Annotated in this window: 377 protein-coding genes, 2 pseudogenes and 1 riboswitch (2 of these 380 cut by a window edge); of the genes and pseudogenes, 216 read left to right on the plus strand and 163 right to left on the minus strand. The window is 70.5% G+C overall.

Going from position 1 to position 461373, the window contains the following annotated elements:
* The 7 genes from L3Q65_RS06965 to L3Q65_RS06995 form a co-directional block, all read left to right on the plus strand.
* A protein-coding gene (locus tag L3Q65_RS06965; protein ID WP_182891792.1) for an extracellular solute-binding protein crosses the window boundary here: on the plus strand, positions 1-335 show its end. It extends 706 nt beyond the left edge of the window; 335 of the gene's 1041 nt are visible here — the last part of the coding sequence; the start codon falls outside the window, past its left edge; the stop codon is at positions 333-335.
* Positions 332-1213 carry an ABC transporter permease gene (locus tag L3Q65_RS06970; RefSeq protein WP_182892114.1) on the plus strand — a complete coding sequence of 294 codons (882 nt, stop codon included), beginning with the start codon at positions 332-334 and terminating at the stop codon, positions 1211-1213. Before L3Q65_RS06965 ends, L3Q65_RS06970 begins: the two co-directional genes overlap by 4 nt.
* Entirely contained in the window at positions 1206-2027 is an 822-nt protein-coding gene (locus L3Q65_RS06975) for an ABC transporter permease (protein WP_182891791.1), read from the plus strand. The genes L3Q65_RS06970 and L3Q65_RS06975 overlap by 8 nt, the downstream gene beginning before the upstream one ends.
* A complete protein-coding gene (locus L3Q65_RS06980; RefSeq protein ID WP_237599114.1) occupies positions 2024-3049 on the plus strand; it encodes an ABC transporter ATP-binding protein in 1026 nt (341 codons plus the stop codon). The genes L3Q65_RS06975 and L3Q65_RS06980 overlap by 4 nt, the downstream gene beginning before the upstream one ends.
* Positions 3046-4668: an amidohydrolase gene (locus tag L3Q65_RS06985; RefSeq protein WP_237599115.1), complete on the plus strand. Its 1623-nt coding sequence runs from the start codon at positions 3046-3048 to the stop codon at positions 4666-4668. The genes L3Q65_RS06980 and L3Q65_RS06985 overlap by 4 nt, the downstream gene beginning before the upstream one ends.
* Before the next feature lie 6 nt (positions 4669-4674).
* Entirely contained in the window at positions 4675-5313 is a 639-nt protein-coding gene (locus L3Q65_RS47460) for a flavin reductase family protein (RefSeq protein WP_182891788.1), read from the plus strand.
* A 77-nt stretch (positions 5314-5390) separates the two neighbouring features.
* Positions 5391-6056, plus strand: a complete 666-nt coding sequence (locus tag L3Q65_RS06995) for a DNA alkylation repair protein (protein ID WP_237599116.1) — start codon at positions 5391-5393, stop codon at positions 6054-6056.
* A 9-nt stretch (positions 6057-6065) separates the two neighbouring features.
* Here L3Q65_RS06995 and L3Q65_RS07000 read toward each other — a convergent pair whose 3' ends face one another.
* The 3 genes from L3Q65_RS07000 to L3Q65_RS07010 form a co-directional block, all read right to left on the minus strand.
* The gene (locus L3Q65_RS07000) at positions 6066-6767 is read right to left on the minus strand and encodes a hypothetical protein (protein ID WP_237599117.1); all 702 of its coding nucleotides are present in this window, start codon (positions 6765-6767) and stop codon (positions 6066-6068) included.
* 25 nt (positions 6768-6792) lie between these two features.
* The gene (locus L3Q65_RS07005; protein ID WP_237599118.1) at positions 6793-7044 is read right to left on the minus strand and encodes a hypothetical protein; all 252 of its coding nucleotides are present in this window, start codon (positions 7042-7044) and stop codon (positions 6793-6795) included.
* 213 nt (positions 7045-7257) lie between these two features.
* Positions 7258-7788, minus strand: a complete 531-nt coding sequence (locus L3Q65_RS07010) for a hypothetical protein (RefSeq protein WP_237599119.1) — start codon at positions 7786-7788, stop codon at positions 7258-7260.
* Between L3Q65_RS07010 and L3Q65_RS07015 the strand changes: the two genes are divergently transcribed.
* On the plus strand, positions 7757-13945 hold the full coding sequence (locus tag L3Q65_RS07015; RefSeq protein ID WP_237599120.1) for a DUF11 domain-containing protein: 6189 nt from the start codon (positions 7757-7759) through the stop codon (positions 13943-13945). The genes L3Q65_RS07010 and L3Q65_RS07015 overlap by 32 nt on opposite strands.
* A 423-nt stretch (positions 13946-14368) precedes the next feature.
* On the opposite strand, the gene L3Q65_RS07020 is transcribed toward L3Q65_RS07015, so the two are convergent.
* Together L3Q65_RS07020 and L3Q65_RS07025 are read right to left on the minus strand one after the other, a co-directional pair.
* Positions 14369-14944 carry a DUF305 domain-containing protein gene (locus tag L3Q65_RS07020; RefSeq protein ID WP_182891784.1) on the minus strand — a complete coding sequence of 192 codons (576 nt, stop codon included), beginning with the start codon at positions 14942-14944 and terminating at the stop codon, positions 14369-14371.
* Positions 14945-15001: 57 nt separating this feature from the next.
* Entirely contained in the window at positions 15002-15388 is a 387-nt protein-coding gene (locus tag L3Q65_RS07025; protein ID WP_182891783.1) for a hypothetical protein, read from the minus strand.
* A 215-nt stretch (positions 15389-15603) separates the two neighbouring features.
* Here L3Q65_RS07025 and L3Q65_RS07030 point away from each other — a divergent pair, with 215 nt between their 5' ends.
* The 3 genes from L3Q65_RS07030 to L3Q65_RS07040 all read left to right on the plus strand — a co-directional run bounded on the left by L3Q65_RS07030 (position 15604) and on the right by L3Q65_RS07040 (position 18356).
* On the plus strand, positions 15604-16227 hold the full coding sequence (locus L3Q65_RS07030) for a superoxide dismutase (RefSeq protein ID WP_237599121.1): 624 nt from the start codon (positions 15604-15606) through the stop codon (positions 16225-16227).
* Positions 16228-16617: 390 nt separating this feature from the next.
* Positions 16618-17562, plus strand: a complete 945-nt coding sequence (locus L3Q65_RS07035) for a winged helix-turn-helix domain-containing protein (protein WP_237599122.1) — start codon at positions 16618-16620, stop codon at positions 17560-17562.
* Between the two features lie 317 nt (positions 17563-17879).
* Positions 17880-18356 carry a hypothetical protein gene (locus L3Q65_RS07040; protein ID WP_220507305.1) on the plus strand — a complete coding sequence of 159 codons (477 nt, stop codon included), beginning with the start codon at positions 17880-17882 and terminating at the stop codon, positions 18354-18356.
* 72 nt (positions 18357-18428) lie between these two features.
* Here L3Q65_RS07040 and L3Q65_RS07045 read toward each other — a convergent pair whose 3' ends face one another.
* The 3 genes from L3Q65_RS07045 to L3Q65_RS07055 form a co-directional block, all read right to left on the minus strand.
* On the minus strand, positions 18429-18710 hold the full coding sequence (locus tag L3Q65_RS07045) for a DUF3040 domain-containing protein (RefSeq protein ID WP_182891779.1): 282 nt from the start codon (positions 18708-18710) through the stop codon (positions 18429-18431).
* 178 nt (positions 18711-18888) lie between these two features.
* Entirely contained in the window at positions 18889-19155 is a 267-nt protein-coding gene (locus L3Q65_RS07050) for a GlsB/YeaQ/YmgE family stress response membrane protein (protein ID WP_009077073.1), read from the minus strand.
* 122 nt (positions 19156-19277) lie between these two features.
* Positions 19278-20174 carry an RNA polymerase sigma-70 factor gene (locus tag L3Q65_RS07055; protein ID WP_182891778.1) on the minus strand — a complete coding sequence of 299 codons (897 nt, stop codon included), beginning with the start codon at positions 20172-20174 and terminating at the stop codon, positions 19278-19280.
* Between the two features lie 151 nt (positions 20175-20325).
* On the opposite strand from L3Q65_RS07055, the gene L3Q65_RS07060 reads away from it, so the two are divergent.
* From L3Q65_RS07060 to L3Q65_RS07080, 5 genes are read left to right on the plus strand one after another with little or no spacing between them, the layout of a single operon-like run.
* Positions 20326-20949 carry a class I SAM-dependent methyltransferase gene (locus L3Q65_RS07060; protein ID WP_182891777.1) on the plus strand — a complete coding sequence of 208 codons (624 nt, stop codon included), beginning with the start codon at positions 20326-20328 and terminating at the stop codon, positions 20947-20949.
* 41 nt (positions 20950-20990) lie between these two features.
* Positions 20991-21185 carry a DUF5708 family protein gene (locus L3Q65_RS07065; protein ID WP_237599123.1) on the plus strand — a complete coding sequence of 65 codons (195 nt, stop codon included), beginning with the start codon at positions 20991-20993 and terminating at the stop codon, positions 21183-21185.
* Positions 21182-21703, plus strand: coding sequence for a TetR/AcrR family transcriptional regulator (locus tag L3Q65_RS07070; RefSeq protein ID WP_237599124.1), 522 nt, complete (start codon positions 21182-21184; stop codon positions 21701-21703). Before L3Q65_RS07065 ends, L3Q65_RS07070 begins: the two co-directional genes overlap by 4 nt.
* Before the next feature lie 20 nt (positions 21704-21723).
* Positions 21724-22254 carry a Chromate resistance protein ChrB gene (locus L3Q65_RS07075; protein ID WP_237599125.1) on the plus strand — a complete coding sequence of 177 codons (531 nt, stop codon included), beginning with the start codon at positions 21724-21726 and terminating at the stop codon, positions 22252-22254.
* Positions 22255-22263: 9 nt separating this feature from the next.
* Positions 22264-23403 carry an MFS transporter gene (locus tag L3Q65_RS07080; RefSeq protein ID WP_182891773.1) on the plus strand — a complete coding sequence of 380 codons (1140 nt, stop codon included), beginning with the start codon at positions 22264-22266 and terminating at the stop codon, positions 23401-23403.
* A 48-nt stretch (positions 23404-23451) separates the two neighbouring features.
* On the opposite strand, the gene L3Q65_RS07085 is transcribed toward L3Q65_RS07080, so the two are convergent.
* Both L3Q65_RS07085 and L3Q65_RS07090 read right to left on the minus strand, forming a co-directional pair.
* On the minus strand, positions 23452-25515 hold the full coding sequence (locus tag L3Q65_RS07085; protein ID WP_182891772.1) for a phosphocholine-specific phospholipase C: 2064 nt from the start codon (positions 25513-25515) through the stop codon (positions 23452-23454).
* 137 nt (positions 25516-25652) lie between these two features.
* Positions 25653-26618 carry an Lrp/AsnC family transcriptional regulator gene (locus L3Q65_RS07090; protein ID WP_237599126.1) on the minus strand — a complete coding sequence of 322 codons (966 nt, stop codon included), beginning with the start codon at positions 26616-26618 and terminating at the stop codon, positions 25653-25655.
* A gap of 111 nt (positions 26619-26729) precedes the next feature.
* Here L3Q65_RS07090 and L3Q65_RS07095 point away from each other — a divergent pair, with 111 nt between their 5' ends.
* Both L3Q65_RS07095 and L3Q65_RS07100 read left to right on the plus strand, forming a co-directional pair.
* The gene (locus L3Q65_RS07095) at positions 26730-28127 is read left to right on the plus strand and encodes an FAD-dependent monooxygenase (RefSeq protein WP_237599127.1); all 1398 of its coding nucleotides are present in this window, start codon (positions 26730-26732) and stop codon (positions 28125-28127) included.
* A gap of 1 nt (position 28128) precedes the next feature.
* Positions 28129-28770, plus strand: a complete 642-nt coding sequence (locus tag L3Q65_RS07100; RefSeq protein ID WP_237599128.1) for a class I SAM-dependent methyltransferase — start codon at positions 28129-28131, stop codon at positions 28768-28770.
* Positions 28771-28775: 5 nt separating this feature from the next.
* Here the strand turns inward: L3Q65_RS07100 and L3Q65_RS07105 are convergent, their stop codons facing one another.
* Both L3Q65_RS07105 and L3Q65_RS07110 read right to left on the minus strand, forming a co-directional pair.
* Complete coding sequence (locus L3Q65_RS07105) at positions 28776-29180, minus strand: SRPBCC domain-containing protein (RefSeq protein WP_182891768.1); 405 nt, start codon at positions 29178-29180, stop codon at positions 28776-28778.
* Entirely contained in the window at positions 29177-29494 is a 318-nt protein-coding gene (locus L3Q65_RS07110; RefSeq protein WP_237599129.1) for a helix-turn-helix transcriptional regulator, read from the minus strand. The genes L3Q65_RS07105 and L3Q65_RS07110 overlap by 4 nt, the downstream gene beginning before the upstream one ends.
* 105 nt (positions 29495-29599) lie before the next feature.
* On the opposite strand from L3Q65_RS07110, the gene L3Q65_RS07115 reads away from it, so the two are divergent.
* Positions 29600-30673, plus strand: a complete 1074-nt coding sequence (locus L3Q65_RS07115) for an ALF repeat-containing protein (protein WP_237599130.1) — start codon at positions 29600-29602, stop codon at positions 30671-30673.
* A 123-nt stretch (positions 30674-30796) separates the two neighbouring features.
* Entirely contained in the window at positions 30797-31531 is a 735-nt protein-coding gene (locus L3Q65_RS07120; protein WP_237599131.1) for a trypsin-like serine protease, read from the plus strand.
* On the opposite strand, the gene L3Q65_RS07125 is transcribed toward L3Q65_RS07120, so the two are convergent.
* The gene (locus L3Q65_RS07125) at positions 31521-32609 is read right to left on the minus strand and encodes an ROK family transcriptional regulator (RefSeq protein ID WP_237599132.1); all 1089 of its coding nucleotides are present in this window, start codon (positions 32607-32609) and stop codon (positions 31521-31523) included. The two genes, L3Q65_RS07120 and L3Q65_RS07125, sit on opposite strands and share 11 nt — an antisense overlap.
* A 100-nt stretch (positions 32610-32709) precedes the next feature.
* Here L3Q65_RS07125 and L3Q65_RS07130 point away from each other — a divergent pair, with 100 nt between their 5' ends.
* Positions 32710-33981 carry a YbiU family protein gene (locus tag L3Q65_RS07130; RefSeq protein ID WP_182891764.1) on the plus strand — a complete coding sequence of 424 codons (1272 nt, stop codon included), beginning with the start codon at positions 32710-32712 and terminating at the stop codon, positions 33979-33981.
* 73 nt (positions 33982-34054) lie between these two features.
* On the opposite strand, the gene L3Q65_RS07135 is transcribed toward L3Q65_RS07130, so the two are convergent.
* The gene (locus L3Q65_RS07135; RefSeq protein WP_237599133.1) at positions 34055-35008 is read right to left on the minus strand and encodes a LysR family transcriptional regulator; all 954 of its coding nucleotides are present in this window, start codon (positions 35006-35008) and stop codon (positions 34055-34057) included.
* Positions 35009-35080: 72 nt separating this feature from the next.
* Between L3Q65_RS07135 and L3Q65_RS07140 the strand changes: the two genes are divergently transcribed.
* Positions 35081-36865 carry a gamma-glutamyltransferase family protein gene (locus L3Q65_RS07140; protein ID WP_182891763.1) on the plus strand — a complete coding sequence of 595 codons (1785 nt, stop codon included), beginning with the start codon at positions 35081-35083 and terminating at the stop codon, positions 36863-36865.
* 94 nt (positions 36866-36959) lie between these two features.
* Here the strand turns inward: L3Q65_RS07140 and L3Q65_RS07145 are convergent, their stop codons facing one another.
* Together L3Q65_RS07145 and L3Q65_RS07150 are read right to left on the minus strand one after the other, a co-directional pair.
* Positions 36960-37517, minus strand: a complete 558-nt coding sequence (locus tag L3Q65_RS07145) for an isochorismatase family protein (protein WP_182891762.1) — start codon at positions 37515-37517, stop codon at positions 36960-36962.
* Between the two features lie 19 nt (positions 37518-37536).
* A complete protein-coding gene (locus L3Q65_RS07150; RefSeq protein ID WP_182891761.1) occupies positions 37537-37977 on the minus strand; it encodes a MarR family winged helix-turn-helix transcriptional regulator in 441 nt (146 codons plus the stop codon).
* Between the two features lie 169 nt (positions 37978-38146).
* Between L3Q65_RS07150 and L3Q65_RS07155 the strand changes: the two genes are divergently transcribed.
* On the plus strand, positions 38147-40714 hold the full coding sequence (locus L3Q65_RS07155) for a DUF5127 domain-containing protein (RefSeq protein WP_237599134.1): 2568 nt from the start codon (positions 38147-38149) through the stop codon (positions 40712-40714).
* A 13-nt stretch (positions 40715-40727) separates the two neighbouring features.
* Here L3Q65_RS07155 and L3Q65_RS07160 read toward each other — a convergent pair whose 3' ends face one another.
* Positions 40728-42224, minus strand: a complete 1497-nt coding sequence (locus L3Q65_RS07160) for a long-chain fatty acid--CoA ligase (protein WP_237599135.1) — start codon at positions 42222-42224, stop codon at positions 40728-40730.
* Positions 42225-42307: 83 nt separating this feature from the next.
* Here L3Q65_RS07160 and L3Q65_RS07165 point away from each other — a divergent pair, with 83 nt between their 5' ends.
* Positions 42308-42970 (plus strand): TetR/AcrR family transcriptional regulator, encoded by a 663-nt coding sequence (locus tag L3Q65_RS07165; RefSeq protein WP_182891758.1) that lies wholly within the window; start codon positions 42308-42310, stop codon positions 42968-42970.
* Here the strand turns inward: L3Q65_RS07165 and L3Q65_RS07170 are convergent.
* Positions 42957-44531 (minus strand): succinic semialdehyde dehydrogenase, encoded by a 1575-nt coding sequence (locus L3Q65_RS07170; RefSeq protein WP_237599136.1) that lies wholly within the window; start codon positions 44529-44531, stop codon positions 42957-42959. The two genes, L3Q65_RS07165 and L3Q65_RS07170, sit on opposite strands and share 14 nt — an antisense overlap.
* 16 nt (positions 44532-44547) lie before the next feature.
* On the minus strand, positions 44548-46176 hold the full coding sequence (locus L3Q65_RS07175) for a GMC family oxidoreductase (protein WP_182891756.1): 1629 nt from the start codon (positions 46174-46176) through the stop codon (positions 44548-44550).
* Positions 46177-46291: 115 nt separating this feature from the next.
* Between L3Q65_RS07175 and L3Q65_RS07185 the strand changes: the two genes are divergently transcribed.
* The 4 genes from L3Q65_RS07185 to L3Q65_RS07200 all read left to right on the plus strand — a co-directional run bounded on the left by L3Q65_RS07185 (position 46292) and on the right by L3Q65_RS07200 (position 53363).
* Entirely contained in the window at positions 46292-51376 is a 5085-nt protein-coding gene (locus L3Q65_RS07185) for a COR domain-containing protein (protein WP_304504549.1), read from the plus strand.
* A 138-nt stretch (positions 51377-51514) separates the two neighbouring features.
* Positions 51515-51570, plus strand: a riboswitch (cobalamin riboswitch).
* 56 nt (positions 51571-51626) lie between these two features.
* Complete coding sequence (locus tag L3Q65_RS07190) at positions 51627-51836, plus strand: CbtB-domain containing protein (RefSeq protein ID WP_182891754.1); 210 nt, start codon at positions 51627-51629, stop codon at positions 51834-51836.
* 25 nt (positions 51837-51861) lie between these two features.
* On the plus strand, positions 51862-52701 hold the full coding sequence (locus L3Q65_RS07195; RefSeq protein ID WP_182891753.1) for a CbtA family protein: 840 nt from the start codon (positions 51862-51864) through the stop codon (positions 52699-52701).
* A complete protein-coding gene (locus L3Q65_RS07200) occupies positions 52698-53363 on the plus strand; it encodes a (2Fe-2S)-binding protein (RefSeq protein WP_237599137.1) in 666 nt (221 codons plus the stop codon). The genes L3Q65_RS07195 and L3Q65_RS07200 overlap by 4 nt, the downstream gene beginning before the upstream one ends.
* 5 nt (positions 53364-53368) lie before the next feature.
* On the opposite strand, the gene L3Q65_RS07205 is transcribed toward L3Q65_RS07200, so the two are convergent.
* Positions 53369-53941: a DUF3558 family protein gene (locus L3Q65_RS07205; RefSeq protein ID WP_237599138.1), complete on the minus strand. Its 573-nt coding sequence runs from the start codon at positions 53939-53941 to the stop codon at positions 53369-53371.
* A gap of 156 nt (positions 53942-54097) precedes the next feature.
* Between L3Q65_RS07205 and L3Q65_RS07210 the strand changes: the two genes are divergently transcribed.
* From L3Q65_RS07210 to L3Q65_RS07225, 4 genes are all read left to right on the plus strand, one after another.
* On the plus strand, positions 54098-54292 hold the full coding sequence (locus L3Q65_RS07210; protein WP_182891750.1) for a hypothetical protein: 195 nt from the start codon (positions 54098-54100) through the stop codon (positions 54290-54292).
* 64 nt (positions 54293-54356) lie between these two features.
* Positions 54357-55103: a hypothetical protein gene (locus tag L3Q65_RS07215; protein ID WP_237599139.1), complete on the plus strand. Its 747-nt coding sequence runs from the start codon at positions 54357-54359 to the stop codon at positions 55101-55103.
* Positions 55088-55561: a nuclear transport factor 2 family protein gene (locus tag L3Q65_RS07220; RefSeq protein ID WP_220507300.1), complete on the plus strand. Its 474-nt coding sequence runs from the start codon at positions 55088-55090 to the stop codon at positions 55559-55561. Before L3Q65_RS07215 ends, L3Q65_RS07220 begins: the two co-directional genes overlap by 16 nt.
* A gap of 84 nt (positions 55562-55645) precedes the next feature.
* The gene (locus tag L3Q65_RS07225; protein ID WP_182891748.1) at positions 55646-58018 is read left to right on the plus strand and encodes an HAD-IC family P-type ATPase; all 2373 of its coding nucleotides are present in this window, start codon (positions 55646-55648) and stop codon (positions 58016-58018) included.
* 2 nt (positions 58019-58020) lie between these two features.
* Here the strand turns inward: L3Q65_RS07225 and L3Q65_RS07230 are convergent, their stop codons facing one another.
* From L3Q65_RS07230 to L3Q65_RS07260, 7 genes are all read right to left on the minus strand, one after another.
* The gene (locus L3Q65_RS07230; protein WP_237599140.1) at positions 58021-59838 is read right to left on the minus strand and encodes a DUF4236 domain-containing protein; all 1818 of its coding nucleotides are present in this window, start codon (positions 59836-59838) and stop codon (positions 58021-58023) included.
* Between the two features lie 58 nt (positions 59839-59896).
* Complete coding sequence (locus L3Q65_RS07235; RefSeq protein ID WP_237599141.1) at positions 59897-60166, minus strand: DUF1918 domain-containing protein; 270 nt, start codon at positions 60164-60166, stop codon at positions 59897-59899.
* Between the two features lie 249 nt (positions 60167-60415).
* A complete protein-coding gene (locus L3Q65_RS07240; RefSeq protein ID WP_237599142.1) occupies positions 60416-61885 on the minus strand; it encodes a serine hydrolase in 1470 nt (489 codons plus the stop codon).
* Complete coding sequence (locus L3Q65_RS07245) at positions 61882-62694, minus strand: amino acid ABC transporter permease (protein ID WP_237599143.1); 813 nt, start codon at positions 62692-62694, stop codon at positions 61882-61884. The genes L3Q65_RS07240 and L3Q65_RS07245 overlap by 4 nt, the downstream gene beginning before the upstream one ends.
* A complete protein-coding gene (locus L3Q65_RS07250; protein WP_182891743.1) occupies positions 62691-63329 on the minus strand; it encodes an amino acid ABC transporter permease in 639 nt (212 codons plus the stop codon). Before L3Q65_RS07250 ends, L3Q65_RS07245 begins: the two co-directional genes overlap by 4 nt.
* Before the next feature lie 13 nt (positions 63330-63342).
* Entirely contained in the window at positions 63343-64263 is a 921-nt protein-coding gene (locus L3Q65_RS07255) for a transporter substrate-binding domain-containing protein (RefSeq protein WP_237599144.1), read from the minus strand.
* Positions 64264-64277: 14 nt separating this feature from the next.
* Positions 64278-65024 (minus strand): amino acid ABC transporter ATP-binding protein, encoded by a 747-nt coding sequence (locus L3Q65_RS07260; RefSeq protein ID WP_281390390.1) that lies wholly within the window; start codon positions 65022-65024, stop codon positions 64278-64280.
* A 94-nt stretch (positions 65025-65118) separates the two neighbouring features.
* On the opposite strand from L3Q65_RS07260, the gene L3Q65_RS07265 reads away from it, so the two are divergent.
* The 4 genes from L3Q65_RS07265 to L3Q65_RS07280 all read left to right on the plus strand — a co-directional run bounded on the left by L3Q65_RS07265 (position 65119) and on the right by L3Q65_RS07280 (position 70154).
* Positions 65119-65991 carry a MurR/RpiR family transcriptional regulator gene (locus L3Q65_RS07265; protein WP_182891741.1) on the plus strand — a complete coding sequence of 291 codons (873 nt, stop codon included), beginning with the start codon at positions 65119-65121 and terminating at the stop codon, positions 65989-65991.
* Positions 65992-66649: 658 nt separating this feature from the next.
* Positions 66650-67171 (plus strand): PadR family transcriptional regulator, encoded by a 522-nt coding sequence (locus L3Q65_RS07270; RefSeq protein ID WP_037813352.1) that lies wholly within the window; start codon positions 66650-66652, stop codon positions 67169-67171.
* Entirely contained in the window at positions 67171-67860 is a 690-nt protein-coding gene (locus L3Q65_RS07275) for an ABC transporter ATP-binding protein (RefSeq protein WP_182891740.1), read from the plus strand. The genes L3Q65_RS07270 and L3Q65_RS07275 overlap by 1 nt, the downstream gene beginning before the upstream one ends.
* The gene (locus L3Q65_RS07280; protein WP_237599145.1) at positions 67857-70154 is read left to right on the plus strand and encodes an FtsX-like permease family protein; all 2298 of its coding nucleotides are present in this window, start codon (positions 67857-67859) and stop codon (positions 70152-70154) included. Before L3Q65_RS07275 ends, L3Q65_RS07280 begins: the two co-directional genes overlap by 4 nt.
* Positions 70155-70236: 82 nt before the next feature.
* On the opposite strand, the gene L3Q65_RS07285 is transcribed toward L3Q65_RS07280, so the two are convergent.
* The 4 genes from L3Q65_RS07285 to L3Q65_RS07300 form a co-directional block, all read right to left on the minus strand.
* On the minus strand, positions 70237-70896 hold the full coding sequence (locus L3Q65_RS07285) for an HAD family hydrolase (protein WP_237599146.1): 660 nt from the start codon (positions 70894-70896) through the stop codon (positions 70237-70239).
* 201 nt (positions 70897-71097) lie between these two features.
* Positions 71098-71748, minus strand: coding sequence for a hypothetical protein (locus L3Q65_RS07290; protein ID WP_237599147.1), 651 nt, complete (start codon positions 71746-71748; stop codon positions 71098-71100).
* 392 nt (positions 71749-72140) lie between these two features.
* Positions 72141-73022: an alpha/beta hydrolase gene (locus L3Q65_RS07295; RefSeq protein ID WP_237599148.1), complete on the minus strand. Its 882-nt coding sequence runs from the start codon at positions 73020-73022 to the stop codon at positions 72141-72143.
* Positions 73019-74392 carry an NAD(P)/FAD-dependent oxidoreductase gene (locus L3Q65_RS07300; RefSeq protein WP_237599149.1) on the minus strand — a complete coding sequence of 458 codons (1374 nt, stop codon included), beginning with the start codon at positions 74390-74392 and terminating at the stop codon, positions 73019-73021. The genes L3Q65_RS07295 and L3Q65_RS07300 overlap by 4 nt, the downstream gene beginning before the upstream one ends.
* Before the next feature lie 90 nt (positions 74393-74482).
* On the opposite strand from L3Q65_RS07300, the gene L3Q65_RS07305 reads away from it, so the two are divergent.
* Positions 74483-75124, plus strand: coding sequence for a TetR/AcrR family transcriptional regulator (locus L3Q65_RS07305; RefSeq protein WP_182891734.1), 642 nt, complete (start codon positions 74483-74485; stop codon positions 75122-75124).
* 448 nt (positions 75125-75572) lie between these two features.
* On the opposite strand, the gene L3Q65_RS07310 is transcribed toward L3Q65_RS07305, so the two are convergent.
* Positions 75573-76010 (minus strand): hypothetical protein, encoded by a 438-nt coding sequence (locus L3Q65_RS07310; protein ID WP_220507299.1) that lies wholly within the window; start codon positions 76008-76010, stop codon positions 75573-75575.
* A 49-nt stretch (positions 76011-76059) separates the two neighbouring features.
* A complete protein-coding gene (locus L3Q65_RS07315; protein ID WP_237599150.1) occupies positions 76060-76860 on the minus strand; it encodes an IclR family transcriptional regulator in 801 nt (266 codons plus the stop codon).
* Positions 76861-76918: 58 nt separating this feature from the next.
* Here L3Q65_RS07315 and L3Q65_RS07320 point away from each other — a divergent pair, with 58 nt between their 5' ends.
* The 7 genes from L3Q65_RS07320 to L3Q65_RS07350 all read left to right on the plus strand — a co-directional run bounded on the left by L3Q65_RS07320 (position 76919) and on the right by L3Q65_RS07350 (position 83828).
* Positions 76919-78019, plus strand: a complete 1101-nt coding sequence (locus tag L3Q65_RS07320; protein WP_237599151.1) for a mandelate racemase/muconate lactonizing enzyme family protein — start codon at positions 76919-76921, stop codon at positions 78017-78019.
* Entirely contained in the window at positions 78016-79191 is a 1176-nt protein-coding gene (locus L3Q65_RS07325; RefSeq protein WP_237599152.1) for an iron-containing alcohol dehydrogenase family protein, read from the plus strand. The genes L3Q65_RS07320 and L3Q65_RS07325 overlap by 4 nt, the downstream gene beginning before the upstream one ends.
* Positions 79192-79380: 189 nt before the next feature.
* Entirely contained in the window at positions 79381-81081 is a 1701-nt protein-coding gene (locus L3Q65_RS07330) for an APC family permease (RefSeq protein ID WP_237599153.1), read from the plus strand.
* 151 nt (positions 81082-81232) lie between these two features.
* The gene (locus L3Q65_RS07335) at positions 81233-82186 is read left to right on the plus strand and encodes a GlxA family transcriptional regulator (RefSeq protein ID WP_237599154.1); all 954 of its coding nucleotides are present in this window, start codon (positions 81233-81235) and stop codon (positions 82184-82186) included.
* Positions 82187-82289: 103 nt separating this feature from the next.
* Complete coding sequence (locus L3Q65_RS07340) at positions 82290-82928, plus strand: HD domain-containing protein (protein ID WP_237599155.1); 639 nt, start codon at positions 82290-82292, stop codon at positions 82926-82928.
* 61 nt (positions 82929-82989) lie between these two features.
* Complete coding sequence (locus L3Q65_RS07345; RefSeq protein ID WP_182891726.1) at positions 82990-83403, plus strand: SRPBCC family protein; 414 nt, start codon at positions 82990-82992, stop codon at positions 83401-83403.
* A complete protein-coding gene (locus tag L3Q65_RS07350) occupies positions 83400-83828 on the plus strand; it encodes a MarR family winged helix-turn-helix transcriptional regulator (RefSeq protein WP_182891725.1) in 429 nt (142 codons plus the stop codon). The genes L3Q65_RS07345 and L3Q65_RS07350 overlap by 4 nt, the downstream gene beginning before the upstream one ends.
* 116 nt (positions 83829-83944) lie before the next feature.
* Here L3Q65_RS07350 and L3Q65_RS07355 read toward each other — a convergent pair whose 3' ends face one another.
* The 3 genes from L3Q65_RS07355 to L3Q65_RS07365 all read right to left on the minus strand — a co-directional run bounded on the left by L3Q65_RS07355 (position 83945) and on the right by L3Q65_RS07365 (position 86089).
* Positions 83945-84571, minus strand: coding sequence for an SRPBCC family protein (locus L3Q65_RS07355; RefSeq protein WP_182891724.1), 627 nt, complete (start codon positions 84569-84571; stop codon positions 83945-83947).
* A 122-nt stretch (positions 84572-84693) separates the two neighbouring features.
* Positions 84694-85047: a hypothetical protein gene (locus tag L3Q65_RS07360; RefSeq protein WP_182891723.1), complete on the minus strand. Its 354-nt coding sequence runs from the start codon at positions 85045-85047 to the stop codon at positions 84694-84696.
* A gap of 106 nt (positions 85048-85153) precedes the next feature.
* Positions 85154-86089 carry a LysR family transcriptional regulator gene (locus L3Q65_RS07365; protein ID WP_237599156.1) on the minus strand — a complete coding sequence of 312 codons (936 nt, stop codon included), beginning with the start codon at positions 86087-86089 and terminating at the stop codon, positions 85154-85156.
* Positions 86090-86190: 101 nt separating this feature from the next.
* On the opposite strand from L3Q65_RS07365, the gene L3Q65_RS07370 reads away from it, so the two are divergent.
* Together L3Q65_RS07370 and L3Q65_RS07375 are read left to right on the plus strand one after the other, a co-directional pair.
* Positions 86191-87072 (plus strand): NAD(P)H-binding protein, encoded by an 882-nt coding sequence (locus L3Q65_RS07370; protein WP_237599157.1) that lies wholly within the window; start codon positions 86191-86193, stop codon positions 87070-87072.
* Between the two features lie 16 nt (positions 87073-87088).
* Positions 87089-87448, plus strand: coding sequence for a darcynin family protein (locus L3Q65_RS07375; protein WP_182891720.1), 360 nt, complete (start codon positions 87089-87091; stop codon positions 87446-87448).
* Positions 87449-87495: 47 nt separating this feature from the next.
* Here the strand turns inward: L3Q65_RS07375 and L3Q65_RS07380 are convergent, their stop codons facing one another.
* The 6 genes from L3Q65_RS07380 to L3Q65_RS07405 all read right to left on the minus strand — a co-directional run bounded on the left by L3Q65_RS07380 (position 87496) and on the right by L3Q65_RS07405 (position 92334).
* Complete coding sequence (locus L3Q65_RS07380) at positions 87496-88644, minus strand: M48 family metalloprotease (protein WP_237599158.1); 1149 nt, start codon at positions 88642-88644, stop codon at positions 87496-87498.
* A 213-nt stretch (positions 88645-88857) separates the two neighbouring features.
* The gene (locus L3Q65_RS07385) at positions 88858-90648 is read right to left on the minus strand and encodes an APC family permease (RefSeq protein ID WP_237599159.1); all 1791 of its coding nucleotides are present in this window, start codon (positions 90646-90648) and stop codon (positions 88858-88860) included.
* Between the two features lie 77 nt (positions 90649-90725).
* Entirely contained in the window at positions 90726-91001 is a 276-nt protein-coding gene (locus L3Q65_RS07390) for a DUF3040 domain-containing protein (protein WP_182891717.1), read from the minus strand.
* On the minus strand, positions 90995-91315 hold the full coding sequence (locus L3Q65_RS07395; protein ID WP_237599160.1) for a DUF3618 domain-containing protein: 321 nt from the start codon (positions 91313-91315) through the stop codon (positions 90995-90997). The genes L3Q65_RS07390 and L3Q65_RS07395 overlap by 7 nt, the downstream gene beginning before the upstream one ends.
* Complete coding sequence (locus L3Q65_RS07400; protein ID WP_237599161.1) at positions 91312-91722, minus strand: phage holin family protein; 411 nt, start codon at positions 91720-91722, stop codon at positions 91312-91314. Before L3Q65_RS07400 ends, L3Q65_RS07395 begins: the two co-directional genes overlap by 4 nt.
* Positions 91723-91776: 54 nt before the next feature.
* Positions 91777-92334 carry a hypothetical protein gene (locus tag L3Q65_RS07405; RefSeq protein ID WP_182891714.1) on the minus strand — a complete coding sequence of 186 codons (558 nt, stop codon included), beginning with the start codon at positions 92332-92334 and terminating at the stop codon, positions 91777-91779.
* A 119-nt stretch (positions 92335-92453) separates the two neighbouring features.
* Between L3Q65_RS07405 and L3Q65_RS07410 the strand changes: the two genes are divergently transcribed.
* Both L3Q65_RS07410 and L3Q65_RS07415 read left to right on the plus strand, forming a co-directional pair.
* The gene (locus L3Q65_RS07410; protein ID WP_182891713.1) at positions 92454-92873 is read left to right on the plus strand and encodes a CBS domain-containing protein; all 420 of its coding nucleotides are present in this window, start codon (positions 92454-92456) and stop codon (positions 92871-92873) included.
* Between the two features lie 179 nt (positions 92874-93052).
* Positions 93053-93910 (plus strand): SDR family oxidoreductase, encoded by an 858-nt coding sequence (locus L3Q65_RS07415; RefSeq protein ID WP_182891712.1) that lies wholly within the window; start codon positions 93053-93055, stop codon positions 93908-93910.
* A 63-nt stretch (positions 93911-93973) separates the two neighbouring features.
* On the opposite strand, the gene L3Q65_RS07420 is transcribed toward L3Q65_RS07415, so the two are convergent.
* From L3Q65_RS07420 to L3Q65_RS07440, 5 genes are read right to left on the minus strand one after another with little or no spacing between them, the layout of a single operon-like run.
* Positions 93974-96925 carry an FAD-binding and (Fe-S)-binding domain-containing protein gene (locus L3Q65_RS07420; RefSeq protein WP_237599162.1) on the minus strand — a complete coding sequence of 984 codons (2952 nt, stop codon included), beginning with the start codon at positions 96923-96925 and terminating at the stop codon, positions 93974-93976.
* Entirely contained in the window at positions 96922-98034 is a 1113-nt protein-coding gene (locus L3Q65_RS07425; protein WP_182891710.1) for an enolase C-terminal domain-like protein, read from the minus strand. Before L3Q65_RS07425 ends, L3Q65_RS07420 begins: the two co-directional genes overlap by 4 nt.
* A complete protein-coding gene (locus tag L3Q65_RS07430) occupies positions 98031-99824 on the minus strand; it encodes a thiamine pyrophosphate-requiring protein (protein ID WP_182891709.1) in 1794 nt (597 codons plus the stop codon). Before L3Q65_RS07430 ends, L3Q65_RS07425 begins: the two co-directional genes overlap by 4 nt.
* A gap of 53 nt (positions 99825-99877) precedes the next feature.
* Positions 99878-101689 (minus strand): glycoside hydrolase family 15 protein, encoded by a 1812-nt coding sequence (locus tag L3Q65_RS07435; RefSeq protein ID WP_237599163.1) that lies wholly within the window; start codon positions 101687-101689, stop codon positions 99878-99880.
* Positions 101690-101699: 10 nt separating this feature from the next.
* Positions 101700-102035, minus strand: coding sequence for a plasmid stabilization protein (locus L3Q65_RS07440; protein ID WP_182891707.1), 336 nt, complete (start codon positions 102033-102035; stop codon positions 101700-101702).
* 98 nt (positions 102036-102133) lie between these two features.
* On the opposite strand from L3Q65_RS07440, the gene L3Q65_RS07445 reads away from it, so the two are divergent.
* Complete coding sequence (locus L3Q65_RS07445; RefSeq protein WP_237599164.1) at positions 102134-104086, plus strand: aconitate hydratase; 1953 nt, start codon at positions 102134-102136, stop codon at positions 104084-104086.
* Positions 104087-104173: 87 nt separating this feature from the next.
* Here L3Q65_RS07445 and L3Q65_RS07450 read toward each other — a convergent pair whose 3' ends face one another.
* A complete protein-coding gene (locus L3Q65_RS07450; protein ID WP_182891705.1) occupies positions 104174-105073 on the minus strand; it encodes a Ku protein in 900 nt (299 codons plus the stop codon).
* A gap of 100 nt (positions 105074-105173) precedes the next feature.
* Between L3Q65_RS07450 and L3Q65_RS07455 the strand changes: the two genes are divergently transcribed.
* The gene (locus L3Q65_RS07455; protein ID WP_182891704.1) at positions 105174-105788 is read left to right on the plus strand and encodes a DUF47 domain-containing protein; all 615 of its coding nucleotides are present in this window, start codon (positions 105174-105176) and stop codon (positions 105786-105788) included.
* On the plus strand, positions 105789-106784 hold the full coding sequence (locus L3Q65_RS07460) for an inorganic phosphate transporter (protein ID WP_182891703.1): 996 nt from the start codon (positions 105789-105791) through the stop codon (positions 106782-106784). It begins immediately after the preceding gene.
* Here L3Q65_RS07460 and L3Q65_RS07465 read toward each other — a convergent pair whose 3' ends face one another.
* Genes L3Q65_RS07465 through L3Q65_RS07475 form a run of 3 tightly spaced genes read right to left on the minus strand, consistent with a single transcriptional unit; the run spans position 106785 to position 108846 of the window.
* The gene (locus tag L3Q65_RS07465; RefSeq protein WP_237599165.1) at positions 106785-107414 is read right to left on the minus strand and encodes a phosphoribosyltransferase; all 630 of its coding nucleotides are present in this window, start codon (positions 107412-107414) and stop codon (positions 106785-106787) included.
* On the minus strand, positions 107411-108526 hold the full coding sequence (locus L3Q65_RS07470) for an SDR family oxidoreductase (RefSeq protein WP_237599166.1): 1116 nt from the start codon (positions 108524-108526) through the stop codon (positions 107411-107413). Before L3Q65_RS07470 ends, L3Q65_RS07465 begins: the two co-directional genes overlap by 4 nt.
* Positions 108511-108846, minus strand: a complete 336-nt coding sequence (locus L3Q65_RS07475; protein ID WP_237599167.1) for a DUF3040 domain-containing protein — start codon at positions 108844-108846, stop codon at positions 108511-108513. The genes L3Q65_RS07470 and L3Q65_RS07475 overlap by 16 nt, the downstream gene beginning before the upstream one ends.
* A 138-nt stretch (positions 108847-108984) precedes the next feature.
* Here L3Q65_RS07475 and L3Q65_RS07480 point away from each other — a divergent pair, with 138 nt between their 5' ends.
* Positions 108985-109200 (plus strand): hypothetical protein, encoded by a 216-nt coding sequence (locus L3Q65_RS07480; protein ID WP_182891699.1) that lies wholly within the window; start codon positions 108985-108987, stop codon positions 109198-109200.
* Positions 109201-109286: 86 nt separating this feature from the next.
* On the opposite strand, the gene L3Q65_RS07485 is transcribed toward L3Q65_RS07480, so the two are convergent.
* The gene (locus L3Q65_RS07485) at positions 109287-109820 is read right to left on the minus strand and encodes a hypothetical protein (protein WP_237599168.1); all 534 of its coding nucleotides are present in this window, start codon (positions 109818-109820) and stop codon (positions 109287-109289) included.
* Positions 109821-110296: 476 nt separating this feature from the next.
* Here L3Q65_RS07485 and L3Q65_RS07490 point away from each other — a divergent pair, with 476 nt between their 5' ends.
* The 3 genes from L3Q65_RS07490 to L3Q65_RS07500 are packed head-to-tail and all read left to right on the plus strand — an operon-like array spanning position 110297 to position 112407.
* On the plus strand, positions 110297-110551 hold the full coding sequence (locus L3Q65_RS07490; protein WP_237599169.1) for a hypothetical protein: 255 nt from the start codon (positions 110297-110299) through the stop codon (positions 110549-110551).
* Positions 110544-112157, plus strand: coding sequence for a hypothetical protein (locus L3Q65_RS07495; protein WP_237599170.1), 1614 nt, complete (start codon positions 110544-110546; stop codon positions 112155-112157). The genes L3Q65_RS07490 and L3Q65_RS07495 overlap by 8 nt, the downstream gene beginning before the upstream one ends.
* A 16-nt stretch (positions 112158-112173) precedes the next feature.
* Complete coding sequence (locus tag L3Q65_RS07500) at positions 112174-112407, plus strand: hypothetical protein (protein WP_182891695.1); 234 nt, start codon at positions 112174-112176, stop codon at positions 112405-112407.
* Between the two features lie 163 nt (positions 112408-112570).
* Here L3Q65_RS07500 and L3Q65_RS47565 read toward each other — a convergent pair whose 3' ends face one another.
* Both L3Q65_RS47565 and L3Q65_RS47570 read right to left on the minus strand, forming a co-directional pair.
* Positions 112571-112660 (minus strand): hypothetical protein, encoded by a 90-nt coding sequence (locus L3Q65_RS47565; protein ID WP_370648208.1) that lies wholly within the window; start codon positions 112658-112660, stop codon positions 112571-112573.
* A 22-nt stretch (positions 112661-112682) separates the two neighbouring features.
* Positions 112683-112958, minus strand: a pseudogene (locus tag L3Q65_RS47570) (cupin domain-containing protein); the annotation flags it as partial.
* A gap of 65 nt (positions 112959-113023) precedes the next feature.
* Here L3Q65_RS47570 and L3Q65_RS07510 point away from each other — a divergent pair.
* Positions 113024-113578: a TetR/AcrR family transcriptional regulator gene (locus L3Q65_RS07510; RefSeq protein WP_182891693.1), complete on the plus strand. Its 555-nt coding sequence runs from the start codon at positions 113024-113026 to the stop codon at positions 113576-113578.
* On the opposite strand, the gene L3Q65_RS07515 is transcribed toward L3Q65_RS07510, so the two are convergent.
* The 3 genes from L3Q65_RS07515 to L3Q65_RS07525 form a co-directional block, all read right to left on the minus strand.
* A complete protein-coding gene (locus tag L3Q65_RS07515; RefSeq protein ID WP_182891692.1) occupies positions 113575-113934 on the minus strand; it encodes a hypothetical protein in 360 nt (119 codons plus the stop codon). The genes L3Q65_RS07510 and L3Q65_RS07515 overlap by 4 nt on opposite strands.
* A gap of 60 nt (positions 113935-113994) precedes the next feature.
* Positions 113995-115197 carry an NAD(P)/FAD-dependent oxidoreductase gene (locus tag L3Q65_RS07520; RefSeq protein ID WP_182891691.1) on the minus strand — a complete coding sequence of 401 codons (1203 nt, stop codon included), beginning with the start codon at positions 115195-115197 and terminating at the stop codon, positions 113995-113997.
* Positions 115198-115332: 135 nt separating this feature from the next.
* Entirely contained in the window at positions 115333-115842 is a 510-nt protein-coding gene (locus L3Q65_RS07525; RefSeq protein WP_237599171.1) for a hypothetical protein, read from the minus strand.
* Between the two features lie 161 nt (positions 115843-116003).
* Here L3Q65_RS07525 and L3Q65_RS07530 point away from each other — a divergent pair, with 161 nt between their 5' ends.
* Positions 116004-116495 carry a DoxX family protein gene (locus tag L3Q65_RS07530; protein WP_237599172.1) on the plus strand — a complete coding sequence of 164 codons (492 nt, stop codon included), beginning with the start codon at positions 116004-116006 and terminating at the stop codon, positions 116493-116495.
* Here the strand turns inward: L3Q65_RS07530 and L3Q65_RS07535 are convergent.
* Positions 116406-117542, minus strand: a complete 1137-nt coding sequence (locus L3Q65_RS07535; RefSeq protein WP_237600858.1) for an 8-amino-7-oxononanoate synthase — start codon at positions 117540-117542, stop codon at positions 116406-116408. The genes L3Q65_RS07530 and L3Q65_RS07535 overlap by 90 nt on opposite strands.
* Before the next feature lie 5 nt (positions 117543-117547).
* A complete protein-coding gene (bioB, locus tag L3Q65_RS07540) occupies positions 117548-118606 on the minus strand; it encodes a biotin synthase BioB (protein ID WP_182891688.1) in 1059 nt (352 codons plus the stop codon).
* A gap of 48 nt (positions 118607-118654) precedes the next feature.
* On the opposite strand from bioB, the gene L3Q65_RS07545 reads away from it, so the two are divergent.
* Positions 118655-119194 carry a TetR family transcriptional regulator gene (locus L3Q65_RS07545; protein WP_237599173.1) on the plus strand — a complete coding sequence of 180 codons (540 nt, stop codon included), beginning with the start codon at positions 118655-118657 and terminating at the stop codon, positions 119192-119194.
* A gap of 57 nt (positions 119195-119251) precedes the next feature.
* Positions 119252-120187: an arsenic resistance protein gene (locus L3Q65_RS07550; protein ID WP_220507294.1), complete on the plus strand. Its 936-nt coding sequence runs from the start codon at positions 119252-119254 to the stop codon at positions 120185-120187.
* Here the strand turns inward: L3Q65_RS07550 and L3Q65_RS07555 are convergent.
* The 6 genes from L3Q65_RS07555 to L3Q65_RS07580 all read right to left on the minus strand — a co-directional run bounded on the left by L3Q65_RS07555 (position 120164) and on the right by L3Q65_RS07580 (position 124822).
* Complete coding sequence (locus L3Q65_RS07555; RefSeq protein ID WP_237599174.1) at positions 120164-121567, minus strand: methionine--tRNA ligase; 1404 nt, start codon at positions 121565-121567, stop codon at positions 120164-120166. The two genes, L3Q65_RS07550 and L3Q65_RS07555, sit on opposite strands and share 24 nt — an antisense overlap.
* A 314-nt stretch (positions 121568-121881) precedes the next feature.
* Complete coding sequence (locus L3Q65_RS07560) at positions 121882-122346, minus strand: DinB family protein (RefSeq protein WP_182891684.1); 465 nt, start codon at positions 122344-122346, stop codon at positions 121882-121884.
* Positions 122347-122363: 17 nt separating this feature from the next.
* Positions 122364-122960 carry a bifunctional 2-polyprenyl-6-hydroxyphenol methylase/3-demethylubiquinol 3-O-methyltransferase UbiG gene (locus tag L3Q65_RS07565; RefSeq protein WP_237599175.1) on the minus strand — a complete coding sequence of 199 codons (597 nt, stop codon included), beginning with the start codon at positions 122958-122960 and terminating at the stop codon, positions 122364-122366.
* A gap of 492 nt (positions 122961-123452) precedes the next feature.
* The gene (locus L3Q65_RS07570; RefSeq protein ID WP_182891682.1) at positions 123453-123890 is read right to left on the minus strand and encodes a DUF2267 domain-containing protein; all 438 of its coding nucleotides are present in this window, start codon (positions 123888-123890) and stop codon (positions 123453-123455) included.
* 114 nt (positions 123891-124004) lie between these two features.
* Positions 124005-124310, minus strand: coding sequence for an SRPBCC family protein (locus tag L3Q65_RS07575; protein WP_237599176.1), 306 nt, complete (start codon positions 124308-124310; stop codon positions 124005-124007).
* An 86-nt stretch (positions 124311-124396) separates the two neighbouring features.
* On the minus strand, positions 124397-124822 hold the full coding sequence (locus L3Q65_RS07580; protein WP_237600859.1) for a DUF6292 family protein: 426 nt from the start codon (positions 124820-124822) through the stop codon (positions 124397-124399).
* 305 nt (positions 124823-125127) lie between these two features.
* On the opposite strand from L3Q65_RS07580, the gene L3Q65_RS07585 reads away from it, so the two are divergent.
* Both L3Q65_RS07585 and L3Q65_RS07590 read left to right on the plus strand, forming a co-directional pair.
* Positions 125128-125739 carry an HSP18 transcriptional regulator gene (locus tag L3Q65_RS07585; RefSeq protein WP_182891680.1) on the plus strand — a complete coding sequence of 204 codons (612 nt, stop codon included), beginning with the start codon at positions 125128-125130 and terminating at the stop codon, positions 125737-125739.
* A 462-nt stretch (positions 125740-126201) separates the two neighbouring features.
* Positions 126202-126573 carry an STAS domain-containing protein gene (locus tag L3Q65_RS07590; protein WP_182891679.1) on the plus strand — a complete coding sequence of 124 codons (372 nt, stop codon included), beginning with the start codon at positions 126202-126204 and terminating at the stop codon, positions 126571-126573.
* On the opposite strand, the gene L3Q65_RS07595 is transcribed toward L3Q65_RS07590, so the two are convergent.
* The gene (locus L3Q65_RS07595; protein WP_182891678.1) at positions 126574-127794 is read right to left on the minus strand and encodes a PP2C family protein-serine/threonine phosphatase; all 1221 of its coding nucleotides are present in this window, start codon (positions 127792-127794) and stop codon (positions 126574-126576) included. It lies immediately after the preceding gene.
* Positions 127795-128054: 260 nt separating this feature from the next.
* Between L3Q65_RS07595 and L3Q65_RS07600 the strand changes: the two genes are divergently transcribed.
* Entirely contained in the window at positions 128055-128492 is a 438-nt protein-coding gene (locus tag L3Q65_RS07600; protein ID WP_182891677.1) for an ATP-binding protein, read from the plus strand.
* A 3-nt stretch (positions 128493-128495) separates the two neighbouring features.
* On the opposite strand, the gene L3Q65_RS47310 is transcribed toward L3Q65_RS07600, so the two are convergent.
* Entirely contained in the window at positions 128496-128624 is a 129-nt protein-coding gene (locus L3Q65_RS47310) for a hypothetical protein (RefSeq protein ID WP_255443129.1), read from the minus strand.
* A 109-nt stretch (positions 128625-128733) separates the two neighbouring features.
* Here L3Q65_RS47310 and L3Q65_RS07605 point away from each other — a divergent pair, with 109 nt between their 5' ends.
* The 3 genes from L3Q65_RS07605 to L3Q65_RS07615 all read left to right on the plus strand — a co-directional run bounded on the left by L3Q65_RS07605 (position 128734) and on the right by L3Q65_RS07615 (position 129923).
* Positions 128734-128961 carry a DUF2188 domain-containing protein gene (locus L3Q65_RS07605; RefSeq protein ID WP_182891676.1) on the plus strand — a complete coding sequence of 76 codons (228 nt, stop codon included), beginning with the start codon at positions 128734-128736 and terminating at the stop codon, positions 128959-128961.
* Positions 128962-129052: 91 nt separating this feature from the next.
* Complete coding sequence (locus tag L3Q65_RS07610; RefSeq protein ID WP_237599177.1) at positions 129053-129736, plus strand: methyltransferase; 684 nt, start codon at positions 129053-129055, stop codon at positions 129734-129736.
* Complete coding sequence (locus L3Q65_RS07615; RefSeq protein WP_182891674.1) at positions 129723-129923, plus strand: CDGSH iron-sulfur domain-containing protein; 201 nt, start codon at positions 129723-129725, stop codon at positions 129921-129923. Before L3Q65_RS07610 ends, L3Q65_RS07615 begins: the two co-directional genes overlap by 14 nt.
* Before the next feature lie 43 nt (positions 129924-129966).
* Here L3Q65_RS07615 and L3Q65_RS07620 read toward each other — a convergent pair whose 3' ends face one another.
* The 3 genes from L3Q65_RS07620 to L3Q65_RS07630 form a co-directional block, all read right to left on the minus strand.
* The gene (locus L3Q65_RS07620; RefSeq protein WP_182891673.1) at positions 129967-130947 is read right to left on the minus strand and encodes an iron-containing redox enzyme family protein; all 981 of its coding nucleotides are present in this window, start codon (positions 130945-130947) and stop codon (positions 129967-129969) included.
* Positions 130948-130975: 28 nt separating this feature from the next.
* Positions 130976-132061: a glutamate--cysteine ligase gene (locus L3Q65_RS07625; protein WP_237599178.1), complete on the minus strand. Its 1086-nt coding sequence runs from the start codon at positions 132059-132061 to the stop codon at positions 130976-130978.
* An 80-nt stretch (positions 132062-132141) separates the two neighbouring features.
* Entirely contained in the window at positions 132142-132816 is a 675-nt protein-coding gene (locus tag L3Q65_RS07630) for a nitroreductase family protein (RefSeq protein ID WP_182891671.1), read from the minus strand.
* A 91-nt stretch (positions 132817-132907) separates the two neighbouring features.
* Between L3Q65_RS07630 and L3Q65_RS07635 the strand changes: the two genes are divergently transcribed.
* On the plus strand, positions 132908-133480 hold the full coding sequence (locus tag L3Q65_RS07635) for a TetR family transcriptional regulator (RefSeq protein WP_182891670.1): 573 nt from the start codon (positions 132908-132910) through the stop codon (positions 133478-133480).
* Positions 133481-133771: 291 nt separating this feature from the next.
* On the opposite strand, the gene L3Q65_RS07640 is transcribed toward L3Q65_RS07635, so the two are convergent.
* Positions 133772-135196: an MFS transporter gene (locus L3Q65_RS07640; protein ID WP_237599179.1), complete on the minus strand. Its 1425-nt coding sequence runs from the start codon at positions 135194-135196 to the stop codon at positions 133772-133774.
* Between the two features lie 89 nt (positions 135197-135285).
* Positions 135286-136005 carry an alpha/beta fold hydrolase gene (locus L3Q65_RS07645; RefSeq protein ID WP_237599180.1) on the minus strand — a complete coding sequence of 240 codons (720 nt, stop codon included), beginning with the start codon at positions 136003-136005 and terminating at the stop codon, positions 135286-135288.
* A 126-nt stretch (positions 136006-136131) separates the two neighbouring features.
* On the opposite strand from L3Q65_RS07645, the gene L3Q65_RS07650 reads away from it, so the two are divergent.
* A complete protein-coding gene (locus tag L3Q65_RS07650; protein ID WP_182891667.1) occupies positions 136132-136473 on the plus strand; it encodes a helix-turn-helix domain-containing protein in 342 nt (113 codons plus the stop codon).
* Here L3Q65_RS07650 and L3Q65_RS07655 read toward each other — a convergent pair.
* Positions 136458-137312 carry a LysR family transcriptional regulator gene (locus L3Q65_RS07655; RefSeq protein WP_237599181.1) on the minus strand — a complete coding sequence of 285 codons (855 nt, stop codon included), beginning with the start codon at positions 137310-137312 and terminating at the stop codon, positions 136458-136460. The genes L3Q65_RS07650 and L3Q65_RS07655 overlap by 16 nt on opposite strands.
* A gap of 91 nt (positions 137313-137403) precedes the next feature.
* On the opposite strand from L3Q65_RS07655, the gene L3Q65_RS07660 reads away from it, so the two are divergent.
* The 19 genes from L3Q65_RS07660 (at position 137404) to L3Q65_RS07750 (ending at position 156223) form a co-directional block, all read left to right on the plus strand.
* On the plus strand, positions 137404-138393 hold the full coding sequence (locus L3Q65_RS07660; protein ID WP_237599182.1) for an acryloyl-CoA reductase: 990 nt from the start codon (positions 137404-137406) through the stop codon (positions 138391-138393).
* Between the two features lie 11 nt (positions 138394-138404).
* A complete protein-coding gene (locus L3Q65_RS07665) occupies positions 138405-139808 on the plus strand; it encodes a CoA transferase (RefSeq protein ID WP_237599183.1) in 1404 nt (467 codons plus the stop codon).
* Between the two features lie 88 nt (positions 139809-139896).
* Positions 139897-140493, plus strand: a complete 597-nt coding sequence (locus L3Q65_RS07670) for a TetR/AcrR family transcriptional regulator (RefSeq protein WP_182891664.1) — start codon at positions 139897-139899, stop codon at positions 140491-140493.
* 21 nt (positions 140494-140514) lie between these two features.
* Complete coding sequence (locus L3Q65_RS07675; protein ID WP_237599184.1) at positions 140515-141177, plus strand: VC0807 family protein; 663 nt, start codon at positions 140515-140517, stop codon at positions 141175-141177.
* Positions 141177-141896, plus strand: a complete 720-nt coding sequence (locus L3Q65_RS07680; protein ID WP_182891663.1) for an SDR family NAD(P)-dependent oxidoreductase — start codon at positions 141177-141179, stop codon at positions 141894-141896. The genes L3Q65_RS07675 and L3Q65_RS07680 overlap by 1 nt, the downstream gene beginning before the upstream one ends.
* Before the next feature lie 277 nt (positions 141897-142173).
* Positions 142174-142674, plus strand: a complete 501-nt coding sequence (locus L3Q65_RS07685; protein ID WP_182892105.1) for a MarR family winged helix-turn-helix transcriptional regulator — start codon at positions 142174-142176, stop codon at positions 142672-142674.
* Positions 142675-143401: 727 nt separating this feature from the next.
* On the plus strand, positions 143402-144670 hold the full coding sequence (locus tag L3Q65_RS07690; protein WP_182891662.1) for an FAD-dependent monooxygenase: 1269 nt from the start codon (positions 143402-143404) through the stop codon (positions 144668-144670).
* A gap of 41 nt (positions 144671-144711) precedes the next feature.
* On the plus strand, positions 144712-146106 hold the full coding sequence (locus L3Q65_RS07695) for an MFS transporter (RefSeq protein WP_182891661.1): 1395 nt from the start codon (positions 144712-144714) through the stop codon (positions 146104-146106).
* 25 nt (positions 146107-146131) lie between these two features.
* Positions 146132-147010 (plus strand): xanthine dehydrogenase family protein subunit M, encoded by an 879-nt coding sequence (locus L3Q65_RS07700; RefSeq protein WP_237599186.1) that lies wholly within the window; start codon positions 146132-146134, stop codon positions 147008-147010.
* The gene (locus tag L3Q65_RS07705; RefSeq protein ID WP_237599187.1) at positions 147010-149403 is read left to right on the plus strand and encodes a xanthine dehydrogenase family protein molybdopterin-binding subunit; all 2394 of its coding nucleotides are present in this window, start codon (positions 147010-147012) and stop codon (positions 149401-149403) included. The genes L3Q65_RS07700 and L3Q65_RS07705 overlap by 1 nt, the downstream gene beginning before the upstream one ends.
* Positions 149400-149906: a (2Fe-2S)-binding protein gene (locus tag L3Q65_RS07710; protein ID WP_182891658.1), complete on the plus strand. Its 507-nt coding sequence runs from the start codon at positions 149400-149402 to the stop codon at positions 149904-149906. Before L3Q65_RS07705 ends, L3Q65_RS07710 begins: the two co-directional genes overlap by 4 nt.
* Positions 149903-150556 carry an SRPBCC family protein gene (locus L3Q65_RS07715; protein ID WP_237599188.1) on the plus strand — a complete coding sequence of 218 codons (654 nt, stop codon included), beginning with the start codon at positions 149903-149905 and terminating at the stop codon, positions 150554-150556. The genes L3Q65_RS07710 and L3Q65_RS07715 overlap by 4 nt, the downstream gene beginning before the upstream one ends.
* The gene (locus L3Q65_RS07720; RefSeq protein WP_237599189.1) at positions 150543-151202 is read left to right on the plus strand and encodes an isochorismatase family protein; all 660 of its coding nucleotides are present in this window, start codon (positions 150543-150545) and stop codon (positions 151200-151202) included. Before L3Q65_RS07715 ends, L3Q65_RS07720 begins: the two co-directional genes overlap by 14 nt.
* Positions 151203-151212: 10 nt before the next feature.
* Positions 151213-152055, plus strand: coding sequence for an alpha/beta fold hydrolase (locus L3Q65_RS07725; RefSeq protein WP_182891655.1), 843 nt, complete (start codon positions 151213-151215; stop codon positions 152053-152055).
* A gap of 57 nt (positions 152056-152112) precedes the next feature.
* Positions 152113-153159, plus strand: coding sequence for a leucyl aminopeptidase (locus L3Q65_RS07730; RefSeq protein WP_237599190.1), 1047 nt, complete (start codon positions 152113-152115; stop codon positions 153157-153159).
* Entirely contained in the window at positions 153156-153926 is a 771-nt protein-coding gene (locus tag L3Q65_RS07735) for an Asp/Glu racemase (RefSeq protein WP_304504550.1), read from the plus strand. Before L3Q65_RS07730 ends, L3Q65_RS07735 begins: the two co-directional genes overlap by 4 nt.
* A gap of 202 nt (positions 153927-154128) precedes the next feature.
* Positions 154129-154689 carry a hemerythrin domain-containing protein gene (locus L3Q65_RS07740; protein ID WP_182891652.1) on the plus strand — a complete coding sequence of 187 codons (561 nt, stop codon included), beginning with the start codon at positions 154129-154131 and terminating at the stop codon, positions 154687-154689.
* A gap of 16 nt (positions 154690-154705) precedes the next feature.
* Positions 154706-155977 (plus strand): acetyl-CoA carboxylase biotin carboxylase subunit family protein, encoded by a 1272-nt coding sequence (locus L3Q65_RS07745; protein ID WP_237599191.1) that lies wholly within the window; start codon positions 154706-154708, stop codon positions 155975-155977.
* Positions 155978-155992: 15 nt separating this feature from the next.
* Complete coding sequence (locus tag L3Q65_RS07750) at positions 155993-156223, plus strand: DUF2188 domain-containing protein (RefSeq protein WP_237599192.1); 231 nt, start codon at positions 155993-155995, stop codon at positions 156221-156223.
* Between the two features lie 2 nt (positions 156224-156225).
* Here L3Q65_RS07750 and L3Q65_RS07755 read toward each other — a convergent pair whose 3' ends face one another.
* Positions 156226-157116, minus strand: coding sequence for an alpha/beta hydrolase (locus L3Q65_RS07755; protein WP_182891649.1), 891 nt, complete (start codon positions 157114-157116; stop codon positions 156226-156228).
* A gap of 72 nt (positions 157117-157188) precedes the next feature.
* Here L3Q65_RS07755 and L3Q65_RS07760 point away from each other — a divergent pair, with 72 nt between their 5' ends.
* Positions 157189-159219 (plus strand): CocE/NonD family hydrolase, encoded by a 2031-nt coding sequence (locus L3Q65_RS07760; protein ID WP_237599193.1) that lies wholly within the window; start codon positions 157189-157191, stop codon positions 159217-159219.
* A gap of 4 nt (positions 159220-159223) precedes the next feature.
* Here L3Q65_RS07760 and L3Q65_RS07765 read toward each other — a convergent pair whose 3' ends face one another.
* Positions 159224-161608, minus strand: a complete 2385-nt coding sequence (locus L3Q65_RS07765; protein ID WP_237599194.1) for a molybdopterin oxidoreductase family protein — start codon at positions 161606-161608, stop codon at positions 159224-159226.
* 106 nt (positions 161609-161714) lie between these two features.
* Here L3Q65_RS07765 and L3Q65_RS07770 point away from each other — a divergent pair, with 106 nt between their 5' ends.
* From L3Q65_RS07770 to L3Q65_RS07790, 5 genes are all read left to right on the plus strand, one after another.
* Positions 161715-162164: a hypothetical protein gene (locus L3Q65_RS07770; protein ID WP_237599195.1), complete on the plus strand. Its 450-nt coding sequence runs from the start codon at positions 161715-161717 to the stop codon at positions 162162-162164.
* Between the two features lie 16 nt (positions 162165-162180).
* The gene (locus L3Q65_RS07775) at positions 162181-163383 is read left to right on the plus strand and encodes a zinc-dependent alcohol dehydrogenase (protein WP_182891645.1); all 1203 of its coding nucleotides are present in this window, start codon (positions 162181-162183) and stop codon (positions 163381-163383) included.
* The gene (locus L3Q65_RS07780) at positions 163380-163550 is read left to right on the plus strand and encodes a hypothetical protein (RefSeq protein ID WP_182891644.1); all 171 of its coding nucleotides are present in this window, start codon (positions 163380-163382) and stop codon (positions 163548-163550) included. Before L3Q65_RS07775 ends, L3Q65_RS07780 begins: the two co-directional genes overlap by 4 nt.
* Positions 163551-163728: 178 nt before the next feature.
* Positions 163729-164661 carry a glycosyltransferase gene (locus tag L3Q65_RS07785; protein WP_237599196.1) on the plus strand — a complete coding sequence of 311 codons (933 nt, stop codon included), beginning with the start codon at positions 163729-163731 and terminating at the stop codon, positions 164659-164661.
* Entirely contained in the window at positions 164661-165872 is a 1212-nt protein-coding gene (locus L3Q65_RS07790) for a glycosyltransferase (RefSeq protein WP_237599197.1), read from the plus strand. The genes L3Q65_RS07785 and L3Q65_RS07790 overlap by 1 nt, the downstream gene beginning before the upstream one ends.
* 3 nt (positions 165873-165875) lie before the next feature.
* On the opposite strand, the gene L3Q65_RS07795 is transcribed toward L3Q65_RS07790, so the two are convergent.
* The 3 genes from L3Q65_RS07795 to L3Q65_RS07805 are packed head-to-tail and all read right to left on the minus strand — an operon-like array spanning position 165876 to position 168489.
* Positions 165876-166766 carry a glycosyltransferase family 2 protein gene (locus L3Q65_RS07795; protein ID WP_237599198.1) on the minus strand — a complete coding sequence of 297 codons (891 nt, stop codon included), beginning with the start codon at positions 166764-166766 and terminating at the stop codon, positions 165876-165878.
* 2 nt (positions 166767-166768) lie between these two features.
* Complete coding sequence (locus tag L3Q65_RS07800; RefSeq protein ID WP_237599199.1) at positions 166769-167623, minus strand: glycosyltransferase family 2 protein; 855 nt, start codon at positions 167621-167623, stop codon at positions 166769-166771.
* On the minus strand, positions 167620-168489 hold the full coding sequence (locus tag L3Q65_RS07805; protein WP_182891639.1) for a polysaccharide pyruvyl transferase family protein: 870 nt from the start codon (positions 168487-168489) through the stop codon (positions 167620-167622). The genes L3Q65_RS07800 and L3Q65_RS07805 overlap by 4 nt, the downstream gene beginning before the upstream one ends.
* Before the next feature lie 62 nt (positions 168490-168551).
* Here L3Q65_RS07805 and L3Q65_RS07810 point away from each other — a divergent pair, with 62 nt between their 5' ends.
* The 8 genes from L3Q65_RS07810 (at position 168552) to L3Q65_RS07845 (ending at position 176737) form a co-directional block, all read left to right on the plus strand.
* Positions 168552-169496: an NAD-dependent epimerase/dehydratase family protein gene (locus L3Q65_RS07810; protein WP_182891638.1), complete on the plus strand. Its 945-nt coding sequence runs from the start codon at positions 168552-168554 to the stop codon at positions 169494-169496.
* Positions 169497-169626: 130 nt separating this feature from the next.
* Positions 169627-171261, plus strand: coding sequence for a carbamoyltransferase C-terminal domain-containing protein (locus L3Q65_RS07815; RefSeq protein WP_182891637.1), 1635 nt, complete (start codon positions 169627-169629; stop codon positions 171259-171261).
* A 20-nt stretch (positions 171262-171281) separates the two neighbouring features.
* A complete protein-coding gene (locus L3Q65_RS07820; protein WP_182891636.1) occupies positions 171282-171842 on the plus strand; it encodes an SIS domain-containing protein in 561 nt (186 codons plus the stop codon).
* The gene (locus L3Q65_RS07825) at positions 171839-173206 is read left to right on the plus strand and encodes a PfkB family carbohydrate kinase (protein WP_237599200.1); all 1368 of its coding nucleotides are present in this window, start codon (positions 171839-171841) and stop codon (positions 173204-173206) included. The genes L3Q65_RS07820 and L3Q65_RS07825 overlap by 4 nt, the downstream gene beginning before the upstream one ends.
* Positions 173207-173223: 17 nt before the next feature.
* Positions 173224-173910, plus strand: a complete 687-nt coding sequence (locus L3Q65_RS07830; protein WP_182891634.1) for an SDR family oxidoreductase — start codon at positions 173224-173226, stop codon at positions 173908-173910.
* Positions 173907-174845 (plus strand): glycosyltransferase family 9 protein, encoded by a 939-nt coding sequence (locus tag L3Q65_RS07835; protein WP_237599201.1) that lies wholly within the window; start codon positions 173907-173909, stop codon positions 174843-174845. Before L3Q65_RS07830 ends, L3Q65_RS07835 begins: the two co-directional genes overlap by 4 nt.
* Positions 174838-176274: a UDP-glucose/GDP-mannose dehydrogenase family protein gene (locus L3Q65_RS07840; protein ID WP_237599202.1), complete on the plus strand. Its 1437-nt coding sequence runs from the start codon at positions 174838-174840 to the stop codon at positions 176272-176274. The genes L3Q65_RS07835 and L3Q65_RS07840 overlap by 8 nt, the downstream gene beginning before the upstream one ends.
* The gene (locus L3Q65_RS07845) at positions 176198-176737 is read left to right on the plus strand and encodes a flavodoxin family protein (protein WP_237600861.1); all 540 of its coding nucleotides are present in this window, start codon (positions 176198-176200) and stop codon (positions 176735-176737) included. Before L3Q65_RS07840 ends, L3Q65_RS07845 begins: the two co-directional genes overlap by 77 nt.
* A gap of 87 nt (positions 176738-176824) precedes the next feature.
* Here L3Q65_RS07845 and L3Q65_RS07850 read toward each other — a convergent pair whose 3' ends face one another.
* The 3 genes from L3Q65_RS07850 to L3Q65_RS07860 form a co-directional block, all read right to left on the minus strand.
* Positions 176825-177874: an NAD-dependent epimerase/dehydratase family protein gene (locus L3Q65_RS07850; protein WP_237599203.1), complete on the minus strand. Its 1050-nt coding sequence runs from the start codon at positions 177872-177874 to the stop codon at positions 176825-176827.
* Between the two features lie 85 nt (positions 177875-177959).
* Positions 177960-179036, minus strand: a complete 1077-nt coding sequence (locus L3Q65_RS07855) for an aromatic acid exporter family protein (protein WP_182891630.1) — start codon at positions 179034-179036, stop codon at positions 177960-177962.
* Positions 179033-180403 (minus strand): aldehyde dehydrogenase, encoded by a 1371-nt coding sequence (locus tag L3Q65_RS07860; protein WP_237599204.1) that lies wholly within the window; start codon positions 180401-180403, stop codon positions 179033-179035. The genes L3Q65_RS07855 and L3Q65_RS07860 overlap by 4 nt, the downstream gene beginning before the upstream one ends.
* Before the next feature lie 75 nt (positions 180404-180478).
* On the opposite strand from L3Q65_RS07860, the gene L3Q65_RS07865 reads away from it, so the two are divergent.
* Genes L3Q65_RS07865 through L3Q65_RS07875 form a run of 3 tightly spaced genes read left to right on the plus strand, consistent with a single transcriptional unit; the run spans position 180479 to position 183807 of the window.
* Entirely contained in the window at positions 180479-181963 is a 1485-nt protein-coding gene (locus tag L3Q65_RS07865) for an HAD-IIIA family hydrolase (RefSeq protein ID WP_237599205.1), read from the plus strand.
* On the plus strand, positions 181960-182961 hold the full coding sequence (locus L3Q65_RS07870; RefSeq protein ID WP_237599206.1) for a glycosyltransferase family 9 protein: 1002 nt from the start codon (positions 181960-181962) through the stop codon (positions 182959-182961). Before L3Q65_RS07865 ends, L3Q65_RS07870 begins: the two co-directional genes overlap by 4 nt.
* 21 nt (positions 182962-182982) lie before the next feature.
* Positions 182983-183807 (plus strand): SDR family oxidoreductase, encoded by an 825-nt coding sequence (locus L3Q65_RS07875; protein ID WP_237599207.1) that lies wholly within the window; start codon positions 182983-182985, stop codon positions 183805-183807.
* On the opposite strand, the gene L3Q65_RS07880 is transcribed toward L3Q65_RS07875, so the two are convergent.
* From L3Q65_RS07880 to L3Q65_RS07890, 3 genes are all read right to left on the minus strand, one after another.
* Positions 183804-184214, minus strand: coding sequence for a DUF4383 domain-containing protein (locus tag L3Q65_RS07880; protein WP_237599208.1), 411 nt, complete (start codon positions 184212-184214; stop codon positions 183804-183806). The two genes, L3Q65_RS07875 and L3Q65_RS07880, sit on opposite strands and share 4 nt — an antisense overlap.
* Before the next feature lie 44 nt (positions 184215-184258).
* Positions 184259-184630 (minus strand): hypothetical protein, encoded by a 372-nt coding sequence (locus tag L3Q65_RS07885; RefSeq protein WP_312872123.1) that lies wholly within the window; start codon positions 184628-184630, stop codon positions 184259-184261.
* 63 nt (positions 184631-184693) lie between these two features.
* The gene (locus L3Q65_RS07890; protein WP_182891624.1) at positions 184694-185050 is read right to left on the minus strand and encodes a hypothetical protein; all 357 of its coding nucleotides are present in this window, start codon (positions 185048-185050) and stop codon (positions 184694-184696) included.
* A 72-nt stretch (positions 185051-185122) separates the two neighbouring features.
* Here L3Q65_RS07890 and L3Q65_RS07895 point away from each other — a divergent pair, with 72 nt between their 5' ends.
* The gene (locus tag L3Q65_RS07895; protein WP_182891623.1) at positions 185123-185497 is read left to right on the plus strand and encodes a DUF2267 domain-containing protein; all 375 of its coding nucleotides are present in this window, start codon (positions 185123-185125) and stop codon (positions 185495-185497) included.
* A gap of 5 nt (positions 185498-185502) precedes the next feature.
* On the opposite strand, the gene L3Q65_RS07900 is transcribed toward L3Q65_RS07895, so the two are convergent.
* Positions 185503-185874, minus strand: a complete 372-nt coding sequence (locus tag L3Q65_RS07900; protein ID WP_067584194.1) for a metalloregulator ArsR/SmtB family transcription factor — start codon at positions 185872-185874, stop codon at positions 185503-185505.
* Positions 185875-185987: 113 nt separating this feature from the next.
* On the opposite strand from L3Q65_RS07900, the gene L3Q65_RS07905 reads away from it, so the two are divergent.
* Positions 185988-187070: a cation diffusion facilitator family transporter gene (locus tag L3Q65_RS07905; RefSeq protein ID WP_237599209.1), complete on the plus strand. Its 1083-nt coding sequence runs from the start codon at positions 185988-185990 to the stop codon at positions 187068-187070.
* Positions 187071-187108: 38 nt separating this feature from the next.
* Here L3Q65_RS07905 and L3Q65_RS07910 read toward each other — a convergent pair whose 3' ends face one another.
* The 3 genes from L3Q65_RS07910 to L3Q65_RS07920 form a co-directional block, all read right to left on the minus strand.
* Positions 187109-187612: an LppA family lipoprotein gene (locus L3Q65_RS07910; protein WP_237599210.1), complete on the minus strand. Its 504-nt coding sequence runs from the start codon at positions 187610-187612 to the stop codon at positions 187109-187111.
* Positions 187613-187995: 383 nt separating this feature from the next.
* Positions 187996-188469: an N-acetyltransferase gene (locus L3Q65_RS07915; protein WP_237599211.1), complete on the minus strand. Its 474-nt coding sequence runs from the start codon at positions 188467-188469 to the stop codon at positions 187996-187998.
* 57 nt (positions 188470-188526) lie between these two features.
* The gene (locus L3Q65_RS07920; protein ID WP_237599212.1) at positions 188527-190137 is read right to left on the minus strand and encodes an amidohydrolase; all 1611 of its coding nucleotides are present in this window, start codon (positions 190135-190137) and stop codon (positions 188527-188529) included.
* Between the two features lie 247 nt (positions 190138-190384).
* Between L3Q65_RS07920 and L3Q65_RS07925 the strand changes: the two genes are divergently transcribed.
* The 3 genes from L3Q65_RS07925 (at position 190385) to L3Q65_RS07935 (ending at position 193187) form a co-directional block, all read left to right on the plus strand.
* Positions 190385-191293, plus strand: a complete 909-nt coding sequence (locus L3Q65_RS07925) for a hypothetical protein (RefSeq protein WP_237599213.1) — start codon at positions 190385-190387, stop codon at positions 191291-191293.
* Positions 191294-191404: 111 nt separating this feature from the next.
* The gene (locus L3Q65_RS07930; protein ID WP_182891615.1) at positions 191405-192304 is read left to right on the plus strand and encodes an MBL fold metallo-hydrolase; all 900 of its coding nucleotides are present in this window, start codon (positions 191405-191407) and stop codon (positions 192302-192304) included.
* Between the two features lie 76 nt (positions 192305-192380).
* Positions 192381-193187, plus strand: coding sequence for a M15 family metallopeptidase (locus L3Q65_RS07935; RefSeq protein ID WP_237599214.1), 807 nt, complete (start codon positions 192381-192383; stop codon positions 193185-193187).
* On the opposite strand, the gene L3Q65_RS07940 is transcribed toward L3Q65_RS07935, so the two are convergent.
* The 4 genes from L3Q65_RS07940 to L3Q65_RS07955 form a co-directional block, all read right to left on the minus strand.
* The gene (locus L3Q65_RS07940; protein WP_237599215.1) at positions 193184-194962 is read right to left on the minus strand and encodes a serine/threonine-protein kinase; all 1779 of its coding nucleotides are present in this window, start codon (positions 194960-194962) and stop codon (positions 193184-193186) included. The genes L3Q65_RS07935 and L3Q65_RS07940 overlap by 4 nt on opposite strands.
* A 72-nt stretch (positions 194963-195034) precedes the next feature.
* On the minus strand, positions 195035-196609 hold the full coding sequence (locus L3Q65_RS07945) for an amino acid permease (RefSeq protein ID WP_304504551.1): 1575 nt from the start codon (positions 196607-196609) through the stop codon (positions 195035-195037).
* Positions 196610-196830: 221 nt separating this feature from the next.
* Positions 196831-197694: an aminoglycoside phosphotransferase family protein gene (locus L3Q65_RS07950; protein WP_237599216.1), complete on the minus strand. Its 864-nt coding sequence runs from the start codon at positions 197692-197694 to the stop codon at positions 196831-196833.
* 127 nt (positions 197695-197821) lie between these two features.
* Positions 197822-198763, minus strand: a complete 942-nt coding sequence (locus tag L3Q65_RS07955) for a LysR family transcriptional regulator (RefSeq protein WP_182891610.1) — start codon at positions 198761-198763, stop codon at positions 197822-197824.
* Positions 198764-198869: 106 nt separating this feature from the next.
* On the opposite strand from L3Q65_RS07955, the gene L3Q65_RS07960 reads away from it, so the two are divergent.
* Positions 198870-199865, plus strand: a complete 996-nt coding sequence (locus tag L3Q65_RS07960; protein WP_237599217.1) for an amidohydrolase family protein — start codon at positions 198870-198872, stop codon at positions 199863-199865.
* A 19-nt stretch (positions 199866-199884) separates the two neighbouring features.
* Here L3Q65_RS07960 and L3Q65_RS07965 read toward each other — a convergent pair whose 3' ends face one another.
* From L3Q65_RS07965 to L3Q65_RS07975, 3 genes are all read right to left on the minus strand, one after another.
* Complete coding sequence (locus L3Q65_RS07965; RefSeq protein WP_182891608.1) at positions 199885-202143, minus strand: protein kinase; 2259 nt, start codon at positions 202141-202143, stop codon at positions 199885-199887.
* An 81-nt stretch (positions 202144-202224) separates the two neighbouring features.
* On the minus strand, positions 202225-203262 hold the full coding sequence (locus tag L3Q65_RS07970; RefSeq protein ID WP_182891607.1) for a helix-turn-helix transcriptional regulator: 1038 nt from the start codon (positions 203260-203262) through the stop codon (positions 202225-202227).
* A gap of 135 nt (positions 203263-203397) precedes the next feature.
* A complete protein-coding gene (locus tag L3Q65_RS07975; RefSeq protein WP_182891606.1) occupies positions 203398-204816 on the minus strand; it encodes an FAD-dependent monooxygenase in 1419 nt (472 codons plus the stop codon).
* 1126 nt (positions 204817-205942) lie between these two features.
* Here L3Q65_RS07975 and L3Q65_RS07980 point away from each other — a divergent pair.
* Entirely contained in the window at positions 205943-207169 is a 1227-nt protein-coding gene (locus L3Q65_RS07980) for an MFS transporter (protein ID WP_237599218.1), read from the plus strand.
* A gap of 2 nt (positions 207170-207171) precedes the next feature.
* On the opposite strand, the gene L3Q65_RS07985 is transcribed toward L3Q65_RS07980, so the two are convergent.
* Positions 207172-210075: an amidohydrolase family protein gene (locus tag L3Q65_RS07985; RefSeq protein ID WP_237599219.1), complete on the minus strand. Its 2904-nt coding sequence runs from the start codon at positions 210073-210075 to the stop codon at positions 207172-207174.
* 433 nt (positions 210076-210508) lie between these two features.
* Between L3Q65_RS07985 and L3Q65_RS07990 the strand changes: the two genes are divergently transcribed.
* From L3Q65_RS07990 to L3Q65_RS08025, 8 genes are all read left to right on the plus strand, one after another.
* Positions 210509-211768 (plus strand): hypothetical protein, encoded by a 1260-nt coding sequence (locus tag L3Q65_RS07990; RefSeq protein ID WP_237599220.1) that lies wholly within the window; start codon positions 210509-210511, stop codon positions 211766-211768.
* Between the two features lie 198 nt (positions 211769-211966).
* Positions 211967-212800, plus strand: a complete 834-nt coding sequence (locus L3Q65_RS07995) for a 2OG-Fe(II) oxygenase (protein ID WP_237599221.1) — start codon at positions 211967-211969, stop codon at positions 212798-212800.
* A 112-nt stretch (positions 212801-212912) separates the two neighbouring features.
* Positions 212913-221060 (plus strand): non-ribosomal peptide synthetase, encoded by an 8148-nt coding sequence (locus L3Q65_RS08000; protein WP_237599222.1) that lies wholly within the window; start codon positions 212913-212915, stop codon positions 221058-221060.
* Between the two features lie 6 nt (positions 221061-221066).
* On the plus strand, positions 221067-222050 hold the full coding sequence (locus L3Q65_RS08005) for an amino acid ABC transporter permease (RefSeq protein WP_237599223.1): 984 nt from the start codon (positions 221067-221069) through the stop codon (positions 222048-222050).
* Positions 222051-222067: 17 nt separating this feature from the next.
* Entirely contained in the window at positions 222068-222829 is a 762-nt protein-coding gene (locus L3Q65_RS08010) for an amino acid ABC transporter ATP-binding protein (RefSeq protein WP_237600863.1), read from the plus strand.
* Positions 222826-223731 carry an ABC transporter substrate-binding protein gene (locus L3Q65_RS08015; RefSeq protein ID WP_237599224.1) on the plus strand — a complete coding sequence of 302 codons (906 nt, stop codon included), beginning with the start codon at positions 222826-222828 and terminating at the stop codon, positions 223729-223731. Before L3Q65_RS08010 ends, L3Q65_RS08015 begins: the two co-directional genes overlap by 4 nt.
* 11 nt (positions 223732-223742) lie before the next feature.
* Positions 223743-224420 (plus strand): AroM family protein, encoded by a 678-nt coding sequence (locus L3Q65_RS08020; RefSeq protein WP_237599225.1) that lies wholly within the window; start codon positions 223743-223745, stop codon positions 224418-224420.
* A 1-nt stretch (position 224421) separates the two neighbouring features.
* The gene (locus L3Q65_RS08025; RefSeq protein WP_237599226.1) at positions 224422-225714 is read left to right on the plus strand and encodes an MFS transporter; all 1293 of its coding nucleotides are present in this window, start codon (positions 224422-224424) and stop codon (positions 225712-225714) included.
* A 34-nt stretch (positions 225715-225748) separates the two neighbouring features.
* Here L3Q65_RS08025 and L3Q65_RS08030 read toward each other — a convergent pair whose 3' ends face one another.
* Positions 225749-227308 (minus strand): MFS transporter, encoded by a 1560-nt coding sequence (locus tag L3Q65_RS08030; RefSeq protein WP_237599227.1) that lies wholly within the window; start codon positions 227306-227308, stop codon positions 225749-225751.
* 257 nt (positions 227309-227565) lie between these two features.
* On the opposite strand from L3Q65_RS08030, the gene L3Q65_RS08035 reads away from it, so the two are divergent.
* From L3Q65_RS08035 to L3Q65_RS08060, 6 genes are all read left to right on the plus strand, one after another.
* Complete coding sequence (locus L3Q65_RS08035; protein WP_237599228.1) at positions 227566-228492, plus strand: cyclase family protein; 927 nt, start codon at positions 227566-227568, stop codon at positions 228490-228492.
* Positions 228493-229587: 1095 nt separating this feature from the next.
* On the plus strand, positions 229588-230832 hold the full coding sequence (locus L3Q65_RS08040) for a serine hydrolase (RefSeq protein WP_237599229.1): 1245 nt from the start codon (positions 229588-229590) through the stop codon (positions 230830-230832).
* Between the two features lie 76 nt (positions 230833-230908).
* A complete protein-coding gene (locus tag L3Q65_RS08045) occupies positions 230909-248473 on the plus strand; it encodes a non-ribosomal peptide synthetase (RefSeq protein WP_237599230.1) in 17565 nt (5854 codons plus the stop codon).
* 9 nt (positions 248474-248482) lie between these two features.
* On the plus strand, positions 248483-263290 hold the full coding sequence (locus L3Q65_RS08050; RefSeq protein ID WP_237599231.1) for a non-ribosomal peptide synthase/polyketide synthase: 14808 nt from the start codon (positions 248483-248485) through the stop codon (positions 263288-263290).
* A 384-nt stretch (positions 263291-263674) separates the two neighbouring features.
* Positions 263675-264916 carry an MFS transporter gene (locus tag L3Q65_RS08055; protein WP_237599232.1) on the plus strand — a complete coding sequence of 414 codons (1242 nt, stop codon included), beginning with the start codon at positions 263675-263677 and terminating at the stop codon, positions 264914-264916.
* A gap of 12 nt (positions 264917-264928) precedes the next feature.
* Positions 264929-265126, plus strand: a complete 198-nt coding sequence (locus tag L3Q65_RS08060) for an MbtH family NRPS accessory protein (RefSeq protein ID WP_182891600.1) — start codon at positions 264929-264931, stop codon at positions 265124-265126.
* Between the two features lie 506 nt (positions 265127-265632).
* Here L3Q65_RS08060 and L3Q65_RS08065 read toward each other — a convergent pair.
* Positions 265633-266703 (minus strand): S1 family peptidase, encoded by a 1071-nt coding sequence (locus L3Q65_RS08065; RefSeq protein ID WP_237599233.1) that lies wholly within the window; start codon positions 266701-266703, stop codon positions 265633-265635.
* Positions 266704-267153: 450 nt separating this feature from the next.
* Between L3Q65_RS08065 and L3Q65_RS08070 the strand changes: the two genes are divergently transcribed.
* Both L3Q65_RS08070 and L3Q65_RS08075 read left to right on the plus strand, forming a co-directional pair.
* Complete coding sequence (locus L3Q65_RS08070; RefSeq protein ID WP_237599234.1) at positions 267154-267849, plus strand: trypsin-like serine protease; 696 nt, start codon at positions 267154-267156, stop codon at positions 267847-267849.
* Positions 267850-267886: 37 nt separating this feature from the next.
* Positions 267887-268423 (plus strand): snapalysin family zinc-dependent metalloprotease, encoded by a 537-nt coding sequence (locus L3Q65_RS08075; protein WP_237599235.1) that lies wholly within the window; start codon positions 267887-267889, stop codon positions 268421-268423.
* A 90-nt stretch (positions 268424-268513) separates the two neighbouring features.
* On the opposite strand, the gene L3Q65_RS08080 is transcribed toward L3Q65_RS08075, so the two are convergent.
* From L3Q65_RS08080 to L3Q65_RS08105, 6 genes are all read right to left on the minus strand, one after another.
* Positions 268514-269908: a family 2B encapsulin nanocompartment shell protein gene (locus tag L3Q65_RS08080; RefSeq protein ID WP_237599236.1), complete on the minus strand. Its 1395-nt coding sequence runs from the start codon at positions 269906-269908 to the stop codon at positions 268514-268516.
* Between the two features lie 5 nt (positions 269909-269913).
* Positions 269914-271329, minus strand: a complete 1416-nt coding sequence (locus L3Q65_RS08085) for a family 2B encapsulin nanocompartment shell protein (protein ID WP_182891596.1) — start codon at positions 271327-271329, stop codon at positions 269914-269916.
* Positions 271330-271380: 51 nt separating this feature from the next.
* The gene (locus tag L3Q65_RS08090; RefSeq protein ID WP_182891595.1) at positions 271381-272493 is read right to left on the minus strand and encodes a family 2 encapsulin nanocompartment cargo protein terpene cyclase; all 1113 of its coding nucleotides are present in this window, start codon (positions 272491-272493) and stop codon (positions 271381-271383) included.
* A gap of 10 nt (positions 272494-272503) precedes the next feature.
* A complete protein-coding gene (locus L3Q65_RS08095) occupies positions 272504-273355 on the minus strand; it encodes a geranyl diphosphate 2-C-methyltransferase (RefSeq protein WP_182891594.1) in 852 nt (283 codons plus the stop codon).
* Positions 273356-273768: 413 nt separating this feature from the next.
* Positions 273769-274098: a multidrug efflux SMR transporter gene (locus L3Q65_RS08100; protein ID WP_237599237.1), complete on the minus strand. Its 330-nt coding sequence runs from the start codon at positions 274096-274098 to the stop codon at positions 273769-273771.
* Positions 274095-274928, minus strand: a complete 834-nt coding sequence (locus L3Q65_RS08105; RefSeq protein WP_237599238.1) for an aldo/keto reductase — start codon at positions 274926-274928, stop codon at positions 274095-274097. Before L3Q65_RS08105 ends, L3Q65_RS08100 begins: the two co-directional genes overlap by 4 nt.
* Before the next feature lie 41 nt (positions 274929-274969).
* Between L3Q65_RS08105 and L3Q65_RS08110 the strand changes: the two genes are divergently transcribed.
* From L3Q65_RS08110 to L3Q65_RS08125, 4 genes are all read left to right on the plus strand, one after another.
* Positions 274970-275587, plus strand: coding sequence for a TetR/AcrR family transcriptional regulator (locus tag L3Q65_RS08110; protein ID WP_182891592.1), 618 nt, complete (start codon positions 274970-274972; stop codon positions 275585-275587).
* A gap of 113 nt (positions 275588-275700) precedes the next feature.
* Positions 275701-276084, plus strand: coding sequence for a hypothetical protein (locus L3Q65_RS08115; RefSeq protein WP_182891591.1), 384 nt, complete (start codon positions 275701-275703; stop codon positions 276082-276084).
* A gap of 47 nt (positions 276085-276131) precedes the next feature.
* A complete protein-coding gene (locus L3Q65_RS08120) occupies positions 276132-276764 on the plus strand; it encodes a hypothetical protein (protein WP_182891590.1) in 633 nt (210 codons plus the stop codon).
* Positions 276765-276857: 93 nt separating this feature from the next.
* Positions 276858-278675 carry a non-ribosomal peptide synthetase gene (locus L3Q65_RS08125; RefSeq protein ID WP_182891589.1) on the plus strand — a complete coding sequence of 606 codons (1818 nt, stop codon included), beginning with the start codon at positions 276858-276860 and terminating at the stop codon, positions 278673-278675.
* A 125-nt stretch (positions 278676-278800) separates the two neighbouring features.
* On the opposite strand, the gene L3Q65_RS08130 is transcribed toward L3Q65_RS08125, so the two are convergent.
* On the minus strand, positions 278801-281905 hold the full coding sequence (locus L3Q65_RS08130) for a non-ribosomal peptide synthetase (protein ID WP_182891588.1): 3105 nt from the start codon (positions 281903-281905) through the stop codon (positions 278801-278803).
* A gap of 152 nt (positions 281906-282057) precedes the next feature.
* Here L3Q65_RS08130 and L3Q65_RS08135 point away from each other — a divergent pair, with 152 nt between their 5' ends.
* The 4 genes from L3Q65_RS08135 (at position 282058) to L3Q65_RS08150 (ending at position 292099) form a co-directional block, all read left to right on the plus strand.
* Positions 282058-282267: an MbtH family NRPS accessory protein gene (locus tag L3Q65_RS08135; RefSeq protein ID WP_182891587.1), complete on the plus strand. Its 210-nt coding sequence runs from the start codon at positions 282058-282060 to the stop codon at positions 282265-282267.
* Positions 282268-282392: 125 nt separating this feature from the next.
* Positions 282393-288647, plus strand: a complete 6255-nt coding sequence (locus tag L3Q65_RS08140) for a non-ribosomal peptide synthetase (protein WP_182891586.1) — start codon at positions 282393-282395, stop codon at positions 288645-288647.
* A gap of 319 nt (positions 288648-288966) precedes the next feature.
* Positions 288967-291861, plus strand: coding sequence for an amino acid adenylation domain-containing protein (locus L3Q65_RS08145; protein ID WP_237599239.1), 2895 nt, complete (start codon positions 288967-288969; stop codon positions 291859-291861).
* Between the two features lie 22 nt (positions 291862-291883).
* On the plus strand, positions 291884-292099 hold the full coding sequence (locus tag L3Q65_RS08150; protein ID WP_009077456.1) for a response regulator transcription factor: 216 nt from the start codon (positions 291884-291886) through the stop codon (positions 292097-292099).
* A 105-nt stretch (positions 292100-292204) separates the two neighbouring features.
* On the opposite strand, the gene L3Q65_RS08155 is transcribed toward L3Q65_RS08150, so the two are convergent.
* The 6 genes from L3Q65_RS08155 to L3Q65_RS08180 are packed head-to-tail and all read right to left on the minus strand — an operon-like array spanning position 292205 to position 303701.
* On the minus strand, positions 292205-292780 hold the full coding sequence (locus L3Q65_RS08155) for a response regulator transcription factor (RefSeq protein ID WP_237599240.1): 576 nt from the start codon (positions 292778-292780) through the stop codon (positions 292205-292207).
* Positions 292777-294108, minus strand: a complete 1332-nt coding sequence (locus tag L3Q65_RS08160) for an MFS transporter (protein ID WP_237600864.1) — start codon at positions 294106-294108, stop codon at positions 292777-292779. The genes L3Q65_RS08155 and L3Q65_RS08160 overlap by 4 nt, the downstream gene beginning before the upstream one ends.
* A gap of 5 nt (positions 294109-294113) precedes the next feature.
* Positions 294114-298469, minus strand: a complete 4356-nt coding sequence (locus tag L3Q65_RS08165; RefSeq protein WP_237599241.1) for an amino acid adenylation domain-containing protein — start codon at positions 298467-298469, stop codon at positions 294114-294116.
* Complete coding sequence (locus L3Q65_RS08170) at positions 298466-301630, minus strand: amino acid adenylation domain-containing protein (protein WP_237599242.1); 3165 nt, start codon at positions 301628-301630, stop codon at positions 298466-298468. Before L3Q65_RS08170 ends, L3Q65_RS08165 begins: the two co-directional genes overlap by 4 nt.
* A complete protein-coding gene (locus L3Q65_RS08175) occupies positions 301627-302337 on the minus strand; it encodes a DUF6875 domain-containing protein (protein WP_182891581.1) in 711 nt (236 codons plus the stop codon). The genes L3Q65_RS08170 and L3Q65_RS08175 overlap by 4 nt, the downstream gene beginning before the upstream one ends.
* Entirely contained in the window at positions 302337-303701 is a 1365-nt protein-coding gene (locus L3Q65_RS08180; protein ID WP_237599243.1) for an NAD(P)/FAD-dependent oxidoreductase, read from the minus strand. Before L3Q65_RS08180 ends, L3Q65_RS08175 begins: the two co-directional genes overlap by 1 nt.
* Before the next feature lie 514 nt (positions 303702-304215).
* Here L3Q65_RS08180 and L3Q65_RS08185 point away from each other — a divergent pair.
* From L3Q65_RS08185 to L3Q65_RS08245, 13 genes are all read left to right on the plus strand, one after another.
* Complete coding sequence (locus L3Q65_RS08185; protein WP_237599244.1) at positions 304216-306771, plus strand: LuxR C-terminal-related transcriptional regulator; 2556 nt, start codon at positions 304216-304218, stop codon at positions 306769-306771.
* 134 nt (positions 306772-306905) lie between these two features.
* Positions 306906-307649, plus strand: a complete 744-nt coding sequence (locus L3Q65_RS08190; RefSeq protein WP_237599245.1) for an HAD family phosphatase — start codon at positions 306906-306908, stop codon at positions 307647-307649.
* An 875-nt stretch (positions 307650-308524) separates the two neighbouring features.
* Positions 308525-309352, plus strand: coding sequence for an IclR family transcriptional regulator (locus L3Q65_RS08195; protein WP_182891578.1), 828 nt, complete (start codon positions 308525-308527; stop codon positions 309350-309352).
* Positions 309353-310091: 739 nt separating this feature from the next.
* Positions 310092-310904 carry a universal stress protein gene (locus L3Q65_RS08200; RefSeq protein WP_182891577.1) on the plus strand — a complete coding sequence of 271 codons (813 nt, stop codon included), beginning with the start codon at positions 310092-310094 and terminating at the stop codon, positions 310902-310904.
* Positions 310905-311054: 150 nt separating this feature from the next.
* Positions 311055-311456 (plus strand): Hsp20/alpha crystallin family protein, encoded by a 402-nt coding sequence (locus L3Q65_RS08205; protein ID WP_182891576.1) that lies wholly within the window; start codon positions 311055-311057, stop codon positions 311454-311456.
* 50 nt (positions 311457-311506) lie between these two features.
* The gene (locus tag L3Q65_RS08210) at positions 311507-312004 is read left to right on the plus strand and encodes a universal stress protein (RefSeq protein ID WP_237599246.1); all 498 of its coding nucleotides are present in this window, start codon (positions 311507-311509) and stop codon (positions 312002-312004) included.
* A 10-nt stretch (positions 312005-312014) separates the two neighbouring features.
* Positions 312015-312680: a CBS domain-containing protein gene (locus L3Q65_RS08215; protein ID WP_237599247.1), complete on the plus strand. Its 666-nt coding sequence runs from the start codon at positions 312015-312017 to the stop codon at positions 312678-312680.
* Between the two features lie 250 nt (positions 312681-312930).
* Positions 312931-313731, plus strand: coding sequence for a universal stress protein (locus L3Q65_RS08220; RefSeq protein ID WP_237599248.1), 801 nt, complete (start codon positions 312931-312933; stop codon positions 313729-313731).
* An 85-nt stretch (positions 313732-313816) separates the two neighbouring features.
* Positions 313817-314095 carry a DUF1918 domain-containing protein gene (locus L3Q65_RS08225; protein ID WP_182891572.1) on the plus strand — a complete coding sequence of 93 codons (279 nt, stop codon included), beginning with the start codon at positions 313817-313819 and terminating at the stop codon, positions 314093-314095.
* A 70-nt stretch (positions 314096-314165) separates the two neighbouring features.
* The gene (locus tag L3Q65_RS08230; protein ID WP_182891571.1) at positions 314166-314771 is read left to right on the plus strand and encodes a CBS domain-containing protein; all 606 of its coding nucleotides are present in this window, start codon (positions 314166-314168) and stop codon (positions 314769-314771) included.
* The gene (locus tag L3Q65_RS08235; protein ID WP_182891570.1) at positions 314768-315661 is read left to right on the plus strand and encodes a universal stress protein; all 894 of its coding nucleotides are present in this window, start codon (positions 314768-314770) and stop codon (positions 315659-315661) included. Before L3Q65_RS08230 ends, L3Q65_RS08235 begins: the two co-directional genes overlap by 4 nt.
* 435 nt (positions 315662-316096) lie before the next feature.
* The gene (locus tag L3Q65_RS08240; protein ID WP_237599249.1) at positions 316097-317812 is read left to right on the plus strand and encodes a GAF domain-containing protein; all 1716 of its coding nucleotides are present in this window, start codon (positions 316097-316099) and stop codon (positions 317810-317812) included.
* Between the two features lie 78 nt (positions 317813-317890).
* Positions 317891-318544 carry a response regulator transcription factor gene (locus L3Q65_RS08245; protein WP_182892097.1) on the plus strand — a complete coding sequence of 218 codons (654 nt, stop codon included), beginning with the start codon at positions 317891-317893 and terminating at the stop codon, positions 318542-318544.
* Here the strand turns inward: L3Q65_RS08245 and L3Q65_RS08250 are convergent.
* The gene (locus L3Q65_RS08250; protein ID WP_237599250.1) at positions 318541-319521 is read right to left on the minus strand and encodes a nitroreductase family protein; all 981 of its coding nucleotides are present in this window, start codon (positions 319519-319521) and stop codon (positions 318541-318543) included. The genes L3Q65_RS08245 and L3Q65_RS08250 overlap by 4 nt on opposite strands.
* 131 nt (positions 319522-319652) lie before the next feature.
* Here L3Q65_RS08250 and L3Q65_RS08255 point away from each other — a divergent pair, with 131 nt between their 5' ends.
* Complete coding sequence (locus L3Q65_RS08255) at positions 319653-321365, plus strand: GAF domain-containing protein (RefSeq protein ID WP_237599251.1); 1713 nt, start codon at positions 319653-319655, stop codon at positions 321363-321365.
* Between the two features lie 44 nt (positions 321366-321409).
* Here L3Q65_RS08255 and L3Q65_RS08260 read toward each other — a convergent pair whose 3' ends face one another.
* Positions 321410-321727 (minus strand): dsRBD fold-containing protein, encoded by a 318-nt coding sequence (locus L3Q65_RS08260; RefSeq protein ID WP_237599252.1) that lies wholly within the window; start codon positions 321725-321727, stop codon positions 321410-321412.
* Between the two features lie 425 nt (positions 321728-322152).
* On the opposite strand from L3Q65_RS08260, the gene L3Q65_RS08265 reads away from it, so the two are divergent.
* The gene (locus tag L3Q65_RS08265; protein WP_237599253.1) at positions 322153-322890 is read left to right on the plus strand and encodes a GAF and ANTAR domain-containing protein; all 738 of its coding nucleotides are present in this window, start codon (positions 322153-322155) and stop codon (positions 322888-322890) included.
* A gap of 70 nt (positions 322891-322960) precedes the next feature.
* Positions 322961-323722 (plus strand): GAF and ANTAR domain-containing protein, encoded by a 762-nt coding sequence (locus L3Q65_RS08270; RefSeq protein WP_237599254.1) that lies wholly within the window; start codon positions 322961-322963, stop codon positions 323720-323722.
* Between the two features lie 443 nt (positions 323723-324165).
* Here L3Q65_RS08270 and L3Q65_RS08275 read toward each other — a convergent pair whose 3' ends face one another.
* Positions 324166-324717 carry a hypothetical protein gene (locus L3Q65_RS08275; protein ID WP_237599255.1) on the minus strand — a complete coding sequence of 184 codons (552 nt, stop codon included), beginning with the start codon at positions 324715-324717 and terminating at the stop codon, positions 324166-324168.
* A gap of 515 nt (positions 324718-325232) precedes the next feature.
* Between L3Q65_RS08275 and L3Q65_RS08280 the strand changes: the two genes are divergently transcribed.
* Positions 325233-326858, plus strand: a complete 1626-nt coding sequence (locus tag L3Q65_RS08280) for a carboxylesterase/lipase family protein (protein WP_182894979.1) — start codon at positions 325233-325235, stop codon at positions 326856-326858.
* Positions 326859-326899: 41 nt separating this feature from the next.
* Here the strand turns inward: L3Q65_RS08280 and L3Q65_RS08285 are convergent, their stop codons facing one another.
* Complete coding sequence (locus L3Q65_RS08285; RefSeq protein WP_182894980.1) at positions 326900-327544, minus strand: SDR family oxidoreductase; 645 nt, start codon at positions 327542-327544, stop codon at positions 326900-326902.
* A 93-nt stretch (positions 327545-327637) separates the two neighbouring features.
* On the opposite strand from L3Q65_RS08285, the gene L3Q65_RS08290 reads away from it, so the two are divergent.
* A complete protein-coding gene (locus L3Q65_RS08290; protein ID WP_370648177.1) occupies positions 327638-328000 on the plus strand; it encodes a winged helix-turn-helix transcriptional regulator in 363 nt (120 codons plus the stop codon).
* A gap of 325 nt (positions 328001-328325) precedes the next feature.
* Here the strand turns inward: L3Q65_RS08290 and L3Q65_RS08295 are convergent, their stop codons facing one another.
* Genes L3Q65_RS08295 through L3Q65_RS08305 form a run of 3 tightly spaced genes read right to left on the minus strand, consistent with a single transcriptional unit; the run spans position 328326 to position 330199 of the window.
* Entirely contained in the window at positions 328326-329330 is a 1005-nt protein-coding gene (locus L3Q65_RS08295; RefSeq protein ID WP_182894981.1) for a S9 family peptidase, read from the minus strand.
* Between the two features lie 2 nt (positions 329331-329332).
* Positions 329333-329683 carry a hypothetical protein gene (locus tag L3Q65_RS08300; RefSeq protein ID WP_182894982.1) on the minus strand — a complete coding sequence of 117 codons (351 nt, stop codon included), beginning with the start codon at positions 329681-329683 and terminating at the stop codon, positions 329333-329335.
* Between the two features lie 15 nt (positions 329684-329698).
* Positions 329699-330199, minus strand: a complete 501-nt coding sequence (locus tag L3Q65_RS08305; RefSeq protein WP_182894983.1) for a TetR/AcrR family transcriptional regulator — start codon at positions 330197-330199, stop codon at positions 329699-329701.
* 289 nt (positions 330200-330488) lie between these two features.
* On the opposite strand from L3Q65_RS08305, the gene L3Q65_RS08310 reads away from it, so the two are divergent.
* Positions 330489-330986: a hypothetical protein gene (locus tag L3Q65_RS08310; protein WP_182894984.1), complete on the plus strand. Its 498-nt coding sequence runs from the start codon at positions 330489-330491 to the stop codon at positions 330984-330986.
* Here the strand turns inward: L3Q65_RS08310 and L3Q65_RS08315 are convergent.
* The gene (locus L3Q65_RS08315; RefSeq protein ID WP_182894985.1) at positions 330967-333090 is read right to left on the minus strand and encodes an ATP-binding domain-containing protein; all 2124 of its coding nucleotides are present in this window, start codon (positions 333088-333090) and stop codon (positions 330967-330969) included. The two genes, L3Q65_RS08310 and L3Q65_RS08315, sit on opposite strands and share 20 nt — an antisense overlap.
* A 933-nt stretch (positions 333091-334023) precedes the next feature.
* Here L3Q65_RS08315 and ligA point away from each other — a divergent pair.
* Entirely contained in the window at positions 334024-336015 is a 1992-nt protein-coding gene (gene ligA, locus L3Q65_RS08320) for an NAD-dependent DNA ligase LigA (RefSeq protein WP_182894986.1), read from the plus strand.
* Between the two features lie 313 nt (positions 336016-336328).
* Here the strand turns inward: ligA and L3Q65_RS08325 are convergent, their stop codons facing one another.
* The gene (locus L3Q65_RS08325; RefSeq protein ID WP_182894987.1) at positions 336329-337276 is read right to left on the minus strand and encodes a ketopantoate reductase family protein; all 948 of its coding nucleotides are present in this window, start codon (positions 337274-337276) and stop codon (positions 336329-336331) included.
* A 69-nt stretch (positions 337277-337345) separates the two neighbouring features.
* Between L3Q65_RS08325 and L3Q65_RS08330 the strand changes: the two genes are divergently transcribed.
* Together L3Q65_RS08330 and L3Q65_RS08335 are read left to right on the plus strand one after the other, a co-directional pair.
* Positions 337346-337510, plus strand: coding sequence for a hypothetical protein (locus tag L3Q65_RS08330; protein ID WP_182894988.1), 165 nt, complete (start codon positions 337346-337348; stop codon positions 337508-337510).
* 56 nt (positions 337511-337566) lie between these two features.
* A complete protein-coding gene (locus tag L3Q65_RS08335; RefSeq protein WP_182894989.1) occupies positions 337567-337953 on the plus strand; it encodes a hypothetical protein in 387 nt (128 codons plus the stop codon).
* 185 nt (positions 337954-338138) lie between these two features.
* Here L3Q65_RS08335 and L3Q65_RS08340 read toward each other — a convergent pair whose 3' ends face one another.
* The 6 genes from L3Q65_RS08340 to L3Q65_RS08365 form a co-directional block, all read right to left on the minus strand.
* Complete coding sequence (locus tag L3Q65_RS08340; protein WP_182894990.1) at positions 338139-339854, minus strand: ABC transporter ATP-binding protein; 1716 nt, start codon at positions 339852-339854, stop codon at positions 338139-338141.
* Positions 339855-339957: 103 nt separating this feature from the next.
* A complete protein-coding gene (locus L3Q65_RS08345) occupies positions 339958-341610 on the minus strand; it encodes an ABC transporter ATP-binding protein (RefSeq protein WP_182894991.1) in 1653 nt (550 codons plus the stop codon).
* Positions 341583-341855 carry a hypothetical protein gene (locus L3Q65_RS08350; protein ID WP_237599256.1) on the minus strand — a complete coding sequence of 91 codons (273 nt, stop codon included), beginning with the start codon at positions 341853-341855 and terminating at the stop codon, positions 341583-341585. Before L3Q65_RS08350 ends, L3Q65_RS08345 begins: the two co-directional genes overlap by 28 nt.
* 122 nt (positions 341856-341977) lie before the next feature.
* Positions 341978-342112 carry a class III lanthipeptide gene (locus L3Q65_RS08355; protein ID WP_182894993.1) on the minus strand — a complete coding sequence of 45 codons (135 nt, stop codon included), beginning with the start codon at positions 342110-342112 and terminating at the stop codon, positions 341978-341980.
* A 32-nt stretch (positions 342113-342144) separates the two neighbouring features.
* Positions 342145-344679, minus strand: a complete 2535-nt coding sequence (lanKC, locus tag L3Q65_RS08360; protein WP_237599257.1) for a class III lanthionine synthetase LanKC — start codon at positions 344677-344679, stop codon at positions 342145-342147.
* A 605-nt stretch (positions 344680-345284) separates the two neighbouring features.
* Positions 345285-346178 (minus strand): LysR family transcriptional regulator, encoded by an 894-nt coding sequence (locus tag L3Q65_RS08365; RefSeq protein ID WP_182894995.1) that lies wholly within the window; start codon positions 346176-346178, stop codon positions 345285-345287.
* 82 nt (positions 346179-346260) lie between these two features.
* Here L3Q65_RS08365 and L3Q65_RS08370 point away from each other — a divergent pair, with 82 nt between their 5' ends.
* Positions 346261-347157 (plus strand): DMT family transporter, encoded by an 897-nt coding sequence (locus L3Q65_RS08370; RefSeq protein WP_182894996.1) that lies wholly within the window; start codon positions 346261-346263, stop codon positions 347155-347157.
* Here the strand turns inward: L3Q65_RS08370 and L3Q65_RS08375 are convergent.
* The 10 genes from L3Q65_RS08375 to L3Q65_RS47575 form a co-directional block, all read right to left on the minus strand.
* Positions 347154-347936 carry a class I SAM-dependent methyltransferase gene (locus L3Q65_RS08375; RefSeq protein ID WP_182894997.1) on the minus strand — a complete coding sequence of 261 codons (783 nt, stop codon included), beginning with the start codon at positions 347934-347936 and terminating at the stop codon, positions 347154-347156. The genes L3Q65_RS08370 and L3Q65_RS08375 overlap by 4 nt on opposite strands.
* Before the next feature lie 52 nt (positions 347937-347988).
* Positions 347989-348822: an endo alpha-1,4 polygalactosaminidase gene (locus tag L3Q65_RS08380; RefSeq protein WP_182894998.1), complete on the minus strand. Its 834-nt coding sequence runs from the start codon at positions 348820-348822 to the stop codon at positions 347989-347991.
* Positions 348823-348996: 174 nt separating this feature from the next.
* Positions 348997-350304: an alpha-glucosidase/alpha-galactosidase gene (locus L3Q65_RS08385; RefSeq protein ID WP_182894999.1), complete on the minus strand. Its 1308-nt coding sequence runs from the start codon at positions 350302-350304 to the stop codon at positions 348997-348999.
* Positions 350301-351239 carry a carbohydrate kinase family protein gene (locus tag L3Q65_RS08390; protein ID WP_182895000.1) on the minus strand — a complete coding sequence of 313 codons (939 nt, stop codon included), beginning with the start codon at positions 351237-351239 and terminating at the stop codon, positions 350301-350303. The genes L3Q65_RS08385 and L3Q65_RS08390 overlap by 4 nt, the downstream gene beginning before the upstream one ends.
* A gap of 23 nt (positions 351240-351262) precedes the next feature.
* Complete coding sequence (locus L3Q65_RS08395; protein WP_182895001.1) at positions 351263-352150, minus strand: carbohydrate ABC transporter permease; 888 nt, start codon at positions 352148-352150, stop codon at positions 351263-351265.
* The gene (locus L3Q65_RS08400) at positions 352147-353061 is read right to left on the minus strand and encodes a carbohydrate ABC transporter permease (protein WP_237599258.1); all 915 of its coding nucleotides are present in this window, start codon (positions 353059-353061) and stop codon (positions 352147-352149) included. Before L3Q65_RS08400 ends, L3Q65_RS08395 begins: the two co-directional genes overlap by 4 nt.
* Positions 353062-353071: 10 nt before the next feature.
* A complete protein-coding gene (locus L3Q65_RS08405; RefSeq protein WP_237599259.1) occupies positions 353072-354349 on the minus strand; it encodes an extracellular solute-binding protein in 1278 nt (425 codons plus the stop codon).
* 50 nt (positions 354350-354399) lie between these two features.
* Positions 354400-355581, minus strand: coding sequence for a Gfo/Idh/MocA family protein (locus tag L3Q65_RS08410; protein ID WP_237599260.1), 1182 nt, complete (start codon positions 355579-355581; stop codon positions 354400-354402).
* Between the two features lie 78 nt (positions 355582-355659).
* A complete protein-coding gene (locus L3Q65_RS08415) occupies positions 355660-355842 on the minus strand; it encodes a hypothetical protein (RefSeq protein ID WP_220508320.1) in 183 nt (60 codons plus the stop codon).
* Positions 355782-356177 carry a DeoR family transcriptional regulator gene (locus L3Q65_RS47575; RefSeq protein WP_370648178.1) on the minus strand — a complete coding sequence of 132 codons (396 nt, stop codon included), beginning with the start codon at positions 356175-356177 and terminating at the stop codon, positions 355782-355784. The genes L3Q65_RS08415 and L3Q65_RS47575 overlap by 61 nt, the downstream gene beginning before the upstream one ends.
* A gap of 191 nt (positions 356178-356368) precedes the next feature.
* On the opposite strand from L3Q65_RS47575, the gene L3Q65_RS08420 reads away from it, so the two are divergent.
* The 3 genes from L3Q65_RS08420 to L3Q65_RS08430 are packed head-to-tail and all read left to right on the plus strand — an operon-like array spanning position 356369 to position 358916.
* Entirely contained in the window at positions 356369-357196 is an 828-nt protein-coding gene (locus L3Q65_RS08420; RefSeq protein ID WP_237600865.1) for an SIS domain-containing protein, read from the plus strand.
* The gene (locus L3Q65_RS08425) at positions 357196-358083 is read left to right on the plus strand and encodes a 1-phosphofructokinase family hexose kinase (RefSeq protein WP_237599261.1); all 888 of its coding nucleotides are present in this window, start codon (positions 357196-357198) and stop codon (positions 358081-358083) included. The genes L3Q65_RS08420 and L3Q65_RS08425 overlap by 1 nt, the downstream gene beginning before the upstream one ends.
* The gene (locus L3Q65_RS08430) at positions 358080-358916 is read left to right on the plus strand and encodes a class II fructose-bisphosphate aldolase (protein WP_182895005.1); all 837 of its coding nucleotides are present in this window, start codon (positions 358080-358082) and stop codon (positions 358914-358916) included. The genes L3Q65_RS08425 and L3Q65_RS08430 overlap by 4 nt, the downstream gene beginning before the upstream one ends.
* A 214-nt stretch (positions 358917-359130) precedes the next feature.
* Here the strand turns inward: L3Q65_RS08430 and L3Q65_RS08435 are convergent.
* Positions 359131-359703, minus strand: a pseudogene (locus tag L3Q65_RS08435) (hypothetical protein); the annotation flags it as partial.
* On the opposite strand from L3Q65_RS08435, the gene L3Q65_RS08440 reads away from it, so the two are divergent.
* Entirely contained in the window at positions 359617-360825 is a 1209-nt protein-coding gene (locus tag L3Q65_RS08440) for an amidohydrolase family protein (protein ID WP_182895006.1), read from the plus strand. The pseudogene L3Q65_RS08435 and the gene L3Q65_RS08440 sit on opposite strands and share 87 nt — an antisense overlap.
* A 143-nt stretch (positions 360826-360968) precedes the next feature.
* On the opposite strand, the gene L3Q65_RS08445 is transcribed toward L3Q65_RS08440, so the two are convergent.
* Entirely contained in the window at positions 360969-361625 is a 657-nt protein-coding gene (locus tag L3Q65_RS08445; protein ID WP_182895007.1) for a GntR family transcriptional regulator, read from the minus strand.
* A gap of 137 nt (positions 361626-361762) precedes the next feature.
* Here L3Q65_RS08445 and L3Q65_RS08450 point away from each other — a divergent pair, with 137 nt between their 5' ends.
* Positions 361763-363229 (plus strand): chlorohydrolase family protein, encoded by a 1467-nt coding sequence (locus L3Q65_RS08450; RefSeq protein ID WP_182895008.1) that lies wholly within the window; start codon positions 361763-361765, stop codon positions 363227-363229.
* A gap of 13 nt (positions 363230-363242) precedes the next feature.
* On the opposite strand, the gene L3Q65_RS08455 is transcribed toward L3Q65_RS08450, so the two are convergent.
* Genes L3Q65_RS08455 through L3Q65_RS08465 form a run of 3 tightly spaced genes read right to left on the minus strand, consistent with a single transcriptional unit; the run spans position 363243 to position 366066 of the window.
* Positions 363243-364403, minus strand: coding sequence for an amidohydrolase (locus L3Q65_RS08455; RefSeq protein ID WP_237599262.1), 1161 nt, complete (start codon positions 364401-364403; stop codon positions 363243-363245).
* Positions 364400-365854, minus strand: coding sequence for a sodium:solute symporter (locus L3Q65_RS08460; RefSeq protein ID WP_237599263.1), 1455 nt, complete (start codon positions 365852-365854; stop codon positions 364400-364402). Before L3Q65_RS08460 ends, L3Q65_RS08455 begins: the two co-directional genes overlap by 4 nt.
* A complete protein-coding gene (locus L3Q65_RS08465; RefSeq protein ID WP_037812989.1) occupies positions 365851-366066 on the minus strand; it encodes a hypothetical protein in 216 nt (71 codons plus the stop codon). The genes L3Q65_RS08460 and L3Q65_RS08465 overlap by 4 nt, the downstream gene beginning before the upstream one ends.
* Before the next feature lie 253 nt (positions 366067-366319).
* Here L3Q65_RS08465 and L3Q65_RS08470 point away from each other — a divergent pair, with 253 nt between their 5' ends.
* The gene (locus tag L3Q65_RS08470; protein ID WP_182895011.1) at positions 366320-366667 is read left to right on the plus strand and encodes a hypothetical protein; all 348 of its coding nucleotides are present in this window, start codon (positions 366320-366322) and stop codon (positions 366665-366667) included.
* 30 nt (positions 366668-366697) lie between these two features.
* Here the strand turns inward: L3Q65_RS08470 and L3Q65_RS08475 are convergent, their stop codons facing one another.
* Positions 366698-367312: a TetR/AcrR family transcriptional regulator gene (locus tag L3Q65_RS08475; protein ID WP_237599264.1), complete on the minus strand. Its 615-nt coding sequence runs from the start codon at positions 367310-367312 to the stop codon at positions 366698-366700.
* A 101-nt stretch (positions 367313-367413) separates the two neighbouring features.
* On the opposite strand from L3Q65_RS08475, the gene L3Q65_RS08480 reads away from it, so the two are divergent.
* The 8 genes from L3Q65_RS08480 (at position 367414) to L3Q65_RS08515 (ending at position 376007) form a co-directional block, all read left to right on the plus strand.
* The gene (locus tag L3Q65_RS08480; protein ID WP_182895013.1) at positions 367414-368199 is read left to right on the plus strand and encodes an SDR family NAD(P)-dependent oxidoreductase; all 786 of its coding nucleotides are present in this window, start codon (positions 367414-367416) and stop codon (positions 368197-368199) included.
* A gap of 88 nt (positions 368200-368287) precedes the next feature.
* Positions 368288-369196 (plus strand): NAD(P)-dependent oxidoreductase, encoded by a 909-nt coding sequence (locus tag L3Q65_RS08485; protein ID WP_237599265.1) that lies wholly within the window; start codon positions 368288-368290, stop codon positions 369194-369196.
* Positions 369197-369247: 51 nt separating this feature from the next.
* Entirely contained in the window at positions 369248-369892 is a 645-nt protein-coding gene (locus L3Q65_RS08490; RefSeq protein WP_182895015.1) for a GntR family transcriptional regulator, read from the plus strand.
* A 299-nt stretch (positions 369893-370191) separates the two neighbouring features.
* A complete protein-coding gene (locus L3Q65_RS08495) occupies positions 370192-371184 on the plus strand; it encodes an ABC transporter permease (RefSeq protein WP_182895016.1) in 993 nt (330 codons plus the stop codon).
* 27 nt (positions 371185-371211) lie between these two features.
* Entirely contained in the window at positions 371212-372933 is a 1722-nt protein-coding gene (locus L3Q65_RS08500; protein ID WP_237599266.1) for an ABC transporter substrate-binding protein, read from the plus strand.
* Positions 372934-372993: 60 nt separating this feature from the next.
* The gene (locus tag L3Q65_RS08505) at positions 372994-374022 is read left to right on the plus strand and encodes an ABC transporter permease (protein ID WP_237599267.1); all 1029 of its coding nucleotides are present in this window, start codon (positions 372994-372996) and stop codon (positions 374020-374022) included.
* A gap of 6 nt (positions 374023-374028) precedes the next feature.
* On the plus strand, positions 374029-375015 hold the full coding sequence (locus tag L3Q65_RS08510) for an ABC transporter ATP-binding protein (protein ID WP_182895018.1): 987 nt from the start codon (positions 374029-374031) through the stop codon (positions 375013-375015).
* Complete coding sequence (locus L3Q65_RS08515; RefSeq protein ID WP_237599268.1) at positions 375012-376007, plus strand: ABC transporter ATP-binding protein; 996 nt, start codon at positions 375012-375014, stop codon at positions 376005-376007. Before L3Q65_RS08510 ends, L3Q65_RS08515 begins: the two co-directional genes overlap by 4 nt.
* Positions 376008-376051: 44 nt before the next feature.
* On the opposite strand, the gene L3Q65_RS08520 is transcribed toward L3Q65_RS08515, so the two are convergent.
* Positions 376052-376279 (minus strand): hypothetical protein, encoded by a 228-nt coding sequence (locus L3Q65_RS08520; RefSeq protein WP_237599269.1) that lies wholly within the window; start codon positions 376277-376279, stop codon positions 376052-376054.
* A gap of 189 nt (positions 376280-376468) precedes the next feature.
* On the opposite strand from L3Q65_RS08520, the gene L3Q65_RS08525 reads away from it, so the two are divergent.
* The gene (locus tag L3Q65_RS08525) at positions 376469-377467 is read left to right on the plus strand and encodes an alpha/beta fold hydrolase (RefSeq protein ID WP_182895021.1); all 999 of its coding nucleotides are present in this window, start codon (positions 376469-376471) and stop codon (positions 377465-377467) included.
* A gap of 148 nt (positions 377468-377615) precedes the next feature.
* Positions 377616-378176: a hypothetical protein gene (locus L3Q65_RS08530; protein ID WP_237600866.1), complete on the plus strand. Its 561-nt coding sequence runs from the start codon at positions 377616-377618 to the stop codon at positions 378174-378176.
* A gap of 61 nt (positions 378177-378237) precedes the next feature.
* Here L3Q65_RS08530 and L3Q65_RS08535 read toward each other — a convergent pair whose 3' ends face one another.
* Entirely contained in the window at positions 378238-379581 is a 1344-nt protein-coding gene (locus tag L3Q65_RS08535; RefSeq protein ID WP_182895024.1) for a PQQ-binding-like beta-propeller repeat protein, read from the minus strand.
* 300 nt (positions 379582-379881) lie between these two features.
* Positions 379882-380754 carry a hypothetical protein gene (locus L3Q65_RS08540; RefSeq protein ID WP_182895025.1) on the minus strand — a complete coding sequence of 291 codons (873 nt, stop codon included), beginning with the start codon at positions 380752-380754 and terminating at the stop codon, positions 379882-379884.
* A gap of 235 nt (positions 380755-380989) precedes the next feature.
* On the opposite strand from L3Q65_RS08540, the gene L3Q65_RS08545 reads away from it, so the two are divergent.
* The 4 genes from L3Q65_RS08545 (at position 380990) to L3Q65_RS08560 (ending at position 387828) form a co-directional block, all read left to right on the plus strand.
* On the plus strand, positions 380990-382837 hold the full coding sequence (locus tag L3Q65_RS08545) for an alpha-L-fucosidase (RefSeq protein ID WP_237599270.1): 1848 nt from the start codon (positions 380990-380992) through the stop codon (positions 382835-382837).
* 9 nt (positions 382838-382846) lie between these two features.
* The gene (locus L3Q65_RS08550; protein ID WP_237599271.1) at positions 382847-384718 is read left to right on the plus strand and encodes a beta-N-acetylglucosaminidase domain-containing protein; all 1872 of its coding nucleotides are present in this window, start codon (positions 382847-382849) and stop codon (positions 384716-384718) included.
* 11 nt (positions 384719-384729) lie between these two features.
* Positions 384730-386559 (plus strand): beta-galactosidase, encoded by a 1830-nt coding sequence (locus tag L3Q65_RS08555; RefSeq protein ID WP_237599272.1) that lies wholly within the window; start codon positions 384730-384732, stop codon positions 386557-386559.
* A gap of 117 nt (positions 386560-386676) precedes the next feature.
* Entirely contained in the window at positions 386677-387828 is a 1152-nt protein-coding gene (locus L3Q65_RS08560) for a hypothetical protein (protein ID WP_237599273.1), read from the plus strand.
* A 6-nt stretch (positions 387829-387834) separates the two neighbouring features.
* On the opposite strand, the gene L3Q65_RS08565 is transcribed toward L3Q65_RS08560, so the two are convergent.
* On the minus strand, positions 387835-388317 hold the full coding sequence (locus L3Q65_RS08565; protein ID WP_182895029.1) for an Lrp/AsnC family transcriptional regulator: 483 nt from the start codon (positions 388315-388317) through the stop codon (positions 387835-387837).
* Positions 388318-388377: 60 nt separating this feature from the next.
* On the opposite strand from L3Q65_RS08565, the gene L3Q65_RS08570 reads away from it, so the two are divergent.
* Complete coding sequence (locus L3Q65_RS08570; RefSeq protein ID WP_182895030.1) at positions 388378-389394, plus strand: Glu/Leu/Phe/Val dehydrogenase; 1017 nt, start codon at positions 388378-388380, stop codon at positions 389392-389394.
* A 55-nt stretch (positions 389395-389449) separates the two neighbouring features.
* Here L3Q65_RS08570 and L3Q65_RS08575 read toward each other — a convergent pair whose 3' ends face one another.
* Positions 389450-389605 (minus strand): hypothetical protein, encoded by a 156-nt coding sequence (locus L3Q65_RS08575; protein ID WP_086024889.1) that lies wholly within the window; start codon positions 389603-389605, stop codon positions 389450-389452.
* A gap of 259 nt (positions 389606-389864) precedes the next feature.
* Between L3Q65_RS08575 and L3Q65_RS08580 the strand changes: the two genes are divergently transcribed.
* The gene (locus L3Q65_RS08580) at positions 389865-390293 is read left to right on the plus strand and encodes an STAS domain-containing protein (RefSeq protein ID WP_237599274.1); all 429 of its coding nucleotides are present in this window, start codon (positions 389865-389867) and stop codon (positions 390291-390293) included.
* A 133-nt stretch (positions 390294-390426) separates the two neighbouring features.
* On the plus strand, positions 390427-391389 hold the full coding sequence (locus L3Q65_RS08585; protein WP_182895031.1) for a TIGR03557 family F420-dependent LLM class oxidoreductase: 963 nt from the start codon (positions 390427-390429) through the stop codon (positions 391387-391389).
* A gap of 56 nt (positions 391390-391445) precedes the next feature.
* Here the strand turns inward: L3Q65_RS08585 and L3Q65_RS08590 are convergent, their stop codons facing one another.
* Both L3Q65_RS08590 and L3Q65_RS08595 read right to left on the minus strand, forming a co-directional pair.
* Complete coding sequence (locus tag L3Q65_RS08590) at positions 391446-392537, minus strand: Vms1/Ankzf1 family peptidyl-tRNA hydrolase (RefSeq protein ID WP_237599275.1); 1092 nt, start codon at positions 392535-392537, stop codon at positions 391446-391448.
* A 33-nt stretch (positions 392538-392570) separates the two neighbouring features.
* Positions 392571-393863, minus strand: a complete 1293-nt coding sequence (locus L3Q65_RS08595) for an NAD(P)/FAD-dependent oxidoreductase (protein ID WP_237599276.1) — start codon at positions 393861-393863, stop codon at positions 392571-392573.
* A 114-nt stretch (positions 393864-393977) separates the two neighbouring features.
* On the opposite strand from L3Q65_RS08595, the gene L3Q65_RS08600 reads away from it, so the two are divergent.
* The gene (locus L3Q65_RS08600; RefSeq protein WP_182895034.1) at positions 393978-394439 is read left to right on the plus strand and encodes an SRPBCC family protein; all 462 of its coding nucleotides are present in this window, start codon (positions 393978-393980) and stop codon (positions 394437-394439) included.
* 97 nt (positions 394440-394536) lie between these two features.
* Positions 394537-395043, plus strand: coding sequence for a type 1 glutamine amidotransferase domain-containing protein (locus L3Q65_RS08605; RefSeq protein ID WP_182895035.1), 507 nt, complete (start codon positions 394537-394539; stop codon positions 395041-395043).
* Positions 395044-395115: 72 nt separating this feature from the next.
* Here L3Q65_RS08605 and L3Q65_RS08610 read toward each other — a convergent pair whose 3' ends face one another.
* Positions 395116-396468 carry a cytochrome P450 gene (locus L3Q65_RS08610; RefSeq protein ID WP_237599277.1) on the minus strand — a complete coding sequence of 451 codons (1353 nt, stop codon included), beginning with the start codon at positions 396466-396468 and terminating at the stop codon, positions 395116-395118.
* Between the two features lie 307 nt (positions 396469-396775).
* On the opposite strand from L3Q65_RS08610, the gene L3Q65_RS08615 reads away from it, so the two are divergent.
* The 4 genes from L3Q65_RS08615 to L3Q65_RS08630 all read left to right on the plus strand — a co-directional run bounded on the left by L3Q65_RS08615 (position 396776) and on the right by L3Q65_RS08630 (position 399685).
* A complete protein-coding gene (locus L3Q65_RS08615; RefSeq protein ID WP_237599278.1) occupies positions 396776-397177 on the plus strand; it encodes an STAS domain-containing protein in 402 nt (133 codons plus the stop codon).
* Between the two features lie 149 nt (positions 397178-397326).
* Positions 397327-398370, plus strand: a complete 1044-nt coding sequence (locus tag L3Q65_RS08620) for a GAF and ANTAR domain-containing protein (protein WP_237599279.1) — start codon at positions 397327-397329, stop codon at positions 398368-398370.
* A gap of 166 nt (positions 398371-398536) precedes the next feature.
* Positions 398537-398686: a hypothetical protein gene (locus tag L3Q65_RS08625; RefSeq protein ID WP_182895038.1), complete on the plus strand. Its 150-nt coding sequence runs from the start codon at positions 398537-398539 to the stop codon at positions 398684-398686.
* Positions 398687-398764: 78 nt separating this feature from the next.
* A complete protein-coding gene (locus tag L3Q65_RS08630) occupies positions 398765-399685 on the plus strand; it encodes a universal stress protein (protein WP_220508271.1) in 921 nt (306 codons plus the stop codon).
* Here L3Q65_RS08630 and L3Q65_RS08635 read toward each other — a convergent pair.
* The gene (locus L3Q65_RS08635; RefSeq protein WP_182895039.1) at positions 399682-400284 is read right to left on the minus strand and encodes an endonuclease; all 603 of its coding nucleotides are present in this window, start codon (positions 400282-400284) and stop codon (positions 399682-399684) included. The genes L3Q65_RS08630 and L3Q65_RS08635 overlap by 4 nt on opposite strands.
* 34 nt (positions 400285-400318) lie before the next feature.
* On the minus strand, positions 400319-400753 hold the full coding sequence (locus L3Q65_RS08640) for an ATP-binding protein (RefSeq protein ID WP_182895040.1): 435 nt from the start codon (positions 400751-400753) through the stop codon (positions 400319-400321).
* 128 nt (positions 400754-400881) lie between these two features.
* Between L3Q65_RS08640 and L3Q65_RS08645 the strand changes: the two genes are divergently transcribed.
* Positions 400882-401355 carry a hypothetical protein gene (locus tag L3Q65_RS08645; RefSeq protein ID WP_182895041.1) on the plus strand — a complete coding sequence of 158 codons (474 nt, stop codon included), beginning with the start codon at positions 400882-400884 and terminating at the stop codon, positions 401353-401355.
* A 67-nt stretch (positions 401356-401422) separates the two neighbouring features.
* Here L3Q65_RS08645 and L3Q65_RS08650 read toward each other — a convergent pair whose 3' ends face one another.
* Both L3Q65_RS08650 and L3Q65_RS08655 read right to left on the minus strand, forming a co-directional pair.
* Positions 401423-403978, minus strand: coding sequence for a polynucleotide kinase-phosphatase (locus tag L3Q65_RS08650; RefSeq protein ID WP_237599280.1), 2556 nt, complete (start codon positions 403976-403978; stop codon positions 401423-401425).
* 82 nt (positions 403979-404060) lie between these two features.
* A complete protein-coding gene (locus L3Q65_RS08655) occupies positions 404061-405476 on the minus strand; it encodes a 3' terminal RNA ribose 2'-O-methyltransferase Hen1 (RefSeq protein ID WP_237599281.1) in 1416 nt (471 codons plus the stop codon).
* A 174-nt stretch (positions 405477-405650) separates the two neighbouring features.
* Between L3Q65_RS08655 and L3Q65_RS08660 the strand changes: the two genes are divergently transcribed.
* The 12 genes from L3Q65_RS08660 to L3Q65_RS08715 all read left to right on the plus strand — a co-directional run bounded on the left by L3Q65_RS08660 (position 405651) and on the right by L3Q65_RS08715 (position 418808).
* Positions 405651-406256: a permease-like cell division protein FtsX gene (locus L3Q65_RS08660; protein ID WP_237599282.1), complete on the plus strand. Its 606-nt coding sequence runs from the start codon at positions 405651-405653 to the stop codon at positions 406254-406256.
* Between the two features lie 225 nt (positions 406257-406481).
* Positions 406482-407225, plus strand: coding sequence for an IclR family transcriptional regulator (locus L3Q65_RS08665; protein WP_182895045.1), 744 nt, complete (start codon positions 406482-406484; stop codon positions 407223-407225).
* Positions 407222-408151 carry a formimidoylglutamase gene (hutG, locus tag L3Q65_RS08670; protein WP_237599283.1) on the plus strand — a complete coding sequence of 310 codons (930 nt, stop codon included), beginning with the start codon at positions 407222-407224 and terminating at the stop codon, positions 408149-408151. Before L3Q65_RS08665 ends, hutG begins: the two co-directional genes overlap by 4 nt.
* Positions 408152-408153: 2 nt before the next feature.
* Positions 408154-409644, plus strand: coding sequence for an ABC transporter substrate-binding protein/permease (locus L3Q65_RS08675; RefSeq protein ID WP_237599284.1), 1491 nt, complete (start codon positions 408154-408156; stop codon positions 409642-409644).
* On the plus strand, positions 409644-410375 hold the full coding sequence (locus L3Q65_RS08680) for an amino acid ABC transporter ATP-binding protein (RefSeq protein WP_281390713.1): 732 nt from the start codon (positions 409644-409646) through the stop codon (positions 410373-410375). The genes L3Q65_RS08675 and L3Q65_RS08680 overlap by 1 nt, the downstream gene beginning before the upstream one ends.
* A 158-nt stretch (positions 410376-410533) precedes the next feature.
* On the plus strand, positions 410534-411955 hold the full coding sequence (locus L3Q65_RS08685) for an MFS transporter (RefSeq protein ID WP_182895048.1): 1422 nt from the start codon (positions 410534-410536) through the stop codon (positions 411953-411955).
* Positions 411952-413430: an FGGY-family carbohydrate kinase gene (locus L3Q65_RS08690; RefSeq protein WP_182895049.1), complete on the plus strand. Its 1479-nt coding sequence runs from the start codon at positions 411952-411954 to the stop codon at positions 413428-413430. Before L3Q65_RS08685 ends, L3Q65_RS08690 begins: the two co-directional genes overlap by 4 nt.
* Before the next feature lie 47 nt (positions 413431-413477).
* Positions 413478-415163, plus strand: a complete 1686-nt coding sequence (locus L3Q65_RS08695; RefSeq protein ID WP_237599285.1) for a glycerol-3-phosphate dehydrogenase/oxidase — start codon at positions 413478-413480, stop codon at positions 415161-415163.
* The gene (locus tag L3Q65_RS08700) at positions 415160-416722 is read left to right on the plus strand and encodes an FAD-binding oxidoreductase (RefSeq protein ID WP_237599286.1); all 1563 of its coding nucleotides are present in this window, start codon (positions 415160-415162) and stop codon (positions 416720-416722) included. Before L3Q65_RS08695 ends, L3Q65_RS08700 begins: the two co-directional genes overlap by 4 nt.
* Before the next feature lie 129 nt (positions 416723-416851).
* Positions 416852-417445: a glycerol-3-phosphate responsive antiterminator gene (locus tag L3Q65_RS08705; protein WP_182895052.1), complete on the plus strand. Its 594-nt coding sequence runs from the start codon at positions 416852-416854 to the stop codon at positions 417443-417445.
* Complete coding sequence (locus L3Q65_RS08710) at positions 417442-417726, plus strand: putative quinol monooxygenase (protein ID WP_182895053.1); 285 nt, start codon at positions 417442-417444, stop codon at positions 417724-417726. The genes L3Q65_RS08705 and L3Q65_RS08710 overlap by 4 nt, the downstream gene beginning before the upstream one ends.
* The gene (locus L3Q65_RS08715) at positions 417726-418808 is read left to right on the plus strand and encodes a zinc-binding dehydrogenase (RefSeq protein ID WP_182895218.1); all 1083 of its coding nucleotides are present in this window, start codon (positions 417726-417728) and stop codon (positions 418806-418808) included. The genes L3Q65_RS08710 and L3Q65_RS08715 overlap by 1 nt, the downstream gene beginning before the upstream one ends.
* 18 nt (positions 418809-418826) lie before the next feature.
* Here the strand turns inward: L3Q65_RS08715 and L3Q65_RS08720 are convergent, their stop codons facing one another.
* Positions 418827-419396, minus strand: coding sequence for a YbhB/YbcL family Raf kinase inhibitor-like protein (locus tag L3Q65_RS08720; protein WP_182895054.1), 570 nt, complete (start codon positions 419394-419396; stop codon positions 418827-418829).
* 326 nt (positions 419397-419722) lie between these two features.
* On the opposite strand from L3Q65_RS08720, the gene L3Q65_RS08725 reads away from it, so the two are divergent.
* On the plus strand, positions 419723-420772 hold the full coding sequence (locus L3Q65_RS08725; protein ID WP_182895055.1) for an FUSC family protein: 1050 nt from the start codon (positions 419723-419725) through the stop codon (positions 420770-420772).
* Here L3Q65_RS08725 and L3Q65_RS08730 read toward each other — a convergent pair.
* Positions 420750-423020: an FdhF/YdeP family oxidoreductase gene (locus L3Q65_RS08730; protein WP_182895056.1), complete on the minus strand. Its 2271-nt coding sequence runs from the start codon at positions 423018-423020 to the stop codon at positions 420750-420752. The two genes, L3Q65_RS08725 and L3Q65_RS08730, sit on opposite strands and share 23 nt — an antisense overlap.
* A 212-nt stretch (positions 423021-423232) precedes the next feature.
* On the opposite strand from L3Q65_RS08730, the gene L3Q65_RS08735 reads away from it, so the two are divergent.
* The 3 genes from L3Q65_RS08735 to L3Q65_RS08745 are packed head-to-tail and all read left to right on the plus strand — an operon-like array spanning position 423233 to position 425099.
* Positions 423233-424450, plus strand: a complete 1218-nt coding sequence (locus L3Q65_RS08735) for a CdaR family transcriptional regulator (protein WP_182895057.1) — start codon at positions 423233-423235, stop codon at positions 424448-424450.
* 2 nt (positions 424451-424452) lie between these two features.
* Entirely contained in the window at positions 424453-424635 is a 183-nt protein-coding gene (locus L3Q65_RS08740; protein ID WP_182895058.1) for a hypothetical protein, read from the plus strand.
* Complete coding sequence (locus L3Q65_RS08745; protein WP_237599287.1) at positions 424632-425099, plus strand: CBS domain-containing protein; 468 nt, start codon at positions 424632-424634, stop codon at positions 425097-425099. The genes L3Q65_RS08740 and L3Q65_RS08745 overlap by 4 nt, the downstream gene beginning before the upstream one ends.
* Here L3Q65_RS08745 and L3Q65_RS08750 read toward each other — a convergent pair.
* Together L3Q65_RS08750 and L3Q65_RS08755 are read right to left on the minus strand one after the other, a co-directional pair.
* Entirely contained in the window at positions 425080-427431 is a 2352-nt protein-coding gene (locus tag L3Q65_RS08750; RefSeq protein WP_182895060.1) for an alpha-L-fucosidase, read from the minus strand. The genes L3Q65_RS08745 and L3Q65_RS08750 overlap by 20 nt on opposite strands.
* A gap of 275 nt (positions 427432-427706) precedes the next feature.
* Positions 427707-430058, minus strand: coding sequence for a tetratricopeptide repeat protein (locus L3Q65_RS08755; protein ID WP_237599288.1), 2352 nt, complete (start codon positions 430056-430058; stop codon positions 427707-427709).
* A gap of 77 nt (positions 430059-430135) precedes the next feature.
* Here L3Q65_RS08755 and L3Q65_RS08760 point away from each other — a divergent pair, with 77 nt between their 5' ends.
* Positions 430136-431884: a hypothetical protein gene (locus tag L3Q65_RS08760; protein ID WP_237599289.1), complete on the plus strand. Its 1749-nt coding sequence runs from the start codon at positions 430136-430138 to the stop codon at positions 431882-431884.
* A 267-nt stretch (positions 431885-432151) separates the two neighbouring features.
* Here L3Q65_RS08760 and L3Q65_RS08765 read toward each other — a convergent pair whose 3' ends face one another.
* The 5 genes from L3Q65_RS08765 to L3Q65_RS08785 all read right to left on the minus strand — a co-directional run bounded on the left by L3Q65_RS08765 (position 432152) and on the right by L3Q65_RS08785 (position 438143).
* The gene (locus L3Q65_RS08765; RefSeq protein WP_237599290.1) at positions 432152-433738 is read right to left on the minus strand and encodes an alpha-amylase family glycosyl hydrolase; all 1587 of its coding nucleotides are present in this window, start codon (positions 433736-433738) and stop codon (positions 432152-432154) included.
* Positions 433739-433783: 45 nt separating this feature from the next.
* Positions 433784-434653 carry a carbohydrate ABC transporter permease gene (locus L3Q65_RS08770; protein WP_182895062.1) on the minus strand — a complete coding sequence of 290 codons (870 nt, stop codon included), beginning with the start codon at positions 434651-434653 and terminating at the stop codon, positions 433784-433786.
* Entirely contained in the window at positions 434650-435624 is a 975-nt protein-coding gene (locus tag L3Q65_RS08775; RefSeq protein ID WP_182895063.1) for a carbohydrate ABC transporter permease, read from the minus strand. The genes L3Q65_RS08770 and L3Q65_RS08775 overlap by 4 nt, the downstream gene beginning before the upstream one ends.
* Positions 435602-436981 carry an ABC transporter substrate-binding protein gene (locus tag L3Q65_RS08780; protein ID WP_182895064.1) on the minus strand — a complete coding sequence of 460 codons (1380 nt, stop codon included), beginning with the start codon at positions 436979-436981 and terminating at the stop codon, positions 435602-435604. The genes L3Q65_RS08775 and L3Q65_RS08780 overlap by 23 nt, the downstream gene beginning before the upstream one ends.
* Before the next feature lie 154 nt (positions 436982-437135).
* Positions 437136-438143, minus strand: a complete 1008-nt coding sequence (locus tag L3Q65_RS08785) for a LacI family DNA-binding transcriptional regulator (protein WP_237599291.1) — start codon at positions 438141-438143, stop codon at positions 437136-437138.
* On the opposite strand from L3Q65_RS08785, the gene L3Q65_RS08790 reads away from it, so the two are divergent.
* From L3Q65_RS08790 to L3Q65_RS08845, 12 genes are all read left to right on the plus strand, one after another.
* A complete protein-coding gene (locus tag L3Q65_RS08790) occupies positions 438142-438306 on the plus strand; it encodes a hypothetical protein (protein ID WP_182895066.1) in 165 nt (54 codons plus the stop codon). The genes L3Q65_RS08785 and L3Q65_RS08790 overlap by 2 nt on opposite strands.
* A 191-nt stretch (positions 438307-438497) precedes the next feature.
* Positions 438498-442082: a discoidin domain-containing protein gene (locus L3Q65_RS08795; protein WP_237599292.1), complete on the plus strand. Its 3585-nt coding sequence runs from the start codon at positions 438498-438500 to the stop codon at positions 442080-442082.
* 67 nt (positions 442083-442149) lie between these two features.
* Positions 442150-445821: a CARDB domain-containing protein gene (locus L3Q65_RS08800; RefSeq protein WP_237599293.1), complete on the plus strand. Its 3672-nt coding sequence runs from the start codon at positions 442150-442152 to the stop codon at positions 445819-445821.
* Between the two features lie 162 nt (positions 445822-445983).
* Positions 445984-446268 carry a DUF1905 domain-containing protein gene (locus L3Q65_RS08805; protein WP_237599294.1) on the plus strand — a complete coding sequence of 95 codons (285 nt, stop codon included), beginning with the start codon at positions 445984-445986 and terminating at the stop codon, positions 446266-446268.
* 113 nt (positions 446269-446381) lie between these two features.
* A complete protein-coding gene (locus tag L3Q65_RS08810) occupies positions 446382-448520 on the plus strand; it encodes a N,N-dimethylformamidase beta subunit family domain-containing protein (RefSeq protein WP_237599295.1) in 2139 nt (712 codons plus the stop codon).
* A 28-nt stretch (positions 448521-448548) separates the two neighbouring features.
* Entirely contained in the window at positions 448549-449571 is a 1023-nt protein-coding gene (locus L3Q65_RS08815) for an LLM class flavin-dependent oxidoreductase (RefSeq protein ID WP_237599296.1), read from the plus strand.
* Positions 449572-449824: 253 nt separating this feature from the next.
* Complete coding sequence (locus L3Q65_RS08820; RefSeq protein ID WP_237599297.1) at positions 449825-450943, plus strand: cobalamin-independent methionine synthase II family protein; 1119 nt, start codon at positions 449825-449827, stop codon at positions 450941-450943.
* Between the two features lie 291 nt (positions 450944-451234).
* Positions 451235-452503, plus strand: coding sequence for an AarF/ABC1/UbiB kinase family protein (locus L3Q65_RS08825; RefSeq protein ID WP_237599298.1), 1269 nt, complete (start codon positions 451235-451237; stop codon positions 452501-452503).
* A complete protein-coding gene (locus L3Q65_RS08830) occupies positions 452503-453435 on the plus strand; it encodes a DUF1702 family protein (protein WP_237599299.1) in 933 nt (310 codons plus the stop codon). Before L3Q65_RS08825 ends, L3Q65_RS08830 begins: the two co-directional genes overlap by 1 nt.
* The gene (locus tag L3Q65_RS08835) at positions 453432-455345 is read left to right on the plus strand and encodes a CRTAC1 family protein (protein ID WP_237599300.1); all 1914 of its coding nucleotides are present in this window, start codon (positions 453432-453434) and stop codon (positions 455343-455345) included. The genes L3Q65_RS08830 and L3Q65_RS08835 overlap by 4 nt, the downstream gene beginning before the upstream one ends.
* Complete coding sequence (locus L3Q65_RS08840) at positions 455342-456274, plus strand: enediyne biosynthesis protein UnbU (protein WP_237599301.1); 933 nt, start codon at positions 455342-455344, stop codon at positions 456272-456274. The genes L3Q65_RS08835 and L3Q65_RS08840 overlap by 4 nt, the downstream gene beginning before the upstream one ends.
* On the plus strand, positions 456271-461373 hold the 5' portion of the coding sequence (locus L3Q65_RS08845; RefSeq protein ID WP_237599302.1) for a type I polyketide synthase. The gene runs 111 nt beyond the window's last position; the window shows 5103 of its 5214 coding nt (coding positions 1-5103); the start codon lies at positions 456271-456273; the stop codon falls past the right edge of the window. The genes L3Q65_RS08840 and L3Q65_RS08845 overlap by 4 nt, the downstream gene beginning before the upstream one ends.

Consider the following 461373-nt stretch of genomic DNA (forward strand, 5'->3'; position numbering starts at 1 on the left):
TCAAGGCGGGGGCGACGAACTGGAAGGTGGTGCCGGACATCCCGGTGCCGGTGACCTGGGACGTACTCGTGGTGCCGAAGGGGACGGCACGCGCCGAGGAGGCCAAGAAGCTCATCCGCTTCGCCTCGCAGCCGGCGCAAGCGGCGGACTTCGCCGCGCGGGCGGGCGTGGGACCGGCCAACACGGCCGCCCCCGCCGCCCGTTCGGAGATCGGCCGCCAGCTCGACATCTGGGGCGAGGGCAAGGAGGACTTGCGAGTGCTCAGCAACGTGCGCTATTGGGCGGCGAACCGGCCCGAGCTGGTGAAGGCGTGGTCGGATTGGACGACCGGATGACCGCCGTGGCGACTCGCGTCCCGGCCGTGCCGCGGGCCGGGCGCGAGAAACGGCGGACCTCGTGGCTGCTGCTCCCCGCCGCGGCGGTGGTGCTGGTGTTCTTCTTCTACCCGCTCGCCGTGATCCTGTGGCGGAGCTTCACCGAGCCCTCGTTCGGGGTCGCCAATTACCTGGCGGTGCTCGGCGACGAGGTGCAGATCCGCGTGCTGCTGCGGACCCTGCGGACCGCGCTGATCATCACCGTGGCGACGCTCGTCATCGCGTACCCCTACGCCTACGCGATGACCCTCGTCGGCCGTCGTGCCCGGTCGGTGCTGACGCTGCTGGTGCTGATGCCGTTCTGGACGAGCCTGATGGCGCGCAACTTCGCCTGGTACGTGCTCGAACAGCGCGGCGGCGTCATCGACCGGATGCTGTCGGCGATCGGCATCGACGGCGTCGTCCTGCTGGGTTCGGTGGCCGGCGTGACGGTCGCGATGGTGCAGGTGATGCTGCCGTTCATGGTGCTGCCGCTGCAAAGTTCGATGCTCAGCATCGACCGCAGCCTGCTGCACGCGGCGGGCAGCCTCGGCGCGCGGCGTCCGGTGGCGTTCCTGCGGGTATACGTGCCGCTGTCGATGCCGGGCGTGCTGGCCGGGGTTTCGGTGGTGTTCATCATGTCGCTGGGCTTCTACATCACCCCGGCGCTGCTCGGCACGCCGCAGCAGGCGCTGGTCGCGCAGGTGATCGGCACCCAGGTCAACGACCTGCTGGACTTCGCGGGTGCCGGTGCGCTCGGGACGATCCTCCTGGTCGTCACGCTCGTGGTGCTCGCCGTGCTCAGCCGTGTGGCCGCGCCGCTGGGCACCAGTGCGGCCGGAGGTGCCGACCGTGGCTGACAATCCGTCCATCAGCAGGGCCGCCGCGGTGCGGCAGCGGAGCCTCGGCTGGGGCCTGCGCGTCTGGGTCGCCCTCGTCGCGTTCGTGCTCGTCGCGCCGACGCTCGTGGTGATCCCGATGAGCTTCGGCGCGGGCTCGACGTTCGAGTTCCCGCCGAAGGACTGGTCGTGGCACTGGTACGCGGAGTTCTTCACCAGCAAGCAATGGCTGGCCGCACTGGCGAATTCGGTGCAGGTCGGGCTGCTCGCGGCGGCGCTGGCGACCGTGCTCGGCGTGGCGGCCGCGCTGGCGCTCGACCGGATGCGCAGCCGCGGCCGGGGCGTCGTCCGGCAATTGCTGATGGCTCCGATGATCCTGCCCGGCATCGTGGTGGCGGTCGCGATCTACGGCGTTTTCCTGCGCTGGCAACTGAACGGCACGATGCTCGGTTTCGTGCTGGCGCACGCGGTACTGGGGCTGCCGTTCGTGCTCACTTCGGTGCAGACCAGCCTCGCCGGATACGACCCGATCATGGAGAAAGCCGCGGCCAGCCTCGGCGCGCCCCGGTTCACGACGCTGCGCAAGGTCGTGCTCCCGATCATCGCGCCCGGCGTGCTGTCCGGCTTCGTGTTCGCCTTCGCCACGTCGTTCGACGAGGTCGTGGTCGCGTTGTTCCTGCAGACGCCGGCGATCAAGACGCTGCCGGTGAAAATGTACGAATCGATCGTGCTGGAAATCGACCCGACGATCGCCGCCGCGTCGAGCCTGATCGTCGTGTTCACCACCATCCTGCTGTTCGTCCCCGCCGTTCTGCGCCGAAAAGAGCAATCATGACTGACGGAATCGCGACCGCACACGTGACGAAGGCCTACCCCGGCGTCGGCCGGCCCGCCGTGGACGACGTTTCGCTGCACATCGCCGACGGCGAGTTCATGACCTTCCTCGGCCCGTCCGGTTCGGGCAAGACGACCATGCTGTCGATGATCGCCGGGTTCACCCCGCTCACGTCCGGATCGATCACTGTGGACGGTCAGGAGATCTCGCGGCTCAAACCGCACCGGCGGAACCTCGGCGTGGTTTTCCAGCAGTACGCGCTGTTCCCGCACATGTCGGTGGCGCGCAATGTCGCGTTTGGACTGACCCAGCGCAAGGTGCCGAAGCCCGAGATCGCGCGGCGGGTGGACGAGGTGCTGGAGCTGGTCGGGCTGTCGGCGGTGCGGGATCGGTTGCCGCGCCAGCTTTCCGGCGGTCAGCAGCAGCGCGTCGCCCTCGCACGCGCGGTGGTGTACGAACCGCGTGCGTTGCTGATGGACGAGCCTTTGGGCGCGTTGGACAAGAAGCTGCGCGACCAATTGCAGCGGGAGATCGCGCGGATGCACCGGGAACTGGGCATGACGTTCCTCTTCGTGACGCACGATCAACAGGAGGCGCTCACGTTGTCGGACCGGATCGCGGTGTTCAACGACGGCCGGATCGAACAGGTCGGCACGCCCGAGGAATTGTACGAGCGGCCGGTAACGTTGTTCGTCGCGCAGTTCATCGGGGAGTCCAACGCGTTGTCGCTGACGCCGGGGGAGGTGACTGTCGTGCGGCCGGAACGGTTGACCCTGCACACTTCCGCGGAGCCAGTCCCGAGTGGACACCAGCGGGCGAGCGCGCAGGTGACCGACATCGTGTACGTCGGCGACCACACGCGGATTTGGCTGCGGTATTCCGATGGCGCGCGCGGTTGCGCGGTGCTGTCGGCCGGGGTCGCGCACGAGCATCGGCCGGGGGACGAGGTGGTCGTGGCGTGGCATCCGGACCATCAGGCCGTGGTGCCGAGCGGCGGCGTTCCGGAATTGGCGGCGGTATGACTGAGGATGTGCTGCTGCGCGGCGGCGTGGTCCGGACGTTCGATCCGGTAGCCGGGACCGTTTCCGCGGTGCTGGTTTCGGACGGCCGGATCGCCGCGGTCGGCGACGACAAGACGGTTTCCGCCGCTGCCGCACCGGATGCGCGGGTCGTCGAGCTGGCGGGCCGGACTGTCCTGCCTGGACTGAACGACGCGCATTTGCACCTGGCTTTCCACGCCGCCGCCGGTCCGGAGTTCTGTGTGGACCTTTCCGCCGCCTCTTCGTTGGATTCGGTGGCTCGTGCGCTGGCTGACGCGCCGCCGGGGGAGTGGATCGTCGGCCGCGGCTGGCGGGAAACGACGATCGCCGAATTCGCCGGCGGCCGGGCGGCTCCGACCCGCGCCTGGCTCGACGGCGTGACTGGCTCGCAGCCGACCGTGCTGCACCACGCGTCGTCACACGAGGTGTGGGCGAACAGCGCGGCGCTTGAGCGAGCCGGAATCACCGCGGCGACACCGGATCCGGAAGCCGGGGAGATCGTGCGGGACTCCGCTGGCGAGCCGACCGGGATCCTGGTCGAGAGCGCGCAGGAACTGGTCGCTTCGCTGGTGCCGAAGCCGAGCCGGGCCGTCCGGCTGGATTCGATCGTGCGCGGCACGGAACGGTTGAACGCCCTCGGGATGACCAGCGTGACCGACCCGATCGTCCCGCCTGACCTGTGGCAGGACTACCGGGACCTGCACGCCGCCGGCCGGCTGCGGATGCGGATCACCGCGCTGCTGCACTGGAACTGGCCATCGCCGACGACCTCCGCCACCTCGCTCGCGCAGTTGCTGGACGAGACGGACTTCTCCGTCGGCGACGACCTGCTGCGGATCGGCGGCATCAAACTGTTCGCCGACGGGGTGCCGACGCACTGCACCGCGTGGATGCATTCGCAGTACCCCTCCGGCGGGCACGGCAGCCTGGTGACCTTCGGCCCCGACGACGACGCGCGCGTGCGTGAGCTGCACGAACTGGTCCTGGCCGCCCACATCCGGCGGGTTCGCGTGCAAGTCCACGTGACCGGGGACCGAGCCGCGGACGCGGTAGTCGACGCGATCGAGGCGGCCCAGGCGGCCGACCCCTGGCCGGCGGCACGGCACGCCCTGATCCATGGCACTTTCCTGTCCTCCGCCGTGCTCTCCCGCCTGGCTCGGTCGGGAATCGGGGTCATCACCAGCTCGCTGATGCGCACCTACAGCGGCCCGTCAATGGTCCGCGTGCTGGGCGAGGCTCGATGGGCCGACGCCTTCCCCGCACGAGCCCTGCTGGACCACGGCGTGGTGGTCGCCGACAGCTCGGACGCCCCGGTCACCGTGCCCGACTGGCGCCGCGGCGTCGCGACCTTCACCGGCTCGCCCGGCCCGAACGCCTACTCCGCGGTGGCCAGCCCGCTCACCAGGGAAGAAGCTCTGCGGCTGTGGACCACCGGCCCGGCTTGGCTGGAACACGCGGAGACCGCCAAGGGCACGCTCAGCGTCGGCTCCCTCGCCGACCTGGCGGTCTTCGCCCACGATCCGGTCACCGCTGCGGGCCCGGAGTTGCTGAGCGTACGGTCGGAACTGACCATGCTCGGGGGACGGGTAGTGACAGAGTGAGGTTTCGTGTACAGCAGCAATACCGACGCTGACCGCGGCGCTTTCGTGTGGATGGTGAAGAACGCCGTCGTCCCGCGGCCGATCGCGTGGGTGAGCACGGTGGACGGCGCGGGAGTGCGGAACCTCGCGCCGTTCAGCTACTTCGCGCCGCTGACCATGGACCCGCCGACAGTGCTCTTCTCGATTTCGGAAGCGCCGAAGGACACTTTGGCCAATATCGAGGCCACGGGCGAGTTCGCGATCACGATAGCGCTGAGCGGCCAGGAGGAACTGGTCGCGCGTACTGCATCCACAGTGGACTCCTCAGTGGACGAAGCGGAGCACGTCGGGTTGTCGTGGACGCCCGGGGTGCGGATCGGCGTGCCGCATCCCGCCGGGGCCGGCCCGAGCCTGGAGTGCACGCTGGTGAAGGTCGAGGAGTTCAGGGGCTCGCACCTGGTCTTCGGCGAGGTGGTGGGAGTGGCGGTGGACGACCGGCTGCTGCGCCCGGACGGACGGCTGGACCAGGACGTGTACCACCCGGTGGGCCGCATGGGCGGCGCGACGTTCACCCGGGTGGACAACTGGGTGCGGGCGCCGATTCCCGCTCCGGAGGAGTTCCTGGCCGGGAGTCAGCACTCCGCCCCCGGTGCGCAGCCCCGCTGACCGTTCCCCTCACGAACCGGCGAGCCGGCGGAAACCCGTATGCTCGGCCCTGTCCGCACCTGAGCAGGGAGGTTCCCGTGGCCGAAGCAACCCTTTCCGGGATCCTCGACCGCCTCGCGGAACTGCACGACCCCAAAATCCGGGCCGTCAACGAGAACCACGGCGACGACCACAGCGTCAACCTCGGCAAGCTCCGCGCCCTCGCGAAGGAGCTCAAAGCCCAGCCTGGCCTGGCCCGCGAACTCTGGCAGACCGGCGACACCAACGCCCGCCTTCTCGCGGTCCTCGTCGCGCGGCCGAAGCAGTTCGACCGCGACGACCTCGACCGGATGCTGCGCGAGGCGGGCACACCCAAGGTTCACGACTGGCTCCTCGCGAACATCGTCAAGAAGAGCCGCCACGCCGAGGACCTCCGCACCGCCTGGCTCGACGACCCCGATCCGGTGGTCGCGAGCGCGGGCTGGGCACTCACCGCGGACCGCGTCGCCAAGAAGCCCGACGGCCTCGATCTGCCCGGGCTTCTCGACGTCATCGAAGCCGAGATGAAAAGCGCCCCGCAGCGGTTGCAGTGGGCGATGAACCACTGCCTCGCCCAGATCGGCATCGAGAACCCCGGCCTGCGCGCCCGCGCGATCGGCATCGGGGAGCGGCTGGGCGTGCTCAAGGACTATCCGACGCCGCCGAACTGCACCTCGCCGTACGCACCGGTGTGGATCGCGGAGATGGTCAAGCGGCAGGGCTGACGAACAAGATCACGCCTCGGCGAGCGCGATGAAACTGCTCCAATCCGGATCGGACAAACCGAGCTGCGCACCGGCTTCAGCAAGCGCGGAAGCCGCGGAATCGATGAACCACGACGCGGTCAGCACCATCTTCGCCGCAGCAGCAGGATCGCGGCGGACTCCTTCGGGAGTCAGGTCCTGCACCTTGAGCGTATGGACGGCCGAGTCGAGCAACCGGGCGACCAGGCTGTAGGCGTTGGCCGCTTCCGTCGTGCGCGTCAGAGCCCGGAACCGCGGGCGGGCGGCTTCGACCAGATCGGGGACCAGCAGGGAGCGCAGGCGCGGCCATTCCGCCGTCATGTGGTCGTTCAGCCACCGGGACAACCGCTGGTACCGCACGGCGGCCTGCTCGAACCGGCTGCGCAGGGCGGTGATCTCCGCCGGTTCGGATTCGCCTTCCATGAACAGGATCCCGGTCGTCGCGACCACGGCCGGATCGTTGAGGTCGACGCAGCCGACGGCACCGTGCGCGGGGTCGAGCCGGTCGGGCGCGGAACTGCCCGACCACCGGGCGGCCAGCAGTTTCAAGGCGTTCGAATCGCGCCGCCAGGCCGCCGACTCCTCGAGTTTGAGCACCGAGTGGTACCGCTCGTGCTCGCGGTGATCGCGCGCCACCCGCACGTATCCGGCCAGTTCCGCCGGCGACGGACCGCCGCTCGCCTCTGCAGTCATGTCCTCGAGTCAACCAGAAAACGCCTCAGTCCAACGCGAGCGCTTTCCGGAGATCGCCGGCATTGCCCAGCAATTCGGCCGCCCCGGGACGGGTCGCGGACGCGGCCGGATGCGCGAACCGAACCTCCGCCTTCCGCTCGCCAAGGGAGAGCGGCAGCCGCCGCACGGCGAGCTGCAACGCGGTCCCCGGCAGGCCGATCGTGTGCACCGGCCGGTCCGGATGTCCGAACGCCGCGGCGAGCGATTCCGCGCCGACGCCGCACCGGCGGACGAGCACCGGGCTGTCGACGAGATCCCCGAACCGCGAGCGGGAGCGGTTTGCCGGCGGATGGCCGGGGCGGCTTTTCCGAGAAATATTCGCGGTGCGTCTGCGCGGATCCCGGCACAGTTTCGGAGGCGAATGGCAACACCTCCTCAGGGCGTGACGGGTGGTTCCGGAAATCTTCCCCGTTTTCGGCGCTGACGCCAGTTTTACCTGGTTGGGGTCCCCCTATGCGGTGATTCCGGGCTCGTGAACTCCCCGCCACGGGGGAGAGCGCGGTACGAATTTCCCTGCCTGGTGTCGATGAACGCGGGTAAGCAACTCGACAATTCCGTCCTTCTCCGTGGGAGCTTGTGTGATGGCCCGTAGTTCCGGATTCATGCGCTCCCGCGGGAAGCGCGCCGCCGCGGCGCTCGCGGCGGTTTTCGCTGTCGGAATCGCGAGTGCCGCGCCTGCGATGGGTGCGACCCTGCCGCCCAGCGTCAGCCCGGCGAGCCCGTCGTCGGCCTCGGCCTCGGCCTCGGCCTCGGCACCGGCACCGGCACCGGCTTCGACTTCGGCACCGGCTTCGGCGGAGACCAGCCCGGCTCCGTCCAGCACCACCCCGACTACCTCCGCACCGGCCGCCGCACCGCAACCGAGAGCGGCCGAGCCGAGAGGTCTCGGCACTCCGCGCAAAATCGGCCCCGACCCGGCCTTCTCGACGGTCGCCCACGGCGCGATCACGATGGCGTCGAACTCGGTCGTCAGCTGCGGCACCGTGCCGGCGTCCTGCGGGGAGACCGCGAACAACTCCGCCTACGGCTACTGGGTCAAAAGCGATCCGGCCGCGCCGGGCAACACCGCCTCGAGCGCGAACCTGACCGTCCCGCCCGGAGCGACCGTGCTGTCCGCCCGGCTTTACTGGCAGGTCAATCCGATCTCGTCGAACGCCGACTCCGGCGATCCGTCCCGCGCGAACCAGGTCGCGTTCAAAGCGCCGGGCGCCGCGACGTATCAGCGGCTGACCGCCGACACCTACGACTGGTTCGACGCGCTGGGCGGCGGATCCCCGCAGATCACCGCGCACGCGGGCGTCAAGGACGTCACCGATCTGGTCAAACAGGCGGGCGGCGGCTCCTACACCGTGGCCGACCTCCAGGCCTGCCGCGGCAACTCGGCCAACACCGCCAGCAACCTCGGCTGCTGGGGCGGCTGGTCCCTGGTCGTGGCGTATCAGCTGGACACCGATCCGCTGCGCTACCTGCAGATCTGGGACGGCTTCGACTGGGTCCGGGGCGGCGGCAGCCCCACCGCCACGAACATCGACCTGAACGGCATCCGCACCCCGGGCGACCACGCTCCCGCGGCCACGCTCGGGGTCGTCGTCGGCGACGGCGACGCCAACATCTCCGGCGACTACCTCGAATTCGGCCGGGACGCCTCGTCGCTGCAGCGGCTCACGCTGCCCGCGCCCGGCGGCACCAGCACGACCAACGCGTTCAGCAGCCGGATCGACCGGGTCACCGCGAGCGGCACCGGCAGCAACGTCACCGACCGCACGCCGAACCCGGCGAACAACTTCGGCTACGACGCGCGCACGGTCGACGTCACCGGCAAGCTGCCCGCCGGCGCGGACCGGGCGCAGCTGAAGGTCGGGACCACCGGGGACGCGCTCTACCCGCAGACGGTCTGGCTGATGGCCGAGGCCAACGAGCCCAACCTGCAGATCGTCAAGAGCAACGACCCCGAGGGCAACCTCCAGGAACGCCCGCCCGGCTGGGTCGGGCGCGGCGGCGAGATCGCCTACGGGCTCGACATCGCCAACCGGAACCCCGACGGCAGCACGACCAACCTGGACACCGCGACCGGCGTGGTCGTCACCGACACGCTGCCCGCCGGAGTGTCCTATGTGGCCGGTTCGGACCCGCGATGCACGGCGTCCGGCCAAGTCGTCACCTGCACTCTGCCCGATCTGGCCCCGGGACAGAGCACGCACATCGGCTTCCGCGTCACCGTTTCGCCGACGGTCGCCCCTGGCACCCGCCTCGACAACACCGCGTCAGTGGTCTTCCAGGGCAAGCAGACCGGCCGCGAACAGACGCGGACCAGCAACACCGTCCGCAACGTGGTCGCGGCGCCGGAGTATACGCTGACCAAGGTCGTGGACAAGGCGAACGCGCTGCCCGGCGACCAGCTGACCTACACCGTCACACTGGACAACACCGGCCACATCGCGGTGCCGCCCACGACCGTCACGGACACGCTCCCGCCCGGCACGACGTTCGTCAGCGCGGACACCGCGAGCGGCACCGTCACCGGCACCGGCCCGCTGCAATGGCACGCGGCGGCGATTCCGGTGGGCGGCCAGGCCACGATGACCGTGCACGTCCGGATCAACGACGCGACCATCGGCGCCACACTGATCAACCGCGCGAAGGTGACCGAAGGCCCGCCGCCGACCGTCCCGCCGGACCGGCAGTGCACGGACGACACCACCGCGTCCTGCGCGGAGACGGTGGTGCCCGGCACGAAAATCGAGATCGCCAAGACCGCCGACAAGGCGTCGGCGAACCCCGGCGACACCGTGAAGTACACGGTCGTCGTGCGCAACACCGGCCAGGTCGCGGCCCGCGGCGCGACCTTCACCGACGACCTGTCGAAGGTCCTCGACGACGCCGTCTACAACAACGACGCCGCTCCCGGTGCCCAAACCTCTTACACTGCACCGAAACTGACCTGGACTGGCGACCTGGCCGTCGGCGCTTCGGCGACGATCACCTACAGCGTCACGGTCAGGAATCCTGATCCGGGCGACCGCAAACTGGTCAACGCGATCACGTCGACGACCCCGGGCAGCAACTGCGCGGCCGGGTCCGCCGACCCCCGGTGCGGCACCACGACGCCGGTCTCCGGAATCCGGATCAGCAAGACCGCCGCTCCCGCCAGCGCCAAGCCCGGCGACACCGTGAACTACACCGTGACCGTCGCGAACACCGGCCAGACTCCGTTGTCCGGGGCGACTTTCACCGATGATCTGTCGAAGGTGCTGGACGACGCTGTCTACAACGGCGATGCGTCGGCTTCCGCGGGTGCGGTGAGTTATGTGGCACCGCGGCTGACCTGGACCGGCGACATTCCCATCGGCGGCACCGTGACGGTGACCTACTCGGCGAAGGTCAACAATCCGGACACCGGGGACCACAAGCTGGTCAACGCCGTCACGTCCACGACTCCGGGGAACAACTGCGCCGCCGGCTCGACCGACCCGGTGTGCTCTACGACGACTCCCGTGTCCGGGATGCGGATCGAGAAGAAGGCCGACAAGCAGTCCGCGAATCCCGGCGATCAGGTGACGTACACGGTCGTTGTCGCGAACACTGGCCAGACTCCGTTGTCCGGGGCGACTTTCACTGATGATTTGTCGAAGGTGCTGGACGATGCCGGGTATGCCGGTGACGCGTCGGCGTCGGTGGGTTCGGTGGCTTACGCCGCGCCTCGGCTGACCTGGACCGGTGATCTCCCGGTGGGTGCTTCGGCGACGGTGACCTACAGCGTCACCGTGAAGAATCCCGTGACCGGCGACCACAAGCTCGTCAACACGATCACCTCGACGACTCCAGGCAACAACTGTGTCGCCGGTTCGACGGATCCGGCGTGTTCGACCACGACGCCGGTGTCCGGGATCGAGTTCGCCAAGACGGTCGACAAGACCAGCGCGAACCCGGGCGATCCGGTCCGGTACACCGTGACCGTCCGCAATACTGGGCAGACTCCGTTGTCCGGTGCGACTTTCACTGATGATCTGTCGCAGGTGCTGGACGACGCTGTCTACAACGGCGACGGGTCGGCCTCAGCGGGTTCGGTGGCTTACGCCGCGCCTCGGCTGACCTGGACCGGCGACCTTCCGGTCGGCGGTTCGGCGACGGTGACCTACAGCGTCACGGTGAAGAATCCCGTGACCGGCGACCACAAGCTGATCAACACGATCACCTCCGCCACCCCGGGCAGCAACTGCGCGGCCGGGTCGGCCGATCCCCGGTGCGGCACCACGACGCCGGTGTCGGGAATGCGGATCGCCAAGTCCGCCGACCGGGACCAGGTCGTGCCCGGCGACAAGGTGACCTACACGATCACCGTCACCAACACCGGCCAAACCCCGTTGCCCGGCGCGACTTTCACCGACGACCTGTCCCAGGTGCTGGACGACGCCGGCTACAACAACGATGCCGCGCCTGCCGCGCAGGTCTCTTACACCGCACCGAAACTGACGTGGACCGGCGACCTGCCGGTCGGCGGTTCCGCGACGGTGACCTACAGCGTCACGGTCAAGAACCCGGATCCGGGGGACAAGAAGCTCCACAACGTCGTCACGTCCTCGACACCTGGCACCAACTGCCCGCCGGGTTCCGCCGATCCGTCCTGCTCGACCACGACGCCGGGCAAGGAACTGACGGTCGCCAAGACTGTCGACAAGCAGACCGCCAACCCCGGCGACAAAGTCACCTACACCGTGAAGGTGACCAACACCGGCCAGGTCCCGCTGCCGGACGCGAGCTTCACCGATGATCTGTCGCAGGTGCTGGACGACGCCGGCTACAACAACGACGCGTCCGCTTCAGCGGGCTCGACGACTTACACCGCACCCCGGTTGACGTGGACGGGCGACCTGCCGGTGGGAGCCTCGGCGACGGTGACCTACAGCGTCACCGTGCACAATCCGATCTCCGGCGACCACCAGTTGCGCAACACGGTCAGCACACCCGTGCCCGGCAACTGCGAACCCGGTTCGACGGACCCGAAGTGCTCGACCCTGACCCCGCTGCCGGGCATGACGATCGAGAAGAAGGTCGACAGGCCGTCGGCGAACCCCGGGGACAAGGTCACCTACACAGTGACTGTCACGAACACCGGCAAGACTCCGTTGCCTGGCGCGACCTTCACCGACGACCTTTCGAAGGTCCTCGACGACGCTGTCTACGGCGGCGACGCGGCAGCTTCTGCCGGTGCGGTGACCTACGCTGCCCCTCGCTTGACCTGGACCGGCGACCTGCCGATCGGCGCTTCGGCCACGGTGACCTACAGCGTCACCGTGAAGAACCCGGCGGGCGGCGACCACCGGTTGACGAACGTCGTCACGTCGGACACTCCGGGCGGGAACTGCCCGCCGGGATCGACGGACCCGCGCTGTGGCACGACGACGCCGGTCTCCGGCATCGCGATCAGCAAGGTCGCGGATCCCGCTAGCGCGAACCCGGGCGGCACCGTGAAGTACACCGTGGTCGTGCGCAACACCGGCCAGACTTCGTTGTCCGGCGCGACCTTCACGGACGATCTGTCGAAGGTCCTCGACGACGCCGCCTACAACGGCGACGCGACCGTTTCTGTCGGTGTGGTGACCTATGCTGCTCCTCGATTGACGTGGACTGGCGATCTCGCAGTGGGCGCTTCGGCGACGGTGACTTACAGCGTGACCGTGGCGAAGCCGGTGAAGGGCGACCACCGGCTGACGAACGTGGTGGTGTCGGATACGCCGGGGTCGAACTGCCCGCCAGGGTCGACGGACCCGCAGTGCGGGACGACGACTCCGGTCTCGGGCATGGATATCTCGAAGGTCGTGGACAAGAAGGAGGTGAAGCCTGGGGACAAGGTCACGTACACGGTGATGGTGCGGAACACCGGTCAGACTGTGTTGTCTGGTGCGACGTTCACGGATGACCTGTCGAAGGTCCTCGACGACGCCGCTTACGGCAATGATGCTTCGGCTTCGGTCGGTTCGGTGAGTTTTGCGGCTCCGCGGTTGACGTGGACGGGCGATTTGCCGGTCGGTGCCACCGCGACGGTCACCTACAGCGTCACGGTGAACACCCCCGTCAAGGGTGATTTCAAGCTGGCGAACGTGGTCACGTCGGACACACCCGGCGGTAACTGCCCGCCTGGATCCACCGACCCTCGGTGCGGGACGACGACTCCGGTCGCTGGCCTGGACATCACGAAGGTGGCGGACAAGAAGGACGTCAAGCCGGGGGAGAAGGTCACCTACACGGTGACGGTGAAGAACATCGGCCAGATCGTCCAAACGGGAGCGACGTTCACCGACGATCTGTCGAAGGTCCTCGACGACGCCGCTTACGGCAATGATGCTTCGGCTTCGGTCGGTTCGGTGAGTTTTGCGGCTCCGCGGTTGACGTGGACGGGCGATTTGCCGGTCGGCGCCACCGCGACGGTCACCTACAGCGTCACGGTCAACAACCCGGTGAAGGGCGACCACACGCTGGCGAACGTCGTCACGTCGGACACCCCGGGCACGAACTGCCCGCCGGAGTCGAAGGATCCGCGATGCGGAACCACGACACCGGTCGCGGGCCTGATCCTGGAGAAGAAGGCAAGCGTCACCGAGGCGAAGGCGGGAGACCAGGTCACCTACACCGTGACCGCGAAGAACACCGGTCAGACGGACTTGAAGGATGCCACCTTCACCGACGACCTGACCGGCGTCCTCGCCAACGCGGCCTACAACAACGACGCGACCGCCTCGACCGGCTCGACGACCTACACGGCACCGCGCCTGACCTGGACGGGAGACCTGCCGCTGGGTGCGATCGCGACGGTCACCTACAGCGTGAAGGTCAAGACCCCCATCGGCGCCGGGCAGAGCCTCCGCAACGTCATTTCCTCGACCACGCCAGGCACCAACTGCCCCGACGCCTCCACCGACGAGCGATGCGAGACGACCACCCCGCTCACGAAGACCCCGCCGACGCCGCCGGCCCCGCCGACAGTCCCGCCGACGCCGCCGGTTCAGCCGCCATCGCCGAAACCGCCGCTGGCGTCCACCGGCGTGGTGCTGATCCCGGTGGGAATCGCGGCGATCGCGCTGCTGGCCGCTGGTGGAGTACTGCTGCTGATCTCCCGTCGCCGCCGCTCCCGCCCATGACCGGCTGACGGTGGCCGGGCCTGCCGCGGTGGGGCGGGCCCGGCCACCGTCAGCGGACTCACCCAGGCGAGATCCGCTGACGAGCGCCATCAGACCCCGGAGGACCACACCACGCCGCACAGCAGGGCCGATCGAGCTCCGGTGCCCGGCAGCACCCCGTGTCTCTTAGTGGTCCTGGTTTGGTGCGCGTCGACGGCAGCGCCATGCTGTCCTGACGGCTCTGGCGCTCGCGCTGTCAGCCTGTGTCTTTTAGTGGTCCTGGTTTGGTGCGCGTCGACGGCAGGGCCATGCCGCCCAACGGCTCCGGCACCCGCGCCGTCTCCCTGTGTCCCTCAGCGGTCTCGGCCCGTCGCGCATCGATATCCGCAGTGCCACGAAGCAGCGGCACCGGAGCCGCCCGACCGACTCCGGTGCCCCGCCCCATCAGCCCTTCATCAGCCCCCGCATCTCGGCGATCTCCGCCTCCTGCGCGTCGATGATCCGCTGCGCCAGCGCCTTCGCCCCGGCATCCGCCCCCTGGGCCAGTTCCGTCTTCGCCATCTCGACCGCCCCCTGATGGTGCTTGATCATCATGTCCAGCCACGACCGGTCGAAGGCCGGGCCTCGGGCGGCGTCGAGGCTTTTCATGTCGGCGTCGGACATCATGCCGGTCATCGTGTGGTCACCGGACATTTCGTGGCCGCCGGGCATGGAGTGGCTGGTCGCGGCGACGCCCCAAGCCTTCAGCCAGCCTTGCATTTGCCGGATTTCCGGGTCCTGCGCCCGGTCGATCCGGCCCGCGAGGTCGACGACCTTCGGGTCGCTGCTGCGCGCCGGCACCATTTTCGCCATCTCCAGCGCCTGCTGGTGGTGCGGGATCATCTGCTGGGCGAACGTGACGTCAGCGGCGTTGTGTCCCGCTTGCGAGCTGGGTGCGGGGGCGGGCGATTCCGGGCCGCTGCACGCGCCGAGCAGCAGCGACGCGGTCAGCACGGCACCGCTGAAAAAGATTTTGCGCACGAAAAAACCTTCTCTCAAAAGGGAAATTGCGAGGAAAGACCGGAAAGGAAATACCGATCAGGTCCGCAGCACGCAGAGAGAAGTCAGGACGGCCCGGCCCCGTCTGTCGGGTGGGCGGTCGGCGGCGGGGGAGCCGCGGGTGCCGTCGAAAACGGCCTTTGCCGCGGTGTAGCGGCGGAAGACCAGCAGGCCCAGGACGAGCGCGCCTGCCGCGTACAGAACCGCGAGGCAGAGGTGCAGCATCGAGTGTTCGCCAGCGGGCATGCCGGAGTCGACGGCTGGGCCAACCGGGGCCGGGGTGACGGAGTGCGCCTCGACGGACATCTGGCTCGTCATGGCATGCCCGGCACCCGGCGAAGGCACGTGGTGCATCACGGCGACGCCCAGGGCCAATGCGAGCAGCAGCAGCACCCGCTGCACGCTGCCGAGCCGGGACGGTGCCATGGGAGCAACCGTACCTGGCGCCGGGGAACCGGGGCGGGGCGCACGAAGCGGTCACGCTGAGTGGTCGGCGAAAGCGGCCCGATACTGGAAGTTGAACATTCACTCAAGCAGGTTCCAGCCCGTGGCCCGGAGGCCGCCCCCGCTCGCCCGGGGCGCGGGTGTGCTACTAGGTTCGAGGGGGCAAGACTTGATGTCGAAGACAGAAGGAGGGCCCCATGGCCCGGTACGAGCTGCCCGAACTCGACTACGACTACGGCGCACTCGCGCCCTACATTTCGGGCGAGATCAACGAGCTGCACCACAGCAAGCACCACGCGACCTACGTGAAGGGCGCGAACGACACGCTGGACAAGCTCGCCGCCGCGCGCGAGGCGGGCGATTTCGGCTCGATCGTGGGCCTGGAGACGACGCTGGCGTTCAACCTGGCCGGGCACGCCAACCACGTCGTGTGGTGGAAGATCCTCTCGCCGGAGGGCGGGGACAAGCCGACCGGCGAGCTGGCCGCGGCGATCGACGAGGCGTTCGGCTCGTTCGACAAGTTCAAGGCCCAGTTCACCGCCGTGTCCACCACGATCCAGGGCAACGGGTGGGGCGCGCTGTCGTGGGACCCGATCGGCAAGACGCTGATCACCCAGCAGCTGCGCGACCACCACAACAACCTGATCCTGCCGACCACGCCGATCCTGCTGGTCGACGTGTGGGAGCACGCGTTCTATCTCGACTACAAGAACGTGAAGCCGGACTACGTCAACGCCCTGTGGAACATCTTCAACTGGGCCGAGATCAGCAAGCGCTTCGACAACGCCGTCGCCGGCGGCAACGGCCTCCTGCTCGGCTGAGCCCGACGCACTGAAGGCACCGGAAACGGGGTCCGGCCCACGGGGCCGGGCCCCGTTTCGCGGGTTCGGGCGCATTAGTCGCCCGGCTGGGGGAAATCGCTGCGGCAAATGTCGGGAACTGCTGGTCCGCCGGCACTCCGCCGCGCCGCCCGCTCGCCCGGAAGCCCGCCTGCACAGCCTGGATCCGGGTGCATCCGGGCGTGCACGCCGCACGCGCGCCGAATGCGGATGCCGATTAGCGCGACTGACAGTCCGCGGAAGGGCCACCTGATTCAGCGAGATTCGCTCGCATTCGGTGGGTTCTTTCCCCCGATCGAACAATCGCCTGGACAGCGGAGCATTCGCGCGGCACCCTGGAAGTGCAACCATGTCGGGGGGCAGGGGGAGCACATGGCGTTGCGCATTCATTTCACCGACGACGATTTCGGCCGGACGAGGCGGCGCACCGGCCCCGATCCGCTGTGGGAACTGGTGCTGAGCCTCACCGCGCTGCAGAGCCGCCGCCCGGCGGGCGGGCTGCGGGTCTGGTCCGCGCGTGCCCGCAAGCAGCTTCGCCGGGAGGGGCTGCTTCCGCAACCCCGTCCGGTGCCCGCGCTGGAGTTCCGCAACCGGGCCGTCAAGGCGCTGCCGTCCGGCGGGCAGTCCGGCGGCGGCGAAGCGGCGGTCCGCCGCACGGGGGTGCTGAGACCGGCGGAGCGGCAGCGGGAGATCGGCCCGGTCGCGGGCGACGGCGTCGTGCGCGTGGAGAAAACGAGGCTGCGCGCCGACCTTCAGACGTTCTTCGTGCACGGGGTCGCGCCGTCGTGGGTCGGGGAACTGGCGGACGGGGCGCGTGCGCTGCTCGGGTCGGCGCTCACGTCGTACGGCCTCGCGCGGCAGACGCCGGCCGTCCGCACCGAACAGGCCGGAGCGGCGATTCCCTGGGAGCGCACGGAATTCTCCGGCGAGCCTCTCGCGGACCGCAGTGTCTACTTCGGAGGGTTGCTCGTGATCCCGGCCTATTTCCGCGTCGTGGAACCGGATCCGGCGACCGGACCAGAGCCGCCGGTGGTACTGGTCCGGTCCGCGGAGCGCGCGCTCACCTCGGGCGATACCGCCCAGGACCCGCTGCCGGACCTGCTCGGCGCGACCCGTGCCCGCGCGCTGCACGCGCTGGCGGTCCCGCTGTCCACCGCCGAACTGGCCGGGGAGATCGGCGTGACCCCGGTCGCCGCGAGCAAGCACGCGGGTGTTCTGCGCCGCGCGGGATTGGTGGAGAGCCAGCAGGACGGGAAGACCGTCCGGCACGCGGTGACGGCCACCGGACAGGCGTTGCTGAGCGCGTCCGGCGGGTGACGGGGAATGATTGTGCGCGCCGGGGAGAATTCCACGTACTAACGGAAGACGGCGGCAATAAACGACGTGTCAGCACGATCGGCTGACGGCTCGGTACTGAGCGCTTCCGTCGGTGCGGAATGGCGCGCGGATCGCCGATCCGGCTGCGGCATCGGGGTTGCCTCGGTGTGTCGTTACCCACGAATGAGTGAAAAGAACGGGTGAAATCGGACATCGTCCAGGTTTCGATTGCCCACGGCGGGCGCTCTTTCCTGCGACTTGGGCACAGTTGTCCGCAAACCCTGCCAAGATCCCGGTTTTCGCGGCATTCTCGGGGCATGGCTTCTGGTGGTTTCCGCGCGTCCGCGGTGCGCGGGCGCGTGTTCCTCCTTTCCGTCCTGGCCGCGGCCGTCGCGGTCTCGGCGGTGGCCGGGCTGTGCCTGGGGCTGTGGATCCACCGGCAGGGCTCGGCGGCGATCGCCCGTGCGCCCGGCCGGTCCGTCGTCGCCTCCGTCGAGCCCGGATCCGGCGCGCTGCGCGGGAGCGAGGGCGCCGCGATGCCCGACACGCGGCGCGTCACGTGGACCGCACCGGACGGCGGCGTCGAGCAAGCGGACATCCCGCTGCGCTCCGACCCGGCGGCGCGCGGCCTGACCCGCGTCCGCGTCGACGCACGGGGCCAGCTCCGGTCCTCGTCGCCGGACCGCCTCGACGTGCTGTCGGTGTCGGTGATCACGACGATCGCCTGGGAACTGGTTACCGCGATAGCGGGATTCGCGCTGTACCGCCGGTTCGCGCGAGGACGCGCCGCCTGAGAGACCGCCGACCGCGCCCACTGCTCCCGGACTTCGGCATCGCGTGCCGGACCGTCGGCGCGGGGCGGGACGTCAGCGCCAGTGACAGCGGTAGAACCAGACGATCGCGAGCGGAATCGCCGTCGTGAGCACCGCGCCCACCGCGATCGGCGCCACCGAGCCCATCCCGAACCCGACCACCAGGGTGACCAGCCCGGTCAGGAACACGCTGAGCACTCCGAGTGCGGCCGCGGCGAAGGTGACCGCGGGCATCGGGCGGAACTTCTCGAACCGGCGGGCAAGGCGTGGATTTTCCTGGGCGAGGCAGCGCTCGATCTCGTCCAGCTGATGTTGTTCGTGGTCGCGCAGCGCCATCGTCCGCTCCGCCCGTCGACCTTGCCGGGACTTTCTCCGCTGATTCTGCCACGAAACGCGGCCGGAATCCGGGGCTGAGTTCGATTCGAAGCCCCGTGCGGGTGAGCCGGCGGACGGGGCGAACCCTCGGCGGAGCGAGGGCGGCCCGCCGCACTCGGCAGCGGGCCGCCGGTGCGGGTCAGTCGCGGCGGCGGCCGCCCACGATGAGCCGGTAGCCGGTCAGGATGACCAGCGCGCCGAGCACCGCGAGACCCCACGTGCGCAGGTCGAAGAACGTCCCGAGCTGGGTGTGGAACAGCGTTTTGCCGATCCAGCCGCCCACGAACGCGCCTCCGATCCCGAGCAGGATGGTGATGATGCAGCCGCCCGGGTCCTTGCCCGGCATGAGGGCCTTCGCGATCAATCCGGCGATCAGGCCCAGCACGATCCAGCTGACAACGCCCACGTCGGTCCTCTCCTCGGTACGGCGGCGGCCCGTCGGGCCGCCCCTGGCCGGACCAGGATGGCATGGTCCGACCGGGTGGCGCGCGCCAGTGCCGGGGCTACTGTCCGTAGCACCGGCGGAAGTCAGCGGCGAAGGGCCGTTTCCGTGTCCATGTGCGACAGCTTCGCCGGATTCCGCACCGCGTACAGGCCGGTGATCTTGCCCTCGTCGATGCGCAGCGTGAGCACGGTGTCGACCTCGCCGTCGAGCTTCAGCACCAGCGCCGGGTGCCCGTTGACCTGCGTCGGACGCAGCGGCTCGGGGAGCCGGACGTGCCCGGCGGCCAGCAGCCGCGCGACCTTGTCCGCGCCGACGATCGGCCGCGGCACCGCCTGTTTGACGCCGCCGCCGTCGCCGAGGAAGACGACGTCCGGTGCGAGCAGATCCAGCAGCCCTTGCAGGTCGCCGGTTTCGACGGCCTTCTGGAACGCGTCGAGCGCGCCGCGGGTCTCGGCGGGCGTGACGTCGCCGCGCGGACGGCGGGCCGAGACGTGCGACCGCGCCCGGTGCCCGATCTGCCGCACCGCGGCCGGGGTTTTGCCGACGGCTTCGGCGATTTCGTCGTAGGGCACGTCGAAGACCTCGCGCAGCACGAACACCGCGCGCTCGGTCGGCCGCAGCGTTTCGAGCACCAGCAGCATCGCCATCGAGACGCTGTCGGCGAGTTCGACGTCCTCGGCGACGTCCGGCGCGGTGAGCAGCGGCTCGGGCAGCCAGGTGCCGACGTAGGACTCCTTGCGCCTGCCGAGCGTGCGCAGCCGGGTCAGCGCCTGGCGGGTGGTGATCCGGACCAGGTAGGCGCGGTGCTCGCGGATCTCCTCGAGGTTGACCCCGGCCCACTTGAGCCAGGTTTCCTGCAGCACGTCCTCGGCGTCGGCGGCCGAGCCGAGCATCTCGTAGGCCACGGTGAACAGCAGGTTCCGGTGGGCGAGGAAGGTCTCGGTGGCGAGGTCCGGGCTCGCTTCGCCGGGCGCTGTCATGGGTGGCTCCTTCGCGTTCTGGGCTCGATCGGCCATAGGACGCCGGCCGCCGGGAGTTTGTGACATCAGGTCCGGCCGGCGTCGTAGTCGAAGCCCCTCACGGGATGCGAGGGTAGCCGGAGAGGACCTCGGCGGAGAGGAGTTCGCGACGATGGCGGAACGGGGACCGGACTGGCTGCGGCGGACGTGGGACGAGGCCGCGCCGCGCTACGACCGGGACATCGCGTGGTTCGAGCGGGCGCTGCTGGCCGACGGCCGCGAATGGGTGTGCGGGCAGGCCTCGGGAGAGGTGCTGGAGGTCGCCGTGGGGACCGGCCGGAATCTGCCGTTGTACCCGCCGGACGTGCGGTTGACCGGGATCGACCTCAGCCCGTCGATGCTGGACCTCGCCCGCCGCCGGGCCGCCGAGACCGGCCGCGAGGCGACGCTGACCGAGGCCGACGCGCAGTCTCTTCCCTTCCCGGACAGCGCATTCGACACGGTCGTCTGCACGCTCGGGCTGTGCGGCGTCCCGGACGAACGCGGCGCGATCGCGGAGATGCACCGGGTGCTTCGGCCGGGCGGGCGGTTGTTGCTGCTGGACCACGTCGGCAGCCATCGCCGGTTCGTTCTCGCTGGTCAGCGGCTCCTGGAGAAGCTGACCGTGTCCCGGCTGGGGGACTACCTGACGCGCCGGCCGCTGCCGTTGCTCGCCGCGGCAGGCTTCGAAGTGGAGCGGGCGGAGCGGAGCAAGGCCGGGATCGTCGAGCGGGTGGCCGCGCGGAAAGCCGGCTGAGCCTGTACGGTCGTATTGTACGTTCGTATAGGAGGGGTGCGATGAACGGCGCGAGGGGACAGGTCCTGGTCGGCGTGCTGATGGTGGTCGTCGGTGCGGTGCTGTACTTCGGGTTCCACGACGTCGAGACGCCGGTGATCGGGTTGCGGCAGGTCGGCGTGGTCGTGGGAGTGATCGGGGTGCTTGAGCTGATCGCGGTCGCGTGGCGGGCGCGCACGGGGGCGTCCCGGCGGTGAAGCGTGCCGCCCACGTGCTCGATGCGGTGCTGAATGTGCTGGCCGAGCAGGGAATCGGCGCGCTCAGCGTGCGGACGGTCGCCGCGGCGGCGGGTGTTTCCCCAGCGCAGGTGCAGTACTACTACCGGACGAAGAACGACCTCGTGCGCGCCGGTTTCGAGTACGCGGGCGAGCAGTTCCTGGCCGAAATCGAAGCGGCGCAACCGAAATCGATCGCCGGTTTCGTCGAACTGTGGCTGCCGCTGGACGAACCGCGCGCGCGGCGGGCCAGGGTGTGGCTCGCGTACGCGGCGGCGGCCGTCGTGGATCCGGTGCTGCAGAAGGAAAACGCGAACCTCGACCGTGAACTGCGGCAGTGGTGTGTCGACGCTGGGTTGTCCGAGAACGTGGCGGCGCAGGTGCTCGCGATGATCGACGGCGTGACGCTGCAGTGTCTCTCGCTGCCGATGGCGGAGCGTCAGGCGCTAGCGGATCGAACGGTCGGCGCGTTCCTGGCGGCGCTACCTGAGCAGATGTAACACGTGATACATTCAGTGCTGTGGCAGGCGACAAGTGGCTGGTGCTGGTGGTGCGGGTGCCGTCCGGACCGTCGCGGCATCGGGTCGCCGTGTGGCGTGAGCTGCGGCGGGTAGGCGCGTTGTCGCTCGGGCAGGGCGCCTGGGCGGTGCCGGACGTGCCCGGGTTCGCCGGTGGCGTCGCGCGGGTCGGCGAACTGGCCGAACGCGGCGAGGGCGAGGTGATCACGCTCGACGCCGCGGAACGGGACGGTTCGCGCCTGGTGGAGCTGTTCACCGCCGAGCGGGAAGAGGAGTGGGCGGAGTTCCTTGCCGACTGCGGGAAGTTCGATGCCGAGATCGACAAGGAAATCCGGATCGGCAAGTTCACGATGGCCGAACTGGAAGAGGAAGAGCAGAGCCTCGAGCGGTTGCGGCGGTGGCATCGGGATCTGAAGGCGAGGGACGTGTTCGGCGCGCCTTCGGCGGTGGAGGCCGAGCAGCGGCTGCAGCACTGCGCAGAGCGGCTCGCGGACTACACCGAGCAGGTTTTCCAAGCCCTGCACCAGATGTGAAGGTTTCCGATGCGTTCTGCTGAGCTGCGTCCGCTGTACGCCGCCGGGTTCGTCACCGCGTTCGGGGCACACAGCATCGCCGCCAGCCTCGGCGCGTACACGCACGGCGATTCCTTGCTGACCCTGGGATTGCTGCTCGCGGTCTACGACGGCGCCGAGGTCGTGCTGAAGCCGGTGTTCGGCTCGCTGGCCGACCGGATCGGGCCGCGGCCGGTCCTGCTCGGCGGGTTGCTGGCGTTCGCGCTCGCGTCCGCGGCCTTCGTGGTCGCGGGAAACCCGGCGGCGGTCGGGCTGGCACGGTTCGGTCAGGGCGCGGCCGCGGCAGCCTTCTCGCCTGCTGCCGGGGCGCTCGTCGCGCGGTTGTCGCCGACGAAACGGCAGGGTCGCGCGTTCGGCGGTTACGGCGCGTGGAAGAGCATCGGGTACACGCTGGGCCCGTTGCTCGGCGGCGTGCTGATCGCACTGGGCGGGTTTTCCTTGCTGTTCGGCACGCTGGCGGTGCTGGCTTTCGTGGTCGCCGGGTGGGCCGCGCTGGCGGTGCCCGCGCCGGAACCGTTGCCGCGGCAGCGTCAGACCGTTCTCGACCTGGCCCGCCGGCTCGCTGAACCTGGGTTCTTGCGGCCGACCGCGGTGCTGGCCGGAACGACCGGCGCGCTCGCGGTGGGCGTCGGATTCCTGCCGGTCACCGGGGCGGCGAGCGGACTCGGCACAGTGGCGACCGGCGCGGTGGTGTCGGTGCTGGCGTTGTGCTCCGCGCTGGTGCAGCCGTGGGCCGGGCGGCTCCGGGACGCCGGGCGGATCCCCGACGGGTGGGGGATGGCCGGCGGGCTGCTGCTCACCGCCGCCGGGCTGGCATTGGGCGCGTTCGTGCCGGGTGTCGTGGGGGTGGTGGCCGCGGCCGTGGCGATCGGCGTCGGGGTCGGGGCGGCGACGCCGATCGGGTTCGCGCATCTGGCCGGTTCCGCACCGAAGGAACGTCTCGGGCAGACGATGGGGGCGGCCGAGGTCGGCCGGGAACTGGGCGACGCGGGCGGACCGCTGCTGGTCGGCGCGATCGCGTCGGCGGCGACGTTGGCGGCGGGGTTCGGCGGGCTGGCGGCTGTACTGGCCGCGGTCGTCTTGCTCGTGGCTGGCTTCCGAAAGCCGTGAGGGGACCCTGGGGGAATCTCAGTCCCTCAGGGTTCCCTTCACGAGCGATCAGCTTGTCGCGATGGCGGGGTCGCTTGTGGAGGGTTGGCCAGTCTCCGCGTGGCCGGCGAACCGCCGGACGTACTGCCCGTCGTGATCCGCCTTCACCGTGATGTCGTACCAGCCGTCGGCCACGCCCCACTTCGGCACCGCGCGTGACGTGCCAGGGGCGAGCGTGTACTGGTAAGCCTCGGCGGGCGCGTATGCGTCGACGCCGGTGAAGGTGACCGTCCGGCTGGTCGGGTTCGTAAAGGTCACCGTCACATACCCCGCGTCGTGCCGTGCGGTGACTTCCGGGCCCAAGCCGCCGATTGTCCCGGCCTGTTCGCGGAGCCAGCCGTTCGGGCCGAAAACCGAGTACTGGTACCAATCTCCCGCGCCGCTCGGCAGGTGCCAGCTGTCGGAAACCGACTTGTGGCCTTCCACGGTGTACGGCCACGGCCCGTCCGAGCGCATCCGGGACGTCACGTGGAATCCCGCTCCGGCGTCGCCGAGGTTGGTGAAGGTGAGGTACATCCGGCCGTCGCGGGCTTCGGTGTCCGCGGCCAGGTCGTACGGCAGCGCGCGGGCTTTGCGGGCGCCGGGTTCCTGCTTCGGGAGCGAACCGTTCGACGGCGGCACCGGGTGGTAGGTCGGCGGGGTGCTGTGGTCGGCGGGCGGCTGGTAGTCGCCGGTGCCGGGCAACGCCGGGACGCCGCTGTTGGCCCCGGTGAAGTCGAACGCGGACGTGAGGTCCCCGCACACCGCGCGGCGCCACGGCGAAATGTTCGGGTTGTGCACGCCGAATCGCTTTTCCACGAACTGGATCAGCGAGGTGTGGTCGAAAGTCTGCGAACAGACCCAGCCGCCGGTGCTCCACGGCGAGACCGCCAGCAGCGGCACTCGCGGGCCGAGTCCGTAAGGCATTCCCTTCGTGTACGACGCGGCCGCGCCGCTCTCGTACCATTCCCCGGCGACGCTCGCCGTCGATTTGCCCCAGTTCGCGTCGCGCGGCGGATACGGCGGGACGACGTGGTCGAAGAACCCGTCGTTCTCGTCGTAGGTGATGAGCAGGACGGTTTTGCTCCACACCTCCGGGTTCGAGGTGAGCGCGTCGAGCACGCCGGAGACATACCAGGCGCCGTAATTGGCGGGCCACGCCGGATGTTCGCAGTACGCTTCCGGGGCCACGATCCAGGAAACCTGCGGCAGGCGGTCCGCCTTGACGTCCGAGGTGAGGTGGTCGAAGAAACCGTCGCCCGCGGCGGCCCGCGTTCCGGTGCGCGCCTTGTCGTAGAGCGGCGTGCCTGGAGCGGATTTCTGGTACTGGGTCAGGTAAAGCAAGGAGTTGTCGCCGTAATTGCCGATGTACGCGTCATCGGTCCAGCCCCACTTGTGCTCCTTGTCGAGACCGTTGCCGACGTCCTGGTAGATCTTCCACGAAACCCCGGCCTTTTCCAGGATTTCCGGGAAGCTGGTCCAGCCGTAGCCGGATTCTTCATTCCCCAGCACCGGTCCGTTGCCCGAACCGTCGTTTCCGGTCCAGCCGGTGTACATGTAGTACCGGTTCGGGTCGGTCGAGGACAGCATCGAGCAGTGATAGCCGTCGCAAATGGTGAACGCGTCGGCGAGCGCGTAGTGGAACGGGATGTCCTTGCGCGTCAGATACGCCATCGTGGTGCTGGTTTTCGCCGGGATCCACTTGTCCCACCGGCCGGTGCTCCACGCGGTGTGCGTGCCGTTCCAGTCGTGGTTGAGGTCCTCGATGAAGGTGAGGCCCAGGTTGTCCTCGGCGGGCCGGAACGGCAGTGTCTCAGCACCGGAGGAGTCGGCCTGGTTCCACACCGGTTTCCCGTTCGGCAGCGAAACCGGCCGGGGGTCGCCGAAGCCGCGGACGCCGTTGAGGGTCCCGAAATAGTGGTCGAAAGACCGGTTTTCCTGCATCAGCACGACAACGTGCTCGACGTCCGCGAGAGTGCCGGTGCGCACGGCGGCCGGCACCGAAGCCGCCCGCGCGATGCTCGCGGGCAGAGCCGTGCCGGCGGCGGTGGCGGCGGCGAGTTGCATGAATCGGCGACGGCTGACCGATGACATCGGTGTCTCCTGGAAAAAGTCGGGGACAGTTCGCGGACGCGTGCGGGAATTTCCCACCGGGAAAAGCCGAACGAATCATTGACGGATCGTCCGCGCGCTGTCAACCGCCGACCGGGATGGCGCCCGTTTGTACTGCGTCACAGCCGGTTCGCTGCCTGTTTCACCGTTTTGATCACCGGTGCCGTTTCCACGTGGGCGACCGCGGGGAGCGCGGCGACGCTGGTGGTGAGGTAACGGTACAGCTCCTGGTGGCTGGCGCAGACCACCGTCGCGTACAGGTTGGTCGGGCCGGTGGTCGCGGCGGCGTACGCGACCTCCGGGTGCGCGGCGAGCGCGGTGCCCGTTTCCGCCAGGGCCGCCGGGGCGACCGAAAGCCACAGCAGGGTCCGGATTCCCTTGCCGTACAACCGCCAGTCGAGGTCCAGGTCGAAGTACAGCACGTCCCGTTCGCGCAATTCCGCCATGCGCCGGCGGACGGTGGTCGGGGACCAGCCGGTGGCGGCGGCGAGCTGTTCGAATCCGGCGCGCCCGTCGTCGGCGAGAGCGGCGAGGAGCTTGCGGTCGCCGTCGTCGAGCGTCCCCGGGCCGGGCCGGAGGGGGAGCGGCCGCGGGCGCAACCGGGTAATGGCGGCGTCGTCCAGGATGCCGATTTTGGCGACGACGCTGTCGGAGCCGCCGTAGAACGCGTGCAGCACCGAATGGGCGGTGACGCCTTCGACGCGGGGCGTGCGGGGGAGTTTGGCCAGCAGCAACGCTTCGCTGTCGGCTGCGCTTTCGAGGCGGACTGTGCAGGTGATTTCCGTGCCGCCGGAGGTCAGGCTCACCCAGGCGGTGTCCGGTCGCCGCGCGAGTGCCTCGGCGACCGCGCCTGCTGCGGCGGGCGCGCACCGGATGCGCAGGAACCACTGCACCGCACCGAAAGCCGCCTCGTTGACGCCGCCGATGACCCGGACCGCTCCGGTTGACCGAAGCCGGGCGTAGCGGCGGGCGACGGTGCGATCCGACACGCCGAGCGCCTCGGCGATCGCGCTGAACGGGGACCTGGGATCGATCTGCAGGGCGTGCACGAGCTGCCGGTCGAGGTCATCGTAGTCGGATTCCACCCTCTTGAGGCTACCCGTGTCGGAATCCGCCGCATCCGGGTCGCTTTCTGGCTCGCGGACCACCGGGGGCAGAGAGTCGGTCGCGAACACCGACCCACGAGGGGAGAGATCATGACTGCCGAGGTGCTCATCGTCGGCGCCGGCCCGACCGGGATGACGACGGCGAACGAGCTTCAGCTTGCCGGAGTGTCCTGTGTGCTGGCGGACCGGCTGCCGCGGGCCAGCGAACTGTCCAAGGCCGGCGGGCTGCAGTCCCGCACGCAGGAGGCGTTCGACCAGCGCGGTCTTCTTGAACCGTTGCTGGCCACTGGAGACTATCCGGTTACCACCGCGCATTTCGCGGGCAATCTTCTGCCGCTGGCCCGCGGGCGGCACCGGTTCCCGTGGCGTTCGCTCCCGCAGGTGGCGATCGAAGGCTTTCTGGAGAAACACCTTGCCGTGCGGGGCATTCCCATTCGCCGAAACCACGAACTGGTCGGGCTGGCACAGGACGCCGACGGCGTCACGGCGACTTTCGCCGGCGGCACCGAGATCCGGGCCCAGTACCTGGTCGCCGCCGACGGCGGGCGGAGCACGGTCCGGAAGCTGCTCGGCGCGGAGTTCTCCGGCCGTCCCGGGACGGCGACCACGGTGGCCGCCGACGTGCGGCTGAGCGCCGAGGTCCCGATGCACACGATCACCCCGGAGGGCTACCGCGCGCAGGTCTTCCCGCTCGGCGTCGACGCCGAAGGACGGCCATTGCGCCGTCTGACGTTCGGCGGCCCCGGCTGGTCGCTGGAACGGGACGTCCCGGTCACCGAGGACGAAATCCGCACGGGGCTGAAGACGGTCTTCGGAGACCGGGTAGAACTGGTCGAACTCCGTTACGCGCGAAGGATCACGAACGCCGCGCTGCAGGCCGCGCAATACCGGCACGGCCGCGTTTTCCTCGCCGGCGACGCCGCGCACGTGCATCTTCCCCTTGGCGCGCAAGGGATGAACACCGGAATCCAGGACGCGATGAACCTCGGCTGGAAGCTCGCCGCGGCGGTGCGCGGCACCGCGCCCGAGGGGTTGCTCGACAGCTACCACGCGGAACGGCATCCGGTCGGCGCGGCGGTGCTGCGCAACGTCCAAGCGCAGTCGCTGCTGCTGGACGTCGGCCCCGATCCGGCCGCGGCCCGGTCGCTGTTCGCGGACCTGGTGCGGCTGCCCGAGGTTCAGTATCTGCTGGACGACCTGCTGTCCGGCATGGGAATCCGCTACGCGCTCCCGGACAGCGAGGACCATCCGCTGGTGGGCCTGCCCGCGCCCGGCCTCGGCCCGGAACTGCGAGCCGGACGCGGCGTTCTCATGGATCCCGGACGGCGGTTCGGCGATCTCGCGGCCCGGTGGGCGGATCGGGTCGACCGCGTTGAGACGGGTGCCGAGGCGATGCTGGTCCGTCCGGACGGGTATGTGGCGTGGGCGGGCGATCCGGACGGTCTGGAGCCTGCGATTCGCCGGTGGTTCGGTGCGCCGGTGGGCTAGCGTGGCCGTCGTGCAGACCTGGCTGACCGACACCCGGACCTCGTACGACACCGTCGCCGCCAGCTACGCCGACCGGTTGCGCGACTCGATCGCCCGAAGCCCTTCGCTGCGGATGACGTTGGGATTGTTCGCGTCGCTGGTGCGCGAAACCGGCCCGGTGGCCGACGTCGGCTGCGGCACCGGGCACGTCACCGCGCACCTGAACGGCCTCGGCCTGGACGCGTTCGGTCTCGACCTCTCGCCCGGCATGATCGAGGTGGCCCGCCAAGAACACCCCGGCCTGCGGTTCGCGGTCGCCTCGATGACCGCGCTCCCGCTGCCCGGCGCCTCGGTGGCCGGGCTGCTGTCGTGGTGGTCGCTGATCCACCTGCCGGACGACGAGGCGCCCGCCGCGCTCGCGCAGTTCCACCGCGTGCTGCGGCCCGGAGCGCCGGTCGCGATCGGCTTCCACGTCGGTGACGTGGCGCGGTTGAAAACGCGGGGGTACGGCGGACATCCGATGCGGGTGCACGTCTATCGCCGCCGTCCCGCGCAAGTGTCGGAGTGGTTGCGCGAGGCCGGATTCACCGTCGAGGCGCAGTGGGTGGAGGAACTGGACAGCGAGGTGCCGCAAGCGGTGGTCTACGCTCGCCGTCCAGCGTGAGGGGCTTAGCCGAGATCCAGCTTCGCCAGCCGCGGCAGCACGCCGTCGCGCCAGCCCGGGCCCATCCGCTCGCACGCGTCGGCCTGGCGTTTGTCGTCGAGGTCGAAACCGGAGTGGTGCAGCAGGAGCCGGGTGCCCTGGCCCTCGGCGACGAGCGTCCAGGCGAGGGTCCAGTCGCCGTTGAAGGTGTAGACGAACTTCGACGGCGGCTCGGATTCGACGACGCGGCAAGGGATCGAGCCGAATCCGGGCATTTCCAAGCGGAACTCGCGGCCGACGTCCGGGCCGATGTCGCCGGGCGCCCACCACTTCGCGTGCAACTCGGGATCGGTGAGCGCGCGCCAGACCTTTTCCGGCGCGGCGGCGATGAACTGGTCGACCGAGATACTGCCGATCCGGGCGTAGGTCACGGGTTTTCCTCCTCGTTTTCCAGCAGGTCGGCCAGGTCGCGCAGGCGGCCGCGCCAGAACCGTTCGAACGGGTGCAGCCATTCGCCGACCTGCTCGAGCGGGTCGCTTTCCAGGTGGTACAAGCGTTGCCGCCCCACGGGTTCGCCGCGGACCAGCGCGGCGTCCCGCAGCACCTTGAGATGCTCGGCGACCGCCGGACGGCTCAGCTCGAACCGCGCCGCGAGGTCGCCCGCCGTGCGGGGGCCGTCCGCGAGGATCTCCAGCAGCCGCCGCCGGACGGGACTGGCGAGGGCGAGGAAGACGTCGTCGGACATGACGCTACGTTATGTCGGAAGTTTCCGACATGTCAACCAGCGGGACCCCGGCCGATGATCGGTAACGTCCGCCGGCCTGGGGAATATCCACCTGGTATGACGCTTATGTCGAATTCCCGAGTTCGAAGACTGGCGGCCTCGGTTGTCCTCGCCGCGATCACTGTGACGACCGGGGTTCTCGTTCCGGCGGCGGTGACGGCGGCTCCGATCGCCGCTGTGGCGCAGACGCCGGAGGAGGTGCGCACGAACGCGGCCGCTGTCGTCGGGCTCGTGATCACCCCGGAACTGTTGCGGCTCAGCGAAAGCGACTTCGTGCACGAGATCTACCTGGCCGCGCAACGACAGGGGGACGTTGCTGAGGAAGTCCGGTACGAGGCATATCACGCGGACACCATCGGCTCGACGTCGTACTTCCTCGAAACCGCGATTTACCTGGCGCACCAACGGGATCTGGACAGGGAGGCGCTGTACCAGGTCCGGCGCACGGAACGGCAGCCCGCTGCCGCACTGCTCGGTTTCGAGCTGACTCGGATGCTGCTGAGCCAGGAGGATCCGAATTTCGTTTTCGCGTTGTGGGAGCACGCCCCCAGGGATTCGTTCGTGCGGGCCGCCGCGGCTGCCGCCGTCAAGGGGACTCCGGCGGAGAAGAAGGAATTCATCGTGCACGGCATCTTCGTCGAGCATCAGCGTGATGTGGACGCGGCGAAGGAGGCGGCGGAGAAGGAGGCTGCGGAAAAGATCCTGCGCGACGCCCGCGTGAAGGCGGCCGCCGCCGTGGGCATGGATGCGCGGTTGGCCGCGCAGTTGACTGATGAGCAGTTCGTACGAGACGTCTTGTATCGCTTCGCGGCTCCCAATTCCGAGATGTGGATCGCGGCGTACTCCTGCGAGACGCCGGAGCAGCGGCGGGCGTTCATCGACGCCGGCATCTTCGAGGCCGCGGCCAAGGACAAGGTGAATGACCTGAAGGCGCGCGCGGCCGCGGTCGTCGGCGTCGAGGCCAGCTACGCCAGGTATCTCGAAGAGGGTCCGCTGGTCCGGGAGATCTGGACCCGCTCGACGCCGGGCACCCACGTCCAGGCGGCGGCTCGCCGGGCGATGGACAGCCAGTCTCCGGCTGAGTGGCGGGCGTTCCTGGAGACGGGGATCTTCGTCGCCCAGGCGGCGGACAAGTCCTGAATCCGGATGCCTCGTGAGTGCCTGCGCCGGTTCTCGCCGGAATCAACACTCACGAGGCGCAACCCCTCTTCAGCTGCCGCGTCTTGATGTTGTAACGCCAGCCGCCGAAGGGACGTCCGCGCCATGCTCCGCCGCTCACTCCGCCGACTGGCCGTCCTGGCCCCGGTCAGCGCCCTGGTCGCCGTCGCCGTGGCGACCCCGGCCTCGGCGGTGATCGGCGGTTCGGTCTCCGGCTACGGACCGTGGGCGGTGCGGATGCTCGTCGACGGCAAACCCGAATGCACCGGGACCGCGATCAGCCGGGAGTGGATCATCAGCGCGGACCACTGCTTCCACGAGGCCGCGGAGCCCATCGCCGATTCCCGGATCGAGTTCCGGGTCGGCAATCTCGACCAGCGGCTCGGCGCCGTCGTCCGGCCGGTGCCGGGCAGCCGCGACAACCACACGCTGGCCGACATCATGCTGATCAAGGTCGCCCCGATGGACCTCACCCCGGCGAAATTGCCGACCGGCGGACCGGTGCGTCCGGGCGAGACGGTTCGGCAGCTCGGCTGGGGCGCGACCTGCACCGGCGACGAGAACAGCTGCCAGTCCGACGTCCTCAAGCAGGTGGACGCCAAGGTCATCGACCCCGACGACCCGCGCTGCGACGGCATGACAGTCTCCGGCGGCACCGATTTCTGCGCGCTGACCACGACCGGCGTCACGGCGGGCGGCGACTCCGGCGGTCCGGTCATGTCCACCGCCGATCGCGACACGCTGGTGGGCGTCACCAGCAAATCCGACCGCAGCAGCCTCGCGGCCGACGGCGACGTCTTCGGTCAGCTGGAGTGGATCAAGAAGACCATCAAGGGCTGACCGTCAAAACGGCGCTCCGCAGTGCGCGCACGGCTTCGTCGCGCGCGCCGGCCAGGGCGGGGGAATCTGTGGCGTGCGGGGCGCGAAGCGGGACGTGGCGCGGCAGTTGCGCGAAGCGGTCGGACACCGCGTCGAGTACATCGGGGCCCCACGGACCGCCCAGCACGACGAGTTCGGGGTCGGACACGGTCACCAAGGCCAGGAGCACGCCGCAGATCGCTTCGGCGAGGGTGCCGAGGACCTCGTCGGACTTGATCGCGGTCCGGAGAGCGGCGACGTCGATCGTGGTCGAATCCGGCTGGCGGACACCGAGATCCGCGAAGACGTCGATGAACGCCATCGCCTGGCCGCCGGTGCCGCGGGTGAGGACGTGCGCGATTTCTCCGGAGAACCCGGCGTGTCCCCGCCGCACTTCGCCGTCGGCGACCACTGCGCAGCCGAGGCCTTCGCCGAGGAAGAGGTAGGCGAAATCGTCGGCGGCCTGTTCGGTGCGGGCGGCCCAGTTGACGTCGTTGTCCACCGTGACCGGGCCCGCGACCAGCGGCGCGAGGACGTCGGCGGGCGAGAGTTCTCCGAGCAGGAACGGGGAATCGGGCAGGTGGACGAGTTTTCCGGTGGCCCGGTCGACCGGGTCGGCGGCGCTGACGACCGCGAGCCGGAGCGGTCCCGCATCGGCGGAGACGTGGGCGCAGGCCTTGCGCAGCGCCTGGGCGGCCTTCCGCGGCCGCACCGGGCGGCCGAGGTCTTCGACGTGCCGGGCGAGCACCTCGCCGAAAACGTCGACGGCTTCGGCTGCCGCGCCGTCGTGGGCGATGCTCACCACCAGGGCCGTGCCGAGGTCGTCGGCCAGCGCGTAGTAGGTGCCGACGCGGCCGCGGCCGGTGGTGCGTTCGCCGGTGTCGCGCAGCAGGCCGGCCTCGGCGAGCCGCGCGACGCTGTCGCCGACCGCGGGCTTGGAAATGCCGGTGCGGGCGGCGATTTGCGCGCGCGTCAGCTGTCGTTCGGCGAGCAGTGCCCGCAGGACGTGCTCGTCGGTCAGCGACCGGAGCAGGTCGAGGGAGGGCTTGGCCGGCGTCATCGGCGCGAGTGTAGCCGATTTAGTCAGGAGTGTTGCCTGAATCCGGGCAGGGCCCTACCGTCGGTTCAGTAAGGAGCCCTTCCTGAATGGAGCGAGCGCCATGCCACTGCCCCCGTTGCCGCACTGGGAGACCGCGCCGGACGACCTCCCGGCAGCGATTCGCGAGACGAAAGCCGCGCTGCGGGCGCGGATCGAGGCGTCCGGGCGCACCGTGGAAGAGGTGTTCGGGGTCGTCGAGGCTCGCGTCGCCGCCGCGGTCGAGGAGATCGAGGCGGCGAAAGCGCGCGGCGAGGAGATCTGGCCGGTGCTGGAGTACGCCGACATCGAGGCGGGCCGGGTCTCCGAAGACGACCTGGCGCGGCTCCGGAAACGCGGCTGCCTGGTCGTGCGCGGGCACTTCCCGCGCGAGCAGGCGCTGGGCTGGGACCAGGGAATCGTCGGCTACGTCGAGGGCAACCGGTTCTTCGAGAACTACCGCGGCCCCGGCGACAACTTCTTCGGCACCGTCGGCTCGCGACCGGAGATCTACCCGATCTACTGGTCGCCCCCGCAGATGGAAGCGCGGCAAAGCGACCGGATGGCGCGCGTGCAGGCGTTCCTCAACGCGCGGTGGCGTTCGGAATCCGACGGCGTCCGGTGGTTCGACCCCGCCCGGGATTCCCTGTACCCGGACCGCATCCGCCGCCGTCCGCCGGGCGCGGATTCCGGCGGCCTCGGCTCTCATCTCGACCCGGGCACGCTCGACCTCTGGATGACCGAGGCCTGCCAGCGGGCGTTCCGGCACCTGTTCGACGGCACCGTCGAGTCCTACGATCCGTGGGACGCCGCGCATCGCACGGCCGGGCCGCAGTTCGAGGGTTCGACGATGTGCTCGGTCTTCCGCACTTTCCAGGGCTGGACCGCGCTGTCGGACATGGACCACGACCAGGGCGTGCTGCACGCGGTGCCGATTCCGGAGGCGATGGGTTATCTGATGCTGCGTCCGCTGCTGGCCGACGTGCCCGAGGACGACATGTGCGGCGTCATGGTGAACAAGGTGTTCGCGGCCAGCGAGAAATGGCATTCCTTGCTGCTGCGGGCTTCCAGCGGCATTCCGGACGTGCGGGCCGGGGATTCCGTATGGTGGCACTGCGATCTGATCCACAGCGTCGCGCCGGTGAAGAACCAGCAGGGCTGGGGCAATGTCATGTACATCCCGGCCGCGCCGTGGTGCCCGCGGAACGAGGCGTACGCCGGTGCGGTGCGGGAGGCGTTCGAGTCCGGTTCCAGCCCGGCGGACTTCCCTCCCGAGCATTACGAGCGGTCGTGGCCGGACCGGTTCGCCCCCGGGCAGCTGAACGCGACCGGACGGCGCGGGCTCGGAATCGGCTGACAGTGGTCTAGTCCATACGGGCAGCGGGCGGCTTTCGCTCCCGTCGAGGTCCGTGAAGGGCCCCTTGGGGGAATCAGATTCCTTCAAGGAGTCCTTCACGGATCGCGGCGTCGGGTGCCGGGTTCTTCGGCACCGGCGAACCCCCTGGCGGGACAGTGGCGAGCGTGATGTCCAGAAACGCCTGAGTCGCCGCGGTAATCGGCCCGGACCGGTAGATCAGCCACTGCGGCAGCGTCTCCGGCGGCGAGAACCGCAGCACCTTCGCGCCGGCCCGGCGGGCGAGGTCCGCCCAGCCGTCCGGCATCAGGCTCGCGCCGATCCCGCGCAGCACCATCGGCAGCACGACGCTCCGGTCGCCCGCTTCGGCCGCGATCGAGAGGCCCGGCACGCTCGCCGCGAGCCGGTCGAAGAAGCCGCGCACCGCGGTAGGCGACGTGGTGACCACGAACTGCATGCCGCTGAGTTCGGCCCGCTCCACGGCCCCGTCCGAGCCGATCTCCGTGCCCGGCGGAGCGACCAGCAGCACTTCCTCGTCCCGCAGGTGATGCGCGATCAGACCCGGCCCGGCCGGGCGTTCCGCGCTCCCGCACACCCCGGCCTCGCACCGGCCCTGCACGACCATCGCGACCACTTCGGCCGCCGACAACGCCGCCGACGTGCTCACCAGCACGCCCGGATACCGCGTGCGCATCTCGGCGACGATGCTGATCACCGGCTCCAGCGCGGACGACGACGTGGCCGCGACGTCGATCCGCCCGGCCGGCCCGTCGCCCGCCATCCGCGCGGCGGCGCGCAGGGCGTCGAGGTCGCGCAGCACCAGCCGGGCGCGCTCGGCCAGCAGTTCGCCGGCGTTCGACAGCACCGCGTTGCGTCCGACCCGGTGGAACAGTTCGACGCCCAGGTCTTGTTCGAGCTTCGCGATCGCCCGCGACAACGACGGCTGCGCCACCCGCAACGCCCGCGCCGCGTGCGTGAACCCGCCGTGCTCGGCGATCGCGACGAAGTACTCCAGCTGGCGGCGTTCCATAGCGGTACGCTATCGGACTGGTGCCTCAGATGTCTTTGACGTACTGCCAGCCCGCGCGCGACGATAGGCCCCATGGTCCAGACGCGCCCGACGTTGCAGGGCACCTTCGGCATGGTGTCGTCCACCCACTGGCTCGCTTCGGCGGCCGCGATGGCGGTGCTCGAGGACGGTGGCAACGCCTACGACGCCGCGGTCGCCGGCGCGTTCGTGCTGCACGTCGTCGAACCGCATCTCAACGGTCCGGGCGGCGAAGTGCCGATGATCCTCGCCCCGGCGGCCGGCGCGCCCAAGGTGCTGTGCGGGCAGGGCCCCGCACCGGCCGGCGCGACGATCGAGCACTACACCTCGCTCGGCCTGGACCTCGTCCCCGGCACCGGTCCGCTCGCCGCCGCCGTGCCCGGCGCGGTCGAGGCGTGGCTGCTCCTGCTGCACGACCACGGTACGAAGCCGCTGCGCGAGGTCCTCAAGTACGCCATTCACTACGCGGCGGACGGCCATCCGGCGGTCGAGCGCGTCGGCGCGACGGTGGAAACCGTCCGCGAGCTGTTCGAGAACGAGTGGACGACGTCGGCGGAGCTGTACCTGCCGGGCGGGCTCGCGCCGAAACCCGGTGGACTGCTGAAGAATCCCGCGCTCGCCGAAACCTGGCGGCGATTGATCGCCGAAGCGGAGGCGGCCGGGAGCGACCGGGAAGCACAGATCGAGGCGGCGCGGAAGGCGTGGCGCGAGGGCTTTGTCGCCGAAGCACTCGCCGCCTTCGCCGCGAAGCCGGCCATGGACTCTTCCGGCGAACGGCACGCGGGCACCCTCACCGCCGACGACATCGCCGCGTTCCGCGCGACGTATGAGGACCCGGTCAGCCACACCTGGAACGGCTGGACTGTCGCGAAAGCCGGGCTGTGGAGCCAAGGTCCGTCCTTTTTGCAGCAGCTCGCCCTCCTGCCGGACGAGCTGGAGTACGCGACGCCCGAGTACTACCACCGGCTCATCGAGGGCACGAAACTCGCGATGGCCGACCGCGAGGCCTGGTACGGCGACAGCACGGAAGTGTCCATCGAAGCGCTGCTTTCCCCGGAGTACACCGAGGCCCGGCGCAAGCTGATCGGCGAGCGCGCGTCCTTCGACCTGCGTCCGGGCAGTCCCGAGGGACGCACGCCCCGGCTGAGCCGGCACGTGCACTACGTCGCGGGCGGCGGAGTCACCGCGTCGGCGATCGGGGCGGGGGAGCCGACCGTCGCGAAGGACGGCCTGACCCGCGGCGACACCTGCCACCTCGACGTCGTCGACCGCTGGGGCAACATGATCGCCGCGACCCCGAGCGGCGGCTGGCTGCAGTCCAACCCGGTGGTGCCGGAGCTGGGCTTCCCGCTGGGCACGCGGCTGCAGATGGCGTGGCTCGACCCGGGCCTGCCGAACTCGCTCGCCCCCGGGAAACGGCCGCGCACCACGCTGTCGCCGTCGCTCGCCCTGCGCGACGGCGTCCCGGTGATGGCGTTCGGCACCCCCGGCGGCGACCAGCAGGACCAGTGGAACTTCCACTTCTTCCTCGGGACCGCCCTGCGGGAAAAGGTGCGCGGCGGGCTCGATCTGCAGGGCGCGATCGACGCGCCGAACTGGCACACCGACAGCTTCCCGAGTTCGTTCTATCCGCGCGGCATGGCGGCGGGCAGCGTGACGGTGGAGTCGCGGATCGGGGCGGATGTCATTGCCGCGCTGGAAGACCGGGGCCACGCCGTGACGGTCGGCGAGCCGTGGTCGGAGGGGCGGTTGTGCGCGGTAGCGAGGGATCCTGAGACCGGGGTTTTGTCGGCGGCGGCGAATTCTCGCGGTGCGCAAGGGTATGCCGCTGGGCGGTGACTCGCGCGGTCAGGACAGCGCGGTGCGCGCGCCGAGTATCCCTTCTCCTTCTCGCACAAAGAAAATCCCGCGTCCGGGCGCTGCCGCGGGTCCGTCAGTCGTTCCGGGTGCGCAGCGCGGCGAGGATGTCGGCGGTGGCGGCTGTTTCCCCGAGTCGCGGGAAGATCCGTTCGATGCTGTGCCGGTGTGCCTCGGGATCGAGGTCGGCCATGGCGTCGGTGGCGAGCACGACGTGGTAGCCGTGTTCGTGGGCGGAACGGGCGGTGGACTCCACGCCGATGCTGGTCGCGACCCCGGCGAGCACGGTCTGGGTGACGCCTCGGTCTTGCAGCAGCCGGTGCAGATCGGTGCCGGTGAAGGCGCCCCACCGCTGCTTCGTGACGTGGAGGTCGCCAGGCTGGCGGTCGAGTTCGGGAGCGACTTCGGCCCAATCGGCCGGACGCGGTGCGCCGCCGGGGCGCTGCTGGTCCGTGCGTCCGGGAGCTCCGCCGTCGACGGTGACCAGGACGACCGGCAGTTCGCGCGCGCGAAACTCCGCGGCGAGGGCGGCCGCGTTGCCGAGGATTTCCTTGACCTCCGGATGGGCGGCGAGACCCTTCTGCAGGTCGACGACGATCAGCGCGCAGGCGGGGTCGATGGTGCTCAAGGGCATGAGGGATCTCCTTGCGGGGTCAGGGGTTCGGGGGTTCGTAACCGGCCAGGCGCTCCATCAGTTCGCCCGCGGCGCGGAGCACCCGCTGCTCCTCGTCGTCGAGCAATGCCGTGATGGCCCGCCCCAGCCAGGAATCGCGCTCGCGCCGGCTGCGGGCGACGACCTCCCGGCCGCGGCCGGTCAGGACGATGCGGACCTTGCGCGCGTCGTCCGGATCTTTCGTGCGGGCGATGAGGTCGTCCGCGGCCAGTTCGCGCAGTGCCGCGGACACGTTCGGGCTGCTCATCGTCAACTGCTCGGCCAGCAGGCGCGGCTGCGCGGTCTCGGGCGACCGCGCGATCGCGCCGAGGACGGCGAAAGCGGTGAGCGTCAGGCCGGTGACCGGCATGCCTTCCCGGCGCAGCCGCCGCTGGAGCAGCTTGACCTGGGTGCGCAACCGCTCGATCTCGTCGTCCCGCATGTCGCTATGTTACATAGCTATCTGACATAAGCAAATGCGGGCCGAGGGCGCTGACGTGCGCCCGGGAGGCCTCCTTTCGGCAGATTTACAACGTTGTATCGCGGTGCCAGACTGAGTCCGCTCGGTTTCTTCTTTCCCGTGTCCGGCATCCGACCGAAAGAAGCTGTCGATGTCCTCCTCGGAATCTCCCCGCGAAGTCAGCCGCCGCGACGTCCTGCGCCGGGCGGGTGCCGGCGCGGCCGCGGCGGTCGCGCTCCGGTGGCTCCCGGACCTGGTCCAGTCCACTGCCTCGGCAGCTCCGGCGGGAACGCTGAACCCGCTGCGCCCGCCGGCGACGCCGCTCGTCGTGCGCTCGCCGTACCTCTCGACCTGGCAAGCCGCGGACAATCTGCCCGGCGCCTGGTCCACGTTCTGGACCGGGCACATCACCGCGTTGTGCGGAATCGCGCGGATCGACGGCGTCGCGTACGTGTTCGCCGGCGCGCCGCAGCTGCCGTCCGGCCCGAGCCTGACCCCGATGACGCAGAACTCCTTGCAGATCACCGCGACGCGCTCGATCTACGAACTCACCGGCGGCGGCGTGACCCTCACCGTCACCTTCTTCTCGCCGGTCGACCCCAGCAACCTCCAACGGCAGTGTGTGCCGTTCGGTTACGTCGCCATCGCCGCCGCGAGCACCGACGGACGGGCGCACCGTGTCTCGCTGCATTTCGACACGTCGGCCGAGTGGCTGCAATGGGATTCGGGCACGCCGGTCGGCTGGCAACGGCAGGAATCCGGCGGCATCACCTCGCTGAGCGTCCAGGCTGCTTCGCCGACCGTGCTCGCCGAGGACGGGCACGACCAGCCGCGCTGGGGCTCACTGGTCCTCGCGGCGCCTTCGGCGGGGGTGACCTGGCAGATCGGGCAGGACACGGTCGTGCGCGCGACGTCGGCGAACGGGGGAGCGCTGCCCGGGACCAGCGATGCGGACCAGCCGCGGGCGATCAACGACCGCTGGCCCGTCCTCGCGTTCGCGAAAGACCTGGGCACGATCCGGCCGGGCGAGGCGGCCGATCCGCTGGTGGTGGCGATCGGGCACGTCCGCACGCCCGCGGTCAGCTACCTCGGCGCGCAGCTGGCGCCCTGGTGGACGCACTACTGGTCGTCGTGGCCGGACATGGTCGCGTGGTTCCACGCCGACTACCCGGCCGCGCTCGCCGCGGGCATCGCACTGGACCAGCGGATCGACAGCGAAGCATCCGCCGCGGCCGGCGGCGGCAGCACGGGCGGCCACTACGCGGCGATTTGCGCGCTCGCGCTGCGCCAGGCGTTCGGCGGTACCGAACTGGTCGACCGGAACGGCTCGCCGTGGGCATTCCTGAAGGAGATCTCGTCCAGCGGCAACGTGTCCACAGTGGACGTCATCTATCCGGCGCTGCCCGGCTATCTCCATCTCTCGCCGGAGTTCGTGCGGCTGCTGCTGGAACCGGTGCTGGACTACGCGGAGCACGGCGGCTGGCCGAAGACGTTCTCGGAACACGACATCGGCGCGTCCTATCCGAACGCGGCCGGGCACAACGACGGCAACGAAGAGAGCATGCCGGTCGAGGAATCGGCCAACATGCTCATCATGTCCGCCGCGGTCGTGCAGCGCCTGGATCCCGCGGCGGCGAAAGCGTTCGCCAGCGCGCATTACCGGATCCTGCGGCAATGGGCCGAATACCTGGTGGGCAACACTCTCGATCCCGGCAATCAGAACCAGACCGACGACTTCACCGGCTGGATCGCGCACAGCGCCAACCTCGCCTTGAAGGGAATCATCGGCGTCGGCGCGATGGGCGTTCTCGCCGATGTCACGGGAAATTCCGCCGATGCCCTGCGGTACCGGTCGATCTCACGGTCCTACATCAGCCAATGGACAACCTTGGCCAACGACGGCTCGCACCTCCGCATGGCGTACGACCAGCCGGGCACCTGGAGCCTGAAGTACAACGGTTTCGCGGACCGGTTGCTGGGCCTCGACCTGGTTCCGCTCGGGACCGCCGCGCGGGAAGCCGCCTGGTATCAAGGCAAACGAGGCGCGCACGGCGTCCCGCTGGATCTCCGTCACGACTACACGAAAGCCGACTGGGAACTGTGGACGGCCGCCTGGCTGGCCGACCACACCGACATCTCCACGACGCTCATCGAAGGCGTCTACAGCTTCGCCGATACGACTGGTTCGCGGGTCCCGTTCTCGGACTGGTACTTCGTCGCCGACGCCCGGCAATCCGGCTTCCAAGCACGCCCGGTCGCCGCTGGGTACCTGGCCTTGCTGCCGCGCCCGGCCGCCTCGACGACTTCGTGGCGGCGAATCCAGAACCAGCGATCCGGGAAACTGCTGGCGGTTCAGGACATGTCGCTTTCGGACACTGCCGACGTGACGCAATGGCAGGACAACGGCACGGTCGATCACGTGTGGACAGTCGTCGACAGCGGCGACGGGACTGTCCGGATCATGAACCGCAACAGCGGCAAGGTGTTAGCGGTGCACGACCAGAGCCTGGACAACGGCGCGCACGTGCAGCAGTTCCAGGACAACGGAACACCGGATCATCTGTGGCGCATCGTGGACGCTGGCGGCGGCTGGTGGAAGCTGGTGAATGTCCGCAGCGGCAAGGTGATGGCGGTGGATCAACAGTCCACTGCGGACGGTGCGCAGGTGACCCAGTGGGACGACAACGGGACGCCGGACCACCTGTGGCGGTTCGTCTGATCCCTTCACGGACTTAACGGGAGACGGAAGCGGCGGAGCCGGAGTACCGGGCCCGAAGTTCGCGCTTGAGCAGCTTCCCGGTGGCATTGCGCGGAAGCTCGTCCACCACCTCGACCCGGCGGGGGCATTTGAAAGCGGCGATCCGTTCCCGGCAATAAGCGATCACCGCGTCCCCGTCGAGCGAATCGCCGGCGGGCACGACAACGGCGACCACGGTTTCGTCCCACCGCGGATCCGGCGCGCCGATCACCGCGACGTCGGCGATGTCCGGATGCCGGTGCAGCACCTGCTCGACCTCGATCGGATAGACGTTCTCGCCGCCGGAAATGATCATGTCTTTCTTGCGGTCCACCAAGGTCACGAAACCGTCGGCGTCGCAGCGGGCCAGGTCGCCGGAGTGGAACCAGCCGCCGCGCAGGGTTTCGGCGCTCGCTTCGGGCAGACCCCAGTAGCCGGCGAAGACGTTCGGGCCGCGCAGCACCAGTTCGCCGACCGTTCCGGTGGGCACGTCGTCGTCGCGTTCGTCCACGATCCGCGCCTCGACGTGCAGGAAGGGCCGTCCGACGGATCCGGCGTGCGAGCGCACGAACGCCGATTCCAGCACCAGCGCGGCGGGGGAGAGTTCGGTCATCCCGAAACCCTCGACAAAGGTCAGCCCCTTGCCCTCGTAGAACTCGATCACCGGCAGCGGGCACGGTGCGCCGCCGCACAGCAGATATCGCAGCCGCGAAAGGTCGTAGGAGTCGAAATCCGGGACCTGCGTCATCGCCGCCCACATCGCGGGCACCATGAAGTGGACGGTGACCTTCTCCCGCTGGAGCAGCGCGAGTGTCTCTTGTGGATCGAACTTGCCCGCGACCACCACGGTGCCGCCCGCGTACAGCAACGGCAGGGTGAACAGCGCCAGCCCGCCGATGTGGAAAAGCGGGGCCACCGTCAGCGTGATGTCCGACGGGAGGATGCCTTCGCCGGAGGTGAGCACGTTGATCGCGTTCGCCTCCAGGTTGCCGTGTGTGAGCATGGCGCCTTTGGGGCGGCCGGTGGTGCCGGATGTGTACATCAGCACCGCGACCTCGTCCGGCCCGGTCGGTTCGGGTTCGACGCGATCTTCGGTGAAGAGGTCGTTGCTGTGGACGAGCGCCCGGCCGCCGGACGCTTCTTGAGCGAGTGCGGCGAAGGTGTCGTCGTGCACCACGACCACGGGCCGCGCGTCGTCGAGGAGGTACTCGATTTCGGTCGCTGCGAGCCGGAAGTTGATCGGCAGCGTGATCGCGCCGAGCCAGGCGACCGCGAAGAGCGTTTCGAGGTAGCCGGTGGAATTCAAGCCCAGCAAGGCAACCCGGTCGCCTTTGCGCACGCCCAGTTCGCGCAGCGCCGCGGCCCGCCGTGCGACTCGCTGTTCGAGTTCGGCGTACGTGATCCGTTCGCCGGTCTCGGCGGCCACGAGCGCGACCGACTCGGGGGTGACGGTGCCGCGCCGGGCAATCCACTGCGCCAAGCTCGCTGCCATGCCGAGACTCCTTCGTCGCCGGGGACCACGACGAAGGTAACCGTACGGACGGTCAGTGGTCAAACTTCGGCTACAGTGGGCCGATGCCACCCAAAGGCCGCGCCGGGGACATCCTCGCGACGTTCACCCGCTATGTCGCCGAACGCGGGTACGACGCCACGAACTTCTCCGACATCGCCGGCGAGCTGGGGCTGTCGAAGGGCACCATCGTGCACCACTTCGGCACGAAGGACCGGCTGCTCGCCGCGCTGCACGAGTCGTACATGCGCCGCAGGCTCGCCGAGGCCGCGCTGATCCGCGAGCGGCTCGCGACGCCGACCCGGCGGCTGGCCGGGCTGCTGTACGCGTTCGTGCTGTACCAGGTGGTGGACCGGGAGGCGACCGTCGCGTTCCAGCGCGAGGTCGTCCGGCTCGCCGACCACGAAGCGATGGCCGAGGGCCGCCGGATGCGCGCGGAATACCTGGACTTGGTGCGCGCGACGTTGTCCGAAGGGGTCGCGTCGGGGGAGTTCCGTCCGTGCGACGTCGAGGTGCAGAGCCTGCTGATCTTCGGCTCGGCGCAATGGGCGTGGACGTGGTTCGACCCGTCCGGTCCGGTGTCCGCGGAGCAGGTGGGCGCGCAACTGGTCGAACTGGTCCTAGGCGGGCTGTTGACGCGCCGCTCCCGGCTCAGCGGTTTGACCGAAGCGGAGGGCAAGGTGGTCCAGGTGGTGCGTCAGTCCATTGCGGACACTACCGGATCCTGAGCCGCCGCATCATCTTCAGCCCGGACAGCATTCCTTCCACGTACTTCTCGTACTTCTGTCCCGGCCGCGGGCTCATCACCGGCTTCTTCAGCACCGCCAGGTTCTGCACGTCGGTGTACTTCAACAGCCCTTGATCGCCGTGCCGGGCACCCACACCGGACGTTTTCACGCCGCCGGACGGAGTCCCCTTGGCAGCGTACGCCGTCGCGAGGCTGTCGTTCACGTTGACGTTGCCCGTCTCCAGCCGGGCCGCCACCGCGGAAGCCGCGCGAATGTCCTTGCCCCACACCGAAGCGTTCAGCCCGTAATCGGTGTCGTTGGCCAATTCGACGGCCTCGTCCACCGTCCGGTACCGGTGCAAGGCGACCACCGGGCCGAACGTTTCGGTGACCCCGCACAGCATGTCCTTCGTGACGCCTTCCAGGATGGTCGGCTCGAAGAACGCCGGGCCCAGATCCGGCCGGGGGCGGCCGCCGCACAAGACGGTGGCTCCCTTCTCGACCGCATCGTCCACATGGGACTTGACCCGGTTCATGTGGTCCACCGAAACCAGTGAGCCCATTTCCGGCCCGAAGTCGTAAGCCGCTCGCACATCCAGCGAGGAAGCCTTGGCCGCAAAGGCTTCCTTGAATTCCTCGTAGCGCGATTCCGGCAGGTAGATCCGCTCGATGTGCATGCAGATCTGCCCGGTGTTGCCGAACGCGCCGAACACCGCGCCCGGAACCACGTCGGCGAAATCGGCGTCCGGGAGGACGATCATCGGGTTCTTCCCGCCGAGTTCGAGGCAGCAGCCGATCAGGTTCCGGCCGGCCTGCTCGCCGATCACCTTCCCGGTGGCGGTGGAACCGGTGAACATCACGTAGTTCGCCTGGCCGATCAGCGTCGGACCGACATCCGGACCCTCTCCGCACACGACCTGGAACAGGCCCCGCGGCAACCCGGCTTCTTCGAGCAGTTGCACGCCGTACAGCGGTGACAGCGCGGTTTTGTTGTCCGGCTTCAACACCACCGCGTTACCCGCCAGCAAGGCCGGAATGGCGTCGGAAATGCCGGTGGCGAAAGGGAAATTCCACGGCGCGATGATCCCGACCACGCCTTTGGGAACCCGGATCTCGGTCGAGGAAGACACGAGAGGCACCGGTCCGCCGCGCCGCGTCGGGGCCAGCAGTTTCGGCGCGCGGCGCAGATAGTGGCTCATGATCATCGGCGGATCGCACGTTTCCTCGATCGCCATCCGCCGGTTCTTGCCGCTTTCGACCTGGATCAGGTCGGCGATCGTCCGTGCGCGGTCGATGAACAGCGAATGCGCCCGCCGGAACACCGCGAGCCGCTGTTTGAGCGGCGTCGCGGCCCATTTCGCCTGCGCCGTCCGCGCGGTGGCGAACGCCTGCTCGATGTCTGATGGCGTCGATTGCGGCAGGTCCACCAGGACGTCGCCGGTGTAGACCTCGGTGAGCGGCCACACCGCGCCGCCCGAGCCCGGCACGCGCGCGACGAGCCCGCGGAGGAAGTCGTCGGTCGCCGAGGCCGGGCGGGTGGGCCGGACCGGGGTGAGGGTCATGGGTCTCGCGCTCCCGTCAGTTGCCGGAAAGGACCAGCTGCGCGCCCATTTCGCCGATCATGATGCAGGGCGCGTTGGTGTTGCCGCCGGTGATCGACGGCATGATCGAGGCGTCGCAGACCCGCAGCCCGTCCACTCCGCGCACCTTGAGGTCGGGCCCGACGACGGCGAGGTCGTCCACGCCCATCCGGCAGGTGCCGACGCCGTGGTAGACCGACGTCGCGCGGTTGAGGATCGCGTCGCGCAGTTCCTGGCCGCGTAGGTGCTTGCCCGGGTGGATCTCCTCGTTGATCGAGCCCTTGAACGCCTTCGACGCGAAGATCTCCCGCACCATCTCGGATCCCTCGCCGAGCACTTCGAGGTCGGACGGGTCGGAAAGGTACTGCGGGTCGATGAGCGGCGCAGCGGACGGATCGGCCGAGGCGAGCCGGATCGTGCCGCGGCTCTTCGGGTAGATCAGCGTGGTGAGCACGGTCAGCGCAGGCCGCTTGTCGACCGGATGCCGGATCGGCGCGTCCTGGTTCGGCGACACGTACGCCCACGGCAGCAGGTGCAGCTGCAGGTCCGGAACGTCCGCGGCCTGCGACGTCTTGAGGAACGCGAGCGCCTCGAACACCGAGTTCGCCAGGAACGTCGAGCCCGGCTTGAGCAGTTCGCGGGCCATCCCGCGGGCGAAATACGGGGCGGTGCCCTTGTTCTTGCACGACGAGACCTGGAACGTCAGCGCGTGGAACATGTGGTCGTGCAGGTTGTCGCCGACCGGCAGATCGGCGAGCACGTCGATGCCGTGCTCCTTCAGGTGCTCGGCGTGCCCGATCCCGGACAGCATCAGCAGCTGCGGCGACCCGACGAACCCGGCGGCGAGGATGACCTCCTTGCCCGCCCGGACCGTGCGGCGCTTGCCGTTGGCGTCGGTCACCTCGACGCCGGTCGCGCGGCCGTTCTCGATCACCACTTTCCGCACGAACACACGGGACTGGATCTCGAGCGTCCGGGGCGCGAGGTGGTGCAGGTAGCCGCGCGAGGCGCTGTAGCGGAGGCCGTCGGCAGCGTTCTGCTGCATCCGGCTGACGCCCTCCTGCGACTGCCCGTTGTAGTCGTCGATGATGTCGCAGCCGATCGCGTCGGCCGTCGCGTCGAGGAACTGCAGCGTGCCTTCCTGCGGGATCTTGTTGCGGGTGATCTTGATCGGCCCGCCCGCGCCGCGGAAGGCGTTCTCGCCGTCCTCGAAGTCCTCCATGCGCTTGTACGCGGCGTTGACGCTGTCGGCGTCCCAGCCGGTGTTGCCCTCGGCCGCCCAGGAGTCGAAATTCGCCCGGTTGCCGCGGACGTAGACCATCCCGTTGACCGAACTGGAGCCGCCGAGCACCTTCCCCCGCGGCACCGGCATGCGCCGATCGAGAACATGTTTCTGCGGTACTGAGTAGAAGCCCCAGTCGCTCATTTTCTTCAGCTGCGGCACCGCGTGCAACGGGGCCACGAGTCCCGGCTTGCGCAGCAGCAGCTGCTCGTCGCTCTTGCCCGCTTCGAGCACGATCACGCTGGCCCCGGACTCCGCGAGCCGCCCGGCGACGGCAGCCCCCGAGCTGCCCGACCCGACGACCACGTAGTCGGCTTCGCTGCTCCGGGCCACCCTGGCTGCCATGTCCGCTCCTCGTCCCGCGCCCCGCCGAAACTGTAACCTGTTCTAGTTCAGGCACGGTATAGCTTTCCCGCTCGCCGCGCAACGCCTCGCGCGCGAACCTGATTGACTTGCCCCCATGGGGACCGAGGAAGCGAACCGCCGCATCGACGCCGCGCTCGCCGCCGGGGAGACGACGCTGGATCTGCGCGGGCTGCACCTGACGGAGGTGCCGGTCCGGGTCGCGGAGCTGGACGGTCTGGAGAAGCTGGTTCTGGAGGACAACTTCCTGCGGGAGCTGCCGGAGTGGTTGGCGGAGCTGCCGCTGCGGGAGCTGAACCTCAGCGAGAACCGGCTGGCGAGCCTGCCGGAGTGGCTCGGCACGCTGGCGGGGCTCCGGAGCCTGTCTGCGGACCGGAACCGCATCGCCGAGCTGCCCGGGTCGCTCTCCGGGCTGCGGCTGACGGAGCTGCTGCTCGGCCGCAACCGGCTCGCGGGAACGCCGGACTGGCTGGGCGGGATGGCCAGCCTGGAGACGCTGGACCTGGCCGCCTGCCGGTTGGCCGAGGTCCCGGAGTGGGTGCGCGACCTGCCGAACCTGGCGCGGCTCGACCTGGACAGCAACCGGCTGACCGACCTTCCCGGCTGGCTCGGCGAGATCCCCGGCCTGACGAAGCTGTTCCTCTACGACAACCTGCTGACCGAGGTGCCGCGGTGCCTGCGCGGCCTGGACCTGACCGAACTGCACCTGCCTGGCAACCCGCTGACCGGGCTGCCGGACTGGCTGGGCGGGATGACCGGGCTGACGACGCTCGGCCTGGCCCGGTTGCGCCTGGCGGAGGTCCCGGAGTGGATCGCCGGACTGGACCGGCTCGCCGAACTCGACCTGGACGGCAATCGCGTCTCCGCGCTGCCGGACTGGATCGGCGGGCTGGCGAACCTGACCGTGCTGGACGTCGCGCGCAACCGGCTGCGGACCCTGCCCGCACTGCAGCCGGGCCTCCGCGTACTGCGCCTCACGGCCAATCCGTTCCCGGAGCTGCCCGCGCACCTGGCGACGCTGAGCGGGCTGACGGAGCTGACCCTGGGCGACTGCGCGCTGGCCGAGATGCCCGCGTGGGTCCGCGAGCACACCGGGCTGAAGCGGCTGCACGTCGAACGGAACCGGCTGACCGCGCTGCCGGAGTGGATCGGCGAGCTGACCGAGCTGGAAACCTTGTGGGCCGACGACAATCAGCTGGCCGCGCTGCCGGAATCGCTGCGCGGCCTGTCGAAGCTGCGGCACCTGCACCTGGACCGCAACCGGTTGCGGGGCCTCCCGGACTGGCTCGGCGAGCTGACCGGCCTGACCACGCTCGGAGTCAGCGCGTGCGGCCTGGCCGAAGCACCGCCGTGGCTGAGCGGCTTGACCGGTCTCGAAACCCTGTGGCTGAACCACAACCCGCTGCGCGAACTGCCCGCCGGCCTGGCCGGGCTCGAGAACCTCGTGCGGCTGCGGATCGACGGCACTCAGCTGGCCGGGCTGCCGGACTGGCTGGGCGGCTTCGCCCAGCTCAGGATGCTGTACCTGGACAACCTGCCGCTGTCGGAACTCCCTGCCTCGCTGCGGAACTGCGCCGAACTGACCGAGCTGAGCGCGAGCAGCTGCGGGCTCGTCGCCTTGCCCGACTGGCTCGGCGACCTCACGTCGTTGCAGCGGCTGCGGCTGCTCGGGAATCAGCTGTCCGGTCTGCCCGGCTCGGTGGCGCGGCTGGCCGATCTGATCGAGCTGCGGCTGGACTACAACTGGTTCGCCGAACTGCCCGCCCCGGTGGCGCGGTTCGCCGGTCTTCAGGTGCTGTCCGCTCGCGGCAACCAGATCGCACAGCTGCCGGATTGGCTCGGGCAGCTCTCGGACCTGCGGGAACTGAGCATCGGCAACAATCGGCTCAGCGGGGTGCCCGGGTGGCTGGGCGACCTCGTCGCGCTCGGCGACCTGGACCTGGCCCGCTGCGGCCTGACCGCGGTCCCGGAATGCGTGCGCCCGCTACGTCGGCTCGGCAAGCTCACGCTGAGCGGCAACGGCCTCGCCGAGCTGCCCGGCTGGTTCCCGGAACTCGCCGGGCTGACCGACGTGACGCTGGACGACAACAAGCTGACCGTCCTCCCGCCGGAGCTGGCCGGGCTGGCACACCTGTCGTCGCTGTCGGTCCGGAACAACCGGCTCGCCGGGCTGCCGGACTGGCTCGGCTCCTGCTCGGCGCTGACCGAGCTGTGGCTCAGCACGAATCCGCTGAACGGCCTGCCGGACGCCGTTCGCGAACTGCCCCGGCTCCACCGGCTGGACTGCAATGACGTCGGGATCACCGAGCTGCCTTACTGGCTCGCGGACTTCGCCGAGCTGAAGTACCTGACGGTGAGCGGGAACCAGCTGGGCGCGTCGCCCTTCGACTTCAGCAAGCTGACCGGGTTGCGCACGCTAGTCCTGTCCCGCTGCGGACTCGCCGAGCTGCCGGACACGATCGCCCGGCTCACTGGGCTGAAGACTCTCTTTCTTGCCCACAACGAACTTGTCGAGCTGCCTGCGTGGCTGACTGAGCTGACGGACCTGGTCAACTTGGCGGTGAACGGAAACCGCCTCGCCGCGCTGCCGTCGGGCATCGGAGCCCTGGCGGGTCTCAAATGGCTGCAGGCGAACGGGAACGACCTCGCGGAGATACCGGAAACCCTCGGCGATCTGGCCAGTCTCGAAATCCTCAACCTGACGGCCAACCAGTTGCGGAGCCTTCCGGACTGCCTCGGGAAGCTCTTCAGCCTGGCCGACCTGTCCCTGTCGGACAACGCTCTCGTCGAGCTGCCGGAATCCTTGGGGCGCCTGACCAACGTCCGTGCTCTCGACCTCCGCGGCAACCGTCTCGCCGCTCTCCCGGAGAGCTTCGCCCGGCTGGACCGGCTCACCGCGCTCCTTCTCTCGGACAACCTTCTCCGCAGCCTGCCCCCGGCTCTCGCGCACTTGCCCAGGCTCACCACCCTCACCGTCTCTGGAAACCCCTTTATCAGCCCACCCCCGGAAATCACCGCCAGCGGGTCCGAATCAGTCCTCGAATTCCTCCGCGAACGCGAACGCGGCAGCACCGCCCAATGGGTCTCCAAACTCCTCGTCGTCGGCGAAGGCGGCGTCGGGAAAACCTCGCTCGTCCGCGCGCTCGCCGAGGACGCACACGATCCGGACGAACCCTCCACCCATGGGCTGCTCATCCGGGACCTCGAACTCGGCCATCCGGGCCGGGACGTCCGGATGCGGCTGTCCACCTGGGATTTCGGCGGCCAGCAGATCTACCACGCCACCCACCAGTTCTTCCTCACCAACCGTTCCCTGTTCGTCCTGCTGTGGAATTCGCGACTCGGCTGGGAACAGGGCAAACTGCATTACTGGCTCGACATCATCACCGCCCGCGCTCCGGAATCGCCGATCGTTCTCGTGGCCACGCACATTCACGGACGTCCGGTCGATCTTCCGCTCGCCGAATTGCGGGCGAAATACCCGAGAATCGTCGCGAGCGTGCACGTGGACAACGCGGCCAGGGACGGCATAAGCGAACTCCGCGACCTGCTCGCGCAGCACGCGGCGGACCTGCCGCTCATGGGTTCGGAATGGCCGACCTCCTGGCTGAAGGCCGCGGACGCGGTGCGGGCGGTGCCGGAGAACCACATCACGGTCAGCCGGATGTGGCAGATCATCGCTGAAGCGGGCGTCACCGGCGCGGAGCCGAGCCGGTTCATCGCGCGGGCGCTGCACGAGCTCGGCGACATTCTCTACTACCCGGAGGATCCCGAACTGCAGGACACGGTCGTGCTGCGGCCTTCGTGGGTCAACGACTACATCAGCCGCGTGCTGGACAGCGACGAGGTCGCCGAAAAGCACGGGCTGCTCACGAGAGAACACCTGACCGCGCTCTGGCACGATCTCGACAAGGGGATCCGCGATCATTTCCTCGGCATGATGGACAAATACGATCTGTCCTACCGGGTCGAGTCGAACGGCGGGGGAGACCTGAGCCTGGTCGTCGAGCGGCTGCAGTGGAATCCGCCGGAGTACGAGGGGCAGTGGGCGGCCGCGCGGGAGAACGCGCGGCAGATCAAGGTCATCTATCAGCTCAACACGATGCCGCCGGGCATTCCGACCTGGTTCATCGCGCGGTCGCACCGGTTCAGCCGCAATGTGCACTGGCGCACCGGAGCGCTGCTCGGGCACCGCGACGGCCGCCACCTCGCGCTGGTCAGCGCGGACCGGCAGCACAACACCGTCGAGCTGACCGTGCGCGGGCCCTCGCCGGTCGGGTTCTTCATGGTGCTCGACGAGGGCCTCAACCTGACCCTGGAACGGTTCCCCGGCCTGGACATCACGCGCCGCGTGCCGTGCCGGTGCGAGCCGGAGTGCCCGGAGCTGTTCGACTACGAGAACCTCCGCGCCCGGCTGGAGCGCACGCCGCCGAGGCACGAGATCGAATGCCACCGCTCTGGCGAGCAGGTTTCGGTGCCGGAACTGCTGTTCGGCCTCGCCCCGGCGGAGCGGGACTCGACGCGCGCGTCCATGGAGCGGCTGACGCGGACCGTGGAGCAGTTCGGCGAGCGGCTGGAGGAGCAGAGCGACTACCACCAGCGGATGTTCCTGCGCCTGCAGCGGCTCGCTCAGCAGCAGCAGGAAGCGCGCTGCCCCAGCGTGTTCGCGGTCGTCCCGGCCGGGCGGCGGCGGATCACCGGCTCGCCGTACGAGATCCACCTCTACTGCGAGGAACCCGGTGCCTGGCATCGGCTGGACGGCGACAAGGGCGTGTACTCGGTGGCGCAGCCGCGCGAGTGGTTCGTCAAGCTCGGGCCGTACCTGGAGCACCTCATCCGGGTGCTGAAACACGCCGCGCCGCTGGCCGGACCGGTGCTCGGGGTGGCCGCGGGCGTGCTCAACGACCAGCTGAAATCCGACTGCGACCTGATGAAGGAACTGGCCGCGCAACTGCCGAAGGAACTGCACCGCGAGCGCGTCCTGCCAGGCGCGGAGCGGCCGGAGGACGACCTGCCGGAGTCGCACGCGAAGACCGACGCCGACTTCCGCGCGCTCAAGGCGATGCTCGGCAAACTCGACCCGGACGAGGAATGGGGCGGCCTGTCCCGCTACGACACGCCGGAGGGTCTCACGCTCTACCTCTGCCCGGAACACCTGGCCTTCTACCGCGACCCCGCGTGAGCGGCCTTGCTCCGTTCGGTGCGACCCCGCGCACACTGGCTGCGCAAACCAGGCGATAGCGGACACCCCGGACCCTCGGGCGATTGACGACCGGCCGGACACCGCCGTACCGTGCTGCTCGCGCGACGGCTTCCCGAAGCCGGTGAGATTCCGGCACGGTCGCGCCACTGTGTGCCCATCCCGGGCGAGTCAGGTCGAGGAGCCGTCGTCAGGTCCACCCGCAAGGGACGCGTCATCCCGAAGGAGAGCCATGGCCACCATTCCGGCCGACCGGTCCACCCCGGTCGTCTTGCCCGTGTCGAAAGCCGCTTTGCTGCTCGGCGCCACCATCGCCGGCGCGCTGCTGCTGTACTACTTCATCGGCGTCGACCAGGGCGCGGTCTCGATCTTCGGCAGCGACACCCACGTGCACGAGTTCGTCCACGACGCGCGGCACTTCCTCGGCTTCCCCTGCCACTGACGCGCCCGGAACGGACAACCGAACAATGCAGAACAAGCTGATTCTGCGCGGCCTCCTCGCCGGAGCGCTGGGCGGAGTGCTGGCGTTCGTCTTCGCCCGGGTCTTCGCCGAACCGCTGACCCAGGCGGCGATCGACTACGAATCCGGCCGCGACGAGGCGCAGATGGCGCTCGACAAGGCCGCCGGGATGCCGAGCGAGCACGAGGGCCACGAGATTTTCAGCCGTGCCGTGCAGGGCAACCTCGGCATCGGGCTCGGCATGGTGCTCTTCGGAGTCGCCATGGGCCTGCTGTTCGCGGTGACCTACACCGTGCTGCTGGGCCGCGTCGGCCGGATCCGCGCGCGGGTGCTGGCGGTGCTCGTGGCCGGGGCCGGATTCCTGTCGCTGTACCTCGTGCCGTTCCTGAAATACCCGGCCAACCCGCCGGCGATCGGGCACGAGGCGACCATCGGCGCGCGCACCGGGCTGTACCTGACGATGGTCGTCGCGTCGGTGCTCTTCCTGGTCGCGGCCGTCGTCGCGGGCAAGCGGCTCGCTCCGAAGCTGGGCAACTGGAACGCGACGCTCGTCGCGGGCGCCGGGTTCGTGGTGCTGTGCGCGCTGCTGATGGCACTGCTGCCGTCGCTCGGGTCGTTGGCCTCCAACGTCGCCGAGTACGGCCCGCAGACCAGCGAAACCCCGCTGCCGCTCAAGGGTCCCGACGGCCAGATCGTGTACCCCGGCTTCCCCGCCGACACGCTCGTCGCGTTCCGGCTTTACTCGGTGCTGGCGCAGGTCGTCCTGTGGGGGACCATCGCGCTCGTGTTCGGCCCGCTCGCCGAACGCGTGCTGGACCGCGGGCGCGCGGTTACCGTCGAGGCGTGAACCCGCTGACCGGACTGGGCCCGTTCTTCGCCGTCGACACGCATTCGGCGGCCGAACCGGCCGAGCCGTGGCGTCCTTTCGCCGAAGTCCTGGACGACGGCCCGGTGCTGCGCGAACGAATCGCGCAGAACCGGGCCGTGCTCGGCGGCGATTTCGTGGAACCGCGGGTCGCGGCGTCGATCGCGCATCTCGGGCTGGCGGCTCGGATCATCTCGCCCGCACTGGGTCTTGCCGTCGGTGCGGGAGCGGTGCCGGATTACTCGACGGCGTGGTGGCAGCCGAAGCTCGGTGGAGCGTTCCCGTTGTCCCTAGGGGAAAGCGAGCCGGTTGAGTCCGATGTGGTCAGTGCGTTCGCTGCACGGGTCTTGCGCGGGCCGTTGGCTCGGCTGGACGAGGCGATGGCGCAGTTCTCGCTGGCGCGGAACGTCCGGCGAGGGAACGTGGCGTCGGCGCTCAACGGGGCGGTGACGGTGCTGCGATCTGAACGTCCAGAGTGGACTGACCGGGTTTCCGGAATTGTCGCCGCACTGGAGGAATTGCCGGAGCTGGCCGGTACCGCGACTCGGGAAAACGGTCGATTCCGCCGTCGCAGCTGCTGCCTGTTTTATCGGGCGACACCGGATCGCGACGGACCGAAATGCGGGGATTGCGTGCTGGCCTGAACCGGTCAGGGCGCGCGGTTGGCTTGATAGGCGATCATGATTCCGGCGAAACGGTCGGCCTCGTAACAGGGATCGCTGTAGGCGTCCAGTTTCGGGTCGGTCGCCGCGACGGTGACGTTGAGCAGCGTGTCGTCGGCGACGCCGGTTTCGACGGTGCACTGGCCGTCGCGGTCGTCCCGGTGGATGCCCGGATAGCTGTGCACGAAGACCGGCGCGAAGCCCGGGACGGTGGCCCGGCGGCGGTAGAGGGCTTCCAGCCCGCCGGAGGCGGTGTCGACGGAGGCGACGTAGGTCAATGCGTTCGTGTCGTGGGGGATCCAGGTGCAGGCGGTTTTCCCGGCGGCTGGAGCGGCCGTTCCCTGGCTGTTGACGAAGAACATGACCAACTGGTCGTGGGTCATCAGGTCGCAGGGTTTGGCCGTGAACCGCGTCAGGTCGAGCGGGGCGTCGGGGAGCGGCGGCGACAGGCGCGGCGGAGGCGGCGGCGCGGACGAGCAGCCCGCGGCGCCGAGAAGGAGCGCGAGCAGCAGTCCCGCGCGGCGGCCGCGGTCAGGAGGCACAGTTTTGGTCGGCGCCACGGAATTGAGCATAGCCGCATTTCAAAGCTATCGGTTTCCCGCTGAAAGGCCGCAAAAGACCGTTTTGTGTCCCCGAATTCCGAAAATCTCCCAGTGAACCTGCAATCGAGAGCTGTGCGGGGAACACTGGCGAAGGAGAGCGTCGGGAGGTTTGTCGTGCGGAGGAACTACTGGACCTACAGCGCCGGGCTGCTCGTCGCGTGGGGGCTCGTCTTCCTGCTCGCCGGACTGCTCCGCGGCGGACACGAAGTGCGGGTCGTGCTGCCGGTGTTCGGCGGTTTCTGCATCGGCTGGGTGAGCACGACCATCGCGCGGTACGTCTACCCGCCGCCGAAGCGGTGGCTGAGCTGAACCGCGTCCCGGTCGCCGGGACGATCGCCGCCGCGGCGCTGTCGTGGTCCATAAGCTCGGCCCGGTGTTGTCCGAACGAGTGTTCTTCTCCTTCGTCGCACTGGCCGACCCGGCGCGGAAACGCGAGTACAACGAGTGGCACCAGCTCGATCACCTGCCGGAGAACCTGCGACTGCCCGGCGTCGCGCACGGCGATCGCTGGGCGCGGACCGGCGACGGCACCGCGAGTCCGGAGCTGGCCGGCGTCGACTACCTCGCGATGTACTGGTTCCGCCCGCCGTACGAGCAAAGCGTGGCGGAGTGGCGGAAGCTCGGCGAGGACTCCTTCCAATGGGGCCGCGGACCGCTGATCCCGGGCGTGCAGCGGCCGTTGCTGGGGTTCTTCACGCCGGTACTCGGGTACGTCGCGCCGCGAGTCCGGCTGTCCGCGGACGCGCTGCCGTTCCGGCCGAACCGCGGACTGCACGTCACCGTGACCGAACTGGCCGAACCACACGGCGGCGAGGCGCACGCGCAGTTCGCCTGGCAGGACCGGACCCGGATTCCCGAGCTGCTGGCCTGCCCGGGCGTCGCCGGGGCCTGGACGTTCTCCTTCCTCGGCAGGCAGCGGCACTCGACGCTGAACATCGGCTCCGGAGAGGACCGCGCGCCGGGTTCGCTGCGGGTCCGGCTGCTCTACCTGGACGAGGATCCGGTCGAGGCGAGCCGCGAGATCGCCGAGCGGGAGAAGGAGCCTGCGCCGCATCCTGAAGCCGAGCGGGTCCTGCTGTCCGGACCGGTCCGCACGATCGTTCCGTGGCGGGACTGGTGATCCCCGTGGCGGAGTGGGCCGCGCTGCACGATCTCGTGCACCGGTACGCCGCGCGCGTGGACGAGCGGGATTTCGCGGGCGTCGCCCGGCTGTTCGGCGGTGACGGGGTGCTGGCGCTGCCGAATCCGCCACGCGACTTCGGCCCGGTCCGGGAGCACCGCGGTCCCGAAGGCGTCGTGGCCGCTTTGTCCGTGCTGGAAGAAGTGCCGTTGACCGCGCACGGCATCACCGGCGTCGTCTTCGACCCCGGCGACGGCCCGGCAAGCGCACGAGGACGGATTACCTGCGTCGCCCACCACGTCAGCCCGCGCGACGGCCGATTCGCCGATGCGGTGTGGCACCTGCATTACCTCGACCGCTACGCGAAGACCGGCGGCGAATGGCGGTTCAAGCGCCGCGAAGTGCACCTCGATCTGATCGAAACGAGGGAGGTCCGCGCGACCCGCCTCGGCCGGTGACCTGCGCTGAGTCACCCGAACGGGTGGACCCGCCGGGGGCGGCGGCGTGACGGGTTTGCCCGGAAACTGCGTAAGGTCGAACCCATGCCAGGGGACGACGGCCTGCTCACGCAGGACAGCACGCGCGGGCTCACCGCGGCCGAGGTGGCCGAGCGGGTCGCCGCGGGACGGACCAACGACGTGCCCTCGCGCACGAGCCGCAGCGCGTGGGAGATCGTCCGGTCGAATGTCTTCACCCGGATCAACGCGATCTTCGCGGTGCTCGCGGTCATCATCTTCTCCACCGGCTACCTGCTGGACGGCCTGTTCGCCGGGGTGATCGTGGCGAACAGCGTCGTCGGCATCGTGCAGGAGCTGCGGGCGAAGCGGACGCTGGACCGGCTCGCGATCGTCGGACAGGTGCGCCCGCGCGTGCGCCGAGACGGGGTCAGCAGCGAGCTGGCCCCGGAGGAGGTCGTGGCCGACGACGTGATCGAGGTCGGCGCGGGCGACCAGGTGGTGGTCGACGGCGAGGTGCTGTCCGCGGACGCGCTCGAGGTCGACGAATCGCTGCTCACCGGCGAGTCGGACCCGGTGGTGAAGCGCGCGGGCGACCCGATCATGTCCGGCAGTTTCGTGGTGGCCGGGAACGGCGCGTACCGGGCGACGAAGGTCGGCTCGGAGGCGTACGCGGCGAAGCTGGCCGAGGAGGCGGGCCGGTTCACGCTGGTCGATTCGGAGCTGCGGAACGGGATCGACAAGATCCTGAAGGTCATCACGTACCTGCTGGTCCCGGCGGGCGCGCTGTCGATCTACAACCAGCTTTCCGGTTCGCAGCAGCTGCCCGACGCGCTGCGCGGGATGGTCGCGGCGCTCGTCCCGATGGTCCCGGAGGGCCTGATCCTGCTGACGTCGGTCGCGTTCGCGGTCGGCGTGATCCGGCTGGGGCGGCGGCAGTGCCTGGTCAACGAGCTGCCCGCGATCGAGGGCCTGGCGCGCGTGGACGTCGTCTGCGCGGACAAGACCGGCACGCTCACCGAGAACACGATGCGGCTGTCCGAACTGCGGCGGCTGCACGAGGCGGGCGAGGCCCCGGAGACCGTGCTGGCCGCGCTCGCCGCCGCCGACCCGCGGCCGAACGCCAGCCTGGTCGCGATCGCCGAGGGCTGCCCGGACGCGCCGGACTGGACGCCGACCGCCGTGGTGCCGTTCTCGTCGGCGCGGAAGTGGAGCGGAGCGGCCTTCGGCGAGCACGGCGACTGGGTGCTCGGCGCGCCGGACGTGCTGCTGCCCGCCGAATCGGAGGACCGCGCGGAAGCGGAACGGATCGGCGCGCAAGGCCTGCGGGTGCTGCTGCTCGGCCGGGCCGCGAACGCGGTCGACGCGCCGGACGGGCCGGGCAAGGTCACGCCGGTGGCGCTGGCCGTGCTGGAACAGAAGATCCGCGGCGACGCGCGCGAAACGCTCGACTACTTCGCCGCCCAAGGCGTTGCGGTGAAACTGATTTCGGGCGACAACGCGGTGTCGGTCGGCGGTGTGGCCCGCGCGCTGGCCCTGCCCGGCGGCGAGGCTCCGGTCGATGCGCGGACGCTGTCCGAAGAGCCCGGCAAGCTGGCCGACGAGCTCGAAGGGACCGCCGTGTTCGGCCGCGCGACGCCCGCGCAGAAGCGGTCGATGGTCGCGGCGCTGCAGGCTCGCGGCCACACCGTCGCGATGACCGGCGACGGCGTCAACGACGTGCTCGCGCTGAAGGACGCGGACGTCGGCGTCGCGATGGGCGCGGGCAGCCCGGCCACCCGGTCCGTCGCGCAGATCGTCTTGCTGGACAACGCTTTCGCGACCCTGCCGCACGTCGTCGGCGAGGGTCGCCGGGTGATCGGCAACATCGAACGCGTCGCGAACCTGTTCCTCACCAAAACCGTGTACTCGGTGCTGCTGGCGCTGATCGTCGGCGTGCCCGGGCTGATCGGCCTGGACGCGATGCCCTACCCGTTCCTGCCGAGGCACGTGACGATCGTCGGCTGGTTCACCATCGGCCTGCCCGCGTTCGTGCTCTCGCTGGCTCCGAACAACGACCGCGCGCGCCCCGGATTCGTCGGCCGGGTGCTGCGGATGGCGATCCCGGCCGGGGTCGTGATCGGGGCCGCGTCGTTCGTCTCCTACATCCTGGTCCACCCGGGCCACGCGACTACCGACGCCGCGCAGATCCAGGCGAGCACCACGGCGCTGATGACGCTGATGGCACTGGCACTGTGGGTGCTGGCGGTGGTCGCGCGGCCGTATACCTGGTGGAAGGCCGCACTGGTCGCGACGATGGCGGTGGTTTCGGCGTTGATGTTCCTGCTGCCGTGGACGCGGGAGATCTTCCAGCTGGACCCGGGCAATACCGGGTACACGCTGACCGCGGTGAGCTGCGCGGCGGCGGGCCTGGTGCTGATCGAGGCCGGGCGGTGGATCGGGAACCGGATCGGGAAATAACGTCACCGCGGGACGGGATCGGCCTTCGGGAGCCGGAGTTCGAGCTGGAATCCGCGCGCGCCGTGGGTGATGAACGCTTCGCAGCGCGGGGCGCCGGTGACGAGATGCCGGTAGCGAGCGCTCATCGCGGCGGTCAATTCGCCGACGCGCTGGCCGTCGAGCCGGATCTCGATCGCGTAGGAACCCTTGTGCTTGCCACTGGACACAGTGGACGGTGCGAGCTCGGCGGCGACGATCGTGCGCAGCGGGCCGGAGTGGTAGTGCCGCAAGGTTTCCTGGTGGTTTTCCTCCTTGATGACGGTGACCGTGCGCTCCGGTGTCAAGAGATCGGCCTCGGTGACGAGGTTGGCGATCTCCAGCGCGTCCGGGCCCGCGAGGTGCAGGTACATCCCGTAGCGGCGGCCGTTTCCGCCGCCGGTGATCCGCGCCGGGCAGGTCCCCGCGTAGCCGGCATCGCCGAGCGCGCGCAGAACGGGCTGGTAGCTGCGAGCGTCCGAACGGGACAGATAGCCGACTGTTTCCGTTCCGGCGGGGTGGATCGCGGCTACGCGGACGGCATGGAGGTCGTGCGGGTTCCGCGGTTCCGGCACGAGGAGCGCGACGGCCGGGAGATGCTGGTCGAAGCGGTCGCCCGCGGGCATTCCGCGCGCCGCACGCCGCAGCGCCGGCTGGTAATGCGCTTCGCCGACGATCGAGATTCGCCCGTCCGCTGACAACCGCCGCCGGGTCAGCGGGGCGGCTGGCGCGACCTGGATCCGGTCGGGTTCGGGTGGCGTCACTGCCACCGGCGGCGCGATGGGCGCGGTCATCGCCCGCAGCGATCCCGCCAGCGCCGAGCTGGCTCGCGGGGTCGAGAAGTCGAAGGTCGCGCGGTAGCCGTTCGGCCCGGAAAGCCGCAGCGATCCGTATTCGAGGACGGGGAGCCGCCGGTTGTTCTTGTACCGTCGGTCCGGCCCGCCCTTGACGTTCACGTACTGCCAGGTGTGCTCGACGACCCGGGAATCGCCGGGCACCGAACCGCTTTCGATGAACCGCTGGACGTCCGCCTCGATCCGCAGATCCGCGTAGCGGACGTCGGCGTAGTGCTTGCCTTCGCGCAGCAGGACCCGGTCGGGCAGGAAGTAGACCGCCCGGTGGCCCGTGGCGAGCGACGGGACGGCGATGTTCGCGGACAGATGCGGCGGGCCGCCGATGCCTCGGTCCAGCGAATGCCGCTTGACCAGCGCGGACGCTCCGGCGTTGACCTTGTGCTGACGGGTGGTCGACAACGCGCCCGACGCCACGACGTGCCACGCCCGCCGCGCTTCCCGCACTGGTCCGAACGCGTCGACCAGTCCCTGGAACCGCCGAGCTTCCCCGGCGTCCTGCACGTCGTAGAACACCACGACCGTCCGTCGGATCCGGTCCTTGAGGAACACCCAGACGGTGAGCGGGACCCCGGCCAGCAGCGTCCACGGCGACGCGCCCGCGAGCGCCAGCGCGAGCACCAGGACCCACGGCCACCACCGCATCGACCGCGCCGCGTCGTTGAGCTGGCTGACGAACTCGCTGGAATCGGCGGCCGCCATTTCGAGGGTGGTCGCGCCGGTGATGTCGGCCATGACGACGTCGCTCGCGGGCAGCAGCGGCGGTGCGCTCGGGGCCGTCGAGCGAGTTGTCGCCCGATAGCTGACCAGACCGCCGCCGAGCGTGACGTAAGCACCGCGCGGACCGGCGCCGACCCGGAACCCGGGCACGCCGACGGACGCGCCAAGCCCGGCCCGCGACATGCTCACGCGCAGCGGGCCGACCTTGACCCTGGTACGCAGATAGAACGACATAGGCGACCTTCGACCGACGGAATGTGCCCGGTCTGGATCGCCGTGCGTGCGCTGACTGTTACGCGCCGGCCGAGAGGTGCTGCTGCAACGCTCCCAGCCCCTCGACCCGCTCCCGGTCGCGCGCGTCCTGAGCCGCCAGCTCCTCCTCGGTCAGCACGATCGCGTCCGGACCCGGGAACACCGTCGAGTCGTGGTCCGCGCCGAGCCAGCGGACGGTGAACGGCGGGGCCCCGTCCGGCGAGCCCACGGCCGTGATGCGGCCTCGGTGCTCCGGCACGTCCACGTGGATTCCCTTCACGACCAGCCAATCTCCGCGCTGTGCGTGCATGGTTCCTCCTCTGCGGGGTGACGTCGCCTGGAGCGATACCTCACTGGGCCGGGTGCGAAACCTCGAAGTAGTCCGATCAGGGGCAGCAAGTGACTTTTCGTATCGGATCGGCTTGGCCGCGGCGGGATCAGTGCGCGCGGCATCTCGGCTTGCCGCACGAACTGGCCGGTGGCGGAGTTCGCCCGGGAGCACCTGAGCGAACCGGCGGCGGGCTGCCGGTGTGGGACGCGGCCGATCGGCTTCGGCGGCTTACGCGAGCTTGGCAGTGACCACCGGACGCTCGGTCGGCCCGCTGTTCACATTCGTCCGACGGTGCCAGCGCAACTGGCCGTCGCCGAACTCGATGGTGACCGTGTCGTGGAACGGCGACTCCACGAAGTACCAATCCAGCACCAGTTCGCCCGGAGAACGCCACTGCGCGGCAGCGAGGACTCGCGTCGATTCGGCCTGGTACGAGTGGTGCAGCTGCCAGGTGGTCACACTCGTGTCCGACTCGACCCAAGTGGACAGTCCACAACGGACAGAATGACGGCCGCGATCGTCTTCCAAGGTCACGACCAGCACGTCGTCGTCCGCAGTGAACGAGATCGCCGAGATTTCGTCCGCATTGGACTCGCACTCGTACCGCCGGCCGTTCAGCTCAACGGTGGCCGGCGAAAGCGCGGGAGCGGCAACCGTGAGTTCGGCGGCCAGCGCAGCATCAGCTGCCGGGGAAGGCGCACCGGAGAAAGCGGGCACCAGCAGGTCGTGCACCAGACCGGACAACAGCCGGTGCTTGCCGTGCGTGATGCTCCCGGTCGTGACGACTACCGCGTCGTGCTGGGGGAGTACGAAGACGTCCTGGCCGAACATCCCGGACGCCCGGTATCCGCCGTCGGCGTCGAGCCACAGCTGGTATCCGTAACCCTCGGGGCGCTCGTCCGCGTCGGTGGAGGAAACGGGGACGAACTCGGCACCGTTCCAGCTTCCGGCGTCGGCGTTCTGGACGTGCCACGCGGTGGCCTCGCGCACCCATCCGGCGGGCAGGATCCGGTCGCCCTGCCAGAGGCCGTCGTGCAGGTGCAGCACGCCCCACTTCAGGAAGTCGATGCTGCGCAGGCTCAACCCGTTCCCGCCGGAGCAGATGCCTTCGGGGTCGGTGTCCCAGCTGTGCCCGGCGAAACCGAGCGGCTCGAATAGCCGCGGCTGAAGGTAATCGAAGACCGATTGGCCCGAGGTCCGCTGGACGATGGCGGACAGCATGTGCGACGTCGCGCTGGAGTAGGTGAACGCCTTGCCCGGCGGAAGGTCCACGGGGGTGCGCAGGTATTCCCGCACCCAGCTGGTCTTCAGCAGCCGCCAGGTCTTGCCGGACAGGCCGACGCGGTGGCCGGTCCGCATGGTCAGCAGGTCTTCGACGGTGATCGCGCGCAGGTGCTCCGACGCGTCGGACGGCACGAGTTCCGGGAAGAACGAAACCAGACGGTCGTCCAGCCGCAGCAAGCCCTCGTCGAGAGCGAGGCCGAGCGCGGTGCCGACAAAGGACTTCGTCGCCGAATGTGTCGTGTGTGGACGGTCGGCGCGGTACGGCCACCAGTAGTGTTCGAAAGCCAGCTTGCCCGACCGGTAGACGAGCAGGCTGTCGAGCGAGATCCCGTCGGCGGTCAGCCGGTGCAGGAAGCCGCGCACGCGTCGGGCGTCGAGGCCCGCGTCGGACGGGGCGGCGGAGGGGAAGGTCACGAAGGCTCCTGGACGAGTGTTTTCTTGCGGTTCGCGAGCCGTTCGGCGACCCGCGAGAGGGCGATGTTGACGACGATGTAGAGCAGCCCGGCCCCGACGTAGGCCTGGATGAAGTCGCCGCTGAACTCGCCGAGCACCTTGCCGTTGCTGAGCAGTTCGGCGATGCCGACGACGTAGCCGAGGCTGGACTCCTTGATCACCCGCACGGTCTGGCTGATCAGCGCGGGCGCGAGCGCGCGGGCCGCTTGCGGGAGCACGACGAACGTCATGACCTCCCAGTGCCGCAAGCCGATCGCGTGCCCGGCCTCGCTCTGGCCGCGGCCGACAGCGAGGATCCCGGCGCGCACGATCTCGGCGAAGATCGCCCCGGCGTGCGCGACGATCGCCAGCACCAGCTGCCAGAAGATCGGCACCCGGACGCCGAGGATCGGCAGCCCGAACATGAAGAAGAACAGGATCAGCAGCAGCGGCATCGCGCGGAAGAACTCGATCGTCCCGGCGGACGGCCAGCTCAGCCACCGCTTGCGGCTCAACCGGCCGAGCGCGAGCAGCACGCCGGTCACGACTGACAGCACGGTGGACACGAGGCCGGCCAGCAGCGTCATCGCCAAGCCCCGCAAGAGGAACCGCAGCATCGCGCCGTCGGCCAGGATCGCCCAGCGGGCCGGGTCGAGCTGGCCGGAGGCGCCGAGCCGGACGAGGACGAGGGTCAGCAGCCCGAGCAGGACGAGTCCGCACAGGATCGAAACGGTGCGCAGCCGGGCCTTGGCTTTCGGGCCGAGGGCGTCGAAGAGGATGTCGTCGTTCACCGGAGCACCCGGACCTTTCGCTCGACGAGCCGCACGACCCCGCTGACCGCCAGGTTGATCACGAGATAACCGCAGGCCGCGACGGCGAAGGCCAGGATCGGTTCGGCGGTCTCGAGGTTGAAGGAACGGGTTTCGAGCGTCAGTTCGTCCACGCCGACGGCCGCGCCGAGCGCCGAGCCGAGCGCGGTGTTGATCAGGATCGTGCCGAGCGGCTGCACCATCGCGCGGAACGCTTGCGGCAGCAGGACGTCGAGCACGACCCGGCGGAACGGCAGCCCGATCGCCCTGGCCGCCTCGACCTGCCCGCGATCCACCGCGCGAATGCCGGAACGGATGGTTTCGCAGACGTACGCGCCGAAGTAGATGCCCAACGCGAGCACGAGACACCAGAACAACGGAATCAGCACGCCCGCGTCGGGCAGCCCGAAGATGAGCAGGACGGCGATCAGCAGCAACGGCGAGTTGCGGACGAGGTCGACATACAGCCGACCGGCGGCGCGCAGCGGCCGCACCGGGCTGATCCGGCAGATCGCGACGACGCAGCCGAGGACGAGCGCGAGCGGGAAGGCGCACGCGGTGAGCAGCAAAGTGGTGGTGAAACCGCCGAGGATTTCCCCGGCGTGACCGGAAAGCACGGGTGGTCTCCCTTCAGGAGCCGGGGACGGAGCCGGGCGCGGGCGGCTCGGGGGCGGGACCGGACACGAGCGGGCCGACGGTCTGCTCCCACAGCCGCCGCCAGCTCCCGTCGGCGGCGATGCGCCGCAGGAACTCGACGACGATCTGCTTGAACGCCGGATCGTCCTTCGGCAGCCCGATGCCGAACGGGCTGCTGCCGTACGTCGCGGGCGTCATCCGCAGCCGCGCGTCGACCGCCGCTTTGCCGAGCAGGATCGCGGTGTTCGCCGACCAGGCTTGAACCCGGCCTTGCCGGACCGCGGCGGCGCACTGGCTCGATTCCTCGAACACCACCGCGCGTGCCTGCGGACACGCCTTCCGCAGCGCTTCCTGCGCCGCGCCCGGCTGGACCGCGACGTCTTTCCCGGCGAGATCGCGCACGGCAGTGATCTGCGGACCGTCCGCGCCGACGACGACGCCGGAGCGCGCGACGTAATACGGCCCGGCGAAGGAAACGAGCCGCGCCCGGCTTTTGCTGATCGTGTAAGTACAGACGGCGACATCGACGGATCGGTTCTGCAGGATCGCTTCGCGCGTGTCGGCGCCGCCGGTGATGGTGTCCACCTCGGGCGTGCCGAGCAGATACTTGGCCAGCAACTGGGCGATCCCGATGTCGAAGCCGGTGATCTTGCCGGTCGCCGGGTTCATCATGCCGAACCCGGGCGTGGTCACCGAACCGGATTGCCGCAGCACGCCTTGGCCGCGGATCCGGCGCAGCGTAGGCGTTTCCGGCAGGTCGGTGCCGACCGGACCGCGTGCGACGGCGTCGGACTGGTCGAGCGTGGCGTACGCGGGATTGCCCGCGGTTCGGGTGGTCCCGCCGCTGCAAGAGGCGAGCAGCGGAACCGTGCCGGCGGCGAGCAGTGCGGTCCGGCGGGAGAGGAGAGCGGACATGAAGGCCTCCAGGCTCAGTGGCTGAGCACGCGGGCGAGGAAATCGCGGGCGCGTTCGGTCCGCGGCGAGCCGAAGAAGACGTCCGGTGCGGCGGATTCGGCGATCCGGCCGTCGGCCATGAACACGACGCGGTCGGCGGCCTTGCGGGCGAAGCCCATCTCGTGGGTCACCACGATCATGGTCATGCCGTCGGCGGCGAGCGCGGTCATCACGTCGAGCACCTCGTGGATCATTTCGGGGTCGAGCGCGCTGGTCGGTTCGTCGAACAGCAGCACACGCGGTTCCATCGCCAGCGCGCGGGCGATCGCGACCCGCTGCTGCTGACCGCCGGACAGCTGCGCCGGGTACTTGTCGCCGTGCGCGCCGACGCCCACCCGCTCCAGCAGTTCGTCGGCGCGTTTCCGCGCGTCGGCGCGGCTGAGCCCGCGCACGCGGACCGGGCCGAGCATCACGTTGTCCCGCACGGTTTTGTGCGCGAAGAGGTTGAAGGACTGGAAGACCATGCCGACGTCGGCGCGCAGCCGGGCGAGGTCCGCGCCCTCGGCGGGCAGCGGGCGGCCCTCGATCTCGATCGAGCCCTCGTCCGCGGTCTCCAGCCGGTTGACGCAGCGGCACAGCGTCGATTTCCCGGACCCGGACGGGCCGATGACCACGACGACTTCGCCGCGCCGGACGTCGAGGTCGATCCCGGTCAGCACCCGGGCCGAGCCGAACGACTTGCCGACGCCGCGCAGCCGTACCAAGGGCTGATCTGTGCTCATGAGCGCTCCTCGTCGAGCCGGCGGGGTAGGGTTCACTACCAACGGAGAACCCTCCGGCATCTTGTAGTAGCCACTACGTCCAGTCAAGGGTGTCATGTCCACTACTTATCTCGGCGGCGACCATTTCGACGACCACGTCCGCGCCCGGCTCGACGACCTCAAGCCCGCGGAACGCCAGGTCGCCCGGTTCATGCTGGCCAATCCGAACGAGGTGCTGTTCTCGTCCGCGGGCGACCTCGGCGCGGCGGCCGGGACCAGCGACGCGACCGTGGTCCGCACCGCGAAGGCGCTCGGGTATTCGGGGCTGCCGGAGCTGAAGCGCCACCTCGGCCAGACGTTCACCGCACGCACCGAGCCGACCGTCCGGCTGAGCGCGGCGATGGAGAACCTCGGCTCGACCGGTTCGCGCCAGATCGACCGGGTGATGGCCGACAGTGCCGAGCGGCTTCAGGAAATGCAGCGCCAGCTCGCGCCGGAAGCGGTCGAGGAGGCGGCGCGACTGCTGCTCGACGCGCGGATGGTGTTCACCTGGGGGCTCGGGCTCTCGTCGGTCTGCGCCGAGTACGCCGCGTTCCGCCTCGCGCGCCGCGGCCTGGTCACCCGGCACTGCGACGACACCGGGTTCCGGCTCGCGGACGCGTTGCTCCCGTTGAGCGCCGACGACGCGGTGCTGGTGTACGTCCCGGCCCGGCAGAACCGCGACGTCGAGCTGATCCTGCGCTACGCGGAGGAGGTCGGCGCGGCGGTAGTGCTCGTGACGAGCCAGCTGTCCGCGGACCTCGAATCGCGGGTCCGCGTCGTGCTGCCGGCTCCGGATTCCCCGACGAAGTTCACCGGCGAAACCCTGACCGCCTCGATCGTCACCGACATCCTCGCGCACACCATCGCGGGCCGGGAGCCGGACCGCGCGAAGGCGTCCGCGGACCTGCTGACCCGGCTCCGGGCGGACCTCGGCGAGCGGAAGTAGCGCCCTCGTGAGCGGCGATGTCCTGAGGCTCGCCAGCCGGCGGGAACCGGCATCGCCGCTCACGAGGCCCGGCCGACCTGCCCTCGCGGCATCCCCGCCTGCTGGCCTGCTCTCGGAACGTGTCCCGTCTGCTGGCCTGCCCCTCGGAACATCTCCCGTCTGCTGGCCTGCCCTCGCGGCATCCCCGCCTGCCGACCCGCCCTCGGAACATCTCCCGCCTACCGCCCGCACCTGCCTTCCGCGACTGCTCTCCGTCCCTGCCGTCCGCCGCGCCATGGCATCCGCGCTGTCCCGGCCCGTGCGCCGGTGCACGCCTCGTGAGTGGTTATGCCGGTTAGAACCGGCATAACCACTCACGACCCCCCCTCGCCAGCCGCAGCAAGGTTCACCCGCCGCCCGCCTCGCATGCCGTGCCGCCGCCCGCCTCGCCATGCCGCCTCGCCATGCCGTGCCGCCCGCGGCAGCGAGCCCTGACCCACCGGATGTGCCCCGGTGCGGGTCCCGTGAGCGGGGATCGCGACTCTTTCCGCGATCCCCGCTCACGACACCCCTGACCAGCCAAAACGCACTATTCTGCGGTGGTATACACGGCGCGTATACCTGTGTTGTATAGTGATCTTCACCCCCGGGATTCCGGGGTCAAGGGAGGAACAGGGGAATGTCGGTTTCACATACCTTGCTCGGGTTGCTCGAGTCGGGTCCGAGACACGGGTACGACCTGAAACGGGCGTACGACGAGCAGTTCGGGCAAGACCGCCCGCTCGCGTACGGCCAGGTCTACTCGACGCTGTCGCGCCTGCTGCGCAACGGCATGGTCGAGGTCGCGGGGGTCGAGAGCGGCGACGGGCCGGAGCGGAAGCGCTACACGATCACCGACGCCGGGATCACCGACGTCGAGCAGTGGCTGAGCACTCCGGAAAGCCCGGAGCCGTACCTGCAGAACACGCTGTACACGAAGGTGGTCCTGGCGCTGCTGTCCGGCCGCGACGCCACCGATGTGCTCGACGTCCAGCGCAGCGAGCACCTCAAGGTGATGCGCTCGCTCACGAAACGGAAGTACGAGGGCGACCTCGCCGATCAGCTGATCTGCGACCACGCGCTCTTCCACCTCGAGGCGGATCTGCGGTGGCTCGAGCTCACCGCGGCCCGGCTCGGCGAACTCGAGAAGGCGGTGCGCTGATGACCAGGCCGGGAACTGCGTTGCTCGCGGGCAACGCGCTGCACAAATCGTTCGGCCAGACGCGGGCGCTCGACGGGGCGGCGCTGGCCGTCTCGGCGGGGGAAGTGCTCGCGATCATGGGCGCGTCCGGTTCGGGGAAATCGACGCTGCTGCACTGTCTCGCCGGGATCGTCCGGCCGGATTCGGGGACCATCCGCTACGGCGGCCAGGACCTCGTCGCGATGGACGACAAGGGCCGGAGCGCGTTGCGGCGCACCGAATTCGGCTTCGTGTTCCAGTTCGGCCAGCTCGTTCCCGAGCTGACCTGCCTGGAAAACGTGGCGCTTCCGCTGCGGCTGACCGGGGCGAAGCGGGGGCCGGCCGAGGCCAAGGCGAAGGAATGGCTCGCCCGGCTCGAGGTCGACAACCTGGCGAAACGCCGTCCCGGCGACGTGTCCGGCGGGCAGGCGCAGCGGGTCGCGGTGGCGCGGGCGCTGGTGACCGGGCCGAAGGTCGTCTTCGCCGACGAGCCGACCGGCGCGCTCGATTCGCTCAACGGCGAGAAGGTCATGCAGATGCTCACCCAGGCGGCGCGGGAAACGCACGCCGCGGTGGTGCTGGTGACCCACGAACCGCGGGTCGCGGCGTACTCCGACCGCGAGATCGTGGTCAGGGACGGGCGCACGGTCGACCGGGAGCTGGTCGCATGATGCGGGATCTGCTGCTGGGACTCCGGCTGGCCGTCGGGGGCGGCCGGATGTCCGGCTCGGCGCTCCTGCGGCTCGCGATGACCGCGTTCGGGATCGCGCTCGCGGTCGCCGTGCTCCTGCCCGCTGCCTCGGTGAGCCACCTCGTGGACGCCCGGGCGGACCGGGCGGCGGCGATCAAGCAGGACACCTCGCCGCGCGAGGGGATCGCGCCGCTGGCGACCTACCGCTGGTACCCGTCGGTCGGCGAGGACTTCCTCCAGCTGACCGCGGTCGCGGCGACCGGGGAGAACTCGCCGGTGCCGCCGGGGCTTTCCCGGCTGCCCGCTCCGGGCGAGGTGATCGTTTCGCCCGCGCTGGCGGAGAAGCTGAACTCGGCCGAGGGCGCCTCGCTCAAGGCGCGGCTGCCCGGCAACGTGGTCGGCCAGATCGCGGAGCAGGGCGTCAGCGACGCGGCCGACCTGACGGCGTACTACGGGTCGACCGCCGCGGAGATCAAGGCCGAAGGGGAGAGCGCGAGCAGCGTGTACTCCTACGGCAAACCCGCCGAAGGGTTCACGCTGTCGGCGATCATGTGGATGGTCGTCGCGCCGATCGCCGCGGTGCTGCTGCTGCCGTTGCTGATCTTCGTGACCACCGCGTCGCGAATGGGCGCGGCGCAACGCGAACGGCGGCTCGCCGCGCTGCGGCTGATCGGGGTGGACGCCCGGCAGATCAAACGGGTCGCGGCGGCGGAATCGCTGGTGGGCGCGGTGATCGGGCTCGTGGCGGGCGGCGCGCTGTTCTACGCGCTGCGGCCGTTTATCGGGGACTGGCTGCCGTTCGGCCTCCGCGTGTTCCCGGACGACTTCACGCCGTCGTGGGTGGCGCTGCTGGTGATCGCGCTGCTCGTGCCCGGCCTCGCGGTCGGCTCGGCGCTGTTCGGGCTGCGCCGGACGATCGTCGAACCGCTCGGCGTGGTCCGGCAGGGCAAACCGGTGCGGCGGCGGATGTGGTGGCGCTGGACGATCACCGCCATCGGCGTGGTGTTCCTGCTCGGGACGCTCGTTTTATCGCCGGGGTCGGGGGACCAGGCCGCGGCGCTGGCGCTCGCGGTGGGCAGCGTGTTCCTGCTCGTCGGCGTCGCGGCGTTGCTGCCGTGGCTGGTGGAACGGATCGTGGAACGGCTGCGCGGCGGTCCGCCGTCGTGGCAGCTCGCGGTGCGCAGGCTGCAGCTTGACAGCGGCACCGCCAGCCGGGTGGTGTCCGGCCTGGTCGTCGTGCTCGCCGGGACGATCCTGATCCAGGGCGTGCTCACGTCGATGACCAGCCGCAACTCCCAGCGGTACGAGACGCCGGCCGGGGTCGCGGCCGCTCCGGTGCGGGTGGACACGACGAGCGCGCACGAGGCGGAAGTCCGCCAGCGGCTGTCCGGGGTGCCCGGGGTGACCGGCGTGCACAGCTCCAAATCCCTGCAGCTCAGCTCCGGGGACCGGGAGATCTACGGCAGCGTCGGGGACTGCGTGGCACTCAAGACCGAAGCCAACATCGGCGACTGCGCGGACGGGGACATCTTCTACGTGGCGGGCTCGTCGGCCCAGGCCGCGCCGAAGGGCGACTACCGGCTGACCGGCTACCGCGACGGCAACAAGGTCGAGGGTCCGGTGTGGACAGTCCCGGGCAATGTCCGGGTCGTGCCCTCGGGCAACACCGCCAAGGCGGCGGCCAGCAGCCTGCTGGTCACGCCGGGCGCGTTCGGCGACCTCAAGCCGCCGGTGGTGCGCACGGAACTGTTCGTGGCCGGTCCCGGCAGCGTCGACGCGCTGATCGACCGGGTCGCGACCGCGGTGCGCCCGCTGGCGTGGAAGGCCGAGGTCGGCAAGACGGACTTCATGTCCGACTACGCCGGCCGCGACGAGCGGATGCTGGCGAGCTTCCGCGCGGTGCTGCTGACCGCGTCGCTGTTCGTGCTGGCAGTGGCGGCGATGAGCCTGCTGATGCTGTCGATCGAGCAGATCAGCGAACGCCGCCGCCCCCTCGCGGCCCTGTCCGCGGCGGGCGTCCCGATCGGCGTGCTGGCCAGGGGATCCCTGTGGCAAACCGCGGTCCCGGTGGTCGTCGGGGTGGTGCTGGCAGTCGGAGCGGGGCTCGGGCTGACCGCGCCGATCCTGCGGCTGGCGAAGATGCCGATGATGGTCGACGGCGGGGTCCTGGCCGGACTGGCCGGCGCTGCTGTTGCGGCGGTGCTGCTGGTGACGGCGTTGACGTTGCCGCTGCTGCGTCAGGTGACCAGGCTGGACACGCTGCGCTCGGAGTAGGCCGGGGGCGGGGGTGAAGGGCTCCTTGGGGGATTCCTCAAGGAGCCCTTCGCTGTGCTTCAGAAGTGCGCGCTTTCCAGCGTCATCCTCGGGCCGTGCTGATCTCCGTCAGCGCCTCGAACCAGGAAACAGGCGGCTGCGCCGCAAGCGGTTCGGCGGCAGGCGGGCTGGGGCGGGCGTAGCGGAAAGTGCTGACACCGGCTGCGCGGGCAGCGTCGAGATCAGCCGGCGCAGTGCCGACGAACATGCAGGACTCCGCTGGCACCGCGTCCGCGTGCATCGCTGCCGCGATCTGGTCCGGGGCGGGCGGGAGATGCGCCCGATCGGGGCCGCCGCGTCCGGCGATCCGACGGACCTGCTCGCTGAGGCCGTGCATCACCAGGAACGCTCGGACCGTCTCGGCGGCCAGGCTGCTGACCACGGTGATGTGGGTACCTGCCGCAGCGAGGTGAGCAAAGGCGTCGAGGACTCCGGGGGCAGGTCGCGCGACGCCCGCTGTCTCGGCTTCGAGCCTGCACAGCTGGGCGTACACCGCCCGCTCGGTCGACGGGCCGATGGTCGCGGCGTAAGCCAGCACGACGAACGGATCGTCAGTGCGCTTCACCTTCCGCGGCAACGGTCCTTCGCCGACCAGTATCCGCAACCGGGCGGCAAGCGAGTCCATCGCGGACAACCCGGCGACCGGCCCGTCGAACGCGACAAGTACGTGGTCACACTCGGCAAGCAATTTCGCGGTGTCCACGATAACCCCCTGCGGAATCGAGGCCGAAACGCGCCGACTGCCGACGGTCACTCCGGCAAAGCCGATAATACCGCGAGTGTCGCCGTGACCCCACTTGTCTTTCTCGCAGCCGGTGCGGTGTTCGTTCGCGCAATCGTCAGGCATGGGTGAACGAGCCACCCATGCCTGACGATCCCGCACAGTCGAGCGGGGACTGCCCGGTCAGACTGCTTTCGCCGGGGCCCTCGGATTGTCGATCAACAACACCCATTCGACGTCGTTGGTGGCGCAGATGGCGCTCTCCCACGTCCACAGCTGTTTGTTGACGCCCGCCGCGCGGTCCGCTTCGCATGCCTCCTGGGTCGGGTAGTGGTCGAAAATGATCCACGGGTCCTTCTTGGCCGCGATCTTCGTGCTGGCCTGCTCGACCGCGCCGTTCTTCGCGGAAGCCATGACCGGCCCGATCCACAGTTCCGCGGCGGTGGCGGCGATCTCCCAGCAATAGGTCTTGAAGCCCTGGCGGGCCCAAGTCAAGGCGTTGTCGTCACACTGCTGGCAGGCGGTTCTCTGGGCGTTGTCGTAATAGGTTCCGTTCTTTACCCGGATGAACCGCGGCGGCGGAGGAGAGGCAAGATCGCAACCCGGTCGCGAACTGATCGACTGTCCGGCGCTCGTCTCGGAGGCGCTGAGCCTGCTGTCGGCCGAGGCCGTGGAAGGCAGGACCAGGAACGAAAAAAGTGCGATAAGCCCGATCGCAAGCGAGGCGAATACTCGTTTCACTTGAATTCCCCTTTCTTGTGATGACGCGTCAGTAATAACGGAAATACCGGTCACGGTTTCAGGTGCGGCATGAGCTGATTCGTCGGCGATCAAGCTGTCCTCGACTGTCCCCTGCGATAAAAACGCGATCAAACCGTGCAGGGAACCAAATTTGAGGCAAGGACTGTTCGCCGGACTTGCTGCCGGTGAAATAGTCCCCCCTTGTCCGCCGTGCTTCACCCTCCCCCGTGGCAGAGGCGCGAGAACATTCGATGATCACCTCTGCGCAAACATAAGATCATGAGCAAGTAACTCGCCCACACCTCTGAAAGGGTGAAAACGGACAACTAGGCCTCTGGCAAGAGTTCACCCGAACGCACGCTAACGCGCATGGTCTAGTGGCCGTGCGGGATTGCACTGCCGGGATCACCGCGATAGCGACGGTCGGTGCTGTCGGACCCGAATCCGGTCCCGCCCAGCGGCACCCCGGCGTGCGAATCCGTCTTTTATGCCGCCACCGGGACGTGCCGACGGAGGAAATCGATCTGGTCCGCGACCACCCGTTCGAACGGATCCCCTTGGTAAATCGCGAAATGTCCATCCGGGTAAGTCCGCACCTCGCCACGCGGCGCGCGGGCGGCGTACCGCAGCGTCGGCCCGGACGGGGCGACGGAATCCTTCTCGCACACCGCGAACAACGTGGGCACCTCGATCCGGCCGACTCCGCTGCCCGGCCGGTAGCGCAGGATGTCGAAGACCACTCGGGCGGCGACCTCGTTGCGGAAATCGCTGCCTGGCGGCACCAGCGCGAGATAGCCCGGTTCGGCGTCCGGTGCGGTCATCAGCGCGGTGCCTCGCTCCGGGCCGGCGGTGGCGATCAGGTGCGGCGGCCGTCCGAGCCAGTGTCCGACCACGTCCCGGGCCGCGGCGGCGGTCGCCTTGGCTGAGCTGGCGGGGTGCATGGCCAGCGCGGACGCGATGCCGTCGGTGAACGGGCACTGCGCGATCGCGGCGACGAGTCCGGCTGGGCGGGTCGCGGCGGTGCTGAGTACATGGCCGCCGCCGAAGGAGGTGCCCCAGGCGATGACTCGGTCGCCGTCGACCTGGGGGAGCGTGCGGGCGCAGGCGATCGCGGCGGTCCAGTCGGCGAGTTGTTTCCGTGGCGACAGCAGGTGGCGCGGAGTGCCGTCGCTGTCGCCGAAATGCCGGTAGTCGAACACCAGGCAGGCATATCCGGCGGCGGTGAAGCGCTCGGCGTAGGCGGCGAGGCCCATCTCGCGGACTGCGCCGAGTCCGTGTGCCATCACGATGATCGGCGGGTTTTCGTTGGCTGGCAAGTAAAGCGTCGCTGCGCACTGGTCGCCGTCGACGGGGAAAGTCACGTTCATGCGCGGATCTCCTCTCGGGCGGCGGCACTGGCGACGGGGCGGTCGGCGGGAGTGCGGCCAGCCGGACGACGGGTCCCGCGACGGCGTTCGAGTCGAAGGTCGCGCATGTAGTCGTCGTAGTCAACCTGGATGGTGTGGCGCTTGGAGGCGACGTAACGCCGCGCGATCCGGCGTCGGTGCGTGTCGATTTCGCGTTCCATCTCGGCCGCGCCGGGCAGGTGGTAGCGGCCTTGCAGATGATCGGCGATCAGCAGTGCCTGCCGTTCCGCGATCGGCATGATCGCGCCGAGCGGTTGCACCAGCCCGACGAAATACAGTCCGGGCACGCGAGGGTGGAAAACCCGCCGGTACAGGCGGATTTCGTTGTCGCCGGAGGGATCGAGGAAATCCGGGTCGAAGAAAGGAAAGCTGATCTTGTACCCGGTGCAGAACACGACCAGGTCGGCGGCGGCGCGGCGGCCGTCGGTGAAGACGACGTCGTCGCCGTCGAAGCGCTCGATGTTCGGCGCTGGCGTGATCGCCCCGTGTGCGAGCCGGTCGAGGATGCGGCTCGACATCGTCGGGTGCGCTTGCGCGAACTTGTGGTCCGGTTCGGGCAGGCCGTAGCGCGTCATCGGCCCGGTCGCGGCGGCCATCAACCGGCGCGCGACCGGCCAGCGCAGTGCCGAGGGCAGCCATTCCTTCCCGGCGATCTGGTCATACGGCCTGCCCCATACGTATTTCGGGATCACGTGCACCCCGCGCCGCGCGGAGAGGTGCGTTTCCGCGGCGTGGTACGAGGCGTCGACGGCGATGTCCATCGCGGAATTGCCCATGCCGACCACCACGACGCGCCGTCCGGCCAGTTGCGCTTCCTCGGTGTAGGAATGCGAATGCATGATCTCGCCGCGGAATCCTTCGGCGCCGGGGAACATCGGCTCCGGCATTCGCGGATCCCAGTGGTGGCCGTTCGCGACGAGCACCGCGTCGTACCGCTCGGTGTCTCCTGTGGACAGTGTCACGGCGAAACTGCCGTCCGGCTTCGGCTCGACGTGCGTGACCCCGGTGCCGAACCGGATGCGGTCGCCGAAGCCGAAATGCTCCAGGTAGGCCGCGAAGTAGTCGGCGATCTGGTCGTGCCGGGCGAAGTCGGGCAGATGCCGCGGCATCGGGAAGTCGCTGAACTCCATCCGCTGCCGCGAGGTGTTGATGTGCAGGGACCGGTAGGCGGCGGAGACCCCGTTGCGGTTGCCCCACACCCAGTTCCCGCCGACCCGGTCGGACAGTTCGTAGCAGTCCACGTCGGCGCCGCGTTCGGCGAGCACCTTGACGGCGGCGATCCCGGACGAGCCCGCGCCGACGACGCAGACCCGGAAGCTGTTCGCGGACATGCGCTCTCCTCCTTGTGACCGGTGGTCATATGACCAGTGGTCATAGAGTACGATCGGAGCACGGGGAGAGTCAAGAAGAGGAGGTCGGCGGTGCCGACGGGAACGTGGGAGCGGCTGCCGGAGAAGCGGCGGGCGGCGGTGCTGGCGGCGGCCGAGGCGGAGTTCGCGGCGCGCGGGTTCAGCGGCGGCAGCCTCAACACGATCTGCCGCGAGGCCGGGGTGTCGAAGGGCAGCCTGTTCCAGTACTTCACCGACAAAGCCGACATGTACGTTCACCTCGCCGAACTGGCGAGCGTGCGGATCCGCGCGGCCATGGAGGCCGAGATCGCGAAGCTCCCGTGGGACAAGGACTTCGCGGGCGCGCTCGACCGGCTGCTCGACGCGTGGGTGCGGTACTTCTACGACCATCCGCTCGAGCGCGCGATGACCGCGGCGGCCAACCTCGAGCCCGATCCGGTCGCCCGCACGCCGGTGCGCGAGGCGGTCAACAGCCACTACCTGGCGGTGCTGCGGCCGCTGGTCGAACGGGCGGTGGCGGCGGGACAACTGCGCGCGGACACCGATGTCGAGATCGTGTTGTCGTTGCTGCTGCTGGTCTTGCCGCATCTGGCGCTGGCCCCGCATGTCGAGGGACTGGACCCGCTGCTCGGCCTGGTCGAAGGCGATTCCGAGCACGCGGCGGCGACCGCGCGCAGGCTGACCGGGGCGATGCTGGGGCCGTATCTGCGCTGACCGGCGCGGGCTGACGATACGAGAAACGGACACGCAGTTCCTGCGGCGGCCGTCCGCTTCGGACACGAGCGGAGGCGGGCCACCCAGGCGATGCGGGGTTGATCGGACGGCAGGAGTTCGGGCCGCCCGCTTGAGGAGGCGGCTCGGCGCGGAGTGCGCGGACGGCTGCGGGCTGGGCGGGGATTGTGCATGGCTTGAGCGCCGGTTGCGGTTTCGGCTGCGAAATCTGCGCGGGAGTCGCGCTCTGCGCAGGTAAGCGGCGGGTTGGATGCGCTGCCCGCATCGGCCGCCGCTTCGACAGCGAGCTCAGCTCGGGAAGCCGTGCCCGCGCAGGCCGCCCGTCGGATTCGCTGCCCGTGCCGCGGCTTCGATGGCGAGGTCCGCTCGGAACCCGCCCCCCGAGCAGGCAGGCCGCGAGCCGGAATCGTCGCCCGCCTTGGCTGCGAGCTCAGCTCAAAACCCGAACCCCGCGAAGATAAGCCGCCACCCGGATCCGCAGCCCGCGCAGGTCCCGCAGCGCCAGCGGCAAGTGGTAAGCCGGGCGGTAGCCCGCCGCGACGCCGGGCTCCCCGCACGGTCCGGCGAAGTACACGAATCCGTCGTCGTGGTCGCGGCGGGCGGGGGACCACGGCTGGTCCTGCCAGGCGCGCGCCGCGGCGTGGCTGGCGGTCCAGTAGTTCGGGGCTTTCATCGTCTCGGCGATCGCGGCGGCGAACCCGGCGGCGTCGGCGTCGCTGACGCCCAGTCCGCGGCCCGGCCACAGGCGCGGCAGCACCCGGTCCGCGGTGTGGTCCTCGAGCCACGGCGCGCAGGCGAAGATCGCGTGGGAGCCGTCGACCGAGACCGACCAGCGTTGCATGGCCGCCGTGGGCGGGATTTCGTACATGGCGACCACCTGCCGGGAAAGAGAAGCTTGGGCGAAGCATAAATGAACGTCATCCCGGTGCGCCGAGTGCGGCCGAGATCCGGTCGGCGACGGTGCGGGTGAACCGGCCCGCGGCGGGAAGCCGCTCGCCGAGGCGCGATTTCGGGGCGGAAACGTTGACCGCGGCGACGATGTCGCCCCGGAATCCGTACACCGGTGCGGACACGCCGACCAATCCTGGCTCGAACTCCTCGTCCACGGTTTCGTAGCCGCGTTTCCGGATCCCCGCGAGCTTTCCGGTCAGCTGGTCGAGTGGGATAGACGGCGGTTCCGCGGCGGCGCCGGGGAGGTCGGGGAGCGGGTGCGCGGCGGCGCCGGAGAAGGTCCGCCACCAGTGGCCGACGGTGTCCTCGTCCCATTCGCTCAATAACACCCGTCCGGGTGAGGTCGTGAACGGGTCGACGCCGACGCCCTCCCATCCGAGTCCGCGGAAAGCGTGGGACGCGAGTTCGCTCCGGAGGGTGAACACCTGCCCGGCGCGCAGGACGCACAAATGCGTCGTTTCGTTCAGCCGCGCCACGATCGTGCGCAGAAAGGGCGCGGCGAGGTGCGCGAGATGCGTTTCGGTGGCGTGCGTGGCCAAGGCGAACAGCCGCCAGCCCGGCCGGTACGCGCGGGTGTGCTCGTCGCGCGACACCAGGCCGGCGTCGGCGAGCGTCGCGAGGGCGCGCGAGACCTGTGCCTTGTCCCGTCCGGACAGTTCGGCGACGCGGGACACGCCGAGCCCGTCGCGCGCTTCCGGCAGGGCGAGGACTTCGAGCAGGCCGACGTCGCGGACCAGGCCCGAACCGTAGGTGCGCTGGTTCGCCATGTTGAGGACTGTGCAACAACGATTGGGCGAGCGTCAATCCGCGGTTACCGTCCGGGGAGTGAAGATCGCCGACATCCAGCTGCTGCCCGGGACTCTGCCGCTCGACCCGCCGTTCGACGCCGCGTGGGATCCGGTTCCGCGCACGCGGTTCGACGCGACGGTGGTCAAGGTGGTGACCGACGAGGGCGTGGTCGGCTATGGCTCCGGCGACACGATGGCGGGCTTCGAGCCGTACGCGGAGCTGTTCCTCGGCCAGGATCCGATGGCGATCAGCCGGCATGTCCGCGCGCTGGAGACCATCGCGTTCCACGCCGGGCGCTACTGGCCGCTGGAGATCGCGCTGTGGGACGTCATCGGGAAGGTGCTCGGCGTCCCGGTCGCGACACTGTTCGGCGGCGCGGCGGACGCGATCCCGGCGTACGCGTCGACCGGCCGGATCCTGCCTGCTGAACAGCGGGCCGAGGTGCTGGCGGGGGTCCGAGAACAGGGTTTCCAGGCAGCGAAGATCCGGCTCGCCGCGGAGGATTTCGCGGGCGGGATCGCCACCATGCGGGCGGTCCGGGAGGAGGTCGGGCCGGAGATGACGCTGATGGCCGACCTGAACCAGGCCTGGCGGATGCCCGGCGACGTGCGGCCTTCGCTCGACTCGGCGGCGGTCCGGCGATTCGCGGCGGCGCTGCGCGAACTGGACGTGTTCTGGCTCGAGGAACCGCTGCCGCTGGACGACCGGCCCGGCCTGCGCGCGGTGCGGGACGCCGGGGTGCGCGTCGCCGGGGGAGAAATGGTCCGGACCTTCAGCGAGCTGCTGGACTTGGCCGAGTCCGACGTCCTCGACGTTTACCAGCCGGACGTCGCGCTCGCCGCCGGAATGCTGCGCGCCCGCACGCTCGCCGAGCTGGTGCTGGCCCGCAACCGGCTCTTCACGCCGCACACCTGGTCCAACGGCCTCGGGTTGCTCGCGAACCTGCACGTGACCGCGGGCGTCGGCGGGGGACCGTACCTCGAATTCCCTTACGACCCGCCGGTGTGGACGCCGCAGCGGCGCGATTTCCTGCTTTCCGCTCCGCTGGACATCGACGCGGACGGCCTGCTGCACGTGCCGTCCGCGCCGGGGCTGGGCGTCGAGGTCGACGAGGAACGGCTCGGGAGGAAGCCATGACAGAGACTCAGCTCCCGGCGGTCGAGATCGGCCCGTACCCGGCCGCCACGTTCGCCGCCGGCGCCGTCGGGCAGCTGCCCCGGGTGGTCCGGACGATCGGCGCGCGGAAGATCGTGCTGGTCAGTGATCGCGGGCTCGTCGCGACTCCGTTGCCGGAGCAGGCGGTCCAGTTGCTGCGGCAAGACGGGGCGGCAGTCGAGGTTTTCTCCGACGTGCACCCGAATCCGACCACCGACGACGTCGACGCGGGCGGTGCGTTCGTGCGCGCCGCCGAGGCGCGAGCGGTGATCTCGCTGGGCGGCGGGTCCGCTTTGGACGCGGCGAAGGCGATCGCGCTGGCCGCCGTCAACAACCGTCCGGCCGCCGAACTGACCTGGAGCACCGAAGCTTCGGCGGACCTGGCGCCGGCGTTGCCGATCGTCGCGATCCCGACCACGTCCGGCACCGGTTCGGAGTGCAACGACCTCGGCGTCATCACCGACCCCCGGCAGCAGCGCAAGTGTTACCTCGGCGGTCCGGCTTGCCTTGCCCGGTACGCACTTCTGGACCCGGCGCTCACCCTGAGCCTGCCGCCGCGCGCGACCGCGGCCGCCGGAATCGACTGCCTGACCCACGCCGTGGAGTCCTTTCTCTCCGCCCGGCCCAATGCCTGGGCGGATGGTCTGGACCTGCAAGCTGTCCGGCTGGTGGCGGAGAACCTGCGTCGCGCGGTCTCCGCCGGCGAAGACCTGGCGGCGCGGGCGAATCTGATGCTCGCCGCGCACACCGCCGGCCAGGCCATGCGGACGACCGGACTCGGCGTGGTGCACGGCATCGGGCACTCGCTCGGCGGCCGGTTCGACCTGCCGCACGGCCAGGCGTTGGCTTTGGTGCTCACCGAATGCCTGCGGTTCAACCGCGCGGTGCGGGAAGAGCGCTTGGCGCGGCTGGCGGAACCGCTGGGCGTCGCGGATGCCCGGAAATCGGTTGCGCACAACGCCGACGCGGCGATCGCGGCGGTGCAACGCCTGGTCGCGGAGGTCGAACTGGCCGGACGGCTGCGCGAATTCGGCATCGGCGAGGGAGATCTGCCGGACCTGGTCGCCGACACGCTGGCGGACGGGGTGCTGGCGAACACCCCGCGGGAGGTCGCGGCGGCCGACGTGACCAGGATACTCCGCGCGACCTGGTAGTCCGGCGCGGGAAACCGGCGATGCCGGACATAACTCGCGAATACCGTTGTGCGGCAACGGCAATCCGAGCAGGATTGCGGCCCTGCACCGAATGGTGCACAAGGTAACAATCTTATGTCCGCTTGTTTTGCGCGCGCCGTCGCGGGAGGACAGTGGAGGCGGACCGCCGACCCGGCAGGAGGCCGCGACATGGACGAGGCCGGAACGACCGAACAGCTGTCCCCGGCGGTCGTCGCGGGCGACGACAAGCGGCTCAAGAAGCATTTCGGCCCGATCGGGCTGCTGTTCACCGCGGTCGGGTCGATCATCGGGTCCGGATGGCTCTTCGGCGCGCTCAACGCCGCGCAGCTCGCCGGGCCCGCGGCGATCGTGTCGTGGGGGATCGGCGCGGTCATGTTCGTGCTGATCGGAATGACCTACGCCGAATTGGGCACGATGTTCCCGCATTCGGGCGGCGTCGCGCGGTTCCCGCACTATTCTTTCGGTTCCTTCGCGAGCTTTTCCATGGGCTGGGTGACGTGGATAGCGGCGGCCGCGGTGTCGCCGATCGAGGTGCTCGCGGTCGTCCAGTACGCCACGAATTACCTGCCCTGGCTGGAAACGCTCGACGCCGACCGCAACGCCGTGCTCACCCCGGCGGGCACCGGGATCTCGATTCTCCTGCTGGCGTTCTTCGTGCTGGTGAATTTCTTCGGCGTGCGCTGGTTCGCCCGGATCAACAACGTGCTCGTGTGGTGGAAACTCGCCGTCATCGCGCTGGTGATCGTCGTATTCCTGGTGACCGCGTTCCATCCCGGGCATTTCTCGGACTACGGCGGGTTCGCCCCGTACGGCACGCACGGAATCTTCTCCGCGGTCGCGAGCGCGGGCATCGCGTTCTCGTTCTTCGGCTTCCGGCAAGGCGTCGAACTGGCGGGGGAGACGGCGAACCCGAAACGCAACGTGCCGCTCACGCTCATCGGTTCGGTCGTGCTCACCGGAATCCTGTACGTGCTGCTGCAGATCGCGTTCATCGGCGCGGCCCCGTCCGACGCGATCGGCAAACAGGGCTGGGAACACGTCGGCGCGAACTTCACCGCGGGCAGCGACGTGCTCGCGACCTTCGGCCCGCTCGCCGCGATCTCGAGCGTGCTCGGCATCGGCTGGCTGGCCACCCTGTTGTACGCCGACGCGATCGTCTCGCCCGGCGACACCGGGCTGATCTACACCGGCGTCACCGCGCGCATCTCCTATGCCATGGGGCGCAACGGAAACGCGCCGTCCGGGCTCGCGAAGGTGAACTCCGCGGGCGTGCCGTGGGTCAGCCTCTTCCTGGCGTTCGTCGTCGGCTGCTTCTTCTTCCTGCCCTTCCCGGGGTGGAACAAACTGGTTTCGTTCGTCACGAACAGCACTGTCCTGTCGTTCGGGTCCGGTCCGCTGGTGCTGCTGGCGATGCGCAGCCAGCTGCCGAGCCACGCCCGCCCGTTCCGTCTCGGCCGCGGCTGCACGTGGGCGGTCGCGTTCCTGGCGCTGTTCTCCACCAACCTGATCATCTACTGGACCGGATGGGACACGAACTGGAAACTGTTCGTGGTCATCGCCTTCGGGTATCTCCTGCTCGCGCTGCACCAGGCCTTCGCGAAAACCTCGCCGAAACCGGACTTCCGGCACGGCTGGTGGGTGCTGGTGTGGTTCGCCGGGCTCGCCGTGATCAGCTATCTCGGCACGTATCCGGAGGCTTCGAAGCATGCCGGGAACCTGGGCGTTCTGGACTTCTCGCTGGGCGCGGTGGCGTCGCTGGTGCTGACGGCGGCGGTGATGGCGCTGGCGCTGCGGAGTGCGTTGCCGGGGGAGCGGGTGAGGGAGATTTTGGCTGAGCGCCGGGAGGCGGACGAGAGTCCGGCGGCCTGATCCCGCCCCGTCCGGCGCCGTCATGACCGAGCACCCCACGGCTCGCCGCTGCCGGTGTGCACGACCGTGACTGCCGTGCGGGATTCGTTCGGGCCGCTCCGATCCGCGTCCGCCTGACCGTCTGCCATGCTGGGTCCCGGAGGTCGGGAGCATGGGCGCGCGCGTGGTTTTCGTCGTGTTCGACGGCGTGAAGATGCTCGACGTGACCGGGCCCGCCGAGGTGTTCGCCGAGGCGAATCTGGCCGGGGCCGGGTACTCGATCAGCTACCGGTCGCCGTCGGGAGCGGCCGCGGAGACGTCGGTGGGCGTGCGGTTGCCGGTGGACGGGCCGGTCGCCGAGGCGCCGGATCCGGACCTCGTCGTGGTCGCGGGCGGGGACGGGCTGGTGGACCGCGGCGTGCCCGCGGACCTGGTCGCCGCGATCCGCGAGATCGCGCCGCGCGCCGGCCGGCTGGTGTCGATTTGCACCGGTTCCTTCGCGCTGGCCGCGGCGGGCGTGCTGTCCGGGCGGCGCGTCACCACGCATTGGCGGCACGCGGCCCGGCTCGCTCGCGCGCATCCGGACGTCCAGGTGCTGCCCGACGCGCTTTTCGTGCAGGACGGCGACATTTTCACCTCGGCGGGAGTGTCCGCGGGCATCGATCTCGCACTCGCCCTGGTCGAACACGACCACGGCCCCGACCTCGCCCGCACCGTCGCGCGCGGTCTCGTGATGTTCATGCAGCGGCCGGGCGGCCAGTCGCAGTTTTCCGCGCCGCTGCGGATGCCGCGGCCGAGCACGCCGACGTTGCGCGAGGTGACCGATCTGGTTTCGGCGCAGCCCGCGCTCGACCACAGTGCGTCCGCGATGGCGTCGCGCGCGGGGGTCAGCGCCCGGCATCTCGCGCGGCTGTTCGCGAGCGAACTGGACACGACGCCGGCGAAGTACGTCGAGCAGGTGCGGCTGGACCACGCGAAAGCACTCCTCGGCGCGGGACACGGCGTCGCGGAAACCGCACGCTCCTCCGGATTCGGCAGCTCCGAGACGATGCGGCGCGTCTTCGTGGCGCGCCTGGGGATTTCGCCGAGCCAGTACCGCGCCCGGTTCGAGACCACGGCCTCCTGACCCGTGTCCGGAACTGTGGGCACGCGGTCGGTTTTCGCAGTGGGGCCGCGGACCTGGCCGGGCGAGACTCGGGTCAAGCCCGCTTTTCGCTAGGAGGTCTGTGGTGTCCGAGGTGATCGCCGGGATCGAGATTCCCGGAACAGCGCTGGCGCGCGAGGCGACGGACTTGGTGCGCGACGTCGCCGACGAGACGCTGTTCCACCATTCGCGGCGCGTCTTCCTGTGGGGTTCGCTGAAACTCGCGGCACGCGGGCTGACGGCGGACCCGGAACTCGCGTACGTCGGCGGCCTGTTCCACGACCTGGGGCTCACCGACGGATACGCGACTTCCGAGCGCCGGTTCGAACTCGACGGCGCCGAGGCGGCGCGGACGTTCCTCCTCGACCACGGCCGTTCGGCGGAAGAGGCCCGGAACGTCTGGCTCGCGATCGCCCTGCACACGACGCCGGACGTCCCGCTGCGGCTGGCCCCGGAGGTGGCGGTGGTGACGCTGGGCGTGGAAACCGACGTGCTCGGCCTCGACCTGAACGAGATCGCCGACGACCAGCGCGCGGCCGTCGTCGCGGCGCATCCGCGGCCGGACTTCAAGAACCGGATCCTGCGTGCGTTCCGGGACGGCATGGCCGGCCGTCCGGACACGACGTTCGGCACCATGAACGCCGACGTGCTCGCCTATTTCGATCCGGAGTTCGAGCGGGCGGACTTCGTGGAGATGATCAAGGGCAGCGCTTGGCCGGAGTGAAGGCTTGCCAGTTAGTCTTCGCGGAGATAATCTCTGCGAAGACTAACTGGGAGGATCGATCATGTGGACCACTGACTACAGCGCGGAGACCTCGGCGAGCCCGGAGGCGGTGTGGGCGGCGTTGCGGGCCCTGCACAGCGGAACGCCGCTGAGCGAGCGCAGCGACCGGTTCGAATTGCACGGACCGTTCGAGAAGGGGACCGAGCTGTCGGTCACTCCGCAGGGGCAGGACACGTTCCGTTCGCGCATCACCGAGTTGACCGAGAACGAGGTCTACGAAGACGAAACGCGCTTCGGCGAGGTGGTGCTGCGGTTCCGGCACACGCTCGCCTCGCTCGCGGACGGAGGCACGCGCGTCACGCACCGGCTGGAGATCGAAGGGGAAGCGGGTCCGGAGCTCGGACCGCAGATCAGCGAGGACTTCCCGGTCGCCATGAGCGATTTGCTGGCCAGCGCGGAGCGGTCCGCGCGATGACGCGGTTCGCGGGCCCGGGGGACAGTCCGGGTTTCCTGCTGTGGCACGTGACTTTGGCGTGGCAGCGGCGGATCCGGCAGACGCTCGAACCGCTGGGCCTCACGCACGTCCAGTTCGTGCTGCTCGCGTGCTGCTGGTGGATGGAAACGCACGGTGCGCCGCCTCGGCAGCAGGAACTGGCGGCGCAGGCGGGCGCCGACATCAAGATGACCTCCCAGGTGATCGCGCGGCTGGAGGCGGCCGGGCTGGTGACGCGGACGGTCGACTCCGGCGACACGCGCGCGAAACTGGTGCGGTTGACCGAAAACGGCCGCGACCTGGCGGGCCGGGCGGTGACCGCGGTGGAGCGGGTGGACGTGGAGATGTTCGGCTCCGAGGCCGGGCCGTTGCTGCGGACGTTGCGATCGGTGCTGGACACGGAGTGATTCCGCCGGGGCGACGTGGTCGCCGTCTGGGCGGAGGCTGCTCGGGGCCTGTGTCGATCGGGCGCTGCGCCGCGGCCTGCCGGTCGCACGGCAGCCCGCGGTCTCGCGTCATGCGGTCAGTCGCAGGGGCGGGTTTCGGCGGCGGTCTTGAGATCGGTGAGCCAGGTTTCGAGCCCCATGTCGGACGTGGGATCGGCTTGCGGACCGCGGTGGCTTTCCTCGGTGCGGACGAGGACCCCGCCCCGGACGGGGCTGAACGTCCAGACGTGCACGCCGTCGATGTGGTATCCGGCGCTGTCGGCGGGGCCGGTCCAGCGGAGGCATGTTCCGCGGTGGATCTGCTGGACGGTGGAGCTGATCACGACCGTGCTCGGGGGAGCCGAAGGCACGTGGACGGTCGCCTGGAACCGCGAATGCTTGCGCAACGGTCCGGGATCCAGCCGCCGGACGGTCATCGGCGCGGCGGGTTTCTGCCAGGACGTCCAGGCTTCGACATCGGTCTGCAGTCCCCAGATCGTGCGCAGCGGCGCGTGGATGAGGATTTCGGCCCGGTGCCGCGCTTTCGCGGTCTGGTCGACGCCTTTTCCTTGGCAGGTCAGCGATGCCGGGCCGGGATGAGCGGCGGCCTGGGCCGGTGTTGCGCCCAGCGCGCCGGCGACCGCCAGCGGGACCGCGAGCAGGGCAGCCCGCAGTCCGGTCCGGTGGCTCGGTGTCCGCTCGGTCTTCGAGGGGGTGGCGTGCATGGGCGTTTCTCCTGTTCACAGTTGTTAATGATATTAACTCTAGTGAAACAATAGAGTCCCGCCCTGGTGAAGGTCAATAGCAAGAGTGAAAGGTATTAACGCGCGTTAGCCGCGGGGATCGTTCAGGTTGGGAGGAGGACGTCCGGCAGGGCGAACGCCGGTCGGGTTCGCACGCACGTCCTGCCGCGGCAGCCTTCCGCGCGGTACTCCATCGCGATGACGGGACCGGCTTCGCGGATCTCGATCGTCAGCACGGTGACGAGCTCGCGGAAGACGTCGACGACGAGGTCCGCCTCGCGCCGGTACCGGATCCGGACGCTGCGGTGGCTCGTGTCCCAGGCGAGGTGGAGTTCCTCGGTCTCGGACAGGGCGATTTCGACCTCGCGCACGAAGTCGTCGCCGGAGGACTCTTCGGTCTGGGGGAAGATGTCGAAGACGGAGAACCACACGTCGTCGTCGGCGACTGCGAACTCCACGCAACCAACCTGCCGACCGCCAACGGCTAGCCGGGAAACGGACGTGCGGAGACCCCTGAGGGAACCGGATTCCGTGCGGGTCCCCTTCGCGAACTTCAGCCCAGGCTCAGGCGCCCGCGACGAGAAGGGTCCTCCGCACCGCACCCCGGAGCCAGCGATGCGCCCCGTCAGCGGACTGCCGCGGATGCCAAGCCATGCCGATCGTCAACGGCGGCAACGGAACCGGAATGTCGAGAAGTCGCAAGCCAAGCGCGGTCGCGTCGGCAGTGAGGGGCGACGGGGGTTCGCCGGGGAGTGCCGCGGGGATCAGGCAGACCGCATCGCTGCGCGCGGCGAGGGCCATCGCGGCCAGGTGACTCGGCAGGACTATCGGGACCCGGCGGCGGAGGTTGTGTTCGGCCAGTGCCGCGTCGAGGGGGCCGGTGAATCGGCCGCGGCGGCTGACGGCGACGTGGTCGGCCGCGGCGAGCCGAGCGGGGGTCACGGGGGCCGAGGTCAGGGGGTGGCCGGGGCGGACGGCGGCGACCATGCGCAGGGTGAGCAGCTTTTCGACCTGTGTCTCGGGATCGACGTGATCGATGGAGCCGACCTCCAGGTCGAGGCGGCCGTCGCGGAGGGCTGAACCAGCCTCCAGCTCCTCGGCTCGGACGCGGAGGGAGATGCCGGGCGCTTCCTCGCGCGTGAGTCGCAGGAGGCCGACCGCCAGCGTGGCGCCGACCAGGTCGGCGGTTTGGATCGTGAAAGCGGACCGCAGGGTCGCGGGGTCGACGACGGCGCCGGGGCTGAGCAGCGCGTTCAGGCTTTGCACCACGGCGGCGGCCTCGTCGCGCAGGGATTGGGCGCGCGGCGTGGGGACCATGGCTTGCCCGGCGCGGACCAGCAGCGGGTCTTGCAGGATGCGGCGCAACCGGGCGAGCGTGCGGCTCATCGCGGCCGGCGAGGTGTGCAGGCGCGCGGCGGCGCGGGTGACGCTCTGCTCGGTCAGCAGGGCGTCCAAAGCGACGGCGAGGTTGGCGTCGATCGCCGGATTCAGGCTGTTCACCAAGGTAATTCCAGTTCAGGCAAAGATTGCGTGCCGAGATTCCCATTGTGGCATCACGACCGCGCTCAGCAGGATCGAGGACGTACTCAACGGAGGTTTTCATGATCGTCATCACTGCCCCGACCGGAAACATCGGCAGCCGGGTGCTGAGCCGGTTGTTCGACGCGGGCGAGGATCTGCGGGTGATCGTCCGCGACCCCGCGCGGCTGCCGGAGCCGGTGCGCGAGCGCGTCGAGGTCGTCGCCGGTTCGCACGGCGACCCTGAGGTGGTCGACCGGGCTTTCGCGGGCGCGGACGCTGTTTTCTGGGTCGTGCCGCCGGATTCGTCGCGAGCCCCGGCGGACGGCTGGAGCGGCTTTACCGGTCCGGCGGCGAAAGCGCTTGTCGCGCACCAAGTCGGGCATGTCGTCGGGGTCTCGGCGCTCGGGCGCGGCACCGCGGTCGCCGATCAGGCGGGGCTCGTGACCGCGTCGCTCGCGATGGACGAGCTCATCGCGGGCACTGGCGTCGCGTATCGGGCGCTGGCCAATCCTTCCTTTTTCGAGAATCTGCTGGAGGAGGTCGACTCGATCCGGGAGAAGGGCGTCTACGCCGACGTCCTCGACCCGGACCGCAAGGCTCCGCTCGTCGCGGTCGCGGACATCGCCGCGGTCGCTGCGCGGCTGTTGCGGGACCGGTCTTGGACCGGCTTCGCCGACGTTCCGGTTCTGGGCCCGGAAGACTTGTCTCCCCACGATGTCGCCCGGATCATGAGCGAGCAGCTGGGCCGTCCGGTCTGCTACGAGCGCGAATCGCTGGACGATCTGCGCACCACGCTCATCGGCTACGGGCTCAACGAAGACTTCGTCCACGGAATCGCGGAGATGAAGCACGCCAAGGACAACGGCCTCGACGCCGGGATCGCGCGCACCGCCGGAACCGCGTCTGAAACCACGTTCGAACAGTGGTGCGCCGAAACCCTCAAGCCCGCTTTCGACGCCTGACCGGCAAGGATTTCCCATGTCCGACGAACAACCGCCGGTGACCGCGTTCCTGCTGGTCAAGACCACGCCGGAATGGCTCGCGCTGACCCCGGAGGAACGGGCGGACGCGTTCGCCGCCCAGGTCGTCCCGGCGATCGAGGCGAAAACCGCCGGCGTCCGGTCCCGGTTCTACGACACCGAGTTCTACTCCGCGCGCGTCACCGACGTCTGGGTCTGGGAGGCCGACGACCACCACGCCTACCAGCTCCTGATCGACGCGCTGCGCGAAACCCCGTTCTGGGACCGGTATTTCGAGATCGTCGACCTGCTGGTCGGCACTGAGAACGGCTACGCCCGCACGTACGGCCTGGACCCGCTGGCCACCATCGCCACCTGAGCACGCGAACGGGCCCCGTCCCGGAAGACGGGGCCCGCGAGCGGTGCTCAGTGCGCCGCGGCCAGTGCCGCCGCGGCGGGCGGCATCAGCTTCGGATACTCCTTCTGGAACTTCTCGATCATCTTCGCGGACGGGATGATCCGGTTCGGGTTGTTCTGGCTCACGGCCTGCTTCTCGCCCCACGCGCCGGCGGCTTTGCGCTGGTCGGGGGTGCCGTGGCTGTGGTAGCAGTCGCCGATGGAAGCGTCGAGGTAGGTGACCTCCTGCTGGGTGCGGGCGTTCCAGGCCTCGCCCTTGGCGTGCGCTCCGAAGTACCCGCCGTAGGCGTCCGGGCCCATTTCGCCGGATTCGTCGCGCGGGTAGTTGTCGTGCGCGAAGTCGACCTGGTGGCCGTACTCGTGGCCGACGACCGCTTCCACCGACACGTCGTCGAAGCCGAGGTGGTTGACCACGTCGAGCAGGCCGTCGCCGAGCATGATGCGCTTGCCGCCGAGGCTGTCGGCCGGGGCGGAGAACGCGTTCAGGGTCAGCAGCGGGTGGCGGCCGCCCTGCAGCGCCGGGACCTCGTAGAGCACCTTGGTCGCGAGCGCGCCCGCTTCCGCGGCCCGCTTCGGGTCGAGGCCGAGCTTGAACGTCTGCGTGGTGCGTTCCTGGCTGCCCAGGTCGGTGCCCTTCCAGGCGACCAGCTGGATGTTCCAGCTTTCGATGTCCCAGAACCCGCGCAGCTTGTCGATCGTCGCGCCGGCGCGCGGCGTGTACTGGCCGTCGGTGCCGAAGACCTGCGGGGTCTTGTCGCTGGCGACGGCCTGGGTGTAGAGCTGGCCGATCGCGCTCAGCGCGCTGAGCGCCTTGGCCTCGGTCGGGTTCAGCGAGGAAGCGAGCTTGTTCGCGTAGGTCAGCAGCGATCCCTCGGTGCAGCCCGGGATCGGGCCCTGCGCGGCGTGCGCCTGCTGGCCCGGCCGCTTGACCGGCGAGTCGAACAGCGGGTCGACGCCGCGCAGCGCGTTCGCGGGCAGCCCGTTGTAGAGGTCTTCGACGTCCTGGTACAGCTGCGCGATGTCCTGTTCGACCGACGTCGGCTCGGCCGCTTTCGCCTGCGGCGCCGCGGTCGCCGGTACGGCGGTGGCCACCGTCAGCGCCGCGAGGGTGCCCGCCGCGGCGAGCGTTCTGCCGAGAATCCTGGTCCGTTTTCGCATGGGCCCCTCATTCCGGTTTCAAGATCACGAAGTACGCCCAACCCTAAGACGATCTTGGGCGCGGAAACCGGGGCGAGGGAAAGAACCCCGGGATGGCCCACGCCTTTCGGCGGGTTTTCGCCCTGCGGACATCGGCCGAAAGTACTATCGGGCAACCGCGGTAACGGCCCCGGCGAACCGGGCATCCGGGAAAACGGGACGAAATGCGCTTCGCTAAGCCCCGACCCGGAACCGCATCCGGCAGACGACCGCGTCGGACCGGCGGCGCAGCGCCCGGGCCAGCACCGCGCCGCGGCGGTTTTGCAGGACGCGTTGCCAGACGTGTTCCGGTTCGACCTCGGCGACCAGGACGAAAACGTGGCATCCGCCGTGCCGTCGCAGGTGTTCCACGATCGGCTCGCCAAGACGGCGGCGTTCGTCGTGCAGCCGGACCAGCGTGACGTCCGGATGCCACCGTTCCCACGCTTCGACGAATTCGCGCGCGGCCGCTTCTTCCTCGGGATGCGTTACGTGGACAGCTTCGACGTGGTCGCCGAGCGAAAGCGCGGCGGCGAGCGCGTCGCGGGTCAGCCGGGACACCGTGTGGACCGGGACGACCACCAGCGACCGGTTGGGGCGCGGCGGGGGAGGGACGCGCCCGAGTTCGAGGCGCTCGCCGATGCGGCGGTAGGTGCGGTGGACCCATTCCATCAGCAGCACGAGCGCCGGCAGCGCGACCACGATCAGCCAGCCGCCTTCGCCGAACTTCGACGCCGTGACCACGATCGCGGCGATTCCGGTGAGCAGCGCGCCGAAACCGTTGAGCGCGGCTTTTCCGCGCCAGCCGCGCGGGCGCGAACGGAACCAATGCCGCACCATTCCGGTTTGCGACAACGTGAAACCGACGAACACTCCGATCGCGAACAACGGCACCAGTGTGTTCATGTCGCCATTCGCGAGGAGCAGCAGCGAAGCCGAAGCGATCGCGAGGAAACCGACGCCGTGGCGGTACACCTGACGTTCCGCGCGCAGGGCGAAAACGTGCGGCAGATTGTTGTGTTTCGCGAGCAATTGCGCCAGCACCGGCAGCCCGCCGAAAGACGTGTTCGCGGCCAGCGCCAGCAGGATGACGGTGGAGAATTGCACTACGTAGTAACCGAAACCGTTGCCGAGCGACGCGGCGGTCACCTGCGACAGCACGGTCGCACCGTCAACCGGGCGGATCGAGAACTTCCCGATCAGCACAGCGATCCCGAGCAGCATCGCCGCGAGCAGTCCGCCGAGCGCGACTTCCGCCCGCTGGGCTCGGCGGACCCGCGGTTCGCGGAAGGCCGGGACGGCGTTGGCGATTGCTTCGACGCCGGTCAGTGCCGCGCAGCCGTTGGCGAAAGCCTTGAGCAGCAACAGGATGCCGACCGGCTGGAGGGCCTGGAGATGTCCGCTCGCGACAGTGGCGGCCGGAGCGCTGCGGAAGAGACCGACCACCACGACGAGGAGAATCGACCCGACGAACACCGCGGTCGGCACAATGAAGGCCCGCGCGCTTTCGGCGATGCCGCGAAGGTTGATTCCGGTGATCAACGCGAGCACGCCGAGGCAGAGCCACAGTTTGCAGGGCAGCAGCGAGGGAAACGCCGAGGTCAAGGCGGCGACCCCGGCGGCGGCCGACACCGCGACGTTCAGCACGTAGTCCACGATCAGCGACGCCGCGGCGACGAGCGACGCGCGCCGGCCGAGGTGGGCGCGGCTGACGCCGTAGGCCCCGCCGCCCTCCGGAAAAGCGGCGATGACCTGCCGATACGACAGCGTCAGCACAGCGAGCAAGACGGCGATCGCCAGCGTCACCGGCAGGGTGAAGCCGAGTCCTGTCCCGCCCGCGACGGCCAGGACGAGCACGATCGCCTCGGGTCCGTAGGCGACCGACGCCATCGCGTCGAGGGACAGTGCGGCGAGGCCGCCGACGACGGAAAGCCGGTGCCGATCGGCGGCTGGCGGCGTTTCCGGGCGGGACAGAGTTGCGGTCACCCGCTCAGGCTGGCCCCCGCAACGCGCTCACGAGGCGGTCGTTGACGGTTTCCTGACAGTGATCCAGCGAACACGGGTCACCGGGAGGAGCCGGCTTTCCAGTGCCGCACCGCGAACGGCCCGCCCACGAGCACGGCGAGCGCGACCACCCCGGCCACGATCATACCTGGTCGCGAGTCGAACGCCCCGGTCGCGATCAGCACCACGGCGGTGACGATCGCCAGCACCTCCAGCGCGGAGCGGCGGCGCCGACGCCCGGATCCGCGGGCCAGCTTGGCGCTGAGCCGCGGATCCGTGGCGGACAAACCTCGTTCGATTTCGTTCAGTGCACGCTGTTCCCGGTCGGTCAGCATGCGTCACCTTGCTTCCGGTGCGCGTGCCGACGGCGGATGAGGAAGCGCAGCACGAAAACTCCGCCGAAGACCGCCGCGAACAGCGGGAGCGGGTTGCTCCGGACCGCCCGCGCACCAGCGCGGACCTTCTCCGCAGCCGGTGCCGAGACGGTTTTCCCGACCTGTTCAGCGGCCTTGTCGATGGTCGCGTCGACCTTCTCTCCGGCCCGCGTGCGGACGTCGACCTTCTGGCTCAGCGCGTCCAGCGTCTCGGCCAGTTCCTCGCGGGTGACGTCCCGGTCCGCCTTGGCTTGCTCAACCTTGCGTTCGGTCATGACCGCCCCTGCTTCATCGTCTCGACGTCCTCGCGGACCCGCTCGACGGATTCCTCCGGCACCACCGGCGCGGCGCGGCTCGCTTCCTTGCCGCCGACCAGCGCCGCGAGCCCCGCGACCAGCAGCAACGCACCTCCGACGATCAGCGCGGACAACCAGCCGGGCACGACGAGCGCCAGGGCCAGCACAGCGGCGGCGATCAGGGTCGCGCCGCCGAGGAGCGCCAGCACTCCGGCGAAGCCGACGAGCCCGGCCCCGATGCCGAAGCGTTTCCCCTTCGTCTGGAGCTCGGCCATGGCCAAGCGGAACTCGTCTTGGAGCAGGCGCTTGATGGAAGCGGTCAGATCGGCCGCGAGATCCGCGGTGGACTTCTCGCGCGCGGGCGTCCGGTTCATTTCCTCCAGCACGGCTTCCTCCCTTCCTTCTTGCAGGCGTACCCGGCAGGTGGGCGGCAAAACGGGTCAGCGTGATTCCAGCTCGGCCAGTGCTTCGCGGAGCGCGTCGACGACCCAGTCGTGGCCAAGCGGCAGCGGGCTAGGCACCTGGTCGTCCGGGTCGTCGCGACTGTGCGCCAGCACTTCGACTTCGACGCCGGCCTCGCGCAGCGCGGCGATCTCGGCGTCGTGCTGGACCAGCCACGCTTCGTCGGCGACCGCGGCGTCGCCGGGGCTGATCACGCCTTCGGCGGCCGGGTCGACCAGAAGGACGGACCGCAGCGACCCCGAATGCTCGGCAGCCAGCTGCAAGGCTTCGGCCGCGAGCGGTCCGCTCGTGACGAGGTCGCTGCGCTCCGGCGCGGCAAGGGTTTCCGCGGTTTCGCGCCACGCGCCCTCGACCGGGATCCGGTACCAGAGGATCTCGTGGTCCTCGGCGAGCGGACGCCAGGTGGCGGGCAGGCCGTCGTGTTTGGCCGCGCCGGCCGGATCGAGCACGATCAGCCGGGGCGCGCCGGACCGGCCTGCCGCGACCAGCGGCGGGCCTTCCGCGCGGACCGGGTCGGACGGGAACGGTTCTGGCATGTCGGCTCCTTCCACGAGCCTCCGGTTACCCGGGCGGGCGGAGGAGAAACTGCCCGGGAGGCGTAACGGCCGGGAACGTGGGTAGCCGGGGAGTGACCCGGGAGGAAGGAGACGATCTCATGACCACTGCCCGCGACTTGATGACGCCGAACGCCGTGTGCGTGCGCGAGTCGGACACGGTGAACGACGCCGCGCAGACGATGGCGCGCGAACAGCTGGGCGCGCTGCCGGTGTGCGGCGAGGACAACCGGCTCAAGGGAATGCTGACCGACCGCGACATCGTGGTGAAGGTGATCGCCGAAGGCAAGGACCCTCGTGCGGTGCACGCGGGCGAACTGGCGCAAGGAGAAGCGGTGACGATCGGCGCGGACGACGACGTCGCCGAGATCCTGCAGACCATGTCGCAGCACCGGGTGCGCCGGCTGCCGGTGATCGACGGCCACGACCTGGTCGGCGTCGTCGCACAGGCGGACGTCGCCCGCGCCATGCCGAACCCGGACACCGGGGTGCTGGTCGAGGCGCTGTCGCACGATTACTGATCGCCCCGGGTTTGCCAGTCGCGGACCGGGGTAACCGCCGCGCATCCGCAGAGCGGGCCAGGGGGCGAGGGCCGCGCAACCGTCGCAGGGGGACGGTTGCGCGGCTTCTTCCGTGATTGAACGGCGGCACAGCGGGTAGCCGGAAAGGAACAGAACCGACTTTTCCGGGGAGGATTCCCGTGGCCGACCGCATCCGACCTCCGCAGCAGCAGGACCCGCCGGGCACCACCGCGGAAATGGACCCGCAGCCGCGCGATTCGATGACCGACTACGAGGGCCGCGGCCTGCTCGCCGGACAACGCGCGCTGATCACCGGCGGTGATTCCGGAATCGGCCGCGCGGTGGCGATCGCCTTCGCGAAAGAGGGCGCGGACGTCGCGATCTCGTATCTCGACGAGCACGAGGACGCCGAGTACACCGCGGACCGGGTGCGCGCCGAGGGCCGGGAATGCTTGCTGCTGCCCGGTGATCTCGCCGAGGCGAAGCAGTGCCGGGACATCGTCGAGCGCACTCTGTCCGAACTGGACGGACTCGACATCCTGGTGAACAACGCGGCGACGCAATGGCCGGTCGACAGTCCCGAGGACCTGACCGAAGAGCAGTGGATGCACACGTTCGACGTGAATCTGCACAGCTACTTCCGCGTGACCGCGGCCGCGCTGCCGCATCTGGGCGACGGGGACGTCATCATCAACACCGGTTCGGTGAACGGCTTGCGGGGGAACAAGAGCCTCATCGATTACTCGGCTACCAAGGGCGCGATCCACGCGTGGACGTACGCGATGGCACAGGCCTTGGCGGACCGGGGAATCCGGGTGAACTGCGTCGCGCCGGGTCCGGTGTGGACGCCGCTGATCCCCTCGACGTTCCCGCCGGAGAAGGTGGAGAAGTTCGGATTGCAGGCCCCGATGCAGCGGGCGGCGCATCCGGACGATCTCGCGCCGTCGTATGTGTTCCTGGCGTCGAATCGGCTGTCTTCGTACTACAGCGGCGAGGTGCTGGCCGCGTTGGGCGGCGAAACGGTTCCAGGCGGGTGAATTTCGGTCCGTGAAGGACTCCTTGGCGGAATCAGATTCCCTCAAGGAGTCTTTCACGGACGTTCAGCGGTCTTGCGAGTCCAGTCCGGCGGCCAGCAACTCGGCGAGATGGATGCCCTCGCGACCGCCGCTGTCCAGTTCGTGCAACTGGGTCCGGCAGCTGAACCCGTCAGCCAGCACGGCCGTCCGCCGGTCCGCCTGGCGTACCCGGGGGAGCAGCACCCGTTCCGCACAGGCCTTGCTGACTTCCAGGTGTCCCCGCTCGAACCCGAAGTTCCCGGCGAGGCCGCAGCAGCCCGAATCGAGGCGTTCGACGTCCACCCCGGCCGCGTGCAAGAGTTCCTTGTCCGCGTCCCAGCCCAGCACCGCGTGCTGGTGGCAATGCACCTGGGCCAGCGCGTGTCCGGGAATCCGCGGCGGCCGGTACCCGGGGGTGTGCCGGGTCAGCAGCTCCGCGAGCGTCACGGTCTGGTCCCGCAGCCGCCGGACGTCCTGGTCGCCGGGGAACAACTCGGCCACGTCGGAGCGGAAGACCGCGGTGCAGCTGGGTTCCAGGCCGAGCACCAATCCGCCGTTCCGGAGATGCGGGGCGAGCATGCGCACGGTGCGCGCGAGAACCCGTTTCGCGACCCCGAGCTGGCCGGTGGAAATCCAGGTCAGTCCACAGCAGACAGACGGCTCCGGCAGCGTGACCCGCCAACCGGCGTCCTCCAGCACTCGCACGGCCGCCTCGGCGACGTGCGGGTGGAAGTAAGAAGTGAAGGTGTCCGGCCACAACATCACCGTGCCGCGCGCACCGGTACCGGCGGGTTGGCGCCGGGCGAACCAGCGCGGCAGCGTTTCCGGGGCGAAACGGGGGATTTCGCGGTCCTCGACCCCGGCGGCACGCGTCGCGAGGCGGGTTTTGCCCAGCAGGTTCGCCAGCCGGGCCGTGCGAGTCTTCCCGACCAGCCGGGCGACCAGCGGCAGCCAGCCCATGCTGAAGTCCGACCGCGGCCGTTTCCAGGGCCGTCCTTCGTAATGGTGGGCCAGGAATTCCGCCTTGTAGGTGGCCATGTCCACATCGGCCGGACAGTCCGATTTGCAGCCTTTGCAGGAAAGGCACAGGTCGAGCGCGTCGCGCACCTCGGTGGAGCGCCAGCCATCGGAGATCGGGCCGTCGCGGTGTCCGTTGAGCATTTCGAACAGCAGCCGCGCCCGGCCGCGCGTGGAGTGTTCCTCCTCGCCGGTGACCTGGTACGACGGGCACATCACGTCGCCGCTTTCCGAAGTGGACTGACGGCACCGGCCGACGCCGACGCACCGGTTGGCGGCCTGGGAGAACGAGCCGCCGTCGTGCGGGAAGCGGAAATGGAGGTCCTGCGGCTCGGCGGGGGACCACGAGCCGCCGAGCCGCAGGTTTTCGTCGAGCGAGTACGGCGCGACGACCTTGCCCGGGTTCATCCGGTCCGCCGGGTCGAAGATCGCCTTCAGCTGGCCGAAAGCGGTGACCAGGTCGTTGCCGAACATGCGCGGCAGCAGTTCGCCGCGGCTCTGCCCGTCGCCGTGCTCGCCGGAGAACGAGCCGCCGAACTCCGCGACCAGGTCGGCGGCCCGTTCCATGAACCGCCGGTAGGTCGCGACGCCGGACGCGGTGTAGAGGTCGAACGGAATCCGCGTGTGCACGCAGCCCTGTCCGAAGTGGCCGTACAGGCTCGGCCCGGTTTCGTCGGCGTAGCCGAATTCCGCGTACAGCGCGTCCAGCCGGCGGAGGTAGCCGCCGAGTTTTTCCGGTGCTACCGCGGAGTCTTCCCAGCCCTCGAAGGTGTCTCTCTCGCCAGGAACATGCGCGGTCGCGCCGAGCCCGGCCTCCCGGACCTGCCAAAGCTCGGCCTCGCGGGCCGGGTCGTCGAGGAACGCGACCTCGGCGCCCTCGACGGAGTCGAGCAGCCCGCGCGCTTGCTTGTCGGCTTCCTCACGAGTCTGCGCGCCGAACTGGACCATCAGGAAAGCCCGGCCGCGCGGCAGCTCTTCGCGGGCTTTTTCGTTGAGGTGCTTCAACCGTTCGTCGTAGAGCAGCCGGTGGTCGACGCCTTCGAGCGCGATCGGTTCGTGCGGCAGAATGTCCGGCACCGCGTCGGCGGCGGTCGCGATGTCCGGGTAGCCCAGCACGACCATCGCGCGTTCCGGCAGCACCGGCACCAGTTCCAGTTCCGCGCGCAGGACGGTGACCAGCGTCGATTCGCTGCCGACGAGCAGTCCGGCGACGTCGAAACCGTGTTCGGGCAGCAGCGAGTCGAGGTTGTAGCCAGACACCCGGCGCGGGATGTCCGGGAACCGGCGGCGGATCTCGTCGGCGTATTCGTCGCGCAGCCGGCGCAGCTGCCGGTAGATCGCGGCGCGCCGGTCGCCGTGGTGCTCGATCTCGGCGTACTCGTCGTCGCTCGTTTTGCCGCACCAGAACCGGGTTCCGTCCGCCAGCAGCACTTCGAGCCGCACGATGTTGTCCACGACCTTGCCGGTGCGCTGCGCGGTCGCGCCGCAGGAGTTGTTGCCGATCATGCCGCCGAGAGTGCAGTTCATGTGCGTGGCGGGCTCGGGACCGAACCGCAGCCCGGTGTCCGCGAGCTGCCGGTTGAGGTCGTCCAGCACGATTCCCGGCTGCACGACGCAAGTGCGGTTGTCGGCATCCACAGATTCCAGCTCGGAGCAGTACTTCGACCAGTCGAGCACCACAGCGGTGTTGGTGCACTGGCCCGCGAGGCTCGTCCCGCCGCCTCGCGAAAGCACCGGCGCACCGAATTCCCGCGCTACGGCCAGCGCTTCGACGCCGTCGTCAGGGGAGCGCGGCACGACGACACCGATGGGGACCTGGCGGAAATTGGACGCGTCGGTGGAGTAGGCGGCGCGGCTGCCGTCGTCGAAGCGGACCTCGCCCTCGACCCGCTCGCGCAAGGCGGCCGCGAGTGCCTCGGGGTCGATTTCGGCCGGTTCCGGCACGCGAACCACGGGATTGGGAAGTTCGGCGGTGCTCATCGGCCCTCCTTGACCGCATACTCGGCCGCGGCGTCGGCGTGCAGGCGCAGCCCGTGCCCGGCGGTGGACATCGACGGGGCGACCCGGCCGCCGCTGGGGTCGAGACCGCCGTAGAACAGTTCCCGTTCGATCCGGTCGTGGTCGGCGAACCATTCGATGTGCCGGAAGTTCGGCGTCGCCGCGGCCGCGTGCGCGGACAGATTCGGCGCGCAGTGCGCGGAAACCTCGCGGTTCGCCGCGGCGGCGAGGGCGGCGACACGACGCCATTCGGTGTAGCCGCCGCACCGCGTCACGTCGACCTGGAGGCAGTCCACGGAAGGCAGCATCCGGGCGAAGTACGGCAGGTCGTAGCCGTATTCACCGGCGGCGATGTCCGGTCCGTCCGGCGTGCGCAGCTGCGCGAGCCCGGGCAGATCGTCGCTCGACACCGGCTCCTCGAACCAGGTCACGCCGAACTCCCGCAACGTGTCCGCGATCCGGCGGGCCCGGCCGACCGAATAGCCGCCGTTCGCGTCGACGTACAGCGCGGCGTCGTCCCCGATCGTCTCTCGCGCCAGCCGGACCCGGCCGATGTCGCGCGCGACCGCGGAGCCCCACGACTCGCCGATCTTGATCTTCACCCGCGGAATGCGCTGCCGGCGGACCCAGTGGTCCAGCTGGGCGGCCATCTCGTCGTCGTCCTGCGACGTGAAGCCGCCGCTGCCGTAGACCTCGACCTCGTCGTGCACCCGGCCGAGCAGGCGGCTCAGCGGAACGTCGAGCAGCCGCGCGGCCGCGTCCCAGATCGCGATGTCCACAGCGGACAGTGCACAAGAGACAAGCCCGGCGCGGCCGAGGTTCCGGATCGCGTGCTGCATCTCCGTCCAGCACGCGGGCGGGTCCAGCACCGGCTTGCCCGCGACGGCGGAGGCCAGTTTGCCTTCGATCAGCGGGACGCACGAGAAATCGGCGTACGTCCAGCCGAGCCCGTCGGTGCCGCCTGCTCGCACCCTGGCCACGACGAGCGTGGTGGAATCCCAGGAGAGCGTGCCGTCGGCCTCCGGCGACGGAGTGGGCACCCGGTAGGCGCGCGCGTCGATCCGTTCGATGTGCGGGGCGGCGACGGTCACCGCGACCGTCCGGGCAGGAACTCCTGCAGCTTCGTCTTCGCGCCCTGGAACATCAGGTGGAACGCTTCGGGGTCGCCCTTGAGCACGGACTCGGTGACCGATTTCATCTGCTCGAACGTCGCGTGCGGCGGAATCGGCGGGACCTCGGCGTCGCAGCGGACGTCCAGCACCGTCGGCCGGTCCGCGGCGAACGCGGTCCGCCAGGCCGAAGCGAGATCGCCCGGCTCGTCGACGTTGACGCCTTCGAGGCCGACACTCCGGGCGAACCCGGCGTAGTCGACGTCCGGCAGGGACTGCGATTCCTCGAACTTCGGCGCGCCGCCCATCGCGCGCAGCTCCCATGTGACCTGGTTGAGGTCATTGTTGTGGAACACGCAGATGATGCACCGCGGATCCGTCCACAACCCCTGGTAGCGCGCGATGGTGATCAGCTCGGCCATCCCGTTCATCTGCATCGCGCCGTCGCCGACCAGCGCGATCGCCGGCCGGTCGGGATGCGCGAACTTCGCGCCGATCGCATACGGCACGCCGGGACCCATCGTCGCGAGCGTGCCGGAAAGCGTGCTGCGGATGCCTTCGCGGATCCGGAGATTGCGCGCGTACCAGTTGGTCGACGAGCCGGAATCGGCGGTGACCATCGCGTTGCCCGGGATCTGCTTGGACAGCTCGTGCACGATCCGCATCGGGTTGACCGGTTTCGCGTCGACCTCGGCCTGCTGGTCCATCGTGGTCCACCAGTCGGCGACGTTCTTCTCGATTTTCTCGCGCCACGAACGGTTTTCGGTCCGGTTCAGCTTCGGCAGCAGCGCGCGCAGGGTCGCGGCGGCGTCGCCGACGAGGTTGACCTCGGTGGGGTAGCGCATGCCGATGAACCGGCCGTCGATGTCGATCTGCACCGCGCGGGCCTGGCCGTACTCCGGCAGGAACTGGCTGTACGGGAAATTGGACCCGACGATCAGCAGCGTGTCGCAGTCGCGCATCATCTCGTAGCTCGGCCGGGTGCCGAGCAGGCCGATCGCGCCGGTCACGTACGGCAGGTCGTCGGCGAGAACATCCTTGCCCAGCAACGCTTTCGCCACTCCGGCCCCGGTGAGTTCGGCGACCTGGCGCACCTCGTCGACCGCGCCGCGCGCGCCTTGCCCGACGAGGATCGCGACCTTCTCCCCGGCGTTGAGCACGTCGGCCGCCTCGGTGATGGCGGGTTCGGGCGGCACCGGATTCGGCCACGCGGTCCCGGGCGGGCTCGAGGGCATCTGCTTGAACGCGTGCTGCGGCGGCTCGTACGGCTCTTCCTGCAGATCCGCCGGGATGATCAGCGCGGTCGGCGTGCGCGACGCCTGCGCGACCCGGAACGCGCGGTCGAGCGCGTTGGGCAGCTGCTCGGCGACGTTCACCTCGATGCAGTACTCGTTCGCGACATCCCGGTACAGCGCCTGGAGTTCGACCTCCTGCTGGTAGCTGCCGCCCATCGCGGTGCGCGCGGTCTGCCCGACGATCGCGACGACCGGGACGTGGTCGAGTTTCGCGTCGTAGAGCCCGTTCAGCAGGTGGATCGCGCCGGGCCCGGACGTCGCCATGCACACGCCGACCGCCCCGCTGAACTTCGCGTAGCCGACCGCGGAGAAGGCGGCCATCTCCTCGTGCCGGGCCTGGACGAAGCGCGGCTGGTTGTCCGCCTTGCCGAAGGAGGCGACGAGACCGTTGATCCCGTCCCCGGGGTACGCGAACACCTGTTCCACGCCCCAGTCACGCAGCCGCGAAAGCAGGTAGTCGCCGACGGTCTCGGTCATGACAAGTCCTCCCGTGCGTTGAGTCCTCCCCGGCTACCCGCAGGCCCGGGGCGTTACACGTCGCGGCGCAGCCCCTGTTCGGGTCCGGTCGCGTTGGTGGTGGTTTCCGCGCCGTCGAGGTGGCGTGCGGTGTTGACGAGCCCGACCATGCTGAAGGCCTGCGGCATGTTCCCGAGCTGCCGTCCGGCGGTCGTGTCGTATTCCTCGCTCAGCAGCCCGACATCGTTGCGGACGGCCAGCATCTGCTCGAAGACCTCGATGGCTTCCTCGGTCCGGCCGGTGCCGTGCAAGGCGTCGGCGAGCCAGAAACTGCACGGCAGGAACGCGCCTTCGCCGCCGCTCAATTCGCTGGGACCGGAATCGGCGTCCGGGTCGAAACGGTGGACGAAACCGTCTCGCGACAGCTCTTTCCGCACCGCGTCGACAGTTCCGCGCACCCGCGGGTCGCTTCCGGGGAGGAAGCCGACGCGGGGGATGAGCAGCAATGCGGCGTCGAGGCCGCGTGAGCCGTAGAACTGGGTGAAAGTGTTGCGGCCGGCGTCGAAACCCTCTCGGCAGACTTCCTCGTGAATGCGGTCGCGCAGCGCACGCCAGCGGTCGACCGGTCCGTCGAGATCGTGGCGTTCCACCGTCCGGACGGCTCGGTCGATGCCTGCCCACGCCATTACCTTGGAATGCACGAAATGCTGCGGTTCGCCCCGTACTTCCCAAAGGCTTCGATCGGGCTGATCCCAATGGCCTTCGAGAAAATCGAGCAGCCCGCGTTGCAGATCCCACGCCGGATGGATCACCGGAAGCCCGGCTTCGCGGACGAGGTGCAGGCCGTCGAGCGCTTCGCCCCACACGTCGAGCTGCATCTGTCCCGCCGCGGCGTTGCCGATGCGCACCGGGGCGGAACCGGCATACCCGTCCAGCCAGTCCAATGTGGACTCGGGAACGCGGCGGGATCCGTCGAGTCCGTAAAGGACCTGGAGTTCGGCCGGATCGCCCGCTGCCGCGCGGACGAGCCATTCGCGCCACGCGCGCGCCTCGTCGGGATAGCCGGTGCCGACGAGGGCTTGCAGGGTGAAGGTGGCGTCGCGCAGCCAGCAGTAGCGGTAGTCCCAGTTGCGTTCGCCGCCGAGCTGTTCCGGCAGCGATGTCGTCGGTGCGGCGAGGATGCCGCCGGTCGGCTCGTACGTCAGCGCCTTCAATGTGATCAGCGCGCGGCGCACCGCGGAAGGCCACCGGCCGTTGTACCGGCAGCGGTCGATCCAGTCCGCCCAGAAGCTTTCGGTTTGCGCCAGCGCTTTCTCGGCGTCCGCCGGATCGGGGCGTTCCTCGTAGGAGGCGTGGTAGGTCAGCACGAACGGCACGCGTTCGCCCTCGGCGACGGTGAACTCCGCCAAACCCTCGGTCGACACGTCGACCGGCGTGGTCAGCCGAACCGCGTCCGGACCTGCGACCGCGTCGAATCGTCCGTCGACGTGCCGCACCCACGGGCGCACCGACCCGTAGTCGAACCGCGGCCGCAGGCAGGTCCGCATCGGGACCCGGCCGCGCACGCCTTCGACGATCCGGACGAGATCGGCCGCTCCGTCGCGCGGCGGCATGAAGTCGAGCACGCGCACGGCGCCGTCGGCGGTTTCCCATTCGCTGGCGAGGACCAGGGAGTCGCCGACGTAACCGCGGCGAGTGGCCGGTCCGCCGTCCGCGGGCCCGAGCCGCCACACCCCCGCGCGCTCGTCGTGCAGAAGCGCGGCGAAGCACGCGGGGGAGTCGAACCGCGGCAGGCACAGCCACTCGACCGCACCTTCCCGCGACACCAACGCCGCGGTGTGCAGGTCGCCGAGCAGGGCGTAGTCCTCGATCGGGCGCTGGTTCATCGCGGCGGAGTCAGTCCCGGCCGAGCGCCTTCGCGAGTTCCTTCTTGGTCATCGTGGACCGGCCGTGGATGTTGCGCTGCTTGGCCTCGTTGTACAGCTGGTCGCGGGTCGGGCCGCCAGGACCGAGCCGCTTGCCGGAGCGGTGCCCGCCGCGCTGCTGCGGCGATTTGTCGCGCACCGACGTCTTGCTCGCACGGTCCGATTCGCCCGACTGCGCCCGGTTCTTGTTCACCGTGCGGGCCGCGATCTCCTTCGCGCGCTTCTTGCTCGCGCCGCGCTCTTCCTGCGACTCCTCGATGTGCTGGTACTGCCGTTCCCGTTTCGAACTCCAAGCCTGCTGCGGCATCCCAGTCTCCTTCCGCCGTTCTTGATCCCCGGGTTGCCCGCGCGCCGCGCGCGGAAACATCGCGGTTCGCCGCGCCGGAAACGGGTACCCGCTCGCGAGTGGGACGCGAACAGACACTCGCCGGGCGGCTGCTGGCCGAGCACCTGGTCGCCGGCCGGCTCGAGCCAGGGACCGAAATCGGCCTGCGGGTCGATCAGACGCTGACCCAGGACGCCACGGGCACGCTCGTGATGCAGGAACTCGAGGCGCTCGGGCTCGATCGCGCGCGCACCGAGCTGAGCGTCCAGTACGTCGACCATAACCTGCTGCAGGCCGACGAGAAGAACGCCGAGGACCACGCGTACCTGCGGTCGGCCTGCCGCCGGTTCGGGCTGTGGTTCTCCAAAGCGGGCAACGGCGTTTCGCATCCGACGCACATGGAGCGCTTCGGCGTGCCCGGCAAGAGCCTCGCCGGATCCGATTCGCACACCTGTGCGGCGGGCGCGCTGGGCATGCTCGCCGTCGGCGTCGGCGGCCTCGAAGTGGCGCTGGCCATCGCCGGAGAACCGCTCTACCTGCGGATGCCGGAGATCTGGGGCGTCCGGCTGTGCAGCGAGCTGCCGCCGTGGGTGTCGGCGAAGGACGTCGTGCTGGAGATGCTGCGGCGGCACGGCGTCAGTGGCGGACGGCACCGGATCATCGAGTACCACGGCCCGGGGCTGGCCTGCCTGAGCGCGATGGACCGGCACGTGCTCGCCAACATGGGCGCTGAGCTGGGCGCGACCGCGACGGTGTTCCCGGCCGACGAAGCGATCCGCGCGTTCCTGCGGGCGGAAGGGCGCGAACACGACTTCCGCGACCTGCGCGCCGGACGCGACGCTTCCTACGACATCGAAGACGAGATCGATCTGTCCACAGTGGAGCCGTTGGTGGCGAAGCCGTCTTCGCCGGGCAACGTGGTTCCGGTGCGCGAGGTGTCGGGGACACCGGTGGGGCAGGTCGTGATCGGTTCGTCGGCCAACCCGGGGTTCCGGGACTTCGCGGTCGCCGCGGCCACCGTCCGGGGCAGGCAGACGGCCGATTCGGTCAGCTTCGACGTCAACCCGACCTCGCGGCAGATCCTCGTCGAACTGGCCCGCAGCGGACACCTCACCGACCTCGTCGCGGCCGGCGCCCGCGTGCACCAGGCGGGCTGCCTCGGCTGCATCGGGATGGGCCAGGCCCCCGCGCCCGGCACGAACTCGCTGCGCACGTTCCCGCGGAATTTCCCCGGCCGGTCCGGCACCGCCGACGACTCGGTCTGGCTGTGCTCGCCGGAGACCGCGGCGGTGTCGGCGCTGACCGGCGTGCTGACCGATCCGCGCGACTACGCGACCGTCCACCACCTCGCGCACCCGCGGGTCTCCGGACCGGCCCGTTCGGCGGCCGACCCGCGCGTCTTCACCACCCCGCTGCCCGAGGACGAGGCACTGCGGGAGGAACTGGTGAAGGGCCCGAACGTCGCCGGGCTGCCGGACTTCGACCCGCTGCCGGACGAGATCGAGGGCCCAGTCCTGCTGAAGGCCGGGGACGACGTGTCGACCGACGAAATCTCGCCCGCCGGGGCCCGTGCGCTGCCGTACCGCTCGAACATCCCGAAGCTGGCCGAGTTCACCTTCACCCGGATCGACGAGGACTACCCCGAGCGCGCGGCCGACAGCCCGGCCCATTTCGTGGTGGCGGGGGAGAACTACGGCCAGGGCTCGTCGCGCGAACACGCCGCGATCACCGCGCGGTACCTGGGTTTGCGCGTGGTGCTGGCCCGGTCGTTCGCGCGGATCCACTGGCAGAACCTGGTCAACTTCGGCGTCCTGCCGCTGGAATTCGCCGAGCCGGCCGACAGCGAGAAGATCCGGCGCGACGACGTGCTGTCGGTGTCCGGGCTGCAGCGGCTGGCCGAGACGGGGGAGTTCACCGTGCGGAACCAGACCCGGGGCGAGGAGTACCGGACGAGGCACCAGCTGTCGCCGCGGCAGGTGGATGTGCTGCTGGCCGGCGGGAGGATTCCGCAGCTGGCGCGGGCGCTGCACTGAGGCCGGCCTCGCGGGAGCGGGAGCGTGGTCGTGAGGGGAATCATGCGGAATCAGATTCTCAGGGTTCCCCTCACGGCCTCTGGCCGGTCAGGAAGCCTTCAGCGCCGCCTCCAGATCGGCGCGCGACATCTTCGAACGCCCCTTGACGTCGCGCTCCTTGGCGAGTTTCTGCAGCTCCGTCTTGGACAGCTCGGACAGATCCGGCGTGCGCGGCTTGCGGCTGCTGCGCACGCTGTTGGCCAGCGCCTCCATGAGGTCGACCACCTTCGTCGGCTCCTCCGGCTCGGCGGCTGGCGTGACGGTGTTGCCCTCCCGCTTGGCCTCGATCAGCTCTTCCACCCGCTCGCGATAGGTGTCGCTGAACTCTTCCGGCTTCCACGGCTCGGTCATCGCGTCGATCAGCTTGACCGCCAGGTCCAGCTCCTTCTTGTTGGTCTTGGCCTTGGCGGGCAGTTGTGGCACGTCGTCCGCGCTGCGCATCTCGGCGGCGTAATGCAGCGTGTTGAGCACGATCACGCCGTCGCCGGCGCGGGCGAGCGCGAGGTGTTCGCGGCCGTGGAAGACGAACTTCGCGACGGCCGCCTTGTCCCGGCTGGCCAGCGCGTCGAGCAGCAGCACGTACGGGCGCTGTGCTTCCTCTTTCGCGGGTGCGAGCCAGTAGGCGCGGTCGAAGTACATCGGGTCGACCTCCTCGAGGTCCACAAAGCTCTCCACCTCGAGCGACCTCGACCGGCCCGGTGCGATCTCGTCGAGTTCCTCCTGCTCGACCAGCACGTACTCGTCGTTTCCGACCTCCCGGCCGCGGACGATGTCGGCGTAGGGCACCTCGTCGCCGGTCCGCTCGTTGACCCGCCGGTAGCGGATGCGGTCCCGCGTGCCGCGCTGGAACTGCGTGAAGTGCACGGCGTGGTCCTCAACCGCCTTGTACATCCGCACCGGGACGTTGACCAGGCCGAACGACAGCGCACCCTGCCACACCGGACGCATCGGCGCTCCTTCCTCTTCGATGCCCGCCGGGTACCCGATCCGGGCGCCCGGCACACCGCGCCGGTGTAAGCGAGGGGGATACGGGGTAGCTTCTGCTCCGATGCGCATAAAACCTCGCGGAAGCCAGTTCTTCCAGCTGCTCGCGGACGCGGCCGCGAACCTCGTCACCGCCACCGCGCTGCTGCGGGACCTCACCGAGGCGCCGCCCCCGGAACGGGAGGCGATCGCGGCCCGGCTGCACGAGGTCGAACACGCCGGCGACGACCTGACGCACACCATCATGGTCGAGCTGAACAGCACGTTCGTCACCCCGTTCGACCGCGAGGACATCCAGGCGCTGGCCGCGCGGATCGACGACGTCCTCGACTTTCTGGACACTGCCGCCGACCTCGCGGTGCTCTACCGGCTGGAGAAGTTCCCGCCCGGCACCGACGGCATGCTGCGCGTGCTGTGCCGCGCCGCGGAACTGACCGCGGAATCCATGCCGGGCCTGGCGAAGGTCGGCGAGCTGTCGCCGTACTGGATCGAGATCAACGCGCTGGAGAACGAGGCGGACCACACCTACCGGCGGATGCTCGCCGACCTGTTCCAGCCGGGCGCGGACGCGCTCGAGGTGCTCAAGGCGAAGGAAGTCGTCGAACAGTTCGAACTGGCGGCCGACGGCTTCGAGCACGTCGCGGACGTGGTGCAGACCATCGCGGTCAAGGAGTCCTGAGTGGACAGCACCGCCGCGCTCGTCGCCGTCGTGGTGCTGACGGTCTTCTTCGACTACACCAACGGTTTCCACGACGCGGCCAACGCGATCGCCAGCGCGGTCTCGACCAGGGCGCTCCCGCTGCGCACCGCGCTCGTGCTGGCCGCGGTGATGAACCTGGCCGGAGCGCTGCTGTCGACCGGCATCGCCGCGACCGTCGCGAAAGGAATCATCGACGTCCCGGCGGGCCCGGGCGCGCTGACCGTGGTGCTCGCCGCGCTGGTCGGCGCGATCGCGTGGAACCTCGTGACCTGGTACTTCGGGCTGCCGTCCTCGTCGTCGCATTCGCTGATCGGCGGCATGGTCGGAGCCGCGCTGGCCGCGGCGAGCACGGTGCACTGGACGGGCATCGTGGAGAAAGTGCTGGTGCCGATGGTCGCGTCGCCGCTGCTCGGGCTGGTGCTCGGCTACGCGGCGATGGTCGCGGTGCTGTGGCTGCTGCGCCGGGCGAACCCGCACCGCAGCGGCCGGGTGTTCCGGCGGCTGCAGATCCTGTCGGCTTCGGCGCTGGCGCTCGGACACGGGTTGCAGGACGCGCAAAAGGGGATGGGCGTGCTCGTCCTGGCGCTGATCGCGGCCGGGAAACAGGACACCTTCTCGGTGCCCCTGTGGGTGACGCTGGTGTGCGCCGGCGCGCTGTCGCTCGGTACCTGCTCGGGCGGCATGCGCATCATGCGGACGCTCGGCCGCCGCGTCTTCCCGCTCGACCCGCCGCACGGGTTCGTGGCGGAATCGGTCGGTGCTTCGGTGCTGTACTTGACCGCTTTCGCCGTGAAGGCCCCGATTTCGACCACCCACGTGATCACGGCGGCGGTGATGGGCGTCGGCGCGACGAGGCGGCTTTCGGCGGTGCGGTGGGGGATCGCGCGCGACATCGTGCTGGGCTGGGTGCTGACGTTCCCGGCCGCGGCGGGGGTCGCTGCGTTGATGTTCTGGCTTTTGTCGGCGTTCGGCTGATCACTTGGGCACGAGGGCGAGGACTTCGTCGTCGGTGGTCGGGCTGAAGTCGGAGTAGAACTCGCCGACCGCGTGGAATTCCTCCGGTTCTCGCAGGCAGATGACTTCGTCGGCTTCGCGGGTGAGCTTGTCCAGTGCGGGCGGTGCGCCGACTGGAGCGGCGAAGACCAGCCGCAAGGGTGCGTGCGATCGGAGGGCTCGAAGTGCGGCGATCGCGGTGCCGCCGGTGGCCACGCCGTCGTCGATCACCACGACGTCGTGGCCCGCCGGTGAGTGCGGGACGCGGTTGCCCAGGTAGCGGCGGACCTGGTCACGGGCCTCGGTGCGGGCTTGGTCGACCTGGTTCGCGACGTCCTCCGGCGTCAGCCCGAGCGCGCGGAGGCCGGCGCGGTCGAAGAACGGCGGGCCGTCCGCGGCGACGGCGCCGAGCCCGAGTTCCGGCCGTCCGGGTGCGCTGATTTTGCGAGCGACGAGCAGTTCCAGCGGCGCGTCCAGTTCCTCGGCGACGGGCGCGGCGACCGGAAGCCCGCCGCGGACCAGCCCGAAGACCACCGGGTCCGCCCACTCCCGGCAGGCCAGGGCCGCGGCGAGCCGGGTGCCCGCGTCGGCGCGGTTCTGGAACGGTCTCACCGGCGACCCTTCTTCGCCGCGCGGCGGGACTTTGCGGTGCGGCGCAGCAATTGCCCGGCGACAGCGGCTACGGCACCGTACTGGCTCCTCTTCGCGGGCCGAATGCCCTTCGCAGTGGTGCGGCGCAGCAACTGCACAGCGGCGAGTACCGAGGCGGTCAGCCCAGCGGCGACCGCGCCGTGGTGGCGGCTCAGCACCGGCTGGACGTCTCGCGCCTTGGCCTGCTGATCGAACTCGCCGTGCGCGCCGTAGTCGAACCCGCGCGGGCCGTCCGCGGGCTCCCACAGGTTCGCGGGCTGGCTCGGCCGCTGTGGCTGGCCGGTTTGCTGCGCGCCGAAGCCGGTGCGGGCGAGGTACCGGTCGAGCAGGCCGGGCGCGACGGCGTTGGCCAGCAGCGTCGCGGCGGTGCTCGTGCCGACCCAGTACTCGCGGCGGCGCGGATGGTCGGCCGCGTGCAGCACCTCGCGGGCGGCGAGTTCGGGCTGGTAGATCGGTGGAACCGGCTGGGCGTGCTCGGGCAGCCGCGAAAGCAGCCAGGTGAACTGCGGCGTGTTGACCGCGGGCAACTGCACCATGGTCGTGCGGATTCCGCTGTGCTCGTGGAGAAGTTCGCAGCGCAGCGCTTCGTTGAAGCCTTGAATGGCGTGCTTGGCCCCGCAATACGCGCTCTGCAGCGGGATGCCGCGATACGCGAGCGCCGAGCCGACCTGGACGATCGTGCCCGCGTCCCGCGGTTTCATCCGTGCGAGAGCGGCCATCGTGCCGTGCACGAAACCGAGGTAGGTCACCTCGGTCACCCGGCGGTATTCGTCGGGCTTGACGTCGGAGAACCGGGCGAACACCGAGCTGAACGCGACGTTGACCCAGACGTCGATCGGCCCGAGTTCCTCCTCGGCGCGGGTCGCGGCGGCGTCGAGGAGGGCGAAATCGGCGACGTCCGCAGGCAGTTCCAGCGGCGTGCCCCCGGCCTCCCGGACCTCCTCCGCCGCGGCGGCGAGCCCCTTCTCGCCCCGCGCCAGCAAGGCGACTTTCGCGCCGCGGCGGCCGTACGCGCGGGCGACGGCCCGGCCCACTCCGGCGCTGGCCCCGGTCACGACTACGACGGGCGGCATGGAAATCCTTTCCCCGGACCGGGAGTCCGGCGGGTCGGCGGACGCAGGCACTCCTGGCGGGCGACGTGCCCGCACACCGCGATCGCCGCCAGCACGAAGCCGAGCAGCGCGAGCGGCACCTCCGGCGGAAAGACGATCCCGCAGACGACCAGCCCGGCCGCGACCGCGGTCAGCGCCCAGCACGCCACCGGCCACGCCCGGCGCAGCGGCCACGCTGACTGCCCGAAGGCGCGCCGCACCCACAGCGCGTCGGTGGCGAGCAGTTCCCGTTCCATCGAACGCAGCGCCCGGTGGGGATCCGGCTGCCGGTGCGCGGCCATCGCCTGCTCCCTTCCGCCTGACCGACGGCTTACCCGCTTCCGGCCAGGCCAAACCGGAACGGCGGAAGCGTCCGGTTTGCCCCGGAAGACCTCGGGTAACCGGACGCTTTCGCCGGAGAACGTCGGAGGGAGCACGACATGAGCAGGCTGCTGGTGGACCCGGAAAGCGCGACCGTCCCCTGTGGACAGTGCGGCCGCGAGGCGGTGCACGTGGGCAGGCTGGTCCAGGAGGACGGGACGCCGGTCAGCCACGCGGTGGTGTGCACGGTGTGCCGCGCGCATCGTCCGGGCCCGGGACTGGGGGAGACCCGCCGTCCCCGGCTGGCCGTCCTTTCGCGGCCCTCCGAAGGCTGACCCCCGGACGCGGCAGGCCCGTGAAGGATTCCTTGCGGGAATCAGATTCCCGCAAGGAATCCTTCACGGTCGTTTTCCCGGGTCGCTCACTCGATGCCGAGCACGGACTCCGCGGTGGTCCAGTTGGTCAGCATGGCGTGCTGCGCGTCGGCGAGGGTGGCTTTCCCCGCGCAGACCGCCTTCTTCACCGCGTTTTCGACGGAATCCTTGCTGTAGGAGTTCTGCTCGCCGTCGTGCGGTTCGGGCCAGAGGTTCTTCGGGTCCTTCGGAGCGCCGCCCAGTTCGAGCGGCAGGAAGTGGTCCTCCTCGTACGAGCTCATCGAGGTGTCGGAGTAGCCGTAGTCGATGATGCCCTGCTTCTTGAGCTTGTTGGTGTAGGTCGTCGGCGGGCGGATGGTAGCGGTCCAGCCGGGGACGCAGATCGTGTCGTCGATGGTGTCCTGGGTGACGTCCGGGTTGGTCGCGCCGGGCGTGCAGGCCGGGTCGGGCAGCGGAAGATAGGACTGCGAGCACGTCGCGGCGAGCGGATGCGGGACGGCGGCGTTCGCGGCCGGCGCGACCAAAGCGAGCGAACCGGCCAGAATGACGGCGGGCGCGGCGAAACGGGCAAGTCGGGACATGGGAAATCTCCTCCCTGGAGCACGGTCGCGCCAGCCTCCGCCGAGCCCGGGTAATCGCACCACCTACCTTCGAAGGAATGCGTGAAGAATTAACCGGGTGCTCAACTTGGCGGGCGACAAAATGCGCAAGTTGGACGTAAATCCAGGGGGCCCGTACGGGGATGATCCGAAAACGCGGCGCAAGCCGGACGAGTCCGGGTGAACGGGCCGGAACTGCTTGATCCGCCAGCATTCGGGCGTTCGGGGCGGGTCCGGACGGGCGGCTCCGGATACCTGGAAAGGTTCTTCGAAACTGTTTCCGGTCGGTTTTTATGCGCCTTCCCGTCGAATCGGGGAAAAAATGGTGCAATCGATTTCCGCTGCGCCGTTCGGCTGAAGGTTGCGGTGGGTGCGTATCCGTTCCCGGCTGTTGTGCGACCTTTTTCGTGAACACCGCCGGAATCGATCTTTTCGGGCGGAATTCCCGGGGGTGAACGATGAGCGAACCGGAAGGGCCGCGGTCGGGCGCGGGACGCGGAGAAGGCGCGGAAAGCGGCCCGGCGGGCGAAAACGCGCCCGCCGAACCGGAAATGGGGTACGAGATTCCGATCGGGACACCGGTTCCGGCCGCCGAGATGGAACGGCTGAAGGCGGCCGCGGAACGGCACCGCGATCGGGAGGAGGAGGCCGACGCCCCGGCACGGGCCGGCGACGAGGCCGCGGAGGAAGAGGGTGATCACCGTGATGCCTGATGCACAGGTGCTCGAGGGCCAGGCAGGAGAAACGGCCGGGGGCGCGTCGCGGGAGATGGCGGATCTGACGGTCGGCGAACTGCTCGCCGAACCGCCGTCGCCGGACCGGTCGCCGTTGTTCGCGCAACGGTTCCCGGTCCCGGTCGAGGAGTACGACCAGCTGAAGACCGGCGCGCGGGAGCACGGCGCGGAGGCGCTGGCTCCGGCGGACGCGCTCGACGTGCAACTGGACGAGGAAGCGGCGGCGGAATTGTCGGAGGAGAATCCGCCGGAGGACGAGATCGTCGAGGGTTTGGCCCCGGCGGCGTCGGCGAGTTTCGAGGGGATTTCCCAGACCGCGTTCCGGCCGCCGGACTGCACGGTCGCGGTCGGGCCGAAACAGGTGCTGGCCGCGGTCAACGTGGACCTGGTCGGCTACGACAAGACCGGCCTGCAACAGTTCCGGTGGGCCAATTTCACCGCGATGTTCAACCCGGTGCTGCCCGCCGGGGCGCAGCTTTTCGACCCGAAACTGGCCTACGATCACTACAGCGGCCGGTGGATCGTCTGCATCGCCGCCCGGCGCGCGAACCCGCAGGGCTCGTGGATCATGCTCGGCGTCTCGCAGACCGGCGACCCCGCGGGCGGGTACTGGATCTGGAGCACCGACGCGACTTCGGACGGGGCCACCGCCAGCGGCAACTGGTCGGACTACCCGATGCTGGGCTTCGACACCCAGGCGATTTACGTGTCCACCAACCAATTCGCCTTCGGCGGCGGGTTCGCCTACGCGAAACTGCGGATCTTCAACAAGGCGGAGCTGTACGGCGGCGGGGCCGGCGGCGGACACACGATCCGCTGGTGGGATTTCTGGGGTCTGCGGAACCCGGACCGGAGCGCCGCGTTCTCCGTCCAGCCCGCCTGTCATTTCCAAGGCGCGGGCGGGAATCCGCGCGCTTACCTGGTGAACTCGCTGTTCCCGTCGGGGTCCAGCCTGACGCTCTGGACGCTGTCCAACCCGCTGGGTCTGTGGTCCGGCGGCGCGCCGGCGCTGACCGCGACCGCCGTTCCCTGCCGCAGCTACAACCTGCCGCCCGGCGCGGTGCAGAAGGACGGCGGGACAACGCGAATCGCCACGAACGACACCCGGTTGCTCAACGCGGTCTTCCAGGCGGCGGGGCGGACCCAGCGGTTGTGGACGACGCACACGTCCGCGTACAGCTGGCCGGGCGACACCGAGGCACGGTCAGTGGTGCAGTGGTACGAGATCGACGTGCCCAGCCACACGATCGCGCAGCAGGGCGCGTTCGGCGCGCCGGGCAGGCACTACTTCTTCCCGGTGATCCAGACCGACCTCTCCCGCAACGCCCACGTGGCGTTCGGGCGGTCCGCCGCCGACGAGTACGGCCACTTCCGCCAGACCGGCCGCCTCGCCACCGACCCGCCGGGCACGTTGCAGGGCAGCGCCTCGGTGATCGCCGGGCAGAGCGCCTACACCGGCGGCCGATGGGGCGACTACTTCGGCATCGGCCGGGACCCGTCGGATTCCCGGACCGTATGGAGCTACGGCGAATACGCCGGCGCGGGCAACACCTGGCGGACTCGGCTCAACGCGGCGAAGTACTGACAGCAGGGAGGGTGTCATGAACACTGCACAAAAGCTCCGGATCGCGGCGGAGTCCGCGCTCGCGGTGCTCAGCGCTGTCGCGTTGGTGCTGACGCTGACGGTTCCGGACTGGATCGAACGCACGACCGGCGCGTCTCCGGACGGCGGCGGCGGGGGAGCCGAGTGGCTGCTGACCGCCGCCGCTTGCGTGGCGACGGTTCTGTTCGCCGGATTGGCCGCGTGGGAATGGCGGCGGCTGCGGACGGCGTGACCGGCTGGCTTCGCGGTCCGTGCGGGGAACTCTGAGGGAATCTCAGGGTTCCCCGCACGGACTTTCGTCCGCGTCCCGCGCGCTGGCCGACGTCATTCCTCGTAGGCGATCGAGTACCGGGCAGCCACCGGATTGATCTTCACCGGGTCCACCGCGCCGTCGGTCAGCACCGCGGGGCCGGCCTCGAAGAGCTCCTCCAGATAGTGCTCCCATCCGCCCGGCGAGGAGATCTGCAACAGCCGCGGCGGAGGATCCGACACTGCCCGCAGCGCGTGCGGAACCCCGTGCGGCAGCAGCACGAACGTCCCCTTCGTCGCCACGTGGCTCTCGTCGGCGAAGTCGATGCCCAGTTCGCCTTCGAGGACGTAAACGCATTCGTCGGCCTCGTGGTGGACGTGGCGCGGGATGTCGCGCGCCAGCGTCACCTCCAGCAGCGAGAACCGGGTCTCGGTGTCGCCGGTCATCGCCTTCACCGCGAACGCGGGCGGCAGCGGCACCCGGCCCGGGCGCGCCTCGCCGGGGTGCAGCAGCAGGAAGCGGTCTTTCGCCATGGGGTATCCTCGCCAACATATCGGAAGCGGAGTCCGTTTCCAGATTAACCGGAGGAGGGTGTCGGTTGTCAACGGAGCGCAAGCCGAGGGCAGACGCGGAACGCAACCGGGCACGGGTGCTCGAAGCGGCCCGCGCGCTGCTCGCCGAGCAGGACGACGTCCAGTTGCCGGAGATCGCGCGGGCCGCCGGGGTGGGCGTCGGGACGGTGTACCGCAACTTCCCGGACCGGCGGGCGCTCGTGGAAGCGTTGGCGGAGCAGCGGTTCGCCGAGATCGCGGAGTACGCGCGGAAACGGTGCCTCGACGGGAAATCCGGGGTCAAACGGTATCTGCGGCACGTCGGCGAGGTGCTGTCCGGGGACCGGGCGCTGTCGTCCGCCATCGAGACGGCGCGGGGGACGGCGGGAAGCGAACCGCGCGGCGACGCGCTGGCGGAGCTGGAAACCGTGGTGGCGCGGGCGATCGCGGCGGACCAGGCGGCGGGGGTGCTCCGCGCGGACTGCACGGTGGGCGACGTGTACCTGCTGGTCGGCTGCCTCTCGTCAGTGGTCCGCACGGGGAGCGGGGACTGGCGGCGGTTTGCGGAACTGGTCCTGGAGGGGTTGCTGCCCCGGGGCTAGCCGGCCCAACGCGGCAGATGAGACGTGAGCTCGCCGCTGTCGTGCAGCGCGATCAGCACGGCGGTCATGTTCGGCACACCGGGTTCGCGGACGATCAGGCCGTCCGGAACGGCGAAATAGCTGCCGCCCGCGCACTCGCCGGTGCTTTCCCGGCGGCGCATTATCCGGTCGACCTCGTCGAGGGTGAACATCGTTGCGCTCCGCCGGGAACCGTCGGCGCAGCGGACCTCGACGTCGATGTTGCCGACTTCGTCCGGGTGCTCGCCGCCGCCGACGAGGAAGAACGCGTCGAACGCGGAGGTCCGGACGACATAGAACGGGGACTCCCATCCGGCGGAGAGGATTTCGGTCGCCACGGCGGAGAAGCGTGACGGGCCGCCCCGGAAACGGTCCGGAACGGCCCGCCGGCGGCGAGATCAGGCGAGGTCCTCCAGCGGGACCTCCGGGTCGGCCAGCCGTTCCGGGTCCACTGCCTTGCCGGAGCGGATGAGCGCCTTGATCGGGTCCGTGACATCCCAGACGTTGACGTTCATCCCGGCCAGCACGCGGTTTTCCTTGAGCCAGAAGGCGATGAACTCGCGCCCGGGCACGTCGCCGCGGAAGACGACGCGGTCGTGGCCCTCGATGGCGCCCAGGTATTCCATGCCGAGGTCGTACTGGTCGGTGAAGAAGTACGGCAGTTCGTCGTACTGCTCCTCCTTGCCGAGCATCCCGGCCGCGGCCACGGCGGGCTGGTTGAGCGCGTTCGCCCAGTGCTCCACGCGCAGGTGCTTGCCGAGGAACGGGTGGTAGGCGTTCGCGATGTCGCCGACGGCGAAGATGTCCGGGTCGCTCGTGCGCAGGCTCGCGTCGGTCACCACGCCGTTGTCGACGCGCAGGCCGGCCGCCTCCGCCAGTTCGACGTTCGGCTTCGCGCCGATCCCGGCCAGGACGGCGTCCGCCTCGAGGACGCTGCCGTCGCCGAGGCGGATCCGCTTGCCCTGGCCGCCGTTGGAGATGTGCTCGACCTGGACGCCGAGCCGCAGGTCGACGCCGTGCGCGCGGTGCAGGTCGGCGAACACCGGGGCGACGTCGCGGCCGAGCGCGGTGATCAGCGGCAGTTCGAGCGCCTCGACCACGGTGACTTCCACCCCGGCCTGGCGCGCGGCGGCGGTGGCTTCGAGGCCGATCCAGCCGCCGCCGACGACCACCAGCTTCGACGCGGTGCCGAACAGTTCCTTGAGCCGGTCGGCGTCCTCGATCCGGCGCAGGTAGTAGATCCCCGCGGCGTCCGGCAGTTCGCGCGGGCTCGCGCCGGTGGCCAGCAGCAGCTTGTCGTAGCCGAGGCTGGTCCCGTCGTCGAGCGTGACCTGCTTCTGGTCCCGCTCGATCGCGGTCGCCTTGACGCCCTGGCGCAGCTCGACGTTCTTCTCGGCGTACCACGCGGCGTCGTGCACCTGGAAGCTCTCGGCCTCCGCGTTGCCGGCGAGGTAGTCCTTCGACAGCGGCGGCCGCTCGTAGGGCAGGTGCCGCTCGTCGCCGACGATGGTGATCTTCCCGTCGAAACCCTTGTCGCGCAACGCTTCCGCGGCCTTCGCTCCGGCCAGCCCGGCTCCGATGATGACGAACGACGAGGTCACTGACGAACTCCTTCGATGCGGGGACGACGGGAGTACTTATATCACTAGCGAAGTTTGGTCTTATTCGACCGCCCGGTCAAGTTCCCCTGTTCAGAGGTACCCCATGGAGGCAGCACCTACCCGGAAGGGTGTTACTCAGTAGTTTCCTCCGCCGTACCCGCTCGCCGGCGCGGAGCTCGCCGTCGCCGTGGTGATGGCGGTGCCGTCCGAGGCGACCATCCACCAAAGGCCGCCGTTGAGGTTCAGGCCCTGGCCGTTGGCCTGCCCGGCGGATTTGTCGCCGATGTACCGGTACAGCGGGTGCCCGCCGAGCGTTTCCTGCTGAGACCCGTCCGACCGGGTGATGGAGCCGACGCTGCCTTTGGCCGCGCCGGCGAGCGGGGTGCCCGCCGCGACCGGGGGCCAGTAGCTCGCGCAGCTCGCGGCGCAGGCGGACTGGCCGTCGTGGTCCGCGGCGAACAGGTAGATCGTGTCGCCTTTGCTGTCGGTTAAATGCGTCGGTGCGGCAGGCGGTGCGGCAGGCGGTGCGGCAGGTGGTGCGGCCGTGGTCCCGCCGCCGCTGCACGCGGCGGCGAACAAGCCCGCCGCGGCCAACGCGGCCAGCAGCCCGAAAGTTCTTGGGGTCGCGAGAGTTTTGACAGTCATCCCAGCCTCCAGCGGTGCGTGGGTGTCGCTCTTCCTCCGACACGCGGCTGGAGCCGGAACGGTTCAGCGCGATTTATCGAGCGTCACAGCGTCTGGACGGGGGAGACCTGAATGCGTACGGTATGGCAAGCCTAACCTTAGTCACTCTCCGAGGGGGACCCATGCCAGAGCGTGCGCTCGACCGGGCCGTCCCGTTCGTGCTCGGCCTGTTCCGCATCGTCGTCGGCCTGCTGTTCGCGGCCCACGGCGCGGCGGCGGTGTTCGGCGTCTTCGGCGGCGGCCCGAAGGGCGGAACCGTCGCGGTGGGCGCGTGGCCGTCCTGGTACGCGGCGGTGATCCAGTTCGCCTGCGGCCTCCTGGTCGCGTTCGGCCTTGGCACCCGGATCGCGGCGCTGCTCGCTTCCGGTTCGATGGCGTATGCGTACTTCGTCGTCCACCAGCCGGATGGGTTGCTGCCGCTGCAGAACCAGGGGGAGCCCGCGGCGATGTTCTGCTGGGCGTTCCTGTTGCTGGTGTTCACCGGGCCGGGGGCGTTGGCGGTGGACGCGCTGTTTCGGAGGCGGTCAGACGATGCTCGCGGCACGCGGCCACTGGGCGGCGAGCCGCGCGGCGTGCTGAGCGCGGTCCAGGTCAACCCCGGCGCGGGCGACTAGCCGGAGCCGGGAGATGCCGTCCGGGACGCTCGGCGGGCGGAAGCAGCCGACGACGATGTCCCGTTCGTACAACTGGTTCGCCGCGGCTACGGCCTGCTCCGGGGAGTCCGCGGGAATCGACTGCACCGCGCCCGGCGCCCGCGAAACCCCTGCGGCATCAGCGATCGCGAAGGCGGCACGGTGCAGATCCTCGACTCGCGAAGGTTCGGCCGCGATGATCCGGCACGCTTCCGCCGCACTCGCCGCGGCGGCGGGGGCGAGGCCGGTGTCGAAGATAAAAGTCCGTGCCGTGTTGACCAGATGTTCGCGCAGCAACGGCGATCCCAGCACAGCACCGCCCTGGGCGCCCAAGGCCTTCGACAGCGTGGCAGTGACCGCCACGTGCGGCGCGCCTGCGAGACCGGCCGCGTGCACCGCGCCCCGGCCTTTGCCGGCGACGCCGATGCCGTGTGCTTCGTCGACCACTAGGAAAGCGTCGTACTCAGCGCACAATGCCGCGGTGCGCACCAGATCCGTGGCGTCACCGAGCACCGAATAGATCGACTCGACTGCCACGATCGCCCGTTCCTGCGACCGGTCGCGCAGCAGTTGCGCGAGGGCGTCCAGGTCGTTGTGCGGGCAGATCGCGACCGGGGAGCGGGACAGCCGCGCGCCGTCGATCAGCGAGGCGTGGATGTGCGCGTCGGTGATCAGCAGCGTGTCCGGCGAGCCCAGCGCGGTGATGACGCCGATGTTCGCCGTGTAGCCGCTGGAAAAACCGAGCGCGGCCGGTTGCCCGGTGAGGTCGGCCAGTTCGCGCTCCAGTTCGGTGTGACACGGCGTGGTGCCGGTGACGACTCGGGACGCGCCGGCGCCCGCGCCGTACTTCTCGACGGCCTGGACGGCGGCCGCGCGCAGTCGCGGATCGGTGCTGAGGCTCAGATAATCATTCGACGCCAGGTCCAATGTGGACTTGCGCGGATGCCGTCGATCGTCGGTCCGCCGGACGAGACCGGCGACGTGCCGGTCCCGTTCCGCGGCGGTGAGCCAGTCGTGCATCGACACCATGGCGGTCACGCGTTGGGTGCGGCGGCGGTGCCCGCTCCGCGTTCCCGGAGCGCCGGGGTGGTGTGCTCGGCCTGCTGCTGCTCACCCGCGCCGAGGACCTCGAAGCCGGCGTCGGCGATCATCTCCAGGTCGGCCTTCGCTGCCTGGCCCTCGCTGGTGAGGTAGTCGCCGAGGAACAGCGAGTTGACCACGTGCAGCGCGAGCGGCTGCAGCGACCGCAGGTGCATTTCGCGGCCGCCTGCCATCCGGACTTCCGTTGCCGGGCAAGCGAATCGCGCCAGCGCGAGGATGCGCAGCGCGCGCAGCGGGCTCAGCTCCCACGTGCCGGCGAGCGGCGTGCCCTCGAACGGCATCAGGAAGTTGACCGGGATCGAATCGCTGCCGATGTCGCGCAGCGCGAAGATCGCGTCGATCAGTTCGTCGTCGGTCTCGCCCATGCCGACGATCAGGCCGGAACACGCGGAAAGCCCGGCGGACTTGGCCTTTTCGACGGTGTCGACGCGGTCGTCGTACCCGTGCGTCGTGCAGATCTCGGAGTAGCGCGACTCGCTCGTGTTGAGATTGTGGTTGTACGCGTCCACCCCGGCGTCGCGCAGCTTCTCGGCCTGCCCGTCCTTGAGCAGCCCGAGGCAGGCGCACACCTCCACGTCGGAATGCGCGGACTTCACCGCCTCGACGGCTTGGGCGACCCGGTCGACGTCGCGGTCGCTCGGCCCGCGTCCGCTCGCCACCAGGCACACCCGCGACGCGCCGCCCTGGATGCCCGCGCCGGCTTGGCGCGCGGTTTCCTCGGCGGACAGCCACGAGTACTTGAGGATCTGCGCGGACGACCCGAGCCGCTGCGAGCAGTACCCGCAGTCCTCGGGGCACAGGCCCGATTTCAGGTTGACGAGATAGTTGACTTTGACCTTGTTGCCGAAGTGCGCGCGCCGCAGCCGCCCGGCAGCCGCGACCAGGCCGAGCACGTCCTCGTCCGGCGCTTCCAGCACCGCGCGGGCGTCAGTTCGGTCGAGTACGCCGCCGGCCAGCTGCCGGTCGGCCAGGTCGTCGAAGGTTTTGAACACCTATCAAATCCTAGGCGGCCGATCGGCGGGAAGCAAGCGGCAGGCAGAATGAGAGGGGTGAAGGTGACGCGAGACCAGATCGTCGACCGGGCGTACGAGCTGCTGCGCGAAGCGGGGCTGAGCAGCTTGTCGATGCGGCGGGTGGCCCTCGACCTGGGGGTCCAGCCGGGGGCGCTGTACTACCACGTCGCCAACAAACAGGAACTGCTCGCCGTCGTCGCCGCGCGGATCCTGAAGGGGCTGCCCGAGGTGGCGAAGGACCCGCGCGAGGCGGCCGGGGACTTCCGCTCGGCGCTGCTGCAGGTCCGCGACGGGGCCGAGGTGGTGTCGTTCGTGCAGGCGTACCGGCCGGACCTGCTGGTGCCCACGCACGCGCTGCGCCGGCTGTTCACCGGGAAGTACGACGAGCGGCGCGCGGAGTGGGCGGCGCGGACCGTCGTCCACTATGTACTCGGGTTCGTCGCCGAGGAACAGAACCACGCCGAACTGGTGCGTGCCGGGATCGTCGAGGAGGATCCGGCGCACAGCGGGGATTCGGACGAGGCGTTCGCATTCGGCATCGACGCGATCCTCAGTGGACTGTCGTGAGTGTTCATGCCGGTTAGAACCGGCATGAACACTCACGAGTCTGGCGGGGAGGCGCGGATGGAGCGGCACCAGGTCGTCATCTACCTCGGCGCGCTCGCCGTCGGCGCTCTGGCTGGCTGGCTGGCTCCGGCGGCCGGGCCGGTGCTGGAACCGGCGATCAACCCGGTGCTGGCGGCGCTGCTGTACGTCACGTTCCTTCAAGTGCCCGCCACCGAACTGCGCCGCTCCCTGCGCGACGGCCGGTTCCTCGGCGCCGCGCTGGCGGTGAACTTCGTCGTGGCGCCGCTGGTCGTCGCGGCGATGTCCGCCTTCTTTCCGGCCGGGCAGGCGCTGCGCCTGGGCATGCTGCTCGTGCTGCTGGCCCCGTGCGTGGATTACGTGATCGTCTTCAGCGGCCTGGCCGGAGGAAGCAGCCGCCGCCTGCTCGCGGCGACGCCGTTGCTGCTGCTCGCGCAGATGATCCTGCTGCCCGGGTTCCTGTTCCTCTTCCTCGGCGCGGACCTGGCCCAGGTTGTGCGGGCCGGGCCGTTTCTCGAAGCGTTCCTCGTGCTGATCGTGCTCCCGCTGGCGCTGGCCTGGTTTACCCAAGCCTGGGCGGCCCGGCACGCGACCGGCCGCCGGTTCGCCGACGCGGCCGGGACCGCCATGGTGCCGCTGATGGCCGCGACGCTGGCGACCGTGGTGGCGTCGCAAACCCCGAAGCTCCACGGCGGACTCGGCCCGGTCGCGTCGGCAGCGCCGTTTTATGTGGTTTTCCTGGCGGTGATGGCGTTCGCGGGCCTGGGGGTCGCGCGGTTGTTCCGGCTCGACGTCCCCGGCGGGCGAGCGATCGTTTTCACTGGGGCGACGCGGAATTCGCTGGTGGTGCTTCCGCTGGCGCTGGCGTTGCCGGACGGGTTCGCGGTCGCGGCGGTCGCGGTGGTGGCGCAGACGTTGGTCGAGGTGGTCGGCATGGTGTGTTACGTCCGCCTAGTGCCTCGCTTGCTCCCGTAGCCGGGGGTAGAGGCGCGCCGGTCCGCCGCCGTCGAGTCGGGCGCGCAGGCGGGCGGCTCCGTCCGGGAGGAACGGGCTGAGTTCCGTTGCCAGTTCCCGGCAAGTGCCGACGACAGTCCCCAATGCCTCGTCCAGCTCGGTGCCGCGCAACGTCCAGGGCCGGGTCTGCTCGACGTACCGGTTGGCGTCGCCGATCACCTCGACCAAAGCGCCGGTGGCCGCGCGGAAGTCGAAAGCGGCGAGTGCGGTGTCGATCCGGCCGGCGAGCGTGCTGGCCGTCCTTAGCGGACTCGCCGGGACGATCCGGCCGGTGCGGCGGGCGAGGCTGAGCACGCGGTGCACGAGATTGCCGAGACCGTTGGCGAGTTCGTCGTCGGCACGGGCGATCAGCCGCGCTTCGGTGAAGTCGGTGTCGCCGAGCGGGGCGACTTCGCGCAGCAGCCACCAGCGGAGGGCGTCGGCGCCGTAACGGTCGATCAGGTCCGTCGGGCGGACGATGTTGCCAGCGCTCTTGGAGATCTTCGCGCCGTCCAGGGTGAGGTAGTCGTGCACGAAGATGGTGTCCGGCAACCGTTCGCCCGCGGAGAGCAGCAATGCGGGCCAGTACACGGCGTGGAAGCGCACGATGCCTTTGCCGATCACGTGCACTCGCTCGGCCGCTTCGCTCCAGCGGGATGGGGCGGCGGTGAGGTAGTTGGCGAGCGCGTCCCACCAGACGTAAATCACCTGATCCGGGTCGCCGGGCACCGGGATGCCCCAGCCGTCCGAGCGCGCGGCGGGCCGGGACACGCTGATGTCGGACAGCCCGCCGCGCACGAAGCCCAGCACCTCGCGGAGCCGGGCGGCGGGTTCGATCCGGAGGCGGCCGGATTCCAGCAGGCCCAGGATTTCGCCGGAATAGCGGGAAAGCCGGAAGAACCAGTTCTGTTCGGTGACGATTTCCGGCGGGGTTTCGTGTTCCGGACAGCGTTCGTCGTCCGCGTAGAACTGTTCGCAGCCTGCGCAGTAGCGGCCGGTGTAGTCGCGCAGGTAGAAATCGCCGCGTCGGGCGCTGGCTTGCCACAGGCGCCGGACGCCGTCGAGGTGGCGGCGATCGGTGCTGGTGCGGATGAAATCGTCGACGGCGAGCCCGAGCGGTTTCCGCAACGCGGCGAATCGCTCGGCACCGTGAGCCACGAACTCCTGCACGGGAACGCCTGCCGCCTTCGCCGCGGTGACGTTCTTGAGGGCGTTGTTGTCAGTGCCCGTGAGCAGACGGACGTCCGTGCCGCGCAATCGTCGGTGCCGGGCAAGGACATCGGCTTGCACGAGTTCGAGCGCGTGCCCGAGGTGCGGTTCCGCGTTGACGTAAGGGATCGCGGTGGTGATCAGATCGGTCATGGACAACCCTCTCCGCCTCGGCCGACGGCGGAGAGTCCCGGCGACGGCCGGGGCTGTTCTGGTCGTGTCAGCGCACGAGGACGGGCCCCAGGTCGGGGCTCGCCATCCGTGCGGTGTTCATGTCTTCCATAGTGGCCGGGCGCGCGGCTCCGAGGCCACTGGTTTTCCTCAAACGCCGATGCGAGCCGGACGCCCCCGAAACCCCGGTTCGCGGTCCGTGAGGGAAACTCTGGCGGAATCAGAGTCCCTGAGGGTTCTCCTCGCGGACGCGGCGGGGCGGGCTCGAGGGAGTTTTGGCTTTTCGGCACTGGTTTTCAGCGTCCGGTCGTGCCGTCGATCAGTTCGCGGAGGATGTCGGCGTGCCCGGCGTGCCGTCCGGTTTCCTCGATCATGTGCGTCAGCGCCCAGCGGACGCTCGGGCCGTCGCGACCCGGCAGCGGGGCGGCGAGATCCGGGCAGCTGTCGAGAAGTTCGTCGGCGAGCTTGACCGCTTCCCGGTAGCGAGCGACGACGTCGGCGACGCTGTCCTTGGTGCGGAACGTCGACGGCCAGCTCCGTACGGTCTCGCCGAGAAACAGCGACCGCTCCACAAAAGTCAGATGGTTGAGCAGTCCGACCAGATTCGTCCCGGACGGCACCGCGGCGGCGTGGGCTTCGGGTTCGGGCGCACCGTCCACCTTGGCGGCGACCGAGGTGCGGAGATAGTCGAGAAATCCGCGCAGGACTTCGGTTTCGCTGCTTCCGGTGCGGGGCGGCGGCGTGTCGCGACGGCGGGCCACGGCGGTCTCCTTCAGGTTCAGGCGGTGCGGCGGATCAGCAGGACGTGGTCGACGACCTGGGCGGTCTGGCCGTCCGGCCCGGTCGCGAGGCGGGTGGGGGAGTCCGCGCGCTCGACGGCCCACTGCGCCGGATCGAGGGCGAGATCGGCGGCGATTTCGGCCGGGCCGGGGAAATGCGCGTCGGGATCCTGGTTCCACGACCACGGCGCTGTCGAACCGTGGTCCACGACCAGCAACCGGCCGCCTGGCCGCAGTGCGTGCGCGGCGGTGCGCAGGACCGTCGAGCGGTCCAGTTCGAAGGGGGTCTGCAGGTAGTGCGCCGTCACGAGGTCGAACTCGCCGGCCGGGAAGCTGACCCGCAGGTCGTGCCGCACCGCGGTGATCCGCGGGCCGGCGAGGCGGTTGACCGCGACGGCGGAGATGTCGGTGGCGGTCACGGTCCAGCCGCGCCCGGCGAGCCAGCGCGCGTCGCCGCCGTTGCCGCAGCCCAGGTCGAGCGCGTCGCCGGGCGGAAGATCGGAGACGGCTTCCACGAGCCGGACGTTCGGCTTCGGGTCCCCGGGCGGCCGGGCGGCGTGCACTTCGTCCCAGAACAGGGTCGCGTCGGTGGTCATCGGTGGGCTCCTCGGGTCGGGTGCGTCCAGCGTCGCCGGAGCCGGGCCCGGAACGCACGCGATCTTGCCGGAACGGCAACTCCCGCCGGCCGGACGATCCCGGGAAGATCGGTTCGCCGGTGCCGGGCCGAAGTTCCCGAGGGCTGAGGCAATCCGAGTCAGGGCCAGGGACTCAAGCCGGGCGGTTCCGCACGCTGACCGTCCCCAGCGGACCCCGGAGACGGCGACGCGCCCGGTTGGTTCCCGAAATGTCCAGGTCGGCAGGTCCTTCACGGACGACAGATCCCGCCTTGCCGCGCTGCTCCAGTCCGGGCAGCCGCGATTCAGCCATGCTTGCCGAGCCGCCTTGCGCTGCGCGGCGTGCGGTTGAAGCGTGGTCGCCCGGCCCGCGGGACCTGGGCCGCGGATAAGCTCAACTGGTGGATCGGGCGGGCATTTCGGCGGGGCCGAAGCGCCGCGGCTCGAGTTCCCGGCAGGGGTAAGGAGATTCCCTCAAGGGGCCGGTCTCGGGCCTGCGCGGGAATGAAGCCGCGCGGCCCGGCGCTCCGCATCGCCGTGGCACCGGGGCGGGGTTTCCCGCGACCACGTGCTCGGCTGCCGCGTCCCGCCCAGCAGGACCAGCACGTCCGGGCTCACGCCCGCGCGCACCCGGGAGGCGAGCTCGGGCGACGTCTCCCCGAGTGCCGAGTAGACCGCGCGGACCAGGCACCTCGCCGCGTGCGGGGAACGCCTGGTGCGCAACGAGATCTCCATCAGGAGGGCCTCGCGGTCGCACGTGCGGCCGCGGCTCGCCGCGACGATGCCCAGCCGGGTTTGCTCGGCCAGCGGAAGACATCGCAGCAGGCTGTCGACGACGCAGTCGATCGCGAGCCGGTTCCGTTCCGTGCGGGGCAGGCGAGGCCCGGGCAGAATTTCCTTCCGCACCACCATGGACCATCAACTCCTGGCCGCAGAGTAGCCGATCCGGCGCGCGCGGTGACGTTCCTGTTCCGTGCGACGGAAAACGATCCGGCCGCGAGGCATTGAGTCCACTGTGGACGGTAGTCAGCCGGGCGAGCCGGACAAAACGGCGAGCCGATCGAGGGACTCGCGGATCCGGGCGGGCACGTCGGCGCGGCTCTGACCGGCCGGAACCGACAGATGCAGCGTCGCGTGGCTCGTGCCCGCCGCGCCGGACGCGACCTGGAGCCAGCCGCCGTTCCATTCGAGCCGCAGCCGGTCGCCGCACCCGGCCGGGGGTGCGGCGACCGGCTCCGGCAGCCATTCGTTCAGGTGCGCGGCATCGGAGGCGACGGCGTAGACGTGATCCGCCGGCGCGGGCATCCTCCGCTGCGCTTCGAACTCGCTCATGATCTCGGCTACCCGTTTCGCGGCAGCACGAAACCAGAGAGTCCACAGTGGACGCTCACCGACGGTAAGCTGTCCGGCCGGCTGGTTCACACCACCTCGCGGAGGATGGCGTCGAGGTCGGCGGGCGTGCCCAGCGTGCGCAGTTCGGGCGGGGCGAGGCAGCCGATCCGATGGTCGTCGTCGCGGACCGCGGCCGCGAACTCGGCGACGCGGGACGCGGGCGGTGCGACCGAAGGCCCGCCCAGGTAGCGGATGACGATGAGATCCTCGCCGGAGTGCGTTTCCACGGCGGCGGCCCAGCCGCGGATCTCGTCCCACAGCAGGGCGACGTCGCGGCCGGGGTAGGCGGGCAGGTGGCCGTCGAGCGCGACGTAGGCCGACACCGGGGTGTCGTGGTCGACGGTGCAGGACTCGAGGCCGATGCCCAGAGCGCCGGTGACGTCGGCGAGGTAGTTCCACAAGCGCACCGATGCGGGGTGCGACGGGCCGGTCTGGGCGGTGTGCAGCGGCAGGGACACGGGGACAACGCCTTTCTCGCGCGAAGGACTGACGCGGAACAGGGGTGGCCTGTCCCGCGCCACGGGCCGCATCCGGCGGCGCGGCGGGGTTTTCCGGCTAGCGGCCGGAACGCGCCCTTGCGGGCGGTCCGGACCTGATTCCCGGTGAAGGGGCCCGGGAAACCTGCGGAACGCGGCGAATCGGCCCGCGGGGCAGGCAAGTCATCGGATTCACCTCCGTCGCTCGACAGGGGACGCTCTTTTCTTCTAGCATGTCATCGAAACGATGACAACTGCCAAGTCGTCGAGAGGATGACGTTATGGCGGAGGTGGACCCCGGCCTGCTGGTCGAAGGCGTCCGCGCGGCGGTGCTGGCCGCCCGGGACGGCGGAGCGGCGGCCGACCGGTCGCTGGCCGCGCTCTCCGCGCTGCGGGCGCTGCGCGACCAGCTCGGCGCATGGGAACCGGAACTGATCGCGGCCGCGCGCGCGGCAGGCGCGAGCTGGGCGGCGCTGGCCCCGGCGCTGGGCGTGGCGAGCAGGCAGGCGGCCGAACGCCGGTACCTGCGGCTGCGGCCGTCGGCGACCGGGGAGGCCACCGGCGAAGCCCGGGTCGACGCCGAACGCGGCCGCCGCGCGGGAGACCGGGCGGTCGCGGACTGGGCCCGGCGCAACGCCGCTGTGCTGCGGCAACTGGCCGCGGAGGCCAGTTCGGCGCCCGGCCTCGACCCCGCCGGACAGGAAAGCGCCGACCGGCTCGGGGTGGCGCTGGGAGACGACGACGTCACGAACCTGCTGCCGCCGCTGGCCGACGTGCGCGTGCATCTCGAACCGCGGCATGCCGCGCTGGCGGACCGCGTCGGGGAGATCGCCGAGCACACGGACCGGCTGCGCGAGGACGCCGCCGGTCAGCGGCGCGGTCGTGCGCGATGAGCGGGTGCGGTGTTCGGGCCGGGTCGACCGGCGGTGCGCGGACGCGGTCGGCTGGGCGTGGCGGGTCCGGGCGGTGTGCGGTCCGGACAACCGAGGCGGTCCGGGCACGCCGGACCAGGCAGGCCGGCCGCACACGCTCGTCGCGGCACAACAGCTCAGCCGCGCACGTCGAACCAGGCAGGACGCACCGCCGGAGAATCGGCACGCACCGCGTCGCCGGGCCGGCCCGAAGAGCACGCCGACCATCCGCCAAACCCCCGTGCCACCCCCGCGCAATGAGCCGAACGTCTCTTCCGGGGTGCCCCCGCGCTGCCGGTGTGCCCGGGATCCGAGATCATTTCCCGCGGCGGCATTCGTGCGAGCCGCCGTCGTAAGGCATGCTATTCGCGGTTGAGCAGCCAGCCGCGTCCTTTTCCTGCCCGGACGAAGAGCGCTCCGGGCTTCCTGAGGAGGGAAAGAGCGATGAGTGAGCTGACCGACCCGGTGATCGACCCGCCGGGTTCGCTGTCGATCGAACGGGCCGACCGCTCGCCCGCGGCGGTGCTGGCCCTGAACGGGGACCTGGACCTCGGGACCGCCCCGAAATTGACGGCCGCGGTCGCCGAAACCGTCACCGGGAAGCCTCCGGTGCTGGTCCTGGACCTGACCGGGGTCGATTTCCTCGCGTCGGCGGGGCTGACCGTCCTGCTGGCCGCGTGCCGGGAAGCGCCGGAGGGGACGCGGGTGCGGATCGTGGCGTCCGGCCGGGCGACCCTGCGGCCCATCCAGCTCACCGGGCTGGAGCAGAGCCTCCCGCTGTACCGCACGCTCGACGAGGCGCTGGCCGCGGAGTGATCAGTGCGCCCCCGCAGTGCGCTCGAGCACCACGAGTGCGACGTCGTCCTGCGGGGGCCGCGATCCCACCATCGCGGCCATGATCCGGGCGCAGGCCCGTTCCGGGTCCTCCGGCCGGACCAGTTCGGCGAGCTGGTGCATGCCGGTGTCGACGAGCCGGTCCCGGCGCTCGACGAGACCGTCGGTGTAGAACGCGGCGACGGCTCCCGGCGGCAGGTCCACCGTGGTGGTGCGCCGCTGGACGGTGGCCCCGACGGTCAGGCCGACCGGCGGGTCCGGCGGGGCGGACACGAGTGCGGCCGGTTCGCCCGGCGACGCCACGACCGGCGGCAGGTGCCCGGCGAGCGACAGCGCCATGCTCCCGTGACCGGGTCTGAGCACGCCGTACGCGACCGTCGCCATCACTCCGTGCTCGAAGTGGTTCGCTTTGCGGTCGAGTTTGGCGAGAACTTCGGCGGGATCGTCGCAATCGAGCGCGTACGCCCGCAACGCGCTGCGGAGCCGTCCCATGATGACCGCGGCCTCGAGGCCGTGTCCGGACACGTCGCCCATCACGATGCCGGTCTGGTCCCCGGGAAGCCGGAACACGTCGTACCAGTCGCCGCCGAGCCCGGCTTCCGCGCCCGGCACGTAGCGCGCGGCCAGGCGCAGGCCGTCGATGACGGGCAGGACGCCCGGCAGCAGGCTGCGCTGCAACGCGATGGTCGCGGCCTGGTTCTGGTGCATGAGCTCCGCCTGCAGCACGGCGGCCAGCCGGTCGGCCAGCAGTCGCAGGGTTTCGATGTCGGTGGTGGTGAAGCGGCGGTCCCGGACGGCTCCGATGTGCAGCACGCCGACCAGTTCGGTGCCGGCCAGCATCGGGACGCCCAGCATGGTGTGCAGGCCGCGTTCGGCCAGCAGCGCGTTCAGCACCGTGGTCTGGTCCACCTGGTCGATGACCACCGGCTCCCGGCGCGCGGCGACGCTGCCGGGGAAGCCCGCGCCGACCGGCACCTGGACCCCCTGGTAAACCTCCTCCTCGAGACCGGCGGCCGCGACGGCGACGAGACGCTGCCACCGGGCGTCGTGCCGCAGCACGGTGGCGGTGTCGACGTCGAGAACGGTGCAAGCCCGGGTGAGGATCTTCGTGAGCTCCTCGCCGAGGTCGGCGTTGCCCGGCCCGGATCCGAGGATCTCGTCCAGGCGAGTGCGCGATTCGGGCTCCGGCGCGTGAGGCGGCATGCAGCGACAGTAGCCGAACCGCCGCCGGGGTCCAGCGCCGAGAGACAACAGGTGTGAAGTCGGCCCTGTCCGGGTACGCCCGATTGGGCACCGGCGAACTCGAGGACAAGAAGGGGATTTCCCCACGTGATGTCAAGCGGCTGCGGCGAGGGACGACGAAGCGCGGCGGCGGTTTCCGGCACTGGCGACCCCCCTCCCCGCCTGGCGTCGCCGGCGGGCCGGCGGGCCGGCGGTCCTGGCCCGCGGAAGAAGCACCGGCTGTGACCGGCTCGGAGTCCGGGGCGGGCGACACTCCCTGGGTACTGGATCTGGAGGGCACCGGAGTCTCCGCGCTGCCGCGGGTGCGCGCCTGGGCCGGCAAGTCCCTGGGGCATCTGTCGCCCGACCATCTCGCGGACGTCCTGATGGTGATCGAAGAACTGGCGTCGAACGCCTACGAGCACACCTCGGGTCCGTCGTGCGCGCGGCTGACCGTGCTGGCGCGGCCGTGCGTCGTGGTGATCGAAGTGGACGATCCCGAGCCCGGCCGCCCCGAGGTCCGCCCGCCGGACTTCGAACGGGCGCGCGGCCGGGGAATGCTGCTCGTCGACCGGCTCGCCGACGACTGGGGAGTGCACGAGCATTCCGGCGGCAAGACGGTCTGGGCCCGGCTCGGCTGCGGGGTGCCCGCCCGGGAAGCCTGCGAATCGTCCCGCTGAGGGTCATCGGCCCTGCTGCGGGTCGGAGTCGTCGTGCTCGTCGCGCGACGTGCCCTGTTCGCCGCGGATGGTCTCGCGTTCTTCTTCCGGGGTGTCGCCGTAGACGTCGTCGGATTCGCGCGGTTCGGTCATCGGTTCGCTCCTTCCGTTCCCGGGTCCGGGTACCCGCTGGCGCCGCTGGCAACCCGGTTGTCCGCAGTGGCATCGGGTATCCGCCGGGCGAGGCGGAAGGAGGCGCGGAATGGCCGAAGGGGACATTCACACGTGTCGCGAGGGCGGGCTGTGGAAGAACCGGATCGAGGGAATCCGGCGGGTGGCGAACACCGCGGCGCGTCGCGCGGACGCGGTGTCGGTCGGCCGGGAAATGGCGCAGGCGCGCGGGGTCGGCCACTACGTCCACGGAGAACCCCGGGCGAACGGCGACGGCGAGATCGTCGAGCAGCGCTCCTACCGGCAGGCGGCCGGGTGACCGGCCGGTTTCGGGGCGGTGCGGCGGAAATCGCGGTTTGCCCTGAGCGGGCGGGGGTATCCCGGCGGACCGATCGAGATGGAGGACCGCCATGACGACGTCCGTGCGCACCGAAGCGGAGGCCCGGCCGCTGGGCAGAGTATTCCGGCTGCCCGGGGTCTACCGTCCGCAAGAGGACACTGCCCTGCTTTCCAGCGTCCTGACCGCGGATACGCGCATCGGCTGCGGAATGCGGTGCGCGGACTTGGGAACCGGCAGCGGTGCGCTCGCCATCGCCTTGGCGCGGACTGGCGCCGCGGTCGTCGCGGCGGATATTTCGCTGCGGGCATTGGCTTCCGCGTGGCTGAACACCGTGCTGCGGGCCCTGCCGATCGGCCTCGTCCGGGGCGGGCTCCAGGAAACCGCGGAAGCCGGACCGTACGACGTCGTGGTCGCCAATCCTCCTTACGTGCCCTCTCCGACGCCGACGGTCCGCTCGACTCGCGCATGGGACGCCGGACCGGACGGCCGCGCGATGCTGGACCCGTTGTGCGCCGCCGCTCCGTCGCTGCTGGCCCGCGACGGCGCGCTGTACCTGGTGCAGTCGACGATGTCCGATGTGGACAAAACGCGGTTCGCGCTGGCCGCGGGAGGGTTGCGCAGCGAGGTGCTGGCGCGGGCGGAAGTGCCGTTCGGGCCGGTGGTCTCCGGGCGGCTGGAGTACTTGACCGAACGCGGTTTCGTGCGGCCGGGCGACCGCACGGAGGAACTGGTGGTGCTCCGTGCCGCGCGATGAACGCCGGGTCCGGGTGGTGCCGGGCGGGCCGGTGCTGGTGGAGGGTCCGGTGGAAGTGTCCACTCCGGACGGGGAGCCGGTGCGGTCGGACCGGTTCGTCGTCGCGGTGTGCGCTTGCCGGCGCAGCAAGAGGTTTCCGTGGTGCGACACGAGTCACCGGAAGCGGGTCCGCGGTCAAGGCGGTTGACCCGGGCGGCCTGGTCGCGGGGTGCGCGACCAGGCCGCCGCTCTCAGGGCAGCGGCCGGCGCAGCGACGACAATCCGGCCCGCCAGCAGCCGAGCAGGTGCTGGTCGAGTTGCGCCTCCAGGAAACCGGTGGCCTGGACGCCGAGCACGACGTCCGCCGCCAGTTCCGGTTCCGCGGCCAGCAAACCGCCCACGACCTCGTGGCGCATGACTTGTTCGTGCACCGCGTCGGCCTCGATGTGTTCGGTGTAGAAGAAGCGGCAGGCCTCGGGCGCGTCCAGGCGGCGCAGGATCCGGTCCATCCGCTGGGCGCCGGGGGCGGTGGTGATCTCCGCGGCGGCGAAATGCCCGACCAGCGCCCCGCGCGACGACCGGTGCAGGCCGAACATCGACATCATGTTGACCAGCGCGAGCATCGGCCCCGGAACGTGCTCCAGCAACGCCAGGTATCCGTCGGGCAGGTCCGCCGCCGCGAGCAGGTCCGCGAACAGCTTGGCGTGCACCCGGTCGGCGTGGCCGCCGCCGAACTCGTCGAATTCCACTGCCACCAGCCCGGCCTTCGCCGGACCGGACAGCCGCGGGATGACCCACGCGTGCGGATCGGCTTCCTTGAGGTGGTAGACCGACCGGTGCGCGAACAGTTCCCGGACGTGCCACCATTCGCCCTCGGCCAGCAGGAAACCGACAGCTCCGTCCGCGTCGCGTTCGGTCAGCAGCGCGTCGAGTTCGGCGTCCGCGTCGGAGCCGCCGGGGACCGCGTCGCGCAGCGCGGAACGGAACGTGTTCTCCAGCTGGGCCCGGATTCTCAGCAGCGCGGTGTCCCACTCGCGGTCCGCGTCGACGCCGGGCAGCCCGCGGTAGTGCAGTTCGTAGCAGAGGTGCAGGGCGAGGTGGAGATCGTCGCCGAAGGGGTCGGCGTCGCGGAGGTCGACCGCGGTCTGGCGGCCGGGATCCCGCAGGATTTCCAGCAGCGCCGCGGAGACCGGTCCGCGAGCGGCCGGCAGTGCGGTGAGGGAGGTCGTCATCGTCCCCGGGTACCCGCCTGAAGCGAGGTCACGCGTCGACGGTGCGGGCGGTGAGCATCGCGACCACTCCGTCCGGCCCGGCTTTCCGTTGTGCGGCCGAGCCGGTGCCGTCCCGCAGCACTCCTTGGACGAGCTGGTGGGCGAGATCGTGGTCCCCGGCTTCGCGAAGGGCGGGCCCGGCGTAGCGGAGCAGATCGGCGAGGGCTTCGGCGGCGGGCAGCGGTCTCTTGCGGACCGGGTCGACGAGGGCGCCGGTGAGGCCGTGCCGCGTCGCCGCCCATACCGCCGCCGAACCGATCTGCGGGTCGAGGGGAGGTGCCTCGATGCCGCGTTCCAGCTCCGCGAGCGCTGTCGCGACAAGGGCACGCGACAGGACTGCCTGGGCGAGCGCGCCGTCGACGGTCAGCGGCACGTCGGCGACCCGCAGTTCCACCGTCGGGTAGCGCGGCGAAGGCCAGGCGAGCCAGAACGTCTGCTCGCGATCGACCAGCGCTCCGCACTCCACGAGCGTGTCGACGAGCCGCAGATGCGCGGCGTGCGAACTCGCGTGCGGGGAGAGGCCGGAGCCGGGGAAACGGGTTTGCAGCGCCATTCTCCAGCTGTGCAGCCCGGTGTCCCGGCCGCGGTCGAACGGGGAGTTGGCCGACAGCGCGAGCAGCGTGGGCAGCCAGCGCGCGAGGTGATTCACGACCGCTACCGCGGTGTCCGCGTCCGGGACTCCGACGTGCACGTGGCAGCCGCAGGCCTCGTAGTCGGCGGCGAGATCGCCGTAGTGCGCGTCGATCCGCGCGTACCGGTCAGGTGGCAGCGGCTCGGCGGGGGAACGGAGGGTGCCGACCGGGCTGCCGGTGGCCAGAAGCGCGCAACCGGCGTCGGCCGCCGCGCGGGACAGCGCCAGCCGGCCGCGGCGCAGCTGATCGCGCAGCTGCGCCGCGGTCGTGCAGACGCCGGTGGCGTGTTCCACCTGGGTCGCACGCAGTTCCCGGTGGACGGCCGCCCCGTCCGCGAGGCGCCCGACCTTCCCGAGCACCTCGTCCGCGACGGGCAGCGGACGGCCGTCCTCCGGCGCGGCGAGCAGGAATTCTTCCTCGACGCCGAGCGTCGGTACGTCCATCGGCACCTCCCCGCACCGGAATACCCACGCTGCGGCCCGGCAATCCAGCGCTCCTTTCCGGACTGCGCGGCGGCGTGAGTTCAGTTGTGGAACCGCGTGGTCTCGTCCAGCGAAGCCCGCCCGACGGAGAACCGGTTGACCGCTGCCGCGCGGTCCGCGTACCCGAACGAGATCCCGAACAGCAGTTTTCCCCGGTCGAGGCCGAGCGTTTCCCGGACCGTGCCCGCGTAGAAGCTCAGCAATCCTTGCGGGCAGCTGGAAACTCCGTGCGCCTGCATGGCCAGCAGCAAGGTCTGCCCGTACATCCCGACATCCGCCGCGAGCCGGGCTTCGGCGGTGTCCGGCGCGAACAGCAACGCGACGTGCGGGGCACCGTAAAACCGCAGGCTTTCGGCGTCGTAGGCAGCGCGCGCGTCGTGGTCGTCGAAACCGATCTGCAGCGCGCCGTACAACGCACCGCCCGCCGCTGCTCGCCGTTTCTGGTGCACGGCTTCGTAAATGGCTTCGCTGTACGGGAAATCGACCGACCGGCGGCCTTCCTGATGCGCCGCGACCAGCGCGTCGGCGAGTTCGTCCCGCTTGGCTCCGCTGACGACCTCGACCTGCCACGGCTGCGCGTTGGAATTGGACGGCGCCGCGGCGGCGAGGTCGAAGATCTCGCGGAGGGTGCGGTCCGGAACGGGATCGGGCCGGAACGACCGGGTCGCGCGCCGCCCGCGGATCAGGGTCGCGGCGGCGTCGGCGAGTTCGGGCATCGGGGGTGCTCCTTAGGTAAACGTTATCGTGTACCTCAGCACGGTAGCAGGCTCCGGCGGCTTAAGTAAACGGTTCTGTACACTTGGCCGCATGGTCGAGGAGAAGGCCCGCCGGGCCGGTCGCGGCGGACGCGAACGCGTGCTGGCGGCCGCCGCGGACCTGTTCGCCCGGCACGGCATCACCGGCACCACGATGGAGCAAGTGGCCGCCGCGGCTCCGGTGTCGAAGCGGACGCTGTACCTGCATTTCCCGGTCAAGGACGATCTGGTCGTCGCCTATCTGCGGGACCTCGTCCGCTCCGGCGACACCCTGCACGACGTGCTGACCCGCGCGGATCTCCCGCCGCGGCAACGGCTTCTGGCGATGTTCGACCTGCCGGACGCCGAACCGGTGCGCGGCTGCCTGTTCGTCGACGCGGCGGCGGAGTACCCGGACCCGGAGAGCGCGGTGCACGCCTACGCTCGGGAGCAGAAGCTGCTGATGCTCCGGCTGGTCGCCGACCTGGTCGAAGAGCTGGGAGCCGCCGATCCCGCCGAACTGGCCGAGCAGTTGGTGACGCTCGCCGACGGGGCCGCGAGCCGGGCGATGGTGCTCGGCGATCCCGGCTACGGGCGCCATGCCCGGGCGGCGGCCGAGGTGTTGCTGGAGCGCGCCGTCGGCTGACGCGTTGTCCTCCCGGGGAGTCGTCCGCAACAGGCTCGATCGGCGCCCTGGTCCAGTCGAGGGCGGGCAGCGGCGGGCGTGGGCCGGGAGAAACGGTCGGCCGCGGCGAAGAGCGGGCAAGGGCGGAGCCTGGGGTTGCGACCGCCCTTGCCCGAACCGGCCGGGAGGGTCTGGCCCGGCCGGTTCGTCCCCCTTGGCCTCGGTCCCACCCTCCCGGCGGACGCGACGCACCGTGGAGGACGCTGCCGGGAAGGTATGGAACGAGTCTGGAGCACCGCTGGAATCCGCAGGTCAGCGCGGTGCGGGACGGTCGGCGAGCGGGACTTCGCGGACGAAGCACGCGGCCGTCAGGGAGAGCAGCGCGACGACGAGCGCCGCCGCGGCGACCGCGTGCAGGCCGTCGGCGACCGATGCCGGCGGGGTGCCTCGGGTGAGCGCGCCGGCGTACAGCGAGCCGAACCCGGCCGCGCCGATGCCGCTGCCGAGTGTCCGGGTCAGCGAGCCCAGGCCGAGCGCCGCGCCGAGGTCGCGGGGTTCGACGCTCAGCCGGGTGATCAGGATCGTGTTCTGGATGAGGCAGCCGAGCCCGGCTCCGAGCGGCAGTCCGGTCAGCGACGCGAGCAGCGGATCGGTGTCCGGTCCCAGGAGGCAGGCCCCGGTCGTCCCGACGGCGACGCAGGCGCTGCCGATGATCGGCAGGATCCGGAAACGGCCGGTGCGGCGCAGGTATCTCGAACTCGCGTTCATCACCACGACCATCCCGGCGGTCATCGGGATCAGCAGCAACCCGCTGAGCGACGGCGGCACGTCCCGCGCGTTCTGGTAGTACAGCGGGAGGAAGGTGACCGTCGCGACCATGGTGACGTTGAAGGCGAAGCCGAGCACCTGTGCGAGCGCGAAATTGCGGGTGCGGAACATCCGGAACGGCACGAGCGGCTCCGGGCAGCGGCGTTCCACGAAGACGAACGCGGTCAGCGCGGCGACCGCGGCCGCGCACAAGCCGAGGATCGTCGGGGAATTCCAGGCGTAGCGGGTGCCGATCCAGCTGGTCGCCAGGGTGAGGCAGACGACCGCGGCGACCAGCAAAACCGTTCCGCTGTAATCGATTCGCGCTTTCCCGCTTTTCGGCGGCAGCTGGACGCCGACGACTGTCCCGATGAGACAGAGCAGTCCGAACGGGACATTGACGGAGAAGATCCAGCGCCAGCCGGCCGCGTCGGTGAGGAAACCGCCCGCCAGCGGGCCGCCGACGAGGGAGAGGCCCAGCAGCAGGCCGGTCCAGCTGGAGATCCGCGCGGATTGCCTGGGCGGCACCAGAACCTGGACCATCGCCATCGCTCCGACGAGCAGTCCGCCGGCCCCGATGCCTTGCAGCGCACGGAAACCGATCAGCGCGCCCATCGTCGGAGCCACGCCGCACAGCATGGATCCGGCGAGGAAGACGGCCACTGACAGCAGGAACATCGCCTTGCGGTCGAAGTGGTCGCTGAGCTTGCCCCACGCCTGGGTGGACGCCGCGATCGCCAGCGCGTAAGCGGTGATGATCCAGGTCATCGACCCCGGACCGCCGAGATCCGCGGCGATGCCGGGCAGCGCGGTGGCGACGATGTAGCTGTCCAGCATGCCCAGCGCCATGCCGGACAACGCCCCGGCGATGCCGATCTTGACGCGCCGGGTGAACGGGCTGGTTTCTTCCGGCGCGGCGGTTCTCGGCACGGCTCGACGTCCTTCCCCCGGGATGCTGTGCTCCCAAGGTAGCCCCAAAAGTGCCTACTGGGCAAATATGCCTGGTGTGCACTCGATGGTCAGGCGAGCTTCAGCAGCAGTTCGCTCAGCTCGACCGGCATCGTGACCATGCAGTCGTGCCCGGTCGGCAGTTCCCAGACCTGCGCGGGCGTCCCGTTCGGCTGGATCGCGGGGACCGGACGGCGGGTGATGCCCTCCGGGGTCGCGCCGACGCAGTGGATGTGCGTCCGGGGGATCGCCCGTGCGGCCGGATTGTCGAGCCGGGCCGGTTGCTGCAGGCAGCGGACCGGCTGGTCGGAGAGCATTTCGCGCACCCATGCGATGTCGTCCGGATCGGTGACGCCGAACAGCCCGAACGGCGCGGGCCGCTCCGGCAGCGGCGGGACGCGCCAGCCGTCGCCGTGCTGTTCGGCGAGCTCGATCAGGCTTCGGCTGACCGGCTGGACGTCGACCGCGGTTTCGCCGTCCACCGGCACCATCGCGTCGAGGTAGACCAGCTCGGCGACCCGGTCCGGCATCTCGTTCGCGGCCGACGAGACGACCAGCCCGGCGTAGCTGTGCCCGACCAGGACCACGTCCGCTTCGGCGCGGAGCAGGTCCACGATGTCCTGGACATGGGTGTCGAGCCCGATTTCGGGGCTGAGCAGGTGTTTCTTGTCGCCGTAGCCGGTCAGGGAGGGCGCGAGCACCCGGTGTCCGGCCGCTTCCAGCAGCGGGACCACCCGGTCCCACGCCCGGCCGCTGTGCCACGCGCCGTGGACCAGCACATACGTCGTCATAGTCAGGATTCCTCGGGTTTTGTGGTTACCGGAAGTAACCCGGTACTGTTCGATAACCATCGTGCTCGTCCGCGCGGCGGCGGGCAATAAGGCACTCATTAGTGCCCCGGTTCTCCGGAGGTAACCATGGCCGACGAGGTGTGCCGGACCCGCGTGGTCCTGGAAATCGTGGGCGACAAGTGGGCCCTGCTGATCGTCCGCATGCTGCGCGACGGCCCGAAGCGGTTCACTGAGCTCAAAAGGGAAATCGAGGGGATCAGCCAGCGGATGCTCACCGTGACGCTGCGGGATCTGGAGCGCGACGGCATTCTCACCCGGACTGTCCGCAATGTCATGCCGCCGCACGTTTCCTACGAGCTGACGGCCATGGGCCGGACTCTTCGCGAAGCGACCGCGCCATTGCTGGAATGGAGCGTCGAGCATCTGGCGAAGATCGAAAAGGCCCGCGCGGACTACGACGCTCGCTGAACGGAATGCGCCAGTTCGCCGAACCGGCGCAGCAGCGGATCGCTTGACCGGCGCGTCGGCCACAGCAGGCGCAGTGCCACCCGGGGCGCGTTCCGCAGCGGGATGTGCGCGACGCGCGCGTGGGTGTGCGCTTCGGCGGCCGAGGTGGTGGTCGATCCGACGGCCCGGCCGGACGCGATGATCGTGAGCCATTCGTCGTAGCTGCCGCACTGAATCACCTGTGCGGGGCGGTTTTCCGGCGGCCAGTCGAGCGGACTGGTCGCGCCGCTGACCGTGTTCACGACCACCGGATGCGCGGCCAGGTCCGCCCAGTCCAGCTCCGCGCGCGCCGCCAGTTCCGCACTCGCGGCGACGGCGGCCAGCCGGTCTTCCTCGAAAAGCAAGGTTCCGCTGATCCCGGACGCGTCGACCTCGCCGCGCACCAGCGCCGCGTCGACGTCGCCGGAATGCAGGGCGGCCACGATGTCGTCGCGGCGCAGGAGAGTGGCGGTCGCGCCGGTCGCGGTTTCGAAGGCGGTCAGCAGATCGCTCGCCCACGGATCCGGCAGCGCCCACTGGAACCCGATCCGCAGCCCGGCATTCCCGGCCGCCGCGGCGAGTGCGGTGTCGAGATCGCGCAACACGACGCGCAGCCGTCCGAGCAACTCGCCGCCGGCTTCGGTCGGCTCGACGCCGTGAAGCGTGCGCTCCAGCAGGCGGGTGCCGACCGACTCCTCGAGCTGCTGGATCGTGCGCGTCAGCGCCGGCTGGGTGATCAGCAGCTCGCGGCTCGCGGCCGTGAACGTGCCGCACGTCGCGACCGTCACGAACGCGCGCAGATGCCGCAGTTCGACCTCCATGACCGGCAGCCTACCCAGCTATGCCCGCCGCGCATGGCGGTGCCGTGACAGGCATTTCCCTGTCAGGTTCCGGATTTCTAGCGTGGGAAGCATGGACCAGGAGACCTTCCCCGGCTGGGTCGCGCGCGCCGCCGGAGCGACGCTCGAGCAACTCGGCCCGGCGACGCTGGACGACCTCGACACCGCTGTCCGCGTGCGCTACTCCAGCATCAACTACAAGGACGCGCTCGCGTTGCACGGCCGCCCCGGCGTGCTCCGGCGGCATCCGCTGATCGCCGGGATCGACCTGACCGGCGAGGTGCTCAAGTCGCGGCATCCGCGTTGGAAGGCGGGCGACGCAGTCACGCTCAACGGCGCTGGCCTCGGCGAAGACCTGCACGGCGGTCTGGCGGGCCTCGCCGCGGTCAACGGCGACGACCTCGTGCTCGTCCCCGCGCAACTCGGCCCGCTCCGCGCGGCGGCGATCGGCACGGCCGGATTCACCGCCGCGCTCAGCCTGCTGGCTTTGGAACGCCACGGCCTGGCCCCGGAAACCGGACCGATCCTGGTCACCGGTGCGGGCGGCGGCGTCGGCTCGGTCGCGGTAGCGCTGCTCGCGGCGGCCCGGTACGAGGTCATCGCCGCCACTGGCCGCCCTGCCGAGCTGTCTTCGCAGCTCACGGCGCTGGGCGCGGCGCAGGTCCTGGACCGCGCTTCGGTGCTCTCCTCTGGCAAGCCGTTGGGCAAACAGCGCTGGGCAGGCGTGCTCGACGCGGTCGGCGGCCCCGTGCTTGCCGGTGCGCTCGCCGGCCTGCAAGACTCCGGCGTCGCGACGACCTGCGGACTCGCCGGAGGTGCGGAGTATCCCGGCACCGTCCTGCCGTTCATCCTGCGCGGCGTCTCCCTGCTCGGGATCGACTCGGTCCGCACGCCTCCGCTCCGTCGCGAGGCCGCTTGGCAGCGCTTGGCGCAGCTGCTCGATCCGGCGCTCCTGGATTCCGTGACGCGGGTCGTCCCGCTGTCAGACGCCAAGGACGCTGCCGCTTCGCGCTTGGCCGGCACCGGTACCGGCCGCACCGTGGTCGACGTCGCTTCGGCCTGAAAGGGAAGAACATGGATGCCTTCGAAGAACTGATGTCCCTGCGCGACGCTCCGCGTCCCGCGGCCGACGAGGTCACGATCACGGGCTCGGACCCGCTTTTCGCGTCGCCGTTCCGGATCGGCGAAACCCTCGCCGCCGCCCTCGCCGCCCGCGCGGTCGCCGCGAACGACCTGTGGGAGCTGCGGACGGGACGTCGGCAGAAGATCGGCGTCGACGTCCGCGCCGCAGCGGCCACCGCACTAGGCGGCGAAGACATGACGCTCATCCGCGCCGCGGACGGCTTCTTCCGGCCTGCCCCGCTTTCGCCTGCTGTCGAGCGCATGGTCGCGCTCACCCAGCCTTGGCCGACCGCCGACGGACGGTGGTTCCTGCCGCACTTCAATCTGCCGCATCTGGAACGCCGGGTACTGGATGTTCTCGATTGCGAGGCGACACCTTCCTCCGTTGCCGCCGCCGTGGCCAAGTGGAAGGCCGACGATCTGGAAGACGCCATCGCCGCTGCTGGCGCGTGCGGGGGAGTGGTGCGGACACCGGAGGAATGGCTCGCGCATCCGCACGGCGCCTATCTGGCTTCACGCCCGGTCGTCGAGATCACCAAAATCGCGGACAGCGCTCCTTCTCCGTTGCCCGATGGTGGTGCTTCGCCGCTCGCGGACGTCCGGGTCCTGGACCTGACTCGCATTCTGGCCGGCCCCACTGCGGCGTTGAGCTTGGCCGAACACGGTGCGAATGTGCTGATGGTGACCGCTCCGCAGCTTCCGCAGGTGGCACCGTTCGTCCGGGACACCAGTCATGGCAAGCGAAGCACTTACCTCGATTACTCCACAGTGGACGATGCGGACCGGTTGCGTTCCTTGGCCGGCACGGCCGATGTGTTCGTCGAGGGCTATCGCCCGGGTCGGATGTCGGCCCATGGCTTCGGTCCGGAGGATCTCGCCGCGCTGCGTCCGGGAATCGTTTACGTGAGCGTGAACTGCTTCGGTTCCGGCGGTCCTTTCGGGATGCGTGCCGGGTGGGACCAGGTCGCGCAAGCCGTGACTGGCGCCTGTGTGATCCAGGGCGGCGACCGTCCACAGTTGACTCCGGTGTACCTGTGCGATTTTCTCACCGGCTTCCTGGCGAGTTACGGCGCGATGCTGGCGTTGGCGCGGCGGGCGCGGGAAGGCGGGTCGTATCACGTGCGGGTTTCGCTGTGCCAGTCGTCGATGTTGTTGCAACGGCAGGGGTTGTTGGCTGATTACGCGGACGCTCCTGGTCGTCTTTCGCCGGGGGAATTCGAGCGCTACGCGGTGGTCGACGACCGTACGATTTATGGCGATCTGAAGAGCCTCGGTCCGGTGATCCGGATGAGCGAGACCCCGCCGCGGTGGGAGGGGACTACCCCGGAGCTGGGGAGTTCGCGGCCGGAGTGGTGACCCGGCGGCTGCGCGCGTCCGGTGCCCTGGTGTGTTTGATCTGCTCATGGTAGTTTTGATTCGGGCAGATAAAACAGCAGGTGAGGCGATGGACCGGACATTCACCAACCAGGCGCGGCGCGCGCAGATCGTGCAGGCGGCGATCGAGACGATCGCGGAACTCGGCTATGCCAAGGCGTCCTTCGCGCAGATCACCAAGCGGGCTGGACTGCGCAGCCCGCGGATGATCTCGTACCACTTCGCCGACAAGAACGACCTGATCCGCCAGATCGCCGTCGAAGTCTTCACCGCCGGCGCCCGGTACATCTACGAACACACTGAGGCCGCGGAGACCGATCAGGGCAGGCTCCGCGCCTACCTGGAGGCCAACCTGCGCTTCCTGCGCGACCATCCGAAGGAGGTCGCGGCGTTGACCGAGATCGGCAAGCACCTGCGCACCGGCGAGGGCGAGGCGTACACCTCGACCGGCGCGCAGGAGGTCAGCGTGCGGAGCCTGGAAGCCTTGCTGGAGCAGGGGCAGTCCAGCGGCGAGTTCCGGGAGTTCGACGTCCGCTCGATGGCGATCATGATCCGAGCGGCGGTCGACGGCGCCGCACAGCGACTGCACGAGGAACCGGAATTCGATTTCGACGCTTATTCCGGCGAAGTCGTCGCCGCTTTCGGTTTCGCTACTCGGAAACAGTGACTCGTCAGGTCAGGGGGAACCATGATGACCGGAAAACCTGCCGTGCTCGGCAGCCTGAGACAGCTTCCGCTTCTGGAGGTTCTGGCGCCGCTCGCCGTCTTCTACGGTCTGCGCTGGCTTGGGGTGAACCAGTTCGTGGCGCTGCTGGCCGGCAGTGTCATCCCCGTTGTCGGTGCGGTCCGCGGTCTCGTCGCCGAGCGGCGGGTTTCGGGGGTGCGGCTGTTCGTGCTCGGAACGATGGCGGTGACCGTCGCCGGTTCGTTCGTCACCGGAAGCCCCCGTGCACTGCTGGTGCGCGGCGCCGTGCTCACCGTCGCGCTCGGCCTTTTCCTGTGCGCAACCCTGTTTTTCCGCCGCCCTTTCCTGTATGAGGCTGCCCGTAGTGTCCTCGGCGAAGAAAAACAGCGTGTCTGGGAACGGAATTGGGACGATTTTCCGCCGTTCCGGCAGTTGCTGTGGCGGATCAGCCTGATCTGGGGCATTGCCTGCCTGGCCGACGCCGCGATCCGGGTTGCCGTCGCGTTGCTGCTGCCGGTCGACGTCGTGCCGGTCTTGGACGACGGACTCCTTGTCGTCACTTTGCTGGTCCTTCTGGCCGTTCAGCGTCTCTACGGCAGGTCTTTCCTGCGGCGCAACGGGCTTCGGCTGCACGGTGTGCGCCTCGTTCCGCTGGAGAAGGCGTGATGCGCGCGGCCTTGATCACCGGCGGGGCCAGCGGCATCGGCGCCGCCGCTGCCCGCCGGTTCGCCGCCCGGGGGATGCGTGTCGTGCTCGTCGATCGCGACGAGGAGCGGGGCGTCGCGGTGGCCGCCGAAGTGGACGGCCGGTTCGTCGCCGCCGACGTCGGATCGCTGGCGGGCAACGAACGAGCGGTGCGCGCGGCGGTGGAGGAGTTCGGGCGAGTGGATGTCGTGCTGCTCAACGCAGGCGTGCCGGGCCGGTGCGGCCTGGCTGATTTCACCGAAGAGTCCTATCGGGACACTATGCGGACCAATGTGGACGGTGTGGTCTACGGCCTGCACGCTTGCCTGCCGCAGTTGCGCGGTCAGGGCGGGGGCTCGGTCGTCGTGACGGCGAGTTTGGCCGGGCTCACCGGTTCGCCGGACCTGTTCTACGCGACCAGCAAGTACGCCTTGGTCGGCCTGGTCCGGTCGGCCGCGCCGCACCTGGCCGCGGACGGCGTCCGGATCAACGCCCTCTGCCCCGGTCTGGTCGGCACGCCGATCATCGCGGGATTCCGTCCGGCGCTGGAGAAAGCCGGACTGCGGATAGCCGACCCCGCCGAAGCCGCGGCGGCTGTCGAGACGATCGCGGCGGGGGGAGGGACCGGGGGCGCGTGGGTGGTGCAGGCCGGTCGCCCGGCGAGTCTTGTGCCTGTGCCGGAAATACCGCTCGCAGGCTGAGGAGCACCCGTCTTCCAGAAGAGCGCGCTCCATCGCGGATCGCTGGCGACGGCGTGGAAGCAGCGGTGGTTCGATCGGGTGGCGGCGCAGCTCGCTTTGACGGGCGGGGCTGCCTTGTTCGACCGGAATCAGGGGAAGCCGTCCGGAGTTGGCTGAGCCGTACTTTGTCCGGGGACGTACTATTATCGGCGGGCAGGGATGCGGGGACAGGCTCCGGCGGGCCGGACGGGCTGCTGGGGCGCGGGTGCGTAGTTAAGGTCGAGGGATGTCGACAGCAGTGGGTGGGTCAGCGAAGGGCGGCTCGCGGGCGGGGCGTCGGGTGAGTCTGGAGGCGCCCGCGGATCTCGCCGCGGCGCCTGGGTACGGGGCTCGGCGGCTGTATCAGGCGTATTTGGCGGCTTGGAATCGGCATGTCGACTCGGTGCTGACGGGGCCGCAGTTCGCGGTGCTGTCGGCGGTGCGGGCTTATCCGGGGTTTGATCAGACCGCGTTGGCCAAGGCGGTCGCGCTGGATACGTCGACGATGGCTGATGTTTGCCGGCGGTTGGAGAATCGCGGGCTGATTGTCCGGGGGCCGGCGCCGCATGATGCCCGGGCCAAGGTGCTGACGTTGACTGAGGACGGGCTGGCTGCGTTTCGCGAGGTGACTCGGCGGACGCGGAAGCTGGATCAGGCGTTGCTCGCGGGGTGCCCGGAGGAGCGGCGGGGGGAGATCGCGGGGATGTTGAACGAGCTGGGGGCGTTGTGGGAGGCCGTTGCCGAGCGGCCGGAGATCTGAGGGTTTTCGCGGTGGGCGGCTCGTCGCCTGGCGGCGACATTGCGCCCGGTCTTGGGTTGCGTGGGGCACCCCGTTAGCCCATTGTGCTGACGGTTCGGGGGTGCTTGTCAAGGCGGGAAAGATGCCTTGACAAGCACCCCCGAACCGCAGGGCGGCTTTGTATCGGGGTTGGGGGAGGGGCTGGGTGCCTCGCTGGTTGGGTGCACCGGCTGCGGTGTCGTAGGTGGGCGGGGCTAGCGCCCCAATGTGGCATTGGGTGCGTCAGGCGCACCCAATGTGGCGTTCGGTGCGTGGGACGCACCCAATGCCACATTGGGGCGCTAGCCCGCCGCGGACCTCGGTATCGCGTGCCGGGTTCGTCGATGGGGGCAAGGATTCCCGTCCGCTGTTGGGTGACCTGCATGGTGTGCATCGCGGGGATGGTGTGGTGGTCCGTGAAGGGCCTTTGGGGGAAGCGGAGCCTGCGAAGGGGGCGTTCGTGGCCGGACGGCGGGTCGTGAGGGGAACCTGAGGTACTCAGAGTTCCCCTCGCGGGTGGGCTGGGCGGTCCGAAACCGAGGGCTGCCGTGTCGCCTCGTTCGGTGACTGTTCCCGCACCCAGCGCGGCCGAAGCAAGCTCTTCGCCACGAAATCCATCCTGGACTATTGCGTGTTCGGATAATCCGTGTTCGGATTAAACCCGTCCGGGGCGGTAAGCGGAGACGGCTAGCGGGTAGGAGGTCGGCAGGTGGCGGCGAGTCAGTCTTTCGAGGTAGTGGTCGCGGGGGGCGGACTGGGCGGGCTGTGTGCCGCCCTGTCGTTGCGGCAGCGCGGGTTGCGGGTCACGGTGGTCGAGGCGGCGCCGCAGCTCGGGGAGATCGGGGCCGGGATTCAGACCGCGCCCAATGCCAGCCGGATTCTGATCGGGCTGGGGTTGCGGGCCGAACTGCAGCGGGTCCGGTGCGAGCCGCAGGATCAGGTTCGGCGGCGGTGGGCCGACGGCAGCATTATCGCGCAGTTGCCGCTCGGGCAGCGGGTCGTGGACAAGTACGGGGCGCCGTACTGGCACTACCACCGGGCGGATCTGCATTCGGTGCTGCTGCGGGCGTGTGTCGACCCGGACGGGGCCGGGCCGGTGGTGAAGGTGGCTACCGCGGCGAAGGTGGTCGACCTTGATCGGGGGAACCCGGAGAGGCCTGCCGTGATCACCGAGGACGGGCGGCGGTTCGAGGGCGACGTTGTCGTGGGCGCGGACGGGATTCGTTCTGCGGTAAGGGATCTCGCGGGGTTTGACGACACGCTCGCGTTTTCCGGTGAGATGGCGTACCGGGCGTTGATCCCGGGCGATTCGATCGCGGCGGATCCGGCGACTCGGTTCCTGGTCGACCGGTACCACTCCACGATTTGGTACGGGCCGGACAAGCATCTCGTCCATTACCTGATCCGCGGCGGCGAGTACCTGAACGTGGTGGCGATCGTGCCGTGCACGGAGGAAGTCGAGAAGAACTGGAGCGCGCCGGCCAGCGCGGAGCAGCTCGCGGCCGAGTACTCCGATTGGGACGACCGCGTGCCGATGATGTTGTCGAAGGCCAAGGACGACGTCTCGGTCTGGGCGATGTACCGGCGGCGGCGCGATCCGGTGTGGGTGGACGGGCGCGTCGCGCTGCTCGGGGATGCTTGCCACGCAATGCTTCCGTACCAGGCGCAAGGAGCGTCGCAGGCGATGGAGGACGGGGCGGTTCTCGCGGAGGAATTGGGGCAGGCGACGCGCGAGGGGATCGACGCCGCGTTGACCCGGTATGTGCACCGGCGCGCCAAGCATGCTGGGATGGTGCAGGACGCGTCCTTGCAGAACATGAGTTTCTACCACCTGCCGGACGGTCCGGCGCAGCGCGAGCGCGACGAGAAGCTGCGCAGCTTCGACGGCGAGTCCGATGTGTCCTACGACTGGCTGTGGAACGGGACTCCGCTGAACGACCCCGACAACGAATCGATCCACTACCAGTTCGCCCGATAGCACGAAACGGCACACGCAGACTTCGCAAAGGAGCAAAGGCTATGCGTACCGGAGACCAGGTGGTCCAAGACTTGCCGTGGCGCTGGCGCGTCCAGGGCAAGATCTTCCTCATCGGCGGGCTCGGCTACATGTTCGACGCCTGGGACGTCGCGCTGAACGGCTTCCTCACCCCGTTGGTGGGCACGGAATTCGGGCTGTCGGCGACGCAGCGGGGATTCGTCGCCACGGCCAATCTCATCGGCATGGCGGTGGGCGCGGTCGCCTGGGGGACGGTCGCGGACCGGATCGGGCGGAAGCGGGCGTTCAGCATTACGTTGCTGTTGTTCGCGTTCTTCTCGGTGTTCGCGGCGTTGTCGCCCAATATCGAGGTCTTTCTGCTCCTGCGGTTCCTCGCCGGAGTCGGGCTGGGCGGCTGCATTCCGGTGGATTACGCCATCGTCAGCGAGTTTTCGCCGCGCAAGCAACGCGGCCGGGTGCTGTCCGCGATGGACGGATGGTGGCCGATCGGCACGACGCTCGCGGGGGCGTCCGCGACGCTGCTGGTTCCGGTTTCCGGGAACTGGCGGTGGATGCTGGTGCTGATGATCCTGCCCGCGGTGCTGTTGTTCTGGGCCCGGCGCGGGGTGCCGGAATCGCCGTTGTACCTGGTGCGCAAGGGGCGCGAGGCGGAAGCCCGGCTGGTCATCGACGATCTGGTCGAGCGTACGGGTGCGCCGAAGGAGCCGTACCGGATCCCGGCGGCGATTCAGGAAGACAAGCGCGGCGGCGGGTTGTTCGCGGCGGTCGACCAGTTGCGCCGGGTCTGGGCGTACAACCCGAAGGTCACGGGCGTGGCGTGGGCGCTGTTCATCACCGTGATGCTGGTGTACTACGCCGCGCTGAGCTGGATGCCGTCGATCCTCAAGGCGCAGGGCTTCGGGGAGATCGCCGCGTTCGCTTCGACCACTTTGATGAACGCGCTCGGTATCGTCGGCGTCGTGGTGGCGGTGTTGCTGGTGGACCGCATCGGCCGCAAGCGGGTGATCGCCGCGGCCGGGCCGCTCGCCGCGGTCACGCTGGTGATTTTCTCGCTGGTGCTCGGGTCTGCGGGGGCCGCGGTGGTGGCGATCGGCGCGTTCGGGCTCTTTTCGCTCGTCGTCATCCCGGTGATGTACGCCTTCGTGTCCGAGCTGTACCCGACGGAGCTGCGCGCCTCGGGCTTCGGCTGGGCGTCATCGTCGAGCCGGGCGGTCACCGGGTTCGCGCCGCTGCTGTTCGGCAGCGTGCTGTGGCCGGTGCTCGGGCTGCCGCTGACGTTCACGCTGCTCGGCCTGCTCGTCGTCGGAGCCGTGGTGTTCATGGTCTTCTGCGCGCCGGAAACCCGGGGCCGGGAGCTGGACCGGATCGACGGCGACACCGCGCCCGCGCCGGAGCAGTCCGAACTGGACGCAGTCTGATTCGCCGCAGCAGAAAGGGAAACGCATGAAGCCCGCCGCGTTCGCCTACCATCGGGCGCACGACGTCGCCGACGCCGTCGGCCTGCTTTCCGACCTCGCCGGGCAAGGGCGGGAGCCGAAAGCGATCGCGGGCGGGCAGAGCCTGATGCCGATGATGAGCTTCCGCCTGGCCCGCCCGAGCGACCTGGTCGACCTCGGGCGGCTGCGGGATTTGCCGGGGATGACCGACATCGTCCAGGCCGGTCCGACGCTGCGCATCGGCGCGATGACGACGCACCGCCAGGTCGAGTTGGCCCAGCTCGGCCCGGGTTTCGCCGTGCTGGCGGAGGCGATGCGGTACGTCGGGCATCTGCCGATCCGGTCGCGCGGCACGGTCGGCGGCAGTCTCGTGCACGGCGACGCCACCGCGGAGTGGTGCATGCTCGCGCTGCTGCTGGACGCGGTGATCGTCGCCGAAGGACCGAACGGCCGCCGCGAAATCCCGGCCGGGGAGATGTTCTACGGCTTCTACGCGACCGCGGTCGAGGCGGACGAGGTCGTCACCGAGGTCCGGTTCACCCGGGCGGCTCCGAAGGCCGCGTTGACCGAGTTTTCCCGGCGGGCCGGGGATTTCGCGACGGTCGCGGCGGCGGTCACGCTCGAACCTCGCGCGGACGGGTCGCTGGCGGGCGGGCGCGTGGTGCTCGGCGGGGTCGCGCCCGCGCCGTTGCGGGTTCCGGAAGCCGAGGAGGTGCTGGCGGGCGGCGAGCCGGGGCCCGAGTTGTTCGCGGCGTGCGGCCGGGCGGCGGCCGAGGCGATCGATCCGCGGAGCGACGCGCAGGGGAGCGCGGACTATCGGCGCGCGTTGACGAGGACGTTGGTGGCTCGGAGTTTGGGCCAGGCTTGGGAGAGGGGAGAGCGTTGATGGCCGGCAAGCCCGAAGAACCCCGCTTCGACGGCCGGGGCGGAAGGTGGATCGGCGCGTCCGTGCGCCGTCGCGAGGATCCGCGGCTGGTCACCGGCCGGGGAAGGTTCGTTGACGACATCCATCTCCACGGGATGCTGCACGCCGGATTCGTGCGGGCGACCGTCGCGCACGGCAAGATCGCCGAGCTCGACCTCGGCGCCACCCGCGAGGTGGACGGCGTCGTAGCCGCGTACTCGGCGGAAGACCTCCAGCTCGGCGACATGGTCGCGCTGCTGGACCGTCCGCCCGAGGAGTTCACGCCGACCACGATGCCGATCCTCGCGCGCGGCAAGGTGCGATTCGTCGGCGAGCCGATCGCGCTGGTCATCGCGAAGGATCCGTACGCGGTCGAGGACGGCATCGAGGCCGCGCAGGTGAGTTACGAGGTCCTCGACGCCGTCGTGTCCGAGGAGACCGCGCTCGCCGAGAACGCGCCGCTGGTGCACGAGGACGCGCCGAGCAACGTGCTGCTGGACGTCACCTCGTTCGACACCCCAGGCGTGGACGAGGCGTTCGCCGAGGGGTGCGTGATCGAACTCGTCACCCGCAGCGGTCGGCAGAACGCGTTGCCGCTGGAGACGCGCGGCGCGGTGGCGTCCTGGGACGACCGCGACGAGCAGCTTCTCGTCCAGACGTGCAGCCAGGTGCCGCACCAGGTCCGTACCGTGCTGGCGCGTTCGCTGCGGATTCCGGAGCGTTCGGTGCGCGTGGTCGTCCCGGACATGGGCGGCGGCTTCGGGCAGAAATGCGTGGTGGGGCGGGAGGAAATCGCGGTCGCGGCGGCGGCGAAGCGGTTGCGGCGTCCGGTCAAGTGGATTGAGGACCGCGGCGAAGCGCTCGCGTCCGGGTTCCTCGCCCGCGAGCAGCGGTACCGCACCCGTGCCGCGTTCACCCCGGACGGCGAGTTGACCGCGCTGGAGTCCGACATCGTCTGCGACATGGGCGCGTACTCGTGTTATCCGTTCACCGTCGGCATCGAACCGTTGATGGCGGCGGCGGAAATGCCGTCGGTGTACCGGGTTCCGGCCTATCGCGTGCGGGCACGGGCGATCACCAGCAACAAAGCGCCGACCGCGCCGTATCGCGGGGTCAGCCGTCCGCAGTACGTCATGGTGATGGAGCGGATCATGGACCTGGCCGCGCGCGAGCTCGGCCTCGACCCGGTGGAGATCCGCCGCCGCAACGTGATCACCGAGTTTCCGTACGTGGGCGTCAACAAAGTCACCTACGATCCGGGCAGCTACCTCGAATCGCTGGAGCTGGGCGAGAAGATCCTCCGCGACGAGGGCTGGTACGAGCTGCGCGAGAAGAACCCGCACATCGGCATCGGCTACAGCTGCTTCTCCGAGCGCACCGGCTACGGCTCCGAGGCGTTCGCGAAGCGCAAGATGACCGTCGTGCCCGGGTTCGACGTGAGCGAGATCCGGATGGACCTCACCGGTTCGGTCGTGGTCACGAGCGGCACGATCAACCACGGGCAGTCCCACGAGACGACGTTCGCGCAGATCGTCGCGGAACGGCTCGGCGTAGATCTCGCCAAGGTCAAGCTGCGGCAAGGCGACACCGAACGGATTTCCTACGGCTGGGGCACTTTCGCGTCCCGATCGGTGACTATCGGCGGTTCCGCGGTGGCGACGGCGGCGACCCGGCTGGGCGAGCAGCTCTGCGTCATCGCGGCGCACCTGATGGACACCCGCGTCGAGAACGTCGGCCTCGACGGCGACGGCGGAGTGATCCAGCTCGACGACCCCAGCCGGCGGCTGTCGTTCGAGGAGATCGCCGACGTCGCGTACCTGCGCAGCCATCTGCTGCCCAAGGAAGCCGAGCCGACGCTCACCGCCACCGCGGCGTTCGACGTCCCCGGCGACGGCACGTTCTCGAACGCGACGCACGCGGTCGTGGTGGAGGCGGATCCGGGCACCGGCCAGGTGAAAATCCTCCGCTACGCCTGCGTCGAGGACTGCGGCGTGGTGATCAACCCGAAGGTCGTCGACGGCCAGGCGCGCGGCGGGATCGCGCAGGGCATCGCCGGCGCGCTGTTCGAGGAGGTCACCTACGCGGAGAACGGCGAACCGTCGGCGGCGAGCTTCATCGACTACCTCGTCCCGACCGCCGCGGAGATCCCCGACATCACCGTCGACCATCTCGAAACCCCTTGCGCCTTCACTGAAAGCGGCGCGAAGGGAGCGGGGGAGGGCGGCACGATCGGCGCGCCCGCCGCGGTGCTGAACGCGGTCAACGACCTTCTCTGGCACACCGGGGTCCAGCTGGAGCAGACCCCGATCCACCCCGAGGCCGTCCTCGCCGCGCTCACCGCGGCCGACCGGGAGAAAGCGGGTACCGGCGCATGACCGACAAACAGCTGATCGTCCTGACCGTCAACGGCGAGGAGCACGAACTGCTCGTCGAACCGCGGTGGACGCTGCTCGACGTGCTCCGGCACAACGTGGGCCTCACCGGCACGCACGTCGGCTGCGAGCACGGCGTGTGCGGGGCGTGCACGATCCTGGTCGACGGCGAACCGGTGCGCGCCTGCCTGATGTACGCCGTGCAGGCGGAAGGCTGCGCCGTCCGGACCGTCGAAGACCTCGGCACCCCGGAGGAGCCGAATGATCTGCAACAGGCGTTTTCGGAACACCACGGCTTGCAGTGCGGCTTCTGCACGCCCGGCTTTCTCATGCTCGCCGAGGGGTTCCTCGCGCAGGAACCGTCGCCGACGCGCGAGGAGATCCGGGAGACGGTGTCGTCGAACCTGTGCCGCTGCACCGGGTATCAGACCATTGTGGACGCGATCGAGGCGACCGCCGCGCGGCGGTGCGCGCGATCCGGCAGGAAAGAGGACGCGGTCCGATGATTCTCGAGAACACCCTTGACCTTCCCGGCGATCCGGACACGGTGTTCGCGCTGCTCAACGACGTCGAGCGGGTCGCGGGCTGCCTGCCGGGCGCGGTGCTGGAGGGCCGGGACGGCGAGTCCTATCTCGGCAAGGTCAAGTTCAAGGTCGGCCCGGTCAGCGCCGCGTACGCGGGCAAGGTCCGGTTCACCGAGATCGCCGAGGGCGAGCGCCGTCTGCGGCTGTCGGCCCGGGGCGCGGACAGCCACGGCAACGGCGACGCGGAAGCGGACGTCACGCTGACGCTGGTGCCCGGTCCGAAGGGTTCGTCGCTGAACCTGCACACGGATCTCGTGGTGCGGGGCAAGATCGCGCAGTTCGGCAAGGGCGCGATCAGCACGGTGTCGAACCGGATCCTGCAGCAGTTCGCGCAGAACCTCGGTGCGCTGCTGGAAAACGGCGGCACCGCAGCGGAACCGGCCACAGCTACGACTGCTGCCGCGCCTGCGTCGGATTCGCTCGACGGACTGGCGATGCTGCTCCCGCCCAACGCGAAGCGCTACCTCCCCGTCGTCGCGGCGGGCGCGCTCGGGCTGTTCCAAGGCTGGCTGCTCGGCCGCGTCCGGTCGCAGCACAAACTGATCAAGGAGCTGCTGCGTGAACGCGCCTGAGAACGGACTGCACGGAACCGAGACCGATCAGACCTACGCCCGCGCGGGGTTCGGCGCCGCGGTGCCGAGAGGAACCGCGCCGGTGCTGGTCGTGGTCGACCTGACCCGCGGCTTCACCGAGCCGGAATTCCCTTCCGGCGCGGACCTTTCCGCCGAAGTCGAAGCCGCCGGTGCGCTGGTCCGGGCCGCCCATGAGAGCGGAGCCCCGGTCGTCTGCACCGCGATCAGCTACACCCCTGCCGAGGCGGACGGCGACGCGATCGCGTGGCTGCGCAAGGCTCCCGGCATGCGCAGCCTGCGCGACGGAAGCGCCGCGGTCGCGCTCGATCCCCGGCTGGAACGGCACGACGCCGACCACCTGATCGTCAAGAAGGGCGCGTCCGCGTTCCACGGAACAAGCCTCGCCGCGCTGCTCACCGGACTTGGCGCGGACACCGTGCTGGTCTGCGGCGCGACGACCTCGGGCTGCGTCCGAGCCACAGCCGTCGACGCGGTCCAGTCCGGTTTCAACACGCTCGTCGTCCGCGAAGCTTGCGGCGACCGCGCGAGGGGGCCGCACGACGCCGCTCTCTTCGACCTGCAAGCCAAGTACGCCGACGTGATCGGCCTGAGCGAGGGCGTCGAGCTGCTCGCCAAGGCCCGCTAGGAGTTCCCGCATGTCTTCAGTTTCCGACCGGGTGCTGACTCAGCCCGCGCTCGCCGACCTGGCGGACGTCCCGGCGAAAAGCGTCTGGGTGCGGTCCGGTCCCGTCCGGCTGCACGTCCTCGACTACGGCCCGGCCGACGGCGTCCCGCTCGTGGTCCTGCCCGGGATCACCAGCCCGGCGATCACCATGGACTTCGTCGCCCGCGAGCTGACCGACCTCGTCCGCCCGCTGGTGCTCGACATCCGCGGCCGCGGGCTGTCCGACGACGGGCCCGGCTGTGACCTCGACGCTTACGCTGCCGACGTCAAGGCCGTCATCGACCAGCTTCAGCTGGCGAAGCCGCTGCTGTTCGGCCACTCGATGGGCGCGCGGATCGCGGCCAAAGCCGCGCTGTCCGGCGGGATCGCGGGCACTGTCCTCGCCGACCCGCCGATGAGCGGCCCCGGACGGCCGTACCCGACCTCGCTGGCGGTCTTCGAATCGCAACTGGACCAAGCGCAACGAGGGACCGACGCGGACGAGGTCGCCGCCTCGTGGCCGCGATGGCCGCGCCGGGAACAGGAACTTCGCGCTCGCTGGCTCGCTTCGTGCTCTCGTGCCGCGATCGCAGCCACGCACGCGGGCTTCGAATCCGAGGAATTCCTTCCGCTGTGGGAAAACCTGCCCGGGCCGGCCGTGCTGCTGTACGGCGCGGAGAGCCCGGTGGTGACCGCAGCGGACGTCGCGGTGCTGGAGAAATCGGCACATCCGCTGGCAGCCGTGGCGGGCGCCGGGCACATGATCTTTTGGGACGAACCGCAGCCCGCCCTGCAAGCGCTGCGCTCGGCGCTGAAAGACGTGCTCGCCCGCTGACCCCGGCGTGTTTTTCGTACTCGGATAATCCGTATTCGGACAATCAAGGAGGTCGCCATGGACCAGAACCTGTTCAACGACATCTGCTTGCGCCAGCTGACTTTTTCCGGCGTGCACGAGGGCGAGACGGTCGTCGTGCTGACGCGAGGCGCCGAGCGCGCGGAGTACGCGGACGCCTTCCTCTGGGCCGCCCAGCAACTCGGCGCGGCGACCTATCACATGCGGCTGCCGTCGCCGGCGAGCGCGTCCGGCGCGTGGGCGGTCGGGCAATCCGGTCTTGACCAGCTGCCGCTCGCGGTGGACGCGCTGAAGGCCGCGGACATGGTCGTCGACTGCACATTCCTGCTGTTCAGCGCGGAGCAGTTCGCGATCCAGGCGGCCGGCACCCGGATCCTGACCGCTGTCGAGCCGCCCGAGCTGCTGGCCCGGCTGATGCCGACGAAGGAACTGCGCGAGCGCGTCGAGATCGGCGCGGAACTGCTGGCCAAGGCCAAGACCATGCGGATCACCAGTCCGCACGGGACGGACGTCACCTACCAGCTCGGCGTGTACCCGACGATGAGCGAGTACGGCTACACCGACCAGCCCGGCCGCTGGGACCACTGGCCCGCCGCGTTCGTGTTCACCGGCGGGTCCGACGACGGCGTGGACGGCAAGATCGTGCTCGCGCCCGGCGACGTGCTGCTGCCGTTCAACACCTACGTGCAGACTCCGGTGGAGCTGACCATCGAAAAGGGCTTCATCCAGGACATCCGCGGCGGCGCAGGCTCGTCCGGCCTCGACGCCGACCTGCTGCGCAGCTACATCGAGTCCTTCCACGACCCGCGCGGCTACGGCATGTCGCACGTCGGCTGGGGCCTCGACGAGCGGGCGCACTGGCACGGCCTGACCCAGTTCCCCGGCGGCATGGGCATGGAACTGCGCAGCTTCTACGGCAACGTGATGTTCTCGATCGGCCCGAACAACGAACTCGGCGGCCCGAACGACACGGCGTGCCACTTCGACATCCCGATGCGCGGCAACAGCCTGTACCTCGACGACGAGCTGATCGTCGACGCGGGCGAGCTGACCGTGCAGGACATGCGCCCGGCGGCGAAGCGATGACCGACCACCACATCGGGATGATCGTCCCGAGTTCCAACCTGACCATGGAAACCGAGCTGCCGCGGATGCTGCGCGCCCGCGAGGAGCGGTACCCGGAGGACCGGTTCGTCTTCCACTCCGCCCGCGCGCGGATGCAGCACGTGACGCCGGAGCAGTTGCGCGCGATGAACGCCCAGGCTGAGCGCGCGGCGACCGAACTGGCGGACGCGCGGCCGGGCGTCGTGGCGACTGCGTGTCTGGTCGCGATCATGGCGCAGGGGCCGGGTTATCACTGCACCGCAGAGGGTTCGATCACCTCGGCGTTGCGCGCGGAGGGCTCGGACGCGCCGGTGGTTTCGTCGGCGGGCGCGCTGTTGTCCGGGATCGCCGCGCTGGAGGCGAAGCGGGTCGCGATCGTGACGCCGTACATGAAGCCGCTGACCCAGGCAGTCGTCGAGTACCTGGAGGACGCGGGCGTCGAGGTGGTCGATTCGCTCTCGCTGGAGGTGCCGGACAACCTGGCGGTGGCGCGGCTGGACCCGGCGGATCTGCTTGCGCACTACCGGAAACTGGACTTGTCGCGGGCGGACGCGCTGGTGTTGTCGGCGTGCGTGCAGATGCCGTCGCTGCCGTCTATTCAGCCGGTCCAGGACGCGGTGGGGATCCCGGTGCTTTCGGCGGCGACGGCTACGACGTTCCGGATTCTCAGCGAGCTCGGCGTGCGACCGGAGGTGCCGGGGGCGGGGCATTTGCTGAGCGGGAAGGTGCCGGCGGCGCAGGCTGCCTGATCCGCCGGAACCCCGAGGACAGCCGCAGTGGCTCGCCGCGCTGGGCGGGGCGAAGGGAGGTGAGGGGAACCCTGAGGAAGCTCAGGGTTCCCCTCCCGTGCTTCACCGGAACCACGCGGCGGCGGCCGGGTAGTTCCGCTTCGGGTGGTTGCCGTGCGGCACAACGGGTAACCGGAGGTTTCCCGACACCCGAGGAGGCAGCATGGCCGCACCCACCAGGACCGACCTGATCACCGTGATCACCGACGACCACCGCGACGTCGAGCGGGTGTTCGCCGAACTCGAGAGCGAACCCGAGGCCGGGAACCGGAAAGACGTGGTCGACCACGTGATCGCCGAGCTGGTCCGGCATTCGGTCGCGGAAGAGCAGCTCATGTACCCGGCCGCGCGCGAGCACCTCGACGACGGCGACCAGATCGCCGACCACGAGATCGAGGAGCACGCCGAGGCCGAGAAGCTCATGAAGCAGCTCGAGCGCAAGAATCCGGGCGAACCGGAATACGAACAGTTGCTCGCCAAGCTCATCGCCGACGTCCGGCACCACATCAAGGACGAGGAAAACGACCTGCTGCCGCGGCTGCGCGAGGCGTGTTCGGCCGAGGAGCTGGACCAGCTGGGCGAACGGGTGCTGGCGGCGAAGAAGATCGCGCCGACCAGGCCGCATCCGCACGCGCCGAGCAAGCCGCCGGCGAATCTGATCCTCGCGCCGGGCGCGGCGTTCGTCGACAAGATCCGCGACGCGCTGACCGGACGGAAGAGCTGAACGGAAGAGCTGAACGATGACTGACGAGGTGTTCGTGCTCGGTCTTGACGAGGAGAACGAGCGCATCCTGAAAAGACTCCCGTCCGCGGCCGGGCTGCGGTTCCGCCCGCTGCTCAGCCCGGACGAGCTGCAGCACGGCGAGATCGATTTCCCCGACCTGATGAAGAAGGCCCGCCAGCAGCTGGACGATTTCGACGGCGAACCCGCCGCGATCGTGACCTACTGGGACTTTCCGGCCGCCACGATGGCCCCGCTGCTGTGCGAGGAGCACGGACTTCCGCACGTGCCGCTCCCCGCGGTGCTCAAATGCGAGCACAAGTACTGGAGCAGGCTGGAACAGCGGAAGGTGATCGACGAACTGCCTCCGTTCGGCATCGTCGACCTGGACGGGGACCCGCAGCCGCCGCCGGGAGTGGACTTCCCGATGTGGCTGAAGCCGGTCAAGGGATTCTCGTCGGAACTGGCGTTTCACGTGCGGGACAAGCAGGGCTTCGCCGACGCCGTCGGGGAACTGCGGGAGGGCGTCGGACGGGTCGGCGATCCGTTCGAGGACGTGCTGCGCCGGGTCGAGCTGCCCCGCGAGATCGCCGAGGTCGGCGGGGCCGCGTGCTTGGCCGAATCGGAACTGCACGGGGTGCAGGCGGCGGTCGAGGGGTATGTCCGGAAGGGCGAGGTGCACGTCTACGCCGCGCTGGATTCGGTCGATTTCCCCGGCCGGTCCTCGTTTTTGCGCCACCAGTACCCGTCGCAGCTGCCGGACGAGACGGTCCGCCGGATGTCCGACATCGCCGAGCGCGTGATGCGCCAGGTCGGCTTCGAGAACGGCACGTTCAGCATCGAGTTCTTCTGCGACCGGCAGTCCGGGCAGGTGTGCCTGCTGGAGATCAACCCGCGGCACTCGCAGTCGCACGCGGAGCTGTTCGAGCTGGTCGACGGCGTGGCCAACCACGAAATCATGGTCCGGCTCGGGCTCGGCCAGGAACCGCACTTTCCGCGCGGCCGCGGCCCGTACCGCATCGCGGGCCGCTGCTACCTGCGCCGCTTCGACGGCGACGCGGTGGTGACCCGGATTCCGAGCGAGGCCGAGATCGCCGCGTTGTGCCGGGAACTCGGCGGCACGACGATCTCGATCACGCCGGGGGAGGGCCAGCGGTTGTCGGATCTTCCGGAGCAGGACAGCTATTCGTTCGAGCTGGCAGAACTGATCATCGGGGCGGACACCGAGGACGAACTCGAAGCGAAGTACGCGAAGTGCGAGGAGCGGCTGCGTTTCGAATTCGAGGACTGAACAGGAGGACAGAGGGTGGACGGCGACGTCGAGACGCTGTATGAGAACCAGCTGTGGAAGAACCGGATCGTGGGGCATCAGCGGGCGGCGAACACGGCGAAGTCCCGTGCGGAAGCGGTGAAAACGGGGCGGCATATGGCGAAGGCTCGGCGGACTGTCCACATTGTCCGGTCGGAGGACGGGACAGTGGCACGCCGCGACGACTACCGGACCAGTCGTCGCGGCGTGCCGCTGCCGCCGGAATGACGCTACCGGCGGAGGATGCGTTCGAGATGGTTGCGCGCCTGGCGGCCTTCGGGGATCTGCTGCATGAGCCAGTTGTGGAACATGCCGGGGTACTCGGCGTAGTCGACGTCGATCCCGGCGTCTTGCGCGCGGGAGGCGAAGCGGCGGGCGTCCGGGAGAAGGACGTCGCGGGTGCCGATGAACAGGCTGAACGGGCCGAGCCCGGTGAGATCCGCGTAGAGCGGGCTGATCTGCGGATCGTGCGGGTCGGTGCCCTCGGCGTACATCTTGCCCGCCTCGCGCAGGCCGGTGATGCCGAGCATGGGGTCGTGTTCGTCCAATACGACCGAAATCGGGTCTTCCAGCGTCACGTCCAGCCACGGCGAGACGAGGATCGTCTGTTTCGGCTGCGGCCGGCCCTCGTCGCGGAGCCGTTGCGCGACCGACAGCGCGAGCGCGGCACCGGCCGAATCCCCGGACAGGACGGTGTTTTCCGCTGGCTCGGCACCGAGCGTCTGCTCGAACGCGGCTTGCACCATCGGGATCGTCTCGACGTTGCTGTGCCGCGGGACGAGCGGATAGATCGGCAGCGTGACCGTGCAGCCGAGCCGGCGCACCAGGTCAGCGGCGAATTCCCAGTGGTGTGATTCGATTTCCTCGACGTAGCCGCCGCCGTGCAGGTGAAAGACGTGCAGCCCGGCCTTCGCACGCGGCCGCACGGTCCAGCACGCGAACCCGTGCACCTCCCGGTGTTCGAGGTCGAAGTGCTTGCGCAGCTTCCGCGGCGGCCGGGCTTGCGACGGCCGCTGGTGGCGGTGCAGGCGCTGGTGCAGCACGCGGGCGTCGTCGTAAAAGGCCTTCTGCCGCGTCGCGCGCAGATACGCCTGATACAGCTGGGCTTTCATGCTGATCATGCGGAACGGGTACCCGGTTTCCCGCCGCGGGCAACACCGTTTCGCTCGCGCGGCGCCGGGTACCCGGCAGGCATGATCACGCGCGCTCTTCCCTCGTTGCCGTACGAGATCATGGAGGACGAGGACGTCCGGATCCCGGTTTCGGACGGCACCCGGCTGGCGGCGCGGATCTGGCGGCCCGCCGGATCGGAATCGCTGCCCGTGCCGGGGATCGTCGAGTACATCCCGTACCGCAAGCGAGACCTGACCTCTGTCCGCGACTCGATCCACCACCCCTATCTTGCCGGGCACGGCTACGCGTGCGTGCGCGTCGACCTGCGCGGCTCCGGGGAGTCGGAAGGCGTGCTCGCGGACGAGTACCTGGAACAGGAACAGCAAGACGCCGAGGACGTGCTGGCCTGGCTCGCCGACCGGCCGTGGTGCGACGGGCGCACCGGCATGATGGGCATTTCCTGGGGCGGGTTCGCCGCGCTGCAGGTCGCGGCGCGGAAACCGCCGAGCCTCGGCGCGATCGTCATCTCCTCGTTCACCGACGACCGGTTCGCCGACGACATGCACTACATGGGCGGCTGCCTGCTGTCGGACAACATCGCCGAGTCCGGAACGATGTTCGGCGAAGCCACGATGCCGCCCGATCCGGCGCTGGTGGGGGACCGCTGGCGCGACATGTGGCGGGAACGGCTGGAAAACTGCAGTCTGTGGGCCGAACAGTGGCTGCGGCATCAGCGTCGCGACAGCTACTGGCGGCACGCGTCGGTTTCCGAGGACTATTCCGGGGTGCAGTGCCCGGTGCTCGCGTCCAGCGGCTGGGCCGACGGGTACTCCAACGCGGTCACCCGGCTGCTGGCGCATCTCGACGTGCCGTGCCGCGGGCTGATCGGGCCGTGGTCGCACAAGTACCCGCACCTCGGCGAACCCGGCCCCGCGATCGGCTACCTGCAAGAGGTCGTGCGCTGGTGGGATCACTGGCTGAAGGACGTCGACAACGGCGTCATGGACGGTCCGGTCCTGCGCACGTGGATGCAGGAGAGCGTGCCGCCGTCGACGTCCTATGAGGACCGTCCCGGCCGCTGGGTCGGGGAGGCGCGATGGCCTTCGCCGCACGTCCGGCCGACGGAGCATGTCCTTGCCCGGCACCGGCTTGCCCGGCCTGGCGAGTCGGTGGCCGAGGAGCCGTTGAGCGTCGCTTCGCCGTTGTCGGTCGGGCAGTTCGCCGGGAAGTGGGCTTCGTACAGCGCGCCGCCGGATCTGCCGTATGACCAGCGCGAGGAGGACGGCGGGTCGCTCGTGTTCGACACCGACGTGCTCACCGAGCGGTGCGAAATCCTTGGTGCGCCGAGGGTGCGGTTGCGAGTTTCGGCCGATCAGCCGGTGGCGATGGTGGCCGCGCGGCTGTCGGATGTCGCGCCGGACGGCCGGGCGACGCGGGTGACGTACGGCCTGCTGAACCTCACGCACCGGGACGGTCATGAGGAACCAAAACCGCTCGCCCCGGGCGAAGAGTGCACTGTGGACTTCGAACTGAACGGGGTGGCGCAGGCGTTTCCGGCCGGGCATCGGATCCGGCTGGCACTGTCCACTTCGTACTGGCCGCTCGCGTGGCCGCCGCCGAAACCGGTGACGCTCGCCGTGCGGACCGGTGCCAGCGCGCTGACCCTGCCGGTGCGGCCCACCGGCGAGCCGGACGAGGTCGCCCCGGACGAATTCGGCGAGCCGGAGGGGACGCCGCCGCTGCCGGCCACGCAGGTGAGCCAGCCGGAGCAGAAGTGGACGGTGTCCCGGGACCTGGTCGAGTACCACTCGGCGCTGGACGTGGTGAAGAACTCCGGCACGATCCGGTACGACGACATCGATCTGGAGATCACCCGCGACGTGCACGAGCGGTACACGTGGGTCGCGGACGATTTCTGTTCTCCCGCGGCGGAGACTTCGTGGACGGTGACCTTCCAGCGGGACGACTGGCTGGTGCGGACGGAGACGTATACGCGGGTCAGCTGCACTCCGGAGGAGTTCGTGATCGACGCTCGGCTGGACGGGTACGAGGGCGATCGGCGGCTGGTGTCGCGGAACTGGCATCGCCGGGTGCCGCGCGACCTGGTGTGAGGGGTCAGTCGACGAGCTGTTCGGACACCGCCCGGTCGCCGAGCGCGATGGTTTCCTTCGGGGTTCCGTCGGAGACCTTGCGCAGCGCCGCGGCGGCCGTCTTGAACAGCGGCTGCTTCGATACCGGATCCCAGTCCGTGATGGTCAGCTCGTTGGCCGCGCGGACGCCGTCCTCGCCGCTCGGGTCGGCGGTGTCCCAGTAGCCGTAGTGGAATGGCAGGAACAGGACCCCTTCGCGGATGCCGCACGGGCGTGCCTTGGCGCGGACACGCCCGCGCGGCGTGCGGATCTCGAGCAGGTCGCCCTCGGCGATCCCGGCTCGCTCGGCGTCCCGGCAGGACAGTTCGGCCCAGACTTCGGGGGCCGCGGTTTCCAGCTGCGGTGCGCGGCCGGTCTTCGTGCGGGTGTGGAAGTGGTACAGCGTCCGCCCGGTGATCAGCGCGAACGGGTAGCCGGCGCTCGGCGGTTCGGTCGGCACCAGGTATTCCGCGGGCTTGAGCATGGCTTTGCCGTGCGGGTTGTACTCGCGGTATTCCTCCGGCTCGACTGGCTCGCCGGTGTGCAGATCCTTGCCGTATTCCTCGCAGTAATCCGGATCGGCGAAGAACTTGCCGTCCGCGTAAAGGCGTTCGGCGCCGTCCGGATGCGCTTCGTCGACCGGCCACTGCACCCCGCTGATCACGCGGAGCTTCTCATAGGACAGTCCACTGTAGTCACACGGCCGTCCGGCGGACGCCTTTTGCCAAGCTGCGTACGCAGATTCCGCGTCGTGCCAGGGCGGGAAGGCGGCGCCGTCACGGTCGCGCAGGTCCATTCGGCGGGCATAGTCGAGGAATATGTCCAGGTCCGGTCGCGCTTGCCCGGGCGGATCGACCGCCTTCTCGGACAGATGCACGGTGCGATCGGCGTTCGTGAACGTTCCGGTTTTCTCGCCCCACATCGCCGCGGGCAGCACGACGTCGGCGAATTCCGTGGTTTCCGTCGGGAACGCGTCCTGCACGACGAGGAAAAGGCTGTCCTGGCCGAGAATCTTCCGCACCCGCGCGAGTTCGGGCAGCGACACCGCCGGGTTGGTCGCGGAGATCCACCAGAACCGCAGGTCGCCGCTCTCGGCGAGGTCGAGCATCTTCATCAGGTGGGTCGGCGGGCCGTCGTGCGGGATCTGCTCCATCGGCACGTTCCACAGTTCGGCCAGCTGCGCCACATGCGCGTCGTTGTTCCAGTTCCGGAATCCGGTGAGATCGCCGTCGGCACCGCATTCACGGGTGTTCTCGGCGGTCGGCTGGCCGTTCATCTGCAGGACGCCGCAGCCTGGTTTGCCCAGCATTCCGCGCAGCAGCACGAGGTTGTTCACCTGCACCGCGGCGGCGGTCGCCTGGTGCGATTGGTAAAACCCCTGCAGCACCGTGCACAAGAGCCGGTTGGTTGTCCCGACCAGCCTTGCCGCGGAACGGATCTCGGCTGCCGCGACCCCGCAGATCGACGCCGCGCGCTCGGGCGGATAGTCGCGGACGACCTTGACGAGATCGTCGTAGCCCACGGTGTGCTCGTCTGTCCAAGCCTTGTCGCACCAGCCGTGGTGGATGACCTCGTGCAGGATTCCGTTCATCAGCGCGACATTCGTGCCGGGCAGCGGGGCCAGATGCAGCTCAGCGGCTTCCGCGACCGGGGTTTTCCGAGGATCGACGCAGAGCAGGCGCGGCGGCTGCGGACCGGCGAGCCGGTCGAGGATGCGGGACCACAGAACCGGTTGCGTCGCGGCGACGTTGTGCCCGAACAGCGCGATGACGTCGGCGTGGTCGATGTCGGTGTAGGAGGACGGCTGGCCGTCGCAGCCGAAGCTCTCCTTGAGCGATTCGCCCGCGGTCGCGGTGCACAACCGCGTGTTGCCGTCGAGGTGGTTGGTGCCGAGCGCGCCGCGGGCGATCGCGGCCAGCGTGTAGTACTCCTCGGCGAAGAGCTGTCCGCTGGTGTAGAAGCCGAGCGAGCTGGGGCCTTCGGTGTCGAGCAATGCGCGGCTGCGCTGGACGATCCGGTCCATCGCTTCGTCCCAAGTGGACTCGCGGAGCACGCCGTTGTCGCGCACCAGCGGCGTACGCAACCGGTCCGGTGCGTTGTTGGCCTGCCAGCCGAAGAGATCCTTGGGATCGAGCCGTCCGCGGTTGACGCGATCGTCGGCCCGGCCGCGGACGCCGGCGATCCGGCCGTCCTTCACCGCGATGTCGAGGCCGTCACCGTTGGAATGCAGGACCGCGGCGGTGCGGACCCAGCGGTCGACGTCGCCTGCCGTCACGCCGTAAGCGAGATGGCTGTCGACGCGCACCGGCCAGTCCTCGCCCGGACCGTACGGCGTGCGCGTGCCCCATGGTTCGGCGATTCCGTCCCGCACCCTGTCTCCCTCTGTCGGCCGACTCGCCCGGATACCCCGGCAGGCGGCGGCCAAACTCCGGGTTTCGCCCGCGAGACCTCGGGTACGCCGCCGGGAGGAGGCGCAGATGACTGACCGGATGCTCGTAGTCCTGGACGAAGCCGCGAAAGCCGAGGTCCCGCCCGGCTGGGGGCAGGCCGCACCGGAGCACCGGATTGTGCCCTGTCCGCCGGGCCGGGCGCCCGCGCTGCTCGAAGAGGCCGCGGGCGCCAAGCCGCTGGCCGATGTGCTGGCGGGGGGCCAATTGGTGCCGGTCGCGTTGCGGCTGGCCGAGCGGTACCCGGACGCGGTGCGGTCGGTCCTGCTCGTCGGGCCCGATCCGGACGGCAACGGCCGCGCGTCCCGCGAGTGGTTCGCCGCGCACGGCGCACGCGTCGCGTCGGCCCGCGAGGCCGGGGTCGAGGTCGAGGTGCTCCCGCACGGCCCGGCCGGCGCTCCGCTGACCGAACCGCGGGTCGCCGCGGCCGTGGCGACGACGCTCGACCGGCTTCCCGCGGTCCGCCGCCCGGACTGGTGACGTGAGGAGGAACGAAGTGAAGGCTGTGGTGTGGCACGGAACCGGGGACATCCGGCTCGACGAGGTGCCCGACCCGAAGATTCTCGAACCCAGCGACGCGATCGTGCGGATCACCCGCAGCGCGATCTGCGGCACCGACCTGCACCTGGTGCGCGGAACCATGCCCGGGATGGCCGAAGGGACCGTGCTCGGGCACGAGGCGGTGGGCGTGGTCGAAGAGGTCGGTCCCGCGGTGCGCGGGTTCTCGCCCGGCGACCGCGTGGTGATCCCGTCGACCGTCTCGTGCGGCACGTGTTCCTACTGCCGCGCCGGCTACTACGCGCAATGCGATCGTGCGAACCCGAACGGCCCGTCCGCCGGGACCTGCTTCTTCGGCGGTCCGGAAGCCACCGGCTCGGTCGACGGGCTGCAGGCGGAGTACGCGCGGGTCCCGTTCGCGATGACCTCGCTGGTCCGCATCCCGGACGCGGTGAGCGACGACCGCGCGATCCTGCTGTCCGACATCTTCCCGACCGCGTGGTTCGGCGCCCGGCTGGCCGAGGTCAGCCGCGGGGACAGCGTGCTGGTGCTCGGCGCCGGGGCGGTCGGCCAGTTCGCGATCGCCTCGGCGAAACGGCAGGGCGCCGGCCGGGTGTTCGCGGTCGACGGCATCGCGTCTCGCCTGGACAAAGCGCGCGAACAGAACGCCGAGACGATCAACTTCAACGAGGACGACCCGGTCGCACTGGTCCGCGAACTCACCGGCGGGATCGGCGTGGACCGGGTGATCGACGCGGTCGGCGTGGACGCGGAACGGCCGAAGACCGGCCCCGCGGCGCCGGCGGACACCGGCCGGTTCGAGCAGGAACGCGCCGAGGTCGCGCCGGACGCCTCGCCGGACGGCGACCTGTGGGTTCCCGGGGACGCGCCGAGCCAGGCCGCGCGCTGGGCCGTGGACGCGGTCGCCAAGGCGGGCAGCATCGGGGTGATCGGGGTGTACCCGCCGGGGTTCGAGGGCTTCCCGTTCGGGACCGCGATGAACAAGAACCTGACCGTTCGCCTCGGCAACTGCAACCACCGCCGCTACCTGCCGGAACTGCTGGACCTGGTGCGCACGGACGTCGTCGACCCGACCGCGTTCATCACGCGCCGCGAGGAACCGGCGGCGGCGATCGAGGCGTACGAGTCGTTCGACCGGCGCGAGGACGGCTGGCTGAAGACGGTGCTGGAGGCGGCATGACTGACGAACGCCGCCCGGAGCGGGAGACGGCGAATCCGCGCCGCACCCAGGTCGACGAGGAGCGGGTGCCCCGGCGGCCGGACCCGGAGAGCCCGCTGGAGGACGAGGAGGGCCGTTCGAAGCGCGGCCATCCCCAGCTGGGCGACAACTTCCGCGGCGAGACCTGACCGGCACCGCGTCCGCGGTACGTGCGGGGAGCCCTGAGGGATGCGGAGTCCGTCAGGGTTTCCCGCACGAACAGCGGGCCGGTCGAAGCGGGCGTCGATTCCCGCGGGCGAAAGCTGACCCGGGTACCCAGTGGTCCGCCTGGTTTAACGTCGGATCCGCGCGGCTAAGCCAAGGCCCATGAGGATCTTGCTCTGGCACGTGCACGGCTCGTGGACCGACGCGTTCGTCCGCGGCCCGCACGAGTACTTCGTCCCGGCGAGCCCGGAAGGAGCGCCGTGGGGACTGGGCCGGGCGGGGCGGGACTGGCCCGGGGTGACCGAGGTTCCCGTCGACCGGCTCGCGGACGCTCAGCCGGACGTGGTCGTGCTCCAGCGGCCGGAGGAAGCCGCGTTCGTGCGGCCGCAGCTGGGTTCGCGGGTGCCGATGGTGTACGTCGAGCACAACGCGCCGCGGCACGGCGCCGCGGTGTCCCGGCATCCGATGGCGGGACAGGACGAGGTGCCGATCGTGCACGTCACCTCGTACAACGCGCTCATGTGGGACAACGGGATCGCGCCGGTGGCCGTCATTCCGCACGGCATTCCGGACCCGGGCGAGCGCTACACCGGCGAGCTGCCCGCGGGCGCGGCGATGATCAACGAACCGCGCCGCCGCGCCCGCGTGACCGGGGCCGATCTGCTGCCCGCGTTCCGCGAAATCGCGCCGGTGAACGTCTTCGGCATGGGCACCGACGGGCTGCCCGGCGGACAGGGCGACGTGCGTCCGCCGCGGCTGCACGACGAGCTGGCCCGGCACCGCGTGTATCTGCACACCGCGCGCTGGACGTCGCTCGGGCTGTCGCTGCTGGAAGCGATGCACTTGGGGATGCCGGTCGTCGCGGTCGCCTCGACGGAAGCGCCTGCCGCCGTGCCCCCGGACGCCGGGGTGTGCTCCGCCGACATCGAAGTGCTCGCGCGGCGGTTCCGCGAACTGGTGCACGAACCGGATTTCGCCGTGCTGGCCGGGAAGGCGGCCCGCGAGCACGCGCTGGCGCATTTCGGTCTCGACGCGTTCCTGTCGCGCTGGGACCGCCTGCTCACCGAAACCGTCCCCGCTGCGGAAGGAGTCTGATGAGGATCTCGATGGCGTCCGAACACGCCAGTCCGCTCGCCGCGCTGGGGGAGGAGGACGCGGGCGGGCAGAACGTCCACGTGGCCGACCTTTCCGCGGCACTCGTGCGGAGCGGCCACGACGTGACTGTCTACACGCGCCGCGACAACCCGGACGCGCCCGGCACAGTGGAAACGCCGGCTGGCTACCGCGTGGTGCATGTTCCGGCCGGCCCGGCGCGCCGCCTGCCGAAGGACGAACTTTTGCCGCACATGGGGGAATTCGGCAGCTGGCTGCGCGACCGCTGGACCGAGGAGCCGCCGGACGTGGCGCACGCGCACTTCTGGATGTCCGGCGTGGCAACGGTTCTCGCCGCGCGCGAGGCCGGGGTGCCGACGGCGCAGACGTTTCACGCGCTGGGCGTGGTGAAACGGCGGCATCAGGGGGACGCCGACACGAGCCCGCCGGACCGGATGCGGCTGGAGCGGATGGTCGGCAAGCAGGTCGACCGGATCGTCGCGACCTGTTCGGACGAGGTCTTCGAACTGGCGCGGCAAGGGGTCCCGCGACAGCGGATCTCGGTGGTCCCGTGCGGGGTCGACCTGGACCGGTTCGGGACCGGCGGGCCGGTGCAGCCGCGGACCGCGCCGAAGCGGCTGGTTTCGGTGGGCAGGTTGGTGCCGCGCAAGGGGTTCGACCTGGCCATCGCCGCGTTGCCGCGGGTGCCGGAGACCGAGCTGGTGATCGCGGGCGGACCGGCTTCCGGAGCGCTTTCCCAGGACCCCGAAGCTCAGCGGCTGCGGCGGCTCGCGGAACGGCTCGGGGTGGCGGACCGGGTGCGGCTGGCAGGCCAGGTGAGCCGCGCTGAGATGCCGGCCTTGCTGCGTTCGGCGGACGCGGTGCTCTGCACGCCTTGGTACGAGCCGTTCGGGATCGTTCCGCTGGAAGCGATGGCGTGCGGGGTGCCGGTGGTGGCCGCCGCGGTCGGCGGCTTGACGGACACGGTGGTGGACGGGATCACCGGACGCTTGGTGCCGCCGCGCGACCCGGCCCGGCTGGCGGCGAGGTTGCGGGCGTTGCTGGACGAACCCGCGGAGCTGGAGGCACTGGGAACCGCCGGGCAGGAACGGGTCCGGGCGCGGTACTCATGGGACCGGATCGCGGCGGAGACTGTGCGCGCGTACGAGAAAGCCATGCCCGTGCGCGAATCCGGCTGGGCTACCGCACGCTGACCGCTATCCGGTGTACCGGCGCGCGGCCGAGTTGCGCTGTGGTTCTTCCAGCAGCCGCAGTCCGTGCTCGACCTCGGCGGGAACCACGGCCCGCTCGCGGAGCACCCAAGGAAGGCCGCGCAGGCACTCGGCTACCGCGGCGGCCGTCGTCCGGTCCCGGGGCGCGGAAGCCAGCACCGCGGCTCCCCGGCGGAACACCGAACGCCACGGGCGGCGCAACATCAACGTCCACAGGGTGTTCCGGATTCCCAGCCCTCGCCGCCGGCGCGGATCGCGCAGTTTCGACGGGGCGTGGTGGATCACGACGTCCTCCCGCCAGCACATCCGCCAGCCGAGCGCGGCGAGGTCGAGCGCGAGCAGTTCCTCCTCCCCGCCGAGCCACATCCGCGAGGAGAAGCCGCCCACGTCGCGGAAAGCCCGCACGCGGAACATCGTCAACCCGGCCATCACGCCGAGCAGCGCCGGTCCGGGCAGCCAGTCCGGGCCGGGCACCGGCGAATACCGCAGCTCCGGCGTGATCGGGTCCTCCCGCAGATCCGGTTCGACCAGGCAGCGTCCGGTCACCGAACCGAGGCCGGGATGCGCGTCCAGCACCTCGGCCGCGCGGGCGAGGGCGCCGGGCTGCCAGGCGGTGTCGTCGTCGCAGAACGCCACATACGGCGTCGTCACCTCGCGGACCGCGATGTTGCGGCCGACCGCGCCGAGGTTCCGGTTGAGCCTGATCAGCCGCAACTCGGGGAACTCGGCGGCGACGAGGTCGGCGGTGCCGTCGGCGGACGCGTTGTCCACCACGAAGATCGGCGGCTGTTCCGGCAGCGCGACCAGGTGCTTGAGGGTTTCCCGCAGCTGTTCGCGGCGGTTGTGCGTGATCACCACAACGGACGTCCGGTCCATGGTCATCCTTCCGTCAGCCGGGCTTGTCGTTCGACGGCGGCGGGGAGCACGCGGCGGCGGGCCAGCGCAGGCGGCAGCCGGACCGCGGCGGCGGCCAGCGCGGCGAGCAGCCCCGGTTCTCGCGGGGCGCGGGCCAGCAACCGCCGGAGGTGGTTCGCGCAGACGCCGGCTGGTCGTCGTTGCCAGCCGATGAGCAGTTGGTTGCGGGTTTCGGCACGTCGCCGCCAGCCCGGCGACGGTCGCGACGGCGACGGATGATGGTGCGCCACCACGTCTTCCGCGTAGCAGAGCAGCCAACCGGCCGCGGCGAGGTCGTAGGACAGCAGCTGTTCCTCGGCGCCGAAGTGCAGCATCGGGTTGAACCCGCCGACCTGCAGAAAAGCTGACCGCCGCACGATCGCGGAGCAGGCGAGGAACCCGAGCACGAGCGGGCCGGGCGCGTCCGGCGGAGTTCCCAGCGGGCTGTGCGCGAGGGCCGGGGTGATGGGGTCCTCCCGTTCTTCCGGACCGACCAAGGTCCGTCCGGCGAGGAGGCCGAGCCGCGGGTGGACGTCGAAGAGCTTTTCTGCTCGGGGGAGTGCGTCCGGGGCCCACCAGGAGTCGTCGTCGCTGAACGCGACATACGGCGTCCGGGCGGCGATGACGCCCTGGTTGCGCGCCGCGGCACCGTGATTGTGCGGGCTGCGGATCACCCGCACCTGCTCGAAGGAAGCGGCGAGTCCAGCTGTGTCGTCCGTCGAGCCGTTGTCCAGGACGATCACCGGCGGTGGCGGGTCCATTGTGGACAGCTGGGTCAGGGTGCGCGCCAATTCCCCGGCCCGGTTGCGGGTGGCCACGACGACGGTCGTCCGGTTCACGGCGTTTCCTTGAGCGCGCCCACGAGTTCGGCCAGCGGCCCGGGGAACGGGTGTTCCGCGGCGGCACGGGCACGCGCTTCGGCGGAGCAGCACCACTCGAACCACTTGTCCAGGTCGGCCCGCGCGGCGTTCGCGGGCAGGACGGCGGGCCAGCGCAGCGCGTGCGCCTGTGCGGTGACTTTCCCGCCGTGCGCGACGGGGTCGACGGCGAGCACCGGGACACCGGCCTTCAGGCCGAGGGCGAGTCCGTGCAGCCGGGTGCTGACCAGGACGTCCAATCGCGACAGCGTGCTCACGAACTGGTCCGGCGTCGCGCAGTGGCGCCAGTCGTCGGTGGCGAGGCGGGTGTCGAGCGGGACGCGGCCGCAGTCGAGGTCGCGCAGCCATCCGGTCAGCGTCGCGTGCACCGTGTCGTGCCGCCGGTCCGCGCCGTACTCGGGTTGGCCGGGCGCGAGCACCACGCCGACGACCGGCGGCGATTCGACCCGTGCGGCGAAGGAAAGGTCGGCAGCGCAGGCGTCGCCGTCGTCCCGGGCGAGCACCACGTCGAACCCGGCGACCGCGGGGTCCGCCGGATCGGGCACGGACACGCCGATAGCCAGCCGCCGGCATCGCGGGTAACGGCGATGGAGGTCTTCGAGCTGCGTGCCGCGCAACGGGCCGCAGGCGAAGACGACGTGGGTGAAGGCGTCCGGCGGGGCGTCGGCCAGGTGCGGGCCCTCGGGGCGGAACGCGGGGCTCCACACGGTCAGGTGGTCGACCCCGGCTTGGGTCAGGACGTCGCTCACCGCGCGTAAACTCAGCACGTCGCCCGCGGTGGCCTCGCCGTGCCGGAAACTCGCCCAGCCGGTCAGGAGTACTCGCATGCCCGGCGGTTACCCGAGAGTCGCGGAGGTTAACGCGGCGCTGTGCGGGTATCCGGCGCGGCATGGTTTTCTCTCACGCGGTAGTCACCGGCGGAGCCGGATTCGTAGGCGCGCGACTGTGCGCGAAGCTGCTCGAAGAAGGCGCGAGAGTCACCGCGGTGGACAATCTCGCCACAGCCCGCCCCGGCGCGCTCGACGCTGTCGCCGGGCATCCGCGGTTCCAGTTGCTGGAGCACGACGTGACCAAGCCGATCCCGGTGCCCGGGGCCGTGGACGTGGTGTTCCACCTGGCCTCGCCAGCGTCTCCCAAGGACTACTTCCGGCTGCCGCTCGAGACGCTGCGCGTGGGGTCGGCAGGCACCGAGAACGCTCTCGCCGCGGCGCGCGGGGCGCGGTTCGTTCTCGCGTCGACCAGCGAGGTGTACGGCGATCCGCTGGAGCATCCGCAGCGGGAAACCTACTGGGGCAATGTGAATCCGATCGGCCCGCGCAGCGTGTACGACGAGGCCAAGCGTTACGCCGAAGCGCTGACCAGCGCGATGCGACGCGGCGAAGGCGCGAACACCGGGATCGCGCGCATCTTCAACACCTACGGCCCCGGCATGCGCTCGGACGACGGGCGGATGGTGCCGTCGTTCATCACCAGTGCGCTCGCGGGCGAACCGCTCACCGTCGAAGGCAACGGGCGGCAGACGCGGTCGTTGTGCTTTGTGGACGACACCGTCGAAGGATTGCTCGCGCTGGCACGGTCGGACCATTCCGGGCCGGTCAATATCGGCAACCCCCACGAGCTTTCGGTGCGGGAGATCGCGGAGCAGGTGATCGCGATCACCGGATCTTCCTCGCGGATCGTGCATGCCGACCCGGCGGTGGACGATCCGCGGCGGCGGTGCCCGGACGTTTCGCTCGCGCGCCGGGCGCTCGGCTGGGCGCCGCGAGTCGTTGCGGGGGAAGGGCTGCGGCGGACCGTCGAGTGGTTTTCCAGGAAGCAGGCAGCTGCCGCGTAACCGGGCGTCGCTTCGGGGAGTAGCGACGTCCTGGGCTTTTCCGGCCGATTCGTTTATCCCCGACTTCGCCGGGTAGTGCTCCCGGGACAGCGGACCACCGGGGTCCGCGCCGGAGCGAAGGGGTGAGCGGGTGCGCTTCCTGGGAATCAACGCGGTGTTCCACGACCCCGCCGCCGCGCTCGTCGTCGACGGACGGATCGTCGCGGCGGCCGAGGAAGAGCGGTTCAGCCGGCGCAAGCACGGCAAACAGGCGGTGCCGTTTTCGGCGTGGGAACAGCCGGGGCAGGCCGCCCGCTGGTGCCTGGAGCGGGCCGGGCTCACCGCGGCCGACCTCGACGCGGTCGGCTTTTCCTACGATCCGGACCTGGTCGAACCCGGCCTCGCCGGACACGACCCCAGCGGCGAGGAACTGCGCACCGAACTCGCCCGCCGCGCCCCGAAATTCCTCGCCAGCGAACTGCCCGGATTGGACCGGCGGAAGGTCCGGTTCGTCCGGCACCACGTCGCGCACGCCGCGTCGGCCGCGCTCGCCGGGCCGCCGGGCGATTCAGCGGTCTTGGTGGCCGACGGGCGCGGTGAAAGCACGTCGTACCTGGCTGGCGAGTATCGCGACGGACGGTTCAAGGAACTTGCCGCGCAAAAGCTTCCGCACTCGCTGGGGCTGTTCTACGAGGACCTTACCGAGCACCTGGGATTCGCGCGGTCGAGCGACGAGTACAAAGTCATGGCGCTGGCTTCCTATGGCGGACCAGTGCATCTCGACTACCTCCGCGAGCGCGTCTACGTGACCGGGGACGGGGGATTTCGCACCGAGCCGATCGACTGGGCCGCACTCGCCCCGCGGTGCTCTCCTGGCGAGGAACCGGCGCAACGGCACGCCGATCTCGCGTCCAGCGTCCAAAGAGTCCTGGAGGAAGTGCTCCTCGACCTCGCTCGCTGGCTGCACGAGCGGACAGGGCAACGCACGTTGACCCTTGCCGGCGGGATCGCGCTCAACTGTGTCGCCAACACGCGGCTGCACGCGGAAAGCCCCTTCGAGGCGGTCTGGATTCAGCCTGCCGCCGGAGACGCCGGAACCGCGCTCGGAGCCGCCCTTCAGCTGGCGGCCGACGCGGGCGAGCGGATCGAACCGATGTCCGACGCCGCCCTCGGTCGCGAATGGACTGACGAAGAGCTGGAATCCATTCTGCAGAAGGCGAAACTGGACTACGAACGTCCGGATGACGTTTCGGACGCGGTGGCCGGGGCACTCGCGGACGACCGGATCGTGGCCTGGTTCCAAGGCCGCGCCGAATTCGGCCCGCGCGCGCTCGGGCACCGGTCGCTGCTCGCGCACCCCGGCCGCGCCGGCAACCTGGAGCGGCTCAACGACGTGAAGGGCCGCGAGCAATTCCGCCCAGTGGCCCCGATGGTGCTCGCCGACCGCGCGGAGGAGATCTTCTCGCGCGGCCCGTTCCCCAGTCCCTACATGCTTTTCGTGCACGACGTCGCCGAAGCGTGGCGCGACCGGCTGCCCGCGGTGACCCATGTGGACGGTACCGCCAGGGTGCAGACGGTCGACCCGGCAGACGACCCGCGGACCGCCCGGATGCTTTCCGGGTTCGCGGACCGGACCGGTCTTCCGGTCGTCGTCAACACGAGCCTGAATACCGCGGGGCGGCCGATGGCCGATTCTCCGCGCGACGCGTTGGAGTGTTTCGGTTCGGCTCCGGTGGACGTTCTGGCGTTGGGACCGTTCCTGGTCCGGCGTCACCGGGACCGCTGACTTTTCGAGGAGGTGCCGTCATGGCAGACCACTTCGCCGACTTGTGTTCGGCCGCGCAGCGATTGCGTTTCGCCACCCCGCGCATTGCCGCGTGGGGCAGGTACCTGGCCACTGTTTTCGAGAACGGCGGGCGGTTGCTCGCGTGCGGCAACGGCGGGAGCGCCGCCGAGGCCCAGCACTTGACCGGCGAGCTGGTAGGCCGGTTTCGCCGCGAGCGCCGTCCGCTGTCGGCGATCGCGCTGCACGCCGACACCTCGGCGCTGACCGCGATCGGCAACGACTACGACGAAGCCGAACTGTTCGCCCGCCAGGTCCGCGCACACGGACGGCCGGGCGACGTGCTCGTCTGCCTGTCGACCAGCGGCACCAGCCAAAACGTCGTCGCGGCGGCGAAAACGGCCCACGAGATGGGCGTGACGACCTGGGCGTTCACCGGACCGGCGCCGAATCCGCTCGCCGCGCTGTGCGACGACGCGGTGGCGGTCGACGCGCCGAGCGTGGCGACGGTGCAGGAATTGCATCTGGCGCTGGTGCACGCACTGTGCGAAGCCTTGGACGACGCGCTCGGAGTGCCCGCGTGAAGCCGCTGGTGGTGGTCGGCGACGTGTTCCTCGACGTGGACGCCGAGGGCGTCGCGGAACGGCTCTGCCCGGACGCGCCGGTCCCGGTCGTCGACGTGACGAGCCGGTGGCTGCGTGCCGGCGGAGCGGGTCTCGCCGCGCTGCTGGCGGCCCGGTCGGCCGCTGAAGTGGTCCTCGTGACCGCGCTCGGCGACGATCGTTCCGCCCGCACGCTCGCCGGTCTGCTCGAACCGGAAGTGACCCTGGTGCCGGTCCCGCTGGAAGGCGCCACCGTGTCGAAGACCCGGATTCGCGCGGCCGGGCAATCGTTGGTGCGCTTGGATTCCGGCGAAGGAACCGCGTCCGCCGAGGGCTTGCCGGACCGGGCGGAGCGCGCGTTGCGGAGCGCCGGGGCGATCCTGGTGGCCGACTACGGCCGGGGCGTCACGCGGAACCCGCGGCTGCGGGAGGTGCTGACCGAACTGGCGGCCGAGATCCCGGTGGTGTGGGACCCGCATCCGCGCGGGGCCGAGCCGGTGCCGGGAACGCGCCTGGTCACGCCGAACGCCAGTGAGGCGACCGCGGCGGTGCCGGACGCGCTGGAGCTGCCCGGTCTGCTGCGGGAACGCTGGCACGCCGACGCGGTCGCCGTGACCATCGGTTCCCGGGGTGCGTTGGTGGACGACGGCAAGTCGGTGCGGCGGATTTCGGTGCCGGAAGGCGCGCAAGTCAGCGGCAGCGCGACGGACACCTGCGGCGCGGGCGACCGGTTCGCGGCGGCCGCGGCGGCCGGATTGCTCGACGGCGCCGCGGTTGCCGAGGCCGTGCGCGTCGCGGTCGAGGCGGCAGCTCGGTTCGTCGCCGCGGGCGGGGCCAGCGCACTGTCCGTCGAGGAAGGCCGGGTGTCCATTGCGGACCCAAAGGATTACTCGGCGGGAAATGCCTTTGCGGTAGCGGAACGAGTCCGCGCGGCGGGCTGGCGGCTCGTCGCGACCGGCGGCTGTTTCGACCTCCTGCACCCCGGGCACGTCAGCCTGCTGCGCCAGGCGCGCGCTCTCGGCGGCGCACTCGTGGTGTGCGTGAATTCGGACAGTTCCGTGCGCCGGTTGAAAGGCCCGGGACGTCCGCTGCTGTCCGCGCCGGACCGGGCCCGTCTGCTGACCGCGCTGTCCGTTGTGGACGCGGTCGTGGTTTTCGACGAATCGTCCCCGGTCGCGATCCTGGAGCGGCTGCGGCCGGACGTCTGGGTGAAGGGCGGCGACTACGCCGAGGCGGAGCTGCCCGAACGGACGGTGGTCGAGCGGTACGGCGGCGAGGTCGTGCTGGTGCCGACCCTGCCCGGCTATTCGACGACGAGGCTGGTCGCCGCCGCGGCGGGCCAGTGAATCTTCGAGGGAGTCTGATGCGTTCTCTTGGCAATGTCCTGATCACCGGCGGCGCGTCCGGTCTCGGCGCGGCGACGGCCGAAGCGGTCCGCGCGGAAGGCGGCACCCCGTGGGTGCTCGACCGCGCCCGGCCCGCCGACGGGGCGGAATTCGTGCGAGTCGACCTCGCCGACTCCGCTGCGGCCGAGCAAGCCGTACGCGAGGTGGCCGAACGGGCGGGCGGGCTCGACGGGGTGGTGACCGCCGCGGGGATCGACGCGTGCGGTCCGCTCGGCGAGGTGCCGGCGAAGGACTGGGAGCGGGTTGCGCACGTGAACCTCCTGGGCACCGTCGCCGTGGTGCGGGCCGCGCTGCCGTATTTGGAGCAGTCCCACGGCCGGATCGTCACCGTGTCCTCGACGCTCGGTATCAAGGCCGTCAGCGACGCGACCGCCTACTGCGCCTCGAAATTCGGCGTCGTCGGTTTCACGCGGGCGCTGGCCGCGGAGCTCGCGGGCCGGGTCGGGGTGACGCTGCTGGTGCCGGGCGGCATGTGGACTCGCTTCTTCGACGACCGGACGGAGCAGTACCGCCCGCCAGCCGACGCGAAGCTGAACCGGCCGGAACACGTCGCCGGAACGATCGCGTTCGCGCTCGGCCAGCCGCCGGACGCGGAGGTGCGGGAGCTCGTGGTGTGCGCTTCGGAAGAGGGATCGTGGCCATGAGCGTCCTGGCTCTGCGCGCCCTCGGAATCGGCGACCTGCTCACCGCGGTCCCGGCGCTGCGCGGCCTGCGCCAGGCGCACCCGGAAGAGCGCCTCGTGCTGGCCGCCCCCGAATGGCTGCGGGACCTGGTCGAACTGGTCGACGCGGTGGACGAACTGCTCCCCACCCCCGGCCTCGGCGCGCTGCACTGGCCGGGTCCGCCCCCGCGGCTGGCGGTGAATCTGCACGGCAACGGCCCGGAGAGCATCCGCGACCTGACGGCCGTCCTGCCGGACGCGCTGCTCACGCACCGGAACCCGGCGGTCCCGGAGATCCCGGGCCTGGACTGGACGCCGGGCATCCACGAGGTCGACCGCTGGTGCCGGCTGGTCGAATACGGCCAGTGCTCCGCCGACCGCCGGGACCTGCGGATTTCCCCGCCGCCCGGACCGAGTCCGGCGCCGGGGGCCGTCGTGGTGCACCCCGGCGCGGCGTTTCCCGCCCGGCGCTGGCCGCCGGAGAGGTTCGCGGAAGTGGCGCGCGACCTGGCCGCGGCCGGGCAGCGCGTGGTGCTCACCGGCGCGGCGGCCGAACGCGGACTGGCGGAGGAGGTCGCGACGCTCGCCGGACTGGGCCCGGAGGCGGTGCTCGCCGGCCGGACCGGGCTGGCCGAACTGGCCGCGCTCGTGGCCGAAGCGGCGCTGGTGGTGTGCGGTGACACCGGCGTCGGTCACCTCTCGACCGCTTTCGGCACGCCGTCGGTCCTGCTCTTCGGCCCGACGCCGCCCCGGTGCTGGGGCCCGCCGCCGGACGCTCCGCAGCACGTCGTGCTGTGGGTAGGAGACGTCGGCGACCCGCACGGCACCGAACCGGACGCCGGATTGCTGCTGCTGAGCCCCGATCGCGTGCTGGCGGCGGCCCAGTCGGTGCTGCGCCAAGGGGTGTCGCATGGCTGAGCGGATCGGTGTCCTCGGAGCGGGCTACGTCGGGCTGACGACGGCGGCGTGCTTCGCCGCGATGGGCAATCAAGTGTCCGCTGTGGACATTGACGAGGCCAAGGTTTCCCGGCTGCGGACTGGGGAAGTCGACCTCGCCGAGCCGGGACTGGCCGAGCTCGTTGCCGAAGGGCTCAGGGAGGGCACACTGGCCTTCTCCGGCGACTTCGCCGCGGTCGCCGGGTCGACGATGGTGTTCCTGTGCTTGCCGACGCCGCCCGGCGAAGACGGCACCCCGGATCTGCGTGCGCTCCGCGGCGCTCTAGGCGACCTCGGCCGAGTGCTCGCGTCCGGCACGATCGTGGTGACGAAATCGACCGTGCCGGTCGGGACCGCCCAGCGCGTTCCGGAGTATCTCGGCCGCCCTGACCTTCCGGTGGTCAGCAACCCGGAGTTCCTGCGCGAAGGCCATGTCGTGCATGACTTCCGGTGCCCGGACCGCGTTGTCGTCGGTGCTGATCCGCCGGATTCGCTCGCCGCGGACCGGGTCGCGCGGCTCTACGCGCCGACCGGAGCCAGGGTCGTGCGCACGAGCAGCGCGAGCGCCGAGCTGGCCAAGTACGCCAGCAACGGATTTCTCGCGGTGAAGGCGTCGTACGCGAACACGCTGGCCGAACTGTGCGAACAGTGCGGCGCGGACGTCCGCGACGTGTCCGCGGTGATGGGCCTCGATCCGCGGATCGGGCCGCATTTCCTGGCCCCCGGCCCAGGCTGGGGCGGGTCCTGCCTGCCCAAGGACGCCAGCGCGCTGTTGCGGGCGGCGGATTCGGCAGGCGTCGAGTTCGGGCTGCTTCGCGACGCGGTGCGGGTGAACACCCGGCAGCGCACGCGAATGGTCCGCGCGATCCGGACGGCGGCGACCGGGCGTCCGGACGGTTCGCTGGACGGCGTCCGGATCGGCGTGCTGGGCCTGGCGTTCAAGGCGGGCACCGGCGATGTGCGCGATTCCCCGGCGGTCGCGGTCGCGGCCGAACTGGTCCGGCAAGGCGCCGAGGTCACCGCGTACGACCCGGCTGTCCAGTCCGAAATGGACGGAGGGACCGTCGTGGACGATCCCTATCTGGTCGCGAAAGACGCGGCCGCGCTGGCTGTTCTCACCGAATGGCCGGAGTTCCGCGACCTCGACTGGCGGCGGCTCGCCGAAGCGGCGGACCGGCCGGTCGTGGTCGACACCCGCAATGTGCTCGATCCGGGCACTCTCGCCGAGGCCGGGTTCGCCCGGATCGGCGTCGGCACCCCCGTGGAGGTTCCTGATGCGTGTTCTCGCCCTAGGCTGCACCCTCAAGCGCTCGCCGGACCGCTCCAGCAGCGACCTGATCGCCCGGCAGCTGCTCGACCTGTTCGCGGAGCGGGGGGCGACCGGCGAACTGGTCCGGGTGGCCGACCATGACGTGCGCCCCGGGATCAAGGCGGACATGGGCGACGGCGACGCGTGGCCGGAGATCCGGCGCAAGGTCGCGGCCGCGGACATCGTGCTGATCTCGACGCCGACCTGGGTCGGCCACATGTCGAGCGTCGCGCAGCGGGTCGTGGAACGGCTGAACGCCGAACAGTCCGAGACCGACGACGAGGGCCGCCCCGGGATGTTCGGCAAGGTCGGGGTCGTCGCGGTGGTCGGCAACGAGGACGGGGCGCACAAGATCACCGCGGATCTGTTCCAGTCGCTCAACGACATCGGCTTCACCATCCCGGCCCAGGGCGGCACGTACTGGAACGGGGAAGCGATGAAGGGCGGCGACTACCAGGATCTGGACGAGACTCCCGAGGCGGTCGCCTCGACGAACGCCACGCTGGTCCGGAACGCGGTGCATCTGGCCGAGGTGCTGGGGAAGCAGCAGTACCCGGCTTCGTGACGGGCTGGCTGGCGTGGCGCGGATCGGTCGCCTTCGCGCCACCGCGGCGGGGGTGCGTGAGGGAATCAGATCGCCTGAGGGTTCCCCTCACGGCCGCTGTCCGACTCCCGTCGCGACCTCGTGCCTCCGATGCTCGTCCGGAGCCAGCGGCGGAGTAGCCCCGCCCTGCCCGCGGCGCAAGCCGTGCAGGAACTCCCGCACGGTCGCCTCCGCCGACCACTCCGGCTGCCATTCCAGCTCGGACCGCGCTCGCGACGTGTCCATCACCGGCAGCCGCAGCACCGTGTCGAAGAGGCCGGGCGTCGCGGGCACCAGGTGCAAGCGCCAGGCCGCTGCGAGCGCGGGTTTGACCAGCCCGGCCGGGACCGGCACCCGGCGTGCGCGCAGCAGCCGAGCGAGCAGCCGCGGGTCGACCACCGGGTCGGTCGCGATGTTGAACGCACCCGAAACCGGCCGCAGCACACAGCGCCGGATGGCGTCGGCGAGGTCGTCCGCGTGCACGACCTGGAATCGCAGCCCCGGGATGTCCGGCACGATCGGCACCAGTCCGGGCCGGAGGAGGCTGCCGGGCACGAACGGCCCGGCGAACAACCGCCGCTGCTCGGTGGACGCCGTGCGCTGGAAAACGAACCCGGGCCGGACCCGTACCACGCGGATCTCCGGATGGGCCCGTTCGAAGGAGTCCAGAAGCCTTTCCACGTAAGCCTTTTCGCGTGGATAGGCGGCGCCTGGCCAGCCGTGCGTCGGGTAGTCCTCGCTGACCGGACGGTCGTCGGCGGCGGGGGAGTAGGCCCCGACCGAGGACGCCACGACCAGCGTCGGCACCCCGGCGGCCGCGGCGGCCTCGAACAGCCGGAGCGAGCCGCGGACGTTCGTCTCCCACGTGCGGTCCGGGCGACGGGTCGGCTGGAAAAGCCACGCCAGGTGGACCACCGTGTCGACGTCGCGCAGGACGGGAGCCAGCTCGTCGTGCGCCACGTCGGCGCCGACGTACTCCGTCTTGGGCGGCGGAACACCCGCCGGACGCCGTTCGAGGCCGGTGATCGCCTCGACGTCGGGGTCGGCCGCCAACGCGCGCACTGCCGCGGTGCCGATGTTGCCGGTCGCGCCGGTCACTGCGATCCGTCGGGAAGTCATCGGGCCCGGGTACCCGCCTAGGGGCGGGTCAATCCGGGCACCGCCATCGCGGCGGACAGTTCGGCCGTGTCCTGCGCCGGGTCGATCAGTGCTGGTCCAGCTGCCGCAGCAGCCGGCGGACCGGCAACGCCATCGCGCCCAGCCCGAGCGTCGCCGTCACCCCGTCGTCGGAGGAGACCAGCCGGTCCTCGACCTGGCACACCAGCGACCGGCAGCGCTCCAGATCCGCCGCGCGCCCGGGAACCGCGGTGTCCCGCACTGCCGTGGCGAGCTCCAGCAACAGGTCAGCGAGCGCGTCCCGCGCCTTCGGCCACGGATAGACGAACGGCTCCCGTCCCTCCGACGTCGTGCGCACCGCCTCGACCAGCTGCTCTACCGGCGGCCACAACGCTCCGAGCGTCCGCAGCGAGGCCTCGTGCTGCGTCCCGGAATGCCGGCTTCGCTTGCGCAGGTTGAGAAACCGGCCTTCCCGGGTGAGCCCGGACGCGTCCTCAGCCGCTCGTGCGAGGCTGCGCACGTCGCTGACCCGGCCGAGCCATTCGTCCAGGTTCTCCGGCGGTTCGTCGGTCCGTACCAGCTCGGCGGTGTCTTCCAGCAGCCCGGCGAGCGCGGAGGCGAGCCGATCGGCGGCAGCGGCGACGCGTTCCCCGTACAGCGGCGGGAAAATCACTACGTTCACCGCCAGCCCGATCGCGGCGCCGAGGGCGGTCTCCAGCAGCCGGTCGCCGAGCAGTTCCGAACTTCGCGCGGTCCCGTAGGTGACCAGCAGCATCCCGGTCACCCCGACCCACACGCCGGACCCGCCGAACCGCCGCCACGAGCCCACCAGCAACCCGGCGAAGACGACGATCGCCAGCGTCACCGTCTGTTCCGGCACCACCTGCGCGACCCCGGCGGCGAGCAGCACCCCGAGCGTCACCGAGCCGACTTGCTGCGCCCAGCCGAGCAGGCTCCGGTAGACGGTCGCTTCCACCAGGAAGATCGCCGCGTAGGGCGCGAGAAACGGCTGGGAAAGCCCGATCACCCGGGTGGCCAGCAGCCAGGCCGCCACGGCGGCGACGGTCGCCTTGGCGGCCTGCAGCACGGTGCGCCGCTCGCTGCCGGGGACGCGGATCGCGCGGGCCGCCCAGCCCAGCGGCGTGCGGTCGAGTTCGGGCGTCACGCGCGTACGGGCGCGCCCAGGTGGACGAGCTTCGTCTGCGTCATCTCGTCGAGCAGTTCAGGTCCGTAGCCATAGCCCGAACCGCTTCCGCGCTGCGGATGGGCCGCCCCGCCGGGGGCGCCGCCGAAAACAGCGTTGACCTTGACCGTTCCGACCGCCAGCTCCCGCCACGCGTGCTGTGCGTGCTCCATCGACGCGGTGAGCACGGTCGCGGCGAGCCCGTAATCGTCGTTGGCGGCCTCGGCCAGCCCGTGTTCGAAGGAATCCACCACGCACACCGGCGCGACCGGGCCGAAGGTTTCCTCGCGCAGCACGCGCATCTGGCTGGTGCATCCGGTGAGGACGGTCGCCGGGTAATGCGCGCCCGGTCCGGCCGGAATCTGGCCGCCGGCGCGAATTTCGGCGCCCAGTGCTACGGCGTTCTCGACGTGGGAATGCACGTGGTCGCGGTGCCGGGTGTCCACCAGCGGGGCAAGCGTCTGCCCTCGGGCGATTCCGGCGAGCGCTTCGGTGAATGCCTCGGCTGTCGTGCGGTGCACGTAGATTCGTTCCACCGCAACGCAAATCTGCCCGGAATTCGCGAACGCCCCGAGCGCGGCCTGCTCAGCGGCCCAGCGCGGGTCAACGTCCTCGTCCACCACGAGCGGGTCGTTGCCGCCGTTCTCCAGCAGCGCCTTCGCCCCGGTCGCCGCCGCGCTCGCCGCGATCGACCGGCCGGTGGCGGTGCTGCCGACGTGCGCGAGAACGTCCACATCGCTGCGCGCGGCCAGCACCGCGCCGATCCGGCCGTCTCCGTGGACGGTCTGCAGCACGCCTTCGGGGAAAACTCCGGCAAGAACCTCGCCGAACAGCGTTCCGGTGTGCGGACACCGTTCGCTGGGCTTGTGCACAACAGTGTTCCCGGTGACCACAGCCGCGCCGATGAGCCCGCACGACACGGCGACCGGGTCGTTCCACGGAGTCAGCGCGACCACCACTCCGCGCGGCTCCGGGACCATCAGATCGGTGGCGGCGAAGTCCCCGAGCAGGCTGCGGCCGCGATGCACCGGACCCAGTTCGGCGTACTGGCCGAGGGTTCCGGCCCCGGCGAGCACCCCGGCCTTGGCTTCCTCGAGCGGACGGCCGGTTTCGCGCTGGTTGAGCTCGGCCAGGTCGTCGGCGTGCGCGCGCAGCCGGTCGGCGGCGGAGCGCAGGGCCGCACCGCGTTCGGCGGCAGGCGTCCGGTCCCAGCCCGGCTGCGCCCGATGCGCGAGGCCGAGCGCGGCGTCGAGTTCGTCCGGGCTGGCCATCGGGACCGCGCCGACCGGGCTCCCGTCGGCCGGGTCGGTGATCGCGAGCGTGGCGGCCCGGTCGTCGAGCGTGGTCATCGCACCTCCTGTAGGTCGGTCGCGCTGCGGGTACCCCGGCGCACGCACTGTCATACGTTCCGTTTGCCTGCGCCGATGCGGGGTAAACCGGCGCGGGTGAACACTTTCCCGGACTACGCCGTGGTGATCCCGACGACCGGCCGCCCCGCGCTGCGGACCCTGCTGGACACGCTCGGCGCCGCCAAGGGCCCCGGCCCGGCCGAGGTGATCGTGGTCGACGACCGTCCACAAGGGACCGCGCTGGAGACGCCCGAGGGCGTCCGGGTGCTGCGGTCGTACGGGCGGGGCCCGGCGGCCGCGCGGAATGTCGGCTGGCGCGCGGCGAAATCGGACTGGATCGCCTTCGTGGACGACGACGTGGTCCTCGCCGCCGACTGGCCCGCCCGGCTGGTCGCCGACCTCGCCCGGCTGCCGCCGGAGGCCGCCGCGTCGCAGGCCAGGATCGTGGTTCCGTTGCCGGGCAACCGGAAACCCACCGACGACGAACGCGGCACCGCCGGGCTGGAAACGGCGCGCTGGATCACCGCGGACATGGCCTACCGGCGTTCGGCACTGGTCGAGTCCGGCGGTTTCGACGAGCGATTCCCGCGCGCGTTCCGGGAAGACTCCGACCTGGCCCTGCGCGTCGTGCTCAACGGACACCGCATCGAGCGCGGCGAGCGCGTCACGACCCATCCGGCGCGCCGTTCGGGGTTCTTCGCCAGCGTGAAAGCCCAGCGGGGCAACGCGGACAACGCGCGAATGCGGTACAAACACGGCGTCCTGTGGCGGCAGCGAACCGGCGCTGGCAGCGGAATGCTGGGACGCCACGCACTGACCGTCGCCACCGCCGCCGTCGCCGCGCTCGCGCCCCGGAAACGTCGCGTCGCCCTGGTGGCTTGGGCTGGGCTGACCGGCGCTTTTGCCGCACAACGCATCCGTTCCGGGCCGGCCGCGCCCGGCGAGATCGCGCGCATGCTCGTGACGAGCGCGCTGATCCCGCCCGCCGCCTGCTATCACCGGCTGCGCGGGGAAATCGCCGCCCGCCGTTCGCTGGCCCCGCAGGCCGTGCTGTTCGACCGCGACGACACGCTGATCCACGACATCCCGTATCTGGCCGATCCAGAACAGGTCCGGCCGGTCGACGGAGCGGTCGGCCTCGTGCGGCAACTCCGGCGGAAGGGCGTCCGGGTAGGCGTGGTGAGCAATCAGTCCGGAGTCGCGAAAGGACTGATCGAACCGGTTCAACTGACCGCGGTGAACGCTCGCGTGGACGAGCTGTTCGGCGAATTCGGCACCTGGCAGGTCTGCCCGCACGACGCCGACGACGGCTGCGGCTGCCGCAAACCGTCTCCGGAACTCGTCCGGCGGGCGGCGAAAGAACTGTCGGTCGACCCCTCGCGCTGCGTCGTCATCGGCGATACTGGCGCGGACGTCGAAGCCGGGCTCGCGGCCGGAGCGCGCGCCGTGCTGGTCCCGACCGCCCGCACCCTGCCCGCCGAGATCGACCGCGCGCGCCGGGAAGCGCTGGTGGCGCGAGATCTCGCGGATGCGTTGCGCCAAGCCGGAGTCGGCACGTGAAGCGCGTGGTCGTGGCCCGGCAGGACAATCTCGGCGACGTCCTGCTGGCCGGTCCGGCGATCCGGGCGGTCGCCGCGCGGGCCGAGCACGTCACGCTGCTGGCCGGGCCGCACGGCGCCGCTGCCGGGGAACTGCTGCCCGGCGTGGACGAGGTGCAGGTCTTCCGCGCGCCGTGGATCGACCCCGAACCGCCGCCGCTGACCCGCCCGTCGATCGACGCCCTCGCTGACCAGCTGACCGGCTTCGACGCGGCTTTCGTGTTCACCTCGTTCCACCAGTCGCCATTGCCGCTCGCGTTGGTGCTGCGCCTGGCCGGGGTGCCGTGGATCGGCGCGATCTGCGACGACTACCCGGGCAGCCTGCTCGACCTGCGCCACCGCGTACCGGGCGATCCGCCGGAAGCGCTGCGGATGCTGTCGCTCGCCCGAGCCGCCGGGTGCTCGCTGCCTCCTGGCGACGACGGGCGGCTCGCGATCCGCGGCCCGCTGCCGGAGGTCTCGGCGCTGACCGGAATCGGCGACTACGTCGTGGTGCACCCGGCAGCCTCGGTCCCGGCGCGCAGCCCCTCTTCGGTCCACAGCGGACGAATGGTGGACGCGCTCGTCCAGGCAGGACACCGGGTTGTCGTGACCGGCGCGAAACCGGAGGGGAGCACCGCCGACGTCGACCTGAGCGGCCGCACGACCCTGCTCGAACTGGCCGCGGTACTCGCCGGCGCCGAGGCCGTCGTCGCCCCGAACACCGGCCCAGCGCACCTGGCGGCGGCGGTCGGAACCCCGGTGGTGTCGCTGTTCGCGCCGGTGGTTCCCGCCGCGCGCTGGGCTCCGTTCGGGGTCCCGGCGGCATTGCTCGGCGACCAGCACGCGCCGTGCCGGGGAAGCCGCGCCCGGACCTGTCCGGTCCCCGGGCACCCGTGCCTGGACGGCATCGACCCGGCCGAAGTGGTGGCCGCGGTGGAGGAATTGGCCAAGCGGCCGAGCCGCCGGGCGACCGCTTGAACCGCAAGGAAAGGAGAGGACATGGTGGACCCAGCACCGCTGCCCGAGGAGACCGACGGACCGCGCACGGCCGTCGTGACCGGCGCGGATTCCGGCATCGGCCGGGCAGTGGCCGTCGCGCTCGCCGGCGGGGGAGTGGACGTCGGAATCACCTGGCACACCGACAAAACCGGAGCGGAGGAGACCGCCGCCGAGGCGCGGGAACAGGGCGCGGCCGCGCACGTGCGGCAGCTCGACCTGACCGACCTGCCGACCGCGGCGAGCGTCGTGGACGACCTCGCCGGCGAACTCGGCGGCGTCGACGTGCTGGTGAACTGCTCCGGGACCGGCAGCAGCGAACTCGCGATGGACATGGACTTCGACACCTGGCGCGGCGTCGTGGACGTCGACCTGCACGGCGTTTTCGTGTGCTCGCAACGCGCCGCGCGGCACATGATCGACGCCGGCCGCGGCGGCCGGATCATCACGATCACGAGCGTCCACGAACACGTGCCCCGCGTCGGCGCCGCTCCGTACTGCGCGGCGAAAGCCGGTGCGGGCGCGCTGACCCAGGTGCTCGCACTCGAACTCGCCGAGCATGGGATCACGGTCAACTCCGTGGCACCCGGCGAGATCTCGACCCCGATGACCGGCCAGACCGACGTCGACCCGCGTGAGCAGGACCGTCCCGGAATTCCCTTGGGCCGCCCCGGGCACGCCCGTGAAGTCGCCGCGGCGGTGGCATTCCTCGCCACCCCCGCGGCGGGGTACATCACGGGTTCGTCCCTGGTGGTCGACGGCGGGCTGATCCGCATGGGCGCGCAGGCCGGCACGGCCTTCCCGGACAACAGCTGGCGTCGGCCCTAAGCCCGTTCGCGGCTGCCGCCGAGCGCGACGGCCAACGCGATGAGCGCGGTCAGCCCGTGCAGCCAGTTGTCCGCCCAGTTGAGGTTCACCGGATCGTCGCGTGCGGTGCTGAACGCCGTCGCGAGTATCCCGTACGCGGTCAACCCGGTGAACGCGACGAACAGCACCCAGCAGTACGCGACCGCGCCGGAAAGCTTGCGTGCGGCCAAAACCCCGAGCAAGCCGAGTGCGGTGTGGACGATGTTCAGCACCGTGCTGGAACTGAACAGCCAGATCACGCGCGTGGTGTCGTGCCCGGCGTGCGCGGTTTCCGGCACGAAGAACCCGGCGATGCCGAGGACCAGGTAGACCAGCCCGAGCACGGCGACGACCGGACGGGCCCAGGAACGGGTGGTGACCGTCGGCATGGGTACTCCTTTCCGCAGCCGTACTTTTCCGTTGTCGCGGCGGGTTATTCCTCGCGAATCGACTTCGCGACGGAACCGCCCGCCTCGTCCGCCTGCTCGGCGGGATCCGGGTCCGACCGGCGCTGCGGGAGATCCTCGTCCGGGGCCACGGCCTTGGCCGCCTCGGCCCGGGCGAGCGTCTCGTCGTCGGGCGGGTTCGGCACGGGCTGGACGTCCGGGCGTTCCTCGGCGAGCCTGTTCCCGAGCGGCTCGCCTTCGCGCGCCTCGGCGGGGGTCGTGGCCTGCCGGGTCGCCGGGCTCCAGCGTTCGGCCGGTTCGACGCCTGCCTCCAACGGGTCGACCCGCAGTTCGTCCTCGTCGAGGGATTCGGACTGATCGAGCGTTTCGGGCTCAGCCGGATCGCTGTCGGCCATCATGCTCCCTTCTCGCTACAGCGCTTTCCTCGCCGGGTACCCGCGCGGAACGGGACAAAACCGGTGTCAGGCGGCAGCGAGATCGCGGATCGCGGTCTGCGCCTTCTGGATTTCCTGACCGACCAGGAGCGCGGTGAAGCGGGCGACCGAAATGCTGTGCGCGGCCGAGGCGACCGCGTCGCAGGCTTGCTGCGCGTCGCCCGAATGATGCCGCACGCGCCCGGCGAGCAGCGCTTCCTCGAGCTGGCCGGACAAATCGGGGAGGAGTTCGGAGAGGTCGTCGGCGAGGAGGCTCAGCAAGCCCAGCGTCCGGTACAGCTCCGAGGGGGATTCGTAGCCGCCGGCACCGGCTTCGCGACGGAGCCGGCGCAGCGCGGTCTGCGCCTGCTCGGCCGGTGCGGGAGACGTCGCTGAATGATCCATGGACCGCTGGTACCCGGTGGTAGTGCCGCTAACCGGGCGATTGCGGGCGGCTGCCCCGGGTATCCGGGAACGATGAACGAGATCGTCGAACTGATCCGGAGGCGGGCCTGCCTCGCGGACTCCCGCGACGCCGAACGGGTCGCGCACGCCGTGCTGCGGACGCTGTCCGAGCGGATCTCCCCGGAAGCGGCGGCAAGCCTGGCAGTGCGGCTGCCGGCTGAACTGGCCGACGTCCTGCGTCCGGGCGGCGGCAGCGGGGAACGCTTCGAACTGGAGGAATTCGTCGGACGGATCGCGCACCGGGCGGGCCTGAGGGATCCGGAGGCCGTGCACCGGGCCGGTGTGGTGCTGGACGTGCTGGGCCGCGAAACGGTGCAGGTGGCGGACGAGGTCTGGGACGTGCTGCCGGAACCGTTGCGGCACCTGGTCGAGGCCAAGGCCGCCTGACGGTCTCAGGCGTTCCGCATCCGGGGCCGGTGCGGCTGGGCGTCACCGCCGGGAATGTCGCGATCCACGTGATCGGCGTGATGCAGCGCCTGGGCCAGGAGTCCGCGCACGTGCTCGTCCGCGGCGGAGTAGTACACGAACGTCCCCTCGCGGCGGCCCTTCACCAGCCCCGCGAGCCGGAGTTTCGCCAGATGCTGGCTGACCGCGGTCGGCGCGGCTCCGGCCAGTTCGGCGAGGCAGGCCACCGACGATTCTCCCTGCAGCAGCGCCCAGAGCACCTTGATCCGCGTCGGGTCGGAGAGCAGGCGGAAGCTTTCCGCGGCCAGGTGGACCTGCTCGTCGGAGGGCATGTCGAAGTCCGGCAGGGAGGAGTGCATGCCCTGATGCTACCGTTCCTTCTGGGTTATCTGCGCATCTGCGCAGGTATGCTGGTAGTCGGCCGGCGCGTCCGCCCGGTCGCGTGCGGGTTTCGAGCATCCGGGAGTGGTCGATGGCAGAGCTGGGACGGGACCGTTCGCAGCCCGGCGACGGGCACGGGCATGGCGTTTCCGGCCCTGGTCACGGCCACGGGCATGGACACGGGCACGGGCACGGGCACGGGCACGACGAGCCAGCGACCTGGCGGCACCGCGTCAAGCACCTCCTCGCCCCGCACAGCCACGACAGCGCCGACCGCGTCGACACCGCCCTCGAAACCAGCCGACGCGGCATCCGGGCCCTGACCTGGTCGTTCGCCGCCCTCTTCGGCACCGCCGTCATCCAGCTGGCCCTGGTCGCGGTCACCGGTTCGGTGGCCCTCCTCGGCGACACCATCCACAACTTCGCCGACGCCCTCACCGCCCTCCCGCTGGGCATCGCCTTCGCGCTGGGCCGCCGCGCTGCGACCCGCCGCTACACCTACGGCTTGGGCCGCGCCGAAGACCTGGCCGGAGTCGTCGTGGTGCTGATCATCGCCGGTTCAGCCGCGCTGGCCGCGTACGAAGCGATCGACCGCCTGCTGCACCCGCACCCCGTGCAGCAGCTCTGGGTGCTCGCCGCGGCGGGGGCAGTCGGATTCGCCGGGAACGAACTCGTCGCCCGGTACCGCATCACCGTCGGCCGCGAAATCGGCTCCGCCGCCCTGGTCGCCGACGGCCTGCACGCCCGCACCGACGGCTTCACCTCGCTGGCGGTGGTGCTGGGCGCGGCCGGCGTCGCGCTCGGTTTCCCGGCGGCCGACCCGGTGATCGGATTGCTGATCACCGTCGCGATCCTGTTCGTCCTGCGCGACGCGGCCAAGGAGGTCTTCCGGCGGCTGATGGACGCCGTCGACCCGGCGACCGTAGAACTGGCCGAGCAAACAGCCGCGGCGGTACCCGGCGTGGAGGGCGTGCGCGAGGTCCGAATGCGCTGGATCGGCCACAGCCTCCGCGCGGAACTCGCCATCCAGGTCGGCAACACGCTCACTGTCGAGCAGGCGCACGAACTGGCGCACAGCCTGGAACACCGGCTGATCGCCGCGGTGCCCCGCCTGACCGCGGCGGCGGTGCACGTCGAACCGGCGATCGGGGCGGAGACCGTCCACCTCGGCTGATCGCGCATCGAGCCGGGCAAAGCTCTTGTGCCCAGCGGCTAGTACGTCAACCTCGGTGCCGGTGCGCCGCGCTTCTTGGCAGCAGCGGTGAGATGACAGCCGCTGCGCAGCAGGAGGGTGGTGTTCGCTGCGGTGCCGACGTTGAGTTCGGCTTCGTATTTGTCGCGGAGGACGACCTCGTGATCCCCAGGCCGGTCGACCGTGACTTGGCTGGTGTCGAAGCCGTACTCGGCGGCGAGATCGACCGGACTGCGTCTGACGTGCGCGGCCACTTGGCGTCGGGAATGTTGCCTTCGGCCGTCCAGTTCGGGAGGCCCTTGACCACCGCGTCGTCTGTGCGCAAGTCGGCGTTGACGGCGGCGAAATCGTTGCCGCAGGCCGATCCTCCCGCCTGATTCGTTGATCTGCCACGGCTTCAGGCCGGAGGCTGCAGTGGCGATGGCACCGCGGATGCGGCCGTACAGCTGTTCGTAGCGCGTGGTGGTCTGGTCGATGTCGGGGCGTTGGAGGAACTGGTCGAACTGCCGGGTTGTCTGGTCCACGGTCGCGTTCTCCGATGGCGCGTCCGGTCCGGTGCACCCGGCGAGCACCAGCAAGGCCAGTGCCAGTCCGGTCGCTGCCGGGCGGTGTTTGCGTGTCATGGGATGTCGCGGTTCCTTGTCATCGCGGGGGCGGCTGCGGGTACCGGCTGGGAGGTGTGGGAATCGGTTCGCCCGGCGCCGGCGGCGGGACCGGCACGTTCCACGGTTGCACGCGCCGAACGGCGAGGTCGGGAGGTCCCGCGACGACACTGGCCATGTTGTATTGGCTGGTGGAGTTCTCGTCGAGATATTGGCCGTGTTCGTGGGTGATGTGGTGGGGTCCGTCCGTGCCGGTGGTGTCTCCTGTGGACAGTTGCTGAATGTCGTATCTGACGCTGTAGGAGCTAGAGCGGCGCGTGCAACGTGAGTTCGAACGGGGAGAACCCGCGGCCGCGGTAGAAGCTGATGGCGGATTCGTTGGCCGCATACGCCGTGACGCTGGCTTGATTCGCGCCGCATTCCCTTGCCCAAGCGAAGAATTCTTCCGTCAGCGCCGTCGCGACACCGGTTTCGCGGTGTGCGGGGTCGACGCGCAGGCTTTCCAGCACGCCGGCCACCGCGCTCGGCCGGAGTGGGTCGGGGCGGCGGATTCGGCCGATCAGGTGGCCGATCGCGGAATTTGCGGGGGAGAGCGCCAGCAGGCACAGGGAATCGTTGCGGCGCACTAGTTCCGAGAAGTAGGCGGTACCTTCGCGGCGCGGCCAGCCGAGGTCCAGCTGCGGATCGCGCTGCCCGCCGTCCTCGGCGAACAGGGCGGTTGCCGAGGCGACGAGCTGCGGTACGGATTCGGGCGTGGCGCGGACGACGGCAGCGTTCATGGAGAAAACGCTAGCCGGTGCGATTTATCTTGCAAATATCGAGTTTCCGGCGATAAATCAGGCCGACCAGACCTGCTCCCCGCCGACCCACGTTTCCCGTACCGGCACCCGATCCAGCGCTTCCGGATCGGCCGCGAACGGATCCTCCGCCAGCACCGCGAAATCGGCCAGGAACCCCGGCGCGAGCTGGCCCTTGGTGGTCTCCTCCCCGGACGCATAGGCCGACCCCGTGGTGTAAACCCCGAGCGCGGCCTCCACGCTGATCCGCTGCGAAGGCCCGAACAACTCGCCGTCCGGGGCCCGGCGCGTCACGCAGCTGCGCAGTGCGTACAGCGGCGGGAACGGCCCGCACGGATGGTCCGACGAGCCGGCCACGGCGACTCCGGCGTCGAGCATCGCGCGGTGGGCGAACATGCGCTCGACCCGTTCCTCCCCGTAGTACTTGGTCAGTTTGTCCCCGTGCGCGGCGGCGTAGTTCGCGAACGGCACCGCGACCATGCCGTGCTCGCGCATGCGCTTCAGGATCTCGTCGTCGATGATGGAACAGTGTTCGATGCGGTGCCGGGGATCCTCGCGCGGGTTGGCGGTTTGGGCCTGGTCGACGGCGTCGAGGACCCGGCGGATCGCGCGGTCGCCGTTGGCGTGCACGCAGACCCTCCAGCCGGCGTCGTGCACGCGGCGCACGGTGTCGGCCAGTTCGGCGGCGCTGACGCGTTCCAAGCCGTAGCTCTCGGTGCCTTCGATGGGCTGCTCGACCAGGCAGGTCCCGCCGTTGACGGCACCGTCGGCGAAGGTCTTGACGCCGCCAAGGCGCAACCGGGTTTCGGGCGTGAGCGGGGTGTCGGGGAGGGCACGGAAGTAGTCGAAGTGGTCGTAGGCGGCGAGCGCGTTGACCCGGAGCGTGAGCTGGTTCTGGTCGGCGAGGTGGCGGAGGACCTGCCATTCGGTGCGGCCGACGAGTGCGTCGCCGACCGAGGTGATGCCGGCGGCGTGCAGAGCCGCTGCGTGCCGGGTGAAGGCGGCGGCCAGGACCTCGGTCGACGGGTCCCGCACGATCGTCGGGCGCGGGGTGAAGGCGGGAAACGCCAGGTCGTAGAGGGCTTGGTCGTGGATGACGCCGTCGAGGCGGCCGGCGGCGTCCCGGCCGAGGTGGCCGCCGGGCGGGGGTTCGCTGGAGTCGGCGAGGCCGGCGAGGGCGAGGCCGGGGGAGTTGACGACGCCGGCGTGCAGCGTCACGTGCACGACCAGGACCGGGTGGTCCGGGCAGGCTTCGTCCAGTTCGGCGCGGGTGAGTTCGCGGCCGCCGTTGCTGCGGAACGAGTCGTAGCCGCAGCCGATGACCCATTCGCCGGGCGGCGTCGCGGCGGCTCGTTCGCGCAAGGCCGCGGTGAGGTCTGCGGTCGAGCGGATCCGGGACGGCGAGAGGTCGACCTGCAAGGACTGCGCGGCGACGACGGTCGGGTGCTGGTGGGCGTCGTTGAAGCCGGGGATGACGGTGGCATCGCCGAAATCGTGCAGCTGCGCGGCCGGGAACTCGCCGCGCAAGTCGGCGACAGTGCCGTGCGCGACGATCCGTTCGCCGCGCATCGCGAAGGCCGGAGGTTCGGCGCCGGCCATGGTCACGATGCGCCGGGCGGTGACGATCTGCACGGATTCCGGTGCGGACACGAGGTTCCCTCCAGGGTCGACGGCTGACCGTACGGCGCTGTGTCCACAAAGGACGGTGTGGCCACGGTGCCGCACCGCCGATTCTAGGGGCGGGGCGGGCGCGGGCGCATCGCCGAAGCGGGTTGCGGCGATCGGGTGATCTAGGTCGCACCCGGGCGGACTGCGGAATGGGAACCGGCTCCGCGGCGGTGTATACGCTGGAAGAACCGGGCGTCCGGCCCGGCTCCCGCGGCGGCAGGAGGCTCGCATGTCCGGCATCGGTGGGGCGCGGGCCGCGCTCGGCGCCGCGGCCGAGCCGTGGGAGATCCAGGTCGGCCGCGACCTCGCCGACCGCCTCGACACGAAACCGCCTTCGCGCTGGTCCCGGCCGGGTGCGGCGGCGGAAGACCTCGCGGACCTGGTCGGCCCCGGCGAGGTGGTCCTGGCCCCGTCGGCGACCCGGCCGTCGGGCGACGGCGTGGTGTGGACGCCGGAACAGGCGCTGGGCGCGGGCGCGCGCGGGGTGGCGCTGTGGGTCGACGATCTGCCGTACCCGCGCATCGTCGGCGCGATCCCGTACCCGGAGCTGATCGCGGTCGAGCACGCGATGGCGGGGAAGCACTCGTGCCTGGTGCTAACCGGCGTTCGGGCGACACTGGTTTTCCGCTACCGCTCGTGGGCGTGGCCCGCGGTGGCCGACCTCGTGACGCACGTGCGGTCGCGCGCGCACCGTCCCGGCGCGCCGGAACCGGCGCACGCGGGCCCGCCTTCTCTCGGCTGGGAGCGGCTTCCCGTGTCGCCGCTGGTGGCACTGGGGCATCCCCGGCATACGCGCTGCCTCGGCGCGGAACCGGAACTCCCGCGACGCTGGCTGTGGCAGCGATCCCGGCCGGCGGCGTTCGTCGCGTTGACGCGGCAGGAGCTGGTGGTGGTCCGGCATGTGCTGGGCCGGCGGCCGCTGACCCATGGCGTGCAGTTGCTGGCGGTGGCGCGGAACCGCATCACCGGTCTTGGCGCGCGCGGCGATCAGTTGCGCATCGCGGCTTCGGCGGGCCGGTACGAGGTCGACCTCGGCGCCGAGCTGGCGGAGGAGGCGCGGTCGCGGTTCGAGCCCATGCTGCGCGCGGACGGGCGGCGGCGCGTGGTGCGGAAGGCGTCGAAAGCTCCGCAAACCTGACTGTCGCGGAACAAGATCCCGGACGAACGCTTTTTCCGGCGGGTTGTCACAAACCGGGCGGCCGTCCGGTCTTAGCCGACGATCTGGCTGTGCGACTCCCGAGGAGAACCTATGAGCTTGGCCCCTTCCGCCCGTCTCGACGAGGCGGTCCCTTCGCGGTACGCGCTGAAGGTCGGCGACATCGACGTGCTGGTGATCAGCGACGGGGTGCTGCCGATCACCGCCGAAACGCTGGCCACCAACGCCGACCGGGCCGATCTGGCCGCGTGGCTGCGCGAGATGTTCCTGCCGCCGGAGATGATCGACTGGCCGCTGAACGTCGCCGTGGTGCGCAGCGGCGGCCGGACGGTGCTGATCGATTCCGGCCTGGGAACCGAATTCCCCGGCTTCCCCCGCGCCGGGCAACTGGCGATGCGGCTCGTCGCGGCCGGAATCGACCCGTCGTCGGTGACCGATGTCGTGCTCACCCACCTGCACATGGACCACATCGGCGGCTTGCTCGTCGAGGGGCTCCGCGGCCGCCTGCGCGAGGATCTGCAGGTGCACCTCGCTTCGGCGGAGGCAGAATTCTGGCAGGCCCCCGATTTCTCGCGGACCGTCATGCCGGAGCCGATCCCGGAGGTGCTGCGCACGACGGCCACCCGGTTCCTCGACGTGTACCGCGGCCAGCTGCGGCCGTTCGAGACCGAACACGAGGTGGCGCCGGGCGTACGCATCTGCCGTACTGGTGGACATACTCCCGGCCACAGCATCGTCCGGCTGGAGTCCGGCGGCGAGCGGCTCACCTTCGCCGGTGACGCGGTGTTCCAGCCCGGATTCGAGAATCCGGACTGGTACAACGGTTTCGAGCACGACCCGGAGGAATCGGCACGCGTCCGGGTCCGGCTGCTGAAGGAGCTGGCGGCCAGCGGCGAGCAGCTGGTCGCGACGCACCTGCCGTTCCCGTCCGTCTGCCACGTGGCGGTCGCGGGCAACGCGTTCCGTTTCGTGCCGGCTGTCTGGGACTACTGATCCGGACCTTCCCCGGGTGCGGCCTTGTGTCCGCACCCGGGGACTTCAGCGCGATCTTGTGGTAAGCAATCCGGCTATGCGCGGAAAGATGATGCGCGGCCTTGCGGTCGCCGCGATGAGCCTGCTGACCTGTCTCGTCGCCGCACCGCCGGCGCCGGCCGCACCGGAGGTGAAGGCGCCGCCCGAATTCGTCGCCTTGCGTGACGTCGACCCGACCATCGTGCAGGAGATCCGGTACAGCACGCCGCACAACTTCACCGGCGCGCGGGTCGACGGCTACCGGCAGCCGATGTGCATCCTGACCCGGGCCGCCGCTGCCGCCCTGCACAAGGCGCAGTTGTCGTTCCTGCGCCGGGGTTACACGCTGAAGGTCTACGACTGCTACCGCCCGCAGCGCGCGGTCGACAACTTCGTGCGCTGGGCCGAGGATCTGTCCGATCTGCGGATGAAGGCCGAGTTCTACCCGCGCGTGGAGAAGGACCGCCTTTTCGCGGACGGCTACATCGCGGCGAAATCCGGCCACAGCCGGGGAAGCACGGTCGACCTGACCCTCGTCCGGCTTCCGGCGCTCCCGACGCGGCCGTACCGCCCCGGCGAGCCGCTGACGCCGTGCTACGGCCCGAAAGCCGAACGATTCCCGGACAACTCGCTCGACATGGGCACCGGTTTCGACTGCTTCGACACCCTCGCGCACACGCTCGACCCGCGGATCGCCGGCAAACAGCGGGAGAACCGGATGCTCCTGCTGCGCGGACTGGAACGGGCCGGGTTCAAGAACCTGCCCGAGGAATGGTGGCACTACACGTTCCAGCCGGAGACGTTCCCGGACACCTACTTCGACTTCCCGATCTCGCGGCGGTCGCTGAGCTGCCGTCCGTTCTAGGGCAGGCGGGCCGCGACGGTCGCGGCGACGGATTTCGCTGTGTCGCAGACGGCGGCGAGGTTGCCTTTGTTCGCTTCGTCGGTGATCTCGACCAGCACGACCTCGTCTCGTTGTTGCGGTGTGCCTTCGAGCGAGGGGAGTGCTGGCGAATAGGTGCGGTAGACGACGGTGACGTCGCACGTGTCGCCTTCGCGCTCGTGCGGATCGACGTACGCGAGGCGTCCGCCGGCGGTCGTGCGCGTCTGGCCGTCCGGCGGGTCCTCGGCCAGCGGCCACTGGCGGTCGTAGTAGAGGTCGACCGACTTCGCGTCGTGTCCCCACGAGCAGGCCCAGTTCGCGAAATGCCGGTCGACCGGATAGTCCGGCCCGACGGTCCGGCGGAGCGTGGCGTCGTCGACCAGCGTGCAGGCGTCCGTGCGCGCCAGCGAACCCGGCTGGAACGGCTGGGCCCGGCGGGCGACCGGGCCGCGGGCGACGCGCGCGTAGGCGTCCCCGACGACGGCGTCCGCCATCGCGCACAGTTGCGGAGCGGCCGCGCCGTCCGAGCGGACCGAACTCACCGTGACGACCGAGAGGTCCGGCAGCGTGAAGGAACGACGGCATTTCCCGGCGTCGGGATTCGGCCGCCGGATCTCGCCGAGCTGTCCCCGGACCGGCGGCACCTGCGGGTACTGCTCCGGTTCGGACAGTTCCAGACTGGTGACAACCGTTCCGCCGCGGTCGGGCAGGGTCGTGTTCAGGTCGCACCGCGCGAAGGCGCCGAGGTTCGGTTCGAGGAACGCCTTGCCGTACTGGCTCAGGGAATTCACCGACAGCAGCGAGCACGGATCGGCGGTGCGCGGGTCGCCGATCAGGTCTTGTGCCTGCGGTGCGGCGGTCGCCTTCGCGGGCGGGGCGTCGTCGCGGGCGAAGACGAGAAACCCGGCGGCCAGAAGGACAACCGCGCCGATGACTGAGCCGATGACCATGCGTCGCTTGGGTTTCTTCGCGGCTTGCGGCACCGGCGCACCGCGCAGCAGGGCCTCGGCCTCGGCCGCAGTCGGGCGTTTCCCCGGCTGACGGCTGAGCATCGCCCGCACAGCGAGCCCACGAGCGTTGCGCAGCGGCTCGGGAGTCCCTTCCGCGGCCCGGCGCAGCTGCGCGAACGGCCCGTTTTCCGCGCTGCCCCAAGGAGAACCGCCCTCGACAGCCGCGAACAGCGTCGCCCCGAGGGAGAAGACGTCCGACGCGGCGGTGGCTGCCTCGCCGTTCGCGACTTCCGGCGCGAGGTACCCGGCGGTGCCGCCGACGCGGGCGCTGCCGGTGAGCGTGACTTCGTGGCCGCGGGAGATGCCGAGGTCGGCGAGTTTGGCGGTGCCGTCGCCGGCGACCAGGACGTTGCCCGGGGTGAGGTCGCGGTGCACCATGCCGCGGGCGTGCATCGCGGCGAGCGCGGACGCGATCTGCGCGCCGATCGCCGCGGCTCGTCCCGGAGGCAGGACACCGTCGGTGCGCACGATCTCGGCCAAACTGCGCGCCGGGAGGTACTCCATGACGAGCCATCGGTCGGCGCCGTCGGAAACGGAGTCGTACACCGCGACGATGTTCGGATGCTGCAGCGCCGCGCCGAGCCGGGCCTCGCGGCGGATCTGCGGTTCGTCGCCGTCGAGCGACCGCTTGAGCGCGACCGTCCGGCGAAGTTCCAGGTCGCTCGCCCGCCAGACGACCCCCATCCCGCCGGCTCCGAGGCGTTCCTCGAGCCGGTAACGCCCGGCGATCACCTGCGGAGCAGCCACCGCGACAGCCTAGAGCGCGCTTCCCCGGGCTGCCCGCCGACCGCTTCGCTCCCGCACCCCCGGCAGCGGGCCTCAGCTCTCCTTCGCCGCGCTCTTGCCCAGTTGCCTGCGCACCAGCGGCCAGAACGCCGCGATCACCACCAGCGACACGATGCTGGTCCACACCTGGGTGCGGGCGGAATCGTCGGTCAGCAGCATGACCACGATGATCGCCACGACGCCGAGGACGGTCAGGATGCCGAGCCACGGATGCAGCCACATCTTGAGCTTCAGCCCGGCGCGTTCCTCCGGCGTCATCTTGTGCCGCATCCGCATCTGGGTGAACGCGATGAACGAGTACACGAACAGCGCGACGAGGCCCGCGGAGTTCATGATGAAGTCGAAGATGCCGGAGTCGGGCGCGACGAAGTTGACGAACACCGCGATGTACCCGCCGATCGTGCAAGCCACCACCGCGACGGCGGGCACGCCGGACTTGCTCTTCTTCGCCACCACGCGCGGGGCCAGCCGCTTCTCGGCGAGCGCGGAGAACATCCGCCCGGCGGAGTAGAGCCCGGAATTGAGCACCGAACACGCGGCGGTGAGCACGACCGCGTTCATCACCAGACCGGCTCCGGGCAGCCCGAACAACGTGAAGGCGTGCGCGAACGGCCCCTCCTGCTTGGGATTCGGCAGCTGGTTCCACGGGACGATGGTGACGATCAGCAGCACCCCGCCGACGAAGAACAGCAGGATCCGCCAGATCACCGTGACGACGGCCTGCCGCACGCCCTTCGCCGGATCCTCGGACTCGGCCGCGGCCATCACCGCGATCTCGGTGCCGAAGTAGGAGAAAATCACGATCGCGACGCCGCTGAGCACCGGCCACCAGCCGTTCGGTGCGAACCCGCCGTGCTGCCAGAGGTTCGGGATCGAGAAACTGGCCTTCGGCCAGAGCCCGAACGCGAACAGCGCGCCGACCGCGAGGAACACGATGATCGCGGCGACCTTGATGCTCGCCAGCCAGTACTCGACCTCGCCGAACGACCGCGCCGACACCAGGTTCGTGCTGGTGAAGAACAGCAGCAGCACCACCGAGAACACCCACTGCGGGACGTCCGGGAACCACCCGCCGAGCACCGACCCGCCGACGACCGCCTCGAACGCGATCACGCCGATCCAGTAGTACCAGTACAGCCATCCGACGAGATATCCCGCCCATTCCCCGAGCCCGGCCCGGGCGTACTCCATGAACGACCCGATCGCCGGCCGTGCGGCGGCCATCTCGCCGAGCATCCGCATCGCGAGGAAGACGAGCAGGCCGCCGATGAGGTAGGAGACGACGGCCGCGGGCCCGACCGCGCGGACGACGTTGCCGGAGCCGACGAAGAGACTGGCCCCGATGATCCCGCCGAGGGCGATCATGGTGATGTGGCGGGAACGGAGCTTCTTGGGGTCGCTGGCCGCGCTCGCCTTGGGTGCGGCTGTCTCGGCTGAGGCGGCCTTGCCTGAGTTTGCCGTGGCTTCGCCTGAGGCCGTCGTGCCCGGGGCGGCGCCGGACGGGGTCGCTGTGCGTGCGGTTGTCTCGGCTGGGGCCGCCTTCCCCGCAGCCGCCTCGCCCGGCGTGCCCGGGCTTTCCTTGCCCTGCCCGGTGATCCGATCAGCCATCGATCGATCTTCCTCTCGTCCAGCCGTGCCGGCCCGGCAGGCAACGATGTCGGAACCGGCCGTGGAGCCGGGCCTCGCTCACGCGGGACAGTCTGCGGCCGCCGGGTCCGTCGAGGCTAGGTGCGACAGGGGGCGGATGCCGGGCGAGAAAGTTGTCGATCATCCGAATGGAGCAGCAGTGTGCGCCGGATTTGCCGGGTATCGGCGAGCTGGGCGCCGAATCAGGCGCGCTGGAAGTCCGCCAGCGTCTCCCTGATCTGGTATCCCGTGCTCGCGGCCACCCGCGGATTCGTTGCCGCATAAGCGGTGTACGCGTTGAGTCCGGTGCTCAACGCGTATCCGCGCCCGCGCGTCCAGCTGTCCTCGTCGAGGCCCGACTCGGCGCGAAAGACCTCTCGCGCCGAAGGCGGGAGCAGTGTCCACGCGATCAGCGCGTCGCAAGCCGGATCGCCGACGCCGAGCCCGCCGAAGTCGAGGACGGCGCTGATCTGTCCGTCCGCCAGCAGGAGGTTGCCCGGATGAAGGTCGCCGTGCACCCACACCGGCGGATGCGGCCACGGCGGTGCCGCGAGCGCGGCCTCCCAGACCGCGGTCAGTGCGGCGCTGTCGAAGACATCGGCGGTCTCGGCGATCGCGACGCGGGTTCCGGTGTCCCGGCGCGCGAGCGGTGTGCCGATGAACCCGTTGTGCGGTCCGGCAGCGAGCGAGGCGTCGGCTGGGATCCGGTGGAGGGCCGCGACGAACCGGGCCAGTTCGCGCGCGATCCGGTCCGGGCAGGCGAGCCCGCCGATTTCCGGGGGCGAGCCCGGCAGCCAGCGAGAGACCGACCAATGCCACGGATATCCCTCGCCCGGCGAGCCGAGCGCGACCGGCTCGGGAATCGCCACCGGCAGATGCGGCGCGAGCCGGGGGAGCCACCGGGATTCCTTCTCCGGCTGCCCCGCCGCCCATTCGCCGCGCGGCAGGCGCACCGACAGTTCGTCCCCGAGCCGGTAGATGACGTTGTCCGAACCGGCCGGGTCGAGCCGCGAGAGCGGGAGGGCGGCCAGTTCGGGCAGCTGAGCGGCCAGGAGGCGCCTGACCACGGCTTCGTCGGCGAAGTGCGTTGCGGGCAAAGGCAAGTCTCTCGGTCAGGCGCCCCGCGGACCAGGACGCTCGCCTCGATCAGACCACGCCGTCCGGCGCCCGTCTAACGGATTTCGCTCACTGTCCTCAGGAGCTTCCCCCGGGCGAGCGTGGTGAACCACCCGGCGCACGCGATGCGGTTTCCGGCCGAAGCGCCGACGGTTGCCGGCAGGCGCGGACGAAAGCGGCCACTGCCGGCACCGGTTCGGTGCTGCGGTGCAGCAAGTGGAAGTCGGTCGCACGGCCGGGTTCGGCCAGCGGCCGGTACACGACTTCCGGGACCGCGGCCCGTTCCACGCCCGCCGGGACCACCGCGATGCCCACCTTCGCGGCGATCAGCGCCAGCACGCTCAGCGTGCTGTCGGCGCGAAAACGGGACGGCGGGTCCGCCTCGCGCCGGTGCGGCCACGGCGGAGTGAGGTCGCCGTCGCCGGTGATGTACTCGATGTGTTCCTCCCCGGCGAGCTGCTCGACGGTCAGCGTCCGGTGCCGGCCGAGGCGGTGCCCGGCGGGCAATGCGACCAGAAACGACACCGAGCTGGCCGGAGCCGAGGCCAGGCGGGGTTCGCCGGGCGGAGCCGGGAGCGCGCTGAACCCGACGTCCAGTTCGCCGGCGAGGATCGCGGTGCGCTGAACCTGCGGCCCCGCCTCCCGCAACTCGATCCGGACCAGCGGACGCGCCTCGTGGAAATCGCGGATCAGACCGGCCAGGAGGCCGCCGAACACCACGGCGCCCGCCACGCCGATCCGGACGCTCCCGGTCTCCCCGCGCAAGGCGGACCGCGCCGCGTCCTGTGCGCGTTCGGCCTGGGCGAGCACTTGCCGCGCTTCGATCAGGAACGCCTGGCCTGCCGGGGTGAGCCGGGGCCGCCGTCCGGCGCGGTCGAACAACGGCCCGCCGAGTTCGTGCTCCAGGTCCCGGATCTGCATGCTCAACGTGGGCTGGACGACGTGCAGCGTGCGCGCCGCCGCGCTGAACCCGCCCTCCTCGGCCACCGCGACGAAGTAGCGCAGGTGCCGCAGCTCCATCCCGTCTCCTATCAGCAGAACTGATCAGTGAATCAGAAACAAGTGTTTGAGCTTATCGCTTGCCTGGGGCCATCGTGGAGAGACAGACCGACGAACAGGGGCAGCGATGCGGATTGTCACGCTCGAAGAACACTGGACCGACCCGGCGGTGACCGCCGCCGGCATGCCGAACCTGCTGAAACACGTGCCCGGGTACGCCGCGGCGTTCGACCCGGACACCGGGATGCCGTACCCGCGCCGTCCCGATCTCCTGGAGGACCTGGGCGCCGCCCGGATCGCCGACATGGACCGGCACGGCATCACCACGCAGGTTCTCTCGCTGGTCAACACTTTCCTTCCGGCGGAGGTCGCACCGGAACTGACCGCCGCGGCCAACGACACCATGGCCGAGGCGGTCGCGGCGTTCCCCGGCCGGTTCGCCGCGTTCGCCGCCCTGCCGACGGCCGTCCCCGCCGCCGCGGCGGACGAATTGCGCCGGTGCGTCGGCGAACTGGGCTTCGTCGGCACGATGATCATGGGGCGCACCGACGACGAATTCCTGGACCAGCCGCGCTTCGACCCCATTCTGCGCGCCGCCAGCGACCTGTCCGTGCCCATCTACCTGCACCCGGCCCCGCCGCCGGCGGCGGTCAGCGAGGCCAGCTATGCGGGCGGGCTCTCGCCGGCGGTGTCGGCGGCGTTCCGGCTGCCCGCGTGGGGATGGCATCAGGAAACCGCCGTGCACTTCCTGCACCTGGTGCTCGCCGGGGTCCTCGACCGCTATCCGGGCCTGCGGTTCATCCTCGGCCACTGGGGCGAACTCGTCCCGTTCTACCTCGACCGGCTGGACGAGACCATGCCGCGGCGGATGACGAAGCTCGACCGGACTTTCCGCGAGTACTTCCGGGACAACGTGTTCATCACCCCGAGCGGCATGTTCAGCCAGGCCCAGCTCCGGTACTGCGCGGACACGGTCGGCGTCGACCGGATCCTTCACTCCGTCGATTTCCCGATGCTCGGCAACGAGGGAGCGGTGTCCTTCCTGACCGATTCGCATCTTTCCCGCGAGGATCAGGAAAAAATCGCCCACGGAAATGCCGACGCGCTGCTCGGCCTCGGCTGATTCGTTTCGCGGCCGAGGGTCAGTGCGGCTGGGAGAGGTCTCCCGGACGGAAGGCCTCCGCGGTAGTGCTCACCGGCGCGTCGAGTTCGGCTTTGTGCTCGCGCGGATAGACCCAGCGCAGTGTCGCCGTCGACCCGGGGCCGGAGAAACCTATCTCGTAGAAGATCATTCCGTCGCTTTGATAGCCGGAAATCGAATAGTGGTCGCCTTCGTCCTTGCGGTAGGTCACCCGGCCGGACTGTGCTTCCGTCTCGGCGGCCGCGTCGGCCAGTGCGGCGGCGACAGTGCGGCCGCCTGAGTTGGTGCCCCAGACGGTCATGGTCGCGTGGAGTGGCTTGTTGGCGAACGTCATTCCGTCGCCGTTTTCCGGGCTGTACGGTGCCGCGGTATATCCCCGGGGAACGCGTGTGGTGAAGCCGAACCGGGGGTTGGTGTAGGTGGTGCTGGCCGCCGGAGCAGACGAAGACGGCGTCGAGGGCGCCGGGGAAGCCGCTCCGACGCCCAGCATTGTCAGGAATTTCGGTTGCAGCAGGTCGCTGATCTCGGAATAGGGGAGGACGACCGTTTCTTTTCCGGCCGCCATGATGCATCCCAGTTCGTACCACACCATTTCGAACTGGACCCCGGTCTTGGTGAATCCGATCGGCGGCGCGGGCACGTGCCCGCGGCTGGGCACCCGGTCCGCCGCGTCGACGGTGGTTTTCCGGCCGGTGTCGTAGCCGACGGTCGGCTCCCGGCAAAAACCGGCCTGGGTGTGCGGGTCGATGCGGTCGGTCAGCGTTTTCATCCCGGCCGCGGTCAGCGCTTCGGGCCGGAACATGTCCTGGGGGCCGAGCGGGTTCCCGGTGGCGAGGTCGACGTTCACGGTTTCCGGGAAACGCCAGGTCGTGTGCCCCAGCACCTGCGAGTCGAGACCGTGGTCGTAGCGAACGGAAAGCAGGCTCGGCGTCTGCAGCAAGATCTGCGCGGTCGTGTGCGCCGCGGGCGTGTCCCCGGTGTCGGTGAACTGCTGCCGCCAGTCCGGATTGGCGCGTGCGTCGCGGATGGCCTTCAGCCGCTTGTCGATCGGGGCGCGCAAAGCGTCGTTGATGCGTTTCCGCACCGCGGCGTCCGGTCCGCCGGACACTTGCGGGTACTGGAGGTCGTAGGTGATCGGGAGGGCTTGGTCGCGTCCGAAATCGGTTTGGATCGCCACCGTGAGCGCCGCGGGCGCGGGCGGATCGTCCTGGCGGTTGAAGACCAGGATCCCGCCGGTGACGAGCGCGCCGACGACCACCAGCACCGCGACGACCTTGCCGACGATCACCGCGGTCGCCCCGGCCCCGGTGCCCGTGGCAACAGGAGCCCCGGCCGCGACGGCGCCGGCGCCCGCGCCGATCGGCGCGGCGGCGGTTCCGGCGGAGGCCAGCAGCGCCAGCGGGGTGAGCGCGGTCAGCGCCGCGGACGCGGCGGCCAGGCGCTTCCAGCCGCGTTTCTCCCAGTCCTTTCCGTAGGCCTTGCGGGCGACGGTTTCCAACTCGGACACGAAGGCGTCCGCTGTGGACGGTCGCCACGCCGGGTCTTTGGCCATCCCGCGCGCGATCAGCGGACGGAGTTTCTCGGGCACCGCGTCCAGCGGCACGGGCGCCATCTGGTGCAGCGAGCGCAGTTCGTCGGTGGTGGTCGCCTCGAACGGCTGGTGCCCGGTGATGCATTGGTAGAACACGCAGGTGGCGGCGTACACATCGGTGGCGGGCCGGCCCGGTTGCCCAGCCCACTGCTCGGGCGCCATGTACGACGGGGAACCGGCGGTCAGTCCGTTGCGTCCGTCCAAAGTGGCCAGTCCGAAGTCGACCAGTTTCGACTGGCCTTCCCGCGACACCAGCACGTTTCCCGGCTTGTAGTCGCGATGGACGACTCCGGCGGCGTGCGCGTCGGCGAGACCGAGGAGCGAGCCCTTCAGAATGGCCAGCGCGGATTCCGGGGCGAGGACGTTCTCCGCCGCCAGAAGCGCGCGCAGGGACACGCCGGGCACGGCCTCCATCACCAGCGCGGCGCCCTGCGGCGTTTCGACGAAGTCGAACAACTGCACGACGTGCGGGCTTCGGACGCCGGACAGCAGCCATGCCTCGCGGCGGAACCCGGCCGCGATGTCCGGGTCGGCGAGGTACTCCGCGAGCAGGTACTTGATCGCCACCATCCGGCCGGATTCCTGGTGCTTGGCCAGCACGACGCGGCCGAAGCCGCCCACGCCGAGCACGTCGACCTCCGTGAACCCGGGCACCCGCCAGTCGCTCATCCCCGCCGCTTCCCCTCTCCGCGAGGCCGGTCGCGGTCGGCGAGATCGTACTCCGGAAATGTGGCACCCGGAGTGGAGTTGTCACATTTGTGCCTCGGACGTGGGATCGGAGCCTGGACGCACATCCTGGCGCCGATGCGTCGGCGAGCCAGGGCTCAGGAGGCGGATTCCTTGCTCGGTGGTGCGGTAGAGAACCGCGCGGCCGGACCGCTGCCCGGCGACCAGGCCGCTGTCGCGCAGGACCCGGAGGTGCTGCGAAACCGCGCTCGGCGACACGTGCAGGGCCTCGGCGAGGTCAGTGGTCGTGGCGGGGGAGCGCAGTGTCTCCAGCAGTTCGGCGCGCCGTCGCCCCAGAAGGCGGACCGCGTTCCCGCCGGGACGTCGCTCGGCGGCTGTCCACAGTGCACCGCTGCCTCGCGCTGGGTAGCGGATCGTGGTCTGGGTGGTGGTGTGCAGTTTGATCATCACCCACGGCGGACCGAGCACGACGGGGGAGAGGACCAGCCCGCCGGCGGGGCGTCCGGGCGAGGGACGGTGGTCGCCGTCGAGGGTCAGGCGGCCGTCGTGCCAGTTCAGTCCGGCGTGCAGGTCGGTGAACAGGCGGGCCGCGCCGCCGTCGGCCCATTGTTTGGCGCGGTAGGCGATGTCGGCGTCGAGGACAGCGCGCAGCCGGGCCCAATGCGGTGCGATCAAACGGTCGTGCGCTTGACGTAATTCGGCGGCGACGGCGCGCAGCCCGGCCTCGGGGTCGTCGGCGAGCGCTTGGGCGGGGACGGGCAAGTGCTCGCCGAACACGCCGCGCAGGCTCCGCCGGACTTGGCTCGGGGTGGTCCGGCACATCGCGGCGAGCGCCTCGTCGATCGTGCTCGCCGCGCGGGCCGGGGCGGGCAGCAGGAACTGCGGCCAGCCGGCCCGGCCGGTGACGAGCAGCGGCCAGGTCCGTGACAGGTCCAGCGGCCGGGCGGCGAGTTCTCCGGCGGCCCAGCGGGTCCAGTGTCCATGCCGCGGGCCCCAGCATCCGGCCAGGGTCTGCAGACCGGAAACGGTTTCGGACAGCGGCGAGACGGCGAGCCTGGTGCCGGCCAGGTCGCCGGTGCTCAGTTCGAGAGTGAGCGGCACGTCGCGATTATGCGGCAGAAGGCGGGTGTGCGGGCGCAATGCCCGGGCCTGGGTCGCGAGGGGAGCCCTGACGGAATCAGTTCCGTCAGGGCTCGACCCGTCCGCTGGTACGGCGAGGTCTTCGTTGCGCGGTGCTCAGGCGGTCGCGGTTCGGTCGCCGAACCAGCGGGCGAGCCGGCGGTTCAGCTCTCGCTGGTCCTCGCCGATCCAGGCGACGTATCCGTCGGGGCGGACCAGGACGGCAGGGGCGTCCAGGGCCGCCGCGGGGTCGGCGAGGAGGTCGACCCGGTCCGCCCAGCCTTCGACGGTCAGCCGTCCAGTGCGGTCCAGCACCAGGCCGCGGCCCCGGTGGAGGCGGTCGTAGAGGCGGCCTCGCTTCAGGTCGAGGTCGGGGAGACGGCGGCCGAGCAGGCCGGGGCCTTCGCCGAAGTCGTAGCGGAGGTCGATCGCGGTGATTTTCCCGATCAGGCGGCGGTTGACCTCGTCGATCTCCATCAGTTCGGCGAGCAGCCTGCGCACGGCCCGCGGTCCCGCTTCGGCGGACGACAGTTCCATCTGGGCGCGGGTGTTGTCGAGGACGTCCGCGGCTACCGGACGGCGTTCCTCCTGGTAGGTGTCGAGCAGGGCGTCCGGGGCCCAGCCGCGGATCCGCGCGGCCAGCTTCCAGCCGAGGTTGAACGCGTCCTGCACGCCGAGGTTGAGGCCCTGGCCGCCGGTGGGCGGGTGGATGTGCGCGGCGTCGCCCGCCAGCAGCACCCGGCCGACGCGGTACCGGTCGGCCAGCCTGGTGGCGTCGCCGAAACGGGACAGCCAGCGCGGGGAATGAATGCCGAAATCGGTTCCGGCGAGGGCGCGCAGTCGCTCTCGGAAGTCCTCGAGAACGGGCGGTCCGGAACTGAGCCCCGCGGCGGGGACCACGACGCGATAGCGGCCTTCCTCGACCGGCCCCAGCATGAAACGCTTGTCGGCCTGGCGAATCTCCGCCACCTTGGCGGTGATCTCCTCCTGCGGCGAGGTGGCGGCCATCTCGCCCATGAGGGTTTCGGTCCGGGAGGGTTCGCCCGGGAAGCCGACGCCGAGCAGCTTGCGCACGGTGCTGCGCGCACCGTCGCAGCCGACGAGGTACTTCGCTCGCAACTGTTCGCCGTCGGCCAGTTCGACGGTCACTCCGTCCTCGTCCTGCTCGAACCCGGCGATCGCGCAGCCGTGCCGGACCTCCGCGCCCAGCCCGATCGCGTGCTCTTCGAGCAGCCGCACGACGACCGGCTGGGGGATGCCCAGCAAGTACGCGGTGTCGAGCTCCTCGGGGGCGGGCTGGGGGATGCCCGCGAAGATGCCGCCGACCGGCCGTTGCCGTCCGCGCTGGAGGAGTCGCTCCAGCAGGCCGCGCATCGCGAATTGCTCAAGGCTGCGGATATGCAGGCTGACGATGCGGGCTAACGGGAGCGGCTCGGTTTCCTTCTCCAGGACGAGAACCCGCACGCCGTGCAACCGCAGCTCGGCGGCCAGCGTCGCACCGGTCGGCCCGCAGCCGGCGATGATTGCGTCGATCATGAAGCATCCGTTCGTTCGGCTGCCGCGCGCTCCGAAGCGGGCCCTGCCAGGCCTTTGGGGCGGCGCTGCGGCTGCGGTTCGAGACCTCTGTCCTGGGCGCGGGGTGTGCCGTCGGTGAGCGGTCATGAGGGCATGGTCTGGGCATTTCGGCGAGCGCGGGGTCCTTCGCGGACGGTTGGCTCGGCGAGGCCGCACGGTTTAAGTCCCTGGCATTGCCGCATTGAAGTTTTCTGAGTAGCTGTGGTGTGCGGCCTCGCTGCGGCAACGCGCAACGCCTGGCTCTGCCTCGCGCCCGGCTCCGCCTCCGCCTCCTCCGACGTACGTGAGGGGAATCCTCATTGACTCTGATTCCCGCAGGGTTCCCTTCACCTGCGGTGCTCACCGGACAGACCGGCGGGCATCGGCCGGGGACAGCTTCACCCGCGCCTCGCCAGGCACCCGCGAGGCTTACCGCCTTGCGGCGGGCCCGACGCAAGGCGCTACTGAGAAAACCCCATCGGGGTGTTCCGGGGTGCTCGGCCGCGGCGAGTACGGACTCGGCGAGTCTGGCGGCGGCGAGTACGGACTCGGCGAGTCTGGCGGCGGCGAGTACGGACTCGGCGAGTCTGGCGGCGGCGAGTACGGACTCGGCGAGTCTGGCGGCGGCGAGTACGGACTCGGCGAGTCTGGCGGCGGCGAGTACGGACTCGGCGAGTCTGGCGGCGGCGAGTACGGACTCGGCGAGTCTGGCGGCGGCGAGTACGGAACCGGCGAGTCTGGCCGCGGCGAGTACGGACCCGGCGAGTCTGGCCGCGGCGATGACGGTCCCGGTGTGCCTGGCCGACGCGGCGCGCCTGGCCGCACGTCCAGCCGTCGCGCGCTCGGCCGTCCCCCCAACCCCGGCGGGAGCGCCGGAGGCGCATCCAGGCGTCGTGACCCCACGCCGACAGACACGCCCCGGTAAGGACGCGTCAGGCTGGTTCGGGATTCGCGCAGGATTTGGCATCGGCCGCGCCAGTCTGCGCCGCCCACGCCCCTGCGGCAAGCGAAATACCAGGACGCCGCGACCACCGCACGACGGAACATTCGATGTAGCTCCAGCCTACATCATGGCGAACACATGTTCGACCCGAGAAAGCTCCCGGCCATGAAGCGAAGCGACTCCAAGCTCCCCGCCGCGTATTGGCGGTTGTGGTGTGCCTCGGCGGTGGACAACGTGGGCGACGGGATCTTCTCCGCCGCCGTCCCGCTGCTGACGGTCACGCTCACGCGCGATCCGGTGCTGGTCTCGGTCGTCTCGGCCGCGACCTACCTTCCCTGGCTGCTGCTCTCCCTGCCCGCGGGTGCGCTCGTGGATCGGCGCGACCGAGTCGGGCTCCTCTGGCGGTCGCAGGCGCTCCAGGCGGTGATCGTCGCGGTGGTCGCGGTGCTGATCGGGCTGGGGCGGATCGACATCGCGGGGCTGGCGGCCATGGGGTTCGGGCTCAGCGCGTGCGAGGTCGTGTTCGCGAACGCGTCGCTCGCGGTGCTGCCGGACCTTGTTTCCGAGCCGCAACTGCACCGGGCGAACGGCAGTCAGTACGCGGTCGCCAATGCGGGGCAGTTGTTCGTCGGCCCGCCGATCGGCAGTCTGCTGTTCGCGGGCGCGGCGGCGCTGCCGTTCGGCGTGGACGCGGTGTCCTTCGTGGGGTCTGCGGCGTTGCTGGCGACCTTGCCTCGGCGTCCGGTGCCGCGAGGAGTGCAGCCGCCGGTTCGGGTCGCGGTGGCGGAGGGGGTGCGCTGGCTCGGGCGGCACCGGTTGTTGCGGACGTTGGCCGGGCTGCTGGCGGTGAACACGTTCTGTTACCAGCTCGGCAACGTCACGGTCGTGCTGCTCGCGACGCAGATCCTGCACGTCAGCGAGCGCGGTTACGGCGTGCTGCTCGCGGGGGCCGCGGCGGGCAGCGTGCTCGGCGGGATGGTCAACGCGCGGGTCGTGGCGAAAATCGGGGCGCTGCAAGCACTGCTGGTCGCGTTGGTCGCCAACGCGGTGATCTTCGTGCTCATCGGTGCGAGTCCGAATGCGGTGGTTCTCGGTGCTCTGCTGGGGATTAACGGATTTGCGACGACGCTCTGGAGCGTGGTCACGGTCAGCCTGCGGCAGCAGGCGGTGCCGGCGGAACTGCGCGGGCGCGTGCACAGCGTCTACCGGATGCTGGGCTGGGGCTTGATGCCGCTGGGATCGCTGGCCGGGGGACTGGTCGCGGACGCGCTCGGCATCCGGGCGGCGTATCCGGTGGCCGGCGGGGTGCGGGGGATCGCGCTGGTCGTGGCGTTGCCGGTGCTGCTGCCGGCGATGCGCGCGGGGAAGGAGCGGGCGGCTGATCAGCGCTGAGGTCATGGGACGCGGAAAGCGAGCAGGTCGGCCGATTCGTGCAGGACGCCGCCCAGCATGACCTTGCGGACCGCGGATGCCGCGGTGATATCCGCGAGCGGGTCGCCTTCCACGAAGACGAGATCCGCCAGTTTGCCGGGGGCGACGGTGCCGAGATCGTCGCTCATCCCCAGCAACCGGGCCGCGTTGACTGTTGCCGTGGTGAGCGCTTGATGCGGGCTGAACCCGTGAGCCACCATCGCGCGGAGGTTGAGATGCAGGCTCAGCGCGACGAAGTCGATGGGCGCGTCGGTGCCCGCGACCACAAGTCCTCCTCCGTCGTGGATGCGGCGCAAGGTCTGTACCGCGGACGCGAGAACATGTTCCAAGGTCTCGCGCACCGCGGGTTCGGTTACCGCGGAAGTCACCTGCGCGAGCGCTTCCGCTTCCCATCGGGGAAACAGAGCGCGGATCCGAGGGTCGGCGGTCCAGTCGTGCTCGGCCAACAGGACCGCGGCGGAGAAGAGCGTGGGAGTGAGGGACATTCCGCTGGCCGTCAGCGTGGACACGACGTCGGAGTAGGTGCGGCCGCGACGGGTCATGGTCTGCGAATACCCGAGTCTCGTCGACGCGCCGAGATGCTCGACGCCGTCCAGTCCCAGCCAGGCGGCCGGGTGCAGGTAGTGGGAAGTGACCGGGGTGCCGGTCGCGCGTGCCGCCTCGGCGAGCGCGCGTTGCCCGCTGACTGGAAGCCGCACGTAGGCCTTGAGGAGTCCGTGACCGAGTGCGCGAGCACGGGTCAGTTCGCGTTCGACCTCCTCGGCCGAGACCGTCGGCCGCATGAACCCGTAGTAGACGCGGCCGCCGTCGATCGGCTCGCCGGTGGCAAAGCAGCGCGGGCCCAGCTGGCGACCGGCGAGCAGCGCTTCTTTTTCCTGCAGCGCCTCGTAAACCGGGTCGCCGGCCGAGCGGACGGCGGTGATGCCGAACGACAGCCAGAGCCTTCCTTGCCGCACGCCGAAAAACCGTCCCTTGAGCCGGTTGTGCACGTGCGCGTCCGTCAGCCCGGGCAGCACAGTCAGCGCGGTGGCGTCGACCCGGCGGCCGGGACGGTCGTCGCGATGGTCCTCGACCGCCGCTATCCGGTCGTGCTCGACCAGGATGTCGACGTTTTCGCGCAGCGCGGGGGACTGGCCGTCCCACAACCGGCCGGCGTGGACCACGGTACGGCCGGACGCCCTGGCCGCGGTGTAGCCGATTCCCGGCTCGAGGGAACGGACCCGGCCGGTCACCAGGTCGGCCAGGCGGAGTTTTCCGGCGCTGAGATAGAGGATCCGCCGTCCGTCGCCGCTCCAGGACGGGGCGTCGGCGATCTCGTCGGTCAGTCGGCGAGGCTCGGCCGCGGGCCGGCCGGAGCGTTCGACGGGAAGCAGGTGCAACTGCCCGCCGAGGACGCAGGCCATGGTCGTGCCGTCCGGCGACCACACCGGTCCGTCGTGCCCGCGCGAGCTCAAGGACCGGTGCGGCGCGGGTTCGTGGACCGTGCTTTCGCCGGAGCGCACGTCGAGGACCAGGATCCCGTTGGTGCCCTCGCGAAACCGGGCCGAGTACGGCCGCGCCGCGGCCATCGCCAGTTTCGTGCCGTCCGGCGACCAGCTGACGCGACCGGGGTACCACTGCGGGCCGAGCAGTTGTTCGACCGCACCGTCCAGCGAGGTGAAGAAGAGCGCGCCGTCCTGGTCCTGGAAAGCGAGGCCCGCGCCGTCCGGGGACCACACGGGGGCGACAGCCGCCCCGCTCGTGCTGGTGATCCTGCGCCGGAGTCCGGTGGCGAGCTCGTGCAGCCAGAGATCCGGATCGCCGAGCCGGTCACTGGTATAGACCAAGTGCCGCCCGTCCGGCGACCAGGCGGGATCGGCGGCGGCGAAGTCCTCCCCGGCGAGTCTCAGCGCGGGGCCGTCGAGCGGCATCGTCCAGACCGAGCCCAGTGCGCAGAACGCGATGCGGTCTCCCCCGGGGGAAAGCGCCGGGCTCACGATGCCCCGCACCGGCCCGGAATCCGTCCGGCGCGGCCGGAGCCGGGCGGGCGGGCGGCGCGGCGGGTCCGGTACTTCCGCCTCGAAACCGATGTCGCGCACCGTCCCGGTCGCGAGGTCGCGCCGGCGGATGCGCCCGTCCGCGGTGTAGACCACCTCGGCGGGGGAGAGCCAGTGAGCCCGGAAACCGAAGACGTCCTCGTCCGGCGCGGACACTGTGCGGTTCCCGATCACCAGTGCCGTGCGCCGCGCGTATCCGCCGAGCCGTTTCGGGGTGACGCCCTCGAAACGGACATAACCGATCTCGCGGCCGTCCGGGGTCCAGAACGGGGAGGCGACTTGCGCGCTGCGCGCTTCGACCGCTCTTTCCCGGCCGCCGTGCGCGTCGGCCACGTCGATCGCGCCGCCGTCCGCGGTGAACGCGAGCCGCAGGCCGTCGGGGGACCACGCGGGCGCGGCTTCTTCGGCCGCGCTGTCGGCCCACGTCGTAATCCGTCCGCTCGCCACCTCAAGCACGTGGATTCCGTAGCCGCGGCCAAGATCCGCCGAGAAGGCCAGCCGGGTGCCGTCCGGGGAGAAAGCCGGTTCGCGATGGTCGTGCGGACCGGTGGTCAACTGCCGCGGCTCCTGCCCGGGCACGACGGTCCAGAGCTGGAAAGCGCCGGTGCGATAGGACTGGAACGCCACCGCCCTTCCGTCCGGAGACCAGTCGGGAGCGGTGGCGTCGGACAAAGGCCCGGTCACGGCCGCGGCGGGCCCGCCGCGGGCCGGGAGGATCCAGATCCTGCTGAGCAGATCGATCGCGATGCTCGCGCTCGACGGGGCGAGCGCGGCCCGGAAGTGGGTTCCCTCGGTGATCCGGATGGTGCCTCCCCGGTTCATTCCCGGCATCCGGGAAATGGTCGGCGCTGGCCGTCCGCGGGCTGCGGACCGCTTCTCTTCCGGTGTAGCATCCGCGGAGAACGCAAGCGAGGGATTATCTTTTCCGACAAGGGGGGAATTCCCGGTGCCGAGGGGAACGCCAGACCCGCGCCGATCGGAATTGACCGGCTATTTGCCCGCGGGCGAGCCTTCCGGTTAGCGCACGCGGACAATCGTTCGCGCGGCGGGCCGGGTTTCGCGGCAGGCAAATGTGCCGGCGAGAGCGGGGCCCATTGCTCCGAATGGAGTCCGACCGACCGGCGCGGTGTCCGTCCCGCCCGTGGTGTCACGCAGCGTAGTGCTGCGGTGATTCTTTTCGTGTTATGCTCGTCCAGGCCGATTTGTGCTCGCCCAGTCCGCAGGCGGCTGGGTTTCAGGGGGAGTGGCAGGCTTCATCATGGCGGTGGCGACCGAACTCACGGGATTCCTGGAACGGTTGAACTGGACGCCCGAGCGGCTGGCCAGAGAGGTGAACCGGCTCTGCGGGCAGGGCACGGTCAGCGCCAAGGCTCCTTATCACTGGCTCCGCGGCTCCTACCCGCGCCGGGGGATTCCAGAAGCGGTGGCGAAGGTGCTTTCGGAGTACCTGCGCGAGCCGGTCGGGGTCTCGGAGATCTGGCCGGGATCCGCCGGGCCGTCCGCGCGCCGGTCCGGCCCGGCGGAGATCACCCCGCTGGTCCAGGACTCGTGCAGTTCGGCGCGGCTGGTCCAGCAGGTTTCCGAGACGAACGCGGACGAGGCGACTCTCGATCAGCTCAACCACGAACTGTCCGGCTTGACCACTTCGTACCTGCACGTCGCGCCCGGCCCGCTGCTGTACCGCGCGGCGATGCTGCGCGACCGGGTGGCGAGATTGCTGCGCGGGCAGCAGAAGCTCGCCCAGCGGCGGGAACTGCTCGCGCTGGGCGCGCGGTTGTGCGCGCTGCTGGCGTGGATGTCCGAGGACCTCGGCGACCGGAACGCGGCGTACAACCACGCGGCCGCGGCCTGGGAACTGGCGGACCTGGCCGATGACAGCCGGGCGCGGCGCTGGGTGCGCGCCGCGCAGGCGAGGCAGTCGTACTGGCTGGGCAACTTCGTCGAGTCCGCGCAGTTCGCGCTCGACGGCCTCGACCGGCCCGCGGACGACGAGCTGGGAGTGTTGCTGAAACTCCTGGCGGCGCGAGCGTGGGCGGCCGCCGGAATGCGCGCGGACTCCCTGCGTGCGCTGGACGAATGGGCCGAGCGGGCCGAGGCGGAACCGGTGCGCGGAGTGGGCGTGTTCGCCCTCCGGCAGGACGGGCAGGCCTACCTCGCCGGGCACACGATGCTGCTGCTGGACGACGCGGCGGGAGCGCTGGGCGAACTGCAGACGTCGCTCGATTTGCTGGAGCGCGAGCCGGTCGAGCAGCGCTCGTACTCCATGGAGGCACTGGCCCGGATCGACGTCGCGCGTGCGCGGATCAGGCTGGGCGAACCGGCAGGCGTCGCCGAGATGCTCGGCCCGGTGCTGCGGCTCCAGCCGGAGAAGATGATCACCACGATCTCGGCCATGCTGCGCACCGCCGCCGCGGAACTGCACGGCGCGCCCCCGCCGTTCGCCGACGCCCCCGAACTCGGCGGGCGAATCGAGGAATTCCTGGTGTCCGCGGTCGCCGAGCGAGCGGCCGGGCGGGCCAGCTAAAGAGTTTCCGCCGCTATTCTTTCGGGCCCGGTCGCCTTTTCCGGCGGCCGGGCCCGGCTGTGTGAATTGACTGGACAGTACCGGTCAGCGGCCCGGAGTCAGCGGCGCTGACCAAACTGACTTGTTCCTGACGAAGTTTACTGCAATTCGCTTGCTGCCCGATGGTCGTATCGCGTTCAATTAAAAGGAAAGCAGTCCATGGGGTCCGGTGAGGACGCCTCGCCGACGATGCAGGGGAATCGGAGCGCGATGGATCGCGTGCTGTACACGAACCGGAAAGAATTCTCGCACGACCACATTGTGTCCGTGGCCAAGAAAGATCGTTTCGCGGTTGTCGTCAAGGGGTTTTGCGATCCCGAGGTGCTGCGGATCGCCCAGGAGAAACTCTCCTCGTACCGCTCGCGGGAGCAGTCGACGACGGACGGGCAGTTCTGGCGGATGGGATTCCCGTACTCGGAGATCGAGGACGAGACGACCCGGCGCCGGTACCACGACGAGGCGCTGTCCAGCATCGAGCGGCTCCGCTCGATGTTCGCCCCGTACGCGTCGCCGGAGGACGACCTGCGGCTGCTGCTCGACGAGCGGTGGCGGGCGGGCGCGGAGCTCATGCGGGTCCAGGGCGAGAAATGTTTCGTCGGCGTGTGCCGCTTCCAGGGCAACAACGTGGACCTGGTGCCGCACACCGACAAGGTCGAACGGTTCCTGCCCTCGGGATACCAGTCCCGGCTGCAGGCGCAGCTGTCGACCAACATCTACGTCAGCATCCCCGCGGTCGGCGGGGAACTGGAGATGTGGGACATGGAGCCCGCCGAAGACGAATACCAGCGGATGGTGGCCGGGCGCAGCTACGGGATCGACCGCGACCGGCTGCCGGAGCCGGTCGCCGTCGTCAAGCCGGAGCCGGGCGATCTCGCGCTGCTCAACCCGAGGCTGATCCACGCGGTGCGCCCGTCCGGCGACACCACCCGGATCACCATCGGCACCTTTATCGGGTACCTCGGCGAAGACGAGCCGCTCGTCTACTGGAGCTGAGCGGCCCCGATACCGACCTGTCCGCGGCCGTTCCGGGCCGCGCGTTCCCGCACGCGATCGCGTTCCCGAGGCGAACGCGCTCGTTGTTGTGCGCTGACTCCTGGGGTGATCGATGACTTCTGTCGTGCCATTCGTCAACCGGTATTCGCTGACCGCCGCGCAGCGCGAGGTCTGGCTGTCGGTCCAGCGGGACCCGGGCCGCGGGACGCAGCGGGTCGGCGTTCTCTTCGAATGCGGCGGCGATCTCGACCTGCCGGCGTTCGAAGAGGCACTGCGCGGCGCGGTCGCGGAGGCGGAACCGTTGCACGCGTCGTTCGAGACGGAGGCGGAAAGCGAGCCGGCGCAACGGATCCGCGGCGGAACGGAGTGGAAGCTGCCCGTGCTCGATCTGAGCGGCGAGGCCGACCCCCGGGCGGCGGCCGCCGCGTCGGCCCGCGAGGAACTGGCGCGCGTGCCGGAACCCGGCCGCGGCCCGCTGTTCCGGTTCGCGGTGTTCCGCTTAGGCTCTGGAGCCTTCGCGTGGTTTCAGGGCGCGCATCGGCTGGTCGCCGACGAGGCGTCATTGTCGATGTTGTGCCGGCGGACCGCCGAGCTCTACGACGCGTCCGTCGACGGCCGGCCAGCACCGCCTTCGTGGTTCGGCTCGGTGCGGACGATGGTCGAGGCTGACCGCGACTACACGCTTACGACGGCGGAAATCGACCGCAAGTACTGGCAGGGACAGCTGGCCGCGCCGCCTGAGCCGGTGAGCCTGGTCGAGCCGGCGGCAGGTGTCGCGCACCGGACGCGCGATGCTGAGCTGCCTGGCTTGCGCGCCGCCGCGCGCCGCACCGGCGTCCGGCCGGTCGACGTCCTGGCGGCGGCGGTGGCGGTCTGCACGCACCGGACGACCGGGGCCGCCGATTTCGTTCTCGGGCTTTCGCTTCCCGCTCGTCCGGACGAGATCTCGGCAACAGTGCCCGGGCCGCTGGCCAACCTGGTGCCGCTGCGGGTGCGGGTGCGTCCGGGAACGAGTCTCGGCGCCTTCGTGCGCGAGGTCGCGGAGTCGGTCCGGGAAGCCGAACAGCACCAGCGGTACCGGGGCGAGGACGTCGCCAGGGAGGCCGGGATCCCGGGCGGGATCAGGGAATTCGCGGGGCCGACGATCGTCTGGCGCCTCGAGCCGAGCGAACAGCGGCTCGCCGGCCTGCCGGTGACCGCGCGCACGGTGCCCGGCGCGCCGCCGCACGATCTGCTGGCGACGGTGTCGGATGCGGGGGTCGAGGTGGAGGCTCCTGGCGAGGCGGAGCCGCACCGGGAGCGGCTGGTGCGGCTGGTGACCGCGATCGCGGCCCGGCCGGGGACGGCGGTGAGCGAAGTCGGGCTTCTCGGCGAGGACGAGCTGCGCCGGGTACTCGTGGAGTGGAGCGGTTCCTCGGACGATATTCCCCCGGGCCTCGTGCACGAGTGGTTCGAAGCCCGCGCGGCGCTCCGGCCGGACGACGAGGCGGTGGTGTTCGGCGAGCACCGGCTGACCTATGCGGAACTGGACGCGCGTTCGACCCGCCTCGCGCAGGCGCTGACCGCACGCGGCGCGGGGCCGGAGACCGTCGTGGGCCTGGTTCTTTCCCGGTCGGTCGATTTCGTCGTGGCGGTGCTGAAGTCCGGCGCCGCCTACCTCCCGATCGATCCGGACTATCCGCCCGGCCGGGTCGGTTTCATGCTGAACGACGCGAAACCCGTGCTGGTGCTGTCGGAACCGGAACACGAGCGACGGCTGAGCGACGGCACGGTTCCTTGGCTCACCGCCCGGTCCCGGGTGCCGGACGCGGAACAAGCGGAGCCGCGCGGGGTCGACCCCCGCCATCCGGCGTACGTCATCTACACCTCGGGATCGACCGGTGCCCCGAAGGGCGTCGTGGTGCCGCATCAAGGCTTGCCCGGTCTGGTCTCCGCCCAAGCGGTGCGGTGGGGAGTCGGGCCGGGGAGCCGGGTGCTGCAGTTCGCGTCCCCCAGCTTCGACGCGTCCGTCTCGGACATTTTCGTCGCACTGTGCACCGGCGCGACTCTGGTGCTCGCAGCGGCGGACGACCTGCTTCCCGGATCCGGACTGGCCGAAACCGTGCGGCGGCACCGGGTCACGCATCTCAAGCTGCCGCCGAGTGCGCTGGCCTCGATGTCCCCTGACGATCTGCCGTCCGGTCTGACGGTGAGCGTCGCGGGGGAGCCTGCCTCCGCCGAACTCGTCCGGAAGTGGTCCGCGGGACGTCGGATGTTCAACGTCTACGGCCCGACCGAGGCGACCGTGTGCGCCGCGATGAGCGATGCGCTGTCCGGGGAAACCGCCGGGGCTCCGCCGATCGGGCAGCCGTTGCCGGGAACTCGGCTGTATGTGCTTGACGCGGGTTTGTCGCCGGTTCCGGTGGGCGTCACGGGAGAGCTGTTCGTCGCCGGGGCCGGGGTCGCGCGGGGGTACGCGGGACGCGCCGGGTTGACGGCCGACCGGTTCGTGGCGTGCCCGTTCGGCGTGGGCGAGCGGATGTACCGGACCGGCGATCTGGTGCGGTGGCGGGAGGACGGCCGGCTGGAGTTTGTGGGCCGGGCCGACGATCAGGTGAAAGTGCGGGGTTTCCGGATCGAGCTGGGCGAGGTGGAGGCGGCGCTGGCGGCCTGTCCGGGAGTCGGCCGGGCGGCCGCGGCGGTCCGGCCGGACGCGTCGGGCGACCCGCGGCTGATCGGGTACGTCGCGGCCGGGGAAGCCGGGACCGCCGACCCCGTCGCGATCCGCGACCTGCTGCGGGAGCGGCTGCCGGAGTACTTGGTTCCGGCCGCGGTGCTCGTACTGGACGACTTCCCGCGCACTCCCAACGGAAAGCTGGACCGGCGGGCGTTGCCGGAGCCCGCGTTCGCGGCGCACTCGCCGGGACCGCGCACGCCGGTGGAGGAGGTCGTCGCGGGCCTGTTCGCCCAGGTGCTCGGAGTGTCCGACGTGGGCGTGGCGGACAGCTTTTTCGAACTCGGCGGGCACTCCCTTTCCGCGACCAGACTGGCCGCGAAGCTGCGTGCGGTGTTCGGCGCGGACTTCGGCGTCCGGGAGCTGTTCCGTGCGCCGACCGTGGCCGCGCTCAGCCGCTTGCTGTCCGGTGCGCGGCGGGCCCGGCCCGCGGTGCGGCCGACGCCGAGACCCGCGCGGCCCGCGCTGTCGTCGGCGCAGTCCCGGCTGTGGTTCCTGCACCAGCTGGAGGGCCCGTCCCCGACCTACAACATCACCTCGGCGCTGCGCCTGACCGGCGTGGTGGACCGGTCCGCGCTCGCCGAGGCGCTGGCCGACCTCGTCCGGCGGCACGAAAGCCTGCGTACGGTCTTCGCCGAACACGACGGGGTTCCATGGCAGCGCGTCCTCGACGGCGCGTCCGCCCGTCCGGAACTCGCGACCGCCCGCGTGCGTTCCGCCGAACTCGACGGGGAACTGCGCCGCGCCGCCCGCCACGCGTTCCGGCTCGGCGAAGAACTGCCGATCCGCGGCACCCTGTTCCAGGTCGAGGACCGGCCCGCGGAACACGTCTTGCTGCTCGCGGTGCACCACATCACCGGGGACGGCTGGTCGATGGAGAAGCTGTGGCGCGATCTCGCCGCGGCGTACCGGGCGCGGATCGCGGGAACGGGACCGGAATGGCCCGCGCTGCCCGTACAGTACGCCGACTACACCCGGTGGCAGCGGGAAGTCCTGCGGGACAACGGGAAAGAACAGCTGGAGTACTGGAGCCGGAAGCTGGCCGGGGCTCCCGAGCGGATGTCGCTGCCGACCGACCGGCCGCATCCCGATGTGATGTCCTACCGGGGCGAGACTTTCCTCGTGCGGTGGGACTCCTCGCTGCACACCCGGCTGTCCGCGCTGGCCGCGGAATGCGAAGCCAGCATGTTCATGGTGGTCCACGCCGCACTGGCCGCACTGCTTTCCCGGCTCGGGGCCGGGGACGACGTTCTTGTCGGCGGGCCGACCGCGGGCAGGCTGGACGAGGCGCTCGAGGACCTGGTCGGCTTCTTCGTCAACACGCTGGTGCTGCGGGTCGACACCGGGGGCGGGCCGAGTTTCCGCACGCTGCTCGCCCGGGTGCGGGAAACGGACCTGGACGCCTACGCCCATCAGGACGTGCCGTTCGAGCAGGTCGTCGAGGCGGTCAACCCGCCGCGCTCGCTGGCGCACCACCCCCTCTTCCAGGTCAGCTTGGCCTGGCAGATCTCGCGCGGCGAGCCGGACCTGCCCGGAGCCGAGGCGACGACGGTGTTCGTGGACAACGGCACCGCGAAGTTCGACCTGACGTTCCACTTCTTCGAGCACCGGACGGACGGCGGCGATCCGCTGGGCCTCGAAGCGCTGGTCGAATACAACACCGACGTGTTCGACCGGTCCACGGCGGAGAGCATCGCCGGGCGGCTGGAGCGGCTGGTGCGCGCCGCCGCCGAGGATCCGGACCGGAGCCTCGACGTCGTAGAGCTGCTCACGCCCGCCGAACGGCGCCAGCTGCTCGGAGACGGGACGGGCCTGGCGGTCGCCGTGCCTCCGGAACCCGTGCACGACTGGTTCCGGCGCCGGGCGAAAAGCTGCCCGGAAGCGGCCGCGCTCGTCTGGGGCGAGCAGTCGACGAGCTACGCCGAACTGGACGTCGCGTCGGACGAACTGGCCGCCGCGCTCGTCGCGCGGGGGATCGGACCGGAGCAACTCGTCGCGCTCGTCCTGCCGCGCGGTCCGGAACTGGTCACCGCCTTGCTGGCGGTGCTGAAAGCGGGTGCCGCGTACGTGCCGGTCGATCCGGACTATCCGGCCGAGCGGGTGCGCTTCGTTCTCGAGGACGCGGGCGCCGCGCTCGTCCTGTCGACCGCCGAACTGGCTGCCCGGTTCGGAGACGCGGGTGCGTCGTGGGCGGTGCCGGGGGACCTGGCCCGGAGTTCCGGGGCGGCGCTGCCCGCCCGGGCCGCCGATCCGGAGAACCCGGCTTACGTGATCTACACGTCGGGTTCGACCGGAAAGCCGAAGGGAGTGGCGGTGCCGCATCGCGCGCTGGCGAACTTCCTCGCGTCGATGGCCGAACGATTCCCGCTGGGCCCGGACGACCGCTGGCTGGCGGTGACCACCGTTTCGTTCGACATCGCGGGCCTCGAGCTGCTGCTGCCGCTGGTGCGGGGCGCCGCCGTCGTGCTGGCCGACCGCGACACCGTGCGCGACCCGGGCGAACTGGCCGCCCTGATCTCCCGGCGGCATGTCTCGGTCATGCAGGCGACACCGTCCCTGTGGCGGACCCTTGTTCCCGGGCACGCCCCGGCGCTGTCCGGTCTGCGGGTGCTCGCCGGCGGAGAGGCGCTGCCCGCCGATCTCGCCCGCGAGTTGTGCGCGGCCGGAGCGCGGGTCGCCAACCTGTACGGCCCGACCGAGACGACCGTCTGGTCCAGCGCCGCCGACGTGTCGGCGGACGAACGGGTCTCCCTCGGCAGTCCGCTGTGGAACACCCGGCTGTATGTGCTGGACGCCGGTTTCTCGCCCGTTCCGGCGGGCGTGGCCGGGGAACTGTTCATCGCCGGCGCCGGAGTCGCGCGGGGTTACGTGGGGCGAGGCGGCCTGACGGCCGACCGATTCGTGGCGTGCCCGTTCGGCGCCGGCGAGCGGATGTACCGGACCGGCGATCTGGTGCGGTGGCGCGGCGACGGCAGGCTGGAGTTCGTGGGCCGGGCCGACGACCAGGTGAAGGTGCGGGGTTTCCGGATCGAGCTGGGGGAGGTGGAGGCGGCCCTGGCGGACTGCCCCGGGGTCGGCCGGGCGGTCGTCACGGCCCGTCCGGACAGCTTCGGGGACCAGCGGCTGATCGGCTATCTCGTCCCGGGCGGGGACGGCTCCGCTGCCGAGGAGCAGCGGACCCGTCAGGTGGAGGATTGGCAGCGGATCTGGGACGACGCCTACCGGTCCTCGGACGACGCCGGCCGGGGCGAGGACTTTTCCGGGTGGAACTCCAGTTTCGACGACGCGCCGATCCCGGTCGCCGAGATGCGCGAGTGGCTGGACCACACGATCGCGTCGTTGCGGCGGCTGCGGCCGAAGCGGGTGCTGGAGATCGGCGTGGGAACCGGACTGCTGCTGTCGCGGCTGGCCCCGGACTGCGAAGAGTACTGGGGCCTCGACCTGTCCGGCACGGTCGTCGAGGCGCTCGGCAGGCGGGTCGCCGCCGATCCGGTGCTGCGAGAACGGGTCCGGCTCCGCCGGGGGAGCGCCGACGATCCCGGCGACCTGCCGCGCGGCCGTTTCGACACGGTGGTGCTGAACTCGGTCGTCCAGTACTTCCCGAGCGGCGACTATTTGGCCGAGGTGCTGGGTTCGCTCGTTCCGCTGCTCGCGCCCGGCGGGAAGGTGTTCGTCGGCGACGTGCGCGATCTGCGGCTCGCCCCGCTTTTCCACACCGCGGTCGCGGCGGCCCGCCGCACCGGGGAAGAGGATCCGGCTCAGGTGCGGGCGACGGCGGAGCAGCGCCTGAGCCGGGAGAACGAATTGCTGGTCCCGCCCGGGTTCTTCGCGGCGCTATGCCGGGATCTCCCCGGCATAGCCGGGGCCGAAGCGACGCTCAAGCGCGGGCGTTACGACAACGAGCTGTCCCGCTACCGTTACGATGTCGTCCTGCGCACCGCGGCCTCGCCCGAGGTGGACCCCGAGAGCCTTCCGGCGGCACCCGCGAGCAGCGTCGAGGAACTGACGGAATGGCTGGAAAGCGCGCGGCGGGGCGACTTCCGGCTCGTGGGCCTGCCCCGTCGCCGCCTGGAAGGCGAGGCGGCCGCGCACGCCGCGCTGGTCGGCGACGCACCGATGGCCGAGGTTCTCTCCGAACTGGCCCGGACTGACGGGCTGGTTCCCGAGGACCTGCACGAGGCGGGTGCGCGGTTCGGCTACCGGGTGAGCACCCAGGTGTCGCGCGGCGGGCCGGGCCGGTTCGACGCGTACTTCCTGACCGGGGCGGACGCTTCGGTGGCGATCGCCGACGACTCGCGGCGCACGAACAGCCCCGCCGTCTCCGGCGAATTCGGGCGGCTGGCCGCCGCCGCGAAAGAGTTCGCCGCCGCCCGGCTTCCCGCGTACATGGTTCCCTCGGCGATGCTGGTTCTCGACGAGTTTCCGTTGACTCCCAACGGAAAGATCGACCGCAAAGCACTTCCCGCGCCGCTTCCCGGAGCGGCAGGCCGCTCGCGGAAACCGCGGACGCCGGTCGAGGAGGTGCTGACCGGGCTCTTCGCCGAAGTGCTGGGGCTGCCCGCGGTCGGGGCCGAGGAGAGCTTCTTCGACCTCGGCGGGCATTCGCTGCTGGCGACCCGGCTGATGGACCGGGTGCGGTCGACGTTCGGGGCGGACCTCGGGGTCCGGGTCCTGTTCGAGGCCCCGACGAGCGCCGCGCTGGCCCGGCGGCTCGATGCCGATCAGGAAGGGGACGGACTGAAAGTCCTTTTCGGACTCCGGACCCGAGGTGCGCTGCCCCCGCTGTTCTGTGTGCACCCCCTCGGCGGTCTCGGCTGGCCGTACGCGGGTCTGCTGCGCTATCTCGAGCGGGACCGTCCCCTGTACGTGCTGCAGTCGCGCGGCATCGGCGAACCTGGCGCGGCTCCGGAATCGGTCGCGGAGATGGCTGCCGACTACGCGGCCCGCTTGCGCTCCGTGCAGCCGTCCGGTCCCTATCACTTGCTCGGCTGGTCGTTCGGCGGCGCGGTCGCCCAGGCCGTCGCGGTCCTGCTGACCGAGCAGGGCGAGCAGGTGGACCTGCTCGCCGTCCTCGACACCGGGCCGGTCGTCCGCGATCCCGGCCGCATACCGGAACTCGGCGACGAGGAAGTGCTGGGCGTGCTGTGCGAGGCGACGGGCACGGACCGCGACGGGATCGAACGCGAAGGCGGCGGGCCGGCGGGATTCGCCCGTGCGGTCGGGGATTCCGGCGGAGCGCTCGCCGAGCTGGCCCGGGACGAGGACGCGTTCGCCGCGTTGCTCGGCGTCATCCGCCGCAACTACCGGCTGCACCAGGAGCACCGCGCCAAGCGGTATTCCGGGAACCTGCTGCTGTTCCGCGCGACCGGTTCGCAGGGGCGGCTTCGGGACCTGGCCGCCGAATGGCGCCCGTACGTACAGGGAAGGCTGGACGTGCACGACGTGGCAAGTGCGCACGAGCGGTTGCTGCGGCCGGAAGCTCTCGCGGACATCGGCCCGGTACTGGCCGCCGCGCTCGCGTCCGGCCGGGACAGCGGCGAGCGGTAGGCCGGGATGACCGACGACAACACGCCCGGTCCGCGCAACGCGGCGCTCGCCGATCCGGTCCGGCCGGCCGACGGCGTGCGGCCGGTCCCGGCCAAGGTCGTGCCGCTGCGCCGGCCGGGCCGGTGGATCGCCGCCGTCCTCGCTCTCGGCTGCCTGGCCTTGCTCGTGCGTTCCGTGGCGACGAACCCGAACTTCGACTGGCCGTTCGCCGCGCGCTACTTCACTTCCCGCGCGGTGCTGGACGGCCTGGTGGTCACGCTGTGGCTGACCGCGGTGACGGTGGTGGCGGGGTTCGTGCTCGGCACCGTGCTCGCGGTCATGCGGATCTCCCGCAATCCGGTGCTCGCGTCGCTCAGCTGGGGCTACGTCTGGCTGTTCCGGTCGACTCCGCTGCTGGTGCAGCTTCTGTTCTGGTTCAACATCGGCGCGCTGTACCCGACGCTGTCGCTCGGGATTCCGTTCGGCCCGACGCTGCACACGATCGACATGGTCAACCTCATCGGCCCGACCGCGGCCGCGGTGATCGGTCTCGTCCTGCACGAGGCGGCCTACGCGGCGGAGATCGTCCGGGGCGGGCTGCTTTCGGTCGACCAGGGACAGGTCGAGGCCGCGCAAGCGCTGGGCCTGCGCCCGTGGCGCACGTTCCGCAGGATCGTGCTGCCGCAGGCGATGCGCTCCATCGTCCCGGCCGCGGGCAACATGCTGATCGGCACGCTGAAAGGCACCTCGATGGTCAGTGTGCTCGCCGTGGAAGACCTGCTTTACGCGGTGCAGCTGATGTACAACCGCAATTACCGGATCATTCCGCTGCTGCTGGTGGCGACGCTGTGGTACGTCGTTGTGACGAGCTTGCTCTCGGTGGTGCAGTACTACGTCGAACGCTTCTACGCCAGAGGCGCGCTGCGCGAACTTCCGCCGACCCCGTGGCAGCGGCTGCGTTCCCGATGGCGCCTGCGCGGGGCCGGCCTGCCCGGACGGGAGGGCGCGTGAGCGGGACGGAACGGCTGATGGTGCGGGCGCGCGGGGTGACTAAAAGGTTCGGCGCGATTCCGGTGCTGCGCGGCGTCGATCTCGACGTGCGGCCGGGCGAGGTCACCTGCGTGATCGGCCCGTCCGGTTCGGGGAAGAGCACGCTGCTGCGCTGCCTGAACCATCTGGAGAAGATCGACGGCGGCGAGATCGAGATCGACGGCAGGCTGCTCGGCTATCGACGCCGCAAAGGCAGGCTGTACGAGCTGAAGGAATCCGCGATCGCCCGCAGGCGGGCCGAGATCGGCATGGTCTTCCAGAGCTTCAACCTGTTCCCGCACCTGACCGTGCTGGACAACCTCGTCGAGGCTCCGATCGCCGTGCGCGGCCGTTCCCGCGCCGAGGCCGAGCGCACGGCCGCGGACCTGCTCGCCAAGGTCGGGCTCAGCGGACGCGAACGCGCCTATCCCCGGCAGCTTTCCGGCGGTCAGCAGCAGCGCATCGCCATCGCCCGTGCGCTCGCGGTGGAACCCAAGCTGCTCCTGTTCGACGAGCCGACCAGTGCGCTCGACCCCGAACTCGTCGGAGAGGTGCTGGCGGTCATGCGGGAGCTCGCGGCGGGCGGCATGACGATGGTCGTCGTCACGCACGAGATGGGCTTCGCCAGGGAGGTCGCCGACACCGTCGTCTTCTTCGACGGCGGCGAGGTGGTCGAGAACGGCCCGCCGGAGCAGGTGCTGGGGGCTCCGGAGCATTCGCGGACCCGTGCGTTCCTGTCCAGGGTCAAGGTCCGGCCGTGAAGGCCCGGCTGCTGGCGGTGTGGTGCTGCGGATTGCTTCTCGCCGCCGGGTGCGCCGCGGGCGGCGCGCCGGGCGAAGACGCCGACCCGGCGGAGGACGTGGTGTCCGGGGTCGCGACCGACCCGGCGCTCGCGGCGACGGTGCCGGCGGGGATCCGCGCGAACGGGCGGATCCGCGTGGCGACGTCGGCGAAGGGGAGTCCCCCGATCCGCTACCGCTCGGAGGAGACCGGAGAGCTGATCGGGGTCGAGATGGACCTGCAGCACGCGGTCGGCCGGGTCCTCGGAATCCGCGTGGAATCCGAGGAGGCCACCTTCGACGAGATCCTGCCCGCGCTCGGCTCGGGCCGCTACGACGTCGGCCAGGGCAACTTCGGCGTCACCGAGGAGCGCAAGAAAGTCGTCGACTTCGTGACCTATTACACCGACGGCTTCGGATTCCTGGTGCGTGCCGGGCGGCGCCAGGACCCGGTGTCGGGTCCGGCCGACCTGTGCGGGCTGCGGATCGGGGCGGTCGCGGGCACGAGCTTCGAGCAGCTCCTGCAGCGGCGGGTGGGCGAGTGCGCGGCGAAATCCCGGGAGCCGTACCGCGTTTCGGTGTATCGCAGCACCGCGGACGCCATGCTCGCCCTGTCCCAGAACAAAATGGACGTGCTCGTCTCCTCCAGCGTGTTCCTCCAGTACGCCGCGCGGCGGCTGCGGGGCCGGATGGTCTACGTGAACAAGATCTACGAGGAGCAAGTGGGCTTCGTGGTGAAACGCGGTTCCCCGCTGGCGGAGCCTTTGCGCGCGGCTGTGCAGCGGCTGATCGACGACGGGACCTACCGCCGGATCATGGCGAAGTGGGGGCTGGAGCCCGCGTCGATCCGGCATTCGGAAGTGAATCCGCCCGGTCTGCGGTGAAAGGAGTCGGGGTGCGGACGTTGGGATTGGTGACGATCGGGCAGACCCCGCGCGCGGACGTCACGGCGGAGCTGGCGCCTCTGCTGCCGCCGTGCCGGATCGTCGAACAGGGTGCGCTGGACGGGATGGACGAGGAGGCGCTCGCCGCGCTGCGGCCGGGACCTGAAGAGCCTGCGCTCGCCACGACGCTGGCGAGCGGAAGGCCGGTGGTGTACCGGCACGAAGCCGCCGAGCGGCTGGTCGGTGCGGCCGTGCGGCGGGCGGAGGACGAGGGCGCGGACGTCGTGTTGCTGGGCTGCGGCGGGGCTTTCGGTGCGCTGCCCCATCGGAAACCGTTGCTGCGGACGGAGATTCTGGCTCAGCAGGGGGTACGGGCGCTCGCCGGCGGAATGCGGGTCGGCGTGCTGCGCCCGCTGGAGGGTCAGCTGGAAGATGCCCGCCAGGCTTGGCGCCGGGTGCTCGGCGGCGCCGACGTGGCCGTCGGCGCGGTCAATCCGTTCGACGCGCGTCCCGCCGACCTCGCGGCCGCGGTGGCGGGCCTGACCGGCCGGTGCGACGTGCTGGTGCTGGACTGCTTCGGTTTCGGCGAACGGATGCGGGCGGCCGCGGCGCGCGAGTTCGGCGGACCGGTTGTGCTCATCCGGAGTGTCGCCGCGAGGCTCGCCGCCGAGTTCCTGGCCGGAGCCTGACATGGCGGAACTCGCGGCCGGACCCGCGCGCCGGGACGGCATGGACGCCCGTGCGCGGCGGAAATCGTTGCTGGCCAGCGTGCTGGGCAATGCTCTGGAGTGGTACGACTGGAACGTCTACGCGGTATTCGCTGCCTACCTCGCCTCGGCGCTGTTCGACCAGGCGGACCGCGTTTCCGCGTTGCTGAGCACCTTCGCGGTGTTCGCCGTCGGTTTCGTCACCCGGCCGCTGGGCGGGGTCGTGTTCGGGCTCCTGACCGACCGCATCGGCCGGCGGGGCGTGCTGGTGGCGACGATGATCACCACCGCGGGCGCCAGCCTCGTCGTCGGCGTGCTGCCCGGCTACGCGCACATCGGCACGTGGTCTTCGGTGATCCTCCTGGCGGCCCGTCTCGTTCAGGGGATGGGGCACGGCGGCGAGTCCTCGGCCTCGTACGCCTACGTCGCCGAGATTGCTCCGCGGGAACGGCGGGGGCTGTGGTCCAGTTCGGTCTTCATGAGCGTGTCCGTCGGCACGCTGCTGGCCACCGGGCTCGGCACCGTGCTGACCGCGGCGCTCACGTCCCAGGAACTGGCAGACTGGGGATGGCGGGTGCCGTTCCTGGCCGGCGGCGTGCTCGGCTTGTTCGCGCTCTATCTGCGCCGCAACGCCGAAGAAAGCGAAGTGTTCAAGGAGGCTCCGGCGCATGCCCGCCCTTGGCCGCGGGCGCGGTTGTTCGGCGCGGGCCTCCGCATCGTCGCCATCAGCGCGGCGATCGGCGTCATGTACTACTCGTGGATCGTGTTCGGCGTGGGCAACGCGGTCAGCAGGCACGGGATGTCCAGCAGTTCGGCGTTCGCGGCGGGCTTCGTCGCCCAGTCCGCGGTGCTGTTCGTGCTGCCGTTGTGGGGCAGGCTGTCCGACCGGATCGGGCGCAAGCCGGTGGTGCTGGTGTTCGCGCTGGGCTCGGCCGTGCTCGCTTTCCCGATCACCGCTGTGGTCACCGACCAGGGCTGGACGCTGTTCGTCTCCGAATTCGCCGCGGCGCTGCTCTGGGCCGCGGTCGCCGCGGTCTATCCGGCCGTGGTTTCGGAATTGCTGCCCACCGCGTCTCGCGGAACCGGGATCGGCATCGCCAGTTCGCTGTCCAACGCGGTTTTCGGCGGCACCGCCCCGTATGTCGGCGAGCTTTTCGACACGTGGCATCTCTCGTGGATGTTCACCTGCTACATCATCGTGCTGTGCCTGATCGCCGCACTGGCCGCGGCGACGATGAAGGAGACCCGGGGAATCGAGTTGTCCGCAGTGGACTGACCGTGGAGGCGGGGCCCGGAAGCCCCGCCCCTGGTCACTCGCGGACGGCCGGGACGTCGACCGGTTCCCGTTCCGATGACGCTTCCGCCGCGGCGGAACGCATGCGGCCCAGTACGAAGATCGTCGCCATCGCCGCCACCGCAATTCCCGTCAGGAGCAGCATCGTCGCATTGTTGCCCGCGGAGAAGAGCGAGTCCGTCAGGCCTTCGGCGGCCGAGCGGTCGAGACCGGCGTGCTGCTGGAGCAGGTCGCTCGCCGAGCCCGGCTTCGCGACGACGTCCGCGGTCCACGCACCGGGGGCGACGTGCTTGGCGGCGAGGTCGTCGTGCAGGGTGCTTCCCGCGACACCCCGGAACAGCGTCATGCCGAGCGCCAGCCCGACCGCGCCGCCGAAGTTGTGGAAGGTCCAGGTGGCGCCGACCGCGAGGCCGGAAAGCCGTTCGGGCACCGAGGACAGCGCGGCCACCGCGGACGGCCCCAGCACGAACGCCCAGCCGATGCCCATCAGCGCGAACGCGACGATCACGAAGCCGAGTCCGCTCGTCGCGTCCAATTGGGACTGCAGAAGCGCGGAGAGCGCGAAGACGGCGAACCCGGTGGTGAGCACGACGATCGGGCCGACGCGGTCGACCAGCCTGCCGACGAACGGCGAAAGCACCGCCATGGTCGCGGTCGTCGGCAGCATCATCAGTCCGATCGCCACGTCTCCGCAGTGCCGGACGGTGCTGAGGTAGAGCGGCATGAGAAACAGTGCCGTGGTGTAGAAGAAGGCGAGCGAGAATTCCGCGGTCACCGCGCTGAGGAACAATTTGCGGGCCAGCAGCCGGAACGGCACGAGCGGATACTTCTGCCGCCCGTCGACGACGACGAAAACCACGAGCGAGACCGCTCCGACGACGAGGGAGCCGAGCACCTGCCAGGAGCCCCAGCCGAAGGTGTCGCCGAACGTGAAGGCGAAAATCACCCCGGAAAGCCCGAGCGCGAGCAGGACGAGGCCGGGCCAGTCGAGCTTCACGTCCTCGTCGGCCTTCGACTCGGTGAGGCTGACCGCGCAGATGGCCAGCGCGATGACCACCAGCGGCACATTCACCAGGAAGACCCAGTGCCAGTTCAGTGCCCCGACGATCAGCCCGCCGAGCATCGGGCCGACGGCGAGGCCGATCCCGTTCACCGCGAACAGCATGCCGATCGCCTTGCCGCGCTGGGATTCGGGGAAGGCGTTGGACACGATCGTGCTGGAACTCGTGTACAGCACCGCGCACGACGCGCCCTGGAGGAAACGGAAGAACACCAGCAGCGGGATCGTCGGCGCGAGCCCGGCCCCGAGCGACGCGAGTCCGAAGAGGACAGTCCCGGCGTAGAGCACTTTGCGCCTGCCGAGGATGTCCGAGAGCCTGCCCGCGGTCACCATGAACATCGAAAGCGCGACGATGAAGATGTTGACGATCAGCTGCGTTTGCGTCATCGTCGTGCCGAGGTCGCGGGCGATGTCGGGTGCGGCGGTGTTCACGATGGTGAGGTCGATGCAGCCGAGAAAACTCACGATGCCGACTCCCGTCAGCACCCACCATTTCCTGCTGTTTTCGCCGATCACGCCGGTGTTCTCCTCATGAGTTCGTCGTCGGGACAGTGCGCCGCGCGGTCCGGCGGCTCGCGATTATTGGACCGGCAATTCCCGGCGCGCGGCGGCTCGACGCCGGTCAATTTGGTCAGGACGCGGTCAACGTGGTCAACGCCCGGGACGCCGGCGCGCGGCCCGGTAGGGTCTTCGTCCGGAGCGCCCGCTGGAGCCGGCGCCGAAGGCGTTCCCGTCCGGGCCTTCCTTTCCCGCCGGATCCGCGGAGGACAGCGATGAGCGGTGATCTGCCTGAGGTTCGCGCCCTGGGGTCGGAGCTGAGCAACTGGGGGCGCTGGGGCGCCGACGACGAACGCGGCACCACGAATCTGATCACCCGCGAGCGGATCGTGGCGGCGGCCGGGCTGATCCGCACCGGCGAGACGATCGACCTCGGCATCCCGCTCGACGCCGACGGCCCGCAGCCGGGCGGGCTGCGGCAGAACCCGGTCCGGCTGATGTCGGAGAACGGCCAGGAGCAGGAGCTGCCGGGCGGGCTCACGTGGGCCGACGACTACGTGTTCATGCCGCTGCAGGCGGGCAGCCAATACGATTCGCTGGCGCACGTGCACTACGACGGGCTGCTCTACAACGGCCATCCCGGCCACGAAGTGACCAGCAAGGGCGCCGCCCGGTGCGGGATCGAGACGCAGGCCAAGGGGATCGTCGGACGGGGGGTCCTGCTCGATCTGGCGCGGCTGCGCGGCGTGGATTGGCTGGAGGGCGGCGAGGTCGTCACCCCCGCCGAACTGGAAGCGGCGGAGCGGGCGCACGGGGTGACCGTCGGCGCGGGAGACATCCTGCTGATCCGCACCGGCTGGTGGCGGAAGTTCCTTCGGGATCGCGACGCGCAGGAGTTCATCCGCACCGAGCCCGGGCTCGGTCTGGCCTGCCTGCCGTGGCTGCGGGAGCGGGACGTGGCCGTGGTCGGCGCGGACAACTCCGCCGTCGAGGCGGTGCCCGGCGAGCGGCCGGACAGCATGTTCGAACTGCACATGGTGCTGATCCGCGACATGGGGGTCACGCTCGCGGAGATCCTCGACCTGGAAGAGCTTTCCGAGTCGTGCGCGGCCGACGGGCGGTACGAGTTCTTCTATGCCGGCCCGCCGCTGAAGTTCACGAGGGCGGTCGGTTCGCCGATCAACCCGCTCGCCGTCAAATAGCGCCCTGCCCGCGAGAGCGTCCGCAGCCCGGGCGCGAGATCGCTCCCGCTCCCGCCGGAGCCGCCGCGGAGGAGAGACCGTCGCTGGATCGTCCTCAGTGGACAGTTCCGTCCTGAGGCCGAGGCGAAAGTCAATGTTCAGGCAACCGCCCCTATGGTTGCCTTTACCGGTCCGCGCGGCCGGGCGCGCTGCGGAATATGCATCTTATTGACAGTTTGCCGATAGCGGCCGTTTCCGTGCACCGTCCGGGAAGCGGGGTTCCGCTGTTCGGCTATTGGCGGCGGAGAAGGTGCAACGTTTCCGGCGGCGGGGGCGACTGTGCGGGCGGAGGTGGTTGTGACGGAATCGACAGCGGCGGCCCGCGCCGGAACAACGGGAAGTGCGGAGTCGAGTTACCCGGCGGTAAGGGCTACTGCCGTCGCGCGCCATTCGTGTGGTGCGGGGGAGAGCGGGCGAATTCCGCGCGGCGGGGAGCCAGCGGAATTTTCCGGTGATCGGGTGAGGTTTAGCGGAGCGAATCGCCGATTCTTCCTGATCGACTTGTCCCGCTAGCTGTTCGGGGGCGTTTAGGGAAGACGGAAGGTGATCGTTTTCCGGGAAGCGGCGGAAGTCCGGTTCGCGGCGGCGATGTTGCTGCGGTCGGGGTAACGGCGGCCGCTGTTGGCACTACTTCAGCGGTGGCGATCATTGATCCGGCGGCGCGGAGAATGGACGGTTTACGCTGGTCGGAGCAGCGGGAAACGGTGCGGTACGCGGGCGGGACGTCGGCCGAATGCGAAGGCGGACCGTCCGCTTATCTGTGCGTCGCCCCGAGGTGTGAGTCCGTTGTTCATATTTTAGAATGCTCTCGGCAATGTGTGACGCTGGGTGCGAACCGGCGTATGCGGCAGTCCTTCGTTTGGCGGTTGCTGGAGCGCAACCGTGCTAGGCAGGGTATGGATTCCGGCGCGGGTCCGGTCTCGATGACGGCCGCGCTCTGCTGGGGCTAGTACCGCGCGGGCGGGGGGCAATTCCCCGGGCGGCTCCTACGAGTATTCGAAAGGCATGGTCATGCACTCCCGGAAAGAAAGATTCGCCGTCCCGAGACCGCGCCCGGTGCCTGGCGTCGGCGATGCGGACCGGCTGGCCGCCAAGCTCTCGCGGCTGGCCGTCCGGCATCGGGTGCCGGGAGCGCAGGTCGCGGTCTGGTCCGGCGGCGAGACCGTAATGGTCCAGACCGGTTCGGCGGGCGGCGGCAGGCCGATGCGGGAGGACTCGCGGGTGCCGATCGGCTCGATCACCAAGGTGGCGACCGCGACGCTGGCGATGATGCTCGTCTCCGACGGCGATCTGGAGCTGGACCAGCCGGTCGGCGAGATCCTCGGCGACCGCTCGCTTTCCGCCGGGCTGACCTTGCGCAGGCTGCTGAGCCACACGAGCGGACTGCCCTCGGATCCGGCCGACGCCGCCGGATCCTGCCGGAAAGAGGTGCGGGCCGCGGAGTTCGTCTGCGAACCGGGCGCCGCGTTCTCCTATTCCAACCTCGGCTACGCGCTGGTCGGCCTCCTGATCGAAGAGGCAACCGGGATGGGCTGGCGCGAGGCGGTCGAATCGATCCTGTTGCGGCCCTTGGAGATCGAGCCGGTTTACGTCGACAGTCCGGGCGTCGCGGCCGGGCACGCGCGCGACGGCGAGCGCCCGCTCGCGCAGGTGCTGCCGCCGATGCTGGACCCGGCGGGCGCGCTCGCGCTGAGCGCCCGCGACCTGGTCGCGCTCGGGCGGGTTCACCTCGGCAAACCGGGGCTGCTCGACGTCGTCACCGCCAGTGACCTGCACCGGCCGGTGCCGGGCGCGGAACCGTTCGGCCTCGCCGACGGCTGGGGACTGGGGCTGGCCTGTTTCGGCGACGAGGAATTCCGCTGGCTCGGCCACGACGGGACGGCCGACGGCACCTCGTGCCACCTGCGGATCGACCAGGCCGGGGCCTGCGTGCTCGCGCTCACCGCCAACGGCGCGGGCGGCACCGATCTCTGGCACGACCTGGCCGGGGAACTGCCGGAACTCGGTCTTCCGCCGACGACCGTCCAGACCGCGGAATCCTGCCCGATTCCCCTTCCGGACGGCGATTTCGGCACTTATCGCAACGGCGCCATCGGATACACGGTCCGGCCGGACGCCGCCGGCGGCGCGTGCCTCGACGTGGACGGCGACGTCTTCCCCGAACTGACCCGGTACGCCGACGGCGCCTTCACCGTGCGCGACCCGGCGACCGGCCGCGCCACCCCGTGCGGGCGGTTCCGCGGCGAACCCGGCGCGGCGACCGCCGTCGAAATCGGCGGCCGGCTCGCGCGGCGGTGCTGAGCCCGCCCTCCGAACTCCTCGTCCCCACCCGCGCCAGGCGGGATCCCTTGGTGTGCCCGGAAGGTAGCGAACAACGATGACCGCCCCAGACAAACCGGCCGGACCGGACCCGGTCGCCGGCCTGCCCGAGCTGTTCGCCGCACAGGTGCGGCAGGCGCCGGACGCGCTCGCCGTGGAGAGCGCGGAGATCCGGCTGACCTACGCCGAACTGGCGGGCGAGGCCGGCAAGCTCGCCGCGTACCTGCTGCGGCTGGGGTTGCGCACGGAGGACCGGGTCGGGGTGCTGGCGGAGCGCTCGGCCGGGCTGATCGTCGCGGAACTGGCCGTGGTGACCGCGGGTGGCGCCTACGTGCCGCTCGACCGCCGCGCGCCGGACGGCCGGTTGCGAACGCTGCTGGTCGAGGCCGGGGTCACGGTGCTGCTGACCGACGATCCGGTCCGGGCCGCGGAAATCCACAGTGGACAGATCGTCGTGCTCGGGCGGACTTTGCCGAAGGCGGAGTTCCCTTCGGTGGCAACGCATCCGGACAATCTGGCGTATCTGATGCACACGTCCGGCTCGACCGGAACGCCCAAGGGGGTCGCGGTCAGGCATCGGGACGTCGCGGCGCTCGCGGCGGACCGCAGATTCGCCGGGGACGCGCACCGGCGGGTGCTGCTGCACTCGCCGGCGGCCTTCGACGCCTCCACCTACGAAATGTGGGTGCCGCTGCTGACCGGCGGCACCGTGGTGGTCGCACCTCCCGGCGACCTCGACGTGGAGAGCCTCCGCGAAGTTCTTTCCCGGTACGACGTCGGGGCGATCTGGTTGACGGCAGGCCTTTTCCGGATCGTCGCGCAGGAAGCCCCGGACTGCTTCCGAGGCGTGCGAGAGGTCTGGACCGGTGGCGACGTCGTCCCGCCCGGAGCGGTCCGGCGGGTGTTGCGGGCATGCCCCGGCGTCACGGTCGTCGACGGATACGGCCCGACCGAGACCACCACCTTCATGACGGCCCACGCGGTCCAGTCGGCGGACGTGACGGCGATGCCGATCGGCCGCCCGCTGGACGACGTGCGCGCCTACGTCCTGGACGACGCGTTGAATCCGGTCGCGCCCGGCGAACCCGGCGAGCTGCACCTGGCCGGCGCGGGGCTGGCCCGCGGCTACTGGGCGCGCCCGGGGGCGACGGCGGAGAAGTTCATCGCCGATCCCGGCGTGCCGGGCGAGCGGATGTACCGCACCGGCGACGTGGTCCGCTGGAACGACCGGGGCGAGCTGGAATTCCTCGGCCGCACCGACGACCAGGTCAAGATCCGCGGGTTCCGGGTGGAACTCGGCGAGATCGAGGGCGTGCTCGCCGCGGACGACACTGTCGCCGAGGCCGTGGTCGTCGCGCGCGAGGACGGGCCGGGGACGAAGCGCCTGGTCGGCTACGTCGTGCTGGCGCCAGGCGCGCCGCGGAAAGACCTGAAAGCCGTCGCCGCGGCGGTATTGCCGAGCTATGAGGTGCCTTCGGCGATGGTCGTGCTGGACGAGCTTCCGTTGAGCGACAACGGGAAGGTGGACCGGAAAGCGCTGCCCGCACCGTCGGCGGAACCGGACGGCATCGAGCCGAGAACCGGCACTGAACGCGCTGTCGCCGGGATCGTCGCGGAAGTGCTGGGCCTGGACCGCATCGGCGTCGAGGACGATTTCTTCGCCTTGGGCGGCGACTCGATCCTGGCCGTGCAGGCGTTGTCCCGGCTGCGGCGCACGATCGGCGCGGACCTCTCGGCCCGGGCGCTCTTCGACGCGCCCAGCGTGGCCCGACTCGCGCGGCTGCTGGACAACGGCCCGCGAGCCGAGCAGCAGGCGATCCCGGCCGAGTCTCCGCGGGAACTGCTCCCGCTGTCTCCGGCGCAGCGCCGGTTGTGGCTGCTGGACGAGATGACCGGCGGCAGCACTGAGTACAACACCGGCGTCGGGATCCGCCTGTCCGGACCGCTCGGCCTCGACAAGCTGCACCGGGCGCTGGCCACTCTGTGCGCACGGCACGAATCGCTGCGAACGACCTTCGATTCCGTTGCGGGACAAGGCATGCAGCGGATCGCGCCGACCGGGGAAATCCCCTTGAGCATAGCGGATTCCGCCCCGGACGACGAGACGCTGAAGGCTGAATTGCGCGCACCGTTCGACCTCCGGACGGGCCCGCTGACCCGGGCCGTGCTGTTCCCGCTCGCGCCGGACGAGCACCTGCTTCTCCTGTGCCAGCACCACATCGTCACCGACGGCCGGTCGATCGCCGTGCTCACCGGCGAACTCCTCGACCTGTACGGCGGCGCGGTGCTGCCCCCGTTGCCGCTCGGCTACCAGGACTACACCCGCTGGCGGCTGGCGTCCGAACGTCTCGACCAGCTCGGCTACTGGCGCGAAGCCCTCGACGGCCTCGAACCCCTCGCGCTGCCGACCGACCGCCCGCGACCCCCGCAGCGCACCACCGAAGGCGCGGTGCACCGGCACGACCTGTCCGCCGATCTCGTCCGTGGCATCGCGGAAGCGGGCCGCGCGCAGGGCGCCACGCTGTTCATGACCCTGACCGCGGCCGTCCAGGTCGTCCTGGCCGCGTACAGCGGGCAGCGGGACATCGCGGTCGGCACGGCAGTTTCCGGACGTGACCGGGCCGAACTGGAGCAGCTGACCGGGTTCTTCGTCAACACCCTCGTACTGCGGTCCGCTGTGGACAGTGAGCGGCCGTTCGAACACTTCCTGGCGGAGTTCCGCGAAACCGTGCTCGCCGCGTTCGCGCACGGTGACGTCCCGTTCGACCGCGTCGTGGAGGAAGTCCAGCCCGAACGCGACCCGTCGCGGACGCCGTTGGTGCAGGCCGTCGTCGTCCTGCAACGCCCGCTGGTGGCAGACCGAAACGTCGCCGGACTGCAGGTCAGCGAGTACGCCCTGCCACGCCCGTCGGCGCGCTTCGACCTCGTGGTCGAGTTCTGGCCGCAACCCGAAGGCCTGCGCGTCACTGTCGAATACGCCACCGCGCTTTTCGACGCCGCCACCATCGAACGCCTCACGCAGAGCCTGGAAATCCTGCTTGCCGGCATCGCCGCCGACCCCGCGCGGCTGGTGGGCGACCTTCCGCTGCTCACCGCCGAGGACCGCCGGTTCCTGCTTCCGGCCCCGCCCGAAAGCACGCCCGCCGAAACGGTCCCCGAGCTGTTCGACCGATGCGCGGCGCACCAACCGGACCAGACCGCGGTAGTGAGCGGCGACGTCCGCCTCACCTACGCGGAACTGCAGTCCCGGGCGAACGGCCTCGCGCAGCACCTGATCCGGCGAGGCGTTCGCCCGGAGGAGCGGGTCGGCGTGCTGATGGACCGCTCGGCCGACCTCATCGTGGCCGTGCTGGCGATCCTCAAGGCGGGTGCGGCTTACCTGTCGCTGGACCTGCGCTCCCCGGCCGACCGCCTGCGCCGCGTCCTCGGCGGAGTGTCGCTGGTGCTCACCGACCGCACCTGGCACGACACCGCTGTCACTGTCCACCAGGGAACTTCCCTGATCGTGGCGGACGTCGGCGGGGCAGCCCCGGAAATCACGCTGAGCGCCCAGAATCTGGCCTACGTCGAGTACACCTCGGGCTCCACCGGCGTCCCGAAGGGCGTGGCAGTGCGGCACGCGGACGTCGCGGCACTCGCGACCGACCCGCGCTTCTCCGGCCACGAGCGCGTCCTGCTGCATTCCCCGCTCGCGTTCGACGCCTCGACCTACGAGCTGTGGGTACCGCTGCTCAACGGCGGCACCGTGATCGTCGCACCGCCCGGCGACCTGGACGCCGACGCGATCCGCCAGTTGGTCACGAAGCACGACATCACCGCACTCTGGCTGACCGCCGGACTCTTCCGGCTCTTCGCCGAGGAGTCGCCGGAGTGCTTCGCCGGACTCCGCGAGGTCTGGACCGGCGGCGACGTCGTACCGCCGCCTGCCGTGCGGAAGGTCCTCGACAGCTGCCCCGGGACCGCCGTCGTGGACGGCTACGGCCCGACCGAGACCACCACCTTCGCCACCTCGTTCCGGATGCCGGCCGAGGTCCCGGACGTCATCCCGATCGGCACGCCGCTGCGGGACGTCCGGATCCACGTCGTCGACGACGGGTTCCGGCTGCTGCCGCGCGGCGCGGCAGGCGAGGTCTGCATCGCCGGCGCCGGGCTCGCGCGCGGCTACTTCGGCCAGCCGGGCATGACCGCGGAGCGGTTCGTCGCCGACCCGTTCGGCGAGCCAGGGGCGAGGATGTACCGCACCGGCGACCTGGCCCGGTGGCGCACCGACGGGACGCTCGAATTCCTCGGCCGCGCGGACGACCAGGTGAAGATCCGCGGCTTCCGGGTCGAACCGGCCGAGATCGAACGCGCGCTGGCCGCCGAGGACGGGGTGGCGCAGGCGTTCGTGACGGTACGGGCGACCGGCGGGCGCAAACAGCTGGTCGGTTACGTGGTCCCGGCGAACGCGGACCCCGAAGCACTCCGCCGGGCGCTCGCGCGCACGCTGCCGGACTACTTGGTGCCCTCGGTGCTCGTCCCGCTGGCCGAGCTGCCGCTCACCGCCAACGGCAAGGTCGACCGTCGTGCGCTGCCGGAGCCGCAGGTCGCCGGCGAGCGGACGGTGGCCCCGCGCACCGAGCGGGAGGCTGTGCTCGCCGGGATCTGGGCTGAGGTGCTCGGTCTCGACCGCGTCGGCGTGGACGACAACTTCTTCGCCCTCGGCGGCGATTCGATCCTGAGCATCCAGGTGTGCGCCCGGGCCCGCGAGGCGGGGCTCAGCGTGACCACCGCCGACCTGTTCCGCCACCAGACCATCGCCGCGCTCGCCCCGGCCGTCGGCGAAGCGGCGGCGATCCCGGCACGCGGCCCGGAAAGCGGCGACGTCGTTCTCACCCCGGTCCAGCACTGGTATTTCGGGCTGGGTGCGGACCGCTTCGACCAGACGATCGCCGTCGAATTGCCCACTGACGTCGACTTGCCCGCGCTGATGCGCGCACTGGCCGCGTTGTCCGAGCGGCACGACGCGCTGCGGATGCGGTTCACCCACGACCGCGAGGCCTGGCACCAGCACAACGCCCCGGCCGGCGACGGGCACACGCTGCTGCGCTGGTCGCTGACCGGCGAGCCGCGGACCCTGCACCTGGCCGCGCACCACCTGGTCGTCGACGGCGTGTCGTGGCGGCTGCTGCTCGAAGACCTCGGCCGCGCCTATCAGCAGGCCGTGCGCGACGAGCCGATCGACCTCGGCCCGCGGACGACGTCCTTCCGCGAGTGGGCGGGAAGGCTGGCCGAGCACGCGGCAGCGGGCGGCTTCGACGACGAACTCGCGCACTGGTGGGAACTGCCCGCGCCCAGCCCGCTCCCGGTCGACGGCACGGCGGAGAACACCTTCGGCCGAGCCCGCGTCGTCACCGCCCGGCTCACCGCGGACGAGACGCACGCGCTGCTGCGCGAGGTGCCGCGGGCGTACCGGACGCAGGTCAACGACGTGCTGCTGGCCGCGCTGGGCCGGGTGCTGGGGGACTGGACCGGGCACCAGCCGGTCGTCGACCTCGAAGGGCACGGCCGCGAGGACCTGTTCGCCGGGGTCGACCTGTCGCGGACGGTCGGCTGGTTCACCAGCATCTTCCCGGTGGCGCTGGACGTTCCGGACGGCTGGGGCGCGGCGCTCAAGGCGGTCAAGGAACAGCTGCGCGCGGTCCCGCGCCGGGGGATCGGCTACGGCGCGCTGCGGTATCTCGCCGGGTCGGCGCCGGTGATCGAACCGCAAGTGAGCTTCAACTATCTCGGCCAGTTCGATCTGCCCGGCGACCTGGCCCTGCACCGGGAACTCGCGCTGGACGTCTCGCCCGGCGCCGTCCGCCCGCACTTGCTGGAAGTGGTCGGCCGCGTCGAGGGCGGCGAGCTGGAGCTGGCCTGGCACTACGCCGAGGGGGTCCACGAAGAGTCCACTGTGGACCGGCTGGCCGCGGCGATGGCCGAAGCGCTGCGCGAGATCGTCCGGCACTGCGCGGAGCCGGGTGCGGGCGGGCGGACGCCGTCGGACTTCCCGCTTGCCGGGCTCGATCAATCCGCAGTGGACACACTGGCCGGCGACGGCCGGGACGTCGAGGACATCTACCCGCTGACGCCGATGCAGGCCGGCATGGTGTTCCACGACCTCGCCCAGCCCGGCGACCGAGTCTACTTCGAACAGATTTCGTTCACTGTGGACGACGTGCCCGACCCGCACCGGCTCGGCGAGGCCTGGCGGCGGATCGTCGAGCGGACCCCGATCCTGCGCAGCCGGATCGTGTGGGACGGCGTGCCGCAGCCGCTGCAGGTCGTGCACCGCGCGGCCGAACTGCCGGTGTCCTATCCGGACTGGTCCGCAAGAGACAGTGAGAAAGCACTGGCGCAGCTGCTGGAGCAGGACCTCGCCGAAGGCTTCGACCTGGCCCGAGCCCCGCTGGCGCGGCTGGTCATCGCACGCGAATCGGCCAGCACCGTGCGCGTGCTCTGGACCTTCCACCACGTCCTCCTCGACGGCTGGAGCGTCTTCGGCATCCTCTCCGACGTCATCGCCCTGCTGCGCGGCGAAGAACCGCCCGTCCGGCCGCCGTTCCGGGACTACGCGGCCTGGCTCGCCGCTCAAGACGACGAGCGCGCCGAGGAACACTGGCGGGCCGAACTCGCCGGGGTCGCGCCGACTCCGTTGCCCCTCGAACGCCCCGCCGTCCGCACGCACACGTCGAGTTCGACCGGCCGGATCCCGGTGGAACTGGACGACGAGACGTCCGCCGCGGTGTACGCCTTCGCGCGGCGGCACCGGCTGACGGTCAACACCGTCGTCCAAGGCGCGTGGGCCGCGTTGCTGGCTCGCTACAGCGGCGAAACCGAGGTGTGCTTCGGCGCGACGGTGTCCGGCCGTCCGGCGGAACTGCCCGGCGCGGACGACATTCCCGGCATCTTCATCAACACCCTGCCAGTGCGCGTCCGGCTCGACGGGACCCGCGCGGTCTCGGAGTGGCTGCGCGATCTTCAAGCGGCACAAGCGGAATCGCGCCGGTTCGGACACGTCGGCCTGACGAAGCTGCAAGCGTGGAGCGGCGGCGGGAGCCTGTTCGACAGCATCGTCGTCTTCGAGAACTACCCGATCGACGAGGTGCCCGAGCTGCGGGACGTCCGCGCGGCCGAGCGGACGAGCTACCCGCTGGGCGTCGTCGCCTATCCAGGCCGCCGGTTGTCCATGATCCTCACGCACGACCCGGCGCGGATCGGCGATACAGCGGCGGCAAGGCTCGCGCAGCACCTCGAAGCGCTGGTCCGAGGCATGGTCGCGGCTCCGCACGAGCCGGTGTCGCGGGTGCCGATGCTTTCCGAGGCCGAGATCGAGCATCTGCTAGCCGAGCGGAACGCGACTGCCCGCCCGCTGCCGGCCAAGTCGGTGCCGGAGCTGTTCGAAGCCCAGGCACGCCGCACCCCGGACGCTGTCGCGCTCGTCACGGACGACGAGCAGATCACCTACCGAGAGCTCGACCGCCGCGCGAACCGGCTGGCCCACCGGCTGATCGCCGCGGGCGTGCGGGCCGAGGACCGGGTCGCCGTCCTGATGAACCGCTCGCCGGAACTCGTCGTCGCGGAGCTGGCGATCGTCAAGGCCGGCGGCGCCTACCTGCCGCTGGACCTGCGCGCCCCGGCCGAGCGGCTGCGCCTGCTCCTGGAAGAGGCCGCGGCAACCGTCCTCCTCGCCGACGCCGCGTGGCTGGCGACCGCCGAGGAAGTCCACCTCGGCACCATTCTCACCGGCGAGAGCAGCGCCCCCGAAACGCCGCCCGCCGTCCGGGTCGATCCCGAACAGCTCGCGTACGTCATCTACACCTCCGGCTCCACCGGCCGCCCCAAGGGCGTTTCGGCCCGGCACTGCGACGTCGTAGCGCTCACCATCGACCGGCGGTTCGCCCGGCACGACCGGATTCTGCTGCACTCGCAACAGGCCTTCGACGCCGCGACCTACGAACTGTGGGTGCCGCTGCTGGGCGGCGGCACCGTCGTGCTGGCCCCGCCCGGAGACGTGGACGTCGAGACGCTCGGCCGCTCGCTCACCACGCACGGCGTGACCGGCGCGTTCCTCACCACCGGCCTGTTCCGCCTGGTCGCGCAGGAATCGCCGGAGGTCTTCGCGGGCGTGCGGGAGGTCTGGACCGGCGGCGACGCCGTCCCCGCGGCCGCACTCCGCCGGGTCAAGGCGGCCTGCCCGGACACCCTGGTCGCCGACGTCTACGGCCCCACCGAGACCACGACGTTCGCGACCGTGCACCCGCTGCCCGGCGAGGTCCCGGACGTCGTCCCGATCGGCGGGCCGCTCGACCACACCCGCGTGTACGTCCTCGACGGCGACCTCCGGCTCGTCCCGCCCGGCGCGCCCGGCGAACTGCACATCGCCGGCGCGGGCCTGGCGCGCGGTTACCTCGGCCGGTCCGGGCTGACCGCCGAGCGGTTCGTCGCGGATCCGTTCGGTCCGCCGGGGGAGCGGATGTACCGCACCGGCGACCTCGTGCGCTGGAACGACGAAGGCGCGCTCGAATTCGTCGGCCGGGCGGACGAGCAGGTCAAGATCCGCGGGTTCCGCGTCGAACCGAGCGAAATCGAGGCCGCGCTCGGCGAGCATCCCGGCGTCGAACAGGCCGCCGTGCTGGCCCGCGAGGACGGCGGCGTGAAGCGGCTGGTCGCCTATGTCGTCGGGGAAACGGACGGCTTGGCGGAGTTCCTCGGCCAGACGCTGCCGGACTACCTGGTGCCCGCCGCGTTCGTGCGGCTGGAGCGGTTCCCGGTGAACGTCAACGGAAAGCTCGACCGCCAGGCGCTGCCGACCCCCGAGTTCGGCGCGCGGGACCACGTCGCGCCGCGTACCGAACGCGAACGCGCGATCGCCGAGATCTGGGCCGACGTGCTCAGTGTCGAACGCGTCGGCGCGACCGACGACTTCTTCGAACTCGGCGGCGACTCGATCCTCAGCATGCAGGTCGTCTCCCGCGCCCGCCGGGCCGGACTGGAACTGCAACCCGGCGACCTGTTCGCGCACCGCACCCCGGCCGCGCTCGCCGCGGCGGCCCGCACCTCGACGACGGCAGCCGAGCGCGGTCCGGTCCACGGCCCGGTGCCGCTCACCCCGATCCAGCAGTGGTTCTTCGCGACGCAGACCGCCGAACCGGACCACTTCCATCAGTACGTCCGCTTGGGAACGCTCGATCCGGACGCGGCGAACGCGGCCGTCGAAGCGCTGCTGACCCACCACGACGCGCTCCGGATGCGCTTCGCGCGCGGCGAAACGCACTGGCTCCAGGAGAACGGCCCGGTCGGCGCCGAGGCACCGCTGGTCCGGTTCGAGCAGGACCGGCTGTCCGTGCATCACCTCGTCGTCGACGGCGTCTCGTGGCGCGTGCTCCTCGAGGACTTCGAGCGCGCCTACAACCAGGTTCTGGAGGGCAAACCGATCGACCTCGGCCCGCGCACGACGTCCTTCCGCGACTGGGCGATCCGGCTCTCGGAACACGCCGAGGCGGGCGGCTTCGACGACGAACTCGATTACTGGCGCGGCGTGTCCGGCCGCACCACGGTGCCGGTCGACGGCCGGGGCGACGCGACCGTCGCATCGATGCGCTCGGTGACCGCCCGGCTGTCCGCCGCGGAGACCGGCGCGCTGCTGCGAGACGTCCCGAAGGTCTACCGCACGCAGGTCAACGACGTGCTGCTCACCGCCCTCGGCCGGGTCCTGCGCGACTGGACCGGCGGGACCGCCGTGGTCGACCTGGAGGGCCACGGCCGCGAGGACCTGTTCGACGACGTCGACCTCTCCCGGACAGTCGGCTGGTTCACCACGGTCTTCCCGGTGGCGTTGGAGGTCCCGGACGACTGGGGCGCGGCGCTCAAGTCCGTCAAGGAACAGCTTCGCGCGGTACCGCGGCGCGGGATCGGCTACGGCGCGCTGCGGTACCTGACCGGCACCGCGCCGGAGATCGACCCGCAGGTGAGTTTCAACTACCTGGGCCAGTTCGGTTCCGGCCGTCTCGAATCCGACGAAAGCCCGCGTTCGGCTCGCGCACACCTGCTCGACGTCGTCGGCCGCGTCGAGGCCGGCGAACTCGAATTGACCTGGTACTACGCCGAAGGCGTCCACGACCGGTCCACTATGGACACCCTGGCCGCCGCGATGACCGGTGCGCTGCGCGAGATCATCCGGCATTGCGCGGAGCCGGGAGCGGGCGGCCGGACGCCGTCGGACTTCCCGCTGGCCGCGCTCGACCAGTCTGCTGTGGACGAATTGGCCGGCGACGGCCGCGAGGTCGAGGACGTCTTCCCGCTGACGCCGATGCAGTCCGGGATGGTGTTCCACGCGCTGTCCCAGCCCGGCGAACGGGTCTACTTCCAGCAGGTCGGGTTCGTGCTCGACGGCGTCCGGAACGAAACCGGCCTGGCCGCGCTGGAACGGGCGTGGCAGCAGGTGGCCGACCGGACGCCGGTGCTGCGGACGCGGATCGCCTGGGAGGGCGTGCCCGAACCGGTCCAGGTCGTCCAGCGGCGGGTCCCGGTCCCGATCGCCCGGCACGACTGGCGCGACCGCACCCCGGACGAACGCGACCAGGCGTGGCAGGAACTCCTCGCCGGCGACCGGGCCCGAGGACTCGATTTCACCGAAACGCCGTTGCTGCGACTGGCTTTCGCGCGGCTGTCGGACACTGAGGTCCGCGTGCTGTGGACGTTCCATCATGTCCTGCTCGACGGCTGGAGCGTCTTCGGCGTGCTGTCCGACGTCTTCGCCGCGTACTCCGGTGCCGAACTGCCCGAGCGACCGCCGTTCCGCGACTACGTCGCTTGGCTGGACCGGCAGGACGACGCGGCCGCCGAGGACCACTGGCGGCGCGAACTCGGCAGCCTCGTCGCACCCGCCCGGCTGCCCTACGACCGGGCTCCCGCGCAAGCGCACACGAGCCGGTCGTCGGAATGGCTGCGCGTGCCGGTCGAAAACTCCGGACGGCTGCGCGCCTTCGCCCGCCGAGCCGGTCTCACGCTCAACACCGTCTTGCAGGGTGCGTGGGCGCTGGTGCTGGCCCGGCTCAGCGGCGAGCGCGATGTCTGCTTCGGCGCCACGGTTTCCGGCCGTCCAGTCGACCTGGCGGGTGCGGACGACATCACCGGCATCTTCATCAACACCCTGCCGGTGCGGACCACCGTGACCGGGGCCGACGTGACCGAGTGGCTGGCCGAGTTGCAGTCCGCGCAGGTCGAATCCCGTCGCTACGGCCACCTTCCGCTGACGAAGCTGCAAGCGTGGAGTGGTCGCGGCGGAAGCCTTTTCGACAGCATCGTGGTCTTCGAGAACTATCCGATCGACGACGCGGCTGCGCCCGGACTGCGGCTGCGCGACGTCGACGCGGCCGAGACGACGAACTACCCGATCAGCGTTGTCGCGTCGCCGGGGGAGCAGCTGACCCTCGATGTCGGCTACGACCCCGACCTGTTCGACGCCGAGACCGCCGAGCGGATCACCCGGCAGCTCCTCGCCGTGCTCGACGCCTTCAGCGCGGGCCCGGGATCGCTGGAAGACATCGACCTCCTCACCGAGGCGGAACGCCACCAGGTGCTGGTCGAATGGAACGACACCAGCCGGCCGCTCCCGGAAGACGACCTGATCGACCTGTTCGCCGAGCAGGTCCGGCAAGCGCCGGAAGCGGTCGCGGTGGCGGGCGACGGGGTCCGCCTGACGTACGCGGAGCTGGACCGGCGATCCGACCGGCTCGCCCGCTACCTGGTTTCGCTCGGCGCGCGGCCGGAAACGCTCGTGGGCGTGCTGATGGACCGTTCACCAGGCCTGGTCATCGCTGAGCTGGCGATCGTCAAAGCCGGTGCGGCCTACCTGCCGCTCGACACGCGCGCGCCCGAACCCCGGCTCAAGACTCTGCTGGACGGCGTGCAGATCCTGGTCGCCGACGACACGTGGCGCGATACCGCAGCGAAGGTCCACAGCGGACCCACGGTCGTGCCCGGCGACCACACCGCGGTCGCGAAGCTCCCGAAGGCAGATCCGGCCAACCTGGCGTACGTCATGTACACCTCCGGTTCGACCGGAAAGCCGAAGGGCGTCGCGCCCAGCCGCCGCGACATCGTGGCGCTCGCGGCCGACCGGCGCTTCGCGGGGCACCGCCGGGTCCTGCTGCACGCGTCGCAGGCTTTCGACGCCTCGACCTACGAACTCTGGGTGCCGCTGCTGGGCGGCGGCACGGTCGTCGTCGCCCCGCCCGGCGACCTCGACCTCGAGACCCTCGGCCGCCTGTTCGCCGAGCACCGCGTCGACGCTTCCTTTCTCACCACCGGCCTGTTCCGGCTGGCCGCGAAGGAAGCTCCGGAGATCTTCCGCGGACTGCGGGAAGTCTGGACCGGCGGCGACGCGGTCCCGTCGGCCGCGGTGCGGCGGGTGCGGGAAACCTGCCCGGACACGACCGTCGTGGACGTCTACGGCCCGACCGAGACCACGACGTTCGCACTGGCGCATCCGGTCCTCGGCCCGGTGCCGGACGTCGTGCCGATCGGGAAACCGCTGGACAACACCCGCGCGTACGTCCTCGGCCCGGATCTGCGGCCGGTGCCGCCGGGCGCGCTCGGCGAACTCCACCTCGCCGGCGCGGGCCTCGCGCGCGGCTACTACGGCGCCCCCGGCCTGACCGCCGAGCGGTTCCTGCCCGACCCGTTCGGGCCGCCGGGGGAGCGGATGTACCGCACCGGCGACCTCGTCCGCTGGAGCGCGCAGGGCGAACTGGACTTCGCCGGCCGCGTGGACGAGCAGGTCAAGATCCGCGGGTTCCGGATCGAACCCGGCGAGGTCGAGGCCGCGCTCGCCGCGCACCCCGGCATCTCCCAGGCCGCGGTGCTGGCGCGCGAGGACCACGGCGTCAAACGGCTCGTCGCGTACTACACCGGCGAAGCGGACGACCTGCCCGGGTTCCTCGGGCGAACCCTGCCGGACTACCTGGTCCCGGCCGCGTTCGTCCGGCTCGGCCGATTGCCCTTGACCGGCAACGGAAAACTCGACCGGCACGCCCTGCCCGCCCCGGACTTCGCCGCGACCGGCGCCCGCACCGCCCCGGCGACGGAGGCCGAACGGGTCCTGGCCGGGATCTGGTCGGAGGTGCTCGGCGTCGAGGACGTCGGGGCCGAGACGAACTTCTTCGAACTCGGCGGCGACTCGATCCTCAGCATCCAGGTCGTCTCCCGGGCCCGCCGGGCCGGGCTGATCCTGTTGCCGCACGAGGTGTTCCGGCATCCGACGCTGGCCGCACTGGCCGCGCACGCCGGCGGCACCCGCGGGCCGAAGGCCGAGCAAGGCCCGGTCGTCGGCGAAGCGCCGCTCACGCCGATCCAGCGCTGGTACTTCGAAACCCAGCCGGAACGGTTCGACCAGCGGGTCGTCCTGGAATTCGCCGAGGACGTCGACGAGCCCGCGCTGCGCCGCGCCCTCGAAACGGTCTGGGCGCACCACGACGCCCTGCGCCTGCGCTTCGGCCCGGCGCAGCACAGCGACCCGGCCGGACCGGTGGAACTGCTCGTCGGCGAGCCCGCTTTCGACGTCGAACACGGCCCGCTGCTGAACGCGGTCCTCGACCGACGACGGCTGCTGCTGGCCGCCCACCACCTGGTCATCGACGGCGTATCGTGGCGGATTCTCCTGGAGGACCTGGAAACCGCTTACCGCGGCGAAGACCTCGAACCGAAGACGACGTCGTTCCTCGCCTGGGCCCGGCGGCTCGCCGAACACGCCGAGGCAGGCGGTTTCGACGACGAACTCGCCCACTGGCAGTCGCTCCCGCCGGTTCGGCCGGGCGAGCCGGGCGCGATCGCCGACACCCGCGAGGTCACCGTCCGCCTCACCGCCGAGGAAACGCGGGCGCTGCTGCAGGACGTCCCCGAGGTCTACCGGACGCAGGTCAACGACGTGCTGCTGACCGCGCTGGGCCGCGTCCTGCGGGACTGGACCGGCGAAACCCCGGTGATCGACCTCGAAGGGCACGGCCGCGAGGACCTGTTCGAGGGCGTCGACCTGTCGCGCACGGTCGGCTGGTTCACCAGCATGTTCCCGGTCGCGCTGGACGTCCCGGACGAATGGGGTCCCGCGCTGAAGTCCGTGAAAGAACAGCTGCGCGCGATCCCGCGGCGAGGCATCGGTTACGGCGCACTGCGCTACCTGACCGGCACAGCACCGGCGATCGACCCGCAGGTGAGCTTCAACTACCTCGGCCAGTTCAGCGCCGCCGAAGGCGGGCTGTTCCGCGTCGGCAGCCTCGACGCCGACGTCGATCCGGACGCACCCCGCACCCACGTGCTCGACGTAGTCGGCCGGGTCGAAGCAGGCGTGCTGGAACTGACCTGGTCGCACGCCACCGCCGGGGACACCGTCGAAACCCTCGCCGAGCAGATGCTGGCGGCGCTGCGGGAAATCATCGCGCACTGCGCCGAGCCGGGCGCGGGAGGGCGCACCCCGTCCGACTTCCCGCTGGCGGCGCTCGGCCAGTCCACTGTGGACAGTCTGGTCGAAGGCCGGAACGTAGCGGACATCTACCCGCTGACGCCGATGCAGGGCGGGATGGTCTTCCACGGCCTGTCGCAGACCGCGCAGGGCATGTACTTCGAGCAGGCGACCTTCGTGCTGGAAGGAGTGACCGATCCGCAGCGGCTCGGCGAGGCGTGGCAGCAGGTCGTCGACCGCACGCCGGTCCTGCGCACGTCGTTCGTCTGGACCGGGGTGGACGAGCCGGTCCAGGTCGTGCACCGCGAGGCCGAACTGCCGGTCCGGCACCTCGACTGGAGCGACCTGGACGGGCACGACGACGAACTGGCGCGGCTGCTGGCCGAAGACCGTGCGCAAGGCCTCGACCTGGCCGTCGCGCCGCTGGCCCGCATCGCGCTCGCCCGGCTGTCCGACACGGAAGTCCTGGTGCTGTGGACGTTCCACCACGTCCTCCTCGACGGCTGGAGCGTCTTTCAGGTGCTCTCGGACGTCTGCTCCGCGTACGCCGGGCAGCCGCTGCCGTCGCGGCCGCCGTTCCGCGACTACCTCGCCTGGCTCGGCGAGCACGACCAAGCCGCTTCCGAGGAGTTCTGGCGCACCGCGCTCGCCGGGATCGAAGGCCCGACGCAGCTGCCGAGCGACCGGACCCCGCCGTCCGGCCACTCCCCGTGCTCGGCCGAGTGGCTGCCCGTCCGCCTGGACCGGCCCGCCACCGCCCGGCTGGACGCGTTCGTCAAACGTCACGGCCTCACGCACAACGTCGTGCTGCAGGGAGCGTGGGCGCTGCTGCTGTCCGTCTACAGTGGACAGAAGGACGTGGTCTTCGGGGCCACGGCTTCCGGCCGCCCGGCCGAAGTGCCCGGGGTGGACGACATTCCCGGCATCTTCATCAACACCCTGCCGGTGCGGGTCGCCGTGGACCGGAGCGCTCGCGTCGCGGACTGGCTCGCCCGGTTGCAGGCGGCGCAGGCCGAAGCGCGCGGGCACGGGCACGTGCCGCTCGCGCGGGTCCAGGGCTGGGCGGGCCTGCCGGGCGGGGTGAACCTGTGCGACAGCCTCGTGGTGTTCGAGAACTACCCGATCACCGGCGCGGCGGCGGGACACGGGCTGACCGTGCGCGACCTGTCCGCCCGGGAGACGACGAACTTCCCGATCACCGTCGTTGCCTCGCCCGGGTCGGAGCTGTCGGTGGACCTTGGCTACGACCCGGCGCTCTTCGACCCCGCGACGGTGACGGACCTGGCGGCGCGGCTGCTGGACATCCTCAGCGGCCTGACCTCGGACGGAGACCGCGCGCTCGGCGCGGTCCCGGTCATGACCGCGGCCGAGACCCAGCTGCTCGCCGAACGGGCCGGCGCCTGCGGCGCACCGGAACCCCGGTCGTTGCCCGACCTGTTCGCCGAGCAGGTCCGGCAGCGGCCGAACGCGCTCGCGGCTGTCCTCGGCGGCGAACCGGTCACGTACGCCGAGCTGAACCGGCGGGCCAACCGCCTCGCGAACCGCCTGGCCGGGCTCGGGCTGCGGCCGGAAGAACCGGTCGGGCTCGCCGTGGACCACGCGGCCGCGGTGATCGCCGAACTGGCCGTGGTCAAGGCAGGCGGTGCGTACCTGCCGATCGACGCGCGTGCTCCGTTCGAGCGGCAGCGGGTGCTGCTCGACGGGGTCCGGTTCATCGTCGCCGCGGAAGAACATCCGCTCGGCCAGACCGTGCTGCTGTCCTCTGTGGACGATGAACCGGACAGCGATCCGGACCTCGCCGTCGACCCGGACCAGGCGGCCTGCGTGATGTACACGTCCGGCTCGTCGGGGGTGCCGAAGGGCGTGGTGGTGCGCCACCGCGACGTGGCGGCGCTGGCCGCCGACCACCGGTTCCGCGGCGGGGCGCACGAACGGATCCTGCTGCACTCGCCGCTCGCGTTCGACGCCTCGACTTACGAACTGTGGGTGCCGCTGCTCACCGGCGGCTGGGTCGTCACCAGCCCGGACACCGGCCTCGACGCGCCGCTGCTGCGCGGGCTGGTCCGCGAGCACGGCCTGACCTCGGTCTGGGTCACCGCCGGGCTGTTCCGGGTTCTCGCCCAGGAAACGCCGGAGTGCTTCACCGGCCTGCGCGAGGTCTGGACCGGCGGCGACGTCGTCCCGGCGGAGGCGGTGCGGCGGGTGCTGGCCGCGTGCCCGGGGCTGCGGGTCGTCGACGGCTACGGCCCGACCGAGGCGACGGTCTTCGCGACCGCGTACCCGATGGACGCGCCGCCGCCGGACCGGATCCCGATCGGCCGCCCGCTGGACGGCACCCGCGCCCGGGTGCTCGACGCGGACCTGCGCCCGGTGCCGCCCGGCGTTCCCGGCGAACTGTGCCTGGCCGGCGCGGGCCTGGCCCGGGGCTACCGGGACCGGCCGGGGCTGACCGCGGACCGGTTCGTCGCCGACCCGGACGGGCCGCCGGGGGAGCGGATGTACCGCACCGGCGACGTCGTCCGCTGGCGGCCCGACGGCACGCTGGAGTACCTCGGCCGCCGCGACGACCAGGTCAAGCTGCGCGGGTTCCGGGTCGAACCGGGCGAGGTCGAGGCCGTGCTGGCCCGGCATCCGGACGTCGCGCAGGCCGCGGTGCTCGTGCGCGAGGACCAGCCGGGCGCGAAGCACCTGGTCGCGTATGTCGTGTCAGCGGCCGAAGAAGAAGCGCTCAGGCAGTTCCTGGCCCGGTCCCTGCCGGACTACCTGGTGCCGTCGGTGTTCGTCGCGCTCGACCGGCTTCCGGTGAGCGCCAACGGGAAACTGGACCGGCGTGCGCTGCCCGCCCCGCGGGCGGCGGGGACCGGGCACGTCGAACCGGCGACGGAGACCGAGCGCGCGCTCGCCGGGATCTGGGCGGAGGTGCTCGGCGCGGACCGCGTCGGCACCCAGGACAATTTCTTCTCCCTCGGCGGCGATTCGCTGCGCAGCCTGCACATTTCCGCCAAAGCCAGCGCGCTCTTCGACGTCCGGCTGACCCCGGCCGACGTGATGGCCGCTCGCACCGTCGCCGCGCTGGCCGAAACCGTCGAAGACCTCGTGCTGAGCGAGCTGGAACGGCTTGCCGCAGAACTGGAATCGTGAGGACTCCCCATGACCTCGTCCCGTGAGGACCGCATCGCGGCGCTGCCCGCCCACCTGCAGGAAGCGCTGCGTCGCAGGATGGCCGGAACGGCCGGCCGCGCACCGGAGATCCCGGCGGCCGCCGACCGTTCCGGCCCCGTGCCCCTGTCGTCCGCGCAACGCAGGCTGTGGTTTTTCAGCCAGCTCCGCCCGGACGATCCCGAATACAACAGCGCGTTCGCCTTGCGGCTGACCGGTGAGCTGGACGTCGAGGCGCTGGCGACGGCGCTGCGGCTGCTGGTCGCCCGGCACGAACCGCTGCGCACGACCTTCGAAGAGGTCGACGGCGAACCCCGCCAGCTCATTCAGCCGCCGGATGAAGTCGCGCTTCCGGTGCTGGACGCCGCGCCGGAAGACCTCGACGCGGTCTTGAAGGCGGAGTATTCGCGGCCGTTCGACCTCGTGCACGGACCTCTGCTGCGCGCCGTGCTCGTGCGGCTCGGCCGGGCTGAGCACGTGCTGCTGGTGTGCGTGCACCACATCGCCACCGACGGCGCGTCGATGGGCGTGCTGACCGAAGAACTCGGGCTCCTCTACCGCGACGGCGAGCGCGCGGAACTGCCGCCGCAGCCGTTGCAGTACGCGGATTTCGCGGTGTGGCAGCACAATCGCCCGACTCGTGCGGCCGGGCTGGAGCACTGGACCCGGCAGCTGACCGGCGTGACTCCGCTCGACCTGCCGACGGACCGGCCGCGCCCGGCCGCTCGCAGCACGGCGGGTGCGGTGCGCGAGTTCGCCGTCCCCTCCGACGTGGCCCGCGGGCTCGCGGAACTGGCGCGGACTTCGGAAACCACGTTGTTCACCGTGCTGCTCGCGGCCTGCCAGGCGCTCTTCGCGCGCTGCACCGGGCAGGAGGACATCGCGCTCGGCACCGTCGTTTCCGGCCGGGACCGCCCGGAGCTGGAGCGGGTGGTCGGGTTCTTCGTCAACACCGTCGTCCTGCGTTCCGACGTCGACCGGTCGGCTCCGTTCGCCGATCACCTGGCCGCGGCGCGGCAGACCGTCCTCGACGCCTTCGCCCATGACGACGTCCCGTTCGAGGAAGTGGTCGACGCCGTGCACGCGGGCCGGGACCCCGGCCGCAACCCGTTGTTCGACGTCATGGTGCTGCTCCACACCGCCGCCGGGACCGGGCCGGTGTTCCCGGGCCTGGCCGCGGAACCGGCCGGGGTCGGGCGGGATTCGGCCAACTTCGACCTCACCGTCGAATTCGAGGAATCCGGCGGCCGGCTGGCCGGGCTCGTCGAATACAGCACCGAACTGTTCGAGGTCGGGACGATCGACCGGCTGATCGCGCATCTGCTGCGGCTGCTGGCCGGGATCGCCGCCGACCCGGGCCGGCGCGTCGCCGACCTGCCGCTGACCACCGAGACCGAGGAAGCCCAGCTGCTCGGCTGGCGTGGCCCGGTGCTCGACGTCACCGACGTTGCTGGCGGCACCATCGTCGATCTCCTCGACCGCCAAGCGCGCACCCAGCCGGCGGCGACCGCGCTGGTCTGCGGCGACGTCCGGTTGAGCTTCGCCGAGCTCGCCGCCCGCACCGACGTGCTCGCCGCGGAGCTCGCCGGCCGGGGCGCGGGGCCGGACAGGGTGGTGGCCGTGTTGCTCCCGCGCTCGGCCGACGCGATCATCGCGCTGTTCGCCGTGCTCAAGGCCGGGGCGGTGCACCAGTCGATCGATCCCGGCTTGCCCGCGGAACGGATCGAGGTGCTGCTGGCCGACACGCGGCCGGCGGTGGTGCTGGACCGCATCGGCGGCTTCACCGACCGTCCGCGCCCGGCCGCGCCGAAGCCGTCGGACGCCGCCTACGTGATCCACACGTCCGGCTCGACCGGCACGCCCAAGGGCGTCGTGGTCGAGCACGCCGCGTTGGCGAACCTGCTGGCCAACCACCGCGCCGTCTTCGGCCGCGAACGGATGCGCGTGGCGCTCACCGCGTCGCTCTCGTTCGACACGTCGTGGGAAGGACCGCTGCTGCTGGCGGACGGCCATGAACTGCACCTGATCAGCGACGGAACCCGCCTCGACCCGGCCGCGCTCACCCGCTACGTCCGCGAGGAGCGCATCGGCTTCCTCGACGTGACCCCGTCCTACCTGCGGCAATTGCTGCCCGCCGGACTGCTCGACGGCGAACAGCGGCCGCAGTTCCTGATGGTCGGCGGCGAGGCGATCGGCGCGAGCCTGTGGCACGAACTCGCCGGATCCGGCGTGGCCGCCGGAAACTACTACGGCCCGACCGAGTCCACTGTGGACGCGACGTGGGCTCCGGTGACCGGGGACCGGCCGTCGATCGGCCGTCCGCTGGGGAATGTCGGCGCGTATGTTCTCGACGAACAGCTCCGGCTCGTCCCGGCCGGGGTCCCCGGCGAACTCTGCCTCGCCGGAGCCCAGCTCGCGCGCGGCTACCTCGGCAGGCCAGGGCTGACCGCGGACCGGTTCGTGCCGAATCCCTTCGGAGCGCCCGGAACCCGCCTCTACCGGACCGGCGACCGAGCCCGCTGGACCGCCGACGGCCAGCTGGAACACCTCGGCCGCATCGACGACCAGGTCAAGGTCCGCGGGTTCCGGATCGAGCCCGGCGAGGTCGAGACCGCACTGCGCGCGCAGCCGGAGGTGCTCGATGCCGCCGTCGACGCGCGGGACGGCAGGCTCGTCGCGTACCTCGTCGGCGACGCCGAGCCTGCCGAGCTTCGCGCCGCGCTGACTCAGTCGCTGCCCGCGCACCTGGTGCCCTCCGCGTTCGTCCACCTCGACCGGCTTCCGCTGACCCGGCACGGCAAACTGGACCGCCGGGCGCTGCCGGAGCCGGAGATTTCCGCGTCCGCGCAGTACATCGCCCCGCGAGACGACCGCGAACGGCTCGTGATCGACGTCTGGGCCGAGGTGCTCGGCCTGGAACGAGTCGGCGTCGAAGACGATTTCTTCGCCCTCGGCGGCGATTCGCTGCTCGGCATCCGTGTGGTCGCGCGGCTGCGTGCCGAGTTGGGCGCCGACGTGCCCGCGCGGCTCGTTTTCACCGCGCCGACCCCGGCGCTGCTGGCCGCGCAACTGCCCGCCGCGTCCGCGCCGCAGGAGGCGATCCCGCTCCTGCCGCGTGGCGACGGACCGTTCGAAGCGCAGCTTTCCTTTGCTCAGCAACGCCTCTGGTTCCTCGACGAGTTCGACCCGGGCAGCACCGAGTACGTCTCGCCGACCGCACTGCGACTGCGCGGCGACCTGAACGTGCCCGCGCTGAACCAGGCGCTCACCGCGTTGGTGGCGCGGCACGAGTCCCTGCGCACGACCTTCGCGACAGTCGACGGCCAGGGCAAGCAGATCGTCCACCCGCCATACGCGGTCGATCTCCAGCCGGTCGACGGCGACCTGGACACCGCACTGGCCGCCGCGACCGGCCCGGTCGACTTGCATACCGGCCCGCTGCTGCGCGCCGCGCTCACCCGGCTCGGCCCCGACGACCACGTCCTCACGCTGGTGCTGCATCACATCGTCACCGACGGCTGGTCCTCGGGCGTGCTCCTGAGCGAACTCGCCGCTTGCTACGCCGCGTTCACCCGCGGCGACGAGCCCGGATTGCCGCCGCTGCCGGTGCAATACGCCGATTACGCGGTCTGGCAACGAAACCGCACCGACTTCGACGGCCAGCTCAGCTATTGGCGGCACCGCCTCGCCGGTCTCGAGCCGCTGGAGCTGCCCACCGACCGCCCGCGCCCGGCTGTCCGCACGAAGAACGGCGCGCTGCACGAGTTCAGCGTCCCGGCCGGCACCACCGCACGGCTCGCCGAGCTGTCCCGGCAGCAGGGCGGCACGCTCTTCATGACCCTGCTCGCCGCCTGCCAGCTGCTGTTCGCGCGATGGTCCGGACAGGACGACGTCGCGGTCGGCACCGTCGTGTCCGGCCGCGAACGCGCCGAGCTGGAAGGCCTGATCGGCTTCTTCGCCAACACCCTCGTCCTTCGGTCCACAGTGGACTTGAACTGCGGCTTCGATGCTTTCCTCGGCGAAGTCCGCGACACCGTGCTCGACGCCTTCGCCCATCAGGACGTCCCGTTCGACCGTGTCGTGGACGACGTCCAGCCCGAACGCGACCCCAGCCGCACCCCGTTGTGCCAGGTCATGGTCGTGCTGCACAACACCCCGGACGCCCGCCCGGCGCTGCCCGGGATCGCCGTCGAGGAGGTCGCGCCGCCGATCGTGACCGCCGGCTTCGACCTGGCGATCCACTTCCAGCAGACCGCCGGGCGGCTCGACGCGGTGGTCAACTACAACACCGACCTGTTCGACGCGGCCACCATCGAACGGCTGAGCAATTGGCTGCGGATCCTGCTGGCCGGGATCGCGGCGACCCCGTCGCAGCCGCTCGGCCGGCTGCCGTGGATCACCGCCGACGAGCGCGACCGCGTCCTGCGCGAATGGAACCCCGTCGCCGTCGCGCCCCCGGAACCGGCGCTGCACCGGCTGTTCGCCGCGCAAGCCGCCCGCACCCCGCACGCCGTCGCGGTGACCTGCGAAGGCGTCGAACTGACCTACCGCGAGCTGGACCGTCGGGCGAACCGCCTGGCGCACCGGCTGATCGCGCAGGGGGCCGGGCCGGAACGCCTGGTGGCGCTGCGGCTGCCGCGCTCGGCGGACCTGGTCGTCGCGATCCTCGCCGTGCTGAAGTCCGGCGCGGGATACCTGCCGATCGACCCGGACTATCCGCCCGCGCGGATCGAGGCGATGCTCTCCGACGCGCAGCCGGTGTGCGTCGTGGACACGATCGCCGCGGACGACCAGCCGGACACCGACCCCGGCGTGCGGGTCCGGCCGGAGAACACCGCGTACGTCATTTACACCTCCGGTTCCACCGGCGTGCCCAAGGGCGTGCTCATCCCGCACGCGAACGTGACCCGGCTGTTCTCCTCGACCGAGCACTGGTTCGGCTTCGGCGACCAGGACGTCTGGACGCTCTTCCACTCCTACGCGTTCGACTTCTCGGTCTGGGAGCTGTGGGGCGCGCTGCTGCACGGCGGCCGCCTCGTGGTGGTCCCGTCCGAGACAGTCCGGTCGCCGGAGGAATTCCTGGCCTTGCTGGCCGAACAGCGGGTGACCGTGCTCAACCAGACGCCGTCCGCGTTCTACCGGCTCGGCTCGCTGCCGTCCGCGCCGTTGAGCCTGCGGTACGTGATCTTCGGCGGCGAGGCCCTGGACCCGGTGCGTCTGGAGGAATGGCGACGCCGGTATCCGGACGGCCCGCGGCTGGTCAACATGTACGGCATCACCGAGACCACCGTGCACGTGACGCATCGGATCCTCGACGAGCGCGCGACCGTCGGCGTGCCGATTCCGGACCTGCGCGCCTACGTCCTGGACGCCCGCCTCGAACCGGTGCCGCCCGGCGTCGCCGGCGAGCTTTACGTCGCGGGCGCGGGACTGGCGCGCGGCTATCTGAACCGGCCGGGCCTGACGGCGTCCCGGTTCGTCGCGGATCCGTTCGGCGAGCCGGGCACCCGGATGTACCGCACCGGCGACCTGCTGTGCTGGACCCCGGACGGCGAACTGGCCTATCGGGGCCGGGCCGATCACCAGGTCAAGATCCGCGGTTTCCGGATCGAACCGGGCGAGGTCGAGGCGGCGCTGTCGGCGCATCCGGACGTGACCGGCGCGGTCGCCGTCGCGCACGGCACCGGCGACGCCCGGCGGCTGGTCGCGTACTTGACCGGGACCGTGCCCGGGACCGCGGTGCTGCGTGAATTCCTCGCCCGGTCGCTGCCCGCGCACATGATCCCGGCGGTGTTCGTCGCGCTGGACGAGTTGCCGCTCAACGCGAACGGGAAGCTCGATCACCGCGCGTTGCCGGTACCCGGCGCGCGGGCCGAAAACCGTTATGTGGCCCCGCGCACCGAGATCGAGACCGTTCTCGCCGAGGTCTGGTCGGCGGTGCTCGGCGTCGACCAGGTCGGTGTCGAGGACAACTTCTTCGGCCTCGGCGGTGACTCGATCCTCAGCATCCAGGTCGTGTCCCGCGCTCGCCAAGCCGGGCTGACGGTGTCCTCGAAGGATCTCTTCCAGCACCAGACGATCGCCGAACTGGGCCGCGTCGTCACCGCCGGCGCACCGGTCGCGCAAGTGCCGGAGCAAGCCGGACCCGCGCCGCTCGGGCCGATCCAGTCGTGGCTGTTCGCGCATCTGGACGAGCCGTGGCGGCTGACCATGTCCGTCCACGTCGTACTGTCCCCAGTAGACGTTTCCCGGCTGACCGCCGCGATCGCTGAAGTCACCGCTCGCCATGCCGCACTGCGGATGCGATTCTCCGAAGCGGAGGGAAGCTGGCAGCAAGAACCGGCCGCCACGGAGCCAGCGGACATCCTGCGGCACGCTGACCTGTCCGAAGTGGACGATGTGGCAGCGGCGATGCACGCGGAGGCAGTGCGCGCACAGACCTCTTTGGACATCGTCAACGGCCCGGTCTGGCGCGCGGTCCTGTTCACCTTCCGGGACCGTTCGCCGCAGCTGTTCCTCACCGCACACCACCTCGTCATGGACGGCGTGTCCTGGCGCGTCCTGCTGGGCGACCTCGAACACGCCTATCGCGGCGAACCGCTGGAACCGGCGGGCAGTGCGTTCACCCACTGGGCTCGGACCCTCGCCGACCACGTCCGTTCCGGCGGGCTCGACGGCGAGGCGGAATACTGGCGGAGCGTGCTGCGCGGCGTCGAGACCGGACTCCCGGTCGACCGCGCCGGGCGCAACACCGCGGAGTCGGCGCGCTCGGTGTCGGTTTCCCTCGGCCGGGCCGAGACTTCCGCGCTGCTGCGAGACGTGCCCGGCGCGTACCGGACCGAGGTCAACGACGTCCTGCTCAGCGCTCTCGCCCGCGTGCTGGCGCGCTGGACCGGCCGGTCGCGGGTCGTCCTCGAGATGGAAGGCCACGGCCGCGAGGACCTCGCCGCACCGCTCGACCTGTCCCGGACGATCGGCTGGTTCACCGCGCAGTACCCGGTCGCGCTGACCGTTCCCGGCGACGGCTGGGACGCGATCCTCAAGTCGGTCAAGGAACAACTGCGCGCCGTCCCGAACAAGGGCGTCGGCTACGAGGCTTTGCGCTACCTGACCGAATCGCCGCTGCGGAACGATCCGACACCGCAGATATCCTTCAACTACCACGGCCGCTGGGACCTCGGAGCCGCCGAGGACGGGCTCTGCCACGGCCGCGGGGAAAGCCTCGGCCGCGACTCCGCGCCGGACAGCATCCGCCCGTGTCTGCTGGACGTCGTCGGCGTGGTCGAATCCGGCGAATTGCACCTGACCTGGGAATACTCCGCCGAGGTGCACGAGGAGGCGACCGTCCGCGGCCTGGCCGAGGCGACCGCCGAGGCGCTGCGGGAGATCATCGCGCACTGCGCCGGGGCGGGCGGCCGCACGCCGTCGGACTTCCCGCTCGCCCGGCTCGACCAGCCGACGGTCGACCGGCTGGCCGGGGACGGCCGCGAGGTCGAGGACATCTATCCGCTGACCGCGCTGCAGGCGGGCATGGTGTTCCACAGCCTGGTCGACACCGGGTCGAGCGCGTACTTCGACCAGTTCCGGCTGCGGCTGGCCGGCGTCCGGGACCCGCGTGCGCTGGCCGAGGCTTGGCAGCGCGTGGTGGACCGGACGCCGATCCTGCGCAGCAGCACGGTGTGGGACGGCGTCGACGAGCCGGTGCAGCGTGTCCATCGCGGGGTCCGGGTGCCGGTCGGGCAGCACGACTGGCGCGGCCTCGCTCCCGGAGAACAGCAGGCGGAACTGGCGAAACTGCTCGAAGCCGACCTGGCGGCCGGCATGGATCTGACGACGCCGCCGTTGATGCGCCTGGAGATCGCGCGAGTCGCCGACGACGAGGTGCAACTCCTCTGGACCTCGCACCACGTCCTGCTCGACGGCTGGAGCACCGCCCAGGTCTTCGGCGAGGTGTGCGAGCAGTACACGGCGATTGTCGAAGGCACGCCGGCGAAACTGACGCCGCGGCGGCCGTTCCGCGACTACCTCGCCTGGCTGGCCGGACAGGACCGGACCGCGGCCGAGGACCACTGGCGCGACGCGCTCGACGGTTTCGCCGCGCCGACGCCGTTGCCGTACGACCGCCGTCCCACGGAGGCGCACCGCGCGGAATCCGGGGCGACAGTGCTGGTCGAGCTGTCCGCGGACGAGTCGGCGGCGCTGCGAGACATGGCGAAAACCGCCGCGCTGACGGTCAACTCGGTCGTGCAGGGAGCGTGGGCACTGCTGCTCGCGCGCTACAGCGGCGAGCCGGACGTCTTGTTCGGCACCACGGTTTCCGGACGGCCGCCCGAGCTGCCCGGCGTCGAAGCGATGATCGGGATGTTCATCAACACCGTCCCGACGCGCGTGGAGGTCCGGAACGGACAGTCGGCCGCCGAATGGCTGCGCGCGATCCAGGCCGGGCAGGCGGACGCGCGCCGGTACGACTTCCTGGCGCTCTCGCAGCTGCAGACCTTCACCGGGGTGCCGGCGGGCGCGTCGTTGTTCGACAGCGTGGTGGTCTTCGAGAACTACCCGATCGAAGACAGCGGACAGGACGGCGTCCGGGTGCTGGACGTCGAATCGCTGGACACCACGAGCTATCCGCTGAACCTCACCGCCTATCTGCACGACCGGCTCGGGCTCGAACTTTCCTACGATCCGAAGCTGTTCGATGCCTCGACCGCGCAACGGCTCGCCGGACACCTCGCCCAGCTGGTGCGCGCGATCGCCGACGACCCGGAGCGTCGCGTCGGCTCGCTCTCGCCGCTCACCGCCGACGAGCGCGACCAGGTGCTGGCTCTGGGACACGGCGACACCGCCGACCTTCCCGCGGAGACGGTGTTGGACGTGTTCGACGCGACCGTCGCGCGGATGCCGCACGAGACCGCGCTGATCTTCCACGACACCGTCCTGGACTTCGCGGAAGTCGACGCGCGCGCCACGCAGCTGGCGCAGGAGCTGATCGAGCGGGGCGCCGGGCCGGAGCGCGTGGTGGCCGTGATGCTGCCTCGGTCGGCCGAAGCAGTCATCGCGGTCCTGGCGATTTTCAAAGTCGGCGCGGTGTATTTGCCGATCGACCCGGACCTGCCGGAAGAACGCGTCCGCTTCCTGCTCGACGACGCGCGCCCGGTGGTCGTCCTCGGCAGGCCGGACGAGAGCTACGCCCCGCCAGCGCCGCTCTCGAAGCGGCCGGACGCGGACACCGCCGCGTACGTCATCTACACCTCCGGTTCGACGGGCACGCCGAAGGGCGTCGTCGTGGAGCACCGCGCGCTGGTGAACCTGCTGGTCGCGCACCGCGCGATCTTCCTCGAACGCGGGCGGGAGCGGGCCGCGCTCACCGCGTCGCTGGCCTTCGACGCGTCGTGGGAACCGCTGCTGGCGATGATCGACGGCCACGAGCTGCACGTGCTGGACGACGACACCCGGCTCGACCCGATCGCGCTGGTCCGGGCCGTCCGCGCGCACGGGCTCAACCTGCTCGACCTCACCCCGGCCTACCTCCAGCAACTGCTGGACGCCGGGCTCGCGACCGGCGAGGTCCGGCCGCGGACGGTGATCACCGGCGGCGAGGCGGCCACCGAAACGCTGTGGAAGCAGCTGGCCGCCGCGGACGTCACCGGGCACAACTACTACGGGCCCACGGAAGCGACCGTCGACTCGATCCACGCGCCGGTCGTCGGGGACCAGCCGCTGATCGGCCGTCCGCTGGCCAACTTCCGCGCGTACGTGCTCGGCGACACCGGCGAACCCGTGCCGCCCGGCCTGCCCGGCGAGCTGTTCCTCGCCGGACCGCAGCTCGCGCGCGGCTACCTCGGCCGGCCGGGGCTGACCGCGGACCGGTTCGTCGCGGATCCGTTCGGCCCGCCGGGGGAGCGGATGTACCGCACCGGCGACCAGGTCCGCTGGACCGCCGAGGGCTCGCTCGACTACCTCGGCCGCGTCGACGACCAGGTCAAGATCCGCGGGTTCCGCGTCGAACCCGGCGAGATCGAGACGGTCCTGCGGCGGCATCCGGCGATCGCCGACGTCACCGTCATCGCCCGCGAAGGCCGCCTTGTCGCGTACGTCGTCGGGGAAGCTCAAGGCTTGCGCGAGTGGACCCGCGAACGGCTGCCGGAGCACCTGGTCCCCTCGGCGTTCGTGCCGATGGAGGCGCTCCCGCTCAACCGGAACGGCAAGCTCGACCGCCGCGCGCTGCCCGCACCCGGCCGCGCCGGAACTGCCGAGTACGTCGCGCCGCGGACGACCGCGGAGCAGCGGCTCGCCGCGATCTGGGCCGACGTCCTCGGAATCGACCGCGTGGGTGCCGACGACAGTTTCTTCGAACTGGGCGGCGATTCGATCCTCAGCATGCGGATCACGTCGCGGGTGCGCGCCGAATTCGGCGTCGAGGTTTCGCCGCGGATGCTGTTCTCCGCGCCGACTCTCGGCCAGTTCGCCGCGGAACTTCCGGCGGAGCAGGCCGCGGCGGAGACGATCCCGGCGGTCGCGCGGGACGGTGCGCTGCCGTTGTCGTTCGCTCAGCAACGCTTGTGGTTCCTGGACGAATTCGAACCCGGCGGCTCGGAGTACATTTCTCCCACCGCCTTGCGCTTGCGCGGTGAACTCGACATCGACGCTTTGCGGAGGTCTCTGGACACGGTCGTCGCCCGGCACGAATCGCTCCGCACCACCTTCGACGCGATCGAAGGCCACGCCGTGCAGATCGTCCACGAGCCCGCGCCGATCGACCTCCCGGTGGCCGACTTCGACGAGGAAACCCTGGTGCGCGAAGCACTCCGGCCGTTCGACCTGCGCACCGGCCCGCTGCTGCGCGCCCGGTTGTTCCGCGAGGGTTCCGGCGATCACGTCCTGCTGCTGGTGCTGCACCACATCGTCACCGACGGCTGGTCGGCCGGGGTGCTGGCCGCCGAGCTGGACACCTGCTACTCCGCCTACGTCCGCGGCGAGGAACCGCGGCTGCCCGAGCTGCCGGTGCAGTACGCGGACTTCGCCGCCTGGCAACGGGATTTCCTCGACAGCCCCGTCCTGGACGAGCAGCTCGACCACTGGCGGGACCGCCTCGCCGGGCTCGCGCCGCTCGAACTGCCCACCGACCGGCCGCGCCCCGCGGTCCGCACGAACGAAGGGGAGTGGTTCGGCTTCGACATCCCCGCCGAGGTCGCCGCGAACCTGCGCGAACTCGCGGGCGCACAGCACGGGACCCTGTTCATGACGCTGGTCGCGGCCTTCCAGGTCGTGCTGTCGCGGTGGTGCGGACAGGAGGACGTCGCCGTCGGCACGGTCGCCGCCGGCCGCGAACGGGCCGAGCTGGAACGGCTGATCGGCTTCTTCGTCAACACCCTGGTCTTGCGGTCCACAGTGAACTCAAGTGCTTCGTTCCGGGAGTTCCTCGGCGGCGTGCGCGACACCGTGCTCGACGCGTTCGCCCACCAGGACGTGCCGTTCGAACGCGTCGTGGACGCCGCCCAGCCGGTCCGCGACCCGAGCCGGACACCGCTGTTCCAGGCGATGGTGGTGCTGCAGAACACCGGTGACCGGCCGGGCGGCGGCACGCTGGTCGCCGAGGAGGTCGCTCTGCCCGCGACGACCGCGACCTTCGACCTGCTCGTGCAATTCGAGGAGGACGGCGGGTCGCTGCACGCCGCGATCAACTACGCCACCGGCCTGTTCGACGCCGCGACGATCGAACGTCTCGCCGACCGGTTGCTGACCGCGCTCACTGTTCTCGCCGCGCTGCCGGACCAGCCGATGTCCTGCCTGCCGCTGCTGCCGCAAGCCGAACTGGACCAGCTGCGGGCCTGGAACGACACCGCCGTGGCCGTCCCGGCCGCGTCGGTGGCACAGCTGTTCGAAGCACAGGTCGCGCGGACGCCCGACGCTCCGGCATTGCTGTCCGCTGCCGGAGAAATCACCTTCGCCGAGCTGAACGCGCGGGCGAACCAGCTGGCGCGTCTGCTGGTCGATCGGGGCGCCGCGCCGGAACGGATCGTCGCCGTCCGGCTGCCGCGCTCGACCGCGCTCGTCCTCGCGGAGCTGGCGGTGGCGAAGACCGGGGCCGCGTTCCTCCCGGTCGACCCGGGCTATCCCGCCGAACGCATCGAGTTCATGCTGCGCGACGCCGACCCGGTCTTCGTCGTGGACGGCGAACTCGACGCCGGGCAGTACGCGGACACGAACCTCGACCTCCCCGTCGACCCGGACCAGCCGGCGTACGTCATCTACACCTCCGGCTCCACCGGGCGGCCCAAGGGAGTCGTGGTCCCGAACGCGGGCCTGGCGTCCTTCGCCGCCGCCGAGATCGAGCATTTCCGGATCCGTCCGGGAGACCGGGTGCTGGCGTTCAACTCGCCCAGCTTCGACGCGTCGGTCTCGGAACTCTGCATGACCCTGCCCGCCGGCGCCGCGCTCGTCGTGCCGCCGGAGGGCCCGCTGCTCGGCACGCAATTGGCCGAGGTGCTGGCGGAGTACCGGATCACGCACGTGCAGTTCCCGCCCGTCGCGCTGGCGACCGTGCCCGAGACGGCGCTGCCGGACCTGCGGACCGTCGTCGTCGGCGGGGACGTCTGCCCCGCCGAGCTGGTCTCGCGCTGGGCCCCGGGGCGGCGGATGATCAACGCTTACGGGCCGACCGAGACCACCGTCGTGACCTCGTGGAGCGAACCGCTGTCGCCGGGCGGCACGTTGCCGATCGGCAAACCGATCCGGAACACCGAAGTGCACGTGCTGGACGCCCGCCTGCGCGAGGTCCCCATCGGGTCGGCGGGCGAGCTGTACGTCCGCAGCATCGGCCTGGCGCGCGGCTACCTGTCCCGGCCCGGCCTGACCGCCGACCGGTTCGTGGCGGATCCGTACGGCCCGCCCGGGTCGCGGATGTACCGCACCGGCGACGTGGTCCGGCTGACCGCCTCGGGCGACCTGGAGTTCGCCGGACGGGTGGACGACCAGGTCAAGATCCGCGGATTCCGGGTGGAACTGGGCGAGATCGAATCGGCACTGCGGCGGCATCCGGCGGTTCACGAGGCCGTGGTCGTGGCTCGGGAAGCCAACGGGCACAAGCGTTTGGTCGCATATGTGGTGGGGGAAACCGCCGAGCTGCGTTCCTTCCTCGGCGAGACGCTGCCCGACTACCTGATCCCGTCGGTCTTCGTGCCGCTGGACTCGGTGCCAGTGAGCCCCAACGGCAAAATCGACCGCGCCGCTTTGCCCGCACCGGACCTGTCGGCGTTGCAGACCGCGCAGTACGTCGCCCCGAGCACCGGCTTGGAAGAACTGCTGGCGAACGTGTGGGCCGAGGTGCTCGGAATTCCGCAGGTCGGCACCGCGGACAACTTCTTCGAACTCGGCGGGGATTCGCTGCTCAGCATCCAGGTCGTGCACCGCGCCCGGCAGGCTGGGCTGGCGATGCGCTCGAAGGACCTGTTCACGCACCAGACGGTCGCCGAACTGGCCCGGGTGGCCCAGCCGGCCGATTCGGCGCAGGACGATCGCGAAGCCGTCGTCGGGGCCGTTCCGCTGACGCCGATCCAGCGCTGGTTCCTGGACGCTTCGCCGGTCAACCCCGCGCATTTCAACCAGTCCGTGCTGATCGAGCTGAACGGCCCGGTCGACGAGGAGGTGCTGCGCCAGGCCGTCGACGCACTGGTGGCGCAGCACGATGCGCTGCGTTTGCGCTTCGAGCGGACCGCTTCCGGGTGGATTCAGCACAACGACCCCGTCAACTCCGGCTCCGTCCTGCGCCGGGTGTCCACTGTGGACCTGGAGCGAGCCGCCGACGACGCACAGGCGAGCTTCGACCTCGCGCAGCCCCCGCACCTGCGTGCGCTCTTGTCGGACTCTGCCGAGAACCCGTGCCTCTTCCTGGTGGCGCACCACTTGGTGGTCGACGCGGTCTCGTGGGGCATCCTGCTGGAGGATCTGGAACGGGCCTACCGGCAGATCGAAGCCGGGGAAAAGCCCGACCTGGGCCCGAAGACGACGTCCTTCCGGGACTGGGCGCACCGCCTGCGCGAATTCGCGGAATCCGGCGCCTTGGACGCGGAACGCTCGCATTGGGCCCGCGATCTGCCCGGCTGCTCGATCCCGGTGGACCGGGCGGGTGCGGCTCCGCAACCGCAGGAATCGGTGTCGATCCGCGTCGGCGAACGCGACACTGATGCGCTGTTGCACCTCGCGCCGGGCGCCTACCGGACGCGGATCAACGATGTCCTGCTGACGGCGCTGGCTTGGACTCTCACGCGCTGGACCGGCGAGCCCGCGGTGGCGATCGACCTCGAAGGCCACGGCCGGGAGGAGATCCTGGACGACGTCGACCTGACCCGGACGGTCGGCTGGTTCACGACCCTGTTCCCGGTCGCGCTGGCGGTGGATCCGGCCGAGAGCTGGCGAAACCAGGTCAAGTCGGTCCGGCGGCAGCTGCGCGCCGTGCCGGGGAACGGGTTCGGGCATGGGGTTCTGCGGTGCTTCCGGTTCCCCGAACTCGGCCGGGACGCGCCTCGGGTCGCCTTCAACTACCTGGGCCAAGGCGAGAACACCGGCTCGGGCGACGGGCTGTTCCTGCGCTCGCTCCCGCCGCTGGGCCGGGACCAGGACCCGGCGAACCGGTCGCCGCACGCGCTGGAGGTCGTCGGCGGGGTGCGGGAGGGGCAGCTGGAGTTTTCCTGGTACTACCAGCCGGATCAGCATGCGCGGGAGACGGTGGCCGGGGTGGCTGCCGGGTTCGCGGACGCGTTGCGCGCCATCGCGGCGGATTGCCGGGGTGCGCAGGCATGAGCGGGACTCTCGGCAAGGGGCGTTGCCAAGCCGGTTCGGAAGCATGGTCCGCAGCGTCCGATGCGGTGCGCGCTAGCGGCGTTGGCTGTCGGAGGGACGGGCGATGAGCGGGATTCTCGGGACGGGCCGTCGCCAAACCGGGCCTGAGGGCTGGTTCGCCGCATTCGGTTCGGCGGCGTGTGCTGTTGCCGCGGAATGCCAGGGCACGAGCGGGCTTCTTGGTGAGAGCTGGTCTGTCGTGCCGGGTGTTGCCGCTGACTGTCGGAGGGGACAAGGCATGAGCCGGGTAGTCAGGCACGACTGGCCACAGCAGGCCGCTCAGGTGGGCGCCGTCGCGAGGGGCGCGACTGAGGCCCGTCCTGCGGAAGCTTGGGGAGGCGGGGCATGAGCGGGATCGCGGGCAACCGCGACTATCGGCTTCTCTGGACCGGCCAGGCCGTCTCCGAAGCCGGGTTCAGCACGACCACCATCGCGTTTCCGTTGCTGGTGCTGGCGCTCACCGGGTCGGCCGCGCAGTCGGGGCTGGTGCTCGGGGCGGTCGCGATCAGTCAGCTGGTCGCCGGGTTGCCCGCGGGGGCGCTGGTGGACCGGTGGCCGCGCAAGCGGATCATGCTCGGGTGCGAGGCGGCGCAGGCGGTCGCGGCGGGCGGATTGGTGCTCGCGTTGCACTGGGGCGTCGCGGAAGTGTGGATGCTCGTCGCGGTGGCCGTCGTGATGGGGTTGAGCCGGGCGTTGTTCGAGCCGGCCGAGGAGGCCAGTCTGCCGCGGTTGGTGGCTGAGGAGCAGGTTCCTTCGGCGGTGGCGATGAATGCCGCTCGGACCAGTGCGGGGCAGTTGTCGGGGACTGCGCTCGGCGGGTTCCTCTTCGCGGTGGGGCGGGCGGTGCCGTTCCTCTTCGACGTGGCCGCGCATGTGTTCGCGTTCTTGTCGTTGCTGTTCGTCCGGTTGCCTCGGCGGCCGGAACGGGCGGAGAACGGGCCGCCCCAGCATCTCGGGCGGGAGATCGCCGAGGGGCTTCGGTGGGTGTGGACCCGTCCTCCGCTGCGGGCGACCGTTTTGTGCGTGGTCTGTTTGAATCTGTTCTTTTCCGCTTATTATCTGGTGATCATCGTGCTGGCTAATGAGCGGGGGGTGCCGTCCGGGGAGATCGGTGTGATGGCGGCGATGCTGGGGGCCGGGGGGATTCTCGGGTCGTTGGCCGCGCCCTATTTGCATCGGCGGGTCAGTGCGCACGGGTTGGTCATCGGGGTGTTCTGGGCGCTGACTGTGCTGACTCCGCTCGCCGTGTTCGTCCACAATGGATATGTGCTGGGGGTGTTGTTCGCGGCTGTTGCGTTTTTGCCTCCTGCGGCTAATACTGCTATTGCTGCTTATCAGTTGCTGTCCACTCCGGATGAGTTGCGCGGGCGGCTCGGGGGAGTGCTCGGGGTTACCAGCGGGTTGGCTGCCGCTGCCGGGCCCGCGTTGGGTGGGTGGCTTGTCGAGGCATTGCCCGCGGTGCCTGCTGTGTTGACGTGTACCGGGTCTATCGCGGCGGTCACTTTGGCGACTACGTTCAGCCGGACTTTGCGCGGGTTGCCTGCGGCGCCCCGGGTTCGGGAGCTTGAAGAGACTTCTGGTCAGTGAAAGGAGAATTTCATGGACGAGGGTGCTGTGTTTCAGGTTTTGGTGAATGACGAGGAGCAGTATTCGTTGTGGCCCGCGGACAAGGAGATTCCGGCCGGGTGGCGGAGTGACGGGACCCGGGGGAGCCGGGAGGAGTGCATGCGGCACGTCGACGAGGTGTGGACGGATATGCGGCCGCGGAGTCTTCGGGAGCGGATGGCGGCTGAGTGAGCGGGGCGGCTCGTCGCCTGGCGGCGACATTGCTTCGTGAGTGGTTGCTTGGGCACCCCGATTTTTGAGTGTGACTACGGCGCGGGGGTGCTTGTCAAGGCGGGAAAGATGCCTTGACAAGGACCCCCGCGCCGTGTTTTTGGCTTTGTATCGGGGGTGGGGGAGGTGTGGGCGCCTGGATGGGTTGGGTGCGCTGGCTGCGGTTTGGCGGTGGGTGTGCGCGGCTTGGGTGGCTGGTTGCGTTGGGGGGTCGCGGCTGCGGTTGAGCGCCCCAATGTGGCATTGGGTGCGTGGGATGCACCGAATGCCGCATTGGGTGCGTGGGATGCACCGAATGCCGCATTGGGTGCGTGGGGCGCACCGAACGCCGCATTGGGTGCGTGGGATGCACCGAACGCCGCGTTGGGTGCGTCGCGGCGGTGGCGGTGGTCTGTGAAGGGCCCCTTGAGGGAATCTGATTCCCTCAAGGGGCCCTTCACAGACTGTGGCGGTCGTGAGGGGGCGGCTTACGGCAGAACCAATCCGTAGGCGCTCAGTGCCGCGGGGACCGGCTGGAAGAAGGTTTCTCCGCCGGAATTGCAGTCTCCGCTGCCGCCTGAGGTGAGGCCCAGTGCGGTGGCTCCGTCGAACAGCGAGCCGCCGCTGTCGCCGGGTTCCGCGCAGACTGTCGTGTCGATCAGGCCGCTCACGCTGCCTTCCTGGTAGTTCACCGTGGCGTTCAGCCCGGTGACCTGGCCGTCGTGCACGCCGGTGGTCGAGCCGCTCCGGGTGACGGTTTCGCCGACGGTCGCGTCGCCCGCCGCGGTGATTTGCTGGCCGGTGTTCACGGCGCTGGGGGCGTCGACGCCGGCGTCGTAGGTGGCGTACGAGTAGTCAGTGCCCGGGAAGTTCGCGCCGGACGTGCTGGCGATGTGCTGCGAGTTGCCTTGGTCGGCCCACCAGTCGTTGGTGGCCACGCCGCAGTGCCCGGCGGTCAGGATCGCGGGCTGGCCGCTCGAGGTGTGCACGTTGAAGCCCAGCGAGCAGCGCAGGCCCTGGCCCCAGATCGCGTCGCCGCCGCTGATCAGCGGGCGCAGTTTGCCCTTCGTCTTCGCGAAACGGGCTTTGTCGCCGAAGCGGTGGACGGCGTTGGTCACCTGGGCGAGCTTGGCTCCGGTGACCGTCGAATCGGCGGTGACGAGGACCTGTCCGGTCCGCGGGTCGACGCGCCACGCGGTGCCGGGGACGCTCGCTGTGCGGGCCAGTTCCGCGGTCACGGCTTTCAGCTGGGACGCACGGTACTTCACGAACTTCGGCGTCGCGCCCGCCGCGCGGACCTGGTCGGCGGCGGCCTGGTCGGTGACGGTGACCGTCAGGCTCGAACTGGCCTGGTCGTAGAACGAGCCGACGGTGCGGTCGCCGAGCGACTTGGCGATGCTGGCGGACATGGCGGTCGCGGCTCGCGCGTTCAGCGGTGCCGTCGAGGGCTGGGCGGCCGCGACGCCCGAGGCGGCGAAAACTGATCCAGCGGCCAGAACCGCCGCGGCGAAGGCGATACCGCCGCGTCCGCCGTGTCTTTGACTGAGTGCTGGGATCATGCACATCTCCGTTTCTTGCGAATAGGACGATGGCGCACCGCGGTCAGCGAATGCGGGCGCAATTCGCAGTTTAGGGACGCTTGGCAATCTCTTATACCCACGAAAGTCGCGAATCCCGTTCGGCTTTGCTGTTCAGTGGCTCCCGCCGTCCGCTCAACGGAAGTTCCGTTCTCGCCGCATCCGATCCATTAGCGGCTCGTTGAACAGCGCGGACGCCGGACGGAACGCCTAATTCCGCGTTCGGTTCATCCCGGTAATCGAGGTTCGTGCCGCCGCGCACGGTTCGGCGTCCGGCCGTATCCCTCCTTTCGACGGTGTTCGGACTCCGGCGGCCCTGGGACTCTGTGGTTTCCGTCGCGGGCCCGGCGCCCGCGAAGTCGTCCCCGGCCGTATCCCGGCCGAAGTCCACTCCCGCGATTGGCGGGAATGGCTGCTATGGAAGGGAAAGCGATGCGGAAAATATTGCTGACGATGATGGGCGCGGCCGCCCTCTTGTTCGGAGTGGCCGCGCCGGCGGTCGCGGCGCAGCCGGCCATCATCGGCGGCAGCGACGCCACCGAAACCTACTCGTTCATGGTGTCGCTGGACAACGGCTGCGGCGGAAGCCTCGTCGCACCCCAGTGGATCATCACCGCGCACCACTGCGGCCAGGCTTCGCAGGCGCGGATCGGTTCCACCGACATCAACTCCGGCGAAGTCGGCCAGATCGACAACGTGACCACCGACCCGGGCACCGATCTCACCATGATGCACCTGAGCCAGCCCGCCCAGTCCGCACCGGTCGCGATGGCGCAGAGCAACCCGTCGCCGGGAACGGGCGCGCGGCTGCTCGGCTGGGGCTGCACGAGCTGGCCCAACTGCCAGACGCCGCAAACCCTGCAGCAGATCGACCTCCAGGTCCTCGACAGCAGCGCGTGCGCGGAAGGCGGCGGCGGTTCGGGCGACGTCTGCATCTCCGGCGACTACTCGCATTCGGCCTGCCACGGCGACTCCGGCGGCCCGGCGATCGTCGGCACGACCGGGAACTGGACGCTGGTAGGCGAAACCCACGGCCCCGGCGACAACGGCGGCGAATGCGCCACCACCACCCTCTACACCGGCATCGCCCAGTACATGTCGTGGATCCAGCAGCAGATCGGAAGCTGACCCTGTCCAGGAAACCCTCCTTCGGAGAGGAAAAACCATGACCCTGCAACGCTTCGGCCGGCTGGCCGCGGGCGCGGCCGCCGCCTTGGTGCTGCCGCTCACCGGAGCGGGTGCGGCGTCCGCCGCCCCGCTGGACGCGGTCGAGCTGTACTACGACGCCAGCGGACTGCCCGACTACCAGGCCGAGGCCACCCAGGCCGCGGCGAACTGGAACAACTCCGTGCACAACGTGCACCTCAACAGCGGCGGCGCCGCGACCATCATCATGCACGAAACCACCGGCGGCGGTTCCTACACCCAGACCGACGGGCACGGCACCGGCGACATCTACATCGACACCCAGCAGGTCGCCGAGGGCAACGACCCGACCAGGATCATCGCCCACGAGATCGGCCACAACCTCGGCCTGCCCGACCACTACGAGGGCCCCTGCTCGGAACTGATGTCCGGGCACGGGCCGGGAATCACGTGCAAGAACGCGATGCCCGACGCCCAGGAATCGGCTCAGGTGGAGGCGAACTTCGCGAACGGGTTCGTGACGGTTCGCTTGCCGGAGAAGCACATCTACCGTTGACGCGCGGACGCTTGCCCGGCAAGCACATCCGCCGCTGACACCCCGATGCCCGCCGGGAGCGACACGCTTCCGGCGGGCATCGGAGCCGGTTCAGGCGCGGGCCACCTCGACGTCGTCGAGAATCCCCAGCGCGTCCGGCACGAGAACCGCGACGGAGTGATAGGCACTGACCAAATAGGACGACACCGCGCGGTCGTTGATTCCCATGAACCGCACATTCAGGCCCGGCCGGTATTCGTCGGAGAGGTTTTTCGGCCGCAATCCGATGACGCCCGCGTCGTCTTCCCCGGTGCGCATCGCGAGCACCGAGGTGGTGCCTGCCTCGCTCACCGGGATTTTGTCGCACGGCAGGATCGGGACGCCGCGCCACGCGGTGACGCGTTTCCCGTCCACCACGACCGGCTCCGGGTAAATGCCCGCCCTCGTGCATTCCCGCCCGATAGCCGCGATCGCCCGCGGATGCGCGAGGAACAAGCGCGTTTTGCGGCGCCGGCAGAGCAGTTCGTCGAGATCGCCCGGCGTCGGCGGGCCGGTGCGGGTGGTGATCCGGGATTTGAGGTCGGCATTGTGCAGCAGGCCGAAATCCGGATTGTTGACCAGTTCGTGTTCCTGCCGTTCCCGCAGCGCCTCGACGGTGAGCCGCAATTGCTGCTCGAACTGGTTCATCGGGTCGTTGTACAGATCGGTGACGCGGTTGTGCACCCGCAGGACCGTCTGCGCCACGGCGAGGTCGTACTCGCGCGGCGAGGGCTCGTAGTCGACGTACGTCCCGGCGAGGACCGGTTCGCCGTCGTGGCCCGCGGACAGGTCGATGTTCGCCTCGCCCTTGCGGTTCTGCGGTTTCCGCGGCTGGGACACTGCCTGCGCGACGTGCGCGCGCAGGGAGTCGAGCCTGCCGTTGAGCCGGGCGTACGAAGCGCCGGGCAGCACCAGCGCGACCACCCTGGTGGCGGCGCGGGCGGTGAAACCCCAGGCGGCGTCGTCGCCGGAGAGGAGTTCGCCGCCGAAATGATCGCCGTCGGTCGCGGTGCCGAGGTGGGTCTCCGCGCCGTAGCGCCCCTCGCCGTGCCGGGTGACCTTGCCGTGCACGACGAGGACGAGCTGGTCCAGCGGCTGCCCGGCGGTCACGAGCGTGCTGCCCGCCTCGAATTCGCGCTGTTCGAACGCGTCGGCCAGCGCGCCGAGCGCGGTTTCGTCGGCGAAGCCGCGCAGCAGCTCGATTTCGGCGAGCTCCAACGGGACGACCTGCACCCGCGGCCCGGTCTGGAAGAAACTCACCTTGCCGTCGCCGACGGTGTAGGCGAGCCGCCGGTTGACCCGGTAGCTGCCGCCGGGCACCTCGACCCACGGCAGCTGCGACAGCAGCCACCGCGGGGTGATCGAGCGCATCTGCGGCAGCGATTTGGTGGTCGTGGCGAGGGTGCGGGCCGCCTTGACGCCGAGGGAGAGCTGCTCCTGCCGGTCCGTTTGTTCCGTGCCGGGCACCGGGCTCAGCCCTCCCGGCCGATTTCGGCGGCTTCCAGCACGGCGAGCGCGTCGGGCACGAGGACGGCGGCGGAATAGTAGGCCGAGACCAGGTAGGACAGGATGGCCTTTTCGCTGATGCCCATGAACCGCACGTTGAGGCCCGGCTGGTATTCGTCCGGCAGCCCGGTCTGGTGCAGCCCGACGACGCCCTGGGCCTGTTCGCCGGTGCGCATCAGCAGCACCGAGCTGGTGCGGGTCTCGGTGACCGGGATCTTGTTGCACGGCAGGATCGGCACGCCGCGCCACGCGGGCACCTGGTGGCCGCCGAGGTCGACCGAACCGGGGTAGATCCCGGCCTTGCTGCATTCCCGCCCGAACGCGGCGATCGTCTTCGGGTGCGCGAGGAAGAACCCGGGGTCCTTCCACACCAGCGAGAGCAGTTCGTCGAAGTCGTCCGGCGTCGGCGGGCCGGTGCGGGTGGGCACGCGCTGGTCGAAGTCGGCGTTGTGCAGCAGGCCGAAGTCGGCGTTGTTGACGAGCTCGTGCTCCTGCCGCTCCCGCAGCGCCTCGACGGTCAGCCGCAACTGCTGCTCGGTCTGGTTCATCGGTTCGCTGTAGAGGTCGGCGACCCGGCTGTGGACCCGCAGCACGGTCTGCGCCACGCTCAGCTCGTACTCGCGCGGGGAAGTGTCGTAGTCGACGAAGGTGCCCGGCAGGTGCGGTTCGCCGTCGTGGCCCGCGGCGAGGGCGATCTCGGCCTCGCCGTGTTCGTTGCGGGCCGTGTCTCCGCCCGCGATGAACGCGTCGAGGTGGGCGCGCAGCGTTTCCGAGCGGTTCAGCACGCCTTCGAACTCCTGGCGCGACAACGTCAGCACGGTCGCGGAGGTGACCGCTTTCGCGGTGTACTCCCAGATTCCGTCCGACGTGGTGAGCACGTTCTCGCCGAAGTAGTCGCCGTCCACGAGCGTGCCGAGCACGGTCTGGTCGCCGTAGGCGCCGACGCCCGCCTTCGTGATCTTGCCGTGTGCGACGAGGAACACCTGGTCGGCGCGGCTGCCGAATTCGGCCAGCACGTCGCCCGGCTGGTATTCGCGCTGCTCGAACCGGCCGGCCAGCTCGGACAGGGCCGCCTCGTCGTCGAAGCCGCGCAGCGGCGCGAGCTCGCCGAGTTCGGGCGGGATGACCCGGACCTCGGAGCCGCTGGTCACGAACGTGACCCGGCCGTCGCCGACGGTGTAGGACAGCCGCCGGTTGACGCGGTACGTGCCCGCGGACACCTCCACCCACGGCAGCACCTTCAGCAGCCACCGCGTGCTGATGCCCTGCATCTGCGGCACGGACTTCGTGGTCGTGGCCAGCTGCCGCGCCGCTGCGCGGCCTAGGCTCAAGGGTTCCTGGTCCTCCACGTCCGCGGAGTCGACCGGATCGGTGACAGTCACAGCGAAACCACCTTGTCTGGGTTTGCGAAGCCTGGGGTCGGGAGTGCGGGATCAGGATCGGTAGCGAGGGTTCGTGGCGTGCCATTCGAAGCCGCCGCCCATCCAGTCGCGGACGCCGGCGAGGAAGCGCTGCAGTTCCGGCGACGGGACCGAGAGCAGGGCGCGGTGCCCCTCCTCGAACTCGCGCACGATCTTGTTGTGCAGCGCGACCGTGGTCTCGACCGCCTCGGAGACCGGGCAGTTCCGGTCGGCGGCGATCTGGAGCACCATGTTGCAGACCGGGTTCTCGTCGGCCGCGTCCTTGGCCACCGAATGGAGGTCGTTGACCAGGACCGTCGCGGTGCCCGCGCGCATCATCGCCTCCCGCACGCGCGGGTCGTAGTAGAACGGCGCGGGCAGCTCGTACCCGCCGACGGCGTCGATGAGGGTCATCGACGTGTAGAAACTGTCGTGCTGGCGGGCCGCGAGGTACTCCCAGGCCGGGGGGTAGCGGCCGGTGTGGCGCCACGCGGCGTAGGCGTCCCAGCTGACGAACATCGCGAAGGTCGAGTAGCAGACCCGCTGGACCAGCACCGGCGAACCGTGCCTGCCGAGGTGGTCGACCGCCGAGCGGAACCCGACCCGGATCGGATCGGCCCGCAGCGCCTGCTCCAGCGGTTCGGAGAACTCGCCCGCGGGCGCGACCGGGTCCATCGCGGCCATGACGAGCGCCAGCCGCGGCGGGAGCTCGGTCGGCGAGGCGCCGAGGGAGCTGTCGTCGGCGTAGTAGTCGTCGGCCGCCCACCACACCGCGTTGAGCTGCGCGGCGATCAGCAGCCGGTCGGGGTCGGAGGTGTCCGGGTGGGCGAGCATGACCAGCCTGCCGAGGGTGGCCCGCGCGATCTGGTCCAGCCCCTCGCCCTCGAACCCGCAGTCCTCCGCCCACGCGACGAGCCGCCGGTCCACCTCCTCGGCGAGCGGGTCGTCGACCCGCCGCACGGCCGGGCAGTACAGCGGCGAAGCGCTGCCGTCGCCCCATTCCCGTTCCGCGTAGGCCGGATCCGTCCCGCCGGACGGCGCGAACTGCGCCGCGATGCGCGCCGCGGAGGTGCCCAGCCCGAGCGGGCCGGCCCACAGCGAGGACGGGCACGCGAGGTCGGGGCGGACCGCTGCGATTCCGGACATTTCGGCCCGCTCAGACGCGGTCGGCGGCGATGAGCAGGTAGTGGAAGCTGCCCTCGCGGTAGGCGGTCAGGAACGGCCCCTCGATGCCGGTCGCGACGGACGACTGCTCGCGCAGCTCCCAGTACGGGATGGTCGCCTCGGTCAGGTCGACGACGTTGATCGGGACGAACCCGTTGGCGGCGAGCGCCGTGAAATAGTCGCCGCGCGCGTGGATATTGCAGATGTAATGCTGGTCGATCTGGCTCACCGCGCGCGAACGCCCGCCGGTGAGGTCGTTGTAGCACCCGGTGATGGTCACGAATCGGCCGCCCGGGGCGAGCTGCCGCGCGTGTTCGGCGAAGAGCTCGTGCAGATCGACGTACATCGTGCTTTCGTTGTTCCAGATCCCGGCGAAATCGCCGCTTTCGAATCCGGTGTCGAGCATGTTCCGGAGATGGAATCGCACCGAATCGTCGATTCCGCGCAGCCGCGCCTGTTCATTGGCGAAATCGACCTGCTGCTCGGAAATGGAGATGCCGTCCACCCGGCAGCCGAACCGCTGGTGCGCCTGCACGCTCGTGCCGCCGCGGCCGCATCCGGCGTCGAGCAGCCGGGCGGTCGGGGCGATGTCTCCGAGGTGCCCCAGCAGGAACTGCGACTGCGCGGTCTCCAGGCGGTGCATTTCGGCGATGATCGCCTTGTCCCGCTTTTCCCCGCGTCCGTCCAGGACAGACGGATCGTAGTCGCCGATGCCGTAGTGGTGGTGGTAAAGCCCGTCGACGTCGCCGAGGCGCAGGTTGACCGGATCCTTTTCGGCGTTCCAGTAGTCGGCGACCGACTGCTGATACGCGGTGCGGGCAACCGGACGGGCAACAGACGTCATCATGTACTCCCTTTTCCGGAAAGCGATTTCCGGTCGACGCGCGGTGAACTGTGCCGGCGCGCTTCGTCGTGGTGCGAGGCGCTCGGCTTTTCTCCCTCTGCGTCCGAGGCTAGCGAGAATTCTTTTGCCCGGACAAGACGATTCGCGGGAATTCACTCGCGGGCTGGCGGCGCGGCGTTTTCGTGCCTCTTCTGGCCTAGGAAACCACTCCTGCGGGGTGTTCGCGCGCCGGGCGCCGGGCCACGTTCGATGCCGCCGCGGACACGGGCGGATGACGGAAGGCGACAGTCTGTGGACGATCCTCGCAGACGGGTGACGCCCGATGGGCCGAAGCGGTTCCGGGTCGCGGAACTCCGGGGGAGGGACGGGCGGGCCGGCCCAGGGCTTGCGCGCCTTCGGGACCGGCCCGGCCGTCACGCGGTCCGGGAGGTCAGCTGGAGCAGAACGACCCCGCCGACGATCAGCGCGAGCGCGAGGATCCGCGGCCCGCTGACCGGTTCGCGGAGCCAGAAGATCCCGACGGCAGCGGTGCCGACCGCGCCGATCCCGACGAACACCGCGTACGCTGTCCCGGCCGGAACCGTCTTCATGCCGACATTCAGCAGGTACAGCACGAGGACGGTGAGCACGCCGCAGACGAGCGTCGGGACGAGTTTGGCGAAGCCGTCGGTGAGGCGGATGCTGTGCGCCCAGGCGATTTCGAGCAGTCCCGCCGCGAAAACGGCGATCCAGCCCATCGTCATGCCTCGTCGAGTGCGGCGCGAACGTCGGACGGCAGGGCGAGTTCCCGCGCGGCGACGAGATCGGCGAGGTGGGCGGGGTTGCTCGTGCCGGGGATGACGGCGACGTTGGGCGCGAGGTCCAGGAGCCAGGCGAGAGCCAGCGTCGCCGCCGAAACCCCGAGCTGCCGGGCCTGCTTGGCCAACGGCGAGTTCTCTCCGGCCAGTGCGCCGTTGCCGAGCGGACGGAACGCCAGATACGGGAGGCCGGCGGCGGCGGTGGCGTCGAGGACGTCCCTGCCGCCGGTGTGTCCGACGTGGTACTCGTTCTCGACGGACGCGATCGGCGCGACCGCGCGCGCCTGGTCCAGCAACTCGAGCGTCACGTTCGAGATGCCGACGTGTTCGAGCAGTCCTTCGTCGCGCAATTCGGCGAGCGCCCCGACGGTGTCCGCCCACGGCACCGTGCTGTCGGGCATGAACCTGGCGTGCACCAACGGAAGCCGCTCGACGCCCAGTTGCGCGAGGTTTTCCCGGACAGCCGCTTTGACCGCTTCCGGCGCGGCATCGGCGACGAACCCGCCGTCCGGACTGCGACGCGCGCCGACCTTGGTGGCGATGAGCAGATCCTCCGGATAGGGCCGCAGCGCCTCGGCGAGCAGGCGGTTGGCGACCTCGGGCCCGTAGTAGCCGGACGTGTCGATCAGCCGGACGCCTGCGTCGACGGCGGCGCGGACGGCGGCCTTGGCGCGCTCCGGATCGGCCGGTTCGCCCATGGCTTTCGGCCCCGCGAGCTGCATGGTCCCGTAGCCGATCCGCCGTACGGTGCGGCCGGCGAGCGTGAACGTGTGCATGGGTCTGCCCCCAGTCAGTCATGTGGACATCGTGTCCACTTATGACTGTACTCGATCCGGACACGCTGTCCAGATACAGTGGCCGGGTGAACAGCAAGCCAGTGACGGAACGCGCGGACGCCGCGGCGAACCGGCAGCGGATCCTCGCCGCGGCCGAGGACCTGTTCGCCACGAGAGGCCCGGACATCACGATGGGCGACCTGGCCGCGGCGGCCGGGGTCGGACGCGGGACGCTGTACCGGCGCTACGACAGCGTCGCCGCGGTGGCGGTCGCGCTGCTGGACGAGCACGAGCGACGGCTGCAGGAGGCGATGCTGTCCGGACCGCCGCCGCTCGGGCCCGGCGCATCGCCGCGGGAGCGGTTGGTGGCGTTCTACGACGCGATGATCGATTTGCTGGAGAAGCATTTGCCGCTGGCGCTGGGCGCGGAGACGGGGGCCCGGCGGTATCAGACCGGGGCGTACGGGTTCTGGCGGGTTTTCGTGGCGGCGCAGGTTCGCGAGGCGGGATTGCGGGACGAGGCGCTGCCGGACGTGCTGCTGGCTCCGCTGGCGCCCGATCTGTACCAGAATCAGCGGCATGAGCGCGGAATGTCGGTTGCCGCGGTGAAGAAGGCCCTGCGGCGGCTGGCTTGTGCGTTGCCGGAGGGGGACGGCTGATCCGACCGTGTCGAGAGGTCCTTCACGGACGGCGAACGCCGCATGGCGACCACCCGCCGGATGGGTGGCGGCTGAACAGGCCGGAACCGGCGGGAGCGGAGTAAATTCGCCGGATGAACGGTGGCGCGCCGATGCGGATCGGCTGGATCTGTCTCGCGGTGGTCAGCGCGGGAATCCTCGCGTTCGGGATCGTGGTCCTCGTCGCGCCGCCCTCCGGGGACCAGTTGCTCTACCGCACCGACGCCCTCGCCACCGCCGGGCTCGGGTTGTTCGGCGGACTGACCGCGGTGTTCCCGTTCCGTGCCGGGGAACGGTGGGCGTGGTTCGCGTTGTGGTTCTATCCGCTGTTCTGGCTGGCGCATCTGGTGTTCCGGTTGCCGCCGGGGACGGACCACGTGCATCAGGTGGTCTTCGTGGTGCTGTCGCTGGCGGGGCTGCTGGCGCCGGTGCGGCAGTTCTTCCGGAGTCCGGCCGAGGGGCAGCACGCTCGCCGGTAATCCGCGATCGGCGCACGGCAGGGGCCCCGCCGTGCCATCATTCCCGCGTGTCCACGAAAAAGCCCGCTGTGGCACGGCATTCCACGCCGGGAACAGCGAGCGGTCAGGTCGTCGCTCTGCGTGCCGGGGTGTGCTGGATCGCGGTGGTGGTGCTCGGCGGGGCAGCGGCGGTCGGGTTCGTCAGCGCCAGTTCGGTGGCGTCCGCGGCGGGGCTGCTCTTCGGGCTCCTGCTCGCCGCGCTGGCGACGTCGGCGGTCTTCATGTTCTCCGGCCGCGGCTGGTTCCTCGTCGGCGGCTTCCTGCTGACCGGGTTCTACCTCGTGTCGGTCGGAGTGACGGCGGTCGGTTACGTCGCGGCGCACGGTGATCGGTACCGCGCGATCGCGGTGTCCTCCGAATGCCATCACGTCAAGGGCGGCACCGCCTGCACCGCGCGGGTCGACCGGCCGGACGGCACGCTGCTGGTCGACGACCTGTCGGTGAAATCGCGGATGAAGGCGGGCGAAAAGGTCGACGTCGTCGAGGACCGGGCGGGCATCGTCGCGACGCATCGGGCGGACGTGCTGGACCCGGACGCGCTGCCGGCCGACCTGGTGCTGCTGGGCGTGTCGGCGGCGCTGCTGGCCGGATTGTTCGGGTGGAGCGCGTGGCTCGGGGTCCGGCGGCCGCTGAAAAGCTGACTGTGCGGCCATGTCTGCGCGTTCGTCTCTGTCCCGCGCGCGCGACCGTGGTCATGCTCCAGTCGGAACCGTTCGACGCGGGAGGACGCCTTCATGACCATGCAGCCTGAGCGCGGCGCGGACGTGCCGCTGCCCGACCTGTGCGTGCACGAGCTGTTCGCCCAGCACGCTGCCGCGGCGCCCGAGGCTGCCGCCGTGTTGTACGGCGACGACCGGCTCGGCTACGGCGAATTGGACCGCCGCGCCAATCGGTTCGCGCATCTGTTGCGGGCACAGGGAATCGGGCCGGAGACACCGGTCGCGCTGTGTCTGGAGCGCGGCACGACGCTGCTGGTCGCGATGCTCGGCATCCTCAAAGCGGGCGGTTATTACGTCCCGCTCGACCCGGGTTATCCGCCCGAGCGGCTCGCGTTCATGCTCGGCGACTCCGGCGCGACGGTCGCGGTGAGCGAACGGCCGCTGGCGGACCGCGTCCAGGCCGCGCGGACCGTCGTTCTCGCCGACGAAGCCGACCTCAGCGGCTGGCCGGACACCCCGCCTGCCGCGGATGTGGTGCCGGACAACCTGATCTACCAGATGTACACCTCCGGCTCCACCGGTCTGCCGAAGGGCGTGCAGGTGACCCACCGCGGGGTCGTCCGGCTGGTGCACGGTTCCGGCTTCGCCGATTTCGGTGCGGGAGAAGTGTTCCTGCTGCTCACGTCGTTGTGCTTCGACGTCTCGACGTTCGAGTTGTGGGGCGCGCTCGCGACCGGCGCGACGCTGGCGGTGCTGCCGCCGGGCGTGCCGACCGCGGCGTCGATCGAGAAGGCGGTGCGCCGGTTCGGGGTCACGACGGTGTGGCTCAGCTCCGGGTTGTTCGGGCACGTGGTGGACGACCGGGTCGCCGCGCTCGCCGGGGTGCGGCACGTCATCGCGGGCGGCGACGTCGTGCCGCCGGCGCAGGCGCGGCGGGTGATCGAGGAACTCGCGGCCGAGATGAGCAACGGCTACGGCCCGACCGAGTGCACCACTTTCGCTTGCGTGCACCGGGGGATGACCGTCGCCGACACCGCCGGGCAGATTCCCGTCGGCAAGCCGATCGCGAACACGCACGCGTTCGTCACTGATGCCGACGGCGTGCCGGTCGAGCCCGGCGAGCGTGGCGAGCTGCTGCTCGGCGGACCCGGCGTCGCCCGCGGCTACTTCCGCCGTCCGGCGCTGACCGCGGAACGATTCGTTCCCGACCCGGCCGGCGGCGGTGGCCGGCTTTACCGCACTGGCGACGAGGTCGCGCTCCGGCCGGACGGGACGTTCGCCTTCTTCGGACGGCTCGACCAGCAGGTCAAGATCCGGGGTTTCCGCGTGGAGCCAGGGGAAGTGGAAGCGGCGCTGACGGCGCATCCGCTCGTGCGGTCGGCCGTGGTGGTGCCGTACGAACGCGACGGCGGCGACCGGGTGCTGGCGGCGCACGTGGTGGCAGCGCGGCCCGCGGCCGCTGAGCTGCGGGAATTCCTGCTCGCCCGGTTGCCCGCGCATCTGGTGCCCTCGCTGTGGTCGTGGCTCGGCGAACTGCCGATCACGCCCAACGGCAAGGTGGACCGCGCGGCGCTGCCGGAGCCGTCTGCGCCGGCGGCGGAGTTCGTCGCGCCGCGCACGCCGGTCGAGGAGGCCGTCGCCGAGGTGTGGCGGGAATTGCTGGACCTCGAACGCGTCGGCGTGCACGACGACTTCTTCGCCGACCTGGGCGGCCATTCGCTGCTGGCGACCCGGGTGGTCGCGTTGCTGGGGGAGCGGTTCCCGGTGGAAGTGCCGGTGAGCACCGTGTTCGAGGCGTCGACGGTGGAGCTGCTGGCGGCCGAGGTGCACCGGGCGGTGACGGAGTACGTGGCGGCACTGTCCGATGTGGACGTCCAGCGCGCGCTGGGCTGAGCGAGGCCAGGGCTCCACGGCGATGAGGACCGGGCTCAGGCTCTTGATCTCCTCGAGGGGGTGCGTCGCTCCGCGGCGCACCCCCTCGTTCGCGCTGTGCGGTTCGCACAGCGCGGCGACGGATTTCAGGCCTGTTCGATGACCGCGGCCAGCTCGGCGACGGTCCGGGCGGCGAAAAGATCCCGCAGCGAGACGCGGACCCCGAGCTTCTTCCGGATCCGCGCGAGCACCCGGGTCGCCAGCAGGGAATGCCCGCCGATGCGGAAGAAATCGTCGTGGACGCTGATTTGCTCCACCCGCAGCACTTCCCGCCAGATGTCGGCCAGCGCGTGCTCGACCGCGGACGACGGCTGCGCGATCGGTTCCGCCCGGACCGCGTTGCCGGCCGACGGGTCCGGCAGCGCGGCGCGGTCCACCTTCTTGCTCGGCGTCAGCGGCAGCGCGGCCATCGCGACCCACTGCGCCGGGACGAGGTAGTCCGGCAGCTGCGACCGCAGACTCGCCCGCAGCGCGGCGAAATCCGGCTCGCCGGAAGCCGCGACGACATAAGCGACCAACGTCCGTTCCGGCAGGTCCTTCACCACGACCGCGGCCGCGCGCACCGCGGGATGGGCGTCGAGAGCGGCTTCGATCTCGCCGAGCTCGATCCGGAAACCGCGGATCTTCACCTGGCGGTCGAGCCGGCCGAGGAACTCGACCGTCCCGTCCGAGCGGAAGCGGGCGAGGTCGCCGGTGCGGTACAGCCGGGCGCCGGGCGAATACGGGTCCGGCACGAACTTGTCCGCGGTCAGCGCGGGACGGCGGAGGTAACCGCGCGCCACGCGCAGGCCGCCTAGGTGCAGTTCGCCGGGCACGCCGACGGGCGTCGGACGTCCGGCGGCGTCGAGCACGTACGCGCTGGTCGCGGCGACCGGACGGCCGATCGGCAGGCTCGGGACGTCGAGGTCGGCGTCGTCGGCCCAGTGCAGCATGCTGGAGATCGTCGCCTCGGTCGGGCCGTAGCAGGCCACGAAGCGGCCGGGCAAGCGGAGTTCGCGCCAGCGCCGGGCGTCCTCGGCGGTGACGACGTCCGCGCCGACGTTCACCATGTTCAGGTACGCGACCCGCGGATCGCGCGGGGTGAGCACGCCGAGCAGTTCGCGGTAGTAGGCCGGGGTCAGGTTGACGCTGGTGATCCGGTGCAAGCCGAGCTGGTCGGCGAGTTCCTCCGGTTCCCAGAACAGCGGATCGCTCAGCACCACCGACGCACCGGCCAGCAGCGGGCCGCCGATCTGCTCCAGCGAACCGTCGAACGCCAGCGACGCGAGCGAGAGCACCCGGTCGGCCGCGGTGATGCCGTATTCGCGGGCGATGACCTGCGCGTGTTCGGCGTACGAGCCGTGCTGGATCTGGACGCCTTTCGGCCGTCCGGTCGAGCCGGAAGTGTAGATGACGTATGCGAGATGGTCCGGTTCTACTGTCCACTCCGGACTGTCCGAAGAGGATTCGGCGGTGTGGTCGAGGGAAACGACGGGGCAGCCGGTGCCGGCGAACAACCCGGCGTGGCGTTCCTCGGTGACGACGGCGGCGGTTCGGGCGTCCTCGACGAGATAGGCGAGCCGGTCGGGAGGGTTGGCCGGGTCGAACGGGACGTACGCCGCGCCGGATTTCAGCACCCCGACCAGCGCGACGACGGCGTCGACGCTTCGTTCGAGGCAGACGCCGACGGTGGATTCCGGGCCGAGCCCGCTCGCGCGCAGATACCGGGCGAGCCGGTTGGCGGCAGCGTCGAGCTGGGCGTAGGTGAGTTCCTGGCCGCCGCAGCGGATGGCGAGGCGGTCCGGGGTTTCGGCGGCTCGCCGGGCGAACAGGTCGGGGAAACAGCCGGATGCCACTTCGTGGCCCGGGGTCCAGGCCCAGTCGGCCAGCAGGGCGAGTTCCGCGTCCGGGGTCAGTGCCAGTTCGCTCAGCCGTTGCGCCGGATGGTCGGCGATGCTCTCCAGCAGGCGCTGGAAGCGGGCGGCCAGCCGGTGGGCGGTGGCGGGCTCGAACAGGGCGGTCGGGTAGGTGAGGGCGCCGGTCAATGAGCCGTCCGGGCGGTGTTCGAAGTGCAGTCCGAGGTCGAACGACGCGGCCGTCCAGTCCACATCGGACTCTTCGACGTCCAGACCGGGCAGCCGGAATCGCTGCTCCGGTACCTCGTGCAGGCCGAAGAACGCCTGGACCAGCGGGTTGCGGGACAGATCGCGGTCCGGTTCGAATTCGCCGACGAGCCAGTCGAAGGGGACGTCCTGGTTGCCGAAGGCGTCCAGCGCGGTCCCGGCGACCTGATCGAGGAAGGTCGTGAACGCCGGGTCGCCGCCGAGGTCGGCCCGCAGCACGAGGGTGTTGACGAAGAACCCGGCCAGCCCCTCGACCTCGGCCGGGGTGCGCCCGGCGACCGGGCAGCCGACGGCGATGTCCGTGCCGCCGGTGTGCCGGGCGAGAAAGACCTGGTAGGCGGCCAGCAGGACCATGAACGGCGTCGCCCGGCGGGACCGGCCGAGCGCGGTGAGCCGCTCCGCGAGCGCGGCGGGGACCTCGACCCGGACCGCCGCGCCCGCCGGGTCCCACACCGGTCCGCGCGGACGGTCCGCCGGAAGCTCCAGCGGGGCCAGTCCGGCGAGCCGTTCGCGCCAGTAGGCGAGTTGGCCCGCGAGCCGGGTTTCGGCGTCTTCCCGTTGCCAGAGCGCGAAATCGGCGTACTGGACGGGCAAGGCGGGCAGTTCGGGCAGGGTGCCGGCGTGGAACGCGCGGTACAACTCGGCGAGTTCGGCGGCGAGGACGTCCCAGGACGCTCCGTCGAAGGCGATGTGGTGCACGACGATCAGCAGCACGTGCTCGCGCGCGTCGAGGCGGAGCAGCCGGGCGCGCAGCGGCAGGTCGGTCGCGAGGTCGAACGGCACGGTCAGCTCAGCCGCGACCACGGTGTCCAGCTCGCTTTCCGTGACGCCCTCGATCGGCAGCGGCACCGGCTGCGGCTTCCCGACCACCTGGACCGGCACACCCTCGCGACTGCGGTACCGCGTCCGCAACACCTCGTGGCGAGCGACGAACGCGTCGAGCGAACAGCTCAGCGCGGCGACGTCCAGCTTGCCGCGGACCCGCAATGTCAGCGGGAGAAGGTACTCGGTCCCGCCGGGCCGCAACGCGTCGAGGAACCACAGTCTTTCCTGCGAGAAGGACAGCGGCAGGTCGCCGGGCATGGTCATGGCGCCAGGGTGGCCGTTCCCGCCCGGCGGGCCCAGAGCCGGGACGGTGCGCTCGTTGCTGCGCGTTCTTCTCTGTCGCGCCGCCGCCCGCGCGGGAAGGCTCGGCTCGCGACGGGACGGGTGTGCCCGGCGCGAGGACGAGGAGGACCCGGATGAGCGAGGACGAACGCACCTACGGCGTCGTGCTCAACGACGAGGAGCAGTACTCGATCTGGCTGGTCGACCGCGAACTGCCGGCGGGCTGGCGGTACGAGGGGAAGCGCGGTCCCAAGCAGGAGTGCCTCGACCACATCGACGAGGTGTGGACGGACATGCGGCCGAAGAGCCTGCGGGAGCGGATGCGGGCGGACGCTCCGGCTTAGCCGCCGCCTCGGTGGTTTTCCGTGCGGCAGGTACGTGAGGGAACTCCGAGGGAATCAGAACCGGTGAGGGTTTCCCTCACGGACGTTCGCCGACCAGCCTCGCCGACCAGCCCGCAGGGGGAGCGATGACCACCGAACAGTCCCGGCGCGACGAGCTGCTGGAGCGTTATCTGGCCGCGGCCCCGGCCCGGCCGGCCCCGGCCCGGTCGGCGATCCGGGCCGACCGCAGCCGTCCGCTGCCGCTTTCTCCGGCGCAGCAGCGGGTCTGGGTACTGGACCGGCTCCGCCCCGGCGGAACCGAGTACGTGGTGACCGCGGCGTGGCGGCTGCGCGGCCCCCTCGACGTCGAGCGGCTGCGGACGTGCTGGCAGACGATCACGGAACGCCACGAGATTCTCCGCACCGCCTATGTCGAACGCGACGGGGCGCCGGAACAACTCGTCGGCGAACCCGGGGTGGATCTGACCGTCCAGGACGTCCCGGCGGATCGCGTCGAGGCGGTCACCCGGGAAGCCGCGTCGGTGCCGTTCGACCTGGCGCGGCACCGGCCGTTGCGGGTTCGGGTGCTGCGGCAGTCCGCGACTGAGCACGTTCTGCTGCTCGTCGTGCACCACATCGCGTACGACGGATGGTCGACGTCCGTCGTCGCGCGGGAACTCGCGGCGCTGTACAGCGGGCAGACCTTGCCGCAGCTGCCGGTCCAGTACGCCGATTTCGCTTCCTGGCAACGGAAGCACACGGCCAGCGAGCGAGTGACGGAGCAAGTCGAGTTCTGGCGTCGACGGCTCGACGGGGTCGCGCCGCTGACTCTCCCGACGGACCGTCCCCGCCCGCCGGTGCACGATCCGCGCGGGGACATCCTGAGATTCGCCGTGGACGCCGAACTCGGTACCGCCGTCGCCGCGCTCGGCCGGGCGCATCGGGCGACCACGTTTATGGTGCTGCTGGCTGCTTATCAGATTCTGCTGAGCCGGTATTCGGGGCAGGCGGACGTCACGGTCGGCACCCCGGTTGCCGGGCGGACGCGTGCCGAGGCGCAGGATTTGATCGGGCTGTTCCTGAATACCCTGGTACTGCGGGCCAAGGTCGATGGTTCGGTGTCGTTCGCGGATTTCCTCGACGGCGTCCGGCGGGACACTCTCGATGCGTATTCCCGTCAGGAAGCGCCGTTCGAACGGCTGGCCGACGAGCTGGTGCCGGACCGCGATCTGTCCCGCAATCCGCTTTTCCAAGCGATGCTCGTGCTGCAGAACACTGCTGATGCCGGGTTCGAGGCTGCCGGACTGCGCGGCGAGCAAGTCCATTCTCCTTGGCACAGTGCGAAGTTCGACCTGACGCTGGAAGTGACCGAGCGGCCGGACGGTGGTCTGGACGGCGTGCTGGAGTACCCGGTCGCGCTGTTCGACCGGTCCACTGTGGAGCGGATAGCCGGGCATTTCACCGAGTTGCTGCGCGGGATCGTCGCGAATCCTGGCACGCCGCTGGCAGATCTTCCTTGGCTGAACGCTGCCGAGAAGACTGAACTGGCGCGCTGGAATGACACTGACGTTCCCTTCGGGAGCGGGACGCTGCTGTCGCTCATCGCCGAGGGGGTCAGTGCTGGTGGGGCAGCGGTGGTCGCCGGCGGCCGCGAAGTGTCCTATCTGGAGCTGGACGAGCTGTCGAACCAGGCAGCGCATTGGCTTCAGGCGCGTGGGGTGGGCGCTGAGTCGGTGGTGGGGGTTCGGCTGGAACGCGGCTTGGAGATGGTGGTCGCGCTGGTCGGGATTCTCAAGGCCGGGGCGGCGTATTTGCCGCTGGATCCGGATCATCCCGAGGACCGGCTGCGGTTCATGATCGAGGATTCCGCCGCGAAGGTGGTGATCGAACCGGGTGATCTCACGGCTCTCGACAAACCGCGGCACCCGGTGAATGTCGTTGTACGGCCGGATAACGCGGCATACGTGATCTACACCTCGGGGTCCACGGGCAAGCCCAAGGGCGTGGTGGTCGAGCACCGCGGGATCGTGAACCGGCTGCGGTGGATGCAAGCGGAATACGGCCTGACTCCGCGAGACCGCGTCCTGCAAAAGACTCCGTTCGGTTTCGACGTCTCGGTATGGGAGTTCTTCTGGACCCTCTCCGCCGGCGCGACGCTCGTGATGGCCCGGCCGGGCGGACACCGCGACCCGGCTTACCTCGCCGAAGTCATGGCCGAAGGGATCACGACCGCTCACTTCGTGCCGTCGATGCTGCGGGCCTTTCTCTCCGGTCCGGTGCCGTCGCTGCGCCGGGTGCTGTGCAGCGGGGAGGCGCTCCCGGATGAACTGGCGCAACGGTTTCACCAGCTGATCGACGCTGAGCTGCATAATCTCTACGGGCCGACCGAAGCTTCGGTGGACGTGACGGCGACGCGCTGCCTGCCGGGGGAGACCGTCACGATCGGCCGCGCGATCGCGAACACCCGGGTGTACGTGGTGGACGCCGAGCTGCGCGAGGTGCCGGTCGGCGTGCCCGGCGAGCTGGTCATCGCCGGAGTGCAGCTGGCGCGCGGCTATCTGAACCGGCCGTCGCTGACCGCGGAGAAGTTCGTCCCGGACCCGTTCGCGCGGCAGCCCGGCGAACGGCTGTACCGCACCGGCGACCTCGCCCGGCGGCTGCCCGACGGCCGGATCGAGTACCGGGGACGGCTCGACCACCAGGTCAAGATCCACGGCAACCGGATCGAGCTCGGCGAGGTCGAGGCGACTCTGCTGACCCATCCCGACCTGCGCGCGGCGGCGGCCGCCGTGCGTGACGACCGGCTCGTCGGCTACTTCGTCGCCGAGCCCGGCCGTACCCCCGACCCGGCCGAATTGCGCGCCTATCTGGCCCGCACACTGCCGGAACCGATGCTGCCGTCGGCGTGGCTCGCGCTGGACGCGCTGCCTCTCACCGCCAGCGGCAAAATCGATCGCAACGCCTTGCCCGCGCCGGACGGTGCGCGCATGAGCCACGATTACGTCGCGCCGCGCACCCCGGCGGAGGCTGCGGTGGCTCGCGCGTTCGCGGCGGCGACCGGTGTCGATCGAGTCGGGGCGGAGGACAGCTTTTTCGCGCTGGGCGGCGATTCTCTGCGGGCGATCCGCGCCGTGGGGCTGCTGAACGCGGAGGGAATCGAGGCGAGCGTCGCGGACCTCTTCCGGCGGCAGCGAGTGGCCGACTTCGCCGCCGGGCTCGGCGGTCCGGCGGCAGCGATCGAGGTGGTCGAGCCGTTCGCGCAGCTCGCCGCCGGCCAGCGCGCGGCATTGCCGGCCGACGTGACCGACGCCTATCCGCTGTCGCTCGCGCAGGCGGGCATGGTGCACGAGATGCTCGCCGGAGCCGACCGCGGCCTCTACCTGAACCACCTCGGCTACCCGGTGTACGAGGAATTCCGCCCGGACGCCTTGCAGCAGGCAGTGAACCGGCTGGTCGCGCGGCACGAGATCCTGCGTACCTCCGTTGACTTCGCCGCGGTTCCGCCGTTGCAGCGGGTGCACGAGACCGCTGTCGTCGAAGTGACCTGCGACGATCTGCGCGCGTTGCCCGCCGAGGAGCAGGCCGCGCGGGTACGGGAGTACCCGGCGGAGGACCGGGCGCGCGGGTTCGATCTGCTCCGCCCTTCGCTGCTGCGCCTGCACGTCCACTGGCTCGGCGAGCGCGAATGGCGGCTCTCGTTCAGCTACGTGCACGCGATACTCGACGGCTGGAGCCAGAATTCGCTGGTCGCCGAGCTGCTCGAGGACTACCGGGCAGGCGCGGCGACGCACGGGCAACCGCCGCTGGTCCGGTTCGCGGACACGGTCGCCCGGGAACGGGAGTCGCTGGAGTCCGCTGTGGACCGTGAGTTCTGGGCGGACCGGGTGCGCTCGGCCGAGCGGTTTGCCGTGCCGTCGGGTTGGGCGGGCGAGGACGACGGGGTTTACCGCACGGTGCGGGTGCCGTTCGGCGATTTGACGCCTCGGTTGCGTGCGGTGGCTTCGTCGGCTGGCGTTCCGCTGAAGAGCCTGCTGCTGGCCGCACATCTCACCGTGCTGCGAACGATTGCCGGCCGCGACCGGCCGTTCCACACCGGCGTGGTGACCAACAGCCGTCTTGAGCGGGCAGGCGGCGACCAGGTGCGCGGGATGTTCCTGAACACAGTGCCGTTCGCGGCGCCAGCGGACGCGCGCGACTGGCCGGAGCTGGCGCGCGCGGTGTTCGCGGAGGAGACCGCGATGTGGCCGCACCGGCATTTCCCGCTGCCCGCGATGCAGGCCGAGTGGGGCGGGCAGGTGCCGCTCGTCGACGTTTTCTTCAACCACACGGACATGCACGTCCTCACGGAAGCGCTGGTGGACCTGGCCGAGGTCGCCGACAGCACGCCCAACGAGTTCGGCCTGTCCGTGTCGACCGTGCCTGGCGCGTTTGTGCTGGAGGCGTTCACTTACCGGATCGCTGTCGCGCACATGGAGTTCCTCGCCCGGCTCTATCGCCACGTCCTGGAGCGGATCGTGGCCGCGCCGGCCTCCGATCCGCGGCGGTCTGGGCTGCCTGCGGCGGATCGGGCCGCGCTGCTGCGAAATCCTGTGCGGACCGAGCGAACCGGCCGGATGCTGCCGGAGTTGTTCGAGGCCGCCGCGCTGGAGCACCCGGATGCGGTGGCGATGCGGTGCGGCGAAGTGACGCTCGCTTATCGGGAATTGTCGGTGCGGGTCGTTAAGCTGGCGCGGTATTTGAAGGAACAGGGAGTGCGGCGCGGGTCGCTGGTCGGGGTGCTGCTCGACCGGGGTCCGGACCTGCTCGTCGCGTTGCTCGCCGTGCACCGGGCGGGAGCCGCGTACTTGCCGGTCGATCCGCGCTATCCGGCGAAGCGGGTCGGTTACGTGCTGGCCGATTCGGGAGCGGAGGTGGTGCTCAGCGAAGAGCCGCTGGCAGGGTTGCTGGAGGGAACCGGCTGTTCGGCGGTGCTGCTCGACCGCGACGCGGCGGCGATCGCGGCGTGCCCGGCGGATGGTCCCGTGCCCCGGCCCGATGGCGGCGAACTCGCTTACGTCATCTACACGTCCGGTTCCACCGGGCAGCCCAAGGGCGTCCAGATCGGCCATGCCGCGCTGGCGAACTTCCTGCTGTCGATGCGGGAACGGCCTGGTCTCGCGCCGGGTGCGGCGGTGCTCGCGCTGACGACGGTTTCGTTCGACATCTCCGCGCTGGAGCTGTACTTGCCGTTGCTGGCCGGCGGCCAGGTGATCGTCGCGACCGCCGAGGAATGCGTCGATCCGCAGCGGCAGGCCGGGTTGATCGAGCGGACCGCGCCGTCGGTCGTCCAGGCGACGCCGTCGGGCTTGCGGCTGCTGGCCGATTCGGGCTGGACTCCGCCTGCTGAGCTGACCGTGTTCGCCGGCGGCGAGAAGCTGCCGGACGACCTGGCGCGGCGGCTCACCGCGGGCGGGGCGCGGCTGTGGGATCTTTACGGCCCGACCGAAACGACGATCTGGTCGACCGTCGCCGAACTCGACGGGGACCGGGTCGTCGCCTGGGAGCCAGTCGCGAACACCGACGTCTACCTGCTGGGCGACGACCTCGAACCGGTGCCGCCCGGCGTAGCCGGCGAAGTGTGGATCGGCGGCGACGGCCTGGCCCGCGGCTACGCCGGTCGCCCGGCCCTGACCGCGGAACGCTTCGCCCCGGACCCGCACGGCCCCCGGCCAGGCGGACGGCTCTACCGCACCGGCGACCTGGCGCGTCGACGGCCGGACGGTTCGGTCGAGATCCTCGGGCGGGCCGACGACCAGGTGAAGGTCCGAGGCCATCGAGTCGAACCGGGCGAGGTCGAGGCCGTGCTGCGGGCGGACCCGCGGATCCGGGACGCCGCCGTCCAGCCGACCCCTTCCGCGGACGGCGTGGAGCTGACCGCCTACGTCGTCGCCGCGGGGGAACTGTCCATTGCGGACGTCCGGAAAGGACTCTCTGGAGTCCTGCCGGACTACCTGGTGCCCAGCGGTTTCGTGCTGCTGCCGGAACTGCCGCGCACTCCAGCCGGCAAACTCGACCGGGCCGCGTTGCCCGCGCCGGAACCGATGGCGCGCGAACGCCCGCACGTCGCGCCGCGCGGACCGGTGGAGGAACTGGTCGCCGGGGTGTGGGCGGAGGTGCTGGGCGCGGACCGGATCGGAGTGCGGGACGATTTCTTCGATCTGGGCGGGCATTCCGTGGCCGCCACCCGGATTTCGGTGCGGCTTCGCGCGGCGCTGGACGCTGACGTCCCCGTGCGGGCCCTCTTCGACCATCCGACCGTCGAGTCCCTCGCCGCGGCGGTGGCCGGTTATCCGCGGCTCGCTCAGCAACCCGCCGCGCGGACGACAATCCGCCCGCGCGCGGCGGTGAGCGAGGACGCATGAACGAGATGCGGTCGGCTTCGGTGAACCACGGTGGGCGCGGTCGGGTGGCTGGTGGCCGGCGGCTTGCCCCGGAACCGGTTGCCTGGGCGACGATTCGGCCGCGTGCGGCGGCGAGCGGGATGTCGCGGGCATTGTTCAGCGACGGTGGTTGCCGCCGGACGGCTTGTTTTCGGCGGATCGTTCGGCAACGGACTGCCTGGGCGGCGATTCGGTCGGTGAGCGGGATGTCGCGGGTCCTGGCGGGCGGCGGTGGTCGGCGGTTCGCCCCGGGACCGGTTGCCTGGGCGATGATTCGGCCGCGTGCGGTGAGCGGGGAAGCATGAGCGAGACGTTGCTGGACTTGGTCGCCGAAGGAACGGCCGCCGGCGGAACAGCCGTGGTCGCCGGCCACCGCGAAGTGTCCTATGCGGAGCTTGACGCACTGTCGAACCAGGCGGCGCACTGGCTTCGAGCCCGCGGAGCCGGGCCGGAATCGGTGGTGGGAGTCCGGCTGGAGCGGGGCGTCGAGATGGTGGTCGCGCTGATCGGGATCCTCAAGGCGGGAGCGGCGTACCTTCCCCTGGACCCGGATTGTCCCGAGGACCGGCTGCAATTCATGGTCGAGGATTCGGCCGCCACGACAGTGATCAACCCAGGCGATCTGACCGGGCTCGGCGAATCCCGGGAACCGGTGGCGGGCGTGGTCCGGCCGGAGAACGCGGCGTACGTGATTTACACCTCGGGGTCGACGGGGCGGCCCAAGGGCGTCGTGATCGAGCATCGCGGGATCGTGAACCGGCTGCGGTGGATGCAGGACGAGTACGGCCTGACGACCCGTGACCGGGTCCTGCAGAAGACTCCGTTCGGCTTCGACGTGTCGGTGTGGGAGTTCTTCTGGACGCTCTCCGTCGGCGCCACCCTCGTGATGGCCCGGCCGGGCGGCCACCGCGATCCCGGATACCTGGCGGACATCCTCGTGGCGGAACGGATTACCACCGCGCATTTCGTGCCGTCGATGCTGCGGGCGTTCCTGGCCGGTCCGGTGCCGAGGTTGCCGGTGCGGCGGGTGTTGTGCAGCGGGGAGGCGCTCCCGGACGAGCTGGCGGAGCGGTTTCACCGGCTGGTCGGCGCCGAGCTGCATAATCTGTACGGGCCGACGGAAGCATCGGTGGACGTCACGGCGACGCGGTGTCTGCCGGGGGAGCCGGTCACCATCGGGTACCCGATCGCGAACACTCGCGTCCACCTTCTCGACGGCGAGTTGACCATCGCGGGGGTGCAACTGGCGCGCGGTTATCTGAACCGTCCGGCGTTGACGGCCGAGAAATTCGTGCCCAATCCGTTCGCGGAGACGCCGGGGGAGCGGCTGTACCGCACCGGTGATCGCGCGCGGCGGCGGGCGGACGGGGCGTTCGAGTATCTCGGGCGGTTCGACCATCAGGTCAAGATCCACGGGAACCGGATCGAGCTCGGCGAGGTCGAGGCCGCGCTGCATGCGCATCCGATGATCGCCGCGGCGGCGGCCGCGGTGCATGAGGACCGGCTTGTCGCGTACTGCGTTTACCGTGCCGGAGCTGTGCCGTCGACGTCCGAGTTGCGGGCGCGCTTGGCTCGTACCTTGCCGGAGCCGATGCTTCCGGCGGTGTGGATGTCGCTGGTCGCGCTGCCGCTCACGCCGAGCGGCAAGATCGATCGCAACGCGCTGCCTGCGCCGGACGGTGCTCGTCCGGCGCTGGGGGTCGAATACGTCGAGCCTCGGAATGCGGACGAGGCGGCGATCGCGGAGATTTGGGCGGAGACGCTCGGGGTCAGTCCGGTGGGCGTGCACGACCCGTTTCTCGAGCTTGGCGGCCGTTCGCTGGCTGCTACCCGGATCTGTGCGCGGGTTTCCCGCAGCACGGGGCGACGGGTGTCTGTCGCTGATCTGTTCATCGCGCCGACTGTCGCGGAGTTGGCCGAATTGGCCGCGGCGGCACCGCCTGTCCGTGACGTCCATAGTGGACAGACCGCGATTTCGGCGGCACAGCACAGGATGTGGTTTCTCGACCAGCTGTCCGGACCGTCCGCGACGTACACGATGTACGAGGCTTACCGGTGCGCTGGAGAGCTGGACGTCGAGGCGTTGCGGCGCGCGTTGGCCGAGGTGGTCCGGCGGCACGAGACTTTGCGGACGACCTTCCGGAGCCGTCGCGGGGAACCGGAGCTTGTGGTGTCCGCCGCGGGTGAGATTCCTTTGACGGTGGTCGACGGGCCGGCGGAGGAGATCGTCGACGCGGAGCTCCGCCGGCCGTTCGAGCTGGCTCGCGGGCCGTTGCTGCGGTGCACGGTGATCCGCGGCGAGCCGGGGCGGTTCACGCTGCTCGCGGTGGTCCACCACATCATCGCCGACGACACGTCGATGGAGATCTTCTGGCGCGACCTCGCCGAATGCTACGCGGGGCGGGCGTCCGCGCTGCCGGAGCTGGCGGCGTCGCATGCCGCGCCGGATCAGGGCGGTCTCGAGTACTGGAAGTCGGCGTTGGCCGGTGCGCCGCCAGCGATCGAACTGCCGGACAGCCTTGCGCGGCCGGCTCGCCAGGCGCAGCTGGAAGGCACCGTCGAGTTTTCCGTGCCGCAGCGGGTCGTCAGCGCGCTTGAGGCCGTTGCCGCCGAGGCGGGGGCGACGGGGTTCATGGCTTTGCTCGCCGCGTTCGTCCTCGACTTGAAGCGCGCGACCGGGCGCGACGATCTCGTGGTCGGCACCTTCGCCGGCAACCGGCCGTCGGTCGAGGCGGAAGAGTTGATCGGATTGTTCGTGAATACGCTCGCGTTGCGGGTGCGGGTACCTGGCGATCCGGCGTATCCGGAGGTGCTCGCCGCGGTGCGCGAGGCGGTGGTCGGCGGGTTCCGGCATCAGGACGTTCCGTTCGACCAGGTCGTGGCAGCGCTGCGGCCGCCGCGCGATCTGAGCCGGAATCCGGTGGCGCAGGTGGCGTTCCAGTCGCTCGGCTCGCTCTCCGGCCGGCTTCGGCTCGACGGGATCCGCGCCGAGCCGTGGCGGGCGGGACAGGGCGGGAATCCGTTCGACGTGCTGGTGACGGTCCGCGAGCATCCCGACGGCCTGGCCGGGACGCTGCATTACGATCGGGCGCTGTTCACCGAAGCCGCGGCGAAGACGATGGCCGACCGGTTCGTCCGGGTCGTGCGGACGGTCGCGGCCGACCCGGCGACGCGCGGCTCGGAGCTGCCCGGATGACCGGACCTCCTACACTGGGCGGGTGGACGGCGAGGCGGCGTACCGGCCGCAGCTCGGCGAACGCGAGCTGCGGGTGCTGCGGCTCGTCGCCGAGGGGTACAGCAACAGCGAGATCGCGGCCGAACTCGGCTGGTCGGAGCACACGGTGAAGAACGCGCTGTACGACCTGATGGCCCGGCTGGGAGTACGGAACCGGGCCCACGCGGCGGCTTACGCGGTGCGGAACGGGCTGATCTAGGCGCGATTTCGCACCGCGGACAGATCCGTGCGGGAACCCTGCGGAAATCAGGCTCCCGCAGGGTTCCCCGCACCGCACGTCGCCCGGACGCGGCGAGCCGACGGCTTAGATGAGCCCCTGCCGCAAAGCGAACGCCACGGCGTGCGCCCGGTTCCGCAACCGCAGCCGGTGGGTGATGTCGTGCACGATCGTCGTCACGGTCCGGGCCGAATAGGCCAGCGCGGAAGCGATCTCGGCAGTCTCGTGACCGTCGGCGACCATCCGCAGGACGTCGCGTTCACGCGCGTCCAAGGTCGGCGCGGCGGGGGCGTCGAACAGGTCGCTCAGCAGGTCCGGCGGCATCGTGCCGTGGCCGGTCGCGGCGGCGCGCACGGCGGAGACCAGCGTTTGTTCGCAAGCCTGCTCCCTCCGCAGGACGCCGCACGCACCCGCCTCGATCGCGCGGGCCGCACGGGGCGCGTCGACTTTGCCGGTCACCAGAAGCACGGTGGTGCTGCGTTCCTTGGCCGTCCGGATCGCCTCGACGGCCGCGTCGTCGACCTCGTCGACCGCCAGCACGGCGACCCCGCCGTCGGCATCGGCGAATTCGCCGCGGCCGTAAAGCGCGCTTTCCAGTCCGGCGCGCAGGAACGGGTCGGCGGCGAGGACACGCACCGGGACGGTTCGTTCGAGGGTGGTCATTTTCCCTTCTCCTCTCGGCCCGCCGCCACCGCGACGGGTTCGGGTTCTTCGAGCAGGTCCGGCAGGTCCTCGACGCGCCGCAGCGAGGGGCGGGCGGCCAGGCAGCCCAGGACGACCAGCAACAGCCCGGCGAGCAGGAACATCAGTGCCATGCCGCGGCCGGGCCCGGTGCCGATCAGGTGTCCGGCCGAACCGGCCAGTGCCCCGCCGGGGCGCATGAGCGGTTCGAACAGGCCGTCGGCGAGCGGGCCGGCGACGAGGTACGCGACCGGGCTCGCGGCCTGCGACACCGCCCGCGAGGTCGCCATGACCTTGCCGAGGTTCGCCGGATCGACCTTGCTCTGCAGCACGGTCTGCGCGGTGCCGGTGATGACCGGCAGGGTGAACAGGAAGAACGGCCCGATCGCGATCACCAGTGCCAGCGACGGCGCCAGCGAATGGACGGCCAGCGCGATCCCGCCGAACGCCATGAACGCGGCGATCCCGCGCATCCGCTTCTTGGGGCCGCCCCAGACGCCCATCACGAGGCTGCCGGCGAACAGCCCGCAGCCGCCCGCGAACACCTGGAAGCCGAGCCCGGCCGGGCTGGCGAAGGACAGCACCAGCGGTCGCACGAGCGTTCCGGCGATGCCGAAGCAGAAGTAGAACCCGGCCAGGACGCCGAGCAGGCCGGTCAGCCCGGGGCGGCGGCGCAGTTCCGCCCAGCCCGCGGGCACTTGCCGCCAGATCGACGGGCCGCCGGGTTCGGGGGCGGCGGTGCGGACGGCGGCATGCGGCAGCGGGACGAGTGCGACGACCAGCAGTGACGCGGCGAACGTCACGAGGTCGATCAGCACCACCCCGCGTAAGCCCGTGAGCGCCAGCAGCGTCCCGGCGACGACCGGTGCGGCGATCTGCGCGCTGAACACCACCTGGGACAGCCCGTTCGCCCGGCTGAGGTGCTGTTTCGGCACCAGCAGGGGAATCATCGCGCTGAAGGTGACTTGTTGCAGGGTTCCGCACATCGCGGTCAGAGCGGTCACGACGTAGACGTGCCAGGTCTGCAACTGGTCCGCGTCGATCAGCAACGCCAGCGCGCCGACCGAAGCGAGCGCGACGCAGTCCGCGGCGACGAGGAGCCGGCGGCGGTGCCACCGGTCGGCGAGCGCGCCCGCGAACGGCGCGGTCAGCAGGGCCGGGATCGCGCCGGACAGCATGATCAGCGCGAACTGGGTGGCCGAGCCGGACCGTTCGTAGGTCCAGACGCCGAGCACGAACCCGGTCAGCGCGGAGCCGACGATCGAGACCAGCTGGGCCGACCAGAGGAGGACGAACCCCCGCGTTCCCATCGTGGTCAACGGTGCTCCTTTCGGGGGGCGGCGGGAAGGTGCCCGATCCGGACGTAGTGGGCCAGGTAGCGTTGCAGCAGAACGCGATCCGCGGGCGGGCACACCAGTCCGCCCGCCGCGACCACGACCTCGGTGTGCGAGCAGTCGAAGACCGTCCGCCGGGGCGGCGACGTCCGTTCGACCATCGCCGTGATCGCGCTCAGCGCCGGGTCCGCCGTCTCGGCGGCGGCCGAGGCCAGCGCGGTGTGCCAAGCCTCGAACGGGATCGCCTCGATCGGGTAGCCGAACTCGCGCAAGCCGGCGACGACCTCGCCGAACCGCATCGTGCGCTGGTTGTGGAAGTGGAAATCGCAGCCGTATCCGGTGCGCCGCCGCGAAAGGTGGCCGATGGCGGCGGCGACGTGGTCGACCGGGGCCATGTCCTCCTCGAGGTCGAAGTCCTCCGCCGGCGCGGAGCCGAGCAGCACCAGGCAGCGCAGCAGGTTCGCGAACCGGTCGCCGAGCGGGCCGATGCCGGTCCGGCTGTGCCCGGTCACCCGGGCCGGGCGGTGGACGGTCACCGGCAGGCCGCGTTCGCGCGCGGCCCTGGCCAGCCGGTCGGCGGCCCATTTGCTCTGTTCGTAGCCGCGGTCCAGGCCGGCGGGGTCGTCGGGCGGGACGTCCTCGGTGATCACCGCGTCGCGGTCCAGCGGGTAGACGCCCAGCGACGACACCAGATGCACGGGGGTGCCGCCCCGGCAGGCGAGCCGCAGCAACTCGGTAGTGCCGAGCACGTTGCCGGGCCGCAGCTGGGCGTACGGGCGCAGGAAGTTCGCTTCGCCGCCGCAATGGAAGATGACGTCGAGGTCCGCGGCGACCGCGTCCAGTTCGGCCGCGGGCACACCCAGCCGAGGGGAGCCGAGATCGCCGGGGACGGCGACGATCCGAGGACGGAATCGCTCGTCCCACAGCAGGTGGTCCCGCAGCACCTGCTCGATCCGGGCGGCGCCTTCGACGGCGTCGGCGGCCCGGACCAGGCAGCGCACCACGACGTCGCTGTGCCGCAGCAGATCGGCGAGCAGGTGCGGGCCCAGGAACCCGGACGCGCCGGTGAGCAGGGCGATCCGCGGGGCCATCGCGCGCTGGATCGCGGCCTCGGCCTGCGCGGGAGTGCGGCGCGCGTCGATGTCGGCGGGCAGCACGGCGTCCGCGAGCACCGCGGCGAGGCGGTCGTCCTCGCGGTAGCCGGGGGCGCGGACGGCGCCGGCGAAGGCGGCGAGGGTGCTGGCTTCGAAGAGGGTCCGCACCGGGACCTCGACGTCCAGTTCCGCGCGGACCTTCGCCATCAGCGTCCCGGCCAGCAGGGAATGCCCGCCGCGCAGGAAGAAGTCGTCGTCGCGGCCGATGCGGTCCACGTCCAGCACCGCGGCCCAGATCGCGGCGAGCCGTTGTTCCAGTTCGCCTTCGGGTTCGGCGAACGCCGGCGGCGCGGTCTCCGCCGGTTCGGGCAGCGCACGGTGGTCGACCTTGCCGTGGGCGTTCAGCGGCAGCGCCGGGAGCACCGCGAAGGCGTCCGGGACCAGGTAGCCGGGCAGCGCATCGCGGAGCGCGGAGCGGACGGACAGCGGGTCGGCGTCTCCGACGAGGTAGGCGACCAGCCGGTCCGCGCGGGCGGTGACCAGGACGTCCTTGACGCCGGGGTGGCGCCGGCAGGCCGCTTCGACCTCGGCCGGTTCGATGCGGTGGCCGCGGACTTTCAGCTGCCGGTCGACGCGGCCGAGGAACTCCAGCCGTCCTTCGCCGTCGAGGCGGGCGAGGTCGCCGGTGCGGTACATCCGCGCGCCGGGCGCCGGGGAGAACGGGTCCGGGACGAACTTCTCCGCGGTCGCGCCGGGCCGGTCGCGGTAGCCGCGGGCGGGAGCGTCGCCGCCGAGGCAGAGTTCGCCGGGGACGCCGGGCAGCACCGGACGCAGCTGGTCGTCGACGACGCAGGCGCGGACGTGGGGGAGCGGATCGCCGATCGGCAGCTGCACCCGGCCGTCGAGTTCGCCGGCGTCGAAGGTGAGGTAGCTGGTCGCGCAAACGGTTGCTTCGGTGGGGCCGTAGTGGTTGTGCAGTTCGACGCGGCCGTCGGTGAGCGCCGCCCACGTCCGGACAACGGTCGCCGGGACGGCTTCGCCGCCGACCATCATCGTCCGCAGCGGACAGTCGAACGGGGTGTTTTCCGCGGCCAGTTCGGCCACCCACTTCTGCCAGAGCGCGGACGCGGTGTCCACCATGGTGATCCCGCGGTCGCGGCAGAGCCGGACGAGGCCGGGGCCGGTGAGCGACGCCGGGTCGCGCCAGGGCAGGACGGTCGCGCCGGAGACGAGTGCGGGGAAGATGTCGCCCGCGGCGGCGTCGAAGGTCAGCGGCGGGATCGTCAGCACGCGTTCGCCGGGGCCGAATCCGTGCAGCTTCCGGAAGGATTCGGCCAGTTCGGCGAGCGCGCCGTGGTGGACGGCGACAGGTTTCGCGGCACCGGTCGAGCCCGAGGTGTAGATGACGTAGGCGAGGTCGTCCGGTCCCAGCGAGAGCTCCGGCGCGGGACCGGTTTCGGGGAGGTGGTCGAGGTGCAGCACCGGGCCGTCGAACGGGAGGTCGTGGTCAGTGACCAGGGCGGCCGGGGAAGCGTCGGCAAGGAGCTCGGCCAGCCGGGCGGGCGGATGTCCGGGGTCGAGCGGCAGGTACGCGGCCCCGGCGAGGAGCACGCCGAGCAAGCCGGTGATCGCGCCCGCGCTCGCTGGCAGGCCGAGCGCGACGACGTCGCCGCGCCGGACTCCGGAGGCGTGCAAAACTCCGGCGAGACGGCGCGCACGGGAGACTAGTCCGGCGTAGGTGAGGCGGATTTCGTCGTCTACGGCGATGGCGTCCGGAGTCCGTGCGGCCTGGCGGGTGATGAGCGTGGTGACCAGCGTGCCGTCGGAGACCGCCGGCGGGGCCGGGTGGCCGCCGTCGCGCAGCCAGGTTCGGTCCGCGGCGGACAGGGCCTCCACTGTGGACACTGGTGCGTCCGGAGCGGCGAGCATGGCCCGCAGCAGGTGTTCGTACTGGGCGGCGAGCCGGGCGACGGTGGCGGCGTCGAACAGGTCGGTCGCGTAGTCGAGCCGTCCTTCGATTCCGTCGGGAGTCGTGGCCAGCGCGAGGGTCAGGTCGAAGCGCGCGGTGGTCACCGGGAGGTCGAGCCAGTCCGCGCGGACGCCGGGCAGTTCGAGCCCGGCCCCGGCGGAGTTGAGCACGAACATCACCTGGAACACCGGGTTGTGGCTGAGATCGCGGGCAGGCCGCAGGTCCTGCGCCACCCGTTCCCACGGATAACTCTGGTGCTCCAGCGCGCCGAGGCAGGCGTCCTGCACCTGAGCGAGCACCTCGGCGACAGTCGGATCGCCGGTCAGCCGGGTCCGGACGGCGACGGTGTTGGCGAACATCCCGACGCACTGTTCGATCCCCGGCACGGTCTCGTCGCGCATCGGCATGCCGACCACCACGTCGTCCTGACCGGCATGGCGGGCCAGCAGCAGCACATAAGCGGTCAGCAGCACGGTGTTGGCGGTGACGCCGTGCTGCTGGCAGAACGCCGTGAGGTCGGCGGACAGCCGGAAGGAATGGCCGTTGCCGCGGAAGGATTCGGCGGGCGGACGCGGGCGATCCGTCGGCAGTTCCAGCAGCGCCGGGGCGTCGTGGAGTTGTTCGCGCCAGTACTGCTCGCCTGCTTCCAGCGGTTTGGCCGCCTGCCAGGTCGCGTAATCGCCGTAGCGCACAGGCGGTTCGGGCAGGGCGGGAGCGTTCGCCGGGTAGAGCGCGGACAGTTCGCGCAGCAGGATCCCGACGGACGCGGCGTCGGCGACGATGTGGTGCAGCGTCAGCACGAACAGGTGCACGTCGTCGGCGAGGGCGACCAGCAGGCCGCGCACCAGCGGCGGCCTGGTCAGGTCGAACGGGCGGGCTCGTTCGGCGGCGAGGACTGCGTCCGCGGAGTCTGGCGCACCCCGAAGGTCTGCATAGGACAGTTCCGGTGCGGTGCCGGGCAGGGCGGGGATCTGCACCGGCTCGCCGTCGGACTCGCCGAACCCGGCCCGCAGTGCCTCGTGGCGGTCGACGACCGTGGCCAGCGCCCGGCGCAGTGCCTCGACATCGAGTGCGCCGGTGAGCCGCCAGGACTGGGAGATCGTGTACACGCCGTCGCGCGCGCCGAGCCGGTCCAGGAACCACAGCTGGCGTTGCGCGGGCAGCAGCGGGACGGGGGCGTCGCCGGTCCGGCGGGGGATCGAGCCGGTCGCGGCGCCGAGGCCGTCGCGCGCGGCCAGCAGCCGGAAGAGCTGCTCTCGCTCGGGGTGCGTCATCGATGCGCTCCTGGAGGGGAATCGGCGTGGAGCAGGGCGAGGACCTCGTCGTCGGGCAGTGCGGCGATCCGTTCCCGCAGGAGCGCGATCTCGTCGGCGGCGCCGGGTGCGGACTCGGCGGCCCGCAGCGCGGCGGCGAAAGCGGCGATCGTGCGGGCGGCGAACAGCGTCCGCAGGCCGACGCCGGACCGGAAGTGCTCGCGCACCTTCGCCAGCAGCCGCGCGGCGAGCAGGGAATGGCCGCCGAGGCGGAAGAAATCGTCGTGCACTCCGACGTCCTCGACCGCCAGCACCTCCCGCCACAGCTTGGCCAGTTCCCGTTCGACGGCGTCGCGCGGGGCGACCCGGTCGGCTTCGCGGGATTCCCAGACCGGTTCCGGCAACGCGGTCCGGTCGGTCTTGCCGTTCTTGGTCAGCGGCAACGCGGGGAGGAACACGGCGGTCTGCGGAACCAGGTACGCGGGCAGCTGGCCGGAGAGCCGGTCGCGCAGCGGTGCCCATTCGGTGTCCTCGGACACGACATAGGCGACCAGCCGCACGTCGTCCGGACCGGCCGGACGGGCCAGCACAACGGCGTCCGAGACCTGCGGATCGGCGCGCAGCCGAGCCTCGATCTCGCCGAGTTCGATGCGCAGGCCGCGGATTTTGACCTGGTGGTCGGTGCGGCCGAGGAACTCCAGCGTTCCGTCGGCGCGCCGCCGCGCTAGGTCGCCGGTGGCGTAGAGGCGGCTTCCGTCGGCGGCGAACGGGTCCGGCACGAACCGTTCCGCGGTAAGGCCGGGACGGCTGCGGTAACCGCGGCTGATTCCCGCGCCGCCGACGAAGATCTCGCCCGCGACCCCGGGCGGGACCGGGTTCAGCCCGGCGTCCAGCACGTGCAGCCGGGTGTTCGGCAGCGGCGGGCCCAGCGGCACGACCGGGGCGGCGGTGCGGACCGTGCCCGCGGCGACGATCATCGTGACTTCCGTCGGGCCGTAAAGATTCCAGACCCTGCCGTCGGACAGCGCCTCGACGAGTTCCCGGTCGAGCGCCTCCCCGCCGCACAGCCGTTCGCGCACGTTCGCGGGCACGCCGCCGGACGCGAGCAGCATCCGCCAGCGCGTCGGTGTGGCCTGGAGGATCGTCGCTCCGCAGTCCGCCAGCCGCCGCGCCAGCACGACCGGTTCTGCGGAGTCTTCGGTGCTGATCACCGCGACCGTGCCGCCGCGGATCAGCGGGATCAGCAGTTCCCGCACCGACATGTCGAACGCCAGCGTGGTGACCGACGCCCAGACGTCGTCCTCGGTCACGCCGAGCCGGTCCGCGAGGCCGGTGAGCAGGTTGACCACGCCGCGGTGCGGCACGGCGACGCCCTTGGGACGTCCGGTCGAACCGGAGGTGTAGACGAGGTACGCCAGATCGGCCGGGTCGTGCGCCACCTCCGGCGCGGTGTCCGGCTCGGGGTAGTCGAGGTCGACGTCCAGCACGGTTTCGAACCGGGGCAGCCGGCCGGCGTTCTCGCGGTCCACGACGGCGATCCGGACGTCGGCCTCCTCGACGACGTAGGCGTGCCGTTCCAGCGGCCATTCCGGATCGAGCGGGACGTACGCGCCGCCGGCCTTCCAGACCGCCAGCAGCGCGACCACCATCTCGGCGGAGCGGCGGACGCAGAGCCCCACCGGGACGTCCGGCCCTACGCCGCGGCGGCGCAGGGCGTGCGCGAGCCGGTTCGCCCGGGCGTCCAGTTCGCGGTAGGTCAGCGAACCGGCGATCGCGGGTGCGGAGCCCCGGTCCCGGACGTGCGGCGCGATCAGGTCCAGCGCGGTCGCCGCGGCGGGCAACGGACGCGTGAGGCCGCTGTCGAGGGCCGCGCGGCGTTGTGCGCTGTCCAGCAGGGAGACCGCGCCGATCTGCTGCGCCGGGTCGACGGTGACGGAGGACAGGAACGTGCACAGGTGCTCGGCGAAGCGGACGATGGTGGCTTCGTCGAACAGGTCGGTCCGGTACTCGAGGTATCCGTGCAGGCAGTCGCCTTCGTCGCGGACGCCGAGCATCAGGTCGAGCTTCGCGGTTCCGGTGTGCGGTCCGGCGAAGTCGGTGACGGTCAGCCCGGCCAGCTGCGGCAGCGCGCCGTCGCCATGCCCGTTGAAGCCGACCTGGTAGATCGGCGAATGCCCGAGGCTGCGTTCCGGACGGACGGCCTCGACCACGCGCTCGAAGGGGATCTCGGCGCCGCCGAGCGCGTCGACCAGCGCGTCGCAAACGTCGAGGAGCAGCTCCGCGAAGGTCGGGTCGTCGGCGGTCGAGATCCGGACTGGGACGGTGTTGACGAAGAAGCCGATCAGACGCTCGGTGTCGACCTGCGAGCGTTGCCCGACGACCGTGCCGACCACGACGTCGTCCTGACCGCTGTACCGGGCGAGAAGCGCGTGGTAGGCGGCTAGCACAGTCATGAAAACCGTTGCGCCGGAAGTATCCGCGAGCGTGCGGACGGCTTCGGTGAGCGCGGGCGGGAACCGGAACTCGTGGATGCCGCCTCCGTAGGCAGCGGTGGCGGGGCGAGGACGGTCGGTCGGCAGCGTGATCAGCTCCGGCGCGCCGCGCAGCCGGTCGGCCCATTCCCGCAGCAGCTCGACGCCCTCCGGGCCGTCGAGGTGTTCTCGTTGCCACCGCACGAAATCCGCGTACTGCATCGGGAGCGGCGGCAGGTCCGGTTCGCTGCCGGCCAGTTCGGCGCGGTAGCTCTCGGCCAGTTCGTCCAGCAGCAGCGAGACCGACCAGCCGTCGGCGATCGCGTGGTGCAGCGTGACGACCAGGACGTGCTGGTCCTCGGCCGTGCGCAGGAGCAGGACCCGGGCGAGCGGACCGGCGGTCAGGTCGAACGGGACGCGGATCTCCGCCGCGGCCTCCGGCGCGACCGAGTCTTCGCCGGCCGAGCGGACAGTGAAGGAGAAGCCGTTCTCGGTGACTACCTGCTCCGGAACACCGTCGCGCTCCCGGAAAACCGTGCGCAGCGCGGCGTGCCGGGTGGAGATCGTGGCGAAGGCGCGGCGCAGGGCTTCGACGTCGAGCGGTCCGGAAAGCCGCAGCGCGGTGGGCACGTGGTAGACCGGCGAGCCGGGGTCGAGCCGGTCGAGGAACCACAGCCGTTCCTGGCCGGGCGAACACGGGAAGACGTTCACGGCGCCCCGATTCCGGCCTGGTCAGCCTCGGTCTCGTCCAGCTCGCGGGCCAGCCGGTCGTGCTCCACCAATTCGCGCAGCTGGGCCGGAACCTGGTCGCCGAACAGCCGCAGGTACGCGCGCGCCTGGTCCGGATCGGCGCGCAGGAACGGATAGTCGGTCGGCACCATGTGCCGCACCACCAGCATCGGAACCGGGCTGCGCAGCGGGCGGAACGCGGGGTTCCACAGCCCGCCCTTGTCCGGCGGGCCGTTGTGGAACTCGCCGATCATCAGGCCCTCGGCGACGTACTCCGACTTCAGCGCGTGCTGCACGGTGTCGACCACGCCGGAGCGGTCGTCTGGCGGCGCGTCGGGGAACAGCAGGAGGATGGTGGTGAGCTGCGCGCTCGGATGCCCGCGCGGAGCGAGTTCGAGGAACCAGTCCCGGTAGCAGTGCAGGGTTTCGGTGAGCCGCGGGCCCGCGGCCGGCACGCCCGGTTCGACGGCGAGGTAGAACCGGCCGCGCTCGAGCGACGGCTGCGCGAACGGGCACACGTTGCCGCCGCGGCCGAGGTCGGGATGCGGGCCGGACAGGTAGCCGCGGCCCCAGTCGAAGATCGCCCGCAGGTGGATCTCGTACCGCCGCAGGCGTTCGGGCAGGGCGAGCGGGTCGAGGTCGTGCCGCTGCACCAGGACGCGGCCGGGATCGGTCGGATGGATGAGCATCAGCTTCGGTCTCCAGGCGAGTGCGGTCCGGCGGCTCTCCTGCGGGCGAGCGCGCCGCCGGTCAAGGCGAGGGCGAGCGCCGCGGCACCGCCGCCCCAGGCCAGCGCGGCGTGCTGGCGCCGGGCGCGGCGCAAGGCGTCCGCGTACGGGATCGTGGTGTGCGAAACCATGGTGTAGAGCGGCATCCAGCTTTTCGGGAACACGCGGCTGAGCACCAGGTCTGCCTTCTTTCGGGCCAGGAACAGCGGCGAGGCGACCCGGCTGCGCAGTTCGTCGAAGTTCTCCTCGGAAAGGTCCGCGAGGACGTCGGTGTGCGGCTTGCGCCGCCGTTCGAAGGTGCGGAGCGCTTCGGCCCAGTCGTCGTCGGCGAGGCATTCGCGCAGCACCGCGCAGTCCTCCAGCGCGGAGTTCATGCCCTGGCCGTAGAAGGGGTACACGGCGTGCGCGGCGTCGCCGATCAGCACCACGCGGCCCTCGTGCTGCCACGGCGAACTCCGGACGGTCACGAGATGTCCGGTCGGATGCGTGAGGAACTGCTCGACGATGTCGGGCACGAGGCGTCGCACGTCGGGGAATCGGGTGTCGAAGAGGGCTCGCACCGATTTCTCGGTGGTGAGGGTGGCGAAACTCTGCTCGCCGGACAGCGGGAGGAACACCGTCGCGGTGAGCGAACCGTTGACATTGGGGTGGGCGACGATCAGCCCGTCGTCGCCCGGCCAGACGTGCAGGGCGTCCGGACTGCTGCGTATCTCGCCGGACGGGCCCGCGGCGATCGCGAACTCCTTGTAGCCCCAGGGCAGGACGCGCTGCCGGAAGTCGGCGGGCAGCCCGCGCAGCAGCCGGGTGCGCACGGCCGAGAACGCGCCGTCCGCGCCGACTACGAGGTCGGCGGCAACGTGGTATGGACCACTTTCGCCGGCGAAAGCGCAGACGGGTTCGGCGGTCGCCGATCCGCGGTCGAGGCCGGTGAGCGTCACGCCGAAGCGGGCGCTGACGTTCGGGTACTCCAAGGCTTTCGCGAGCAGGATCCGGTTGAGGTCGTCCCGCAGCACCGAGCGCAGGATCTGGTCCTCGTGGCTGCCGTAGGGCTGGAAATCCAGTTCGCCGTCGCGCTGGTGGATCACCCGCCCGCGCATCGGAGCGGCCGCGGCCAGCACCGGGCCGAGCAGCCCGACCTGGTCCAGCGCACGGATTCCGCGCTGGGAAAGGCCGAGGTTGATCGACCGGCCCGCGCCCGCGCCCGCCCCGCGCGGATCCGGCCGGCGCTCGTGGATCTCCACCTGGTGCCCGAGTTGCGCGAAGTGGATCGCGGCGAGCGAACCGGCCAGCCCGGCCCCGGCCACCAGAACCCGTTTGGCGTTCATTCCGGCCGCCGCCGATCCGCGTGAGGGCAATTGTGCCGTCGCCGTTCGGAGCGCTTTTCCGTTGAGCGGTTATGGGCGGCCGGGCGTGCAATTCGGCCGATCGGACCAGTTTTTCGCGCACTTCCGCGGGTGTGCTCACGAATGGTGATCCGGAAGAACTCGGGAGTAATCGCGGGCGCGGCGTGTCCGTTCGGCTGCGGAAAGTGTTCGGACCATTCGGGTAACGTTTCGCCCGGGTGGTCCGATCGATCGTCCGGCCTTCGTCCCGGTCGCGGTAAACGCCCAGGTCCGCTGCTGCTCACCGATCCTCCTGCGAGATTCGTGGCCCGCCGGGCGCGCGGCCGAGGTTCTCCCTGTTGGCCGATAGCCCGGGCCGGGGCGCGGGCACTAACCTGTTCCCGCTTGCCCGGCTGATTTACCGGGGATGTCCCGGGCTCTTAATAAACCGGAAGATATCGGGTGCCAGCATCCGTAGAATTACTGCAATTCGCTGGTCGGGCGAAGGGGGAGAAGCATGGCCGAGAAGGAGTTCGTCGGCAGGGCGGCGGAACTGGCCGCGTGCCTGGACCGCGCGGCGGCGGTGACCGTGGTGGAAGGACGGCCGGGGATCGGGAAAACGCGGCTGCTGGCCGAAGTCGCCCGGCGGGCGCCGGATCCGGTGTGCGCGGTGCCCGGCGGCGCGCCGGAGTTCTCCCGCCGGCTGGCGCACGCGCTCGGCCCGGAATCGCTGGTGGTCGTGGACGACGCGCAATGGGCCGACGAAGCGTCCCTGCGGCTGTTGATGGCGCTGGTCGCGCGACCGGGGAACGACCGGCGGCTGGTGATGTCGGTCCGCGACGGGCAGCGGCAGCCCGCGCTGACCCGGCTGCTGCATTCCGAGCGGGTCCCGGCCCGCTACGTGACGCTGCCCGCGTTCACCGACGACGAGGTCGCCCGGCTGTTGCCGGGGCACGACGACGCCGAGCGGTCGCGGATCGCCGCCGCGGCCGAGCGCATCCCGCTGTACCTGTTGCTGCTGGCCGATTTGCCGCCGCACGAGTGGCCCGGCCACGACGGCGGCCCGGCGGCCGAAGACCGGCCGCTGCTGCCGGCGGAACGCGTGCTGTTCGCCGAAGTGTCGGCGCTGCCGGAGCCCGAGCGGCTGGTCGTCCAGGCCGCGGCGTGCGGCGGCGCGACCCTCGACGCGGATCTCGTCCAGGCGATGACCGTGCTGCCCCGGGCGACGGTCGGCCTCGCGATCGAACGGCTGCTGTGCCGGGGCGTGCTGGCGGGCGGGGCCGCGGGGCTGCGATTCCGGCACCCGCTGGTCCGCGCCGCCGCCGCGCGGCTCGCCGGGCGTGGCTGGGCGGCGGGCGCGCACCACCGGGCGGCGGCTTACCTGCGCGAACTGGACGCGCCGCTCACCTTGCGCGCTTATCACCTCGAGAAGTCTTTGTACCGCCACGATCTGGTCGCGGTCGGGGAGCTGGCGTCGGCGGGGGAGGAAGTGCTCGGCACCGATCCCGCGGCGTGCGCCCGGTGGCTCGGCGCGGCAGTGGCGAACCTGCCGGAACGGATGCGCGGCGGGCACGAGCACTGCCGCCTGTCCGTGCTGCGGGCCGAAGCGCTGCTGGCGTCCGGGCAACCGGCCGGCGCCCGGGCGTTGCTGGTGGCCTTGCCGGAATCGCCCCGGGTGCTGGCGTTGCTTTCCCGGTGCGAGCACACCCTCGGCCGCACCCGGCGCGCGCGGTCGATCGCCGAGGCCGCGATCGCCGCGTCGGGCAACGCGGACGCGCGGGCACACCTTGAACTGGCACACCTGGAATTGCTGGACGGCGACACTGCCGGAGCGCAGGAGCGGCTCCGCCGGATCGCGGCCGACCCGAGCGCCGGGCCCGCGGTGCAGTCCGCGATCGCCGCGCTCGCCGCCATCGGGCTGGCCTGCGCCGGGCGGACCGGCGAGGCCCGGCACGCCCAGCAGGCCGCCGCCGACGGATTCGACCTGCTCGACGACAGCGAACTGCGTTCGGTCCTCTACACCGTTCCCGCGCTGTGCTGGGCGTCGTGCTTCCTCGACGACGACCGGCGCGCGCTCGCCTTGCTGGACCGGGCGGTGCACCTCAGCGCGCCCGGGCTGCGGCAGGGGTTGCCGTTCCTGTACTCGGCGCGGGGTTACGTGCTGTGGAAGCTGGGGCGGCTCGCCGAGGCCGCGGAGGCCGCCGCTGAAGCGGAAACCGCGGCGACCCGCTTCGGCCACCACGACGTCGTGCCGATGGCCGCCGCGATCCGGCTGCGGGTGCTGCTCGCGACCGGAGACCGGTCGGCGGCCGAACAACAATGGCGCACGGTGGACAAGATGCCGCGGCCGACCGTCGAATGGTGGCGGCGGACGGTGGAGCACATCCTCGCCGAGGCCGGTCTCGAACTCGGCATGTTCCCCGGCGCGGTCGAGCAGCCGGTGGAGCGGACGGCGAATCCGTTGCTGGTCGCCAGGTTGGCGCAGGACTGCCGCGTCGCTCTGTCCGAGGGAGCGGCCGCGCAGGCGCGCCGGTGGGCGGCTGACGCGATGGAACGGGCCGCGGCCACTGGGTTGAAGAGCGACCTCGGCATCGCGTTGCTAGCGCGCGCGACGGTGTCAGCGACCGGCGACGACCTCGCCGCGGCGTTGGCGGACGCTTCCGCGGCGGCCGTCGCGTTCGGCCGGGCGGCGATGGTGCTGCATCGAGGCCGCGCGGTGCTGCTGGTCGCGGAAGTGCTGGGAAGACAGGGAAACTTCGACGCCGCGACCCAGCGGATCGGCGAGGCGCGGGAGGTGTTCCAGAGCGCGGGGGCGAGTGCGTTGCTGCGGGAGACGACGAAGGCGCAGCGGAGATTGGCCGGGCGGCGAAAACCGGAGTCGCCGCCGGGCGGGCGAGCGCTTTCTCGTCGCGAACGGCAGGTGGCGGAAATGGTAGTGCGCGGGCTGACGACAAAGGAAATCGCGGCCGAGTTGTTCCTGAGCCCGCGGACAGTGGACGCGCACGTGGCTCGGGTGCTGGCCAAACTCGACCTGACCACCCGCGCCGGGATCGCCCGCCGGTTGATCGGCTGACGCGGGCTTTTCCCTCGTCGCGGGGCCGGGACAGTGGTGTCCCGGGACATGGAACAAGCCGCTCTGCCCGGACGCGCGCCGCTGTACCGTCAGCCCGGATAATCGGTGAAAGCGCGCACGGAAGGGCTGTTTTCGTGGCTGCGAAGAATCGGTGCGTCATGAACCCCGCGGCGAAATACGCCATTCTGGACTTGGACGGGACCCTGCTGCCCGGGCACACTTCGCGGCATTATCTGCAGGTGCTCGTCGACGACGGCACCTGCGACCGGCAAGCGGGGTTGTCCTGCCTGGACGCGATCGCACAGTTCGCGGCCGCGGAAAAAGCGCCGTCGGGGCTGCTGGACGAGATCTACCGGCTGTACGCGCTCGCGATGAAAGGCGCGTCGGTCGCGCAGGCCCGGTTCGCGGCGGAGAAAACCTGGCGGGCGAGCCGGGGCACACTGTTTTCCTTTGTCCCGGAACTGCTTTCGCTGCTGCGGGCGAGCGGATACCGGATCCATCTGCTGTCGGGCAACCACGATTTCCCGGTGCAGGAGGCGGCGATCGACCTCGGCCTGTCCGGCGGGCACGGCGCCGTCGTGGAGGTGGCCGACGGCCGGTTCACCGGACGTCTGCTGTCCGCTCCCGGCGCGGCCGGGGGCAAACTCGCGTTCGTGCGCTGCCTGGCCGACGCGGTCGGATTCGACGCGGAGAACTCGCTCGCGATCGGGAATTCCGCTTCGGACGCGGAGATCTTCGCGTGCGTGGGCAAGGCTGTGGCCTTCGAACCGGACGCGGAGCTTCGGCGGCTCGCCGCCGGCCAGCCGTGGCATGTGGTCGACCGGCGCACGATCTTGCGGGTGTGCGCGCGGCTGACCGCCCGCGCGACTGCCGCGTGATCGGTGCTTCGCCGGATCCTGATCGCTTGGCGCGGCACCGCGATCACGCCGGGCGCCCCGGTTCGCTGACGCCGTCGGGCGGGTTCCCGCCGGAAAGTCAAGACCTTGTTCCGCGGCCTGGAACATTGCTCTGCGTCCATGTTTGGTCGCTCGCCGTCTACTGAGTGCTGGTATCGTCTTTCGGCGGAGGAGCGGCGGTCGCCGGAAAGGGCGTCGGCTGGTTCTCCCGCGGTCGGCACGGACGGCACCAACCCCGTCGTCGTGGCCGGCCCGGTCGATCGTCGCTTCGGAACCGGCGCCGCCCGCCGACCGCGGGGCTGCCGGGGCCGCGGCGACGGCGGCGCTGCCCGGAGTCCGCCGACGCGCTCCGGCGGAAACGCGGGATCGCCGGGAATATTCTCGGGCCGGGTCGATTATTCGCCGGATTTTCGCGCGATCTTTCGCTCAGGTTCTTCGACGGACGAAAAGCGGTGGGAAGCAATTGTCACGGCCTGCGACCACGACGGCGCGGATCCGCGCGACGGCGACGCAGAGTGACCTGCCGCGACCGTTTCCGGGGACGGACGCATCGCACGACGAGGCGGGCGGGCTACCGCGCTGCGCCACTGGGGCGATTCTTTCCGTGAACGGGTGCGTCCAGTTGTGCCGGACGCGGCGCTGGGCAAGCATGAAGGCGCGAGAGCAGGACTGCATCACGAAAGACGCGGGTGGCGAACGAATCGGGCGGCGGCGAGGCGCGGTGCCGCCCGCGAGCGGCGGAGGGTCCGGGGCCGCACAGGGCAGCGGTCGCGCGGCCTCGCCGGAGCACGCGGGGACGAGGATCCCGCCGGCGCGTGCACGAGAGGGATTGTGCGGATTCGGTGGAGGTTTCGGTCGTGACTACGAGCGACGACAACGGGCGGTGGGCTTGCACGAGCGTGGTGCCGAGCAGGCCGATTCCCCGGGCGCTTTCGATCCTGAGCGCTATTCGCGATTCGGGCGGGATCGAAACGCTGAGCGAGATTTCGCGGTCGACCCGGCTGCCGAAAAGCACCGTGCACCGGCTTCTCGCCGAGATGCAGGGATACGGAATGGTCGTGCGGGCGGGATACCATTACCGGCACGGGGAAGCTGTGTGCCGCCTCGCCAGACCGGGTTCGACGCAGGAACTGCAGCGGCTGCGAAGAGGTATTCTCCCGTCTTTGATCGACATCCACTGGCGGACCGGCTACATGGTCGGCCTCGGCGTGGCCAGCGGGAATGTCGTTGATTTCGTGCATTTGATCTACAGCAGCGGTTACTGCTCGCTTGCCGAGCGGATAGAAAACGATTCGCAACTGGCCGGAAGCGCGGCGGGACGGGTGCTGATGGCGTTCGACCCGGGTCTCGCCGCGCGCTTCGCGGTGTTCGCGGGCTACCGCGGGGAGAACGAGAACGGCGGCGGCCTCCCGGCGTGGCTGAGCGCGGAACTGCGCGAGATCCGGCAGCGCGAGGTGTCGTTCAACCCGCGCGTCCCCGGTGCGCTGCTCGCCGCGGCGGTCCCGGTGTTCAACGTGACCGGCACGGCGGTGGCCGCGTTGAGCGTGGCTGCGCCGCGGCGCGTGTTCAATTCGCGGGAAGCGCATTCGTCGCTGCAGGCGACCCGGATGACCGCGCAGCGCATCCTCCGCGAAACGGTGGCGGCTGATTGGCGGAGCGCGAAATCCGGCCGTCCGGTGGAATAGCCGGGCCGCCGGAGGCGTCCGGAAGGCGGAACGTTTCCGGGGGGACGGCGCAATTTTCGCCGGGACGCCGAGCGGCGCGGCAGGTCGGCCGCCGACCGGACCGCGCGGCTTTCTTCCTCTCGCTGATGTCCCTCAGGGTTCCCCTCACGAACGTGCGCGCGGGCTGGGTCGTGCCCGTCGGCCGCTGGCTGGGAACCGGGGAGCGGGTTCCGCGGTGCCGGGAAGGCGTCCGCTGGCGAGGGCGCAGCGCATTGGCCGGCGCCGGGGAAGCCGCAACAGCCGGGAAAGGCTGCTGTGCCAAGCGAAATCCCGTTCTAGCCTCCGCTGTTCGGCGCAGGCCGGGCCGTCGCGCGGGGTCTTCGCCTGCCGGTCGAGCGGCGGAGCGAAGGGGAGGAATTCCCTTCCGGGACAAGCGCTTTCGCTGAACTCTCGCCTGTTCGGCGCAGGCCGTGCCAGCACCCGGAGCCGCCGCCTGCGCGCTGAACCCGCGCGAAGGGCCGCAGCGCCTTCCGGGCCGGGACCAAAGTCTCCTGCGCCGCGGACGTCCGCCCGCAGTGTCTCCGGCGCGCGGCGGCCTAGCGTCGGCCGCGAGACGAAGAGGTACCGGACGGAGGAGGCATGTGATGGAGGAGGAGCGGAGGGCCCCGTCGCCAGGGGCTGCCCGCCGGCCGCCCGCCGGACGCGGCACGCACGGTGCCGCGATCTGCCGGCGAGGACGGGAGAGGGAGAACCGGGAGCCATGGCGGTGAGCCGGCCGGTGGTGGTCGGCGTCGACGGGTCGACGGCGGCGCTCGCGGCGGTTCGCTGGGCGGCGGTCGAGGCCGGGCGGCGCGGCACCGGTCTCGTGGTGTTCCACGCCGAATTGTGCGACGACCCGGACCTGCTGCCGCACGGCAAGCCGCCCGGCGACGCCGAACTGCTGATGGAGCCCGCGCGCCGGCTGTTGCGGCAGGCGGCGGAAACCTCCCGCCAGGCCGCGCCCGCGGTTCCGGTGCGGATGTGCGTCCGGCTCGGGACGGCGGCCGAATTGCTGGCCGCGCTGTCCGACGAAGCCGGGCTGCTCGTGCTCGGCGCGCACGGGCTCGGCGGAGCGCGCGGAGGAGCCATCGGATCGGTGGCATTGCGCGCGGCGGCGTCCGCGCGCTGTCCGGTGGTGGTGATCCGCGGCAGCGCGGCCGTGGACGGACCGGTGGTGGTCGGCCTCGACGACTCCGACGGCGGCGAACGCGCACTCGCTTTCGCCTTCGACGCCGCGGTTTCGCGCGGAGCCGGAATCGAGGCGGTCCACGCGTGGCACGACGGCCGCCCCGGCCGGGAAAGCGGGCTGCGCGAGCAGGTGGCCGCGTGGTCTCGCAAGCATCCGGTCGTGCCGGTGCGCATGCATGTCGTGCGGGTGCGCTCGGCGGCGCGGGCGCTGTCCGGGATCTCCGCCGGGGCGCAGCTGATCGTCGCGGGGGCTCGGGCGCGGGGTCCGCTGGCGGGCGGTTTGCTCGGCTCGACGGGGTATTGGCTGCTCGCGCACGCGGCGTGCCCGGTCGCGGTCGCCCGCTGAAAAGTCCTCTGTGGACGGTGGGGTCCCGGTGCGCGGTCCGCCCGTTCGGTGACTTTCGGCCTTCGGCTTCGGGCAGTCCGGCAGCGTCGCGACTGCCCGCGGGCGCGGTTTCCTGAAAGGGCGACACCGTTCCCGAGAAAGGAGTGCGCAATGACGTCACTGTTGCCCGGTTCCCGGATGGCGCTGCCGAACATCGCCGCCTGGCTCGACCGGCCGTGGCCGTTCGGCGACCACAACCCGGTGCGCATCGAGGAGTCCACCGAAGGCGGGACCTACACCGTCCGCGCCGAACTGCCGGGTTTCGACCCGGAGAAGCACATCTCCGTGACCACGCACGACGGCCTGCTGACCGTCGAGGCCGACCGTGCGGAGCGCAGGCACGTCGACGGCCGCAGCGAATTCTCCTACGGCAAGTTCAGCCGCACGGTCCATCTGCCCGCCGGGGCGGTGACGGGCGAGGTGACCGCGCGCTACGTCGACGGCATCCTCGAGATCTCGATGCCGCTGGCCGGGCAGCCGCACGAGAAACAGATCAAGATCGAGGTCGAGTAGGACCTTCGGCGATCCACCGCGGACGTTCGGGCGGAGGCGAGGAGGCGGCCATGAGCACGACCGGCGAACGGGAAATCGTCGTGGGCGCCGACGGCTCGGCGGGCAGCGAGGCGGCAGTCCGCTGGGCGCTGGCCGAGGCGGCGGCGAGCGGCCGGAGCGTGGCGGTGCTGCGCGCCTGGACGTTCGACCCGCTCGCGGATCTCGAGTCGGCGCTCGCCCGTTCGTACGAGGAGATCGCGTCCCGGTACCGGCACGAGCTGGACGGCTCGGTCGCCAGGGCATGTCCCGGCGCGGATCCGGCCCGGGTGCGGACCGGCGCCGTGGCCGGAGCGCCCGGCCCGGCGCTGGTCCGCGCGTCGGCGGACGCGGCGATGCCGGTGCTGGGCAGCCACGGGCACAGCCGGGTGCTGCGGATGCTCGTCGGCTCGGTTTCGGAGTACTGCCTGCGGCAGGCGCGCTGCCCGGTGGTGATCGTCCCGGCCCGTTCGGCCGAAGAACGCGGGCCGCTGCCGGACGTGGGCGCCGCTCGCCCCGGTCCCTTGCTGTGAGGAGCCCGAGATGAAGAGAAGCCGGCAGGTCCGCGCGGTGATGACCGCCGACGTCGCGACGGTCGAACCGGGGATGTCGGCCGAAGCCGCCGTCGCCGTGCTGGAGCGGCGGGAGGTGAGCGGCGCGCCGGTCGTCGGCGAGGACGGCAGGGTCCTCGGCTTCGTCACGCGCGGCGACCTGTCGCGGCGGCGCTCCGGCCGCTGCTTCGGGAGACGGCACAAGACCGGGAAAGTGGCCGAGGCGATGAGCACGCCGCCGGTGACCGTCGGCGTGGACGACGACGTCGTGCGCGCGGTCCGGCTGATGGACGCGGGCCGGGTGCGCCGCCTTCCCGTGCTGGGCGCCGACGGCGCGTTGGCGGGCATCGTCTCGTACGGCGACCTCGGGCGCGTGTTCCTGCGTCCGGACAGCGAGATCCGCGACGAGGTGCGTGACGAGGTCCTCGACCGAGAACTGTGCCTCGACCCGGCATCGCTGGACATCGCGGTGCGCGACGGCGTCGTGTCGCTGACCGGGACGGTCGAGCGGGACAGCATGGTCCCGGTGATCCCGGTGATGCTGGCCCTCGTCGGCCGGGTGGACGGCGTGGTGGCGGTGCAAGAGCATTTGCGGGTGGGAGTGGACGCCCGGATCGTCCTGGCCGACGAACCGGCCGCGGGCAGAGTGCTCGGGTGACCCCCGATTCCCCGTCGCGCGACGGGAAGAGCGGCCGCTGTCCTTTTCGGACGGTGGCCGCTTCCCGTTCCCGGCCCGGAAGCCCCGCCGCCTCGGCCGCGCACCCGCGGGAGGAGAGGCGGAGGGGCGGGAGAGGCCGGGGGAGGCGCTTTCGTCCCTCCGGGAGAGGACTTCGGGCCCTGACGGAGTACCCGCGGGCAGGCCACGGTGGACCCGGCTGCCGGAACCGGCGGCGGGAAGGGGAGGCGGGGTGCCCGGGAAGAAGCCTGACCGCGCGGTGCTCGTCGGGGTCGACGAGTCGGAGGCCTCGCTGGCGGCGGTCCGCTGGGCGGCCGCCGAAGCGCTGCACCGCGGCTGCCGGCTGCAGCTGTTCCAGGCCGGGACCGCGGACCGGCGGGCGCGGGAACGGTTCGCTCGCGCGCATCGGTGGCTGAGCCGGGCGGCGCAGGTCGCCGAGGAGGCCGCGCCAGGGGTGGCGACCCTGCCGGTCGTGCGGGCGGGGCTCGCGGTCGAGCTCCTCGTCGAGCGGTCGCGGTCGGTGTCGCTGGTGGTGCTGGGTTCGCACGGGCTCGGCGGGCTGCGCGGGGCGGCGATCGGATCGGTCGCCTTGCGGGTGGCGGCGGGGGCGCACTGCCCGGTGGTCGTCGTGCGCGGGCGCGCGGCGGCGGGCGGGGCGGTCGTGGTCGGGGTGGCGGGGGACGAGCGCGCCGGGGAATTCGCCTTCGCGGCCGCGGCGAACCGGCGGGTGCCGCTGATCGCGGTGCGCGCCTGGCGGTCCGACCGGCCGGAGCGGGCCGAGGAGGAGGACCGTGCGCTGCGCGAGTGCATCGCCGCCTGGGCGGACAAGTACCCGGAGGTCCCGGTGCGGGTCCGGGCGGTGCGGGAGCGTTCCGCCGGGCGGGCGCTGATGGCGGTCGAAGGGGCGCAGCTGGTCGTGATCGGCACTCGCGGACAGGAGCAGGTCTCGGGCGAGCTGCTCGGGTCGACCGGGAACCGGCTGCTCGCGCACGCGGCGTGCCCGGTGGCGGTCGTGCGCGGGGCGTTCCGGTGAGGAAGCCCGCGGCGAGTGCCCTGACCGCGCGAAGCGTTGCCGCGGTGGAACTTTCCCGCGCCGGCGATCGGACCGAGGAGGAGCGATGTGCGCACAACCCGGCGACTGGCTGGTCGTGAAGAGCGGCCGGGCGGAGGCCCCGGACCGGTACGGCCGCATCGTCGCGGTCGGGACCCCGGACGGCGGCCCGCCGTTCACCGTCCGCTGGTTCCTCGGCGGCTACGTCTCGACGATCTTCCCCGGCCCGGACGCGCTCGTCCTCACCGAGGCGCAGCGCAAGGCCCCTGCGCCGAACGGACGAGCGCGCCGCCGCGGGAACCGCTCGCGCCGCGGCACTGAGGACGTTGGTCCTTCGCGCCGGTGACTCCGGACCGGCGTGCCTGCCGTTTCCCGTCGCCTATTTTCGAGCCAGTGCCAGGGAAAGGACGGGTCTGATGCGCGCACGCGATCTGATGTCCTCGCCTGCGGAGACGGTGCGTCCGTGGACCTCCGCCGACGAGGCTGCCGGGATCCTCGCCGAACGCGGCTTCCCCGCGCTGCCGGTGGTCGACGACGAGGGCCGGCTGGTCGGCATCGTCACCGAGGCCGAGCTCGGGCGCGGCCGGACTCCCGCGCGGGGCCGGGACCGGCGGCCGTGTCGCCCCGGCGCGATCGAGACGACTGTCGGTGCGGTGATGACCTCGCCCGCCGCCGGGATGCCGCCCGGAGCCGACCTCGCCGACGTGTGCCGCGAGCTGGTGGACTCGAAGAGCCAGGCGATGCCGATCGTCGTCCAGGGCCGCCGGGTGGTCGGCATCGTGACGCGCGGCGACGTGGTCCGCGTGCTCGCCCGCGCCGACACCGCGATCGCCGCGGACGTGCGGCACCGGCTCGAGGTCTACGGCGGGACCGGACGCTGGAAAGTCGAGGTGCACGAAGGGATCGTGCGCATCACCGACCGGTACGACGAGGAAGCCGACCGCGACGTCGCGACGCTGCTGGCGCTCGCGGTGCCCGGCGTGGTCGCGGCGGACCCGGCGGGCGAGGGGCCGGGCAGATGACCGGCCGGAACCGCACGGTGCTCGTCGGGATCGGCGGATGGGACGGCGCCGCCGAAGCGGTCCGGTGGGCCGCCCGGCTCGCCGCGGGCCGCGATCTCGAACTGGAGCTCGTGCACTGCCTGCAGACCGCGGTGCCCGCCGGATTCGCCGGGCCGGGGCCGCTGTTCGAGGACGCGCCCGCCGACGGCGGACGGCGCGCCCCGCTCGGGGAGGACCTGGCGGCTCCGTTCGGCGACGCGTCCCCGGTCCGGGGCGAGGTGTACTCCGACTCCGCGCCCGACCTGCTGATCGACCGGTCCCGCGACGCCCGGATGGTCGTGCTCGGCCGCACCGGGACCGACGGGTTCGCCGGCATGCTGGCGGGGGCGGCGGTCGCGGCGGTCGTGAGCAACGCGGGCTGCCCGGTCGTGGTGGTCCGCGGACGCGGCGGCGACGGGCCGGTCCCGCTCGACGGGCCGGTGGCGGTCGGCGTCGACACCAGCCCGAACAGCGAGGCGGCGATCGCGGCGGCGTTCGAGGAGGCCAGCTTCCGGCAGGTCCCGCTCGTCGCGGTGCACGCCTGGGCGGACGTCGTGTGCGACGCGATCGAGCGCACCGCGCGCCCGGTGCCGGAGCGGGAAACGCAGCGCCAGCCGGTCGAGGAACGGCTGCTCGCGCAGCGGCTCGACGGCTGGCAGGAGAAGTACCCCGACGTCGAGGTGCGCCGAAAGCTCGTGCGCGACCGGCCGCGGCAGGTGCTGCTCGACGAGTCGGAGCGGGCGCAGCTGATGGTCGTCGGCACCCGCGGCCGGGGCGGGTTCGCCGGGATGCTGCTGGGGTCGACCAGCCAGGCGCTGATCCACCACTCCGCGTGCCCGGTCCTGGTGGTGCGCCCGGAGGCACGGCGCTGACCCTTCCCGCGGATATCTGGCGAAATGGCAACAAAACGCGGGATTCCGGGGAATGCCCGAATGGAGCAACCGGCAATTCCGCCGGGGCCCTTCCGATGATCGATATTTCCTCCGGAAGAACCATTCCGCTGATCTTCGCCGCGTCCCGCGCGGGCGGGCCGCTCACTCCGTTCCGCCTTGCGGCTCACCGCCTGATCGCCCGCTTCCGTGGGAAGCCAAGGGAAAAGCGACGGACGGACCGGGTCCGGAGGAGACGCTTTCCCGCGCGATTCCCCCGCGGCGAGAGCGTCCGGCACGCCCATTTTCCCGTTCAACGCCGAAAAACGCGGCGGCGCCCTTTTCGCGCGCTTGACGGCCGCTCGCACGAGCCGCAAGACTGAATTCCCAGTGGCGCGCCGCGGACGGGACGCGGGGCCCGGACGGGCAGGAGCCGGGGTGAACCAGCGGGACACACCCGAAGACGAGGGGCTGACGTTCCCCGATCAGCCGAGGATGGAACTGGACCAGCTTCTCGGCGAACTGGTGGAACGCGCTCAGGAGGTCATCAGCACGCAGGGCAGGCTGCGCGGGCTGCTGCGCGCGACCCAGTCCATCACCGGCAGCCTCGCACTGCCCGCGCTGCTGCGCCGGCTCGTGGAGTCCGCGTGCGAACTGGTCGGGGCGCGGTACGCGGCGCTGGGCGTGATCGGGCCGGACGGGCGGCTGACCGAGTTCGTGCACACCGGGATGGACCCCGAGGCGGTCGCGCGGATCGGCAGGCTGCCCGAAGGCAAGGGCCTGCTCGGCGCGGTCGTCGAGGACCCGCGCCCGGTGCGGCTGGACCGGCTGCAGGACGACCCCCGGTCGACCGGGTTCCCCGAGGGGCACCCGCCGATGACCAGCTTCCTCGGCGTCCCGGTCCGGGTGCGCGGCGAGGTGTTCGGCGACCTCTACCTCGCCGACGCCGAACAGGGCCGGTTCACCGAGGAGGACGAACAGCTGGCGCTCGCGCTCGCCGCAGCGGCGGGCAGCGCGATCGAGAACGCGCGGCTGTACGAGACCGCCCGGAACCAGCAGGAATGGCTGCGCGCGTCCGCGGCGGTGACCCGGGAACTGCTGTCGGCGGATCTCGGCGATCCGCTGGGCCGCGTCGTGGACTACGCGCGGGCGCTCGCGTCCGCGGACCTGGTTTCGGTGACCCGCCCGTCGGAGCGGGAGGGCTACCTTCGCGTCGAACGCGCGATCGGGGCGGGCGCGGAACAGCTGGCCGGGCGGGAACTGCTCACCGAGTCCACTGTGGCCGGCACGGTGTTCGCCCGCGGCGAGCCGAGGATCGGGTCGTGGCCGGACGAGCTGTCTCGGCTGTCCGTGCCGTCCGTGCTGACCTTGAATCTCGATTCGGTGATGCTGATGCCGCTGGCCGGGAACGGGGCGGTGGCCGGGGTGCTGACCGTGTCCCGGCTGGCCGGCCGCCCGGCGTTCACCTCCGACGACCTGGAGATCGCGGCCTGGTTCGCCGACCAGGCGGCGGTGGCGCTCGAACTGGCGCAGGCGCGGGCCGAACGCGAGGACGCCGCGCTGCACGACGAACGCGACCGGATCGCCGCGCGGCTGCACAGCGAGATCCTGAACCGGCTCTACGCCGCCGCGCTGTCGCTGCAGACCACGGCCGGGCTCGCCAAATCGGCGGTGGTCGCGACCCGGCTGCGCGAGACGATCGCCGACCTCGACGACGTGATCAACCACGTGCAGCAGACCGTTTTCCGGCTCGACGACGTCCTGCCGCCCGCTCCGGAGCCGATCCGCGACCAGGTGCTGCGGGTGCTGGCGCGGGCGCGAGAGGAATGGGGCCTCGCGGTGTCCACGCAGCTGACCGGGAAACTCGATCCGGTGCACTCGGACGTCGTGGTGCCGCTGCTCTCCGACGCGCTCGAGCTGATCGCCCGGCACACCTCGGCCGAAGCGGTGGAGGTCGAGATCCAGGCGGAACCGGAGCAGACGACGGTGACCGTCCGGTACGAGGGCGCGGGCGACGTCGCCGTGTCCGCCGCGCCCGGCCTTGCCGCGCTGGCGGAGCAGGCGAGCCGCCGCGGCGGGACGCTGACTGTGGCGGGCGGGTCGCGGCTGAGCTGGTCCGTGCCGGTGAAAACCCGGTCGCCGACCGGTGATTGAGGACTTTCGGCACCGCCGGAGCGGGGCGGCGCGCCGTACTCTCGACGCACGAACGAGCCCGACGTGGGAGAAGGACCGATGCTGCGGGTTTTCCTGGTGGACGATCACGAGGTGGTCCGGCGCGGGGTCGCCGACCTGCTGGAGGAGGACCCGGAGATCGCCGTGGTCGGCCAAGCGGCCGACGTTTCGCAGGCGCTGGCCCGGATCCCGGCGCTGCGGCCGGACGTAGCGGTGCTCGACGTGCGGCTGCCCGACGGCAACGGCATCGAACTGGCCCGCGAGCTGCGGTCGGTCTCGCCGGACCTGAAATGCCTGATGCTCACCTCCTACACCGACGAACAGGCGATGCTCGACGCGGTGCTGGCCGGCGCCGCCGGCTACGTGATCAAGGACATCAAGGGCCTCGACCTGATCTCGGCGGTCCGGGACGTCGGCGCGGGCAAGTCGCTGCTGGACGCGCACGCGGCGGCCGCGCTGATGGCGAAACTGCGCGACAGCGCGGAAAAACAGCGGGGCCCGCTCGCACAGCTGTCCGATCAGGAACGCACGCTGCTGGGGCTGATCGGCGAGGGGCTGACGAACCGGCAGATCTCCGAGCGGATGTTCCTCGCGGAGAAAACGGTGAAAAACTATGTTTCGCGGTTGCTGACGAAGCTCGGCATGGAGCGGCGCACGCAGGCGGCGGTGCTGGCGACGGAGTTGCGGGGCCGTCCGCATCGGCCGGGCGCCTAGACGCTGAGCGGGGACGGAGTGACGAGGACGTCTTCCAGTGCCCGGCGCGGAGTTCGCGGAACGGGGGCTCCGTACCCGAGGCGGAGCACGATCTGCGGCCAGAGCCCCCCGCCGAGCAGGTCCCGGAGCCGGGCGCGGATGGCGGGCACCTCGACCGGCTGGGAGATGAAGGAGGCGTCGATCCCGCGGGCGGTCGCGGTGAGCAGCACCCGTTGCATGGCCTGTCCGGCGCGGAGCCGGTCGATCGCCAGGTCGGCGAACGTCCCGACCACGACGACCAGCGGCGCGGCTCCCAGTGCGCGCGAACCGCCGCCGTAGTCGCGCAGGACCCAGGTGTCGTCCGCGGTGACGGCTCCACCGGCGGCGAACGGCACGCCGTCGCGCCGGTTGCGCCCGCGTCCGGTCCAGCGCTGCCATTCGGACCGGAAGGCCGGGTCCTCGATCTGCAGCCGGTGGCTTTCGCGGATCAGCTCCTTGAGGCCGGCGAGCTGGTCCGCGTCGAGCCGGGGCAGCCAGGCATGCTCGACCTCGGCCGCGTGCCGCAGGGCGCCCAGCGCCCCGGAGGGAACGGGTTCGGCGGTGAACGGCGTGCGGTTGGTGTGCCGCAGCGGGATCGCGTCGGCCAGGGACGCGAGCTTCCGGTCGGTCGCGGCGGCGGCTCGCGGGCGCACGAGGGCGAGCAGGTCGGGGTTGCCGCGGCGGGGGAAGTAGCTGGTCGCCGGGTGGACGCCGGTCGCGTGGATCGCGGTGCGCAGGTTGAACAGCGCGGCTCCGCAGGAGAGCAGCAGTTCGCGCCGGTCAGGGTCGGCGACAGGCAGGGTGCGGTCGGCGTCCGCGTGCACCTCGATGCCCGTCGGGCCGCTGCTGAACAGCCAGGGCTGGGTGTTGTGCGTCGACGGCGCGAGGGTGGCGCTGAGCAGCACCGACGCCACCTGTTCGGCGCTGAGCAGGCCGGACGGCGCCACCTGAAGGGTCATCCTTCTCCCCCGGACCGCGAAACGCGGGACACTGTGTCGTGAATAGTCGCTTCAGCATGCGTCCGCCGGGCGGAGGCGCACAGGGGCGAAAGTCATCTGTCTGAGGACATCGAGCGCTGAAAGCAGGTCTGATGCCGGAAACCACCCGGAAGCTGTCGGGGACCCTGTCGCAGCTGCGGTTGCGGGAGACGTTGCGTGATCTGCAGGAGCGGATCGAGTTGCTGATCGGCACCCGGGACAAAATGGACGGCCTCCTCGAGGCGGTGCTCGCGGTCGCGTCGGGACTGGAGCTGGACGCGACGTTGCGGCGGATCGTGCAAGCCGCGGTCGAGCTCGGCGAGGCCCACTACGGTGCGCTGGGGGTGCTGGGCGACGACGGCGCGCTGGCCGAGTTCGTGTACTTGGGCATCGACGCCGAGACCCGGCAGCGGATAGGGCATCTTCCGGAGGGCCACGGGCTGCTGGGGCTGGTGATCGACGACGCGAAGCCGTTGCGGCTGGAGGAGATTTCGGCGCATCCGGCGTCGGTGGGTTTTCCGGCGAACCATCCGCCGATGCATTCGTTCCTCGGGGTTCCGGTGCGGGTCCGCGACGAGGTGTTCGGGAACCTGTACCTCACCGAGAAGAAGGACGGGGCGGAGTTCACCGACGACGACGAGGTGATCGTGCAGGCGCTGGCGGCGGCGGCGGGGATCGCGATCGAGAACGCGCACCTGTACGAGCAGACCCGGTTGCGGCAGCGGTGGCTGGGCGCGACCAGCGAGGTGACCACGGAGCTGCTGGGCGGGACGGATCCGGTGGACGCGCTGGAGCTGATCGCGGGCCGGGCGCTGGAGTTGACGGGGTCGGATGTGACGATGCTCGCGTTGCCGGGCACGGGTGCGCTTGATGCGGGCGAGGACTGGGACAGCGATCCGGTCGAGCTGACCGTGACCGTGTGCGCGGGCGGCGATGCCGGCGATCTGACGGGGTTGCGGATGCCGGTGGAGGGGACGGTGCCGGGTGCGGTGTTCCGGGACCGGACTCCGCGCCGTGTCGCCGAGCTGATCTTGTCCGAGGACCGCAGCTGCGGTCCGGCGCTGGTGGTGCCGTTGCGGGCGGGTGATCACACGTCGGGGGTGTTGATCGCGGTGCGGGATCCGGGGTCGGCGTTGTTCGAGACGGCGCAGTTGCCGGTGCTGGCGTCGTTCGCGGATCAGGCGGCGCTGGCGTTGCAGCTGGCGGCGCAGCAGCGGGCGGCGCGGGAGCGGGACGTGTTGTCGGATCGGGACCGGATCGCGCGGGATCTGCACGATCACGTGATCCAGCGGTTGTTCGCGGTGGGGTTGTCGATGCAGAGCACGCAGCGGCGGGCGAAGACGCCGGAGCTGCGGCGGCGGTTGCAGGAGAGCATCGATCAGATGCACGAGATCGTGCGGGAGATCCGGACGGCGATTTTCGATCTGCACGGCGGCGCGGCGGGCGGGGTGCGGTTGCGGAACCGGTTGCACGACGCGATCGCGGAGCTGACCGACGACGCGCCGCTGCATCCGGCGGTCAGCATGGCGGGTCCGCTCGACGCGGTGCCCGCCCAGCTGGCCGAGCACGTGGAAGCCGTGGTGCGGGAGGCGGTCAGCAACGCCGTCCGGCACGCCGGAGCGTCGGCGCTTTCGGTTTCCGTCGCGGTCCGGGACGAGGTGGTGCGGATTTCGGTGACCGACGACGGGACCGGGCTGCCCGAGGGGGTTTCGCCCAGCGGGCTGGGGAATCTGCGGGAACGAGCGGAGTCGGTGGGAGGCGAGTTCACGCTCGGGACGCGCCCGGGCGGCGGGGTGCGGCTGGACTGGTCGGCGCCGCTGAGCTGATCCGGGGACGGCAGGCTGGCGCGAAAATGTGCCCAGCGGGAAGTTCAGGCCCGCAGCGCGTCCGGATGATGGTCCGCGGCGGTCCGGGTTGCGGGCACCGTCGCGCTGAGCTGGTTCATTTCGGCGTCGACGTCGATGACGACCGCCTCCAGCAATTCCTGCGAAAGGTCGCACAACGCCCGTCCTGCGGCGAGATAACCGGCCACGTGCGTGAGCCCGCGGCCCTCGGCCGCGCTGTGCGCGAGGCCCACGCCGGAGAATTCGTCGCCGTCGCCGGTCCGCAGCACGGCCCGGGCGCGGGTGTAGTGCACGGTCCGGTCGAACGCGACGGCCAGGGTCCACTGCTGCGGGGTCTCGGTCATGTCAGCTCCGTTCCGGGTTCACCGTCGCAGGCCCGGCCGGGCGAGGAAAAGGGCCGGAAGTCCTCTGCGCGCCTTCGTATTCCGTCGCGGGTACCAGCCGCTTCTTTCTGTTCGGACGCTCGGGCCGATCGTGCGGCGCCGTGCGCGGGCGGCGCTAGGGCCGGAGGTCACCGGCGCTCCGGCGGACGTCCGTTTCCGCGCGGCCGGGCCGGAGCCCTTGGCAGTCCTCTGTGGACCACCGGATTCCTGGCGGAGGGCCAGTTTCCCGACTGTCCATTGCGGACGATGCCGGGCGCGGCGGGAAACCGGTCGGCCCGGCGAGGCGGTTTCGGCGGCGGGCCGGGCCGGGGTAAAGTGGAAAAGCCGTCCGACGCTGCTGCGGAACTCGGCTGGGTTCCGGATTCGGGAAGGCGGTGGGACGGGCAGTGACGGGTGTCGGGGATTTCGCTGAGGCGGTGTCGCCCTTGCTTTCCCAATTGCTGGCCGCGCTGCGCGAGGGCCGCGACACCGCCGTGCCGCTCGCGGCGTTGTGCCGTGGGATCATCGGGCTGATGCCGGTCGACGGAGCCGCGGTTTCGCTGGTCGTCGAGGGTGCGCAGCGCACCCTCGTGCTGGCCAGCGACCCGGTGGTCGAACGGCTGGACGCGCTGCAGTTCAGCCTGGGCGAGGGCCCGTCCTTCGAGGCGTTCGAGACCGGGCGGCCGGTGCTGGCGCCGGACCTGTCGCGGAACCTTCCCGCGTCGTGGCCGGTGTTCGCCACCGAGGCCGGGATGGCCGGGATCGGCGGCATATTCGCGTTTCCGCTGCGGCGCGGCGCGGTCAAGCTCGGCTCGGTGGACACCTACCGGCGCGCGCCCGGCTGGCTTTCCGAGGACGAGCTGGCGACGATCCTGCACGGGACCGACCTCGTGGCCAGCGCGTTGCTGACCGTGGTGACGGCGGGCGTCGAAGAAGAGCCCGACGACAACGTGGTCAGCAGGCTGGTCCGGGACCGGGCCGCGGTGCACCAGGCCACCGGGATCGTGATCGCGGAATTCGGGATTTCTGCCGAACAGGCACTTGCCCGGCTGCGGGCGTACGCGTATGCCCGAGGGAGACTGCTGGACGAGGTCGCGCGCGACCTCGTCGCCCGGCGGCTGCACCCGAGGGAGATCGAGGCATGAAAGCTGTCGGACGGCCGGGTTCCGCACGGGCGGAACGCAGGAACCCCGCCAATGGGAGGGAGAGAGACCGATGAGCGACGGGTTCGCCGGCGCGGTCAGGTCATCGAACGAGAACGAGCTGTTGCGCGCGTTCGTGGACATGGCCGACACGCTGGTCGACGAGTACGACGTGGCGGACATGCTGCACCGGCTCGCGAAATACTGCGTCACACTGCTCGGCGCCTCTGCTGCCGGGCTGCTGCTCGCCGACCAGCGCGGCGGCCTGGAGGTCGTCGCGTCGTCGGACGAGGGCACCCGGATGCTGGAACTGCTGCAGCTGCAGACCGAGCAGGGTCCGTGCCTGGACGCCTACCGCAGCGGCGAATCGGTGAACATCGAGGACATCGCCGCGGCTGCCGGGCAATGGCCGCTGTTCGCGCAGCGGGCGGCCGCGGCGGGATTCCGCTCGGTGCAAGCGCTTCCGCTGCGGTTGCGCAGGCAGGTGATCGGCACGCTGAACCTGTTCGGGCGGCAGGGGCAGAGCCCGGTGGGCGGGTCCGCGCTGAGCGTGGCTAGGGCGCTGGCGGACATCGCGACTATCGGGATCCTCCAGGAACGCGCGATCCGGCGCGGGGAGCTGCTGACCGAGCAGTTGCAGCACGCGCTGAACAGCCGGGTCGTCATCGAACAGGCGAAGGGCGTGCTGGCCCATGCCGGCGGGCTGGAAATGGACGTAGCGTTCGATCGGCTGCGTGCCTACAGCCGCGCGCACAACGCACGGCTCAGCGAGGTGGCCGAGGCGGTCGTGCGCAGCGCGCTGAGCCCGGAGCAGGTGATCGGCGGCGCGAGCTGAGCGCCGGGCGTCACCCGCCGCGACCGGAAAACCACCCGGAATGACCGTAACGGCCCCGCTCCGTGCACCGCCCGGCGGTGCGGGACGTGCGGACTGCCCGGAAGGACGTCTTGGCAAGGTCGCCGGGCCGCCGTTACTGTGGGATTTCCCGGGAGGGACGCCTTCCGGGCAAATGCAGATGCCGCGTGCCCCGGCCCCCGGCTTTCTGACATCTGCGACACGGAACCCGTGCCGACCGTCCGGAGTGCCTGATGTCGCTTACGTCCCCCGAAGCGGTTTTCCATACCCGGCGCAGGAGAACGTGCGAGCGCTGCGGCGAGCAGATCCCGCCGGGGAAACTGCAGACCGCGCTCGTCCCGGATTCCTCGCGCGTCGATCCCGCCGATTCCGCCGGCCACGGCCAGCGGCTCGTCTACGCGTGCGGCGACGAGCACATGGCCCTGCTAGTCGAGAAGGCCCGGCGCGACTGGGTCGACGAGCAGTGGTGGTTCGGCCTGCTGTGCCAGGCGAGCCGGGCCGCGCGGCGGGCGTCGCTGCCCGAACTCGCCCGCCACGCCCGGCTTTCCGGCAGGCAGCTCGACGCGGCGCTGAAGTGGAACCGCGACCGCGAACACCCGTTGCGGTGCTTGCCGGGCGGGCAATCCTGCTGACCCCGGCCCGCTTCGGGCGAGAGCTCTGCGCTGCCCGGAGAACCGCGCGGTCCAGCTGATCGCCAGCACCACGATCAGGACACCGGCCGCGGCCGCGACCAGCCCGCCCGCGTGCAGGAGCCAGCCGAGGAGCATGCCCAGCAATCCGGCACCGGCGGCGGCGAGCAGCCTTCGCCGCAGCTGCGGTTTGCGGAAAAGGCTGCCGGGACGGATCGCGCACACGGAAACCGCTCCGGCCGCGAGCGCCAGCACCAAGGCGAACAGTCGCACGGGCAGCGCCGGGCTGAGTGCGCACAGCAGGAACACGCAGCTGCAGAGCAGACGCCATTCGACGCGAGCGGACACGGCACACCCCGGTTGGTCGGGCTTTGTCTTCGAGGTGCTGCCCACGGTAGGTACGCGCCGTTCCCGTCCGGCAGGGCCGGAGGAGAGCAGCTCGAAGGACCGGAGGCCCGAATCGGACAGAACACCGGCGGCCGTCGCGTTCCGTCCGCATTTTTCCGCGGATTCCGTTCCCGATCCCGCGAAGAATTCACCGCATTCGCCGGGCAGTCCCGCGCCGCGCCGCCGCCTTCTGTCCGGCGGGCCGAATCCGGATCCCTGACAAAGACCATTCTGCCCGGGAATTTGACAGTTCCCGCGCGACCGAACGGAGGTTGTGCCTTGTCCCGCCGAGTCCAGACTGGAGTCAGGCGGGAACGCGCGGTCCGTGCCGTTCTCGTGGCGGTGGCCGGGAAAACGGCCACCGGTGATGTCGAGCCCATGCCGGCAGGCCGCCTGGCCGGTGCGTGGATGCCGCTCGTCGTGTCCCGCGCCTGTCCGTCCGGCTCTCCCGGCGAGGCGGGAGCGAAGGAGGACGGATGAGACTTGACGGGAAGGCAGGCGTCGCGCTGGCGGCGGTCGCGCTGGTGGCGACCTCGCTGGCCGGTTCGGCGTCGATGGCAGGCGGCCGGGCCGCGGCCGCGCCGCCGCCGGCGTGCTCGCCGGACACGACGGTGACCACCGACGACGGCCCGGTGTGCGGGATCGCCGGTCCGGACGTCCGTTCGTGGGAAGGGATCCGGTTCGGCGCGCCGCCGGTCGGCGATCTGCGCTGGGCCCCGCCGCGGCGGCCCGCGAAGTGGACGAAGCCGTTCGCCGCGACCGCGCCCGGCAACGCGTGCCCGCAACTGGCCGGTCTCGGCCCGGGATCGGAGACCGAGGACTGCCTGAACCTGAACGTCCGCGTGCCCGCCAATCCCGGGTCTAAGAAGCTTCCGGTCATGGTGCAACTGCACGGCGGCGGATTCCTGATACTGCAAGCGCAGAACGCCGGCAGGCTCGTGACCGAGGGCCACGTGATCAGCGTCGAGGTCAACTACCGGCTCGGGATTTTCGGCTTCCTGGCGCACTCGGCGTACGGCGAGCACGCGGGCGACTACGGGCTGCAGGACCAGCAGGCCGCGCTGCGCTGGGTGCAGCGCAACATCGCGAAGTTCGGCGGAGACCCGCACAACGTCACGATCTACGGGGCGTCCGCGGGCGGTTCCAGCGTCTGCGACCACACCGCTTCGCCGACCGCGGCGGGATTGTTCCAGCGCGGCATTTCCCAGAACGGCGAGTACAACTCGTTGCTGGGCAACGACATCCAGTGGCAGGCGCAGGACTGCAAGGCTGATCTGCCCGACGAGGAGCAGGCCCAGCAGGCAGGCGCGCGGTTCGCCAAAGCGCTGGGATGCGAGTCGGACGCCGGGGCGTGCTTGCGCAAGGTGCCCGTGGCGACGCTGCTGAAGCAGGCGGGCAACGGGATGAAACCGGACAGCGGCACGATCGCGCCGATCGTGAACGGGACCACGCTGCCGATGTCGCCGGGCGAGGCATTCGCCAAGGGGCGGGTCAACAAGGTCGCGCTGATGCACGGCGTGGCTCGCGACGAGGTCCAGCTGCCGTCCGCCTCGACCCCGGAGGACTACCGGAAAATGGTGGCGCAGCAATACGGCGAACACGCGAAGGAAGTCAGCGAAAGCTATCCGCTGAAGCGATTCCCGAACCCGGCGCCGTTCCTCGCCTACCGGACCGTCGTGGCCGACTCCAACTCGGTCTGCCCCGCGCTGCTGAACGACGAGCGGCTCTCCCGGCATATTCCGGTTTACGCCTACGAAATGGACGACACCGACGTGCCGCCCGCGTTCTTCCTCGATCCGGCCAAACCGAACGGCGCCTACCACGTCTCCGAGGGGATGCTGCTGACGCCGCCGCCGGGAGTCCAGCTCAACCCCAACCAGAAGGTGCTCTCCGACCAGCTGGTGGCGCAGTGGACCGGCTTCGCGCGCACCGGGAACCCCACCGTGGACGGCACTCCGCAGTGGGATCCCTTCACCGAGCGCAACCCGGTCGTCATGTCCCTCAACGCGGCGGGGGACAGCCAGCTCACCACTGAGATCCCGCGTCAGCACCGGTGCGATGGGCTCTGGAACCCGTTGGCTCCGTTCGCGCAGCATCGGTGACGTGCCGGTGCCGGCAGGGTTTTCTCCTGCCGGCACCGGTTTCAGGGCCTGCCGCCTTCCAGATGGATGGTTTCGCCGGTCAGGAACTCGGCTCGCAGCATCCACAGCACCGTGTCGGTCACGTCGGCGACGGCGCCGGCACGGCCGACGAGGGTTCGCTTCGCGGCGTTCGCGAGGACCTCCGGCTTGCCGTCCCAGACACCGGAGTCGATGATCCCCGGCGACAACGCGTTGACCCGGACCGGCGCGAGTTCGGCGGCGAGATGTCGCGCGGCGAAGGCGGCCGCTCCGTTGGTCACGCCCGTCACCACGCTTCCGCGGGCCGGACGCCAGCCGACCTGCCCGGAGAACAGCAGCAGCGACCGGCGGATCGTGAAGTGCTTCGCGAGCAGCAAGGGGCCGATGACCTTGGCCGCGAAGGCGTCGACGGTCTTGTCCCGGTCGAGTTCGCGGATCGGCGCGGCGTGGGGCGCCGCCGCTGTGTTGACGACGTGATCGACCGGTCCGAGCTCGGCCGCCGCGGCCGCGATGGTCGCCTCGTCGCGCAGGTCGATGCGCAGCCCGCCGGGCCGATGGGACGCGACGTGCACCTTCGCGCCCGCCGCGGTCGCGGCCTCGGCGATCGCCGTGCCCAGATGCCGTCCGCCCAGCACCAGCACCGTTTGTCCGGCCAGCCGGTTGTCCATGGTCCTTCTCCGTTCCGTCGGTTCGCCGTGGCCGAAGTAGGCTATGGAAAAGTAACCAGGTACTTCAACGTAACCGGAACCGGAGGAATCGCCGTGGGCTACAACGTCATGTCCGCCCGTTGCCCGTCCCGGGTGGTGCTGCACCGGATCGGGGCGCGGTGGACGGTCTTCGTGGTCAACGCGCTGGAGGACGGGCCGATGCGCTTCACCGCGCTGGTGGACCGGATCCAGGGCGTCACCCCGAAGGTGCTGACTGAAACGCTCCGCGCGATGGAGGAGGACGGCCTGCTCGCCCGCGTCGAGTACGCGGAACAGCCGCCGCGCGTCGAGTACGGGCTCACCGACCTCGGCCGCTCGCTGCTGGTGCCGTTGCGCGCCGTCCGCGAATGGGCCGAAAGCCACGTCCCGGAAATCCTCGAAGCCCGTGAACGCGCCCAGGCCGCCCGGCAGAACTGATTCCGCGCTTGGGGCTAGGCCGTACCCAGGTGCTCCGGACCGCTCCGGCCGATGCCGCGCGCGGCGTCCGAACCGTCCGGCGCCCCGGTGCTCCTGCGCTGGGCGGCGGCCCGGACTCTCGTCGCCCGCCTCATTCGCCACCTTGCCGGAGCGACACCGGGGCTCGGCCAAGCTCGTCTCCACGCGCACCCGCCACGCCGTCTCCGCCGCCGCGGAACTGCTCGCCCGGTTCGATCACGACCACGCCGTGATCGCCGTATTTCTCGGCATTGACCCAGCGCGAGGACTGGCGCTGTCGAACGCCGGCCCGCCGCGGCCGGTCGGCTCAACGTCCCGCGAACCGGTGCAGCGCGTCGAGCACCGCCGGGGCCGGAGTGTCCGGGTGGCCGGCGTCGTGCAGCAGGTGATCCACCCCGGGAAGCCGCACCCGGCCCGGTCCGCCGGCCTGCGCGCGCCGCAGTGCGGCAGTCAGGGCATCCGTTGTCGCGCAGGGGACTTGAGCGTCGTTCGTGCCGCAGGTCAGCAGCACCCGGGTCCCCGGCCGCAGCGCCGCGGCGGCGTCCGGCGGGTACACGGCGTCGTCGCTGTCCACGAATCGGCTGTTCGGTCCTTGAAAACCGGCGAAGAGATGCGCGACGGCGGGCGGCAGTCCGGCGGCGTCGACCGGCCGGTGTTCGCGCAGGGCGGCGACGGCGGCGTCGATCGCCGTGTCGATCGCCCGCTGCTGTTCCGGGGTCAGCTGGCCTTGCCGGGCCGCCTCGGCGATCTGGGCATGCAGTTGCAGCGCGACCAGGTCCAGCAGGCGGATCGCCTGGGGTTGCAGCAGGGCCAGGCCGCGCGGCCGCACTTCGGCGCCGAGCAGCAGGGCGGTCAGCGCACCCTCGCTGTGCCCGACGACTGTCAGCGCGTGCCGGTCTGTCTCCGGCTGGTCGCGCAACGACGCGTAGGCGGCTCTCGCCTGACGGACGAACGCCGGGTAGTCGAGTCTCTCCGGGTGGTCCTGATAGGCGCCGAGCCCGGTGCGGCCGGTGCCGTACTTGTCGAACCGCAGCGTGACGACCCGGTCTTCGCCCAGTGCGGCGGCGACGTGCGTCAGGGTGTTCGGCGACGCGTGCGGCTGGTTGCCGTCGCGATCGGTGGGGCCGCTTCCGGGCAGCAGCAGGGCCGCGGGCAGCCGTTGCCCGGCGCGGTGCGCGGGAACGTGCAGGGTGCCGTAGGTCGAGGCGCCCTCGGCGGTGAAGACGATTTCGCGGTCGGCGGCGGGCACAAGGCAGGGAGCCGCGGTGACGCTGGTCAAGGACAGCACGGCCGCGGCGAGGTGGGGGAGCATTGTCAGCGCAGGCCCTTCTCGATCAGCGCGACAGTCTCGCGGGGATCGTCAACCTGGACCACCAAGCGGGCGTAACGCTCGTCGGCGAGCTCGATGACGACGGCCTTCGACGCGTCCTTGACGTCCCAGAACACCTTTTCCCCGTCGAGATGGAACGTGCCCGCCGTGATCACGCCGGGCACGTGGGCGCCCGGCGCGCGAATCCCCTTGGGCTCGGCGGCCATTCCGGGGTCCGCGGTCGCGCCCCGGACATTGGCCAGCGGGATGGTCAGGCTGCTCTTGAAGGCCCAGAGCTTGTCGAGACCTTCGATCACGACAACGAGATCGTCGCCGTCGATGTGGACCAGTGCCATGTGTGTTCTTCCTTGTCAGTCAAGCGGATCGAGCCGTCGGGTCAGCGCGGTGCGCGCCTCTTCGGGGTTGCCGCGCAGCCGGAGTCCCAGTGCGGCAGCGGCGAGGGCTTCGGCCAGGGCGGGGGAGACGCCGAGCGCGTCGCCGATCGCCTGGTCGAGCGAGGCCAGCGCCGCGGAGACCTCGGTGGCGACCTCCTCGTCGGACGGTGCCCGTTCGACCGCGGCGAGCAGCAGCAAGCCGAGGTCGGCCGAGGCGACCAGGCGCAGCGCGGCATCGGCGTCTTTCGCCGCGGCGAGCGCTTCGGCCAAGGGCTGGACGTCGTCCGCGACGTGCCGGCGCAAGGCGATCAGGTAGAGGCCGCGTTTGCTGCCGAACGTCTTGTACAAGCTGTTGCGGTGCACGCCGAGGTGGGTGACGAGGTCGTCGACCGACACCCCGTCGTATGCGCGCCCGCCGAACAACCTCGCGGCGGCGCGCACCACCTCGTCCTCGTCGAACGCCCGTTGCCTGCCCATGCGACGACGGTAGCCTTTTGAGGAACGATCAGTCAAGAACAATCGTTCCTTAAAAGGCCGGGAGGCGTCGCCGCCGAACCGGCGGACGGGATCGGCCTCGTCCGCGCCGACCTCGCCGAGGCCAGTCCGCCGATTCGCTTTCCCGCAACGAAAAGGCGCCCTGGCGCGCTGCACGGGCCTGTCGGAGAAAATCCCGTCACCATCGGCGTACCGGCGCGCATAACCTCCGGAAACCGCCAGGTCGTGATCGACAGCGGACCGTATTGACGAGCCAGGAAGGCCGCAGATCGTGACATTGCGGGAAAAGGTCGAGAGCCGTCTCGCCGGAGAGTTCGTGCCGGGGGAGCGCGTCGTGGACGCACTGGTCGCGTTCCGCACCGGAGGCGTGCGCAAGACGATGGTCGCCGGCGCGGCAGGCATCGCCGGGCTCGCGGGCGCGGCCGGGATGGCGCTCGCCGCGCGCCGCGGCCAGACCGAAGCCCCTCAAGTGCCGATCTCGACGCCCGGCCGGTTCGTCTTCTCGCTCACCTCGCACCGCGTAGCCCTGTTCACCGTCGGGGGCATCGTCCGGGCCGCCCCCGGAAAGCCGTTGCAGTCGTGGACGCTGGACCAGCTCGCCTGGGTCTCGGAGCCTGAACTGAACTCCGGCGTGGCCCAAGCGCTCCGGGGCCAGATCGGCGTCGCGGGCGAAGGCGTCCTTGGCTACGAATTCGCCCGCCTCCAGGTCGACGCCGGGCGGTCCATGGTCAAACGACTGGCCCGTGCGCTCACGGACCTCGAAACCTGACCTCCTTCACCTGGGCCAGCTCGTCCGGTGCCGGTCCAAGATGGACGATCCCCAACCGCCGGGTCGCGCGCGTCATCGCGACGTAGAGGTCGTTGCGCCCCCGCGGAGCCTCGAGGATCCGGGCCGGATCGACGATCAGCACCGAATCGAATTCCAGCCCCTTGGCCTCCGCGGGCGTCAGCACCGTGATCGCGCTTTCCTCCCGCAACGACGCGAGACGCCCCGGCGGCGCGATGACCGCGAACTGCCCGCCGTTGTGCTCCTCCGCAACCCCGCGGACGATCCGCTCCAGCTCCGCAACCGTGCTCCGCACCCGCCACGGCGATTCCCCAGCCTTCCGCACCGACCGCGGATGCGGTGCGGCCGACAACTCGCTCGCGACCGCCATGATCTCCGCGGGCGTCCGGTAATTGACGCTCAGCTCCGCCACCCGCCAGCGATCCGCCACGTGCGGCCGCAACACCTCCTCCCACGACGCCGCTCCGGCCGGATCGCTGGTCTGGGCGAGGTCGCCGACCACAGTCATCGACTTGCCAGGACAGCGGCGCAGCACCATCCGCCACGCCATCGCCGACAACTCCTGCGCCTCGTCGACCACCACATGCCCGAACGCCGGGGCGGACTCGCCGAGCACCGCGGCCGCTTCGTCCAGCAACGGAATGTCCGCCGCACTCCACGGTGTGCTGCCGAACACCTCGGCCACGACCGCCTCGGCAGTCAGCGACGGCCATAACCCGTCCAGCACCCTGCCCACCGCGACGTCGGCGAGCAACGCTTTACGCAGGTCAGCCACGTCAGCCTCATCCAGCAACCGCCGCGGCCCGTCGTCCTGTTCCGGCCCGAGCACCACTCCCGCCGCCTCCAGCGCGCGCAGGTCCGCCGCACTGAGCCGCCCGTCCGCAGTGCCGCCGTCGAGGGCCTCGCCGGTCTCGGTGAAGACGACGTTCTCCAGGCGGTCGGCCAACTGCTGTGCGAGAAGCTCTGTCATGCGCTGCTGAAACACCAGCCGGGCCTGCTGATAGGGCAGTCCTTTGCGGACGGCGAACTCGATCGCGCCCCGCCACTCGGCTGGCTCTAGCCGCAGGACCTGCTGTTCGAACACCACCTCGACCGCCTCGGGCCGGATCGCCGCCGTGGCCTGCTCGGCTGCCTCCGCCCGCCTCTCGCCCGCGACAACTCCGGCGGTGCCCGCCCGATCCCCGCCTGCCCTCGCAGACCGCGCTTGTCCCGTACCCGCGGCAACTTCCACCCGCCCCCAAACCGCCGCTGCGATCCGGCCAGCCGCCTCCGCCCGCCCCTTGCCCTCGGTTGCCTCGACCGGATCCACCCGCCTGATCTCGACCCCCGGCCGCAACCCGGCAACCGTCGCCGTCACCACCGCCTGTTCGCCCAACCCGGGCAGCACCTGCCCGATGTAGTCGAGAAAAATGTCGCTGGGCCCGATCACCAGAACCCCTCGCGTGCGCAACCGCGGCCGCGTGTACATCAGATATGCCAGCCGATGCAGCGCCACCGCGGTCTTCCCGGTCCCCGGCCCGCCCTGCACCACCAGCACTCCCGCATACCCGTCGCGCACGATCCGGTCCTGTTCGGCCTGCAGCGTCGTGACGATGTCGCCCATCCGCCCGGTCCGGTCCGCCGTGAGCGCGGCTAGCAACGCCGCCTCCCCGACGAGGACTCCGGGGTCCGCCGCACCGGGATCGAACAACTCGTCGTCCAGCGCGGCAACCACCCGTCCCCGGGTCGTGATCCGCCGCCGCCTCCGGACCCCGAGCGCCTCCGCCATGGTCGCGGTGTAGAACGGCTGCGCCGCCGGCGCCCGCCAATCGAGCAGCAGCGGCTCGTCCACGCCGTCCTCGAACAACCCCAAGCGGCCGATGTACCTCCGGCTCCCGTCGCGCATCTCCAGCCGCCCGAAACACAGCCCGTCCTCGACAGCCGCCAGCCGGGCCGACTCCGCCCGCCAGCGCGCCGCGACCTCCGGATCCGCGCTTTCGCGCCCCCGTGCCGCCTCCTCGCGCAACGCGTCGAGCCTGCCGTACAGGCTGGTGACGTACTCCTGTTCGCGGGCAAGCTCCCGCTCGACCTGGTTTTCAGCCGGCACCCCAGAACTCCCCGCTGTCGGGTGAACGATGGCATCGAGGGTGCGCGCCGATCCGGAGAAAGAACAGTCTTGTCTTTGCCGGCGGCGTCAGCCGAACGGTTTTTCCGCCCGAACCGGACGCTGCCGTCGAGGCCTGGCCCCGGAACTCCGGCCGCCCCAAGGCGGGCCTCCGGGCGAGATTCGCGCTGGCCAGGTTCGCGGCCCGCCGCACCGCTTCCGCCGGCAACGGCGTTTCCGCTGGTCCAGCGCCCGCGCACGCACCGCCGCGACGAGTTCGCCCGAGGCCGACCGCGCCGGCACGGCCACGCCGCACAACGGCGGCACCCCGTCGCTGTAATCGAACGCCACGTCCCGGTCCCGGGCGTCGGCGAGCAGCTTTTCCCATTCCCGCCCGGAATATTTTTCGGGCGGCTCGGCGCGCGGTCCGGAAGCGGCGAGAACCATTTCCGTCGCAGCCTTGGAAGGCAGCGCCCAACCGGCACGCATCGCGCAGATCTCGTCGGATTCCGCAGCCGAGGAGCGCCCGTCCGGAATCGGCTGGCACGCCGACGCTGGCCGAGCAGCCGGTGGGCGGCCGCCAATTGGGTAGGCCCGGCCTCGCCGTTCCGCGCCAGTTCCTCCGGCAGAAGAAACGCGCCTTCCAGCACGCCGCGCCCGGGTTTACGCGCCATCGGAATTCCGTCCGGAATCACGCGTCGCCGTCCTCCGGGTTTTATCGCCGGAACCGCATTCTCCGGGCACACTTCCTCGCTTTTTCTCGAAACCGGAGAAATTCGGAAAGATCCGTGCGGCGAAGAACGTTCCTGGCCCACAGGGCTCGGCTGCCGCCCCTTCCCGGCAGCCGCGGGGTCACCCGATCGGCAGCCCCGCGGCGACCGCCCGGTTTGCGTCGCAGTCCGGTTTTGTCGGTGGGGCCGGGTAGCGTTCCGGTCCGTGGACGTTCGGGAACGTATTCAGGAGCTGGCCGATCAGGTCGTAGTGCTGCGCGACGCGTACTACCGGGGTTCGCCGGTGGTGGCGGACGCGGAGTACGACGCGATCGAGGACGAGCTGCGCGGGTTGATCGAGGCGAGCCCGGAGCTGGCCCCGGACCCGAACCCGCTGGACCAGGTGGGCGGGCCCGCGGTGCTGCACGCGCCGATCCGGCATTCGCGGCCGATGCTGTCGCTGGAGAAGGCGACGAAGCCGGAGCAGGTCGAGGCTTTCTTCGACCGGTTCCCCGGGCAGCCCGTGGTCGTGATGCCCAAGCTCGACGGCCTGTCGCTGGCCCTGGTGTACGAGGACGGCCGCCTGGCGCGAGCGGTCACCCGCGGCGACGGAACCACCGGCGACGACGTGACCATGCTCGTGCGCGCCCTGACCGACGGCATTCCGCACCAGGTCAGCGCCCCAGGCCGGGTCGAGGTGCGCGGCGAGGCAGTGATGCTGCGGTCGACCTTCGCCGCCTACAACACCGCACACCCGGACAAGCCGCTGATCAACCCCCGCAACGCCGCGGCGGGCACGCTGCGCGCGAAAGACCCAGCCGCGGTCGCCGAGCGTCGGCTGCGCTTTTTCGCCTTCGACCTGGACACTGAACCGGGCAGTGCGGAAACCGACCTGGGCAGCGGTCTGCTGGCGCTCGGCTTCACCGCCGCGGACATGCGCCGTTGCGCCGACGCGGCCTCCGCGCAAGCCGTCATCACCACGATCGAGCAGCAGCGCAACGACCTGGACTACGACATCGACGGCGCCGTCCTCCGGCTCGCCGACCGCGCCGCGTATGCCGCCGCAGGCACCCGTTCGAGTTCGCCGCGCGGGGCACTGGCGTACAAGTTCGCCGCCGAGGAGAAGACCACCGTACTGTCCGATGTGGTCTGGGACGTCGGCAAAACCGGCAAGATCGCCCCGGTCGCGTGGCTGGAGCCGGTCTTCGTGGGCGGGACCACGGTCACCCGCGCGACGCTGGCCAACCAGGAGGTGATCCGCGCCCGCGGCATCAAGATCGGCGACACTGTGCTGGTCCGCAGGGCGGGCGACGTCATCCCGTTCGTCGCGGGCGTTCTCGACGAGTCGAAACGCACCGGGGCGGAGCGGGAGATCGTGCCCCCGTCGACGTGCCCGTCGTGCGAGCAGCCGCTCACCGAACAGGGCAACAGCCGGGAATTGTTCTGCACCAACGTTTCCTGCCCGGCCCAGACCGTGCGCCGGCTGATCCACTGGGCGTCCCGGGCGGCCGCCGACATCGACGCGATCGGCGGCGTGTGGATCGAACGGCTGGCCGAGGCCGGAATCCTGGAACACCCGTCGGACTTCTACCGGCTGACCAAGGAACGCCTGCTGGAATTCGACCGCATCGGCGAGGTCTCGGCGACGCGGATGATCGAATCGATCGACGCCAGCCGCCAGGTCGGCCTGCGCCGGGCACTGATCGGGCTCGCGATCCCGATGGCGTCGGAAGGCACCGCCGCCCGCCTGTGCCGCGCCGGATTCGCTTCGCTGGAAGCAGTGCTCGACGCGGGCGTCGACGGTCTTGTCGAAGTAGAGGACATCGGGCCGAAGGTCGCCGCCTCGCTGGTGGAACACCTCACCCGGCTGCGCCCTGAACTGGAACGCCTGCGAGAACGCGGAGTTTCCCTGGACGTCCTGGAAGAAGACCTCCCGCCCGCCGTCGTCGCAGGCGCGCCGCTGGAAGGCAAGACCGTAGTGGTGACCGGTGCGATCAGCGACCCGCGATCCGGGGAGAAGGTGCCCCGCCCCACCTTCCAGCGCCTGTGCGAGACAGCAGGCGCGACCACCGCGTCCTCCGTCTCGGCAAGCACGGACCTGCTGATCACCGGCGCCGACGTCGGCGCGAGCAAGCTCACGAAGGCCGAGAAATTCGGCGTCGAGGTCGTGGACCAGGGGGTGATCTGGGAACAGCTGATCGCGGCCGGAGTGGTCTGAACCCGCTTTGCCGGGACGGGTTCGCCGGGTCTGCCGGATCGAGGCGACGGGCGTGCTGGCGCGCCGCATGACCGAGAACCCCTTGCCCGGCAACGGATTCACCTGAACCCTTCGGGGAGCGGCACGGTGCAGGGATCGCGCGCTTTCGGCGACGGCTGGCGAGGCTCCGGACGCGGATGGATGCTCGCCGCCCGGCGTGCCGATCAGCCGTCGCACGCGCTGACTTCCAGAGCCCGATTCCTTCGATCCGCCATCTGGCAACGCTTCGCCCGCCCGCCAACCGATCCGCGGCCATCGGCCGAAACCCGGCGGCTCACTCCGTCCTTTCCAGACCGAAGTAAGGCTCCGCCGCCTCTAATCGCGGCACCGTGACGCCCAGCCGCCGGGCCTCGGCCAGGACGTCGCGGCAGATCTCGCGCGGCTCGCGGGCATCGGGATCGGAGTGCGCCTCGAGATTCACCCGCGCCGGGGGAAAGCGGGCCAGCAGCCACCCCAGCACCGGGACCGTCAGCCAGGTCGGCGCCCGGAACAGCAGCAACGCGCCCCGATGCTGCCGCACGTCGACGCCCCGGGCTTCGAGAAGCCGCACAAGCTCGCGCCCAGCCAGCAACGCCTCCCGCAGATCGCTCCGGGACCTTGCCAGCGAGCTCAGCGAACCCACCCGCACGCCCTGCGAGTGCAGACCCGCGTCCGAGATGAAGTGAACCCACAACCAGCCCCGGAAGTCAGGCCGTTCCCGGACCCGGAACCCAGCGTCGCGGAACACCTGCCGTACGACCCGCTCGCGTTCGGTCGGAGGCTCGCCGAGGGTCCCGAACACAGCGAGCGGCATCAACATCCCGCGAAGCACGCCGTCCTCGCCGAAACCGCCGCCGCCCTGGGGAAAGCCCCACGCGACTTGCTCGACGGGCAGATCGCCGATCGCGGCCAGCGGCTCGGACCAGATGTTGCCGAACACCAGCACCGTCGCCTTCCCGGCGCGCGGCGCCAGAAACGCCGCCGCCTCCGGGAGCCGATAGTGCTGGACGCTCAGCACGATCAGATCGAACTCATGGCCCGGTTCCAGCTCCTCGCGGTAGCGCACCGGCCAAGTCTCGGCGCCCCGCCGCCCCCGCAGGTCGCGGAGATCGAGGTCGATCGACTCCCCGTACTCCGCCGCGCGACCGGGGCGGACATAGAACTCGACATCGTGCCCCGCCCGCTCCAAGGCCCAGCCGTACATCGCCGCGATCACGCCGCGTCCGAACATCAAGATTTTCACTGTCGCACCTCGCCGGAGCCTAAAACTGGAGACAATCTCCACTTGCGAAGATATGGAGACGATCTCCAGTTGTCAACGAGGGGCTCCGGCGACGCCTTCCTCCGCCGGACGATCGACAGCGCCGAGGACGGCGGCACAGACCCGGTCTCCGCCGCGGCACTGGCCAACGCGGTCAGCGGAGAGGGCCAAGCCGTCATCGAGCCAATCCGGGATTTCCCGCATAATCCCGCATAGAACGCCGCGGCACAGTACGATTCCGCCCAGCATCGACCACTCTCTGGGGGAAAATCATGAAACGCATCGCCGTCAGCCTTGCCGTGTCCGCAGTCGCCGTCCTCGGCGGAGCGGGGGCCGCGAGCGCGGCAGGCTACCCGACGTCGAACTTCGGCGACGACATCATCGGCGGGGCCGCCGGGGGCACGCTGACCTGGTACAACCGCTCGGTCGGCGTCAGCGGCTACGTCCGCGACGACGCCGGTTCCGGAAGCACCACGGTGACCTTCGAGTTCCGCCAGGCGGGCACGCTGTTCGACGTCCAGACCCGCTCGGCGCTGAACGACTACAAGACCTTCGGCTGGACCGAACCCGGCCCGTCCGGCGGCTTCAGCAAGGTCGACATCTACCTCGGCCACGGCAACAGCAGGATCCTCATCGCCTCGGTGCCGCGCAAGGTCTGAGCGGGGCGTTCACCTGCGGCGGAATCCGTGCTGCGGCGGGCTTCCAGAGGGAGTATCGCTCGGTCGGCGACGGAGCAGGCGAACACGGCCGGGAACGCCCCGCTCACCGACGGAGCGGTGGCGGCGAACAGCGGGAGCTGCATGGCTTGCCGCTCCGGCTCTTCGCAGGCGGCGGTCCCGGCCGTTCAGCTGGCTTCAAGGCGAGATCGCTCCGGCAGCCAAGCCCGCATCATCTCGGCGTACCGCGCCGAAGCAGCGAGAAGTTCCTCGTGCCGGCCCAGCAGCGTCTCCGGTCCGTCCATCAGCAGCACGCGGTGCGCCCTGATCGCGGAGGACAGGCGGTGTGCGATCACTATCAGGGTGCCTCCCCGGGCGGCGAAGGCGCGTTCCGCGCGGACCTCCGCCGCCGGGTCCAAAGTGGACGTTGCTTCGTCCAGCACGACGACTCCGGCCGGCGAGGCATAAGCCCTCGCCAGTGCGAGGAGCTGGGCTTCTCCGGCGGAAATGCCCTCCGCGCCAGGGCCGAGTTCGGCGTCCAGGCCGCCGAGGCGGGCTAGCAGCGGGGCGGCGCCTACGGCTTCCGCGGCTGCGGCGAGACGGCGGTCGGAGGCTTCGGGGTGGAACAGGGACAGGTTTTCGCGCAGGGTTCCGGCGAAGAGGTAAGCCTGTTGCGGGACCAGCACCAGATGCCGGGGGCGGTCGGCCAGTTCGCTGACGGGCACGCCGCCCAGCCGGACTTCGCCGGAGTGCGGTGGCAGCAGGCCGGTGAGCAGACCGGCGAGGGTCGATTTCCCGATGCCGCTCGGGCCGACCACCGCGAGGTGTTCGCCGGGGCGCAGGTCGAGGTTCAGGCCGTGGACGACCGGTTCCGGGGCGGCGCCCCAGCGGAAGGTCAGGTCGCGCACGGCGAGGCCGAGTCCGGCGGGGCTTTCGGTCGCTGGGCGGCGTTCGGGCGGGGCGGTGGTTTCGGCGAGCCGGCGCAGGGCGACGAGCAAGCGGAGGACGACCGTGGACGCGGTGGCGGCCAGTCCGCGCAGTGCGGGTTGCAAGGTGGTGGCCAGGTAGACGAGCGCGCCCAGCGCCGCCCCTGCGGTCAGTTCGCCGCGGGCGACCATCGACGGCGCGAGGGCGAGCGCGAGCACCAGCGGGACGAATCCGCCGAGCGCCACGATCATCGACCGCAGCGCGGCCGACCTGGCGACCCGCACCGCGGCCGAGGCTTGACGGTCCACCGCGTGGTCGGCGGCCAGCGCGGCGACCGGTTCGGCTCCGCAGGCGACGACGTCGCGCAGCCCGGCGAAAATCGAGCCCGTGGCGGCTGCGGTGCCTTCGTCGGCCAACGTGAGCGCGCGTTGCCGCCGGGCCAGGGAGGGCAGCAGCGCGGCGAATCCGGCCAGCGCGAGCACCACCGGGACCACGACCGGCAACGCCAGCGACCCCGCGACGGTCACCAGCCCGGCAATCGCCGCCGCGGTGGTGACGATCATGCCGCGCGCCTGGACGAGAAGCCCGCCGGTGGCATCGCGCACGACCTCGACGTGCTGGGTGATCCGCGCGACGCCGCGAGCGTCCGGCCCGCTCCGCGGCGGCGCGGGATCGTGCAGCACCCCGCGCACGACGGCGGTCACCAGCGCGTCGCGCAACGGCTCGACGACTTTGCCCAGTTGCCGCCACACCAGCCGCGAGCCGAACGCGCCGGCGAGAGCGGCGAGTCCGAATACCCCGAGCCAGCCGAGGCCGATGCCGGGCTTGCCTGCCGCGAACCCGCTGTTGACGGCCAGTTCGACGAGCCGTCCGGAGAAGAACGCGGGCAGTCCTTCGAGGACGGAGCAGGCCAGGAGAACCAGCCCGCCGCGCCATTGCCCGGCCAGGGCGTTCCAGTAGAGGCGGCCGATGCTCATGGTCCCTCCGCGTGCACGGTGCGGTTGTGTCCGTGGGCTTGCTGCGCCGCGAGCCCACGCCACGAACTCGCCTCGGCGCGGCGCCCGGCGAACGCGTTCCCGCTCACGTTTCCTCCGTGAACACCGCGCGATACCCCGGCATCTGCCACAACCGCGCATGCGGCCCGACCGCCCGGACCTGCCCCGCCGCCAGCCACACCACCACGTCCGCCCGCGCGGCCATCGCGGCCCGGTGCGTCACGACCACCCGGGTCCGGCGGCCGAGTTCCGCCGTCACGGCGCGTTCGGTGACCGTGTCCAGGCTGGCGGTGGCGTCGTCGAGCAGGAGCACCCGCGGGTTCCGCGCGAGCGCCCTCGCGAGGCCCACCCGGGCGGTTTCCCCGCCGGACAACGGAGTTTCGGCAAGAGGAGTGTCGTAACCGTGCGGCAAGCGCACGAGGATGTCGTGAATGCGCGCGGTCCGGCAAGCCTCGTCGACCGCCGGAACGCTGGCCCAGGAACCGTAAGCGACAGCATCGGCGACAGTGGCGCCGAGCAGCGCGGGCTCGGCCGAGGCGTATCCGACTACGGCCCGAAGCTCGTCCGGGCGCAGCACGGCGAGGTCGCGGCCGTCGAGCAGCACCTGTCCGGCGTCGGGGCGGCGAAGACCGGCCAGCAAAGAGACCATAGTGGACTTTCCCGTGCCGGAACTTCCTACTACTGCGGCGAAACAGCCGCCGGGAATGGTGAGGTCGACGTCGGCGAGCGCCCCGTGGACGGTGGCTCCGCGGAGTTCCAGGGCGCCGTTTCCGGGCAGCAGTCCGAGTGCGCCGCGAGGCGGGGGCTCGGCGTCGAGGACCTCGGTGATCCGGAGCGCGGCCGAGCGGATCCGGGAAAGGGTGGTGAGCAGAGGGATTTGCGTGACCAGGCCGAGTCCGAGCGCGACGTACCCAAGGGCGGCGAGGACGTCCCCGGCGCTCAACCGCCCGTCCAGGACACCGAAACCGGCGGCGGCGAGGGTGAGGATTTCCACCGTGGGGAGCAAGAGACCGGCTCGCCACACCATCCGCGCCTGCGTGCGCCACATGCCTTGGCCGGCGAGGTTCAGCCGAGGCAGCGGACGCAGCACCCGGGCGGCTTCGGCGTCGGCGGTGCCGGACGCGGCGATCGTCCGCAGACCGGCGACGGCGTCGAGCAGCCGGGCGGACAGTTCGCCGGAAACCCGTTGGTAGGCAAGCACATCCTTGGCCGTTCCGCGCAGGTGCGACCGCGCGAGCAGCAAGGCGAAGGGGAGGCTGCCGAGGAAGACGAGTGCGAGCCGCCAGTCCAGAAGCGCGAGCAGGACTACCGCGCCGGAGGACAGGAGACCGGTCGCGACCAGCTGCACCACGATCGCGGCGACGCCGCCAGCCGCTGCGCAATCGCCGGACACTCGGCTGACCGCGTCGCCTGGGGCGAACGGCGAGCTGGTGCCCAAGGCGAGCAAACGGTCGGTGACGCGGCGGCGCAGCCAGGCGCTCGCGTTGCTGGTCAGGCGGGCGGGAAGGACCACCATGACGGCGTCCGCGGCGATCTCCGCGGCGCCGATGGCGAGCAGCCAGATCACCGCGCCGGTGCTGCTTCGGCCGCTGAGCACCGCGTCGGTGGCGGTGGCGAGGGCGCCGGGCAGCAACAGTCCGGCACTGGCAGAGAGCAGCGACGCGACGATCACCGCGGCGAGCCTGGGACGGTCCAGGAGCGCGGTCGAGGTCAGGAGGCGATCGGCGGGTCCGGCCATGGCACTCCCTTCGCATGGCGGTCGGCAGGCGCGGTGCTGGCTGAGATCGGCGAAGCGGCTGCGGTGAGCCGGGGGCGGCCGAAGAACAACGGGCGATGCCGTTTTCCTCGGGCGTCTGCGGCGAGCGTGGCGTCGGAGGAGGTCAATGACTTGACGAGGACCGCGGCGGCGGAGCGGCGCGGGTCCGGCGTGCTCGGCGAATGCGCCGAGTGCCCGCTCTGCGGCCCATCCTCGCGGTCGGACATCGCCGGACTCTGGCCGGATCGGCGACCTCGACCTCGCCGCGACCACCGCCGCCAAGCGGGGCAGAATGAACGGGGCGGGAACGGCGCACTTGTCCTGCGCCGTTCCCGCCCTGCCCGCGCGGTCAGTAGCAGAGAAGCAGGCTGAGCGTGCTGTCGCCGCACCATGCGCTGTAGTGGCTGTGGCCGTGGTGGTCCAGTCCCTGGCCTTCGAGGGCTTCCGGGGCCTCCAGCGCCTGCAGTTCCAGGACGTTTTCCATGGGTGTTCCCTTCTCTCGGGGTCCGCCGGCGCTCATCGGCCGGAGGTGTGCGGGGACGGTGCGGAGCCCAGGAAGGGCAGCGGTTCCGCGCCGTCCAGTAGTGCGGCGAGCGTGCGGAGGACCCCCGCGCTGCCGGTGCTGACGTCGGTCGACAGGCGAAGCAGCTGGTTGCCGGGGAAGGCCAGCCCGCCGTGATAGGGGACGCCGTGCCAGGACAAGCGCGCCAGATGCAGGTCGATGGCTTCCCGGTCGGGCTCGTCGGCGAAGGACAGCGCGGCGGCGAGCCCGCACCGGCCGTAGAGCAGGCCGGGGTGGATCACGAACTCCCCGCGGCAGGCGGCGCGCAGCCCGGGCAGGCTCTCGGCGGCCGCGGAGTCCGGCAGGCGCCGGGCGATCTGTTCGGCGACCAGCAGGATTCCGGCGCTGCCGATCGCGGCGTAGGGGAGCAGGCGCAGGGCGCCGTCGCGGACCTGCAGCGATCCGTCCGACGCGGGAGCGCATTCCTCCAGGTCGCGGGCCAGCACCCGGTCGGCAAGGGTGAGCCAGGACGGCTCGCCGGTGTGCTCGTACAGCCGCAGGAACAGCAGCGCGGGCCCGGACCAGCCGCTGAGCAGGCCGGCCCTGGCGAAGCGGCCGGGCGGGTCTGCGGTCTCGAACGCGCTCGCGAGCTTGAGCGCGACGTCCAGTGCTTGGCGGCCGAATTCGTTGTCGCCGCGGGTCGTCGCGAAGTGCAGGCGGGTGAGGCCGATTCCGGCGAGCCCGCTTTCCAGGCCGTGGTCGGTGGTTTGATCGACCAGCGACCGCGACGCGGCGAGCAGTTCGTCGGCTTCTGCCGCGTAGCCGAATTCCTCGAGGACGTACGCGATGCCGTGGCTGCCGTCGAAGAACCCGGGCCGCGAGGGCGGTTGCCGCCGGACGGCCGCCAGCAGCCACTCTTCGTATTCCGGATAACGGCCGGCTCCGGCGACGTGCAGCGAGTGCAGCACGCCCGCGGCTCCGACGCCGAACCCCGTGCCGCCGGAGCGGAACTGTTCGATGTCGCCGGGGAACAGCCGGTCACTACGCTCCGGAGCGGCAGCGGCGAGGATGGCTTCCGCGATCTGCTTGCGGACCAGCGACCAGTCCGGCCGCGGCTCGTCCAGCGCGGTGTGCGTCGAGGGCGATGCGGTGCGCGGGGCGAGCACGGAGACCACACCGTCGGCGTACCCGTCCGGCAGGTCGAACCGCTGCTGCGCGAAGTCCGCGAGCCCGCGCAGTTTGCCGGGCGCGAGTTCCAGCAGCATCACCAGCGGAAGGAACAGCCACAGCCGCAGCGCGGCGAGGGCATGTTCGTCGATCTCGAAACCGTGCCGGTCGGCGGGTGCGCGGAAACCGGGGGCGCCCAGCCCCGGACGGTCGCCGGAATCGGCCTCGACAGCCAGTTCGAAGTCGATCAGCGACACCCGGTCGTGCTCGTCCACCAGGATGTTCTTCCCGTGCAGGTCGCCGAACACGATCCCGTGCCGGTGGATGTCCGCGACGATGCGTTCGACCTGGGCGAGCACGGCCAGCGCGCGTTCGCGGTAGGCCGCGAGACCGCCCTCGGCCCGCGTGCCGCTGGTGAGCGGGTAGTGCCGGGCGAGCCAGCTGCTCAGCGCGATGCCGGGCAGGTGCTCCATCGCCAGATAATGGTGCTCCCACACGGTGAACTGCTCGTGCACGCGCGGGATGCCCGGAACGTCCGCCAGTCGTTCGAGCACCTCGCGTTCGTGGTTCAGCCGGGCGACCGCGTCGGCGCCTTCCCGGTCCAGCCCGGCGTGCGGCCGGGCCTCCTTCAGCACGACGGTCTTCCGGCCGGCCCCTCGCTCGGCCAGATAAACGCCGCCGCCGTTGGAAAAGTGCAGGGAACCGGTCACCCGGTACGGGAATGCGGCCCCGTTCTTGCGCGCGGCCAGGCTGCCGGACAGACAGGACGGAATCGGCGCCCATTCCGGGACGGAAAAGGACGGTTCCCGGCGGTCGGGCACGAGCGTGCCATCCGGATGGCGGATTGCCAGCACCCGGGTTCCGGCGTGTTCGGTCCACTGTTCGGCGAATCCGCCGTACCGGACGTAAAGCGGGCCTTCGCGGTAGCGGAGATCGCTCAGAATATACGCGCCGTGCTCGCCTTCCAGCTCGGCGGAAAGGTCGGACAGTATCGCGGCGAGCGCCTCTTCGGAGTGCGGGTAAATCGTGACGAGCTTGCCGCTACCTTCGCGCGGAGCGTATTTCGAATTGCGGCTCAGCAGGGTCGCCCGGGAGCGCAGATGCTTGTACGCGATCCGATGCTCCACACAGTACCGATGCACGCGGGACAGTACGCCGGCCGCGTTGTCCAGACCTGCGGAGACGTGGATTTTCCAGCCCTGGGCGGGAAGTTTCCGGCCCGCCGGGCGCAGCGACCGCCAGATCCCGCGCGTCTCGTCCGTCCACTCGGGTCCCGGCAGCGGCAGCCCCGCGGCCAGGTCGCCTGCCGCGCCCGGCGATTCGCGCGGTTCGTCGAAGAACAGCGGATCGGCGAAGCAAAAAGCCTCGTACCGGACGTCCATGAAAACGAACCCTTCCCTTTCCCCGAGGAAAACCGGGCGACTTCGATGTCGGACGGTGACACCATTCCCGCACGAGGGGGGTGCCCCGGCCAATCCGCCAACCCGGGGGTTCGACGCTCCTCGTCAGGGTGACGGACGCGGGTTTGGGTCGCTAAACCGGGGACTGCGCGTGAGTCATCCCTACCCGATCGGGGTGTAACGAAGTCGGTTTCCGGTCGGCCGCCCAGGTCGGCGCGGAAAGAGCCGGTGAAATTGGCAGCGGGCCATCAACCCGTTCCGGTGAGCCGGCTTCCGCCCGTCGTCCGGCGCGAACCCGGTGCGGACTGGTCCGTTCGGGGCGGCGCGGCGCATTCGCGTCGCGAATGTGGTGCATTCGTTACCGGACAATGCCCGGCCGCCCGATTCCCGCCTCCGGCACCGTGCCGTGAAGGACTCCTTGAGGGAATCAGATTCCCTCAAGGAGTCCTTCACGGCTTTTCCAGCCCAACTCCCAGGCCGCGGGCACCACTTCGGCGACCCCGGGCCCCCGGTTGGCTGTCCGTGAGGGGGGACCCGCACGGACTCTGAGTCCCTCACGGCAGTCCCCGAGGCCGGGAGGGCGATGCTCACCCGGCCAGTGCCTTCCCCGAGCACACCAGGCTTTCCAGCAGCTCCACCGCGCGCCGGGCGGCCGGGTGCTCCGCGATCGGCTTCTTCACCGCCAGGCTGAGGTGCCGGACCGGCGCGGGAGAGGCCAACGCCACCGTGGCGAGACCGTCCGGCAGTTCGCCGATGCCCAGTTCCGGCACCACCGTCAACCCGATTCCCGTTGCCACGAAAGACATCGCGGTCCGGTAGTCGTGCGTCTCGACGACGAAACTCGGCGAGAAACCGGCCTGTGTGCAGGCGTTGAGCAGCACCTGACGGCACGGGCCTTCGCGCAGGTCGTTGTCGACCCAATGCCGTTCGGCGAGCGCGGCCAGCGGCACTTCCGGCAGCCCGGCGAGCGGGTCGTCGAGGCGGACGACCGCCAGGTAGGGGTCCTCGGCCAGCCGGTGCACGACGACCGACCCGGGGTGCTCGGCCCCGGTTTCCTCCACGAAGATGTCGATGTCCGGGTCGCCCTGCGTGAATTCGGTCAGCATCAGGTCCAGGCGCAGGCCGGGGAATTCGGTGCGCAGCGCGGCGACCGTCGGGGCCAGCCAGGTCGAGCCTGCCGAGCCGAAGTAGCCGATCGACAGGCGGCCGACGCGTCCGGCGCGCAGCTCGCTCGCCACCTGCTCCACCCGGCTGAACGCCTCGAAGAGCGCCTCGGCCTCGGCGGCGAGCGTGCGCCCGGCCTCGGTGGGCTCGATGCCACGGCCGGACCGTTCGAACAGCTGCAGCCCGGTCTCCCGTTGCAGCGTGGTGATTTGCTGGCTCACCGCGGACGGCGTGTAGCCGAGCGCTGCGGCGCTCGCGCGGATCGACCCTGACGCGACGACTGCGCGCAGCACGCGGAGCCGGGGAATGTCCAGCATACGGCGAATGTACAGCACTCCTTAACGGAGGTACAGAACTCATCGCTTGTGCTGTACAGCTGACCGAGGCGACGATGGCCAGGTGACCGATCTCGTGGAAACCGCCCCGCCCGCCCGCAAGACCGACTTCGGCAAGATCGCGGCCGCCGCGGGGCTTGCCGTCGTGCTGTGGGCCTCGTCGTTCGTCGCTATCCGCAGCGTTGGGCACGCGCTGTCCCCGGCGCCGCTGGCGTTGCTGCGGCTCGCCGTCGCGGCCGTCACGCTCACCGTGTTCGCCGTGGCCAAGGGCGCGGTCCGGATCCGGCTGTCGCGCAAGGCGTTCCTGCTGGTCGCGGCATACGCCGTGCTGTGGCTGGCCGCGTACACCGTCGTCCTCAACGCGGGGGAGCGGCACGTCGACGCCGGGACCGCGGCGTTGCTGGTGAACCTCGCGCCGCTGATGGTCGCCGTCGCGGCCGGGAAGTTCCTCGGCGAGGGCTTCTCGCGCTCGCTCGTCGTCGGCTCGCTCGTCGCGCTGGGCGGGGCCGCGCTGATCGCGACCGGAGCCACCGGGAGCAACGACTGGGCTGGCGTGCTGTTGTGCTTGCTGGCCGCGGTGCTTTACGCCGCTGGCGTCATGGTCCAGAAAATCACCTTGCGCCATGTCGACGGGCTGACCGCGATCTGGCTCGGCTGCGTCGTCGGCACTGTGGTCCTGCTGCCGTGGACACCGCAGCTGGTCAGCGAACTGCAGGTGGCCCCCACCGGGGCGGTGCTCGGCAGCGTCTACTTGGGAGTGTTCCCCACCGCGGTCGGCTTCACGGCGTGGGCGTACGCGCTCCGCCGCACGGACGCGGGCCGGTTGACGATGGTGACCTACGCCGTGCCCGCGGTGGCCGTGCTGCTTTCCTGGCTGTTGCTCGCGGAAACCCCGACCGCGTACGGACTCGTCGGCGGCGTGCTCTGCCTGGCCGGCGTGGCGATCTCTCGCCGCCGTTAACGGCGTCCCCACCCCGACACGAGGGGATAGGAGGACACGGTGAACCGCGGATCGGCGAGCACCCGGCGGAACTGCTCGATCTCCTCCGGCGGCACGCCGTCCGCGGTCAGCTTTTCGGCCAGTTCCACCGAATTCGCGGCCAGCAACCGGATTTCCGGCCCGCCGCCCGGCCACCGGGTCGTGCTCCGCGCGCTGCCGACCTCGCGCAATCCGGCTCCGGCGAGCACCTCCGGCAACTGCCCGGCCCATTCGACGTCGCTGCCCGCCCGTTCGAGCAGGTCCAGGATCCGGCCTTGCACGGAACGGAAAATCGTCGCGCTCGCCTCGTCGGGCGTCTCCAGCACGGTTTGCCCGCGCGGCTCGATTTCTTCGAGGACCAGCCAGCCGCCGGGGGCGAGCGCGCCGGCGAGTTTCGCCACCAGTTCGTCTCGCTCCGGGAAGTGGATCAGCACCAGGCGGGCGTGGATCAGGTCGAATTCCCGGTCCGGCACCGGCTCCGCGCGGACGTCGTGGCGCACCGCCGAGGCGTTCGCGGGCAGGTCGGCGAGCAGGCGCGTGTCGAGGTCGGTGGCCAGCACGTGCCCGTCCGGTCCGACCTGCTCGGCCAGCCGCCGGGCGACCGATCCGCCGCCCGCGCCGAGTTCCCAGCAGGACCATCCCGCGCCGACGCCGAGTTCGGCCAGGTGCCGGAAAGTCGTCGTGTCGTAGCTGGCTTCCAGCGCGGACATCCGGTCGCTCGCCGGGGCGCTCGCGTTGTCGAACGGGTACTCGTCGTCCATTCCGCCACCCTGCCAGCATCCGCGCGGCGGTGCTGGCAGGATGACGGAAGTCTCAGCAGGTCGCGCGGACGTAGCCGGATTCGCCCTGCGGCGTGACGTCCCGGTCCCGCTGCACGACGCTGAGGGTGGCGCCCCATTTGGCGCAAGCGTTGCGCAAGCCGTCCGGGGTGTATTCGATGACGATCACGCGGTCGCCGAAATACTGGGTGTATTCCGCGCAGTTGTCCTGCTCGCCGCATTCCTCGGCGACGGCGAAGTCGAGCCCGTTGCCGACCCGCGACGAGGAGAGTTCCGAAGTGTTCTTCTGGGCGATCGCGAGGCCTTTCCCGTGTGCGCGCTGGGAAAGCAGCTTGACGAGGTCCTGGGCGTTCCGTGCGCTGAGCAGGCCCTGGGACCGGGTGAAGCTGTCGTAGTTGTCCGGCTCGATCGCCTGGTAGCCCTTGCCCGCGCACTCGTCGATCCAGCCGCCGACCTTGTCCGCGATCCGGCTCCGCTTGTCCGCGGTGCGCAGGTCGAGCAGCGCCTCGTTCCAGTCGGGATCCAGGACGACGTCGCCGTTGGCGTCGCGCAGGACCAGGTCGCCCCATTCGCCCTCGGCTCCGGGCTGGGCCTGGAAAGCGTTGACGTAGCAGATGTTGTACACCCCGGCGGCGGCCGGGGCGCCGTGGTCGCGGCTGACGACCTGGACGCCCGCCGGCGGCTGGTAGGGGCCGCCGATCTGGTAGTCGAACCCGGCGTGCGGGGCGGGCAGGGCGACTTGGCTGTGCGGGGCGGGCAGCGGGGCGCTTTCCGCCGGGCCGGCGGCCCCGAGCGCGCACGCCGAACTGCCGATCAGCACGGCGGCCGCCGCGGTCGCGCGAGAAATCCGACCAGGAAGCGAATGCATCTGGTGACTCCAGCGATGGTGAGTACGGCCCCGCCTCGGAGGTTCCGAAGACATCCTGGCGACTGGGTCCGGGCTCGCGGGGAGATCCGCATTACCGGCTGGGCGTACTTCTGGCGCCTGCCCGTCCGGCAGGCGCCAGAAGTTTAGCGGATCACCGCGCCGCGCCGTCAAGACTCACGAGCTGCCCAGTGTTTTCCGCAATCCCGGCTGAAGCGCGTCGCCGTGCGCGAGCACCATTTCGTCGCACAGTTCCCAGATGCGTTCGACCGGAAGCGCCGCCGCCGTCGCGGGGTCGGTCATCGCGGCGTGGCGGATGTGCCGGGGATCGTCCTCGACCGCCGCGCGCACCACGAGTTCGGTGGTGCTCAGGTAAGTGCGGTTGAGCGCGGCCAGCTGCGGCGGAAGCGCGTCGACGCGCGTGGGGCGGATGCCGGTGGCATCGGCGAGGCACGGCACTTCGACGGCTCCGGTCGCGGGGAGATTCGGGATCAGCCCGCGGTTGAGCACGTTGCCGTAAACGGTGCGCGGCGTCCCGGTGACGACACTGTGGATGATTTGCGGCGCGTATTCATTGGTGCCCTCGACGGTGAGCGGTTCGTCGCGCTCGATCGCCTGGCGGGTGCGTTCGTATTCGGCTTCGTTCTCCGCCACGACGTCCAGATACGCGCCGATCGGCAGCCGCAGCCGTTCGATTTCGCTGGCGTGGCCGAGATACCAGGGCACGTATTCCGAAGAATGCTCGCTGGTTTCGGTGGGGTAGTAGCCGAGCCGCCGGAACATGTCGAACCGCACGCGCCGCCGCAGCTGCGGGTCCTCGGAGAGTTCGGCGAGCCGCGGGTACAGATCGGCGCCCTGGTGCTCCAGCCGCAGGATCCACGCCTGGTGGTTGATGCCCGCGGCGTGGTAGGTCACCTCGGGCAGCGGCACTTCCAGCAGTTTGGCCAGGTCGTGCACGGTCCAGTACACCGAATGGCACAGGCCGGCCACGCGGTCCGGGCCGAGCGTTTCGGAGAGGTACTGCACGTTCATCGCCATCGGGTTCGTGTAGTTCAGCAGCCACGCCCGCGGGCACACCTGCGCGATGTCCTCGCCGAGTTCGCGCAGGAACGGGAACGTGCGCAGGGCCCGGAAGATCCCGCCGACGCCGAGCGTGTCGCCGATGGTCTGCTGCACGCCGAAGCGCGCGGGAATGTCGAAGTCGACGCGGGTGGCTTCGCCCATTCCGATTTGGACCATGTTGACGACGAAGTCCGCCCCGTCAAGGGCCTCGCGACGGTCGAGGTGCGCGGTGAGGACGGGCTTGGCGCCGCGGGCTTCGGCGATGCGGCCGGCCGCCGCGTGCGCGATCCGCAGGCGTTCCGGGTCGATGTCGTGCAGCGCGACGTGCACCTCGGCCAATTCGGGATAGGCGAACAGGTCCGCCAGCAGACCCTGGGTGAACACGACGCTGCCGGCGCCGACGAAGGTGATCTTGGTGGTCATGCACTTTCCGTTTCGGTGAGATCGAGTTCGTTCCAAGTGGGTTGGCCGTCGATCCCGCCGCGCGCGAGCGTCGACCGGCCGCCGCCGGCGACCCCGGCCCGCAGCGCGTCGCGGAGCGGCAGCCCGCGCAGCGTCGCGGCCAGGAACGCGGCGTTGAAGCTGTCCCCGGCGCCGACGGTGTCGAGCGGGGAGATCGGGGACGCGGGAACCGTCACGGTTTCGCCGCGGTGGTGCGCGAGAGCGCCGTCGGCACCGTTCTTGACGACGACGGTCGGGCCTTGTGCGGCGAGGTGCGCCGCAGCGTCGAGCAGGCTGGATTCTCCGGACAGTTGCAGCGCTTCGGCGGCATTGGGCAGGAGGAAGCCGGTCTCCTGAAGTACCAGCTTGATGCCGCTGGGATCCCACTGCCGCGCTGGGTCGTCGTTGGTGTCCAGCGACGTGGTCGCGCCGTGCGCCCGTGCGGTACGGAACAGTTCCGGCAGCCCGGCGGCCAGCTTGGGCAGCAGGAAGTACGACGAGGCGTGGACGTGTCGCGCGTTCGCGAGCAGCTCAGCGGGGACGTCCGCGGCCGACACCGCGTCCAGCACTCCGGAGCTGGTGACGATCGCCCGGCCGCCTCCGCGGGTCAGGATCGCGGTGAGCGGGGTCGGCAGCGTCGGATCCACCGTGAGGGCTTGGGTGTCGACGCCGCGGCCGTCGAGGAGGTCGCGGACGAAGCGGCCGGCGGCGTCGTCGCCGATCCGCCCGGCGAAGGCGACTTTCAGCCCGAGCCGGGCGGCACCGGCGGCGGTGATCGCGGCGGACCCGCCGAGCGTGATGCAGCCGTGGCCGACGAGGTGCTCCCGTTGCCGGAAGTCGAGGTCTTCGGTCAGCGGACCGAGGACGACGTCGGGGTTGACGTCGCCGAGCACGAGCAGGTCGAAGCGGTGCGGCATGCGTGGTTCCTCTGGACGACTCGTCAGCCTTTGAGGCCGCTGGAGGTGATGGACTGGATGAACGTCTTCTGCGCGCCGAGGAAGGCCAGCAGCACCGGCAGCACGGTGATGACGTTCCCGGCCATCACCGCGGCCCAGTTGGTGTGGTGCTGTCCCTGGAAGGTGGTCAGGCCGAGCTGGAGCGTGTACTGGGTGTCGTGGTTGATCGCGATCAACGGCCAGGTCAGGTCGTTCCAGGTGCTGAGGAAGGTCAGCACGGCGACGGTGCTCAGCGCGGGCCGGGACAGCGGGAGCACGATCCGGATCAGCACCCGCAGCCGCGAGCAGCCGTCGATCCACGCCGCTTCTTCGAGTTCACGCGGCAGCGACAGGAAGAACTGCCGCAGCAGGAACACCGCGAACGGCGTGACCAGCGACGGGACGATCAGCGCGCCGAGCGAGTCGATGAGGCCGAGCTTCTTCATCACCAGGAACGTCGGGATCATGGTGAGCTGGAACGGCACCGCCATGGTCGCCATCATCAGCCCGAGCATCGCCTTCGAACCGCGGAACCGCATGCGCGCGAACGCGTAGCCGCCGAGCGAGCCGAAGACGAGGTTGGCCGCCACGGTCACGACCGACACGATGAGCGAGTTGGTGAACCAGCGCAGGAACAGCGCGTTCTCCAGCACGTACCGGTAGCCGGAGAAATCGATCCCGGACGGCCACAGCGACGGCGGGAACCGGTTGATCTCCGCGTTGCTCATCACCGAGCTGAGCAGCAGCCACACCAGCGGCGCGGCGAACAGCAACGCCAGCGGGGCCAGCAGCAGATGCCACGGGCTGAACGGCAGCCGCCAGCGCCGGGGCTGGCGTGCCACCTCGGGCAGCCGGGCGGCGGAAACCGGGGCGACGTGGGCGCGCGTCGTCATCGAACCTCCTTGGTGCGGCGCAGCAACCGGACGCCCAGCCCGAGCGCCAGCAGCACGACGGCGAGCACGTAGGCCGCGGCGGCGCCGTATCCGGCGGTGAAATTCTGGAACGCCTGCTGCCAGATGAAGTAGACGATCACCGTGGTCGAGCCGAGCGGCCCGCCCTTCGTGGTGACGTAAGTCAGATCGAACACCTGCAGCGATTGGATCAGCTGCCACAGCGTCAGGAACGTGGTCACCGGGAGCACCGCGGGCAGAGTGACGTGCCGCAGGATGCGGAACGGGCCGGCTCCGTCCAAACGGGCGGCTTCGATCAGCGACGGCGGCACGTCCTGGAGCGCGGCCAGGAAGACGACCATGCAGAACCCGGTGCCGCTCCACAGCGTGATGGCGACCAGGACCAGCAACGCCTGCGCCGGGTCGGTGAGAAACCCTTGCGGGCTCAGGCCGATCCGGTGCAGCAGCGAGTTGGCGACGCCGAACTCCGGGTCGAGGATGAACGAGAACAGGACGCCCTGTGCGGTGGCCGAGAGCACGAACGGAACGAACATCAACGTCCGGTACACGCCGATGAAGCGCACTCGCCGGTTCAGCGCGAGCGCCAGCGCGAGGCCGAGCACGATGCTCAGCGGAACGTATAACGCCGTGTACAGCAGCGTGTTGCCGACCGCTTGGCCGAAGTGCGGGTCCTGTGCGAGCGCCGCGTAGTTGTCGACGCCGACGAACCGGGACGGGGTGACCAGGTCGTCGGCCTGGAACGACAGGACGAGCGACCACACCACGGGCACCAGCCCGAGGCCGATGATGACGACGACCGAGGGGCTCAGGTAGGCCCAGGCGGCGGCGGTTTCGCGGCGTCGGCGGGTCTTGGCGGCCGGAGCGACTGTGATCGGGCCGGGATGTACGGACATGGGCGGGGTCCTATCGGGGGATGATGAGGGCGGCGTTGGCCGCGGAGGCGCAGTCGCGCATGGCGTCGGCGGGGGTCGCGCGCCCGAGCAGCACGGAGACGATCGCCGCGGCGACGGCCTGCGAAACCTGCGGATAGGCGGGGTGGTTCGCGCGGACGTGCGAGTTCTCGAGCGACTCGGCGAACACGGAAAGCCCCGCGGTGTCCCGGGTTTTCCGCTGCCATTCCGGAAGCCGCTGCGATTCGGCGCTCAGCGGGAGGCTGCCCGCGCCGACGTCCCAGACGACGTCCTGGCCGGGCGCGGTCAGCCACCTCAGGAACGTTTTGGCCGCGGCGAGGCGGCGGTCGCCGTTGTCGAAGACCGTCCAGGTGTCCGGTCCGGAGATGGTGATCGGCTTTCCGGTGAACGTCGGCAGCGGTACGACGTGGTAGTCGATGCCCGCGCCGAGGATGTCGGGCAGTTGCCACGGGCCGGTCGGCACCATCGCGATCCGGCCCGAGGCGAAGGCCTGGTACATCTGCTCGGAGCCGGGTTTCGGGTCGATGTAGACACTGCGGTCGGCGGCGAGTTTCCGGATCACTTCGAGTGCCTGTACTCCGCTGTCGGCGAAGCCGATGCTGCGCCCGTCCTGGCCGACGATGGTGCCGCCGAGGTCCCAGATCATCGGCCACAGCCGCCAGACGGTGTCCTCGTCGCCCGCGCCGGGCCAGGCCGTGCCGAACTGTCCTTGGCCGCGGTTGGTCAGTTTCTTCGCGGTGGCCACGAAATCCGGCCAGCGCCAGGAGGCGTCCGGCAGCGGGACGCCGTGCTGCTGGAAAAGTTTCCTGTTGCAGGCGACGGCCAGCGAGTCGAGCATCGCGGGCACCGCGCGGACGCGCTCGTTGACGGTGACCGCTTCGAGCGCGGGTTTCCAGAACTGGCCGTGGACGACGTCGCCCATGTCGGCCACGCGCGGGCTGCGGGCGATGCTGGCGAGGTCGGAGCCGAAGATGTACGCGATGTCCGGGTAGGAGCCGGACGCGAGCGCCGCGGTGACCTTCTGCAGCATGGCGTCGGCGAGCACGCCGCCGCCGAGGTCGATCCGGATGCCGGGGTTCTCGCGCTGGAACGCGGCGACGAGTTGCTTGAGGACTTTGAGACCGGTGTCGCTCTGGCCGTGCCACATTTCGACGGTGACCGGCCCGGACGTGGCGGCGGGGGCCTCGGCGCAGGCCGCGGCGGCGGGCACCAGCGCCATCGCCGCCGCGCCGCGGAGAAAACCGCGCCGGGTCAGGGTTCGCACGCGCATGGGTTTCGTTTTCCTTCCCTTGCGCTAGCGGGGACAGGGGGAGGGAGAGGTCATCTGCGGTTTCCTTCCGGCGGGCAGAAGTGGGCGGCTACCTTTTCGGGCAGGGGAGGGACGTCGATCGGCACGGAGCCGGAACGCAGGGATTCAGTGGCGAGTGCGCCCGCCGCCACGGCTTCGCGGGCGGCGATCGGCGACAGTTCCGGCGGGTCGCCGTGCACTGCGTAGCGCAGGAATTCTTTCATGGTGAGGAGATCCGCGTCCTCGTGTCCTGATGCGACACCGTCGATCGGGTACTCGCGGTCGCCGTCTCGGGCCCAATTGCGGCGGCGGTTCCATACTTTCACCACGCCGCCGCCGGTGTCGCCGAAGTTCTCGGCGCGGCCTTCGGTGCCGATCACGGTGTAATTGCGCCAGTAGTCGGGCGTGAAGTGGCATTGTTCGTAGCTGGCGAGGACGCCGTTGTCGAGTCGCAGGTGGACCATCGAGAGGTCTTCGACGTCGACGACCGGGTTGAGGCCGGTTTGGGCGGCGGGAGGCCAGTTGCCGAAGGAAAACCAGTCGTCGGCGAGGCGGTCGCCCTGTCCGCCTCGGTCGGTGATCTTGCCGTAGACGGCCAGGTCGCCCATCGCGGTGACGCGGCGGGTGAAACCTCCGGCGAGGTAGTGGATGACGTCGAGGTCGTGACTGGCTTTCTGCAGCAGCAAGGAATTCACGCGGCTGCGGTCGGCGTGCCAGTCCTTGAAGTAGTAGTCGCCGCCGTTGCCGACGAAATGGCGGCACCACACGGTTTTCACTTCGCCGATCTCGCCGCGCGTCACGACGTCGCGGAGCGTGCGGACGACGGCTGAGTGCCGGAAGTTGTGTCCGATGTAGAGCTTGGCGCCGGTTTCCTGGGCGGCGGCGAGGACGGCGTCCGCGTCAGGAAGTGTTGTGGCGAGCGGCTTTTCGAGGTACACCGCGACTCCGGCGCGAAGCAGGTCGACGGCGATCTCGGCATGCGTCCAGTCCGGGGAAGTCACGATCGCGGCGTCGACCAGGTTCGCGAGTTCTTGATGCCCGGCAACGATCTCGAGGTCGCCGAACATCTCGCGCGCTCGCGCCCGGCCGCGCTCGTCGGGGTCCGAAGCGGCCACGAGCTCCGCCGCGACGCCGGATTCCGCCACGTGCCGGGCGATCTCGGCCCGCAGGCCGACCCCGACCACGCCGACTCGCAACACCCCGGGGTTCACCACGTCGCCACCTCACCTCTGCGTGATATTGATCTGCATGATGGCAAAACAATCATAAATACGCAACGGTTGCGGGCCTGCTTAGCTCGCGACGACCGGCTCCGCGGAGGCCGCCGCGAGGTCGGCGGCGAACGAGGACGACCGCGTCCGGCGCGCCCGCCGACGGCGCTGCCGAGCCGGCCGTTTCGCAGGACTGCTGCCGGTCACGACGCTTGTGACCCGCGCGCGGGCGGACAGCTCGTAGGCGATGTCGGCCGCGGCCACCCCGGTTTCGTCGTCGCTGCGGATGAACCGCTCGCTCTTCGCCGGCGTGCGGGCGGCGATCGCCGCCTCGGCCTGCCGGGCGATCTGTACTGCGGCGGCGGCTCGCAGCCGGTGTCCAGCGCGACGGCCCCGCTGCGGATGCGGGTGATCAGCCGCTGGTCGGCGAGGGTCGGGAGGTCCCGTCGCGCGGTCGCGGGGGAGATGCCGGGTGCCCCGCCGATCTCCGCGATCGTGACGCTGCCCCGTTCGCTCGCCGATTCGAGCAGGGCGTTCAGGCGTTGCCGGGGCGTCATGCCGGTCTCTCGTTTCCTGGTCGGAGGCGGGGCGGTGCTCATCCTAGAGGCCAGGCTCACTCGACTTTATGATCGAATCTGCGCTATAACGCATAGGTCAATCAAAAACACTCAAGTATGATGACGGCTGCGATCATCTCGCCCGTCCTGGATCGAAAGGCCTCCATCCCGTGTCCTCCCTTCCGGATGCCTCCGGCTCCTTCGCGGCCGCCGAACTGGCTTCCCAGCCCGAAATGTGGCGCGCGGCGGCCGCGCTGGCCCCGTCGGCCGCGCTGCCTCAGCCGGGCGAACGAGTGGCCGTAGTCGGCTGCGGCACCAGCTGGTTCATCGCGATGAGCTACGCCGTCGCCCGCGAACAACGCGGCCACGGGGTCACCGACGCCTTCGCCGGCTCCGAATACCCGGCTTCGCGCGAATACGACCGCGTCGTGGCGATTTCCCGCTCCGGCACCACGACCGAGATCATCGACCTGCTCGCCGCCATGCCCGCACAGCGCACCGTGCTGATCACCGCGGTCGGCGAGAGTCCCGCCGCCGCCCACGCGGACGAGGTCGTCGAACTTTCCTTCGCCGACGAACAATCCGTCGTGCAGACCCGCTTTGCCACCACCGCGCTCGCCCTGCTGCGCGCCGGTCTGGGCGACGACATCGACCAACTCGCGTCCGCCTGCACCGAAGCGCTGACGCAACCGATCGACGACCTGCTCGACGCTGAACAGGTCACCTTCATCGGCCGCGGCCCCGCAGTCGGCTTGGCTTGCGAGGCCGCACTGAAGACCCGCGAAGCCGCACAGTTCTGGGCTGAGTCCTATCCCGCCATGGACTACCGCCACGGCCCGATCGCGATCGCCCAGCCGGGCCGTCTCGTCTGGTCGCTGGGCCCGGCCCCCGCCGGACTCGCGGACGACGTCGCCCGCACCGGCGCGCGTTTCGTGCACCACGACCTGGATCCGCTCGCCGCACTCGTGGTGGCGCAACGCTTCGCCGTCGCGCTGGCCGCCCGGCGCGGCCTGGATCCCGACCGCCCGCGCTCGCTGACGCGCTCGGTGATCCTCGCCTGATGATCCTCACCCTGACGCCGAACCCGGCCATCGACGTCACCTACCGGATCGGCGCCCACGCGCCCGGGGACACGAACCGGGTGCTGGAGGTGCAGCGACGGCCGGGCGGCAAGGGCGTGAACGTCGCCCGGGTGCTCGCTGCCGTGGAGGCCCCGGTCCAGGCCCTTCTCCCGTTGGGCGGCGAGGCGGGCCGGTGGCTCGGGGCTGAACTGGACGTGCCCTTCGAGGCAGTCCCGATCTCCGGCGAAAACCGAACCACCGTAACGGTTACCGGGGACGGCCATCCGACGGTTTACGCGGAACCCGGCCCGGAAGTGTCCGAAGAGGAATGGACAGCTTTCGGTTCTCGCCTGGCCCACTGCCTGCCCGGGGCGGACCTGCTGGTGGTTTCCGGTTCCCTGCCGCGTGGTGCCTCCCCGGACCTGGTCTCCGCCTGGACCCGTATCGCCCGGGAAGCCGGAGTGCGGACGCTGGTCGACGCCTCCGGCCTCGCGTTGCTGGCCGCGGCCCGCGCCGGTGCGCTGGTGAAGCCGAATCGAGCCGAACTGCTCGCCGCGACCTCCGCAGCTGACGAAGCGGCTGGCGCTGCGGCACTTCTCCGGCTGGGCGCGCAGTTGGTCGTCGTTTCGCGCGGAGCCGACGGCATCGCCGCCTATGGCCAGGGCGGCGTTCGGATTGTCCCCGCCATCCCCGACGTCCATGGCAACCCGACCGGAGCCGGGGATGCCGCGACCGCCGGACTGGCCGTCGCCCTCGCCGCCGGTCGCCCCCTGATCGAAGCCCTGCGCACCGCCGCCGCACTGGGCGCCGCAGCCGTCCTCCGCCCGGTCGCCGGAGAAGTCGATCTCCCCGCCTATCGCCGATTCCTGAACGGAGCCCCCGCATGATCACCCGTCCCGAACTGCCCCGGCTGCTGGCCGCCGCCCGCGAGCGCGGTTCCGCCGTGGGCGCGTTCAATGTGATCATGCTGGAACACGCCGAGGCCATCGCCGAGGGTGCGGAACAGGCCGGATTGCCGGTGGTGCTGCAGATCAGCGAAAACTGCGTCCGCTACCACGGCGGATTGGCCCCGATCACCGTGGCGTCCCGGGAAATCGCCCGCCGCGCGTCGGTCGGCGTGCTGGTGCACCTGGACCACATCGAAGACCCGGAGCTGATCCGGGAGGGCATCGCATTGGGCGTGGACAGCGTGATGTACGACGGATCGCGCTTGCCGTACGCGGAAAACCTGCGCACGACCCGGGAGATCGCCTCGCTCTGTCACGACGCGGGTGTAGCGGTGGAAGCGGAACTGGGCGAGGTGGGCGGAAAGGACGGCGTGCACGCGCCCGGTGCCCGCACCGACCCGGCCGAAGCGGCCGACTTCGTGGCCGCGACCGGCGTGGACGCCCTGGCGGTGGCAGTCGGGACATCTCACGCGATGGTGGAACGGACGGCCCAGGTGGACCGTGCGCTGGTGACCCGGTTGCGAGACGCGGTCCCGGTCCCGCTGGTATTGCACGGCTCGTCAGGACTGTCGGACGAAGAACTGCGCGGGGCGGTGGCGAGCGGGATGGCGAAGGTCAATATCTCAACGCATCTCAATGGCCTGTTCACGCGGTCGGTTCGGCGGTTCCTGGAGGAGCGGCCGGACGCGGTGGATCCGCGGAAGTACGTCCGGCTGGGGAGGAGCGCGGTGGCGTCGGAGACTGCTCGGCTTCTGCGTTTGCTCGCCGGTTGAGCGGGTACGGCGGCCGGTACTGGTGCATGCGACCGGCGGTGGGGAGCGGTCCGGTGACGGTTTCCGGAGACAGGCTGAATCCGAGGCGCCCGCTGAGGACCGCCATCATCGCGGTCGACGCGTCGGCGATCGACACGCGTGAAGGGAAGTCGATGAGCCCGGCGTCGAACATCTCGTCGTCGAACATGTGGGGGCGAGTCCCGGCCCGGGAGTCGTAGGGCGCGCCGCACTTGAACGCGAAGACGAACTCGCCGGGCGAGAGACAGGAGACAGCGGCGGGGTCGAATGGGTTGGCTGCGATGAGGACGACCTCGGTGTTCTCGGCCAGGCGGTTCGAGATGCCGTCGAGATAGCTCTTCTGCTGCGAGTACTCCACCACGACGGTCCATTCGCCGGACTCGGCGACGCGAATCCATCGCGGCCTTTCGTCGAACGTGGCCGTCCGCAGCACAGGGTCGGCCAGTGCTTGCTCCGTGGTCATGGTCCGCGCCGAGTCCGGATCGATGCCGAAGGCGCGAAACACCTCGGCGGCGCTCGTTCCGCGCACGAAGGCCAGCGCGCCCGGTCGTCCACAGGCGATTTCCCGGTCATCGTTCCTCCGGCCGCGGGCTTCGCCGACGAGCTTGGGCGGAGAACGCGGCACGACCGGGTCGGGTACTCTTGGTATACCAAAGTGCTCCCGTCGAGAAAGGTGCTCTCCGTGTTGATCCGTGACGTCCGTCCCTGGGGCGGTCAGCGCAGCGACGTCGAGGTGGCAGGCGACCGGATCGCCGCGGTCCGGCCGCATGATCCGGCGGCGTCCGGCGGGGACGTGGTCGAGGGGCGCGGGCGGCTGCTGTTCCCCTCCTTCAGCGACGTGCACGTTCACCTCGACTCGACGCGCATCGGCCTGCCGTTCCGGCCGCACACGGGAGCTCCCGGCGTCTGGGCGATGATGCTGAACGACCGCGAGAACTGGCGGAACGCCGAGGTCCCGCTGCCGGAACGCGTCGCGGGCACGTTGGAGCGGATGATCGCGAACGGCACCACTCGCGTGCGCACCTACGCGCAGGTCGACGTGGACTGCCGGCTCGAGAAGCTCGACGCGGTGCTCGCGGCCAAGGAGCGCTTCGCCGCGCACGCGGACGTCGAGGTGATGGCGTTCCCGCAGGCGGGGATCCTGCGCGAGCCGGGCACGGCGGACGTGCTGGAGGCCGCGCTGCGTTCGGGTGCGTCGGTGGTCGGCGGGATCGATCCGTGTTCGCTCGACAAGGATCCCAAGGGGCACTTGGACGTCGTGTTCGGGCTGGCCGAGAAGTACGGCGTCGAGGTCGACATCCATCTGCACGAGCCGGGCCATCTCGGGGTGTTTTCGACGGACCTGGTGATCGAGCGGGTCCGCGCGCTGGACATGCGCGGCAAGGTGACCATGTCGCACGCGTACGAGCTGGGCTCGGTCTCGGAGGCGGTGAGCCGACGGCTGATCGACACGTTCGCGGAGCTGGACATCGCGATGGCGACGGTCGCGCCGTCCGTCGACCGGCAGTTGTCGCTGGCGGAGCTGACGACCGCGGGCGTGCGCGTCGGGCTGGGGGAGGACGGGCAGCGGGACTACTGGAGCCCGTACGGCAACTGCGATCTGCTCGACCGGACGTGGCAGCTGGCCTTCACGCACGGGTTCCGGCGCGACGAGCTGATCGAGATGGCGCTCGCGATCGCGACGACGGGCGGCGCGTCGATCATGAGCCACGACGTGCCCCGGCTGGCGGGAATCGCCGACCGGCCCGGCGTGGCCGCCGGCGACCGGGCGGACCTGGTGCTGGTGGACGGCGAGACGCCGACCAGCGCGGTGATGGACCGCGGCAAGGACCGCACGGTGCTGCACGACGGCGTCGTGGTGGCGGACGGGCTGGCGGTCGTCGACCTCTGACGGGGCGAAGCCCGGCGGGCGCGAGCGTCTGTGCGGGGAACCCTGCCGGAATCAGAGTTCCCCTCGCAGACGTCAGCGGGAGCGGGGGCGCACCGGGGCCGGCCCGGCCGCGAGGCAGGCTGGGGAAGCTCCGCGCTCGCGGTTCACCCGGCCGAAGCGGATTCCTCCGCCGGATGCCGCCGCGCCGCCTCGCTCGTGCCGGTCGCGAGATGGGCCAGCACCAGCCGTTCCACGCGCTCGACATCCCGGTCCACGATCGCCTCGTACAAGAGTTCGTGCTCGGCCGCCATCGCTTCCAGGTCGTCGTGCTGGCCGAGCAGCCATCGCATGCGGCTGCGCAACGTCCGTTCCAGTTCGCCGAGCAATTCGTTCGCCGACAGCGACGTGACGACCTCGTGGAAATCCGCGGCTGCCCGGCGTGCGGACACCGCGTCGCCGGCGCGGGCGGCGCGCAGTTCCGTGTCGAGCACCTCCCGCAGCCGCGCCAGGCCTTCGCGCGTGCGGCGTTGCGCGGCGAGCCGGAAAGTGAGGCCCTCGAAGGCCGTGCGCACCTCGTTGAGGTCCGCGACGTCCGACGCGGTGAACTCCCGCACCACCGACCACGACCGCGGCCGCGGCGTCACCAGGCCCTCGTTTCCCAGCGCGCGCAACGCGTCCCGCACCGGCACCCGGCTCACGCCCATCTCCGCGGCCAGATCCCGTTCGACCAGCTTGCTGCCGGGAGCCCGCGTGCCGTCGAGGATCTCGTTCCGCAGCCGTTCCGTGACGCGCTCGGACTCCGACGCGAAACCCGGCTCCATCCGATCCCCTCCCGCCGCTGTCACCGACAGTATCGGCGAACCTCCTCCCAGGTTCCCGGAAAAACCCGCCCCCGGCAAGGTCTGGCCGCCAGGTTCCGCCGTTTGGTATACCTAAATCCCCGAGCGGAAGGAATCCGATGCGCACTCGCTGGCGTGCCCGCCATGTGCTGGCCCATCAGAACGGGCGGCACGCCCTGCTGGAAAACGGCGAGGTCGTCTGGGAAGACGACGTCGTCGCCTACGTCGGCCCGCGGTATGCCGGAACGACGGACGTGGACGTCGACCTCGGCGAATCGCTCGTCCTCCCGGGCCTGATCGACCTCGACGCGCTGACCGACGTGGACCATCTCGTCCTCGATTCCTGGGCGGCGGCGGACCGCGCGGCCGGTCTCCAGTGGTCCGAGGACTACTTCGCGCACCGCCGCCGCGACGTCTTCACCCCGGAAGAACGGCAGACCATTCGCGAGTACGCGCTCGTCCAGCTGGCGCTGCACGGAATCACGACGTTCATGCCGATCGCGTCGGAAGTCCATTCGTCGTGGGCCGAGCCGTACGAGGAACTCGTCGCGATGGCGGACTTCTCGCGGAACCTCGGGCTGCGCGGATATCTAGGCCCGGCTTACCGATCCGGCGTCAACGTGGCCACTGCGGACGGTGCCCGCACGGTCGCCTTCGACGAACCCCGCGGCGAGGACGGGTTAGCCGACGCGTTGCGGTTCCTGGACCACGCAAAGGAACTAGACGACCCGCTCGTCAACGGTGTTCTGCTGCCATGCCGCATCGAGACCCTCACCGAAGACCTCATGCGCGCCACCGCCGACGCAGCGCGCGAGCGCGACGTCCTGGTGCGGCTGCACTGCCTTCAAGGCGTGCTGGAGCGCGAACTGATCCTCGACCGCTACGGCGTGACTCCGCTGGAAATGCTCAAGCGCACCGGCCTGCTCGGCGAGCGCCTCCTGATCCCGCACGGCCAGGTCCTCGACCGCCATCCCGATGTCTACGGCGAAGACCGCGGCGACGTCGCGACCTTGGCCGCAGCCGGCGCGTCGGTGATCCACTGCCCGCTCACGTCTTTCCGCTACGGCCACGCCCTGCGCTCGTTCCGCGACTACCGCGAAGCAGGCCTGAACCTGTGTCTGGGCACGGATTCCTTCCCGCCGGACCTGGTGCGCGGCATGGACGTCGGCGTGCATCTGGCGAAGGTGATGGACGACCGCGCCGACGCGGCTCCGGCCGAATGGTACGTCGAAGCGGCGACGCTCGGCGGTGCCCGAGCGCTCCGCCGCGACGACCTCGGCAAGCTGGAGCCGGGCGCACAGGCGGACCTCGTCGCGTTCCGCGTCGGCGACCTCCGCGACGGTGTGCGGGACGACCCGATCCGCACGTTCCTGCTCTCCGGAACCGCCCGCCAGGCAACGCATTCCGTCGTCGCGGGCCAGCCGGTGCTGGTGGACGGGCGCCTTCCCGGCGTCGACGAGCGGGACCTCCGCCGCCGCGGGCAGGCGTTGTTCGAGAAGATGCGCGCCGCGTATCCGGAGCGGGACGTCGAACGCCGGGAGGCGGGGGAGTTGTTCCCTCCGGCCTTCCCGGCGTTCCAGGAGTAAGCGGCGGGCGGGGCTATCGCCGCGAGACGATGGCCCCGCCCTTCACCACGAGCCGTCGCGGAGGATGGGACACGACGGCTTCGGCCGGGTACCGTGCGGCTACGAGGAAGAAATCAGCGTGGTCGCCAATTTTCAGGCCGTAATCCTTGAGCCGTAATGCTTTCGCGCCGCCGTACGTCGCCGCGTGCAGCGCGAGTTCGATCTCCGGGTCAGTCCGGAACGAGCTGCGGTACGCCAGGTGCATGGTGCGCGTCAGCATGTCCCCGTCGCCGTAGGGGCCCCACAGGTCGCGGATGCCGTCGTTGCCGCACGCGGCGTTCGCGCCCGCTGCCCGCATTTTGGCCAGCGGCGGCACCGGCCGGTCGTACACCGCCGCGGTGGTCAGTGTGATCCGCTGCTCCGCGAGGCCTTCGAGCAGCCGGTCCTGCTGCGCGTCCGGGATGCCGCAGATGCCGAACGCGTGCCCGATCGCGACCTTCCCGGCGAGCCCGAGCGCCTTCGTCCGCTCGATGACGAGCTCGATCTCCCAGGCCCCGAGCGGTCCTTCGTCGTGCAGATGCAGGTCGACCCCGCAGCCGTGCCGAGCGGCGATGTCGAAGATCGCGTCGAGGTGCCCGCGCGGATCGCGGTCGTAGCCCGCCGGGTCGATGCCGCCGACGTTCTCGACGCCGGACGCCACGGCGCGCTCCAGCAGTTCCAGCGTGCCGGGCCGGGTGAGCAGGCCGCCCTGGGGGAAGGCGACCTGCTCGACGGTGACCCGGCCGCGATGCCGCGCCGCCGCCTCCCGCACCGCCTCGATGCCGGACAGCCCCAGTTCGGGGTCGACATCGGTGTGCGCGCGGACGAAGGAAGTGCCGTTCGCGATCATCGCGTCGAGCAGCGCGGCCGCGGGTTCGGGCGAAGGGAGCCCGAATTCCTTGCGGCGGCGCTGTTCGTTGGAGATCCGGTCGGCGAGCGTCGAACCCGAGGTGTTCGGCACCCAGGGCAGGCCCCACAGGGTCTTGTCGAGGTGGCAGTGCGCGTCGACGAGGCCGGGCAGCAGCAGCGCGCCGCCGCCGTCCTCGACGGGCACATCCGCATCGGCGGGCCCGAACCCGGCGATCCGGCCGTCGCGCACCAGCACGTCCGTCGGATCGCCGCCTCCCAGCCGGACGTTGCGCAGCAACAGGTTCACGCGACTCCCTCCACAGCCTCGGCCCGGACGGTCGGCTCGCGCCGCTCGGAGGTGGCGAGGCTGACGCCGACGGTCAGCACGACGTTGACGGTGATCGCTAGGAGCCCGGGGTTGAGTCCCCACAATGTGTTCTTCGAAGCGAGCACCGTCCACGCGACGATCGCCACGCCGACCACGAGCCCGGTCGCCGCGCCCGCCTTGGTCAGCCGCCGCCACACCAGCCCCAGCACGATCGCCGGGAAGAACTGGGAGACGCCGTTCTGGCCGGTCAGCAGCAGGTTCACCAGCAGGGCGGGCTGGAAGATCGCGAAGACCAGCGCCACCGCGGTCACCACGACGACCAGCGCGCGCGACAGCCGGAACACGCCCAGTTCGCTGGTCTTCGGCCGCAGGACGCCCTGGTAGACGTTGCGGGCCAGCAGCGTCGCGGACTGCAGGAGCAGCAGGCTGATCGGCACGATCGCGGCCAGCGCGCCCGCGCCGCCGACGAGACCGACCACCCACGACGGCATGGTCTTCAGCGTCAGCGAAAGCAGCGCGCCGTTGGTGGCGCTGCCCTTCAAACCGGGCACGACGAGCACCGCGGCGAAGCCGACGAACAGCGTCAGCGCGATCAGGATCTGGTACAGCGGAAGGTAAATCGCGTTGCGGCGGATCGTCTGCTCGGACTTCGCGGTGTACATCGCGGCGAGCGCGTGCGGGAACATGAAGAACGCCGCGCTCGTGACGAGCAGGGTCGACATCATCCACGGGACGCCGAGCGGGCTGCCCGGAGCCGGGACGCCGAGGAAGCCGGGGTGCTGGGCCTGGACAGTGTCGATGAGATGCCCGAAACCGCCGAAGTAGTGCACGGGAATGGCGATGCCGACGACCAGCACGGTGCCGATCAGCAGGATGTCCTTGAGCACCGAAACCCACGCGGCGGCCTTCATGCCGGACGCGTAGACGAACACCGCGATCAGCACGACCGCGAGCACCATGCTGGTGACCCGGTTGATGCCGGTCGTCGTCTCGACGATCTGGCCGAGGCCGAGCAGCTGCGCCTCGATGTAGGGGATCATGAACGCCACGCCGACGATCGCGGTCAGCGCGCCGAACCACGGGCTGCGGAAGCGGTGGGTGAAGAAATCCGCTTGGGTGACGAGGTTGTGCTTCTTCGCGTACCTCCACAATGGAGGGAGGAAGAAGTAGGACAGGACGAAGGCGCACGTGCCGTAGCCGGCGACGTAGAACGCCGCGCCGCCGTTGGCGTAGGCGAATCCGGAGGCGCCTAGGTAGGTGAAGGTCGAGTAGGTCTCGCCCGCGGCGAGCACCCAGAACAGCAGCGTCCCGTAGGACCGGCCGGCGACCGTCCACTGTTCGAGGTTCATCTGCTTCCGGCCGCGCGCGGCGAGTCCGATGACCACCGCCAGCGCCACCACGGCCAACGCGACGACGGCTCCCGCGTTCATCGCTGCTCCTGCTCGGTCTCGGCGGCGCCCGGGCGCCGGATGCGGTCGGCGACGCCGAGGAACACGGGCGTGAGGGCCACCCAGAGGAGGATCCAGAACCCGATCTCGGGCAGGAACCAGATCCGGCCGTCGCCGCTGAACCAGGGCAGGCCGGCGATCATCGCCACGTAAGGAGTGAAGGCCACCGCGGCCACCACTGCGGAACGCTTCATCGCGCACACCCTTCATTGTTTGGTATACCATAAGCGCGGCCAGTGGCGGGTTGTCAAGGGCGTGTTCAGGAACGATGCGGGGTCGCTATCGTTCGAGATGCCGGGGTGTTCGGCGATGTTTGCGGTTTGTCCGATTTGGACGCTGTTGGCGGAACGAGTGCTTTGGTAGACCGGATCACTCTGGTTTGGCGAGGCAAAACCCTTCGCCGGCACCCGCGTTCGGGGCTAGCTTGTGTCGTCGAAGGGGGGCGCAATGGACAACTCGACGACGCAGCTGTGGCGGCCGGCCGGCCCGGCCGAACTGGAGCTGGTCCGTCAGTCCGGCTGGCGCGCGTGGCCGCCGCGGCTGCCGGATCAGCCGATCTTCTACCCGGTGCTGAACGAGGACTACGCGGTGAAGATCGCGCGAGACTGGAACGTCCGGTACGACGGCGCCGGGTATGTGACCCGCTTCCGCGTCGAAACGGCGTTCCTCGCCCGCTACCCGGTGCGGCAGGCGGGCGGCGAGACGATCCTGGAGCTGTGGGTCCCCGCCGAGGAGCTGGAGGAATTCAACGCGCACCTGGTCGGGGAAATCGAGGTCGTGCACGAGTTCCGCTGACCGGCTGGCTCGCGAGCGCCGGTCCCGGTTCTAACCGTGATCGGCGCTCACGAGCCCAGCCGACAACCCGCGAAAACACCGGACCGCCAACTCGACCGGTGCCGACTTCTCCTCCGTCCCGGCCCACAGCTCAAGCGAGATCCGAATGGCATCCGTCGCCGCGGCCGCCACCAGATGCACCGTCACCTCGTCCGTCTCCGGAGTCAGCCGCGCTAACACCGGCCGCAGCCGAGTCTCGGATTCGCCGTTCACCCGATGCCACACCGCCGCCAACGCCGAATCGTCCCCGCTCGCGGCTCGCAGCAGCCCGCGCGTCCAGCTGAATTCCGTAGTGGCGTCGGCGGCGGAGATCGTCTTGTGGATCGCGTCCTCGACTGCCTTCAGCAGCGGCGTTCCTTCGGGTGTCGACGCGAGGTGCTCCCGCCACGAATCGGCGCCTACGACCAGCAGCGGGGCGACCGCGTCCTCTTTGGTGCGGAAGTAGCGGTAGAAGGTGCGCGGCGCGACGCCCGCCGCGGCGGCGATCGCTTCCGCGGTCGTTCCCTGTGCGCCATGCTCGGTGAACAGGCGCGCGGCGGCGCGGGCGATGTCGAGTTGCGTCGCCGCTTTGCGCCGTTCGGTCAGGGTTGGGGTCTTTCCGCTCACCGTCGCCACGCTACCTGATCACTGTCAATCGTGCGGTTGCAGTCAGAGTGGCACAGTCTGCCACCTAGGCGTACCGTGACGGCAGACGAAAGGAGCGGACCATGAACCGTTACGAAGGACGCCGGGTGCTGGTCACCGGAGCGGGCTCGGGCATCGGGCAGGCGACGGTGCTGCGGATGCTGGCCGAGGGCGGGCGCGTCGTCGCCGCGGACGTGAGCGAAGCGGGCCTGGCGGACACCGTCGAGAAGGCCGGCGACGCGGCGGACCGGCTGAGCACCGTGGTCGTGAACGTCGCCGACGAAGCGTCGGTGAAGGCCGGGGTCGCGTCGGCGGTCGAGCAGCTCGGCGGGCTGGACGCGCTCGTCAACGCCGCGGGCATCCTGCGGTCGGCGCACACCCACGAGATGCCGCTGGAGGCGTTCGAGCAGGTGCTGCGCGTCAACCTGGTCGGCACGTTCCTGATGATCCGCGAATCGATCCCGGCGCTGCGCGAGGGCAGCGGCCCGGCGGTGGTGAATTTCAGTTCGACGTCGGCGATGTTCGCGCACCCCTACATGGCGGCGTACGCGGCGAGCAAGGGCGGCATCCAGTCGATGACGCACGCGCTGGCGTCCGAATACGCGAAGGACGGCATCCGCTTCACCGCCGTGCAGCCCGGTTCGATCTCCTCGGGCATGACCGACGGCAGCGGCAAGAGCAAGCAGAGCGTCGGCCCCGGCTTCCCCGAGGACGCCGACTTTACCCTGCTCGGCAAGCTGCTTCCCGCGCTGGGCCAGGGGTTCGCCGGTCCGGAGACGGTCGCGTCGGTCGTCGCGATGCTCGCCAGCGAGGACGCCGCGTTCATCACCGGCACCGAGGTCCGCATCGACGGCGGCACGCACTTCTGATGCGCGATTTGTTCAAGAACTGACCGGCGGCCGGGCCGTAGCGTCGCGGCATGACCAAGCTTTCGACTGCCCGGCGCGGGGTGCGGCGATGATCCTCGTGACCGGCGGCCTCGGCATGATCGGCGCGCACACGGCCCGGGCGCTGGCCGATCTGGGGCAGGACGTCCTCGTCACCGGGCACCGGCGGACCGATTTCCCGTCCTTCCTGGAGGGCCGGGTCGCCGTGGAAACGCTCGACGTCACCGACCGGGAGGCGTTCCTCGCGCTCGGCGACCGGTACGACATCACCGCGATCGTCCACCTGGCCGGCAGCATCCCCGGCGACGACCCGGTCGCGTTCTTCCGGACCGACCTGACCGGCCTGGCCAACGCCCTCGACGCGGCCCGGGCGTGGCAGGTGCGGCGGTTCGCGGTGGCGAGCAGCCTCGGCGTGTACCTCGGGCGCGACGAGCCGAGCTGGCACGAGGACCTGCCGCTGCCGGCCGCGGATCTGCCGCATCTCATCGTGGCGTTCAAGAAAGCCGCCGAACCCCTCACGACGCACAGCCTGCGGGGGAGCGGCGTCGAACCGGTGGTGCTGCGGATCGGGACGGTGTGGGGTCCGCTGGTGGACCCGGAATCGCCGTTCTTCCCGATCCCGTCCTACCTCAACGCCGGGCTGCGTGGCGACCCGCCGCGTCCGCTGGTCGCCGACGAGGGCTTCGACTGCTGCTACGCGCCGGACGCCGGCCGCGCGATCGCGTTGCTGATCACGGCGCCGTCGCTGAAACACGACACGTACAACGTTTCGAGCGGGCAGCCGGTGACGAACCGGGAGTTCGGCGAGGCGCTCGCGGAGATCGCGCCGGGTGTGCCGGATCAGCTGCGGCCCGGCGGCGCGACGGGGCCGTATCTGGATATTTCGCGGCTCAGGGAGGAAACGGGCTTCGCGCCGGAGTTCGACGTGCGGGCGGCGGTGGCGGATTACGCGGAGTGGCGGAAGACGAATCCGCGCTGAGCATCCACCGGCCACAGTGGACGGTCCGGGCGGTGGTGCGAGAATGGCCCGATGGCAGCGGAACAGGGCGTCGAATCCGAGACGGACCGGGTGGTCCGGCAGCTGCGGGACGAGATCCTGGACGGGGCGCGCGCACCGGGAAGCAAGCTCGTCGAACGGGATCTCGCCGCGGACCTCGGGGTGAGCCGCGTCCCGGTGCGGGACGCGCTGAAAACGCTGGTCGCCGAAGGCCTGGTCACGCCGCGTCCCCGGACGTGGGCCGTGGTGCGGGAGTTCACCGCGAGCGACATCGCCGACTTGCAGGAAGTGCGCGCGGCGCTGGAAGTCCTCACGTTCAAGCTCGCGGCGGCCCGCCATTCGCGGGCCGGGCTGGACCGGCTCCGTGCGGCACTGGACGAGGAAACGTCCGCCGCCGCTGCCGGGGACGCGGTGACGGCCCGCCGCGCGGCGGCGGATTTCCACGAGGCCGTCACGGCGATGGCGGGCAATGAGCTGCTCAACGAACTGGAACTGACCTTGCGCAGCCGGATGCGGTGGCTGCTCGGCCAGCACGAGGACCTGGAACGCGTGGCGGGGGAGCATCGGGCGCTGTACGACGCGATCGCGCGGCGGGACGTGGACACCGTGGAAGCGCTGCTGATGGAGCACATGGAGAGCGGGCGGCATCTGCGCGGGCTGGGGCGCGGGGAGGACTGACGGCCGAGTTCCCGGCAAGGAGGCGGGATCGGCCAGGGGCCGGGCACGGCCTGAGTCACGCGCTCGAGACCGCCCGTCCGCCGTCCTTTTCGGACACCCTGCTGAACCGCGGCGGGCGAGAAGCCGGCGCTTGATCATCATCATTTGGTAGGCCGCACGTCGCCCGGCGACGTGCGGCCATTTCGCGCTGTGCCAACGAGCACACAGCACGGCAACAATCCTCGAAGACACTCTTGTGATCTTGCGCGAGCACTTGGTATACCAAACGCCATCGTTTCGCTCTCGACGAGGAGACCCCCGTGCAAGGTGTCGACACGTCCGCCGCCCCGGTCGCGACAGTCCGCTCCGGCCGCACCCTCGTGGGCACGGCCTGGCTGCGGATCCGGCGCAGCCGCATCGCGATGGCGGCGCTGGCCGCGGTGTGCCTGATCGTGCTGTTCGCGATCCTCGCCCCGGTGCTGACGGGCATCGAGGGCTCCGACCCGTTCACCGCGCACACCGGCCCGGACTTCCTCGACGGCTTCACCACGCCCGGCTTGCCGCTGGACTACTACCGCTACCCGTCGAGCGAGCACTGGCTGGGCCTCGAACCAGGCCTCGGCCGGGACATCTTCGCGCGGATGGCTTACGGCGCACGGGTTTCGCTGACCATCGCGCTGCTGGCCACCGTCGTCTCGGTCGTGCTGGGCACCGTCCTCGGCGCGGCTGCGGGCTACTTCGGCGGCAAAACCGACATGGTCATCAGCCGGATCATGGACCTGTTCCTCGCGTTCCCGCACCTGCTGCTGGTGCTGTCGCTGACGCCGATCCTGCAGTCCCGGCTGCGCGGCACCGCGCTCGATTCGGGCAGCCTGATCCCGATCTCGTCGCTGGTGATCATCCTCGGCTTCTTCGGCTGGGCTTACCTCGCCCGCGTCGTGCGCGGCCAGGTGCTTTCGATCCGCGAGCAGGAGTACGTCGAGGCGGCGAAGGCGTTCGGCGCGAGCCGCCGGTCGATCATCCTGAAGCAGATCATCCCGAACGTGCTGGGCGTCGTGCTCGTGTACGCGACCATGCTGATCCCGATCAACATCACCTCCGAAGCCGCGCTGTCGTTCCTCGGCGTCGGCGTGAAAGACCCGACGCCGTCCTGGGGCCAGATGCTCAACGCGGCACAGGCGGGCAACTGGTATCTCTCCGACCCCTGGTTCCTGGCTGTGCCCGCGGGCGCGCTCGCGATCACCGTGCTGGCTTTCAACCTGCTGGGCGACGCCGTCCGGGACGCGCTCGACCCCAAGGCGTCCCGCCGCTGATTTTCCCTTCTGCATAAGGAGTGTTCCGTGAAGAAAAGCACCACCGCGGCGGGAGTCCTGGCGCTCGCCGCCGGACTGACGCTGACCGCGTGCGGCGGCCCGAAACCCGCCGCGGGCGCGGGCAACGGGCAGCAGGACGTGACCAAACGCGCCGCGGTCAAGGTGGCCGAGGGGTCGACGGCGAAGGGCGGCGACGTCCACGTCCTGATGTCGTCGGATTTCCAGACCCTCGACCCGGGCAACAGCAACTACGTCCAGACCGCCAACGTCGGCCAGCTGTACTACCGCACGCTGACCATGGCGAAGGAGACCTCCGGCACACCGCCGACGATCGTGCCCGACCTGGCGACCGACCTCGGCAAGGCGTCGGCGGACGGTCTCACCTGGACCTACACCCTCCGCCAGGGCCTCAAGTACGAGGACGGCACGCCGATCACCGCGCAGGACGTCAAGTACGGCGTCGAGCGCACCTACGCACGCGACGTCTACACCCAGGCCCCGCAGGAACTCGACTCCGCGCTGACCGACGACGGCTACCAAGGCCCGTACAAGGGCGGCGACTTCAAGGCGATCGACACCCCGGACGACCACACAGTCGTCTTCCATCTGAAGCAGCCGTTCGCCGAGTTCCCCGCGCTGGTGTCGCGGTCGAACACCGCGCCGGTGCCGCGGGCGAAGGACACCAAGCTCGACTACACCAACCACCCGGTGTCGAGCGGTCCGTACAAGATCGCGTCCTACGACCGCGGCCGCGGCCTGAAGCTGGTCCGCAACCCGAACTGGGACCCGGCGACCGACCCGAACCGCCCGGCGCTGCCCGACACCTTCACGTTCACGCTGTCGACCGCGCAGGCGACGATCAGCCAGCAGTTGCTTTCCGACGCGGACCCGACGGCGCTCACGCTGGACACCCAGGGCGCGCTGCAGCCGTCGGACATCGCGAAACTGTCCGCCTCGGACATCTCCAAGCGCACCGCCGCCGGTCTGCTCGGCTGCACCGACGTGCTGAACTTCAACACGACGACGATCACCGACCCGGACGTCCGCAAGGCGTTCGCGCTGGCGCTGGACCGCAACGCGATCCTGCTCCAGTACGGCGGCGAGCGGTTCGGCAACATCCCGCAGTCGTATATCAACGACGCGCAGAAAGGATATGTCGAACAGCACACCGCACTGGACCCGAAGGGGCAGCCGAAGCTCGGCGAGGCCAAGAAGCTGTTGCAGGGCAAGAACTATCCTAAGTCGCTGGTGTACGGGTACGCCGAGGCGTCGGCTAAGTACAAGGGGGTCGGCACCGTCCTGCAGCAGAACCTGAAGGCGCTGGGCGTCGACGTGCAGCTGCGCCCGATCCCGACCGCGAACTACTACACCGTCCTCGCCGGCGACCAGATGCCGGACATCGCGCGGTCCGGCTGGTGCGGCGGCGCGGACAGCGCGTCGGTGCGCTTCACGGTCGACCCGAACGTCGGCCCGAGCCTCGACGGCAAGACCTACGGCTTCTCCAACATCCCGCGGTACTACGACGCCAAGCTGTCGGGCGAGCTGTACCGGCTGCGCGGGCAGAACGGGTCCGCCGACGAGCTCGGCCGCAAGTGGGCGACCGCGATGGATCAGATCATGCAGCAGTACCCGCTCGTGCCGCTGGTGCGCAACTACACCTACAGCGTGGTCGGTTCGAAGGTGCGCAACGCGCAGGTCGGCTACTTCTTCGGGTCGATCGATCTGTCGGCCGTCGGCATCGGGCAGTAGCACCCCAGCGAGTACTCCAGCGAGCACTCGAGCGACGAGAGAGGATTCCCCGGCGATGCGGTGTCCACAGTGGACCAGGCGGGTGCGGACGTGATTGGATTCCTGGCGCGGCGCGTGGCCGCGATGATCGTGCTGCTGGTCGTGATCAGCTTCGTCACGTTCGCGCTGTTCCAGATCGGCCCGGCCGACCCGGCCGCCGCCGCGTGCGGGCAGGAGTGCACGCCGGAGCGGATCGACCAGGCGCGGATCGCGCTGGGCATGGACAAGCCGTTCTTCGTGCAGTACCTGGACTACCTGTCCGGCTTCGTGCACAGCCGCACGATCGGCGCGCCCGGCGCGTTGACGGTGTGCGCGTGGCCGTGTCTCGGCAAGTCGTTCCAGACCAACGAAGCGGTGACGGACGTGCTCGCCCGGGCGCTGCCGTACACGGTGTCGATCGCGGTCGGTGCGGTTCTGCTGTGGACGGTCGCCGGGGTGTCGCTGGGTCTTCTCGCGGCGCTGCGCAAGGGGCGGGCGACCGACAAGCTCATTGTCGGCGCCGCCTCGGGCGGGGTGTCGCTGCCGATCCCGGTGACCGGTTTGCTGCTGCTGCTCGTGTTCGTGAGCACGCTGCACCTGCTTCCGTTCACCAGCAACGAGATCTCGTCGCCGTTCGGCCCGGCCGGACCGCTCGGCTGGTTCGGCAACTACCTGCTGCCGTGGGTGGCGCTGGCGCTGCTGTTCAGCGCGCAGTACATCCGGATCACCCGGACCACGATGCTGGAGACCTTCGGCGAGGACTTCATGCGCACGGCGAGGGCGATGGGACTGCCGCGCCGGCGCGTCGTGTTCAAGCACGGCGTGCGGGCGGGCATCACCCCGATCGTCACCATGCTCGGCCTCGACATCGGCAGCCTCCTGGGCGGCGCGGTGCTGACCGAGCAGATCTTCTCCGTGCCGGGCGTCGGGTTCACCGCGGTGCACGCGGCGCAGTCCGGCGATCTGCCGGTGACGATGGCCATCACCATGATGGCCGCGTTCTTCATCATCGTGGCCAACGTGGTCGTCGACCTGTGCTACGCGGTGATCGACCCCCGAGTGAGAGTCTGAGGGCACGTGTCTGCAACCGAAACGCCGCTGCTGGCGGTCCGCGACCTGCGCGTCAGCTTCCCGACCGACGACGGCGTCGTGCACGCGGTCAACGGGATGGACCTGACGCTGGGCAAGGGCGAGACGATCGGGCTGGTCGGGGAGTCCGGGTCCGGCAAAACCGTGACCAGCCAGGCGCTGCTGGGCCTGTTCAAGGGCACGCCCGCGACGGTGACCGGCGAGATCCTGCTCGACGGGACCGATCTGAACACCCTCGCCGAGCCCGCGATGCTGGCCTGTCGGGGCAAGAAGATCTCGATGATCTTCCAGGACCCGCTGTCGGCGATGCATCCGTTCTACCCCGTCGGCTCGCAGATCGCCGAGGTGTACCGGACGCACAACCGCGTGTCGCGCAAGGCGGCCGCCGAGGTGGCCGTCGACATGCTGGGCCGCGTCGGCATCCCCGACCCTCGCCGGCGCGCGGCCGGATACCCGCACGAGTTCTCCGGCGGGATGCGGCAGCGGGCGATGATCGCGATGGCGCTCGTGTGCGAGCCGGAGCTGCTCGTCGCGGACGAACCGACGACGGCGCTGGACGTGACCGTGCAGGCGCAGATCCTCGACCTGATCGGCGAGCTGCAGGCCGAGACGGGCACCGCGGTGATCATGGTGACGCACGATCTCGGCGTGGTGGCGCAGGTATGTCACCGGGTCGCGGTGATGTACGGCGGGATGTGCATGGAGGTCGCGTCCGTCGACGACCTGTTCGCCGCGCCCGGCCACCCCTACACGCAGGGCTTGCTCGCGTCGATGCCGTCGCTGGCCGGGGAAACCGGACGGCTGCGGCCGATCCCGGGCTTCCCGCCCGCGCTGCTCGACCTCCCGCCCGGCTGCCTGTTCGCCGACCGGTGTCCTCAAGCGTCGTCGGTGGCCGACGGCCGGTGCCGGACCGAGGTGCCGTTGCTGTCCGGCTCCGGGCATCTGTCGCGGTGCCATCTCGGGGAGGCGGCGTGACCGAGCTGCTGGAGGTCCGGGACCTCGTGAAGCACTTCCCGGTGCGCGCCGGGCTGTTCCGTTCGACGGGCGCGCTGAAGGCCGTCGACGGGATCAGCTTCTCGATCGGAGTCGGGCAGACGCTCGGCCTGGTCGGCGAATCCGGCTGCGGCAAGTCCACGACCGGCAGGCTGGTGATGCGCCTGCTCGACCCGACCTCCGGGAGCATCCGGCTGGCCGGCGAGGAAATCGGCACCCTGCGCGGCGCCGCGCTGCAGGAATACCGGCGGCGGGTGCAGATCGTCTTCCAAAACCCCGCCTCAGCGCTGAACCCGCGCCAGTCGGTCGGCGCCGCCATCGCCGCGCCGCTGCTCGCACAAGGCATCGCGCCGCCCGGCGGGGCGAAGGCGCGGGTGCGGGATCTGATGGACCGGGTGGGCCTGCGGCCGGACCACTACAACCGGTTCCCGCACGAGTTCTCCGGCGGGCAGAAACAGCGCGTCGGCATCGCGCGGGCGCTCGCGCTGGACCCGCAGCTGATCGTGTGCGACGAGCCGGTGTCCGCTTTGGACGTTTCGGTGCAGGCGCAGGTGATCAACCTGCTGCAGGACATCCAGCAGGAGACCGGGGTGGCGTATCTGTTCATTTCGCACGATCTGTCCGTGGTGCGCCACTTCGCCGACCGCGTCGCGGTGATGTACCTGGGGCACATGGCCGAACAGGGCACGACCGCGGACGTCTTCGCCGCTCCCCGGCATCCCTACACCCGGGCGCTGCTCTCGGCCGTCCCTTCGCCAGGCGCGGACCGCGCTCACCGGATCCGTTTGGCCGGTGATCTGCCGAGCCCTTCGGACCCGCCGAGCGGCTGCGTCTTCCGCACGCGATGCCCGGTTTACGCGGCACTGGGGGAGCCGCGGCAGCGGTTGTGCCGAGACGAGGCGCCCGCTCCCGCTTCGGGCGCGGCCTGCCACCACGTCGAGGCGGCGAACGCAGTGCTGGCTTCCGCCGGATGAGGAACGGTTTCCCCGGCTTTTCCGGCCGGGGAAACCTTTTTCGCTCAGTTCGTATGCGAGATTTCGATGTAGTGCTTTCCGTTCATGGGAATGCACTCGGCGCCGTCGACCGTGGGGTCTGGTGGCAGGGCGCGCAGTGCGTGGACACAGTCGTCCGGGGTTTCGTATGGCCCTTTGTACTCGCGGTGGCTGGCGAATGCGGTGCCGCTCAGCAACAGGGCGCCGCCGGTGGCAGCGAGGCAAACGGCAGCCGTGGCCACGATCTTCCGCATGTGTGATCCCTCCGGTTCCGGCGGTCGCGCTGACCGCCTCATCACGATCGCTACCCTCGCCGAAGCGCGGCGAACCAGCCCTTGCCTGATCGGCTAAAAGGATTTGATCGAACGGGCACCGGGCGCAACCCCTTGCCGGAACGGCAAGTTTCCGTGCCTTCGCCGGGCCGGGCTGGCGAAACTGACCGCATGATCACCGCATCCCAGCTGGTGCCTCGCTCTGTCGCGGCGCTTGCCCTGACCCTCTTGCTCACGATCGGCAGCGTCGCCTGCTCCGCCCCTCCTGCCGAGCCTTACGCCGCCGCCACCCAGAACGATCCCGCGTTCCAGAGCACCTTCCGGCACGAATTCGCCGACGTCGACGGGGTCCGCATGCACTACGTCACCGGCGGCAGCGGCAGCCCTGTCGTCCTGATCCACGGCTGGCCCCAGACCTGGTACGGCTGGTGGCCGGTCATGCCGGAGCTCGCGAAACACCACACCGTGTACGCGATCGACCTTCCCGGCTTGGGCGACAGCACCGGTTCGCCGAGCGGATACGACAAAGCCACCCTGGCGCGGTATGTGCACACGCTGGTTGCTTCGCGGCTCAAGGTGCGGAACGCCGCCGTCGTCGGACACGATTTCGGTGCTGCGGTGGCATTCCAGTACGCGAGCCAGTTTCCTGGCGACACCGCGCGTCTCGGCTATTTCGATCTGCCGCTTCCCGGGCCGGCGATCAATGCTGCCGCTTACCGGACGTTGAGCTGGCATATCGCTTTCCACTCCCAGCGCCGCGTTCCCGAGGCGGTGGTCGGCGACGACGTGCGGGAATACCTCGCGCTGTTCTATCCCCAGGTTTCCTTCGGCGGGACGGCTTTCGGCGGAACTTCGGAGCGATCGCCGTTCTCCGACGCGGAAGTCAGTGAGTACGCCCGGACCTATAGCCGTCCTGCGGTGCTGTCCGGCGGTTTTGAGCTTTATCGGACGCTGGACAAGGATGTCCGCGACACGGCGGCGGCCGCGCCGGTGAAAGTGCCGACGTTGCTGCTGACCGCCCAGGGGCAACTCGACGCCATCCGGGGCACGGTGGCTCCGCGGATGACTGACATCGTCCAGGCGGCGGATGTGCCGCACGCCGGGCATTGGCTGGTGGAGGAGAACCCGCAGTTCGTGGCGGGGGAGCTGGAGCGATTCCTGAACGGCTGACCGGCGGCGGTCGATCGACCGGACGGCCTATGTCTAAAGCAGACACTGGCCACTCCCGGGCCGAACCAGGCCGGGTGGCCGAACCGGACAGATCGCCGTTCGACTCTGCAAGGAGGATTGGCGTGAAAGATTGTCTCGACGGGTGGGCATGGTGCTGGCGGCTCTCGCCCTCGGCTTGTTCGGCCTGACGCCGTCGGCCAGTGCGACCACCGGCGACCTCGGCGGCATGATGCTCGCCGAGTACTGCCAGGCGATGCACTTCGACGGTGCGGTGGACTCCCGCAACGGGCAGTCCAATCCCTGGTTCTGCTACCGGAACAATCCCCGGACCTTGGTTCCGCTCGACCTGTTCGGCGCCTGCCATTGGCAGTTCTTCGACTTGGCCGGCGCCGGGTTCAAGGTCACCTGCCTTGGCCCCGGCGGCCGCTGCTGGGCCCTCAACGCGACCGACTACTCCTCGCCGAGCGATCTGAGCGCGCTCCCGGGTTACTGCCGGTCCCTCGGCTACCGGGACGTCCACCTGGCGTACCGCAACGTCGCCGGGTGGCGCTGCGTCGGCTACGACAACGTCGTGCATCCGCTCGACCTGCACGCTGCGTGCCGCTGGGCGAACTCGGGCCTGGTGGCGCGGGGATACAGCCTCGTGTCGTACTTCAACCACTACGGCGACACCTTCAAGATCCGGTGCCTGTCCATGAAACACACCTAGCCGGGTGCTGAGCGCGCATTCCCGGGCCGTCGGAAACGGCCCGGGAATGCGCTGTTCACAGTCAGGCTCCGGAGACCGCGACCACGCCGGTCATCGTGCCCAGGTAGGCGTGGTCGCCGGACAACGTGGGAGAGGCGAAATGCGGAAGAGCGCCGACGTCCAGCTGAGCCAGCACTGTCCCGTCAGCCGGTGACAGCGCGTACAGCACGCCATCGTTCCAGTCCACCACCCACACCGCGCCGCCGCCGATGGTCGGCGAGCCGTTCGCTGTCCCGTCGGCATGCCAAGCCACGGTAGGCGTTCCGTCCGCGGCGATGCGGACCGCGCGCGGGCCGTCGTTGCACGGCAGGTACGCGGTGTCGCCCTTGGTCGAGCTGCCGCCGAAGGACTGGCAGATCTCCGCCTTGGCCTGCTGCCCGCCGATTCCGCCGAGATTGTCGTGGTGCAGCACGTATCCGGTGCCCCGTTTGCCGACCGCGATGACGTGGTCGCCGAGCAGGGTCGGGCTGGACGAACCGAGATCGAGGTCTTGCGCGTTGTCGTCGGCCCACGTGTCCGGGGCGAACAGATCCACCCGTTGCAGCGTGGGCGACAGGGCCAGCACGGAATCGCTGTCGTCGTAGCCCGTGGTGGACTCGCCGTTGCCGACCGCGTAGAGCAGCCGCTGCCCGTCGACGACACCGCCGCCTGGCGCCCAGATCCCGGCTTCCCTGGTGGTCGGCACGCTGTAACTGAGCGGGTCGGACCCCGCGGTGGTCGCCGACACCACCGAACCGATGTAGTTCGCGCAGTCCCCGGCCAGCCCGCCGTACGCCACGTAAACCCGGTCTCCGAACACGGTCAGCGCCGCTCGCTGCTGGTGCGCCAGCCGGTCGCCTTTAGGCGGTTCCAGCTCCGTGCGCACTTCCACCGCGCCGGTATTGACATTGACCCCGACCAGCACGTGCTGCCCGCCGGTGAGCTCGGCCAGCGCGAAAACCCGTGACGTGGCCTGGTCGTAGGCCATGGTGCCGGTGATGCCGAGCGGGTCGATGTTCCCGCACGGCAGCTCCGCTCTTCTCGCCGGCTCGCCGATGTGCGCCGACCAGCGGACCGCGCCGGTTGCCGGGTCCAGCGCGTAGACGGTGTCGTTCTCCGTGGCAGCCAGGACCTGACCGCCGACCACCAGCGGCTGGCCGTAAACGGCACCGTCCAAAGTGGCCTGCCAGGCCGTGCCGAGGGTGCCCAGCGGAGCGAGGTCGGCCGCTTCGCCGGTGCGCGCGTTGTCGTGGTGATAGGTCGGCCAATCGCCCGAAGCGAGCTGCTGCCGGGAATGACCGTCGGCCGCCGAGGCCGGTGCCGGCGGACCGGCGCCGAGGACGACGACCGCGATCGCGAACACGGTGCGGAGGCAATTCCTGTTCATGAGGTATCACTCCTGGTCGCTGATTAGCGACTCCCCGTATCGCAGTATCCAGCCGCGCTCCGGGTCGCGATACCTCCGAACGGCAGAACACGCGGTCGCAGCCGTCTTGTTCCGGGGCGTGGTTGCCTTGTGTGGCACCGTCTCGCATTCGGTTGTCTTAGCCCCTGCCGATCGCGACGATGTGCCGCGGATTCCGGAAAGCGTCCGCAGCGGGACGGGTTTTCCTGATCCAGCGCCATCGGACGGTTACGATGTCGCGCGCATGATCGGCAAGGACGCGGCCGCTGCGATGCCGCCGACTCAGCCGAGGCCGTCCGGCGGAGCTGAGCCTGGGGTCCAGCCCTGCTGGATGATCCGTCCCAGCTCGTCCAGATGCGGCCGGGCCTCCCGCGCCGCTCCGGCGTCGGCGGTGTCGAAGAGCCGCTCCAGTTCCAGCAGTGCGGCCCGTGCCTTCCGCACCGGCTCGTCCGAACCCGCCCACGGCTCGCTCCACTGGCCGGAGCCCTCGCGGCTCGCCGCGGACCGGAAGATCAGCTCCTCTACCGTATCCGCGGCCAGATCGAGTCGCGCCGACCAAGACTCCAGCAACCCGACGTACCTCTCGTAAACAGCCGGCCGCCACTCGTCGATCATCAAGCGGAGGCCGGTGTGCGTCGCGAACCAGCGGCCTACGACGGCGTCCAGGATCGGGGCGCCGACCCGGTCCGCGGACAGCTTGGCGGTGACGAACCTCAGGTACTTGGTGCCGAAAGCGACTCCCAGGTAGCGCAACGGTTTGTCCGCGAGCGCGCGGAACGCCGCCAGGCCGCCGTGGTCGCGGGCGACGACGGCCGCCTCCGCCAGCCGCTCGGCCGCGGCCGGATTCTCGGTCAGGACGCGGGCGGTGCGCCAAGGGCCGTAGCCGACTCGTCCGTAACCCCAGATCATCGCGGCCAGGAAAGCCCGTTCGGCGCCTTCCGGGGTCGTCGCGTGCGCGGCCTGGCTGGTGACTTCCGCCCGGTCGACGCGTTCGGGCAGGGCGTCGAGGAAGTCCCGCTGGCCGGGGAAATACCTGCGCCAGGCAGCACGGGACCAGCGGATCGGCGGCTGGGCCGCCCCGCCCTGCGCCTGCCATCGCCGGATGGCGTCGGTCAGCGCGGCCGGGACCGGCAGTTCGCCCGAAGCGTCTGTCATACGACCCCCTTGCGTAGATGACCGTGGTACCGCACAGCAATCCATCAGATCACTGGACCTCCGCCGCACGATCCGCGATGGAGCAAGCAGAAGGCTTGGAACAGCGCTGATCCAAGATTCGGCGCTCGGGTGAAACCCAGACCCTCTCCGCCGATCAGGTCTAGACATCCGATGGATTCCCGACTTACGCTCCCGGCCGTCACCGTTCGGTCACGGATCCGACAGGAGGACCGCCGTGTCGATTCCCGCGAGCCTGGCGCTTGCCGCGGTACTGGCGGCCGGGGGAACGCCTGCTCCCGCCGCGGCGGACACAACCGCCTGCCATGGACCGATCCGTCCGGCGGCGATTCAGGCCGTGCGGTCGTGCGACGGCATGGACCGGATCCTCGCCAAAGCCGCCGCGACCGTGCCGCGGTCTGGGCAGATCGCCTGGCAGCAGCGGCCGGTCACCGCGTTCACGCACTTCGGCATGAACACTTTCACCGACCGGGAATGGGGTTCCGGCGCGGAGAAAGAGTCGACGTTCGCGCCTGCCGCGGTCGACACCGACCAGTGGATGCGGTCGATGAAGGCGGCTGGCGTGACGCAGGTGATGCTGACCGCGAAGCACCACGACGGGTTCGTCCTTTATCCGACGCGCTACACGAACCATTCCGTCGTCGCGAGCCCGTGGTGGGTCACGCCCGGGTGCTCCGACGCCGCGGTGACGAAGGCTCGTGCGGCGGCGCAGGACGGGAGGGCGCAGGATCCGTCCGCGTATTGGCAGGTCCGCGCCGCGGGGTGTGCCAATCCGCGTGGCGACATCCTGCGCGACTACGTCGATTCCGCCCGGAAAGCCGGGCTGAAAGTCGGTGTGTACCTGTCGCCCGCGGACGGCGCTGAGTTGCCCGGGCAGTTCTTCGCGGACCAGGTGAAACGGGTCGAGGCGAAGGTCGCCGCCGGGCAGCCGCTGAGCATCGAGGAACAAGCGACTTACGACGACCGTGCCAGCATCCCCGCCGGTCAAGGGCGGTACGGCACGGGCAGCGCGGCGAAGGCCCGGACGATCCCGTCGCTGGTCCCGAACGACGACCGCGCCGCGGCGCTCGCCGATGGGAAACTGCCGAAGTTCACCGTCACCGAGGACGATTACAACACCTACTACCTCAACCAGATCTACGAGCTGTTCACCCAGTACGGTCCCATCGACGAACTGTGGCTGGACGGCGCGAATCCCTGGCGCGGCAACGGAATCAGCGAAACCTACGATTTCCCGACCTGGTTCCGGATGATCCACGCGCTCTCGCCGGACACGGTCACGTTCGCCGGTCCGGCGGGCGTCCGCTGGGTCGGCAACGAGCGCGGCCAAGCTCGCGAGACCGAGTGGAGCGCGCTGCCGACCACGGGAGATCCGAACACCGCGCACAATGAGGAGTTGTTCGTCGGCGGCGCGGAGGGTGCCGACCTCGGGTCGCGGCAGGTGCTCGCCGACCCGTCCGTGCGATATCTGGAATGGGCGCCGGCCGAGGCTGACGTATCAATCCGTCCGGGCTGGTTCTACCACCCGGACGAACAACCGAAGACATCCGCGCAGCTCGTCGACCTCTACCGCGCTTCGGTCGGACGCAATGCCTCGCTCCTGCTGAACGTTCCCCCTGGTCCGGACGGCCGGGTCGCTCCGGCGGATGCCGCCGCGCTGGCGTCCTTCGGGCAGGCGATCGCGAGGACGCAGGCCGGGAACCTCGCCGCTGGTGCGCGAGGGCTGGACGCGGTGACGGATTCCTCGCTCACCACGTCGTGGTCGCCGCCGCGGGGTGCGCTCGCCGGGACGATGGACGTCGTGCTGCCGAAGGCGGTCGCCTTCGACCAGATCCGGCTGGGGGAGGACATCACCCGCGGTCAGCACGTCGAAGGTGCGACTGTGCAGGCCGAAGCAGACGGTTCCTGGCGCACGATCGCGACCGTCACCACGGTCGGAGCCAACCGTCTCGTCACCCTCCCGTCGCCGGTCACCGCTCGCCACCTGCGCGTGGTCGTCACGCAGTCGCGAGCGACGCCGTACCTGGCTACCTTCGCGTTGTACCGCACTGTCCCCGCCGCCTGAGAGGAAGTCATGACTCTACGCCGCAGAGTTTGGCTCGCCGCTGTCGTCGCGACGAGTGCTCTGACCATCGTCCAACCGGCTGCTGCCGAGCCGGGTCCGGTACCGGTGGTTTCCCCGACGCCGCAACAGATCAACCGCGATTCCGCCGATGTGCCGCTGCCGTCCTCGGTGGTGCTGGTCACGAACGGCACCACGGACGGCGCGGCCAAGGATCTCCTGATTTCCCTGCTGAAACAGCATGGAGTCAAGAAGATCAGCGCGGGTCCGCAGCGCGGGCTGGTCATCCGGCTCATCAACAGCAGTGACGCGCCGGCGCAGGCGGAGGGCTACTCGCTCGCTGTGCGGCGTGAGGGCGTGACAATCAGCGGTCGCGACGGTGCCGGACAATACTATGGCGTGCAGACCTTGCGGCAGCTGTTTGTCCGAAAGGGACAGAGCTGGGCATTGAGCGGTGCCGCGGTACGAGACTGGCCGAACATGGCGCTGCGCGGGTCGATCGAAGGCTTCTACGGCCCACCGTGGACGAACGACGACCGGGTGCGGCAGATCAAGTTCCTCGGCGAGACCAAAGCGAACACCTACGTTTACAGCGCGAAAGACGACGCGTATCTGCGTGCACAGTGGCGGGATCCGTATCCGCAGCGGGAGTTGGACGCGCTCGGCCAGCTTGTGCGCAGAGCGAACGCGAACCACGTCGACTTCACCTACGCGCTGTCGCCCGGTGTCTCGATCTGTTTCTCTTCGCCTCAGGATATCGCTGCGGTAAAAGCGAAATTCCAAGCGGTGTACGACCTCGGCGTGCGCTCGTTCTCGTTGCCGTTCGACGACATCTCGTACACCAAGTGGAATTGCACTGGCGACCAGGCGGCGTTCGGCGCGCCCGGCCAAGCCGCCGCGGGCAAGGCGCAGGTCTCGTTGCTGAACGAGATCACCAAGAACTTCGTGAAGACGCACGACGGCGTCCGTCCATTGCAGACGGTTCCGACGGAGTACAGCGACCTCAAGGATTCGCCGTACAAGACGCAGTTGCGAGAGAACCTTGACCCGTCCGTAGTCGTACAGTGGACCGGAACCGCGGTGGTGCCGCCGAGCGTGACGAACGACGAAGCGCAGCAGGTGTCCACTGTGTACGGACGAAAAGTGTTCCTCTGGGACAACTACCCGGTCAACGATTACGAGCAGTCCGCCGGACGGCTGCTGCTCGCCCCGTACGCGCAGCGCGAAGCGGGGCTGTCCAAATATCTCAACGGGATCGTCTCGAATCCGATGAACCAGGAAGCGGCCAGCGAGGTCGCCGAGTTCGGCGTCGCCGACTTCTCCTGGAACGACGCGGGCTACTCGCCGGAGCGCTCGTGGCCGCAGGCGCTGGCCCGGCTCGCGGGCGGCGACCAACGCGCGACCGCGGCGCTGAAGGTGTTCGCGGACCTCGAACACCTGGCTCCCGTCTTCGGGCCCACGCCGTGGCAGTCCCAAGCGCCGGTTCTCGCGGCCCGGGTCGCCGATTTCTGGCAGCACTGGAACGCTGGTGACCACCGTGCCCTGGACAAACTGCGCTCGTACGCCGAACAGATCCGCAACGCTCCGACCGTCATCCGGGGCGGGCAGGTGCAGAACGCGTTCGTCAGCGAGGCAGGCCCGTGGCTGGACGCGACCGCGCTGTGGGGCGACGCGATGGTGACCCGGTTGGACGCATTGGCCGCAGCCGCCCGTGACGACGACGCCACGGCACAGCGCCTGACCGCGGCCGCGGACGCGCTGGTCAAACGGGCGGAAGCGGTGAAGACGGGCAACAGCAACCGGTGGGGCGTGCGGCAGGCGCTCGTCGGCGACGGCGTGCTCGACGCGTTCCTCGTCCAGGTCCGCGCGGCGACGGTCGGATGAGCGGGGGAGGGATGGACGTGAGCAGGAGGAGTTTCCTCGGCGGCGCGGCCGCGATCGCCGCGAGCACGGTGTTCGCCGGACCGGCGGGCGCGGCGGGCCGGCGCGGGCTGAGTGTGTCCGGCGACCAGTTCTTGCTGGACGGCAAGCCGTTCCAGATCGTTTCCGGCGCGATCCACTATTTCCGGCTGCGTCCGGACCAGTGGCGTGACCGTCTGTCGCGGCTCAAAGCGCTGGGACTCAACACCGTCGAAACCTATGTAGCCTGGAATTTCCACCAGCCGACGCCCGGCCGGGCCGATTTCCGCGGCGATCGCGATCTCGCCGCGTTCATCCGGTTGGCCGGAGACCTCGGTTTCCAGGTCATCGTCCGCCCGAGCCCGTACATCTGCGCGGAATGGGAATTCGGCGGCCTGCCCGCGTGGCTGCTCGCGGACCGGAACATGGAACTGCGCTGCGCCGATCCGGCTTACCTCAAGGCCGTCGACGCGTGGTACGACCAGCTGATCCCGCAGCTGGCGCCCCTGGAGGCACAACACGGCGGCCCGATCGTGGCCGTGCAGATCGAAAACGAATACGGCAGCTACGGCAACGACACGAGCTATCTCGCGCACTTGCGGGACAGTCTGCGTGCACGCGGAATAACCAGCCTCCTCTTCGTCGCCGACGGTGCTTCCGAATTCTTCATGCGCTTCGGAGAGTTGCCGGGAACCTTGGAAGTCGGCACCGGCGACGGCGACCCGGCGCCGAGCATCGCCGCGCTGAAAGCCTTCCGCCCCGGAGCGCCGGTCATGATGGCCGAATACTGGGACGGCTGGTTCGACCATTGGGGCGAGCCGCACCACACCACCGATCCCCGGCAAACGGCCGCCCACATCGATCAACTGCTCGCGACGGGAGCGTCTGTCAATCTGTACATGGCCTGCGGCGGCACCAACTACGGCTTCACTGCCGGAGCCAACACCTCTGGGCTGACCTATCAGCCCACTGTGACCAGCTACGACTACGATTCCCCGGTCGGCGAGGCAGGCGACGTCGGCGCGAAGTTCACCGCGCTGCAGTCGGTGATCGCCAAGTACACCAAGCAACCAGTCGTCCCGGCGCCCGCTCGCTCGCCGCGCCTGCCCGCCCAATCGGTCACTCCGGACGGCTCGGTGTCCCTGATGGACTCTCTGCCCGCACTGTCCACAGTGGTCCGCTCGGCGCAACCGGTCTCGATGGAACGACTAGGCCAGTCAACCGGACTGATCCACTACCGCACGACCGTGCAGGGCCCGCATTCCGGCCCGCTGAGCATCCACGGCCTGGCGGACCGGGCACTGGTGTTCGCCGACGGGGTGCAGCTGGGAATTCTGGACCGCGGCCGTCCGGACGCGACGCTCGAGCTGAAACTGGAGAAACCGCGGACCCGCCTGGACATCCTGGTCGACACCATGGGCCGGGTGAACTACGGCCCGTACCTGGCCGATCGCAAGGGCATCGACGGCTGGGTCGCGATGAACACCCAGCAGAAACTGTTCGGCTGGGAGATCCGCCCGCTGCCCCTGGACGACCTGTCCCGCCTGCGGTTCTCTGCCGCCCCGCCGGGCGTTGGCCCGGCCTTCCACCGCGCGATCGCAACGGTCGGCGAACCGGCGGACGGTTTCCTCGCCCTGCCCGGCTGGGAGAAAGGCGTGGTGTGGCTGAACGGCTTCAACCTGGGCCGGTACTGGAAGATCGGGCCGCAGAAGACGCTGTACGCGCCGAAGTCGTTGTGGCGGAAGGGGAAGAACGAACTGGTGGTGTTGGAAATGCACCAACCGGGGCCGGCGATCGAGATCCGTCCGGAGGCAGACCTGGGCTGAGGGGCGAGAAAGGCTTCTTCGCAGTGCCGCCTGCGCTGAAGGTTCCGGGCCGGGCAGATCCTCGCCGCTCGCGGGAATTCTGGATAGTCTGGTGCGGGACTGACAGGGGAGGTCAGGGTGAAGGGGTTCACGACGCCGGACAAGCCGGTGGACATCGCGCAGGTGTTCCCGGAGCTGGCGGGGCTGGAGCGGACCACGGTGCGGCTGCATCCGCGGCAGGACGCGGTGACAGTGCGGGATTCGTCGCTGGGCGGGCCGTTGCTGTGGCCCGCCGAGGAGGCGTGGCCGGTGTGCACGGTCGACCATCCCGACGAGCGGCCGTTGACGAGTCCGGAAGGGAAGCGGCTGCAGCGGCGGCGGGAAGAAATCCTCGAGGAGAAGCGGAACTACGAATACACCGGGCCGCACCCGCTCGACGGCGAGTACGCCGAGCTGGAAACCAGCATCCGCGAGCTGCGCCGCGCGGAGTTCGCCGACGATCCGGCCGCCTCGCTGCCGATGGCGCCGATCGCGCAGTTCTACGCGCGGGACATCCCGGAGCTGCCGTTCCCGGACGGGACCGACGTGTGCCAGGTGCTGTGGTGCCCGACCGACCACGAGCCGCACTACGGGCCGCGGCCGCTGGTGCGGTGGCGGAACTCCGCGGACGTGACCGAGATCCGCGCGGCGACGGAGCCGGACCGCGAGTTCAGCGACGAGGAAAGCCTGCCGTCGCCGTGCCGCATCTGGCCCGAGCGGGTGACGGAGTACCCGCACGCGGACGATCTGCCCTCCGCCGAGCTGCGGGCCCGGATCGCGGAGTGGGAGAAGGGCACGGAGTGGACGTATTACGAGCATCTGTCGGCCGCGCCGGGTTCGAAGGTCGGCGGCTGGATCAGCTGGGTGCAGTACCCGCACTGGCCGGAATGCGGGCGCGGGCATCGCATGGACCACCTGCTGACCGTCTCCTCCACCGAGAGCGGGGGCTGGCAGAGCTGGATGCCGCTCGAGGAGCAGGCGACGACGACCTTCGTGAAACAAGTTTGGTACCAACTGGTCGACGGGGGCTCCTCAGGCACCACGATCGGTCTCGACGAGGAGTTCGACGCCACTGAGATGACCTACTGGGGTGCGGTGGCTCCGGAAACGGTGCGGGAGCGCGTCGTTCCCGAAGACCGCAGCGGGTCCGGCCGATTGGACCTGATGCTGGGCGACGTCGGGGACGTGTACGTCTTCGTGTGCGCGGTCTGCCCGGACCGGCCGGTCGGCGTCGAATTCCAGTGCTGCTGACCGGGGTCACTGCTCTGCGGAGAGGTTTTCGATCGCCCGCTTCCGGCTGTGGTCGAACACGATCGAACTGCGGAACTGCACGACTTCCTTGCGGCTGCTGAGATCCTCGACGAGGAACGTGTGCAGCCGGGAGACGTCCGGGACCGCGACGTGCAGCAGGAAATCGTCGCCGCCGGCGAGCACGAAGACGGCCATCACCTCGGGCATGGCGAGCGCGTCGCGGCGGAAGCGGTCGATGATCGGCTGGCTGAGCGGGCGGATCTGAGCGAACACCATGGCCTGCACGGACCTGCCCAGCGCGGGCAGGTCCACCTCGGCGTGGAATCCGGTCAGCACCTGGCGGGCCTGCAGCCTGCCGATCCGGTCGGAACAGGTCGACGCCGCGACGCCGACGCGCTCGGCCAGGTCGCGCATCGGGATCCGGGCGTCCTGCTGGAGTTCGCGCACGATGAGACTGTCGATCCGATCCAGGTTCGGAAGTTCGCTCATCTGCCGAACATATCACCGTCGTCAGTCCATTGGAGCGGTAGAAGAGGCAGTCTGGCGTCCGTGAGTCGAACAGAGAGTTTCAGCGGGGAAGTACTGCGGGTCGTACGCGGGGACAGGTCGGGGGTCGCGATCGCCGTCGCGATCCATTCGACGGCGCGGGGCCCGGCCATCGGCGGGTGCCGGATCAAGGCGTACCCGTCGTGGCGGGCGGGCGTCGACGACGCGCTGCGGTTGTCGGCGGCGATGACGACGAAGTGTGCGCTGGCCGGACTTCCTTACGGGGGCGGCAAAACCGTGGCGGCGCTGCCCGCGGAGGGAATCGACCCGGCTCGGCGGCCCGGCCTGATCGCGGACATCGCCGAGGCGATCGCCGCGCTGGGCGGGCGGTATCGCACCGGGCCGGACATCGGGTCGACGTCCGAGGACATGGCGGACATCCACCGGCTCGCGCACGGCTGGGCGTTCTGCCGTCCGGAGAACCAGGGCGGCAGCGGAACGTCAAGCGCGGCAACGGCGAGGGGAGTCTTGGCGGCGCTTCAGGCCGGGGTCGCGCCAGGGCCGGTGGCGGGGTTGCGCGTGGGTGTGATCGGGTTCGGCAGCGTCGGACGGCTTATCTGCGAAGCGCTGATCGAGCGGGGCGCCGAGGTGGTCGTGACGGACGTCGAGGACGGGCTCCGGCCGGTCGCGGAACGCCTCGGGGCCTCTTGGACCACGGCGGATCTGGTGCGCGAACCGCTGGACGTGCTCGTGCCTGCCGCGACGGGCGGCTTGCTGACGGTCGAGTCGGCGGCGGCGTGCGGCGCGTCGCTGATCGTGGGACCGGCGAACAACCAGATCGTCGCCGAGGAGGTCGCGACGGTATTGCGGGACAGGGGAATCGCGTGGATTCCGGACGTCGTCGCGAGCGCGGGCGGCATCATTCACGCGGTCGGCCGCGAGGAACTCGGAATGTCCGAGCAGACGGCGAACGCGAAGATCGACGCTATCGGCGATACGGCGAATTCCGTTCTGTCGCTTGCCCGCGAACGGGGTTTGACGACGGCGCGGGCCGCGCGGGAACTGGCGGCGCTCGTCTGAACAAAGCGCACGCCAAGGCTCTGCGAACCTTGGCGTGCGCTTCCGTTTCCGCGGGTCAGTACCAATGCGCGCGGCCGCCGATGCGGCGTCCGGTCCCGCCGAGCACTGCCAGGATCGCGCCGATCACCACCAGGGCGATCCCGATGCTCCACAAAATCTGGATCGAGGTGATGAACCCGATCACGAGCAGAATGACGCCGAGAACAATCACGGGGAGAACCTCGTCTTCCTTCTCACAGTGGGGAAATGTGGCGTGCTCACTCCCGGATACCCTCACTCGGTCGAGTGAAACATGACTGAGGCGGAGAATTCCTGGACGCGCGCTGTGAATCTGTCACCGCATTGATCGGGGAGAAGGAAAGAATTCAGGCAAACGGCGTAAGGGCCCGCGCCTTCGCCACTGTCGCGGGGGAACCGGACGAAGCGGCTGTTTCGCCGCTCACCTGCGTCGGCGCGCCCGGACGGGCATCATGGGTGGAGGCCGGGCCGCCCGCCCGGCGGGAGAGACCGACGACGGGACCGTGCCGATGGACGAGCCGACCGACCCCAGCGCCGATCCGGCGCGCGAGTTCCGCGTCGAGCGGGTGGACCGGCCGCCGGTCGCGGTGCTGGCGGTCTACGGCGAGGTCGACATGGTCACCGCGCCGCTGCTGACCGCCGCGGTCGACGAGGCGCTCGCCGCGACCCCGCCGGTGCTGGTGCTGGACCTCGCCGCGGTGGAATTCCTGGCCTCCGCCGGATTGACCGCGCTGGTGACCATGGCCCAGCACCGGGTGCCCGGAGCCAGCCTGCGGATCGTCGCGTCCGGCCGGGCGACGATGCGGCCCATCCAGCTCACCGGGCTGGAGCAGACCCTGCCGCTGTACCCGACGGTCGAGGCGGCGCTGGCCGGGTCCTGACCGGGGCGTCTCTTTCGGACGGACAGTACGGGTGAACCCGGCCCGAAGAGGGTAACCGGGCGGGGAGAAGACGTTCCGGGGCGGCCGCAAGCGCTGGCGCCACGAGCGGAACAGCCCGTCGAACGGGGAGAACATGCGCATCGGCTACACCTTGATGACTGAACAGACCGGGCCGCGCGAACTGGTCGGCTGCGCGACCGCCGCCGAGCAGGCCGGATTCGACTTCGCCGCCTGCAGCGACCACTATTCGCCGTGGCTGGCCGAACAGGGGCACGCGCCCTACGCGTGGAGCGTGCTCGGCGCGGTGGCACAGGCGACCGAACAGCTCGAACTCATGACCCTCGTGACCTGCCCGACGATGCGGTACCACCCGGTGGTGGTCGCGCAGAAGGCCGCGACGGTGCAGTTGCTGTCCGACGGCCGGTTCACCCTCGGGCTCGGCGCGGGGGAGAACCTGAACGAGCACGTCGTCGGCATGGGCTGGCCGTCGGTGTCGGTGCGGCACGACCGGCTCGCCGAGGCCGTGCAGATCATCGGCGGCCTGTTCGACGGCGGCTCGTTCACTTACACGGGACAGCATTACCGGGCCGACGCGGCCAAGCTGTGGGACCTGTCGCCGACGCGGGTGCCGATCGCGATCGCGGTGTCCGGCCCGAAATCGGTGCAGCGGTTCGCGCCGGTGGCCGACGCGATGGTGGCGGTCGAACCGAAAGCCGAGCTGTGCACGCAATGGGACCACGAGCGGGTCGGGCCGCCGACGCGCAAGATCGGGCAGTTGCCGGTCAGCTGGGACCCCGACCGCGGGGCGGCGATCCGGCGGGCGCACGAGCAGTTCCGGTGGTTCGGCTCGGGCTGGCCGGTGAACGCGGAACTGCCGGGGACGCAAGCGTTCGACGCCGCGACGCAGTACGTGCGCGAGGACGACGTCGCGGCGGGAATTCCGTGCGGTCCGGACGCGGGGCCGATCGTGGACGCGGCGAAGCAGTTCGCGCAGGCCGGGTTCACGGATCTAGCGCTGGTGCAGATCGGCGGGCCGGAGCATCAGCCGGAGTTCATGAAGTTCGCGCAGCAGGAGTTGCTGCCGGCGTTGCGGTAGACGTCCGCAAAGGAAAGCCGGGCCCGGGTGCCGAAGCACCCGGGCCCAGCCGTGCGTCACGGATGCCGCAGCAGTGCCCCGAAGCCGTCGGCGAGGTCGAGCCGTTCGTCCATCACCACGACGTCCGCGCCGACTGCAACCGCCGCGTACGGCAGGGCTTCGTCCGCGCGCCGCCGGGCTGGATCGTCCACTCCGAGCGCGTCCAGCCGGGATGGGGCCACGCCGACCTGAGCCGGTTCCGAACCGGTGTACACGCTGGCCTCGCCGGACTCGCCGACCAGCAACGTCGCCACATTCGCCTCCGCCAGCGCAGCCGTGACGGCCGGCAGCCCGGTGACCGCCAGCGCCGATTCGCGAGCGGCATCGGCACGGAAGCGGTCGGCTAGGTCGTCCAGCTCGCGCAACCGTTGCCCGGTAAGCAATTCGTGCACTGCTCGGTCCAGTTCGGCTCGGCCGGCACCGGAGGCGCGGCTGCCCGCGTCGACCTCCGCGGTGAGCGAGCGGGCCGGTTCGGGCAGGCGCTCGTGCAGTTCGGTGCGGGCCTGGACTTCACCGGCCAGCACGATCGCTCGCGGCCGCACGCGTTCGGCGGTCTTCGCGATGTGGCCGGCGACCTCGGAGAGGTTGTTGTGCGCGGTCTGCTCGGCGTGCGACTGGATGTCGCGGTGTGCCGGACCGCCGCCGCGAACCTTGTGCACCGGGTGCTCCTGCCCGCGCACGGTCTCGGTTTCCACGCTGCCGTCCGGCCGGTGCACCTCGATGTCCGCGCCGGTCCGGTCGACGAGCACCACCAGGTGCGCGGGCGCTTCTTCGAGGTGGCTGACGGTCGGCAGGAAGTACGGGAGTTCGGAGAACCGCGCTTCCTGCGCCGGTGGCGGTGCCGCGAGCCGCCGGTCGAGCACCACGCTGCCGTGTGCGGCGACGACGGTGCGCCCAGCCCGGCCGACCGGAGGCGGGCTTTCCTCCACCGCGCGCAGGACCGCCTCGACGCTCGGCCGGTCCGCGCCCTGTTCCTCAAGCGCGGCCTCGATCTCCTTGAGCCGCAACCGCAATTGCTTGGCCGCGTCCTCGGTGTCGTGCGATTCGTCGAAGTGCACCGAGACGAACGGGCCGTCGGTCAGCAGCCCGCGCAGTTCGTGTGTGTCCATTTCGGATTCTTCCTCCCAATGTTCGGGACAGCCTCACCGGGTCCGCGGCAGCTCGGGAGAGGCGGTGTCCAGCGGAACCGCGCCGGAACGGACCAGTCCCAGCTGGACAGTCTGCCGCCGGCCCGCCTTTTCCAGCGCCCAGTCGGCCGCGGTGCGCAGCCGGTTTCCGGGCAGTGACAGCAGGTGGTAGCCGCGGGTCACCAGGCGAGCGGGAAGGCCGGCCAGCGGCACGTGCAGCGGATTGGCCGCGCCCTGGCCGGACCCGAGGTCGACCGCGAAGCCGAGATCGTGGTGCCGGTACTTGCGCGCGCGGCCGACGCCGAGCGACGCGGCGACGTTGTTCCCGGCGAGTTTCCCTTGCCGCTGCGCGTGTTGAGCGGTCATCGGAGTGGTTTGGCCGGGACGGGTCAGGTCCGGCACCGCCGCCGCGTCACCGCAGGCGAACACGTCGTCGCGGCCCGGCACGTTCAGCTCCGGTGTGACGACCAGCCGGCCCTTCACCGTTTCCAAGCCCAGGTCGGAGACCAGCGGATCGGGGCGGACGCCCACGCACCACACGAGCGTGTGCGTCGGGACGGCGTCGCCAGTGGTCAGCGTCACGCCTTCGATGTCCGCTCGGTCGACCGAGGTCTTCATCCGGACCTCGACGCCGCGCTCGCGCAGCACCCGGTCGGCGGTCGCGCCGAGCCGGGGGTCCAATTCGGGCAGTACGCGTTCGGCGATGTCCAGCAGCAGCCAGCGAATCGGCTGCCCCTTGAGTTCTGGGTGTCGGCGCGCGAGGGCGGCGGTGAATTCCGGGCCCTGCGCCGCGACCTCCGTGCCCGTGTAACCCGCGCCGACGACGACGAACGTGCACCGGGCGTCGCGCTCGGCCTGGTCGTCGGTCGCGGCGGCCAGTTCGATTTGCCGGGTGACATGGTCGCGCAGGTACAGCGCCTCGGGCAGGCCGCGGAAACCGTGCGCGCATTCGGCGACACCGGGGATGGGCAGCAGCTTGTTGACGCTGCCCGCGGCGAGGATCAGCCGGTCGTAGTCCAGCTTCCGCTCGCGGTCTTCCGGGGCGGTGTAGGTCACGGTGCGGGCGTCGAGGTCGACCGACTCGGCGGTGCCGAGCGCCAGCCGCACGCCGCGCAGAGTGTCCGGAATGGACACCGCGACGTGCCGGGGGTCGACGATCCCGCTGGCCACCTCCGGCAGCAGCGGCAGGTACAGGAAATAGTCGGTCGGGTTCAGCACGACGATCTCGGCGCGGTCCCCGAGGGTGCGCAGCAGCTTCTGCGCCGCGTGGTATCCGGCGAACCCGCCGCCGACGATCACGACTCGCATGGGCGGCCTCCTTTCGCTCGACGGGTACCCGGAGCGCGGCCGCGCAATCGCGCCGGTTTCGGCCCGCCGCGCCCCGGGCACCCGGGTCCGGTACCCGCTTGCGAGGAGGAGCGCATGAGCAGCACGATCACCGAAATCGTGGACGTCGACGTCCCGGTGTCGACCGCGTACAACCAGTGGACGCAGTTCGAATCGTTCCCCGAGTTCATGGAAGGCGTGGAGGAGATCCGCCAGCTCGACGCGACGCACACGCACTGGGTCACCCGCTTCGGCGGCGTCGGCAGGGAGTTCGACGCGACCATCACCGAGCAACATCCGGACGAGCGGGTCGCGTGGCGCTCGGATTCCGGGCCGGACCACGCCGGGGTGATCACCTTCCACCGCTTGGGCGACACGAAGACCCGGGTCACCGCGCAGATGGAGATCGACCCCGAGGGAATCGCCGAGAACGCAGCGGACAAGCTCGGCATCCTGGACCGGCGCGTGAAGGGGGACATGCTGCGGTTCAAGCAGTTCATCGAACAGCGCGGACGCGAAACGGGCTCCTGGCGCGGCGACGTCGAACGCCCGGGCTGATTTCCGGTTTTCCCCGCGGTTTCGCGATGCCGTTGCGCATCGCGGAACCGCGCGGGCGCCAACCCCGTTCAATCCCAGTGTCAGAGAGGAGAACAGCATGGCCCGCGTGGCAGTGCTCGTGGACGAAATGACCGAGGACGACGAATTCCTGGTGCCGTGCGAGCGGTTGCGTTCCGCCGGGCACGAGCCGGTGGTGGTCGGCCTGGCGAAGGGCAAGAAGCTCACCGCGTTGCACGGCACCGAAATCACGACCGACCAGGCCGTGGACGACGTGGCCGCGGCGGACTTCGACGCGGTCGTGGTGCCCGGCGGCTATTCCCCGGACAAGATCCGCACCAGCGAGCCGATGGTGGCGCTGGTGCGGGAGACGGCCGCCGCGGGCAAACCGGTCGCGGCCGTCTGCCACGGCCCGTGGCTGCTCGCCGAATCCGGGCTGGCGCGCGGCCGGACGGTGACGTCGTGGCCGTCGTTGCAGACCGACCTGCGCAACGCCGGCGCGGAGTGGGTCGACCGCGAGGTGGTGACGGACGACGGCGTGATCACGTCGCGGAATCCGGATGATCTGCCCGCGTTCTGCGATGCGTTGCTGGAGCGCCTGAAGTAAGCCGAGCCCGGCAGCTGTCCGTGAAGGGCTCCTTGAGGGAATCTGATTCCCTCAAGGAGCCCTTCACGGACCTCAGGACAGCGCGAAGCGGATGCCGAAGTGGTTGAGCGTCGCGGGGAGCCGCCCCGGCTGGAGGTCGGCGGCGGTGCCTCGCGGCGCGAAACCCGCTTGCTGGAGCAGGGAAGCGAGCAGTGTCGAGGCGGTGAAGAGCACGACGTCACGGCCGGGGCACACGCCAGGTCCGGCGCTGAACGGCACGAGCGCGGGATTGGCTTTGGCACGGCCGTCGAGCCAGATGTCCGGGACGAAGGAGTCCGCGTACGGCAACGTTTCCGGGTCGCGGTGGAAGAACGGCGTGTAGATCAGGAACGACGTTCCCGCCGGGCCCCAAGCGGTGTCCTCGGTGCTTTCGCGCAGCAGGGCGGGCGTCGTCGGCCAGAGGCGGATGGACTCCAGGACGCAAGCGCGCAAGTACGGAAGTTGCTGCGGCTTCGAGAGATCCGCTTCCGCGACTTCCCGGCGGGCTTCGGCGAGTTCGTCGGGATGCGTTGCGAGCAAGGCGAGTGTGCGGAGAGTGGCGATCGCGGCGGCGTCGAAGGCGAACAGCCAGTGCGGCACCTGGCCGGTCGGATCGTCCTCCGCCTCCGCTGGTTGTTTCGCCATCGCCGCGCCGAGGCTGCCCGGGCGGTCCAGACCGAGCTGGCGGTCGAGCAAAGACTGGAACTGGCGGCGCTGATCCTCGCGACGCGGGTGCGCGAAGGCCCAGTTCGCGTTGAGCCGCAGCTGGTCCAGCAGATCGGTGACCCGCCGGTCGGCGGTGGTGTCGCCGCCGAGCACGATCTTGCGGATGATCGTCCAGAAGTGCTCGGTGAACTGCGTCGCGTCGAGGTCGGGGAAACCCGAAAGCATTTCGTGCGCTTCGGTGCGGATGGCACCGGTCCACGAACCGGCGAGTTCGTGTGCGGCCCGGCCGGGTTCGAGGACGGTTTCGTTCAGTTTCCGCCGCCGGGCGCGGCGGGCGCCGCCGGAGATCAGGACGCCGTGCGGCTGGAAATGGCGCAGGGCCGCGTCTTTCTCGGTGGTGTCCGGGCTGAACGGGCTTGGCGTGCCTGCCAGCAGCGAGCCGACGTGGTTCGCCTCCAGCACCAGGCGGAACGAGCGGCCGGGGACCGGCAGGTCGAGCGGGCCGGGTCCGTAGCGTTCGCGCAGATCGTGCAGCAGGCGGATCCCTGAGCGGTCGACGTGCAGTTTCTCCGCCGCGGCCATCGCGCGGGGACGGCGTTTGACCAGTCCGATGCCGACGGTGGGGGCGACCACCCGCGCGACGATGCGCCCGGTGTCGCGGACCGACGCCCGCTGCGGGCGGATGTCGGCCGGGGGCAGTTCGGACAAGTCCGGGCTCGCGGTCGCGTGGGTGGTCGCCATGCTGTTCGGGTACCCGGGCCGGTTCGAGCGAAACCTCACGGGGAGCGGAGCGGCCTGGGAGTCCTTTGTGGATGATGGAAAGCGCCAGGTGCGGAACGGTTCCGCGGGCGGACGCGGGGTCCGGATCGTCCACAGTGCCCCTGGCGCGAGGGGGCTCAGGCTGGTCGCGGGCGCCGCGCTGCGGTACGGTCGGTGCAGGAGCGGTTCAGCCCACGTGCCGTCGCCTGACCCCAAGCGGCCCGCTTGATCCGGGTCTGGGGCCGGGCCGCGCGAATCGGCCCGGTCTCGCATGTGCGAGGAGGGCTCAATGCACGAAACGCTTGCTTATCTGCCGGGAGCACCGGCGAGAACCATGGTCACCGCCACCGCGGGTGAAACCGTCGTCGCGGTCTTCGCGGAACTGGACCAGCGCTCCACCGACCGGCTGCGCGACGTCCTCTCCGAGGAGATCGCGCTGGGCCCGCCTGCCCTGGTCGTCGATGTCTCCGGCCTGACATTCTGCTCGGTCAGCGGCCTGGAAGTGCTGATCGAAGCCGCGCGGGGGGCGGAGCTGGCGGGCATCGCGTTCGTCGTGGTCGCCGCCCAGCGCGCCGTCCTGCGGCCGCTGCGCCTGCTCGGGCTCGACCGGGCGCTGCGGGTGGTCGAACGCCTCGCCGACGCCGTTGAAGCGGGCGCCGCTCCGCGGACTCTGCCGGCCGAGGTCGGTTAACACCGTTCGCCCGGCCCGGCCCTTTCAGAGGGCCGGGCCTCAATTGTGCCCGCGAGCTGGGCGGAGACGCGAAGGGGCACTGCCGCGCGTCCCGGATCCGAGTACGTTGGCAGGCGCCTGGGGAAATCCGTGCTGGCAGGGAGGGAATGGTGGAAGGCGGGACGGTCGACTACTCGGCCGTGGTGCGGCTGAGCGGCGATCCGGCGGGGTTGCGCGGCGAGGTGGGCGAAGCGCTGGCCGCGGAGCCGAGGATGGTGGTCTTCGAACTGAGCGAGCTGACCTCGTTCTCCAGCGAAGACCTCGCCGCGCTGCGCGAGACCGCCCAGCCGAGCGAAGCGGTCTTCGCCTGCCGGGAAGGCGGGGTGGCCCGCCAGGTGCTCGAAGAGGAGTGCGTCCCGTTCTCCTCTTCCGCGTCCGAGGCGCTGGCCTTCGAGGACGAATCGCTGCGGCCCTCCGGCGAGCAGTTCCGGTCGCTGACGGAGATGCTCCTGGCGGCGCAGAGCGTCGGCGATGTCCTGCAGCTGATCGTGGACGCGACCGCGTCGCTGGTGCCGTCCGCCGAGCTGGTGTCGATCACGCTGCGCGCACCGGACGGCACCTTCCACACCGCCGCCTACACCGATCCGAAGGCCGCCGAACTGGACGTGCTGCAGTACGAACTGGGCGAGGGCCCGTGCCACGACGCGGCGGTGCCGGACCGTCCGGAATTCCTCGAATCAGCCGACCTGGGCAGCGACGGACAGTGGCCGCGGTGGGCCCCGTCGGCGGCGGGGCTGGGCTGGCGCGCGGTACTGGCTACCGCACTGGTCGACGACGCCGTGTCGCGGTTCTCCGGCGCGCTCAACCTCTACTCCCGCACGCCCGGCGGCCTGACCGACGCCGACCGGGACGTCGTGCTGCTCCTGGCCACCCACGCGACCCTCGCGGTCGCCGAAACGGACGCGGTGACCCGCAACGAGCTGAACCAGGCCCAGCTGCGGCGCGCGCTGGACAGCCGGGACGTCATCGGCCAGGCGAAGGGCATCATCATGGCGCGCCGGGGGCTGGACGCGCAGGAGGCGTTCGATCTGCTGCGCCGGACCTCGCAGCAGCTCAACGTGAAGCTGGTGCACCTGGCGGGGACGCTCGCGGCCCGGCACGAGGAGCTGGACGGGCCGGTCGCCGAGATGGGGGAGCCGGACCCGGCGGTGTGACGACGGGGGTCCGCCGCGCGTCATCCGAGGGTTTCGCCTGCTCAGCAGCGGTCCCGCGGGCTTGGTTTCCCAGCGGGAACGGGTCCCGGGATCCGACGTGTCCGGCGCCGGTCCGCCGGGTAGCCGGGGTACGGAGGACTGGAGCCGACTGAGGAAGGAGCCCGTCATGGTGCACCCCGTGCCGCCCGGACCGGAGCCCGTCCCGTCGCCGCCGGAGCCGGTGCCGCCGTTCCCGCCGGAGCCCGCCCCGCCGCCGCGTCCCGGACCGGGTCCGCTGCCGCCGCCGGAGCCGCCCGTCCCGCCCGAGCCGCGCTGACGCCGCCGCGGGGCCGATTGCCGTGCGCGGCGACCGGGTACCTCCCGGGAAAGCGCCGCACGAGAACGGAGGCCGGTGATGGACGAAGCGGACCGGGCCGAACCGGGAGTCGTGGTCGGGGACGACGGTTCCGACGGGGCCCGCTTGGCCGTCGACTGGGCCGCCGCCGAGGCGGAGGCGCTCGGGACGTGCCTCGTCGTCGTCCGGACGATGACGCTGCCGATGCCCAACGTCGACTTCGTGCCCGGCGTGATCACCCCGGTCGCGGGCGAGATCGTGGCCGATCAGTCCGTTGTGGACTACGCGGACAAGGAACTGGCCGAGGTCGCCGCCGAGGTCGGCCGGAAGCGGCCGGGGCTGCCGGTGCGCACCCGGGTGCGGTTCGGGCGGGCGAGCTGGGAGCTGGCGGACATCGGACGGCAGGCGGAGCTGATCGTGGTCGGCGCGTCCGGCCGCAGCGGGCTGCCCCGGCTGCTGCTCGGGTCGACCGCCTCGCAGGTGGTGCACACGAGCGCGCGTCCGGTCGTCGTGGTCCGCCCTTCGAAGGAGAAGTCCCGGCGCGTGGTGGTCGGTGTGGACGGCTCGCCGGCCAGCGTCGCGGCGGTGCGGTACGCGTACGATTTCGCTGACCGGCACGGCTGCGTGCTGCACGCGGTGCACGTGTGGTCGGAACCGCCGGAGGACGTCTTCGGCCCGGCCCGCTCCGGCGGCGAGGGGCAGCAGACCCCGCAGGACGAGGGCGAACGGCTGCTCGCGGAATCCCTCACCGGTCTCGGCGAGCGGCATCCGGACGTCGTGGTGCGCCGGGAGGTCGCGCTGGGCAGTGTGGCCGAGGTGCTGCTGGACCACGCGGAAGCGGCGACGCTGCTGGTGGTCGGCGGGCATGGTCGCGGCGCCTTGCGGGGCGCGTTCCTCGGTTCGGTGAGCCACGCGATGGCTTATCACGCGCCGTGCCCGGTCGCGATCGTGCGGGAGGGTGTCGAGGAACACCCGGGCTAACGCTGCGAGCTCCGCCGCACCAGCGCCGCTGCCAGCCGGGCCGAATCGTCGCCCGGCACCAGTTTCGCCAGGCGTCCCGGATCGGTGGGCAGCCCGGCCTTTTTCGCGCCGTCCAAGGCTTTGCGGTCGAAGTACGGACGCAGCCACGGCCACACCGCCTGTGCTTCGCGGCAAAAGATCTGCGCGCCGGTCGGGCCGATCCGCGGGAACTCGGTGATGAGTTTTTCCAGCCGCCGCGGGTCGCCGCCGGCGGCGTCGGCCATGCGGCGCAGGTCGTCGCGATACTCGTCGCGGATGAACTCGGCGCTTTCGCCGAGGTGGTGCGAAGTGCTTTCGTCATACCGGACGTAGTGGGCCCGGCCGAGTGCGTCAACCCGTTGCTGCCACGTGGAATCGCGCATCGCGGCGGGGGAGCGCCAGCCCGAACGCGAGAGTTCGCGGGCGGCGGCGACCGCGATGTCGGCGCTGATCCGCGTCGACAGCAGCGTGGTGAGGACCAGCAACCGGTACAGCGGCTGCGGTTTGTCGGCCAGCTTGATCCCGGCTTCCTCGGCGAACGTCGTGCCGTGTTCGGCGAGGAGTTCGTCCACTCGGCGCATGGACGCCGGATTCCCGTTCGGACGGAAGCGAAACTCAGCGCTGTCCGGGGAACGGTTCCACGGCGAATTCGACGCACAGCCGCCAGCCGTCCGTGCCGGGCGCGGGTTCGGTCCAGGCGTCGAGCGAGTCGGTCAGCGCGCGCAGGATGTGCCAGCCGACCTCGTCCGGTCCGGGCGGGAACGCCCACGACGAGGTGGTGGCGACGGTGACCGTCATCCGGCCGGCGCACCGGAACGCGCATTCCAGCACCGCGCCGTCGTCCGCCCGGCGCGCCTGCGCCGCGACCGCTTCGTCGACGGCCAGCCGGAGGTCGGCGACCTCGTCGACGGCGAACTCCGCCGAGGCGGCGATGTCCTCGGCCACCAGCCGGGCCAGGAAGAGCAGTTCCCCGTTCGCCGGAAGGCGCAGTTCGACCACGGGAGAAGCCGCGGTCAGCACGCCCGTTCCGTCCGTGTCGCGCTGAACCATGCGGTTCGGGTTACCCCGTCCGGCGGTAGGTCAACCACCGCCGTCCGGCGGCACCCGAACGGCCCGTTTCCGGCGCGGCACGACGGGTAACCGGAGGATCGGAGCACGGCAGGAAAGGAGTACCCGGCATGAGCACCAACGCATACCTCTCGTTCCTCGCGATCGGGATCGCGCTGGTCCTGGTGGACGGCCAGATCATCTACCGCAGCGGCCGCCGTTACCTCGCGAACGCCTACGGGGACCCCGGAGCCGGCGCCTCGATGACCCGGCTGGTGACCGTGTTGTTCCACCTCGTGACCTTGGGCGTCCTCGCCTTGGTCTCGCTCGTCGACCTGGGCGGCAGCGACCTGCCGGGCGTGGTCGGCCGCGTGGGCGTGCTCTTGCTGATCCTGGCCTTGGCGCACGCGGCGACGCTGGGCGCGCTGGCCCGGATCCGCGGCGAGCAGGACGTGGCCGACGCGATCGCCCATCGCGACGAGCGGATAGCGCGTCGCTCGGAGACGGATCTGCAGGCCCCGACGGTGACGCCGGTGCCGGGGCAGCAGGGCAGGCATCCGGATGTCAGCCCGTCGCTGGAGCAGCGATCGCCGTACACGGCCTGAGGATTCGAACGGTGCGCTTCCGCGAGCACTGCGGAAGCGCACCGTTCTCTGTGTGCGGCTCGACTGTCTACAAGCGAGGGTCGACCGGCTCCGATTCCAGCGCCAGCACAGCGAAAACGCATTCGTGCACGCGCCACATCGGCTCGTCGCGGGCGAGGCGGTCCAGCGCTTCCAGGCCGAGGCCGTACTCCCGCAGCGCCAGCGACCGCTTGTGGCCGAGTCCTCGCTGCCGCAACCGGGTCAAATGGCGTTCCTCGGTGTAGTCGGGGCCGTAGACGATCCGGAGGTACTCGCGGCCGCGGACCTTCAGCCCCGGCTGCACCAGCCCGTGCGGGCCCCGGACCAGGTTGGCGGCCGGTTTGACCACCATGCCCTCGCCGCCCTTCGCGGTGAGCTCGGTCCACCAGCCGACGGCCGCCGCGACCGACCCGGGATCGGTGGTGTCGACCGGCAACCGTCCGGTCGGGGCGAGGAAACCGTCACTGCTTTCGACGAGCCGGTCCGCCAGTGCGAGGTGCCAATCGTGAGGCCGCTGGTGATGCGCCTGGCCCGCCGACGCCAGCACCTGGAAGGGTGCGAAGCGTACGCCGTCGAGGCCGTCGGTCGGCCAGCAATAGCGCCGGTACGACTGGGCGAACGCGTCCGCGTTGGTTGCGCGGGAGCGCGTGCGCTCCAGCAAATCGGACACGTCGAGGCCGGCCGCATCGGCGGCGGCCAGCGCGCTCACGGCAGCCGGAAGCGCCGAGCGGGCAGCAGCGCCGACCGCGGCGTACTGATCGCGCAGCAGTTGCTCGGCCTTCGCGCTCCACGGCAGCAATTCGCCGTCGAGCAGCAGCCAATCCGAGTCGAGTTCGTCGAACAGACCGGCCTTCTCCGCGGCCGCGCGGATCCGGTCGACCGCTTCGGCCGTCAGCGTTTCGGAGAAGAAGTGCCGTCCGGTCCGCGTCCACACCGCGCCGAGGGCGTCGCCGGGCGCGCCGAAGCGGGCGCGGGCCGCGTCGAGCGAGCGGCACACGAGCGCGACCGCGCGCGAGCCCATGTGCTTTTCCTCGCACACCACGGAATCCACGCCCTCCGCGCGGAAGTAGTCGAACGCCTGCCGCGGGTGTTCCAGCAGCCCGTCGGCCGTCGCGGCGGCGACCGGCGACATGGTCGGCGGCAGGTAGACCAGCCAGCGCGGGTCGATCGCGAACCGCGACATCACCTCCAAAGCCGCCGCGGCGTTCTCCTCGCGGACGCCGACCCGCTTCTGGTAGGCGGTCTCGATCACCCGGCGGCCCAGGACGTCGGTGACGTCGAGAACGCCCGGATCGCGCCGGGCGATCGGCTCCGCGGCCGCCGGATTGGCGGGGAACGGCCTGGCGGGTTCGTAGTACACCTCGGCCGCCGGGACCGAGACGATCTCCTTTTCCGGATAGCGCAAGGCGGTGAGCGTCCCGCCGAACACGCACCCGGTGTCGAGGCAGAGGGTGTTGTTCACCCACTCCGCGGAGGGCACCGGGGTGTGGCCGTAGACGACCATCGCGCGGCCGCGGTACTCGTTCGCCCACGGATAGCGCACGGGCAGGCCGAATTCGTCGGTCTCGCCGGTGCTCTGCCCGTACATGCAGAAGCTCCGCACGCGCCCGGACGCGCGACCCTGGAAACGCTCGGTGATCCCGGCGTGCGCGACGACCAGCTCGCCGCCGTCCAGGACGTAGTGGCTGATCAGGCCGTCCATGAATTCCTGTGCCTCAGCCCGGAATTCGGCCGTCTCCGCCTCGAGCTGCTGCAGCGACTCCGCGAGTCCGTGCGTGACCTGGACGTTCCGGCCGCGCAGCGCACGCAACAGCTTGTGCTCGTGGTTTCCGGTGACACAGAAGGCATTTCCCGCGCGCACCATGCCCATCACCAGCCGCAGCACGCCCGGCGTGTCCGGGCCGCGGTCGACGAGATCGCCGACGAACACCGCCCTTCGCTCCAGATGCCGCGCCCCGATCGCGCGGCCCTGATCGTCGCGCTCGATCGCGTACCCGAGTTCGGCGAGCAGCGCTTCGAGTTCGACCCGGCAGCCGTGGATGTCGCCGACGATGTCGAACGGGCCGGTCTCGTGCCGCAAGTCGTTGTACAGCGGGACGCGCGTGATCGTCGCTTCGGCGGTCTCCTCCGGAGTGCGCAAGACGTGCACCGTCCGGAAGCCTTCCTTCGGCAGACTCCGCAACCCGCGGCGCAGCTGGTCTCGCTGGCGCCGGACGACCTGCGCGCCGAAGTTCCGGTCCGGACGGTCGGCGTTGCGCGCGACGCACAGCGATTCCGGCGGGTCCAGCACGATCGCCACCGGCAGCACGTCGTGTTCCTTGGCCAGCGCGACCAGCGACTTGCGCGAGCCGGGCTGCACGTTGGTGGCGTCGATCACGGTCAGGCGCCCGGCGGCGAGCCGCTTGCCGACGATGTAGTGCAGGACGTCGAACGCGTCCTTGGTCGCCGACTGGTCGTTCTCGTCGTCGGACACCAGCCCGCGGCAGAAGTCCGACGAGATCACCTCGGTCGGCTTGAAGTGCGTGCGGCCGAACGTCGATTTGCCGGATCCGCTCGCGCCGACCAGCACGACGAGGCACAGGTCGGGGATCTCAAGCGGGCTCATGCCGCCACCTCCACAAGGAGTTTCACGCTGGTCAACGGGGAGTCGTCGGCATGAACGCCGATGATTCGCTTGCAAGCTGCGCTCATGCCGCACCTCCTTTCGTGAACAGGGCCAGCTGCGTCGCCGGGCCGACTTCGGGATCCTCGGAACCGACCGGCAGCATCCGCACGCCGTAGCCGTAGCCGTAGCTGCTCGCGACCCGGTCCGCCCACGCGCGGAACTCGGCGCGCGTCCACTCGAAACGGTGGTCCCGGTGGCGCAGCTCGCCCGCGGGCAGCGACTCGAAACGCACGTTGTACTCGCGGTTGGGCGTGGTCACGATCACCGCGCGCGGTGCCGCGAACTCGAACACCGTGCGCTCCAGCGCTTCGAGCCGCGGCGGGTCGACGTGCTCGACGACCTCCATCAGCACCGCCGCGTCGAGCCCGGCGAGCCGGTCGTCGCGGTAGGTGAGCGAGGACTGCAGCAGCTCCAGCCTCGATCGCTCCGTTTCGGACCGTCGCTCCAGCCGCAGTTTCCGTGCCGCGACCTGCAACGCGCGAGCCGAGACGTCCGCGGCCACGATCCGCTCGACGGATTTTTCGGCCAGCAGATCGCGCACCAGCGCGCCCTCGCCGCACCCGAAGTCGCCGACCGAACGCGCTCGCAGCGACCGGAGCACGGCCATGATCGTGCCGCGCCGCTGCTCGGCCAGCGGCACCGGACGGTCCGGCGCTTCGAGGACGACGGGCTCGGCCAGCGCGTTGTCGATCTCCTCGGGCTCCGAATCGTCCACTTCGGCCAGCCGGGTCAACGCGGCGGCCGTCAGCGCGCGGCGATGCGCGAGGTAGCGGCGGGTGATCAGCTCCTTCTCGGGATGCCCGGCGAGCCAGTCGCCGCCGGCGCGCACAAGCTTGTCGATCTCGTCTTCGCTGACCCAGTAGTGCTTCGCGTTGTCCAGAACGGGCAGCAGCACGTAAACGTGGTTGAGCGCGTCGGCCAGCCGGAGCTCGCCGGTGAGCCGGAGGTCGACATAGCGCGAATCGCCCCACCGCGGGAACTGCGGATCGAGCGGGAGCTCCGTCGCCTCGACCGTCCAGCCGAGCGGCTCGAACAGCCGGCGCACCAGGTCGGCTCCGCCCGGACAGGCAGGCACCCGGATGTCGAGCGGGATCGCACTGGCCGCCAGCTCCGGACGGGACTTGCACCGGCCGGTGAGCGCGGTGCGGAAGACTTCCTTGAGCGCCACGGAAAGCAGGCTCGACGCGGCGTAGGGACGGTCGTTCACGTACTGGCCCAGCGTGAACCCGTCGCCGGAGCCGGACTTGCCGCGCACTAGGGCGACTGGGTCGACTTCGAGCATGAGCGCGGCTGTGCACCGGGTGTCGGACGTCTCGGGGTAGAAGACGTGCGCTTGGCCGGCGGAAAGCTCGAACGACTGCACCCGGCCTGGGTGCTTGTGCAGCAGGAACCCCAGGTCGGAAGCGGGCTGGCGGGTCGTGGTGACGGTCAGGAACACCAGGGGAGTATTCCGGACGGCGCCGGCTGGTGTCGCGGGAGTTTCCTGCTCATCGCCGCCTGCGGTGCGCGGGATGTGCCCGACGCCGCAGTGCGGTCTTTCTCGGTAACGGCGGCGTCCTCTTGCCCGATAACCGGAAACTGTATTCAGGCGAACACAGAACTGGGAAACGTGATGAACGACCGGGACACCAGTGCGGACAACGAGCCCAAGAGCCCGGAGGCGCCAGCTTCGCCATCGGCCGCGCTGCCGCACCAGTCGCGCGCGGGCCGCTGGTACCGGCTGGCGACGGCGGCGTTCGTGCTCGCAGCCGTCGCCGTGCTGGGCGGTTCGGGATGGTGGCTGTTCGACGGGCGCGCCATCGACGGGTATGCGTTGCCGGACGGTGCGATACCGCTCGGCACTCACGAAGTCTGCGCCGGCACCGTGACTGTCAGTCTCAAAACCGACGCCGAGATGACGGCTGTCGCCCGGACGCTGCGCGGCGACCCTCGGGTCCTGCGGTCCTACACCGAGACTCAGCAGGAGGCTTACGCGAGGTTCCGGCGGATCTTCGCGAACCAGCCGCAGCTGCTGGAGACGACGGGGGCGGACGCCATGCCCGCCTCGGTCATCGTGGTGCCGAAGGACCAGAACGCCACGGCGGGCATCGCCGGCCAGTTCCGCGTCCAGTTCCCCGCGGCGCGGAAAGTCAGCGACGACAACGAGGTCCGCAGCCGGTTCGCCGGGCCGGGCTACCGGGATCCGAACTGCCTGCCCAACGGCGAGCACTCCCGCTGATCACCCGTTCCGGACCTCGACCCCGAGGGAAACGGATCGAACACAGCTTCGACGGCGCCGCCAGTCGCTGAGCGGTGCGCGCGAACGTGCCCGGCAGCGGGAGCACTCGCCCCGAAGAGCGACCGCCCGCTCCGCTCCGCGCACAGCCAATCACCGGGAATAAACTTCCCATTAACTGGGAAAACGCTCTGGGCGCCCACCCGGCCGAGACGTAGCGTGCCCGCCATGACTAGCGCGGATGCCAACCGGAGAGCCGGGACCAGAGCGGCGCGGATCCTGGCGGTGTTCGCCGAACGGGAGAGCGCCACGGCGGAGGAGATCTCCGTCGGCACGGGCATTCCGTCCAGTGCCGTGTACCGCTACCTGACGACGTTCGTCGAGACTGGCCTCGTGCACCAGGCGCGTACTCGCGGCCGGTACTGCGCGGGCTCGCTCACCGTCCAGATGGCCGAGAACTACCGTCGCGAAGCGCTGGGCCAGGGCGGCGTCAAGCGGCGGCTGCGGCAGCTCGCCGCGGACACCGACGAGCTCGCCGCGTTCCTCATCGCTCGCGACAACGACGTGCTCTGTGTCGAAGCGGCCGAGGGGACCCGCGTGATCCGGTGCAGTTTTTCGCCGGGGCTGAGCAAGCCGCTCGTCTTCGGGGCGAGTGCGCAGGCGTTGCTGGCGCACCTGCCGGAGGACCGGGTCGCGGCGACCGCCGAGGCGCACGGGCTGAGCGGCGAGCAGGTCGCGAAGCTCGAAACCGAGCTGCGCCGGGTCCGGGACCAGGGCTTCGCGGAGAGCGTCGGCCAGGTCGACCCGGGGGTGTGGGGCGTGAGCGTGCCGGTGCTGGACCGCCAGCGCACTCTCGTCGGCGCGGTGAGCACGATGGCCCCGGATTTCCGCGTGCGCCCGCGCCGCGATTCCCTCGTCACGCTCACCCACGCCGCGGCGCAGGACATCAGCCGATTGCAGGAGCACGTGTGAGCACGAAGAAGTGGACCGGACGCGAGGACGGCAGCGGTCCGGAACACCGCCGATGGCACCACGCCGTCAATGAATTCTCCAGCGGTGCAGGCGTTTCGCTGATCGGGTTCGCCAGCGACGCCGGGGTCCGGCGCAACGGCGGACGGCCGGGAGCGCGCGGCGGGCCGGACGCGATCCGGCAGGCGCTGGCGTCGTTCGCGCTCCAGCCGGAGTTCGTGGTGAGCGACGCGGGCGACGTCGTCGTCGAGGGCGACGAGCTGGAAGCGGGGCAGGAAAACCTCGGCGAGCTGGTCGCGAAGCAGCTCAGCGACGGAAACCTCCCGCTGGTGCTCGGCGGCGGCCACGAAACGGCGTACGGCTCGTACCTCGGCCTCGCCCGCAGCGGCCTGCTGGACGGCCGTCGTCTCGGCATCCTCAACCTCGACGCGCACTTCGACCTGAGGACGGCCGACCGCGCGTCCTCGGGCACCCCGTTCCGGCAGATCGCCGCCCGGGAAGCCGAGCGCGGCGCGGAATTCTCCTACGCCGTGGCCGGAATCAGCGAGCCCGGCAACACCGCCGCGTTGTTCGAGACGGCCGCCGGGCTGAACGCCCGCCACCTCCTGGACGTCGACTGCCAGGAACGCCGTCCCGTTCTCGACTTCGTCCGGGCCTTCGCCGCGGACGTCGATGCGCTGTATCTGTCGATCGATCTCGACGTGCTCCCCGCCGCGCAGGCGCCAGGGGTCAGCGCTCCCGCGACCCTCGGCGTACCCGCCGCGGTCGTCCTCGAGGTGTGCCGGCTGGTCGCGAGCGACCCGAAGCTCGCCCTCGCCGACATCACCGAACTGAACCCCGTCTACGACGTCGACCACCGCACAGCCCGGATCGCGGCCCGCCTCGCGCACACGCTCGTGACGAGCCGTCCGGTCCCGGAAGGACACTGACCATGCCCCCTCAGCGAATCTGGCCGCGGCTCGGCGCCGTGCTGCTGGCCTGCCTGCTCGCGTTCCTGCCGGCGAGCGCAGCGAGCACGGCGAGCGCGGCCGAACCGCAGGGCGGGAAGCTCGCCGCGCTGCGGTCCGGGCAGACCGCGCTCCGGGTCGGCACCGACGCCACGTTCCCGCCGTTCGAGTTCACCGACGCCAAGGGCGGCCAGCTCGGCTTCGACGTCGACCTGGTGCGGGCGCTCGCGCAGCGGGCGGGCATCAAGAAGGTCGACTTCGTCCAGATGCCGTTCGGGAACATCGTCCCGGCGCTGCAAGCGAACCAGATCGACGTCGGCGCGTCGGCGATCTACATCAGCCCCGCGCGGCAGAAAGCCGTCGACTTCTCGGACATCTACTATCCGGGCGGGCTCGCGGTTTTCGTGTCCGACAAGGACAACTCCGTCACCTCGCTCAAGGATCTCGCCGGCAAGCGGGTCGCGGTCCAGGTGGGCACGAAGTCCGTCGACTGGCTCACCCAGCACCAGCCCGCCGCGCAGCTGATCACGGCGCAGACCAACGAGCAGATGTTCTCGTCGGTGAAACTGGGCCAGGCGGACGCCGTCGTCACCGGGGCGCCGGCCGGAAAGTACTTCATCGCGCAGCAGGGCGGCCTCAAGCAGGTCGGCGACCGGCTGACCGAGGAGAACTACGGCTACGCCTTCCAGAAAGCCGACACCGAACTGCGGACCGCGTTCAACACCGCGCTCAAGCAGATGCGCGACGACGGTTCGTACAAGCAGGCCACCGAGAAATGGTTCGGCGCGGAGAGCACCGCAGCGAAGCCGGGCGGGCACTCGCTGTTCAACTTCTCCACCATCGTCGATTCCTCGGGACAGCTCTGGCAGGGGCTGCTGGTGAGCCTGCAGGTCATTCTGCTCGCTCTGGCGCTGAGCCTGCTGCTCGGCACGCTCGGCGGATTCGCCAAGCTCAGCAAGATCGCGCCGGTGCGGTGGATCGGCAACGTCTACGTGTCGGTGATCCGCGGGACGCCGTTCGTCGTGCAGCTGTTCTTCATCTACTTCGGACTGCCGCAGCTCGGCCTGCAGCTTCCGCCGATGACCGCGGGCATCATCTCGCTCGGCCTCTACAGCGGTTCGTACGTGACCGAGATCTTCCGCGGGGCCGTGCAGTCCATCGACCGCGGACAGCTGGAAGCGGCGCGGTCGTGCGGCATGTCGCAGGTGTCGGCGATGCGGCACGTGATCATCCCGCAGGCGTTCCTGCGGATGCTTCCGCCGCTGGGCAACGAATTCGTGTCGCTGACGAAGAACTCCGCGCTGGTGTCCTTCGTGACCATTCACGAGCTGTTCCTGGTGGGGCAGACCATCATCTCCCGCACCTTCGACGCGCTGACCGTGTACCTGTTCATCGGCCTGCTGTATTACCTGCTCACCAACCTGATCAGCGTCACCACGCGCACCCTTGAAAAGAAGATGGCGGTGTACATCTGATGGCACTGTTGGAAGTCCGCGGCCTCACCAAGTCCTACGGCGAGGTCAAGGTGCTCGACGGGATCGACTTCGCGATCGAACCCGGCCAGGTGGTCGCGGTGATCGGCCCCAGCGGCGGCGGGAAGTCCACCTTCCTGCGCTGCCTCAACCTCCTGGAGACCCCGACGACGGGCAGCGTCACGTTCGACGGCGAGGACCTGACCGGACGCGGCGTCGACCTGGACCGCCTGCGGTCCCGGATGGGCATGGTGTTCCAGCACTTCAACCTGTTCCCGAACATGACGGTGCTGCGCAATGTCGTGCTGCCGCAGATGAATGTGCTCAAGCGGTCCAAAGAGGAAGCCGAGGCGAAGGCGCGTGCCCTGCTGGAGCGCGTCGGCATGCTCGAACGCGCTGGTGCGTACCCGAACCGGTTGTCCGGCGGGCAGAAACAGCGCGTCGCGATCGTCCGGGCCGCCGCGATGGACCCGAAGCTGATGCTGTTCGACGAGCCGACCTCGGCGCTGGACCCCGAGGTGGTGCAGGACGTTCTCGACATCATGTCCGAGCTGGCCAAGGACGGGATGACGATGCTCGTGGTGACCCACGAGATGGGGTTCGCTCGCAAGGTCGCCGATCGCGTGGTCTTCGTGGACGGCGGGAAGATCGCTGCTGACCTGCCGCCCTCGGAGTTCTTCTCCGCGGGCAACGCGAATCCGCGGGCGCAGGCTTTCCTGGAAAAGGTCCTCTGACCGACGCGCGCTCGCGGGCAGCTTGACGCCCGCGAGCGCGCCGCTTAATCTTGCGTTCTCAGACAGGCACAGACGAAGAGCCACTGTCAGCGGTCTTCGTCGTGTCTGTTTTTCGTATGCCGGGATCGCTGACAGCCAGCGCAGAAAGTTGGCGGTCCATGAGTTCTCCCACGGTCGCAGTGCCGCGATCGATCGCGAATGTTTCGCAGGTCACCGCGCTGATCAACACGTTGTCGGCGTTGCCGCGCAAGGCGAACCTGCTGTGGTATTTGGTCCTGGGCGGGCTGTTCCTCGACGCCTACTCGAACGCCGCGCTCGGCGCCGGTCTCGCGCCGATGACCAAGGAACTGGGGCTCAGCGCGGGCCAGGTCGGCCTGCTCACCGCGACCGCGCCCGCGGTCGCCATCCTGTTCAACCCGGCGGGCGGCTGGCTGGCCGCCCGGATCGGCCGGGTCAAGCCGCTGATCGCGGCGAAGGCGATCGCCGGGCTCGGCGCGGTGCTCACCGCCACCGGCGGCGGCTTCGAGGCGGTCTGGGCCGGCCGCGCACTGGTCGGCGTCGCCTACGGCATCGACTTCGCGGTCGCGATGGCGCTGCTCGCCGAGTACACCCCGGCGAAGCTGCGCGGACGGCTGAACCTGTGGCAGTCCGTCTGGTACGTCGCCACCACGGTGAACCTCGCGCTGACGCTGGTTTTCTACCAGGCTGGCGTTTCGGTGGAGATCTGGCGGTGGTCGGTCGGCTCGGCCGGGGTCTTCGCGCTCGCGCTGCTGGTGCTGCAAATCGCGTTCCTCGCCGAAAGCCCGTCCTGGCTCGCGTCGAAGGGGCGGCTGGCCGAAGCCGCGCGCAGCCTCCGCCGGATCTACGGTTTCGACGTGACGCCGGGAACGGCGAGCGGCGAAGAAACGGCCGAGGAGCGCAAGATCGGGTTCCGGCAGGCGGGCGTGCTGTTCCGCAAGCCCTACCTGCAGCGCACCTTCCTGTCCACGGCGATCTCGCTGACCCAGGCGATGCAGTACTTCGCGATCGGCTGGTACCTGCCGGTGATCAGCCTCGCGATCTTCGGCGACAAGTTCGAAACGGCGACGCTCGGGTCGATGATCTTCAATGTCGCCGGGATCGCCGGCGGCGCGCTGTCGGCGTACTTCGGCCGGAAGATCGGGTTGCGGGTCAGTTCGGCGGTCGGCTACGCCTTCGCGTTCGCCATCCTGCTGGTGATGGGGCTGGGCTTCGGGAAGCTGCCGATCGCGATCGGGTTCCTGCTGCCGTTCCTGTTCATCTTCTTCCATTCGGCGGGACCCGGGGCGAACGGCAAGTCGATCGCGGCGCTGTCCTATCGCAGCGACGTGCGCACCCTCGGCACTGGCGTGACCGGCATGCTCGGCAGCTTCGGCAGCGTCATCGGGCTGTACGTGTTCCCGCAGATCAAGGAGTCGATCGGCCTCGGCCCGACGATCGCGCTGCTCGCCGCGGTGCCGCTGCTCGGCCTGGTGTCCTGCCTGGTCGTGCGCTGGGACCCGACCCGCAGCGGCGTCGACCCGGACGACGAGGAGATCTCGCTGCCGGGGAGGACGGCGTGACGCGGCGCGGAATCCTGGCGGTCGACGAGGGGTCGACCGGCACCCGGGCGACCGTGGTCGGCGAGGACGGGGTCTGCGGGCCGTCGTTCTACACCGCCGTCGACGTCGTCCATCCGGAATCGTCGCGAGTGGAGCAAGACGCGGCGCAACTGCTGGAGCGCACCGTCGACGTCGCCCGCCAGGCGATCGCGTGGGCGGGGGAGAACGGCGTCGCGATCGCCGGGATGTCGGTGTGCACGCAGCGCGCGACCGCGATCCTGTGGGACCGCGAGACCGGGCGGCCGCTGGCTCCGGCCGTGGTGTGGCAGGACTCCCGGTACGCGGACGAGCTGGCGAAGCTCGCCCCGGAGTGGGATCCGGTGCTGTGGGCGAGAACCGGCCGTCCGGTCGGCACCCGCGCGCCGTTCCTGTGGGCCGCGCGGCAGCTCGACCAGCTCGACGTGCCCGCAGACCGCGTGCTGTTCGGTTCGGTCGACACCTGGCTCGTGTGGCATCTCAGCGGCCGCACGCGTTACGTCATGTCGGCGACCAACGCCGTCGCCTTCGGCGGGTACCGGCTGCGCGAGCACGCGTGGGACCAGGAATGGCTGGCAGCACTGGGTTTCCCGGCCTCGCTAGCCCCGCCGCCGGTCGACGATGACGGCGACTTCGGTTACACCGACCCGAAACTGCTCGGCATCGAGGTGCCGATCGCCGCGGTGATGGGCGATCAGCACGCCTCGCTGATCGCGCTGGGTGCGTTGACTCCGGGGCAGGGCACCTGCGTGCACGGCACCGGCACGTTCGTCGGCGCACTGGCCGGGGACGAACCGCCGGACGGGCTCGGCGAGGTCGACGGCGTGCTGTGCCTGGTCGGCTGGCGCAGCGCGGGACACAGCCGGTTCAGCCTGGAGGCCTACACCTCGACCACGGGTTCCGCCTTGCGGTGGCTCACCGAGGACCTCGGGTTGTTCCGTTCCGCCGCTGAGATCAGCGAACTGGCGGCAGCGCAGCCGAGGAGCACGTCGACCTGGTTCGTGCCGACGCTGGCCGGGCTGCGCACGCCGGTGCAGCGGCCCGGCGCACGCGGACTGCTGACCGGACTGAGCCTGGCCACCACGCGCGACGCGGTGGCGCGTGCGGTGCTCGACGGGATCGCGCACGCGGTGAGCGACACCGTCGACGCGCTGCGGACGACGATGAACCGGCCGGTGACCCGCCTGCGCGCGGGCGGCGGATTGGCCGCCAGCGACGTCCTCCTGCAAAGCCAAGCCGATTTCGCGGGTGTCGAGATCGAACGAGCAGCCGATTCGGCGACTGCCAGCCTGCGGGGCGCCGCGTATCTCGCGGGCGTCCGGCTGGGCGTGTGGCCGTCGCTGGTCGAAGCCGTTGCGCACCAGGGCAAAGGCGAGGTCTTCGAGCCTCGGCTGCCCGAGGACGAACGGCGCGAACTGCGGGACCGCTGGCAGGACGTGCTCGCGGTCTCGCTGTCCTGACCGTCCTCAGTGGACGTTTTCAAACTTCTGAGTGGAGAGACAAGCTCATGTTCACACTGCCGTCCCGACGGCCGAACGCCGTCGCCGCGAGGGCGACCCTGTCCGCGCCGTTGCGGCTGGACCGCCGCGCCGCGCTGACCGACCTCGAAACCGGCACGTTCGACGTGCTGGTCATCGGCGGCGGCGTCACCGGCGCCTACACCGCGCTCGACGCCGCCTCTCGCGGCCTGAAGGTGGCGCTGGTGGAGCGCGCCGACTTCGCGTCCGGAACCTCGTCGAAGTCGTCCAAGATGGTGCACGGCGGGCTGCGCTACATCGAGCAGGGCAACCTCGACCTGGTCCGGCATTCGCTGCTGGAACGGCAGCGGTTCCGCCGCAATGCCCCGCATCTGGTGCAGCGGCTGCCTTTCCTGTTCCCGATCCTGGCCAAGGACGGCGTGTTCGACGCCCGCATCGCCAAGGCGTTCGAGAGTCTCTTGTGGACATACGACCTCGCGGGCGGCTGGCGGATCGGCAAACTGCACCAGCGATTGACCGTGGACGAGGTGCTCGCGCACGCCCCGACTCTGCGCGCGGAGAACCTCAAGGGCGGCCTGATGTACTACGACAGCCGCGCGGACGACGCCCGGCTGACGCTGGCGATCGTGCGCAGCGCGGCCCGGCTCGGCGCGGTCGTGGTGAACGGGGCCGAGGTGACCGGCTTGCGTACTGCGGGCGGACGGGTCACCGGCGCGACGGTGCAGGCCGACGGCGAGCAGATCGACGTCCGCGCGCGCGTCGTGGTCAACGCGACCGGCGTGTGGGCCGACCGGGTCGAGGGCATGGCCGACCACGGGCACCAGCCGCAGGTCCGCCCGGCCAAGGGGGTGCACATCGTGCTGCCGTGGTCGAAGATCCGCAACGACTGCACGGTCACCGTGCCGATTCCGGGCCGCGCGCGGCGGGCCACCTGCACGCGGTGGGGCGACGTCGTCGTGGTCGGCACCACCGACACGGACTACCCCGGCTCGACCGAGGATGTGCACTGCACCCGCGAGGAAATGGACTTCCTCCTCGAAGGCGCTCAGATCGCCTTCGACACCAAGCTCGACGCCAGCGACGTGCTCGGCAGCTACGCGGGCCTGCGCCCGCTCGTCGGCGGCAAGGAGGGCAAGACGCTGGACATGCGCCGCGATCACCACATCACGGTCTCCGCGGGCATGGTCACGGTGACCGGCGGCAAGCTCACCACGAGCCGGCACATGGGCGAGCTGGTCGTGGACGAGGCGCTCGGCCTGCTGGGCCGGAAAGCCAAGTGCCGCACCAAGAACCTGCCGCTGATCGGCGGCGCCGGATACGACGCGGAGGCGACCGGCGCGACCGGCGGCGTCGCCGCGCACCTCGGCGGCCGGTACGGCACCGAGGCGCGGTTCGTGAGCGCGCTGGCCGACGAGAACCCGGCGCTGGGGGAGCCGCTCATCGACGGGCAGCCGTTCCTCAAGGCCGAGGTCGTGTTCGCGGCCCGTTCGGAGATGGCGCGCTCGGTGGACGACGTGCTGTCGCGGCGCACGCGGCTGCGGCTGTTCGCTCGGGACGCGTCGGTCGACGCCGCCCCGCTCGTCGGCGAACTGCTCGGCGCGGAACTCGGCCTGAGCCCGGAAACCGTGGCCGCGCAAGTGGACCAGTACCGGGCGGACGTCGCCCGGGAGAAGTCGATCCTGTTCGGAGACAACCTGTTGGGAGCCAACGCATGATCAGCCGTCAGACCGTCACGCACCCGTTCAACCGGGGCAATTACGTGGTCGGCGCGCCGACTCCGCCGCGCTGGGGCGGACGCACCGAGCCGGGCAAGGGCGACGCGTCGCTGCAGACGGCCGCCGTGCCGGTGCCCGCCGCGCTGACCGAGGCGTTGCGCGAGCTGGCGGACGCGGTGCACACCGACCGCGACGAGGTCGTGCTGCGCACCCGCGACTGGTGGGCGGGCTCGATGATCGGCGAGACCGCGGACGCCCCGGCGACCCCGGACGCGGTGGTCGCCGAGGTGAGCACCGTCGAGCAGATCCAGGCCGCGGTCCGGCTGTGCGGCGAGCACCGGGTGCCGCTGACCGTGTCGGCGGGGCGCAGCAACGTCACCGGCGCCGCGCTGCCGGTGTACGGCGGGGTCGTGCTGGATGTGTGCGGGCTCAACAAGATCGTGTCGTTCGACGCCGAATCGCAGATCGTCGAAGTCCAGGCGGGCATGTTCGGCGACCTGTTCGAGAAGGAACTGCAGGAGACCCACGGCGCGACCACCGGGCACTGGCCGTCCGCGTTCGCGATCTCCACGGTCGGCGGCTGGGTGGCCTGCCGCGGCGCCGGTCAGTTGTCCACCCGGTACGGGAAAATCGAGGACATGGTCGTCGGCCTCGACGTCGTCCTCGCCGACGGAACCCTGGCCCGCTTCGGCGACTACCCGCGCGCCGCGACCGGCCCGGACCTGCGGCAGCTGTTCGTCGGTTCGGAGGGCACGCTCGGCGTGATCACCGCGGTCCGGCTGCGCACGCACCCGCTGCCGACGTACTCGAAGGCCATCGCGTACGGCTTCGAGACGTTCGCCGCCGGGCTCGACGCCTGCCGCCGGATCATGCAGCGCGGCGCGACCCCGGCCGCGATGCGGCTGTACGACAAGCTGGAGAGCGGCACGCACTTCGGCCGGCCGGACACCAACCTGCTGCTGATCGCCGACGAGGGCGACCCGGTCCTGGTCGACGCCATGATCAAGGTCAGCGCCGAGGAATGCGCCGCGACCGGGTCCGAAGTGGACGGTCAGCCGGTGTTCGAACGCTGGCTGGACGAGCGGATGCTGGTCGGCAAGTCCGCCGACGGGTTCACGCCGGGGCCGGGCTTCGTCGCCGACACCCTCGAGATGGCCGGTTCGTGGTCCGCGCTCCCGGCGATCTACGACGAGGTGGTGGCCGCGATCCGGGCGGTGCCGGGCACGCTGGCCGCGTCCGCGCACCAGTCGCACGCCTACACCGACGGGGCCTGCCTGTACTTCTCGCTGCGCGGCGACGTGGAGCCGGAGAAGCGGCGGCACTGGTACCGGTCGGCATGGGACGCGGCGAACGCGGTCCTGGTGCGGCACGGGGCGGCGCTGAGCCACCATCACGGGTCTGGGCTGCTCCGCGGGCCGTATCTGGCGGATGCGCTCGGCAGCGGATTCGGGACGTTCGTCGAGGTGAAGCGTGCTTTGGACCCGGCTGGGCTGCTGAACCCGGGGAAGCTCGGCCTGCCGACCGACCTCGGCCCGAACCCGCTCGACTCGGCCAGCTGACCGGTCCCTGACGGGCCGGGGCGCGAACTCGCTGACCGGCCGAGCGGACAGCGAGGCCGGGACCGGAAGCGGGGGCGCGGCGGCGGGACGGGCGAGGGACGGCGCGGAAGGCATGAAACGGTGGAGGCCATGAACGAGAAGATCACGGCGGCGTTCGAGGACGTCCCGGTGTGCGCGTCGGTCGTCGGCGTCGCGAAGGTGCCGGATTTCGTGGCCGCGGCGTCCCGCGTCGGGATCCTGGCGTCGGTGCCGGTCGGGCAGCTGCCGAAGATCGTCGCGGCGCTGGCCGGGCGGGACAAGCTCGTGTTCGTCAACATCGATTCGTGCCCCGGCCTCGCCACCGACCGCGCGGGCGTGGACTTCCTCCAGGAGATCGGGGCGGCCGGGGTGGTCAGCACCCGGGTCGCGCCGATCGAACGGGCGCGGGCGCTGTCGATGCTGACGATGCACAAGGTGTTCGTCACCGACCGCTCGAACCTCAACCGGAGCCTGGAGGCGGTCAAGCGCAGCGGCCCGGACCTGGTGGAGCTGATGCCCGCCCCGATCATCCCGTGGATGTCGGCGGCGGCGCGGGAAGTCATGTCGCCGTTCGTCGCGGCCGGTTTCGTCACCGACCGCGACGGGGTGGCGCATTCGTTGGCGATGGGCGCGGCGGCTGCCGCGTCCTCCGATCCGGGGCTGTGGTCGCTGACCCGGTCCCGGCTGCGTACAGGAGAAGAATGAGTTTCGTAGTGGTGGCCCGGTATGCGACCGCGGAGCGGGACCGGGTCGTCGAACTGCTCGGCCCGATGGCGGAGGCGTCACGGCGCGAGCCCGGGTGCAGGCGGTACACCGTCCACACGGGAGTCGAGGACGGCGTCGTGGTGATCGTCGAGGAGTACGACAGCGAGGCGGATTTCACCGCGCATTGCGCGTCGGAGCATTTCACCCGGATCGTGCTCGGCGAGGTCGTGCCGCTGCTGTCGGACCGGCAGGTCACCCGCTGCGTCCCGGTCGGCGCGTGATGGAGGTCCGCGGCGCGGTCCTGCGCGAGGTCGGGAAACCGCTGGAGATCGAGACGCTGACGCTGGCCCCGCCCGGTCCCGGCGAACTGCTGGTGCGGGTGCGCGCGGCCGGGCTGTGCCATTCGGACCTTTCGGTGATCGACGGGTCACGGCCCCGTCCGGTGCCGATGGTGCTCGGCCACGAGGCGGCCGGCGAGGTGGTCGAGGCCGGGCCGGGCAGCGACTTCCAGCCCGGCGAACACGTAGTCCTGACCTTCGTGCCCTCCTGCGGCGACTGCGCCCCGTGCACGGCAGGCCGCCCCGCGCTGTGCGGTCCGGCCGCGGCCGCCAACCGCGAGGGCACGCTGCTCGGCGGGGACGTCCGGTGGTCGTCGCCGGTCGGGAATCCGTTGCACCACCTCGGGGTTTCGGCGTTCGCCTCGCATGTGGTCGTGTCCGACCGGTCGGCGGTGCGGATCGACAAAGCGCTCCCGTTCGAGATCGCGGCGTTGTTCGGCTGCGCGGTGCTGACCGGCGCCGGCGCGGTGTTCAACGCGGCGGACGTGCGTCCCGGCGACAGCGTGGCCGTGTTCGGTCTCGGCGGGGTCGGCCTCTCGGCGCTGCTCGCCGCGAAGGCCGCCGGCGCCGGCACGCTGCTCGCGGTCGATCCGGTCGAGAGCAAGCGGGAGCTGGCGCGTTCGCTGGGCGCCACGGTGCTGACCGGTGACGTCGCGGAGATCCGCGAGCGGACCGGCGGCGGAGTGGATTACGCCGTCGACACCACCGGCGTGGTCGCTGCGCTGAGCCAGGCTTACGAAACGACCCGGCCCGGCGGAACGACGGTCACCGTGGGCCTGCCGGACCCGTCCGCCGGACTGACCCTGCCCGCGCAAAGCCTGGTAGCCGAGGAGAAAACCCTGCGGGGCAGCTACCTGGGTTCGTGCGTGCCGCGGCGGGACGTGCCCCGGTTCATCGCGCTGTACCAGGCGGGGTTGCTGCCGGTGGAGGCGTTGCTGACGCATTCGATCGCGCTGGACGAGATCAACGCCGGGTTCGCCCGGCTGCGGGACGGAGGCGCGGTCCGTCAGGTGATCGCCTTCTGAACCGCGCCCCTCGTTCCGTTACGAGTTGCCGCGCAGCGAAGCGGTCGCGATGGTGGCCGCGTCGATCGCTGTCTCGGCGGCCTGCGTAGTCGAGTTCGAGTCAAGCTCGGTGAGCGATTCCTTGTTCAGCGCGTGCACCGCCCATTCGTAGGTGTGGTCCGTCGTGCACGGCCCCTGATATCCGAAGAAGTTCGCGCTGCCGCGGTAGTAGGCCTGCCGTGACCCGGCAGGAACCGTCGGCTGATACGCGTGGTCGACGTTCTGCGGCAGCGCGGAAGTGCCCGCCGGGATGTCGTAGATGACCCAGTGGATGATGCCGTTGTCGAGGTCGTGCATGACGATCGCGTAGCTCCTGGCCTGCGCCGGCGCCCCGGACCAGGCCAGCGGCGGCGACTCGTCCTTCTTTCCGGGGTCGCCGTCGCCGCTGCTGGCGCAGTCGTGGACCTTGGGGATCATCCCGCCGTCGGCGAAGGCGGTGCTGGAGAGGGCGAAGGCGTCGCGTCTCGGATTCGCCGACGCGGCGGCGGGGCTGAAACTCGCGGCGCAGAGGACGAGCAGGGCGAAGAGAGCGATTCTGGTGCGTCTCACTGGAGGCTCCCGAGGCGGCTGGTGGTCTCTTGTCCTTTCGTGGGGAGAGTGTGCGCCGGAATCGGCGAGGACCGGCGCGTCAGCGGCAGTGAGTACCACGTTTCCCGCCAAGAGTGACATCCGGAGCGCGTCTTTCGGGAACGGACGGCCGCCGGACGCGCTTCTCCCGGCTGGTGACACTGGAACGCGGCCCGGCGATTGACGCCCGGCGCAGACTTCGTTGTGGCGCGCCACAATCCGGGCCGGGACCGCCTCCCGCGCGGGTATCGTGGGACGACCGGCGGATCCCGGTAGCGCAACGGCGGAACGAGCAAGCGGAGGACAGGGTGCCGGTGGCGACCTCGGCCGCGGCCGCGCGCTCGTTCGACGGCGGCGAATGGTGGCATGCGGGCCGGGTCGCGGCCGGATTGCTGATCCCAGGACTGGCGCTGCTCGCGGCGGGCCGTCCGGACCTGATCATTTTCGCCGCTTTCGGTTCCTTCGCCGGGATGTACGGCCGCGCTGAGCCGCGTGCGCTCCGCTTCCGGCACCAGCTCCAGGCAGGCGCGGTGCTGCTGAGCGGCGTCTCGCTGGGCGTGCTGCTGTCGGCCGGTCATGCGCCGCCTTGGCTGCTGGTGGTCACCGAGGCCGTCTTCGCGTTCGGCTGCGCACTGGTGACGAACCGCTTGGATCTGAGCCCGCGCGGACCGTTCTTCGGCATCTTCGCACTCGGCGCGATCGCTCTGGTGCCCGCCGGCCGGATCGAACCGTGGGCTGGAATCGCCTTGTGCGCGGGCACGATCGCGGGATGTGTCCTCATTGGACTGACTGGCCCGGAACGCCCTCCCGCGCCGAGGACGTCGAACTGCGCACCGGAATGCGGTGCCGCTTGCGCTGTCGTGCACGCCGCCCGGTACGCGTTGGCGATCGCCGCTGCGGGTGCTGTCGGGTTGCTGCTCGGCGTGGACCACGCGAACTGGGCAATGGCCTCGGCAGCGGTGCCTCTCGCGGCGGCCGATCCGCGCAGCCGGTTGCATCCGCGCCTGCACAGCGTGCTGGACCGCAGCGCGCACCGGGTCCTCGGGACGCTCGCCGGACTGGTCGTCACGGCCTTGCTGCTCTTGCCGGGATTCGGTGCCGCGCCGCTGGCATCGGCGGTGATCGTGCTGCTGTTCCCGACGGAGCTGTTCATGTCCCGGCATTACGGGATCGCGCTGGGATTTTTCACTCCGCTGATCCTGGTGATGACGGAACTCGCCGCGCCCGCCGCACCGGCGACGCTGCTGACCGCGCGGGTAGCGGACACTCTCGTCGGGGTGGCGGCCGGCATCGGGGCAGCGGTACTGGTCCGCGCCCCGTGCCGCACCACCCCGCTCAAACGGAACGCTCGACCGTGACCTTGAGATGCTTCATCAGCGGCTGATCGCTCTGCGTGCTGTAATCCCCGATCGCGCACAACACGTTCATCTCCGGCATATACCCCGCCGCGCACCCGCGCGGGATGTCGTACGGGATCGCCCGGTAACGCCGCACCGAACGCGTCGTCCCGTCCTTGGCCGTGGCGGTGATGTCGACCTCGTCGAACTCGCTCAGCCCGCGGTCCCGCATGTCCTCGGCGTTCAGGAACACCAGCGTCCGGAGGTTCTTGATGCCGCGATACCGGTCGTCGTCCGAATAGATCGTCGTGTTCCACTGGTCGTGCGAGCGCATCGTGCCCAGCGCCAGCGTGCCCGCGGCGGGGACGACGTCCGGCAGGTCCGCGGTCGAGAACTCGGCGCGTTCGGACGGCGTGTGGAAGACCCGTTCGCGCGCGGCCTGGCGGATCCGGAAGCCCAGCGGCTCCCGGACGCGGGTGTTGAAGTCCTCGAAACCGTCCAGCACCTGCGCCATCGTGTCGCGGATCCGGTCGTAGTCGCCGACGTAGTCCGCCCACGGCGTCGAGCTTTCCGGCAGCGTCGCGCTCGCCATCCCGGCGATGATCGCGGGTTCGGACAGCAGATGCGGTGACGCGGGCTTCTTCATGCCGGTGGACAGATGGACCATGCTCATCGCGTCCTCGACCGACGTCGACTGCAGCCCGGCGGTCTGGAAGTCCTTCTCGGTCCGGCCGAGGCAGGGCAGGATGAGCGCCTGTTTGCCGTGTTCGAGGTGGCTGCGGTTGAGTTTGGTGCTGACCTGCACGGTCAGTTCGCACTTGCGCAGCCCGGCCGCCGTGTACGGAGTGTCGGGAGCGGCGAGCGCGAAGTTGCCGCCCATGCCGACGAACACGCGCACGTCGCCGCGGTGCATCGCCTCGATCGTGCCGACCGTGTCGAGTCCGTGGTGGCGCGGCGGGTCGATGCCGCAGACCTCGGCGAGCTTGTCGAGGAACTCCGGCGCCGGGCGGTGGTCGATGCCGCAGGTGCGGTTGCCCTGCACGTTGCTGTGCCCGCGCACCGGCGACGGACCGGTGCCGGGGCGGCCGATGTTTCCGCGCAGCAGCAACAGGTTCACGATCTCGCGGACGGTGTCGACGCCGTGTTCGTGCTGCGTCACGCCGAGGCACCAGCTGATGATCGACCGGTCGGCGTCGCGGTAGATCTTCGCCGCCGCGCGGATTTCGGCCTCGGTCAGCCCGGACTGGCGTTCCAGGTCGGCCCAGGGCGTGGTTTCGCAGACGACCCGGTACTTCTCGACGCCGCTGGTGCAGGTCTCGAGGAACTCCGAGTTGATCGCCTCGGGATCGGTCTCCGCCATCTCGAACAGGGCTTTTGCCATGCCCCGGATGAAGGCGAGGTCGCCGCCGATGCGCGGCTGGAGGTTGCGGGTGGACGTCGGGGTCGCCTGGAACGTCGCCATCCGGACGAAGTCGTGCGGGATGATCGTGCGCGTGGCCCCGGCCTCGACCAGCGGGTTGACGTGCACGATCTGCGCGCCGCGCCGATGTGCTTCGGCGAGCGCGGTGAGCATGCGGGGCGCGTTCGACGCCGCGTTGACGCCCATGATGAACAGCGCGTCGGCGGCCTCCCAGTCGTGGATGTCCGCGGTGCCCTTGCCGGTGCCGAGGGCGGCCTGCAACGCGCGGCCGCTCGCCTCGTGGCACATGTTCGAGCAGTCCGGCAGGTTGTTCGTGCCGTACTCCCGCGCCCACAGCTGGTACAGGAACGTCGCCTCGTTGCCGAGCCGCCCGGACGTGTAGAACGCCGCCTGGTCGGGGGAGTCGAGGCCGCGCAGCGCGGCGCCGACCAGTTCGAACGCCTTGTCCCACGAGATCGGGACGTACCGGTCGGTCTTCTCGTCGTAGCGCAGCGGTTCGGTGAGCCTGCCCTGCGCCTCCAGCGCGGTGTCGCTCCAGCCGTCCAGTTCGGACAGGGTGTGCGCGGCGAAGAATTCCGCGCCGACGCGTTTCCGCGTCATCTCCCAGGTGACGTGCTTGATCCCGTTTTCGCAAATGTCGAGATGCAGGCCCTTGGTGTCGTCCGGCCACGCGCAGCCGGGGCAGTCGAACCCGCCGTTCTCGTGGTTCATCTTCACGATCGCGCGCGGGCCCGCGACGAGTTCCCGTTCCCGGACGAGGAACTGCGTCACGCTTTTCGCCGCGCCCCAGCCCGCGGCGGGATGGTGGTATGGCTTGAACTCCGGCTGGCCCTCGCGCTGCTCGTCCACCGTAACCCTCTCGACCGCGGCTGTGCTTCCCTTCCGATTCAAGCACGGCGGCCCGTTCCGGGCATCCGGGCGGGGAATGCGAGCGGGCTTATTGTGGAGCGCGACAAACATTTCTGTGCCGGTCCACAAAATGCGCGGGAAAACGGGGCTCGTTTCCGGGCGAGGGAAATCCGCGCGGGCGGCCGCTCCCGGGCGCGGGTACGATCCCGGACGTGGCCGACCGGGAGGAAAGCGCTGTGCGGACCGCCGCCTTGACCGAGCTCGTCGCCTGGGCCCGCGAACGGCTGCCCCGGCTGATCGACGACGTCTGCGCGGCGAGCTGCGAGCGGATCGGGATGTACCGGGACGAGAAGATCGTCCCGCGCGCCGACCTGCGCCGCTCGGTCGCGGTGAACCTGGGGTTCATGGTCGACGCGCTCGGCGGCGGGCAGGCCCCGGACCAGCGCGCGCCCAAGGAGACCGGCCGGCGACGGGCGCACCAGGGCGCGCCGCTGCCCGAGGTGCTGCAGGTGTACCGGATCGCCTGCGCGATGCTGTGGGACCTGCTGGTGGGCCGCGCCCGCGAAACCGGGGGCACCGACGTGCTGATCGACGTCGCGAGCCTGTTGTGGCAGGTCACCGACGAGCACGCGGTCCGGGTGACCGAGGCGTACCGGGCGGCGAGCGCGGAACTGCTGGTCGCCCAGCAGCGGCGGCGCTCGGCGCTGGCCGAAGTGCTGCTGACCGGCGCGCGCGGGTCCGATTCCGGGCCGTGGGAGGCGGGACGGCTGCTCGGCCTGTCGCTGGACGGCAAGCTGACCGTGGTCGCCGCCGAGACGCGCGGGCTGGCCGAAGAAAGCCTGGTCGGCGTCGAGCGGCGGCTCGGGAAGCTCGGCATCGTGTCGGCGTGGCATCTCTCGCCGACGCTGCAAGCCGGCGTGGTGTCGCTGCGCGAGGAGCAGTACGACGCGATGCTCGGCCTGCTCCGGGAGCTGGCGCTGGCCCGCACCGGGGTCAGCCCGCTGTTCCGCTCGCTGACCGAAACCCCGCGCGCGGTCCACCTGGCGCGGACCGCGCTGTCCGGCATCCCGCCCGAGCGGGGCGAGGTCCGCGCGTTCGACCCGAGCCCGCTGGCCGCGTTCGTCGCCTACGACCCGGACGAGGGCCGCAGGCTGGGCGAGCAGGTCTTCGGGGCGGTGCTGGAACTGCCCGCCGAGGAACGCGACGTGCTGCTGGAGACGCTGGACGCGTACTTCGCGCACGGCGGCTCTTCCGAACGCGCGGGGCAGGTCCTGCACTGCCACGCCAACACCGTCCGGTACCGGCTGCGCCGGATCCGGGAACTCACCGACCGGACGCTGACCGATCCGCGGGACGTGGCCGAGCTGGTCACGGCGATGCAGGCGCTGCGGGTCGATTCAGCGCGCGCTATCGATTCTTTGGGGAGCTGACGATGTCTGAAGAGTGGTACTACAACACGCGCACGAACGAGGTCGAGCGCGGCCGCCAAGCACGCGGCGTCGACCGGCTGGGCCCGTACCCGGACGAGGCCACCGCCCGGCGGGCGCTGGAGCTGGCACGCGAACGCACGAAGGCCGAAGACCAGGCTGACGCGGAGTGGAACGACCCGCAGTGACCGAACCGGATTTCCGCGGCGCCTCGACGGTCGGCGAAGCGATGCTCCGGGTGCCGAAGGTGCTCGACGCGTCGGCGACGGTCGGCGAGGTGCGCGGGCTCTTCGAAGACGATCATGTGCATGCCGCGCTGGTCGTTTCCGGGGGAACACTGCTGAGCGTCGTGGAACGGCCGGATCTGGACGGGCTGCCGGACTCGCTCGCGGCCTGCCGGGCGGGCCGGTTGACCGGCCGGGTGGTCGCTCCGGAGGCGGACCTGTACGCGACCTGGCTGGAGATGTCCCGGCGCAGGCTGGCGGTCGTGGACGAGAGCGGCCGGTTGCTCGGCTTGCTGTGCTTGAAGCGCAGCGGTCGCGGATTCTGCTCGGACGCCGACGTGGCGGCCCGGGCGCAAGACCGGGAGAGCGGGTGCCGGGGCGGCCCGTCGCGGACCGCCCCGGCGAGCGTCAGCGCCAGTCCACTTTGAACACCCACGCGTGCTTCCCCGCCGCACGCGCCGCCGCCGGAACGTCGATCACCAGACGGCCGTCGCTCTGACTCCAGTGCAGCGGCCCGCCGTAGCCGAGCATGCTCACGCGGTCGCCCTGGCGGATCGGCACCGGGGCGTCGACCACGAGCTGTGAGCCGGGCGCGACGAGCGACATGAGGTAAAACGCCGAACCGGGCCGCACGGTGAACCGCAGGTCGCCGAGCTGGGCCAGGCGCGACCAGTACGTGGTGCCGTAGATCGCTTCGCCGTTGGTCCGCAGCCAGGCCCCGGTCTCGCGCAGCCGCTGCTGCATCACCGCCGGGATGGCGCCGTCGAAATCGGGGCCGATGTCCAGCAGGAAGTTGCCGTTCTTCGACACCACGTCGACCAGCGTGTGCACCACGTCCTCGGTGGTCATGTACTTGTCGTCCGGCGTCGCGCGGTTGTAGCCGTAGGAGAACGGGTCCAGGCCCCGGCTCGACTCCCACTTCGCGACGACGGTGTTCGGGTATGTCGTGTACTCCGGTGTGGTGAAGTCGTGGTCCGGGATGCCGCCGCGGTCGTTGTACGTGACGTCCTTGGGCCGCCGCCGGTTCTTGGCCCGGTTGAAGTATTCCGTGAGCACTTCGCGGCTGTCGTTCACGCCGCCGATGTCGAACCACAGCACGTCCGGATCGAAGCCGGAGACCAGCTCCAGCACCTGCGGCGCCTGAAGGTCCTTCACGAAATCGCGTCCGGCGGTGTAGCCGGTGTAGGGCAGCGGCGCGCCGGTGTACGGATTGCGCGGCGCGTGGCCCATCCACGGATTGTCCGGGTTGAACCATTCGGGCAGCGAGAAATACAGGCCGTTGCGCAGACCCGGCGTGTACTTGCGCGAGGCGGCGAACAGGTCGGCGACGAGGTCGCGGCGCGGGCCGAGCTTTTTCGCGTTGCGGCCGCTGACTTTCGTGTCCCACAAAGCGAAACCGTCGTGATGCTTGGACGTGAGCACGTAGTACTGCGCACCCGCGTCCTCGATCAGCTGCACCCAGGAACGCGGATCGAACCGGGCGGCGGTGAACTTCGGGATGAAGTCGTCGTAGCCGAACGATTCGCCGTAAGTCTTGGCGTGATATGCGTATGTGGGGCCGTTGGGATCCTGCTGGTTGTTCCAGTACCACTCGGCGTACTGCTGCCCGACCGGAGCCCACGCTGGCACTGAGTACACGCCCCAGTGGATGAAGATCCCGAATTTGGCGTCGCAGAACCAATACGGCGCGCGGTGCGTGGACAGGGACGCGTCGGCCGGCCGGAAATCCGGGATGCCGAGCGGCACCGGCAAGGTCCGGGTGGCGATCGTCGACCGGTCGGCGAGCACGCGGATCCGGCCGGCCGCCGGGGTTCCGGCGGGCAGGCCGCGGTCGGCGGTGAGGCCGAGCCGCACCGTGGTCTGCTCGCCCGGTGCGAGGCGGGGGATCGGCGCGGGCGTGCGCACCCGGCCGCCCGGGACGTCGAGCGTGACAGTGATCCGGTCGCGCGTTTCCAGCCAGACGGTGCCGGTGTTGACGATCGTCGCCTCGACTGCCTGCGGACCGCCGTCCTGCAGCAGGTTCGCGGTCGCCCGGGCATCGAGGACCGTCGCCGAACGGCCTTGCGCGACCGGTTGCAGCGTCAAGGCGAACACGTGCAGGCTCGCCACATTCGCCGCCGGTGGGGCGGTCTTGGGCAGGGTCAGCGCGACCGCTTCGCGCGCCGGATCGATCCACACCTGTGCGGTGCCGATCGACACCGGGTTCTGGTCGGTGACGCCGCCCGGGCCGTAGCGGAAGGCCGAGGCCACGGCGCCGCCGGAGCCGTACCAGTCGGAGCCGGACAGGGCGGCGGTGCTGGTGCTGCCGTCGGCGTAGTGGACGGTCGCGTCGCCTCCGGTGCTGCCGTAACTGCACGCGACCAGGAACGCGGCTCCGAAGTACCGGCCTTTCGGCAGATCGATGCGCTGGCCGAGCGCGATGACGTTGTTCTTCGCCCCGGCGGCCGCCGAGCCGAGCAGATACGGCACGCCGCCCGCGGTGACCGTGCTGCCCGCCGGGATCTGCTCCGCCGGGAAGGTGTAGCCGGAGCCGTCGAAGTTCCCGTCGTGCGCGTTCGCGGAGTCGATGCCGTCGTTGTCGAACCAGCTTTCGAGGGGGACGGGCACCGGCGGTGGCGGCGGCACGACGGGGGTGCCGGCGCCGTCCGCGACCACGGGCTGCGCGGGCCCGCCCGCGGCGGTCGCGGTGCCCGGCAGTCCGAGCAGCACCGCGCCGCCGAGTGCCATGCCGAGCGCGTGCCGACGAGGATAGGTCGTCATGGAACCTCCACAGTGAAGTCCAGTGATCCGATGCCTGGCGGGGTTTTCTCGATCCTCAAGGGAACCGGGGGCGGGCAAACAGCCGATACATCTGATGAATCATCATCGGCGTGCGCTGAGCTGGCGTCAAGGAGACTGGGCCGGACGGAGGTGGGAGGTACCGCTCAGCGGGGCGTGATCGCTCCGTGGAGGAGGCGGAACCAGTGCGTCAACGAGGGCCGGGGCCGGGCGTGGGACGGAGGTGCCCGGGAGGAGTCGGCAGCGGTGGGTGCGGATCAGCTCTCGGCAGCTGCTGCGCGCAGATCGCCGGCGCGGCCGCTCCACCACACAGCTGAGGCGACGCGACCGGCGCGGAACAGCACATCAGCCAGATTCGCTGCAGCTTCGGCGTCTCCGCCTTCCGCTGCTTGGCGATACCAGTGTGCACTCTCGTTCACTTCGCCGTTGTTCGCGTAGATCGTGCCGAGATTGAACGCCGAATCTTGATGGCCTGCCTCGGCCGCGACAGTCAGATGCGGGATCGCTTCTTCGGTCCGCCCGAGATCGAGGAGAAGGTCGCCGATGATCCCGTCCGCCTCGCGGTCACCCAGGTCAACGGCTCGTTGAAGCCAGGAAATCGTCTCGTCGAGCTGACCCTCGTTCAAGCGGATCCTGCCGAGCGCATGGATCGCCTGGAGGTGTCCGTTGTCTGCGGCGCGCCGAAACCATGATTCTGCTTCTCGGGGCTGGCCGGACTCCTCGTACAGGAGGCCGAGGTTGAAAGCTGCACCCGGGTATCCGGCGTCGGCGGCATGGCGCAACCATCTTTCCGCACCGGCTTGGTCGCCCGCATTCTTGTAAATATTGCTCAGGTTGTTGGCGGCTTCGGCGGATCCGCGTTCGATGCCCAGCAAGTACCATCGTTCGGCCTCGTCGAGCCGTCCGGTTTCGTGGTGGAACAGGCCGATGTTGAAGGTGGCGATCTCGTCACCTTCGTCCGCCGCGCGAAGAAACCATTGCTGTGCTTCCTCTTCTCGGCCGGCAAGGCTCAAGACCTTCCCGAGATTTGTCGCTGACTGGTGGTCCCCTAGCGCCGCACCCTGTCGGTACCAGTCCTCGGCCTCGGAAAGAAGGCCCTGTTCCTCTGCTGCGAAGCCAAGCCGGAACAAAGCGGGCCCGTATCCGAGTTCCGCGGCTCGAATGTTCCACGATCGTCCCGCAGCCTTGTCTCCTGCCCGATCAGCGAGCACGCTCAGGTTGAAGGCGGACCGGGGTTCGCCGAGGTCTGCGGCCTGTTTGAAGAGTTCGAGCGAATCCTCCGGACGATCAGTCTCGCTGCACAGGACTCCGAGGTTGAACAGCGCCAGAGCAGAAATCGGCCCAGCGTCGGCTGCGGCGATCGGGCGCCAGATCTCCTCCGCAATTCGAAAGGAGACACGTGTCGCTGCTTCGGCCGCAGCGGTCGCGACGCCCATTAGGTCGGCAGGGCCAGCGGCTCGCGCGGCATGCGTCCACACGACGTCGGGAACCGGAGGACAGGGCTCGAGGCTTTCCATGCGGTCGACGAGGTAGTCGAAGACGCGCCACATTCCTCCGGCTGCGGGAAGGAGAGGGCTGGTGACGCCGAGCCGGATTTCGCTTGCCCAGGCGAAGGCCTCGTCGAGCGGTTCCGGGCGAAGCAAGATGCCGCCCATGGCCTCCAGATGATGTTCGTGCAGTTCGGCGAGCAACTCCCGCGGATACGGGCCGGGCAAGCCGGCGCGGGCGAGGTCGATCGCGGCCCCGATCAGAGCAGCACCCCGCGGCTTGCCCTCGACGTCGACAGAACGCCGCCACTCCGACCAGATTGCCGGACCCGCTGCGAGGTACTCGGCGACTCCATGGGGACCGTGATGCGCCACCGCGTCTCTGATTCGTTCGTCGGTGCTGGCGCTTGCCCGCTTAAGCTCCACAGGGCTCCAGATGCGGGACAGCACAATCGGCTCCGTCGTCTCGAGCACGCGGGCACCGATTCGGGCCGTTTGCGCCAACGCCGGATCGACCCCATCGGCCAGCGAGCTGCCTGCGGCGTCGCGGAACGATTCGTACGGACTCACTCGAATCGTCGCGATGACAGGGACCCGCAACCGTCGGCAATCCTCAAGAATGGACTGGTCGACCGCGCCAGATTTCAGATGCAGATCCACGTTGTCCAGCCACAGGAGGCAGCGGACGCCAGCTCTCTCGACGGTCTCTGTCGTCGCGAGCACATCGGCCGCGGTCGCGGGGGTCGCGACCCTGTGCTCCGGGAGCACGGCCTGGATCGCCGCGAACGCTGCTCTGGTCTTGCCTGCCGCGGAGTTGCCGACCAGCAGAACCAGGTCGCCGGTATCTCCCGCTGCCGCCACCGCCGCACGTAACGTCACGTCGATGTCGCGTTCGATATAGGGCGGAACGTTGTCGCCGCCGGGGAGCGACCGTGCCCGGTGCGTGCCTGCTGATATAGGGTTCCACTCCCGTGCCAGCGGCCATTTTTCCGGGCGTGCCCACAGGCTGGAGGCAGCAGGTTCCCCAGTCACGACGACCGAACCGGCGATATCGCGAGCCTGAACTACCGGTCCGTGAAAAACACCGCCAGAGACCTCGTTTCGCGCTGGGTCGTCGTCCACGTTTCCCTCAGACATTCCCCTCCGTGGTCTGTCCCAGCGTTTCGCTGCCGCCTGTCAGTACCATAGCCGGTGCGACAATGATCGAGCACCACTTGCATCCGGAGGGGGCGCCACCCGTGGGCAAGGCGAGTCGCGCGAAACGCAAACGAGCTGGTCGGCCGGGCAAGGGACCGCGTCCTGGCTCTTCTGAAGTCGGCTCGGCCGGGGCCTCGACGGAAAGCGAAGCAGCCAAGAACGCCATGTACAGGCTGGTCGACGCCGGCATGTCCGGACGACTTACCTTGGCCTCCGCCTATGCCCTGGGCTGCTCTACGGTAGCCCTCGCTCACGCCGAAGGAGACGGGCCCGAATGGTACGGGGCGGTGGACCCGCTCGACTTGGTCTTCCTGGGTGCCGCGCCACCTGAAAGTTTTCGAGACGCGGCTGAGTTCGGCAATGCGCGGACCGCCTGGTTCCGGAAGCTTCGGGAGACGCCGCACTGGGGAGGTGTCGAGTGTCTTGTGACGGAGGCGGTGAAGCTGAGCAAGGGGCACGATCTGCCCATCGACGCTCCGACCGCACTCGTGCTGTTGAATGCTCGCCTTGAGCACACGAAACCCAACCAGCGAACGTTAGCCGCGGAGCTTCGGCCTGCCGCCTTGCTTTCTGACGGCCGATTCCGCAGCGGCCCGCCGGAAGATTTCGTGCTGCCCGTTCCGTCCGCCCAGGCCGTCGAGAGCGCCGAGCTGTTCCGCGCGGAGCCGGACGCCAGAGTTGGGTGCCGCGACAGTTGCGTCGAACGGCTACGCGATGGACTGCGTCTGCTAGAACATGTCGGCTACAGCACACCGAACGGCGCTTTTAAGCTGTTAATCGCTTTGTATGCTGCGCTCGTCGCGTCCAACGACGAGCCGGTCGAGCAGTTGCCAGCGCGTGCACTCGCCTGGGCGCACGGACTTGACGAAGCGTCCTCCCTTATTCCTGTTGTCGACACGATCATGATATCCGCGGTGCGCGACCTAGACATCGAATCGACGATCAGCCGCTTGTTCACGTTTCCGTCCTTCCTGCGTTCCGCGAGCAGGGAGGATCAGCGCTGGCACAGCGATTCAGGCACCGATTTCCTGATCTTGGCGCTCGAGTTCGGGCACTCCGCGGTCAGGAGTCGCGACCGCGAAGTCATGTCATTGGGACCGATTGCAAGCATCTCGCTGAAAAATCTTGAACGCGAGTTCGAGACTGAACGCGGTCGTCCCATGGAGCCAGGTGACAGGGTTTTCTCCGCTGATGACGTCCGCGAACTAGATGCTGAGACGGAGAAAATGTTCGAGCTGGCAAAAATTCATCCGGCTTGGTCGAACGCATATCTGCGCGACAACGCGCCCTTGCCGCGGCTTGACGGAAGTTTTCGTGCGAAAAAAGACCGTCAGGATTTTCTGGAGTCGGTAGAAAAGTACATCATCGCACATCCGGGCGAGGCTCCGCCTGATCATGATTCCGAGCTGGCCAAGCTGCGTGGCATCAGTGCGATGATGACGGTGAGAATGGCGATAACAGACGATCGGTTCGCTCCCCAGTTGATCGGGTTGCTGGACAGCTCCGCTGCCGAAGAGTTCGATGAGGTCGAAGTGGTGGCAGAATTTCTTGCGGGTTACGCGGAGCATCTTGTCACCGTCGTCAACGAGAAGCCGGATATTGAAGAGAAGGCGCTCGGGTGGGCCCGCCTGCACGGCGGTGCGTCCTTGGCGGAGCGGCTCCGAACCTGTATCGGCTCAGATCCGGAAGACGGCTGGCTGATCGAACCTGCGGTACTGTTGGCGATCGCAGTGGCTGATTCAAGTCGTTAATCGAATCGGTGATGCGCGAAATCAGGCTCTGTGTCGCGGGCCATGGTCCGCGGCGGTCGTTCCGCGCTTCGCCGTCGGGAAAGGGCCCGCGTGGCCGACGAGGCTAATGGGTATCTCGATCCTCAACGGACTCGGGGCGGGCAAGCAGCCGATACATCTGATGAATAATCGTCGGCGCGCACTGGAGTGCTGTCAAGGAGATCCCGCTCAGCGGAGCAACGCGAAAAGCCGGCCACCCGGGGTGGCCGGCTTCTCCCTGGCGAGAGGTCAGGACCGCAGCCAGACCGCCGCGTCGGTCGGCAGCCCGGCGGTCGCCGGGTCGCTGGCCAGCAGGATTTCCGCGTGCGGTGGCAGCGGGATCGGGGCGCCGGAGAAGTTGAGCACGAACGTGAACCCGGGTCCTCGGCGGAAAGCCAGCACGTCGTCACCGAGCGACAGCCACTCCAGCTCCCCGGCGAGTTCCGCCCGCAGCCGCAGCCCCGCGCGGTAAAGGCTGAGCATCGACGCCGGGTCCGCCGCCTGCGCTTCCGTCGTGTACGCCCGCCATTCCGCGGGCTGCGGCAGCCACGCACCGCCGGGGCCGAAACCGAACGGCGGTGCGTCGCCGGACCACGGCAGCGGCACCCGGCAGCCGTCGCGGCCGGGGTCAGTGCCGTCCGTGCGTGCCCACACCGGGTCCTGCCGCAGCTCGGCGGGAATGTCCTCGACCTCCCACAGCCCCAGCTCTTCGCCCTGGTAGACGTACATCCCGCCGGGCAGCGCCATGGTCAGCAACGCCGCCGCGCGGGCGCGGCGGGTGCCCAGCACCAGGTCCACCGAGCTGCCGTGCAGCCGGTCCGCGAAGGAAAACCCGGTGTCGCCCGATCGCCCGTACCGCGTGACATGCCGGGTGACATCGTGGTTCGACAGGACCCAGGCGGGCGGCGCGCCGACGGCGTCGTGCGCTCGCAGCGTCCGCTCGATGACCTCCCGCAAGCGCGCGGAATCCCACGGGCAGACCAGGAAATCGAAGTTGAACGCCGAATGCAGCTCGTCGCGGCGCAGGTACCGCGCGGTCCGGGACATGTCCGGCAGCCACATCTCGCCGACCAGCACGCGTTCGCCCGGGTAGCTGTCGGCGATCTTGCGCCACGACCGGTAGATCTCGTGCAGCCCCTCCTGGTCGGAGAACGGCGTCTCGTCGCCCGCCTCGACGTCCGGCAGCCGCGCGTCCTTCACCAGCCCGTCGGCGACGTCGATGCGGAAGCCGTCCGCGCCGCGGTCGAACCAGAACCGCAGGATGTCCTCGAACTCCGCGCGGACGTCCTGGTCGTCCCAGTTGAAATCCGGCTGCCGCGAGCTGTAGAGGTGCAGATACCACTCGCCGTCCGGCACCCGGGTCCAGGCGGGCCCGCCGAAGCGCGACTTCCAGTTGTTCGGCGGTTCGGCGCCGTCCGGACCGCGGCCAGGACGGAACCAGAACCGTTGCCGCTCGGCCGAACCCGGACCGGCGGCGAGCGCTTCCCGGAACCAGCGGTGTTCGTCGGAACAGTGGTTCGGCACGATGTCGATGATCACCCGCAGGCCGCGCCCGTGCGCCTCGGCGATCAGCGCCTCGGCCTCGGCGAGCGAGCCGAAAAGCGGGTCCACGTCGCGGAAATCGGCGACGTCGTAGCCGCCGTCGTCCATCGGCGACGGGTACCACGGGGTGAACCAGAGCGTGTCGACGCCGAGTGCGGCCAGGTGGTCGAGCCGCGCGCGGACGCCGGCGAGATCGCCGATGCCGTCGCCGTTGCCGTCGGCGAAACTGCGGACGTAGATCTGGTAGATCGCCGCGGTGCGCCACCAGCTGTCTTGTCTTCGCGATGCGGTCACGGAAAACCCTCCTCGTGGTGGGGGAAAGCCAGAAGTACGACCGGTTCAGCCCTTGAGCCCGCCCGCGGCGAGCCCGGAGAGGATCTGCCGCTGGAACACCAGGAACAGCGCCACCATCGGCAGGCTGGCGAGCACCATCCCGGCGGTGAGCACGTTGAGCGGCATGTCGATGGCTACCCGCTGCAGCATCACCGAAAGCGTCTGCTTGCCGCTGTCCGGGAACACCAGCAGGGGCCAGATGAAGTCCTTCCACGCGGTGACCACCGCGAGGATCGACACCACGGCCAGGATCGGCCGCGAAATCGGCAGCACGATCCGCCACAGCGTGCGCACCGGGCCGGCCCCGTCGAGCCGCGCGGCTTCGATCAGCTCGTCCGGGATCCGGTCGAAGAACCGTTTCAGCACATAGACGTTGAACGCGTTCGCGGCGGCGGGCAGCCAGACCGCGGCGGGAGAGTCGATCAGGTTCAGGTGCAGCAACGGCAGATCGGTGATGGTGACGTAGGTCGGCACCAGCAGCGCGGCCGCGGGCAGCATCAGGGTGGCGAGCATGATCCCGAGGACGGCGTTGCCGAACTTCGGCCGCAGCTTCGACAGCGCGAAGGCGGCGGGGACGTCGATGGCCATCTGCGCCAGCCACGCCCCGCCCGCGACGACCAGGGTGTTGAGGAAGTACTTGCCGAGGTCCAGCTGGTCCCAGGCCTCGCCGAAGGTCTCCGGATGCCATTCGTGCGGGACGAGCGTCGCCGGCGTCTGCGCCAGTTCCTGCGGCGTCTTCATCGCCCCGGTCACCGCCCAGTACAGCGGGAACAGGAAGGCGAGCACGAAAACCAGGAGTGTGCAGGCGAAAACGACGCCGTAGACCACCTTGCCGCGGCGGCTGCGCAGCGCCCCGGGCGAGACGAGAGTCCTCATGCCTGGTCCGCCTTCCTGGTCAGCCGGACGTACAGCGCCGAGAACACGCCGAGCGCCAGGAACAGCAGCAGGCTCATCGCGCTCGCCGAGCCGAAGTCGTTGTAGACGAAGGCGTAGCGGTAGAGCAGCAGGAGCACGGTCACCGTCGAATCGTCCGGGCCGCCGCCGGTCATCACGTACGGTTCGGTGAACACCTGCATGGTCGCGACGATCTGCAGCAGCAGGAGCATCAGCAGCACGAACCGGGTCTGCGGGAACGTCACGTGCCGCAGCCGCTTCCACATCCCGGCCCCGTCGAGTTCCGCGGCCTCGTACAGTTCGCCGGGAATCGTTCCCAGCGCGGCCAGGTAGATCAGCGTGGTGCTGCCCATGTTCGCCCACGTCGAGACGAACACCAGCGACAGCATCGCGGTGCCGCTCGAATCGAGCCACTGCGGGCCGGACAGGCCCACCGCGCCGAGCGCGGAGTTGAACAGGCCGGAACCCGGGTCGTAGAACCACTTCCACATCAGCGCGGTCACCACCGGCGGCAGCATCACCGGCAGGTACACCGCGAGCCGGAAGAACGCGCGGGCGTGCCGCATCTCGTTGAGCAGCACTGCGGTCAAAAACGGCACCGCGAAGCCGAAAACCAGCGCGAGACCGGTGAACAGCAGAGTGTTCCGCCAGGCGACGCCGAACAGCGGGTCCGCGAACAGCCGGGCGAAGTTGTCGAGGCCGACCCAGGCGGGCGGGTTGACGAAGTCGACCTGCTGGAAGCTGAGCAGCACCCCGCGCACGATCGGGTACCAGGAGAACATCGCGAACACCACCAGCGCGGCGCAGAGCAGGCCGTACGCGGTGAGGTTCTCCTTGAGCTTGCGGCGCAGCCGGGCCCGGCGACGGGCGGCGGGGGAGGCGGCCGGCCGCCTGGCCGGCGACGAGGACGTCGCGGGCCAGGCGAGCAGGCTACTTGACCTGGGCGAGGACACTGGTGACCTTCGCCGAGGCAGTCGACAGCTGCTGGTCGATATTCGCGTTCCGATCGGTGAGCACCGCCTGCATCACGCTGTCCAGGATCGCGTAGACCTGCTGCGCGTTCGGCGGTTCGACGCTGCCCTTGATCCTGCTCGTGGAGTCCACATAGGACTGGTAGTTCTGCGCCGGAACGTTGGCGTACTTGGCTTTCAATGCCAGCTGCTGGTCGCGCACCGCGCCCTGCCAGACGTCGGGGGTCGGCTCGGCCGGGAGCCCGACCGGCTGCTTGCCGTCGACGTACTGCTTGATGTGCTTCTCGAACCGGTCCGGGTTGAGATACTTCCACTGGATCCATTCGAGGCCCGCCTTGATCTTCTCCGGCGACGCCTTCGGGTTGATCATGTAGCCCTCGCCGCCGAGCAGCGTGCCCTTGCCGTCCGGCATCCCGGCGATGCCGTAGTCCTCGTACTTGCCGTTGAACTGCTTGACGAGCACGGGAACGTTGTCCGGCGCGGCCATGTACATGCCGAGCTGGCCCGCGCCCATCATCCGCTGCACGTCCTGGGCCTCCAGCAATTGCTTGCTGCCCATGGAATCGTCGGTCCAGCGCAGATCGTGGAGCAGGTTGAGCGCGGCTCTGCCTTTCTCGTTGTCGAAATCGGCGACCCATTTGCCGCCGTCCTTGCGCGCGACGGAGCCGCCCATCGAAGCGAGCCAGCCGGTGAGGTGCCAGCCGCCCTGGTTGTTCTTGCTGTAGTCGGCGTATCCGACGATTCCGTTGCCCAGCGCGGAAATCTTCTTCGCGGCCGCACGCACCTCGTCCCAGGTCCGCGGCGGCTTGTCGGGGTCGAGCCCGGCTTTCCTGAACAGCGGACGGCTGTAGAGCAGGCCCATCGTGTAGTTCATCGTCGGCAGGCCGTAAAGCTTGCCGTCGGGTCCGCGGAAGTTGTCGAGCAATTCCGGTTTGAGATCATTGACGTGCGGCACTTTCCTGGCCGCTTCGGTGATGTCCGCGGCCTGGTGGCGGGCGATGATCTGCGCGGGATCGGTGAAATAGACGTAGTAGACGTCCTCGAGCTGCCCGCCCGCCAGCTTCGCGCCGAACGTCTTCGGGTCCATGAACCCTTCGTGCGGCTCGATCTTGATGTTCGGGTGCGCCGCCTCGAATTCCTTGACGTCGGCGTCGAACACGCCCCGTTCGAACGGCTGGCTCGTCGGCGGCTGGCCGGTGACGGTGATCGTGACCTTGCCCCCGGCGGAGCTCCCCGGATCGCCGCCGCCCCCGCAGGCGGTTGTGCCCAGGACCAGGCCCGCCGCGGCGAGCAGGGCGAACGTCCGGCGGGGAACGGCGGGGGACCAGGGTCTGCTCATCTCAAGCCTCATCTCGCAGGGGAGCACAGCAGGTGACGGCGGTCACTCTAAGGGCGAGAGGGGCGAGTGTGCAAGAAGTGGACGAGAGAGCGCAAAAAAAGAACAGGGGCTGGGTGTCGTGAGTGTTTGTGCCGGTTCTCGCCGGCCCAAACACTCACGAGGTCCGGCGAGCAGTGGAGCCGCGCACCACCAGTTCCGGCGCGAACAGCAGCTCCTCCACCGCGACCTCGCCGCCGTTGATGCGCTTCACCAGCAGTTCGACCACAGCGCGGCCCATCGCCTCGATCGGCTGGCGCGTCGTCGTCAGCGGCGGGTCGGTGCAGTTCATCAGTGCGGAGTCGTCGTAGCCGACCACTGAAATGTCGCCCGGCACGGACAGGCCCTGCCGCCGCGCGGCGCGGATCGCGCCCAGTGCCAGCGGATCGCTCGCGCACAGCACCGCCGTGGCGCCGCGCGGATACAGCCGCGCCGCCGCGGCGTGCCCGCCTTCGATGGAGAACATCCCGTGCTCCACCAGTTCGTCCAGCACCGGGAGCCCGAGTTTCGCGGCGTGCTCCCGGAACGCCTCGAGCTTGCGCTTCGACGGCACGTGGTCGTTCGGCCCGAGCACCAGGCCGATCTTCTCGTGGCCGAGGGAACTCAAGTGCCCGACCGCCTGCTCGACCGCCACCGCGTCGTCGCACGAGACCTGCGGCAGCCCGAGGTGGTCGACCGCCGCGTTGATCAGCACCGTCGGCAGCCGGCGTTCGGCCAGGTGGTGGTAGTGCGTGTGCACGGCGTCGGCCTGCGCGTACATCCCGCCGGCGAACACCACGCCGGACACCTGCTGCTGCAGCAGCATTTCGACGTACTCCGCCTCCGACACCCCGCCCGCGGTCCGCGTGCACAGCACCGGCGTGAAGCCCTGCTGGGCGAGCGCGTTGCCCATGACCTCGGCCAGCGCCGGGAAAATCGGGTTCTGCAGCTCCGGCAGCACCAGCCCGACGAGCCGGGCCCGCTCGCCGCGCAGCTGCGTCGGCCGCTCGTAGCCCAGCACGTCCAATGCGGTGAGCACGGCGGCCCGGGTGTTCGCGGACACCCCGGCCTTGCCGTTGAGCACCCGGCTGACGGTGGCTTCGCTGACCCCGACCTGGCGGGCGACTTCGGCAAGGCGTCGTGTCATGAGTGAAAGTTACCGCAAACCAGCGCAAGTTTCCGACGAGGCGCGCGTTGTGCTTGCTCTCGCGGCGAAAGCGCTGGTCGAGCAGGGCGCTGATCGCTCGGCGGCGTTGACTTCGCAGCGGCATTCGGCTGTAATTCTTGAACGAATCAGTGAAAATAGCTGACAAGCTCCCGGGCAGCTGCGGAAAGCATCTGCCCAGCCTCAATGAAGAGGTGCCATGTCGACTGCTCCGCGCTGTTCTCGTGCGCCCCCGGACCCGGTTTCCCCGGTCCGCTCCCTGGTCCCTGCCGTCCCGCGCCACGCGGGGCGCTTCCGTTCGAGTCGTCTCCCTCCTCCTTGGATCAGAGGAAACCCATGAGAACGAAGCGACTGCTCGCGCGCGCCGCGACCGCCGCCCTGTCCCTGCTCCTGACCGCGCCCGCCTGGTCGGCGAGCGCCGCGCCGGCCCCCGCTGCCCAGCCGGCCGTCCGGCCCGCCGCCCAAGCCGCCACCGCGACCTACACCGCCAGCAGCCAGCTCTCCGGCTATCCCGTCGCCAACGTGGGCGACGGCAACCAGGCCACCTATTGGGAAAGCACGAACAACCAGTTCCCGCAATGGATTCAGGCTGATCTCGGTGCCGCGACGAACGTCGCCCAGCTCGTGCTCAAACTGCCCGCGAACTGGGAAGCCCGCACCGAAACCTTCGCAGTGCAGGGCAGCGCGAACGGCGCGAGCTTCAGCGACCTCGTGCCGTCGGCCGGCTATCGGTTCGACCCGGCGACCGGGAACACGGTCACCGTGAACCTCGCCGGCAGCACCCGCTACGTGCGGCTGAACATCACCGCCAACACCGGCTGGCCCGCCGCGCAACTGTCCGAGTTCGAGGTCCACGGCCCGGCGGGCGGCGACACGCAGCCGCCGTCCGCGCCCGGCAACCTCGCCTACACCGAGCCCGCGAGCGGCCAGATCCGGCTGACCTGGTCGGCCTCCGCGGACAACACCGGCGTCACCGGCTACGACGTGTATGCCAACGGCCAGCTCCGCGGCAGCGTCGCCGGGGACGTGCTGACCTACACCGACAATCAGCCGGCCAGCGCGAGCGTCGCGTATTACGTGCGGGCTCGCGACGCGGCGGGCAACCAGTCGGCGAACAGCGCCACCGTGACCCGCAACGGCACCCAGAGCGGCACGAATCTCGCGCTGCACAAGCCGATCACCGCGTCGTCGACCCAGCAGACGTATGTCGCGGCCAACGCCAACGACGATTCGGCGACCACGTACTGGGAGGGCAGCGGGGCGTATCCGAACCTGCTGACCGTGGGGCTCGGCTCGCACGCCGACCTCGACAGCGTCGTCGTGAAGCTCAACCCGGACCCGGCGTGGAGCACGCGGACGCAGACAATCGCCGTCGAGGGCCGCGACCAGGGCGCGACCGACTTCACCACGCTGGCGCCCGCGCAGGCGTACCGGTTCGACCCCGCGAGCGGCAACCTCGTGACCATCCCGGTCAGCGGCCGGGCCAGCGACGTCCGCCTGCGCTTCACCGCCAACTCCGGTGCGGGCGGCGGTCAGGCCGCGGAATTCCAGGTCTTCGGCGTGCCAGCGCCGAACCCGGACCTGACGGTCTCGGACGTGTCCTGGACGCCGCAGAAACCGGTGGAGACCGACGCGATCACCGCGTCGGCGACCGTGCGCAACGCCGGTACGGCCGCCTCGGGCGCGACCGACGTGAACCTGTACCTGGGCAAGACGAAGGTCGGCACGGCGGCGGTCGGCGCGCTGGCGGCCGGAGCGTCCGCAACGGTGTCCGCGAACATCGGCACCCGCGACGCGGGCAGCTACGACGTGACCGCGAAGGTCGACGAAGCCAATACGGTCGTCGAACAGAACGAGGACAACAACTCCTACACCAGTTCGACGCCGCTGGTCGTCAGCCTCGTGCAGAGTTCCGACCTCGTCGCGGCCACCGCGTGGTCGCCGAACAATCCGGCGGCGGGCAACACGGTGACCTTCACCGCGACTCTGCGCAACCAGGGCACGGTCGCCTCGGCGGACGGTGCCCACGACGTCACGGTCACGATCGCCGACCAGAACGGCACAGTCGTCAAGACGCTGAACGGTTCCTCCGCCGGAGTCATCGCACCCGGGGCCACCGCTTCGGTGACTCTTGGCAACTGGACCGCAGCGAACGGGCGATACACGGTCAAGACGGTCGTCGCGAACGATGCCAACGAGCTGCCTGCCAAGCAGGGCAACAACATCAGCACGCAATCGCTGTTCGTCGGCCGCGGCGCCAACATGCCGTACGACATGTACGAAGCCGAGGACGGTGTCGTCGCGGGCGGTGCGACAGTGATCGGTCCGAACCGAACGATCGGTGATCTCGCCGGGGAGGCGTCGGGCCGCAAAGCGGTGACGCTGAACGCGACCGGCTCGTCGGTCGAGTTCACCACCCGCGCGGCGACAAACACGCTCGTCACCCGGTTCTCGATGCCGGACGCCGCGGGCGGCGGCGGGCAGAACTCGACGCTCAATGTGTACGTCGACGGCACGTTCCTCAAAGCCATCGACCTGACCTCGCATTACGCGTGGCTCTACGGCGCTGAAGCCTCACCGGGCAATTCGCCGGGCGCGGGTCCGGCGCGGCACATCTACGACGAGGCCAGCACGCTGCTCGGCACGACGGTCCCCGCCGGGCACAAGATCAAACTGCAGAAGGACGCCGCGAACAGTGCGAACTACGCGATCGACTTCGTGAACTTCGAACTGGCCGCCGCGACGGCGAACCCGGATCCGGCGCACTACGCGGTCCCGGCCGGGTTCAGCCAGCAGGACGTGCAGGCCGCGCTGGACAAGGTCCGCCAGGACCCGAACCTCACCGGCGTCTACCTTCCGGCCGGGCAGTACCCGATGATCGGCAAGGTCACCGTGTACGGCAAACCGGTCACGGTGCTCGGCGCCGGGCCGTGGTTCACCAGGTTCACCGCGCCCGCCGGGCAGGAGAACACCGACATCGGCTTCGACGCGCAAGCCAGCGCGAGCGGGTCGGCCTTCAGCGGGTTCGCCGTGTTCGGGAACTACACCTCGCGCATCGACGGCCCGGGCAAGGTCTTCAACTTCACCGGCGTCACGAACATGACCATCGACAACATCTGGGTGGAGCACCAGATGTGCCTGCTCTGGGCGACCAATGTGGACAACTCCACGGTGCGGAACTCCCGCATCCGCGACACGTTCGCCGACGGCGTCAACTTCACCAACGGCAGCACCGGCAACCACGTCACCGACAACGAGGCCCGGTCCACCGGCGACGACAGCTTCGCGTTGTTCGCCGCCACCGACATCAATCAGGGCAACCAGTACGACAATGTGTTCGAGAACCTGACCGTGCTGCTCCCGTGGCGCGCGGCGGGCATCGCGGTGTACGGCGGGTACAACAACACCTTCCGGAACCTCTACATCGCGGACACGCTGACGTACTCCGGGATCACGCTCAGTTCGCTCGACTTCGGTTATCCGTTCCTCGGGTTCGGGCCGCAGCCGACGACCGTCCAGAACGCCACGCTCGTCCGCACCGGCGGCCATTTCTGGGGCAAGCAGACGTTCCCGGCGATCTGGCTGTTCTCCGCGTCGAAGGAGTTCCGCGGCATCCGGGTGTCCGATGCGGACATCCAAAGCCCGACCTACAGCGGCATCATGTTCCAGACCAAATACACCGGCAGCCAGCCGGAAAATCCGGTCCAGGACACGGTGCTGACGAACGTGTCGATCAGCGGGGCGCACCGCAGCGGCGACGAGTTCGACGCCAAGTCCGGGATCGGGATCTGGGCCAATGAGCTGCCCGAGCCCGGCCAGGGCCCGGCGGTCGGCTCGGCGACGTTCACCGGGCTCACCTTGAGCGACAACGACCAGGACATCCGGAACACGACGTCCACGTTCACGATCACCCGCAATTGAGCGCGCGGGTGCCCGCCCGGCTTTCCCGGCGGGCACCCGCCCACACTCCGCAAGAACGGAAGACGCCATGACACGTATGCGGTTGTCCCGTCTCGTCGCCGGTTTCCTCGCCGCAGGGCTTTTCGCGGCAGGGCTCACCCCCGCCGCCGCGGCCGGTGGTCCCTCGCCTGGTCCGGCTCCGAACGCTGCCGATGTGCCGTTGACGCGCACGGTCTCGGCGAGCAGCGTGCAGCCCGGCTATCCCGTCGCCAACGCCTTCGACGGCAACCAAGCCACCTACTGGGAATCGGCCAACAACGCGTTCCCGCAATGGATCCAAGCTGACCTCGGCTCCATCAAGCCGCTCTCGCGGATCGTGCTGAAACTGCCTGCCACCTGGGAGTCCCGCACGCAGACGCTCACCGTGCGCGGCAGCACCGACGGCACGTCGTTCACCGACCTCGTCCGATCGACCGGGTACCCGTTCAGCTCCGGCACGGTCACGATCCCGCTGACCGCGTCCGCCCGTTACGTACGCCTGGACGTCACCGCGAACACGCAGTGGCCCGCCGCGCAGCTCTCGGAGTTCGAGCTGTACGGGCCGGACACCGGAGACACGCAGGCCCCGACCGCGCCCGCGAACGTCGCGTTGACCGAACCCGCCTCCGGGCAGGTCAAGCTGACCTGGTCGCCGTCCGCCGATGACGTCGGTGTCACCGGCTACACGGTCTACCGCGACGGCACGCCCGTCACCACGGTCACCGGCACCGCCTTCACCGAGAACCGGCCGGCCGGCACGCGGATCGAATACTTCGTGCGCGCCAAGGACGCGGCCGGCAACGAGTCCGCCGACAGCAACCACGTCGTCCGGGCCGGGACGCAGACCGGACAGAACCTCGCCGCGGGCAAGCCGATCGAGGCTTCCTCGACGGTCGGCGCGTTCGCGGCCGCCAACGCGAATGACAACAACACTGGTACTTACTGGGAGTCTTCCGCAGGCTACCCGAACACCCTGACAGCAAAGCTCGGCGCTGACGCCGACCTTTCGTCCGTCGTCGTGAAGCTCAACCCGGACCCGATCTGGGGCGCGCGGACGCAGAACTTCGAGATCCTCGGCCGCGCCCAGGGCGCAGGGGTATTCACCACGCTGTCCGCACGAGCCGACTACCGCTTCGACCCGGCGGCCAACCAGAACATCGTGACGATCCCAGTCACCGGCCGCGCCTCGGACGTGCAGCTGCGGTTCTTCGCCAACTCCGGCGCACCGGGCGGCCAAGCGGCGGAATTCCAGGTCTTCGGCACACCCGCGCCGAATCCGGACCTGGTCGTCACAGACACGACGTGGACCCCGTCGAACCCGACGGAAAGCAGCGACCTCGCCGTGTCGGCGACCGTGCGAAACGCAGGCTCCGCCGCTGCCCCTGCGACGACGGTCAACGTCAGCCTCGACGGCGCCGTCGTCGGATCTGCACCGGTCGGCGCACTCGCCGCGGGCGCGTCCAGCACAGCGACTGTGCAGGCGGGCAAACGACCCCAAGGCACCTACCGCGTGGCCGCCACCGTCGACCCGGCGAACACGGTGATAGAGCAGGACGACACCAACAACACGTTCACCTCGCCGACGCCGCTGGTGATCGCACCGGCACCGGGACCGGACCTCGAGGTCACCGGCATCACGTCGAACCCGCCGAACCCCGCCGTCGGCGCGCCAGTCTCGTTCACCGTCGACGTGCACAACCGCGGCACGTCCGGCGCGGGTGTCTCGGTGACCCGGCTGACCGCCGGCGAAACCACTCTGAACGCCGACACTCCCGCGATCGCGGCCGGGGCCACGGCGAATGTCGCGATTCCCGGCACCTGGACCGCCGCGAACGCGAACCTCACCGCGACTGCCGACGCGACCGGCACAGTCGAGGAAACCAACGAAGCCAACAACACGCTCTCCCGGGCGATGGCGGTCGGCCGAGGCGCAGCGCTGCCGTACGTCGAGTACGAAGCGGAAGCCGCGCAGTACCAAGGCCAACTGCTGGAGACCGACCCGCTGCGGACGTTCGGGCACACGAACTTCGCGACCGAATCGTCCGGCCGGAAGTCCGTGCGGCTGGCGAACCAGGGCCAGTACGTGGAATTCACCTCGACGAACCAGGCGAACTCGATCGTGGTCCGCGACTCGATCCCGGACGCGCCCGGCGGCGGGGGACAGGACGCGACGATCAGCCTGTACGTCAACGGCGCCTTCGCGCAGAAGCTGAACCTGTCGTCCCAGCACAGCTGGCTCTACGGCACCACCGACGACCCCGAAGGCCTGACGAACACTCCCGGAGCCGACGCACGGCGCCTGTTCGACGAATCGCACGCGTTGCTCGCGCAGTCCTACCCCGCGGGCACGAAGTTCAAGCTGCAACGCGACAACGGCGACACCGCGGCGTACTACGTCATCGACCTGATCGACCTCGAACAAGTCGCACCGGCCCTGCCGAAACCGCCGGAATGCACGTCGATCACCGACTACGGCGCCGTGCCCGACGACGGGATCGACGACTCCGAGGCGATCCAGCGCGCGGTCACCGACGACCAGAACGGCGTGATCAGCTGCGTCTGGATCCCGCCGGGCCAGTGGCGGCAGGAACGCAAGATCCTGACCGACGACCCGAACGTGCCCAACGGCGGCGGGCAGTACAACCAGATCGGCATCTCGAACGCGACGATCCGCGGCGCCGGGATGTGGTATTCGCAGCTGTACTCGCTGATCCAGCCGCAGGACGCGGGCGGCATCAACCATCCGCACGAGGGCAACTTCGGCTTCGACATCGACAAGAACGTCCAGATCTCGGACCTCGCGATCTTCGGCTCCGGCCGCATCCGCGGCGGCGACGGAGGCGCGGAAGGCGGCGTCGGACTGAACGGCCGGTTCGGCGCCGGCACGAAGATCTCGAACGTGTGGATCGAGCACGCGAACGTCGGGGTGTGGGTCGGCCGGGACTACAGCAACATCCCGGCGCTGTGGGGCCCGGCAGACGGCCTGGAGTTCAGCGGCATGCGGATCCGCGACACCTACGCCGACGGCATCAACTTCGCCAACGGCACCCGGAACTCGCGGGTGGTGAACTCGTCGTTCCGCACCACCGGCGACGATTCGCTCGCGGTGTGGGCGAACCAGTACGTGAAGGATCCGTCCGTGGACATCGCGCACGACAACGTGTTCCGCAACAACACGATCCAGTTGCCGTGGCGCGCGAACGGAATCGCGGTCTACGGCGGGTACGGGAACAAAATCGAGAACAACCTGGTCTCCGACACGATGAACTACCCGGGCATCATGCTGGCGACCGACCACGACCCGCTGCCGTTCTCCGGGCAGACGCTGATCGCGAACAACGCCCTGTACCGCTGCGGCGGCGTCTTCTGGGGCGAACAGCAGAAATTCGGCGCGATCACGTTCTTCGCCCAGGGCAAGGACATCCCCGGCATCGTGCTGCGGGACACGGAAATCCACGATTCGACCTACGACGGAATCCAATTCAAAACCGGCGGCGGCGCGATGCCGGACGCGACGATCAGCAATGTGCAGATCGACAAATCGAACAACGGCGCGGGCATCCTCGCGATGAGCGGCGCCCGCGGCGGCGCGACGCTGTCGAACGTGACGATCACGAACTCGTCGACGGGCGACATCGTCCGCGAGCCGGGTTCGCAGTTCACGATCACCGGCGGACCAGTCCCGGCGGTCGCCGCGCGCAGCCGCCGCGGAATGCGATAGGGGAGCGGTCCGGCGCCGGGGCGGGTGACCGCTCCGGCACCGGACCGACACCGTGCGTGAAGATTCCGGGTTTCCCGAAAGACAGGCCGGTACCGTGTCGAAATCCCTCGACCAGGTTCGTACCTCGAGGTGAACGTCCCGCCCGAGAAGAAGGAGAACCCGATGAAGACCGGCGAACTCGACGAGAAATTCACCGCGACCCTGCGCAAGAGCCCGGCCAAAGGCGGCCACACGTACCTGGTCTGGCCCGGCTCCGCGGAGTTCTTCGGCACCCGCGGCCTGGTGAAGGTCCGCGGCACCGTCGACGGCGAACCGTTCCGGAGCTCCTTCATGGCGCTCGGCGACGGCACCCACAAACTCCCGGTCAGCGCCTCGCTCCGGAAAGCGATCGGCAAGGAGGCCGGGGACACGGTGACGGTCGTCCTGCTGGAGCGCCTGGCCCGCTGAGCGCGCTGTTGGGCTTTTCGGGTGGTCGTCGCGGATCCCGGGAAACGCCGCGCCGTCTTTCCCGCGTCATCCCTTGAGAGGCGAGAAAACGTGCACCGAGCTCAGGGGGAGACATGGGAATTCTCAGCGGCCGTGCGGAACTGCCGATCACGGAGGCCGAAGCGCCCAAGGGATACGCGCGTCCGGCGGAAGCGGCGGGCCAGGCCTTCGATCCGCACCAGCGGTGGAGCAGGCTCGTCGGCGGAGGCAACGGAATCGTCTACGGCGTGCAGGCGGACGGTTCCCTTTACTGGTACCGGCACCGCGGCTGGGCCACCGCGGCCTTCGACTGGAGCAACGGCTCCGGGCTGTTGATCGGGTCCGGCTGGCAGGACTTCGTCACCGTGCTCGCCGATCTGAACGGCGTCCTGTACGGCGTGCGCGGGGACGGGACGGTGCTGTACTACCAGCGTCTCGTGTCCAATCCGGACACCGGGGACGGGACCTGGGCCAACAACGGCACCGGGGTCGTCGTCGGGACCGGATTCAACGCCTTCCCGCGGATTTTCGGCGGACCGGGCGGCGTCATCTGGTGCGTGGACGCCAACGGAATCCTGTACCGGTCACGGCGGATCAACGGCACTTTCGAAACGCCCCAGCCGCTCGGCGACGGATTTAATGTCGCGCGGTATCTGTTTTCCGACACCGCGAATGTCATCTACGCGGTCAGCGGCACCGGCGCGCTCACCTGGTTCCGCTACCGCGACGGCAGCGGATGGGCGAACGGCGGGCAGCCCATCGCGATCGGCGACAACGACTGGTTCGAGCTGTTCCGCCGGGACCTGTTCGCGGGAGGCGGCAACGGCGCCGTCTACCTCATCCGGATCGACCACTCGACGGTGCCGGGCGACGACGGCGATCTCGTCGAACTGCGGCTCACCAACCACGAAACGGTCGACACCGACGGCGGGCCGCGCTGGATCAACAACGGGACCGGCGTCGTCGTCGGCCAAGGCTTCACGGTCGAACGCAGCGCCGGGTTGCAGGGGTATCCGCAGCGGCAGAGCGTGCCCGCCGGCGGCCGGGTGTCCATCGCGCTGTCGACGGCGTTCAGCTCGGTCACTGCACAGCTCGTGCGGGTCGCGCCCGGCGGGGACACGCCGGAGGCAGTCACCGGGACGACCACCGTGGCCGGCGGCCTGCAGATGGTGGCCGCGAACTACCGGTCCGCCGGATGCGGCTGGGCCGAACGCTACGCCGTCGACATCCCCGCGACCTGGCCCTCCGGGGTGTATGCCGCGCGGCTGACCGGCCGGTTCGGGCGGGTGCAGCACATCCCGTTCGTGGTGCGGCCCGCGGCGCCCGCGCAGGACATCGCCGTGGTGCTGCCGACCAACACCTACCACGCGTACAACGGCTGGAGCGGCCACGACCAGTATTCCGAGGGCCAGGCCGGCGTCCGGCGCACGATTTCGTTCCTGCGGCCCAGCTACACCTGGCTGATCGCGCCGAAAGGGCAGTACGACGTGGAGCTGTACAGCGATCTGGAACTGCTGCGCTGGCTGAGCGCCGAGCAGATCGGGTTCGACTGCTACACCGACCGCGACCTGCACGCCGGCGGCTGGCTTTCGGACTACAGCGCCGTCGTGCTCGGTTCGCATCCGGAGTACTTCTCGATGGCCATGCGCGCCAACCTGGCGGACTACCTCGCGGCCGGGGGCAGCGTGATCGCCACCGGAGCCAACCAGATCTACGAACGCGCGGAGTTCAACACCGACGGCACCGCCCTGACCTTCCGTGCCGCCGACGGCAGCCGCGATCTGTTCCTCGACCACTACGACCTGCCGGAGTCGCAACTGCTCGGAGTGAATTTCGAGTACGACGGCTGGATGACCTTCGCGCCGTACCGCGTGCTGCGCGACCATCCGTTCCTGTCCGGGACCGCCCTGGCCGTCGGCGGCGCGTTCGGCGCGCACGGCCGCAACGGAGCCGCGAGCGCCTGGGAGTTCGACACCCTCCAGGGCCTCGACGGCGAGGTACGGCCGAACGAGGTCATCGCACAGGGCACGAACCCGACCGACCGCGCGGGCGCGGCGATGGTGTGCAAGGAGCTGCCCGGCGGCGGGTTCGTGTTCAGCGCGTCGTCGATGACGTTCAACGGAGCGATCCGGGTCGACCCGGTGGTGCGGCGGCTGCTGCGGAACGTGTTCGACCGGGCACTCTCCAGTCCCGCGCCGGCGAGTCCGGACCGCGCGGCGGCCGCCGGGGAATGAGACGGGGTAGTTGAACGTTTGACGATGTGTGAAGAACATTGGCTTCCTGTCGTTCGGCCACTGGTCGCCGAGCCCGCACTCCGAGACCCGGTCGGCCGCCGACTTCCTGCACCAGTCGATCGACCTCGCGGTCGCGGCCGAGGAACTGGGCGTCGACGGCGCATACTTCCGCGTGCACCACTTCGCGCGGCAGGCGGGCAGCCCGTTCCCGCTGCTCGCGGCCATCGGCGCGCGGACGTCGAAGATCGAGATCGGCACCGGCGTCATCGACATGCGCTACGAGAACCCGCTGTACATGGTCGAGGACGCCGGTGCCGCCGACCTCATCTCGCGGGGCAGGCTCCAGCTCGGCGTCAGCCGGGGGTCCCCCGAGCAGGTGATCGACGGCTGGCGGTACTTCGGCTACGCCCCCGCGGAGGGCGAGACCGACGCGGACATGGCCCGCGACCGCGTCGAGGTCTTCCTGAAGCTCCTCGAAGGCGAGGGTTTCGCGAAACCGAACCCGCGGCCGATGTTCGCCAACCCGCCGGGCCTGCTCCGGCTCGAACCGCACTCCGAGGGCCTGCGCGACCGCATCTGGTGGGGCTCGGGCTCGAACGCGACGGCCGTCTGGGCGGCGAAACTCGGCATGAACCTGCAGAGTTCCACGCTCAAGGACGACGAGACGGGCGAGCCGCTGCACGTCCAGCAGCGCAAGCAGATCGAGGCCTACCGCGAGGCGTGGAAGGAAGCGGGCCACGAGCGCGAGCCGAGGGTGTCGGTCAGCCGCAGCGTTTTCGCGCTGACCAACGACCTGGACCGCGCGTACTTCGGCAGCGACCGCAACTCGCGCGACCAGATCGGCATGATCGACGAGAACACCCGGGCGATCTTCGGCCGTTCGTACGCCGCCGAGCCGGACGAACTGGTGCGGGAACTGAAGGAGGACGAAGCGGTGCAGGCCGCGGACACCTTGCTGCTGACCGTGCCGAACCAGCTGGGCGTCGACTACAACGCGCACGTGCTGGAGAGCATCCTGACCCACGTCGCCCCGGAGCTGGGCTGGCGCTGATCGGACTCTGGACGAGGGGACGGCGGCTGGAATCGGCCGCCGTCCCCTCGTTCTGTTCCGGCCGCAGATCCTGGGAAAACCGCGTAAGGCGTCGTCGCCTGGAATGCTTTTTCGCGGCGCGCCAATAAAGCGTTTTCCTCGCCGCGGCGCCGTGTCAACACTTTCGAACCGGTAATGGCTCGAAAGGAGGAGAACGGCGTTCTCCGGTGTTTTTTCCTGTTCCGTTCCGTGCGGTCGCTCCTAGGCTCGCCGCATGACCATTCCTTCCGAACCCATCGGCAGCATCCCGCGTTCGCCCGAATTGCTCGGCGCTCTCGCCGCGCGCGAAAGCGGGCAGCTCGGCGACGCGGCCTTCGCCTCCGTTCTCGACCGGGCCGTGCGCGAGACCATCGAAACGCAAGCGAGCCTGGGCGCGACCGTGGTCACCGACGGCGAGCAGCGCAAACCCAGCTTCGTCACCTACCCGATCGCGGGCTCGGGGAACCTTTCCGCGGACGGCGTCGTCATCCCGTTCGCCGACGGCCACCAGCGGCAGCTGCCCTGTCTGACTTCCGGGCCGTTCCGCTACCAGGAGCACGCCGAGCGCTATGTGCGGGCCGCCCGGCAGTGCACGAACCTGCCGGTGAAACAAGCGGTGATCGCGCCTTCCGCGCTGTCGCTGCTTTACCCGGCGTCCGGGATCGACGGCTATTCGCGCGAGAATTTCCTCGACGACCTTGCCGACGGGGCCGAGGCCGATATCCGGGGTTGCCTGGACGCGGGCGCGCACGTCGTCCAGCTGGATTTCACCGAGGGGCGCCTGTCGCTCAAGCTCGATCCCAGCGGCCAGGTGCTGCGCGATTTCGTCGCGCTGAACAACCGGGTCCTGGAGAGGTTCAGCGAATCCGAGCGGGCGCGGATCGGCGTCCACACCTGCCCCGGCGGCGATCTCGACTCGACGCACAGCCTCGACGTCGACTACGCCGACCTGCTGCCGGCGCTGTTCCGGCACACCGTCGGCAATTTCTATCTCCAGCTGGCCGGCGAGCCCGATCCGGACCGGGTCCTGCGCGTCATCGCGGACCAGCTCCGGCCGGGAATCCGGGTGTTCGTCGGGGTGATCGACCCGATCGATCCGCGGGTGGAGACGGCCGAAGAGGTGCGCGACCGGGTGCTGCGCGCCGCCCGCTGCCTCCCGGCGGAGCAGCTGGGGACTTGCGACGACTGCGGGTTTTCCCCGTTCGCGGACGACCAGTCGACCTCGCGGCGGACGGCCTTCGCCAAGATTCGCGCGCGGCTGGAAGGCACTGCGCTCGCGGCGGACCAGCTCGGGGTCGGGTTTCCGGCTGCCCGCAACGGCCAGGATGCGCACCAGGCCGCCGCTGTCGACTGAATATCGCGTGGCGCAAGGGAAATCCGCCGGGCGGTGACTACGCACGGTGTTTTTCCGTGCCTGGATCGGGGCAAGCGGGGGCACGACCGGGGCGGCGGCCGTGACCCGCGGCCGAGTGCGCGCGGCGAACCGGGCCGGATTCCCGGCCACGAAAGGGAAAAGTACTGCCGGCCGGGTGTTTCCGGCCCGGTTTCGCCGGAACGGATGGTCCTGCGGTAACAGGGCGCGTTCTCAGCGCTACTGGTTGTAACGTCACTCGTCGGCAGTCAGCCCGGACGGCGAAGGGGAGAGATGACGTTTCCGAGAATCAGCGGCGGCGCGGTGGCGCTGCGGACGGCGCGGGCTTTCGCGGTCCTCGCCGGACGGTCGCTGCTGCTGGGACCGGCGACGGCAGCGGCGTGGCTGCGCGGCGAACGGTTCGACCCAGACGCCTGGCTGGCGGACACGGTGGCGGCGCTCGGCCCGGCGTTCGTGAAGGCTGCCCAGCTTTTGAGCACCCGGGCGGACATTCTGCCGCCTCGGACATGTCGCGCGCTTTCCCGGCTGCACGACCAGGTTCGCCCGGCTCCGCCGCGCACGCTGCCGCCCGCGCTGAGGTTCGGCGCGGGGGTGCCGCGGCTGGTCGGGGCGGGCAGCATCGCCTGCGTGTACCGGGTGGACCTCCCGGACGGCCAGGCGGTCGCGGCCAAGGTGCGCAGGCCGGGGATCGTCCGGTCCCTTTCGGCCGATCTCGCGATGCTGGAACGAGGCGCACGGGTGGCGGCCCGGCTGCCGGTGCTGCGCGGCGTGCCGGTCACCGCCGTCGCCGCGCAGCTCGCCGAGAGCATTCGCGCGCAACTGGACTTCGGAAGGGAAGCGGAGCGGCTCGAAGGCTTCCGGAAAGCGCTCAGCGTCGCGGACGGAGTGACCGTGCCCGGAGTGCGCCCCGGACTGTCCACTGAGGACATTCTGGTGATGGACTTCCTGGACGGCCTGGCGCGTCGCCGTCCGGAGGAACTCGGCGAGGCGGAGCGCCGGAACGCGGTCGTCACGGCGTTGCGCGCGGTGTACCGGATGCTCTTCCTGGACGGCGTGGTCCACTGCGATCTGCACCCCGGCAATCTCTACTTCCGCGAAGACGGCTCGATCGTCGTGCTGGACGCGGGTTTCACCGTCCAGCTGTCCGAACCCGCGCGGGAGAAGTTCGCGGCGTTCTTCTACTGCATGAGCCAGGGCGACGGCGAAGCCTGCGCCGACATCGTGCTGTCGACGGCGAAAGCTCCGCCCGGTTCCGACACCGCGAGGTTCCGCGCCGACCTTGCCGCGCTGGTGGCGGAACACACCGGACGCAGCGCGGCCGACTTCGACCTGGTTTCCTTCGCCGCCAAGCTGTTCGACCTCCAACGCGGGCACGGTCTCCACGCCGATCCGCAGTTCGTGTTCCCGATTCTGTCCCTGCTGGTCCTGGAGGGCACAGTGCGCGAGTTCCATCCCGACGTCGACTTCCAGCGCGAAGCCCGGCCCATGCTGGTCACCGCCTTGATGGAACGCGTCGTGGCCGTGCCCCAGGAAACGCGGTGATGCCCGGCGTCATGGCCCGGGCGCTGTGCCAGGACCTGCGGCAGGTCGATTTCGGGCTGCGCCGGTTCCGGCTTCGCCCCGGCCCTGCCCGCGGCGTCCTGGAGGCGTCCGGGCGAGCGTTCCTGACCGGGCTGAACGCCTCGGTCGAACCGGGCCGGGACGCGCTCGGGCAGCGGGTGTCCGCGCTCGAACCGGAGCTGCGCGGGTTCGCCTTCGAGGGCGCGGGAATGGGCTGCGCCCTGCTGGACCTGCTCCTCCCGGCCCGGCGCGGACGGGTCGCCGCCCTGCTGAACGGACCGGCCGCGGACTATCCGCACCTCGTGCACGTCGGCATCGGCTGGGCCTACGCCCGGCTGAGGCTGCGCCCGTCGCGGAGCGCGGGAACGGATCCGTTGCTGCGGTGGCTGGCCTGGGACGGATTCGGCTTCCACCAAGGGTTTTTCCACACCGACCGGGCAGTCGGCCGCCATCGCGTCGAACCCGGGGTCGGGTCCGGACCGCGGCGGATCCGCGACCAGGGGCTCGGCCGGGCGCTGTGGTTCTGCGAATGCGCCGACCCCGACGGCGTCGCGTTGCGGATCGCGGAATTCCCGGTCGAACGGCGGCCGGACCTGTGGAGCGGAATCGGCCTCGCCGCGACGTACGCGGGCGGCGCCGACGCCGGGGAACTCGCCCGCCTCGCCGACCTGTCCGGGCCGTTCCGCGCTCATCTGGCGCAGGGTTGCGCGTTCGCCTGCGCCGCCCGGCGGGTCAGCGGAATCGTGCCCGCGCACACGGACAAAGCGGCCGAGGTGCTGGCCGGGACCAGCACCGGCGTCGCCGCGGACTGGACCGACCGGGCGCTCGGACGCCTGCCCGCTCCGTCCACGCTCGCGCATTACCAGCGCTGGCGCGCGGAAATCCGGTATCTCTGGGAGAGGAAGAGCCGATGAGACCTTTTCTGCGCCGGCATCTGGCCCGCGTGGTCGCGCTGTTCGGCTGCGCGGCGGTCTTCGCGTTCACGGTCGTTCCGCAGTCGTCCTCGGCCGAGCGAGCCGAACTGGCACACCAGTTCTCGTTCGCCGCGGCACCGGTCAGCCCGGACAACGCACCCGGCGGACGGCACGTGCGCACCGTCGCCCCGGCCTACGAGCAGATCCGGTCGTGGGTCTCCTCGGTGGGCGCGGCGACCGCCCTGTTCGCCGCGGACGGCGGCCCGGTCGCGCACGACGTCTGCCTGGTAGATCCCCGTACCGACACGGTCACCGTGGAACCCGCCCCCGGCACCGGCGCGCGCTACCAGCCGTTCACGCTGACCCCGACCGGGCTGGAGATGCCGTCCTTCGCGGCTCCGATGGGCTGCCTGCCCGCGGACGTCGACGAGACCGGCCGCCAGGACGTCATCGTCTATTACTGGGGCCGTTCTCCGGTCGTCTTCGAGCGTATGCCCGGGGCCACGCCGTCCGCGGCGGCGTTCCGGCCGCGCGAGCTGGTCAGCCCGTGGCGGGTCTGGAACACCAACTCGGCCACGATCGGCGATTTCGACGGTGACGGCCACCCCGATCTCGTGTTCGGCAACTATTTCCCGGACGGCGCGCGCGTGCTCGACCCGAGCGCGCACCAGCCGGAACTGATGATGAACGATTCGCTGTCCCACGCCGCCGACGGCGGCACGCTCCGGCTGTTCCGCTCCGCTGGTTCCGGACGGTTCGCCGAGGCGCCCGACGCTTTCCCGCCGGGCACCCGAACCGGGTGGGCGCTCGCGCTCGGCGCCCAGGACATCGGCGGCCGAGGGCTGCCGGATCTGTACGTCGCCAACGACTTCGGCCCTGACCATCTGCTGGTCAATGAATCGACTCCGGGCCGCGTCGCGTTCCGTGCGGCGACGGGAACCAGGCACGCGACGACGCCGAAGTCGAAGGTGCTGGGCAACGATTCGTTCAAGGGCATGGGCGTGGCCTTCGCCGACCTCGACGCGAAGGGCGTTCCGGACATCCTGGTCAGCAACATCACCGAGCCGTACGCGTTGCAGGAAAGCAACTTCGCCTACCAGTCCACTATGGATCGATCCGGAACAGCCGCTCGATTGCGCGAGGGCGTGGCACCCTACGACGACCGCAGCGAGGACCTCGGATTGTCCCGCACCGGATGGTCGTGGGACGTCAAGGCCGCCGACTTCGCCAACTCCGGTTCCGACGAGGTCATGCACGCGACCGGGTTCGTCGCGGGCGAGGCGAACCGGTGGGCGCAGTTGCAGGAGACCGCGATGTCGAACGACCTCGTGCTCAGCCATCCCGCGCTGTGGCCGCGATTCACCGAGGGCGCCGAACTGTCCGGCCACGACCACAACTCGTTTTTCGCCCGCGGCTCGGACGGCCGCTACGTGAACGTCGCGGACCAGGTCGGCGTCGGAACCGACGCGGTCAGCCGCGCGTTCGCGGTCGGCGACGTGGACGGTGACGGGCGGCTCGACTTCGTCGTCGCCAATCAGTGGGCGCCGTCCGCTTTGTACCGCAACACCTCGCCAGCCGGTGCATTTCTCGGACTGCGCTTGCGAAAACCTGTCGGCGGCAACGCGTGCGGGACAGGCGGGCCGATCTCGCCTGCCATCGGGGCCGAGGCCGAGGTCGCCGCGCCAGGCGGAGGGAAGCGGCTGGAACAGGTGTACCCGGCCAATGGGCACAACGGCGTCAACGCCCCTGACCTGCACTTCGGCCTGGGCAGCCAGCCGCCTTCCGCGGTGCCGGTCCGCCTGGCGTGGCGGGACGGCTGCGGACACCGCCACGACGGTTCGGTGTCGCTCCCGCCCGGCTGGCACCAGCTGCGGCTCAACCCCGACGGCACCATCGAGGAGGACCGGTGACCAAATCGCCGAGCGAACGCCGTTCCGCTGCCCTGCGCCGGTTCGGCGCGTCGATCACCGTGCTGACCGTGCTCGGGCACACCGTGCTCGGCTTCGAACAGGCGTATCTCACCCCGGTGGTCGCCGTCTTCGCCGCGCTGACCGCGGAGATCGTGCTGGAGTCGGTGGAGGCCGCGACAGCCCGGCGCCGCCCGCGCTACCTCGGCAAACCCGGCGCGGTGGCGGACTTCCTGCTTCCCGCCTACATCACCGGCATGGCGTGCGCGATGCTGCTGTACGCCAACGACCGGTTCATGCCGACAGTGCTCGCCTCGGTGGTCGGTGTCGCTTCGAAATACGTCGTGCGTGTGCGGATCGGCGGCAAGAGCAGGCATGTGCTGAACCCGAGCAACGTCGGGATCGTCGTCGTCCTGCTGCTGTTCGGCTGGGTCGGCATCGCGCCGCCGTACGAGTTCACCGAATGGGTCACCGGCTGGTGGGGCGCGATCGTGCCCGCCGTGCTGCTGATCGCCGGGACCATGCTCAACGCCAAGCTCACCGGCAAGGTCCCGCTGATCCTCGGCTGGGTCGGCGGCTTTCTCGGCCAAGCCCTGGTGCGCGCGCTGTTCACCGACATTTCGCTGGTCAGCGCGGTACTGCCGATCACCGGGACGGCGTTCGTCCTGTTCACCAACTACATGATCACCGACCCGGGCACCACGCCGTCCTCGCGACGGAACCAGGTGTGCTTCGGGCTCGCCACTGCCGCGGTGTACGGCGTGCTCGTGCAATTCCACGTCGTGTTCGGCCTGTTCTTCGCGCTGACGATCACCTGCGCGCTGCGGGCCGTGGTGCTCGCGGTCGCCGCCCGGAAGAGTCCGCAGTGGACGGTCCTGGTCCCGGCGCAGCGCACCGCCGCCGAACCGGTGCCGGCCCGGGAACCCGCATGACCCGCCGCGAACCCGGCGAGCCGATCGCGATCGTCGGGATGGCCTGCCGCTACCCGGACGCGGCCGACCCGGCGCAGCTGTGGGAAACCGTGCTCCACCAGCGCCGCGCGTTCCGGCGGTTGCCGCCCGGACGGCTGGATCTGGCGGATTACTGGAGCGCCGACGCGAGCGTCCCGGACCGGACGTACAGCACCCAGGCCGCGGTGCTGGCGGACTGGGAGTTCGACCGGGAGGCGTTCCGGATCCCCGGCTCGACCTTCCGCGCCGCCGACCCCGCGCACTGGCTGGCGCTGGAAACCGCGGACCGGGCGCTGGCCGACGCGGGTCATCCGGCGGGCGCCGGCCTGGACGCCGACCGGGTGGCCGTCGTCGTCGGCAACAGCCTGACCGGCGAAATGACCCGCGCCCGGACGCTGCGGCTGCGCTGGCCCTACGTTCGCGACGTCCTGCGCTCGACGCTGCCCGAGGCCGACCTCGCAGAGGTCGAAAAGCGGTACCTGGCGGCATTTCCCGAGGTCGGGGACGAGACGCTGGCCGGAAGCCTCGCCAACACCATCGCGGGCCGCATCTGCAACCACTTCGGTTTCCACGGCGGCGGGTACACCGTGGACGGTGCGTGCGCCTCGTCGATGCTCGCGGTGATCACCGCCTGCCGGGCGTTGCGAGACGGCGGCGCCGATTTCGCGCTGGCCGGGGGAGTGGACCTGTCGCTCGACCCGTTCGAGCTGGTCGGCTTCGCCAAGACCGGTGCGCTGGCTGCCGAGGAGATGCGGATCTACGACCAGCGTTCGGCGGGTTTCTGGCCGGGCGAGGGCTGCGGAATGCTCGCGCTCGCCCGCGCCGAAGACGCCCGCGCGGCGGGACTGCCGGTGTACGCGGAAATCCTCGGCTGGGGCGTCTCCTCGGACGGCCGCGGCGGTATCACCCGGCCCGAGCCGGACGGACAACTGCTCGCGCTGCGCCGTGCGGGCGAGATGGCCGGGATCGAGCACGCCGAGATCGGACTCTACGAGGGACACGGCACTGGAACGGCGGTCGGCGACCTCGTCGAGTTGACGGCGCTGAACCGGGTCCGGTCCGGGGCCTCGTCGGCCGCCGCGCTCGGCTCGGTCAAAGCGAACATCGGGCACACCAAGGCCGCCGCCGGAGCCGCTGGGGTGCTCAAGGCCGCGCTGAGCGTGTCTTCGGGGCTGCTGCCGCCGACCACCGGCTGCGCGACCTCGCATCCGGCACTCGGCGAGACCCTGCGGGTGCTGTCGGCGGCGGAGCCCTGGCCGGAAGGCCGCCGGTTCGCCGGGGTGAGCGCGATGGGGTTCGGCGGCATCAACACCCACGTCGTGCTGGGCACCCCGACGCGGACCCGGCCGGTGCGGTCTCCGGTGGCCGATCGGTCGACTCCGGAATTCGACGTCCTCGCCGTCAGCGGGCCGGACCCGGCGCGCGTCGCTGCCGAACTGAGCCGGATCGCAGAAGCGGCACCGCGGCTGTCGCGAGCCGAACTGCACGACCTCGCCTGCCAGTACGGCCGCCGGGACGCCGCCGGGCCAGTCCGGGCCGCACTGGTCGCCCGCACCCCGGCTGAGCTGGGCTCGCTCGCCGCCCGCGCGGCAGCCGAGGCGCCGACGCTGACCCACGGCCGGCTCTCGAGGTCTCCGGGCTGCTGGCTGGGCAACGCCGTGCCAGGCCGGGTCGCGCTGCTGTTCCCCGGACAGGGCGCGAGCGGCGCGGAACCGGCCGACACCACGCTCGCTCAGCCCACGATCTACCGGGCGTGCGCCTCGGCGCTTGCGCGGCTCGACGAACTGGGCGTGACCGCGAGCGCCGCGATCGGACACAGTCTCGGCGAACTGGCCGCGCTCACGTGGGCGGGTTGTCTGTCCACTGAGGACGGTGAACGGCTGGCCGTCGAACGCGGCCGGATCATGGGCACGTACGGCAGGTCCGGCACCGGAATGCTGGCTGTCGCGGCGAGTGCGGCCGAGGCGCAGGCGCTCGGCACCGGGACCGATGTCGTGCTGGCCGCCGACAACTCCGCTCTGTCGCAGGTGCTTTCCGGTTCCGTGGAAGAACTCCGGATGGTGGCGGACACGGCCGAGCAGCACGGTTTCCGCGTCTCCTGGCTGCCCGTGTCCCACGGCTTTCACAGCCCCGCCATGGTTGCCTGTATCAAGCCGTGGCGTGCTTTCCTCAAGGGAATGGCTCTCGCTCCGGTGCGGCGCACGGTGGTGTCCACTGTGCACGGCCGACCGCTCACCGAGGAGGACGATCTCGTCGAACTGCTCGTCCGGCAGTTGTGCGCGCCGGTGCAGTTCCGGGCCGCCGTACAGGCCGTCGACGCGGACTTGTTCGTCGAAGCGGGCCCCGGCCGTGCGTTGAGTGCCCTGGCCGGGCGGGCGGCGGTCAGCCTGGACATCGGCGAAGCCGGCGACCGCGCGTCCGCTGATTCCGCCGCCGCGCTGTTCGCCGCCGGAGCCGTCGTGGACCTCGTCCGCTGGTTCGCCGGACGAGCCGCGCGTCCCATCGAGCTCGACCGCGAACCGGAGTTCCTGACGAACCCGTGTTCGGCGGCGCCCTCGGAGATCCCCGCCCCGCGAGAGGCGCTCGACGCCGCGCCGGCTCGCGACGCCGCCGCGACGATCACCGGCCTGCTCGCCGAGGCCACCGAACTCGATGCGGCGCTCATCGGCTCCGACGCCCGCCTGCTCGCCGACCTCAACCTGAGTTCGCTGCGGGCTACCCAACTCGTCGTCGAGGCGGCGTCGGCGCTCGGCCGGAAGCTGCCGTCGGTGTCGATGGCGTTCGCGGACAGTTCGGTCGGCGAGGTGATCGCGGAGATCGAACGGCTCCCGGAGACCGCCGAACCCGATGCGGAGACGCCGGGCGTGCGGCCCTGGACCGGCTGTTTCGCCGAGGTCCTGGCGCCGGCCCGGCCGGAATCGTGGCGTCCGACGGAAACCGTGTGCCTCGCCGACCCCGAAGACGTCGAGGCACTGCTCGACGCCGGGCGGAAAGCCCTGCACCGCCAGGCGCTCGTCGTCGTGACGCACGACTGCGCGATCAGCGGCTTCTTCCGTTCGCTGCACCAGGAACACCCCGGGGTCGGCATCACCCTCGCCCAGGTCCCGGCCGGCACTGCGGATTTCTCCGCACTCCACGCCGAACCCGGCCGTTTCCGCGAACTGGTCCTCGGCGAGGACGGCGCCTGGTACGAACCGCGCGAACAGCTTGTTGCCGCGAAGCCGGACGACATACTCCTCGGTGACCAAGACGTGCTCCTGGTCAGCGGAGGCGGCAAAGGCATCGGCTACGAGTGCGCGCACGCCCTGGCCGGCGAGACCGGACTCGCCCTCGCCGTCCTCGGCCGCTCCCACCCGGAGACCGACGATCTCCTCCGGGCAAATCTGGACCGGCTCAGGGCGGACGGGATCCGCGTCGCCTACGAGGCGGCCGACGTCGGCGACCTGGACGCCGTCGCGCTCGCCGTGGAAAAGCTCACCGCCGAAACCGGCCCGGTGACCGCGCTGCTGCACGCGAGCGGCATCAACGAACCCGCCCGATTCTCCGACCTGACGCCGGATCGGATCCGCGCGCACCTGCGCCCGAAGGTCACCGGGCTCCGCGCGTTGCTCGCCGCCGTCCCGCCCGGATCGCTGCGGCTGCTGGTCACGTTCGGCTCGGTGATCGGGTCGGCCGGGATGGCGGGGGAGTGCCACTACGCGCTGGCCAACGGCCTCCTGCGCGCCGAAGCCCGGCGGCTCGCGCGGGAGCTGCCGTCCTGCCGGGTGCTCGACATCGCCTGGTCCGCGTGGTCCGGCGCGGGCATGGCCGAACGCATGGGCGCGGCGCAGGTCCTCGCCCGCTCCGGTGCCGCACCGATCCCGGTCGAGGAAGGAACCGGCCTGTTCCTGCGGTTGCTGCGCACGCCGTCGACCCCCGCCGACGTGTCCGTGCACGGACGGCTCGGCGCCGCGTTCCCGGCTGGAACGGGCCGCTTCCTGGAACGGATCCGCGCAGGCCACCCCGGCGTCGAACTCGTCGCCGACGCGACGCTTTCCCTGCGCACCGAGCCGTGGCTGGACGGTCACCGGGTCGACGGAGCGGTTCTGTTGCCCGCCGTCGTCGGGCTGGAAGCCATGGCGCAAGCCGCTTCCACAGTCGCTGGCCGGGCTCTGACGACGGCGTCCGATGTCCGGTTCGACCGGCCGGTCGTCATTCCCGACACCGGAGAGCACGTCGTCCGAGTCTGCGCGCTGCGGGACGGCGACGTGATCACCACCGTGCTGCGCTGTGCCGAATCCGCCTTCCAAACGGACCACTTCACCGCCACTTTCCCGTTGTCTTGCAACGAGAACACTGCACCTTCACCGGCGGTTGCCGACCACGGCCGAATTGAGCCGGCCGAACTGTACGACCGGCTGTTGTTCCACAACGGACCGTTCCGCCGGGTCACCGCGGCAGCCGTCCCGGACCCGTGGTCCTGCCGGGCCGCGATCACCCCGAACGACGAGCCCTGGTTCGCCTCGGTTCTCGGCGACCCGGCCGCCCACGACGCCACCGTGCACGTCCTTCAATCCTGCGTCCCGACGCGGCGGTTGCTGCCCGTCGCCTGCGACCGCGTCGACTTCGACCCCCGCGCGACCGGCCCGCGGGAACTCCGCGGCACCGAACAACACGCCGCCGACGGCCGCTACACCTGGGATGTCGTCGCCACCGACGCGAACGGCCGCACCGCCGTTCACTGGACCGGCCTGCGCCTTGCCGACACCGGCGCACTGCCCGACGACCGGCCCTGGTCGTCTTCCTTGCTATCGGTGGCGATCACCCGGACAGCGGTGGCCCTCGGGCTAGATCCGTCCCTGCGCGTATCGATCGGCGAACCATTCACCGTGGACGCCGGCAGTTCCTGTCCGGCAGCCTGTGCCTGGGAATTCGTGGAACCTCGTGAATCACCAGACGCCCGGCTGCTCCGCGTCCTCTCGGGCCCGTGCGACGAGCCGCCCGAGCGCCTGGCCGCACGGTCCTCAACTGTGACGCGGTGCCTGACCCAGGTGAGCGCGAGTCCTTCGGAAGCAAGGTTTTCCGGTGCCTACGAAGGCGGC

Source organism: Amycolatopsis sp. FU40, from assembly GCF_021903635.1.
Lineage (GTDB): Bacteria > Actinomycetota > Actinomycetes > Mycobacteriales > Pseudonocardiaceae > Amycolatopsis > Amycolatopsis dendrobii.

What these genes read in the sequence shown, in the direction of transcription:
- L3Q65_RS06970 (WP_182892114.1), top strand. Translation starts at nt 332, where the DNA reads ATGACCGCCGTGGCGACTCGCGTCCCGGCCGTGCCGCGGGCCGGGCGC.
- L3Q65_RS06980 (WP_237599114.1), top strand. Translation starts at nt 2,024, where the DNA reads ATGACTGACGGAATCGCGACCGCACACGTGACGAAGGCCTACCCCGGC.
- L3Q65_RS06985 (WP_237599115.1), top strand. Translation starts at nt 3,046, where the DNA reads ATGACTGAGGATGTGCTGCTGCGCGGCGGCGTGGTCCGGACGTTCGAT.
- L3Q65_RS07000 (WP_237599117.1), bottom strand. Translation starts at nt 6,767, where the DNA reads ATGACTGCAGAGGCGAGCGGCGGTCCGTCGCCGGCGGAACTGGCCGGA.
- L3Q65_RS07015 (WP_237599120.1), top strand. Translation starts at nt 7,757, where the DNA reads ATGGCGTCGAACTCGGTCGTCAGCTGCGGCACCGTGCCGGCGTCCTGC.
- L3Q65_RS07025 (WP_182891783.1), bottom strand. Translation starts at nt 15,388, where the DNA reads ATGGCACCGTCCCGGCTCGGCAGCGTGCAGCGGGTGCTGCTGCTGCTC.
- L3Q65_RS07030 (WP_237599121.1), top strand. Translation starts at nt 15,604, where the DNA reads ATGGCCCGGTACGAGCTGCCCGAACTCGACTACGACTACGGCGCACTC.
- L3Q65_RS07035 (WP_237599122.1), top strand. Translation starts at nt 16,618, where the DNA reads ATGGCGTTGCGCATTCATTTCACCGACGACGATTTCGGCCGGACGAGG.
- L3Q65_RS07040 (WP_220507305.1), top strand. Translation starts at nt 17,880, where the DNA reads ATGGCTTCTGGTGGTTTCCGCGCGTCCGCGGTGCGCGGGCGCGTGTTC.
- L3Q65_RS07045 (WP_182891779.1), bottom strand. Translation starts at nt 18,710, where the DNA reads ATGGCGCTGCGCGACCACGAACAACATCAGCTGGACGAGATCGAGCGC.
- L3Q65_RS07055 (WP_182891778.1), bottom strand. Translation starts at nt 20,174, where the DNA reads ATGACAGCGCCCGGCGAAGCGAGCCCGGACCTCGCCACCGAGACCTTC.
- L3Q65_RS07060 (WP_182891777.1), top strand. Translation starts at nt 20,326, where the DNA reads ATGGCGGAACGGGGACCGGACTGGCTGCGGCGGACGTGGGACGAGGCC.
- L3Q65_RS07065 (WP_237599123.1), top strand. Translation starts at nt 20,991, where the DNA reads ATGAACGGCGCGAGGGGACAGGTCCTGGTCGGCGTGCTGATGGTGGTC.
- L3Q65_RS07080 (WP_182891773.1), top strand. Translation starts at nt 22,264, where the DNA reads ATGCGTTCTGCTGAGCTGCGTCCGCTGTACGCCGCCGGGTTCGTCACC.
- L3Q65_RS07085 (WP_182891772.1), bottom strand. Translation starts at nt 25,515, where the DNA reads ATGTCATCGGTCAGCCGTCGCCGATTCATGCAACTCGCCGCCGCCACC.
- L3Q65_RS07095 (WP_237599127.1), top strand. Translation starts at nt 26,730, where the DNA reads ATGACTGCCGAGGTGCTCATCGTCGGCGCCGGCCCGACCGGGATGACG.
- L3Q65_RS07110 (WP_237599129.1), bottom strand. Translation starts at nt 29,494, where the DNA reads ATGTCCGACGACGTCTTCCTCGCCCTCGCCAGTCCCGTCCGGCGGCGG.
- L3Q65_RS07115 (WP_237599130.1), top strand. Translation starts at nt 29,600, where the DNA reads ATGTCGAATTCCCGAGTTCGAAGACTGGCGGCCTCGGTTGTCCTCGCC.
- L3Q65_RS07120 (WP_237599131.1), top strand. Translation starts at nt 30,797, where the DNA reads ATGCTCCGCCGCTCACTCCGCCGACTGGCCGTCCTGGCCCCGGTCAGC.
- L3Q65_RS07125 (WP_237599132.1), bottom strand. Translation starts at nt 32,609, where the DNA reads ATGACGCCGGCCAAGCCCTCCCTCGACCTGCTCCGGTCGCTGACCGAC.
- L3Q65_RS07130 (WP_182891764.1), top strand. Translation starts at nt 32,710, where the DNA reads ATGCCACTGCCCCCGTTGCCGCACTGGGAGACCGCGCCGGACGACCTC.
- L3Q65_RS07135 (WP_237599133.1), bottom strand. Translation starts at nt 35,008, where the DNA reads ATGGAACGCCGCCAGCTGGAGTACTTCGTCGCGATCGCCGAGCACGGC.
- L3Q65_RS07140 (WP_182891763.1), top strand. Translation starts at nt 35,081, where the DNA reads ATGGTCCAGACGCGCCCGACGTTGCAGGGCACCTTCGGCATGGTGTCG.
- L3Q65_RS07145 (WP_182891762.1), bottom strand. Translation starts at nt 37,517, where the DNA reads ATGCCCTTGAGCACCATCGACCCCGCCTGCGCGCTGATCGTCGTCGAC.
- L3Q65_RS07150 (WP_182891761.1), bottom strand. Translation starts at nt 37,977, where the DNA reads ATGCGGGACGACGAGATCGAGCGGTTGCGCACCCAGGTCAAGCTGCTC.
- L3Q65_RS07155 (WP_237599134.1), top strand. Translation starts at nt 38,147, where the DNA reads ATGTCCTCCTCGGAATCTCCCCGCGAAGTCAGCCGCCGCGACGTCCTG.
- L3Q65_RS07160 (WP_237599135.1), bottom strand. Translation starts at nt 42,224, where the DNA reads ATGGCAGCGAGCTTGGCGCAGTGGATTGCCCGGCGCGGCACCGTCACC.
- L3Q65_RS07165 (WP_182891758.1), top strand. Translation starts at nt 42,308, where the DNA reads ATGCCACCCAAAGGCCGCGCCGGGGACATCCTCGCGACGTTCACCCGC.
- L3Q65_RS07170 (WP_237599136.1), bottom strand. Translation starts at nt 44,531, where the DNA reads ATGACCCTCACCCCGGTCCGGCCCACCCGCCCGGCCTCGGCGACCGAC.
- L3Q65_RS07175 (WP_182891756.1), bottom strand. Translation starts at nt 46,176, where the DNA reads ATGGCAGCCAGGGTGGCCCGGAGCAGCGAAGCCGACTACGTGGTCGTC.
- L3Q65_RS07185 (WP_304504549.1), top strand. Translation starts at nt 46,292, where the DNA reads ATGGGGACCGAGGAAGCGAACCGCCGCATCGACGCCGCGCTCGCCGCC.
- L3Q65_RS07190 (WP_182891754.1), top strand. Translation starts at nt 51,627, where the DNA reads ATGGCCACCATTCCGGCCGACCGGTCCACCCCGGTCGTCTTGCCCGTG.
- L3Q65_RS07195 (WP_182891753.1), top strand. Translation starts at nt 51,862, where the DNA reads ATGCAGAACAAGCTGATTCTGCGCGGCCTCCTCGCCGGAGCGCTGGGC.
- L3Q65_RS07225 (WP_182891748.1), top strand. Translation starts at nt 55,646, where the DNA reads ATGCCAGGGGACGACGGCCTGCTCACGCAGGACAGCACGCGCGGGCTC.
- L3Q65_RS07230 (WP_237599140.1), bottom strand. Translation starts at nt 59,838, where the DNA reads ATGTCGTTCTATCTGCGTACCAGGGTCAAGGTCGGCCCGCTGCGCGTG.
- L3Q65_RS07235 (WP_237599141.1), bottom strand. Translation starts at nt 60,166, where the DNA reads ATGCACGCACAGCGCGGAGATTGGCTGGTCGTGAAGGGAATCCACGTG.
- L3Q65_RS07255 (WP_237599144.1), bottom strand. Translation starts at nt 64,263, where the DNA reads ATGTCCGCTCTCCTCTCCCGCCGGACCGCACTGCTCGCCGCCGGCACG.
- L3Q65_RS07260 (WP_281390390.1), bottom strand. Translation starts at nt 65,024, where the DNA reads ATGAGCACAGATCAGCCCTTGGTACGGCTGCGCGGCGTCGGCAAGTCG.
- L3Q65_RS07265 (WP_182891741.1), top strand. Translation starts at nt 65,119, where the DNA reads ATGTCCACTACTTATCTCGGCGGCGACCATTTCGACGACCACGTCCGC.
- L3Q65_RS07270 (WP_037813352.1), top strand. Translation starts at nt 66,650, where the DNA reads ATGTCGGTTTCACATACCTTGCTCGGGTTGCTCGAGTCGGGTCCGAGA.
- L3Q65_RS07275 (WP_182891740.1), top strand. Translation starts at nt 67,171, where the DNA reads ATGACCAGGCCGGGAACTGCGTTGCTCGCGGGCAACGCGCTGCACAAA.
- L3Q65_RS07280 (WP_237599145.1), top strand. Translation starts at nt 67,857, where the DNA reads ATGATGCGGGATCTGCTGCTGGGACTCCGGCTGGCCGTCGGGGGCGGC.
- L3Q65_RS07295 (WP_237599148.1), bottom strand. Translation starts at nt 73,022, where the DNA reads ATGAACGTGACTTTCCCCGTCGACGGCGACCAGTGCGCAGCGACGCTT.
- L3Q65_RS07300 (WP_237599149.1), bottom strand. Translation starts at nt 74,392, where the DNA reads ATGTCCGCGAACAGCTTCCGGGTCTGCGTCGTCGGCGCGGGCTCGTCC.
- L3Q65_RS07310 (WP_220507299.1), bottom strand. Translation starts at nt 76,010, where the DNA reads ATGTACGAAATCCCGCCCACGGCGGCCATGCAACGCTGGTCGGTCTCG.
- L3Q65_RS07315 (WP_237599150.1), bottom strand. Translation starts at nt 76,860, where the DNA reads ATGGCGAACCAGCGCACCTACGGTTCGGGCCTGGTCCGCGACGTCGGC.
- L3Q65_RS07325 (WP_237599152.1), top strand. Translation starts at nt 78,016, where the DNA reads ATGACAGAGACTCAGCTCCCGGCGGTCGAGATCGGCCCGTACCCGGCC.
- L3Q65_RS07330 (WP_237599153.1), top strand. Translation starts at nt 79,381, where the DNA reads ATGGACGAGGCCGGAACGACCGAACAGCTGTCCCCGGCGGTCGTCGCG.
- L3Q65_RS07335 (WP_237599154.1), top strand. Translation starts at nt 81,233, where the DNA reads ATGGGCGCGCGCGTGGTTTTCGTCGTGTTCGACGGCGTGAAGATGCTC.
- L3Q65_RS07345 (WP_182891726.1), top strand. Translation starts at nt 82,990, where the DNA reads ATGTGGACCACTGACTACAGCGCGGAGACCTCGGCGAGCCCGGAGGCG.
- L3Q65_RS07350 (WP_182891725.1), top strand. Translation starts at nt 83,400, where the DNA reads ATGACGCGGTTCGCGGGCCCGGGGGACAGTCCGGGTTTCCTGCTGTGG.
- L3Q65_RS07355 (WP_182891724.1), bottom strand. Translation starts at nt 84,571, where the DNA reads ATGCACGCCACCCCCTCGAAGACCGAGCGGACACCGAGCCACCGGACC.
- L3Q65_RS07370 (WP_237599157.1), top strand. Translation starts at nt 86,191, where the DNA reads ATGATCGTCATCACTGCCCCGACCGGAAACATCGGCAGCCGGGTGCTG.
- L3Q65_RS07375 (WP_182891720.1), top strand. Translation starts at nt 87,089, where the DNA reads ATGTCCGACGAACAACCGCCGGTGACCGCGTTCCTGCTGGTCAAGACC.
- L3Q65_RS07380 (WP_237599158.1), bottom strand. Translation starts at nt 88,644, where the DNA reads ATGCGAAAACGGACCAGGATTCTCGGCAGAACGCTCGCCGCGGCGGGC.
- L3Q65_RS07390 (WP_182891717.1), bottom strand. Translation starts at nt 91,001, where the DNA reads ATGCTGACCGACCGGGAACAGCGTGCACTGAACGAAATCGAACGAGGT.
- L3Q65_RS07395 (WP_237599160.1), bottom strand. Translation starts at nt 91,315, where the DNA reads ATGACCGAACGCAAGGTTGAGCAAGCCAAGGCGGACCGGGACGTCACC.
- L3Q65_RS07405 (WP_182891714.1), bottom strand. Translation starts at nt 92,334, where the DNA reads ATGCCAGAACCGTTCCCGTCCGACCCGGTCCGCGCGGAAGGCCCGCCG.
- L3Q65_RS07410 (WP_182891713.1), top strand. Translation starts at nt 92,454, where the DNA reads ATGACCACTGCCCGCGACTTGATGACGCCGAACGCCGTGTGCGTGCGC.
- L3Q65_RS07420 (WP_237599162.1), bottom strand. Translation starts at nt 96,925, where the DNA reads ATGAGCACCGCCGAACTTCCCAATCCCGTGGTTCGCGTGCCGGAACCG.
- L3Q65_RS07430 (WP_182891709.1), bottom strand. Translation starts at nt 99,824, where the DNA reads ATGACCGAGACCGTCGGCGACTACCTGCTTTCGCGGCTGCGTGACTGG.
- L3Q65_RS07435 (WP_237599163.1), bottom strand. Translation starts at nt 101,689, where the DNA reads ATGAACCAGCGCCCGATCGAGGACTACGCCCTGCTCGGCGACCTGCAC.
- L3Q65_RS07440 (WP_182891707.1), bottom strand. Translation starts at nt 102,035, where the DNA reads ATGCCGCAGCAGGCTTGGAGTTCGAAACGGGAACGGCAGTACCAGCAC.
- L3Q65_RS07450 (WP_182891705.1), bottom strand. Translation starts at nt 105,073, where the DNA reads ATGCGTCCGGTGTGGCAGGGTGCGCTGTCGTTCGGCCTGGTCAACGTC.
- L3Q65_RS07455 (WP_182891704.1), top strand. Translation starts at nt 105,174, where the DNA reads ATGCGCATAAAACCTCGCGGAAGCCAGTTCTTCCAGCTGCTCGCGGAC.
- L3Q65_RS07470 (WP_237599166.1), bottom strand. Translation starts at nt 108,526, where the DNA reads ATGCCGCCCGTCGTAGTCGTGACCGGGGCCAGCGCCGGAGTGGGCCGG.
- L3Q65_RS07475 (WP_237599167.1), bottom strand. Translation starts at nt 108,846, where the DNA reads ATGGCCGCGCACCGGCAGCCGGATCCCCACCGGGCGCTGCGTTCGATG.
- L3Q65_RS07480 (WP_182891699.1), top strand. Translation starts at nt 108,985, where the DNA reads ATGAGCAGGCTGCTGGTGGACCCGGAAAGCGCGACCGTCCCCTGTGGA.
- L3Q65_RS07485 (WP_237599168.1), bottom strand. Translation starts at nt 109,820, where the DNA reads ATGTCCCGACTTGCCCGTTTCGCCGCGCCCGCCGTCATTCTGGCCGGT.
- L3Q65_RS07490 (WP_237599169.1), top strand. Translation starts at nt 110,297, where the DNA reads ATGAGCGAACCGGAAGGGCCGCGGTCGGGCGCGGGACGCGGAGAAGGC.
- L3Q65_RS07495 (WP_237599170.1), top strand. Translation starts at nt 110,544, where the DNA reads ATGCCTGATGCACAGGTGCTCGAGGGCCAGGCAGGAGAAACGGCCGGG.
- L3Q65_RS07500 (WP_182891695.1), top strand. Translation starts at nt 112,174, where the DNA reads ATGAACACTGCACAAAAGCTCCGGATCGCGGCGGAGTCCGCGCTCGCG.
- L3Q65_RS07525 (WP_237599171.1), bottom strand. Translation starts at nt 115,842, where the DNA reads ATGACTGTCAAAACTCTCGCGACCCCAAGAACTTTCGGGCTGCTGGCC.
- L3Q65_RS07530 (WP_237599172.1), top strand. Translation starts at nt 116,004, where the DNA reads ATGCCAGAGCGTGCGCTCGACCGGGCCGTCCCGTTCGTGCTCGGCCTG.
- L3Q65_RS07535 (WP_237600858.1), bottom strand. Translation starts at nt 117,542, where the DNA reads ATGGTGTCGATGCACGACTGGCTCACCGCCGCGGAACGGGACCGGCAC.
- L3Q65_RS07545 (WP_237599173.1), top strand. Translation starts at nt 118,655, where the DNA reads ATGAGAGGGGTGAAGGTGACGCGAGACCAGATCGTCGACCGGGCGTAC.
- L3Q65_RS07550 (WP_220507294.1), top strand. Translation starts at nt 119,252, where the DNA reads ATGGAGCGGCACCAGGTCGTCATCTACCTCGGCGCGCTCGCCGTCGGC.
- L3Q65_RS07555 (WP_237599174.1), bottom strand. Translation starts at nt 121,567, where the DNA reads ATGACCGATCTGATCACCACCGCGATCCCTTACGTCAACGCGGAACCG.
- L3Q65_RS07565 (WP_237599175.1), bottom strand. Translation starts at nt 122,960, where the DNA reads ATGACCACCGACGCGACCCTGTTCTGGGACGAAGTGCACGCCGCCCGG.
- L3Q65_RS07570 (WP_182891682.1), bottom strand. Translation starts at nt 123,890, where the DNA reads ATGGTGGTGCGGAAGGAAATTCTGCCCGGGCCTCGCCTGCCCCGCACG.
- L3Q65_RS07575 (WP_237599176.1), bottom strand. Translation starts at nt 124,310, where the DNA reads ATGAGCGAGTTCGAAGCGCAGCGGAGGATGCCCGCGCCGGCGGATCAC.
- L3Q65_RS07585 (WP_182891680.1), top strand. Translation starts at nt 125,128, where the DNA reads ATGGCGGAGGTGGACCCCGGCCTGCTGGTCGAAGGCGTCCGCGCGGCG.
- L3Q65_RS07590 (WP_182891679.1), top strand. Translation starts at nt 126,202, where the DNA reads ATGAGTGAGCTGACCGACCCGGTGATCGACCCGCCGGGTTCGCTGTCG.
- L3Q65_RS07595 (WP_182891678.1), bottom strand. Translation starts at nt 127,794, where the DNA reads ATGCCGCCTCACGCGCCGGAGCCCGAATCGCGCACTCGCCTGGACGAG.
- L3Q65_RS47310 (WP_255443129.1), bottom strand. Translation starts at nt 128,624, where the DNA reads ATGACCGAACCGCGCGAATCCGACGACGTCTACGGCGACACCCCGGAA.
- L3Q65_RS07605 (WP_182891676.1), top strand. Translation starts at nt 128,734, where the DNA reads ATGGCCGAAGGGGACATTCACACGTGTCGCGAGGGCGGGCTGTGGAAG.
- L3Q65_RS07610 (WP_237599177.1), top strand. Translation starts at nt 129,053, where the DNA reads ATGACGACGTCCGTGCGCACCGAAGCGGAGGCCCGGCCGCTGGGCAGA.
- L3Q65_RS07620 (WP_182891673.1), bottom strand. Translation starts at nt 130,947, where the DNA reads ATGACGACCTCCCTCACCGCACTGCCGGCCGCTCGCGGACCGGTCTCC.
- L3Q65_RS07625 (WP_237599178.1), bottom strand. Translation starts at nt 132,061, where the DNA reads ATGGACGTACCGACGCTCGGCGTCGAGGAAGAATTCCTGCTCGCCGCG.
- L3Q65_RS07630 (WP_182891671.1), bottom strand. Translation starts at nt 132,816, where the DNA reads ATGCCCGAACTCGCCGACGCCGCCGCGACCCTGATCCGCGGGCGGCGC.
- L3Q65_RS07635 (WP_182891670.1), top strand. Translation starts at nt 132,908, where the DNA reads ATGGTCGAGGAGAAGGCCCGCCGGGCCGGTCGCGGCGGACGCGAACGC.
- L3Q65_RS07645 (WP_237599180.1), bottom strand. Translation starts at nt 136,005, where the DNA reads ATGACGACGTATGTGCTGGTCCACGGCGCGTGGCACAGCGGCCGGGCG.
- L3Q65_RS07650 (WP_182891667.1), top strand. Translation starts at nt 136,132, where the DNA reads ATGGCCGACGAGGTGTGCCGGACCCGCGTGGTCCTGGAAATCGTGGGC.
- L3Q65_RS07655 (WP_237599181.1), bottom strand. Translation starts at nt 137,312, where the DNA reads ATGGAGGTCGAACTGCGGCATCTGCGCGCGTTCGTGACGGTCGCGACG.
- L3Q65_RS07660 (WP_237599182.1), top strand. Translation starts at nt 137,404, where the DNA reads ATGGACCAGGAGACCTTCCCCGGCTGGGTCGCGCGCGCCGCCGGAGCG.
- L3Q65_RS07665 (WP_237599183.1), top strand. Translation starts at nt 138,405, where the DNA reads ATGGATGCCTTCGAAGAACTGATGTCCCTGCGCGACGCTCCGCGTCCC.
- L3Q65_RS07670 (WP_182891664.1), top strand. Translation starts at nt 139,897, where the DNA reads ATGGACCGGACATTCACCAACCAGGCGCGGCGCGCGCAGATCGTGCAG.
- L3Q65_RS07675 (WP_237599184.1), top strand. Translation starts at nt 140,515, where the DNA reads ATGATGACCGGAAAACCTGCCGTGCTCGGCAGCCTGAGACAGCTTCCG.
- L3Q65_RS07680 (WP_182891663.1), top strand. Translation starts at nt 141,177, where the DNA reads ATGCGCGCGGCCTTGATCACCGGCGGGGCCAGCGGCATCGGCGCCGCC.
- L3Q65_RS07695 (WP_182891661.1), top strand. Translation starts at nt 144,712, where the DNA reads ATGCGTACCGGAGACCAGGTGGTCCAAGACTTGCCGTGGCGCTGGCGC.
- L3Q65_RS07700 (WP_237599186.1), top strand. Translation starts at nt 146,132, where the DNA reads ATGAAGCCCGCCGCGTTCGCCTACCATCGGGCGCACGACGTCGCCGAC.
- L3Q65_RS07705 (WP_237599187.1), top strand. Translation starts at nt 147,010, where the DNA reads ATGGCCGGCAAGCCCGAAGAACCCCGCTTCGACGGCCGGGGCGGAAGG.
- L3Q65_RS07710 (WP_182891658.1), top strand. Translation starts at nt 149,400, where the DNA reads ATGACCGACAAACAGCTGATCGTCCTGACCGTCAACGGCGAGGAGCAC.
- L3Q65_RS07715 (WP_237599188.1), top strand. Translation starts at nt 149,903, where the DNA reads ATGATTCTCGAGAACACCCTTGACCTTCCCGGCGATCCGGACACGGTG.
- L3Q65_RS07725 (WP_182891655.1), top strand. Translation starts at nt 151,213, where the DNA reads ATGTCTTCAGTTTCCGACCGGGTGCTGACTCAGCCCGCGCTCGCCGAC.
- L3Q65_RS07730 (WP_237599190.1), top strand. Translation starts at nt 152,113, where the DNA reads ATGGACCAGAACCTGTTCAACGACATCTGCTTGCGCCAGCTGACTTTT.
- L3Q65_RS07735 (WP_304504550.1), top strand. Translation starts at nt 153,156, where the DNA reads ATGACCGACCACCACATCGGGATGATCGTCCCGAGTTCCAACCTGACC.
- L3Q65_RS07740 (WP_182891652.1), top strand. Translation starts at nt 154,129, where the DNA reads ATGGCCGCACCCACCAGGACCGACCTGATCACCGTGATCACCGACGAC.
- L3Q65_RS07745 (WP_237599191.1), top strand. Translation starts at nt 154,706, where the DNA reads ATGACTGACGAGGTGTTCGTGCTCGGTCTTGACGAGGAGAACGAGCGC.
- L3Q65_RS07755 (WP_182891649.1), bottom strand. Translation starts at nt 157,116, where the DNA reads ATGATCAGCATGAAAGCCCAGCTGTATCAGGCGTATCTGCGCGCGACG.
- L3Q65_RS07760 (WP_237599193.1), top strand. Translation starts at nt 157,189, where the DNA reads ATGATCACGCGCGCTCTTCCCTCGTTGCCGTACGAGATCATGGAGGAC.
- L3Q65_RS07770 (WP_237599195.1), top strand. Translation starts at nt 161,715, where the DNA reads ATGACTGACCGGATGCTCGTAGTCCTGGACGAAGCCGCGAAAGCCGAG.
- L3Q65_RS07780 (WP_182891644.1), top strand. Translation starts at nt 163,380, where the DNA reads ATGACTGACGAACGCCGCCCGGAGCGGGAGACGGCGAATCCGCGCCGC.
- L3Q65_RS07785 (WP_237599196.1), top strand. Translation starts at nt 163,729, where the DNA reads ATGAGGATCTTGCTCTGGCACGTGCACGGCTCGTGGACCGACGCGTTC.
- L3Q65_RS07790 (WP_237599197.1), top strand. Translation starts at nt 164,661, where the DNA reads ATGAGGATCTCGATGGCGTCCGAACACGCCAGTCCGCTCGCCGCGCTG.
- L3Q65_RS07795 (WP_237599198.1), bottom strand. Translation starts at nt 166,766, where the DNA reads ATGGACCGGACGTCCGTTGTGGTGATCACGCACAACCGCCGCGAACAG.
- L3Q65_RS07805 (WP_182891639.1), bottom strand. Translation starts at nt 168,489, where the DNA reads ATGCGAGTACTCCTGACCGGCTGGGCGAGTTTCCGGCACGGCGAGGCC.
- L3Q65_RS07810 (WP_182891638.1), top strand. Translation starts at nt 168,552, where the DNA reads ATGGTTTTCTCTCACGCGGTAGTCACCGGCGGAGCCGGATTCGTAGGC.
- L3Q65_RS07820 (WP_182891636.1), top strand. Translation starts at nt 171,282, where the DNA reads ATGGCAGACCACTTCGCCGACTTGTGTTCGGCCGCGCAGCGATTGCGT.
- L3Q65_RS07830 (WP_182891634.1), top strand. Translation starts at nt 173,224, where the DNA reads ATGCGTTCTCTTGGCAATGTCCTGATCACCGGCGGCGCGTCCGGTCTC.
- L3Q65_RS07835 (WP_237599201.1), top strand. Translation starts at nt 173,907, where the DNA reads ATGAGCGTCCTGGCTCTGCGCGCCCTCGGAATCGGCGACCTGCTCACC.
- L3Q65_RS07840 (WP_237599202.1), top strand. Translation starts at nt 174,838, where the DNA reads ATGGCTGAGCGGATCGGTGTCCTCGGAGCGGGCTACGTCGGGCTGACG.
- L3Q65_RS07850 (WP_237599203.1), bottom strand. Translation starts at nt 177,874, where the DNA reads ATGACTTCCCGACGGATCGCAGTGACCGGCGCGACCGGCAACATCGGC.
- L3Q65_RS07860 (WP_237599204.1), bottom strand. Translation starts at nt 180,403, where the DNA reads ATGACCACGCTCGACGACCGGGCCGCCACGCTCGCGATCACCGACCCG.
- L3Q65_RS07865 (WP_237599205.1), top strand. Translation starts at nt 180,479, where the DNA reads ATGCGGGGTAAACCGGCGCGGGTGAACACTTTCCCGGACTACGCCGTG.
- L3Q65_RS07875 (WP_237599207.1), top strand. Translation starts at nt 182,983, where the DNA reads ATGGTGGACCCAGCACCGCTGCCCGAGGAGACCGACGGACCGCGCACG.
- L3Q65_RS07880 (WP_237599208.1), bottom strand. Translation starts at nt 184,214, where the DNA reads ATGCCGACGGTCACCACCCGTTCCTGGGCCCGTCCGGTCGTCGCCGTG.
- L3Q65_RS07885 (WP_312872123.1), bottom strand. Translation starts at nt 184,630, where the DNA reads ATGATGGCCGACAGCGATCCGGCTGAGCCCGAAACGCTCGATCAGTCC.
- L3Q65_RS07890 (WP_182891624.1), bottom strand. Translation starts at nt 185,050, where the DNA reads ATGGATCATTCAGCGACGTCTCCCGCACCGGCCGAGCAGGCGCAGACC.
- L3Q65_RS07895 (WP_182891623.1), top strand. Translation starts at nt 185,123, where the DNA reads ATGAACGAGATCGTCGAACTGATCCGGAGGCGGGCCTGCCTCGCGGAC.
- L3Q65_RS07900 (WP_067584194.1), bottom strand. Translation starts at nt 185,874, where the DNA reads ATGCACTCCTCCCTGCCGGACTTCGACATGCCCTCCGACGAGCAGGTC.
- L3Q65_RS07905 (WP_237599209.1), top strand. Translation starts at nt 185,988, where the DNA reads ATGGCAGAGCTGGGACGGGACCGTTCGCAGCCCGGCGACGGGCACGGG.
- L3Q65_RS07915 (WP_237599211.1), bottom strand. Translation starts at nt 188,469, where the DNA reads ATGAACGCTGCCGTCGTCCGCGCCACGCCCGAATCCGTACCGCAGCTC.
- L3Q65_RS07925 (WP_237599213.1), top strand. Translation starts at nt 190,385, where the DNA reads ATGTCCGGCATCGGTGGGGCGCGGGCCGCGCTCGGCGCCGCGGCCGAG.
- L3Q65_RS07930 (WP_182891615.1), top strand. Translation starts at nt 191,405, where the DNA reads ATGAGCTTGGCCCCTTCCGCCCGTCTCGACGAGGCGGTCCCTTCGCGG.
- L3Q65_RS07935 (WP_237599214.1), top strand. Translation starts at nt 192,381, where the DNA reads ATGCGCGGAAAGATGATGCGCGGCCTTGCGGTCGCCGCGATGAGCCTG.
- L3Q65_RS07945 (WP_304504551.1), bottom strand. Translation starts at nt 196,609, where the DNA reads ATGGCTGATCGGATCACCGGGCAGGGCAAGGAAAGCCCGGGCACGCCG.
- L3Q65_RS07955 (WP_182891610.1), bottom strand. Translation starts at nt 198,763, where the DNA reads ATGGAGCTGCGGCACCTGCGCTACTTCGTCGCGGTGGCCGAGGAGGGC.
- L3Q65_RS07960 (WP_237599217.1), top strand. Translation starts at nt 198,870, where the DNA reads ATGCGGATTGTCACGCTCGAAGAACACTGGACCGACCCGGCGGTGACC.
- L3Q65_RS07965 (WP_182891608.1), bottom strand. Translation starts at nt 202,143, where the DNA reads ATGAGCGACTGGCGGGTGCCCGGGTTCACGGAGGTCGACGTGCTCGGC.
- L3Q65_RS07975 (WP_182891606.1), bottom strand. Translation starts at nt 204,816, where the DNA reads ATGATCGACGCAATCATCGCCGGCTGCGGGCCGACCGGTGCGACGCTG.
- L3Q65_RS07980 (WP_237599218.1), top strand. Translation starts at nt 205,943, where the DNA reads ATGAAGCGAAGCGACTCCAAGCTCCCCGCCGCGTATTGGCGGTTGTGG.
- L3Q65_RS07985 (WP_237599219.1), bottom strand. Translation starts at nt 210,075, where the DNA reads ATGCCGGGAATGAACCGGGGAGGCACCATCCGGATCACCGAGGGAACC.
- L3Q65_RS07995 (WP_237599221.1), top strand. Translation starts at nt 211,967, where the DNA reads ATGGGGTCCGGTGAGGACGCCTCGCCGACGATGCAGGGGAATCGGAGC.
- L3Q65_RS08000 (WP_237599222.1), top strand. Translation starts at nt 212,913, where the DNA reads ATGACTTCTGTCGTGCCATTCGTCAACCGGTATTCGCTGACCGCCGCG.
- L3Q65_RS08005 (WP_237599223.1), top strand. Translation starts at nt 221,067, where the DNA reads ATGACCGACGACAACACGCCCGGTCCGCGCAACGCGGCGCTCGCCGAT.
- L3Q65_RS08010 (WP_237600863.1), top strand. Translation starts at nt 222,068, where the DNA reads ATGGTGCGGGCGCGCGGGGTGACTAAAAGGTTCGGCGCGATTCCGGTG.
- L3Q65_RS08025 (WP_237599226.1), top strand. Translation starts at nt 224,422, where the DNA reads ATGGCGGAACTCGCGGCCGGACCCGCGCGCCGGGACGGCATGGACGCC.
- L3Q65_RS08035 (WP_237599228.1), top strand. Translation starts at nt 227,566, where the DNA reads ATGAGCGGTGATCTGCCTGAGGTTCGCGCCCTGGGGTCGGAGCTGAGC.
- L3Q65_RS08045 (WP_237599230.1), top strand. Translation starts at nt 230,909, where the DNA reads ATGACCGCCCCAGACAAACCGGCCGGACCGGACCCGGTCGCCGGCCTG.
- L3Q65_RS08050 (WP_237599231.1), top strand. Translation starts at nt 248,483, where the DNA reads ATGACCTCGTCCCGTGAGGACCGCATCGCGGCGCTGCCCGCCCACCTG.
- L3Q65_RS08055 (WP_237599232.1), top strand. Translation starts at nt 263,675, where the DNA reads ATGAGCGGGATCGCGGGCAACCGCGACTATCGGCTTCTCTGGACCGGC.
- L3Q65_RS08060 (WP_182891600.1), top strand. Translation starts at nt 264,929, where the DNA reads ATGGACGAGGGTGCTGTGTTTCAGGTTTTGGTGAATGACGAGGAGCAG.
- L3Q65_RS08065 (WP_237599233.1), bottom strand. Translation starts at nt 266,703, where the DNA reads ATGATCCCAGCACTCAGTCAAAGACACGGCGGACGCGGCGGTATCGCC.
- L3Q65_RS08070 (WP_237599234.1), top strand. Translation starts at nt 267,154, where the DNA reads ATGCGGAAAATATTGCTGACGATGATGGGCGCGGCCGCCCTCTTGTTC.
- L3Q65_RS08075 (WP_237599235.1), top strand. Translation starts at nt 267,887, where the DNA reads ATGACCCTGCAACGCTTCGGCCGGCTGGCCGCGGGCGCGGCCGCCGCC.
- L3Q65_RS08090 (WP_182891595.1), bottom strand. Translation starts at nt 272,493, where the DNA reads ATGTCCGGAATCGCAGCGGTCCGCCCCGACCTCGCGTGCCCGTCCTCG.
- L3Q65_RS08095 (WP_182891594.1), bottom strand. Translation starts at nt 273,355, where the DNA reads ATGACGTCTGTTGCCCGTCCGGTTGCCCGCACCGCGTATCAGCAGTCG.
- L3Q65_RS08100 (WP_237599237.1), bottom strand. Translation starts at nt 274,098, where the DNA reads ATGACGATGGGCTGGATCGCCGTTTTCGCGGCGGGACTGCTCGAAATC.
- L3Q65_RS08105 (WP_237599238.1), bottom strand. Translation starts at nt 274,928, where the DNA reads ATGCACACGTTCACGCTCGCCGGCCGCACCGTACGGCGGATCGGCTAC.
- L3Q65_RS08110 (WP_182891592.1), top strand. Translation starts at nt 274,970, where the DNA reads ATGACTGTACTCGATCCGGACACGCTGTCCAGATACAGTGGCCGGGTG.
- L3Q65_RS08115 (WP_182891591.1), top strand. Translation starts at nt 275,701, where the DNA reads ATGAACGGTGGCGCGCCGATGCGGATCGGCTGGATCTGTCTCGCGGTG.
- L3Q65_RS08125 (WP_182891589.1), top strand. Translation starts at nt 276,858, where the DNA reads ATGACCATGCAGCCTGAGCGCGGCGCGGACGTGCCGCTGCCCGACCTG.
- L3Q65_RS08130 (WP_182891588.1), bottom strand. Translation starts at nt 281,905, where the DNA reads ATGACCATGCCCGGCGACCTGCCGCTGTCCTTCTCGCAGGAAAGACTG.
- L3Q65_RS08135 (WP_182891587.1), top strand. Translation starts at nt 282,058, where the DNA reads ATGAGCGAGGACGAACGCACCTACGGCGTCGTGCTCAACGACGAGGAG.
- L3Q65_RS08140 (WP_182891586.1), top strand. Translation starts at nt 282,393, where the DNA reads ATGACCACCGAACAGTCCCGGCGCGACGAGCTGCTGGAGCGTTATCTG.
- L3Q65_RS08145 (WP_237599239.1), top strand. Translation starts at nt 288,967, where the DNA reads ATGAGCGAGACGTTGCTGGACTTGGTCGCCGAAGGAACGGCCGCCGGC.
- L3Q65_RS08155 (WP_237599240.1), bottom strand. Translation starts at nt 292,780, where the DNA reads ATGACCACCCTCGAACGAACCGTCCCGGTGCGTGTCCTCGCCGCCGAC.
- L3Q65_RS08160 (WP_237600864.1), bottom strand. Translation starts at nt 294,108, where the DNA reads ATGGGAACGCGGGGGTTCGTCCTCCTCTGGTCGGCCCAGCTGGTCTCG.
- L3Q65_RS08165 (WP_237599241.1), bottom strand. Translation starts at nt 298,469, where the DNA reads ATGACGCACCCCGAGCGAGAGCAGCTCTTCCGGCTGCTGGCCGCGCGC.
- L3Q65_RS08175 (WP_182891581.1), bottom strand. Translation starts at nt 302,337, where the DNA reads ATGCTCATCCATCCGACCGATCCCGGCCGCGTCCTGGTGCAGCGGCAC.
- L3Q65_RS08180 (WP_237599243.1), bottom strand. Translation starts at nt 303,701, where the DNA reads ATGAACGCCAAACGGGTTCTGGTGGCCGGGGCCGGGCTGGCCGGTTCG.
- L3Q65_RS08185 (WP_237599244.1), top strand. Translation starts at nt 304,216, where the DNA reads ATGGCCGAGAAGGAGTTCGTCGGCAGGGCGGCGGAACTGGCCGCGTGC.
- L3Q65_RS08200 (WP_182891577.1), top strand. Translation starts at nt 310,092, where the DNA reads ATGGCGGTGAGCCGGCCGGTGGTGGTCGGCGTCGACGGGTCGACGGCG.
- L3Q65_RS08205 (WP_182891576.1), top strand. Translation starts at nt 311,055, where the DNA reads ATGACGTCACTGTTGCCCGGTTCCCGGATGGCGCTGCCGAACATCGCC.
- L3Q65_RS08210 (WP_237599246.1), top strand. Translation starts at nt 311,507, where the DNA reads ATGAGCACGACCGGCGAACGGGAAATCGTCGTGGGCGCCGACGGCTCG.
- L3Q65_RS08215 (WP_237599247.1), top strand. Translation starts at nt 312,015, where the DNA reads ATGAAGAGAAGCCGGCAGGTCCGCGCGGTGATGACCGCCGACGTCGCG.
- L3Q65_RS08225 (WP_182891572.1), top strand. Translation starts at nt 313,817, where the DNA reads ATGTGCGCACAACCCGGCGACTGGCTGGTCGTGAAGAGCGGCCGGGCG.
- L3Q65_RS08230 (WP_182891571.1), top strand. Translation starts at nt 314,166, where the DNA reads ATGCGCGCACGCGATCTGATGTCCTCGCCTGCGGAGACGGTGCGTCCG.
- L3Q65_RS08235 (WP_182891570.1), top strand. Translation starts at nt 314,768, where the DNA reads ATGACCGGCCGGAACCGCACGGTGCTCGTCGGGATCGGCGGATGGGAC.
- L3Q65_RS08245 (WP_182892097.1), top strand. Translation starts at nt 317,891, where the DNA reads ATGCTGCGGGTTTTCCTGGTGGACGATCACGAGGTGGTCCGGCGCGGG.
- L3Q65_RS08250 (WP_237599250.1), bottom strand. Translation starts at nt 319,521, where the DNA reads ATGACCCTTCAGGTGGCGCCGTCCGGCCTGCTCAGCGCCGAACAGGTG.
- L3Q65_RS08255 (WP_237599251.1), top strand. Translation starts at nt 319,653, where the DNA reads ATGCCGGAAACCACCCGGAAGCTGTCGGGGACCCTGTCGCAGCTGCGG.
- L3Q65_RS08260 (WP_237599252.1), bottom strand. Translation starts at nt 321,727, where the DNA reads ATGACCGAGACCCCGCAGCAGTGGACCCTGGCCGTCGCGTTCGACCGG.
- L3Q65_RS08270 (WP_237599254.1), top strand. Translation starts at nt 322,961, where the DNA reads ATGAGCGACGGGTTCGCCGGCGCGGTCAGGTCATCGAACGAGAACGAG.
- L3Q65_RS08280 (WP_182894979.1), top strand. Translation starts at nt 325,233, where the DNA reads ATGAGACTTGACGGGAAGGCAGGCGTCGCGCTGGCGGCGGTCGCGCTG.
- L3Q65_RS08285 (WP_182894980.1), bottom strand. Translation starts at nt 327,544, where the DNA reads ATGGACAACCGGCTGGCCGGACAAACGGTGCTGGTGCTGGGCGGACGG.
- L3Q65_RS08295 (WP_182894981.1), bottom strand. Translation starts at nt 329,330, where the DNA reads ATGCTCCCCCACCTCGCCGCGGCCGTGCTGTCCTTGACCAGCGTCACC.
- L3Q65_RS08300 (WP_182894982.1), bottom strand. Translation starts at nt 329,683, where the DNA reads ATGGCACTGGTCCACATCGACGGCGACGATCTCGTTGTCGTGATCGAA.
- L3Q65_RS08305 (WP_182894983.1), bottom strand. Translation starts at nt 330,199, where the DNA reads ATGGGCAGGCAACGGGCGTTCGACGAGGACGAGGTGGTGCGCGCCGCC.
- L3Q65_RS08335 (WP_182894989.1), top strand. Translation starts at nt 337,567, where the DNA reads ATGAAACGCATCGCCGTCAGCCTTGCCGTGTCCGCAGTCGCCGTCCTC.
- L3Q65_RS08340 (WP_182894990.1), bottom strand. Translation starts at nt 339,854, where the DNA reads ATGAGCATCGGCCGCCTCTACTGGAACGCCCTGGCCGGGCAATGGCGC.
- L3Q65_RS08345 (WP_182894991.1), bottom strand. Translation starts at nt 341,610, where the DNA reads ATGGCCGGACCCGCCGATCGCCTCCTGACCTCGACCGCGCTCCTGGAC.
- L3Q65_RS08350 (WP_237599256.1), bottom strand. Translation starts at nt 341,855, where the DNA reads ATGTCCGACCGCGAGGATGGGCCGCAGAGCGGGCACTCGGCGCATTCG.
- L3Q65_RS08355 (WP_182894993.1), bottom strand. Translation starts at nt 342,112, where the DNA reads ATGGAAAACGTCCTGGAACTGCAGGCGCTGGAGGCCCCGGAAGCCCTC.
- lanKC (WP_237599257.1), bottom strand. Translation starts at nt 344,679, where the DNA reads ATGGACGTCCGGTACGAGGCTTTTTGCTTCGCCGATCCGCTGTTCTTC.
- L3Q65_RS08365 (WP_182894995.1), bottom strand. Translation starts at nt 346,178, where the DNA reads ATGCTGGACATTCCCCGGCTCCGCGTGCTGCGCGCAGTCGTCGCGTCA.
- L3Q65_RS08375 (WP_182894997.1), bottom strand. Translation starts at nt 347,936, where the DNA reads ATGGACGACGAGTACCCGTTCGACAACGCGAGCGCCCCGGCGAGCGAC.
- L3Q65_RS08380 (WP_182894998.1), bottom strand. Translation starts at nt 348,822, where the DNA reads ATGCATTCGCTTCCTGGTCGGATTTCTCGCGCGACCGCGGCGGCCGCC.
- L3Q65_RS08385 (WP_182894999.1), bottom strand. Translation starts at nt 350,304, where the DNA reads ATGACCACCAAGATCACCTTCGTCGGCGCCGGCAGCGTCGTGTTCACC.
- L3Q65_RS08390 (WP_182895000.1), bottom strand. Translation starts at nt 351,239, where the DNA reads ATGCCGCACCGCTTCGACCTGCTCGTGCTCGGCGACGTCAACCCCGAC.
- L3Q65_RS08395 (WP_182895001.1), bottom strand. Translation starts at nt 352,150, where the DNA reads ATGACGACGCGCGCCCACGTCGCCCCGGTTTCCGCCGCCCGGCTGCCC.
- L3Q65_RS08400 (WP_237599258.1), bottom strand. Translation starts at nt 353,061, where the DNA reads ATGTCCGTACATCCCGGCCCGATCACAGTCGCTCCGGCCGCCAAGACC.
- L3Q65_RS08405 (WP_237599259.1), bottom strand. Translation starts at nt 354,349, where the DNA reads ATGCGCGTGCGAACCCTGACCCGGCGCGGTTTTCTCCGCGGCGCGGCG.
- L3Q65_RS47575 (WP_370648178.1), bottom strand. Translation starts at nt 356,177, where the DNA reads ATGAGCACCGCCCCGCCTCCGACCAGGAAACGAGAGACCGGCATGACG.
- L3Q65_RS08420 (WP_237600865.1), top strand. Translation starts at nt 356,369, where the DNA reads ATGTGGCGCGCGGCGGCCGCGCTGGCCCCGTCGGCCGCGCTGCCTCAG.
- L3Q65_RS08425 (WP_237599261.1), top strand. Translation starts at nt 357,196, where the DNA reads ATGATCCTCACCCTGACGCCGAACCCGGCCATCGACGTCACCTACCGG.
- L3Q65_RS08430 (WP_182895005.1), top strand. Translation starts at nt 358,080, where the DNA reads ATGATCACCCGTCCCGAACTGCCCCGGCTGCTGGCCGCCGCCCGCGAG.
- L3Q65_RS08445 (WP_182895007.1), bottom strand. Translation starts at nt 361,625, where the DNA reads ATGGAGCCGGGTTTCGCGTCGGAGTCCGAGCGCGTCACGGAACGGCTG.
- L3Q65_RS08450 (WP_182895008.1), top strand. Translation starts at nt 361,763, where the DNA reads ATGCGCACTCGCTGGCGTGCCCGCCATGTGCTGGCCCATCAGAACGGG.
- L3Q65_RS08460 (WP_237599263.1), bottom strand. Translation starts at nt 365,854, where the DNA reads ATGAACGCGGGAGCCGTCGTCGCGTTGGCCGTGGTGGCGCTGGCGGTG.
- L3Q65_RS08465 (WP_037812989.1), bottom strand. Translation starts at nt 366,066, where the DNA reads ATGAAGCGTTCCGCAGTGGTGGCCGCGGTGGCCTTCACTCCTTACGTG.
- L3Q65_RS08470 (WP_182895011.1), top strand. Translation starts at nt 366,320, where the DNA reads ATGGACAACTCGACGACGCAGCTGTGGCGGCCGGCCGGCCCGGCCGAA.
- L3Q65_RS08480 (WP_182895013.1), top strand. Translation starts at nt 367,414, where the DNA reads ATGAACCGTTACGAAGGACGCCGGGTGCTGGTCACCGGAGCGGGCTCG.
- L3Q65_RS08485 (WP_237599265.1), top strand. Translation starts at nt 368,288, where the DNA reads ATGATCCTCGTGACCGGCGGCCTCGGCATGATCGGCGCGCACACGGCC.
- L3Q65_RS08490 (WP_182895015.1), top strand. Translation starts at nt 369,248, where the DNA reads ATGGCAGCGGAACAGGGCGTCGAATCCGAGACGGACCGGGTGGTCCGG.
- L3Q65_RS08520 (WP_237599269.1), bottom strand. Translation starts at nt 376,279, where the DNA reads ATGCGGAAGATCGTGGCCACGGCTGCCGTTTGCCTCGCTGCCACCGGC.
- L3Q65_RS08525 (WP_182895021.1), top strand. Translation starts at nt 376,469, where the DNA reads ATGATCACCGCATCCCAGCTGGTGCCTCGCTCTGTCGCGGCGCTTGCC.
- L3Q65_RS08530 (WP_237600866.1), top strand. Translation starts at nt 377,616, where the DNA reads ATGGTGCTGGCGGCTCTCGCCCTCGGCTTGTTCGGCCTGACGCCGTCG.
- L3Q65_RS08535 (WP_182895024.1), bottom strand. Translation starts at nt 379,581, where the DNA reads ATGAACAGGAATTGCCTCCGCACCGTGTTCGCGATCGCGGTCGTCGTC.
- L3Q65_RS08540 (WP_182895025.1), bottom strand. Translation starts at nt 380,754, where the DNA reads ATGACAGACGCTTCGGGCGAACTGCCGGTCCCGGCCGCGCTGACCGAC.
- L3Q65_RS08550 (WP_237599271.1), top strand. Translation starts at nt 382,847, where the DNA reads ATGACTCTACGCCGCAGAGTTTGGCTCGCCGCTGTCGTCGCGACGAGT.
- L3Q65_RS08555 (WP_237599272.1), top strand. Translation starts at nt 384,730, where the DNA reads ATGGACGTGAGCAGGAGGAGTTTCCTCGGCGGCGCGGCCGCGATCGCC.
- L3Q65_RS08565 (WP_182895029.1), bottom strand. Translation starts at nt 388,317, where the DNA reads ATGAGCGAACTTCCGAACCTGGATCGGATCGACAGTCTCATCGTGCGC.
- L3Q65_RS08580 (WP_237599274.1), top strand. Translation starts at nt 389,865, where the DNA reads ATGGGTGGAGGCCGGGCCGCCCGCCCGGCGGGAGAGACCGACGACGGG.
- L3Q65_RS08585 (WP_182895031.1), top strand. Translation starts at nt 390,427, where the DNA reads ATGCGCATCGGCTACACCTTGATGACTGAACAGACCGGGCCGCGCGAA.
- L3Q65_RS08590 (WP_237599275.1), bottom strand. Translation starts at nt 392,537, where the DNA reads ATGGACACACACGAACTGCGCGGGCTGCTGACCGACGGCCCGTTCGTC.
- L3Q65_RS08595 (WP_237599276.1), bottom strand. Translation starts at nt 393,863, where the DNA reads ATGCGAGTCGTGATCGTCGGCGGCGGGTTCGCCGGATACCACGCGGCG.
- L3Q65_RS08600 (WP_182895034.1), top strand. Translation starts at nt 393,978, where the DNA reads ATGAGCAGCACGATCACCGAAATCGTGGACGTCGACGTCCCGGTGTCG.
- L3Q65_RS08605 (WP_182895035.1), top strand. Translation starts at nt 394,537, where the DNA reads ATGGCCCGCGTGGCAGTGCTCGTGGACGAAATGACCGAGGACGACGAA.
- L3Q65_RS08610 (WP_237599277.1), bottom strand. Translation starts at nt 396,468, where the DNA reads ATGGCGACCACCCACGCGACCGCGAGCCCGGACTTGTCCGAACTGCCC.
- L3Q65_RS08615 (WP_237599278.1), top strand. Translation starts at nt 396,776, where the DNA reads ATGCACGAAACGCTTGCTTATCTGCCGGGAGCACCGGCGAGAACCATG.
- L3Q65_RS08625 (WP_182895038.1), top strand. Translation starts at nt 398,537, where the DNA reads ATGGTGCACCCCGTGCCGCCCGGACCGGAGCCCGTCCCGTCGCCGCCG.
- L3Q65_RS08630 (WP_220508271.1), top strand. Translation starts at nt 398,765, where the DNA reads ATGGACGAAGCGGACCGGGCCGAACCGGGAGTCGTGGTCGGGGACGAC.
- L3Q65_RS08635 (WP_182895039.1), bottom strand. Translation starts at nt 400,284, where the DNA reads ATGCGCCGAGTGGACGAACTCCTCGCCGAACACGGCACGACGTTCGCC.
- L3Q65_RS08640 (WP_182895040.1), bottom strand. Translation starts at nt 400,753, where the DNA reads ATGGTTCAGCGCGACACGGACGGAACGGGCGTGCTGACCGCGGCTTCT.
- L3Q65_RS08645 (WP_182895041.1), top strand. Translation starts at nt 400,882, where the DNA reads ATGAGCACCAACGCATACCTCTCGTTCCTCGCGATCGGGATCGCGCTG.
- L3Q65_RS08650 (WP_237599280.1), bottom strand. Translation starts at nt 403,978, where the DNA reads ATGAGCCCGCTTGAGATCCCCGACCTGTGCCTCGTCGTGCTGGTCGGC.
- L3Q65_RS08660 (WP_237599282.1), top strand. Translation starts at nt 405,651, where the DNA reads ATGAACGACCGGGACACCAGTGCGGACAACGAGCCCAAGAGCCCGGAG.
- L3Q65_RS08665 (WP_182895045.1), top strand. Translation starts at nt 406,482, where the DNA reads ATGACTAGCGCGGATGCCAACCGGAGAGCCGGGACCAGAGCGGCGCGG.
- L3Q65_RS08675 (WP_237599284.1), top strand. Translation starts at nt 408,154, where the DNA reads ATGCCCCCTCAGCGAATCTGGCCGCGGCTCGGCGCCGTGCTGCTGGCC.
- L3Q65_RS08680 (WP_281390713.1), top strand. Translation starts at nt 409,644, where the DNA reads ATGGCACTGTTGGAAGTCCGCGGCCTCACCAAGTCCTACGGCGAGGTC.
- L3Q65_RS08685 (WP_182895048.1), top strand. Translation starts at nt 410,534, where the DNA reads ATGAGTTCTCCCACGGTCGCAGTGCCGCGATCGATCGCGAATGTTTCG.
- L3Q65_RS08695 (WP_237599285.1), top strand. Translation starts at nt 413,478, where the DNA reads ATGTTCACACTGCCGTCCCGACGGCCGAACGCCGTCGCCGCGAGGGCG.
- L3Q65_RS08700 (WP_237599286.1), top strand. Translation starts at nt 415,160, where the DNA reads ATGATCAGCCGTCAGACCGTCACGCACCCGTTCAACCGGGGCAATTAC.
- L3Q65_RS08705 (WP_182895052.1), top strand. Translation starts at nt 416,852, where the DNA reads ATGAACGAGAAGATCACGGCGGCGTTCGAGGACGTCCCGGTGTGCGCG.
- L3Q65_RS08710 (WP_182895053.1), top strand. Translation starts at nt 417,442, where the DNA reads ATGAGTTTCGTAGTGGTGGCCCGGTATGCGACCGCGGAGCGGGACCGG.
- L3Q65_RS08715 (WP_182895218.1), top strand. Translation starts at nt 417,726, where the DNA reads ATGGAGGTCCGCGGCGCGGTCCTGCGCGAGGTCGGGAAACCGCTGGAG.
- L3Q65_RS08740 (WP_182895058.1), top strand. Translation starts at nt 424,453, where the DNA reads ATGTCTGAAGAGTGGTACTACAACACGCGCACGAACGAGGTCGAGCGC.
- L3Q65_RS08750 (WP_182895060.1), bottom strand. Translation starts at nt 427,431, where the DNA reads ATGACGACCTATCCTCGTCGGCACGCGCTCGGCATGGCACTCGGCGGC.
- L3Q65_RS08760 (WP_237599289.1), top strand. Translation starts at nt 430,136, where the DNA reads ATGATCGAGCACCACTTGCATCCGGAGGGGGCGCCACCCGTGGGCAAG.
- L3Q65_RS08770 (WP_182895062.1), bottom strand. Translation starts at nt 434,653, where the DNA reads ATGAGGACTCTCGTCTCGCCCGGGGCGCTGCGCAGCCGCCGCGGCAAG.
- L3Q65_RS08780 (WP_182895064.1), bottom strand. Translation starts at nt 436,981, where the DNA reads ATGAGCAGACCCTGGTCCCCCGCCGTTCCCCGCCGGACGTTCGCCCTG.
- L3Q65_RS08790 (WP_182895066.1), top strand. Translation starts at nt 438,142, where the DNA reads ATGAGTGAAAGTTACCGCAAACCAGCGCAAGTTTCCGACGAGGCGCGC.
- L3Q65_RS08785 (WP_237599291.1), bottom strand. Translation starts at nt 438,143, where the DNA reads ATGACACGACGCCTTGCCGAAGTCGCCCGCCAGGTCGGGGTCAGCGAA.
- L3Q65_RS08795 (WP_237599292.1), top strand. Translation starts at nt 438,498, where the DNA reads ATGAGAACGAAGCGACTGCTCGCGCGCGCCGCGACCGCCGCCCTGTCC.
- L3Q65_RS08800 (WP_237599293.1), top strand. Translation starts at nt 442,150, where the DNA reads ATGACACGTATGCGGTTGTCCCGTCTCGTCGCCGGTTTCCTCGCCGCA.
- L3Q65_RS08805 (WP_237599294.1), top strand. Translation starts at nt 445,984, where the DNA reads ATGAAGACCGGCGAACTCGACGAGAAATTCACCGCGACCCTGCGCAAG.
- L3Q65_RS08810 (WP_237599295.1), top strand. Translation starts at nt 446,382, where the DNA reads ATGGGAATTCTCAGCGGCCGTGCGGAACTGCCGATCACGGAGGCCGAA.
- L3Q65_RS08820 (WP_237599297.1), top strand. Translation starts at nt 449,825, where the DNA reads ATGACCATTCCTTCCGAACCCATCGGCAGCATCCCGCGTTCGCCCGAA.
- L3Q65_RS08825 (WP_237599298.1), top strand. Translation starts at nt 451,235, where the DNA reads ATGACGTTTCCGAGAATCAGCGGCGGCGCGGTGGCGCTGCGGACGGCG.
- L3Q65_RS08830 (WP_237599299.1), top strand. Translation starts at nt 452,503, where the DNA reads ATGCCCGGCGTCATGGCCCGGGCGCTGTGCCAGGACCTGCGGCAGGTC.
- L3Q65_RS08835 (WP_237599300.1), top strand. Translation starts at nt 453,432, where the DNA reads ATGAGACCTTTTCTGCGCCGGCATCTGGCCCGCGTGGTCGCGCTGTTC.